Below are 461,373 nucleotides of genomic sequence, written 5' to 3' on the forward strand. Positions count from 1 at the left end.
ATTGGGGCAAGGAAGTTGATGAGGCTACAGGTAAAGAGACACCATATAAAAATGTAACCCAATACAGCGATGCTCTGGGCAACATGAAAGATCTTCTTTCTCTATATAATAAGAAGAAAATCTATATCGCAGTCGAGCCTATTGAAAACCAAACTGCTGCTGCGGGCAAAATTCCCAGCGTTATCACAATGATGGTTGAAAGCTCAATTAACAGGATGAGCGGCGATAAAATCGTTATGATTCCTTATTCCGATCAAGCCCTGAACCGCTATGCCAATCAGAATCTTTTTATCCTCCATGGGGCAATCACGGAATTTGATGCCGGAAATGTTTCGGCTTCAAGAGGGGGGGACGTGAGTGGATACGGTGAGTTCGGTAGTGTTGACGCCGATGCAGGAGCCAATAGAGGGTCAGACTACGAGCGCTCGTCTATTTCTGTCGATTTCACCATGCTTGATGTACGCAAAAATCTTTATGTAACAGGGCTTCAGGTCAGTAACAAAATGCAAATCCAGAAGGTGACCAAAGATGAAGGATTTGGATTTACTGTCTTCGGGAGTGGAATGAACATTACTGCCTCGGCAAGTCGTAAGCAGGGTGTTCATAGTGCTCTCCGCCTACTGGTTGAATTATGCATGGTTGAGCTGGTCGGGGCATATTACGATCTTCCTTATTGGGTAGCCGTATACGACAGTGATGACCTTAGCGGCCCGATGGCCCAAAAAATGATTCACGACTTTAACAATGAGACAAAGCGCGGAAAAGCAAAAGAAGTTCAGCGTCTTCTCGGATACATCTACGACAAACCTCTTACCATTGATGGCATTATCGGAAAACGAACCAAAGCCATCATTCGTAAATTCAAGCAGGAAAACAATATACAGCCCGCCAACGCTAAGCTCAATGCCGACTTCTACATTGAACTAGTCAAAGCCACCGCAGACAAATTCCATAATTCGCTGACGCAATCAGCCTTTAATTAACAGGAAATATCATGCGTAAACATCAGTTAATTGCTATGAGCATCCTATTATTATCTATCGTAGTGGCTACTCCTGCGATTTCCAGAGAAAACCTTAACGGTGCCTTCAACGCCAAGGTTGTTCAATCTTCCATGCACAATTTCAGGAAAAATGGTGAAAAATACCACCGCTATAAAATGCGGCTGAAACTTACTGGAACGGGGAAAATTATCACAGCAGTAGCCGAAGCCATTGAAGACTCGTCATTTGACCTCAGCCTCAAAGAAATTCTTGATAACACTCGCTATGGGAATTTCTCCATTATGCAACGAGGACTTCGATATATTGTTGTTTTTGCAACACCTGCGAATAAAAATTCTGCTGCTTTCTCTATGGGTACAATAAGCTCAAATTACGTTCAAATAGATGAGGAAAATCATAGCAGCTACCACAACACATCTAAAATGAAAAAAAGTTTTTCCAGTGGGAATCTGGAGGTTCAAATTGGCAATTAACATTTTTCTAAAAAATCATCTTCTACTTATAGCACTGATTCTGGCAATTGTTGTTCCTACGAACACCTTCGCTCAGTCCCCATTTACCGAGTGCAAAGAAGCAATTAAGGCGGAAGATTTATTTCAAATACAAAACATTATTTCTTCAAATCCAGCTTTAGTTTCAACGATAACTGGAGAGACACCACTTCACTATGCAGCAAGACAGGGCAGTTCTTTTGAAATAATCAAAATAATAATCGCCGCGGGGGTAAAGGTTAACGCCCGCGATAAAAATGGCCGTACAGCCATCCATATGGCTGCCTCTCCTGTCATAGCCAAGACCCTATCAGAAGCCAGTGCTTCTATTAATATTCAAGACAACCATGGAGAGACCCCTCTCAGCCTTGCCAGCAAAGAAGGGGTTACCGACACGGTTTCCTTGCTGCTATTTAAAGGAGCAGACCCCAATATTGCTAACGCCAAGCAAGAGACATCGCTACATCAAGCCGTAAAAAACGGCTACATTGATATTGCCCGACTTCTTATTTCGAAAGGCGCTGATGTTAATGTGCGAGATAACCAGATGCAATCTCCTATCATTATTGCCTCATGCAAAGCGGACAGAGCCTTCATTCCCTTATTGATTGAACATGGTGCGTCAATCAAAGACCAGGATGACGCCGGCTACAGCCCGATTCACCTTGCCGCATACTTCAACAGGATAGAAATTGCGAAAGAACTTATCAAATATGGGGCTGACTGCAGCATGAAATCCCAAAATGGTGTTGATGCGTATCAACTGGCTGCAAGCGGAGAAGGAGGAGATCAAGCTGCTAATGCTTTACGCGCAATCTCCTATAACGACTGAACACTACCAACGCCCTATCTGAAAAGGAAAACACATGTGTACAGACACTACTCAATCTTCAAAAATAAAATGGGGTAACTACAAAAAAAACAAATTCGCTCTTGCAGGAACGGGGATAGCTGCGACTCTTGCAATTGTAATTCTTTTTGTACTCGGCACCTCATCCCATTCTATCTCAATTGAGTCATCGCCTGCCGGCGCGGAAGTCCTGCTTGACGACCTGCCCATAGGCAAAACTCCATTAACTTATGATGAGATGGATTCGGGTAAGCATAAACTGGTAATACGCAAAAAAGGCTACAAAGAATTCAGAGCTGAAATAGATGGTGTAGAAAGTGCTCAAAAGACAATTTCTGCAACTTTGGTCTCACAATACGGCTATGTAAATATTGCTAGTTATCCACCCGGTGCAACCATAGAGCTTGATGGTCGATTGGTCGGCTCCACCCCCCTCAACCTCACAAATATCAAATCAGGAGAACACAGCCTTAAACTACAACTCAAGGATTATACTGTATACGCTGAAAATTTTAATCTTGCAGGAAGTGAGACAAAGGAAATACTCGCTAAAATGCAGTATAACCTAGGCAATATTTATGTAGATAGCACTCCACAAGGCGCTAATATACTTCTTGATGGCAAAGCAATGGGCAAAACGCCTTTAACCATTCCCAAACAACCGCAAGGCGAACATTTACTTAAACTAACCCTGGAGTCATTCGCGCCTCAGACCAAAACAATTAACATTGCTGCGAACGCCACAACAAAAGTTGATATCAGACTAAAGTCACGCCAAAAGATTAGACTATCACTGCCCCGTAGAAACATCGCCAAAGGGGATTATGTTTATTTTCTCAGCCATGAGAAATACCTTTCCCCTTCTAATTTTATGGAAAGTGTAAAAGTTCGTTACGGAAACGACGTAGAACTAGTTGATTGGAATGAAATAAAAAAACAATTTCAAAAAAGACTTCCTGCCTTTCTTAACGGAATTGGAATTAGGCCGCGAGGATCGGCATTGGTTTCTTGGAAGGGAAAAATAAATTATGCACCGGATCGTGGATACTTCATAGCCAGACTCGACGGTAGAGCACCTCGAAAATTTCAGACTCACGACGAAATTAGTAATTACTATTTAGCCCTGTCTTCTTGGAAAACAAGAAATCAAGCCCTGCTCAGAGCACCTCGTTATTAGTTAGTTCTCCCTAAAATAACATATCCCCCCACTTTAAAAGAGAGGGGATATGTATAAACTACTAACTAGCCCTTACATTGGTGCTTGATATTTACACCCTTGGTAATGAAAATTACTGACTCGGCAATATTGGTTGCCTGATCCGCAATACGCTCAAGATGGCTGGCAGCCATGATCAAATGCACTCCGCGCTCAACAATCCTTGTCTCGGAAACCATATTCTCGATGAGTCCCTTGAGAATTCTGACATTAAGGGCATCAGCTTGGTTGTCCATGCCGCAGACCTGAGCCGCCAACTCATGGTCTTCATCTGCAAATGCCTTCACCGCTTTGCTGACCATATCTGAAGCTACAGTGCAGATCTGATCAAGCTGCTGATTGAAAGGCAACGGCGGGCGGGTGCTCAAAAACACTGCTCGGTGGGCAAGGTTCACAGCTTGATCACCGATGCGCTCGAGGTTGCTGCTGATGCGCATAGCTCCGACAATAAAGCGCAGGTCTCTCGCCATAGGCTGGTCCAGGGCCAGCAGGCTCAGATTGTGTTCATCAAGCTCACATTCAAGTTCGTTAATCTTGATGTCATTCATGATGACATCTTCAGCAAGCTCAGCATTGCACTCAGCCAAAGCCTTTACGGAATTATGCATGGCGGTCTCAGCCATACTGGACATTCTCAGAACCTGAACCTTCAAATCATCCATTTTTTTTATAAAATGAGCACGTTGCTCCATAAAAAAACACTCCTCAGCAGTCCATTAACCGGACCTCAACTATAATTCAAAATAGACTTAACCAAAACGACCGGTGATATAATCTTCCGTCTGCTTATTCTTTGGCTTGGTGAACATGGTTTCAGTTTTGCCTGTTTCAATGAGACGCCCCATATAGAAAAATGCTGTCTGGTCGGAAACACGGGCTGCCTGTTGCATGGAATGAGTCACAATGATGATGGTGAAATTCTTTTTGAGCTCGTGAATCAGGTCCTCAATCTTCTGGGTTGCTATAGGATCGAGAGCAGATGCCGGCTCATCCATAAGCAGGACTTCAGGCTCAACAGCCAGAGCACGGGCAATACAAAGACGCTGCTGCTGACCACCGGAGAGCCCGAGGGCAGAGGAATGCAGGCGGTCTTTAACTTCATCCCATAGCGCTCCGCCCTTGAGACTGTCTTCCACCTTGTGAGCAATAAATTCCTTATCCTGAATGCCATTAACACGCAGGCCGTAAGCAACGTTCTCAAATATGGATTTAGGAAAAGGGTTTGGCTTCTGAAAAACCATGCCCACACGCCTTCTCAGGGTAACCACATCAAGTCCCTGAGCATAAATATTTTCCTCATCCAGAGTCAGGTCACCGTCAACACGGGTTCCGGGGATAAGGTCGTTCATCCTGTTCAGGCAGCGCAGAAAAGTACTTTTACCGCAACCGGAAGGTCCGATAAGCGCGGTAACCCTGTTTTCCTCAAAATCCATGGAAATATCTTCAAGAGCCTTGAAGTCCCCATAATAAAAATCCAAATTCTTAGAAGCGATCTTAACAGCTTGCCCCATTACATTGTCTCCATAATTATATAAAAATAAAATCGGATCAGGCTCAACCGATCCCTGATCTTACTTGATACTCACCAAATAGTGGTCAACCAGCCTTAGCTGACACAAACTAACTATCCGGCACGGGTTACAGAGCAATGACTCGGCTGTTACGTTTATGTTACGCAAAACATGAACAACAAAAACCATTAAAATACAAATACTTATCGACAAATAAAACAAAAACGCCTTGTAAAAAAACTTTTACAAGGCGTTTGCAAAATCAAAAAAAGTCTAAAAATCAGAATCCCAAATCAAAGGACAGTCCCTTAGCATGCTTGCGTACTACCGGCTTTATCTTCGCGGGAGCAACTTTCTCATCTAGGTAAACAACTACACGGATTTTATCCGGATGTTCGCCAAGTATAATCTTCTGAACAGGGCAGTCTTTCAATCGGTAAAGTGACTTAGCTTTATTCTGCCATTTACCGTGAATATCAAGAACCAGCCGGCGCGGCTTTGCAAGATTAAACCAGCTGACTTTTCCGGGAGCAGCAGAAAGAGCAACATCGACAGAAGCTTTGGAAGATTCACAGGAGAAACTCACTTTTGAGACTATCCTTTTAGAAACAGAAGCCTTAGACGGCTTTTGGGTCTCTTTTTTCTGTTCCGCAGCCTTTGATTCAAGGACCTTAGGTTCTGGAGCCTTAGTTATTTCAACAGGCTTTTCAGCAACGGAGACAGCTTCCTCTTTCTTCTCCATCACAGGTGACGACTGGGTAACAGAAGATTCCTGTCCACTGATATCCGCTTCATTCAAATCTTCTGCTACGTCAGGCGCTGTCGAGTTTGCGGAATCGAGAGGTAAAACCATCTTTGTTACCTCGCGACGCACAACAGGGCCTTCACCTTCCTGCTGCCGGCTCACTTCCACTTTTTCAGCAAAAAAAGCATCGAAAAAGCCCATATGGAAAAGAGCTGCGCAGACGCCTACCAGCAACATAAGGACCAGTAACAGGGCTGTAAAAGGACGAAATTTCATTTTCATTATCTGTAATCCATTTTTGTTATCATTTCTGAGGCGATAATATAAGAGAATTTCCAGTTTAAGGCAAAGACGCCCTCATCCCGCTAACTACATAGGCTGACACAAAAACATATCCGCCTGCCTCCAATGGAGCCAGACGGACATGTTAATTGTTCGCAAAAAGAATAAAACTATTTGTCCATTTTCATAGGCCGCACTCCCCAAATGTTTCGGGAATAGTCCATAATAGCCCGGTCACTGGAAAAATGACCTGATCCGGCTGTGTTTAGAATTGAACTGCGCAGCCATTTCTTACAATCCAGCCACAATTCATCAACCCGGTCCTGCGCATCCATGTAACTGCGGTAATCGGCAAGGACCATATACTGATCACCGCCGTTAAATAAAGTATCAAGAATCGGCCTGAACAATTCCCGGTCCCCTTCTGAAAAAGTACCGTCACCAATGTAATGCAGGGCCTCGGCCAATTCCTGATCCGTCGAAGCTATTTCTGATGGATTATAGCCGTTATGTCTGCGAGCGGCCACTTCATCGGCATCCATCCCGAATATAAACATATGCTCACGGCCGACCTCTTCCATTATCTCAATATTGGCTCCATCAAGGGTTCCGATGGTCAAGGCACCGTTCAGGGCAAACTTCATATTTCCGGTTCCCGATGCCTCGGTACCAGCAAGAGAGATCTGTTCCGAAAGGTCGGTGGCCGGAATAATCCGCTCAGCCTGCGAGACCCGGTAGTTGGGCATAAAGGCGATGCGCAACTTATGGTTTACGGAAGAATCGGAGTTCACCACCGCTCCCACGGAGTTGATCAGCCTGATGATACGCTTGGCAATGAAATAGCCCGGAGCAGCCTTTCCTGCAAAAATCTTCAAACGCGGAACGGTAACACTATTGGGATCTTTCTTCAGACGGCAATAGAGAGTCACGGCATGGAGCACATTGAGCAATTGCCTCTTGTACTCATGAATACGTTTAACATGAACATCATACATCCAGTCCGCAGGCAGATAGAGCCCGTATTCACTGCGAGCATATTCCACCAACCGCTTTTTTTCCTTGAGTTTGCATTTATACCAGCGATCCTGAAACTCAGGATCGTCTGCCAGAGGCTCAAGCTTGCGCAACTGAGCAAGATCAGTAACCCATTCTTCACCTATCTTTTCAGTGATAAGATCAGATAAAGGCTGATTGCACTGACGCAACCATCTACGCGGAGTAATTCCATTTGTAACCGAGGTGAAACGACCTGGGTACATTTCCACAAAATCCTGAAAGATATTCTTCCTTATTAATTCTCCATGCAGGGAGGAAACCCCGTTCACAATAAAACTGCCTACTACGGCCAGCCACGCCATACGAACCTGCGGAGAATCACTGTCCTCGACTATGGACATACGCTTAAGTCTATCCTCGTCACCGGGGAAACGACTCTTCACATCTTCCATAAAACGGCGGTTAATCTCAAAAATTATGGAAACATGCCGGGGCAGAACCTTGCGCATCATATCCAGCGGCCATGTTTCAAGGGCCTCCGGCATGACAGTATGGTTCGTGTATGCAAAAGTACGGCGGCAGATACGCCACGCCACATCCCAGTTCAGCATATGCTCATCAATCAAGATGCGCATAAGTTCCGGAATAGCGATAGCTGGATGGGTTTCATTGAGTTGGACTACAGCCCGATTAGGAAGTTCGGAAAAATCGAGCTTAAGTTTCATGAATCGACGCATCATATCCTGAATAGTTGCCGATACAAAAAAATACTGCTGTACAAGGCGCAACTCACGACCTTCACTTAACCTGTCATTGGGGTAAAGGACCTTGGAAATGGTCTGCGAACGAACCGCATCTTCCATGGAACGGATGTAGTCACCACTATTAAACAGATCGAAATTAAACCGCCTCGCCGGCTGTGCTTCCCAGAGGCGCATATTAATGACATTTCCATTCCTGTATCCAGGGATAAGCATATCCACAGGCACGGCCATGACCTTTGCGCTGTCCGCCCAGCGATGGCGCACCGAACCGTCTTCATGTGTATACTGCTCTTCGCGTCCGTAAAGGCGGACAGTAAACATAAAACCTTTACGATTGAATTCCCAGGGATTACCACTATGCAGCCAGTCATCCGGAGCTTCTACCTGTTCCCCGTTCTCAATGGCCTGCTTGAATATTCCATATTCATACCTGATTCCATAGCCGTATCCGGGAATCCCCAGACTGGCCATAGAATCGAGAAAACATGAAGCGAGCCTCCCCAATCCGCCGTTACCCAGTCCGGCATCAGCTTCGGCACCTTCCGCCTCATCAAGGGTGACACCGAATTTTTCCAAAACCGCGGTTACTTCCTTTTCCACACCAAGGCTTATGGTGTTGCTTGCCAGCGACTTTCCGGTCAAGAACTCCAAAGAAAGATAATAAACACTTTTTGCCCGCTGACTGTAGTAAGAACGCTGAGTTTTAATCCAGTTTCCTACAAGCCGGTCACGCAAGGTGTATGCAAGAGCCTGATAAAGCGAAAACAGTTCGGTCCGTCCATAATCACGCCCTAAATACGACAAATGATGCCGGCAGACACTATTCATAAGGGATTCAACGTCCATTCCCCCAATCTCTTCCAGAAACTCAGCAATATCCTTTTTAGGCATAGCTTCCTCTCTATCTATTCGAAATTGATCTATTTAAACCCACACGTATCAAGACAAAAACCTACTTTGCCTCACAAAAATAAATTCTACATATTTTTTATACATCAACTCTCAAAAAAAAGTAACGCAAACATATTTTTTAGATTGCAACAAAAGGCAACAGCCAGACATATAGAAACCAAACTCAATTACTAAATTCATAAGCATTTGGTTAAACCATACTAAATTCGGCAAGTTATTATATGTTGCACTTCAGACGTCTAAAAAAGTAGAAAGTTTTTTAATATTCTACTTCACCTTTATATGCATATAATGCTATTCATAGTTAGTCTTTGTTGATTAAATTTTCGAAGAGGGTATTCACTTTAATCTAAAGTTTATACACCAAACACAATACGTTCCTACATCAACAGACTAAAAAATAATTAATACATAATCTATACGGCAACCGTAAAACATGGGAAGGGAGAGAATATGGAAGATCATCTTAAAGAAGCTCTTGAAATAGTAAAAGCACAGGCCAGTGTTAGAACCATGACTGAAGAAGAAATTACTTCCATGGTACATAAACTTGCCGCAGGAATAAAAAAAATAAGCGAAGGAATGCTCGACAGCAACTCTCCTGAACCAACTCCCCCGGTAGACCCCAAAAAAGCAATCAGGGAAAAAAGCATTATATGCCTTGAATCAGGCAAGTCATTCAAAGTCCTGACAAAAAGACATCTGGCTAAATACGGCCTGACTCCTGACGAGTACCGCGAAAAGTGGGGATACGCCAAAAAGACTCCGCTGGTCTGTAAATCCCTGCAACGCGAGAGGCGCAAGAAGATGAAAGAAATGAAGCTCTGGGAAAAACGCAAGAAACAATAGAGCATCCTAATTTTTACAGCATAAAAAAATGCCCGGTATCTGAAAAAGATATCGGGCATTTTCAATGCAATAAAAATTAATTTTACCAGTTGTCTGAGGGAGGCTGGTAATAAAATTCCACCCTGCGGTTAATGGCCCTGTTTCTATTGGAAGTATTGGGAACCAGAGGTTTAGTCCCAGAGTACCCAACGGCTTTTACCCTTGTGGATGATACACCGGATTTCTTGAGGATGTAACGCAGACAGGAAGCTGCACGGGCTGCTGAAAGTTCCCAGTTGGAACTGTAAATATTATTCTTGGTAGCCCGATCATCAGTATGCCCGCGCACCACAAGATTAAAATCCTTCTTTTTCATTATGCTGGCAACCTTATCCAACACATGAGCAACCTTGGGATTAATCTGGGCTGTTCCGGGTTTAAAGATGGCCCGGGTGGGAACCCTGATCAGAACCCCCTGCTGGTCAGTATTCACTGCCATCAGTTTCTCCATTTTACCCGCCGAGATAAAAGCCCTGATATCAACCTCAAGGGCATGCATATCTTTTTTGGCTTTTGCGCTTACAGAAGAAGCGGAGTGGGGACTTTTGGAAAAGGCCATATGCTTTCCAGATTTATCCTGACTCTGCATACCAAAAGCATCACGCATGGAACCTTTCAAGGTTTCAAAGTTGGCAACATCCTGGTTGGCAAAGGAAAGCAGCAAAACAAAAAAGCAAAGCAGCAGGGTAACCATATCCGCAAAGGTGGCCATCCACGGCGGCAAGCCCTCTTCCGGTGGCGGCTCCGTTTTAGCTTTCGCTACAATATATATTATCTCTTCTTTTTTACGGGGCACTAAAATACACTCCGGGCAAAACCGTTCTATTCAAAAAACAGATAACGGCTACCCGCCCATATTGCAAATGCAAACTCAGTCAGCCAAGCATCCGCCTGATTTCACTGACCATAACATCACAAGTCGGCAGCGGTTTAAGAAAAATTGAATTCGAAACGCAGGACACTTCAGCCAGATCAATAGGAATGCTGAACTCCGGTGACCCTGTATAAATTATAAATTTGAGCTCCGGCCATTTTTGCCGGGCCTCTTTAATAAAATCAGTACCATTCATACCGGGAAGCCGCAAATCAACAACAACCAGATCAACCATCTGCGATTCAAGGAAGCTTAGAGCTTCCTCTGAACTACCGACCTCGTAAACTTCAAATTCCTCATCTTCAAGGCTTATCGCAAGACTTTCCCTGACATGGATATCATCGTCCAGAACAAGTATTGAATGTGACATAGCTAAGCCTCCCGCCCAGAAATGGGAATTTTGATCCCAAACCGGGTCCAACTGCCCGGTACAGAGCTTACTTCCATAAGCCCTTTATGCTGATCTGTTATAATAAAATATGAAACAGAAAGACCCAATCCGGTCCCGGCCCCCACCCTTTTAGTAGAATAAAAGGGTTCAAAGACTCTTTTACGCACATCTTCATCCATTCCCGGACCATTGTCTTCAACTTCAATAACGGCCATGTGACCATCTTTTTTTAATCTTAAAATGAAACAGGGTTTATCTTCAACATATTCCTTATCCATCATTGCCTGCGCACCGTTTTTAAGCAGATTAAGGAAGACCTGCTGAAGCTCGTTCTCCTCGCAGACAACACTTGAGAGATCAGAACTATACTCTTTGATTATCTCAATTTTCCTAAAATCATACTCTCTCTTCAGATCGTAATCATTGGCTGCAAGCTCAAGTGTACTATTCATCAATTCAGCGAGATTGCACTCGCCAAACTTACGTTCGCTCTTACGACTGAAGCGGAGCATATTGCTGACGATGGTTGCTGCGCGGTTGCAGGATTCAGAAATTCCATTCAGCATTTTCGGAATATCCCTTCTGGAAAGATATTCCCGGATATTTTCCAAATCAACATTACATTCACTGGCTGTCTTATGATTCTTATCCAGATCTTTATAGATACGATTAAGAATATTCTGGGAATTACCGACAATGGCCGCGAGAGGGTTATTAATTTCGTGGGCCATGCCCGCGGCCAGACCGCCGACAGACATCATTTTTTCGGACTGAATCATCATCTGTTCCAGATTACACCGCTCGGTCACATCGTCTATCTGGATGACCGCCCCGTCAACACCGTTGGCAATAAGCGGAAAAATAGTAACATCCTCATAGCAAGTGCCGCTTTCACCCTGCCGGGTCTTACGCTCCTCACAGCATGGTTTCCGAGTCCTGATAGTCTCTCTGATCTTGTCCATCTCCGAAGCCATGCGCGGAAAAACAGATACGAGGGATTTTCCCTGAGCATCTCCGGCGGATATTCCTGTGACCTTTTCCGCGGTCATATTCCACTGGGTAACTTGCCCCTTCGCATCCACACCCACAAGGACTGACGGCATTGAATCAATAATATTGGATAAATAGTTACGCAGTCTGCGTAACTCCTCACGTTGACGATACTCCTCTGAAGCATCCCTGAAAACGATGACTGTTCCTGAGATATCTCCTTTCCCGCTAAAAACCGGAGCTGCTGAATCCGCAATATGAAATTCTTCCCCGGACCGGGAGATCAGCGCGGTATGGTTTGCCATTCCGACAACTCCTTTCGTCTTCAGAACCTTATCCACAGGACTCGCACAAGGATGCCTGGTGACCGAATTGACTATTTTAAAGACCTCTGTAAGCGGACGTCCCGCAGCCTCTTCAATAGACCAACCTGTCAATTGCCGCGCAACCGGATTCATGCGGGTTACCTTTCCATCGCTATCAGTGGCGATAACCGCATCTCCGATTGAATTGAATATGGTTTGTATTTCAGTTTCGCTCTCACAAGCCAGTTTTTCGGAACGTACAACCCGGTCATAAAGAAATGAAACAACAGCTCCACCAACCAAAATGAAACTGACCAACGTGCCCCGCATATATATTTCATGAATATTATCAAATGGCAGCAGATAGTATCCAAACGAACGGCCTGTTTCGTTAAACCAACTAAAATCAAAATAAGAATCCATAACCCACAGCATAGCCGCTACAAGCCCGAAGGTAAGGAGCATCTTAATGCCTGCATATCTGTAACCGCTCATAAACTAACCCCATTCGACTTCATCTACACCCGCAAACACCCCTTGCGGGAGACACTAACAATAACCCATACTATTCATTTTTTCAGCAATAAAAAAAGCGGAAGCAACTGCTCCCGCCTCTTGGAAAACCTCTAAACAAATCGATTAATTCTAATACCTTATTTAGGATAGGGCTTCGTCGGGGGTAACAGCCTCAATTCCGAAAGCTTCTCCCACTGCAGCATAAGTCAGCTTACCATTCATGGTATTAAGGCCGAGCTTGAGCGATTTATTCTCACGCAATGCATCAAGGCCCTTATCGGCAAGCTGCAACGCGTAAGGCAGAGTCTGGTTAACAAGTGCAAAAGTAGATGTTCGGGGAACCGCACCGGGCATATTGGCTACACCGTAATGCACCACGCCATCCACAACATAAGTTGGATCACTATGGGTAGTAGGCTTGATTGTTTCCACACAGCCGCCCTGATCAACGGCGACATCGACAATTACGGAACCTTCCTTCATAGTGGCAAGCATGCCTTTGGTGATCAGATTCGGGGCCTTAGCTCCCGGAATAAGGACCGCACCGATGATCAGGTCGGCCTCAGCCACTGCGGCGCGAATGTTAGGTTCAGTGGAAGTCATGGTAGTCACCCGGCCATTGAAAATATCATCAAGATACTGGAGACGTGCATGGTTGACGTCAAAAATGGTAACTTTAGCCCCCATGCCTGCGGCAATCTTGGCCGCGTTGGTTCCGACCACACCACCACCGAGGACCATGACCTTTGCAGGAGCAACACCGGGAACACCGCCCACGAGAATACCGCGCCCGCCCTTGGGCTTTTCAAGATGCAGTGCGCCTTCCTGTGCAGCCATACGTCCGGCAACTTCACTCATGGGGGTGAGCAGGGGCAGGGAACCATCGGGAAGCTGTACGGTTTCATAAGCAACCCCGGTTGTTCCGGATTCAAGAAGAACTTTTGTCAATGGTTCATCCGCGGCAAGATGCAGATAAGTAAACAGCAGGAGGTCTTTGCGAAGATATTTGTATTCGGAAGCAATTGGTTCCTTGACTTTGATAACCATTTCAGCGGCCCAGGCGTCATCTACAGAACCCATCTTGGCACCGCAGGAAATGTATTCTTCATCGGAAAGACCGGAACCGAGTCCGGCTCCTTTTTCAACAACAACGGAATGACCGCGGCGAACGAGAGTTTCAACCGCACCGGGGGTCATAGAGACCCTGTTCTCCATAGTTTTGATCTCTTTGGGGATACCAATCAGCATGTCATCAACTCCTGCTGCTAAAAATTGTAGATTTAGATTTATGCAACAATCTAACGCAACAGTAACTTTCTTAGCAACGGATAATTTCGAATAAAGTACAGAATATTTTTAGACACAAAGACTTTTTTTCTACTTTGAGATACTTTAGAGAAACATAACACTCACTCAACCCGTTGACACGTAAAGGATTCAACAAAATGCCTGTTTGCCCAAACAATATACCAACCATTCTCATAGTTGATGATGAACCTTTCAATCTCGAATTCCTTGAATTGGTACTAAAACAACAGGGCTACAACATTATTACTGCTAATAGCGGTCGCAAAGGAAGAATGCTGGCAGAACAGGAACAGCCCGACCTGATCCTGCTGGACATCATGATGCCCGGTGAAACTGGATTTGAATGTGCCTCAGTACTACGCCTGTCCCCTGAAACATCTGAGATACCGATTCTTTTTCTAAGCGCCCTTGATGATGACACCAACACATCCAAGGGTTTCGACGCCGGAGCTGTAGATTTCATTGTCAAACCGTTTGCATATAAGGAAGTCATTCAGAGGATCAGGCTGCATCTGAAACTCATGTCTTGTGACAGGCAGCTCAAAGCGGAATGCCCTGCTGCTCCCAGACAAGAACCGGTTGAGGCAGACTTTCCGAGAAAAGGTTCAAGAGCCTTTTACCCTGACCATCCCCGCAATTCCGAGATGTTCATGCATGAGAGCGTTATCCTGACCGATAAAAGCGAAAGCCACCTGCTGCTGAACTGCTCTGAACCTTGCCCCGGCCAATTACCTGCAGCAATAAAAGAACTGCTGGCCGAAAACAGCGGCCCCTTGTTCAGACCCTCGGAAACCCTGCGCAACATCGGCATCGGGCTCAAAAATAAGTTCAGTAGCAACAACGAAATTTCAGCTGCTTACATTCATCTTGACCGGGAAGATGAATCGCTCACTGTGGTCAATGCCGGAGCTCTCCCCATAATTCTCCTGCGCCGAAACAAATCCCCGCAACTAATCGAAAGACAAAGCGGTAATCTGGGCAGCCTCGGCATGGGACTGCCGCCCTGCTCCACTTACGATATTAAGAAAGGTGATCGTATATTCATGTTCAGCCGGGAAATGCTCAACTCCTTCACTCGTGAAGGTGATGCCATCAACGAGCTGATGGAAGCATTCCATCTATCATCAGGAGTAGACATTGAAACAGCCTGCCAAGCCGCAGGCGAAATGCTCTTGCGTAACGGAGAGCAACCGGAAGGGATCCTGGTGGGGATTGAGGGGTAAAAAACGGTTAGACGGCTAAGAAAGTGCCAGATGCAAAAAAACCCCGGCACACAACGCACCGGGGCTGGGAGAGAGGACTGGGATATACCCAGTCGAAATTATTTTACAGAACCGACAGGGTACTTTGCGCCTTTCCAAGCGAAGATTCCGCCGGGGTATCTTTTTACGTTAGTATAACCGAGCTTTTTAGCCCATGCTGCACCGTTGTGGCTGCGGGTGCATTTTACGAAACCGCAGTAGATTACGATAAGTTTATCTTTATCGGGTCCGAGCATTTCAATGAACTGCTCTTTGGTTTTACCATCGGTTTCCTTAACGTCCCACTCAACCATATCAGGGATGGGGAAGAGGAACTGCTTGGCACCGGGAACGTGCTCTTTCTTGTAGCTTGCTTCATAGGGCATGGTATCAATTATGATCATGTCCTCTTTCTTATCCAGCAGAGCTTTCAGTTCAGGGGTGGTGATAATATCGTAGCCACCGCGCTGTACTTCTTTGAGCAGCTTTACTGCGCCTTTTTCTTTTTCCACTTCCTGCGCGAATTTATCAGAACCGAGACATCCGGTCATTGCAAACATAAGTGCGCACAGAGCCGCAATTACAGAAATATTCCTAACCATCTTCATTCCATCATCCTCCAAATTTCAAATTGATAATTAACGGGCAACAAGCATTGGAACAGACCGGGCGCGATATCCTTTTACCCGACGCAGGAAATACAGATATCCACAGGCTGCAAGCAGAAAAGCATCACGTAGCAAAGCTTCGCGCAGGGAATGGTAGGCTTCGCCTTCCGGGTCATCGGGAGCAAAGCATCCGCAATCAACATCGAGTCCCATGTTGATTCCATGGGCAAGCACCCCCATGAACAGGAGTAGCAAAACCGAGTAAGACGAAAGTGAACCTTTCACATCCCAGATCAGTCCAAAAGCAACGATAATCTCCGCCAGAGGCAACCCAACCGCCGCAACATAATTCAATTGTCCGGGCAGCAACCCATAACCGCTGATGACCGTGGCGAACCCCTGAACATCCATCAGTTTTCCCGCCCCTGCGTACAAAAACACAGCAGCCAGCACACACCTGAGAATGAAATACACCTGTCTGGACATCATCTTTTCAATCATTGCAGCACCCGTTCAAAAAAGTTTGATCTATCTAGAATTACATTCAATTTAATTCCAAGATCAAATAGTTAAACCCAATCACACAACACACTTTCTATCCGTAATGCCGATAGCACTCATTACAGGACAAAATACCCTTTGCAAAATCCGTTAGTTATAGCGTAGTGTTGTACGGATATTTCAAGTTCTAATAGGAAAAACATTTATGACCAATTCAAAAGATGACCAAGCTGCACCCAAAATGCATAACGAAAGCGTTCACGATGAACCGGATAAAATAGTAGAGCCAGAAGAGGCCCTCCCGGAAATCACAATAGACGAACTCCCCCCATCCATACTGAACGCCCTTGATAAAACGGGCTGGGACAAACTCACCCCGGTCCAGTCCAAATCCCTCCCCTACCAGCTATACAATCGAGACCTCATGGTGCAAGCCAAGACCGGCAGCGGAAAAACCGGAGCATTCGTCCTGCCTTTGCTGGAAAAACTCGACCCCAACATTAATTATACACAAGCTCTGATCCTTGTCCCCACACGCGAACTGGCCCGTCAGGTTGAACGCGAAGCTGAAAGAATTTTTGAAGGTTCAGGACTGCGGGTCCTTTCCGTTTACGGCGGTGTCGGTTACGGCCACCAGCGCGAAGAACTGGAAAGAGGCGCACATATGGTAGTAGGTACCCCGGGCAGGATTCTGGACCACCTCCTCAAGCGCACCTTTGACCTTGAAGACCTCGAAACCCTGATTTTTGATGAAGCGGACCGCATGCTGTCCATCGGCTTCTACCCGGACATGCGCGAAGTTAAATCCTACCTGCCGCGCAGACCTATTTCCACCTACATGTTCTCTGCAACTTTCCCGGAACACGTTATCCGTCTCTCCAAAGAGTTCATGTACAAACCGCAGATGCTCAGCCTGAGCAGCAAGCAGGTCCATGTAACAGAAATTGACCACGCCTATTACGAAGTGCCTTCCATGGGCAAGGAACGCCAGCTCATGCGCATCCTTGAAATGGAAAACCCCACCTCGGCCATCATTTTCTGTAACACCAAAGCCAATGTCGAATTCGTATCAGCAGTACTCAACAACTTCGGATTTAATGCCGCAGATCTTACCTCTGACCTTTCTCAGTCCAAACGAGAACGGGTGCTGGCCCAGCTACGTGACGGATCAGTGCGGTTTCTCGTAGCAACTGACATTGCTGCACGCGGCATCGATGTACCGGACCTCTCCCACGTTATTATGTATGAACCGCCGGAAGATAAGGAATCCTACATCCACCGTGCCGGTCGTACAGGACGTGCAGGTTCTTCCGGAGTCGCAATCTCTCTTGTGGACGTAATCCAGAAAATTGAACTGCAACGCATCGCTACTGCCTACAATATAAATTTTGAAGTCCGCGAATTGCCGGATGACAAGCAGGTACTGGAAACAATCAACGAAAGATTGACTACCATCCTTGAAGGCAGATTCCGTTCACGGACAATACTTGAAAGGGAACGCATCGGACGCTATAAAGATCTGGTCCGCCAACTTGCCGAGGATGACGAGCAATGCATCTTAGTGGGCATGCTTCTGGACGAACTCTATCAGAAATCCCTGCACGCCCGAGCAGAGCAACCCCCGGCTCCCAAGCCCAGTCCACAAAGAAAATCCCGCCCCCGCAAAAACAACTACCGGGGCAAGCCGAAAGGCGGACACTACCAGAACAAGGGCCGCAGCGGGAATTCCAATAGCAACCGCAGATAACGGAGAATTGAAATGAAACTTCTTTCAACCCAAGTGGAAGGATACATCGAACGTTCATCCTGGATTCGCAAGATGTTCGAAACAGGCATTGAACTGAAGAAAAAATACGGTGAAGACGCAGTCTGCGACTTTTCACTGGGCAACCCTGACGTTCCTGCACCGGCAGCTGTTGGTGAAGGTCTCAAGGAACTTGCCAAAACCGCAGACAAGCCTTTTGCTTTCGGCTACATGCCCAACTTCGGCTACCCCGCCGTCCGCGAAAAACTCGCTAAAGCTGTTTCAGAAGAGCAGGGTGTAAAAGTATCCGGTTCCGACCTGATCATCACCTGCGGTGCTGCCGGGGCGATCAACGCTCTTTACCGGGCCATTCTCGAACCGGGGGACCAGATTCTCTGCCCCGCTCCCTATTTCGTGGAATACGGTTTCTATGCCCAGAACTCCGGCGGCGAACTGGTTACCGTGCCTTCCAAGCCGCTGACCTTTGAGCTGGACCTCGGCGCCATTGAAGCAGCTATTACCGAAAAGACCCGTGTACTGCTCATCAACTCTCCCAACAACCCCACCGGGGCTGTATACACCAAGGAAGAGCTTGAAGGGCTGGCCGCCGTTCTCAAAAAAGCAAACGAAGGCCGCGAGCGTCCCATCTTCCTCGTTGCTGATGAGCCTTACCGTTTTCTCGCATTTGATGGTGTTGACGTACCCTCCGTCCTGCCGCTCTACCCCTACAGCATTGTGGTAAGTTCTTTTTCCAAGAACCTTTCCCTTGCCGGGGAACGCATCGGCTACGGACTTCTCAACCCGGACATGCCCGAGAAAGAGAAACTCATGGCCGGACTGGTGCTCACCAACCGTATCCTCGGTTTTGTGAACGCACCCGCAGTAGGTCAGAAGCTGCTCGAAAAGGCCCTCGGCTCTCAGGTAGACAAGAACATCTACCTTGAACGCCGCAATGCTATGGATTCCGTGCTTAAAGATGCAGGTTATTCCTACACCATGCCCAAGGGCGCATTCTACTTCTTCCCCGAAGCACCCGGCGGTGACGATGTAAAATTCTGCGCCGCACTGCAGGAAGAAAAAATCCTCGCCGTTCCCGGAACAGGCTTCGGCTTCCCCGGTTATTTCCGCCTCGCTTTCTGCGTAGGAACCGAAGTAATCGAACGCTCCAGAGAAGGATTCAAAAAAGCTATCGAGCCATTTAAATAGCAATATTTGATGCGTTTCGCTCAATAAATCGCAATAAGACGAAAGCCCGTAATATCTCGAAAGATATTACGGGCTTTTTTTTGGTTGAGACACTGTCAAAAAAACGAAATAAAACTGATTAAAATTTATACCTCAAATTAAAGAAAGCTCCGAAAGCAGCTTCCTGATCCTCTGATCCGAACTTATCTCCATTCTTATCAAAGAACTTGGTTTCTCTGGCGAAAACATATTCCGGGCCGATGGATATGGAGCAGTTTTTAATGGGTTTGTAGTCATAGTAGACACCGAACTTCATGCTGCTCGTCTCAATATATCCCGCATCGGAAACAGTGCTGTCATCCTTGAGCCGGTAGGTCTTACCGTCAAAATTGAATGCAGCGCGCAGTGTGGAAGACTTGTCAAAAGAATAGCCAACCTCAGTGGCGGGCATGCCGAGGTTCACGAAATAACCGGAGCCGTCAGCTGCATAGTCAGTATAATTGATACCGAAATACGGCATGGCTGAAACGCGGAGAGAGTTGGCAAAGGCACGCAGACCGATAAGCGCCTTTAAATTATCATTGAAAGAGTAACCGATATGACCACGCAAGGCTCCACCAAATGAATCTTCCATCTGCTCTTCAAATGCGGAAGTCCCGGTAATCCCGGCTCCATAAAACCAATTCTTATTGATTACGCCATTAAGGGTATAACCAACACTGAAACGGTGCAGGGTATTCCATGGATCATCCTGACCGTTTCCGAAATTAAGCTGGCTGACATTGTCCCAAGAATAGTGCTGTCCTTCATAGCTGAAAGAAAATCCGCCGACATTCAATCTCATCTGTCCCCCGGCAATGCTGGAAGAGCCGTCACTGTCCTTGTAGTCGGCATCGGAAAGATACTTCCCGGTAACCCTTACGGATATGGGTTCAAAAAGACTGCCTTCTTCGGCTGCTGCGGTACTGGCACAACAAAGTATTAAAAAGGCAAGTATGATATTGGTAATTTTGGTCATGATAATGCAACTCCTTCTAAACGTATTATTCATTACAGCTAGCAATCGAATAACACCCGCAATGTGAACAACTTGTAATTAACATGTGAAACTTTCAAAAAATAGCAACACGAAGGAGAGAAAACATCTTAATTTTTCTTAAGATGCTACACGATGAAGAACTTATTCGGCAACTTATTCTGTCGAACTAAAATCAATGGAAACAATTGTGCCGCCTTCAGAACGACTGTTTATGAAAAACTGCCAGCCGAACCGATCACATAATCTTTGAACAATGGACAAGCCCAGTCCGAAACCACTGCTGCTTTCACCTTTTACATAAGGTTTTGAAATATCACTCATAACATCAGCAGAAATCCCAATACCTGAATCCTTTACGGTTACATTTGCCCCCTCTATACAGACTTCCACAGAACCGCCCGGAGAAAAATTAAAGGCATTGCAGAGCACATTATTAAGAACAATGGAAAAAGCACGCTCAGGAGCATGGATTGAGGCGCAGTCGTTCATCTCCACAGTCAGATTAATCTTTTTGAGTTCAGCAAGGGGCTGCAAACTGCGCAAAACTCTCTCTGCCGCTTCATTAATATGGAAACATCCTTCCGAAACTTCCTTATTCTCTTCGCGGGCTATCCAGAGCAGGGTTTCAATTGTTTCTTCCATATCCTTTACTGAACGTTCTATACGCCCCAAAGGTTTTTGCATCTCAGGACTTTTAGATGAAGGGGAGAGCCGGATTAACTCCAGAGCACCTTTAATCACACTTAACGGGGTGCGTAATTCATGGCTGACATCTCTGGTAAAATCCTTTTCACGCTTAATAAACATCCGCACTCTTTTAAATGAATTCTGGATATTTGAGGCAAGAAGGCCGATTTCATCATTTCGTATGGATTCAGTAAAATCTCTATCCAAGTCATCAGGGCCGTAAGACTTTAATTTTGCAGTTAGTGAATCGAGAGGATGGAAAATAATTTTACCTACAAAGAGGGCCAGTAATATTCCCAAAGTAGAGGTGTAGACAAAATAAAGAAAGAGAATACTTGAGTAGCTCAGAGAGCAGGTATGTTCAGTAATAACACGACTGGCATCATAGATAAGATACAAACGCCGAAAACCCTCAGGATATGTCTGGACCAACACATTGTGATCATCCGGCCCCGGTATGGACCTAGTCCCGCTGGTTTCATAAATGCCATCCGGCACCACCGGAAGTTTTTGCTTGAACTCACTGCTTAACTGTTCGGGATCATTAAACGCCTGCAAGTTAAGCATTTGCGGCAACGGGGCATTCCGATCTGCGATGTATCGTTTGAAATAATCTTCAGCCTCATTCCGCAAGATATTGTTGATAACCTCGTCTTCGGTTACCCGCGCTATCCCGTACTGAGCCCAGCCGTACAATCCCAGCATAATGACCAAAGAAACGCTGTAAGATACAATCGCCTTAAAGCGTAAACTATTAATCTTCATTGTTCCCGGCCAACTTAAATCCTATCCCGTAAACGGTTTGTATCATAGGGTACGAAAACCCCTTATCCACTTTGCAACGCAGCTTATAGATATGACTACGCAACGAATCACTGTCCGGTGGATCTTCGCCCCAGAGCGAAAACTCGGCGTCCTTCCGGGGCACTACATTAGGGTAGGCCTCCATAAGAAGCCGTAAAAGCTGAAAACAGGCCCGATTAAGTTTAATGGGAACCCCCTCCCTTGTTACAGCCATGCGCCCTGTATCCATAACCAAAGTCCCGACACTTAACGAAGACGCCCCTCTCCCCTTGTTACGAGCGGTAATTGCATTCAGCCTTGCAACTAATTCTTCCAAAGCAAAAGGCTTAACCAGATAGTCATCCACTCCGGCATCAAAACCTGAAAGCTTATCCTGCAATGTATCCAAAGCGGTAAGCATCAAAATAGCAGGCTGGGCAACGGAAGCCTTGCGAAGCCGTGAACAGACTTCAAGCCCGTCCATCCCCGGCAGCATCACATCCAATACAATGGCATCATAATTATCAGTAACAGACAGATGCAATCCTGCGACACCATCCGCAGCGTAATCAACCACGTGGCCGCACGATTCCAGATAATCACATATATTTTCAGCAAGATCATGATGATCTTCTACAACCAGCACTTTTAATGGCGGCATGGAACAACCTCATTTCACAATAAGTAAAGCTACAACTGTAGATTAAAACCATTCTTCTCATATCCGGCAGCACCGGAAAAAGCGAGAAATAGCCGTTAATCTAAGCTTATTTTTGTGAAATATATGTGAACACCTTATCCGTCCTAATCTGTCCGTCCCTTCAAACGCAATTCGCGGTCCACAAACTGGCTGAGTACAAGGGAAATCAAGGACATTCCTGCTGCACCGAGGAAGACAATGCGGTAGTCCTGCATCCAGGCAATACCGCCCAGCACGGGCACGAAAACAGCCGCGATATGGTTGATGGTGAAGCTGACCGCCATGGAAGGGGCAATGTCCGGTTTATCGGCAATTTTCTGGAAAAAAGTCTTGATGGCCATGGTGAAGTTGAAGAAAATATTATCCAGAATATAGAGTAAAGCACCTACCAGTGGACTGTCGGTATAGGCATAAGCCGTGAAGATAAGAAACAGGCTGGCGTACTCAAGGGTCAGCACCTTGCGTTCACCGAACTTGTTCACCGACTTGGCAATGATCGGGTTGACGAAATAGTTGATCACGTTGTTCACCACAAAAAGAATGGCGATGTGCTGCAAGGAAAAACCGAACTTCTTAACCAGCAGAAAGACCGCAAAAGCCACAAAAATCTGCCTGCGCGCCCCGGCGATAAAAGTTAAAGCGTAGAAAAGCCAGTACTTGGAACGGAAAATCATTTTCTTGTGCTGTGGCGGCAGGTCCGGGGATGAAGGATCACGGGTCAGACAATAGAGTCCGGCCACCACCGCAATCATGCCTGCTCCAAAGAAAATCTCAGAATACCCCATGAAACCGGAAATCGAGATAACAACCACACCCACACAAATATTGGTCGCTGCGGCAAGGCTGCGCAAACGCCCCATCACCAGCGGAGCTTCTGTGTAGCCGAAATACTGCAGGGTCAGGGACTGGTTCAGGGTCTCGTAATAGTGAAAGCCGAAGGACATAACCAGAGTAGTAAAAGCCAGCCCTGCAAAGGAAGGCATGAATCCGGTTATGCTGACACCAACACCCATGATGATTACAGAAAGTGCGGCCAGACGGTGCTCCTTGATGAACATGAGCACGTAGATTACAAGCAAAGCAAGAAAACCCGGTATTTCACGGATGGAGCCAAGCATACCGAACTGACCGCCGTCCAGCCCGGCCACTTCAACCGCAAAGTTGTTCAGCAGGGTTCTCCAGCCCTGAAAACCGACAGTGGTAGCAATAGTCAGCACCAGCAGAAATATATACATCTTACGGGAAGTGAAGCTTTTTGTAGGCACGATGGAATCCTTAAAATGGTGAGATTATGATAAACGGATGCATTCAGTAAGGACGGAAAAAGTAATCCCGCGTCCGACATAAAACAAGTCAAAATTTAGCAGGAACGATATGGCAGATTTTCCTCTCCCGTATACAGTGCGGGTCAGCCCAAGGGCAAAAAACATAATTATCAAATTAATCCCGGACAAGGGAATAGAAGTAGTACTCCCAAAGGGAACCAACCGCAGAGATGTTCCCTACTTTCTGGAGAAACGCCGGGGATGGATAGAGCACAATATCCGTAAGCTGGAAAAAAAAGGCTTGTCCTTGAACCCGCCGGAGCTGGTCCTTCCCGATGAAATATGCTTTGCCGCCAGCGGGAAAGTATTCACGGTACGAAGGGTTGAAAACCGTAAACCCGGCCTGCGCATGCGCCGCAATGTGGATAAGCTGCTCTTGAGCGGTAATGACTGGTCACCGGAAGAAGAACTGAAGGTACTGACCCGTTTTGTACGCAGCGAAGCCCGCGATTTCCTTGTACCGGAACTGAAAGAACTTTCTGAAGAACTGAATCTGCCCTTCAGCAAAGTCTTCATCCGTGCCCAGCGCAAACGCTGGGGCAGCTGCTCCGCCAAAGGCAACATCAACCTGAACATGAAACTCATGTTCCTGCCCTACCGCCTAGCACGCTATGTGCTAATTCATGAACTCTGCCACACAGTGCACCTGAACCATTCCGCTAAATACTGGCGACTGGTAAAAATGGTCGAGCCTGATGTGGACAAACTGGAAAGGGAACTTTCCGAAGCAGGAAGACTGGTCCCGACATGGATTAACTTCCAATGAGACGAGAGCCAATAAAACGTCTTCCCCTTTACAAACCGTCACAAATGAATGAAGTTTATACTTTAATAACTTCTCAGCTACGAGCATAGCCATATAGCTATATATCTTAAGGAATCACGATGGAAATCAGCAGCAAAAAAGTCGGCAACGTATTGATCATAGCCATAAATGGCCGCCTTGACGCCCTTACCTCCAGCAAACTGGAAAGCAAAATGTGCGAGTTCATAAGTTCCGGTGAAAACAAAATTGTCATAGATCTCGGTGAGCTGGAATACATTTCAAGTGCAGGACTCCGGGCCATACTTTTTTGCGCCAAAAAGCTTAAGGCAACAGAAGGTGACATCGCCTTCGCGAATATAACCGGGATGATAAGTGAAGTCTTTGAGATTTCCGGATTCGGAACCATGTTCAATATATACAGTTCCGCCCTTACTGCTGCGGAAAAAATATCATGAGGTGCCTAAGATGCTACGCTCAGCCCTGACTCTTCTGCTGACTTCGACAATATTTTTTTATGCACAAATCTGCGGGGCAGAAACATCGCGGACTGTCAGCAAAGAAGAGGTCCGCCAAATTCTGAAGAACAACCCCGAAGTCATTTTCGAAGCTCTACAGGGACACGAAGAACAACTTTATGATCTTTTACAGGTCGGACTGGAAAAAAAGAACAAATCACGGATCAGGGAAGGCAGGCTCAAGCAACTTAAAAACCCCAAAATAGCAGCTCTTCAACCCGACCGTCCGGTATGGGGTTCTCCCAATGGAAAAATCAATATTATTGTTTTTTCAGACTTCCAAAGCGCAACCAGTGCCAAGGCCGACAGCATAGTTCATGAACTGATAGAAAAACATCCTGAAATCAGCTACCGCTTCCGTCATAATCCTCTTGGACTGCATAAAATGTCGCTTCCGGCAGCAAGATACTACGAGGCCCTTGCCCTTCAGGATCAGGCTAAGGCCAAAAAACTTAACCGACTGATCTTAAAAAACAGATTGGCAATTAAAAAAAGTGGAATAAAAAAACTTGATAAGCTGGCAGAAAATTGCGGTGCGGACATGAAACAATTGCACCGGGACTTGAATTCCCCGCAAGTAAAAGCGCGTATTGACGGAGACCGCAAGGAAGCACGCAAGCTTGGCCTGACGGCCTCACCTGTCTTTCTCGTTAACGGGGTTACTGTCACCGGAGCTGCTCCCCTTGAAGAGTTTGAAGAAGTTCTCCGGATGATCCGAGACAATTAAGTTATTTATAATAGAGAGTTCGCTCTTTATTTTTTAAGTTGCGCAAAGCGGAAGAGCACAAAAGACTGGGCAGCAACACGATAGTGATATATTATCATAAGCCCTGTTAAAATTTCCAAATCGCGGACAACATGAACACAATGCCACAAAATCAATCTGATATACGCCGAGTATTCCTGCACACCGGAGATGCATATCTCGGAGTTAAACCGACAATTGTTTCCACCGTACTCGGGTCCTGTGTGGCAATATCCATGTTTTCTCCCCGCAAAAGACAAGGCATTATCTGCCACGCATTCCTACCCTCGCGTGCTGAAATTAAGGATGTAAACGAGCCGTCAATTCAGATTTGCAGATATGTGGACACAGCCGTAGACCATTTGCTAAAGAGTATGAGACGCTTGGGGGTCAGGAAAAACGAGCTTGAAGTAAAACTGTTCGGTGGAGCAACCGGGTTGAGTTATTCTCAGGTAAGGCCGTCATGCGCTCTGGGTATCGGAAACAGAAATGTTGATGCCGCACTTGAAAATTTAGAAGCAAAAGGACTCAAGCCTGTAAGCATGGATGTAGGCGGAAATGTAGGCAGAAAACTTCTTTTCTGCACCTACTCCGGAGACGTCTGGATCAAGCGGCTTGAAAAACATATGTTCTAGCCTTATAAACGGCCACTATCTGCAAGAATAAAATGAAGTTCTCTAACAAGCTGTATTCATTTCTTTTACTGTTCACTCTTTTTCTTTTCAGCCTACCCGGAGCATCCTGTGCCGGCGATTCCATCTACCAATATTCGATTATTGATTCCCTGCTTGCGGGCAATTATGATGGAGAACTAACTGTCGGCACCCTTAAAAACCACGGGGATACCGGACTGGGTACATTTAACCGACTTGATGGGGAAATGGTCTTCCTTGATGGTGAGGTTTACAAGATTAATGCCCACGGCGAAGCTATTAAAATGGATGATGGCGAACGCACTCCTTTTGCTGCTGCGGCCTTTTTCAAGACAGGAAAAATAATCAAGCTCGATTCCGTTAACACCCTTAAAGAGTTAAATCACAGAATTTCAAACTCGCTCGACTCAGAAAATCTTTTCTACATCATCCGTATTGATGGAAAATTCCGTAAAATACGTACCCGCAGCGTTCCAGCTCAGCAGAAACCTTATCCTCCGCTGAAAGAAGTGGTTAAGGATCAGAGCATCTTCGCTTTCAAGGACGTAACCGGAACCTTGATCGGTATTAAGAGCCCGTCTTATGTCAAAGGGATTGGTGTACCGGGGTTCCATTGGCACTTCATTACCGAGGAACGGACCTCCGGGGGACATGTCCTGAACTGCATTTTCAACAATCTGGCCGCCAAGGTAGGAACATACAGCGAATTCCATCTTCAGCTTCCAGAAAATAAAAGCTTCTTAGACTCCAAATTTGAGAAAGACAGACAAAAAGAATTAAAAGAAGTGGAAAAAGATTCAGAGAAGAAGTAACATTAATCAAAGTCCAACAATTCCATTTCCTAACTGAATCATATTGTCCGGGAGATATATTATGAGTGACCGAATTCTCGTACAGGTAGATGAAGATCTTGAAGCCATCATGGACCGATATCTGGAAATCAGGCAAAAAGAGCTTGTTGAACTTGAAGAGGCAGTTGACCAGACTGGGGACACTGATTGAAGACAAAGCCATGGTTGAAGACATGTCCGATGTACCGGACTATACCGCAGAAATCAGGCATTTCCTGACCAATCTGGACATAGAATACATCGAAGTAGATGAATAAAAACAAGGCCGGAAGGATTATCCCTCCGGCCTTTCAAATTTAAATCAGGAACTTTCCGGTAACTGAGTTCGGGTTGGCAATAATCTCTTCAGGGGTACCTTGAGCAACAATCTGCCCACCGGATTCCCCTCCTCCGGGGCCTAAATCAAAGACATAGTCAGAAGCACGAATCACATCAGTATTATGCTCGATAACGATTACTGTTGCCCCTTTTTCAACCAACTGCTGCAAAACCTTGATCAGCTTGCCGACCTCATGCATATGCAATCCGGTAGTAGGCTCATCAAGGATGTACAGTGTTCCGGGCAGACTGCGCTTACCAAGCTCGCGTGAAATCTTGATCCGCTGAGCTTCACCGCCTGAAAGGGTAGTCGCTGGCTGCCCCAGTTGCAGATACTCAAGGCCGACCTGCTCCAAGACTTCCAGCCTGCGTTTGAGGGTCGGATGATTCTCAAAGAATGCCTTGGATTGACGCACGGTCAGGTCAAGCACTTCGGCAATATTCTTGCCCTTGTAATCCACTTCCAGAGTCTGGCTGTTGTAACGTTTGCCCTTGCAGACATCACAGGTCACGTAAACATCGGGCAGGAAATGCATTTCCACCCTGATCTGACCGTCACCGCGGCATGCTTCGCAACGTCCGCCGCGCACGTTAAAACTGAAACGTCCGGGCTTGTAGCCACGCTTCTTGGCTTCCTTAGTAGCGCAAAAAATCTTGCGGATTTCATCAAAAATCTTGGTGTAAGTGGCCGGGTTGGAGCGCGGGGTCCTCCCGATGGGAGACTGGTCAATGGAGATAACTTTCTCCACTTTCTCGATCCCTTCAATTCCTGCAATACGTCCGGGCTGATCCACTTTCACACCGCGCGAAAGGGCGATATGCTTGTACATGGAATCCACAACCAGTGAACTCTTGCCCGAACCGGAAACCCCGGTAAAGCAGCAGAGCACACCCAGCGGTATATCAACATCAAGGTTCTTGAGGTTGTTGGTCTTAACACCCTTAAGCTTAATCCAATCTTCGGGAATACGCCGCTCTTCAGGCTTATCCAAGGCAAGTTCGCCACGCAAATACTTGGCGGTCAAAGTCTGAGCCTTACCAAGAAGCTGTTTCACGCTGCCCTGAAAAACAATCTCCCCGCCGAGCATCCCCGATCCGGGACCGATTTCAATAACATGGTCAGCATTGCGAATGGTGGATTCATCATGTTCCACCACCAGCACGGTATTGCCACGGGACTGCAAGGAACGCAGGGTCTTGATCAAACGCTCGTTATCACGCGGGTGCAGTCCGATTGAAGGTTCATCAAGCACGTAGGTAACACCAACCAGCCCGGAACCAAGCTGACCTGCCAATCTGATACGCTGCGCCTCCCCGCCGGAAAGAGTCGCCATGTTCCGTCCAAGGTTGAGATAATCAAGGCCGACATTGACCATGAAACCCAAGCGATGGGTCAGCTCTTTAAGGAGCGGTTCAGCAATGAGCAGTTCATGACCGGAAAACTCAAGTCCTTCCAGCCAGTCCAAGGCCCGTTTGATGGACATGGAGCAGAATTCAAAAATTGAAACAGAGTTCACTTTAACAGCTAATGACTCAGGACGGAGTCTTGCACCTTCACAGGCAGGACAGGGCCGAGACTGTCTGAAACGGGAAAGCTCATCACGCCAGATACGCCCGAGATTATGCCCCACTTCAAGCAGGTCAACCACACCTTCCCAGCCCAATTCCTTGTCGCCGTAAAACAGGGCCTTATGTGCGTCAGCAGAAAATTCTGCGAGCGGAGTATCTACTTTAAAACCATGTTTCTTGCCCAGCGCCCGGAAATCCTTTTCATAACGTTCGAACATCTTCGGGGATTTCCACGGGATGACCGCTCCGGTCTTCAATGAGAGGCCCTTGTTGGGTGCCAGAAGTTCCGGCTCGTAATATTCAACGCTGCCGATACCGGAACAGAGCGTACAGGCTCCCTGCGGACTGTTAAACGAAAAAAGCTGCGGGGAAAGTTTAGGCATGCTGATCTTGCATGACGGACAGGTGGACATGGTTGAAAGGTAGACATCCTCGCCGCCAATAATGGAAACCACGATGGATTCATCCCCGTAGCGCAGGGCCAGTTCAAGGGAGTCGCCAAGGCGCTTCTTCATATCACCCTTGATGACAAGACGGTCCACCACCAGATCCACATTGTGCTTCTTGTTCTTCTCAAGGTCCGGCACATCGTCAATGGTATAAACCTCACCGTCCACGCGCACACGAACGAAGCCTTCTTTTTTCAGCTTCTTAAACAGGTCCTTGTGGGTGCCCTTCTGGTGATCCACCAATGGTGCCAGCAGCATAAATTTTGTGCCTTCCCCGAAAGACATGATCCGTTCCAGAATCTCATCCGAAGTCTGGGCCTCAATAGGAATGCCGCATTCAGGACAATGGAATTTACCCAGCCGTGCAAAGAAAACACGCAAAAAGTCGTAAATCTCGGTCACAGTACCAACTGTTGAACGCGGGTTACGTGAAGTGGATTGCTGCTCCAGCGAGATTGCCGGGGAAAGTCCCTCAATCTTATCAACCTGCGGTTTGTCCAACTGCGGCAGGAATTGACGGGCATAAGCGGAAAGTGATTCCACGTAACGCCGCTGCCCTTCGGCATAGACAATGTCGAAAGAAAGGGTTGATTTACCGGACCCCGAAGGACCGCAGACCACCACCAGTTGATCACGCGGAATATCAAGGTTCAAATTCTTAAGGTTGTGCTGACGCGCACCTTCAATATGGATACATTTTTTATTCATGATAAGAGGCTGATTTGATGCGCTTCGCGCTTTAAGTTTATTAAAATTTACCTCTTCCGGCTTAACCCCTCTCCGTAAAAAGAGTTTAAGGACCCTGCAAATCCACATAAAAGCGGACTTAAAAATTGCCTTGAAAACAACGATCCGAAAGGGTGGACATCTGAAAGAGGCAAATCAAAACCTTTTATTAGGTCTTCGCTGTGTCATGCGATTGTTAAGATATACTTAACACGAAGAAAGATAATAAGCACTTCTAAAAAGAAGGCAAGCAAATTAGTAATGATTATTAATTATTTTTTGAGTCTTTCCCGGCAAGATTTTCTTTTCCCATAGGGCAGGTGCTGAAATTTTCTTCCACATCCTCAAGGCCGTTTTCTTTAATTTCATCTATGAAAAGCTCTACCAGCTTTGGATCAAGAGAAGGGCCAGCAAGCTTGCGCAGGATGGAATATGCTTTTTCCAAATCCATAGCTTCCTGATAACTGCGGGTGGTAGTTAGCGCATCAAATACATCAGCTATGGAAAGGATACGTGATCCGGTCTTGATTTCATCGCCCTGCAAGCCGTTGGGATATCCGGTCCCGTCCAGCCGCTCATGATGTGAACGCATATACTCCAAGGCAGGGCCGAGAAAATCCAGCCCGCGCAGCATGTTAAATCCCCATTCCGGGTGCTGCTTGATCTCCGCCAGCATATCCTCATCAACCTTGGTATCCACATTTTGGATCAAGCGGTCACTGAAACCGATCTTGCCAATGTCATGCAAAGTCCCGGCAACATGCACAATCCATATTTCATCTTCGAAAAGTCCCATCCTGCGAGCCAAGCGCTCACAATAATTCCCCACCCGTTCTGCATGCCCACGGGTATACGGATCGCGCAGACTCAAGCCGCGTGCAACAGCCTTAACGGTTGCAACCACATTGCACTTAAGTTCCTCATTAGCCTGCTCAAGCGCAAACTCACGGGCCTCAATACGGACCATCATCAAACCCACGGATTCCGCCAGTTCCCGCACATAGGGATCATATTCATCAGTTGTCAGGTGCATGATGTCGTTGGAATAGTTGCCGCCGGAAATATCTTGAATACAGGTCAGCAGTTCGGTGAGTCCTTTCATGTGGCTATCCGTAGATTAGTGTGAATGGGATATGGATGTCTTACGACTTTATACTGAAATTGTTTGGTGGGGGGAAGAGTTGTTAAAGACAAGAAAGGCAGGGAGATAGGCCAAAATTATTCTGATAGAGCATTGGAAAATATTCTATCAGAATAATTCTAGTAGAATATTTTTTGTTATTCTATGGGAATAATTTTCAGTGTTCTATTAGAACAAAATAGGAGTCATCCTTTCTCGATGTTTCGGGGAAGGGCGAGTTATTAATTTATTGTCCTTCAAACAAATCTATTACAGCACTATAATCATCTGAAGCAGAGCTTTCAAACTCTCCCCCTCTACTGACTGCAATAAGATTGTCATTTATAATATCGCCAACATCTATACTAGAAACTAATTCGTCATGATAATGCGATACATCAACATCAAAAGAATTTAACAAATCACAAACAAAGCTATCCAGGGCAGTTTCTGCAGCATCAAGTTCATCGTCAATATAGTATTCAGCTAAAACTTCAGAATACATGACCTCATCATAAAATGAATCCATCAACTCTTCAAAATTAGCAAAAAAAGAAGAATTAACGTGAGTATCATCTATTGCATGCACAATCTTTGAGAGCAAAGACAATTCTTCAAAATCACTAGCGATGCTTAGTAAATGCATAATTTTTTCCTCTACAACATCGCTCCTACAAAGCTCATGTCTAGCAATCAAGACAAATGCATTAAAATAACTCTTATACTGAAATCTATCGAAACAAGACTCAAAATCAACTCTCTGGGCTCTAGAAACAACTTCATTTTCACAGTTGAGCCCCTGACAAGTATTGAGAACATTTATCCACATAGACTCAGTACAATTAGCTTGGCTAACAAAATTTATGCAAATATCTTTAGCAATATCCGGTGAAATTTTGTTTCGTTTTACCATCGAATCTAAAAGCAATATAGAATCTGGATTTTGAGCAGCAATCATAGCACTTTTAAATAAATCTTGATTTAAAGAAAAATATCCATACATAAAATCGCTTACTGAAGGGTCAGCAAAACTATAATAATAGTCATCGCTTAAAAAAGATCTCACAACAAAACTATTGACAATATCATTAACTGCTAAATTACACCTCTCAGTGCAAACTAAGCTACTTTCATTTTGGCAAACCAAATTAGAAAACATCTTTTTTAATTTTAGTTCTGAATAACCTTTTCTATGCCTATTAGTAGCAATAAGCATTAATATTGCTCTAGAATCAGCAGTAATTTGATTTTTAAAAGGATGTTCCCATACAACTGCAGGGTTAGAAAGGGTTACTGAAACAAGTTTAAAATATTCATCTACAGTTGTTTCTCTAAGAACATACCTATCTGTAATATGATCAATAATCCTCGGATTATAGTTATGGTGTTTGATAATTTGTAAATACCGCTTCTCCCTAACGATTTCCTCACAAAAATCCGGCATAAGATCTCCATGCCACAATTTATTATAAAGAATTTGAGCCTTTTCAAGGGTACTTAAAGCCTTGTCAGTGATTTCAAGCAAATACTTATCAAATTTAAAATTTTGCAGTGGAGAAGAAATGGCTATAGCTCTAGTTATAATGTTTACTCGTGATGTGAGGATAAATCTTTTATCCTCCCCCCTTTTAATTCTATTAATAAATCTAACTACTTTTGAATCAATCCTATCGCTTACAGCTTCTATATAAGTACTTCCAAAAACATCATCAAAATAAAAAACCTGCTTCGAACTTTCATCGAAAACAGCCTCTGCTTCAGAAATATCATCAGAAATCAAAACCAATTCATAACCCTGCTGAACTAAATCTACGCACATAGTCTCTGCCAAAGTTGTCTTACCAACTCCAGCGTTACCGGTAATCACGATAGACTTAATTTCTTCAAGTCGCTCCATAGCCACATCATAATACTCGGGCTTAACAAAAAACTTCAACCTTTCGGCTATATCTTCCAGATAATCACGACTCCTTCCAAATATCGCATTGTTTAAAATATGAGTTAATACATTTGTACTGGATAACCATAACTTGTAATACTTGCGCTCAATATCTGCATTATCATGCAAAATATAATTCAAGTCTTCTGGGCCATAAACATTCTCTGAGCCAGACATGTAATCAGAGAAAATCGCATGAATCTCGTCTTTATTTACCCTGCTTAACGGCACAGAAACTGTGACTATGTAATCAGAGATATGAGTATCATTGGCTAGCTTTTCAAGCTTAGGTACTTCTTTTTTTAACGTCGATAAAAGTTGGCTATACCCAGACTTTAAATAATGTTTGCATTGAACAATCACTTCACCAGAACTTTTAAAGAATCTGCCATCGACACCGCCATCACGCCCCGGCTTAAAACGCTCAACTCTTTGCGCTAGACTTCTCGAAAGCAAATCACAGCTAATATCTTCAAACTCTTTATCGTTCAGCTGACTAAAATCATATCCACTCATCGCAAACACCTATCTATTCGCAAATTATTTTGGAACATTCATACATCCTTCTAAGTATTTATGTCCAACCCCATTTTCGGCCACAAAAAAAACTCCCTGCCTCAACCGAGACAAGGAGTTTTTTTCAAAACTTCAAACACGCATATAACCAATAAATTAAGCCCCGACATGCTCCTTATAAGCCTGTACGGTGTTGATCAGCAGCTGAGCGATGGTCATGGGACCTACTCCGCCGGGAACGGGGGTCATGGCGGATGCTACGTCTTCCAGTTCTGCGTAGTCGCAGTCACCAACCAGACCTTCATCAGTGCGGTTGATGCCTACATCAACTACAACTGCGCCGTCTTTAACCATCTCTTTCTTGATGAATTTAGGAATGCCGATTGCGGCGAAAACGAAATCCGCGGCTTTGACTTCCTCAGCGAGATTGTCAGTGCGGGAATGGCAGACAGTTACGGTGGCGTTTGCGAAATCACCGTACTGCATGAGCATCATGGCGAGGGGCTTACCAACGATGTTGGAACGACCTACTACAACGGCTTTCTTGCCGGAAGTGGGCAGGTTGTAGCGTTCCAGCAGGGTGATGATACCTGCGGGAGTGCAGGAACGAAAACCGGGCAGGCCGAGCATGAGCTTGCCTACGTTCATGGGGTGGAAGCCGTCTACGTCCTTGCCGGGATCGATGAGTTCGAGGCAGCGCTGGCTGTCGAGTCCCTTGGGCAGGGGCAGCTGCAGCAGGATACCATCGATGGTGTCATCTGCGTTGAGCTTCTGAATCAGAGCCTCAAGTTCTTCCTGAGAAACGGATGCATCGATACGGTGTGCAGTGGAAACGATTCCTGCTTTCTCGCAGGCGATTTCCTTGTTGCGAACATATACCTGAGATGCGGGGTCCTCGCCGACCAGAATAACGGCCAGACCGGGCGCTCTGCCGTGTTTTTCTTTAAGTCCGTCTATCTCTACTTTCAGCTCTTCACGAATAGTAAGAGCTGTTTCTTTACCATTCAAAATCTGCATTGAAATTTCTCCGCTGTTTATGGCCTGTGGGTGAAAAATGCATATTGTAATTTTTAAGGACTGGCAAGAAGACAATATCCTGTTCTCCCACCAACATAAGAACTACCTACCATATACATAAAAAGGGCTGCGGGGAAAACCCCACAGCCCTTTAATAAACTAAGCAGTTAAGCTACTTCTTAGTCTTCACCGAAGAAAGCTTCCTTCAGAGCGGGACCGTAGTAGATGCCATCATCTTCGAGGTCTTCCTCGATGCGCAGCAGCTGGTTGTACTTGGCAAGACGGTCAGAGCGGCAGAGGGAGCCGGTCTTGATCTGGCCAGCGTTCAGACCTACTGCGAGGTCAGCGATGAAGTGGTCGCTGGTTTCACCGGAACGGTGGGATACAACGTTGGTGTAACCTGCGGTCTTAGCAAGTTCCATGGTGTCGAGGGTTTCGGTCAGGGTTCCGATCTGGTTCAGCTTGATCAGAATGGAGTTACAAGCGCCCTGCTCAATACCTTCAGCGAGGATTTCGGGGTTGGTTACGAAAAGGTCGTCACCAACGAGCTGGATTCTTTCACCGAGGTCGTCGGTCATCTTCTTCCAGCCATCCCAGTCGCCTTCTGCGAGACCATCTTCAATGGAGATGAGCGGGAAGCGATCTACAAAGTCAGTGTAGAAATCAATCATACCCTGTGCGTCGAATTCTTTACCTTCACCGGCCAGAACGTACTTGCCGTCTTTGTAGAATTCGGAAGCAGCAGCATCGATAGCGAGAGCTACGTCAGCACCGGGACGGTAGCCTGCTGCTTCAATAGCTTTCATGATGTATTCGAAAGCCTGAGCGTGAGACTCAAGGTTAGGAGCAAAGCCACCTTCGTCACCAACTGCGGTATTGTGGCCGTCAGCAGCCAGCAGACCTTTCAGGGTGTGGAAAATTTCAGCACCCATGCGCAGAGCTTCAGCAAAGGTCTCAGCGCCGATGGGCATGATCATGAATTCCTGGATATCGAGGTTGTTAGGTGCATGCTCACCACCGTTGATGATGTTCATCATGGGTACGGGAAGGAGCTTGCCGTTTACACCACCGAGGTACTGGTAAAGGGGAATGCCGAGCAGGTTTGCGCCAGCGCGGGCAACTGCCATGGATACGCCGAGCATTGCGTTAGCGCCGAGACGTTCTTTATTTTCAGTACCATCAAGCTCGATGAGGATATTGTCGATGTTGACCTGACGCAGGGCATCCTGACCAACCAGAGCTTCAGCGATTTCTTCGCGAACATTGGCTACAGCAACCTGCACGCCTTTACCTTTGTAACGATCTTTGTCGCCGTCACGCAGTTCGAGGGCTTCACGGGTACCGGTGGATGCTCCGGAGGGAACAGCCGCACGACCGGTTGCGCCGGATTCAAGTACTACTTCAACTTCTACGGTGGGGTTACCTCTGGAATCGAGAATTTCTCTCGCCCATACTGCGGTAATAGTGCTCATAACGATACTCCTTAAAAATAAATCAACACTTTCCGGTTACTTGGACTACCGGGTACGTCCCCGGCAAAAAAACCTACACTAAACTATTTTTCACTGCCAAACCAAGCCATGCGCAACCCATCCAGAAGGAGGGTCGGCTCCACACGGTCAATGGCCTGACAGACTTCAGCTATCTTAGAGGCAAAACCTCCGGTGGCGATGAGCTCAACCTCCCCGCCGAGAGTCTTGCCCAAACGTTCGCTCAAGCCTTCAACCATGGCTGCGAACCCGAAGATAAGCCCCTGATTAAGGCTGTCTGCGGTGCTCTTGCCCGGCCTGATGGTATCAGACTCGATCTCTAGAGAAATATGCGGCAGTTTTGCGGTCCCGGATGCAAGCGCCTTAGTGGAAGAAAGCACACCGGGGCAGATCAGCCCGCCCATATAATCCATGCCTACCACACAGTCGAAAGTAGTGGCAGTGCCGAAATCGACCACGATAAGATTCTCACTGTCGCTGATCCGACGCCCCGCAAAGGCGGTGACCAGCCTGTCTGCGCCAACTTCCCATGGCCTCTCATACCTGTTGTTAAGATCCAGAGGGATGGAATCAGGAGCAAAACGAAGCTCGCAGGGGAAAAATCTTTCCACGGCCCGCTTGAGAATCGGGTTCATAGGTGGAACAACCGATGAAACGGCCCCGCCGATGATATCCTCATTGGAGTATCCGGCCACCCGGCAGATCTCAACGAGCTTGAGCCCCCACGAATCAGCTGTGCCTCCGGGGTCGGTGGGCAGAGTGAATGAAGGACCGATTTTATCACGGGTGGAAAAACCGATTTTTGTATTGGTGTTTCCCACATCAAAAAGTAAAATAGTTTCCGAACTCAAAGGTGAACTCCGCTGCTTGCTGGATTCTTGCTCCAAAGTCTAATACCATATTCCGCAAAAACTAAAAACATGATTGCAGTACAATTGCGGCGCAACCACAAGCCTGTTTTCAAAGACCGTCCGAAAACCGAAAATCGCAGTTGATTCCTCTTTCCGCTCAGCCTTTTAAGACCTGTCAGGTTGACCGCGTACTCCATTCTTGGAAAGGAATCAATATGGTTTTCTGATCGAAAGTGAACACAAAAATGTTCGAATTGCAACATTTTTATAATAATTTGATAGTTTATTGACTTGGCTTGCATTAAAAATTAAAAAAAAATAATAATAAAAAAAGTTTGAATTTCCCATGAAACCCCAATGCGGAGCATGCCGTGCCAGACAAAAAACTTCTTTCCATCGCCGAAATTTCGCGCTTGCTGGAGGTACCTGAGTCAACCCTCCACTACTGGAAAAACCGTTTCGCCCAATATCTGCCCAGTACCGGTCGTAACAGGCAGAAAAGATTCAAATCCGAAGCGATTGAAATTTTTAAAATAATCTCCTCCATGCTCAAACAGGGTCATACAGCCGAAGACGTTATGGCCGAACTCTCCCGCAAATATCCGGTCAACGTAGCCATTGATGCACAGGGACCGGAATTCGCAACACCCGCCGCCCCCGCTCAAATCCAGCAGGCGAATCTGGAGCCTGCCATCCAACTTGCCGCTGCCATGGGAACTGAAATCGCAAAATCCATCAATGAAGGATTGAAGGGAATGCTCTCCTGCATGCCGCAAGGAGCAATATCAGAAGACGTAAAAGCCTGCATGGACAAGGCTACCGCCGACTTGAATGCCCAGAATGAAAGCATTGAGGGTTTAAAAGGAGAGAACACACAGCTTAGGGAAAAGCTATCCATTATGGAAGCGGAGCTGGTCCGGCTACGCAAAGACCGCCGGGAAATGGAAAAGTTCCTTCTTGACAAGCTCAAAAACGTCACTAAGTAATTCTTGCCTTTTTTTGTTCCTGACGGAACACCCAAAAAATACAATCAATAACCTTCCGGCTGTCTTGAACAGCCGGGAGGAATTTTATGTTTATGGAGGAACTAAATGACTGCCCAGACAGAAAAATTCGAATTCAAGGCTGAAGTTAACCAGCTGCTGGACATCCTGGTCCACTCTCTCTACACCAACCGCGAGATTTTCCTGCGCGAACTGGTTTCCAACGCATCTGATGCTCTCGACAAAATGCGTTTTGCCATCAACAGCAATCCCGAGCTGGACGATGAGGTTGAACCCGAAATCCTCATCGCCTACGACGAAGAGAATAAGACCGTGACCGTGACCGATACCGGTATCGGTATGACCCGCGAAGAAGTCATGGCCAACATCGGTACCATCGCCCATTCCGGTTCTGCTGAATTCGTCAAGCAGGCAGCCGAATCCAAGGAAAGCCTTGATTCCCTTATCGGCCGTTTCGGTGTCGGTTTCTACTCCATTTTCATGGTTTCCGATCACGTTGTAGTGCGCACCAAATCATACCTGAAAGACGAACCTGCTATCCAGTGGGTCTCCGACGGCAAAAACGCTTACGAACTTACTGAAATTGAAGCTGAAATGGATCACGGAACTATCATCGAAATCCAGCTCAATGGAGACAATGCTGAGCGTTTCGGTTCCGATGACAAGCTCAAAGACATCGTCAAACGCCACTCCAATTTTGTTTCTTTCCCGATCATGATCGGCGGCGAACGCGTTAACACTGTATCCGCCCTCTGGCGTGAACCCAAATTCCAGATCAAGCAGGAACAGTACGACGAGTTCTACAAATTCCTTACTTACGATGTGCAGCCTCCCATCGACACCCTGCACTTTTCCGTAGATGCTCCGGTACAGTTCAACTCTCTGCTCTTCATCCCCGAAAAAGATCTCGACATATTCGGCATGGACCGCGACAACTGGGGCCTCGACCTCTATGTACGCCGCGTGCTCATCGAAAAGCAGAACAAGAATCTGCTCCCCGAATACCTGAGCTTCATCAAGGGTGTTGTTGACACCGAGGACCTGCCCCTGAACATCTCCCGCGAGACCCTGCAGGACAATCTGCTCATCGGTAAAATCAGCGCGACCCTGACCAAGCAGATTCTGGGGCAGCTGGAAAAACTCGCCAAGGATGATGCAGAAAAGTACGCAAAATTCTGGAAAGCACACTCCAAGATTTTCAAAGCCGGACACATGGACTTCGTCAACCGTGACAAGTACGCCGGACTGCTCCGCTTTGACTCTTCCAAAGCAGAAGAGAATACCCTTGTATCTTTTGCGGACTACATTGAACGCGCCAAGGAAGACCAGAAGGAAATCTACTACTCCTTTGTTGCCAGCCGCGAGGCCGCAAACCTCAACCCGCACCTTGAAATCTTCCGCAACAAGGATATCGAAGTACTCTATCTCTACGAACCCATTGATGAATTCGTCATGGAATCCATCCGTGAACATGAAGGCTTCAACTTCGTAGCCGCCGAGTACGCCGACCTTGAAAAGCTGGATAAATTCGAATCAGCTAAAAAAGAAGATGAGCCGGAACCGCTTTCCGAAGAACAGGAAAAGGACATGGAAGCACTCATCGCCAAAATGAAAGAAGTACTCGGCGAACAGGTTGCCGAAGTGAAAGTTTCCGAGCGTCTTTCCGATTCTCCCTGCCGTCTGGTCAACCCCGACGGAGCTATGACCTCTTCCATGGAAAAGCTGATGAAGGCTATGAACAAAGACAGCTCCATCCCCACCAAGACCATGGAAGTGAACGCCGGCCATCCGCTGCTGCGTTCCATGCTGGAGATCTTCAAGGTTAACCCCGAAGATGAATTCATCGCCCTCTCATCCAACCAGCTGCTGGAATCCGCCCTGCTGCTGGAAGGCTACCTCAACGACCCTCACGCTCTCGTAGGTCGTATCCAGAGCCTGCTGACCAAGGCCGGCGGCTGGTATGCCGAACTGGAAAAGAAAGACTAGTAATATATTATTAAAAAGTGCATCAAATCCCCGGCAACAACAGTTGCCGGGGATTTTTTATTTAATTTCAAATCAATGTTGCTGACAGCTCTTGCTTAAGATAAAATAAAATTACCGAACTAGACTTGAGCGGCAGGACAAAACTCTTCCAGCCTTGCAAATTGGAGATAAACAATGAACTTAACTGATGTCCAGGAACACTTTGACCTGCAAAGTGCATTGAATAGATTCTCAGGAGATCATGAATTATTGGAAGAGGCCATTGAAATATTCATAGAAGAGGCAGTTAAGCACCTTGATGCAATTAAGACTAATATCGAGCAAGGCAATCTGAAAGGAGCATCCGCAAGCTCCCACACCCTGAAAAGTGAATGCGGTGCTGTCGGTGCGACTCAAGCTCATTCACTGAGCCATGCTTTAGAAAAAAGAGCTGCAAACGGTGATATGGAAGAAGCATTGGAAATATTCCCCCAACTTCAAAAAGAAGTTGAATTGGCTATAAGATTTCTTCCTGAAGCAAGCAGCCTGTTGAACTTTTAACAAAAAACAGGTTATTAATTACTTAATATGTACACTGCTTCCTTTTTAAATCTGCTTGAGGTAGGCACTATAAAAATATTTCTAACCACCTAATTATTATGAAGACTATTCTGATCGTCGATGACGACCCAAAGATGCTTGAGCTACTCAAGCACTACCTCAAAAAAGAAGAGGTCAACACTCTCGCCGCTACAGACGGAGAGAAAGGACTTTCTTTATTTGAATCCAATCCGGTGGATCTTGTCATCATTGATATTTTCATGCCGAACATGGATGGCATCCAAACCATAATGGAATTAAAGCAGAAGAAACCGGAATGCAGCATTCTGGTCATATCCGGCGGTGGCGAATTTACCGGGCTTGAATATCTGAAACAAGCCAAAGCCCTTGGAGCAAAAGAGGCACTGGTCAAACCGTTCACCCAGAACGATTTCCTAACCACAGTACACTCTATGCTTAATTAATATCCAACGTGTCCCTTATCTTCTGGAACAGGCCAGACTGACCCCAAGTCCCACAAACGTTGTTCCCAGAACTTTATTTATATATCTGCAAACAGCTGTGCCTTTGATAATTTCCTTAATCTTTTCTCCGCCACAGGCATAAATCATCATACATCCGAATGCGATAACGGTAAGCAGAACGAGCAGCATGGCAAAATGCTGTATGGAAGCCTGCGCACTACTGATAAACTGGGGAAACAAAGCACTGAAAAATACAATTGCCTTCGGATTTCCGGCCGCAACCCAGAATCCCTGCAAAAACAGCTTTCGATTCGAAGTGCTCTTCGCTGCATTAACGCTGTCCTCATCAAAAGTGAAATCACCGGACATAAGCACCCCGATACCAAGCCAGACCAGGTAGGCGGCGCCTGCATATTTGACCAGCATAAAAGCTGTTTCGGATGCTGCCAGCAATGCTCCAAGTCCGGCAATAGAAACAACTGCCTGCAAAAAGGACGCAGCGGAGTTGCCCAAAGCTGTGGCAATTGTACGCTTGGCTCCATACTTAACACCGTGAGTCAAAGCCAGAATCATGCTCGGCCCCGGGATTATGGAAGCCAGAAAAACCGTAAGTACGTATACTCCCCAAAACTCAATTGACATGAATCATGCTCCCTTCAAAAAAAAGGCCGTGCTCAAAAAAAGAGCACGGCCTTTAGTACTATCTACATTAAAAAGGCTAGCCTTCCAGTTCAGCAGCAGCCTGCTCAACGGAATCAATGAATCCCTGACGGGCTTCCCTGATTTTTCCGGCCAGTTCTTCGTCATGAAGAGCCAGAATCTGAGCGGCCATCCATGCGGAGTTCTTTGCGCCGACCTTATCAAGAGCAACTGTTCCTACGGGGAATCCCGGAGGCATCTGCACGGTTGCCAGCAGAGCATCCATACCACCGAGAGCAGAACCGCAGATGGGCACACCCAGAACAGGACGGATGGTTTTAGCTGCCACAGCACCTGCGAGATGTGCGGCAAGACCTGCGGCGCAAATGAATATTTCACAACCGTTATCTTCCAGTTCCTTGACCAGCTTCGCAGTCCTTTCCGGAGTACGGTGGGCAGAGGAAACAGTGAACACGTGGGGAATACCGAGCTTGGTCAGCAGATCGGAGCAAGGCTGCATTGTGTCCTTATCCGAAATGGACCCCATGAAAATAGCTACTTTTGCACTCATTTTTTAAGACCCTTGTCACCTATGTCGCGACGGAAATAAGCTTTGTCAAAGCTGAGTTTTTCAACAGCTTCGTAAGCCTTTTTCTGAGCTGCTCCGAGATCCGCCCCCAGAGCGGTAACACCCAGCACACGGCCGCCGCTGGTTAATGTTTTACCATCTTCATACTTTGTCCCGGCCTGAAAGACCTTGACACCTTCAATCTTTTCAGCTTCCTCGAAGCCGGTAATCTCAGCTCCCTTTTCGTAGGGACCGGGATAACCGCCAGCAGCCATGACCACGCAAAGGGTGGTTTCTTCCTTGAGCTTCACTTCCACTTCAGGGAGGCGATTCTCAACGCAGGCCAGCATAATTTCGACCAGATCGCAATCCAGACGCATCAAAAGCGGCTGGCATTCGGGGTCGCCGAAACGAACATTGTATTCAAGAACGGAAGGACCGTCTTCAGTGTACATAAGTCCGGCATAAAGGATACCGGTAAAAGGCTCGCCGCGTTCGGCAAGCAGCTTGAGAATGGGTTTGATAACCAGTTCAGCGGTTTCAGCATATTTGTCACGGGGCAGGATGGGGGCCGGGCTGTATGCACCCATGCCTCCGGTGTTGGGTCCGGTATCACCTTCGCCCACGGCTTTGTGGTCCTGTGCGGAGGGCAACAGGGCATAATCTTCACCGGCACAGAAAGCGAGAAAGGAGGCTTCTTCACCCTTGAGGGCTTCTTCCACTACAACGCGCTCACCGGCAGTACCGAAGATTTTTTTGACCATCATGTCGTCGAGAGCTTCAAGAGCTTCTTCAACAGTTCCGGCGACGACAACACCTTTACCTGCGGCAAGGCCGTCAGCCTTGACCACAATAGGTGCGCCTTTTTCTTCTACAAATTTTTTGGCTTGTTCATACTCATCGAAAACCTGAAAAGGGGCGGTGGGAACACCGGAATCGCGCATGGTAATCTTGGAGAAAGCTTTGCTGCCTTCAAGATTAGCTGCATATGCACCCGGTCCGAAGCAGGGGATACCTTCTTTGGCGAGGGCTTCCTTGATGCCCAGCACGAGGGGAAGTTCCGGGCCTGCCACAACAAGATCAATCTTGTTTTCTTTGGCAAACGAGACCAGTCCGGGCAGGTCGTCATCCTTGATGGGCACATTAGTGCCGTGCAGACGGGTACCGCCGTTACCAGGTGCGATAAAAATCTCGGAAACCTTTGGGCTCTGGCTGATCTTCCAAGCCAGTGCGTGTTCTCTTCCGCCTGAACCTACAACAAGTATTTTCATGAAATAATTCCTCTTGGGATTGAGCTGAAGTGACCTGTGGGTATTACTGCCTCCCAAAATATTAGGTTGGCAGCAAGCATCACTTAGATAAATATTGCAGATTTGGCAAGAAAATGCGTACGCCTGAAATAATTATCCGTTAACCTTCACGTCTGCGGCAATAACACCCAGCACCCTGCCCTTGGAATCAAAGAAAGGACCTGAAACCGTAATACAGTTCTCCCCGGTAGCAGAAGATTTATAAACATCAGATACATACATAGTCTGATCTTCCACAGCTCCGCTGAACCATTCCCGGCCGGACCAATCTTTGCCGCAGGCTGAGCCGTCTTCGGCAAAGCTCTGCCACTGGCCGCTGATATTGCTGACCGTCTGAATTCCATTGCGATCGGTGATGTAGAGAAGTTCGAGAAAACGGTTGTTCCTCAAGGCTGTGTGCATGGCCCGCTCCTGCAATCCCCTGTCAAGGGAACGCACATCGGAAGATTTGGCCAGAGAATCAATCACTTCCTGCACCTTACCATTACCGACCAGCTTAAACACACCGATCATATCATCAAGATCAGCAACGCGTCCACCAAGAACGGAAACAGCCTCCCCGGCTCCTGCCATGGCTTCGCCTGTTTCATCGGAAATAGAATGAACTTCGTTGACAGCCTCACGCACATTGTTGCTGGCCTCAGCCTGCTGCACTGCTTCCTCAGCAATAAGGCGCACCCCTCGCGAACTTTTTTCTGCAAGGTCAACAATCTCGCCGAGAGCTTCACCGGAACTGGAGGCTAAACCGGACGCATTACCGGCCAGATCATTAATATGATTCACCCCGGCCACTGTCATTTCAACGTGTTCCTGAATTCGGCTGATTTCGGTTCCTACATCACGAGTGGCTTCCATTGTCTTTTCAGCAAGATTACGGACTTCATCGGCAACCACGGCAAAACCGCGCCCGGCATCCCCGGCACGGGCTGCCTCGATAGCAGCATTAAGGGCCAACAAATTCGTCTGATCGGCAATATCGGAAATAACAGACATGATGCTTCCAATCCCTTCAGCCTGTTTTCCGAGAGCCTCAACCCTTTCGTTGAGATCATTAGTATTACTCATGACCGTGTTAATTGATTCAATGGTCTGCTCAAGCACATCTTCACCGGACCGTGCCCGCTCAGCTGCAGACTCAGCGTCTACTGCCGCAAATTCCGCACGCTCCACTGAATTCTGGATGGAAACATCAATCTGCTCCATGGAAGCTACAACTGATGACAGGTACTCCAGCTGCTTTTCAGAACCCTCGCTGGCCCGTGATGAGGATTCTCCCAGCAACTCAGAGCTGGAACGAATGCCCTCAACAGCATTTTCAAGAGTCCCTGCCGCAGAAAGAAGCCCCTTGCTGCGAGCCTGCTCACCACGCACCCTTGCATCCTCGGCCATTTTATAAGCCTCAAGTTGTCTGGAAATTTCGATTTTGCACTGTTTGTCAGCCTCTTCCAGCTTAGTGCGAAGACTGCTTACATGGGACTCAAGTTTATCAGCAGAAGGCAACAAAGCAGAAATGAACTCTAAATCACTTTTAGAATCAGAACCGGAAATAAGCCCATCAATCCAATGACTGACACCAGCCCACTGCCCTTTAACCTTATTCCTGAGTAGAATCCCGGAAAGAATGATTACACCGCAGGCACCCGCAAAAAGTCCCAGCAAAGGAGTCATGTTCCCGCCCGCGAATGTTTCAGGAGCAAACACCAACGCAAGACAAAGCCCCAACAGGACCAAGACATCAATCACAACATGAACAACAATCCTGCCGGGCATACACAACTCCTAATTAAGTATGAATTATCGGGACTACGGCTAAGCACAACCGCAAGAAATCAAACGTTTCCTGTAAGAGAATATTCAAGAGCGCTGACAAGCTCCCGTAAATGGATATGATCTTCAATCCTGCCACCCTCAGGTCCTTCCACATGAAAGACATCAAAGACAGACTCGCCGGTGGTTGAAATACGCGCCATTCGCAGATTAATACTCATCCGCGCAAAGGAAGCGACCATATCGTAAAGAATGCCGGAACGATCTTGAGTGATAACTTCAATGAGAGTGCATTCAGCACTGGATTCATTATCCACGCTGATCCGGGTAGGAACTCTGCTGGGCACAGACTTGGCAAGAAGTGAATTGCGTTTCTTGTGCAGGCGGTAATCAAGAGCCAACCTTCCGGTAAGCGCGTACATGATAGACCTCTCCACCCTGGCCCAGATGTCTGAAGGGCAGTTATCCGCCGGAGCTTCCACAATAAAGATGTTCACCGCCGTACCGTCAGACCATGAGAACACTTCAGCCGAAAGAATATTCACAGAATGAAGGGCCAGCACACCGCTCTGGGCAGCAAACAGAAAATTCTGATCTCTGGCAGTGATAACCAACTTGATATGGTTTTCGTCTTCGGTTTCAAAAACCCGAACCAGACTCAAGCCAAGACCGCCCTTGCCTGAAGGCTTGCGCACCATATCCAGCTCATAGGCTCGGTTAAACTCTAAAACCTGCTGCATGTGCTGCACAATTTCATCCGGGTCCTCGACCAGCAGATAGCGTTCAGGCATGCAATCGATCATGGATTCAACCAACTCGGGATCTATAAGGTCCACTGCACACTCACGGATGCGGCTTATGGTTTCCCCGAGCTGCTCTCCTGAATCAATTTCAGCAAATGACTCGTCAGTAAGTATAAGCTCCAGTCCGGCATATATCTCCCGCAGCAGAGATTCACTCCATGAATTCCAGACCCGTGGTCCGGTAGCCATTGAGTCAGCCATAGAAAGGATAAAGAGCATTCGTAAGCGACGCAGGGAGCCGACCTTTTCGGCAATCTTCTGCAAAGCTTCAACTGAACTGAGGTCAATCGACCGTGCAGAACGAATCAGGAGCAGGTGCTCGCGAACCAGAAAGATCACATCCTCCTTGAAACGCGTAGGAAAATCCGTACGGGAAAGAATCTCATCAGCAATATTTGCTCCGCGCTCGCTGTGATTACGCTTACCCTTGCCGATATCGTGAAAGAAAGCACCGAGCAGCAAAGCATCGAAATCGGCAGCGGAAATACATTTTCCACCTTCTGAAAATTCATTACGAAAAATATCGCAACATTTATGGACTGTAAGCAATGAATGCCTGCCCGGGGGGTACTGGTGGTATCCGTCATAAGGAACCAGTTCGGAAACCTTGGAAAACTCGGGAAGGAAGGATTTGAACACCCCGCTATCAAGCATTTCAACTGAGGCCCGCCAGCCGAACTCGCCCTTGAAGATATCAATGAGCATCTTCAAGGCACGGGTTAAACTGATACCGTTTGTGGAATTGATGCCTGAAACAGCACGTCGGGCTTCACGAGTAAGCGGTACGCCGGTTCTTGATTTTATCCCGAACACTTCCAGCCCGGCTTTAAGTCCGGCAATACCTTGATGGTCGATAAAAGAACGTGAGTCAGCATCAAATGATTCCCGATAAAGGGCATCACCCATGGAACGCACCCGGACCATAGCCTTATGAATTGAGGTAAGCAGATCATTGCCACGCTTTGCCGGATCATAGCCCTTAACTCCGCAGAGGGATGCTGCATCCGGTAAAATCTCAAGGATCAATTTATCCTGTTTGCGTTTGCGCAAAAAATGAACAGCCGAGCGGGCCTGCATAAGCAAGTCTTCATCCCTGCGAAGATCATTTAAATCATTTTTGTTAAGCGGGAAGTAATCACCCTTGATGTCTGCGCACCAGCGTATGAACTGGACATCACGCAGGGTCCCCCAACCGTTTTTCAGGTCAGGTTCAAGAACTACGGAATCCATTCCTTTCCCGGTCTTGGACCGGTTCTCCCAAAGGATACGGCAGAATTCATCCCCTGCACTGGGGATAACCTTTGTCCTGAATTCTTCAGAAAGATGCCGGAACAGCTCATCGCGGCCGGAAATGAACCGTAAATCCAGCAATGAAGCCAGTACCTTGAAGTCAGACAGTGCCAGTTCGATATTTTGCTCAACAGTGCGCACACCGTGACCTACATCGAATTTAAGATCCCAGAGAGGATGAAATAGAAAAGAAGCCAGATCTTCAAGGTCTTCATGTGTGGTAAGATCGGTAAGAATCAGAACGTCAATATCTGAAAAAGGAGCCAGCTGTCCCCGCCCGTAACCACCTACGGCCACAATGCACAGATCATCAAGAGAAGAAAGGATTCCTTCGGAAACGGCTTCCCTGACTCTTGCCCTGAAATAGTCATCCACCAGAGCGCAAAGTTGCTGCGGGAAATCCCGCGGCATGCTCTTGGAGCATGCCGCGAGGAGTATTTCACGTCCCGCCAACAACCTGTCTATGGAAGTCTCCGGGGACAATCCGGGGGAATTTTCAGTATTCATCTATATGGCATCCGGCCCGGTCTCACCGGTACGGATACGCACCACTTCTTCAACCGGGATTACGAAGATTTTACCATCGCCGACCTTTCCGGTCTTGGCGGCAGCACTGACTACTTCGATCACTTCGGAAACCCGATCCGCATCAACAACAATCTCAATCTTGGTTTTGGCAATGAAGTCCACCTGATACTCAGCACCGCGATAAACTTCCTTATGTCCACCCTGTCGCCCGAAACCTTTCACGTCGGTCACGGTCATGCCTTTGAGGCCGAGAGCGGCAATAGCGTCCTTTACATCATCAACCTTGAAAGGCCGTACAATTATTTCAATTTTTCTCATTGGAATCATCCTGTTTTAGCTATTTTAAATCTGGTAACCGGCTTCGCTGTGATCAGATACATCCATCCCTGCAACTTCCTCTTCTTCGGAAGGACGCAGGCCGTAGAATTTGTCGATCAACTTGAAAAGAATCCAGCTTACAGCAAAGCAGTAGGCCCAAGTGGCAATGCAGGATTCAATCTGAATCCAGAGCTGGGAAGCATTGCCGTAAAACAGACCTTCAGCGCCGATGCTGGCAAAGAGTCCGGTAACGATAGCACCGTATGTTCCGCCAAGGCCGTGAATACCGACAACATCAAGAGAATCATCGTATCCGAACTTGGACTTCATAAGCACGCCGCCATAACAGACCATACCGCCGCCGAAACCGATAACAATAGAAGCCATGGGAGTTACAAAACCAGCCGCCGGGGTAATGGCAACGAGTCCGGCAACAGCACCGGAAGCAGCGCCGAGAGTGGTGGGTTTCCCACCATGCATGGCTTCAACAAGCAGCCAGCCGAGAACAGCAGCAGCCGCAGCAAGGTGGGTGGTAACAAAAGCGTTAGCAGCCAGACCGTCAGCAGCAAGGGCGGAACCGGCGTTAAAACCGAACCAGCCAAACCAGAGCATACCTGCACCGAGCAGGGTCATGGGCAGGTTGTGAGGAATGAAAGGTTCTTTACCGTAACCCTTACGCTTGCCCACTATCAGACATCCGGCAAGAGCCGCTGCAGCGGAACTCATGTGAACGACCGCACCGCCAGCAAAGTCGAGTGCGCCGTGTTCGCCCATCCAGCCGCCGCCCCAGACCCAGTGACACATGGGAGCGTAGACAAGAACAACCCAAAAAGCGCTAAAGATCAGTAATGCCCCGAACTTCATACGCTCGGCAAAGGCACCTGTGATAAGTGCGGGGGTGATTACCGCAAACATACACTGGAAAACCATGAAAAGCAGATGAGGAAGGTTATCGGCGGGGCTGTTAACCGTATTCATGCCCACACCGTTAAGGGCGAAGAAATCCATTCCGCCGATAATACCACCGATGTCAGTCCCGAATGACAGGGAATATCCGATGACCGCCCAGACAATTGAAACCAGTCCGAGCATGATAAAACTCTGCATGATCGTAGCCAATACGTTTTTGCTACGCACCATACCACCATAGAAAAGGGCCAACCCCGGAGTCATAAACATAACCAGAGCTGCACAAATAAGTATAAATGAAGTATCCGCCGAATTCATTTTTGATCAACCCCCGTTGATTCAAGGTCACTATTTTACAATTTCGTCTCTAAAATTGTTTTTAACGCTTCTTTTTTTACAATTTTAGACAAATCAGCCTTCAAAAATGCATTTTGACTACTATCAAAGCATGCTCTGTGCCAAAACTGGAAACTTCATACACATAAAAACAAAACTTATACACATAAAAAACATATTTGAAAATTTGCATCAGAAAATAAAGCGCAATTATTTTCATCCTAGACAATAAAATAAATTAAGAATTATAAAAGCGACAATTAAGATTCTGAAACTGCGTCCCAGATAATAATTTAATTTTCAGATGAGCGCAGAGCAGAAAGGTAAAGCAGGAAAAAGTATGCAGAGGCAAAACTGATGACAATCACAATTGACATCATATAAGATATAGATCACTTTCGACTAAATGAAAATGAATCTCAAACACAGAAGGTACATATGAAAATCTCTAAAACAATCATACTCACCGTAATAACCTTACTACTAAGCCATTCCGTAGCTTTCGCCGGTCAATTTCAGACAACAGTCTCGATTGCACCCCTGAAATATTTTGTAGAAAAAATCGGCGGAGACAATGTAAAAACCAACATCATGGTTAAAGCAGGCAGCAGCCCGGCGACATACGAACCACAGCCGAAACAGATGGCAGACCTGAGCAAATCAGAAATATACTTTGCCATAGGCGTTCCATTTGAACAGGCATGGCTTCCTCGATTCAAATCCGCCAACAGCAATCTTGAAATCGTAGATCTCGGAAAAACAGTAATTCATCGAAATATGAAGTCTCACATCCACGAAGACGAACATAACCATGGACACCATGATGACCATGGCGAAGCAAAAATTAAAGACCCTCATGTCTGGCTTGCCCCGCCCTTGGTCAGAATCATCAGTCAAAAAATTCTAGACACCCTGATTGAGCACGACCCTGCAAACGCAGCAACATACACCAGCAACTACCTGAGCTTTGCAGCTGAAATAAACGACATTGACTCCGAACTACTGAAAACCTTTACCCAAAAAGGACAACATTTCAGCTTCATGGTCTACCACCCTTCATGGGGATACTTTGCTGACTCCTACGGGTTAAACCAGATACCCATTGAGCTGGAAGGCAAAGAACCCAGCCCTAAAAAACTGGCTCATCTTATCGAATTCGCCAAAGCCAATTCAGTAAAAGCTATCTTCATTCAACCCCAATTTTCTCAGAAAAGTGCGCAAACCATAGCAAACGCTATCGGAGCACAAGTACTGATCGCCGACCCCCTGGCCGAAGACTGGTCTGCGAATCTGCGCCGCACGGCCAAGGCATTTGCGACTCAGCATTAAAAAAAAAGAACCCGCTCATCATATGATGAACGGGTTCTTTTTTTAGGCGATCATCCTGCCAAACGGCAGGGGCACAAAACTACTAAAAACTAATCACTCCCATCAGGGTGGCCATAAAGGCAATGGGAGCACGGAGCTTAAAAGAATAAGAACTTGTTACCGGCATTTCAGCGGAAATTTTGCTGCGCAGATCTTTAAATGCCTGATCCATTTCACGACTATTATCCAAACGTTCTCTTCTAGCCTGCTTGGCTTCTGTCCTTAAGAGAGACATATCTTCACGATGCATGGACATTAAACTTTCAACACTACTCATCAGACCATCTCCGTATATTCGAGGAATTGCGTCGAATTTGTTCTTGAAAAGGTTATGGACTGGAGAGCCCGGAGGGGTCGGGGAGGTGGAGTGGGCTCTCCAGTCCATACTTGACTAACAAGCTAATCTCCCTAGAGCACCATCCGTGCCAAACTTTATAAAGAACAGCTGACGGCACTGTTTCAAAGGGATCTCCCTCCCAAAGCGGCCTCTTAATCGATTATTCAATGTGTAATCCATGTTGACCAAGCACAAATTTGACGATATATCGCGAATATACCTAGATAACAGAATCGTACAACCTAAGAAAAAACTATTATTATGACAATATCTGTAAACGATTACAAGGCCCTTTCCAAAGAATTAGATCCGGAAAAATTGCAGAAGCAAATTCTGACTCTGCTGCTTAAGCTGCAAAACGTAGAACGCGGCTCCCTTTGGCTGGAGCGTGACGGCATGTATGAGTGCGTTGAAGCATTGGGCGAGAAAAGTGAAGACATTAAGGGTGTCAGAATTCCCCCGCAGGAAAACAGCATTGTGGGCTGGGTAATTCGAAATGGGAAAATGACCATTGCCGAAGCAGGAGACTCACGCCATTACAGCTTATTGGAAAAAAACTTCAAAATTAAAAGTCGCTTAATCCTATGTTTTCCACTCAAACTCGAAGGACAGGAAGTTTACGGAGCTGTACAGGTCATAGACACCAGCGCAGAAGGAAAACAACTCAACCTTGACCCTGCCTACCTGACCATGCTGCAGGACATGGTTGATATAGGTTCAATTTCCTTACGCAATTCCATTGAATTTCAAAAACAGCGCATTGAATTTGCCCAGCTCAGCCGGACCTTGAGCAGCATTCGAAACAACAAAACCATTGTGGGCAAAAGTCAATCGGTAAACAAAGCCCTCAAACTGGTTAAAAATTACGGTGCCACCAACTATCCGGTCCTGCTCTATGGTGAATCAGGAACCGGTAAGGAACTATTTGCAGAAGAAATCCATGCCCAGAGTTCGCGGGCCCAAAAACCGTTCCTGACTCAGAACTGCAGTGCCATCCCCGAGAACCTGCTGGAAAGTGAATTATTCGGTTATGTGAAAGGGGCATTTACCGGTGCCACCAGCAATAAACTGGGTTTATTTGAGGCTGCCGATGGAGGCACTGTCTTCCTTGATGAAATCGGGGATATGGATATCAACCTGCAAGCCAAACTCCTTCGGGTATTACAGGAAAACGAAATCAAACCTCTTGGCGGAACTCTAACCAAAAAGATAGACATCCGCATTATTTCAGCCACCAACCGCAACCTCGAAGAGGAAGTCCGCTCAGGCAGATTCAGAGAGGACCTTTATTACAGACTCAACGTACTGCCCCTTAAACTGCCGGCCCTGCGTGAACGTAGAGAGGACATTCACCTGCTGACCGGACATTTTCTGAGCCGAGAAGCAGCGCATAGCCACATGCTGCCTAAAAAGATGTCCAACGAAGCAATGGCTGTCATGGAGAAATACAACTGGCCGGGAAACATCCGCGAACTGGAAAACATGGTCAAACAATTTCAAGCCATGGTTCCCGGTGACACCATATCCATCAAGGACCTTCCCCTGCACATCGTGCACCCCGGCACCAAACCTCCTGTGGAAAACAGAGCTCGCAAACTGAACGAAAAAACAGCTCTGCCAAGCGATCCGCAGAAAGCACTCAGCTCTTTAACATGGAAAGAAATGGAATACTCTTACATGATGAAAATGCTGGAAAAATACCGTTGGAATATCAGCCGTGCCGCCCGGGCTGCGGAGGTTAACCGTTCCACCTTTGATTCACGCATGAAAAAGCTTGGAATCAGCAAAAACAACTAAGACCATCCGCAAACGAGAAACATAAAACCGCTCACGGAATACATCAAACCGCTGACTGTAAAAGCTCTGGACGGCAACATTGGCCGGGTGCTAGATAAATGGATGGATCGATTCATTAATGTAATACTGCTCACCAGCCTCCCGAATGAACCGGGGGAAGAATTCAAGGATTTATCAGATGCTCCTTCTCGGAATTGATGTCGGCGGAACCCACACAGACGCCGTTGCCATAGGTCCTGACGGACTGGAAGCACAGGTCAAGGTTGCCACTGAACACGACAACCTGCTCTCCTCCATCAGGAACAGCCTTGGAGAAATTCTCCGCCACACCGACCCGTCCCGCATACGCCAGCTGAACCTGTCCACAACGCTGTCTACCAACTCTATTGTGGAAGGTAACTATGAAGATGTGGGCGTAATTGTTTCCGCAGGCCCGGGACTCGACCCCCATTCTTTCATGACCTGCAAGGATTTTCACGTTATCCCCGGATCACTGGATCACCGCGGATCGGAAACCAAACGGCTTGACAACCTATCCCTTGAAGAAGCTATTGCTTCCTGCCGTAAGTCCGGGATCAAAGTATACGCAGCAGTCACCAAATTTTCCCCCCGCAATCCGGCCCATGAAAAATCTATCGAGCTGGCCATCGGCGACAATGCGGACTTCATTACTTTAGGTCACCAGCTCACCGGACGACTGAACTTCCCGCGCCGAATTTCAACCGCCTTTTACAACTGTGCGGTCTGGCGGGTCTTTAACAAGTTCGCCGATGCCATTGCCGATACCCTCGATGAAATGGGACTAGGTCAAATTAAGGTCAACATCCTAAAAGCGGACGGCGGAACCATGCCGCTGAATCTTTCTCGCAGGGTTCCGGTACAATCCATTTTTTCCGGTCCCGCAGCAAGTGTCATGGGCATTATCGCCCTGTGCAACATAACCCATGACTCCATCATCTACGATATCGGTGGGACCACCACTGATATTGCAATTTTCGCCGGAGGCAGCCCGCTTATCGAGCAGGAAGGCATCCACATCGGCTCCCACCCCACTCTTGTAAGGGCCTTAAAAGTCCACTCCATCGGAATCGGTGGGGATTCAGCCATATCAATATTTGACGGCGGCGTCCGGGTCGGTCCCAACCGCCTCGGCCCGTCTATTGCTTTCGGGGGAGAAATACCGACCCTGACTGACGCGCTTATCTGGAAGGATTCCTGCGATTGCGGCAATACTGAACGTTCGAAATCCGGATTCAGTGCTTTTGCCGCAAAACACGGTTTTGAAACTGGCGAATTAGCTGATCAGGCCATAGCATGCGCAGTGGATAAAATACACAGCTCCACCCGCAGCCTTGTGGAAGAGATCAACCAGCAGCCGGTTTATACCATCCATGAACTGCTGGAGAACATAAAGATCGTTCCCCGCAAGATATACATCATGGGAGGCCCTGCTCAGGCCATGAAGATGGATATATTCCGCAAGTTCCGCCTTTCAACCGAAGTTCCGCAAAATTACGATGTAGCCAATGCCATCGGCGCGGCCCTGACCCGCACAACCACCGAACTGGAACTTTTCGCCGACACCGAACGCGGGCTTATGTTCATCCCTTCTTTGGGACACCGCGAGAACATCCCCCGCAACTATAAACTCGAAGACGCAGAAAGAGATGCCATGAACCACCTGCTGGCACATCTCGGCGAAATGCACGTAGCCTCAGACGGCTCCAATGCCCAGATCACCAGTTCCTCATCATTTAATATGGTTAACGGGTCCAGTACCGTCGGGCGCAATATCAGGGTAAAATGTCAGATCAAACCCGGCGTGGACCGGACATATTCATAAACGGAGTTAAGAATGCTCAAGGCTGAAAACAGTCTGGGAATCATATTTTTCCCCGCCTTTGACTGGGCAATTTCCCCCACCCACCCGGAACGGGAGGAAAGGCTGCTCTACACTCAGGACCAACTGCGTGAAGAAGGACTCTTCGACATCGAAGGCATCCGCGAATACAAACCTGAAGTGGCGTCCAGCGAAGACATTGAACGGGTTCATTTCTGCTTTCCCGAAGCCGAAGCAATTGCAACCCGCTCGCACTATATTTCTGCAGGCGGGGCCATCAAAGCAGCACAACTTGTTATGGAAGGCGAGAGGGACCGGGCCTTTGCGCTCGTGCGTCCACCGGGCCACCATGCAATGAAAACAGTGCAAGGCTCACGCGGATTCTGCGCCATCAACATCGAAGCTATCATGTGCGAATACATCCGTGAGAATTACGGCCCCAAGCGTATCGCCATTGTGGATACCGACTGCCATCACGGAGACGGTACACAGGATGTTTACTGGCATGATCCCGACACCCTGTTCATATCCCTGCATCAGGATGGACGAACCCTCTATCCGGGAACGGGATTCCCCAAGGAATCAGGTGGCCCCAAAGCTCTTGGGCGCACGGTGAATATTCCCCTGCCCCCCGGTACGGCGGATGCCGGATTCATGATGGTCATGGAGAATGCGGTCATGCCCATTCTTGAAGACTTCAAGCCGGATCTGATCATCAACTCCGCCGGACAGGACAACCACTTTACCGATCCGATCACCAACATGAATTTCTCGGCACAGGGGTATGCCGCCCTGAATTCCATGCTCAAGCCTGATATTGCCGTACTTGAAGGTGGTTACGCTATTCAGGGCGCCCTGCCGTACGTAAATCTGGGTATCAGTCTGGCTATGGCCGGAGTGGATTATTCCCATGTGCGCGAACCGGGCTTCAACCCTGAAACGCTCAGGGAATCCGAAGAAATCATGAATTACATTGCAACCATTTGCGAAGGGGTTAAAGACATTTATTTTAATCCGCCCGCAGAAAGCGCTGAAGGAGTGATTAGCGGAGGCTGGTCCGTGCGTCATCGCAATATTTTCTACGATACCGAAGGATTCACTGAATCACAGACCGAATCCCTGCTGCTTTGCGATAACTGCCGGGGATTGCTCAAGGTGGAGACCCAGCGAGAAGGCGGTCCAATGGGCTTCGGACTGGAAATACCCGCTGCGGCCTGTGACAAGTGCCGCAATCAGGGCTATTCGCTTTTGGAAGAAGCACAGGTCAAAAGCCGCTACCGCTATATTCAGCTGATTAACCGCAAGGACAAAGATTACCTGCGCTACGGATTTTGACAAAAAAAACGAAAACTCCTCAGGCTGAGGGGATAGGTGCGTTCAACGCCCAAAATAAAAACGGGGCAGGTTCCGTAGAACCTGCCCCGTTTTTTAAATTATTTCTTCTGCATTCCATGAATGATACCGGAAAGATCATCCGCCAGCTTGGCCAGTTTTTCAATGGCCGCTGAAGATTCGACCATGGCCTGTTCGGTTTCATTTGAAATACGGTTAACCGTTTCAGTGGAACGGTTAATCTCCTCACTGGCTGCGGCCTGTTGCTCGGCAGCAGTGGCGATAGACCTGATACGGTCCGAAGTTTCCTCGGACATGGATACAATGCGCGCCAAAGCCTCACCGGATTCCCCGGCAAGCGAAGTACTGCGGGCAACTGACTCAACCGCAGCCTCGGTAGCCTTAACGTTAGTCTTAGCGCCCTGCTGAATATTTGAAACAGCCTGATGGACCTCGGTTGTTGCCTGAACGGTTTTCTCCGCAAGCTTGCGGACTTCGTCAGCAACAACGGCAAATCCGCGTCCGGCTTCACCCGCTCGAGCAGCCTCAATCGCAGCATTCAGAGCCAACAGGTTGGTCTGGTCCGCGATATCTTCAATCACGCTAAGGACATTACCGATAGCTTCAGCCTTCACATCCAGATCTTCCATGGAAGCTTTCAGAGAACTTGCCTGACCGGAGACTTCATCAATAGCGCTGACAACTCCGGCAACAGTATCTTCACCTTTCTCTGCTTCAGACTTTGCTTTATCAGCATCGCTTGCGGCTTCCTGCGCATGACGGGCTACCTCAAGCACGGTAGCATTCATTTCTTCCATGGCAGTGGCAGCCTGTCCGGCTTCCTCACTCTGCACCATCGCTCCCTTGCGGGCCTCACCGACCAGTCCACGCAACTGCTCAGCCGCGCTGCTTAACTCGTAAACAACAGAATCGGCCTGATCAGCAGCTCTGGCAATGAGTTCATTCTGATCAATAATATGTGCTTCACGCTGCTTCAATTCGGTGGTGTTGATATACAGGCAGCATCCGCCGATAACATTACCAACCACATCATGCAGGGGGAAAAGGTTGGCCAGAATATTGATATCGCTGCCGTCCACATGCTTGAAAATGACTTCACGGTTCATAGCCCGGGTATCATCATCCATACAGTGGCCGATCAAAGATTTGCGATCATCATGATAAAAAATCTGGGAAATCATGCGTCCATGATATGATTCGGGTCTTTCGTTTGAACCGATCATTTCCAGAATTTCTTTGTTAAGAAAAGTAATGTGTTCCTTAGTGTCTACAATACAGCAACCAAGCGGCAGACCTTCAAGGATACTTGTGCTGAAGCCAAGCCGTTCCTTGTAAGAATCACTCAACTCGCTTACAGCTGCACGCAAGCCGTCAAGCCCCGGGCTGGTGCATTTATCAGCTTCGGAGTACTTACCCTTGATCACAAGCTTAGCAAAATTTGTAAGACATTCCACTGGTCGGACGACCTGATTTTTGAGAACGGTAAAAATACAGATTCCCAGCAAAACCAAAAGTGCTATCAAACCGGAAGCCAACCCGGTCATAGCCCAAGGCTCATTGCTGAAAGCAAATAAGATTACGCCGCAAAAGGCCGCGGCGACAACTAACACCCCAAAATAAATCCATGCAACAGTGCGCATGAATTTTCCATTTCCATTGTCCATATCAACTTCTCCCAGCTAAATACGAATAACCCACAAAATTATTCGATCATCCTTCTACCAATTCCCACACTGATATTGCTATCCTGACAGGAATCCCCCGTCTCCCAAACGAGGATCATATTAGCATATGATACAATAATATATCGGTAGAATTAAGATTATTTTTAGCCTTCCAAAGCCGAACCTTCAATAAACCTCGCAAAATCGCTTCTAAACACTATATAAGAGCTTGTCTACTCGTTTCGGTATATCTAAACAAAACAAACGGAGTCAGGGAATTACCCTGACTCCGTAACCTATTTGTAACAAAAGATATTTTAGCACTAAAAATACAATACTGGCCTAAATCATTATGTCGGCAAAAGTTCCCAGAAACAAGAGCACTGAAATTACCCCGTTCAAAGTGAAGAATGCCATATTTACTCGGCTCATATCTTCGGCGGAAATCAGCAGATGTTCAAAAATGAGAATTCCACCCACTACCGCAAGAACGGAAAAGTAAATCCAGCCCAGTCCGGCAGCCAATCCGGCCAATGCGAAAAAGATAACAGTATTGATATGGCTGAATGTAGATATGGTCAAAGCCTTCTGGATACCGAGATTAGCCGGAACTGAATTGAGCCCACGGTTACGGTCAAATTTACGGTCCTGAGTAGCGTAGAGGATATCGAATCCGGCCACCCAGAAAGTAACCCCGAAGAAGAACAGAATCGCGGGCAGGGAAAAATTAGGGTCAACGCTGAGCCAGCCGGCAACAGGGGCCAGACCAAGCACTGATCCGAGCACGAAATGGCAGAGCATGGTAAAACGCTTGGTCAGGGAATAAAAAGCCGACCAACCCAGCGCAAAGTATGAAAGCTTGTAGCAAAGTTCATTCATGCCCTTACAAGCGAAAACAAAAACTACGGCGCAAACCGCAATAAAGCAGAAAGTAAAAAACGGAGTCAATTCCCCGGTAACCAGCGGGCGGGTCCGGGTACGCGGATTTTCACTGTCGATATTGATATCAAAGAGTCTGTTCACAGCCATGGCAAAGGAGCGTACAGCCACCATAGCCACGGTCAGCAGTGCAAAGGGCTTGAATTCCGGCCAGGTCCCACTAGCCAGGAAAATACCCATATAAGCAAACGGCAGGGCAAAAATGGAGTGTTCAATCTTAACCATCCGGCAGACCAGAACAGTATTTTCCCACAACTTCTTCAAGTACTTACAAAGAATATCCTTCAAAACCCCACTCCTTGATATTTAACCTAAAATTTCTCAATCAGCACTGCACCGACAATGACCAACAAAGCTCCGAGAATACGGCCCGGCGTTGCTTCCCGCACGGCATACCCTATGATTCCATAGTGGTCCAGCAGAAGAGAAGCTGCCATTTGTCCGGCAACCATCCAACACATCATCGTTCCGGCACCCAACACCGGAGCCACCACGATTGCCGCCGCCACAAAGAAAGCGCCCATAAATCCGCCGGTCCACATCCACCACGGTCCTTTCAGAACAGCAGAACCTTCCGGAAGCGGAACCTTCGTAAAATATGCATATACAAGCAGGCTCAGGGTCCCAACTGCAAAAGAGACAATAGCAGCCAAAACAGGATCACCCACAAAACCACGCAGTTTGAGGTTTACCCCGGCCTGAGTTGGCGCAAGAGCACCGAATATAAATGACATTGCAATGAAAAACAGTCGCATAAACTACCCTCTATTCGAAGTGCATGCACACAATACATTGCTTGATCGCGATTGCAAAGCAGTATGCACAATAAAGCCCGCTGAAAGACTCTTCCAGCGGGCCAAATTAATTCGTTTTGGATTTTATTTATTTAAGGGTAACTAAACCGTAGTTCTTTTTACCTTTGCGGATGAGCATGCATTCGCCGCCGATAAAGTCATCATCGCCGGGAACATAATCAAAATCAGCAACACGTTCGTTGTTGATGTACAATCCACCACCCTGAATATCCTTGCGGGCCTGACCTTTTGATTTAACCATTCCAAGGTCGAGCAGGATCTGGGGCAGATCGGGCAGATCCACTTTAGCGTATTCTACACCGGGAGCAGCTTCCATAGCACCGCGCAGGGTAGCGGCATCAACAGACATGATGTCGCCCTTGCCGAAAAGCGCAGCTGTTGCGGCCTGAACCTTTTCAAGCTCTTCCTTGCCGTGGATCATAATGGTGGTCTCTTCGGCAAGACGCTTATGAGCTGCACGCAGATGCGGAGCTTCCTCGTGTTCTTTGGCGATCTCAGCAATCTCTTCCTCAGTGAGGAAAGTGAAGTACTTGAGGAACTTGATTACATCACGGTCATCAGTGTTGATCCAGAACTGATAGAATGTGTACGGGGAAGTCAATTCAGCATTCAGGAAAACAGCGTTGCCTTCACTCTTACCGAACTTCTGGCCGGATGCAGTAGTAATCAGCGGAAAGGTTACAGCGAAACCTTCACCCTGAGCCTTGCGGCGAATCAGTTCGCAACCAGCGGTGATGTTACCCCACTGGTCACCGCCACCAATCTGAAGCTGGCAGCCCTTCTCATTGAAGAGATGGTAAAAGTCGTAACTCTGCAGCAGCATGTAGCTGAATTCAGTGTAGGAAATACCAACATCATCGCGACCGAAACGGCCCTTTACGGACTCTTTAGCCATCATCCAGTTAACGGAGAAGTGCTTGCCTACGTCGCGCAGCATATCAAGAAAGGAAATCTCTTTCATCCAGTCGTAGTTATTGACTACTTCTGCTTTTTCGCCAGTGTTGCGCTCAACAAAAGCCTCAATCTGGGTTCTGATGTTTGCAGCCTGCGATTCTACCTTTTCGATAGAAGTAAATTCCCTTTCCTTGTCCTTACCGCTGGGGTCACCGATACGTCCGGTTGCACCGCCGAGCAAAAACAGCGGATTGTGTCCCGCACGCTTCATACGCACAAGACTGAGAAGAGGAACAAGGTTACCGATATGCAGGCTGTCGGCAGTGGGGTCGAAGCCGCAATACATGTACTGACCCGGAGTATCCAGATACTCTCGTACCTTCTCTTCGTCAGACACCTGATTGATCAGCCCTCGCCACTTTAGTTCATCATAAATGTTCATTTGCTAAACCTCTTTAAGAATGTATTTATTTGCCTGCATTAGGCTTTTTTATGCCTTCGGCGAGCCTCCCGGCGGGCTCAAAGAGTTTAAGAATCCCAAAACCTTTTATTAAGCTTAGCTGGGTAAAATCGTCGATAGGCAATATTTTTATTGGAAATTTTCTTATACGGTCATCCGGCCTGAGTTATATGTCTCAATTGAGACAGTCCGGCCTGTTTCTTCATCTATTTCGAGCAGCACGCCCTGTAATTCTATAGGGCCGCCAGCAACTTTCCATTTCTGGGGAAGACCGGTCACAAAGCGTTTGATGACCGGATTGGGACTTAAGCCCAGACAGGATTCAACCGGACCGCACATACCTGCATCGGTGATGTAGCCGGTGCCGTTTTCAAAAATACGGGCATCATTAGTCTGCACATGAGTATGGGTGCCCAGCATGGCACTGACCCGCCCGTCAAGGTAACGCCCGAGGCTCTGCTTCTCTGAAGTGGCCTCAGCATGAAAATCAACCAGTATGACCTTAATCTCCGGGTCGATTTCCTCTAAAATTTTGTCTGCGCACTTAAATGGGCATTCCACCGGATCCATAAAGACCCGTCCCTGCAGATTAATAACCGCAACGGGCACTTCACCACGGACTTCAAAAGAAGTCCAGCCCCTTCCACGAGTTCCTTCCGGCAGATTTGCCGGACGCACGATCCGGTCACAGGTCTTCAAAAATGAATAAATATTACTGAACTTCCAGATGTGGTTGCCGGAAGTCAAAAGATCGACCCCGTAGTCGAGTAACTGCTGGGCGTTTTTGATTGAAAGCCCGATTCCCTGCGATGCATTCTCACCGTTGGCAATAATCAGATCAAGGGCCAACTCCTCACGAAGCCCCTTAACCTTTGCAGCGATCCCCTTACGACCGGGTCTGCCGAATATGTCACCGAGAAATAGTATACGCATGGATTGTGATAATAAAGAAAAGGCCCGGTGAACCGGGCCTTTCGGGAAGTTATTTACTTAGCATAGCCCACCGAGCGCCGTTCGCGGATAACGGTCACACGAATCTGGCCTGGATAGGTCATGTTGTTTTCAATCTTGGTGGCGATATCCTTACAGAGCATATGGGTGTTATCGTCAGATACTCTTTCAGCATCAACCATAACTCTGATCTCACGGCCTGCCTGAATGGCGTAGGCTTTGGATACACCGTCGAAACCGGTAGCCACGTTTTCAAGCTCTTCAAGACGCTTAACGTAGTTTTCCAGCAGTTCCTTACGCGCACCGGGACGGGCACCGGACAGGGAGTCCGCAGCCTGAACGAGGGTTGCGAGCACGGATTTGGGCGGAATATCTTCGTGGTGAGCCTGAATAGCGTGGATGATCTCTTTGGATTCACCATGCTTCTTGGCAAGGTCGGCACCGATGACAGCATGAGGCCCTTCGATTTCATGGTCGACAGCCTTACCGATATCGTGCAGCAGACCTGCGCGCTTGGCGATTTTCTCGTCCATGCCCAGTTCTGCCGCCATAATCCCACAGAGGAAAGCCACTTCAAGTGAGTGCTGAAGAACGTTCTGAGAGAAGCTGGTGCGGTACTGCAGCTGACCGATGAGCTTGACGATTTCGGGATGAATACCGTGAACGCCTACATCGAAAGTTGCCTGTTCACCAATCTCACGCAGTTTGACGTCCATTTCCTGCTCAACCTTGTTGACGATGTCTTCAATGCGTGCGGGGTGGATACGTCCGTCGTGGATCAGACGCTCAAGAGCCTGCTTGGCCACTTCGCGGCGCAGCGGGCTGTAAGCGGAAAGAACAACCGTTTCCGGAGTATCATCAATGATCAGGTCAACACCGGTTGCAGCTTCAAGAGCGCGGATGTTGCGGCCTTCACGTCCGATGATGCGACCCTTCATATCTTCGGAAGGAAGAGTCACAGCGGTAACGGTCTGTTCGTTTACGTAATCGCCGGAGTAACGCTGAATAGCGAGGGCGAGAATCTTGCGGGCCTTGCGGGTTCCCTCTTCCTTGGCTTCCATTTCAATGGAACGAACCATTTTGGCAGCTTCGTGGCGGGTCCTGCTTTCAATTTCGGTCATGAGCTTTTCACGCGCTTCCTCAACAGTCAGCCCGGAGACTTCCTGCAATCTACGCTCATGCTCATCCTTTCTCTTTTCAAGATCTTCGCGAAGACCTTCGAGCTTCTTTTCCTGCTTGATCATACGCTTTTCAAGAGTCACAACTTCGGACTCTTTGCTGGCTACTTTTTCAAGCTTGTTCTCAAGACGCTCTTCTTTTTCTTGGAGGCGCTCCTCTTGCCTTTTCAGGCCGCGCTCCATTTCTTTATACTCATTTTCCTGCTCTTTTTTCAGAGCATAAACTTCGTCCTGCCCCTGAAGCTTAATTTCCTTTTTCATGGCTTCAGCTTCTTTACGGGCTTCCTGGACAATACGGTCTGCCAATCCTTGCGAATCAGCCAGACGTTTGGAATTCACGTACCGATGCAGAGCGTAACCGCCTGCGGCACCTAGGGCGATTCCAAATAAAATCAGAAAAAAATCCCCAAACATGCCTTTCTCCTTTGTATGTTGACAGATCTCAAAGGACCTGATTTGTCATTACCGATTAATACAATCGGAAGATTATAACAATCTGCAATGGAAAGAAGAGAACAAAAGGCTGAATGAGGTGTTTTTTAAGTGGTCCGGCAGAAAATTTAATAAATTAAACCTGTTAATTCATACCAATACCGAGAATCCCCATATTGGGACCCCGGAGATGCCGTGTTGCCGTATACGTTAGAACCTAGTCTAACAGGTGGGCGCTGCCCCCGGAATTTTAGGCTTCCCGGTAAAACCGGGCCTGCACACCATTCCGGTGATGCTTGCTCCCTTACTTTTTATATTGGTTCAAAAGCCATAGGGCAATCACGCACTCCCCAGGGAAATTTCTTTATATCTTAAAAAGCGGTGCTATGCACAGCTTATCACTTCTCTAACAGCGCGTTAATTTTCTCTTCCATTGTTTCGAGCTTGCGGCTGTGTTCAAGGTAATCATCGGCCAGACTAAGAGCCAGACAGGTGAGTAATTTCTCCCTGCTGACATCCTTTCCGCCCCGGGTAAGCTCGCCAAATCTCTCTTCGAGCACATCTTTTGCGGCTTCAATTCTTTCTTTGTCCGCATCGGTCTTGAAAGAAATTTCAAGTCCGAGAACGGGAATAGTATAACGGGGCATATTAATCCGGTGACAGTATTCCTGTAGAATTTATATAAATCCGTTTCCTTCATTTGAAGGACAACGGATCTGAAAAACCCTTATTCGATGGTACCTTCAACTTTGTTCAGGAGAACTTCAATGCGATTGCGGACATCGTCCTTACGCTGTTTCTCCTGTTCAAGTTCCTCAAGAAGAAAAGCATTTTCTTCTTCAAGTTGCTTAATTTTTTGCAGCATCTTATCGAAACGTTCTTCCAAATGAGCGATTATTTCCATAGTCCTACCCTAATACCTTATCTTTACAAAATCAAGACTTCTTAGAAGTCCGGGAAATGTTGACCTGCCTGCCTCTTGCGACACCAAGATCACCATCTTTTACATTCTTAGTTATTGTGGAACCGGCTCCGATCAAGGCACCTTTGCCGATAGTTACCGGGGCCACAAGTGCAGTATTGCTGCCGATGAACGCACCTTCACCTATAACGGTTTTATGTTTGTTCACCCCATCATAGTTGCAGGTGATTGTCCCCGCACCGATGTTGGTTCCTGCGCCGATTTCACTGTCACCGAGGTAAGTCAGGTGGCTGGCCTTAGCTCCCTTACCGAGAACGGCCTTCTTCACTTCTACAAAGTTGCCTACCTTGGACTCTTCCTCAAGGACCGCGCCCGGACGCAGACGCCCGTAGGGACCGACCATACAATCGCGTCCAACCTTGGCTTCCTCAAGATGGCTGTATGCCTTAATTATTGCTCCTGAATCGACAACACTGTCCACTATGCGAACATGGGACTGGAGCACTGCACCACGACCAATCTTTGATGAACCATAAATTTCGCAAGGACCTGTAATTTCAGCCCCCGGGTCAATTTCAACACCGGGACCAACTACAACCGACTCCCAATTGTGTAGGGTAACACCGCTTTCAAGCAGCTTTTCAGCTGTCCGCAAGCGTAGTGCGGACTCAGCCTTAGCAAGCTCAAGCGGGCTATTGATCCCCATGAGATCAATGGAGTTTCCGGCATTCACTGCGGTGACGTTCATGCCACATTCCACAGCAAGGTCAACAAGATCAGTAATATAATACTCCCCACTCTTATTATTATTGGTCAGTTTACTAAGCAAGCTGTCCACAGAGGAGATTTTAATACAATAGATCCCGGCATTGACTTCGCCACTTACCGGACCATGTTCAGCTTCATCGTAATCTTTGGCTTCCACAATGGCTGTAACCTGACCTTCTTTGTCGCGAATGACCCGTCCAAAAGCAGCAGGTTCATCCGGTGTGATACTCATAAAAGAAAGGTCAGCACTTTCATTTTTCACCGCTTCAAGAAAATCGGTCACAACCTGCTCCTGAATCAACGGGGTATCACCGTTGATTACCAGACAGTATTCAACACCCGATTCTTTGATCCGGTCCCATCCCATCTGCAGAGCATGTCCGGTTCCAAGTTGTTCTTCCTGAAGAACAAAACGGTCTTTCATATCCGGGAGTGCTTTTTCAACCTGTCCGGATTCAAAACCGACAATGGTAAAAACATTTTCGCCGAGAGCTGGTTTAAGGGCCTTATATACATAGTAGAGCATGGACTCGCCGAGTAAGGTTTTAAGTACCTTGGGGCTGTCCGAATGCATGCGGGTACCCTTTCCTCCAGCAAGGACAAGGGCGCAGGCAAATGATTTATCCATAATAAATTACTCTCCAATATTATTTGCTCGCCACTTGTTATCAGGTTGCCGGACTTGAGTAAATGCGTAATAAAATTTTATTGAATTTAATTTTACCGTAATTTCAATGCGATACCTAAGGTATTAAACAAAAAAAGGAGCAGACTGTTTAAACAGTCTGCTCCCTGATAGCCATATGGGCTTTGAGGCTGAAACTAAGCTCTAGTGAGTGGTAGTCCCGGCCTTCTGGGCCGCATCTTTGCAGCTTAAGCGTGCAAGTGCTCTCTGGAGAGCGGCCTGCGCGCGAGCGGATTCAATGCGATCCTGTGCTTTAGCCAAACGAGCCTTCGCTTTATCCTGAGCTTTTTGAGCCCGAGCGATGTCGATCTCAACGGCCTTTTCAGCAACTTCGGCGAGAATGGTCACTTTATTGTTTCCTACTTCGGCAAAGCCGCCGGAAACAAAGATGTAGTGAGTGCGGTTACCTTCTTTAAAGTAGAGGTTACCTACGCCGAGAGCCGAAAGAAAGGGTATGTGATTGGCCATAATACCAAACTCACCCTCAATCCCCGGGGCGCCGACATAGTCGACTTCCTGGGAAAGGACCTTGCGATCAGGAGTAACGATTTCCAAAAGGAGCTTACTAGCCATAATCGCGTCCTATGCTATTTGTTTTTCTCTTTCTCAATGGCTTCTTCGATTGCGCCAACCATGTAGAAGGAGTTTTCAGCCATGTCATCGTATTCGCCGTCGAGGATTCCTCTGAAAGCCTTAACAGTGTCTTCCAGCTTTACGTATACGCCGGGGGTACCGGTGAATACTTCAGCAACGTGGAAGGGCTGGGAGAGGAAACGCTGGATGCGGCGAGCACGTGCAACAGTCTGCTTATCTTCGTCGGACAGTTCATCCATACCAAGAATGGCGATGATGTCCTGAAGATCTTTATATTTCTGCAGAACCATCTGAACTTCACGGGCAGTCGCGTAATGCTCGGCACCAAGTACGTTGGGGTCGAGGATACGGGAGGTGGAGTCAAGAGGGTCAACCGCAGGGTAAATACCAAGCTCTGCAATCTGACGGGAAAGAACGAGAGTACCGTCAAGGTGAGAGAAGGTGGTAGCAGGTGCGGGGTCAGTCAAGTCATCCGCAGGGACGTAAACAGCCTGAACAGAGGTAATGGAACCTTTGTTGGTGGAGGTAATACGTTCCTGGAGTCCACCAAGGTCAGTACCGAGAGTCGGCTGGTAACCAACTGCGGAAGGCATACGACCGAGAAGTGCGGATACCTCGGAACCTGCCTGGGTGAAACGGAAGATGTTATCAATAAAGAGAAGAACGTCTTCACCTTCAACATCACGGAAGTACTCAGCGATGGTCAGAGCGGTCAGTGCAACACGAGCACGTGCTCCCGGAGGTTCGTTCATCTGGCCGTATACGAGAGCAGACTTCTCAAGAACGCCTGCGTCTTTCATTTCGTGGTAGAGGTCGTTACCTTCACGGGTACGCTCACCAACACCTGCGAAGCAAGATTTACCACCGTGCTGTTTCGCAATGTTGTTGATCATTTCCATCAGAATAACGGTTTTACCAACACCTGCGCCGCCGAAGAGGCCCATCTTACCACCCTTGGGGAAGGGAACAAGAAGGTCAACAACCTTGATACCGGTTTCCAGCAGCTCAACCGTGGTGGACTGCTCGGTGAATTCCGGAGCAGCGCGGTGAATAGACATAGATTCTTTAGCGTCGATGGGACCCAGTTCATCAACAGGGCGGCCAACAACGTTAAGGATACGACCGAGAACGCCATTACCGACAGGTACGGAGATGGATTCACCGATTGCAACTACTTCCATGCCGCGGACGAGACCTTCGGTAGCGTCCATAGCGATGGTACGAACAACGTTATCACCGAGGTGCTGTGCAACCTCACACACCAGGTCAGGTGCGTCGGTGTTGTTCGGGTTATCAATCTCGACCGCAGTCAGAATGTTGGGCAATTGCCCTTCAGGAAATTCGACGTCAACAACCGCGCCGATAACCTGAACAATTTTACCTGTAACTTTACTCATCAGAGTAACCCCCTATATTATCCTTTCAGCGCTTCAGCGCCGCCGACAATGTCCATAAGATCCGCGGTAATAGCGGCCTGCCTGGTTTTGTTATAAAGCAAGGTCAGAGTTTCGGTCATATCGTCGCATGCTCTGGATGCGTTATCCATGGCAGCCATACGTGCAGCGTGTTCACTGCAGGATGTGTCGAGCAGACCGCGATAAACCTGAACTTTAACAAAACGGGGCAGCAGCTCCGCGAGAAGGCCTTCAACGGAAGGTTCGTAAATGTATTCGCTGCTAGCGCCGGACTCAGCTTCTTCACCTGCTGCCTCGGAAGACATAGGCAGGATCTGAAGGGTTTCCGGGGGCTGGCTGGCGACGCTTACGAATTTACCGAAGACAAGGAAAACCTCATCAAGATCTTCAGCAAGATAGGCATCGATAACTTTGTTACCGATGGATGCAGCCAGATTGAAGTCGAAGGAGCTCATGTCATCAGTGAGAGCTTCAATGATTTCATGCTCAGTCTTCTTAACGGCGGCAGCACCTTTTTTACCTACGCAGTAAAACTTTACAGCTTTACCTTCAGCCTTCTTCGCTGCAGCCAGTCTAAGGGCTGCATTTATCATATTCGTATTAAAACTACCGCAAAGTCCGCGATCAGAGGTGGTAAGTACGATACCTACGGTCTTGATCTCTTCGTGGACTTCGAGCAGCGGGTGAACGGATGAATCCGCGCCTGCTGCCAGATCGCCAAGCATTTCGTAGAACTTGTCTGCGTAGGGGCGGAAGCGCTCAATTCTGTCTTGAGCACCGCGCAGCTTAGCCGACGCAACCATGTTCATGGCTTTGGTAATCTGCTTAGTCTTTTTAATACTGACGATTTGGTTTTGGACATCCTTAAGAGAAGCCATCAGTACCTCCCAGGATTAAGCTGTGAAACCTTTATTAAACTCTTCCAGAGCGGCCTTCAGCTTGCCTTCGATATCGTCGTCAATAGCGCCTTTAGTCTTGATGCCTTCCAGGATTTCAGGTTTCGCGTTAGCGATGAATTCCTGAAGCTCATCTTCGTATTTACGTACTGCGGTAACAGGTACTTCATCCATGTATCCGCGGGTACCGGCGTACAGAGATACAACCTGCTCCATGACGTTCATGGGCTTGTACTGAGGCTGCTTAAGAAGCTCAACCATGCGGGCACCGCGGTTCAGCTTCTGCTGGGTGGCCTTATCGAGGTCGGAACCGAAAGCTGCGAAAGCTGCCAATTCACGATACTGTGCGAGGTCAAGACGCAGAGTACCGGCAACCTGCTTCATAGCTTTAATCTGAGCAGCACCACCAACTCGGGATACGGACAGACCTACGTTAACAGCAGGACGGATACCGGAGTTGAAGAGGTTGGGCTCGAGGTAAACCTGACCGTCGGTAATGGAGATAACGTTGGTCGGGATGTATGCGGATACGTCACCTGCCTGAGTTTCAATGATAGGCAGTGCGGTCAGAGAACCAGCGCCGAGGCTATCATTTACTTTACAAGAACGCTCGAGGAGCCTTGAGTGCAGGTAGAAAACGTCACCGGGGTATGCTTCACGTCCCGGAGGGCGACGAAGCAGGAGAGACATCTGTCTGTATGCAACAGCCTGTTTGGAAAGGTCATCGTAAGCGATCAGGGCGTGCTTACCACCATCACGGTAGTACTCAGCCATGGTTGCACCGGTGTATGCAGAAATAAACTGCAGAGGTGCAGGCTCAGATGCTGTTGCAGAAATGATTGTGGTGTATTCCATTGCACCGTGCTTACGCAGAATGTCAGCAACAAGAGCAACTGCTGCTTTTTTCTGACCGATAGCTACGTAGAAGCAGTGGATACCGGAATCTTTCTGAGCGAGAATAGCGTCAACGCAGATAGCGGTCTTACCAACCTGACGGTCACCAATAACCAACTCACGCTGACCACGTCCGATAGGAGTCATCGCATCAATCGCTTTCAGACCGGTGTACATGGGCTCATGTACGGACTTACGTGCGATGATACCGGGAGCTTTAAGCTCAACGGGACGGGTTTCTTCTGCTTCAATAGGTCCGAGACCGTCGATAGGCTGGCCGAGAGGGTTAACAACACGACCCATAACAGCGTTACCAACAGGTACGGAGAAGAGCTTGCCGGTACGTTTTACCGGGTCACCTTCTTTAATGCCTGTGTCGTCACCAAGAAGTGCAACACCGACGTTATCTTCTTCGAGGTTGAGAACCATGCCCATCAGGCCGCCGGGGAACTCGAGGAGTTCCATAGCCATTGCGTTCTCAACACCATGAACACGAGCAATACCGTCACCAACGTAGAGAACGGTACCGGTTTCGCTCATTTCGACCTTAGACTCATAATTCTGAATCTGATCTTCAATGATTTTGCTGATTTCTTCCGCTTTAATCTGCATGGCCCTACACACCCCTTTTAATCTGTTCTTTCATCATTTGCAGCTGTGCGCGAATGCTTGCATCAAGAACTTTATCACCAACCTGAAGAACAACACCTCCGAGGATGTCTTTATCCATAGCAAAGTCGAGCTCGAGTTTGCTTTTAAGCTGTTCTTCAAGACGTGTTTTAATTTCTTTCTGACGCTTAACGGTCAGCTTGATTGCAGTCACCAGTTTGCCACGGACGACACCCTGAACGTTGTCCAGCATTCCTGCGTAGTCGCTTGCGATCTCAGGAATAACCGGCAGACGTCCTTTGTCGGCCAGAAGGCTGCAAAAGTTTTTAACCACAGGTCCTGCCGAGGTCTTCTCAAGCAGTTTTTCGAGTACGGCTTTCTTTTCATCCGCACTGAAAACAGGATTCTGGAAGAGCCTCAGGGCCTCCGGGGAATCTTCCAGTATCTGGGACAACTCGGTCAGTGCCAAACCATACGCCGCAAGGTCTTCTTCTCCCTGCTTCTGGCCAACGGAGAACAGCGCCTTGGCGTATCTGCGTGAGACTATGTTCCCGGTCATTAGAGCACCACCTTTGTTAAGTATTCATCCACCAGAGTCTCGTGCTGAGCTTTGGTAAGCTTGCTCTTGACGATTTTTTCAGCTGCTTCGATGACCTGATCAGCCATTTCTGCACGCATTTCGTCAAGTGCTACGTTTACTTCCTGCTCTGCGGAGACTTTGGCCTGAGCTTTGATCTGCTCGGCAGTCTGCTCGGCTTTCTGGATGATCGCCGCCTTCATGGCCTCGCCCTGAGATCTGGCCTCGGAAAGGATGGAATCCTTTTCCTGTTCCAGATTAGCAATACTTGATTCGACGTCGCGGAGCTTTTTCTCTGCAGCTTCCTTACGGGACTGCAAATCGTTAAGCTCCTGCTTGATGCCTGCCTGGCGTCCTTTAAAGAGAGAGGCGATTTTATCGCCAGCAAACTTGTAAAGGATCCCGAGGACGAGGATCAAGTTAAGTACACGCCAACCGAAGTTTGCCCAGGGAATTTCGTGAGCCCCTTCACCACCGCTTGCATAGGCTGCGCCTGCTGCTAGCAGTACGGAAAGAGCGGTTGTTGCCATGATCATGTTTTTCCGCTTCAAGGCTAAACCCCCCTTCGATATTGATTAGGCCTAGCCAAGAACCTTGGCTGTAACCTTCTGAGCAAAAGCTTCAACTTCGCCACCAAGAACCTTCATTGCTGCACCTTTATCAGCTGCAACCTCCGCGCGAGCTTCCTTCATAGTCGCGGCTGCGACTTTTCCGGCCTCGGCGAGCAATGTTTGTTCCTGAGCGGCTCCCTGATCTTTGAAGTCGTTCCGGATTTCCATTCCCTCTTTACGGGCAGAGTCCAGAGCAGCTTCGTAATCCTTAACCTTGGTTTCAGCCTGTCCGTTGAAATTTTCCACCTTGGAGAGCTGATCGCTCATGAGCTCTGCGCGTCTCCTGATGATTTCACGAATAGGACGAAACATAAGAAGGTTGAGAACAAGAAGGGTGATGATGAAGTTCGCTAACTGGATAAAAAAGCTAATATCTAAATCAATCATGCCTGCTCCCGAAAAGGTTGTGAATTTTTGTCCAAAGTCAGTTGCGGTGTAGCTAAATTTAGAGCTTGTGTCAAAGGGTTTTTGAAAATGAATCGGTTACTTTTCGCCGATTAACCCCCGTCAACACTGGCTTGTTATTTTTTTAACTAATTTCTTCTGTTTCTGTTTCAGTTGCAGAAGACGAGCTGGAACTCATGGTTACACGCCCTTCCAGAACCGCACCTTCCTCCACTACCAGGGTAGGGGTGACCAGGTTACCCTGCAGGTTTGCAGTCTTATGCAGAACAGCCTTCTCAGCTGCATAAACCTCTCCTGTCACACGCCCACTGAGAACAAGCTGGCCTACACGCAAAACACCTTCTACCTTTGCTTCGCGGCCGACGACCAGAGTTCCCTCGGATTCAACTTCACCGTTGAAATTACCGTCAATACGTACAGCACCTTGAAAATTCAGCTTTCCCTGATAATCGGTTCCGCTGCCCAAGAATGCATTTATTTCATCTCTTGCCATTTTTATCTCCTTTTCCCCAGAGCCGGTTTTTGAAAAACCAAACATGCGGCTTACCCCTGTTTAAATACGTAACGTCTCATGGAAACGTTTAAAACGAGACCCACGAGACAAAGGTTGACGACGGTACCACTGCCGCCATAACTGATGAATGGTAAAGGGATGCCTACTACCGGCATTAGTCCGAGGACCATACCCATATTGATAAGGATTTGCCAGAAGAAATAAAAGAATACGCCTGCCGCAAGATAGCTTCCGAACAGGTCTTTTGCTTCTCTGGCTGTCACAACCATTTGATACAAAAACACACAAAAAAGGCTGAGCAGGGCCATAGCCCCGGCAAAGCCCCACTCTTCACCGAAAACAGCGATAGCAAAGTCAGTGTGCTTCTCGGGCAAAAACCGCAATTGAGACTGCGTTCCGCCCAGAAATCCTTTACCCCAGACCCTTCCGGACCCGATGGCGATTTCCGACTGAATGATATGATAGCCCGCGCCGAGCGGATCGCTGGCCGGGTTCATAAACGAGATAACCCTGCGCTTCTGATAATCATGCATGAAAAGCCAGCCCACAGGAATCAAACAAGGACCGACCACGGCAAGGGTTTTGAACAGCTTGGGAGTCAGCCCCCTATAGAGAATCATCCCGCCGAGAATGAGCAGAATATTGAGTCCCGAACCGAGGTCCGGCTGGGCAATTACCATCCCTGCGGGAATAATCCCCACCCCGACGACATAAGCTAGATTCTTGATATTCAGGGGATCGCTACTGCGGGAAAGAATCTTGGCCCCGATAACCAGAATGGTAATCTTAGCCATCTCACTGGGTTGAAAATTAAAGAACCCCAGATCGAGCCAGCGTCGGGCACCGTAAATGGTTTTACCGATTACCGGGACACACGCCAGAAGTATCACAGTAACCCAGAACAAAGGCCATGCTATGGTCCTTAAATGCCGGTAATCAAAGAGCATAAAGGTGATCATACCGGCAAAGCCCATCAGTCCCCAGATGAGCTGCTTCTGGTAAAATGAGCTGACGCTCATTCCCTGCTCCAGCCTGAATCCGCTGGCAGAGTAAAGATTAAGAACTCCGACAAAAAACAGCATTGCCGCCAGTCCCAGCAGGAACCAGTTCATATGAATAAGTAATCTGCGGTCAATGGGAGACATTATTTCTTACCCTTATTGCCTTTGAAAATATAATCATAGATAGCTTTGACTATCGGACCGGCCCCGGAACCACCATGCAAACCGTGTTCAACCATACAGACAACCACATAACGCTGGTCTCCTTTTTCTGCAAAACTGGCCATCCACGCGTGGTCCCTATACTTATAAGGGATATCTTCATCCTTCATTTTTTTAAGCTCATCAGTGAGCTTAACCACCTGAGCAGTCCCGGTCTTACCACCGACGACAACCCCTTTCATGCGCAGTCTGCGTGCGGTTCCGCGAGAGCCATCTACTGTGGCGATCATGGCCTTGCGAATTAATTCACGTTGTTGATCTGTGAGCGGAAGCAGACCCTGCTCTTCGGCCGGTTCGCCGGCCAGAAGCTGCGGCCTGAGCAATCTGCCACCATTAATTAGTGAAGAAATAGAGCGGGCCACCTGCAAGGGAGTGACAAGGGTATAGCCCTGCCCGATGGAGAAGTTCAGGTTCTCGCCGGGATGCCAGATTTCGCCAAATCTCCGTTTTTTCCACTTACGGGTCGGGATCAGCCCGCCTTTTTCGTGTGGCAGAGAGATTCCAGTGGGCTTGCCGTATCCTGCTGCAAAGGCATATTCGCTCATCCGGTCTACGCCGAGTTTTTTACCCAGCTTGTAGTAATATACATCACAGGATTCCACCAAAGACTTTTCAAGATCGGTCTCTCCGTGTCCGCCTCGTTTCCAACAACGAAACACATATTTGCCGAGCTTCATATGACCGGGGCAATAAACCGTATCTTCAGGCGTGATTACCCCGTAATGCAGCCCTGCCCCGGCAACAGTCATCTTAAAGACCGATCCCGGAGGGTACACGGACTGGATCACCCTGTTCTGCAACGGGGTTCTGGGGTCATCGCGCAATGCGACCCACTGCTTCTGACTCAGTCCGTCAGTAAAGGAATTGTTGTCATAGGATGGAGCACTGACGAAAGCCAGAATTTGACCGTTATCAGGGTTCATGACCACTACAGCCCCGGCCTTGCCTTCAAGCAGCTTTCCGCCAAGTTCCTGCAAGCCGAGATCAATGGAAAGATCAATGTCCTCTCCGGCTATGGGAGGGTTAAGAATACGCTCTTTTAGCCTGCGTCCTGTAGCATCAACTTCACTCTGCCTGCGACCTTTGATGCCCCGAAATCTTTTTTCCAGCACAGATTCAAGACCTTGCTTCCCAACGTAGTCACCTACAGCGAGATCGGAATCATCTTCCAACTCAGCTTCATCAACCTCGGAAACATATCCCAGAACATGCGAAAGAAGAGGGCCTTGCAGGTATTTTCGGCGGGGACGGACCACAACCTCAAGTCCGGGCCAGTGCAATGAGTTAGCCTCAATTACAGCAACCTGTTCAAAAGTGAGGTTAGGAACTAAAATTAAGGGCTCAAACGGTTTGACCCTGCGCCGGGACTTCTTGAATACTTTCTGCAGCTTGGCAAGCTCTACCCCGGTCCACTTAGATATGGTCACCATAGTGGCATCAAGATCCTTGCAGTCCTCACGGACAATACCCAAAGCATAGGCGGGTTCGTTGACAGCCAATAACTGTCCGTTACGGTCCCTGATCAGACCGCGCGGAGCATAAAGATTATCCTGTCGCAACTGGTTATTACGGGCCTGCTCGGAAAAATATTCGCCCTTATGAATCTGCAAATACCAGAAACGCAGGGCAAAAATACAAAACAGGAGCAGTATAAGCCCCTGCAAGAGCAACAGTCCGTTCTTGGGAGGTTGCTGGGTTTTAGACTCATACAGGCTCATGTCTAAACCTTTGTGGATAAATATATTTCAGCAGGAGCCATTCAACGGGGAAAATTGCGGCTTGCAGGATTCCTTCAAAGATATACCGGTCCCGAACCCAGACCATATCAGCGAGCATAGACATCATTGCGGTCAGCACAGGGTGCAAGGCTCCGAGCACAACTCCGCAGAGCAGAGCGAACATCATTGACTGCACATCAAAAAACATTGCTCCACAACGATACAGCGCTAGAATTGAGGAATACCAGAGAACGGAGTAACCAAAAGGAAGGCCGCCGATACCGTCCTGAATAAGAGACCAGATCAGAATAAGCCAGACAATGTGATATTTCTTTTCCAGCTGGATGCAGAGCAACAATCCCGGAGCAAGGAAATCCACTCCCGGCACAATTTTCTGTACCCAGATTGCTACAAAGCTGAAACAGGCCCACCAAAAAGCGGAATACATGGCCTACCTCCCTTCAGCTGTGGTGGAATTTCCGGTACTGGCTGTGGAATTAGCATTTCCGACAGGGGACTTGGTATCAGGAACACCTCTGTGCAACAAAAGCACCTCTTCGGTATTCTCCATGTCCACCAATGGAACAGCTTCCACATTAAGAAAAAGCGAAATGTCAGAACGCTCAACAGAAATAATCTTGGCGACAGGCAGACCTGGGGGAAATAAACCGGCAAGGCCGGAGGTGACCAGAATCTCCCCTTCGGTGACCGGGGCATTGATCTTCATGTACTTCACACTCAAAGACTCGCCCTCGCCGTTTCCGACCAGAAGACCTGTGGAACGGTGAATCTGACCGCGAACAGAAATCCTGCTGTTCAAATCGGTCAGCAGCAACGCCTTTGAAGCACTGAGCCCCGGCTCCACAACCCGGCCCACAACCCCGAGAGGAGTTATCACCGGAGTATCAGGATCAACACCCGAAACCACACCTTTATTGATGATAATTGAATCAAGGGCAGCAGAAGGCCCCATGCGCTGGGCAATGATCCGTGCTCCGTCAGTTTTCCAGTTGTGTACCGGCTTGATCGCAAGCAATTTATGGTAACGCTCGGCCTCAGCCGCCTTTTCACGCAACTTCATGATCTCAAGGCGCATCAAATCATTCTGAGAGCTGAGCTGATCATTGAGCTGTTTCAAGCCCAAGAGATAGATATACTTTTCCCAGAACTCGACCGATTGGTCATGCACATATTCGCAGGGCCACAAAACCCATTTGACGATTTCAAGACCGGTAAACCCGGCGAGACGGTCCAGCTGTCCGGACCTCAGATTCCACGAATAAAGGCTGAGGTAGACAAACAGGCCAATAATAACGGCTATAGCGGCGCGCTTAAGCTTCACACTTAATCCTCTGTAATTGAGAGCAGAGATTAAAAAATAAATAGAAAAAAGCTATAACCAGAAAGACGAAAAAACCGGACTGAGAGAATCGAAATCAATCTCAAATCCGGGTGCGGTTAATTTCTGAGGACATAGCTTTTTGCAGATAAAATCCGCAAAAAACTATGCCCTCAGCCGTAACTGGTGCACTCGATTCCATCCGCGGCAAAAGGAGCGGACAATTAATCAATAGTTACGTCTTTATAGATGTTTATTTCATCTAAAGCTCTACCGGAACCGACAACAACAGCATCAAGGGGCATATCAACCACAGTGATGGGCAGGTGGGTTTCCTGACTCAGGAGCTGATCCAGCCCCTTAAGCAGTGCCCCGCCGCCGGTAAGCACAATACCCCGGTCAACGATGTCGGCTGCAAGTTCAGGCGGAGTCTGCTCAAGGGCCACACGAACACCCTGAACAATGGAATCCACCTGTTCGGAAATTGCTTTCCTGATCTCTTCGGAAGTGATCAGAATATTCTGAGGGATACCGGTCACGAGGTCACGACCTTTAACTTCCATCTCCAGTTCCTCTTCCAGCGGGAATGCGGAACCGATCTTAATCTTGATGGATTCGGCAGTGGATTCACCGATAAGCATGGAGTACTTGCGCTTCACATGCTGCATGATGGCTTCATCCATTTTGTCACCACCCACACGTACGGAACGGGCGTAAACAATACCGGAAAGGGAGATAACCGCGATTTCGGAAGTACCGCCGCCGATATCTACAACCATGTTGGAGGTAGGTTCGGTGATCGGCAGGTTGGCACCTATTGCCGCCGCCATTGGCTCCTCAATGAGGTAAACCTCACGGGCACCGGCAGACTGGGCACTTTCCTTGACCGCCCTTTTTTCCACCTGGGTAATCCCGGTGGGCACGCAGATCATGATCCGGGGACGGACCAGCCTGCGGCTGTTATGGACTTTTGAAATGAAATGGCGCAACATGGCTTCAGTTACTTCAAAGTCAGCAATAACGCCGTCTTTCATGGGTCTGATAGCCACGATGTTACCGGGAGTTCGACCAAGCATCCTCTTGGCTTCCAACCCAACGGCGAGGACCTTGCTACCGCCGTTAACGTCTCTCTTCACAGCGACCACAGAAGGTTCGCTGAGCATAACGCCCTTACCTTTTACATAAACCAGTGTGTTAGCTGTACCGAGGTCGATTGCAAGGTCACTGGAAAACGAACCGAGTATCTTGTCGAAAATCGATGCCATATTAAACTGGAAACTCCAAAAAAAATGTGATTCTAAAACACCTCACAGGAGGCGGACTTAACGTCTATCAAAAGAAAATCCTAGGAGTTAACTAGCAGAAGAAAGTGTAGCAGGCAACACATTACAGCACTTCGATCAGTTACTGCCTTATCGCCATAACAGTCCGTAAAAACAGACTTTTACAACTAAATTGCAAATAAACAGCCTTAAAAACTTCAAATAAGGAGATTTCATGCACCGTTTTTACGGTTTAGCTGCCCGCCTGAGACAAAGTTTCGGGGAACGGGTCCAGAAAATTCCGCTTGATTTCGGATTCACCTGCCCTAACAGGGACGGTTCCATTTCCCGAAAGGGATGTATTTTCTGCAGCCCGCAGGGTTCAGGCTCAGGATTGCACGGCCTTTCAATGTCCATCCCGGAGCAATGGGCCCACTGGCAGGAAAAACTTTCTAAACTTTACACCGCCAAGCTCTATCTTGCCTACCTGCAATCCTATTCCAATACCTATTGCAGCTACGAGGAACTAAAGTGCGCCCTTGACCAGCTGAACGGACTCCCCGGACTGGCCGGGCTATGCATAGGCACCCGTCCTGACTGCCTTGATGATGATAAACTTTCTTTGATCAAAAGCATGGGACTCAAAGAGACATGGCTGGACCTCGGTCTGCAAAGCTCAAACAACGCAACCCTTGAACGAATCAACCGTGGTCATACTGCCGAACGATTTGCCGAGGCCGTAAAAATGGCTCACGCACACGGATTGGATGTCTGCGCACACCTCATAGCCGGACTGCCCGGAGAGACTGCTGACGATTTCCTCGAATCAGTCCGTTTTCTAAACAATCTACCCATTGCCGGGATCAAGTTTCACAACCTTTTCGTTGGTAAGGGCACTCCTCTAACCAAGCTCTACGAAGCGGGCGAATATGCTCCCATTGAGCAGGATGAATACATCTCCATGCTGGTGGAAGCCATCTCTATCCTGCGTACCGACATAGTCATTCACCGCCTTAAGGCTGATGCCGTACCCGGAGGACTTATCGCACCGGAATGGGTGCGCATGAAACGCACTGTACTTAATGAAATTGAAAAAAACATGAAAGAAAAAGGGATTTGGCAGGGCTGCGCACGGTCAGATGCTCCAAGCGAACCGCCACTCTGGTATGATCCGACATTTCAAAAGGAATCTATGCCCTAAACCCCTATATTAAAGGGCTCGCAGCAATCAGGCAACTCAGGGTCAACTTGACGAAATAAGTAATAATATATATTATCAATATTGACAATAATACTTCTTCAAATGGATAGATATGCCTGATAAGTTACATGAAGATTTCTTAGATTCCGTTAGCGACGGAATCTACATTTTAAACAAGCAGCGATCTATTACCTTCTGGAGTAAGGGTGCTGAAATAATATCCGGCTATTCTGCCCACGATGTCACAGGGACGAGTTGCAAGGACAACCTGCTGCGCCATATCGATGAAAATGGTGTTAACCTGTGCGAAAACGGATGTCCTCTTGAAGCGACCATGAACGATGGTAAGGTTCGAGAGGCAAACGTATTCATGCATCATAAACACGGGCATAGGGTATTAATTAATGTCAAAGCTTTCCCTGTGAAAGATAAGCTGGGTAAAATCACCGGTGCTGCGGAGATTTTTAAAAAAATAGACAGAAATTCAGATCTGATTCAAGAGCTTGAACTATTGCGGCAAAAAGCCATGACCGATCCTCTTACGGGGCTGGCAAACAGGCGCAGTATTGCCCTAACTGTAGATCATTTTGAAAAATTAATTAAATGCAAAAACCATAGACTCGGAATTCTCTTTGTAGATATCGATAACTTCAAGACCTTCAATGACAGATTCGGTCATCATATAGGCGATAAGGTTCTGACTATGGTAGCCAATACGATAATCTCCACTTTGCGACCGACAGACATCGCCAGTCGTTGGGGAGGAGATGAATTTGTCATTTTCATCCCTGATGTAGAAATTCAAGAACTGGAAAAGCTGGCTGAGCGCCTTCGCAAGCTGATTGAACAGTCATGGATCAATTTAAATAATGAACACATCTCCGTCACCGCTTCAATTGGTGGTGTTGCAGTCAGAGCTAAGGAAACAATATCCTCAGCAATTAAAAGAGCCGACGAACAAGTTTATTTAAGCAAACATTCCGGTCGCAACATAATTCACATAGATAAATAATTACGCACGCTCACAGTCAGACATAATTTCAATTACTTCAATAAACCACAGCATTATAAGTCTATAACAACTTAGACTCTTCGTACTTCCACTCAAGTTAATTCCTTACTCTACCGGGGAAAATACCGCCACCCACAAGGTCGAAATGAATATCATGACAGCCCGAGTCATGAACTATATGGTCGACCATGCGCAAAAGCATATCCGTCGGAGACATAAAATAGAAACGGCCCGCACGCATATACGCACAGGCCGTTCCAAGCACGGTCAAGAGGGTGAGGACGAAATTTACTTGTTACCTTTTTTCTGCATCTTTGCCCTGATGTAGATAGCCAGCATATTCATGCTCAGCACTAAGGTAATCAACACAAGAGATGTACCGTACTGAATATGCCTTGTCTTTTCGATCTCAGTACCGGCGGTTGCCAGAACGTAGATATGATAAGGAAGAGCCATTACATCATCAAAAAGGGATTCCGGCATTTCCGGGGTGAAGAACACAGCTGCGGTAAACATGATAGCAGCGGTTTCCCCGGCAGCCCTTGAAAGGGTCAGGATAGCGCCGGTGAGCATTCCGGGCAGAGCTGCGGGCAGTACAACTTTGTATATAGTCTGCCACTTGGTAGCTCCGAGACCGAGCGATGCTTCGCGGTAGGTCTGGGGAACAGAACGAAGCGCTTCTTCGGATGCTCCGATAACCAGCGGCAGTGCCAATGCACCGAGGGTGCAGACTCCGGCCAGGATGCTGACGCCCATACCCATAACGGTAACGAACAGAGAAAGTCCGAAGAGTCCGAAAACAACAGATGGAACACCTGCAAGGTTATTGATTCCCAGACGAATAATGCGCACCAGTCTGGGTGAAGTTGCATACTCATTAAGATAGATGGCTGTAGCGATTCCCCAAGGCAGGGCAATCATCAACGCACCGTAACTAAGCACGATGGTTCCCACAATACAGGGGAAAATACCACCTGCGGTCATGGACTCGCGTGGATTCTCAGTGAGGAACTCCCAGCTCATGGCCGGGAGGCCGTAATAGAGTACGAAGCCGACAATGATCAGTAGGGCAAGACCGTTAACGGCAGCTGCGCCTTTGAACAACAAAAAGACCACCTTCTGGATCTTCTCGCGCATAGAATAATTATTTTTACCCGGTTCCATCATGGTCTCGGCTACTTCAACATTACTTTCCATCATGGATTCCACTTGTTCTATTGTTTCAGCATTATTCATTTCTTTCACCAATTGTTTTCCCGTGCGTTTCAGTTACAGGGAGGCGGAACCGACCTGTTTGTATTTATGGGCCACGTAATCAGCGATGAGGTTGAAAGCCATGGTAAACAGGAAAAGCACCATGCCGATTGCGAAGAGCGCATAGTAATGATCACTATGAAAAGGAGCTTCGCCCATTTCAGCAGCAATTGATGCAGGCATGGGACGGACCGGATCAAATATCGAAGTAGGCAACAGACCTGCGCCACCTGCAACCATAAGAACAACCATAGTCTCGCCGATTGAACGGGCCATACCAAGGATAACCCCGGTAGAAATACCGGAAAGTGAAGCCGGTACGATAACTTTATAAATTGATTGCCAGTGTGTGGCGCCCAGAGCGAGGGAAGCCTCTTTAAGTTCCGGAGGAACTGAGTAAAGGGCATCCTCGGAAATACTGGTAATGGTCGGAACAGCCATGAAAGCAAGCATGACCGAAGCATTGAAAAGGTTCAGGCCAACAGCGATATCGAATGTATCCTGCAGGAAGGGGGCAACCACAACCATACCGAAGAAACCGATAACGACAGAAGGCAGGGCGGCCAGCATTTCAACAGCCGGCTTAACAATGTTACGCACCTTGAGCGGGGCGATTTCAGCAAGGTAAATCGCAGTCATCACACCAAGGGGAATCGCGATAAGTGATGAAAGCATGGTTACCGCTCCGGAACCTACGATCAGAGGCCAGATACCGAATGCAGGGTCTTCATCAGTGGGATACCATTCGTGGCCGAAAATAAAGTCGGTGACGGAAACATGCTTAAAAATGGGCAGGCCTTCGATGAAAAGAAACATCATAATCAGGAAGAGGACCAGAATAGAGGTGAAAGCAGTTCCCAGAAAAATAGAATGAATTATGCGCTCAACTGTGCGCCTGCTGAGAGAAAGATTGGAAAGAGCGAAAATGACTGCCCCCAGAAGCGTAAGAACTCCACACAGGACATACCAACCTATTGATCGGGACGAAACCATGTTCTCTGCACTGGCTTTGATACTGGTCATGGTTATAAGATCGGCCTTATTTTTACCCATGACTTCGGGATCAGTGCGGACATAGGTGTAAACCCTGTTCAACTCAGAATTAAGCTCTTTCATTCTGAGTTCTTTTTCCGCTCTGCTCAAACCACTTTCTTCTGTGGTCTCTGCAACTTCATGAGTTGAGAGCATCATGACTTTCTTGAGCGCACCAGCGGCACTCATGGAATAGTCTCCCCTTTGTGCCACCTTCTCAGCGGAGGAAATAAAAATCTGTTCAGCTTCAGTGCTTATACCCAGCTTATAGGCATAAGCTCCGGCCACAACTGCGAGGGTGATGAGCAGTAAACAGATATTGCGGGACGTAATCACAACTTTTCCCCTGATATAAAAAATTGTTTTTTATTGTTAGTCTTGGATACTTGAAATTCCGGGGGGACTTTTGAAATCCCCCCGGACTTTGTACTTATTCTATCGGACCCGGCTTTTCCGGAAAGCCTGTATTATTTTACGGGGATGAAACCGGTATCAGCAGCAAGCTTCTGACCGGCGGGGCTCATCATGAAATCGATGAGAGCTTTGGATTCACCTGTGGGTGCGCCGGGAGTGTAAAGGTTCAGGCCACGAGAGATGGGGTAGGAACCGTCTTTAGCAGTAGCAACGGAAGCTCCAACACCGTTAACATCAACACCTTTGAGCTCTTTGTTCAGGTAAGCAAGACCTACGTAACCGATGGCTTTTTTGTTCTTGGAAACAGCCTGTGCAACAGCACCGTTGGAAGCCTGAAGCAGAGCGCCGGGGAATACGCGGTGTTTTTTGCCGTCGTGCTTCATTACTTTGCTCTTCCAGCAGTCATAAGTACCGGAGGAGGTGTCGCGGGAGATAACAACGATTTTTGCATCTTCGCCGCCAACTTCTTTCCAGTTGGTAATTTTACCGGTGTAAATGCCCCAGAGCTGATCCTTAGAAAGCTTGGAAACAGGGTTGCCGGGGTTTACAACAGGAACGATGCAGTCAAGTGCAACGATAAACTGGGAGGGCTTGCGACCGTTGTCGGTAGCTTTCTGGATTTCGCTGCCTTTCATGTCGCGAGACATCATGGCGATATCGGTGGTACCGTCGATGAGCGCTTTTGCACCGTTGGAAGAACCGCCACCGGAAATGGAGATAGAAACATTAGGATTGGCTTTCATGAAAGCTTCAGCTGATTTCTGCATGAGAGGCAGAACAGTAGTTGAACCTTTGACCTGAATAGAACCTGCAAATGCAGAACCTGTAAAAGCCATTACCATCACAGCAACGAGAGCAATAATTTTTTTCATTCTAGTTTTCCTCCAAATAATGGAATTTTGATTTCAGACTCAGTTCATTTTTACCGCGTCCGTTTTCTAGCGTTGAGCAATGGTCTATCCGAACTTAGTTACAAACCTGTTACGCATAAAAGGAAGATCAGTTACAGTGTAACTTTAACACTTCATCAACATTATAAAGCATTAAAAATCAGCACGTTACTAAAAAATCTTTTTTTAATATTTTTCGAAACACAAATCCGGACAAAATTCTTAAATATGTCTGGCATAGGGATTGCTTCTATAACTTAAAACAAAAAATTCTATGTTGCGGAGTAAGCACTATGAAATACAGATATGTCATAATCGGCGCGGGTCCCACCGGCCTTGGAGCGGCTCGCAGGCTTTCTGAACTTGGTGAAAAATCATTCCTCGTACTGGAAAAAAATTCCTGGGCGGGAGGGCTGGCTTCCAGCTTTACCGATTCCAAAGGATTTACATGGGACATTGGCGGACATGTGATGTTTTCCCATTACGACTATTATGACAAAATGATCGAAGACGTGCTTAAGGGTGAATATATAGAACACTTGCGCGAATCGTGGGTCCGCATTCTTCATAGCTGGGTTCCATACCCCTTCCAAAACAATATTCGTTACCTTCCCAATCAAGAAAAATGGGAATGCGTGCGCGGCCTCCTGCCCGGAGAACGTTCTGAAAATAAGCCGAACAACTTTCTTGAATGGATTCATTCCATCTTCGGCAAGGGCATCGCCAAGCATTTTATGGAACCTTATAACTATAAGGTATGGGCCACCCGTCCCGAAAACATGTCCTTCTCATGGATCGGTGAACGGGTCAGCGTGGTTGATCTTCCTTCTGTGCTCAAAAATATTCTCCTTGAGCAGGATCAGCTTTCATGGGGTCCGAACAACAAATTCAAATTTCCCCTTAAAGGAGGAACCGGAGCCATTTTCATAAATCTGGCGAAAACTGTTTCCGATTATATTAAATATGATACCAATGTGGCTGTCATTGATCCGCTGGCGAAAACTGTTACCGACACCAAAGGTAATTCATATGAATATGAACACCTGCTCAACACCGGTCCCATAGATATTCTCGCTTCCCGCTGGCTGGCTGCCCCTGCCGCACAACTCATCAACGCAGCCCAAGCTTTGAAACACAACAGTGTGATTGTGGCCGGTATCGGACTGTCCAGCTCCAAACCTGATTCCCGCTGCTGGATGTACTTTCCTGAAAATGACAACCCGTTTTACAGGGTTACCAATTTCCACAACTACTCGCCAAACAACACACCGCAACCCGGCAAAGGACGGGCGCTTATGTGTGAAGTTTCATACTCAAATGACAAGGCTATCGATAAGAACAACATAATGAGAGAAGTCGAAGACGGCTTGGTCAATACTGACATGCTGAAAGAAGAGGACCGCAAAGACATTATTTCGCGCTGGTCAATTAATGTGGATTACGGCTATCCCATCCCTTGCCTGCAACGCGATGAAGCGTTAAAAGTTCTTCAGCCTGCCCTTGAATCCATGAACATCTATTCCCGCGGTCGTTTCGGCGGCTGGAAGTACGAAGTTTCAAACATGGATCATTCTGTAATGCAGGGAGTAGAATGGGCTGAACGGATGATAAACGGGCAGCCGGAAACCACATACAGGATCAGTTAAGCACATGACAATTTCCACCGCCACTTACGAACAACGGCGGGAGAATGTTCGCAAACGCCTTAAGGATCGCGGACATCCCCCTCTTCTGGTCAGCTTCGCAGCCAACCGCTACTACCTCAGCGGCTTTGAACTTCACGATCCCCAGTGCAATGAGACAGCAGGCTGGCTGATCATTGATCCTGCAGGCCGGGATTTTCTGCTCACCGACCCCCGCTATCACGATGCGGCCCGCAAAGTCTGGAAAGAAGATGATATCTTCATTTATTCAGGCCGTAAATTCGATGCCCTGCGTGATTTCTTCAAATCAAACGGCTTCAAGAAGATTTCTTACGATCCGAAATCCATCAATATTTTCGAGCACGAAAAGCTTAATGATTTCTGCGAGCTCAAACCTGTTTCAGGATTGGTGGAAGATCTTCGCCTGATCAAGGATGAAACTGAAATCAAACTCATGGAAGAATCCTGCGCCCTGAACCACAGGGTATATGAGCTGCTTGAACCTAAGCTTGTCCCCGGTCGCACAGAGGCTGAAATAGCATGGGACGTTGAACAGCTTTTCCGTAACAACGGTGCGTCCGAACTTTCTTTCCCCAGCATTGTCGGCATCGGCCCTAATGCGGCTCTGCCCCACGCCATCCCCGGCAATGACAAGCTTGAGGACGGTTCGCTGGTGCTTATCGATATGGGTGGCCGCGTGGGCGATTATTGTTCCGACCAAACCCGTACATTCTGGGTCGGCGACAAGCCTTCCGACCGTTTTCTTACCGTGCGCGATCAGGTGCAGGAAGCACAGATGGAAGCCATCAAAGTGCTGCGTCCCGGTCTCCCGATCCAGCACGCCTACCACACCGCCAAAGCTGTTTTTGAAAAATACGGAGTGGAAAAGTACTTTACCCATTCGCTAGGACACGGTATCGGCCTTGAAACACATGAGCCGCCCAGTGTCAGCCCCATTGCTTCCGGTGAACTTAAGCCGGGTATGGTTATCACTGTGGAGCCCGGTCTCTACTACTCCGATTGGGGCGGTATCCGCTGGGAATACATGGTGCTCATAACTGAAGACGGATATAAGATTTTGTAAGCCTTCGGCGACCCTGCCGGGGGCCTTAACCCCTTTTCCAAAAGGGTTTAAGAATCCCAAAACGTTTTAGTTGTTTTAACTAATACTAAACACGTATAATTGTACTAACCAAAACGGCGAAGCCTTACTAAAAAGTTTAGGAGAGTCCAGAGAACCCTTTCCAAAGGGTTCTTTGGTTCCCGAAGGGCCGCCGGAGGCAAAATATAGTTTAAAGATATGGCCCGTAGAAAAAGAAAACCTCGTCCGCGTCCCCTGCCACCGCCGCCGGAGAATTCCTCCCGCATGTATATTCAGATTGCACCTTCTGATATTGCAATCTTTCGTTTCCTCATGGAGGCCGTGGACAATCTCGCACTTTTCACCATTGCCGACCGATTCAAAGGGATCCTGCTGCTACGCTACAGCCCTCATCAGGAAAGGGAATTCCGTGAATTCATGAATGGACTCAAGCAGGAAATCGACATCAAATTCCTGCCCAATCCATCTAATCCGGCATAACTGATTTGCTCAAACATTTTTAGCCCGGCGCTTAATAGTGCCGGGCTTTCTTCTTTTCATGTAATATCTCCAAACATGAATAAAAATTCATATTTATTGACAATATGAATATGAATTTATATTCATAAAATTAAATTATAAAACTCAGGAGATAATATGACCCGGACACCAACCCAGAAACGAAGTCAGGAGAAAAAACGCCGAATCATTGTTGCCGGGATGAAACTGTTCTCTGAAAAAGGGTTCCACAAAACCGGGACTACCGAAATTGCACATGAAGCCAAAGTTTCAGTGGGATCATTCTACAGTTACTTCAAAGACAAAAAAGAACTTCTTGATCAAGTAAGTGAGGCATATGCCGCCAGCATCACAAAAGGCGTTTATGGTAATTTTGCAGATAATGCTCCATACACTAAAGGTTCACGAGAAATCACCGCTTATATTGTGGAAACCGCGAAACAGGCCCACACTCTATCAACAGAGCTGCACCGTGAAATACTGGCCCTGAAAAACAGGGAAGCCCAGATGGCTAATCTGGACCGCAGCATAGTACAGGCATTGGAAAATGGAGTGACCCAAATACTTAAAAACTGCTCGGAAAAAGTCAGGATCAAGGACATAGATTTAGGGGCGCGGCTTGTCAGCGGAGCAATGGAAGAGACAATGCACCGTTGCATACTCGAAGCCGGAGAACCGGACACGGAGAAGGCTTATACCGAACTGACCGAGATGTGTCACAGATATATTTTTAAAAAAGAATAGTGCTCAACAAACGGTTTTTGTTGCTCTTTTCTTTAAACTGTTAGACGATGATCTTGTGAGGATTTCTATTCACATTCAAGTGAAACGGTGCTGATATCAACAGGAAAAAGAGTGGAGCAGATAATGGAAGAACGCAAAAGAAGTGTATTCGGAGTCGGCCTGAAAATCTTCAAGCCTACAATCATTTACGGCCTTGCATCTTTGATCATCACCCTGATCTTTCCCAAAATTTTCTTGATGACTTTCCTTCCCAGTGCGGCATTCAATATTCTGGGCGGCATGCTGCTTGGAATCGGCATAGCCTTTCTTTTCATCTCCGGAGTTACTGTAAAAAAAGCCGTCGCTGAAGAACGACTTGAAACAACCGGAACCTTCGGCATAGTGCGCAACCCGCTCTATTTTGCATGGATCGCCTTCATTTTCACAGGAAGTGCCATTGCCACTCAGGCTTGGCTGCTCTTTGGCATGAGCTTTGTGGCTTACTACAAATTCCTGCACCACATCCCGGAAGAAGAAGCTGTTCTGGAAGAACTTTTCGGCAAGGAATATATGGACTACAAAAAACAGGTTCCTTCCATTGTGCCCAACCTGAAAGAACTGCTCTAATATTTCATTGAATATTGAACAAAAAAAAGTCTGACCAAATTTGGTCAGACTTTTTTTTATTTCGGACGTCTCAACTGAAACGTGGAAAGGCTATCATGTTCCACCGGGGCAGTGATAATGTGCCCGGTTGCGCGCAAATGGCACTTTGTCCGCTTGACGATTTCCGCCGGAACAGGATTCAAACGTAGGTGCATAGCGAGTGGAACATTTCTCCATCACAATGCAAAAAAGATCTCTGGGAAGAGCACCCTCTTCAATCCGTTCAATGGATTTGATTTTAAAACCACTGGCCAGCCCGCGAAGCTTGTCCTCGCTAAAAAAATGAACCGCAAACTTTCCGACCTCATACAGGTTCTCACCCAGATGTTCACCGGCGCGATAATGGCGGTCAAAAATGGACCGCACAGAATAAACAGCCAGTCCACCGGGCTTTAAAACCCTGTGTAATTCACTTAAAGCACAGGAAATCTCAGCCATAGTCAACTCCATACACAGCAGCATATGGGAATAACAGGCATCAAAGGATTCGGATTCAAAAGGAAGCGGTTTGCGGATATCGAAGCAACGGGAATCAATATAAGAAGAGAGGGAGGAAGAAGTAGCTTTGGCGGAAATTTCATCAACGGCCCGGATGGAATAATCAAGGGCTGTAACCTTGATACCGTCTTGCGCAAACAAAAATGTATCGCGCCCCTGCCCACACCCTGACTCCAATACAGAACAAACATTATTTTCGCGGAACAGCTCAAGCGACTTCTGCGCTAACATGCTTGGTTGTTCCCCAAAATAACTTTCGGACTCTGTAAAGATTTGATCCCAAAGCTCTTGCTGCTTGGTGAAGGCATTCATTACCGGCTTCATTACCCCTCCCTGAAAGAACCAGTACGGTAGGTAATATTACAGCCAGCCGGACTTGGCAACTACTGAAATGTGGCAATCATGCACCAAATACGACATTATCACATTCATAGAAAAACACTGATTACGCCAAAAATCAGCCCTGCCTATCCATACTGCGGTAATTGATAGCCTCAGCTAAATGCTGCACCTGAATCATATCCGCTCCGGCAAGATCGGCAATGGTCCGGGAGATGCGCAAAATTCGGGTATAAGCGCGGGCAGAAAGTCCGAGATTGCGCACAGCCTGCTCAAGAAAAGTGTGTTCAGCCTCACTGAGTTTACAAAATTTCTCCAGTGATGAACCGGACAACTCGCTGTTAGTAAGAATGTTCATATCCTTGTAACGCTCGGTCTGAATTTTCCGCACCCGCTCGATATTAGCTCGCATGGAAGCGGAATCAAGCCCGGAGGAATCCCGTAAATCCTTATACTCAACAGCGGGGACCTCAATCTGCAAATCAATACGGTCCAATAACGGCCCGGAAAGCTTGGATCGATAACGGGCAACAGCCTGTGCAGAACAGGTGCAGGCATGCCGTTCATCAGTAAAATATCCGCAGGGGCAGGGATTCATAGCGGCGACAAGCATAAAGTCAGCCGGATAAGAAAGAGACATGGCGGCACGGGAGATGGTAACTTCTCCGCCTTCAAGCGGTTGGCGCAGAACTTCAAGCACATTTTTCTTGAACTCCGGGAGTTCATCCAGAAAAAGAACCCCGCGATGGGCCAATGAAACTTCTCCCGGTTTCGGGTAGGCCCCGCCACCGATCAGTCCGGCATCGGAAATAGTGTGGTGCGGAGCACGGAAAGGCCGGGTAACCATAAGTGACTTATCACGTTCCAGCTGTCCTGAAACACTGTAAATCTTGGTGACCTCCAATGCTTCCTCAAAGACCAGCGGAGGCAGCACGGTGGGAATGCGTCGGGCCAGCATGGTCTTGCCGCTGCCCGGAGGACCGATGAAAAGCAGATTGTGGTTGCCAGCGGCACCAATCTCAATAGCCCGTTTAGCGTGCTCTTGTCCTTTGACTTCTGAAAAGTCCATACCGAAGGACTGCCGCCCGGACCAAAGCAGGTCTGTATCTACCGTTGCAGGCTCGAGATTATCCTCACCGATCAAAAAATTCACCAATTGAGAAAGAGTCGGTACCCCGTATACGGAAAGACCTTCCACCACCGCTGCTTCATTGACGTTCTCAGGACTGACGATCAAACCTTTAGCCCCCTTACGCCTTGCTTCAATAGCCAGCGGCAATACACCGTGCACAGGTTTGATTCCGCCGCTCAATGAAAGCTCCCCGGCGAGAAACCAACCTTCCAAGGCAGACTGGTCAATCACTCCAGCAGCGCCGAGCAAAGATGTTGCTAGAGGCAGGTCGTACGCTGAACCAGCCTTTCGGATGTCCGCAGGAGCAAGGTTCACCGTAATACGTGATGGCGGAATGCGGTAACCGGAATTTTTCAATGCAGAAAAGACACGTTCCTTACTTTCCTTAACCGCTCCCTCGGCCAGACCGACCATGGTGAATGCAGGCATGCCCTGACGGGTCAAATCAACTTCCAGATCAACTTTAAAGGCATCAATACCCATAAGGGCGGCACAGGAAACTTTAGCAATCATCGAACTTCCAGCGGTAAAAATTGGTATCTAAATTAATAATCGGCTTTTAGATATCCGGTTTATCACCCCAAGGCAAGATAACAAAGGAAGTTCACTACCTATACGGTGGACAAGCATTTAAAATCACATATAAAGGGGTATTATCTAATATTTTCTGACCAATCTTTTGCGCCACCCTGCTTAATAAACTGCACAATCTTATAATCTTCGCGCAGGATGTGCTCTATCAGCCAACCGGACAACAGCTCTTTTATCTCATCAGGGGTAACTTCTTCATAATGAAAACGAGCGGACCGCAATGATTTTACTTTTCCCTTAAGTCCGGCATGGAGATTACGGTGTTCCTGAATGTAGGGATATTCAATCTTCTCCATATATTTTTCTTCAGCATTGAAATGCATTACTGTGAATTCGTGCAATTGCCCCAGAATCCGATCAACGGCCGATTCAGTTTCACCCTTGGCAAAGGCTTCAAGAATGTCATTTATCATCTGCACCAGACTTTGGTGCTGTTCGTCTATTTCCTTTATCCCAAGATTCAAGCTGCTATTCCATTCAATCCTGCCCATGAGCCCCCCAAAGATAAATTAAAATCTCTTACCGGAAGCATACATTATTTCAAAGGCTAACAGCAAGAAAACATCTAGAGCTTAAAACCTAGGGCAGTGTAAACTGCATTCATGTCGACATTCTCGCGGACCACGGAAGCAAGGCGGTCAAGCCCCTCTTCCATATTGAAAACAGACTGCACTCTGCCCAGCTTGGGCAACCCCTTGCGGGCCCGAAGGGAATCAACAAACCAGCGCCTGAATTCATCGGCATCAAAGATACCATGCAGATAGGTTCCCCAAATCAAACCGGACTTGGAACCGAATCCCAAGACCTTGGAAATCGGTACTCCCCCGGTAATACCTTGCGGAACAATGGCCGCACGCACTGTGGGCAACAAAGGCTCGGTCTTACCATGATGAATTTCATATCCGACAACTTCCAGTTTGCTCTGGGAATGCATACCTGTGGTTCGGGTCAGAGTCTTTTCCGGAGCGAGGGTGGTCTGCAAAGGCAACATCCCCAATCCTTCAGCAGAACCGCCGGATTCAATTTCATCCGGGTCACTGATAAACAGACCCAACATCTGGAAACCGCCGCAGATGCCCACAATCACCGCTTTATCACGCAATCCTTTCACAGCTTCTGCCAGCCCGGATTCACGCAGATGAGCAAGGTCCGAGAGAGTCGACTTGCTACCCGGAAGAATTATCGCGTCAGGAGTTCCGAGGTCTTCAGGGTTATCAACCACTCGCAGGTTTACATCCGGCTCCCCCTTGAGTGAATCAAGATCCGTAAAATTGGAAATGCGCGGCAAATCGATGCAGACCACGTCAACGCAATCTTTGCGTTTGCTATCAGATCCGGATTTTTTCAAATCTTCCTTGAATGAAACAGAGTCCTCATCCGGCAAACCTAGATTCGCGATGTAAGGAATAGTCCCAAGCACGGGCTTTCCGGTATGGCTTAGCGTAAAATCAAGTGCCGGAGTCAAAAGCGAAGCGTCCCCGCGAAATTTATTGAGCAGGAACCCGCAAACCAGTTCCCTTTCTTTCGGCTCCAGTAAATCCATGGTTCCGGCAAGGGAGGCAAAAACGCCGCCCCGGTCAATATCCCCAGTAATGATCACCTTGGCTTCGGCATAATCAGCCATTGCCATGTTTACGATATCGTGCTGCTTAAGGTTTATCTCCGCAGGGCTTCCCGCGCCTTCAATAACCATCACATCAGTATCGCCGCTTAAGGAATCGTAAGCTTCCTTGACCGCCTCAAAAGCGGTAGGCTTGTACTCCACGTACTTCTGAACCTTCATATTGCCCACGGGCTTACCCATGACAATTACCTGCGAACCGATGTCACTGCCCGGTTTGAGCAGCACAGGATTCATGCGTACATCCGGTGACATCTTGCAGGCCGCAGCCTGAGTAACCTGCGCCCTGCCCATTTCCAACCCGTCATCAGTAACAAAAGAATTAAGCGACATATTCTGGGCTTTAAACGGAGCGACTTTAAAACCGTCCTGCAAAAAAATACGACAAAAGGCTGCAGCAAGAATTGATTTACCGGCATTGGAGCAGGTGCCCTGAATCATCAGGGCCGGGGTCTTCCGAGGCTTGGGAGCGGCAACTTCCATACCGGAGAAAGAACGCAATCCGTCAAGAAGAACCCGATTTTCTTCCTCAGTACGCACGGCAATGCGGAAATAAGTGGAATCCAATCCATCAAAATTATCGCAATGGCGCACTGCCACACGATTCTTGATCAGATGTTCGATGAGCCCGGAAGCATCCATGCCCACCCGCTGCACCTGACAAAGCATGAAATTAGCTTGAGATGGTAAGGCCCGAATACCGGGAACCTCAAGAATTCCCTGCGCCAATTCTTCACGCAAACGGACCGTAGTCTCGATGGTTTTGCGCTCGTATTCCTCATCTCGCAAGCAACGGAGCCCGACTTTCTGGGCCAAGATATTCACCGACCAGCAGGGCAGCACATTCTTGATATCCATGATAATATCAGGCGACGCAAATGCCAGCCCCAGCCGCAAACCGGGGATAGCGTAAAATTTGGTCATGGAAACAACGGTAATTACGTTGGGCGGACGTTGTCCGGCCAAACGCTGCAATCCCGGGACAAAATCGGCAAAGGATTCATCAATTACAAACCGGGATTCAGGATGCTTTCGGGCCAACGCCTTGAGTTCCTCAGGGTCAAAGGCTGTACCGGTGGGGTTGTTCGGCTGAGCCAGAAAAACCAAGGCCGGAGAAGCAGCAAGAAAAGATGAAAGAGTCTCAAAATCGGGAGAAAACGCTTTTTGCGGATCAAGGGGAATATGCTCGGTTTTTAATCCTGCAAGCTTGCAGGAACGCTCATAATCCACATAACAGGGAACCGGGATTACCGCCCGTTTGAATCCGCCCACTCGCGCAATGGCCGCTATCAATTCTGAAGCACCGTTCCCGGCCACGCACTCCGTGGGCCAGACAGAAAATTTCTCGCAGGCCGCAAGGGTAAGCTCGGTACATTCCGGGTCAGGATAACGATCAACTTCGGCAAGAGCCCTGCTAACTTCCTGCTGTAGCCATGCCGGAGGTCCCAGCGGATTGATATTGGCAGAAAAATCCACAATATCGGAAGAAGGACACCCGGCCCGGTCCGCCAATTGGCGCAAATTACCACCGTGGGTATATTTCCTTTTTTCAGCTTCAATTTCAGCAAATTGTTCTTTTAAGGACTGATCGTTAAAAGACTTCATACGCTCTCTCCGTTGGATGAAGGAAATTTTTATATTCAAGATATAACTGGAAATGGGACCGGATTCAAATAAGACTTTAAATTTCACACTGGCAAAACAAAATGAAGCCGTATACCATCAAGAAAGTTCAAAAATATCGATCCAAATAGGGAGAGACACCATGAAGTATCAGGCCATCAATTTCAAGGACAAACTTTCGAAATTCCAAGAACATTGGTCACCACGCGTAGTAGCGGAAATGAACGATTACCAGTTCAAGATGGCCAAACTGGAAGGAGAATTCGTCTGGCATGATCATAAAGATACAGATGAAACTTTCATAGTCATCGAAGGAGAACTGGATATCTTCTTCCGGGATGGGAAAGTAACTCTTAATGCCGGAGAAATGTACGTTATCCCGAAAGGAATTGAACATAAGCCCGTTGCAGCAAAAGAATGCAAGGTCATGCTCATTGAACCACGCGGAGTTGTGAATACCGGCGAAGCTGATGGAGGTGAGCTTACTGCGAAGAATGACGTTTGGATTTAGGGGGCATAAAATCCGGTACACCCCTTACACAAATCAATCTCATCCTTACGCCCTTCCTCGAATGCCCGGATCATCTCCAAGCGGGTGGGATGAGCGGCGAGTTCTTCCAGGGTGTTATCCAGCACGGAACCGAATACGCCGCGTTCGTTAAGATCGTTGCAGCAGACCGTGACTTTGCCCTCGGGCAGGATTACCAAGTTCTTTTGCAACAGGAAGCAAACCTCGCCTACACGTTGCTCGGCAATCACCTGATAGCCGCTGTCATCAACACCAAGATCGACACTGCCGTCCCAATTATGCGGATTTCGCACACTGACTTTATCCGCCAATTGCAGAAGTGCGGCGAATTCCGGGTCCATTGCCCCGCCGGGAAGACCTTCTGCCGGGATCATGCAGATTATCTCAGTCCGCACAGGTTCCTTGGCGCGGCTGTTGATATCCATGAAGGCCTGAACATTTCGCCGGACCACGTCCCACTTTGCGCCTTTGCGAATTGATTCGAATGCAGCAGGAGAACCGCCGTCAATGCTGAAACGGACCTGTGTAACCGCCCTGCTGCGGCAAATTTGTTCGGAAACTTTCGGAGTCAGTAACATGCAGTTAGTCAGAAGGCCGATGGTTACTGACGAAGGAATGGAAGGCCTATAGCGGCGAATCACGGAAAGCATTCCCGGCAGATCTGGATGCAGTAATGTTTCACCACCGTTATGCAGGTCGATGCGCCGCAGATTACTGAACACCCCTGAACTCAACTCCTGCATGACCTTTTCAAGCACAGCACGGGACATGACTTTGCGTTCCTTTGTATGATCCAACGAACACCACTGGCAACGCAGGTTACAGGAAGAGTTGAATTCCAAATTAAGCAGGGTAATAGAATCAGCGTACAACAGAATAAGTACGATACGCTAAGTTGCCGACCTTTCAAAGTTATTTATTAGCTTTGCAACGCTTTCGGGCAGTAATGAACTTGGGATGAGCATCCGGCAAAAGATTGGAGTAAATACTGAAAGCCCTGCGGCATAGCTCGTCTGCTTCATCATGGGATCCGGTTTTTCTCTTGCACTGGGCCACACGGGTGCAGCCATCAGCAACAGGAACCGACTCTTCACCATAAATAGATACAGCCGCCGCAAGTGCGGATTCATAGAGGGGCAGAGCCTCATTAAACTTGTTGGAATGCATGAAGACATCGCCCAACCCGGTCTGGCATTTACTGATAATACTCCGGGTACACTCATGAGTGTCACAGGCCATACCCAAGCCCTGCTTGAACAAGGCTTCTGCCTGCCAATAATCTTCAATGATCAGGGCAAGCTGTCCTGCTTCATAAATATGAACAACTCCGGCCTTACCGGTCTCGATCCCCTTAACCAGAGCTTCCATGGCTCCATCGTAATCAAGATCATTTTTAGCAAGCAATCCCAGATGAAAATAGGCATCAGCTTCGCGGCGGGCATAAGCCTTCCGCTTCACGCCGGACTCTTCCGCAATTCTGGCCCAGATAGAACGTGCTTCTGCGCTATCACCGGAAGCTAGCATGGATTCGGCAGATTCAATCTCGGTCTCAGAAACCCAGCCTCGCAGAATTTCCAATTCCTCTGCAAGTCCGGCAATTGCTTTAAGGGAATCCGCATACCCGGACTCAATAAAAAGCAATCTTTGCTCTGCCTCTTTAAGGGCTGCGGATATTTTACGGGATTCCGGAGAATCAACATCACGAAGCAACTGTAGATCAACCTTTAATTCGGCAACCTTATCACGCAGATCTTCTTCGTATTTCTTAAGGGTAAAATCGGACTTTCCGCTACCGGGCATCTTGGGCTTCAAGACAGAAAAATACACTATAACCACGGCAATGCCTGCAACGGCAAAAGCAATAATTACAAGCTTGCCTTCCGGAGTAATCGCCTCCCACCATTTGCCTGAATCTGTTGCTGCGGAAGCAAATACATTCATCACGCCGGCAAAGAGCAGACCCATTACTGTAAGGCACAAGGCAAGAATCAATTTCCTGTTAGTGAATAATTTCATATTACCACCCTCCTGCAGCGCAGGACTATTTATTACCTTAAATAATACCAGAGCAGGGCAGGTAGTCAATGAAAGTCGGAAAAAACAACTTATCTCTTGCTTGAATATTTAATCAGGAGCTTTTCAACATCACCAATCTGTGTTGGTTTGGCCAAATAGTCATCGATGCCCGAAGCAAGAAACTCTTCTTTATCTCCCGCCATGGCGTATGCGGTGCATGCTATGATTGGAATCTCTTTAGCAGCCTCTCCACCCTCACCACTGCGGATCCGGTGAGCGGCTTCAAGTCCACCCATTTTAGGCATCTGGATATCCAAAAAAATCAAATCAAACTTTATTTCCCCAGCACCCAGAAGATTCAAAACTTCACACCCATCACTAGCAACTGAAACATTACAGCCATATTGCTCCAGAAAACTCTTAAGCGTGAGCAGGTTTACCTTTTCGTCTTCAGCAACAAGAACTTCAAATTCCTTAATAGAACTTTTATCCAAAATACGAATTTTTTCATTAGTGTCAGAGCGTTGCTCAACAGCTCCAAAGTCCAAAGAAAAACAAATTGATGTTCCGGTATTAACTTCACTACTTATAGAAAGAGTTCCACCCATCAATTCCAAAAGCTGCTTTACAATAGCAAGCCCTAAACCTGCTCCCTCATAATTTCGAGTTCTGCTAGCCTCTATCTGGGTAAATGAATTAAAAATTGAATCCAGCTTACTGTCCTCAATCCCGATTCCTGAGTCTGAAACAGAAAACAAAATTTTATAACTACCGTTCTGATTGTGGCCCAGAAGATACGCTTCCACTAAAACGAACCCGGAATCAGTGAATTTCAAAGCATTACCGATCAAATTATTAAATATCTGATGCAGACGGTTGATATCGCCAACCATTAATTTCGGAACATTCCCAGCAATTTCAACCCGCAAATCAATATTTTTCTGAATGGCTGCGGGCTTGAAAAGGGCATGAACAGAATTCAAAGCATTATGAAGATCAAATTCAGCATTAATTATTTGCAGATGACCGGATTCAATTCTTGTTACATCAAGTATATCACCCAAAAGATTGGTTAACCGTTTACAGGATTCCATAGCAAATTCGCATTGCTCTTCCTGCTTCTGATTCATCCCGCCCATGCGCATCAATTGCAGCATACCCATAATTCCATTTAAAGGAGTTCGGATTTCATGGGACATATTTGCCAGAAACTCCGACTTAGCAATATTAGCTGATTCGGCTTCCAACTTTGCTGCAATGAGTCTTTCCTCTGATTTTTTTCGCTCCAGAACCAAGGCAACGTTCTTACTGAACAAAGACAATATATCCATGTCCTCTTCGGACCATCTCCGATGCTCAAGCACAGAATCAAAACCAACAAAACCGACCAGTTGATCATTAAAATACATCGGCTCAATAAGCACAGACCATATATCCTGAACTTGAAGAATCTCTTTGTCCGGCAAATTATCCGGCAATGCGGAGACATCGGGGATATAATAAGACTCTCTTCTACAAAGAGTTTCCCAAAGCAGGGAACCGGACTCTCTCAAGTCTAAATTCTGTAATTTGTGAATTTGCGGTTCTATATTTTTGGCACACCACTCATGGGTATTATCGCAAAAAGAAGTGTTACCCCGCATGAGAAATATATACGCCCTGCCCACTCCGGCAAAAAGGCAGATTTTTTTTAAAGCCTCTGTAAGTCCTCTATCTATATCCCCGACAGACAGATTAAGAAAATCAGAGGCAACCTTACTTACCAGATTTTCAAAGACGATACGTCTGGAAAGTAAATTTTCTGCTTCCTTCCTTTTGGTAATATTCAGTGCAGTAAAAGAAACTCCTTTTGACCAGTCATTGTAGTCCAAAGGCTTTGAGCTCAGAATGACATGTATAATTTTACCGTCTTTACGTTGGAATCTAGTCTCGACCGAACCGGTTCCCTTCTCTCTTATCTGGGCATATTTATATTTACTGACGCCATCAAAATCATCATCACTAGGATAAACAACACGTGAGGACTGGCCTATTAATTCCTCTCTGGAATAACCTGTCATTTCGCAGAAAAAGTCATTCACTTCCTGAAAAACACGATCAACAACTACCCCTATGCCTATGGGGGCAGCAGACAATACTGTTTCCAGCTGAATGTCCCGCGCTTCTAAAATCTTCTTTGCCTTTAGATTCTTACGGAGCAACAAAGTATAAGAATAGAAAACACACCCCGTTATAGCTCCAAAAATTAAAGGGACCAAAAAGGACTGCGGAACTAAAGGCCAACCCATTAAATACTTTTGGGAAGCGGAAAGCATGCATAAAACAGATGCACCGCAAATGGCCGCAAATAGGAAGCGAAAGACAGAAAACATAAATCCTCCCGACTAAAAACCTACCACAGCTCACATAATTACTCTAACTATAATGTAATCAATTTCTTTTTTGCTTAATTAATAACGAGAAAATTGTCCAAAAAAACTAAAGCCCCGGTACAAACGTACCGGGGCTTTCATGTATCCAGATTTCAACTGTGTGCGCTTAGTGCAGGATGTCTCCGATCCGCTCCCAGCGAACGGTCTTGGGACCGCCCCAAGACCAGTAGATAATCCACGCCTTTCCTAAGATGTTCTCTCTGGGAACGTTGCCCCAGAATCTGGAATCGTTGGATCCATCGCGGTTGTCACCCATAACGAAGTATTCGTTTTCGGGAATTACCCGAGGCGGCATATTGTCGCGCAGTGTTGAAACGTGGGTGGTATCGGTGTACTGCACGTAAGGCTCAACAAGCTCCTTACCGTTTACGAAGACCTTCTTGTTCTTGATCTCCACAGTATCACCGGGTACGCCGATAACCCTTTTAATATAATCCTTACTGGGATCCCCGGGATATTTGAAGACAATGATATCCTGATACTCGGGATCACCAACCGGCACGACAACCTTCCCGGTAAAGGGAACTTTCACACCGTAGGAAAATTTGCTTACCAGCAGATGGTCTCCGATCTGGAGAGTCTGCAACATTGAACCGGACGGAATCTTGAAGGCCTGCACGATAAAGGTTCGGATAAAAAGAGCCAATATGAGTGCGATAAAAAGAGCTTCAACATATTCCTTCACAGTGCTCTGCCATCTGGGATTCATAATTAATATCCTTATAGTTTCCTGCGTTTAACACAGGGCGGGTCGTTTAATCTTCGCCGGCCTTAAGAACGGCCATAAAAGCTTCCTGCGGGATCTCAACGTTACCCATTTTCTTCATGCGCTTCTTACCTTCCTTCTGTTTTTCCAGAAGTTTGCGCTTACGGGAAATATCCCCGCCGTAACACTTGGCGGTAACGTTTTTCCTGAACGGGGCCACTCGTTCTTTGGCGATGATCTTACGACCGATCGCGGCCTGAATAACAATTTCAAACATCTGGCGCGGGATTGCTCTTTTCAGCTTAAGGGCAAGTGAACGTCCGAAAGGATATGCTGAATCCTTATGGACAATGGCTGAGAATGCATCCACCGGATCAGTGTTGATCAGGATGTCGAGCTTTACCAGATTCGATTCGCGATAATCAATAATTTCGTAATCAAGGGAAGCATAACCCTTGGTCTGCGACTTCAGCTTGTCAAAGAAATCGTACATGATTTCCGCAAAAGGAACTTCATAAGTGATGATAACCCTTGAAGATGTCAGGTAACGCATGTCCTTCTGAATTCCGCGTTTCTCCTCACAGAGCTTGAGTACCGCGCCAACATAATCGTTCGGCACGTGGATTTCAAGGCGGCAGAAAGGTTCAGCCAGAGATTCGAGATCTCCGCCGTCGGGCATCTTGCTGGGGTTATCAATTTCAAGCACTTCGCCATTGTTAAGCCTTGCCTGATAGACAACGGAAGGCGCAGTAGCGATTAGCTTGGCCTGAAACTCACGTTCCAGACGTTCCTGAATAATTTCCATATGCAGCAGACCGAGGAAACCGCAACGGAAACCAAAGCCAAGAGCTGTGGAGGTTTCCGGTTCAAAGGAGAACGCGGTGTCGTTGAGCTGCAATTTTTCCAGCGCGGCCTTGAGCGGCTCATACTCGGCGGGTTCCACCGGATAGAGTCCGCAGAAAACCATGGGCTTAACTTCCTGAAAGCCGGGAAAAGGATCTTCAACCGGATTGACGGCAAGGGTAATGGTATCGCCCACGGGCGCATCATTGAGCTCCTTCATGCTGGCGCAGAGGAAACCTACCTCACCGGCAGCCAGCTCTTTGGCCTTCTGCGGTTCAGGGGTGTAAACACCAAGGGTGGTCACATCGAAAGTACGTCCGGTGGAATGAATCTGAATCTTGTCGCCCTTCTTGATGGTACCGTCCAGAATCCTGAACAGAACAACAACTCCCTGATACGAATCATACCAGGAGTCGAATATCAGGGCCTTGAGCGGACCATCAGGATCACCTTGCGGAGGAGGAAGATCCTTCACGATAGACTCAAGCACATCCTCCACATTCAGGCCGGTTTTGGCGCTGATCATAAGCGGCTCGGAACAATCCAGTCCGATGACTTCCTCGATTTCCTGCGCAACTCGTTCACAATCAGAACTGGGCAGGTCCACCTTATTAAGCACAGGCACGATTTCAAGGTCGTGGTCCAGTGCCAGAAATACGTTTGCGAGGGTCTGCGCTTCAACCCCCTGAGTTGAGTCGACCACCAGCAGCGCGCCTTCAGACGCGGCAAGGCTTCGGGAAACCTCATAGCTGAAGTCCACGTGACCGGGAGTATCGATCAGGTTGAGGATATACTCCTCGCCATCCTTGGCCTTGTACGGAATACGCACAGTCTGGGCCTTAATGGTGATCCCGCGTTCCTGTTCCAGTTCCATTTTATCAAGGTACTGGTCCTTTTTTTCACGCTCGGAAACCATTCCGGTGATTTCAAGGATACGGTCCGCAAGAGTGGACTTGCCGTGGTCAATATGCGCAATGATACTGAAATTTCTTATTTTATCTAATTTAGCCATATGGGAAAAGTCGGCGGCCTCCAAGGGTCGTCGCCTTATGTTATCTTCTTTTAATGTCCCCTGTCCCGTTTTGGAGCAGAGGTTAAGGGGATTCCTTATTACGGTATTTGTGAGCCGCTGTCTAATATGTAATTACGGTTGCGGCAAGCAATAACTGATCGTCTTTGAATAGAAATCAAAACTAACCTGACAACTTTATTACATTCATAAAGAAATGTTGCTAAATTTTCACAAAATGAATTGATTGACCCATCAATTTATATTAAAGGGATAATCAGGTCTATAAAAATTGATACTGCTACTGCATCGCATTCCGTAGTCAGGTGTTAATTATTTCTCAGGGTTAAAGGGAATGGGAAAATTACACCGTGCAGGAAAACTGCTTCAGACTGTGGATTATGAATACTACTGGAATCAGACTTTGCCGAGAGCGCTGCCCGGAAGCGTATATTCAAGAGCGCCGGACTGTCGGGAATAGGCATTGATTGCCCTGGTCCTCATGTAACCGGTGCTCCCGGGATTGAACATGGCGGAATCCTCGGAAAAAGCCGTTTGGGTAAGAGCGAGCTGCTGATGCACATTTTGCACGTGCTGTTCTTCGCTTTGAGTACGGGGGTAGGTTTTTGATCGGAATTCGCGCGAAGCCTTTGCTGCTTCGTCCGGTTCAAATTCGAGGTCCTTTGCAGTGAAGTTTATACCGAGCTTACCGATATTAAAGCCGAATTTACGCGTAACCACGCGTGCCTTCACCTTTTCCACTTCGGCTGCAGTGTCTCTGGACCACTTTTTCGCATTATCAGCATATTGGCTGATTCCCTGCGCTGCTATTCTCACTACTTTCTCCACCAGAAAAAACCGTTCCGCGTACACAAAAAAAGGCCGACTGCCATTAATGGCAATCCGCCGTATCTGCGATTATTCGCAATCATCCCTGAAGGATACGCGGTATTTCCGGCTTCCGTCCGTGGAAGCTGATGAAAATAAACTTCTGCTAAGTTGTATTAAGATATAATACTTCAGCGCAGAATTGGCAAGAGGGGCGAGCCACGTAATCAAACTGATGGTAAGGCTTTGACCGGCAAAAGCGGGAAAAAATTTAAAAGACTGAAAAAAACTTAGCGAGGGAAGCGCATATTTCAGTTTTTTCACAGAAAGGGAAAAGCCAACACCTTATAATCAGTCTGAAACTTGCAATCCGGTGGGGAAAGCCTTAACTTCCCCTGAAACTTAAGCAGTGTAGGAGATTATGAGCAACAAAATTCTGACTAAAAAAGCACTTATCCCAGGCCAGACATCCATGCTGGTCCTTGACTGTCCTCAAATTGCCAAAAAGGCTAAACCGGGAAATTTTGTAATTCTACGCATCCATGAAAAAGGCGAGCGCATTCCGCTGACTATTGCTGACACTGACAAAGAAGCCGGAACCATTACTATCGTATATCTCGTAGTCGGCAAAAGTTCAGCCCTGCTTGAATCATTAAACGAAGGGGACACCATCCTTGATGTTTGCGGTCCCTTGGGTAAACCCACCCATATTGAAAAATCCGGAACTGTCATCTGTGTGGGCGGCGGTACCGGAATCGCAGCCATGCACCACATTGCCAAGGGACACCACCTTGCCGGCAACCACGTTGTCGCCATTGTCGGAGCCCGCAGCAAGAACATGCTCCTTTTCTGTACTGAACTGGGCTTCTTCTGCCCCGAACTTCTCATCGCCACCGATGACGGCTCCAGCGGTCACAAAGGCTTTGTCACCGATCTCCTGCGCGAACGCCTTGAAAAGGACAAAGACGTTGCGGAAGTCGTTGCCATCGGTCCCGTTCCAATGATGGAAGCGGTTGCCAAAGTAACCGAGCCTTTCGGTGTTAAAACAACAGTCAGCCTGAACTCCATCATGGTTGACGGCGTGGGCATGTGTGGAGCCTGCCGTTGCAGTGTTGGCGGAGAAACCAAATTCGCCTGTGTGGACGGCCCTGAATTCGACGGTCATGAAGTTGATTTCAATGAACTGAAAATGCGCCTTACCCAGTATAAGGAGCAGGAAGACCTTTCAATGCAAATGTTCAGGAGTTGCAACTGCCATGGTGAATAAACAGAATTTTACCCCCACCCGTACCCCAATGCCGGAACAGCCGGCTGACGTCCGCAACAAAAACTTCAGCGAAGTAGCCCTCGGTTACTCCAAAGAAGAAGCCATGGCTGAAGCTGCCCGCTGCCTGCAGTGTAAAAAGCCGCTCTGTCAGAAAGGCTGCCCTGTTGAAATCGACATCAAAAGTTTCATCAAGCATCTGGCCGACGGCGACATTCCTTCCGCTTACCGCGTTATCAAGGAAACCAACGCTCTGCCGGCCGTCTGTGGACGAGTCTGTCCGCAGGAATCCCAGTGTGAAGGGTCCTGCATCCTCGGCAAAAAATATGAACCTGTTGCTATCGGACGTCTCGAAAGGTTTGTTGCAGACACCTTCGACAGTGACTCCGCATGCGAAATGATCACCGGACACACCGCTTGTGCCCTGCCCAACGACCAGTTCAAGGTCGCCTGCATCGGCTCCGGGCCTTCCAGCCTGACCGTAGCCGGATACCTTGCCGCACGCGGAGTTCCTGTAACAGTTTATGAAGCCCTGCACGAAGTCGGCGGCGTACTGATTTACGGTATCCCTGAATTTCGTCTGCCCAAATCCATCGTAGCCCGTGAAGTGGGTGCGCTCTGGTCCAAAGGTGTTACCTTCCAGCCCAACTACGTGGGTGGCAAGACCATAACTGTAGAGGATCTCTTCGAAGACGGTTTTGATGCTGTATTCATCGGTGTTGGCGCAGGACTCCCGTGGTTCCTGAATATTCCCGGTGAAAACCTCGTCGGCGTATATTCTTCCAACGAATACCTGACCCGCATCAACCTCGGTCGGGCCTACGATTTCCCCAACCACGACACCCCCGCACCCAAAGCCAAGAACGTGGCTGTAATCGGCGGCGGTAACGTGGCTATGGATGCAGCCCGCACCGCCCTGCGTCTCGGCGCTGAAAACGTATACATCACTTATCGCCGTACGCAGGACGAAATGCCTGCCCGCCTTGAAGAACTGCACCATGCAATTGAGGAAGGCGTACAGCTTGAGCTGCTCACCTCCCCCATTGCCATCAACGGTGACGAAAACTCACACGTTAAATCTATGACACTTCAGGTTATGGAGCTTGGCGAGCCTGATGAATCCGGTCGCCGCCGTCCCGTTGCAGTAGAAGGAAAGACCAAGGAACTGGAAGTCGACATGGTTGTCCTCGCAGTCGGAACCGGGGCCAACCCGGTACTGCTCGAAGCAACCCCCGGCCTTGATCTTAACAAGTGGGGTTACATCGTAACCGATGCAGAAACAGGCGAGACTTCTATTCCTAATGTATACGCAGGCGGTGATATCGCAGGCGGGTCCGCAACAGTAATCTCAGCCATGGGCGCAGGTCGCCGCGCGGCTAAGACAATCGCGGAGAAATTGGGAGTTTAAGCCTCCGGCGGCTCTCCAAGAGCCAAAGAAACTTTTATTAAGGCTTCCCCCTTTGTGGGGCAAAGCGCAATAAAATCATAAGACGAAGCAGTAACTTTTCTGCTTCGTCTTTTTTATGCAAAAATTTTAACGTTCCCCTTAGCGGGAGGGGGTTTGCCCTGTTTTAATTTTTTTATAAACACGCTTTAACGAACACAAATGACTTTTTTAATCGCGAACTCACGGAGTTCTATCCCAGTTTCACCCCCACTGGGATATCGTTGGGCCACCCCAATCCGCAGGGGAGCCGATACACAAAGCCCAACTATTATAATCAAATCCGTGGGTACAGTCGAAACGGAATCATAAGCCTAGAAATCCCCTCATTCCTTCAGGCTATACATGATTCCTACTCACCGAAAGGTGATTCATCGCCCTGCTGTGCACTGCCTCCGTGCTCGGCAACGGTCAGATGCAGTTCAATTACGTTGATAACGATACCCTGCTCAAAGCCCAGCAGACCCCTGATGATTACTACGGCCTCTTTGTTCGCGAGGCCGGATACTGCGCTTTCTTTGTCGAGCTCTGCAAAAAAGTGCAGGACGAAATCATCAGCAGACTATGCTTGAGTAATGAATAACCTCCTCCACTCAAGCAAAGTAAAGCCCCCGGTTTGTGGTAAAACCGGGGGCTTTTTGTTCAATCCGAGGGAGGGCGGATCTTAAGGGGGAGGTGTAGTTCTTAAAAAATTATGCTGCGGGGGCAGTGGTATGCTTTCCGGTCATAATCTTGAGGATTACCTTATCGGTCTGAGCCATACCCACGGAACCGAGCTGGCCCACGTTATGGATGCAGGTCTCAATGTCATCGTCAAGGATACCGTCTTTACCGGGGATGGAGATACCTTTCATAGCCAGCAATGCGGAGTTGATGGCTGCTTCAACTGCGGAAGAAACCTTCAGGGCGCAGGAGGTTTTTGCGCCGTCGCAGATCATCCCGGCAATATCACCGAGAGTGTTCTTGATGGTACTTTCCACTTCATTCAGTCCACCGCCGAGGACAAGCACAATGCCGCAACCGGAAGCTGTCGCAGCAAGGCTGGCGCCGCAGAGTGCGGAAAGTTTACCGAGATGACTCTTCATATGCACTGCGGAAAGATGGCTGAGAATCAAGGCTCTGATAAGCAGTTCTTCACTGGCATCGCGGCGTCTGGCAAAAGCCAAAACAGGCAATGTTGCTGTCAGACCCTGATTACCGCTGCCGGAGTTGCTCATTACCGGCATCTGAATGCCTTCCATGCGTGCATCGGAAGCTGCTGCGGTCATCTTGATCGCGTAGGAGACAATATCATCTGAACGGATACCGTCTTCAATATCCTTGGCAATGGATTTACCTACTTTGAGGCCCCAATCGGAAGCAAGGCCTTCAGCGGCAACCTTTTCGTTAAGTTCCACCGCTTCAAGAATGAAACGCAGGTCTTCCAGCGGAGCTTCGGTTGCGTACTCATAAATTTCTTTCATGGTCATGGTGCAGCCGGACTCTTCTTTATCTTCACTGAGCCACGGAGCAGAGAAAACCTCTTCGCCATTCTTTTCCACCTGAACAATGGCTGCATGCGCGCGAGCAATCACACAGCGAGCGGAATCTTCACCGGCTTCAACAATCGCTTCCACGTAGAGCAGTTCTTCAGTCTCAGCCAGCTCAACATGCAGACGCCCGTCAGCAATCAATTTCTTGCCCGCTGCCAGCTGCTCAGCATCAAGATCACGCAGAACTTCCAGTGCGAGCTCAGATTTACCGCCGGTAACGCCTACAGCAGCGGCAATATCCAGACCGGTCATTCCGGTACCGGGGACACCTACGCCCATACCGTTCTTAAGCAGGTTACCGCTTACTTTCACAACTACCTTTTCAGCTTCTTTCCCGAGGGTTTCAGCGGCCTTGGCAGCAGCAAGAGCGATTGCAACGGGCTCAGTACAACCCAGAGCAGGAACAACTTCACGTTTGAGAATTTTTGCGAATTCAGACCATTTTTTATTGATCATATTATGATGCCTCCGACTTCCCTACGGGATTAATAATCTCAAATACTTCTTGTAGGGCTGCCGCTATGAAAATTAAATATACTTTGTTCTGAAATCCCTGCGGAGCCACATGACTCCGCAGGGTAATGGAAGACCGGGCTTAGGATGCGCGGGCTTTATCAAGTTCACCGTTGCGGTTGAAGATACCTTCCATCATCAGAGCAAGAGCACCGTCACCGGTTACGTTACAAGCAGTACCGAAGCTGTCCTGCAGGGCGAATACTGCCAGCAGCAGAGCTACACCTGCGGGGTCGAAGCCGAGTACGCCGACAACGATACCGAGGGAAGCCATAACGGTTCCGCCGGGAACACCGGGAGCGCCGATAGCAAAGATACCGAAGAGCAGAATGAACAGAGCCATTGTGCCTACGGAAGGAAGGGTGCCGTAGAGCATCATGGAGATGGTCATGGCAAAGAAGGTTTCAGTCAGAACGGAACCGCAGAGGTGGATGGTTGCTCCAAGAGGAACCATGAATTCAACGGTATCCTTGCACAGAGCCTTGGATTTACCTGCGCATTCAAGGGAAACAGGCAGGGTTGCAGCACTGGACATGGTACCCACCGCAGTGAGGTATGCGGGAGGATAGTGTCTGAAAACTTCAAGGGGATTTCGCTTGGAAATGATTCCGGCAAGGGTGTACAGGAAAGTCAGCCAGATGAAATGCCCGATAAGGACGATTACAATAACTTCAAGGAAAACCGGGAGCTGCTTGGTGAGGCTGCCTTCGTAAGCAAGACCTGCAAAGGTGGTTGCAATAAAGAAAGGCAGAACAGGAATGATGATACGGCTGACAACCTGCATCATAATGCCTTCAAATTCGCTGAGCATGCTTTCAAAGGTCTTGGCTTTAACCCAGATGGTTGCGATACCGAGTACTACTGCGGTTACCAGCGCGGTCATTACAGACATGATCGGCGGAATGGACAGCTGGAAAACAACTTCGGGAAGCTCGCGAAGACCTTCAACCTGTGTGGCAATGGAAAGATGAGGGATGAGGACATATCCGGCAACAGCAGCCATAGTGGCCGCACCAGCTGCAGAAAGGTAAGCGAGGCTGACGCCCACACCCAGCATCTTGGAAGCGTTCTGGCCAAGTCTTGTAATCGCAGGAGCGATAAAAGCCAGAATAACGAGGGGAACAGTATAGAAGATAAACTGACCCATTACATATTTAGCAGTAACCACAACTTCCATTACCGCATGGTTGGCAAAAAGACCGATCACAACACCGGCCGCAATACCGATGAGCAGTTTGATGATCAGCCCGAACTCTTTGAATTTTGATTCCTTAGACATTTTTCCACTCCTTTGTAAGAGCCGCAAGCGGCTCTGAAATTTCACCCGGCAGCACCACAGCTGGCTTAACTATTTAGCCGCAACAGCCTCAATCTCTACAAGAGCACCCAGAGGGAGGTTAGCTACTTCAAAGCAGCTGCGTGCGGGAAACGGTTCAGAGAAATAAGTCGCGTAAACTTCGTTGATTGCAGCGAAGTCTTCGATGTTCTGGATCAGCACGGTGGTTTTGACCACGTCATCCATAGTGGCTCCGGCTGCTTCAAGAACATATTTAAGGTTATCGAGAGCCTGCTTGGCCTGAGCAGCAGGTCCTTCAGGCATTTTTCCGGTTTCTGCATCAATGGGCAGCTGGCCGGAGGTGAAAACCATATTACCAGTCTCAATTGCGTGAGAGTAGCAGCCTACTGCTGCCGGGGCTTTCTCACTTACAACAACTTTCTTCATTACTATCTCCTGTATGAATACTTTTCTTTGAGTTCAGAAAAACAACATTCACGTTGCTACGGATTCACGTATAGCGATAAGAAAATCACACGTCAATAAAATTTTATTCAATCAAGAAAATTTTATTACCAAGAGACAAAAATATTTTATTCAGAAAATGAATACTTACTTTTTTACGGAATAAGCAAAGACAGCCTTACTCTTACTCACAAATGAAAAACCGGACCAAACTCACAAGAGTTCAATCCGGTTCAAAATCTCTATGACCGTGATAATTATTTATCGTTAATCTTTTGCAAATAGCGATAGACTGTGGCCTCGGATACAGCCAGATGTCTGGCTACGTCCTTGATAGCACCCTTGAGCATAAAGACTCCACGCTCATCAAGGGTTGAAACCACGTCCATTTTTTCTTCGGGAGTCATACGCTCAGGAAGGATGTTCGTATCCGAGATGACCCTTACAATCAGTGATTCTGTCAGGTCTTCCATGGATTTCGGAAAAGTCTCGCTGTGCTCTTCCTCTACTGCTGATGCTGCGTAATCTTCTTTGCGTACACTGCGGTCAAACCCGGCACTGTGAATAACTTTATTAATAAGGTCACGGGCGGCCAGCATGTCGGAGGTATCCATGTTCAGGCAGAGCATGCCAAGCAATTCACCTTCCGAATCCTTAATAAAATATGTTGCAGAATGAAGAATATGGCCGTTTCTGCCCTCAGTAGTGTAGCCCATCATCCAGTCTTTCTCACGGTAGATCTCATCAACCATGAACTTAAGGGCCAGATCAGTAAGCGGCGCGCCAACTCCGCGCCCGGAAATATGTTCGTTGGCAATAGCAAGGACCGACTTCTCCTTGCTGGTAGTATCATGCAGGACTACCTCACAATTCTCGCCCAGAAATGTTCCCAAAAATTCAACAAAAGGAACATAGTTATCAATCTTTCTTGATTTAGCTTTAGATTTGGCTGGCAAAAGACTCTCCCTCATAATAATTTTTTATCAGCTCCATAATTTTTTGTACTCATGATAATTTTTTTGTCAATCTTACTTTTGAACAAAAAAATTTGCGCAAAATTTCATTAAAACCTAGCACTATATTTTTGTCCGCACCCGTTGTATGCTTTTAATTACCTACCAACATTAACACCTCGCCAAATATGTCCATTGATAAATTCGATTTTGATTCGACCCTGCTGACCGTAAATTTCGCAACCCGACTTCTAGCTATGGAAGTCGATCCGGATATACTTGTAGACCGTGTTCTGGAAGCTTTCTGTGATCTGGGGAATTGTCAGGATGCAACCCTGATGATGTATGATGAATACGACCAACTAAAAGGAATTGCTGCTTCACTGCAAAGACGCAGATTCATAATCGATGAAGAAATTCCACTGACAAAAGCAATGGAAGAAGCTGCTCAATCCCTGAAACCTGTAGTCCGGCCGGTCTGTGACGAATCAATCTACCCCCTGCCTTCAGAATACTGCGAGACGGACAAGACATGTCTCTGCGTACCGCTGGTAGGTTCCCGCGACCGCATCAGAGGGTTCGTGACTCTTTATCGCGCCAAGGAACAGCAATGGGATATTTCCGAACTCTTTCAGTTGGGAATCATTTCTACAGTAGCTGCAATTTCCATCGAAAATTCGAGACTTTTCCGTCAGACCATAGAAGACAGCCTGACAGGGCTGTATATGCGCCGCTATCTTTTCATCAGGATGCGCGAGGAAATCCAGCGTTTTAAACGCCGTGGCGGTCCGCTTTCCGTGATCATGATCGATGTGGACAATTTCAAAAACGTTAACGACACTTACGGCCATGCAACCGGAGATGTGGTCCTGCGATCAATGGGACATATCCTGCACGAAAACAGCCGTCAGGGAGTGGATATCCCCTGCCGTTACGGTGGAGAGGAATTTGTTATTCTCATGCCCGGTTCAGAAAAAAAAGAAGCTGAAATTGTGGCGGAAAGGATCAGGGCAGCCTGTGAAGCTGCAACCATTTCCGCACCGGAAGGGAAGATCAAGATCACTGCCAGCTGCGGCATTGCTTCTGTTGAAGAATGTCAGGAAGCATCAGCTGACACCCTGCTGAATATTGCAGATAAAAGGCTTTACTACGCCAAGGAATCCGGGCGTAACCGGGTGGTGGTAAAATAAAAGACTGACAGCTTAACGCTGCCAGTCCATCACAAATTCTACTCGTCCGGTGTGTTCGTCTACACGCTCTTCAACTACCTTGAAGCCATGTTTTGTGTAAAATGAAACAGAAGGGCTGTTCTCTTTATAGACACAAAGATTAAGATTTTCATGCTCCGCTTTTGCATGTTGCATAAGCTGTGAGCCAAACCCCGTTCCCTGCTTATCTACAGAAACAAAAAGAGCGGCAACAGTTTCACCGAGAAGGCAGATAAAGCCCGCAATATCGCCATCGTTTTCAATGACCAATGTTTCCGAGGCTGGAAGATATTCATTGCGCATGGCATCTACATTGCCTTCCCAGAACTCAGAGGGAACAAAATCATGAGCCTTAATGGAAGCTTCAAGCCACAGGTTGCTTAAAAAACCATATTCTTCGGGCAAAGCCTTTCTGATCATCCTAATCTCCTAAACCGAAGAACTCGTACGCATTATCTGAACAAATTTTCCAAAGTTCGTTCACTTCCATACCCTTCAATTCCGCAACCTTGGCGGCAGTGAAGACCACAAACGCAGGCTCGTTACGCTTGCCGCGCCAAGGTTCAGGGGTCAGATACGGGCAATCTGTTTCCAGCACCATACGTTCAACTGGGATAGACTTAACCGCTTCCTGCGCAACCTCATTCTTTTTGTAGGTAACAGGACCGGGGATGGAAATGTACCAGCCGTGATCAATGATGCGCTTTGCAGTTTCCGCATCACCGCCGAAACAGTGCCAAAGCAAGGGCTTGCCGGACCAACCGAAATCCTCCAGCACCTCAAGGGTCCGCTCATGCGCATCCCGGCTATGAATCACCACCGGAAGGTCCAATTCCTCGGCCAACTGGAGCTGCTTGCGGAACACATCTTCCTGCACATCGTAAGGTACGCGGTCCCAGTAAAAATCAAGACCGATCTCGCCGACTGCCTTCAAACGCGAATCATCCTTGAAAGCCTCGCGCATGGCATCAATGTCTTCTCCCACAAATTTACCGGAATCATTGGGATGTACGCCCAGCAAAAAGAACACTTCCGGGTAATCCGCAAAGAGTCCTTTGTTCTCATGATAAGCCTGCGGTCCCAAAAACACGTTACCGATTTTACCGACACCGCTTTCTTTGGCCCGGGCCATAACTTCCGGCAGATCTTCGCGAAAATCGTCCTGATCCAGATGGGCATGGGTTTCCACGCCCGGAATATTTATGCCCACGCTCTGGGGCAATGCTCTTTTTTTCTTAGCCATTTTATTATTTGATGCGCTACGCGCTTTTTTTGAAAAGATTTCGCCTCCGGCGGCCAAAGAAACTTTTGCAAAAGTTTCTCTGAACTCTTCATAACCTTTTGGTTGGTGATTTGAGCTTTCGCGGAAGGCTGTGCCTTAGAGGCACAAGTTTAAGTCTGAAACTGATAAAAAAGTTCTTAAAACTTGTCCCAGATATCCAGAACAGTCTTTTCCTGCTCTTCCATAGTATACGAACGGATGGTCTGTTGCCCTGCTTCAAGAGCACTGTCAAGGATGGGGCCGGCCTCGCGCCAGAGAGTAATAGCTTTTTCAAGGTTGAAAGCTGCATCAAGCACGTCAGCATCTGCGGACCAGAATCCATTGCCGGACCACGGCACTTCGCGCAGCGGCCACCACGGTTTAAAGGTCGCGCCTTCTATCTGACGCATGTAGTCCCAACCGCCGAAACCGGAAAATCCAACGGGAATACAACCGGAAGCTAAAGATTCAAGTGGCGGAAGCGGACAGCCTTCAGGAAAACCGGAAACAAGAAAAATATGACAGGAGCGCAAAGTATCAGCCACACCCTGTGCATCCATACCGGCAATTTCCACCCAACGGACTTCAGCACCGGGATTGCGGGATTCAAAAATGGATTTTATCTGGCTCACAAGTGCCTTATTCTTACGTGGCATGTAAGCAATTTTAATTTTCCCACCGGACTTCTTTTCTGGAGGATAAAATAGCTTTGTATCAATACCCGGTCTCAAGATTGGCGAAACCTTGCCCACGGTCTGTTGCATGAACCATTCAACAGGATGGGAAACCGCCAGAAAAGAAACAGGTAGATTCGCCCACGAGACACCCTCCGGCAAAGATGAAAACAGATAAGCCCAATTCTGGCAGTAAACCACACAGCGTGCCCCGGCATTCAGTCCCGGTGCAAGGCTGTTCACCCAGCCCTCGGGTACCAGCCAGAGATCATCCGTAGTAAGTTTGACTTCATCCCAATGAACAGGGTCAGGATACCCTTCTGCAATCTGCGGCATCCAGCTTCCTTTCTCACGCATAACAAGCTGAACATCCTTACCGTGGCGGGCGAGGATTGAAGCAATCTGGCAAAAAACGGTGATTCCACCGGTAGGCTTACGAACCGGAGGTATGAATATATATGTTTTCATAATTTTGTTTCCTCGGGCGAAGCCTATCAAAAAAGTTTGGGATTCTTAAACCCTTTTCAAAGGGTTTAAGCCGCCGGAGGCAAAAATCTTTGCAGCAAAAGCGCGATAGCGCATCAAAAACATTCATGTTATCAAAACAACGTGTCAAACGAAGCTCAATATATAATCAGCGGCCTGATGGGCCAGCAATTCAAGCTCCCGGATCTCTTGAACGAAGTTCCTATCGGCATTGCCGTGCTGGACATCGAGGGCAGGGTCAAACTGGTCAACCGTGCATGGCAGACCATCACCGGGGCTGACCCCGACTCCATGCAGGGCTTGAAATGCTACCTCGGGCTTCGTTGCGACTATTGCTTCAAAGGCTGCCCGGTAATGGCCGACAAGGCAGATTTCCAGACTGTATCCGTGGATGCGGATATCATCGACCGCACAAGGACCAAGGTACCTATCCGGCTCAATATTTCACCTATCGTTAACAGCGACAATGTCATTTCCGGGTACATAGAAACCATTCAGGATATCCGGCAGGTCGCGGAACTGAGCAGCTCAGCCAGCAAAGCATACTCTCTGGGCGGTTTGATCGGCACCAGCCCGGAAATGGTGAAAATTTTCAGCATGGTTCCATCCATTGCAGCAACGGACTCATCGGTACTGATCACCGGGGAAACCGGGACAGGTAAAGATGTACTGGCCGAGGCTATTCACAATGCCTCAGACCGTGCAGGAGCTCCGTTCATTAAAGTAAACTGCGGCGCCCTGCCGGAAACACTACTCGAATCTGAATTGTTCGGACATGTAAAAGGTGCTTATACCGGAGCGAACGAGGACCGCCCCGGCCGCATCAAACTGGCCCACAACGGCTCCTTCTTTTTGACCGAGATCGGCGACCTTCCCCTGCCTTTGCAGGTAAAACTGCTTTCTTTTCTGGACGATAAGGTCATCCACCCGCTGGGAAGCTCTCGTGGCTTTAATGCTGATGTGCGGGTAATTGTCGCCACCCACCGGGACCTGAAAAAGATGGTCCATGAAAAGACCTTCCGCGCCGACCTGCTCTTCAGGCTGAACGTGGTCCATCTGCATCTGCCCCCACTGCGGGAACGCGGCGATGATATATTGTTGCTCAAAAACCATTTCCTCATGGAATACTGCAACAAATTCAACAAGAAAATTAAAGGCTTCTCCAAAAAATCAGCCAAGATTCTATCCGCTTACAGATACCCCGGCAACGTTCGCGAACTGAGCAACATAGTAGAATACGCTGTGAACTTCTGTGACCGGGATTTAATCGGGTCCGCACACCTGCCCGCCTATCTGACCGAGCAGGATATACTGCGCCCGGTTACAGAATCCAGCCATGCAGCACTGGAACGCACCGCTCCATTGGGATACTCTTCTGCCCAGAATTGGGATGATGCCGAAAAACAAATGATCATGGACACCCTGCTCAAATGCGGGGGACGTAAAGGTGAAGCGGCCTCAAGACTTGGCTGGTCCCGCGCAACTCTCTGGCGCAAGATGAAGAAACACTCCATCACCGGGTAAATTATGTCGCATAAGCTCCTGATCCCTTTGCACAACAATGAGGTAGCGCCACGCTTCGACCTTGCCACCGACGTGCTGCTGGTTAAAGTCAAATCCGGCGGTGAACTTAGTGAACGCATTATCGTTTTACCGCAGGCTTCGGCAGATGACCTCTGTGCACTCGCAACATCCGACAACACAGACGCTGTAGTCTGCGGCGGAATTGATGACGAACATTTCCAGTATCTCAAATGGAAAGGGATCGAAGTCCTCGACGATGTTATCGGTCCGGTGAAACATGTCCTCCAAGCTTACAAAGACGGAAAGCTGTCTTGCGGCGATAATTTTTACCGCAAATAAGCCCGCCTAACCCCCTATAAACTTTCCTTGATTTTATCACACACTCCTGCATTGTTTCTTTTTGTTTCACTTTGTTTCTTGAGAAAGTTTTCACAATGGTTCATTTTGTTTCAACAAAAAGAAACAAAACATCTTTCACCAAGCTTAATACTCTGTTATACATGGAATTATTTTATCTGGCATACCGAGTGCTTTAAGAGGCAGGGTGCTGCAAAGACCGAATTCCCGGCCAGCAGCAAAGACAACATTCTAAAACATGCAAATAATGATTGTTGAGAAGGACTCGGAATTTCGTGAACACCTTGTACTGCGACTCAGGAGTGAAGGCCTGAGTGTCGCAGAATCCGGTAATCTGGATGAGGCAAAAGAATTCATCCGCGAAAACAAACTGGACGGCATAGTGCTGGGCCTGTCTGAATTCGGAAGGAGTTCTTTGAAATTCATGGAAGATATTTCAGCAATTGTTCCTGATTTGAAAGTTGTTTTAATTAATCGGCACAATAAGATTCCGCTTTCCATTGAGGCAATGAATCTGGGGGCATGTGCTGAAATTTCAGTTCCGGTAGATATTGCCGCGCTCATCAAAACATTGCGCAGGTTCTGCGCACCTGAGCACTAAGCGCCATAACTCTGTCCGGGCAACCTAAATAGGGGGAAAATGTGAAAAATTTCAAAGCAAAAGACCTGATGATTCCAGCAGATGAATACTGCCGGGTTAAAACGGACACAACACTCCAAGAAGCAATGGCTCAACTGGTCATACAGAGTGAAAAGAAGGGTCTTTCACATCCGCATCGTGACCTGCTGGTCGAGAATGAAGACGGCAAAATCATCGGAAAAGTAACTATGCTCGACATTTTTAAATCTATGGAGCCGAGCTATTTCAGAATGGAAAACGATAGGCATCAAAGCGCCTTGAGCAGAGAATACGTTCAGAAAGTTTACACTGACTTCAACCTCTGGTCTGAACCTATGAGCACTCTTTGCCAGAAATGCGCAGCACTGAAGGTCGCAGACCTGATGCATGCTCCTCACCTCAATGAGATGATCAACGAAGAAGACAGCATAGATAAGGCCCTGCACTCATTTGTACTCGGCTTGCATCAGCCTATTTTGGTACATAAAGACGGTAATGTAACCGGGGTTCTTCGCCTTGGGGACATTTTTGAAAACATCAGAAAAGCAATTCTCGCCTGCGAGATTGAAACAGCCTAATTGTAAGGAGCTGAGATAATGACTGCTGAAGTTGCAACCAAGCCCGGATTTGATTTCAAGAGGCTGTTCTTTATGCTGCTGGGCATTGCCCTGTTCACTATTGTCTATTACTGCCCGGCATGGCCCGACGCAGTTGACCCCGGTGGGCAGCATTTTGTTTTAAGTAAAGAAGCTAAAGGCGCAATCGGCGTTTTCCTGCTCGCAGGTACATGGTGGGTATTTGAAGTTGTGCCCATCGGCGTAACATCTCTGGCCATCGGCGTACTTCAGGCCATGTTTTTCATTCGCGACCCCAAAGTGGCATTCAAAGATTTCATGGACCCATCCGTCCTGTTTATCTTTGCCTCCATCATGATCGGGCTCGTGTTCACTAAAACCGGACTGACCAAGCGTCTGGCGTACAAGATGCTCATGGTTGTCGGCGAAAAGACCAGCCGCATCTATCTGGGTGTATTCGTTGTAACTGCCTTGCTGACCCATATTATGGCTCACACCGCTGTTGCTGCGACCGTCTACCCGCTGCTGCTGGCGATCTACTCCCTCTACGGTGAAGGAGATAAGCCCACTAAGTTCGGTAAGGGTCTGTTCATCGGTATGGCTTTTGTTGCCGGTGCCGGTTCTATCGTCACTCTGCTTGGTGCTGCTCGCGGCGCTGTTGCCATCGGTTTTTACAACGAGATCCTGGGCAAGGACATCACTTTCTTTGAACTGTCCTACTACATGGCTCCCATCGGCTGGACCATGATCTTCCTGCTCTGGGGCTTCTTCATGATTTTCCTGAAGCCTGAAAAAGCCGTTATTCCCGGTCTGCGTGAAAAAGCCCGCGAACTCAACAAGCAGATGGGCCCCCTTTCCCGCGATGAAAAGCTGGCTGCAGTTCTCGTCGGTGGTGTAATTCTGGTCATGAGCCTGCGCTCCTTTGTTCCCGAACTGAAGGCCATCGACAAAACTTCCATCATTCTGCTTTCATCCATTTCCTTCTTTGTTTTCAAGATTCTGGACATCAATGACCTTGAAGACATTCCCTGGAACATCATCCTCCTCTTCGCTGGTGCCATGTCCATCGGCTTCTGCCTCTGGGACACCGGTGCTGCTAAGTGGATGGCGGTCAACTGGCTGGTACTCTTCCAGGATTCAAGCGGATTCGTATTCATCATGTCCATCGCCTTCTTCGTATTGATGATGACCAACTTCATCATGAACGTAGCGGCAATTGCGATCTCGCTCCCGGTGGCACTTGTTATCGCGCCTTACCTCGGCGTAGCACCGGAAGTAATCCTCTTCGCAGCTCTGGTTGTTGCGGGTATGCCTTTCCTCCTGCTGGTAGGTGCGGCTCCCAACGCAATCGCCTACGACTCCAAGCAGTTCACCACCGGGGAATTCTTCATGTACGGTATCCCCGCAAGTATCATGCTGCTGGTTGTTGTCGCAATATTCGTCAAATTCATCTGGCCTATTATGGGTATGCCCGTCTTCTTGCCGGGTTAACAATATAGGGTTATAAGGGACTATTAAACATAGGGAAGGACGGTTTCGGCAAGGCGTGCCGGAACCGTCCGACTTGTGCAAACCCTGTTGCCGGTTTCCGCCTACGACTTCCGGTGCTCAACAAAAAGCGAGAAGGATTTATGAAACAGCTGGACAAGCTTATTGACCATATCGTCAACCGAGTAAACGTTAACCTGCGCGAGCCGCTTGTGAATGTGGGACCCTACATCAAAGGACTTATCCCCGAAGACAGCTTCGCGCTTTACTACGCTTTTTATTCTCTGACCTACAACCACCCGCTTATGTTCAACTTCCGCCACTCCAGTATTGGCGGGACCTATTTCCTCGGCAAATGTAAAGTAAACCACTCCGTGCTCTATAAGAGCGATATCCGTGGTGATGAGCTGAAGAGAAAGGGCAGCGTGGTAGAAGTCAACGGTCAGAAGATCAAGCTCCGTGATGACGAAGTCATTAAGATCCGCGATAGTTTTCTGATGAAAACCCTCGTGCACAACAACTCCCACGACCCTGAAAACCTTGAGTGTTTTAAAATTTCAAACACCGTGTCTCTACATTACGCAAATATTCACGGAACTTCCGTGGAAGGCTGTTTCCTTGAGCCTTTCTCCTCAGTTGACCTTTCAATCTGCCACGACTGCGCAGTAGGAGCATACTCCTACGTTCAGGCCGGGGAACTTTCCCATAAACGCATTAAAGCTGGGCGTGTATGGGTCAAGGCGGACGGCGCATTTGAATTCAACTACCAATACCCCAAAGAGATCCTTACCAAGTACATCCGCATGGAAGATAACAGACCGAAAGGGATTTTCATGGACTTCTTTGATAACCGTAAAGAAGACTTCGTCCCCATATACTCTTCAGTTAAGCCAGAGCTTACCATCGACGTTCCTGAAGGAGCATCGGTAAGCCCATACGCAGTTCTTAAAGGCGACTGCAAAGTGGATAAAAATGTTCTCGTGGCCCAGCGCTCATACATTGAAAACTCCACCCTCGGCCCCGGCGCCAACGCTCAGGAAAACTGCTACATCATCAATTCAGTTTACGATGGCGAAGTTGTTACCCCGCACGGCGGTAAGGTAATATACACCCGTATGGGTAAGCGTTCCTTCGTAGGCTTTAACTCTTTCCTCAATGGTAAAGAGGACGCTAGAATCGAAGTAGGAGCAGGAACCATATTAATGCCGCACACAATTATAAATGCGGAAGAACCCATTAAAATACCTGACAACTATCTCGTTTGGGGCTATATCAGCAAACAAGAAGATCTCGAAATGCACTCGATTCCTCTTTCTGACTTCGCTGCACTCAAAGGACAGTTCCGCCTCGGAAACATGACCTTTGAAGGCATCGGAGCTAAATTTGTTGATGGATTCCGGCACCGTATCGAACATATTCTCGAAGCTAACGGTGCATTCTGGGATGGTACCGAAGAAACCGCGGGCCATTCCCAGCAAACTCAAGACATCTCCTTCAATATCCTTCAGCCCTATCCTGAAGGAGAATTGCAGGGACTCTATCCGGAACTGACAATCGACCCGCTGGTTCCCAGTGATTTGTAACGTCGAAGCACCGAAATAAATTTCATTTCGGAGAACTACATCAAATCCATGCATATGGGTTTGATGTATGCTACATTATAAAGACAGATCACCAGGTTCCACACAAAAGGCAAAAGGAGTAACCCCGTGCCCAAAACAATGTCGCAGGCGCTGCAGAAGAACCTACTAGGTAATTCTCCCGACTGGTACAAACTCACTATTATCGGATTTTTAATTTTAAACCCGATTCTCATGGCTGTAGCCGGACCGTTTATCACCGGTTGGGTGTTGATCGGACAGTTCATTTTCACCCTTGCCATGGCCCTCAAGTGCTACCCCCTCCCTGCAGGTGGTCTGCTTGCGGTTGAAGCAATCGCTCTTGGGCTGGCTTCGCCGGAAACTGTCTATAATGAGACAGTGCTGAACTTCCCGGTAATTCTGCTGCTGATGTTCATGGTTGCAGGTATCCATTTTATGAAAGACATGCTCCAGTATGCTTTCACTAAAATTATTACCCGCGTTAAATCGAAGATCGTGATTTCACTGCTCTTCTCCCTTTCAGGTGCAGTCCTGTCAGCATTCCTTGATGCACTTACCGTTACCGCTGTTATCATCGCTGTTGCTTATGGTTTCTACGGAATCTACCACCGCTTTGCATCCACAGGTAAATGTTCTGTTTCTGACGACACCCTGCTTAAAGGCGAATGCGTAAGCCATCTCGGTGAATTCCGCGGCTTCCTCAGAAACCTGATGATGCACGGTGCTGTAGGTACAGCTCTCGGTGGTGTTTGCACCATCGTAGGCGAGCCCCAGAACCTGCTTATCGGTAAAACCATGGGTTGGGAATTCATGGAGTTCTTCTTTAGAGTAGCTCCTGTCTCCATGCCTGTACTTGCTGTAGGTCTTGTGACCTGTATCATGCTGGAAGTAACCGGTATCTTCGGATACGGCTACCAGCTGCCCCAGAACGTGCGTGAAATCCTCGAAGAGGAAGACCGCAAGAACGATGAAGAAATGAGCCTCAAGAAAAAAGCAGCTCTGTTCACTCAGGCTTGCGCGGCTGTATTCCTCGTTCTCGCTCTGGCATTCCACATTGCGGAAGTAGGTCTTATCGGTCTGACCGTTATTGTTGTTCTTACCGCACTTAACGGTATCACTGAAGAACACCAGATCGGACACGCTTTTGAAGAAGCCCTGCCCTTTACCGCACTGCTGGTTGTTTTCTTCGCTGTTGTAGGCGTTATCCACGAACAGCACCTCTTTGCACCGATCATTCATTACGTGCTCGGCCTTGAAGGTAAAGTTCAGCTTGCAGCCTACTACATCGCCAACGGCGTGCTCTCCATGATTTCAGACAACGTATTTGTTGCAACAGTATATGTTTCTGAAACCCTGAAAGCATTCCAGAGCGGCGTTATTGACCGTGCGCAGTTCGACCTGCTCGCAGTTGCAATCAACACCGGTACCAACATCCCCAGTGTTGCAACTCCTAACGGACAGGCTGCTTTCCTGTTCCTGCTGACTTCCGCCATTGCTCCGCTCATCAGGCTCTCATACGGCCAGATGGTTAAGATGGCATTCCCCTACACCGTTACCATGTCTATCACCGGCCTCGCCGCGACCTGGTACTTCCTGTAGGAACTGCTCTTACACAGAACAAAATTAAAGCCCCTGCCGATCGATCGGCAAGGGCTTTTTTGTTTCTTAAATTGTGTACTGCTTACTGCTGCATGCGGGCAATAATTCCATCCAGCTCCCTTGCCAGCTCAGACATACGGCTGACAGCTTCAGCTGATTCATTCATAGCCTGTGCAGTTTCTCCGGCGATAGTGTTGATCTGTCCGGTAGAACGGCTGATCTGCTCACTCGCTGCGGACTGTTCTTCTGAAGCAGTTGCAATGGAACGAACCTGATCGGCAGTCTCGGAAACCTTCTCAACAATTTCCTTAAGAATATCACCGGACTGATTAACCAGTTCAGTAACTTCGCCAATTGCCTGGGTAGACTTTTCGGTATTGGCAATATTGGTTTTAGCACTTTCCTGAATACGGCCTATATATTCACCTACCTCGCTGGTGGCATTCATAGTGCTCTCAGCAAGCTTGCGGACCTCATCGGCAACCACGGCAAAACCGCGGCCGGCATCCCCGGCACGGGCAGCCTCAATAGCGGCGTTAAGCGCCAACAGGTTGGTCTGGTCAGCAATATCACTAATCACACCCATGATATTACCGATACCGTCTGCCTGCTGTCCAAGGTCAGCCATATCCTTTTGCATTTGATCGGACTGAGCGCGAACCAGAGCGATGGTCTCAACAGCCTGCACAACTTTCTGCTCACCTTCACCGGCTTTCTTCTGAGAAACATCAGCCAGCTCTGCGGCAGTCGAAGCATTGCGCGCAACTTCGAAAACAGTAGAGTTCATTTCATCCATAGCAGTTGCGGCTTCGCTGGCCATGACCGACTGTTCCTCAGCTCCGCGACTGGATTGTTCAACCTGTGCAGCCAAGGCTTCGGAAAAACTGGAGACCTGATTGGAGACTTCGGTCGCATTGGCCGCAGCCTCTGAAATCATGATATTGTTCTCTTCAATGCGTTTCTGCTGCTGCTTAATCTCGGTCATATCGGTAATCATGATAAAAGCACCAAGCATCTGCCCATCCAAATCAAAAAGAGGGGAGGCGTTCACAAGCACATTACTTGTTCCACCACCCTCCACAGGCAGTTCCGCTTCAATATTTCGGCGAGCAGCATTATCAGCTATAACCTGACCGGCAGTGGTAGCTCTGCTGGCTTCGCTATACACAATATCTCCGACAGTACGGCCCAGATAATCCTGAGGTTTGCCGCTCTTGCCTACCAGATCGAGCATATCCTGATTCAGGAAAAGTGCTTTTTCGTCAGCATCAGCCACAACGCAGGGAATGGAAATACCATTGAGTACCCCTTCCGAGAATCCGAGCTTGTTTTTCAATTCTCCGACCATGTGGTCAATATTCTCAGAAAGATCCTTGAGCTCGCAGACATATTTGCCGGTCAATTCAGCCTTGAAGTTGCCGTGGGCAATTTCGCTGGTAAAATCGCGAATAATAGCCATTGGTCCGGTAACCAGTCTGCGAATAGTAAAAACAATCACACCAACGAGAAGCAGAACCATCACAGAACCCATGACGATAAGGATGTTCCGTTCCTCAATAGCGGCACGACTCAAATCGGAAACATAAGCGGACATACAGACCACCCAGCCAGTGGAAGGCACAACTTGGAACATCTGAACCTTATCACGGCCTTCCCATTCGTATTTGGTTTTGCCCTTCGGTGCGGCAAGACTGTCCTTTACAAACTGATGGCTGGTAAAATCTCTAAGAAGGAGATCCTGATTAACCTTGTGCGCAATCATTCGTCCTTTGCCGTCCAGTATATATGCGTAACCATCTTCACCGATGGAAATGTCACCGATCATACCTTGCGCATATTCCTGCCAGTCCACTGAGGAGAAAAAACCACCCAGAAGCTGCCCTTGCCTGTCACGGACAGGAACGGCCATGACTACAATGAAGCGGTCATCCAGCTTGGACTTCAAAATTTCGGAAATAGCGAAGGGTTTACCGTTCAAGACTTCCTGCACATATTTTCGGGAGCGCAAATCAGCTCCGGCAGCGGACTGACCGTTCTCTTTGATACCAAAAAGAATCTTCCCATCGAGACCAAAAGCCCCGAGAGAGGCAAGCTTGCTGTTGTTCGCTATCTTCTGTCTAAGATGATTAATTATTTCTTCACGGGCACTAACATCTGTAAAGGCATCCTGCAGCTCAACATTGCTGGAATAGTCAGCAAGATCACTTTTTGAAAGCTCCAAGAACTGCTCAACTTCGTTAACAATTTTATTGTTAAGAACTTCCATATTCTGTTCTTGAATTTCCAGAACGGCTGAATTGGTCATGGAGCTGACTACTACCACTAACGATATAACCGAAATTGAAACTATCACAGTAATCAGGACTGCAAGAGCGCTATTAAGACTCTTAAACTTCATTATTAAACTCCTTTGTATTCTCTATCACCACACGCTATTAATGATCATTAATAGTCTCATATTAAAATCATATTATTTTCATCTATGTTACAAAAATTTATAATTGCTCTTAAGTTCTCTTGCTGAACATTTTTGTCTCAAAAAAAACCCCCACACTGATTTACAGCATGGGGGTTAACGAATTTTACAGTCGTAATAGTATTTATAATATCAATTCTGCATACGCCCGATAATAGCATCCAATTCCCTGGCCAAACCGGACATCCGGCTGACCGCTTCAGCTGACTCATTCATGGCCTGCGCAGTTTCACCCGCAATAGAATTAATCTCTCCGGTTGAACGGCTGATCTGTTCACTGGCTGCGGACTGCTCTTCCGATGCTGTTGCAATGGAGCGAACCTGATCATTGGTCTCGGAAACCTTATTCACAATATCCTTCAAAACTTCACCGGACTGGTTGATCAGGTCGGTAACATCCATGATGGCTTCAGTTGATTTTTCCGTATTTTCAATGTTTTTGCGGGCACTGGCTTGGATGTTGGAGATATATTCCCCCACCTCAAGAGTCGCTGTCATGGTTTTCTCTGCAAGCTTGCGAACTTCATCAGCAACTACGGCAAAACCGCGCCCGGCATCACCGGCCCGGGCTGCTTCAATGGCAGCGTTTAAAGCCAGCAGGTTGGTCTGATCGGCAATATCGCTGATAACACCCATGATGTTACCGATGCCCTCGGCCTGCTTACCAAGATCGGCCATATCTTCCTGCAATTGTTCTGACTGTGTACGCACCTCAGTGATAGTCGATACAGCATTGGCAACCATCCGTTCGCCTTCACCGGCTTTTTTCTGAGACTCAAGCGCAAGGTCTGCTGCGGAGGAAGCATTACGCGCAACTTCCAGAACAGTGGAGTTCATTTCATCCATGGCAGTGGCAGCTTCACTCGCCATTACCGACTGCTCTTCGGCACCACGGCTGGACTGTTCCACCTGAGCAGCTAGAGCTTCTGAGAAACTGGAAACCTGATTGGAAACCTCAGTGGCACTGGCAGCCGCTTCAGAGATCATTATATTGTTTTCCTCAATCATTCGCTGTTGAGTGCGAATCTCCGTCATATCAAACCAGACAGCCACGGAACCAAGCATCTGTCCGTCCATGTCGTAAAACGGGGTGGTCGAGACCATGATATTCTTATTAGTACCGGAAAAAGTAGTGTATTCTGTTTCCTGCTGAATCTGGCATTCTTCGGCTATTGCCTGCTGCGAAAGAGTTTTCCGGCTCCTGTCACCAAAAAAGAACTCACCCGCTATCATGCCAACAGCATCTTCAACTCTAACCCTGCTTTCAATCAGTTCGCAGATCTGAGAGTTAATCCAGGCTATCTTGCCGTCCGGACCGACAATGCAGCACGGAAGGACAAGACCATTAAGAACTCCTTCAGAAAAACCGAGCTTATGTTTTAATTCATCAACCATGTGCTCAATATTGGTGGAAAGGTCCTTGAGCTCACAAACAAATTTCCCTTTCAACTCTGCTTTCAGATTGCCTGCAGCTATCTCTCCGGTAAAATCCCTGATACTTTTCATGGGCTTGGTCACCTGCATGCGGATAACAAAAACGATCAGCCCGACAAGTATAACAATCAACAGCAGCCCCAGCCCGAAAAGAATATTACGCTGCTGCGTGGCAGCCTCCGTCAGATCGGATTCATAAGCAGACAGGCAGACAACCCAGTCGGTAATAGGGACCCTGCTAAAGGAAAGTACTTTATGTTCCCCTTCCCACGAGTAAGAGAAAAAACCTTTCTCAGCAGACAAACTCTTTCGTACAAAGTCGTAGGAGGAAACATCGTCCATAATAAGACTTAGATCTTTATGAGCGATGAAATGACCTTCGCGATCCAGCATGAAAGCATACCCCTGCTTTCCTATGCTGATATCACCGATCAATTTATCAACGTATTCTTCCCAGTTATATACTAAAAAGACACCACCGAACGCTCTTCCGGTCATGTCTTTAATAGGGGCTGCAAATGCGAGATTATAGCCTTTCACCCCATCATATTTAAATAAATCCGAAACAGAATATTCCTTACCGCCAAGTATTTCCTGAAGATAGGGACGGTTTTTAAGATCCATACCCTTAAGGTTCTGCCCGGATTTGGTCCACCCGTAGACCACCTTTCCATTACGATCGATTACACCGATGGCATTGGCCCCTTCATGCTGCTCCAAGGCCTCTTTAAGAGATTTGCTGGCGCTGCTCAAAGCGTATGAGTCTACAAAAGCACGGTAGTATTCCTTATTTTTGGAAAGAGTTTTCAAGTTGACAATTACTCCGGATGCAAAGGTTTCAATCTGCTGCCCGAGCTCATTATTAAGGACTTCCATATTCTGCTTTTGTATATTGTAAACCGCAGATCTGGTCATTGTATTAACCACCAGAACCAGAGATACAATAGCTACAAATACAACAATAGATATCAACACAGCAATTCTGCTATTTATACTATTCAACTTAATCATAATTTCTCTCCAAGGCATTTTAATTTGCAAATAACCCCCATACACTTAAAGAAAATTAAGTCAAACACGTAAGCACTTACTGCCAAAAATATCTGAAATACAATTAATATTATCAAAAAAAAGACCCCGAACTGCACAAACATTCCGGGGCCTTTAAAGTATAAGGCGTCTTTATTTTGATTTATTATAATCTTCCAACAATCCGTTCATCTTATTGAGAAGTTCACCACGTTCCTGCGCTACTTTCTTCCACTTCTTTTTTTCACTCTTCAGAGCCTCAATGGTATGCAAAAGGTCCTGAATTGTGTTCGCTGGATAGCCGTGCTTGGCATAACTACCTTTGCGAAGCTCCTCATCATTTCTCTGGCGCAGAGCGCGTAACTGGCTGGCTGATAATATCATAACGTATAAGTGGTTAATGGTTCAGGTCAGTACACAAATTACATTCTGACAACTTTCAACGCAAGCAATTATAAAACAATATAAAGGCTCATAAGAAAAAAGTCCGGAAAATCACTTTCCCGGACTTTAAAATTATCAGTCTGTGTACCGGAGCTAAACTAGCCACAAGAGCATGAACTGTAGCTGTACTCAGTTCTGTCGCGATATTCTTCCTGCTTACCCTTGTTCCAGCGGTTAACCGGGCGGTAGTAACCGACGATGCGAGTATAAACCTCGGCATCTTTACCGCACTCAGGGCATTCGAAGTGCTCACCGTAAAGATAGCCGTGATCTTCACAAACAGAGAAGGTCGGAGTCACCGAGATATAAGGAATCTTGGTGTTGGTCATAGCCTTGATGATGAAGTTTTTCAGTGCGGTGGTATCCGGCACAGCTTCACCGAGGAAGGAATGGAACACTGTTCCCCCGTTGTAAAGAGTCTGCAGATCGTTCTGGTGCTCAAGAGCGTACACAACGTCCTCGGTAGCGCCTACGGGCAGCAGTGTGGAGTTGGTGTAGTACGGGGTGTCGCCACCGGAAGTGTAGATATCGGCATAAAGATTCTTGTCGATCTTGGCCAGACGGTAGCAGGTCCCTTCACCCGGAGTCGCTTCAAGGTTGAAGAGGTTACCAGTTTCCTCCTGAAACTGCACAGTCAGATCACGCAGGTGGTGCAGAACCCTCTGCATCAGGCGGGAACCGGAGGGAGTATCGATACCTTTACCCAGCAGGTTGTGGCAGGCTTCGTTACCACCGATCAGGCCGATGGTGGAGAAATGACCTTTGAAACCATTCTTCAGGTAACGCTGAGAGAAGGGGAACATGCCGTTCTCAAAGTTGGCGGTAACCAGCTTGCGCTTGTACTCCAAAGAATCCTTGGCCTGAGAGGCGTACTCGGTGATCAGGTCGAGGAAATCTTCCTCACCCTGTGCGAGATAAGCCAGCTTGGGCAGGTTCAGGGTAACAACACCGATGGAACCGGTAAGATCTCCAGCGCCGAACAGGCCGCCGGTTTTCTTGCGGATTTCACGCAGGTCCATTTGCAGACGGCAGCACATGGAGCGTACGTCCTCGGGGTTGAGGTCGGAGTTGATGAAGTTCTGGAAATAAGGTGCGCCGTACTTGGCGGTCATCTGCAGCAGCAGCTCGCCCACTTCACTTTCCCACGGGAAATCCGGGGTAACGTTGTAGGTGGGAATGGGGAAGGAGAAGATACGGCCATCGGAGTCACCTTCAAGCATGACTTCAACGAACGCACGGTTGATCATCTCCATTTCCTCTTGGTACTCACCGTAAGTGGTATCCTGGAACTCACCACCGATGATTACCGGCTCATTAGCGATGTGCTTTGGCGGAACCATATCAAAGGTAAAGTTGGTGAACGGACTCTGGCCGCCCCAGCGGGAGGTGGTGTTCAGGTTGAAAATCAACTTCTGCACCATCTGCTTCACACGATCATAGTCCAGACCATCATGACGAACAAAGGGAGCGAGGTAGGTATCAACGTTGTTGAAAGCCTGCGCACCGGCCCACTCGTTCTGAAGGGTGCCGAGGAAGTTGACCATCTGTCCGGTGATGGAATCAAAATGGCGAGCCGGACCGGAAGAGCAACGTCCCTTAAGACCGAAGCCATCCAGCAGCAGGTCACGCAGGGACCAACCCGCGCAGTATCCGGCAAGACCGAAAGAAAGATCATGAATGTGGAAATAGCCATGCTCGTGAGCAAGCCTGATTTCCTCGGGATATTTTTCAAGGCAGTAACGAGCCTGAACCGCTCCGGACATGTGCAGCATCAATCCCTGAAAGGAATGGCCCATGTTGGAGTTTTCATTTACACGCCAGTCGGAACGGTCAAGGTAACTTTCAATGGTTCCGGCGATATCGAGATAGGTTTCATCCTGACGGCGCAGTTCACGGCGTTTTTCACGATATATGATGTAGCGTTCGGCTACAGAATAAAGACGGTTCTCCATAAGAACGAGCTGAACCATGTCCTGAACCATTTCCTGTTCAGGGACATCAACATCAGCGAGCTTCTGCTCAACCTTGCGGCCAAGGCGCTTACTCAGCAGAGGATCTTTGATACCACTTGCTTTCAAAGCTTTAAAAATTGCTTCTGAGATTCGCTCAGTGGACCAGGATTCGAGACAACCGTCACGTTTGAGAATTTGTTTGGGCATTTAGCTACCTGTAAAATTTGTCCGCACACATCACCACCTGCGCCGAAAAAAGAACGCAGAAAAGGAAGCAACCTCCCCAGATTGCAAGCACACGGCTGAACCGTGTCTTATGGTGGTGTGCATTTTGACGCAGGGGACCCAATAGGTGCATCCTGCAGGACTTTTGGAACCGGAAAAAAAGTCAGAAACATAAAATTCCGGTCAGTTTGAACCGACCTGCCATTCTGGGGTGACATCCACAGAACAAACTCATACCTATGAATTTGCAGGGAGCACCGGGCAGGCATGCTTCAGGCCGGGGTGCTGGCTCAGGATCACACAAAATGCTTCCCTGACAGCGGCAGAACCGCCCCGGATTCAAACCGGGTTCCCGACTAATCAGTTTCCATATGCTCAGAAAGCAGAAACGGATTCCTGAAGTGCTGACGACTTGAAGCAGTCTACCAGACTGATGAATTCGGTCAAGACTCTCTAGACTTTTTCTTGGTCAACACCATTTCAGCCCTAGAGCCATATGGGCTAACTCGTGTGGGACAGCAGTTTTCCACAGTTGTTCATTCGTTGTTCATAACCATCTAAGGCCTTGATTTAGAGACAAAATCTCCTACTCATTTTCACACAATTTCAGCCGGACAGAATTGTCCGGCTGAAATATTTTTTCACCTGAAAACAACAGCAGCTTTCTTTTGATTAAATAATTAAGACGCACGACACTCTTCACGTAAACCGTCGATAAGCGACCGCAACTCCGCAGCCAGACCGGAAAGGTCCTCAGCTGATTTACGTGTTTTATCCATTGATTTCGTTGTCATCTGCGCCATTTGGTTAATACTCTTGGAGGATGAGTTAATCTGGTCGGAAGAAACGGACTGTTCTTCCGCTGCTGCGGAGATATTTCGAACCTGTCCGGTCACTCCGCCCACAAGTGAGACAATTTCCTCAAGCGCATCCCCTGCCTGCTCCGCAAGCTCAGTGCTGTCCAACACGGACTGCGCGGCCTCTTCCATAGACTGAACATTGGTGCGCGAGCTTTCCTGAATGGCCTCAACCACGAGAGTAACATCACGGGTCGCGTCCATGGTCTTCTCGGCGAGCTTGCGCACTTCATCCGCCACCACGGCAAAACCACGACCGGCATCCCCGGCACGGGCAGCTTCAATAGCGGCATTCAGCGCCAACAGATTGGTCTGATCGGCGATATCGCTAACCACAGACATAATCCGGCCGATATCCTCAACCTGTACGTTCATATCATTGAGGTTTTCCTTAAGCTGCTCACTCTGTTCCTTAACACTGAAGATGGAACTGATGGCCTTACCGGTCATTGCCGCACCTTTAGTGGCAGTATCCATAGCCTCTCCGGCACCGACAACGGCATCGGAACAACTGCGGGCCACATCCTGAATAGAATGGGTCATCTGGTCGAGCGCGGAAGTGGATTCAGAAAGACTGCTCTGCTGCTCACGGGCGCGTTGACTGGACTCCTCAACATTCGTGCTGATCTCTTCAGAAGCATTTGAAAGACCGCTGACTATCTGCTCAAGATTGCGGACCACATCGAGAACCCCCTGCCTGCGAGCATCTTCAGCTTCTTTCTGAGCTTCACTCAACCCTGCAAGGGCCTCATGTGCAGACTGTGCCTCACGCTCTGCAACGGCAGTTGCCTCTTCAACTTTTTTCTTATCTTCCTCAATAACATGCATCAGCCCGTTATATGCTCCGGCAAGATCACCCAATTCGCCGTTTCCGCTTTGCTCTATGCGGTGGGTGAGATCACCTTTCCCAGCTTCGAGATTTCGGCTGGTCATAGAAATTTCACCGATAATGCGGCGTAACGGTTTTATAATCATCAAACGGCTAAGCAGAATAAGCAGCAGACCGATCAATGCCACAACCCCGCCAAGGACGGAGACCACATAGACCGCCTTTTGCTGAAGTAGGTTGTAACTTTCAGCCTGCTCCGTACGGATGGATGATTCCAACTCCGTAAGTTTTTCTCTGGCATCTTCCATGGACTGCATGGAGTTCTTCATCTCAAGGCTGGTGTGGTAGTAGGCTTTAAAAATATCCAGATATTCTCCTGTCGAAGATACAATTGATTTGAACAGTCTAGCCTCGCGCCCACTGTTGAATAAAGGAGCAAACTGAGGATAGGAAGCACCCATGCTAGAATCAGGGTCAATACCCATTACTTTTTCGATATCAACGATCAAGCCTGATCCGCTTGCTGCATCTTTATAAAGAATGAAGTCTTTCGCCATCTCCTGAAAACCGAGCGGCTTATTGAGCAGGATGGCTGCAGCCTTTTGTTTGGCAGTGAGTTCATCCAGACCTTCCATAGAATCTGCAAGAGAACGGGCAAGCTGCTCGTAGTCCTGACCGACATGCAGGGAAAGGACCTGCTCGCGGAGAATAGTAATATTCTTGTCCTGCTTCCGTGCTGTACGGGCAATGCTTTTCTGCAGAGAAATGGCCTGCCCCAGAATTTCACCTGAGATTTCACGCAATCTTTTTACATGCCCCACCCCTTCATTAAACTGGCCCTGAAACTTTTGAAAGCCTCGGTCAAAGCTATTAAACGAACTTTTCAGAGCAGCGATAGATGCAACCATCTGTGCGTCGACACCGGAGCTTGCAACAGCATCCAGTCTTTCATTCATGCTCCGGCTCATCTTTCTGTAATTTTGCAGGACTTCCGGCTCTGCACCCTTCTCTTTCATGGACAGCTCTTCACGGTGGGTTAACCAATCAAGAGCTTCAGACTGTGCCTCCATGCCAATACTTATTATTTCATCAAGATTATTTCGATCTTCCATTTTCTCAGTCAATTCCTGCAAAGTATAAATGGAAACACCCCCCAGACACAGTGCGCAAAACAGAAAAACCATCATCCCGGCCACTATTTTATGCGATAATTTAAATGTATATTTCATTCCCCGCCCCTTCTATACAGAAAACGACTCTCATTTTCATTCAGTGGATATAGTTGATACGACTCAAAACAATTTCAGCAGCACTAATGAAAATGAGAATGCTTTTCAACCAAAATCGGTTATTAAAATCAAAATACGGGCAGTCATTATAAAAAAATCCCGCAATCACAAAGATTGCGGGATTCATAATTACGCACAAAAGTTTTCCACAATTGTTCATAAAATGTTCGTAAATCTAAATACGGCTCCTAAAAAGCACCATTCATTTTTTCAATACAGCCGAGCAGGATCACCTTTTCCTCTTCAGAAAATTCAGAGGTCAACTCCTCAATGAGCCGTAGGTGGAGGCGGTCATGCTCTTCGAACATTTCCTGCCCTGTCCCGGTAAGTTCAACAATGATGGAACGGCGATCAGTCTGGTGCGGCTTACGGCAGACAAACTCTTTATCCTCAAGGCGATCGACCAGCACAGTCAAAGTCCCGGTGGTAATACCCATACGCTGGGCCAGTTCTTTCATACGCATAGCCTTATGGATGCCGAGTACCTCAAGGGTATGCATCTGGGGCAGAGTCAGTCCTTTTTCGCGGACCACATCGTGTTCCCATGAAGAAAGCTTTTCGTAAAATTCAATCACCGCATGGTTGAGCTTGTCGAGCACATCCACCTCATATATTTAAATAGTTGTGTAACTGTAAACCGCGAAAGCGATGGTCATTACCCCGGCAGTTCGCATTACCAGCGGCTCCACCCAATCCTGCTCAAGGGTGCGTACAAATGATGCCGCCCGGTAAATGGCATAGATCACTGCCGCAAGCGCAATGGCTGTTCCCACCGCATAACTGGCGAACACCGCTGTGCCCTTGAAGACACTGCCGGAATCAAGGGCGTACTTATACATAATCGCCACAGTAGGGCACGGCACAATCATATTCACAAACCCGATGGAAAAAAGTCCCCAAAAGGTAACGCTTCTTAAGGCTGTTTTTCCGTGACTGCATGAACATCCGCAACTGTGATGGGAATGGCCGTGATCATGATCGTGGTGATGGTGGTCATGGTCATGCTGATGGTGATCATGATGGCTATGCTCCCCGTGTTCATGATCGTGGTCATGGTCATGGCTATGCAGCAGTTCCGGCTTGATAATCAGGATTGCCCCCAGAAGAACCAGAATCAGCACGGTTATGATGTCCACGATGTATGTCAGCGAATCAGGAATGGTCAAGGATATAGACCCCAGAGTAAGCCCGATACCGAGGCAGGCGAGAGTCGTCCCCAGAATAAATGCGCTGGTCAGTGAAAAGACCCGCTTGCCATTCTTCTCTCCGTAAACAAAAGGAGCCAGCACCAGCCATGAATGACCGCAAGGGTTGATCCCGTGAATGAGGCCGAGAAACAGGCTGGACTGCATGGCAACCAGGAAGATTGAATCAAAATCCACTTTGAACTCCATATAGTTTGAAAATCAAATTAAACTCGTTTCAAGCTACTTATCGCCAACTTAATTTGATTGTCAAACTATTTGTTATCCGAAGTAAAACCTGCCACAAAACAGGCCCGTCCGAATATAACCGGACGGGCCTGTAAGAACTTATTTTAGTTGTAAAAAACTATCTTGCAATCTCGGCAAATGAACCGCGCAGTAAACCTGCAAGATCTTGCGGCCTAAGCTCGATATCCAAGCCGCGCTTGCCGCCGCTGACATAAATGGTCTCGAAATTTTCTGCTGATTTATCAATTACGGTAGGCAATAACTTTTTCTGGCCCAGCGGACTTACCCCGCCGACCACATATCCGGTGATGCGTTCAACCAGCTTTACATCAGCCATGGCGATTTTCTTGACCTTCACGGCCTTAGCCAGCGATTTCAGATCGAGCATTTTCATAACCGGAACTACTGCGACAAAAAGATCTTTCCCGCTTCCGGCTACCAGCGTCTTGAAAACCCGTTCAGGATCAACGCCCAGCTTTTCCGCTGCTTCCTTGCCGTAAGCCTCGGCAGAAGGATCATGTTCATATTCGTGGACTTTAAACTTTATTTTCTTTTTCTTAGCTATATTGATTGCAGGTGTCATGAGGGCTTTTTACACAAGGAGAGCAAGGCTTGGCAAGACTGCTTAGGACAGCAATTTTTCCATGAACCCCTGCGGGGAAATTTCATCCAATTGCAAACCATAATAGTTGCTCAACTGCACAATCTGTGGCGGTAACAGCCCGCAACGCTCAAGCAAATCATTATTAATGAAAAGGTTCGCGACCTTACCATCAAACTGCTTTATTCCATTCTCAAGACAAATGGCCCTTGAACAATTCTCAGCCACAAAATCCATATCGTGACTGATGATCACTACTGTCCGCCCTGCATTCCTAAGCTTACGAATTTCGCTCTCGAGCATCATAATTTCACGCGGATCAAGTCCGGCAGTCGGTTCATCAAAAACCACTATGGCCGTATCCATTGCCAGAACCGAACCCATGACCAGACGTTTACGTTCGCTGAAACCAAGATCATGAGGATTGCAATCCTTCAGTTCCTGTAGCCCCAGTGAAGACAAAAATTTCTCGCCCAGTTCTTGGATACGCTTAGTCTCATACCCCAAATTTTTCGGTCCGAAAGTGATTTCATCCCAAACAGTTGCCTTGCAGATCTGATCATCGGGATTCTGGAAAAGCATGGCTACCGTTCCCGCCAGCCGGGAAACTTTCTCCTCCACTGTTGAAATGCCATTAACTTTAACACTGCCGCTTGATGGATGCAGAAGTCCGTTAAAATGACGCACCAGTGTGCTTTTACCGGAGCCGTTATGCCCCAGCAAAGCTACGATTTCGCCCTGATTAAGGATCAATGAAATATCTTTAAGAGCTTCAACTCCGGACTCGTAGCTGAATGAAAGATTCGTTACCTCAATTGTCATAACGAACCTCCAGACCATCAATAACTTCAGCGAAGGTCGTTGCCAACGCCCTCCCTTCTGCCCAAAGCTTACGCTTACGGGCCAGTTCGGAAACTTTGCTAAAACGAGTCCAATCCAAACCAATTTCCTTGAGCAACGGGGAGCCAAGGACCTCGGCAGGCGGCCCGTCCAGAACGACCCTACCCTCGTGCATAGCGATAACCCGATCGGCATGAATAGCAATACCTTCCAAACGCTGCTCGGCGAGGACTATGGTTTTCCCCTTACTGCATAAGCCGTCCAAAATCTCAAAAACCTGACGCGCCGCCAAGGGATCAAGAAAGGTGGTCGGTTCATCAAGAACAAGAACAGGTGTATCGCAGGCGAGAGCTGAAGCAAGAGCCACTTTCTGTAATTGCCCTCCGGAAAGATGATGCGGAGAACGTTCGGCAAAATTTGAAAGTCCGGTCAAAGCCAAGGCGTCATCAACGCAGTCTAAGATCTCATCGCGATCCACTCCCCGGTTCTCAAGGCTGAAGCCAACTTCCTCGGCAACAGTAAAGCGGATACCGGAAAGCTGACGTTCAGGGTGCTGCATGACAAGGGCCACGGATTCGGACAGTTCTGGCAAGGGGGTATCAGAAGTATCTTTGCCGCAAACACGTACATTGCCTTCAAATTTACCATGATAAAGCTGAGGAACAGCTCCGCACAGGGCGTTGCAAAGCGTGGATTTTCCGCTATTATTGGCTCCGATCAAGGCTACGAACTCTCCTGCACCGATTTCTAAATTTAGATTACGCAAAACAGGAGAAGCCGAAGAAGCGTAGCTGTAGGTAAAATTTTTAATCTCAATAAATGACATAGCGATAAGGCACTGTTTTATAGATCAGGAGCAACACGCAGAACAGTAACATCAAACGTCTGGCAGTCCGCTGCGCCGGAGAATCAACAACCACCCGTATGGAAGTTCGCACTCCCTTTGCGCTGAATCCACGTAATTCAAGGGCAATGGCCCGTTGTTCAATCTCGGCAAAAGCTCCCAGAATCAGAGGAGAAATCAATGGGGCAATAGAACGCGCCCTGTTTAGAAAACTCCCTTCTGAATCAAGTCCCCGCGCCCTTTGCGCATCTTGGATAGTCTTCACCCGTGCCCGCATAGCCGGGAGCATGAGCAAAGGACTGCCGCAGACATAAGCCAGTGATGACGGCAAACCGGACTGAATCAGGGAGGTGATCAAATCCGCCGGATCAGTACTGAACACAAATATTAACGAAGCGTTCAGAACCGTAGCCAATTGCAACAGGATAGTTGCGGCAAACACCAAGCTTTCGGCATAAATTGAAATACCATGATATGAAACCAAGACACTGCTGTTGCCGGGATAAAGCAGACCGTGAATCGGAATCATGAACAAGACTATAGGCAGCAGAGTACGCCAGACAAATCTCCAGACCCGACCCGCGACTCCGGCCACAAATGCGAGTACCACATTTAGAAGCAGCAACACCGCATCCGGCCAAGGCCCGCCCGGAGCACAATAAACCGCCACCCCCGTGAGCAGCACAAATGCAAGCTTACTCAGGGGGTGGACGGAATGGATACAGGACTCTCCCTCATTGAAAAGAGAAGTACTTTCAGTCGACAAAAACTTTTCCCTTATGCCTTTGCCAGCGCAGGAAAACGTGCAGCAGTTCTTGCGGGAAGGCTCTTCACAATACCCCAAACCAGCACGGCTGTGGCAACCTTGTCGATAACATTAGTGGTGAACACGGTCACAACCACGGAACCGAACAGATCACGGCCCAGTGCCAGCAGATAGGCCATGGCAAAGTCAGCACCGCTTCCGGTAATACCGCCGAACATATACAGGCGGATGGGTACGGCAACAACAGAGTTGAAGACGGTAATGATCAGACCGGCGATAATGGCAGTCCACCATGTTTTAAACATACCCATACGGGCACAGATACCGGCGGCAATACCGATAACCATTGCTACCGGAGCAAAAGCTGCGGCCACGGGAGAGGAAATAACGCCCCAGATCAGGTTGGTGATAAGTCCGGCAAGTCCGCCTGCCCACGGTCCGGCAAGTACACCCACCATTACTGTTCCTATGGAATCAAGAAAAATAGGCAGCTTAAGCAAAGAGACAAGCTGACCTACGGCGATGTTGATGACGATTGCCACTGCAATCAGAACCCAGGTAAATGTTGTAAAATCCTTTTTAATCTGGTCGCTAACACCCATCCCACTCACTCCTTACTTGCTGGTTTGTGATTTGATTTCCAGTTCCGGATAACCGGTCTGGGGGTCGAAACTTCTCAGAAAGGAATATTCTGGAAAGACAGCCAGCACTATTTCAGCGGTAGTGTAGACTTTACTTCCCTCCATCAGATGCGCACCGATGGTTTTGCCTTCGTCGTCGGATATAGCGAGGTGAAAATGGGAGCCATGACGGGAGAGCACCCCGGTCAGGGATACTATCTCAAAATGCCCGTTAAGTTCCGTGCTTTCCCCCTGATTGGCAAAACGCAGGACGGCTTTCGTCAGACTGCCCACACAGGTCAACACACATGCGGCTTCAATTTCCCGTTCCTGCGCAATACGTTCAAGTTCAAGCAGGATGTCCTGCCCCGGCTTGAATCTGATCGCTAATGACTCCATACAACAACTCCATTCCTGATTAAGATTGACCATTCCTTTAAAGGAGTTACAAATACATCACCATTTTAAATACTTCCAATCGGAATTAGACATAAGTTAATCCAACATGCATCCAGTAAAGCTATAACTCCGCTAACAACAAAAAACCGCCGGCGAGGATCAGGTTCGTTCGCTTTCCAAGCCACTGCATGACCGCTTTGATATAAATAAAAACATAGATGTTCCCTTCATCGCCGAAGAAGACTTCACCAAATACGGAAAAGACTTTTCCCTCTCTTTCAGCGAGAACAAAGAAGTAATTCTGACTGCACTCAGCGCAGAACTCCTTGCAAGTACCATATACCCCTAAGCGAAAACTCCTTTCGCGATTTAACGGACCTGCGACCTCCCTTGCAGGTACGTTTTTGGTACATAAAAAGAGCCGTTTCGCGATATCGCGAAACGGCTCTTGAAATTTGTCAGTTTGAATAAAACTAATGCCCGCCATAAATTTTGCGCCGATGCCCAGCTTCAACAACAAGGATAACGAGCTTGTCATCCTCCAGCTTCACCAGAACCCGATAATTTCCAACACGGTATCGCCAGAACTCAGCAAGATTGCCGACCAAGCCTTTCCCTTGATCTCTTGGATCATCTGGCAGGTTGTCCATATAATCAACAATGCGCAGGGCGGTTTGTTGATCCAGCTTACGCAAACTCTTCTTGGCCCGTGCGGTATACTCAACCTTCCAAGCCAAGGTCTTTTCTCACTTCTGCACTACTGAATGTTTTCTTGCCACTCTCAAGATGTTCTTCATAAGCCTGCACAGCCAGCAAATGATCTTCTTTATCTTCAAGAAAGCTTATGATTGCTTTTTTAGCATAGTAGGACTTGGTCCGGCCTGTCTTCTCAGCAAGCTGGGTAAGCTTTTGTTCAATCTCTTCAGGTAATCTTACGGATAACATTTCGATATCCTCCTTGTCATACATGTAAGTCTTGTATGACAGATGGTCAAGGATTCATGATCTAGTAAGATTAACGGCACACCTCAACTTATAAATAAGTCCCAACTTGCCCCCGGTTGCAAAACTGCACCCAGCACAATCAAGTTGCAAAACTGCACAAAGTGATTACTCCCCGTTTTACTTGGATAAACCGGATTTGACTAATTCCGGTTTCCAAATTGCAACATTACCCCCATTACCTACCGATATCATCCGAAAAGCCCCATCAAGACAAAACTCTTTATTTTCAATACATTAAACAGCTTGTTCATTTTGGCACACTCCATGCTCAAGGAAAAACAATTCGCCCACAATTGTGGTCACAAATTTTCCACAGTAAACATAGAAGGAGAATCCAAATGGAATGTTGTCGTTCACCTCATGAGCAGATGCTCGAAGATAAAATTGCAGGTAAAGCTAACCCTTTCCGCGAAACACATAAACGTGTTTTCAAAATTCTCGACACCATCGAAGGCCAGAAACCCGCCATCGACGTTGAGCGTGCTCTTTACTTCACCAAGTCCATGGAAAAAACCGAAGGCCAGCCTCTGGTCCTGCGCTGGGCTAAAGCCATGAAGCACGTTGCTGAAAACATCACTGTATACATTGATGATGACAACCTGCTCTGCGGCCGTGCAGGTTACCCCGGCCGTTACGGCATCCTCTACCCCGAACTGGACGGCGACTTCCTCGACATGGCTGTTGAAGAACTGCCCAAGCGTTCCGGATCTCCCTTCTCTATTACTGAAGAAGACGCTAAAATCGTCATCGAGCAGATTGCTCCTTTCTGGAAAGGCAAAACCTACCACGAAGCACTGAATCAGGCACTGCCCGAAGAAGTTCACACCCTGACCTACGATGATCCTGAAGGATTGATCTCCCGCTTTATCGTTAACGAAACCTCTTCTTTCCGTTCCTCCCTGCAGTGGGTTCACGACTACGAAAAGATCCTCAAGCGTGGTTTCGGCGGCATTCGTGCAGAAGCACAGGAAAGACTCGACGCTCTCGACGATTTCTCCCCCAAAGCCAACACTCAGGACAAGCCTTTCCTTGAAGCTATCGTGATTATCTGCGACGCTGTTATTCTCTGGGCTAACCGCCACGCTGACCTCGCTGCTGAAAAAGCTGCGGCAGAAACCGATCCTACCCGCAAGGCTGAGCTGGAAACCATGGCTGCAGTATGCCGCAATGTTCCTGAGAAGCCCGCAACCAACTTTCACGAAGCAATTCAGTCCCAGTGGTTCACCCAGATGTTCTCCCGTCTTGAGCAAAAGACCGGTACCATCATCTCCAACGGCCGCATGGACCAGTACCTCTACCCCTACTACGAGCAGGACGTTGAAGCAGGTATCCTTGATGATGATAAGGCTATCGAATTCATCGAATGCATGTACGTAGGCATGGCTCAGTTCATCGACCTCTACATCTCCCCTCAGGGCGGCGCATTCAACGAAGGCTACGCACACTGGGAAGCTGTCACCGTTGGCGGTCAGACCAAAGACGGCGTTGATGCAACCAACGATCTCACCTACCTTTTCCTGCGTTCCAAGCGTGAGTTCCCGCATCACTACCCCGACCTCGCTGCACGTATCCACGCACGTTCACCGGAGCGTTTCCTTGCTGAAGTTGCTGAAACCATCAAAGAAGGTTCCGGTTTTCCGAAACTGATCAACGATGAAGAAGTTATTCCCCTGCACCTCTCCAAGGGCGCTAAATTCGAGGAAATCTACGACTACGCTGTATCCGGCTGCGCAGAAATCAGAATGCCCAACCGCGACACCTACACTTCCGGTAACCCCTACATCAACTTTGCAGCAGCGGTTGAAATGGTTCTCTACAACGGAAAGATGCTCAAGTACGGCGACAAGCAGCTCTCCATCGAGACCGGAGATCCCTGCTCCTTCAAGACTTGGGAAGAGTTCTACGATGCATACAAAGCACAGCATAACAACTTCCTGAAGAACGCTTTCGTTCAGCAGGCAAACGTTATCCGCCTGCGCAAGAACCACTTTGCAACACCTTTCGGTTCCGCAATGCACGACCTGTGCATGGAAAGCTGCACCGACCTGCACCAGCCCGATGTACCCGGCGGAATCGACCTCGGTTACTTCGAATTCATGGGCCTCGGTACTGTTGTCGACTCCCTCGTTGCCATCAAGAAGCTCGTCTTCGAAGACAAGGTTCTGACCATGGAACAGATTGTCGAAGCTTGTAAGGCAAACTTCGAAGGTCATGAAGATGTTCGTGCAATGCTCCAGAACGTTCCCTGCTACGGCAACAACGACCCTTACCCGGATTCCATTGCCAAAGACCTTGATGAACTCTGCGTATCCTTCGCCAACAAGTACCAGATGGAACTCGGCGTACATCTCGACGTTCGTTACGTGCCTTTCACTTCCCACGTACCTTTCGGTAAAGTTGTATCCGCTACTCCTAACGGCCGTTACGCATACACCCCGCTTTCCGACGGTTCCTCCGCATCCCACGGTGCAGACAAAAACGGTCCCACCGCGGTTATGCTCTCCAACTACACCACCAAGAACTTCAACTACCGTGAACGTGCTGCACGTCTGGTAAACATCAAGTTCACCCCCAAGTGCGTGGAAGGAGAAGAAGGCACCAAGAAACTGGTAGACTTCATCCGCACCTACTGCGACCTGCGCCTCTGGCACATCCAGTTCAACGTTGTTAACGCGGATACCCTGAAAAAAGCTCAGGCCAACCCCGAGCAGTACCGCAACCTGATCGTTCGTATCGCAGGATACTCCGCATACTTCTGCGACCTGTCCAAAGACCTGCAGGATGACCTGATCAGAAGAACCGCACACGAAACCATCTAGTAAAGAGTATATATCAACACCCTTTATGGCCTCATACGTGAGTCCGGTCGGCGGGCTGATCCTCCTCAGCCCGCCGACTTTTTTAGATTTGAGGCGCTCCGCGCTTTTTGATGAAAAGATTTTGCCTCCGGCGGCTTAAACCCTTTTGGGAAAAGGGCTTAAGAATCCCAAAACTTTTTAGCAGGCTTCGCCGTTGGCAGAATTGAAAACTACCTAATCTTCCCTGTCCGTCGTAGAGGCAACCTCGGGCGATATAAGGCATAAACACAATGAGTTCCCTTCTTGATAAAAAGCAGACCGGCTTAGTTTTCAGCGTCCAGAAATATTCCGTTCATGACGGCCCCGGAATCAGGACTCTCGTATTCCTCAAAGGCTGTCCCCTGCGCTGCGCATGGTGTTCCAACCCTGAATCCCAAAATTTCCAGCCCGAACTGGCCTACAACCGCAACAAATGTCTCGGTATCGACAAATGCACCCGTTGTGTGGATCACTGTTCCTCCGGTGCTATCACCTTCGGCGAAGATGAAAAAATCGACCTCGATCATGATCTGGCGAGAAATGAGCTGCATCTCGCCACAGCATGCCCTAATGATGCAATCATCGTTTACGGTGAAGAACAGACTGTAGATAAGGTGCTCAAGCGCGTTGAAGAAGATGAAATGTTCTATGTCCGTTCCGGCGGAGGCATGACCCTTTCCGGCGGAGAACCCTTTGCCCAGCCCGACTACGCTCTTGCTCTGCTCCGCGAAGCACGCCGCCGCCATATCAATACTGCGGTGGAAACCTGCGGTGCTGCTGCATGGGAAACCTTCGAGGAATGTCTGCCTTACGTGAACACCCTCATGTACGACATCAAGTCCATGGACAGCGACAAACACAAGGAATTCACAGGACATTCAAACAAGGCAATCATCGAGAACCTGAAAAAGATCAAAGAGCATTTCCCCAAACTGAAGATCAGGGTCCGCACCCCCATCATCCCCGGCTTCAATGACAGCGAAAAGGATGTCTTGGATATCATCAATTTCATATCCAAACTTCCCGGCGAGAAATGTGAGTACGAAGCCCTCGAGTATCACCGTATGGGCCAGCCCAAGTACGAAAACCTAGGCCGCGATTTCCCGCTCGATGCTTCCACTCAGCTGGACGGAGAAGTGTTCGCCAAAATCAAGGTTCTGGTAGACAAGTATAATAATTTTTAGCCCGTTCCACACTCTTTCCACTCTGCAGCACCACGGAATGTTCCCGGAGCTTCCCCTTCACACTCCATGTTACCGGGAGCATTCCGAGCAGAGAAATTAAAAATTCAATATATTAAGAATGCATAACCAGCAGACTTAAAGGTCGGCATACCAAAATGGACCCACAACTTTTGTTGCGGGTCCATTTTTTAAGTTACTGGTTACTTATAAAAACTCCCCCGCAGAAATATTTCTGCGGGGGAGTTTTTGGGTTAATTAAAAAATACTTTAAAAAGTTAGAGAGCGGAGGTCCCTCACTCGCTCCATTTCATGATCATTAGTAAATCTTAACACAATCTGGGCAAGCTTAATAAGTATTCCCTTCAAGTCCTTAAAAGCTTCTTCAGTATAAACGACTTCACCAGTTTTAAGTCCATTCATGGTCCCCATCACAAATCTCAAATATTCAACTGGAATGCTTAAGTCGGCAAGACTATGCCATGAAGTTGTCAATCCCAACGAAGAATACAACATACGTTCATACTTATTGTCACACTCTCCTGTACAGACACAATAAACTTGTTCAAAATGATTGAATTCCTTAGATGCAAAAATAATATTACCTTTGTTCGAACTATTGTAATTTTCTCTAAGTAAATCCTTCCCACAAGCCCTACAGCGCAATGGTTCGTATTCTTCACAAACATTGTGAATCGGTTTCGCCAGCAAATATGATTGGGGCAGATAGCTTAAAAAGAGATGAGAATATCCCGCGGTAATAACATTGTTTTCTACAAAACGACCATCCATAATTTTGTAGTCTTTAATTTCACCTTGAGCTTTCAGTGAGTCCAACCTTTTTCCCAATCCAGATGATGCGATTGTTGAGTAAAAGCCTATAAAACCATCAGCACCGAAGGCTCGCAACCTTTCAAGAATATTCTGTTCATCTTGTTCAGATACCGACCTTTGACTTGTTGCTTTATGCTTACAACTTACAAGCCATTTAAATTCATATGTTCCTAAACGCCCGCCCAACCTTTCAGTAACAAGCATATCCTTTCCATCGTCAGCACCTCTTGAGGGAGGAGACTCGATATAAAAACCATATGCTTCTAAAAAATCTCTAGCAAAAAGCTCCCATACTTCTCCGTTTTGTATCTCGGTAAAATCTATCATCTCTACCCCTTAGGTAACGTATTCGCTGCAATAAATTAATGCATTACTTCTATCAACAAGATCGAAAAAAGAGCAAATACTCGCAACCTAACAAAAAAGGGCCTGCGAAAAATCGCAAGCCCTTACCCAATCATTGATACAACTCAAATCCCGATTAATCCTTCGGTGGAGTAAAATTCTCAGCAACCACTCCGGGAACAGACTCAACATAAATAGACTGTGAGGGAAAAGCGAAAGATGTTCCGGCCTCGACTTCAACAATCTCTTTAATGCGATAGGCCAGATCTTCCCTTATTTTCAGCCAATCCATCCAATTGGTAGTGTTGGTAAATGCGTAAAGCTGGAAATCTATGGATGACTCCCCGAACTGAACAACACGCATGAAGGTGGAAACCTCCGGCGCTTGCGCGTAATTATCATTGCTCGAGATATACTCCATCACCCGTTCCTGTATAAGCTTCAGCTGCTCTGTCGTTGTGCGATATTCCACCCCGATACTCCACAAGATGCGCCTGTGAGTCATCTTGCTAAAGTTGATCAGGCAGTTATCAGATAAAGTTGAGTTCGGAACATATACAGGAGCCTTATCAAAACGGCGGATACGAGTGGAACGGAATCCTATGAACTCAACGGTTCCATCGACTTTGCCGTCAACCGTAACCCAGTCCCCGACATCAAAACGACTCTCGGCAATGATGGAAATCCCAGCGATAATATTCTGGAAAAGGTCCTTGGCACCAAGGGCAACAGCTACACTGAAGAGTCCGAGACCTGTGAGGATAGGCCCGATATCAATACCGAACAGCTCAAGGATGCTCGCCACACCCATCAGGACTACGACAAACTTAACCAGCTTGATCAGCCAGCCAACAAGAGAGGGAGTGAGCACACTCTCAAGCTTACGGAAAATTTTGGTAGCCACGGAAACAAGATTGAAAGCAGACCAGAAGATGACAAACAGGGTCAATGCCTTAACAATGGTATTCGTAAATACTTCGACAGGCAGAGGGAAATCCAAACATTGATCCGCAAAAAACAGCCCCAACACCACCGGAATAAAACGGATGGGCTCTGCAAGGGCTTTAAGAACACTGCCCCCGCCTTGGGTTTCATGCTTATCAAAGATATTCTGCAAACGGTTCATGGTGAATTTTGTGATAAACCGACGCAGAATTATGAAAAAAAGGAAGACTGCGACAGCCTGACCGATATTGATCAGACTTACTCCGGGTACTCCATTCTGCCAGACATCCAGCCCTAGTTCTTTAATATGATCAAACCAGTTAAATATCGTTGATTGTTCTACTTCCAAAACCTGACTTGCATTTTGACTCGCATTATTCATAAAAGGTCCCGCCTTAAAGTTTAGTAAGAATATGCCAGACCTTAGCAAAGATGATGCACCTGTCAATGCAACACAATTCTTTTTCACTTATAAAAAACAAAGGGCTTACGAATTTTTCGCAAGCCCTTAATCCATCTTCATACCTCAACCCCGGCCTTCTTCAGCTTACGAAAAACAGTAGTCCGGTTAACATTTAAAGCCTTGGCTGCCTTGGGAATGGAACCGTGAATCTTTACCGCATTCAGCAGAACCTGTGTCTCAAACTCAGCCATAATATCCTTAAGGTCCTTGCCTCCATAACCGTCCATATTCAACTCCAGACCGCTGGAAGCCTTGGACACGGCACTTTTCTCGATCATGGCGGTGGGAAGGTTTTCAATCTGAATAAGATTGTTGTCACAAGTCACGACAAGGCTGTGGATCAGGTTCTCCAGTTCACGGATGTTTCCGGGCCAGCGGTAGTTAAGCATAACCTCTTCGGCATAGGCTGAAAGACGGACTTGTCTTTTATAGCGGGTATTGAACTGCTTGAGGAAAAATCTGATGATGGCGAGCAAATCCCCGCCACGCTCACGCAGGGGCGGGATATTAATGACCGCAACCTGCAAGCGGTAAAAAAGGTCGCTTCGAAAATTACCGTTCTTGACCTCTTCCTCAAGATTACGGTTGGTTGCCGCAATGACGCGTACATCAATCTTGCGGGTCTTGGTGGCCCCCACCCGCTGGATTTCCCCATCCTGTAAAACACGCAGCAACTTACCCTGCATGGGCATGGGCAGTTCCCCGATTTCGTCGAGAAAAAGGGTTCCCTTGTCAGCCATCTCAAAGAGGCCGAGCTTACCTTTGGAATCGGCTCCGGAAAAAGCTCCGGGCGCGTAACCGAACAACTCCGACTCAATGAGGTTTTCCGGGATACAGGTGCAATCAACCTTGAAAAAGGAATTGTTTTTGCGCTTGCTGTAATCGTGCATCTCACGGGCCATAACATCCTTACCAACCCCGGTTTCTCCAAGGTAAAGGACAGTGGCATCAGTCTTGGCGACCCGCTGCACCTGCGTAAAAAGATCTTTCATAACCTTGCTTTGCGGGGCAAGGTAGAGGGTTTCAGGCTTCTGGTTGATACCGTGCTGATATTTATCGATCAGCTGCCGCTGGGCCGCAACCTGATCTTTCAGCTGGGAGATAAGAGCAATGTCACGCACATAGGTGACGACCAGCTCCACATCTTCATCATAGTCAAAGATAGGATGTGCGGTGAGTACAACCTTGCGCCCCTTACCGGTGATCTGCACGGTGGTGGAAGTCTTCTTGGACTGCACGACTTCGGAGTTCAAGGCCACATCAAACACCCCTTCCTCGACCAGATCCTTTACATTCCGGCCAAGAAGATCGCGGGCCTCCAATCCGGTCAGGTTCTCATACATGGTATTAACAGCCAGAGTCTCCCCGTCCTTATCGGAAATATACAGACCGTCACTCATGGTATCAAAGACCTGACAAAGGTAGTTGGAGATTACATATTTATATTTCTGGGAGATTCTTTTGGGATAAGCTTCTTCATGTTTCATGGCTGAAATCCTGTGACTTAAATGCAGGAATAAAAAATGGAACTGCCTGCGAATAAAATTAGTGCCAGAAGCACCTTGCGACTGGTTTCTTTTTTAAAGTTACGCGAGCAGCGAATGCCCACCCAGCCTCCGGCTAATGCAGCAGGTCCGGCTGCCAGAAAATAGGCCAGAGTCTGCATATTTTGCAAGCCGGCGGCCATCTGTCCGGAAAGTATGGCGAATCCGGTTAAGATAAAACATGCTCCCAGCGTGCCCTTGGCAGCATCCGCAGTCCAGCCGGACATGGCAGTGTACACAGCCAGCGGAGGTCCATTAAATCCGAAGGCTGAACCGAAAAATGTTGAGAGGCTTCCGGCGAGCACTCCCCAACGGGAATCAATGCCGCCCGGACCTCCCTTTTCAAGGAACAGGGCATAGAACGCATAACAGATCAAAAAGACCGCCATCAGCATCTTCAAAGTCTCGTTGGGGAGGGAGCTGATCAAATAAACCCCGGCTACGGTTCCGGCAATTCCGCCGAAAAATATATAACGCAGGTCGGGCCACTGGATATATTGTCTGAAATTCCAACCCAACTGCAGATTGATGCTGAGTACGATCAGTGTCGAACTGGGGACCGCTACGCTTAAGGGGATAAACGGGACCACAATAGGCATGGCGACCATAGCCGCGCCCAAACCCGCAATATGGTTCACCACCCCGGCGATAAACCACGCGCCTACGTATATAAGTAAATCTTCCATATTTTTATCTTAGCAATTTTTCTGCCAGCACCTCGCCTTGGCATCATGCTTGCTCAAAGGGGGTACATTATTTCGCATTAATACTTTTTAAGGAGTAACAAAATGAACGTTATCGACTTCCGATTCAGACCCAATACCCCCGAAGTAATCAACGGCATTGCCAATAGCGCAATGTTCAAGGACCTCTGTGAAGCAATCGATTTCCACAAGCAGAAGCCCGAGCCGTTTGAAGACATCATCAAAGGTCTGGACGAGAACAATGTGGTCAAGGCTGTAATCACCGGACGCGACTGCGAAACCACCTACGCATCCATGGCTAACGGCAATGGCGCATTGCTTGATTTTTGCAAAAAATGCCCTGAAAAATTCATCGGCTACTGGGGCATTGACCCGCACAAAGGCATGGACGCTATCCGTGATCTCCAGAAGGTGGTAACTGAAAACGACTCCATTCGCGGTGCTGCTGTAGACCCGTACCTCGCCAAAATTTATCCTAACGATGCCAAGTACTATCCGGTTTACGCCAAGTGCTGCGAGCTCGAAATCCCTATTATCTTCACCACCGGAACCGCAAGCTTTGTACCCGGCGCAGTTATCGACCACGTAGCGCCCCGCTACATCGATTTCGTTGCCCGCGACTTCCCTGAACTGAAGATCATCATGAGCCACGGCGGTTACCCATGGGTCAACGAAGCAATTATCGTAACCCAGCGCAACAAAAACGTTTTTATGGAAATTTCCGAGTACGAACTCTGGCCTCAGGCCGAAGCCTATGTGCAGGCAGCAAACACCATTATCGGTGATAAACTCATGTTCGCTTCTGCGCACCCTTTCATTGACTACCGTGAGCAGCTTGAAAAATACGCAAACCTGCCCTTTGAAAAAGATGTTTACGAGAACGTCATGTACAATAACGCAGCCAAAGTTCTCGGTCTTTAAGATTTTCTTCTAAGAACCTCACTACCATAAACTGCTCCAAGCAGTTACCCCCGAAAAGTTTTCTTTTCGGGGGTTTTCCTTTTATAATCGGGGACTTACCACGACTGTGCATTTATGCAACCCGGTGCATTTTTGCAACATCTATATGGTATCCCTCAGAAATTCAAGCGGATATCACTGACAGCTCTCTCCTACACTCAATGCTGGTTGCCGTTTTGCAACGAGGTTTACAAAATCCAGCTCCCCCGTTATCCAAAGCGCACCAGATCTGGATGTGAACTTTTTCACCTTCTGCCCGCGACAAGCTCCTTGCACTTCGTACGTTAAGAACAGGTAACACGCTTCTTTCTCGATTTTCCCCGATTTGAATGACCTGTAAAACAAAAAGAGCGGGCACTCATGGCACAGCAATTGCTCAATGTGAAAAAAATGGCAAAGCCAGATTTGTGTAAACCAAAACAATTAATGTCCTATGGGGGGATATGTGATGTTTTCTAAAAAACTGTTCAAAGTGACTGTTCTTCTTTCCTGCCTGCTGCTCGCGCTGACCGGATGCAAAGCCGGAGGCTCTAAAGACGGCGATGCAATCAAAATCCGTCTTGCCCACCCTATGGCTCCGGGCAACAACGTTACCCTCGGTTATGAAAAGTTCAAAGAGCTGGTTGAAAAGAAATCCGCCGGTAAAATCAAAGTTGAGCTTTACGGCAGCTGCATGCTCGGCAGTGACCGTGTGGCCATGGAATCCGTACAGCGTGGTTCCCTTGAAATGGCTTCCAGTTCCTCCCCGAACATGGCCAACTTCTCTCCCAAGTTCATGATCTTTGACCTTCCTTACATCACAGATATCAAAGACCAGCCCAAAATTTACGCTTCCCTTGATAACGGCAAGCTTGGCGAATACTTCAACGGTGTAGCTGAATCCATCAACCTGAAGCCCATCATGTTCAGTGAATACGGCTACCGTAACTTTGTTACCACCAACCGTCCCGTTTCCACTGCAGATACCCTCAAGAAACTCAAAGTCCGCGTAACCGCATCTCCCGTTGAGATTGAAGTAGCAAAAGCTCTGGGCATGAGCCCCACTCCCATCGCCTGGGGTGAAACCTACACTGCAATGCAGCAGGGTACTGTTGACGCTGAAGGTAACACTTTCTCCCTGCTCTGCGATGCCAAGCACGATGAAGTTATCAAGTACGCTGTTGACTCCCGTCACAACTACTGCATGCATATCCTGATGATGAACCTCGACTTCTGGAAAGGTCTCTCCCCCGAGAACCAGAAGATCATCAACGAAGCTGCTCAAGAAGCACTTGTCTACCAGCGCGGCATTACTACCGAACTCGAAGCTAAAGCTGAGCAGAAGTTCATCGATCAAGGCATCAAAGTTCATAAGCTTACTGAAGCAGAATTGGCTGAATACAAAAAGCTGACCCGCCCTGTCTGGGATATGTTCAACGACACCATCCCCGCAGAACTGTTCGACATGATGAAAGAAGTTCAGAGCAAATAAGGCTCATTCGGACATTTTCAGAAGAAGGGTAGATTATTATGGCAACCAATACGGCTCCCACTGCGGTGGGAGCCTCTTCACAGGAAAAACCCCGCCGCGGGTTTCTGCAGATGCTTAATGATGACTTTGAAAAGCCGTTCCTTTTCATCGGCCTGCTTTCAATCATCCTCATCATTACCTTCCAGACATTTTACAGATATGTTGTTACCAACCTGACCGAAGATGCCGGTTCGGCAGTATGGACAGAAGAGCTGGCCCGTTTCATCTTTGTCTGGATTTCATACCTTGCCGCACCATTGGCAATTAAAAACCGCGAAAACATCCGTGTGGATATTGTTTTCGACCGCCTGCCCCAGAAATGGCAGCACATTTTCTGGATGGTAAACAACCTCTGCTTCATCGTACTGGGCGTTGTTGTTGCCATCATGGGTATGGACCTGATCAGCATGCAGATGCGTTCTCCCCAGATCGCCCCGGCACTCCAGATTCCGTACTACATTCCTTACATGATCCTGCCTGTAGGCTTCAGCCTCATGGTGCTGCGCCTTGTTCAGGATACCATCAAGGAAATAAAGAACTCCAGCATCATGCACGGCGTTGCAGCAGCGGTAATCACTGCGCTCATCTTTATCCCGGTACTGCTGGGTATTGATTTCGGAGCAACTACAGTTCTGTTCGGTTACTTCCTGCTCTTTCTGGTCATCGGCGTACCCATCGGGATCAGCCTCGGACTTGCATCTCTGGTAACCCTGATCAGCTCCGGCTCCCTGCCCATCGACTACGTTGCGCAGATTTCCTTCACCTCAATCGACAGCTTCCCGATCATGGCGATCCCCTTCTTTATTGCTGCGGGTATCTTCATGGGCTCCGGCGGACTGTCCCAAAGACTGCTAAACCTTGCAGACGAACTGCTCGGACCCCTGCCAGGAGGTATGGCGCTGGCAACAATTGCAACCTGCATGTTCTTTGCCGCCATTTCCGGTTCCGGCCCCGCGACTGTTGCGGCTATCGGTTCCCTTACCATTCCGGCCATGATTGAACGCGGTTACGATAAATACTTTGCCTGTGCAGTTGTTGCGGCTGCGGGTGCCATCGGGGTTATGATTCCCCCCTCCAACCCGTTTGTTATCTACGGTGTTGCTTCGCAGGCATCCATCGGTAAGCTGTTCATCGCGGGTATCCTGCCCGGTGTCCTGACCGGTCTGGTACTTATGGCCTTCAGCTACTGGGTCTCCAAGAAGAAAGGCTGGATGGGTGAGCAGAAAGAACGCTCAGTTAAATCCATCGCCAAGGCCTTCTGGGATGCAAAACTGGCACTCATGGTTCCGGTTATCGTTCTCGGCGGTATCTACGGCGGCCTGATGACTCCCACAGAAGCCGCTGCGGTAGCAGCATTCTACGGTCTCATTGTCGGTATCTTCGTTTACAAGGGCCTCAACCGACACAACATAGTGGACTCCTTCATGGAAGTGTGCTCCACCTCCGCCATTGTCATCATCCTCATGGCTATGGCAACCATCTTCGGTTACATCATGACCGTTGAGCAGGTCCCGGCAAAAATCGCAGGATTCATCCTCGGCATGACCAACAGCAAGATTCTCATCCTGCTCTTGATCAACGTACTGCTGCTGATCATCGGTACCTTCATGGAAGCACTGGCTGCCATCGTAATTCTGGTTCCGATCCTGCTGCCCATCGTTACCAAGGTCGGAGTTGATCCGGTCCACTTCGGTATCATCATGGTAGTGAACCTCGCCATCGGATTCGTAACTCCTCCGGTAGGGGTCAACCTCTTCGTGGCCTCCTCCGTTGCCAAGGTCAAACTCGGCGACGTATCCAGACAGGTTCTGCCCATCCTCGGCCTTATGATCGCCGTACTGCTGGCAGTTACCTACATTCCCGAAATCTCGCTTATGCTTGTGAATGATTAGTGAGAATTAGATTCCAAAGTTAAATTAAAAGCCCTGCCGGATATTCCGGTAGGGCTTTTTCCGTCTCAGCACCACAACAACCGATCCCTCCTTTACGAAAAGAAGCTTTAGTACTAAGTTAGGTCAGCACTTTTATCATCGGACAACCTAACAACAATATATTTGAACCTAGCACTCAAATGAATCTGACTGCCAAGCTACTTCTAGAAATCAATACGGTTCTATTGCTGACGTTTATTTGTGTCTTTTCCATTTCCATACCCGCTTATGCGGAGAACGAAACAATAGCACGGGTAAATAACGGAACCTTGACCCTGTCCATGGATGAAGTGGTACGCTTGACCATCCGCAACAACTCTAATGTTGCGACCAACTACCTGCAACGCGTTACAGAAAAATTCGACCTTGAAAAAGCAGAAGCGAAATTCGAGCCGGTCATCAACATTGACGGTTCATTTAATGCTGAAGCATTTCAACGCAATATGCGTATTTCCGACAATGGAACGCAGACCCCTGCTTCAAAATGGGATGCCGGAGCCAAAGCTTCCATCACCCAAAAAATACCCACCGGCGGAACCCTCTCATTTGTCTGGGACAACAATTACTCTGAAAACAGTGACGGCACCCTGAGCTATGACGGGGAATCTTCTGTCTCACGATCAAAAAAATACACCCGAGAAGCATCCTCCAAGTGGCGCATTGAGCTGACTCAGCCCCTGCTCAAAGGTGCTGGAATTGATTACAACATGGCCTCTATCCGACTAGCCCGCATTACTGACAAACGTAATATTCTCAGCTTACGCGATAAACTCAGCCAACTAATAAATTCAGGCCTTAACTACTATTTTACCTTCAAACAGGCCAAAGAGAATCTGGAAATCCAGAAACAGGCCCTTGAGCGCTCGGAACGGCTGCTGGAAGTCAACCAATTCAAACAAAGCATGGGCCGCATGTCCGCCAGTGACGTAGTTCAGGCCGAAGCAGATGTGGCTTCGGGACGGCTTTCCCTTGAAGAAGCACGTAACAGCCTCGACAAATCACGCCGCGATCTACTTAACCACCTCGAAATGGACCCCAATCTAGTGATTGAACCGGTCGATGACGAAATACGGGACGTTGAACCTGACTACGAACAATGCATGCAGGTGGCACTGAAAAACAACCAGACATACATGGACAAGGTTTTCGCGGTAACAGAATCAAACATCAACGCCATGGTGGCCGAGAATGAACGGGAATGGCAGCTGGATCTCAAGGGCGGCTACGAAGAAACACAGACACAGAAGAACTCCTACTCCGCCTCCACCAGCGACGATGAACTCTCAGCAGGAGTTGAGCTTTCGGCCCCCATTAATCTCTGGGGAGATGACCAGTTGGAGAGAAAGAAAAAGCTGCTTACTGCCGAGGTAAACAAACGCAAGGCCAAGCTTGAGCTGAAACGGGCCAAAACCAATTTGCAGACCGAAGTTGCCAATGCCGTGCGTGACGTAAGAATGCGCTGGAAAATGATTGGACTGGCTAAGAAGAACACTGAGCTCAAAGCATTGCAGCTGGATAATGAAAACACCAAACTGATGGTAGGCCGGACAACAAACTTCGAGGTGGTTTCATACCAGAACCAACTGGTACAGGCCCAGCTCGCGGAAACCTCCAAACAGATTTCTTATATTCAAGCCCTGCTAATTCTCGACCAGCTCCTAGGCACAACTATGGAAACATGGCATGTTGAATTCAAACATAATGACAAGCAACTGGAAGAAGACCTCAATAACAAAATCCGCCCCCTGGTCTGGACATGGTGGTAGGAAGAGTCATGGATAATCTGCTTAACACCCCCTTTCGGGAAACAGTTCTTCAAGTCATGAATGATGGTGTCATGATCCTGAGCAATAAAGGGATCGTTACCGGAGCCAATCCTGCTCTTGCCAAGGTGCTGGGTATTTCCGGAAACGAGCTGCAAGGCATGCCGCTTATGGCTGTTGTTCCTCCGGTTGAAGAAAATGATGAATTCATGCAGGCCCTGCTGGACACTATTTACAAAGACTGCACCATCAGCAACCGGGCTACTCCCTATTACAAAGAAGACGGAGAAAAAATTTACCTCTCAGTCAGCGTTTCGAGGCTGAAAGGCAATGACGGAGAATCTTGCGGGGCTGTGCTGGTCCTGCGCGACGTCACTAAAATTGAAAAAATGCGTCAGGATGAAAAAAAGCTGAATAAAGACCTGACGCAGGCTATGCGCGATGCGGATGAATCCAATAAGGCATTGCAAGATTCACTCACCCAAGGGAAAAAAGTCCGTTTCATACTAATCGCAGCCGTGTTCTGCTTTTTCTGCGCAGTCGGAGCTTTCTTCTGGTTCAACCCGGCTTTCATGGAAATACCCGACACATTCAAGCCTGCTGCTGCCTCAAACGCTGAAACGGAATACCAAAGCATAATAGTCACCCCCCGTCCTTTCTCGCGCTCCATCTCTCTTTCCGGGGTTGTGGCCCCGCTGGAAGAACTTACTCTCGTTGCTCCATTTAACGGGATCATCACCAAAACCGACTTTTTTTACGGAGAAAGAATCCCCCGCAACCAGACCATCATAACTCTGGACACCTCTGAGATCGCCAGCAAGATGCGCTCAGCATTCACCGAATACATCAAATCCCGCAAAAAATATTATGAGCTGACCAACTGGAAAAACACCTCCGAAGTACTCAAGGCCAGACGTGAACTGGAACAGGCCAAACGGACCCTGACCAGTTCTAAAGCCAAGGCCGAGGAAGACAAGATGCTGTTTGAAAAGGGCATCATCCCGCGAAACCAGTACGACACGTCATTTCAGGAACTGAAAAACAATGAATCCCGGCTCATTTCCTGTCAGGAAACCTACCGCGATGTGCTCAACAAGGGTGACCATGAATATGTTGAAATAGCCCGCATGGAACTTGCCAATGCGGAAACAAACTACAACACCCTGAAAGAAAAGATGTCCCGGTCAATGGTGACCGCCCCGGTATCAGGAGTAGCCCTACGCCCCAACTCAAAGAGCGGAGATACCAAGGAAATAACCAGCGGTATGAGCGTAACCGAAGGACAGCCGTTGCTTTCCATTGCCAGTCTTGAGGGTTTGTCCATTTCTGCAAAGGTAGACGAACTGAACATCAACAGTCTGCAACTGGGCCAACCGGTCACAGTAACCGGAGACGCTTTCCCGGATCATAAACTGAAAGGCGAAATCGCCATGATTTCTTCACAGGCCGGCGGTGAAGGCAAGGTGCCCACCTTTGAAACAACAATCCGCCTGCCCCATCTGCCCAAAGATGTAAGTAAAAATGTCCGCATCGGTATGACTGCCAATATGCAGGTAGAGACATACTCCAACGAAAACGCAATCATGGTCCCTTTCTCAGCCATTAACAGAGACGGGAGCAAAGTATTTCTGAGAGTTAGAAAAAAAGACGGTACCGTCAACGAAGTAGATGTTGAAACCGGATACACCACCATCAATGAAGTGGAAATCCTCTCCGGTATAAAGCCGGGCACAACCATCCTGCTCAAACAGGAATCGTTTTAATGCTTAACATCGAGGACGTTCATAAATCCTACCTGCTGGGCACGGTTGAAGTTGAAGTGCTCAAGGGGGTCAATCTCAATGTAGATGAAGGTGAGCTGTTAGCCATCCTCGGCTCATCCGGCTGCGGCAAGTCCACACTCATGAACATCCTGGGCTTCCTTGATCAGCCCAGTTCAGGCACATACCGCTTTAACGGTAAGCTGGCCGACAAAATGAGTGACGATGAACTTTCCGCTATTCGAAATCACGAAATCGGCTTTGTATTCCAGCAATTCCACCTGCTGCCAAAGCTGACGGCCCTTGATAATGTCTGCCTGCCGCTGCTTTACCGCGGGGTCCCAAAAAAAGAACGTGAAGCACAGGCCGAAGAAATGCTGATCAAGGTCGGCATGGGCGAACGCGGAGATCATCGCCCCAATGAACTTTCCGGCGGTCAGCAGCAGCGGGTTGCCATTGCCCGTGCCCTGTGCGGAGAGCCTTCACTCATTCTGGCTGACGAACCCACCGGAGCACTTGATACAGCAACAGGCAAAGACATCATGGACCTTTTCCTGAACCTGAACGAAGAAGAAGGCATAACCGTTGTCATCATCACTCATGATCCCGGTCTGGCAAAACGTTGTAAACGTTCCATCCGCATGCGGGACGGCAGGCTGGAGGGCGCATGATCCTTGGTGAAAACATAAGGGAATCCTTCCGCTCACTTCTAGGCGCTAAACAACGTTCATTGCTGGCCCTCATCGGGATTGTCATCGGCATCGGTTCAGTAATCGCCATGGTCACTGTGGGGCAGATTGTTGAAAACGAAGTCATCAGCCAATTCAAGGAAATGGGAACAGATGTCTGCTCCGTGCAGCAGGAATACGGAAGTGGCAGCAAAAACTCAGGCTTTAATCTCCAGAATGTACTAAAAATACCGCAAGCCTGCTCCACCATACGCACAGTGGCACCCTATGTGTCATTCTACAGTGACCTTAAATTTTCCGGCAAACGCACATCCAGCCCCGCGCTGGGCGTTACTGAAGAATTTGCGCGGCTCTATAAAATACATATCAGTGCAGGCAGGTTTATCTCCGATCTGGACGGCCATTCCGCCTTCTGCGTTCTTGGGTCCAGTAAGGCTAAATGGTTGCAGGAACAGGGCGAAAGCAATCTCGTAGGCAAGCAGATAATCTTTAACGAACGCATCTACACCGTAATCGGCATAGCCGAAAGCGTGCCAATGGGCACATTCACTCCTTACGAAATCAACGAAGGAATCATGGTTCCCATTAAGACCGCCATGCGCAGTCAGGACCGCCCGCAGATAAATACTTTCGGAACCCGCATGATAGAAAGCGGCATAAGCGAGCAAGCTACTGAACAGCTTAAGAACTATTTCAAACTCACATCCAAAACCGAAATCAGGGTAACCAGCGCGGAAGAACTGGTGGCCCAAATGAAAAAGCAAATGCGCATGTTTACCGCCCTGTTGGGAGCCATTGGTTCCATATCTCTTATTGTAGGCGGGGTGGGAGTTATGAACGTCATGCTCGTTTCGGTTTCAGAACGCAAAAAAGAAATCGGCATCCGCCGCGCCATCGGTGCCAAGCGCAATGACATCCAGTTCCAGTTTCTAGTGGAATCCATCATCCTTTCCTTCATCGGAGGAATGCTGGGAACAGCATTGGGTGTCGGGGCCACGGCCATCATATGCAATTTTGCGAACTGGAGTTTTTTTGTTTCCGAAGAAGCAGTCATGCTCGGGGTCGGAGTATCAGCGGCGGTAGGAATCTTTTTCGGCTACTACCCGGCAAGACAGGCATCTGCCTTAAGCCCCATTGATGCATTACGATCCTGATTCAACTTCTCCACCAACCACAAAACAATCAAGCCGACCCCGAAGAGAGTCGGCTTGATCCTGTTATTGCGCAGCAGGGACAGCCGCAATGGCCGTTCTTGCTTTCATACGCTTATCCGCGTCATTGGAGGCAGCGGCAGCAATAGATGTCCGTTCCTCATCTGAGAGTTCCGCACCGTCTGGGATCTGGACAGAAACGCGGGGTCTGGCGAATTCAATTCCGGCTTCTGCAAACTTCTCACGCAGCATAGCCAGCACATGCTTGCGGATGGTGAACTGACTGCCCGGACGAGTCATAAACTTAAGGCGCATGCGCATGCCGTACTCTTCCATAGCCATGACACCCTGACATTTAATGTCGTCAAGAAGCATTTCATTGAACTCCTCGTCAGCGCGAATGGACTTATTGATCTGTTTAATAATCTTCTTGACCTCCTTCACGTTGGTATCGAAGGGCACTAAATATTGCAATTTCATGATCGCCCAGTCGCGGGTATTGTTTCTAACCACCTCCATAGCCCCGAAAGGAATGGTATATAAAAAACCGCGATGGTGACGCAGCTTGATGGAACGGACTGAAATAGCCTCAACAGTTCCTTTGGCCCCGGCAGTCTCAATGTAATCTCCAACCCTAAAGGCATCGTCCATAAGAAAGAAAATCCCGGAGATAATATCTTTAACCAAAGTCTGGGAACCAAAACCGATGGCAATACCGAAAACACTGGCCCCGGCAATGAGCGAACCGATATTCACACCAAGAGCCGCAAGAACGATCAATATTGTCACTATAAAAATAGTGGCGAAAAGAAATGTCTTAACCAGTTGCAATAATGTGCTGAAACGGTCTCCTTCATAGCTATGCTCGTCATCTTTTCTTTTTTCGGCAATCTTACGTTCAAAAAAGCGGCTGATAAAAACCCAGCTCACATAAGCCATGATCAGAGCGAACATTGATTCAAAAGCAGCGCCAACGACCCTTTCGCCGAGATCAAAGTGAAATCCCCAGACATCAATAAGATAAAAAACGGTTCCACAAAACAAAAGGACACGAAAACTGGATATCAAGAACAATTGGAATCGGCTGATATAATTAGCATCCATTTCATCTGCATCATCTGAACAAACAACTACGTCAGCGACAAAAGCCACCAGCTTGCGGATGCCCATTTCAGCCAGAAAATAAAATGGCAAGGCCAGCAGAGTCATAAATCCGGGAAGCATGGCATCATCCCCAAGTACGACAAGAGCCAGCTCTGAGAAAATCCAGAAACTCCATAGATATACCTGAGCACCGACATGCCAGAATCCGGCAAGTTGCCTGCTCATGCTTTCTGTGCGGGTACGGGAAAGTATGAACGCCCTGACATTAAGCCTGTTAATGAATAGTAGTGTTGAAACAATTGAAATTACGACAAATCCCGAACATGAATTGACCAGCAGATAAACTGTCTCGCTTTTATGCTCCAACCGGAGGAGGGTCCCCAAAAGAACGCATACAGAAATCACAACCGCTATACGAGAAGTCCAATGATGCACATAACGGGCGGTATCTGTATTCAAATTAAAAATACGCAGGGACGGGGCAGCAGGCGCCAGCAGGAAACGGGAAACAAGACCGATAATTTCGAGGGTTGCCATGGAAAGCAGCCATGCTGCAAGCACCGGTCTAACGGATGCCCCGTCATGAAAGATAAGCAGGTAAATTGCACTGACAGCAAAAGCGATAAAGCCCAGCCCAACAAGATCAATACAGGACCGGAAAAGCAGACGCCCCACCTTTGTGTGCCAGAGTGCGTATTCGGAAATTTGTGAAATTTTAGCCCGTAACCCGGCAGTCATTTTCCTATAGCCGAACATGCCCCCGCCCCAGACAAAAGTAAGCAGGAGCAAGGCCAATCCGTGTTCACCCGGAGTCATGTTCCGGTTACTTCCCAGAATATTCTGTAATATCTTGGGCACTTCAACCTGCGCAACAGCTGCTACGGAAAAGAAAGTGGAAAACCGCTCATAAATATGAACCATACCATACCTGAATGTCTTGCTCAGGGCGGCGACCCCGGAATGCTGGTCTACCTTGGGCTTCGGCTTAGCTGGTTCTTTTTCCACCTCCGCAATAGGCTTTGTGCGGCCCTGTTCATTTATCATTCCGAAAAGAATTGAGTTAACCTGTTCCAATGATATCTTTCCCGGAAGATTCTGAACAGCATCCGGGGTATTTTTAACATGCACCATATCCGGAGCCGAGCCGGGACCATGTCCGGCATGTGAATTAGAGGCCCAGAACAACACTCCAGCTACAATTAATACTACATATACAAAGCTTGTTTTTCGAATCATATTCTCCTCACAACAACATCATTTAAGATTTTTAAGGAGCAAACTCTTCACACTTTATTTTACGTATAACTCATATTCGTAATACATTTAAGCAAAGATGCACGAACAATATCTAGCCGTAATTATTCTGATCTTTTGTGTTCGACACCAGAGAGGCAACTCGATCAGCAAAAAACAAAAAGGGAGCTGCAGCAAAAAGCCGCAACCCCCTTTATGTGGATGTGGAGATGGAAATTTTTAATAGGCCTTGCGCCTGTTGATATTCTGCCCGATCACGCTGAAAGTATTTTCAACAACAAAAATAGCTTCGGGATCGATGTCAAAAACAACCTGCTCAAGGGAACGTAAGCGCAAGTTATCGGTAATGGAATAAACCATATCGATACGTTCTCCGGAATAGCCGCCCTTGCCCTGAATAATAGTCGCGTGCATTTTCCTGTTCTGGGTAATCTCGTAAACAATTTCCTCTGACTTACGGGAAATAATACGCACAGCCTTGCGCTGGTTAAAAATCGAAAGCACATACTCAGTCAATACGGAACTGATAAAGAGCATGACCAGCGAAGCAATGATCTTGTCCGGAGTGAATCTGCTCAGCGCGAAACTCATGACAAAGGCGTTGATTACAAAATAAAAAACACCAAACCTGATTCCATAACGCTGGTTGAGAATAACCGCCACAACATCAAGTCCGCCCCCGCCGCCGTAGGTCCGTAAGATTATTCCGCACCCGGCCCCCATAATGGCACCGGAAGCGATGGCTGCATACATCTCATTTTGAATGCCAAGGTCAAGATGAACATATGAAGTCATCACTGTGACCAGAGACATGGTCAGCAGGTTAAGAAAAAAGAACCTGCGGCTGACCCCTTTCCAAGCCAGAATAAATAAGGGAACGTTCAAAATCAAATACCACCGGGACAAAGAAAGTTCCGGTGATATCTTCTGCATTACAACGGCAAACCCGTATAGAGCTCCGGGCACAAAATCGTGATGCGCGGCAATACCGTTATAACCTATGATGAATACAAACGACCCCACAGCCATAAGGAAAATATTCCAGGCAAGGGAATCGCTGATCTTTCTGAATTTATTATCCATAATTATGTGCCTTACGCCTCATTAAATTAAATGAGCCACCATATAAAGCAAAGATGATTCCGGCAAGAATTATCATGCCGCTGAAGACCTGATTCATGTTCACCGGCTCGTGAATAACAAACCAGGCCACCACCGCACTGGCCGGAGGCAAAGTGTAATAGAACAGGGCCGCTTTGGAGGCTCCTATAGCCTCAACAGCCATATTCCAGAACAGGTAGCAGAGGATTGAAGCAAACACAGAGAGATAAATCAGAGAGACCACAAGATTGTAGGTAAACTCGGGCATCACGATCTGACCGCCGGTTTCCCAGAAATACAGCGGAATAATAAACAGGGTTCCGAACAGGCAGCAAGACATGAGCAGGGTCGTCTGGCTGATCTTTCCGGCTACTTTATTAACAACAGTATTATAAATTGCGGACATCATGGCAGTACAAAGGATAAGCAGATCACCCTTTGCAAGACGCATATGCAGTAATGCTTCGAGACTACCGTCAGTTACTAACAGGGCAACTCCGAAAGTGCTGACGGCAATCCCGGCATACATGCTCGGCTTGAGCTTTTCCTTCATAAAAAACTGAGCAATTAAAGCTGTAAGAAGGGGTGACATGGTTGAAATAAGGGACATATTCAACGCTTCTGAAGTAGCTCCGGCAATAAAAACAAGCGTATCGTAAAGGGAGATGCCGCAAAGAGCTATGACGGAAAGCTCTTTCCAATAGCGGGCAACAAGATGACGCTCTTTCATGAAAGCCTTGATTCCGAACGGAAGAAAAATCAGTGTAGCCAAAACCCAGCGCAAAAGATTCAGAGTCGCGGGATCGATAGTTCCGGCAAGCCCACGTGCAGCAACAAAGTTACCGCTCCAGTTAAGAATACCAAGAACAATAAACACATACCCGGCTTTCTCAGTTTTCTTGAATTCACTCCACTTCATTGTCCAGCTCCTAAGAATATTATAATGGCCCGCCCGCTAAACAGCGGACAGGCCTAAACCTCTTTGTCGGGAAATATGCCGATGGTAAATTTCCATACTTCAAGGATGTCGGTTCAAATATCTCGTTACCGGACAAGCTCTTGGAAAACGGGGCAGGTGCGCTTCTGGCGGAAGCCGGATTTCATTGCGTTTAGAATTCCGGTGAGGAGGATGCTGCAGCCAAAGAGATAAGTATTCTGCAATATCCCGAAGCATTAAGACCGCGGGTCCTACGGCTTTCACCTTTAATGTGCCCGAGTGCTTTCCAAGAGCTTAACTCGATCAAGGCTAATGTCTTGTTTCGAAAAAAACCGGTAGCACAATCATTTCTCTCTAGAGCATATGTTGTGCCACATTTATAACATATTGATTTAATTGTGTTTTAAAATTAATACATAACGCAAAACAAAAAAAGAGCGACACAAGTGTCGCTCTTTCCCTGAAAAACTATATAAAACCCCTCAATTCAAGACATTTCTCTCAAAACGACACAAATGTCGCCATGCGATACAAATGTCATATTGATCGTATAGCTACAGTCCGTATTTTTTAAGTTTCCGCTGCATTGTACGCATATTTAAGCCTAACTCATCAGCAGTACTGCCTTTTTTCCAATGATTCCGTTCTAATGCCTTTAGAAGAACATGTCTTTCGAATGATTCAACAGCATCAGTAAATGTTGTTCCTGATTCAAACAACTTAACAGCTTCATTCACATCCGGCCCAGTCTCGGGGGCATGGATACCTAAATCACTGAAAACCATTTCCCCGAAAGTAAGATAACGCTCAAGCACATTCTGTAATTCACGAACGTTTCCGGGCCAATGATGATGATCCATGGCTGCCCTGATTTTACCGGGAATCCGCGGCAAGGAATCAGTACGTCCAAGATAACGGGCCATAAATTCATTAATGAGCAGCGGCAGGTCTTCGATCCTCTCCCGCAAAGGAGGAACATGGATCGGCAAAACGTGAAGACGAAAGAAAAAATCAGAACGCATCAGTCCCTGCCGGACCAACTCGCTCAGATCTCGGTTAGTAGCGGCAATAAGCCTGAAATTTGATGGACGCGGCTCAGTTCCGCCGACCGGGGTATACAACCTGCTCTCAAGTGCACGCAGCAGCTTAACCTGCAAGGCCAGATCAATCTCCCCTACTTCATCCAGAAACAGGGTGCCGCCATCGGCTGCAGCAAGATACCCTTGACGGTCTGATGTCGCACCTGAGAAGGCCCCTTTTTTGTGACCGAAAAATTCGCTTTCCATAAGGTTGGAAGGAATAGCGCCGCAGTTAACAGGAACATAAGCTCCATTAGACCCGCTCTGATCGTGGATAGTCTGGGCCACCAGATCCTTACCGGTCCCGGTTTCGCCAAAGATGATTACATTGGAATCGCGCTTGGCGGCCTTCATGATCAGCTTGAATACTTCACGCATCCCATTGCTTTTTCCAATAATGGAACCGAACCTGAAACGATCTTCCAAGGTCCCGCGTAAATTCTGGTTTTCCTGCAGGAGTTCGTATTCACGCAGCTTCTGGGCACTGATATCAATCATGATCCCTTCAAGGTAGGTCGGCTTGCCGTCTTCATCATAGACGCATTCTCCCTGATCCCAGATCCATTTACGGCGGTCGGAATCGAGACAGACACGATAAAGAAGTTTATAGGGACGTCGATTCAAGATTGCAGCATTCTGCTCCTTGCGCATGGAAGACAGATCATCCGGGTGAGCCAGAGTTTCCATGACGTTGGTGTGCTGGTCTGTGAAAAACTCAGGGACAACACCAAAAAGATCACTGCACCCCTTACTGACGAAATCGAGTGTCGGATGATTATCCTCATCAAGCGAACAGCGGTAAACCATACCCGGAAGATTATTAAAAAGCCGGGTCAACTGAAGTTTGCTTTCCTTAAGCTCCCTCTCAGTCTCCTTAAAGGTTTTGATCTGCTCTTCGAAATGAGAACATTTCTCAAAGAGCTCATCATATGTAGATTTATTCATGCTCACCCCTCCTTCAAACGCGTACGACATTAATGTCGCGACACTTATGTCTCAATTTAATTTAGTGCAAGCAAAAAAAGCATATAATTATGTATTCGATACATCCTGTAAAAGAACGGCTGACCCAATTCATGAGCCAGCCGAAAATAGCTATTGAGCCTTGTGGAGTTTGTCCAATCCGTATTCCGAAATACGGTAGACGGAAACAAGCTCCCCTTGATCATCCACATAAGATCCTTCCTCATGAAGGATGCCAACGGCTCTCAGGGAGAGCAAAAGTTCTTGAATCATCTGCGGAGAACAATATTTTTCATCAGGATAGTAAGAAGCCACCAACTCATGAACTCCCTTGGCATCAAGAGGCTCACCGTTTCCGAACATTTCAGCGACCATAAGCTTCAAGGGTTTATTTGCAGGCATATTCATTTTGTTCTCCTTTACGCTACATTACGCAGGTTAATCATTTCTTTTGGATTCCCGACGACCATAACCATGCCAATGGTTATCACTGCCGCTCCGAAAAGCAGGGAAGAGGTGATTTCAACTTCAGTAAAAATAGCGCTGAACAGAATTCCCCACAGGGAATATGTGATATTCAATGCCATTGCCCGGCTCACCCCGGTCATATTCATGGAAAGATACCAGTACAGGTAGGTAATCGCACCAGAGAGGGATGCAGCAAGAAAAACCCAACCCACTTCACTGGTCAGTGCCGGACCAATCAGATACCAGCCTCCGGCAAGCGGAAGTACGATAAACATAAAAACAACAGAAGAAGTAATCTGCCGGACATTCATAACTACAACAGGATCAAGAAAATCCATTCCGGAAGTGGCCAGCACGCCTTCAACACCCCATCCTAAAGTAGCCAGCAATGCGAATATTATCCCGATATAAAATTCAGTCCCGACTGCGCCTTCAGGGGGGGTATAGCCGATTATGATCCCGCCGCAGACACACAAGGCAAGGCCGAACCATGCCCTTAAGCAGATCTTCTCCTTAAGAAAAATTGCAGCAAAAATTGATGCTACCGCTGGATATAAGGCGGTGATGGGCATCACATATGCCGCTCCAGCAAATTTAACTCCAATAAAATAGCTGGACATTGCGATAGGCCCGCCGAAAACAGCACCGAAAGCAACCATTCGTGCAGGTTTGCTTTTAAATGTTCTCCACAACTCTTTGCTGCGTCCGGTTAACCAGTTGTAGAGCAACAACCATACTCCGCAGAACACATCATGGAGGGCAGCCACAGTAAGCGGGGCCAGCAGCCACAAACTTTCATCAGCAAAGGCTGGAATGGCAAATGCCAATCCAAGAACCACCCCGTCAAATCCCCAGGCTATGCCTGATAGCAATCCCCAGAAAAGGCCTCGTTTTGCATACGAAATATCGCGTTTAAACTTCAAGGCTTCCATGGTGGCCGCAACACCTGTGTTCATAAGCTCAATCCTCTTACTGTACCGACTGGAGCAGACGGCACCGAATACTCAAAAATCCAGCCTTCAAATATATACGAATATACATTCGATTCTGGATTACCCATTGTAACGATTCAGGTTACACGGGGCCGGAAGAATCCGGCCCCTATGATCATTTAATTAGCCTATAAGACGGACATGCTATGCGCAGTCGTGCTTGTCCCAGGGCTCGCGGTTGTCGCGCTGCAGGGCAACTTCCATGCGAGCGAGAGCTTCTTTGAGCTTGGTTACTTCTTTGATTTTCATGTTGGGATCTTTAAGAACCTGGTAGAGAACGCCACCGGTGCAGTCTTCGGGAACGAGCAGATCACCAATGTAGCAGATGGTTGCGATGATATCGGAAGCAGTAGCGGAACGTTCAACTTTGCCGGCTTTCTTGTTGATACCGAGACCTGCGAAGTAGAGGCCTTCATTGCAAGCAATAACGATCAGGGTGCGGCGGTCAGCTGCTTCGGAAATCTGCTCTACAGCAGCTTCGAGAGCAGCGCCGTCAATATCACCGAGTTCAACAACAGCGAAAGCACCGTCTTCTTCGAAAACCTTGGCTACACCTTCGGGAGCTACAACAGCAGCACCTTCGATTTTGGAAGCTGCAGCAGCAACGTCTGCATTTTCAAAAGGAGCAACGGAAGCGGTCTTCTTCATGAATTTTTTAAGAGCTGCGCCGTCTGCGTCAATTGCTGCGGAACCACAAGCCACGAGGATTACTTTTTTATCTGCCATTTTATTTTCTCCTTGAATTATATCGGGATTTGATGCGCTTCTCGCCTTGCGGCTGCACTTTTTGAATCCCTAATAGTTATTTTTGTTCTGTATTGGTTAAGTCGTTTATTAATTAAACGGCCTTCATGGACAGGTTGTAGTCAACTTCCATGCCTTCCTCGAGGGAGTAAGTCAGCAGGGAACCGTTGAGCATATTGTCTTTTACTGTTTCGAAAATTTCGCGGTCCTTCTCATCAAGACCTACTTCAATAGTGATTTCCAGTTCGGTGTAGCGGGTGCGCATTACTTCGTCTTTATCCTTGCTGGCTTCTGCGGAGCCGGTCATGGATTTAACTTCCGCGCCGTTACGCTCAAGGGCGTTGACAAAGGTGTTGGTGTAACAGGCAAGTGCTGCAACACCGAGCATGCGGGAGCCCATGCTCTCCTGATTGCGTTCTTCAGGGGTAATGCTGGAGAAATCCATGATGATTTCAGGAACAGCTTTAGCACCGACTTTGAAACAATCACGGTTTTCATCAAGACGTTCGAATTCTACTCTGGACATTTTACTTCCCTCAAATTCTTTTAGAAATAGTTGACGGTTTCGAAATCTTCACAAATTTCTGCCAATTCATCAGCAGCAATGAGTTCAACGCCATCCACCAAAGCATCTTCATCGAGACCGCGCTTCTCAAGGTCTTCGCGAACACAGACGACTTCACCGTCTTCGCCGAGGAAATCCTTGATCATGGAGTTATGGTAGCCTGGCTTATCAGTAAGACACCAAACACCTTCTTCAGCGAAGACCAGCTTGCATTCAAAGCCGTTCTGGTGACAGGCCCATGCAGTACGGATACCGAGAGCAGAAATCTCCACACCGAGAGGCTTGGATACGATCAGACATGCAGAATTGATCATGACATTCCTCCTTAGTGGCCCACGGACAGCAGTACGTCCGAAGTCATCAGGTATTTAGTGAAAGAACCGCCGACATCGCCCCATTTAACGCCTTCAACGTATTCCTTGGATTCAATGCCGCGAGCATGTTCGTTGGTGTGGCAGGTGGAAATATCAGCACCTTTTTCAATCAGACTGGCCACGCGTTCGAAATTCTTGGTAGGCTCGATATGATCAACAAGTCTGGGAGCAATATGAAGATCGCCTTCAATGGGCTCTTCTTTCTTGGAAATATTTACGGCATTGCCGAAAAGATACATCTGTACTTTGTGCCCTTTATCAAGGGCCGCTTCTGCGAGGTTGGTTGCGAACTGTGCATCCTCGTTCTCAGCGGAACCGGACATAAGCATGATGGTCAGAGTCTTGGACATCCCACATTCTCCTTAGAGTGAAACGACTTTTTCGTCGCTGCCCAGCAGCAGATCGACCATCGCGGCGTAGTCCACTACTTCACAGTTGTCGCTGAGTTCTATGTTACGGGCATCCACGGCATCTTTAGCCACGTAAATGTCTTCCACATCCATATCTTCGAGTTTTTCTTCCCAGTGGGCAGTACCGAGGACAACGGCATCACCAACCAGAAGCAGAGCTTTGTCCTCATCGCCGCCAACAAGCGCGATACGTTCAAGGACTTTCTCTTCCGGCTTATTTACGAAAAAGAGCATTGTGTGTTCTCCATTCCTTTTCCCACCTCCCCCTCACTGGAGCTGCAGGATTGTTTCGAAAATGCCCCACCCTATTTCGGAGTCCGGGACGAACGGGCCGAAGTTCCGCTGAATCCAGGCCCCGCTGGCGGTGTGGTTCACGAGAGATAAACCACACCGCGTAAGCGGAATCGGGTGTGAAATGACCCATGGGGGGTCAAATATAATTACTTATCGTCTTCGAAGATCTGGTAGCAGATCGCACCTTCGGTATCTGCGGGAACCGGGTTGCCGGTTGCGTGGCAGAAAGTAGGAACAACGTCAGCCAGCCAACGGGGACGGTCGTAGACAAAACCCTGCTTAACGCCGGGACCACGCCACATCATGACGTTCTTCAGGGAACCACATCCGGACTCACCGGTGGGGAAACCGTAGCCGTGCTCAGCCATGTATTCGGGCTTGAGAACGTAAACAACGTCACCTGCCTGCTCGCCGCCCATACCGAAGACTTTTGCGTCTTCTTTGGGGATGGCGCACATAACCGGACGCTCACCGGTTTCGGGGTGTTTGTAGTCGTAAAGTGCGTCGATGATTTCGTTACGTACTTTTTCGTAATCTTCGTCCTCAACAATACCGCCGGGGTACTTGGACTTGAGGTTTACGTAGACGAACATGTAGCGCTGGGGAACAGCCTTGGATTTCTCGGGGATGAGTTCGTAGTTGAAACCTTCGGACTCATCAAAGAAGTTACCTTCACCTTCACGTGCTTCATAAGCAGTCAGACCGGCCTGCTTCAGTGCTTCAGCAGTATTGAGGATAGGTCCGATGGGAGTTGCACCGTGGTCGGAGATCAGGCAGGTCAAGGCATCATCAGGAATAATTTCCATCATCTTGCCAAGGTATTTATCTTCGATCTGGTAGATTGCACGCTCAAGGTTGTAAGCATGCTCACGCACTGCTTCATCATCGCTGTCCATCTTGTCGAGGAAACCGTGGTAGAACCAGTCGATGAGGTGGGTGTGCATGTAAATCAGATCCCAATCAGGATTGTCCTTCATGAGAGTAGTCAGAACTTCGGTCAGCCATTCGGAATGGAACTGAGCCAGCTCAAGAATGGTTTCATCATCAATGATGCCGTTAGCATGACCTACGAAGCCCATGTCGTTTGCAACAATATTCTTATTGAAATTTACGTTCTTCAGAGCGTCTGCGGGAGCGCAGTAACCTTTGGTTCCGTTGATGCCGGAAATGTAGAGTTTAAACTCATCTGCATCATCAGAAAGTTCCATCAGTTTACAACGGAAGTAACCGGGCTCAATGCGTCCATCGGATTCGATGGGGAACTGATGCTCAATAACATCGGACCACTCACGCAGCTTGATGGTGAAGAAAGCCTTGGAAAAGTCTTTTTCAGGACAAAGAGCGAAGATATCGTAACCATCGTCATCGGATTCCCAAGTCAGGCCGTACCAGGTCTGGGGCTTGAGGGGATCCATCGCATGGCCGAATTCCATGGGAATGACCATTTCGAGGGGTTCCTGATCTTCAACATCTTCGGGAATGTTCTTCCAGCCTTCTGCTTCTTCGAAACGGGCCTGAACGCCGATGGGGTAGAAATCGGTAGCTACGCAGGATTCAGCACAAAGCCATTCCTTGTGTTCGTAACCTTCGATCTGCCAGCGGTGCTCTGCGGGAGAAAGACCTTCACCCTGAACCATGATGCCGTTTTCCATTTTGGAAGGCCAAGAGGTGGGGTAGTTGACAACGATGGACTTCTTACCGGCCTTATCCCATGCGTCCCAGATAGTCTGAGCCTGGAGCATTTCGGAACCGAAAGCCTGAACGCACTTGGAGAAGTGAAGGGATTCACCCTCGTTGTAATAGTAGTAGTCCTCTACGCCGTGGGTGCGGGGGAATGCACCGGTGCAGATGGTAGCCCAGGAAGGCGGGGTAACTGTGGGCATGTTGTACCCTTCAGTCATGTAAGAGCCTTCGGACTTGAACTTTTTAAAGTTGGGCAGTGCGCCTTCTTCAATAAGAGCTTCAAGTCTCTTGGGGATTGCGCAGTCAAATCCGAGCAGTGCTACTCTTTTCGCTTTAGCTGCCATTTCATTTCTCCTTTTATTTCAACTACTTATGTTTTTTCTCTTGCGCAAGGGAAGACCCCTGAGAGGATTATCTTTCAGGACTCAAGGGTCTTTTCCCTTTGCTACGCGAGGTTGTTTATTTCTTAGGTGTGCAGCACATCATTAGTGCGTTATCCTCTTTAACCATCTTGAACCATGCAGCAACTGCGAATCCAATGGGGATAAGCATAAGAGCCCCGGCGAAGTTCGCGAAGATCTTAACAGGCCCAAGACCGCCCAGAGTAATCGCCGCAAGTGCCAGAGCAGCCTGAACGGCAGCCCAGTAAAAACGGTGACCACGAGTGGGTTCGTGTCCGGGAACCAGCCGTTTAGTCGCTGAGCATGAAATTACGTATGCGCAGGAGTCAACACTGGTTGCCAGGAAGATAGTGGAGAAGACGCAGTAACCGATGAGTACAATGTGACCAGCAGGCAGGGTGCTCAAAACAGAAACCAGAGCAGCAGGACCGCCGCTTGCTTTGAGAACGCCAACTGCATCAACAACACCGTTGAGCTGAGCCCACATGGTGTAGCCACCGAAAACAGCGTGGATCATGTAGGAACCGGCAATACCGCCAGCCAGACCCATGCCGACTACGTTTCTTACAGTACGTCCGCGAGAGATGCGCGCAATAAACAGGCCCATGAAAGGACCATAGGATGCCATCCACAGAGCATAGAAGATTGTCCAGTCCTGAGGAAAGGTTCCGTCTGTATAAGGATCGGTCCAGAAGATCATGGACCAGAAGTTACCAACCATGTTCCCGAAGGAGTTGGTGAAGTTATCCATGATAAATACTGTGGGACCTGCCACGAGGCAGAAGAAAACCATGGACAGTGCGATAACTACGTTAGCATCGGAAAGCAGCTTAATACCTTTACTCAGTCCCATGGAAACACTGGCGGTGAAGATAACTGCACTGACAGCAAGGATGATCATTTCGAGAGTAAAGCTGGGCTCAATACCGAGGGTCTGGGCCAAAGCATGGTTAACAATGGGTACAGATACACCCATAACCGCGGCATTGGAAAACATGAGACCGATGATGAAGAAAATCTCGATTCCCTTGCCGATGCCGCCGTTTACTTTCTTCCCGAGAATAGGCTCTGCTGCTGCACTGATACGCAGAACAGGCTTTTTGCGTTTGTAGAACATGTAGCAGATGGGCAACGCTGTAACCATGTACCAAGGCCAGGTTACGGGGCCCCAGTGCAGCAGTACGTAGGACATAGCCCACTCAAAAGACTCTCTGCTCAGGGGATCTGCATATTTGGGGGGATAAGCCAGGTTGAACAGAGGCTCAACAATCGACCAGAACATAACCGCACCGGCAACACCGGAACAGAACATCATAGCGATCCATGAGAAGTTATTAAACTCCGGCTTTTCATCTTCTGCGCCGAACTTGATGTTACCGTAATTGGAAAACATAAAAAATGCGCACAGGAGCATCATACCTACGGTTACCCACAGATAGATAGTTCCGGTGTTATGGGCAAATGCGCCATATGCTGCCTTGAGAACTTTTTCACTTGTCTCAGTAAAAAGAATGGAACACGCAATGATACCGAAAAGCACCAGTGTAGCCGGGACAAGGATTTTTAAATCTGGTCGAAGGTCCGCCCCTTCACTATTACCATTTGTAGCCATACTTCCTCCCTTAAGTCAGTACGCTTGCAACTCTTTGTATAACTTACTTTTCAATAAAGAGCATATGTTGATTGTGCTATTTTGCAACTGCCGGTCATCCGGCAATCACCCCTTAGATGTATGATTTTCATACTCATGCGTCTGCAGCCGCATCCCCCTTATTCAGCAATAAGCGGGCCAAAACAGTAAGAGGGCACGAAAACCCACGCACCGCTTGTGAAAGTTAGCGCAATAGAACTATTTTGTGTTTCTCAATATAGACGACGATAGTGTCGCAAATACCAATATCTCGGACAAATATCCTGATTTTGCGGCCCCAAACGCCCCTGCGACGCTTTTGTCGCTATAAAGCAAAAAATGTCACTTATTACACCCGCCATATACATATCATACATCATTTAACTATTTTAAGTCTAAGAAAAGTAATAATGTAACAAGAGCCTTTTTATTTTTGATAAAATTTTCCCAATCCCACTGTGAAACACAGAATTAACACACATTTTTATTATCCCGGTTGATCTTTTCCACTCAGTGCCGTAGAAATTTAAGATAACTGTAAACCCTGAAAAAACATTGGAATAAGGCTGTACAGACTTTATCACAAAGACCACTAGAATATATAAGGAATACTGCTTATGCCTAGTCCTGCAAAAAAAAGATTGTCGGTGTTTACCCTTTCAATGATGACCGTAGCGGCTGTATGCAGCCTGCGAGGTCTTCCTATGATGGCCCGAGAAGGCTTATCCATGATTTTCTACATCCTTTTTTCCACTCTTATCTTCCTCATTCCAGCCTCGCTGGTCGCAGCAGAACTGGGCGGAGCCTTCTCCAAGGAATCTGGAGGAGTCTATACATGGGTCAAAGCAGCCTTCGGGTCCAGATGGGGCTTTACGGCAATCTGGCTTCAGTGGATTCAGAATGTTGTCTGGTACCCAACTGTGCTGGGATTTGCCGCCGGAGCACTGGCATACTTATTTATGGATCCCGAACTGGCTAACAGCGGCGCATACACCGGTGCCGTGATTCTGATCGCATACTGGGGTGCCACCTTCATCACTCTTGCAGGGACGGATATTGTCAGCAAGGTAACCAAATACGGAGTCCTGCTGGGAACTGTACTTCCGGGAATCCTGATCATTGTGCTCGGTCTATTATGGGTCAACATGGGCAATCCCCTCGAATTCTTACAGGTCTCACCGGCAGTTGAAGCCGCAGAAAAAGCCGCGGGGCAGCTTCCACACGCAAGACTCTTCCCCAGCATAAACGGACTTGGCAGCGTGGCCTTCCTTGCAGGGATCATCCTTCTTTTCGCCGGTGTGGAAGTTCATGCGGTTCATGCCAATGAACTTGAAGACCCGGGCAAACAATTCCCGGAATCAATGTTTCTGGCAGCCACTGTCATCTTCCTGCTTTTTACTCTTGGCTCACTCTGCGTGGCTGCAGTCATTCCGGCTCGGGAAATCAGCCTGACAGCTGGTCTCATGCAGGCCTTTAAAATGCTTCTATCCAAATTCAACCTTGGCTTCATGACTCCTGTGATCGGCTTGTTGGTAGCCTTCGGAGCCATCGGCGGAGTTATGTCATGGATCAGCGGCCCCAGCCGGGGGCTTTTGCATACAGCTGATCAGGGAGAACTGCCTCCCCTGCTGGCAAAAACCAACAAGAATGGAATGCCCATCAACATCCTCATGATTCAGGCTGTGATCGTAAGCCTGCTCGCCGGACTGTATTTCGTCATGGACAATGTAAGCGTGGCCTTCTTTATGATCTCAGCCATGACCGTGACTCTGTATCTGGTCATGTACATCATGATGTATGCTGCAGCCATCAAACTGCGCTATACTCGCCCCGATCTGCCAAGAACCTACAAAGTCCCGGGCGGGCTGGTGGGTCTATGTGCTGTTGCCGGAATCGGTCTCTTGGGAGTCAGTTTCGCCCTGATAGTAGGATTCTTCCCGCCCACAAACCTTAAGGTCGGTAATCCGGCACTGTATGTCGGACTGGTGGCCGCAGGCATGGTTGTATTTGTGGGGCTGCCCTTATTGATTAACGCTTTTAAAAAACCGGACTGGAAACGGGACCGTTAATCGGACCCGGCATCATTTCTAAGTAAACAAATTAATCAGGAGCTACGACATGCTACATGAAAAGGACAAGATAAGGGCAGAACTGCTGGATGATATTTACGCCTCATCGGATCTTTCCCTGACCATGCCCAAATACAAATTCCCTGAAGAAGAACACCTTCCGAGAGATGTATATCAGGTAGTTCATGATGAACTGATGCTTGATGGAAACTCCCGCCAGAATCTTGCGACCTTCTGCTCTACTTGGGTAGACCCGGAAATTCACCAGCTCATGGACGAGTGCGTGGACAAAAACATGATTGATAAAGATGAATATCCTCAGACCGCGGAGCTGGAAAACCGCTGCGTGCATATGCTGGCCGACCTCTGGAACTCCCCCGATGCTGCAAACACCTTAGGCTGCTCCACTACAGGTTCCTCCGAGGCAGCCATGCTCGGCGGCATGGCCATGAAATGGCGCTGGCGTGAAAAGATGAAAGCTCAAGGCAAGCCTGTGGACAAACCGAACATGATTTGCGGCCCGGTCCAGATATGCTGGCATAAATTCGCTAAATACTGGGATGTTGAACTGCGTGAAATCCCCATGGAAAAAGACCGTTTGATAATGAGTCCCGAAGAAGTGATCAAACGTTGCGACGAAAACACCATCGGTGTCGTCCCCACTCTTGGGGTAACATTCACCTGTGATTACGAGCCGGTCAAAGAAGTCTGCGAAGCTCTGGATAAACTTCAGGAAGAAACCGGCCTTGATATCCCTGTTCATGTGGACGGGGCTAGCGGCGGTTTTATCGCCCCGTTCTGCGACCCGGACCTTGAATGGGATTTCAGGATCAAACGAGTGAAATCCATCAACACTTCCGGTCATAAGTTCGGCCTTTCTCCACTCGGAGTGGGCTGGATCATCTGGCGCGACCGCGAAGACCTGCCTGATGATCTCATTTTCTGGGTCAACTATCTGGGAGGAAACATGCCTTCCTTCGCTTTGAACTTTTCCAGACCCGGTGGCCAGATCGTGGCCCAGTATTACAACTTCCTGCGTCTGGGCAAAGAAGGCTACCGCAAAATACATCAGGCCTGCTACGACACGGCCGCATTCATTGCCGATGAGATTGAAAAGCTGGGCGTGTTCGACATTGTTTACAATGGAAGAGGCGGTATTCCTGCTGTTTCATGGTCCCTGAAAGAGAACAGCAATCCGGGATTCAACTGCTACGATCTCTCAGACAAGCTGCGTTCCAGAGGCTGGCAGGTTCCGGCCTACTCCATGCCCGCCCATCGCGAAGATCTGGTGCTGATGCGCATTCTTGTCCGCCACGGTGTCAGTCGCGACCTCGGTTCGCTGCTTATCGAAGATATGAAGAGATGTATGGATTACTTTGAAAAGAACCCGGTAAGCAACTCTCTTGGAGCTGAATACGGCGGATATTCACACAATTCTGCCAAGTAAATATACACCGCTCCAGATTTGCAAAGCGGAGAATCTGGAGCGGTATTTTAAATTTTTTTTTGAATTAACTCATATGATTTCAAACTCTTGCTCAAATAATCTTCCGAAAACTATACTATTTTGGTATATTTTTACATAAACTGAGTTAACCCTATCAATAAAAACACGCTATAATACTCTGAAAATAATACACATAATACCAAAAGCAACCGCTTACTCGCCTCTCTTGACATAATTCCATACCACTACTATCTGTTATTGAAATTCAATTTCAAAGTCACAACAAAACCATTTAGGGAGAGAAATAAAATGAAAAAACTTATTACCCTTGCTATCACAGCAATTATGGTCGCAGCATGGTCCGCAGCAGCATTTGCAACTGAAGTAGTTGTATACTCTGCACGCAAAGAACATCTCATCAAACCGCTCTTTGACGCCTACACTGCGGAAACCGGAGTCAAAGTAAAATACATCACCGGGAAAGCCGGTGCACTGCTCGAAAGAATCAAAGCTGAAGGTGCAAACACCCCCGCAGATCTTTTTATCACCGTTGATGCCGGTAACCTCTGGCATGCAGCAAACGAAGGTGTGCTGGCACCTGTAAAATCGGAAACCCTTGAAAAGAATGTACCCGCTCACCTGCGTGATCCTGAAAACCGCTGGGCCGGACTTTCTGTACGCGCACGCACAATCGTATATAACAAAGACAAGGTTTCCCCCGAAGAACTCAGCACCTACGAAGCCCTTGGCGATTCCAAATGGAAAGGCCGCCTCTTGCTCAGAACTTCCAAAAAAGTGTACAATCAGTCCCTCGTAGCCTCCTTCATCGCGGAAAAAGGCGAAGCTGAAACCGAAAAAATCGTTAAATCATGGGTAGCAAACCTTCCCGTAGTTCCCTTCTCCAGCGATACCAAGGCTCTCGAAGCAGTGCTTGCCGGTGTGGGTGACGTAGCTGTGGTAAACACATACTACTTTGGCCGTCTGCTCAAAAAGAACCCCAATCTTCCCCTCGCAATTTTCTGGCCCAACCAGAAAACAAGCGGTGTGCACATGAACGTTTCCGGGGCGGGCGTTACCACCCATGCCAAGCATAAGGAAGAAGCACTCAAACTTCTTGAATGGCTTTCTTCTGAAAAAGCACAGGGTAAATTTGCATCACTGAACATGGAATATCCCGTTAACCCCGAAGTTAAGGCCAATCCTGTTGTCGCCGCCTGGGGTGAGTTCAAGGGCAATCCCATGAACGTCTCCAAATACGGCGAGTTTCAGACTGAAGCAATCAAACTTATGGATCGCGCCGGATACAAATAACAATGGCTCAAGAGATTACCTCTAATTCTGCCGGGGGAGCGCCTCCAGCCCCCCGGCGGAAATTTTTTCGGATCAAGTCTCCGGCATGGTTTACCCTTGCCGGAGCACTTGCTGTTGTTGCAGCGGTACCAGTACTGGTAATCCTCAGCTATCTCCTTACGCCCAATCATGAAATCTGGTCTCATCTGACTGAGAATGTGCTGGGCACTTTAGCTGTCAATACAGCTCTGCTGCTTGCATGCATCATTCCCCTTACCACCATAAGCGGTGTAGGACTCGGCTGGCTGACCGGAGCCTGTGACTTTCCCGGACGTAAATTTTTCTCATGGGCACTGGTCCTCCCTTTTGCCATTCCTCCATACGTATTCGCCTTTGTTTACCTTGGAATTTTTGACTTTACCGGTCCGGTCCAGACATTCATCAGGTCCATATTTCCATCCATAGGATTCATCGACATCCGCAACTTCGGCGGTGTCTCTGTAATCCTGTCCCTTGCTTTCTATCCATACGTCTACCTGATGAGCCGCAGTGCATTCATGACCCAAGGGCGTACCGCCATTGAAGCGGCAAGGACTCTGGGCCATTCCCCGGCCAAGGCTTTTTTCAAGGTAGCCCTGCCCATGGCCCGTCCGTTCATTGCAGCCGGACTGGTGCTTGTCTGTATGGAAAGCCTCGCTGATTTCGGCGCGGTGTCCATCTTCAATTACGACACCTTCACCAATGCCATCTACAAAGCATGGTTCGGCATGTTCTCCCTTGAAAGTGCGGCTCAACTTTCTTCACTACTCGCAATCATCATCCTGATCGCGCTTGTTGCTGAACAAAAAATGCGCTCAAAAATGCGCTACACCGAAGCCGGACGGAGCAATAAAGCAGAACGCCTTAAGTTGTCAGGGCCATGGAAATGGCTGGCTTTCTCAAGCTGCGCGCTGGTATTCATCCTCGCCTTTGCCCTGCCATGCATCAAACTCATGCAATGGGGATTTGAAGCTACTGAAACCGATCTCGCCCCTTACTTCGAATACAGTTTAAACACTTTGTTGCTGGGAATTGCCGGGGCAACAATTACCACTGTCGCCGCCCTTGCCCTATCGTTTGCCAAAAGAAATGACCCCGGACCGCTTATGAACTGGTCCACCCGTATAGCCACTCTCGGATATGCACTGCCCGGAACTGTCCTTGCTGTTGGTATTTTCATCCCTGCAGCATGGCTGGACAGCAACATTGCCAGCCTGTTCAAGCCAGTTGGGATCGACACAAGCAACATGATCCAAGGATCGCTGGGACTTATGATCGCGGCATACGGAATACGTTTTCTTGCTGCCGGATTCGGTGCAGTGGACAGTGCCATCCAACGCATCACTCCCTCCATTGGCGAAGCGGCCCGCACCATGGGTGCAACCGGAATCTCCATGCTGCGCCGGATCTACATTCCCATGCTCAGGAAAGGCCTGCTCACAGGGGCAATTCTTGTGCTGGTGGATGTAATGAAAGAAATGCCTATTACTTTGATGATGCGTCCCTTCGGCTGGGACACTTTGGCAGTGAAAATTTTTGAATACACTTCCGAAGGGGAGTGGGAACTTGCTGCAATTCCGGCAGTGGTTCTCATCCTTGTCGGATTATTCCCGGTAATGCTGCTGACCAGACAGATGGATAAATAGGAGTCACCATGACTGCTTTGTTAGAAGTAAAGAATATTGATAAATTTTATGATCAATTCCACGCAGTGAAGAATGTCACTTTCGCCCTTGAAAAAGGGGAAATCGGCTGTCTGCTGGGACCAAGCGGCTGCGGGAAAACCACCCTGCTCCGAACCATTGCCGGATTTGAGGATCTTGCAACAGGCTCCATTTCTATTGCAGGGCAAATGGTTGCCGGAGAGCAGACAGTTCCACCGGAAAGAAGAAACATCGGCATGGTCTTTCAGGACTACGCCCTTTTCCCTCATCTCACGGTCAGCGAGAACATTGCCTTCGGTATAGAGAATCTGACTTCAGGCGAAAAATCAAAAAGAATTGCAGACCTTCTTAAAACCGTGGAACTGGAAGGCGCAGGAAATAAATATCCTCACGAGCTTTCAGGAGGCCAGCAACAAAGGGTTGCGCTTGCCCGGGCCCTTGCGCCGGAACCGAAGCTACTTCTCATGGACGAACCTTTTTCCAATCTTGATGTCGCCCTGCGTGAAACCCTTTCCACCGAGATCAGGGGAATTTTGAAAGCCCGTTCGATCACAGCCCTCATGGTTACCCACAACCAGAACGAAGCTTTTGCCATGGCTGACAAGGTCGGTGTGCTTTCCTGTGGAAGCATGGAGCAATGGGACACTCCCCACGCCATATACCATCATCCTAGCAACCCCACAGTTGCCGGTTTCGTGGGTGAAGGCGTGTTCATCAACGCATCCATTGCCGAAAAAGGAAGCATACAATGCGCTTTGGGAACCTTGAAAGCCGATGCTGATTTAGATTTTGGCCACGGTGCTCAGGCAAAGCTGCTCATCCGTCCTGAAGATGTAATCCATGATGACGACAGCCCCTACGGAGCAGAAATATTATCAAGGACATTCCGCGGTCCGAACATTCTCTACAAGCTCAAGCTTGATAATGGCGAGCAGATTCTGTCACTGGTTCCCAGTCATCACCAGCATGCCGTGGGGCAACGAATCGGGATATACCAAGAGGTGGAAGACCTTGTTCTTTTCCCGGCTGACAGCAACATGAATGCCGGACAACAGTGTCCGAGATAAAAATTGAAATGAAAAAGGCTGCCTTCCGAATGCGGAAAGGCAGCCTTTTTTAAATCTTAAGCTAGTTAACAGCCAGCTACATGCCGGACATTCCCTTCACTTCCTCAAGAGACTTTTCCATCTTCTCAAGGCCGCTGTCCATCATCTGGAAACCGCTGCTGTCGCCTTTCTTGACCAGTCCCATACCTTTCATCATTTCCATCATACCCTTATTGGCGTGGCCCATTGATCCTTTAACCATGGAGTGATGTTTTCCGCCCTCTGCACCCTTCTCAATCATCTTCATGCCGCTATGCATGGGCATCATTTCCTTGTTCATAAGTCCCATGCCTTCTTTCATGGTAGCCGGGTCATGCATGAGTTTTGCCCCGTGCTTCATTTGGACGAGACCATTTTCCATCATGGTAATACCGTCATGCATGGAGCCTTTCATTTCTCCTTTACCGTGACCGGAATGGTTCATATCCATGGCGAAAGCCGCGCTGGACATTACAAGAATGAAGGCCATTACTACGCTGATGTTCAAAATTTTCTTCATGTTACAACTCCTATGGTGTGTTGTTTTCTTTTTTTATGACCACTACGGTCAGATCATCTTCCTGTTTAACTCTTCCGGTAAAATCCTGAACAGCAGCAAAAATACCGGATGCTATAGACTTTGCTGAAGAATTTTTCTTTAATTTGATCAAATCCCACAGCCGTTCCTTACCAAAAAACTCGCCATCCTTGTTGGATGCTTCCCAGATTCCATCAGTACCGAGAATGAGAATCTGACCATCCTCAAGTTCTGCACAGCAATTCTCTGAATACTCAACATCCTCAAAAGCACCGAGAACTATCCCTTTGCCCTCAAGTCTTATGAAATCGTTCTTTGCCGGATCATAAATCAATGCGGGTTCGTGACCGGCCCGGACCCAACGCAATTCACTTTTGACAGGATCAAGCTCCACTATGAGCATGGTCATGAACTGACCGGTCTTATATGTATCCTGAGCAACAAGCCTGTTAACGTCCGTTACAATTTCACCCAGTTGTCCACCGCTAAGAGTCCGCGCCCTCAGATAGCCTCGCACAGACCCCATAAGCATTGCTGCCGGGACTCCATGCCCACTGACGTCACCGATGGCAAAACGCATGTTCTCGCCATCGCGGTCAGGCCGGATGTAATCGAAGTAATCCCCGCCCAACTCATCGCAATATCTACTTTCACCATAAATATCATATCCCTTAATGTAAGGAGAATTCTGCGGCAGTAGATTAGTCTGGACCTCCATAGCCACATCAAGGGCACTCTTAATTTCAATGTGCTCCCTTAACGACGGAGCCATCGAGTTAAAATCTCGGGCCAATTCGCCGACTTCATCCTCCCCGGAAATTTCAACACGGGCCGAAAAATCACCGGAGGCAATACGTTTGACTCCTCTGGCAAGAATCATAATGTTCTCAGTAAACCTTCGTGAAAGCAGGAACGCGAGCAGGGACACCAGTAATACGACAATGATCAAGACAAAGACCGTGTGCAGATATTGCTCTTTAATTGCCAGCTGCACATAGGACTTTGCTTTATCAGCAGGGGCCACGACATCGTCATGGGGGAGTATCAAAACCAGTGATACTCCTCGTTCATCCGGGGCGGAAAAAGCCCATATACTGTCCCGTTCATGATACGGCATACTCAGAACGCCAGACTTTCCGTTCTCCAAATACTTGCGAAACCGGGAGAACAGGTGGGCATCCGTAGAAGAAAGGAGCATCTGAGTAGAGGGAGGCTCCCACATATGCATCATGCTTTTACGGCTGGAAGCAGCTACCTCTTTTGCGACAACCTCAACACCACTGGTTCCATTTCCATTCGGCTCAAGACGCACCAGCAGGGAATCAATATTATGAGAAAATACATCAAGATGATTATAACCGTGCAGGAGAGTATCCAATGGAACATCAATGGCAACACTCCCGACAGCCTTCTTATCTACAAATACTCCCAGAGAAGCTGTAAGAACTGTACGCCCGGTGAGGAGATCTTTCTGCGGCATAGACCAAGTCGGAACCGCACTCTCATTTATGACCGGAACGGTCTTATGCATATTCATCCTCATTCCGGTTGTTGCCGGGTAATCAAGGCTTTCACCGGAATTGAACACCGCCCTGATCCACAGGGTTAGTTCTGGATTCTTAAACTCGACAGCTTTCAGCAAAGGCAACACAGCGTCCGATGTTCCATAGGGAAGAATGGGATCACGTCTGGCAGCAGAGTAACGCACCGAATCAAAATCCAACACGTATGATCCATGCATCATGTTTCGATCGCGTTGTTCATATTTTTGTTCCAGTCTATCAATATCTCCCTGACCTGAATCATTGTTCAAAAACACTTCAGGAAGGCTGAATTCGCTGCCGTCTTCAATCCATGCTGAAAGTTCTGCTGAAATCTGCTGTAAATTAAGCTCTACTATCCTGCGCTGCTTGGACAGAACACGGGCATGGTCCTCAACGAGCCTTTTCAGCTCGACACTGCTTTTGTTGACCAGCTCTCTACGCACTTCCCCTCCAATCTCATCGGAAAGAGATCGTAATGAATCAAGCACCCCGGCCTGAACCAGAACAAGCGGGAGTATTGATACCGTAAGCAAGAGCAAAAGCAGTTTAAAACGTATCTTCATGTATTTACCTTCGAATATGAGCATTTGTTAAATCGGAATTCTAGCAGCCTTAACGATACACTTTTACACGCTTTACTCCCAGAATTAAGGACAACATTTTCACATTGCATTCCAGCACAAAATAAACATTAAATATCAAAATCTTACGCCTAAAACACTCTTCTAAATCAAACCAGAAAAACAACATATGTGACAATAATTGCACTTAATTGATCTTAGACAAAATATTCAAAACTTATCATACTATTTTAGTATGATTTTATTACCACTTACACCCTTATCATGTGCAAGATAAGTGCAATCATCGCCTTCAACAAGCTGCAATTATTAATGATGCACAAGCAAATATTGCACAAATATATTCAAAGACAAAAAACGCCTCAGCAACAGATGAATTATACTTATTCTTAATGTACAGTATTTGTTAGCATCATTAGCATGGAATAGTATTTGCTCAACGTAGAATATCAATATTTTCTCAGCAGGAGAGCTTCATGATCAAGGCACCCAACTTTAAATATATACTTGCAATTCTTTTTAGCATTTTTATATACGCACAATCCCTGCCAGCCTTTGCGCAAGACTCGGAAACCAACAGCACCACGAATATCCAAGCTCCTCATACTGAAATCAAAGAATTAACCGATTATCTGGTTGAAGCCGCCCGTAATAATGATGATTTATATGCAGCTTTTTACAGTTGGAAAGCGGCCTTGCAGCGGGAAGCAAGCGTCTCCAGCCTGCCTGACCCCAGATTCAGTTTTGCATGGTTCATCCAGCCCGTGGAAACCCGCACCGGACCGCAGGAATTCAAGTACGGCTTGAGTCAGACCCTGCCGTGGTTCGGTAAGCTCGGCCTCAAAGGAGAGCAGGCCCTGCGCGATGCGGACATCAAAAAAGCCCGTTTCGACAATCTTAAATTGAAAATATTCACCGAAGTAAAGAAAAACTACTACGACTACGCCTACCTTGCACAGGCCATCCGCATTACCCATGAAAATATTGAACTCATGAAATACCTCGAAAGCGTGGCCCGTTCCCGCTACTCCACCGGGGCCGGAGCTTACGACGGAGTGATCAAGACTCAGGTTGAACTGGGCAAACTTGAGGATCGGCTGCGTTCACTGGAAGAACGCAAAGGGCCGACCGTAGCCAAGCTGCTTGCCGCCATGAACAGGGCTGACGATCAGACTCTGCCTTTTCCCGAATCAATACCGGTAATGCAAATACAAATGTCACCTGATCAATTGAAGGAAGAGTTCAAAACCGGAAACCCCAGATTAAAAGAGCTCGACCATTCTGTTGACAGGGAAAAGATATCTGTAGAGCTGGCTAAAAAGAATTACTACCCGGACTTCACTTTCGGGGTCGAATACATCCAAACCGGAGAATCAAGATCTCCCAACGTCACCAACGAAGACCGCGACCCGTTAATCACCGCAATGTCCGTCAACCTGCCTATCTGGATGAACAAGCAGGATGCGCAGCTCAATGAGGCTGAGAACAAAGTAAAATCAGCTTCCCGCAAAAGAGCCGGCCTTGAGCGCAACCTGACCGCCGAACTGGAACTCGAAATATATAAATATCAGGATGCCATCCGCAAAGTCAGCCTTTATCGGGACAGTCTTACCCCCAAGGCAGAGCAATCCCTAGGAGTTTCCATTGAGGCGTTCCAGTCCGGCACAGCATCATCGAGCGACCTGATTGATGCCGAACGGACCCTCATTGAATTTCAACTGGGCTACTATCAAGCCCTTGCTGAACAGGCCAAGCGGGTAGCCACAATTGAATATCTGGTCGGTTTGGAAATTCCCTGCACCTTCCACGGCCAGACCATGCCGCAAGCAAATATTTCCATCCCTGAAAATTAAAGACACGGAACCATCATGAGTAAATTTAAACATATACTGATCCCGGTCATCCTTGTTGCTGTCGTTGCGTTTGCCGCCGGATACATCCTTTCCGGCTCAAAAGGACAGCAGGCAGAAAAAAATTTAGTCACCGAACACGAAGATCACGGACTTGAAGCAACTGTGACTGACTCAGGAGAAGTGGTCTGGACCTGCTCCATGCATCCACAAATCCAGCTTCCTGAACCGGGCAAATGCCCAATATGCTTTATGGATCTCATCCCGCTTGAAAAGGGTGGTGATTCCGGCGATGAAGCTGTCAGCTTACGCCAGATCAGTCTGACCTCATCCGCCCGAAAACTGGCCGGGATAGCCACTACCCCGGCAATAAGTAAAAGTATAAATGTTGAAACCCGTATGCTCGGCAAAGTTGATTACGACGAAACCCGCATGGGAACCATCACCGCATGGACCGGGGGACGCATTGACAAGCTGTACATAGACTATACCGGAAGCTCAGTGCGAAAAGGACAGGCTATGGCTTCCATATACAGTCCGGAACTACTTACTGCACAGGCCGAGTTGATTCAATCGGTCAAAGCCAAATCCGCCCTTAAAGGCAGCTCTCTGAAGGTGGTTAAGGACACCGCAGCCCGCACCGAACAGGCCGCCCGGGAAAAACTGCGTTTACTGGGACTTTCCAAAAACCAGATCGCAAATATCATCAAACGGGGAAAAGCAGCTGAACACATCACTCTCTACTCGCCCATGAGCGGCATCGTCATAAAAAAGGATGTAGTCGAAGGTGTTTACGTCAAGACCGGAACCCCCATTTACACCATTGCCGACCTTTCAAGGGTCTGGGTAATTCTTGAGGCTTATGAATCAGACCTGCCTTGGATCAAGATGGGCATGAATGTAAGTTTCAGCACAGAAGCTTATCCCGGTAAAAATTTCGAAGGAAAAGTAGTCTATATTGACCCGATGGTTAATGAGAAAACCCGAACGGTCCGGGTGCGGCTGGAAGTCCCCAACAAGGGACTTAAGCTCAAGCCGGGAATGTTCGTACGGGCTGTGAACAAGCAAGAAAAACAGGCCGGAACAGAATTGGTCATTCCTGCTTCAGCTCCGCTCATCACCGGTAAACGGGCAGTGGTTTACATTGCCGTCCCCGGTAAGGAAGGGGTCTTCGAAGGACGTGAGATAGTCCTCGGGCCCAAGGCCGGAGACTTCTATGTAGTCAAATACGGACTCAGTGAAGGCGAAGAGGTTGTCACCAAAGGTAACTTCAAGATCGACAGCGCCATCCAGATTATTGCCAAACCAAGCATGATGAATCCTGAAAGCGGCGTAAAAACAGTTGCCCATAACCACGGTTCCGACTCTGCTGCCATGCAGGAGATGGATCAACAGGCAAAGGTTGATCGCACTCTGCCGCCTATCTTTGCATCGAAACTGGTTTTCCTGAAAAAGGATTTTGATTCCCTCATGGAGATTGCCATGTCCGGTGACGTTGAGAACAGCCGCAAACAATTCTCCGCATTCTTTGAGAGTCTCGGCAAGATTGATGCTTCCGGTCTCAAGGGTGACGCATCCCTTGCATGGAAAGAACTGTCCATGCTGCTCAGGAACGATGCCGTGCTCGGCAGTGGTATAAAAGACCGGCAAAGGCTGAAATCAATCACTTCTGAAACAGCGAACCACTTCAAACGGCTGGATACAACTTTCGGAATTGCAACACTTGCCGCCAATTCTGCAAATAAGGTGGGAGCCCCTCAAGCTTTCCAGAGACAGCTTGGCAAAGTTTTTAACACCTATTCAGCATTCACTGAGGCCCTTGCAGCCGACAACCTGCAAAACGCTCAGAAGCAATCCGCACTCATGGCTGAAGAACTGAAAAAATTAGATCACACAACACTCTCCGGCGAGGCTCACAAAATCTGGATGGATGCGCTGGAGAATATCAATGACGGCATGTCCGCCATCCGCGAGGCCAAGGATATTGTTGAAGTCCGCGCCGGACTGGAACCTCTTTCATACGGCATGATTGATGCGGTGGAAAAATTAGGCATCAAGTCCACTAAGCCGGTCTACGAAATATTCTGTCCCATGGCTTTTGATTTCAAAGGCGCCAAGTGGCTGCAATCCGATGAGGACATCCGCAACCCCTACTTCGGGGAAGCCATGATCCAATGCGGGGAAGTTGAGCGCCAACTCAAGGCCGGAGAATAAGGTTCGGAGAACAATATGAGCGAAAAGAACACTCAAGATATGAACCGTCCCGAACCGAAGACCTTTACAGAGAAGACCATTCTTTTCTGCCTTGAGCAAAAGCTCATCGTGGCTATTCTACTGCTGATGGTTATCGGCGGCGGTATTTTTACAGCTCCCTTCAACTGGGATGTAGCCGGTATTGACCGTTCCCCGGTCCCGGTGGATGCCATCCCGGACATCGGCGAAAACCAACAGATAATCTTCACCCAGTGGATGGGCCGCTCACCGCAGGATGTGGAAGACCAGATAAGCTATCCGCTTACCGTGGCCCTGCTAGGCATCCCCGGAGTAAAGACGGTCCGCAGCTATTCCATGTTCGGTTTCTCCACCATCTACGTAATCTTCAACGAAGACGTTGATTTCTATTGGTCGCGCTCGCGGTTGATCGAAAAAATGAACAGCCTGCCTGCCGGGACATTGCCGGAAAACGTAAAACCGGCTCTCGGCCCTGATGCCACCGCACTGGGGCAGGTCTATTGGTACACCATCGAAGGACGCGATCCGCAAGGCAATCCAACCGGAGGCTGGGACCTCGCTGAACTGCGCTCAGTACAGGACTGGTACGTCCGCTATGCTTTGCTTTCAGCTGACGGAGTCAGTGAAGTCGCTTCTGTGGGCGGTTTCGTAAAGGAATACCAGATTGATGTTGACCCGGATGCCATGCGTGCCGCCAAGGTAACCCTCAATGATGTCTATCGCGCGGTAAAGATGTCCAACCTTGATGTGGGCGCGCGGACAATTGAAATCAACAATGCTGAATATGTCATTCGAGGCATCGGTTTCATCAAAAAGCTGTCCGATATTGAAAGCTCGGTAGTCAAGGTGGTCAACAACATCCCCATCTACGTACGTGACGTAGCCCGCGTATCCGAAGGTCCTGCCTTACGCCGTGGTGCGCTCGATAAAGGCGGCGCGGAAGTTGTAGGCGGTGTGGCTGTTGTTCGCTACGGTGAAAACCCGTTACAGGTCATTGAGAATATCAAAGACAAAATCAAGGACATTTCACCGGGGCTGCCTTCAAAAGTCCTGCCGGACGGCACTGAAAGCAAACTAACAGTTGTTCCGTTCTATGACCGTTCCGGGCTGATCCATGAAACGTTGGGAACCCTCAACACCGCACTGACAGAGGAAATACTGATCACAATCATCGTGGTGCTTATTGCGGTTATTCATCTCAAGAGTTCACTGCTGATTTCATCACTGCTTCCTCTTGCTGTACTTATGTGCTTCATGGGTATGCGTGTATTCAAGGTAGACGCAAACATCGTGGCTCTTTCCGGAATCGCCATTGCCATCGGGACTATGGTCGATATGGGGATCATCATCTGCGAGAATATCCTCAAAAAGATTGAACACGCCGAGGAAGGAGCAAGCAGACTGAAACTTGTTTATGAAGGCACATCCGAGGTGGGCAGTGCGGTTATGACCGCTGTTGCCACAACCATCGTCAGCTTCATGCCGGTCTTCGCCATGGACGGAGCAGAGGGCAAGCTTTTCAAACCGCTGGCCTACACCAAAACTTTCGCCCTGCTGGCTTCAATCATCGTAGCACTAACCATCCTGCCTCCCATGGCGGAACTGCTTTTTACGGCCCGCAAGCAATTCCTTAAAAACAGGCGCACATATATCACCGCCGGACTTTACCTGCTTTGCGGTATTGCAGTTTCCATACTGCTCAAATGGTGGGCCGGACTGTTCTTTATCTATGTGGGCGTAAAACATCTCATACTTCCTTTTGTCCCTGAAAAAAGCCACAAATACGCAAACTATGCCGAAACATGGATCATAGTCCTTATGGTTGCCTATGTGCTGACCAAATCATGGCTTCCTCTCGGACCGGAAAAAGGAATGGGTAACAACTATTTCTTCGTGGCGATGGTCATCGGAGGGCTCATGCTCTTCTTCGACCTGTTTCGGCGCGGATATCCCCGTATGCTCGGCTGGTGCCTTAACCACAAACTGTTGTTCCTGAGCTTTCCGACATTCATTGTCGCTCTGGGACTTTCCATCTGGCTTGGATTTGCCAACCTGACCGGATTCCTGCCCGAAGCAATTAAATCATCTTCGCCATATGTTAAGCTATCCCATGTATTCCCCGGACTGGGTAAGGAATTCATGCCGGACCTTGATGAAGGCGCATTCCTGTTCATGCCCACAACCATGCCGCACGCATCAATCGGTGAAGCCATGGACGTGCTGCGCAAACAGGACATGATGATCCAGTCCATCCCGGAAGTTGAGTCCGCAGTTGGTAAACTGGGTCGCGCAGAAACACCCCTTGATCCGGCTCCTATCTCCATGATCGAGACGGTTATCAATTACAAATCCGAATATGTGGTGGATCAATCCGGAGAGCGGCTCCGCTTTAAATTTGATCCCGACCAGAAAGACTTTTTTCGCAATATTGCTGGGAATCTGGTTCCTGCCAATGATGGCTACCCTTATATCGTGCAGGGTTATTTCGAACGAGATGACAATGGTAAACTGATTCCCGATCCTGATGGAAAACCATTCAGAGTCTGGCGTCCGGCACTTAATCCCGGCCTTAACCCGGACCGCAAATCATGGGAGGGCATCACCTCACCCAATGACATCTGGGATGAAATAGTAAAAGCCGCAGAAATTCCCGGCGTGACCTCCGCACCGAAACTGCAGCCAATTGCAGCCCGCATTGTAATGCTTCAATCCGGCATGCGTGCTCCCATGGGCATAAAAGTCAAAGGACCCGACCTGCAAACTCTGGAAAAAGTCGCCCTTGATCTTGAAGGGCTGCTTAAGCAGGTCGGTTCGGTCCAACCGGAAGCGGTCATTGCCGACCGCATTGTAGGCAAGCCGTACCTTGAAATCATTATTGACCGCGAAGCTATTGCAAGGCACGGGGTTATGCTTTCGCAGGTTCAGGATGTGATTGAAGTTGCTGTGGGCGGTAAGGTGGTCACAACTACTGTTGAAGGACGTGAACGTTATCCGGTCCGGGTGCGTTACTTACGCGAACTCAGGGATAACATTGATTCCATAGGCAATATTCTGGTCAGTGCCCCCGGCGGAGAACAAGTCCCCTTAAGCCAGCTTACCGAGATCAAGTATGTGCGAGGTCCGCAGGTAATTAAGAGCGAAGATACCTTCTTAGTGGGTTACGTGCTCTTTGATAAACGGCCCGGTTTCGCAGAAGTAGATGTTGTGGAACAGGCTCAGAGCTTTCTCGATTCCAAAATAAAGTCCGGTGAACTGGTTATCCCGGCCGGAGTGTCATACGAATTCGCCGGAAGTTATGAAAACCAGATTCGGGCCCAGAAAAAACTGGCGGTAATCCTGCCGCTGGCACTGCTTTTCATCGTGCTGATTCTATATTTGCAGTTCAAGTCCATCGCCACCACCATGATGGTTTTCTCAGGTATCTTTGTGGCATGGTCCGGAGGATTCCTAATGGTCTGGCTTTACGGTCAGCCGTGGTTCATGGATTTCACCATGTTCGGAACAGATATGCGCGAATTGTTTCAGGTCAGCCCCATCAACCTGAGCGTTGCCATCTGGGTCGGCTTTCTGGCCCTGTTCGGCATTGCTTCCGACGATGGAGTTATCATGGCGACCTATCTTGATGAGAGCAAAAAAGATTGCAAAAGGGACTCCGTAACCGAGATCAGACATGCAATCATCTACGGCGCGCAACGCAGAATCCGCCCAGCCCTGATGACTTCAGCAACAACTATTCTTGCCCTGCTGCCGATCCTGACCTCAACAGGCCGGGGCTCGGACATCATGGTGCCCATGGCGATCCCTTCATTCGGAGGAATGACTATCGCGATACTTACCGTATTTGTGGTGCCAGTGCTTTACTGCGGTGTTGAAGAAATGAAATTCCGAAATAAATAAAAAAACAGCCTTGTCTGACTTATGATTGTAGTCAGACAAGGCTGCGTAAATAAATGTAGGAGAACAATAAAGTTCTTAACTCAAAGCTTCGGGAAGCCAATATTTTCAAAGAACAAAATCGGAACGTAAAAAATAAAGTTCTTTACTGGTTCTTCAGACCAACTCTGAAACCATCTTTTTTTGAACAATAAAGTTCTTTACTGGAGAACACAATCCAAGACCAAACGTCTTACTGAACAGGGAGAGCCTGTTCAAGGAGCTCCGCAACTTCCTGCCGCTGCAAAAAAATCAAGCAGAGTGTCCACGCAATCATCCACATGGTATTTTACTCGAAGCAACTTTTTACTAATTCAATAATCACATTCTGTTGTTCAGCGGTCATTTTGTTGTCACTTGGTAAACACATCCCTCTCTCGAAAATATCAGCACTTACATCAAGAGGTTTTCCATCTTCACCCCAATACCCATTACATCCATAGGCATTGCTTCTTGCTCTGCCATTTCCTTCACGCGTTACATAGTTAGCCATACGAAAATAGGGTTGCATATGCATAGGTTTCCAAATAGGCCGTCCTTCTGCATTATACTTTGTGAGCTTTTCCAATATCTCAGTTGGACAACTTTTACCTGGCTCTTTAATATATAAGGCTTCTCTTTCTCCACGGACTTGCTTGCACATCGCATCAGATTCAACTAACAGACATGAAAGCCAAAAGTTTGGGACTGAATCGTCTGAATTATAAGGATTCATTATAATGGGTAAGTCCTTAAACCCATCTCTATATCTTTCATAAATAATTTTCTTTTGAGCAATGTGTTCTTCCAAATGAGGCAACTGCCCTCTAATAATACCTGCGATCACGTTACTCATCCTATAATTATAGCCAATCTCTTCATGCTGATACCATGGAGCATCTTCGCGAGCCTGCGTAGACCATTTTCGTGCTTTCTGGGCTGCGTCCTTATCATCTGTCAAAAGCATCCCCCCTGTAGAACCTGTAATAATCTTATTACCATTAAAGGAGAGCACATTATAGTTGCCAAAGGTCCCTGTCTGCCTCCCTTTGTAGACAGCTCCCATGGACTCTGCCGCATCTTCAACAATGACCGCCCCATATTTATCGCAAACAGATTTGATTTCATCTATTTTTCCCGGCGTTCCATAGAGATGCGCTAGAACAACAACTCGAACATCTGGATAAATATCGAAGGCTTTACTCAATGCAACTGGATCCATATTCCAAGTTTCATACTCAGTATCAATAAAAATGGCTTTCGCCCCTTCATATTGAATGGGATTTGCCGTTGCAATAAATGTTAAATCATTACAAAAAACACAATCACCTTGTTTTACACCAGCCAGTTTCATAGCGATATGGTTAGCTGCAGTTCCAGTAGACAATGCAATAGCATATTTACATCCCATAAGCTCTGATATATTTTGTTCAATTTTGTCTATATTTTCTCCAACAGTAGACAACCAATTTGTCTTAAATGCTTTTTGTACAAATTCTAGTTCTTTACTATGCGAAGTTGGAGAACTAAGATAAATTTTCTTGTCAAATGGAGTAATTATATTGCTCATTTCAGAACCCTTTTTATAATTTTATACGACATTTCAATATAATTTCTTAAATTTATGCGCCATAGCACACATTATATCAAAATAATTTTAATTTACTCTATTCAATGTGGATTAACTTGAGACAATGAATAAACATTATTTATATAGTCAAAAAGCTTTTGACATTTGCAATGTATATTTTATAAATACACAAACTCCTCATATATTTTGCCCAGCAATCAAGCAAATCTAAGACTTTTATGCAATATATTGGTATTATTTGAACATCTACCGATAATTTTGCTCAAATCTACCCATGAACTCTATTAATTTCTTAACCCCCTGAATTGGCATCGCGTTAAAAAGTGACGCCCTTAAACCACCTAAGACTTGATGCCCCCGCAAATTGATTAGCCCTTCTTGTTCAGCTTCGCTCACAAATTTATAATCCAATTCTGAACTATTTGTACGGAAAGTGATATTCATAAAAGATCGAGCATCCGGAACAGCATGAGTCAGATAAAACGAAGAATTATCTAGAAAATCGTAAAGTAGACCTGCTTTTTGCTGGTTCATAACTATCAAACTTTGTAATCCACCAACCTTCTTGATCCAATCCAACATCAAGTTCAAAATATAAATATTAAAAGTAGCAGGGGTATTTGGCATTGAGTCTTTCTCAATCATTTTAGTATAATCCAAAATTGTTGGAGTGCTTGAAAGAGGTCTTATGCGCAGGTCATCACGAATTATGGCCAATGTGAGACCCGCAGATGCCATATTTTTTTGAGCACCTGCATAAATCAAACTGAACGGGCTTATATCTAAAGGCTCAGAAAGAAAGTTTGATGACATATCAGCAACGACTGGAACTCCACCTGTTTCTGGAATATATTTCCATGTCGTCCCATACGCCGTATTATTAGAGCAATAATGAAAATACGATGCGTTAGGGGTCACTTTCAATTCATTTTGGCAGGGAATATATGAATATTGTCTGTCTTCAGAACTACAGGCGATATTAACTCGACCATATTTTGAAGCTTCTTCTGCTGCAAGACGAGAGAAATTTCCTGTTATGGCATAATCCGCATTACCTCCAGCCATAAGATTCAAAGCAACTGCGGAGAATTGCCCCGTCCCCCCTCCCTGCATAAAAACTATATGATAATTTTCAGGAATACTAAGAATTGCGCGGAGTTTATATTTCGCTTCCTGTAGAATATCATTAAAAACTTTTGAGCGATGACTCATTTCCAAAACAGACAATCCATGGTTATTAAAATCACACAACTCGGCAGCTGCACATTCTAAGACTTCCATGGGAAGCATTGATGGCCCAGCTGAAAAATTGTAGACTCGCATAATTTGACATCCTTTACCTTAAGGTTAACACTATCGGTCTGGTTACTCTAAAAATAGATCTAATCCCACAACAGCCAGACGACAGAAATTCTCGATTGTAATCATCTTATGATCTTCCTGTCGTTATTCTTCCACTTCAATTGCTCAAATACCTATTGGGCCGAGCCAAAGAACGGGACTGATGATCTAGTAGTTTCATCTTTTTTGCGTGATGGTTACGCTAGTTCACTATTTTATATTCAACAAAAAAACTAACCTGCATTAAAATTGCTAAAATGAATAACACTAATAAAGAATTTCTTTGCCCTCTTGAATACGGACTAGATCTTTTTAAAGGAAAATGGACCACTCGCATCATCTGTATGCTTGGATCAAGTGGAACATTACGCTATAAAGAAATCAGAACGGGTTTAAAGGGCATGACAGATGCGGTACTGGCCGCTACCCTTAAAGACATGGCAGCGGATGGATTGATTGAGCGCAGACAATTTTTAGAAATTCCCCCTCGAGTTGAATATTCACTTACCCAAAAAGGAAAATCGGCATTTGAAATTCTTAAAAGTATCTGTCGCTGGGTCCAACAATTCAATGTCGTTTTATCTGATTTTTCTCATCCCCCATGCAAAAAACGCTAGATTTATAGGAACGGGCTACAAATAAATACACCTAAATCCTTTACTAGAAATGGACATACTATCTATAATTTTAATTTCAACAGGACTTTTTTATATCTTTAACACAGTCATTACATGCTCTATTATAAGGTTAGTACCTCGCCCTCTTGCTTCTATAAAAAAGACCAGCTCAATAGAACTTTTTTACAATCCATACCAACACGCTTAAGAGAGTGTAGCGCTCTACATGGCAACCTCTGCGTGCTTTATTGAATTTGATCTGCCAGATTGAATATGCTTAATTAGATCACCTGCGCTTTTGAAAATACGCGATATATTTCTTCAGAAGACAGACTACGTTCTATGAACAAGAATTCCGAGATACATCTCGTTATAGCTGGGAAAGTCGAAAACTACGAACTCATCTGGACTGCTTCAGTAAGAGACTTGAAAAAGACAAATTTTTATGTCTGGCAGCAAATAAAGCAAGAGTCCTGCCTAAAAACGCGTTTCAAGGGGACTAAAACCTCTTAATTGTTCCCCTGTTTAGAACAACTCACATCCAATATTTCATAATATATTCTCCTTTGTTTTAAAATAAACACATTAGTACCATTAGCCCCCGAAAACATACAAGTAGTTAATAATTCTATGAGTTACTATGCTTTGCAAAAGTAAGTGCATTTGTAGCCCTCCCGTATATTTGTAGTCCCAGCGAAAAGTAGAGATTTCTGATAAAGACAGCCATGAAGGAGATTGTTCCGATGCGGAAATCCAAATTTAGTGAAAGTCAAATTATCAAGATCCTGAGAGAGGCTGAAGGTGGCCGCAAAGTTGCTGACGTGTGCCGTGAATACAAAGTGAGTCAAGCCACGTATTACAAGTGGAAGTCGAAGTACGGTGGTATGGGAACTTCCGATATCCGCCGCCTGAAAGACCTTGAAAAAGAGAATCGTAAGCTCAAGAACATGTTTGCGAACTTGAGTCATGAAAACGAAGTTTTGAAGGATGTCATAGCAAAAAAGCTTTAAAGCCAGCTGAGAAGCGTGAGCTTGTTGACTACCTTTGCAATGAATTTTGTCTCAGTATTCGACAAGCATGCTGTGCGCTGCGTTTAAGCCGCTCAGTATATTGCTACGAACCGAAGCCGCGCGATGATTCGTTACTTATTGAAATGCTTCTTAAGTTGGCTGACCGGTATCCCCGTTACGGGTTCAGAAAATTATTTATCCTGCTGCGCAAGCAAGGACACCGCTGGAACCATAAAAGGGTTTATCGAGTTTACTGCATGCTTAAAATGAATTTCCGGCGAAAGGGTAAGAAACGCTTACCGTCCCGGAATCCTCAGACTTTATCAGTTCCGCCGAAAGTCAACATCTGCTGGTCGATCGACTTTATGCATGACTCACTGATGAGTGGACAAAGGTTTAGAACTTTTAATGTGCTTGATGATTTCAGCCGTGAATGTCTGGCCATTGAAGTAGACACAAGCCTGCCCGCAGGAAGGATCACCCGTGTGCTGGACAGAGTTTCAACATGGCGCGGTTTTCCTGAAAAAATGAGAATGGATAATGGTCCTGAACTTATTTCGGTGACATTGGCAGATTGGGCTGAAAGAAATGGTGTTGCGCTGGAATTCATCCAGCCAGGCAAACCGACTCAGAACTCATACATTGAACGTTTCAACAAAACGTTTCGCAACGAGGTTTTAGATTTTTACTTGTTCTCAACGTTATCTGAGGTCAAGGACATAACCGAAGATTGGATTCGTCAATACAACGAAGAGCGACCACATGAATCGCTCGGAGACATGACCCCAGTCGAGTATGTCCAAACACATTCACCCCAAGAAAACTCTACTTACGGCTGGCACTAACTTGGGGAGGTTTACATCTGAAGGTCTCTGATTTCTGCTAACGACTCACCTGCTTCGTGGTCGTATTTAACATCCAATGCTTTTGAAATATTAATTATCGTTGTGGAGGGAGCTTTCGAAAAATGGTGAGAGTAAAATTTCAATTGTTCAGTCAATTCACTTAACTCATGAGTTCTTTGCTGATTAGGATATAGCCATTCAATATTTTGGAACGCAGTTTTTGAAATCTCCCTTTCGGTAATTATATACCATGGCACTTCTTTATACTCCCAGTACCGCCTCTCTAACTCAAGCTTTTCTACAGTTCTTGGGTCACTTAAATCCTTAGCGTATTTTGCCTGCAGTACAAATTTGGGAAGAACAGAATCGGAAGAATTGACTAGAAAATCAGAAGACATGACTTGAAAAATTCCCGAGACTTGAGGATGTCTGATGCCAGCTTCCTTTGCCAGCTCAAGAGTCACTTCCTGCTGCAGAGGAAACTGCTCACGAATTTCAATTGCTTTGTGTGACCAATCAAGAAATAAGAAGACCGCGAGTTCAAGATCGGAAAAAAGATGATGTGTTCGTCTGGATTTGTGACCAAACACCCGATGAGATCTACCCTTAGAAGCAATATCTCGAACGTTCAGCCAAGGTCTATATTCCAACCCACGGCCTTTCCCACGTCCTTCGTTGATCCACCTTTTGATCTTTGCCTCTGTTAAGCCGTTACTTCTTTTAGTCATAAAAAACCGCTCCTGTTTTAAACCGTATTGACAGTCTAACAGGAGCGGAATCAGTTAATAACTTTATTGTTCAGTAAAGGTTTTTATTGTTCAGTAAAGAACTTTATTGTTCTCCCACAAATAAACTAAACAAAAGACTTAACCTACTCCACAGTAACACTCTTCGCCAAGTTTCTAGGCTGGTCAACATCCTTACCGAGGTAGTCGGCAGTTTCGTAGGCGAAGAGTTGCAGGGCCGGGAGGGCGATAAAGGTGTTCAGCGGCCCCCAGACTTCGGGCAGGGACCAGCGATGTTCTACATCAAGGTCAACACCGGGGTTGGTCAGGGCGATGATCTCACCACCACGGGCCTGAACCTCTACGAGGTTTGACTTTACCTTGGGGAAAAGGTCGTCATTGAGAGCCATGGCAAAGGTGGGGAACTTGGGATCGATGAGCGCGATGGGACCGTGCTTCATCTCACCGGAAGCATAGCCTTCAGCGTGGATGTAGGAAATCTCCTTAAGCTTGAGCGCTCCTTCGAGAGCCAGCGGGAAGTAAAGTCCCCGGCCAAGGAAGAAAAAGCTATTGGCTTCGGAATATTCGCGGCTCAGTTCCTGTGCACGGCTACGCATTGCAGGCAAGGCGGTTTCAAGAATTGAGGGTATACTGCGCATATCCACAGCAGCGCGGCTGTAGGTAGCAGCATCAATCACACCCTTCTTCTTACCCCAATAAAGGGCCAGCAGCAGAAGTGCGGTTAACTGGCTGCACATAGCCTTGGTGGAAGCCACGCTGATTTCAGGTCCGGCCTGAGTGTACATGACATAATCAGACTCACGGGCTACGCTGGAACCGACAACGTTACACAGACCGATAATGGACAGCCCTTTTTCCTTGGCCAGCTTGATTCCGGCAAGTGTATCCGCAGTTTCACCGGACTGGCTGATTGCCAGAGCCACACCGCCCTTGGAAAGCAAAGGATCACGGTAACGGAACTCGGAAGCAATCTCTACTTCCACGGGAATCTTAGCCCACTGCTCGATGAGATATTTACCCCAGAGTCCGGCATGGTAAGAGGTTCCGCAGGCAATGATATGCAATCTTTCCGGCGGTTCCATACCTTCAACTTCCGGCAGGATAATTTCATTCTTGGCCTGATCGACACGACCGGCCAGGCAGTCGGAAATAACCTTGGGCTGTTCAAAAATTTCCTTGATCATGAAGTGCTTGTATCCGCCCTTCTGAGCGGCCTGCACATCCCAGTTGATGGTCTTGATTTCTTTTTCTACCGGCTCAAGGGTCTCGGCATTGAAAACTTCCCATGAAGAGGAAGTGATCTTAACAAGTTCACCGTCTTCAATGAAAACAACATCACGGGTGTAGGGCAGGAAAGCCGGAATATCGGAAGCAACAAAGTTTTCGCCAACGCCGACACCCATCACCATAGGACTGGCAACGCGTGCTGCGTAAACAGTTCCCGGTTCATCAATGGATACCACTGCAATGGCATACGCACCTTCAACCTGCTTCAAAGCCCATGAAATGGATTCCAGCATGGAAGGATTGTGCTTACGACCCTCGGCAATGAGGTTGCAGAGCACTTCGGAGTCAGTATCGGAACGAAATTCGTACCCTTTGGCGAGAAGCTCAGTCTTGATTTCCTGATAGTTCTCAATGATCCCGTTATGGATCATGGCAATGTTCTTTTCATGGTCCAGATGGGGATGGGCATTGCGTTCAACAGGTACGCCGTGTGTGGCCCAACGGGTGTGACCTACGCCGAATGTGGAGTTGGTAACGTTTTTCTGGGCCAGCTTTTCATCAAGGGCTGCCAGTTTGCCTTCAGCACGGACCAGCTCGATTTCCTTGTTCTGTACAGTTGCAACACCCGCAGAATCGTAGCCGCGGTATTCAAGTCGTCTCAAGCCTTCAACGATAAGGGGAACAGCAGGACGATGCCCGGCGTATCCGATAATTCCACACATATATAATCTCCATTAATTGGATGCGCTTCGCGCTATTTGATAAAATATTTCGCCTCCAGCGGCTTAAACCCTTTTTGTAGGTTCGCTATCGCAAGTGACAAAACGTTTTAAATCTAAATAAAATTATCTGCTGATTCTCTCTTGGAAATCTGCCCATTGTTCCATGAGCGCACGCAAAGCCTTGCCCCGGTGAGAGCGGGCATTCTTGGTTTCGCGGGTCATTTCCGCTGCAACGCAGCCTAGCTCGGGATCAAAGAAAAGTGGATCGTAACCGAAGCCCTGCTTTCCGGTCAGCTCAAAGGCAATACGGCCTTCCCATTCGCCACGGCTCTGGATGCGAATATTATCAGGAGTAGCAGCCACCATGACACAGACAAAACGGGCGGTGCGTTTTTCTTCGGCCACACCGTCCAACTCTTTAAGCAGCAAGGCATTATTCTTTTCGGGAGTAGCATCCTCACCGCTATAACGGGCGGAATACACACCGGGACGTCCACCTAGAGCATCTACTTCAAGGCCGGAATCGTCAGCTACAGCCACCAGACCGGTCAGGTTGGCAACAGTCTGGGCCTTGATGATGGCATTTTCAAGGAAGGTCTCACCCGGTTCGGGAATTTCACCGATTTCAGGAAATTGATCCAGACCTTTTACTTCCAGACCCAGATCTTTAAGAAGCTCATTAAACTCAGCAATTTTGCCTTTATTACTGGTGGCAAGAACAACTGTTTTCAAAACAATCTCCCGTAAATATTATCTAATTTTGAAATTTAACTGGCTAAAAACAACTAGGGAGTGCAAGAGGCCTATAGCCGTTAGGCAAGAAGCTTTGCTTCGAGTCTTACGGATACAGAGAGCATAGCGGATTATCCCCTTTGCCCGCCGGAGGCGAAATACGACCATCAAAAGCGCGATAGCGCATCAAAATTATGTTTTGAGACTAATACGCTGTAGAAGCTGTTTAGGCAACCGGAGCTTTACGCAATAGCAGGGCAACGCTGGTGCCATTGCCCGGGCGACTGGCGAGTTCCACCCCGCCGCCGAATTCTTCCATTATTTTCTTGACCATAGGCAGGCCGAGACCATTTCCATTTACCTTACTGGAATAAAATGGATCAAAGACATGACTGCGGATGTCATCGGAAATTCCGGGTCCGCTGTCACGTACTTCCAGCCAGACATGCTTTCCGCTTATGCCGCTGGATATTTTGAGCCTGCCGCCGTCCGGCATGGCCTCCATGGAATTTTTGACCAGATTGATCAAGCACTGACGCACCTGCTCCACTCCCCCGACTCCCATAGGATGGTAGGGATCAAGGTCCATTTCCACCTCAATTTCCTGCAACTGACAACCAAGCGAAAGAAGCTGCATGGCATCTGCGGCAACACGGTTTACGTCGATACTATTCTTATGCACATCCCTTGAACGCACAAAACTGAGAATGCTTTTGAGCAGCCGATCCAATCGCTGGGCCTCTTCAAGAATAATCTGGATTTTCTCCCTTCCGGAGGCATCAATACTTTCGTCTTTAATCAGCACCTTGGCAAAGCCACCCATTGCCATAAGCGGATTGCGGATTTCATGGGCAATGTAGGCGGAAAGTTCACCAACCGTCGCCATACGTTCAGATTGCTGCAAACGCTGCTCAATCATGGTCCGTTCGGTGATATTCCGGCAGATAATAACCAACTGAATTACATTGTCACTGCCCTCTTCAATGATGGGATAAGCATAGAGGCGATAATATTGCATTTTGCCATGCTCATCACTCTCGGAAAACATCAATTCTTTATTGTCACGCGGCATGGCCGGGACATCAATAAGGCCATCCTTAACCGGACAAATGGACGACAGTGACTCATAAAATTTAAGAGGATTATTACCTTGAAGATCGTGGAGGGGTTTTCCGGCCCGCTCGGAAAAATGGTTATTACAATCCAGAATAAGGCCATCGGGACCGACAATCATGATATCTTCAGGGAACTGGTCCACAACGGATTTAAACAGAGCCTGCGTCTGCATAAGATTGGCCTTGCAAGCGATCCATAAACGGTCAGTGGCGTGCAAGCGCAGAAAAAAACGGGCTGCAGGGAGTTCTACAAGAGCAACTTCCGGAGGCAGGGAAGCACGCAGGCGAGCGACCAATTCCGGTTCACCGGAAAGCTCAAAGACCATCTCGATAGATGGGTGCGCGGAAAGCATGGAGTTAACATCCGCATAGAGGGGGAAATCATGGCCGTCCTGCAAGGGGCTGCCGGACTCGTCTATAAGGACTCCCGCTTCAATATTAACACCTGCGGCCTCTCGACTGCTTTCGTGCAAGAGCAACGAAAGAGCGGAAAGCGCAAAGGACCTCCCCACAATTCCGATGCAGTCTTTTTTTATATCAATGAAATCTTCAAGCATTTCTGCTCCATCCCGCCCCTTGGGTTGAAAAGCATTTCCAAGATAAACTATTTTCCGCAAAATGGGTAACTTTGAATGGCATTAATTAGCTCTTTGCAGTTGCTGACGAATAGGTTAACCATTGCCGCACAAGGAATACTGACCTATAAAAACAACATCCGTAAAATTTCACCACTAACGGAATTAAAAATATGAACATGACTAAAACCAGAATTTATACCATCAGCCTCGGCTGCCCGAAAAACAGAGTTGATACAGAAAGAATGCTCGGCGCATTCGGCGATAACATGATCGCAGCATCCACCGCTGAAGAATCGGACCTCGTACTGATCAACACCTGCGGATTCATCGGCCCTGCTACGGAGGAATCCGTGGACACCATTCTTGAGACTGCCGATGCAATAAAAGACCTGAGCCCGCGCCCGGTTTTGGCAGTGGCCGGATGCCTGGTCAGCCGTTACGGCAAACTGACCGAACAGATGCCGGAAGTAGATCTCTGGCTCTCCACCCATGAACTGGATCAATGGCCTACGCTTGCAGCCAAGGCCCTCAGCAAAGAATTTCCCGTGGTTCAGCAAAGGGCCATCAGCACCGGACCTGCTTACGCCTACCTGAAGATCAGCGAAGGCTGCTCCCATTCCTGTAGATTCTGCACCATTCCCTCCATCCGCGGCCCCCATGTGAGCCGCAAACTGGACGGACTGGTGGAAGAAGCCCGTTACATCCTTGATCAGGGTGTACCGGAACTTGTTATTGTGGGACAGGATACCACAGCCTACGGTTCAGACCTTGACGATAAGGAAACAAACCTGCGTGCCCTGATTGAAAAGCTGCTCCCGCTCAAAGGAATGGAATGGCTGCGGCTCATGTACCTTTATCCAGCAGGGCTGACCGATTCCATGCTTTCCTTCCTTGCACAGGCCGGAAAACCGCTGCTGCCCTATTTTGACATTCCCATCCAGCACGCCCACCCGGATGTGCTGTCGTCAATGGGCCGCCCCTTTGCCCGCGATCCTCGCAAGGTTATCGATCGGGTCCGCAAGCATATTCCTGATGCCGTACTGCGCACCAGTATCATTGTGGGCTATCCCGGCGAAACCGATGAGCACTTCAATACGCTGGTTGATTTTGTGAGGGAAACACGCTTCCAGAACCTCGGCGTATTTGCTTATCAGCCGGAGGAAGGAACCCCGGCCGGGGAAATGGAACAGTTGCCGGAAGAACTTCGCGAAGAACGCAGAGAGATACTCATGGAAGTTCAGTCTGAAATCAGCCGCGAAATCCTCGAAGAAAAAGTAGGGGAGACAATTCAGGTGCTGGTTGAAGAACCTAACGATGAATGGCCCGGACTGTTCAACGGACGAGTTTGGTTTCAGGCCCCGGAAGTGGACGGTATTACCTACGTCAGTGCGCCTGAAGACGGCATGGAGTTGAAACCGGGCATGATGGTTGAAGCTGAAATTGACAATGTCACTGATTATGATCTGGTGACTCTGGTTAAATAAAAAGAACCGTATCATTGTAAGACACCAAAAGGCTGGGACAACGTGTAGAAGTATACGTTAGTTTCAGCCTTTTTTACTATGTATACAGTATAGACTGCGCCATGTAGATGGAGACATCCCTACATTTTTACGGAAATTGTCTCGCAACGCAGTGGATGAACCGAATCCTGTTGCTGCCGCTATTTGTTCAACTGACATGTCACTTGATTCCAACAGAGATTGCGCCCGGCGGACACGGGCCTTGATCAGCCATGACATTGGTGGTTCCCCTGTCTGGTCTTTGAATTTACGATTCAAGGTTCTTGTACTCATACAAGCTTGCTGTGCAATATCTTCCAATGACAGTTCCCTATGCAGATTTTCAGAAAGCCATAATTGCAGTCGAGCAAGATTGTCATTTTCTTGCGGCGAGTATCGCTTAATGATCTGGGCGTGGCCCGCTTCGCGCTCAATGGGCATAACAAAGAAATTGGCAAGTCTTTCTGCTGTTGAAACTCCATAATCCTTTTTTATCAGGTGCAGGCACAAATCCAGCCCGGAAGATAAACCGGCTGAAGTAAGTATCTGTTCATTATCTACAAACAAAATATCAGGATGAAGAGTTATCTTCGGATACCGTTCGGCTAAAGGCTTTACGATCTCCCAATGCGTAGTAGCCGAAAGCCCGTCCAGTAATCCTGCGGCGGCAAGCAGGCAGGCACCGGTACAAATTGAAGCGATTCTTATACCGGAAGAAGCGGCCTTGCGTAACTGCTTCAAAACGGTTTCGTCAGCATATGATAGTGCGTCATGAATTCCCGGAATGATTATGGTGTCGGCCTGTTGAAACCTTTCAAGTGAAGAAATCCCGGTAATACTGAAATCCTGACTTGAGACAACGGCGTCAGGACCGCAAAAAAAAGTTTTATACGGTGTGCGTCCGTCTGCCAATGAGACCAGTGGAAACATCTGATACGGAATGCTGATATCGAAGGGGACAAAGCCCGGCAGAGCAAGTATTGCGATATGATGAATGTCTCTGTTTTGTTCCACGTTTCCATCTCTACTGGTCATTGTTAATTCGCTTATCCAAGACCAGTCCTTAATTAATGGCAGCCTCAGTGACAAGAGCAGGACTGACAAAGTTATGATTGTGGCAAGATTCTTTCGGTTAATGACTCTTTAACCGATATCAGCTCAGAGGAGATGTGGATAGTTTCTTAAGAAATCAAACCTACCAAAGGAGCTATAAATGAATCGACGGACTTTTTCTTTGTCTTGCCTCGGAGCTTTGGCTGCCATTGCCGTCCCCACAACCAAAGCGGTGATGTCAGCAGACACAGCACATGCATCTGAAACTCCGCAAGCAGATCGCGATCCGAACAAACCTCATATCTCATTCTTGCTCTACGAAGGAATGACCGCACTTGATCTCATTGGGCCTGCGGAGGTCCTTGCCGGACAAGGATTCTCAGTAGATTATGTCTCCAAAGACAAAAAGCCTGTATACGCCGAAAGCAGATCCAACCGCCGACTGGGTCTTGTTCCCACAGCAACCTTCTCCGAAATCAATGCCACGGACGTTATTTGTGTTCCGGGAACGAGCAATCCTTATATTCAGATAAAAAAGAACGACATGGTGGAATGGGTTTCACTGGTCGGGAAAAAGGCTCAGTGGATTACCAGCGTATGTACGGGCTCCTTTATTCTGGGAGCTGCTGGGCTACTCAAGGACTACAAGGCAACTTCACATTGGGCTCTTGCTCAGGAATTATCTTACTTTGGAGCCAAACCTGTGTTCGAACGCGTTGTACATGACCGTAACCGTGTAACCGGAGCCGGGGTCACTTCCGGAATAGATTTCGGGCTGGTGCTTCTTTCTCTCCTGCTTGGCGAAAAAGCAGCAAAAGCCAAGCAATTGATTCTGGAATATGATCCGCATCCCCCATTTAACTCGGGATCACCCCAAACAGCTGATCCCGAGTTAGTCACAACCGTTCAAAAACAATATCAAAATTATCTCAAGCAGGTTGCCCCGGGTTCAACAAACCTTTTAAAGAAAAAAGCCACCCAACTGGGAGTGAAAATCCAACAGGGATAAACGCTGTTTTTCACTTTAAACAAATCGCTGATCTTAAGTTATCGCATGTATAAATAATCCCCCTGAAGCAAATGCATCAGGGGGATTTTCAATTTATTGCTGAAATTCTTTTTTACATATCGACAATTTCTACTTCGCGGTCTTTAAACTCGGGCATGGCTTCATATGATGCAAGAATTCTGGACCCCTCTACCACGTAACGGCTTATCTCATCCACCAGCTTGCTGCGCTTACAAAACACATTTTCCGGGGAATAAGTCATGCCGCTTTTACCTGTAAGCTCAAGTGAAAACTTCAACCCGGCATACGGAGTCATCTCTTTAGGGCCATGATCTGATTCCTGTCCAGCCACTGTAAGCACTGCCTTATTCAAAACTTCCCGGTTTTCCCAGAAACTTCTATTCAGCCTAATGATTTCACCGTTACTTAATTCAAGTCTCGCAAGGGAAATCCCTTTAGAAAATTTGTATCCTGAAGAAAGAACAGGACTAGGCGTTTTTCCACCTATCGAGTAAATCGCATAGGTACCCAGCGATGCAAAAGCTGCAAGCCCGATAAAAAGGAATATGATTTTTTTTACTTTGCTATTCACTGCCGCCAACCTGCTTCTTAACGATAACTTAATATTCGAGGAAACAGGTTATTACCGAATTAAAACAAAGCAATCAAGCAGGTACGTATTATAAACTCCTAACTAGCTGTCATTACAGCGAACAATCTTCGCGTCAGCCTGCTCTTTCCGTTCATAAGCAGCGGAAGCCTCCACTGCAGCGGCCCATGAATCAAACCGGCCGAACCGTACGCAATACCATTTACGGTTGTTTGCGGAAGGGACCTCGACCACGTAAGCCTCATAGCCTTGCCCGGCCAGACGCTTTCGTACCTTGGCTGCTGATTTATGCTTACGGTTGGAACTGACCTGCACGGCATAATTGACGGGCTTGAGTCCGGCACTGATCCTCGGTGCAGACTTAGCCCTCCTTGCGACGACAGAAGCTTTGCTGTCAGCGGCCTTACCCTTTTCCCGCACATCAAAAAACTGCCATGCAAGCGGACCATCCAGTGGGCGCGAGTATATCAGGTACTGCCCTTCGCCATCGGACATGAAATTAAAAATATCATCCTCTTCCACTTTCATGGAGGAAACCACCCGTCCATCGCTGCGGTCGATAACCTGCAAACGCACTGCCGGATAAACCCCGCCTTCTTCCATGGCAAAAGAAATAGTGGAATTAACGTCAAAGACTGCAACTCCCTGACGTTTTTTTGATTTAGTGACTACATTTAACCCTTTATAGGATGGGGATTCCGTTCGCACAGGCAGGGGCAAGGATAAAACCGGGTCCCCATAAAAGACCAGATCATAAACCGGGGAAAGACTCTCACCTTTAATTAGGTTCTGGGCAAACTGGGCCCGGGCCTCAATGAGAGCATCACCAATGCGGTGTTTACCACTGAAGTAAGCTTTATGGAATTCCATGAGCAAACGTGGTGTCCCGCTGGAATCAACCCGAAAAACTCGTCCGTCATCGAGTTCTGCGCGAATATCCCCGCCGCTGTTGCATCCGGTCATCATTGCCAGTCCGCCGCCAGAGGAAAGAACAACTGCTTGCGCCGGGGTAGGCATGGTTGAATTTAACGCAGCAACTTCACAAGAAGGATTGAGCACCACAGGCAGACCGGGCTTATATTCAAGTTCCATTATCGCTGAAACCGGAACAATTCCTTTTCCGGCCCGAAAACCTTTGGAAGTTGCCTCAAGAGCCAGCCATTGCACGGAAACATCATCCTCGGCCAAAGACTGCGTTAATCTTTGCGGAGTTGTCCCACCGGCTGCACCGAGATACCGAATCGCCTCAGGGCCTGCGATACCTTCCTGCTGCAGATTGAAAAATAGGAGTTCCGAATCGGAAAGCGACTGGGCGGAAAAGCCTTCCCCGCCGATAAATGATACCGGCCATGCCGGGCGAAATTCACGATCTCCGTACCAGCGTTCGTACTTAGCAGCCACAGCCTCAGCCTCGGCACAATCCCGGGCCGGAATCCTGCCCACCGGAAGCATATTTTCCGGTGCTGAGTCCGATCCGCCGTAACCGTAATCTGAAAGATGAACTTCATTCCCTTGGTCTGCACTGAAACGTGCAGCCGGAACGATGTCTCGGTTACCGAGAATGAGCACGGACATAAGTTTGCCGTCTTTGTTCAGGGTAGCCACCTGATTCTGAATACCGGAAACCACCTTCGCCTCAGACTCGGCAGTTCCATTCGTCGAAGGAACCTTGACGATAACTGACTTTACCCCTTCAAATTCACGGTGCAGATAGGAAAAATAGCGGGCCGCACGCATAAAATCAGCAGTGCAGACAATCACATTCTTTTTTTCTTCAGTGTAAGGAGCGGAAGAGACCTTAACCGGATCGGCAACAGGCACAACTGCGGGGTCAGCCGTGTTACCCAACCCTTTAACCTTGCACCCTGAAACCAGAACCATGCTCAGCAAAATCAGCAGGGGGATAAAAATTTTCTTAAGCTTAATCATTCCCCTTCTCCCTGCCTTTTGCGACTTTCCGTGAAATCTCATCCCAAACCATCTCAGCTGTAATATCAGTCATACACTTATGGTGCTTTTCCGGGCAGCTTTTACCACCGTGAAGCCCGCAAGGTCTGCATTTCAAATCATCAGGACTTTCCAGCACGGTAGAATCTGCGCCGCGCGGGGAAAAACCGAACCTGCGAACAGTCGGTCCGAACATAGCCACTACCGGGACCTTCTGAATCCATGCAATATGCATAGGACCGGAATCGTTGGTCAGGTAGACATCCAGCTGTCGAATATGGGCAGCCAGTTGTTGCAGGTTCAATTTACCGGACAAATCAACAACCTTATCCGCCTGCTCAACCTGAGCAAGCACCGACTGGCAGAGTTCCTTTTCATCAGGACCGCCAAAAAGGATTACTTTGAATCCTTCACGAATACACTTATCGATTACCCGGGCAAAATTCTGCTCCGGCCATTTCTTGGTTTCCCAAGTGGAACCGGGATGTACGCCGATAACCGGACCATCGCCCAATCCCCTGAAAAATTCTTCGGCTTCACTGATCTTGGCAGCGGGAAGTTCAAGCATTACATCGGGGGCCGCACCAGAAATGCCCAAGGGTTCACCGAGAGCGAGCAGTCTTTCCACTTCTGCCAGCTCATCAAAACGCCGCTTCACAGTCTTAGAATAAACAAAGCGGTTATACCACGGAGCATCGTAGCCGATACGATCTTTAATCCCGGTGGACATGGAAACTACAGCCGAACGCATGCTGGTGTGCGCGGAAATCCAGAGGTCAAAGCTCTGCTTTCCCAGCTCGGAGCCAAAGGAACGGGCCGCGCCCATACCCTTCTGCGAACCGCGCTTATCAAAACCGTACACCCCGGCGAGTTCAGGCTGGCCTTCAAATAAAGGCTCCACACCCTTACGCACGAAAAGATGAATTTCAGCGTCAGGGAAACGCAAGGCAAGAGCCTTGATAAAGGGCAAGGTCAGCACTGCATCGCCAAGGAAAGCAGTCTGCCAAAGGGCTATTTTTTTATAGTTATTTTTCATAGTTGATGCGCTTCGCGCTTTAATTATCTTATTTTGCCTCCGGCGGCTTAAGGCCTTTTTGAAAAAAGGACTTAAGAATCCCAAAAACTTTTATCGGGGCTTCGCCGCTTAAGCATAAAAATTTTGCTTAATTAGAAAAACATCTTTCCAGCTATGGAACTGACTATCAGGATGACTCCCACTGCCACGGTGACCAGCATTTCAGGATACGGAGTAGTCCAACGAACTCTGGCTCCGAGAGTCTTTTCAAAACGGTAAAACCGGAAGGCCGCACTGGTTAAAATTACCATTCCTGAAATTATGATGAAGATGCCGAGAAAATTCATTTCCTTAAGCATTATCTCCGGGGTTCCGGGCAACATTTTCGCCATATACAATCTGGCCTTCTCAATCACAAAACCGAAGCCGAACAAGCCCAGCGCGGTTCGGCACCAAGCCAGAAAAGTCCGCTCATTAGCCAGCAATGTGCGCATTCTGGCAAGTTCATTGTTGTCCAGCAACTCCCTGTCATGTTCAGCCATTTGCCAACTCCGGATTTTCTGGTCTACACTTCTTGATCTTGAATATATATGCCTATAATCTGTAATGAGAATGCGGGCAACATTGTTCGCGAACTGGAACAACTTCCGGCCCCCAGCCAATTACGGCAGGCCGCATCATAAAGGATCGAAAATGAAATACATCATGTTTGAGGATTTCTCAGGCGACCCGCTGCCCATACTCATCCCGAACCGTATCGGATACCTCGAATTCAGGGAACAGATTCCCTACACCAAAGTACTCTCTGCCGGATACGTGCAGCTGCGCCCCACAGGAATCACCTGTCACGGAGAAGCCAAAGAACTCAACGCAGCAGCCCGCGAAGAAGATGCAAAAATCATCTCTGATAAGCTGGAGGCACCGGAGTATTAATCTGCTCCAGGCACACAGATTAAAAATGGGCGGTTCCAACTTGATTGTCGGAACCGCCCATTTTTTTAATTCTTCAAGTATCAGTACTAGTCGTACTTAACCGCACTGATTTTCATCAGCTTGTCCCATGTATGGACCGCTTCGATGTGACGTACGGTTCCGGTCTTGCCGCGCATGACCAGAGAGGTGGTTTCTGCGCCATAGCCGAGATAGCGTACACCGCGCAGGAAAGTTCCACCGGAAATACCGGTGGCTGAGAAAAAGATATCATCGCTCTTGACCAGATCGTTAACGGTCATGATGTTGCGCAGATCGTAGCCCTGATCTTCAAGAGCAGCTTTTTCAGACTCGGACTGAGGATCAAATTTAGCGAACATTTCACCGCCCATGATGCGGATAGCGCAAGCGGAAAGAACACCCTCGGGAGTTCCGCCGGTACCGATCATAACATCGACCGGGCTGCGGGGATCTACAACCATGAGTGCACCGGCAACGTCACCGTCTGTGTGCAGCTGAATGCGTGCCCCTGCATCACGGATTTCCTGAATCAGGCCGTGGTGGCGGGGTTTTTCCAGAACGAAGACAACGAGGTCGTCAACGTCCTTGTTCAGGGCCTTGGCGATTTTGACAAGGTTGTCTTTAACCGGAGCATTGATGTCGACCATATTCCTTGCGGCAGTGGGAACAACCAGCTTCTGCATGTAGTAGCTGGGGCCCGGATCAAGCATCATTCCGGTGGGAGCAACGCCGACAACAGAGATAGCGTTGGGGCGTCCGTATGCCAGCAGGTTGGTGCCTTCAACGGGGTCAACAGCAACGTCCATACCCGGACCTTCGCCAACGCCCAGCTTCTCGCCATTGTAGAGCATGGGTGCATGGTCTTTCTCGCCTTCACCGATAACAACTGTACCGCTGATTTCAAGGCTGTTAAAACTCAAACGCATAGCATCGACTGCAGCCTGATCACCTGCGTTTTTATCACCCCGGCCCAGCCATCTGGCGGATGCCAGTGCTGCTGCCTCGGTTACCCTGACAAGGTCAAGAGCCAAATTTCTCTGGGGAGCTTCCATTTATCTGTCTCCAAATGAGTGAAGTAAATTGTTTAAGTTTCGAGTAACAATGCATATGCCCATTACATAAAAAGGCCCGTCAGTCCAGCTTTCATATACTGATCCCGCGTTCAGGGATGACAGTCTGACAAGAAACTTACGGCTGCAATATGAAGGAAAAAAGGCTGGAACAATGGACAGTTAGGCAAAAGAAAATTTCAGTGTTTTCCGCCCGGGTGTAACAGATGATGCTTTCTGGACAGTCTGGAGTTGATTTTTTGAGCATGCGAGCTTATTAAAGAAAACATCTAAACTTTTTTTAGAGCAACTGCCTGTATCTTTACTGCTATCACTCTGGGCAAAAACATTAAATATAAAGAGCTTCGAACTGAAAAAATGCGCAAATTTTTTATTCCAAACCTGATTATGGCACTATTCCTTGCAGGACTGCTTGTTTCTGTCATCCCTGCCAGTGCATTCGGAGCCAGTATCAAGGATGATTTCACCATTGCCTGGAAGCAGTTCCATGCCCTTTCAAAAAACCAGAAAAAATCCCAATACCGTTCCGAGTGGGAAAAAGTAGGCAAAAAATTTCGTAACGTTTTCAAACGTTCCACCCGAGGCCAATACGCTCCCAAGTCACTGTATTATCTCGGACGCACATACGAAGAGCTTGGCAACCGCAGTGGCATAAATAAAGATTTCCGCACTGCTGTTGATTACTATGGGCGCATGATCTCAAATTTTCCCTCCCACCAGTGGACGGATGACAGTATTTACCGCAGGGCTGAAATCAGGCTGCGCAAACTAAATGAAAAAGATCTTGCCTATTCCGACTACCTGACCATCGTTCACCGCTACGCCAAGTCAGACATGTATTCCAAGGCCCGCAAGCGTCTGGATTCCATGGACCGTAAAGGTATTACCGGCAAAAAAACCAAACACAAAAAGCCTTCAGGCACTATCATTCCCGCCCAGAAAGCTTCCACCAAAAGCAATAGTAAATCTTCAAGCAAGGCCAAGCTCCTTTCGGTTCGCTACACGAGTAGCGAAAGCTATACCCGCGTGGTTCTCGACCTCGATGAAGAGGTCCGTTACCGCTATCAAATCCTGAATCCGAATCAGAGCGTAAATCGCCCGCACAGGCTATACATAGACCTTGAAAACACCGTTCTGGGTAACGGTGTGCACAAGGCTACCCACGTTGCTGACGGAATTCTTAAGGATATTCGATCTGCGCAACGCGATCCCCGAACAACACGTGTGGTTCTGGATTTTAACTCCATGCAGGACTACAAAATATTTCCGCTGGAAAACCCCTTCCGACTGGTCGTCGATGTTCAGGCGCCGGAAGAAGGAAAGGTTGTGGAAAATAAAAGTCCCGTTCGTCATTCCACACCCCAAAAATCCAAGCCCCAAAAATACACCCCGCCGGCAAACAGTAAAAAAATGGCCGAGAATTTACTCGAACAACTGGGGTTGACCTTCAAGACTATCATGCTTGATCCCGGTCACGGCGGTAAGGACCCCGGTGCTTCCGCCAATGGGCTCAAAGAAAAAAACATCAACCTGCGTTTTTCCAAGATTCTTGCCGCCAAACTGAAAAAGGCCGGATTCTCGGTAATGTACACAAGAAGCACAGACAAGTTCATCCCTCTTGAAGAAAGGACCGCCATGGCGAACATCAAGAAGGCTGACATGTTTATTTCCATCCACTGCAACGCACACCGCAGTTCCAAAATCAACGGTATTGAAACATATACCTTGAACCTTGCCCGCAACCGCAATGCAGTTCGTGTAGCAGCCCGAGAAAACGCAGTTTCCGCCAAGAGGATCAGCGATCTACAGGTTATCCTTACCGACCTGATGCTCAATTCCAAGATGAAGGAAAGCAAAGATCTGGCTAAAAATATTCACACCGGATCACTGAAAAGCATCCGCACGAAATGGTCGGTACACGATCAGGGCGTGCGCGAAGCTCCTTTTTACGTACTTATGGGAGCAAAAATGCCATCTGTCCTCATCGAACTGGGCTATCTGACCAACCGCACTGAAGCAAAACGCCTGAAAACGGACCGCTACCTTTCTTATATTGCCGATGGTATCGTAAAAGGTGTATTAGATTACAAGAAGCAGATTGAAAGATATGCCAGCCTTTAGCCTGACTAACCGCTAAGACCAGTTTCAGGAAGAATCATGATAAATCTTGATATCCCGGGATTTGCCAAGCTTGAGATTGAACATCTTGTTCTGGACTACAACGGCACCCTCGCCCTTGACGGCAACCTGCTGCCCGGAGTCGGTAAGCTGATCATGGAATTATCTGAGGATGTGCAGGTCCATGTACTCACGGCAGACACCCTCGGACAGTGTGAAGACGAGCTCTCCGGCCTGCCTGTGACAATCCACATCATCAACGGCAGCCCCGAAGACCAAGCGAAACTTGACTATGTAAACACCCTTGATCCGGCCAGATGTGCCTGCATCGGCAACGGACGCAACGATATGCTCATGCTTAAGGAAGCAGCCCTGAGCATCATCATCTCCGGGGCCGAATGCATGTCCATGAAAGCAGCCCGCGCCGCCGATCTCGTAGCAACAGACATTTCCAATGCGCTGGGCGTTTTTACGCATCCTGTACGGTTGCTGACTACTTTAAGAAATTAAGAAAGCCTCCGGCGGCTAAAACCCTTTGAAAAGGGTTTTAGAATCCCAAACTTTTTTAATATGGCTTCGCCGCTTCGTTCTGAAATTAGTATTAAATAAAGCCCGCAATCTCTTGAGAGGTTGCGGGCTTTTGATTTTTAATCTCAGCAAATTGACCATACAACCTCTCACTGATAAGCATTAGCGGCCAAATAAGGTTAGGGGGTCTAAATTTGTGAAGAATGAGGTTTGTATGACAAAATGGATATTGAAAGTGATGATGTTGGTGATGATGGTGTGTATGTTACCGTCTTGTATGAAATATAAGCCCTGCCCGGACCCATTACCACTAGACATTCAAAAGCACAGCCGTAAAATGAACGGCGCGATACGGCATGTCATAGCAGCTTACGCTCCGGAAGAAGCTCAGGTAGGGAATAAAGTTGAGTTCAAATATGAAGACCCGAAAAATTATAGAGACAGGGTGTCTTACGGGATAGCTTTCAAAAAGACATGGGAGAATCTGGCCATTCATGCTGTTATAAAGTCCGGGGCATTTGATCAGTCCTCAGATAACGACCTTATGCTGGAGATTGAAATTAAAGAATTATACGCCCCTGAAGTTAACGACTACATACTATATAATACAGCAAATTATGACGCCCACGTCACCGCACGCTATACAGTAAAAAACGAAATCAATGGTGAAGTAATTTTTAGTAAGGATTATTCGGCAATAGGGTCATGCGACAAATATGACTCTGGAGACCTATGGGAGTGTGCAGCCAATCCCAACATTATGGTAGCTCTGGATAGAGCCATCGTAAAAGTGAACAACCAATTTGCCAGTGATATGCTGAATGTCAAAGTTCCTGCAACTCAGCAAGCCAAATCCGTAGAAGGTAAAGCACGCTTTCTGGCCGGAACCAGTGCTATCTCCGCAGAATTCTCCAAACGCATAGCCGAAGCGAGGTATTCAAGGTATTATACTGATAATTTTGACCGTTCCCTTGCTTTGTCAGAATTCGAAAAAATGCTGACGCTTCGGGTAGTCGGTTCCGGGTTGTACATGGACAAAGAACCACAAGGACACAAGATTTCAGCAGTTATCATGGATAAAGGCTTCCAGGAAAAAACACTGTTCGGAGATGATCCATATACTGAAATAACAGTAAAATACACTGTTATTTCTTCAAAGAAGAAACAAGATGAAAAGATAGTATACAATAAAACAATTACCAAAAGAATTGAGAAAACCATTGGCGACACCGACACTGAAATCCCAAGTTTATGCCACTGTTTTGGGCTGAGCTTAGATGAATTCATGAAAGACATGCACGAATTAGCCAAGAAGAATCCGGGAATATAATATCCGGTCTTTTCAAAAGAAAATATTAATCAATAAAGCCCGTAATCATTCACAGATTACGGGCTTTTGACTTCATATATCTTGCATCACTTATTCGTCTTCGTCCCCGAATAAGTAAAGGCTTTCTTATCCATGGTCCAATAGGTCCCACGATCAATGCCGAATGCCTTTCCGCAGGGGCAGTATACCTTGCCGTCGCGCTCTTCAGCATTCCAGATCTTCTTGATCCGTTCCTTATGGCAGCGATGAACCTCGCCTTGACCTATCTTGTAATATTTCCAGAGCTTACGCCTGCATGATGCACATTTCATAACTAACATGGCGAAAGCATAGCGAATGAAATGAAGCTAGTAAACAAGCAGCAAAAAGCCTGCAATATCACGATTGATACCGCAGGCTTAATTTCATAAATATTTTAAAGACTAAGCAAAACTGAAAGCATTCACGCCCTTGGATTGAATATCCCTCAGAACAATTGCCGCCTTGGAAAGCACATCATCAAAAGAACCGCTCTCACCGTTACTGATGGTAAAAGAAGCACTGACCATGAACCTGTTCCCATCTGAAACAATCTCCGAGCTGGCAAGGGCAGCCTTAACCGAACTCAGATCACGCTTCAAGGCATCAAGGTCATCGGCAAGGATATAAAAACCGTTATCGCTGCGAGCTGTCACCAACCAGCCGAGAGAATGCTGATCAAGCAAGGAAGAAGCTTTTTTCATAGCTGCAAAACCGCCATTCCAACCAAACTGACTGTTGATCGCCAGCATATTGTCCACATTGAAAGCCGCCACAACCGGGGTTTTACCCTTTTTTTTCGTGTCTTCAAAAACGTCACGGCCCTTATCAAGGAAAAAACTGAGGTTGAAAAAGCCGGTCAGGGGATCTCGACTGTAAGCGTCCTTAATGGAACGGATGCGTTCAAGTTCATTGAGGTTGTTGGTCACACGCCACGAGAACTCTTCCACCTCAAAAGGCTTTTTGAGGAAGTCATTTGCCCCGCGCTTAAGAAATTTAGCGGTAATTGCTCCTGAATCATGGGCAGAGACACCGAGTATTGCCATCTGATCACGGCTATGGGTCTTACGCACTTCGCTGACCAACTCAAAACCGTCCAGATTCGGCATTTCATAGTCAGTGAGCAACAACTGCACATCAGGGTTGTTCTTGATCAATTCAAGAGCCTCAGCACCATCTTCTCCGGCTAATACGGTAAAATTAAGCCGTTCCAAGAGGCGCTGCATAATTTTACGGGCAGTGGAGTTGTCCTCGGCGATGACAACCTTGATTTCATGGTTTGAATGAATACGGCGGATGAGATCGACCATTTCTTCCAGATCTTCACGTCTGGATTTATTAAAGTAGTCCAGCACGCTCTTCTCAATAAAGCGGTTACGAATTTCCTCATCAAAAGTAGAAGTAAGAACAATGCAGGGGATCTTGCGGGAAAGGACGTAATCCACCGCCTCACCGTCGGGAGCACCTTTAATATTCAAGTTCAACACCGCGATGAATACATCATCACCATTATCAGCGAGCCTGCTTTCAAGCTCGTCCATGGAGTTGACCACAATGGTGTCAAAGGGTGTAATGGATTCTATATGTTCGGTAATGATTCTTGCCTGAGTATTACTGTTTTCAACAACAAGAACACTATTCTTCACTGTCTGGCCGGACATGCTGCCCCCCCTTTAAATTCTTTTTAATTAAGATAGACGATTAGGAGCAAGATACACTTTGGGAAAAGATTTAGGCAAGTCAAATCATTAAGAGTGCATTATAAAAATGGAAATCCATGTCACAGCCCGTGAACTACTTCTCCATAATCGGAGTTGAGTAAGATTCGATGAGTTCATCAGTATCAATCAGTTCTGGCGGATATTCATTACTACGGGAAATAGCTTCATCTTCTTTCCGTCTCTGCTCAAGATGCTCATCAAGATCTCTGGTTGCATTGCGGGGAACTTGTGACTCTTGATATTCGTTCACATTTGCCCCAACCACAGCAATCCCGACCACGGCCGCAGTCCCCCATATGCATCCCGAGCAGAAAAGGGGTAAAAATAATAGACAAAAAAAAGCGGACCTGACTTTAAGCAAAATAGTTATCTCTTTATCTCCAAGAGGGCCGATTAGCGAATTAATGGAGCTTCTTATTATTAATTAATCTCCGTACAGCGGTACACCTGCAATGCAAAGACCGCAAACATTTAAATTCATCCTGTGTGTAAGCACTTATGAGCAAATCTGCGCATTGCTAGAAACTACATTATAAATAAAATGTTTTGCAAAATAACGTTCGGATTTTTTTTCTTTTTTCGAAATTTATCTGTTTTAAACATGATTTTTCAATGTAAAATACTCAGCCGGATAAAAAATTAATACTATCACTCATGCATCTTCCATTAATATATAAAAATCCTCGCAAAATTATCTTTAATGTATTTGACAGCTACTACAAAGTACTTTATCCATAATTCTTCCAACGCCAAGTTAGTGAAAAAATAATCCTCAAAGGAGATTCCAAGTGGAAGATTATCTGAAAGAAGCTTTGGAAATTGTCAAAGCACAAGCAAGCGTAAGAACCATGAGTGAAGAAGAGATGACTTCCATGGTCCGCAAACTCTCTGCTGGTATTCAGGCCATTGCCGAAAACGCCCTCCCCGCACAGGAAGAAGCTCCCGCATGCGAGCCCAAAAAATCCATCAAGGAAAAATCCATTGTTTGCTGCGAATGCGGAAAATCCTTTAAGATCATTACCAAGAAGCACCTTGCTTCTCACGGTCTGACCCCTGATGAATACCGTGAAAAATACGGCCTCAAGAAAAAGACTCCTCTGGTCTGCAAATCACTGCAGCGTGAACGCCGTAAGAAAATGAAGGAAATGAAGCTCTGGACCAAACGCGGTAAATAGAGTTTTTATACCACATTTCCATTGGTAGAAAAGCGCGGTAAACTTAAAGTTTTCCGCGCTTTATTTTTACATCCCTGTCCCTTACCCTAAACCTTTTCACAACTTGATTTCTGTTTTATATAAATAAGCGAACCTGATGCTACAAACCTGATTCGGGCAGACACATCCATATGAACAGAAGAGCATTCCTGAAATCCATACTCTCGATATCCGCCGGCGCAGGGCTGTGCGGAATTTCCAGCTTTGCCGGAGCGCAGGAAATAACCCGCCCGGTAGAAGAGAAAGACCTTAAGGATTATCTACACCGAATGGCTAACTTCGACACCCCGCAGCCCGGTGATATTATCCTAAAAGATGAAGACTTGAAGCTTCTTAAATCTTCCTTAACCAGGTTGCGGAGGGTGCAGCGCACAGTAGGTTTCGGTAATTTCTGTGTACTGGACTTTGATGACACCTTGAAATTCGGGCGCAGTTACTCTTCCATCGGTTCGTTCAGCAAACAGGAACAGGAATTCCTCGATAAGATATTCCATTTCGACGCTCATAACTACGGATTCTTAGGCGAAAAGCCTGTTGAAAAGCTGACTGCATCCATCTCCCGCAAGGAGCTGGTCAAAGTTCCACACACCGGAAATTATCTCTACCGGGGAGCCCCGTACAATAAATATCTCAAGATCCGTAAGGAGCTGGGCAATAATGTGTACCTTACTTCCGGGGTACGCGGAGTAGCCAAACAGTTCATTCTATTTCTCGCTAAAGCCGAAGCGAACGGCGGAAACCTTTCACTGGCTTCCCGTTCATTGGCTCCCCCCGGTTACTCTTACCACGGAGTAGGTGATTTTGATGTCGGGGAAAAAGGACTTGGAGCAGCCAACTTCAGCGCACTTTTCGCCGAGACCGGAACCTGCATCAAATTGCGTAAATACGGCTATCTGCAACTGCGCTATCCCGAGAACAATCTGCTCGGAGTGCGCTTTGAGCCTTGGCATATAAAGGTCTGATGCGCTTTGCGCTTTTATAAAATTATTTTGCCTCCGGCGGCCAAAGAAACTTTTTGGAAAAGTTTCTCTGGACTCTTCAAAAACTTTTAATATGGCTTCGCCCCACAGCCAGACAGTAGTCATGTTGCTAAAGTTTTTACTTATTAGGACGATACAGTTTACATATATTGGCTTGCGCGTTTACTTTGCGACCGAAAATGGATAATTGTAATTTATTGATGGGCCACATGAACGATAACTGAGACGGGTTTAATCAGCATGAGTAAAATTCTGCAGCAGGACGAGGTTGATGCTCTATTAAGGGGCCTTTCCGGTGGAGAGGTTGAAGCGGAGCAGGACATACCGGATGATGATTCCGGTGTTGTCTCCTTTGACCTTGCCAACCAGGACCGCATTATCCGCGGTCGTATGCCTGTTCTTGAAATCGTCAACGACCGCTTCGCACGTCTGGCAACCAACAACCTTGCCAACACCATGCGCAAAAGGGTCGACATCAACCCTATTTCCATCGACATGTCCAAATTCGGGGACTTCATGCGTTCCCTGCCCGTTCCGACATCTCTTTCAATCTTCAAAATGGACCCCCTGCGCGGTAATGCCATTCTCGTAGTTGACTCCCGTCTGGTATTCGCGCTGGTGGAAAGCTTTTTCGGAGGCTCCGGCTCCCAACCCAAAGTAGAGGGTCGTGACTTTACGCCCATTGAGCAGGCCATTGTTGACCGGGTGGTAAAAATAGCCTTGTCCAACCTTGAAGACTCATGGCGTCCGGTACATGAAGTTCACCTCGAACTGGTTCGGTCCGAGGTCAACCCGCAGTTTGCGGCCATTGTTCCGCCCTCGGACGTTGTTGTAGTCATCACCTTTGAAGTTGAACTTGAGAACGCCATCGGCTCACTCATCGTCTGCCTGCCCTACTCCACTCTGGAACCCATCCGTTCCAAACTGCACGCCTCTTTCCAGTCCGAACGTCTGGAAATCGACCACGTCTGGGTCAGCCGTTTCAAAGAGAGACTTCTGGAAACCCCGGTCGATCTGCTGGTCCGCCTCGGTAAGACCAAAATCACAGGCCGCCAGTTGCTCAACCTTGAAGAAGGCGATCTGTTACTGCTCGATACAGACGAAGAAGATATGCTCGAATGCGAAGTAGGCGGAGTCCTCAAATATCTCGGCTCCCCCGGACGAGTAAAAGCCAACCGCGCCTTTCAAATCGCTCAGGCCATTGAACCGAAGATGACTTAAGTTTCAATACGGTCTCTCTTCAAATCGCAGCCATACGGGTTAGCCATTCAAAGCGGCGAAGCCCTAATAAAAAAGTTTGGGATTCTTAAACCCTTTTCAAAGGGTTTAAGCCGCCGGAGGCGAAATCATTTCACTCTTAAAAGCGCGATAGCGCAACAAATCTTGACTAGCGCCGTGGGCCTGCCTACAATCCCAAGGTTGTCCTGATGTATTTTTTTATTCTTTTGAAAATAAAAGGCGCCAATGACCCAAATCACCGGACTGGTACTTACATATAACGGCGAAAGGCTGCTGGACGAATGCCTGCAAAGCCTTTCTTTCTGTGACGAAATCCTGATCATCGACTCCGGTTCAACGGACTCCACACACGAAATCGGGCGCAAATACAATGCCCGCATTGTCCATAACGACTGGAATGGAGCTATTGAACAGCATAAATTCGCATTGACCCAGATCACAACCCCGTGGGTGGTGACCATAGATCAGGACGAAATAATTTCACCGGAACTGCGCGACTCCATAACCGCCAAGCTGCAAAATCCTGATGACGTGGACGGCTATTACTGCCCGCGCCGCTCGTGGTATCTGGATCGTTTCATCATGCACAGCGGCTGGTACCCGGACAAACTCTTCCGCCTTTACAAGAAGGACGGCATCACCATCGGCGGCATCAGGCCCCACGAAGAATTGCGCCCCAAGAACAAGTCCGGAGAAATCACCGGAGACATCATTCACTACCCGTATGAAAATTTTTTCCAGCATCTGGATAAAATCAACAGTTATACTCAGGATGCTGCCGAAGACCTTTATTCACGAGGCAAGCGCAGCTCACTCGGTTCTGCGCTGGCGCACGGATTTGGCAAATTTTTCAAACAGTATATACTCAAGGCAGGCTTCCTTGACGGACGGGCCGGATTCATAGTCGCCCTGCACGGTTTTTTCTATACTTTTCAGAAATATATCCGACTGGTAGAACTGGAAATGAAGGACAAGAAATGATTAAAGAAGACAAACCGCAAATTATTGAACTGCCCAAGATTCTGGACAATAGAGGCAACCTTACTTTTATAGAAAACAGCCGCCATATTCCTTTTGATATCAAAAGGGTGTACTATCTATATGACGTTCCCGGCGGTGAAACACGCGGAGGCCACGCCCATAAGCAGCTCAGGCAGTACATTATCGCTGCTTCCGGCAGCTTTGACGTGGTTCTGGATGACGGTAAAACCAAGACCAAGTTCTCCTTGAACAGATCATATTACGGCCTGTACATCCCGACCATGACCTGGCGTGAACTCGAAAATTTTTCCTCCGGCTCCGTATGTCTGGTGCTGGCCTCGGAATATTACGATCCGAGCGACTATTACTACAGCTATGATGAATTCATAAAGGCGGTTAAAGAAAATGAAGCAAATCAGATTTCTTGATGTAGGCTGGACTTACCAGGCACTGGCACCGAAAATGGACACTGCAGCAAAGCGGGTTCTTGAATCGGGCTGGTTCATTCACGGTGATGAAGTAAAAGCTTTTGAAAAGGAATTCGCCCTTTATACCGGAGCAAAGCACTGCATCGGCTGCGGAAATGGGCTGGAAGCAATCGAACTGGTCCTGCGCGCTGCCGGAGTCGGCCCCGGAGATGATGTTCTGGTGCCTTCCAACACCTTTATCGCCACATGGCTGGCGGTAACCCGCACCGGAGCCAACATCGTTCCGGTAGAGCCTCTGGAAGCCACATACAACATGGACCCGGCCAAGCTCGAAGAGGCTCTGACCCCGGCAACCAAGGCAATAATTCCCGTCCACCTTTACGGCCAGCCCGCAGATATGGACCCGATTATGGAATTTGCTGAAAAGAACGGTCTGTTTGTTGTCACTGACGCAGCGCAGGCACACGGCGCGGTTTACAAAGGCCGTATGTCCGGCACACTGGGCCACGCAGCTGCCTTCAGCTTCTACCCCGGTAAGAACCTCGGAGCTTTCGGTGACGGCGGGGCCGTGACCACCATGGACGACAAAATAGCCGAGCGGGTACGCAAGCTTGCCAACTACGGATCAACTGAAAAATATGTTCACGAATGCAAGGGCTTCAATAGCAGACTCGATGAAATGCAGGCCGCATTCCTGCGCGTTAAGCTGGATAAGCTGGACAACTGGAACTGGACCCGCAAGACCGTAGCCAGTATCTACCTTGAAGGACTAAAGGATACACCGCTGGTACTCCCGGTTATCGGTGAAAAAATCCAGTCTGTCTGGCATCTCTTTGTAGTGCGCTGCAAGGACCGCGATGGCCTGATCAAACATCTTGCAGACAACAAAATTGAAGCATCTATCCATTACCCGACCCCCCCGCACAAGCAGGGAGCGTACAAGGAAATGGAAGACCTCTCCCTGCCCATCAGCGAGGCGATCCACAAGGAAGTGCTTTCCCTGCCCATGGGACCGCACATGACTGAGGAAGATGCCCAACGGGTGGTGGAAGTTGTGAAGGCTTTTTTTAAGTAATAAAAATTATCAAAAAGAAAAGGCGGAGAACCTGAACAGTTTCTCCGCCTTTTTTATTTCCACCTAAAATTCTTACATATCAAGAATCTTCTTGGCTGTTTCATCCATAACATCGGTGATAAACTTAATTCCGGTTTCGCGCTCAGTTTCGCGGTTGCCGGAAGCAATGTCATCGCGGCTGATGGAAGTCAGTTCAAACTTACGCACACCGGCTAGAAGCTGCTGCAGTCCAGCACCGAGTTTATCAACCAGACACCAGATACCAACGGCACCAAGCGGGATGTTCTTCATTTCATCCTTACCGACCTTAGCTTCGACATCAGCGTAGCAGGCAAAGATTTCTTCAGCAGTAGCACCGTATTTTTTGATTGATGCCGGAAGCTTGTCCCAGTTACCGCAAACAGCGTCACGTCTTTCGGGGTAAAGCACACCCTCAATGTTTGCACCGAGGAATCCGGGAATCATCATTGCACGGCCCATGCAGATCATCTTGGCGTATGGAGCACCGATAGCGAGAGCCTTGAAGATATTGCTACCCTTGGCGAATCCGCCGGCAAATGAAAGGTCGACAACCTTTTCACCCTTGGCAGCAAGTCGGGATGCGTACTCATACGCCTTTGCATGCAGCAGGATGGAAGGCACACCCCAGGATTCCATCATGTTCCACGGAGACATACCGGTACCACCGCCGGAACCGTCGATGGTCAGCAGATCCAGCTTGGCTTCAGAAGCAAACTTAATGGCCATGGCAAGGGCTTCCATACCGTAAGAGCCGGTTTTAAGGGAAATACGTTTAAACCCGAGACCACGGAGATATGCCACAGAACTCATGAACTCTTCACGAACCTGCTCATACGAAGAAAGATCAGTGTACCCAAGACGACTGTGACGGGCAAAGCTATGAATGGCACCGCGTTTAAATCCTTCCTGAACTTCCGGCTTTTCAGGATCAGGGTCAACGAGGTAGCCGCGCTTCTTAAGGAAAAGAGCATAGTCGAGGCTGGTAACTTCAATTTCGCCGCCGATATTCTTGGCGCCCTGTCCCCATTTGAGTTCAATGATAACTTTATCACCATATTTTTCAGCAACGTATTCAGCAACACCGTTACGGGAGTCTTCCACGTTAAGCTGCACAATAATGGCACCATATCCGTCGTAATAACGCATATATGTATCAATTCTGCGATCCAGTTCAGGAGCGCTGGAAATTCTGCCATTGGAAATTTCGGACTTGCGGTCAACACCGACAACATTCTCTCCAACAACGATGGGTGCACCGACAAGAGCGCAACCAACTGAAAAAGAATCCCAATATTTAGCGGCAATAAATGTGGAACCCAAAGCTCCGGTCATAAACGGAACCCGGCACTTGGTTTTTTCTTCGGCACCAAAAGAGGTTTCAAGATTTACATCTGTGAAAAGACAATCCCCATTTGCTCCGGCGTTGCCGGAAGCACCGTAATTATTGCCCTGAATACGCATGGAGTTGTAAGAAACTCCCACATGAGTGGTATTTCCGCTCCCTGCTGTGACTAGACCGAAATCCCTTGGGTAGAGCATTTCTCTGCCCCTGAGGGATGACAGCCATGTCTCACATTTACCCTGGCAGTCGGCTCTACACAAGGTACACAGTCCGGATTCAATTGCATTTCCTCTATTAACAGCTCCCAACACATCGTTGGACTTTGACCAGTTTCCCATTGATCACACCTCTTTGTTTTTTTCAATACTGTTAGTCAAACTATGATTTGGTTTCAAGAAAAACCCAGCAAGCACTTTTCCATTATTGTTAAATTATAATATAGACACACAATAAAACGCCAATAGCATTCGCTTATGTATCTTAATAAATATATCAAGTTCAATTACTTAAAAAGCTTTTACAAGATTTGTAAAAATTCTTTTCAAAAAACTACCTTTTTGAAGATAAATTTTTTGGCCACAATTTATAACAACTACTTTTCAATTTTTGGTACTTTTTTACCCGCACAGCGGGGCAAAACACCCCGCCTGCAATTGAACAAAAATCTTCAATAGGACAAAAAAAAGACCCGCCGGATTAACCGTGCGGGCCAACAATCACAATTGTGGTAATAATTACAGCTTCGTTACAAATAACATTCGTATAGGATGACCGGGCTTGTTTATCATCTCACTCTGAATGACCCGGTATGTGTGGTAATCAAGCGCGTTGCAATATTCCCGCACAGCAATGTCTTCTTCATCCCCTCCGGGATGTCCGGCATAAATAGCAATACAAAGCATGCCGCCTTTGGCTAGGAGATCTAAAGACGCCTTAATTGCTGCCAGAGTAGTATCGGACTTGGTTATTACAGTCTTGTCGCTGCCGGGCAGAAAACCGAGATTAAACATCACGACATTTACCCGCCCATGGAATTCTGCTGGGATAAGCTCAAGCATATTCTCGTGACCGGAATGAAAAATAGTCCAGTTATCAGGAAGACACTCTTCATTTAAACGCTGCTCAGTTTGCTTAACCGCATCTTCCTGAATATCAAATCCAAAGACATGGCCGTCCGGACCCGCTTTTTCAGACAAAAACACAGTATCGTAACCGTTGCCCACAGTGGCATCAACTCCGATACAACCCGGATGCAACACTTCACACAAGACTGATTTTGCAAAAGAAAGAATATTGTTAGAAATCATCTGTTTTTCACTCGTACAAAAGGATTACGGTTTATTCTGCACCAAGAATAACCGAACACATATTTTAAATCACGCAGTAAAAATTAGAACTGAAGATACTTATTGAGCTTGCCGGACTTGGAAAACTGGCGTTCTGTGGTTCCGAAAGTAGTCGTTCCGCTAATTGAATAAGAGGAATTGGGAAGTCTCTTCCAATCCAGAGTGGCACTCCCCTTGGCTGTCACTGGGATGGGCTGGCCGCAGCTGAAAGAATTGAGCTGGAGCTGTTTTCCGGCCAGAACTGCGTTTACATTAACGTCTTCGGCAATCATCCCGCCGGGAATTTCAACCTCGTCGGAACGCACCACAAGGCTTCCAGTTCGCGGTGGAGCTCCCCATTCAGGAAACCCGACATCGGAAGTAATACGCACCTTACCACCCAAGCCATCCATCTGGATGAGTTTAGCCAAGTCAACACCACCACCAAGAGTCAGGGATTTGGTCTGAAACAATCTTGCAGTCAAGGTCGGACCGGTCTTTACCCGAACCTCCAAAAGTGGAGAAAAGCCGAGTGACACACCAAGCTGAGGCACAGTAACGGTCAAACCTTTATTCGTGGTCACATAAACATTTGTTACTTCGAAAGAAAAAGGTCCGGCGCTGACAAAATCTCCCCACTGAATCGTAGCTTTAGAAATTTTGGTATCTGCCAGCTTGAAGGCCTGAGACCAAGCGATTTCCCACGGCATAAACAGGAAAGCACCTAGAATAAGTCCAGCCAGAAAAAGGAAAAAAATTTTGAAAATTTTTTTAAATGAAAACTTAAAAGAAATATTTGGAATGAACTTCATCCGGACGCCCTACCTGACAAGAATGATCTGCACATCAGCCAACTCAGGGGAGTCCAGCCTGTGATTAATATTGAAATTTGTTACTTTCAAGGCTCCGCGAACATTGAAATCACGCATCAAAGCGACCAGTTCGGGCAGATTAAGAGACTCCAGCAAAACCTGAACCCCCTGTCCGGAATTTGGCCCTGCCTGTAAAGGTCTCAGAGAGGTCAGCCGACCGTCTAATCCCAGATCACGAATAACCTGTTGGGCAGCGGTCATGGGCTCACGGTCCACCAACGCGCCACGTGAAGATTCTCCTGCCTTCAACTGTTCAACCAATGGAACCACTTTGGCAAATTTCTGCTTGCTGGAAAGGGTAATCCTTTCAGCCTTTGACTGAGATTCAGCAAACCCCGACCAAACCAGAAAAAGGACTAACGCCCATCCCGCGACAAGTGCAGTAAAGAAAAGCTTCTGTTTATCTGCAGGCCAATCCTGCCATATATAAAATCTTTCCAGATCCATTATATTCCCTGATCTTAGCGGTTATACTCAGCACGTAGGCTGATGCTTATGCCGCCTTCAATATTGTTGGCCTGTTCAAGAACAAAATTAAATTGGCTGTTAGCGGCCAACTTTTCCATCATGGCATCAAGCTCTTCATAACTGCTGACCTTACCCCGGATGTTACCGGAATCAGCACCAAGGGAAAAACCTTCAATCTCAATACCTACCGGAGCACTGTTACTAAGTACGGCGAGCAGGCCGAGTACATCAATCCCTCCGCCATCTCCACCGCTTTTGAGTTGATCCAGTTTATATAAAATCTTACCATAGGGATCAGAGCCCGGATTAGGACCAAGGGCACTTACATAAGTTTCTTTCAGCTTTTTGCGCCATTCATCTGCCTGAACCTGACTTTGCTGCCAGCGGTGATACTGTCCAGAAATAAAGAGCACCCCGATCAAAGAGACCAGAACTGCGGCAACCGCATAAGGCTTATAGTCAATAGTTATAGACTTGTCGGCCCCGGAACGCTGACCGCTAACCAGATTCAATCTGGCCCAACGAACTTTCTTTTTAGCAAAAACATCGCATGCCTTGCCCAAATCCATGAGCTCAGGTTCGCCTTCCAGCCCCAGACGTTCAAACCTGTTCTGGAACTCCTCATCATTTCCACGGAAATAGGTCAATTCATCTGCACAGGCAAGAATACGTATGCCTTGTCCTTTCCAGGTCCAGACAGACAAACCTTCAGCAACAGCAGCTCTCCAACAGACAGCAAAAGCAGTAGTCAGAACTGTGGCTTTAGCAAGAACCTCGCGATGACGGTCCAAAAAACGATTAAGCAGGTCATGCCCGGTATAACCCAGCACAGCATCCCCGGACGGACGCAAAACCTTGAACTCTCCCTCCTGCATAGGAAAGGAATAATTCATCTGCATCATAGTCGCGGATTTGGCATGACGGGATTTGATGGCCCCCCGGGGCTTAAAAAAGAAGAAAAGGGGATCAGGCAAAAGGGCAACGACCGGATGTTTGTTTTTATCGGCAGGACCTTCCGATTCGGTAAGGTCACGTCCGTCAAACATCATCCATTGGTGTTCATTTCCCTTGAATGAAAGAATATATACTAATTTTTTAAAGGCCATCTATGGCTTTGTCCTATACCTGTTAGCAGTGTTTTTGTCCATTTACTGATCTTGTGCAAAGGTAACCGAAATATCGTTCTGAAAAATCAATTCAGGCTCCCCTATCTCGAGAGCACCCTGTCTACGGATGATGTATCTTTTCACTACAGTACAACCGCCCACCGATGCAGTAACACGAGCATCAAAAAAATCTGACTTTACGGTCAATTCATTCGTCATATTTTTATATATAGATGAATCAGACTGTATACCGATAACCGAAAGCACCTGGCTTAAGTCTGTAAAGCCCCTTGTTCTGGCCCAATGCAGAATACGGTCGACTCCTTTACCTAATTCTGGAAAGTAGGCAAGCAAAGTCTCGCGAGAAGCAAAGTTTATATTAAGCCTGCCTCCACCCCATACGGTAAGATTCTCATCAACCCACCCACTGTCCAAGCCTTCCCAACCACGCAGCAACAGTATTTCTTCAGGAATTTTCAACATACTACCGCGCGGAGCATAAGGCGGAGACTGTGAGGCATAATAAAAATTATCTATTTTAGCGAGCTTAGGATTAACATTTATTCCACACCAGATGGCAAGACTTCCGACCATGGTATTCACATCCAGTCCTTTATCAAGGACACGGCCTATAATCTTAAGTGTTCTGTTTTTATCTGTACTGCTGATAAGACTTTTAATATTTATTTTTGCATTACACGGAGTGATTATAATTTTAAGCCCATCATCATCCCACTCCTTGGCCCATTTTTCACGCAAGGTGTCAGAAAATGGAGTTTTGTCATCTTTAAGTAAACCATAAATGACATATAAGGCTTCTTCAGCCATGAACCCGGCTTCGTATTCACTGCGCATCCGACTTGCTTCCACAGCCCCGCGAGAACTGACCTCAATAGTCATTAAAGTCAGACCGGACAGAGCCATAAACAAGACCAGTACAATGACCAGTACAACGCCCTTTGAATTCTTGTCGAAATTATTCTGTAGCATACGGAAGTCTCTCGACAATTATCATTTCTTGTCCGCCTTCGAATATCAGCTTCAACCTGAATGCCTTGATAGCAGCTATGCCGCTCATTGCCCTGCTAGACTGCTGCGAGCGCGAAATCCACACATTTTTATTGGCATCTAGAAACTCCAGGCCCCATGAATTAACACCGCGCATAAGAAAAAAAGAATTCTCAAAATCAAGATCAGGGGACTCCTCATTTCTGCGAATCATATTCGAAGAAAAATCCCAGTTAACAAGAATCGGCCCCGCACCTTTCAACAAAATATTATGGCTGGTTTCAAGACTGAAACCATTATCCTCAACTCCCATTGCGCTTCCTGGAATTACATTCTGCATATCCCGATGCAGAATACGGCGCAAAGTAAACATTCGCGAAGAAAGACCGGCACTGGAACGGACAACCTCGTTATTGGTGACCGACTGCCCCAGAACCATAGCAACCATACTCATCAATAAACCTGACAAAACCAATCCGATAAGTACTTCGATAAGCGAAAAGCCCTTCTGGACCTCAAGAGAAGTATGATTACGTTGAAAATATATCATTAATACAGCTTCCTTTTATGGGAAACACGATAAATTTTCCACTCAAGAGTATAGTCATCACTACGGGTTTCAAGAGTATAAAACCCTTTTCCGGTAGATGAAATTGTCTCAAGCCCAACTCTGAAACTACCTTCAGGAGGCCCCGGCCATGAAACCCAACCGCTTGATACAACACTCATCCTACCAGGATACTTATGAGCCAAAATATCCTGCGACAAATTCAAAACATTCCATGAGTCTTTTGATGACTGGGCCATAAGTGCACTCTGCCTCTGTACTCCCAAAAAACTCATGGACATGGTGGCTGCAATGGTCAAAGCCACAATGATCTCTATCAAGGAAAAACCGTTTTTGCGCGCCACAGTTAAATCTCCACAAAACGAGCCGCCAATGGGTCCAGAACAACGGTTAGACCATCAGAAAAGACCAAACGCACTTCATCGCTGAACCCTTCAGGGTAGATAGTAAACTCAACTCCGTCGCCATCTATGGGATATTCATTAAAATGCCCGCTGGAGACTTCTGAAGGTAGAGCCACTTCCTCTCCATTCCATTTGAGCACACCATTATCAAAATCAATGTAAAGATACTGACGTGAATCAGTTTCCACTGCTTTTGTTCTGGCCTCGTAAATCAGAGCGTTAACCAGACTTAAGCTATCATCTCCCCTGTCACCGGCAAGATCAAGATTGGGCATGAGCGTAAACCAGCCCATGCCCACTATAAAAAGAACAATTAAGAGTTCTATGAAAGTCAGCCCGCCCGAAAAACGGCGGGCAGTATGTATATTCATAAGATTCTATGAACCCAGTTTATTCCCAACTCTTAATATCGGCATCGTAATCCTCACCGCCTTCCATACCGTCAGCACCAAGAGAGATCAGTTCATAAGGACGTCCTTCCTCACCAGGGCTTCTGTAAAGGTAATCATATCCCCAAGGATCAACAGGAGCGGTCGTAGAGTCAAGGTAACCGCCTTTACGGTAATTACGGGGAACAGGGCGAGTCTCCGGTTTTGTAATCAAAGCCAGTAGTCCCTGCTCAGTGGTGGGGTAACGTCCGGTATCCAACTTGTATAATTTCAAAGCCGAATCAAGGGCTTTCATATCCATCTTGGCCTTGGTCACCCTTGCTTCGTTGGGACGGTCCATAATTTTAGGGACCAACATTGAAGCCAGCAGACCGAGGATAACAATTACAATCATCAGTTCGATAAGACTGAAACCACGCTGACCCTTTTTAAGGGCTGCTATACGAATTCTTTTTTTTTGCATAATATCCTCTACTTAATCATTACTATTTCAAGGCTTAATCCCTGATATCAATACGCTTGTTCTCCAGCGGTTCCCACTCGATAGGAGTTTCAACTGAAATTCCCAAACGACGAGGAAGCATCCCGCGCGACTTGAAATAGTCATCCGGACGGGTCACTTTTTTCCACCAAAGGTAATACCCTTTACTTGGTATATACCTGCAATACAACCTTTGAAATTCTCGTTGTGCAATGGGAATTGCTAGCGAGAACTCTCGTCCGCGCCCAGCGAAACTATAATTGCGTTCTATCTTTACTTCCTTCCAGTCGGCAAAATCATATTCCCCCTTTAAGGGACTGCCATCCAGAGAAGAATAATATCTTGTAGCCCCATCCACATCACTGACCCGGTATACTTTGCCTGACGGAGACCGCTCCACGACAATAGAAACCGGCTTAAATTGTATTTTTCTGGAAAATTGTTTGCGTGGCGACTTGTAAAACAAAACCCCATTTTTGAGAAAAAAGCCATCTTCCTGCTCAAAGAAAGGAGACTTTACTCTCTTACTAACATCCCACTGAAAACGCTGACCTTTCTCTGTAACAATATTGAGATGGGGACCATAGGCTTTAACCGATTTAAAAGGTCCGCCTTTAATCTTCTGATCAAAAATTCTGGTCAATTTAAGCGGACTCCACATAACCATTTTACCGGTAGTATCAACCCCCATGAGAATTCCTTCCTCATTCGAAAAAACCAGGGAAAGAGGTTTATAGGTAAAACGATCAATCTTGCGCAATTTCCCATTAGGCGGGCCGACCCATAGCCTGCGGGCCTCATCAACAAGGGCCAGCCAGCTTCCCCGGGGCGAAACAGCAAACATGTCCACAGTGCTATTCACATCATGAACACGCACCCGTGCACATTCCTTAACATTAAATATTTCAACAACTTTATCCTGACCGGATGAAACAGCCAGATATGGAGAATCAGAAAACCATGAAACGGAATTAACCAGCTTTGAAGCGGCCTGCACAGCAGTACACCCCTGTCCCCCGTACAAGCGGACAACTCCGTTTTTGCTGCCTGAAGCGAGAACACTGCCTTCATGTACAAAGGTTGTAACATCCTCATCCAAATTCACAATTTCGTTGCTTTTGCTGAGTTGCACAATATAATTACCGGCCATATCTTCCGGAGGACGATTGTAAATGCTGTCCAACGAAGAGTATTGCTGAGAAGCTGCATACGCAACATAACCGGCAAGACTGATCGGAGTTTTGCCCACAAGTTTTGAAACATCAAGACTGCTATCAGTGACAATCGTAGGTTCATCCGTTCCCGGTGAAGGCTGCTTGGCGCAAGCTGAAACCAAAGCAACTAAGAGCGTCAGAGCTAGAATAATTAATTTTTTATCCATAATTCCATCATTTTCAAGAAGAAGATTTGAATAGACCTTAAAACAGTGTTGGCGGCAATGCAATCGCACTTTCCAACAGGTTGTGTTAAATCAGAGCGTGTAAATGTCAAGCACAGTCTGAAAACTATCCTTGCCCATAACCTAGGATTGCGGCACAAGAAGCCGAATGCTCACTAACCATTTCCACGACAAAGCCAAATGAAAAATATATATAAAAGCATATTAGATTACTTATCCGGGCATAGGGAACGGAAAAACAAGCCCCGCATAAAAAGTACAAGCTGGCGCCTACCTGTGCTGGCAAGCTTCTACGTTCTGGCCTACGTAATATTCGATCTTATGGCTGACAGCATTGCCCGACACTATATTTTCTGTATTTTTCTGGTTGTCTCCAGCCTTTATTTCTCATGGCGTCTTGGTGGAAGAGAAACCATGACCTATGTGGGCTTCTTCAATATATTTTTTGCCTTCATCTTTTCCCGGCTGCTCCACATGACAGGAAACTTTTCATCCAAGCTTTTCCTGAGCCGATCTTTTATGACCCTCTATGTCGTAGCCATTATCTTTATGTTTATAATGACCAAACGTAAATCACCCGCAGACCGGGAAAAAGTGGACCGGGAAAAATCCATACGTGATGAACGCCAGAGACGCAGACAACTGGAACTCATGGTTGCCACAGAAAAACTGACCGATGACATGATCACCCAGGCAAATATGGTTAAAGATGAACTTATGGTACTCCAGAATTCCTGGAAATCTCAAATTCATACAATTGTTAATGATCTGCCCAAAGTTAAAGAAAGGGAATTGTACAACCAGATAGTTACCCCTTTTGAAGAAAGCATTGTCGAACACCTGCGCGACCTCGAAAAAAGACTTTCTTTTAAACCGCAGTTGATAGGCCTTGACGAACTTGCAGCAAAACTTACAGATAGGCTCGAAAAGGACCAAAAATACTCCCGGGCAAGGCTGGACCTGCAATTTGATTTTGAAAAATGGATGATCAGGGAAGAAGAAGTTCTGGTTGACCAATACAAAACATGGGAAATCCTGCTCAATTTAATAAGAAACAGCCAGACCGCCATGGAGCTTAGACAAATTGATCTGCTCCGCCAAGGCAGCGAAGAATTCAAAACATTCAAGCCTCGTTTAGCAATCACCGCCGATGTGCAGAATAACTACGCCCGCTTGAGAGTAGCCGACACCGGTGGCGGTGTCTCAGACGACAGTTTGCAGGATCTTTTCAAAAGAGCCGTGCCTTCAGCCAAACGCAACGGCAAAGCCATGGGACAGGGAACTGTCTTTGTAAAATTTTTCGGAGACAATATGGGCTTTGACATATCAGCAAAAAACACTGAAACTTTAGGATCCAAAGGCCTTGAAGTCACCATACTTATTCCATTGGGAACCTTCGGCCCCGCAGGGGCTATTCCAGTAACAGGAGACGAATAATGACCCCGGAACAGGATCCGTATTTTTTTGTTTTGGCAGACGATGACCCACGTTTGCACGAATACACTGTTTCAATCCTCCGCGATGCGGGAATTCTCGAAAAACACGAATCTTTTTACGATCCGGTCTCATTTCTGGCGTTTTTGAAAGAGTCCGAAGAAGAACCGGATGTAATCCTTCTTGATGTCCATTTTGAAGGTTCGGGACTCAGCGGTGTGGATATCCTACCTTACATTCGCGAGGAATATCCCTACATCCCGGTTATCCTTTTGACCGGAATGGATGCCGAGGCCACTGACGAAGCCCAGTCCGATGTATTCACCTACTTCATCCCCAAACCGGTGACCGAAGACCATCTGCTGCGCATGCTCCATTTCTATCTCGGGAAAAGCAAAAAAACCGCAGAGCAGGTCAATACCCTTATGGCTGAAATGGAAGAGGTCAAAGGGTACCACCAATTGCTTGAGGAAGAGGTGGAACAACTTCAAGACGAACAACGGCGACTTGAAGAGCAGAACAAGAGCGAGAAAGTAACCGGAGCCGGTAAGGGGTTCGAAAGAGTCACTGAAATACTTGAATCCCTGCTAACCAAAAGTGAAGCCATGCCAAGTTTCATTGCCGATCTTGAAAAAGTCTACTCCACCCAGTTTAAGCTCTTCAAAAAAGTCATTGAAACCTTGATTCGCTTTGACGTTCAGGATTCCGGAACACCGGGCATGAACATACACAAAGTTAAAGGGACCCAGAACGTTTTCAGTGCCCGGCTGTCCAGAAAGGTAAGGCTCTTTTATTACAGCTCAGCTAAGACCGTAAGGAAAAGGCTATTAAGATTAGACATTTACCATGACACCAAGGGTATGGACAAGTGGATTAAAAACAACTACCATTCTTACGCTGAAATAGAGGAATAGTAATTTTAAATTTTCCAGTGCTGTAACGCTTCTGGAAAACTTTTTAGGATATATTTATATATGGATCTGAAAGCCACCAAATTTCCGGCATGGCTGTGGCCGCTCGCTTTCGGGCTGGCTACGGCGTACCTTGTGTCGTCTTTTATCCCGCTGCCCAAACCGACGGCCCCTATCCTCGGTCAATCATTTTCCTCTGATGCAGCCAGTAAGATTGAAAAAGATTCCAAGCTGATTCTGGAAAAAAATATTCTCAGCCTGGACAACCCTGCTGAAATCCAGAAAAAAGCCACGGTAACTCCTTCAACTTGGATGCTGGTCGGCATTCTCACTGGGGAAACAGATATGGCTGTTTTCAGAATCAAAAATGAAACAATCATCTTGCGCGAAGGAGAGGAGCACGAGGGCTGGACTCTTGCTGAAATCAAACCCCAATATGTTATCTGGAAATATGGCCGTGAGCAAAAGAAAATCGCCATGTGGGATCAGGTTCAAAGCCTGAAGCTTGTACGCGGCAAAACCAACAAGATTTCCGTCAGCAAAGCTGAAACTAAAGAAATTCTGGATGACCCCAATGCATTCCTCAAACAAGCCCTATTCAAGCCCAACTCAAAGGGTGGCAAAACTCAGGGCTTCAGGGTGACTAACATCAGGACCAACTCCCTGCTTAAAAAGCTGGGTCTTGAAAATGGTGATGTGCTCATGCGTATTAACGGAGAGATGATTACCGGCCCGACCAAGCTGCTGCAGGTGTACGGTTCACTCGGTGGTGCTTCAGCCATATCCATCGACGTTGAACGCAAGGGACAGATGCTTTCCCTCATTGTTGAGCTTAAGTAGGAATGTGATCAGAAATGCCCACCTATCAATATCGCGCGGTCACCAAGGAAGGAAAAAAGAAAAAAGGTTTTGTTGAAGCCTCTTCCCAGTCCAGAGCCTTTGCCACTTTACAAGGCAAAGGGCTCATGCCCTTGCGCCTTGAGCAGGTAAAATCCGGACAAAAGGAAAAAAGCTCCACCCAATCCCTGACATCTTCCATCTCCATGAGCGGCAAGATCAGGCTGGGTGAATCATTTTACTATCTTGGTATTCTGCTCCAAAGCGGAACCGCTCTGGCACAATCCCTTGATATGATGGCCCGCATGAGCGGAGGTAGAGCCAGTCATACATGGATGGAAATCCGTGATGCTGTCCAGTCAGGAGAAAGCTTCTCATCCTGCCTCGCTAAATATCCTAAAATTTTTCCACAGGTATACGTGGGCATGGTTCAGGTTGCTGAATCAGTGGGTAAACTTGGGGACGTGCTTGAAAACATTGCCAAGTACGAGGAAGAACGCGCCGAAGTAAGCGGACGACTCATGACCGCCATGGTCTATCCCGTAGTTATCCTGCTCATCGGTATGGGAGCGGTCTACTTCCTGCTTTCTGAAGTACTGCCCAAGATCACCGGTATATTCAAAGCCGCAAAAGGGGAACTGCCCACATCCACCAAAATAGTTGTGGCACTGGGCAACACTCTGGAAAATCTTGGTCCCTTGGCCCTGATCATCCCCTTGTGCCTAATTTTCGCCTTTATCAGCGCCTACAAATCCGTTCCTAAATTCCGGGAGAAGATTGACGGCCTGCTTTGGAAACTGCCGCTGGTCCAGAAATCCACCCTTGCCCGCTTTTCGGGCATTCTCGGTTTCCAGATTGACGCCGGTATTCCCCTTGTGCAGGGAATGGAAAGCTCCGCCAATGCGGTGAACTCGACATTTTTCAAAAAGAAAATGGCCGAAGCCCGTGAAGAGGTTGCCACAGGGCGATCCCTTAGCGCAGTGCTTGCGGAACAAAAGATTTATCCCGATATTTACATCCTTACCCTTACTGCCGGACAAAAATCCGGGGAACTGGGCAAATTTCTACAACGAATGGGTACCATCTTCGAAAGGGATGTGGATAACTTTATGAAACGTGTGGTCGCATTGGCTGAGCCTATGTTACTGCTTTTCATCGGCATGCTCATTGCCTTTATTGTTGTCGCCATCATGGGCCCGATCTTCGACCTCACCTCGCTCGTAAAATAGGTAACAAATGACCGATAAACAACTTTCCGACTTCATTAAACGGGGCAAGGAAGTTCTTCAGATTGAAGAAAACGGCCTCGCCTCCATACGCAATTCGCTCGACCTGAACTTTGCCAAGGCAGTAGAAATGCTGGCCGGCTGCAAAGGCAGGGTAATTATCACCGGACTGGGTAAATCCGGGCTGGTAGGCCGCAAAATAGCTGCCACAATGTCCTCTACCGGAACACCGTCCTTTTTCCTGCATCCTGTTGAAGGCGCCCACGGTGACCTCGGCATGGTAAGGGCTGAAGACGTTGTAATTTCCATCTCAAACAGCGGCGAGACTGATGAGCTCAACGCCCTGCTTCCGGCGATCCGTTCTTTCGGTACTAAAATAATTTCCATCACTTCGGAAATAGAATCCACAATGGGGCGACTCTCCGACATTGTAATCAGAACCAAAGTACCCTGCGAAGCCTGCTCCCACGGACTGGCACCAACCTCATCCACCACCGCAGCCCTAGCCATGGGTGATGCTCTGGCAGTCTGCCTTATGGACCACAAAGCCTTTGACAGCCAGGATTTTAAAAAATTTCATCCCGGTGGATCGCTGGGCCGCAGGCTGACCCTATGCATCAGTGAACTTATGCACACCGATAAGATCCCCGCAGCCCCGCAGGACGGCCCCCTTGCTGAAGCACTGTCCGTGCTCGACAAAGGCGGTCTGGGACTGGTTGCCCTAACCGATGGGAAAAAGCTTTCCGGTGTCATCACCGATGGTGATGTGCGCAGACTGGTCTGTTCCGGTAATTTCGATAACCAAATTTCCGCCAGCGAAGTCATGATCGAAAATCCTCTGCGCATTACGCCGGACATGTCCGCAGCGCAGGCGCTCGATATCATGGAATCCAAAGAGATCACAGTACTGCCCGTTGTAAACGAAGAAGGCGCACTTACAGGCATGATTCATCTGCATGATCTCTTAGGCAAGGGCAGACTCAAATTTGCTGAGAGCACAAGGAATTAAAAATTTTTTTTATTTAAATCGGCGAAGCCCTAATAAAAGTTTTTGGGATTCTTAAACCCTTTTTACAAAAATGGTTTAAGGCCCCCGGCTGGGCCGCCGGAGGCATAAAAAATGTGTGGAATCGCTGGTTTTATTGATCTTACACGCTCGTCAGATGAAAAACGTCTGGAACGCATAGCCCGTAAAATGGGCGACGCCCAGAACATGCGCGGCCCGGACGGTTCCGGTCAATGGTCCGACCCGGAATGGGGCGTAGGCCTTGATCACCGCCGCCTTGCTATCATCGACCTTACCGAAGAAGGCGTGCAGCCAATGCACTCCAAATCAGGTCGCTATGTCACTGTCTACAACGGTGAAATATACAATTACCGCGAGTTGCGTGCGGAACTTGAACAGACTGAAGGCTTTCCGGGCTGGCGCGGCCATTCCGATACCGAAGTCATACTTGAAGCTGTTGAACAATGGGGCTTTGAAGAAGCCCTGAAACGGTTCAGCGGCATGTTTGCCATCGCAATCTGGGACCGTAAAGAACACTGCCTGCTGCTTGCCCGCGACCGCATGGGCGAAAAACCGCTCTACTATTCCATGCAGGGTGGCAATTTCCTATTCGGCTCAGAGCTGAAAGCACTCATGGGCTACAAAAAATATTTCAACCGCGAAATAGACCGCGACTCGCTGGCCGCTTACCTACGCTATTGCTACGTTCCCGGGCCCCGCACTATTTTCAAAGAGACTTTTTCCCTGATGCCCGGTACTTGGACCTGTTTACGGCCAGACGGGGAACTCATGGAACCACGGCCTTACTGGTCCCTGCTTGACTGCGCTCGTGAAGCCGAAAATAAAATTTTCACCGCACCGGACGAAGCGATTGTCGACACACTGGAAGACCTGCTGCTCAAGGTCATTGAACGGGAAATGATCTCCGATGTACCGTTAGGAGCTTTCCTTTCAGGCGGAGTCGATTCTTCACTAATCGTATCCCTTATGCAGCAATGCGCTCTAGCTCCGGTCAAAACCTTCACCATCGGTTTTGACGATGAAGCATACAACGAAGCGGACGATGCCAAGGCCGTAGCCAAGCATATCGGTACTGAACACACCGAACTGTACGTTTCGCCGCAAGACGCACTGGATATCATCCCCCAGATTCCGCAGATCTGGGATCAGCCTTTTTCCGACTCTTCGCAGATTCCCACCCACCTTGTCTCGCGCATGACCCGTGAACATGTAACTGTGGCTCTGTCTGGAGACGGTGGAGACGAGCTTTTCGCAGGTTACAACCGCCATTTCAGAGGCTGCTCGCTATGGCGCAAGCTGGAAAATGTTCCCGCGCCACTAAGAAAAATTGGCGCAAGGATGATTTCCAACATTTCTCCGCAGAGTTGGAACAAAGTATTCAAAATGTACGGTCCGCTTTTACCGCCGGCACTGCAGATGCGTCTTCCCGGACAGAAGCTGCACAAGCTTGCCGATGTAATGGGCGCAGCCTCCGCATCTGAATACTACCGGGACCTGACCTCCATCTGGCTTAACCCCGAAGCTGTTGTACGCAATGCGACAGAATTCCGGGGACCGTTCCAGCACCCAAACCGCCAGCCGCTGCAGGACAACCTGACTGCGTGGATGCAGTTCATGGATGCAGCCAACTACATGGTCGATGACATCCTGACCAAAGTGGACCGGGCAGCCATGGGCATCAGCCTAGAAACCCGCGCACCGTTTCTCGATCATGAAATCGTTGAGTTTTCCCAGCGTCTGCCCATGCACCTGCGTATCAACAATGGACAGGGCAAACATATTTTACGCGAAATTTTGTATAAGTACGTTCCGCAAGAAATGATCGAACGCCCGAAAATGGGCTTCGGCGTTCCCATAGACAGCTGGTTGCGCGGACCGTTGCGCGGTTGGGCCGAAGATCTGCTGGCCCCGGACCGCTTGGATCGGGAAGGATATTTCAATACCGGCCAAGTGCGCCTCGCTTGGAACGAACACCTGACCGGTATTAAAGACAACCAGTACAAAATCTGGAGTGTGCTGATGTTTCAGAGCTGGTGTGAGAAGTGGGAGATTCCGACCTAAAATGGAGTTCCATTTGTTGACTTTCAAATAACTTTAATCTTAACAATACCATTTGACTTAATAAAAAAGGATTAAAAATGAGTAAAATTTATCTCTATGCACGCGATTTATACCATAATATATTGGAAAGATACCCTAATATTCCTAAAGACAACATCGCGATCCAAACATACCGTTTTTTAAAAAGAGCTACCATATTAGCTGCCCAAGCGTTTGAGACTATAAAAATTAAAGATAAAATTTCATGTGATCTTCTACTCTTCACCAGCAAATTTTTATTTTCAAACGACTTAACTGATTTATACTATGTAATCGAAAAACATACTAAAAAGAACGGTCGTCTTGAATTTGACATCGCATCTTTGCCATTGATGCAAAACGATATTGATAAAAGTAGTTTGGCCGCTCACTTCTTTAAGTATCTTTCCCACAGAGATCCTGTGTGGTCCAAATATCAAAAAGGTATCGTAGCATTCTTAAGAACTGAAGAAGGTTACGAGATGGGAGAAGTTACTTTCGGACAAGATGAAGTGCTTATTGATGCAGGTGCTAACTTTGGCATATTCGCAGCAGAAGCAGCCAGTCAGGGTGCAATTGTTTATGCTTTCGAACCTATCCCGGAAGCATATAAATACTTAATGCAGACCGCTGAATTTAACAATAATATTAATCCGGTAACCATGGCGTTGAGCACCCAAAAAGAAACATTGAAGTTCGAATATAGTCCATCACAATCATTGGGAAGTACCTCATGTGTTATGACTAGAAATTCTAACAACTATATTGAAGTAGAAGCAATTTCTCTTGATGAATGGGTACAGGACAACGGAATTGAAAAAATAGATTTTATTAAGGCAGACATTGAGGGAGCTGAAAGATACATGCTTGAAGGAGCTTCTTCTGTACTAAAGGACATGGCACCCAAGTTGGCCATATGCACATATCACCTTCACGATGACAAAGAAGTTTTAACCGACATTATCTTGAGGAAAAACAGCAATTACATAATTTCTTACAGTCAGTATAAACTGTTTGCATACGTTCCCAAATAACAAAAGAACAAATCCCGGCCCCTTCACCCCAGAAGGGGCCGACAAAACAAACCTTCTGCCATTGCCCAAAAAAATTGCAGTTATCGGTGGGTACGGCCCATCACTCATAAATTTCCGAGGCCCGATGCTCAAGGCAATGAAAGCCGCCGGACATGATATTTACGGCATTGCTCCTTTGGATTCCCCAGAGGTACCCGATAAACTTGAGGCAATGGGCATCCGATTCATTGAAGTCCCCATCCAACGCAAGGGCATGAATCCCATAAAGGATTTGACTGCTCTACTCTCTCTGATCAAAGTTTTAAAAAAGATCAAACCGGACGCAATCCTTTCTTATACAATCAAGCCGGTCATATACGGTTCCGTTGCAGCAAAACTGGCCGGAATAAATAATATTTACTCCATGATTACCGGGCTTGGATATGCCTTCGGGCAGACTTCCGGCAAACGAGGCTTACTCCTCAAACTGGTCAAAAATATGTACCGCACAGGTCTGGCCTGCAATGACGCGATAATGTTCCAGAACCCGGACGACTGTGACTTATTCAAAAAAATGGGCATAATCCCAAACAACAAAGAGACCGTCATCACTAATGGTTCTGGGGTTGATCTCAAACACTATGCAAGTTCGCCTGTGCCTCAAGGAAATCCTGTATTCCTGTGCATATCTCGTTTGCTTAAAGAAAAGGGAGTGCGTGAATTTGCTGAAGCATCCCTGCGCTTGAAGCAAAAATATCCGGAAGCCGGGTTCAGACTGGTCGGTCCGCATGATCGAGGACCTGACTCAATCGCTAACGATCTTATTGCAAAGTGGCAGAATGGCGGAGTTGAATGTACTGGGCCGATTGATGATGTACGCGAAGAATTAAAAGCGTGCTCTGTCTATGTATTGCCTTCATATCGGGAAGGAACCCCGCGCTCTGTATTGGAAGCCATGGCCACCGGAAGACCTATTGTTACCACTGATACAACTGGGTGCCGCGAAACTGTTATCGAAGGAAAGAACGGTTTTATGGTCCCAGTCAAAGATATTTCCGCACTTGAGTCGACCATGGAAAGATTCATCCTCCAGCCGGAGCTATTACAAAGTATGGGGACAGCATCTCTGGAATATGCTCAAGAAAAATTCGATGTTAACAAGGTCAATGCGACCATAATGAAAGCCATGGGACTTTATGAATGACCGTTAAAAGATGTTTTGACCTTGTTGTTTCAATTTCAGCGCTGATAGTTTTCTTTCCAGTGCTGGTCGGAGTAGCCATTGCCATTCATAAAAAAATGGGCGGCGGTATTTTCTTTATCCAGCGCAGACCGGGACTGCATGGGAAGCCTTTTAATATTGTCAAATTTAAAACCATGTCCGATGCCAAGGACGAACACGGTAATTTACTCCCTGACTCAGAAAGATTGAGCAGGTTCGGTAAAATCCTGCGTTCCACTTCACTGGATGAACTTCCAGAACTGGTCAACGTGATTTTTGGAGATATGTCGCTGGTCGGCCCCCGCCCCCTGCTTATGCAATACCTTGAACGCTACAGCCCGGAACAGTCTCGCCGACATGACGTACCGCCCGGCATAACCGGATGGGCACAGGTCAACGGACGAAACGCAATTTCATGGGAAGACAAATTTAAGCTTGATGTCTGGTATGTGGACAACCACAATCTTCTGCTGGATATTAAAATTCTTTACCTGACTGTTGCCCGCGTTTTCAAACGTGAAGGCATCTCCCAGCCCGGACAAGCGACAGCACAGGAATTCATGGGCAATCAGGAAGGGAAATAAGATGAAAAAAATCATCATTATGGGAGCCGGGGGACATGGACAGGTGGTTGCCGATGCATTGCTGCTCATGGAAAGAGCGGAGCCGGTTGCATTTATAGATGAGAATCCAGATCTACATGGCACAGAAATCATGGGGATTCCCGTTCCCGGAGGAAATGCAGCCATCCCAAACATTGAACATGACGCCATTGTTATAGCACTTGGCAACAATGCACTACGTAAACGAATTTTCAACGACCTAATAGAATCTGGCGAAAACTTATTTACAGTAATCCATCCCTCATCAGTCATCGCCCCCAATGTAAAAATAGGTAGCGGCTGCATGATTATGGCCGGGACGGTCATCAACACTGGTGCAGAAATCAAAGACAACACCATAATCAACACCAATGCGACCATTGAGCATCACAACTCAATCGGGCCACATGCGCATGTCGCGCCGGGAGCCACCTTAGGGGGTGAGGCTGTAGTCGGCGAAGAGGCAATGATCGGCATTGGAGCCACGGTATTGCCACGCATAACCATTGGTTCCAAGGCTACACTTGGTGGAGGCTCAACCGCAATTCAAGATATTCCTGAAGAAGCTACTGCAGTAGGAGTTCCTGCCTGCGTCAAAGCCTAGCCTCAGATTACAATATATAAACAATCATTACAGTTGCTTTTGTCGAAATCATGTCGAACTGTACTAAAAGATCAAAATATAATATCAGACCCGATGTTACGAATAATTTTCAGCTTTAAAGGAAATCCTGCAAGTGTCTACAAACAATAAACGCATATATCTTTCTCCCCCCCATATGGGAGGTAATGAACAGGAATACGTCCGCCAAGCTTTTGAAAGTAATTTCATTGCCCCGCTTGGACCTATGGTCAACGGATTTGAGCAGGATTTCTCGGAACTTACCGGATTCAAGCATTGCGCAGCACTTTCCAGCGGCACCGCAGCCCTGCACCTTGCCCTGCGCATTGTGGGGGTTGAACCGGGCGATGTTGTTATCACCTCCTCGTTGACTTTTATCGGCAGTGTAAGCCCGGTTACCTTTCTGGGAGCAGAACCTGTTTTCATCGACAGTGACTACAAAACATGGAACATGGACCCGGAACTGCTCGCAGAGGCAGTGGATCACTATATTTCCAAAGGACGCAAACCTAAAGCTGTCATTCCCACCGATCTTTACGGCCAGTGCGCTGACTATGACCGCATCCTTGAAATTCTTGATCCGCACGGCATTCCACTTATAGTAGATGCGGCAGAATCCGTTGGTGCCACCTACAAAGGCTGTCATGCAGGCAAAAAAGCTCTCATGGCCGCTTACTCATTCAACGGCAATAAAATTATCACCACTTCCGGTGGCGGACTGCTAGCTTCAGACAACAAAGAAATGATAGACCGTGCACGCTGGCTCTCCCAGCAGGCCAAAGAGCCGGAGCCGTACTACGAACACAAGGAAATCGGTTACAATTACCGCATGTCCAATGTTGTAGCTGCTGTAGGTCGTGGACAGGCGGAAGTCATCCCTGCCCGCGTGGCACGTAAAAGGGAAATCTTCAATTACTACGAGCAGGAACTGGGCAGTATTCCCGGTATATCTTTCATGCCTGAAGCGGAGTATGGACAATGCAACCGCTGGCTTTCGGTTATGCTGGTTGATAAAAATGAGTTCGGTGCTTCACCGGATGAAATCCGTATTGCACTTGAAGAAGAGAACATCGAATCACGTCCGGTCTGGAAGCCTATGCATAACCAACCCGTGTTCAAAAATAACACGGTCTTCGGTGGCAAGGTCAGCGAAAATCTTTTTGACCGCGGACTCTGTTTGCCCTCCGGCACGGCCATGACAGCTGAAGAGATGGAAAGAATAGTAGCCCTGATTAAACATTGCGGAAAATAAAGTATGATCAACAACCTGCGTAACGCAAATTTTTACCTCATGGTTCTCTTGGACCTGATGATCTTTAGCGTGGCTTTTTACGGGGCCTACCTATTCCGCTTTGATTTCAGCCTGCCGGAGTTTGCAATCAATCAATGCTTTGAATTGCTTAAATATGCTGTAGTCATAAAATTTTCTGTTTTCCTTGGACTGGGTCTTTATCGTGGCATGTGGCGCTATACCAGCCTGCGTGACCTTTGGCACATCCTTGAAGCCACGTTTCTGCAATCCTTGATTCTGGTTACTATTGTTCTTTACAAATTCGGATTCGGTGGTTTTTCACGAGGTGTATTCATCATCGACTGGATGCTGACTGTTTTCATGTGCGGCGGAATCCGGGTCATTATCCGTTCTTTTTACGCTTTTAAAGACGGTAATTCTATTCAATTTTCACCTGAATCCTGTCCTGTTGGTGGCAATAACGCCCTGATAATAGGAGCCGGACGGGCCGGGGAAAAGGTTGTCCGCGAAATAAGAACGAGCGGACAGCTCAAATATATTCCCGTAGGCTTTCTGGATAATGACAAGAGCAAACGAGGGAGAACAATCCACGGCGTCCCAGTACTCGGTCCCCTATCCGATTTGCAGGAGTTAGTGCAAAACAAGTGCGTCAACGAAATCCTTATAGCTGTGGCTGAAGCATCCGGAGCCGAAATGCGGGAAATAATTGATGCCTGCAAAAAAACCGGCCTGCCCTATAAAATTCTTCCCGGAATGGATGAAATTATTAACGGCAAAGTCGGTATCAAGGCATTACGCGATGTCAGTTATCAGGATTTACTGGGACGTGCTCCGGTGCAATTAGACAACACTGCCATCAGTGAATACCTTTCCGGCAAAACCGTACTCGTTACCGGATGCGGTGGCTCAATCGGTTCTGAGCTGGTCCGGCAGGTCGTCCGCTTCAACCCGGCAAAACTCATCCTTGTGGACGCCAGTGAAGCTAATCTTTACTCGATTCAAATGGAGTTGCACCACGAGCTTAAATTTCACGACTATGTAACCGTACTGGGATGTGTACAGGATGTGCATCTCATGAATGAAACATTCGGTAAATACAAGCCACATACTGTATTCCACGCAGCAGCCTACAAGCATGTACCCATGATGGAACGCAACCCTTGGCAAGCGGTGCACAATAATATCTGCGGCACTAAAAATGTCATGACCGCTGCAGACAAGCACGGAGTGACCCGTTTTGTCATTGTATCCACTGACAAGGCCGTACGCCCCACCAACATCATGGGGGCTTCCAAACGTGTAACCGAACTGCTTATGAGATTGTTCCACAACTCTAAAACAACGTTCATGGCTGTGCGTTTCGGCAATGTAGTCGGCTCTTCGGGGTCAGTTGTCCCCCTATTCCGCCGTCAGATCGAAAGAGGTGGCCCGGTTACCGTGACCCATAAAGATGTCACCCGATATTTCATGTCCATCTCAGAAGCGGCCCAACTCATCCTTCAGGCAGGAGTAATGGCTGACGGTGGTGAAATTTTTATTCTTGAAATGGGTGAGCCAATCAAAATTGCAGATATGGCCCGAGACCTGATCCGCCTTTCCGGTAAAGAACCGGACAAAGACATTGAAATAATCTTTACCGGACTCCGCGAAGGCGAAAAATTATACGAAGAGCTGATTACCGAGGGTGAGGGAATCGTCCGCACTGAGCACGACAAGATTATGGTTCTCAAAGGAGTTGAGAACGACCTTGCCGCATACTGCACCAAATTCGAAAAACAGCTTGTAGAAATGAAGAATGCGGCGGACAAATTTCATGCAGATGACGTCAGAGCCATGCTGCATAACGTGGTCCCCGAGTTTGATGAAGAAGGGTAAAAATCCGTCAAAGAAGTCCCATTTCTTTTCACCCAATTTAATAATTTAATTGCACCAAGATTGACAGTTTGTTCAGAATAACCTAACAAACTCACATCATGCTCAAAGAATTATTTACCTCGAAGACTAGAATTAAACTACTTCTAAAGCTATTTCTTAACCCCGATGTTTCTTCATATCTTAGGGAATTAGCAGCAGAATTTGATGTTTCTCCCAATGCCATGAAAGAAGAATTAGATGGCTTGAGCGAAGCTGGCTATCTGAACAAAAAGAAAGAAGGGCGCTACATTTTCTACAACGCCAACTCTTCTCATCCCTTCTTCCCCGAGATCAGCTCAATTGTACGTAAGTATATCGGTATCGACCAAATTCTTGAGTACATCTTATCCACAATAGGTGATGTAGATTCTGTTTATATTCTTGATGACTATGCCAAAGGCATTGACTCGGGCATCATTGATGTCCTCATCATTGGTGATGGAACAGATTCCGAGCGTATCGGTGATCTTTGCACCAAAGCAGAAGAAGCGATTAAGCGCAAAATCAGAATCATGGTACTGGATACGGAAGAGTTTGAAAAAACAAGTGAAATTTATTTACGACGACCCAATTGGAAGGTTGTCTAATCAATATAAAAACGCATTAAACATGGAGAAATAATCTCATGGGTATACCTTTTATCGATCTTAAAAAACAGTTTTCTATCATTGAAGAACAGGTTCGCTCCAATATGGACGCGGTACTCGATCACGGTGCTTACATCATGGGCCCAGAAATCACCGCTCTTGAAGAGCGTCTTGCCGAATACTGCGGCACCAAGCACGCTCTAGGCTGCGCATCCGGAACGGATGCTCTGACTCTCGCCCTCATGGCATTGGACATCAAACCAGGCGATGCCGTTTTCACTACTCCGTTTACCTTTTTCGCTACCGCTGAAGCTGTCGCTGTTTTAGGTGCAGTTCCGGTATACGTGGATATTGATCCCGTTACTTTTAATATTGATCCTGAGAAGCTCGAAAAGACCATTGAAGCACTTAAGGGAGCTGATAACGGCATGCCCATTCCTAAGGTAGAAGGACTTACCCCCAAAGGAATCATCACCGTCGATATCTTCGGCCAGCCCGCAGACTACGATGCAATCAAGGCTATTGCCGACAAACACGACCTGTTCATCATTGAAGATGCCGCACAGGGCTTTGGCGGTGAATATAAAGGCAAGCGCGCCTGTTCCCTCGGCGATATTACCTGCACCTCTTTCTTCCCTGCAAAGCCTCTTGGCTGCTACGGCGATGGTGGCATGTGCTTCACCGACGATGATGATCTGATCGAACGTTTGCGTTCCCACCGCGTTCATGGACAGGGTCCTGACAAATACGACAACGTACGCCTCGGCATTAACGGCCGTCTCGACACCCTCCAGGCAGCTATCTTGCAGGCAAAATTTGACATTTTCCCTGAAGAAGTGGATCTGCGTGACAAAGTTGCAGACACCTACGCAGAACTCCTCGCTGACGTTGAAGGATTGACCGTCCCCACCGTTCCAGAAGGGTACCGTTCCGTATGGGCTCAGTACTGCCCGTTGGCAAAAGATGGTGAACACCGCGAACGTATTCAAGCAGCATTGAAGGAGAAAGGCGTACCTTCACCCATTTACTACCCCATTCCTCTGCACCTGCAGACTGCCTTCAAAGATCTCGGATATAAAGAAGGTGACTGCCCGATCAGTGAAGACGCTGCGAAACGCATTTTCGCCATTCCCATGCATCCCTACCTTGAAATGGAGCAGCAGGAAATGATCGCTGAAGCAATCAAAAACGCATAAGGGAGGCTCTCAATGAGTGAACTTAAAGTTGCCGTAGTCGGTTCCGGCTACTGGGGCAAGAACCTTGTCCGTAACTATCACCGTACTGGTGCGTTGAAAATGATCTGCGACACCAATGAAGTGGCACTGGCTAACTTCAAGGAACAATATCCTGAAGTTGAAACAGTACTTTCATATGCCGACGTGCTCTCTAACGACGAAATAGATGGAATTGTCATCGCCACCCCTGCGGAAACACACTTTAATCTTGCCAAGGAAGCCTTGCTGGCCGGTAAGCATGTTTATGTGGAAAAACCGCTAGTACTTGATGAACAAGAAGCTGCAGAGCTGATTAAGATTGCTGAGGAGAAAAAACTTATTCTCATGGTCGGCCATTTGCTGCAGTACCATCCCATTTTCGTCAAACTGCGCGAGATGGTTGAATCCGGTGAACTCGGACGCATCAATTACATCTACTCCAACAGGCTGAATCTCGGTAAGATCCGTCGCGAAGAGAACATTCTCTGGTCATTCGCACCTCATGACATTTCCATGATTCTTTCCCTCACCGGTGAAGAACCGGAGAAAGTCATTGCCACCGGCGGCAACTACCTGCATCAGCACATTGCGGACGTCACTACCACTCACCTTGAATTCCCGAGTGGAACCAAGGCACATATTTTTGTCTCATGGTTGCACCCCTTCAAGGAACAGAAATTGGTTGTAGTCGGTGACAAAAAAATGGCTGTATTTGACGATACTCAGGCTTGGGAAGATAAGCTCCTGCTTTACCCGCACAAAGTGGAATGGGAAAACAATATTCCCGTACCCAACAAAGCCGATGCCGAGAAGGTTGAAGTTCCTCAGGATGAACCCCTGTTTCTCGAATGCAAGCACTTCCTTGATTGCATTGACTCCAATGTTCTCCCCAGAACCGACGCAGAAGAGGGCTTACGGGTTCTCAAGGTCCTCAACGCAGCTCAAGAATCCATGAACCGTAAAGGATGTGAAATCCTGCTCAACTCTGCTACCGGAGAAAACTCAGCACAGGTACACGAAACTGCTGTGGTAGATGCCGGAGCTATTCTCGGCGATGGAACGAAGGTTTGGCATTTCTCACACGTGCTGAAGAACACCGTAATCGGTAAAAACTGCAATCTCGGTCAAAATGTTGTAGCAGGCCCTGATGTAACTATCGGCAACGGTTGCAAAATCCAGAACAACGTTTCCGTATATAAGGGTGTAACTCTTGAGGATGATGTGTTCTGCGGACCGTCCATGGTTTTTACCAACGTGTTTAATCCCCGGGCACATGTAAACCGCATGAATGAAGTGCGTGAAACCCTGATTAAAAAGGGTGCGACCCTTGGCGCAAACAGCACAATCGTCTGCGGAAACACTGTCGGCAGATACTCGTTTATCGGTGCCGGAGCAGTTGTTACCAGAGATGTACCTGATTACGCACTCATGGTCGGCACCCCCGCCAAAAGAATTGGCTGGGTCTGCGAATGCGGAGAAATACTTCCGCAGTCCCTTGAATGCGTAAGCTGCAACAAAAAATACGTAGAAAACGGCGAAGACAGCCTGACTCCTAAAAAATAACGAGCTGACAGTATGGGCAAAACTCTCCTGAATATCATAACAGATCGCCTTTCCCATATCATCGGGAAAGGCGAACTGATTGACCGCTACTACAATCCGGGCGGGGTCTTCAGTGACGTCCATATCCTGCTGACCAATGACGACAGACCGGATATGCAGGCTCTGCAACGAACCGTAGGTGACGCTAAACTTACCCTGCATACCCTGCCCTCCGGCATGGGTTTACTCGCAAAGACTTTGTGGCGTCCGTTCCTGCTGCGAAGCTGGGCGGATCAGGCTGTAGAGACGGCCCGGGAGATTAAACCGGCCATGATCCGTTGCTACGGTAATTTTCTTAACGGATACGTAGGCGCAAGAATCAAGGAAGAACTGGAAATCCCACTCTTCGTCTCTCTGCACACCCAGCCTGATCAGACCCGGGCCAACCCGGAAGTGGACTTCAAGACTAAGGTCTTCTACGTCCTTTCTAAGGGGGTTGAAAAGTACACTCTAACAAGAGCGGATAAAGTTAGTTGTGTGTACGGTTCCATTCTGGATTACGCTCGCGACAAAGGCGCAACTAACCCCTTTGTAGCGTACAACGTAATCAATCCGGACAAAATAGTGCGTAAGGAAGAATACAGTTCTTCCGGTTCGATGAAAATTCTATATGTAGGACGGGTTATCCCTGCCAAAAACCCGGAAAACATCATCCGCGCCCTTAAAGATTTCGATGCTGAGTTGACTATCGTCGGTAGCGGCTCGAAAGAACGGTCTCTCGCTGAACTTGCAAACGAACTAAAATTGAACGGAAGAGTTCATTTCATCCCGTCCATGCCTAATGATGAGCTCTGCCAAAGCATGCATGAATACGACCTTTTTGCCGGGCATTCCCAGTATAGCGAATTTCCCAAAACCGTACTGGAAGCTTCACTGTGTGGTTTGCCCATCCTTTTTAATTCGCGTAGGGGAACGCCTGTCCCTGAATTTGAAAATAACATAGCAAAGATGGTGGAAGATTCCCCAGCCGGATACCGTTCAGGGATTGAATTCTTTTCGAGCGAGGCGAAACGCAAGGAATTCGGCATTAATGCTGCGCGTCATGCGGATGCGCACTGGGACCCCGCCCACGCGGAAAGAATCTTTGCAGATATTCACAGGGAATTGACTGGCAAATGAAAAAATCTATCCTGTTCATAACATACGATTTCCCGCCGATTCTTTCTCCGGAATCAATCCAAGTGCAACGTCGCGCCTTGACCCTTGCTCGCAACGGACATCGTGTGCATGTGCTAACTAGTTGTGAGAATCCTGACTTCGAATTTCTGGACCAAAAACTACTTAGGGATCATGAAAACCTTACCATCCATCGCGTGAACAGAATTCCCGGTGAAAAATGTCTGCATTACTTATGTGGCGGCCTTGAAATCACTGACCGCAAATTCTGGTGGAAATTCCCTGCAGCCAATATGGCTATTAAGCTGATCAAAGAATTTCAGATCGATGCCCTTTATACCCACTCCACCCCGCTGGTGAACCACCTGGCCGGGCTGGCTGTAAAGGAAACCGACCGCAATCTGCATTGGACCGCTCACTTTTCCGATCCGTGGACCCTGAATCCTTACCTTTCATACCGCACAGGAATCCAGCGCAAGATTAACAAGTTATACGAAAAAGCAGTGATATCAAGAGCGGACACCATCACTGTAACCTCAGAAAAGACCAAAGATCTGTTCGTAAAAGGACTTAATGCTGACAGCAACAAGATCAAAGTCCTGCCCCATGTCTTTGATCCGGACCTATACTCACGCAGACAAACAGAACCGCCCAAAAAAATCATTGCCCATACCGGCAATATATACGGCTTGCGTTCCGCTGCTCCGCTTATTGAAGCAGTTAACAAAGTCAAGCCGCAAAATCTCGAATTTCACTTCTACGGACGTATGAAGGAAGAAGAAAGGCATTTGGCTGAACAAAAATGCCCGGATACAATTAATTTTTTTGATCCGGTGCCCTATCTGAATTCAATTGAAGTCCTTTCCGAAGCGGATATCCTGCTGGTCATTGATGCCCCGCTGAAGGATTCTCCGTTCTTTCCTTCAAAGCTTGCCGACTACATCGGTGCAGGCAAACCGGTTATGGCCTTGAGTCCGCTCTCATCCACCACAACCCAGATAGTGCGCGACATTCAGAAAGAACTGCTGGTAGCCGACAGTGCCGACGTTCCTTCTATTGCCGCCCTTGTTCGTAGGTTGGACTCAACGAAACTGGCTGAACTGCGTGAAGATGGTAAAGATTTTTACAACATGAACAATAGCTACGAAAACATACGTGAGGCCCTTTTCAATGAATAATGCCAGAGTGCTTGTTACCGGCGGCGCGGGAGCCATCGGACTGAATTTGATCGAAAGAATGCTTGCTGCAGGAGCAAGTAGGATAATGGTTCTTGATGACCTTTCCTCCGGGTATAAAAACTACCTGCCCAATGACGAGCGGATCATCTTTGTCAAAGCAGACATCGGACAAATTGAGACCTATCGTAAGGAAATGGAAGAATTCCTGCCGGAATACGTTTTCCATCTGGCTGCACATTTTGCCAACCAGAACTCAGTGGACCATCCCTTCAAGGACGTGCAGGCCAACATCATCGGCACCATGAACCTACTGGAAATCTGCAAGAACAACAAAGGGCTGAAGAAATTTGTCTACACCTCTTCTTCCTGCGTATATGGTAATGCAGAAATGATGAATGAGAAGGACTATATCTACCCGCACGAAACTCCTTATGCCATTAACAAGTACACAGCAGAACTGTACGTTAAGTATTATGCTTCCATGTTCCAGATTCCGGCTGTCTCCATTCGGGTATTTAATACTTACGGTCCTTACGAACCGCACGGGGCATACCGCAATGTAATCCCTAACTTCATTGTGCGGGCCATAAAAGGAGAGCCGCTCTTTATTACTGGTGACGGCACCGAAACCAGAGACTTCACCTTCGTAGGCAACACCGCCCAGCTACTTACTCTGGCAGCTCTCTCCGGGGTAACTGACGGCGATATTTTTAACGGCGGAACCGGAAAACCAACTAAGATTATCGACCTTGCAAAAATGATCATAGAGTACACCGGATCTTCTTCTGAAATTGTCTTCAAGGAAAGACGTAACTGGGATGCAGTAAAAGACCGTCTTTCCGACATCTCCAAATCATGGAAGGTGCTCGGATATGAGCCGGAAGTTCCGCTTGAAGATGGTCTGAAGAAGACTGTGGATTGGTACATGAATGACTATGAGATTGAAGATTAAGAAAAGGATTTAACCTCTATCATGATCAAAAAGATCTCCGGACTCTTAAATACAACCCAGAAACAAAGTATTTTCGGGTTAGTAGTACTGTCCATCCTTATCTCAGGAATCGAGACTGTAGGAATTTCGGCTATTTTACCGTTTATTTCCGTTGCCAGTGACTTTTCGTTGGTTACGGATAATAAGTACTACCATTTTGCCTACAACCTCTTCGGATTCAGCGAGGTACAATCATTTGTTGTAACCTTCGGATTCGTGCTAATTGGCTTTTATGTCTCCAGAGGAATATTCAATCTCTGCTACATGTATTTAATTCAGAGATATTCCCAGGGAATTTTTCTTTCTCTAGCCACTAGAATATTCTCCAACTACGTTCATATCAAATTTCAGGATATGACCACCCGGAACAGTTCTGACCTCTCAAAAAAACTCATTACCGAGACAACGAACGCAGCCATGTTTTTTTATTCCCTGCTGCTGTTAGTTTCGGAACTTTTCGTTTCTTCCTTTCTTTACACCGCATTACTAGTGGTCAACTGGAAGGTAACTCTTGCCCTAACCGGAATTCTTGGTTTGATGGTGCTATTACTAGTCAAATTCATTTCACGTCTGATCAAAATGGAAGGGCTTAAGCGGAACCATTTTCAGGAAATTTATTATCGCACAATCAACGAAACCTTAAGCAACCTTAAGTTTATCAAGCTAATGGCTGGCGAAGAGACTGCGGTCAAAGCCCTGCACAAATCTGGACAGGGATATGTCAATGCCATGGTCATGAACAACACTTATAATACTGTGCCGCGACTTTCGCTTGAAAGTATCGGTTTCTCCCTGCTTATTGCCGCGCTTATCTTCGCGCTTATGTACGGACAAAATATTACAACAATTATTCCGATAGTTTCTCTGTTTGCCCTGGCAATGTATCGCATGCTGCCTTCTGTAAACCGCATCCTAAGCAGCTATAACAACATGCTCTATTACACCAAAAGCATAGAACTTCTACATGATGATCTCAACATTGAAACCCACAAACTGGGCAATGCCCCACTCGAATTTAATGAACAGATCAATATTCAGGAAATGAGCTTCGGTTATGCTGAAGATCTGGTGCTGGATAACATTTCCATAAATATTAAAAAGGGTGAAAAAATTGCTCTGATCGGAGAAAGCGGAGCAGGTAAAAGTACACTTGCAGACATTATAATTGGAATGTACACCTCCTTCTCCGGAAAGATCAACGTTGACGGCAACAGACTGACCGAAAAAAACATGCTCACATGGCGTGAGAAAATTGGCTATATTCCACAATCAATATACCTTTTTGACTCGACCGTAGCCGAAAACGTAACTTTTGGGCGAAAACGGGATGAACAGCAAATAAAAAAGGCTCTAGATAAAGCAGAGCTAACCCCATTCCTTGAACAGAATGAAGGAATTGACACGCCGGTAGGTGAAGACGGCTCACAACTGTCCGGAGGGCAGAAGCAGCGAATAGCCATTGCCAGAGCGTTGTACGGAAATCCGGACCTGCTGGTTCTTGATGAAGCAACTTCGGCTCTGGACAGCCAGACTGAAAAACGGATCATGGATCACATTTTCAAAGTCAGCGAAGGCAAGACGTTGATTATTATCGCACACAGACTCTCAACCATCGAGCAGTGTGACAAAGTATATAAAATTGAAAACAAAGGCATCCGCCTTATTGAAGATAAAAACACCCTCAAGGGTTAAGAGGAGAATATAATGTTTAACGGAAAAAGTATTCTGATCACCGGCGGAACAGGTTCATTTGGGCATAAATGTGTTAAAATGATCCTGGATAAATACTCTCCCAAAAGATTGATAATATATAGCCGCGATGAATTCAAACAGTACGAAATGTCACGTAAATTCTCCGACAAAGAATTTCCCTGCATGCGTTACTTCATTGGCGATGTGCGCGACAAGGAAAGACTGTACCGGGCATTCAGAGGCGTAGACTACGTAATCCACGCAGCAGCCATGAAACAGGTTCCGGCTTCTGAGTACAACCCCTTTGAAGCCATTAAGACCAACATCATCGGAGCCCAGAATATCATTAACACCGCCATTGACCTGGGGGTAGAAAAAGTAGTCGCCTTGAGCACAGACAAAGCTGTCAGCCCAGTCAACCTTTATGGTGCTACCAAACTTTGCTCTGACAAACTATTTGTAGCCGGCAACCTCTATGCGGCATCAGGAGACACTAAATTCAGCGTTGTCCGCTACGGTAATGTTGTGGGAAGCCGAGGCAGTGTCATTCCTCTTTTTCAGAAACAAAAAGCAACCGGAACCCTGACCATTACAGACCCGCGCATGACCAGATTCTGGACCACTCTTGAAGACGCAGTTCAGTTTGTTCTGGACGGCTTTGAAAAAATGGTCGGCGGCGAGATTTTCGTCCAAAAAATTCCGAGCATGAAAATTACCGACCTGGCTAAAGCCATGGGCCCGGACTGCGAACAGAAAATCATAGGCATCCGTCCCGGAGAGAAACTGCACGAAATGATGATTTCGGTGGATGATGCCCGCAACACTGCTGAATTTGATGGATACTACGTGATCAAACCCGATTCCCAGTTCATGGCTAAACATGCTGAAATGATAGGCGGCAACCCTGTTGCGGAAGGATTTGAATACACATCCGACAGCAACGTGGATTGGGTGGATGAGGAAGGCCTCATTAAAATGGTTTCAACCCTGAAAATCGACAAATAGGCATTCTCAGATGGGCACATCAAAAAACATTCCTTATGGTCGCCAGTCAATAGACGAACAGGACCTCAAGGCCGTCACAGACGCCCTGACTTCCGGCTGGTTGACCACCGGACCCAAAGTTGCTGAATTCGAACAAGCTGTGGCTGAGATATCCGGTGTAGCCCATGGCGTTGCAGTTAACAGCGGAACAGCTGCACTGCACGCCGCAATGTATGCTTTTGACGTTAAAGAAGGCGACGAGGTCATTGTTCCACCAATGACCTTTGCCGCTTCTGCAAACTGCGTAGCATACATGAAGGCGATCCCGGTTTTTGCCGATGTTGATCCAAAAACATTGCTTATTGATCCTGCTGAAGTGGAGAAAAAAATTACTCCCAAAACCAAGGGAATCATTGCAGTAGATTATACAGGCCAGCCCTGCGACTATGAAGCACTGCGCAAGATCGCCGACAAACACGGTCTTTTCCTTGCTGCAGACGGTTGCCACTCAATCGGAGGAAGCCTGAACGCTAAACCGGTCGGTTCACTGGCAGACATAACCCTGTACAGTTTTCATCCGGTTAAGCACATGACTACCGGAGAAGGCGGCATGGCTGTGACCGACAATGCAGAATACGAAAAACGCATGCGCATTTTCAGAAACCACGGAATCACTGCTGACTTCAGACAGCGTGACGGTTGGTTTTACGAAATGCAGGACCTCGGCTTCAACTACCGAATCACAGATTTTCAGTGTGCACTGGGATTGAGTCAACTTTCCAGACTTTCTGAATGGATCGAAAGAAGACGAGAAATTGCAAAAATGTACGATGCAGAGTTCACTGCCATAAAAGGCCTGAGCCCTCTCGGCAAACAGGACGGAGCTGAACACGCCTACCACCTTTACGTGATCAATCTGGAAGGTGAAAAACGCAGCGAAAAACGCAAGCAAGTATTCGACTATCTGCGCCAGCACGGCCTCGGAGTACAGGTTCATTACATCCCTGTTCATCTGCATCCATACTACAAGGACAACTTCAGTACCCATGAAGGCATGTGCCCTATTGCCGAAGAAGCATACGATGGGTTGATTTCCCTGCCCATGTTCCCATTGATGGAAGATGAAGATGTACATCATGTTGTGAAAACCGTCAGAGCAGCTTTGGCAGAAGTGAGCGGTAAGTAGATGCCTAAAATCGATATGTCCCGGCTGGTGTTGGGAACAGCCCAGCTCGGCATGAGCTATGGCATAGCCAATCAAGCCGGGCAACCGGATCAAAAAATTGCCGACGAAATTGTAGCTGCGTCATGGCAGAGCGGCGGTCGTGAATTCGACACCGCACAAGCGTACGGGGAAAGTGAAACAGTTCTCGGAAACAGCCTGCGCAACCTTGACCTTGAGAACAAGGCCAAAATTATCAGCAAGCCGCACCCACAACTGGATCTTCTGCACCCCGGAAGTATGGGAAAAGCAATCCGCAAGTCACTGGACAATTTGGGGATTGAAAAATTCTACGGATACATGATCCACAAAGAAGATTTCCTGCCTATGTGGGACAAGGGAATCGAAGAGCAGACCAAGGAAATACGTGAACAGGGACTTGCGGATAAAATCGGTATTTCAGTTTATTCACCGGAAATGGCCGTCCACGCAGTAGAAACGGACGGAATTGACCTTATCCAACTGCCCTCCAACCTTTTTGACCGCCGTTTTGAAGACTCCGGTGCCTTTGAGAAAGCAATTGAATCCGGCAAAACCATTTACGTGCGCAGCGTTTTCTTGCAAGGGCTGATGTTCATGGATTCCACAAATCTCCCGGAACACATGAAATTCGCAACCCCTTTCATTGAAAGATTGAATGCATTGGTTAAAACATACGGTCTTTCCATTCAACATCTGGCCTTGGGATATGCAGCAAAGGCTTATCCACAAGCAAAGATTTTGGTGGGAGCCGAACTGCCGGAACAAATGCTGGAAAACATCGAATCATTCAGCTGCAATCTTCCCGATAGCCTTATTGAGGAAGTCAAAACAATTTTTAACAACGTACCGGAAAAATTAGTTAATCCGGTATTGTGGAAATAGCCATGAACGGCTTGGATAAAACCGAAAACCTGATTGTAAACGGTAAAAATGTTTACTTGCGCCCGATCAGCTTAGAAGATGTCTCGGCAAACTACGTCAACTGGATGAATGATCCGCAGATCAATCAGTATCTGGAGTCTCGTTTTTCCGAGCAGACCTTAGAATCAATAAGAGACTTCGTACAGTCCATGATTGATTCCCCGGAAAACATCCTCTTTGCTATATGCGAAAAAGACAGTGGACGCCATGTCGGCAATATCAAAATGGGGCCGCTTAACAGCATCCATTCCTATGCTGAGATTGGACTACTGATCGGAGAAAAGCAATGCTGGGGTAAGGGTTACGGCTCCGAGGCCATCGGGCTGGTGCTAGAGTATGCTTTCAAGAACCTGAACATCCACCGACTGACAGCTGGTGCGTATGCGAACAATCTCGGTTCGATAAAAGCTTTTGAAAAAAATGGCTTTATCATTGAAGGAACTTACAGGAACCACGTCCTCCATAATGGAGTTTTCGTGGACTGCATAAGAATGGGTATCATCAACCCGGATTATAGATATGAACAATAAATTTTACAAATCCCTCACAGCTCAGGAAGAAGCCAAGAAGCGCATTCCCGGAATGTGCCAACTGCTTTCCAAACGCCCGGACATGTTTTCTCAGGGCGTCTGGCCTGCATATTACAGCAAGGCTTCTGGTTCCAAAGTTTGGGACCTTGACGGCAACGAATACACTGACATGAGCATCTCTGGTATCGGGGCCTGCGTGCTGGGTTACAACGACCCGGATGTTGACGGAGCAGTGATTAAGGCTATTTCCAACGGCGTAGCCTCTTCCCTGAACTGTTACGAAGAAGTTCAGCTGGCTGACCTGCTCTGTGAAATCCATCCATGGGCGGATATGGTCCGCTATGCACGCACCGGTGGTGAATCTATGACTGTTGCCGTGCGTATAGCCAGAGCGGCAACCGGACGCGACAAGATCGCCTTCTGCGGCTATCACGGCTGGCATGACTGGTATCTGGCTGCCAACGTGGGTACCGACAATGCACTTGGGGAACACCTTATTCCGGGCTTAGATCCGGCCGGTGTTCCCAGCCAGCTTGCCGGAACCGCTATACCCTTCGGCTACAATAAACCGGAAGAGCTTGAAAAAATTTTAGCTGAACATGAAGGCGAAATTGCCGCAGTTGTAATGGAACCGATCCGCAACATCGACCCAGAACCTGGTTTCTTGAACTCGATAGCGGAAATGGCCCGCAAAGCCGGAGCTGTTTTCATCTTTGATGAAATTTCCGCAGGATTCAGAATCTGCGTAGGTGGCGGACACCTCAAGCTCGGTTGCGAACCGGATATTGCGGTTTTCTCCAAAGCCATCGGTAACGGATATCCCATTGGAGCAATCATGGGTCGTCAGTCAGTCATGGAAGCTGCACAGAAAACTTTTATCAGTAGCACCAACTGGACCGAAAGATCCGGCCCCACAGCAGCAATTGCTACCATTGAAAAATTCCGGGCCAACAATGTGCACGAACATCTCATGTCCATGGGTGAAAAAGTCCAGAAGGGGTGGGAGCAGGCAGCCGAGAATCAGGGCCTGCAAATCCATGCCGGAGGCATCTATCCCTTGAGCCACTTCGGCTTTGAAATGGACGAACCGCTAGCACTCAAGGCCTTATTCATCCAGCTCATGCGTGACCGAGGATTCTTGGCTTCCAACATCTACTACCCCATGTTTGCGCATACGGATGATGATGTAAGCCGCTATCTGGAAACTACTGAAGAATGCTTCTCCATAATCGCTGAAGCGGTTAAAGAAGAAAAAGTCCATAAAATGATGGAAGGCCGGGAATCCGGCTCCGGTTTCAAAAGGATCACCTAGGAAGAATCATGAAAGTCACTGCGATCATTCAAGCCCGCATGACCTCTTCGCGCTTGCCGGGTAAAATACTAATGAAAGTACTCGGCAAGCCGCTCTTACAACTCATGATCGAAAGAGTTCAACAGGCTCATTGCATCGGTTCAGTTGTTTTGGCAACGACCACCAATAAAGAAGATGATCCCACGGAAGAGCTAGGAAAAGCCCTTGGCATAGATGTCTTCAGAGGCTCTGAAGATGATGTGCTTGACCGCTTTTACCGCGCTGCAGTTAAATTCGGGGGCGAGCACATCATGCGTCTTACCGGAGACTGTCCACTGATAGATCCTGATTTTCTGGATGAACTGGCGACGTTCTATTTTGACGGCGGCTACGATTACGCCATCAACTGCCTTGAGCCAACTTTGCCAGATGGACTCGATGCCGAGATCATCAGCATGAAAGCCTTACATGAAGTACACGAAAAGGCTGTGCGTGCTCCCCACAAAGAGCATGTGACTCTTTACGTGCGAGACAATGCTGATGATTTCAAAATCGGCTCATGGAAGCACGTCGAAGACTACTCCAACATGCGCTGGACAGTGGATAACCAAGAAGATTTCGAGCTGGTTAAGAACATACTGGAAACAATAACCCCGCAAAAACCGGATTTTCGTATGGCTGATATCATCGGTCTGCTTGAGGAGAACCAGGATTTTTTAAATCTTAATGCTCACATAAACCGCAACGAAGGGCTGCAAAAGTCTCTTGACGAAGAAGGACTCAATGACTGACCTGAATGGCAGAAAACTCATCATCCACGCCAATGGATCAAACAAGATCGGTACCGGACACGTCATGCGCTGTATCGCCCTTGCCCAGGAATGGATCAGTCGCGGTGGGCGAGCCATATTTGTCGGTCATATCGAAGGAGAAAACCTTGCCAAACGGATTCTGGATGCCAAAGCACAATTCTCATCCCTTCCCGAAGATAGTTCACAGCAGGAAATAGTCAACAGACTGCTGGCGGCAATACAGGACTCCCCAAAGGGAAGCTGGATTGCAATCGACAGCTATGACTTCACTTCTGAATCCCAGCGGGAACTGAAAGAGAGATTTCAACGGGTACTTCTGGTTGACGATTACCACCATCAACCAGAGTATTACGCTTCTTTAATCCTGAACCAGAATATCGGAGCGGGGGAAATTACTTATAAGGCAAAGCGGGATTGCACGATCCTTGCCGGAACAGACTACGTGATGCTGCGAAATGAATTCAGAGCATCCCTAAGCAAAAAAAGGAAATCAGACGGATACCGGATTCTGATTACTATGGGTGGAGCTGATGAGGGTAACATTACTCGCAGTGTTCTTGAGGCTCTGGAGTCCCTGAACAGGGACGATATTTCTGCTACAGCCGTACTTGGACCTGCCAACCGCAACCGGGAAAACATAGATGACTTTGCCCGGAGAACAAATATGGCCCTTGAAACCCTGCAAAACATCAACAACATGCCGGAACTGATCTCCGACAGTGATCTGGTTGTCAGCGCTGGGGGAAGCACCTGCTGGGAAATCTGCGCCCTTAAGAAACCTATGGCTGTTATCATTACCGCCGAAAACCAGCAACGACTCACCCTGGAGCTGGAGAAAAACGGGGCAGCTTTAAATTTAGGCCATGCTGAGGATATCAGGCTCAGACAACTTGCTGATAATATTGCAAACCTGCTGGACTCCGCCCCGCAAAGAGAATTGATGGCAACCACTGCAAATAAGCTTGTCGATGGCAACGGGGTCAAACGCATTGTAGACACCATGTCCGAAGAACTTATTTTAAGAAATGCCGTTCAAGATGACTGTGCAATGATTCTCGAATGGGCCAATGATCCTGAAACTCGCAAATGGAGCTTCAACCAGAATCCCATCACACTGACCGAGCATGAAAAATGGTATGCCGCCCGTCTCGCAAACCCTGAAGCCGTATATTTGATCGCTGAAAATGGATTAGGTGACGCTGTCGGCCAGATTCGTTTCGAAGAAATTGAAGAAGGCTACGAGGTACATGTGCTGGTTTCCCGGCAATTCCGGGGTGGCGGGACAGGCTCAAGACTAATAAGAAAAGCAAGTCTGCACCTCCTTGAAAGAAAGGGGGATCGGCAGATTCTGGCCCGCGCCAAATCGGACAACATCGCATCGGTAAAAGCATTTAAAAAAGCCGGCTACCGAATAACAGCTGAACAAGATTTTTTCGGCTCCCCCAGCGTTATTATGACTTTTTTTGATGATAAGTAAAAAGAGGTTTCTGAAAGTGCCAGAGATTACCATAAACAAACGAAAGATCGGCCCCGGGCATCCTGTATATATAATCGCCGAGATGTCCGCTAACCACAATCAGGACTTCGATGCTGCTGTGGAACTTATTCACATAGCCAAAGATTGCGGTGTTGATGCGATCAAAATTCAAACCTACACACCCGACACTATTACCCTTGACTGCAATAATGAGTATTTCCAAATTGGCAAAGGAACAATCTGGGAAGGTAAAACTCTGCACTCCCTCTATGGGGAAGCATACACACCATGGGAATGGCAACCAAAACTAAAGGAAATAGCTAATGATTTGGGGCTGGATCTTTTCTCAACGCCCTTTGACTCCACAGCTGTGGACTTTCTAGAAGAAATGGATGTCCCGGTACACAAGATCGCCTCTTTCGAACTTGTTGATATCCCATTAATCAAGAAAGTTGCTGCAACCGGGAAGCCGGTAATCATGTCCACAGGAATGGGTACCTTATCGGAAATTGATGAAGCGGTAAGCGCTTTTCGTCAGGCCGGGGGTAAGGATTTAATCCTCTTAAAGTGCACCAGCTCCTACCCAGCACCACCGGAAACCATGAATTTGCGTACCATGCAGAACATGCAGGAAACATTCGGTGTTCCCTGCGGACTTTCCGACCATTCCATGGGTATCGAAACTCCTGTTGCTGCAGTTGCGCTGGGAGCTTGTGTAATTGAAAAACATTTTATCAAGTCCAGAGCAGATGGCGGCCCGGACAGCAGTTTTTCCCTTGAAGCCCATGAACTTAAGGCTATGGTTGAAGCAGTCCGTAATACAGAGAAAGCACTGGGCAGAGTCCAATACCAGGTAACCGAAAAAGAAGTCGCCGGAAGGGTTTTCAGAAAATCAATTTTCGTCAGCCATGACATCGCTGCCGGAGAAACCCTTTGCGTCGATAATATAAAATGTGTACGCCCTGGACACGGGATGCACACCCGTCATTATGAAGAAATACTGGGCAGGATAGCCCGGAAAGACATAAAAGCCGGAACCCCCATGAACTGGGATCTTCTGGTTTAAATTCAGGATTCACAAATTTAATACGGAGGATAGTATGTCCGAACTTAAACGATGTACCCAATGCGTACTTCCTGAAACACACGAAACCATCCACTTTGATGACGAAGGTGTGTGTAATATCTGCCGCCAGCAGGAATTCAAAGCAGACAAAATTGACTGGGAAGCCAGAAAAAAAGATTTAGATGAGCTGATAGCCAAATACAAAGGGCAGGGCGACTACGACTGTCTGGTCCCTTTCAGCGGCGGGAAAGATTCCACCTACACCCTTTACTATCTTGTGAAGGAATATGGGCTTAAACCCTTGGTTGTCCGCTTTGACCATGGTTTCCTGCGCCCCAACCTGCATAACAATGTCATGAAGACCGCCCGCGAGCTTGGAGTCGATGTCTTGAGCTTCACTCCGAATTGGCGGGTTGTGCAAAAGCTCATGCTCCAGACCTTTTTTGATAAAGGCGACTTCTGCTGGCACTGCCACACCGGAATTTTCGCATACCCTATGCAAATCGCCATTGAGAAAAAGATTCCCCTGATCTTCTGGGGTGAGCCTTCTGCTGAATATACTGCCTATTATAGCTATGATCAGGCAGAAGAAGTGGACGAAAAAAGATTCAACCGCTTTGTTAACCTAGGTATTTCAGCAGAAGATATGTATGTGCGCTTGAACGGGGCTGTAGACAAACGGGACCTCAACCCCTTCACCTATCCTGCATTAAAGGACCTCCGTAAACTGAAATATCGTTCCGTTTGCCTCGGTTCCTATATTCCATGGGATGTGAAGGCTAACTCCAAACTAATTGCTGATGAATTGGGCTGGCAAGGCGATCAGGTCGAAAACGTACCTCCGGGATACGGCTATGAAAAAATCGAGTGTTACCTGCAGGGTGTGCGCGATTACATAAAATATATCAAACGCGGATACACCCGCCCCTCACATCTGGCCACTCTTGATGTGCGCAACAACCGCATCACCAGAGAAGAGGCCATGGAAATTATCAATAAGTACGAGGGCTACAAACCGCCTAGTCTCGAACTCTTCCTCAAACACATCGGACTGACCGAGGAAGAATTCTACGAAGTTGCGCTGAGTCATGGAGTCTCTCCTTACAAACACGACCCGGAAAGCGATAAACCCGGCAAGAAAACCTCAGACTTTGAAACATGGTCCCCTGCCGGAGAAATGCCGCGTGAATACGCCGAAGAGCAAATGAAACTCTGGCGCGCGCGTCATACTCAGGATTAACAATGATTGGAATCGTAGACTACAGAATGGGCAACCTGCTCTCTGTGTTCAACGCAGTCGAGATGTGCGGGGAGGACGCAATTATTTGCGAATCCCCAGACATGCTCGCTGACGTAGACCGGGTTATCATGCCCGGAGTCGGAGCCTTCGGGGATATGATGGATAACCTGAAAAAATATGGTTACCTGGCCGCTCTTGAAAAGGCTGTTTTCAATGACCGCAAGCCTTTTCTGGGAATTTGCCTCGGAATGCAGGCCCTTGCCCGCAGCAGCGCGGAACATGGCAACCATATAGGATTGGGCTGGATCGATGCGGACATTGTACGACTTGCTCCGGAAGACAAGAGTCTGCGTATTCCGCATGTGGGCTGGAACAATCTCACATACCGCAAAGAAAGCCCTCTGTTTCAGGGCCTTCCGGAAAACCCTGATTTCTATTTCGTGCATTCATTTTTCATGAAATGTGACAATGAAGCGGACATGGATGCTTATTGCGAATACGGCGGAAAAGTTACCGCCGCAGTCAGAAAGGATAATATTTTCGCCACCCAATTCCATCCGGAAAAAAGTCAGGAATACGGGTTGCGAATACTGGAAAACTTTCTTGAATGGGAACCGGAAATATAATGCTAAAAAAAAGACTGATTCCCAAGCTGCAAATGATGCCCGGGTCTTTCGACCCGGAACAGATGGTGTTGGTGATAACTTCCGGTTTCGGCAAAATAACCGAAATCGGCGATCCTGTTTCGCAGGCAAAAATTTACGAAGCACAGGCTGCCGACGAACTCATCTTTGTGGACATCCGAGCCGGCAAAAACGGAATCAAAAGACTCGCCAGTGTAGCTCATAGAGCTTCTGAAGAAATCTTTATGCCCTTCACCCTTGGTGGCGGAGTAACCACCCTTGAAGACTTCAGGGTCCTGCTTTCGAACGGTGCCGACAAGGTCTCTGTAAACACTGCCGCAGTGGAGCATCCGCAACTGATTGAAAAAGCAGCGTCCATGTTCGGTGATCAGTGTGTAGTTCTTAGTATTGACGCCAAACTCAATGCGGAAGGCAAGTATACAGTCTGGACACGTGGCGGAAGTAAAGACACTGGCCTCGATCCGGTAGAATGGGCAAGACAAGGCCAAGAACAGGGGGCAGGAGAAATTCTGATAACCTCCATTGACCGTGATGGAACCAGACAAGGTCTCGATATTGCTCTAACCCGGGCAGTGTCCGAAGCCGTATCCATCCCAGTCATTACAGCCGGGGGCTGCGGACTTGCCGAACACTTTATTAACGGATTCATTGAAGGTGGGGCTTCTGCGGTATCCGCAGGAACATATTTCTGCATGAAAGATGAAAACCCCATGCAGACCAGATCGCAGATCAAAAATGCCGGGGTACCTATACGGATAGTGACCTAAAATAGAATCTTATCCGCTACATCAAATCAGCAATACTACACATAGTAAGAAGTGTGCTGATTATGGCTTTTTTTGACAATTATAATCACTTGGGCTATGGCCGTTTTGCGAATACGGACTTTTATTTGTCCATAAATACAAAACCTGACTGTTTCAATTTCACCGATGGGTGAAGTGTTCGCAACAATACATCTTATTTTTGGAGACAATGGAGCGAACACGCTACTATCTTCATCGATGACCGCAAAATTAACGATCATTTTCAAGCATACGTAGAAAGGGGAAGCGGAATGAGTGACAACAAAACAGTATATAAAGATTATTCAAACGGATTAGATATTTTGGCGTCCGAAGTCGGGCCTAAATTCATTGAATACAGAAGGCACTGGGATAACGCAAAGAATATTGAATCTTCTGGTCCCCTTCAGATTGATTTTGAATTGCTGGACAATTGCAATCAACGATGCATCATGTGTCCGCGTGCATACCTGAGTGAAAGTAAAGAGTATTCATTGAATACAAATGTCCGCTTACCGATGGATAAGATGAAAGCTGCCATTGATCAGGCTGCAGAAGGAAACTTGTATTGCGTTGGATTTTCTATCGGTGAGCCACTTTTGACCAAAAAGGAACTCTACGCTGGCATCAGCCATGCTGCAAAAGCCGGTGTTGTAGATATTATTTTGACAACCAATGGCTTACTTCTTGATAAAGAATGTACTGAACGTCTTCTGGCATCTGAGTTAACGCGTCTACACGTTTCAATTGATGCAACTACAGCAGATACATATTCTCAAATAAGAGGAAAAGGATTTGATCGTGTTGTTTCCAACTTGGAATATTTCCTTAAAAGAAGAGAGGAAGAAAAGAAAAAGCTTCCCATAGTCAGAGTTTCTTTTGTTGAACAAGAGCAAAATCGACATGAGAAGGACGATTTTGTCAATCATTGGATGAATAAAGTTGAAAGCGTTTCCGTACAAACAATGCTCCTGTCGCCTGAAAACAAAGATATCAAATCCTTTGATGTGGCTTCTCATGAAAAGAAATTTGACTGTGATTACCCATGGAAAATGGTTGAAATCGTTGCTAACGGAGACCTTTACCCCTGCTGTACTTTCTGCGGCCTGAACCACCTTAAATTGGGCAATATAGCTGACACGGATATCATCAGCGCATGGAAAGGGAAGAAAATGCAAGCTGTCAAAGAAGGGCTTGCTGATGATAGTCTGCGCGTTTGCTCTGTTTGCCAGAGATTTTAGGATCTTCTTTTAAACAGGATCAAAGCATAAAATGACCTCTATTTTATTCCACGCACGAGCAAGAAGAGACATTCACTTTATAGATGCTATCGAAAAACTTAAAGATAAGTATGAGATAGTAGTCGTTGCTGACGACCAAAGTTATTCTTCTTACGAAAATATTGATGGAATCAATCTGGAAAGACACAACGTTACTATCCAAGACCTTGAAAAAATACCCGAAAACGATCTGGAACGACTTCCTCAAATCGAAGCTCTATTAGGGACCAATTGTTTCAAATTCAGCGAAAACTACTTGCTCTACAACAAGTATGTCCGCCGCTATGCAACCGAATATGCCTACGCAAAAAATCTTAGACTTATTCCGCAAACAGTTTATTCAGACTTTGTATTTTTAGAACGAATCATTAAAAAATATAATGTAGAATACGCTTTTTTTGAAACCTTGGACTTGCCTTTCACTATGGTTTTAAAGGGTATGGCTGAAAATGGCATTATTAAGCAGGCATTCGAAGGAGAGTCTTTATCTCTTGGCGATGGAATGCGCTTCAGGATTGCCACTGGGCAGCATAGACGAAGTAAAAAAATCGAATACTACTTTGAAAAGGAAAAAACAAAGGAAGCAATTATATGGGCCCAAAAGCTTGTTGCTGATTATTGCAAAGAAAAAAAAGGCAATTCATATGACGACTATTTCGTCAACATTGCCAACCCATATACCAGATACTCCTTCCATGAGCTGATAGACAAATTTAAGAGAGTATTAAAAGGGGAAAGCTTTTATCCTGCACTGATCCACAACTTTAATCGTTTCCGTTCCTTGCCTTATTTTTCGAAATCGCTTCCCGACACAAGAATAATTTCTTATTTCTTACAGTTGACCCCGGAAGCTACCATGCTTTCGCAGGTTCCGGAAGTTTCAGATCAGGAGTATCTGATTGAGCAAATGGCCATCTGCGGAAAACACGGCTACACTGTCGTTGTTAAAGAGCATCCGATTTGTTTTGGTAATCGCCCATCTTCATTTTATAAGGAGCTGAGCTACCTTCCAAACGTTGTCTTACTTCCGCCTGCCTTTCCTGCACGAGATGTCCTTTTGAAATCTGAAGCTGTTGTTGTAGCTTCAGGAACTTCACTTGGACATGAAGCGATTATAGCTGGTAAACCTCTCATTTGTTTAGGTGACCCCTACTACAATATTTGCGAAAATAACGTAAAAATATCCCATCCTAAAGAAGTATGGGATGCATTGGATCAAATTAGCATAACTGAAAAAGCGCAAATTAAATTTCTGGCAGCAGTGTACGATGCAACGTATGAGTATCCAGATTTTATTTCTTTTGCTGATCAAGATCAAAACAGGAATATTGGACCAGTCATAGCTGAAGCTCTGAATGATGAAATACAAATGTATGAAAAAGGATTATTGAGCTAGTGTACCCTGATCTGCTTATCCGTCCTATCTCAAACAGAATTCTTGCCCGCTTAGCTCGGGAAGTAGTCCATCGCATAGCTCCAACTGACTACTTTCGAAGATTTATGGCCAAACAACAAAATTCATTTGTAAATGCGGCCTATGTCCTGACTTTCGATTTTGATTTCGAAAAAGACATTGATGCTTTTCCTTACCTGTTGGATATGCTCAAGAAGTATGACATAAAAGCTGGCTTTGCTGTTATCGGTAAATTTGTCGAAAAATACCCTGATATACATAAGAGAGCCGTTGAAGATGGGCACGAGATAATCAACCACACTTATACTCACCCGGATAATCCTCACTGGGCCCCAGACCGTTTCTTCAACAAACTGAGCTACGCTGAGCAAAAAGATGAAATATATAAAGCTCATCAAGTCTTCAAAAATGTCCTTGGCATAGAGTGCATCGGATTCAGAACACCGCACTATGGCAATTTGCATACAGAGAGCGTCTATCCAATTCTTGCCGAGCTAGGCTATAAATACAGCAGTTCGACAGCAGCATGTGGGTTCAAAGGCTACGCAGCTCCCACAGAACATAAGCATGGGATTGTCGAAATCCCTACCGGGTGCAGTGCTCACTTTCCTCTAGCTATTTTCGACTCATGGAATATGTTGCGTAAACATAATCCTTTTCTCGGTGAGGACAAATTATTCATCAAAGAATTTGATGAAACAATGCAAATAATTTCTGAACAGAACCTTTTTCTTACACACTACTTTGACCCGTATGACATTATCGAGAATTCTAAACTGGATTCAATTTTAAAAATTTTAAAAAAATATGACTTAAATACTGTCTTATATAAAGACATTTTCCCCGCATAATTTTCATCTAACCTTATATCTTAAAATAAACGGTACAACGATATGATCAAAACAACCATCAGTAATACCCCTCCCCTTGATTGGGACTCATGGAACAAAAGCATTGTTGGGCACTCATCATACTACCAATCAAGTACGTGGGCTGCGACAACTCAAAAAACAGAAGAGTCGAAAGCCTACTATGTTCGAATCTACCAAAACGGTTTTTTACACGCACAGGCACTTGTACTGAAAAGATATTATTACAATCTTTTTACTCAAAAGAAAAAAATTGTTTTCCCGTATATAGAGTGTCTTTTCGGGCCTATCTGTAAAGATAGCTCAGAATCGTCTGTTTATGATTCATTTCTGACTACTTTAAAACAAATAGCATACAAAAATCTGGCTACTCACATTCAGCACATCCCCTGCTATATGCACTATCCTTCTCGCATGGATATAACACATTCATTGTCTGCAAAAGGATTTCAAACCAAAGCATGGGGTACTTTTTTAGTTGACCTCACCCTTAAGGAAGATGCAATTTTTAAAAAAATCTCTTCTCGCGCTCGAAACCGGGTCAGAAAAGCCGGCAAAATGGGGCTAACAGTCAAACGAATGCAGTCCTTCGATGAATATGCGAATATCTTTATACCTACACTTCAGGAAGCAAAAAAAGAACAAGGTTTTACTGCCCCTCCTGCACATGAGGCTTACTGGACCGATTCTAACGAAGGATATCATTATTATGTTGCATATGCAGAGGGCAAGCCTCTGGGCTGTATCGGTTTAATAATTCATAACGGTGTTTCTAGGGAAATATATTCCGGCATACTCGGCTTTTCAGTTCAAAAGAAATACCCTGCACAGGACATCCTTCACTGGACTTTGATAACTGAATCTAAAAGACTCGGCGCTAAACTCTATGATCTTGCCGGAGTTAATCCTACGCCTGAAGAAAAATCGAAAGATGCAAATATACTTTTCTTTAAGAAGAAATGGGGGGGGGACTATCTGGAATACCCTACTTCCAGATTCGATTTAGTACCTGCGAGAAATACAATATCAAAATTTGTATCTAATATTTTAAACTAAGTATTCATTATAGGACTCATTTATATGTCAAGAATTTATTCTATACAAACATTACGAACAATTGCAGCAGTTCTTGTTTGCTTTAGCCATGTCAATTTCAGTGTAAATGAGTATGCTCTTAATTACGGACTAGCTAAATTTACCGACTTCATTCCTTTCGGCGATTTTTTTAGAAATGGTGTCGATATCTTCTTCATTGTTAGTGGCTTTATCATTTACTACATCACTCATGGAAAAACTATCGACACCGAATTTTGCAAACGCTTCATTAGCAAACGGGCTATCCGTATCTACTCGATGTATTGGGTTGTTCTTACGGCCTTCATCTTCTATATCCTTTTGTTCTCTGGGGGGATTCCGCTAGAGAAAGCCAACACATTTTATTTTGTTGCAAACTACTTATTGATTCCTGGATATCGCTTTATACCAATATGCTGGACACTTGCTTTTGAAATGTTTTTTTACATTTCTTTTTTCATTTCGCTCATCATTACGATGAAAACGAGCTTTAAGCTTATACCTACACTTGTAGGAATTTTAACTGGTTTTTATATAATCACTTCATTTGTTTACACTGGACATGACAATTACACGATTTATGGATCTCCCTTAGTATACGAGTTCCTTGTCGGTGTTTTGATTGCAAGACTCTATTTCCAAAAGAAATTTTTATCTTTGAAACAGTCTTTCTTCGCTTTAGGTATTTACGCTGGATTTACCATTTTCAACATCATCAACCCTGTTGAGTACGGATTTACTCTTAATTACCTGTTTAGATGGGGTACCCCTGCAGCTCTTCTGGTTTATTCCCTCCTCAGTATCGAAGCCTGTGGGTTTAACTTTAACAATTTCATCGCTAAAATCGGGGATACAACTTATTCACTGTATTTGATTCATTCGATATTTATGATGTTCTTCATCAGAATGTGGGTCAAATTGAATTTGCCAGATATTTTTTCCACTAGATTCTTAGCCTATTTCTTAATCATACTAACCGTTTGCGTCGGTACTATCATACACTTTCTATTGAAAAGAAACTGTAAACCTCCCCAAGTTAGTGCCATCCGAAAGTAGAGTTTTCTTGGGGTGAATGAGTTTGGACATATTCGACTGGAGTCATGTCTCCGAGCGATTCATGTGGCCGCTCTTCGTTGTATTGCCGAATCCAGTCTTCGGTTATGCCCTTGACCTCAGATAACGTTGAAAACAGGTAAAAATCTAAAACCTCGTTTCGAAACGTTTTGTTGAAACGTTCAATGTATGAATTCTGAGTCGGCTTGCCTGGCTGGATGAATTCCAGCACAACACCATTTCTTTCGGCCCAATCTGCCAATGTCACCGAAATAAGTTCAGGACCATTATCCATTCTCATTTTTTCAGGAAAACCGCGCCATGTTGAAACTCTGTCCAGCACACGGGTGATCCTTCCTGCGGGCAGGCTTGTGTCTACTTCAATGGCCAGACATTCACGGCTGAAATCATCAAGCACATTAAAAGTTCTAAACCTTTGTCCACTCATCAGTGAGTCATGCATAAAGTCGATCGACCAGCAGATGTTGACTTTCGGCGGAACTGATAAAGTCTGAGGATTCCGGGAAGGTAAACGTTTCTTCCCCTTTCGCCGGAAATTCATTTTTAGCATGCAGTAAACTCGATAAACCCTTTTATGGTTCCAGCGGTGTCCTCGTTTGCGCAGCAGGACGAACAATTTTCTGAAACCGTAACGGGGATACCGATCAGCCAGCTTAAGAAGCATTTCAATAATTAACGAATCATCTCGCGAATTCGGCTTATAGCAATACACTGAGCGACTTAAGCGTAGTGCGCTGCATGCTTGCCGAATGCTGAGAAAAAATTCGTTACGAAGGTAGTCAACAAGCTCACGTTTCTCAGCTGGCTTTAAAACTTTTTTGCTATGACATCCTTTAGAGCTTCGTTTTCAAGGCTCAAGTTGGCAAACATGTTTTTAAGCTTACGATTCTCTTCTTCAAGATCCTTCAGACGACGAATATCGGAAGCTTCCATGCCGCCGTATTTGGATTTCCACTTGTAGTACGTGGCCTGACTAACCTTGTAATCTCGGCACACGTCTGCGACTTTGCGACCGCCTTCGGCTTCTTTCAGGATCTTGATAATCTGACTTTCACTGAATCTGGATTTCCGCATCGAAACAACCTCCTTCATGGCTGTCTTTATCAGAAATCTCTACTTTTCGCTGGGACTAATATACGGGAGGGCTACAAAACTACTTCGCTTGTTTTATTCCCGTTTTGTTAACAATTCTAGCCAAACGGTGCTGGATCGAAAGTCAGCTGAGACGGCATAACCTCACATAACTTTATGCGCTTCTCAATTGGCTCAGATAGGCCCGCAGGCTTCACACTAAGGATAACTCCCTAGGCTCTATAAAAATCGATTTAAAAACAAAAAGCGGCCGTGATTCCCTGAATGCAGAAGGGGACCACGGCCGTTTTATTTTTGATGTCTGTGTTCTGACTACTTATCTATGCGTTTACAACCACAATTGTATTTACTATCCACAATTTTCAAAGCCAAATTAAGAGCTTCAAGACCGTCTTCGCCGGTTACCAGCGGTGTCGAATTGTTTACACAACAATCAAGAAATGCCTCAATCTCAACACGCAGAGGCTCCCTTTTTTCAACTCTGAAACGGGTAAAATCACCTTCAGCTACACCAAATTTAGCCTTAAACCAGTCACTCTGATTCTCATTCTGCTCAGCAGCGTAGTTAGAGTTAAAAGTTAAATTCTGGTTAAGGTAATCCACCGTAAACATACCGTTCTCGCCAGTAACAGAAATCTCACGAATCTTGGTAGGGGTAACCCAGTTTACATCTAAAATGCCAAGAATTTCATTTTCAAACCGCACAAGACCAAAAACAATATCTTCATTATTTGTATTCATAACCTTTGAAATCTCAGAGGTCATTGAATGAACTTCGGACTGTGCGATGTAACGCATCATATCAAGTTCATGAGTTGCAAGATCACTAGCAACACCGACATCAGTAATGCGTCCTGGATAAGGGGACTGACGTCTGGAATGAATAGTAAAAATTCTTCCAAGTTGACCGTCGGCGAGCCTTTCTTTTAACTGGGTAACCGCAGGGTTAAATCGTTCAATATGACCAACTTTAAGTACACGGTTTACGTCATTAGCTTTGGCAATCATTTCTCTTGCCTGCTCAACGGTCTTTGCAATCGGCTTTTCGACCATGACGTGGATACCTGCATCTAGACAATCCATTGTTGCCTGATGATGAAAGGAAGTAGGAAGAGCAATAGTAACAGCTTCTGGTTTTTCCTTTTCAATCATTTCTCTGTAATCTTTATAAGGACGTCCTCCGTACAAAGAGCACAGTCTTTCAGTCTGTTTTTCATCCAGGTCGACCACGCCGACAAGTTCTGAATCCTTGATATCTGAATAAAGTCGAACATGGTGCTGGCCCATTGCACCGGTACCAATAACTGCTGTTTTCATCGATATTTCCTTATTCTCAAATTTAAATTTGATCTTTGCTAAATTTAATTGCTCTACAAAAAGTCAAATTAGTATAAGTATCGTACAGAAAAGCTCTATCAATGGCGATAAATTTAAAACCATACAATTATAAATCTGACCTTCGCGACAGGTGTTTGGCAAACTTTTCACAAGTCCATAAATCAGAAATTTAAGATGAGCAACTTTAATTAATGGTCCAAATTTGGCTTAAGCCAAGCACTTCACGCTGCTAATAACTTTCTCAATACAGAAAAAGGGAGCCAACTCAAAGAGTTGGCTCCCAATATTTCGCTATTTAGATCTTAGGATCTAAAGAACTCTGCTTACTTCTTGAAACGGCTACGTACAACAGCAACCATGGGAGCAAGCATCAGCAGCAGCCATTCAAGGCCGAAACCAGCTGCGGGGTTGAATACACAACCGGAAGAGGAGCTGCTGGAGGAATCGTTAACACCGAGAACGACGGGGTCACCAAATTCACGAGCCTGAGAGCGGTAGTCGAAGTCACCGTTATCTTTCAGTACGTAGTTGATGTAGTAATCGGTTGAAGGAACGAGGTAAGAGTTCTCATTCAGGTAACCATCACCAACAGCAGTGGAGATCCACCATGCACCGTCGGTGTTGAAGGTAGGCTCAGAAGCGTAAGTGAAGGATCTTACAGTCTTAGCATCGGTGGGGAACACCTTGTAAAGATCAAGAGTATCAATTCTGTTACCTACGCCGGAGAAGGGAACCTGGAAGGTGTAGTAGATATCGCCTCTCTGTGCGCCCATACCAACCCAAGTAGCGTTGAAGCCGATAGCGTTGGTCAGCGGGGTGAAATTAGAAGGAACATCAGGGAAAGCAGTTCTCAGAGCTGCCTTGGAGTAGGAAGTGTTGTTACGTGCAATAGCAGTCCATGCGGTGATGGTAGCGTTGTTCTGGTATGCAGCGTTTGCACCCTGAACGTTTGCAACAACAGCGGAGTTGGGGATCATAACAGCCAGGTTGTAGGAGTACTTAGCTCCAGCGAAAGCGGACTGGTAGATACCAACAGCGTAAGACTTGTCTGCAGACTGCTTACCGTAGAAGTTACCAGCAAGAGTATCGCCATCAGCAGCGGTCAGAGTCATGTTGGACTGAGTCAGTTTGAGCTGGTCAGTATTAGCAACAGCAATGGTGTAACCATTCAGGGTGTCAGCAGCTTCTTTGAAAGCCTGACGACCGTTGTTGATTACGTAGTCACCGGTGAGACCGAGTGCGTTATCAACCTGCATATCCATGAGACCAAGGGTAGCGTTGTTGATGTTCTTTGCGGAACTACCGGAACCAGCGTAAACAAGTTTGAAACCGCGGTTTCTGATATCAGAGTCAGAGAGAGTCTGAGCGTTTTTAACGAGAACTACAAAGTGCTTGTAGCTATCTTCAACAGCATAACCAGAGATCAGGTTGCGGTCAGCATTGATGGTAGCGTTTTCGACTATAGGAGTCTGAGCTTTGTAGAAGATAGACATCAGCTGGTTGCCGTTGCCGGTGGTAGCGTTGTAAGTGATCCAGGAAGAAGTGTTGTCGGTCAGAGTTCCGTCGGAATCGTACTTAGCGTACTTAACTTCAGCGTTGTCAGTACCGGGAGCGGAGTTGATTTTAACCTGACCAACCATGTAGTAAGGCTTGTTGGTGTAGAAGTTGAAACCTACAGCGTAGAGATCCCAGGTGTTGTCGGAAGAGTAAACATCGGAACCAAGGAAGGTACCGTTTACGAAACCGAGAGCGAAGTTAGCACCATTAGGAGATGCAACCTGGCCATCGCCCATGCCGAAGGTGGAGTTAGATACACCAGCCATGAGGTCGTAAGAAGGAGTGTTGATGAAGTAGTAAGGCGCGCTCAGCATTGCAGAACGAGGACCAGTGGTGATACCAGTACCGATAGCGGAACCGTTAACCTGACCGAGAGCGGTCAGACCAGCAATGTTAGAGTATGTAAGGTTAACATTGAATGCAGATGCGTTTGTTGCGGCGTTGGTCCCGTTGGACTGACCGAAGTTAGCCATGGTGCCAGCAGTGCTGTTACAAACACCGATGTTACCATACAGGGAGGAGTTACCAACGGTAGAACCAAGAATACCACCCTTGATGGAGTAAGCAATCAGGTGGGTGGAGTTGAAGGTCAGGAAAGTACCGTTGTGAGCCTCAACTGCAGTTTGAGTCGAAGAAGCGTTAATGCTAAAACCTGTAAGAACGCGCTCAGAGGAGCCATTCAGAGCACCGGGGAAAACTGCGTCAACAGCCCAGGCACTGGATGCTGCCAGCATCATCAATACTGTAAAGAGAACTGTAATTTTTTTCATGGTGAAAAAAATCTCCTTAAAGTGAGAATTAAAATAGCAACTGAGCCAAAAACCCTATGTCTTCGGCCACTTGCTATAAAAAACAATCAGACTATACACCTATGACACTTATTATTCAACCATTTTTTAGCCTTATAAGACTTCATAAACCCGGATATTTGGAAATCCTTCGTATACAAGCTTAAAATAGTCAGAAATACTTTTATCCCTAGGATCACTTAACAACAAACGGATAAGCATGCTTTGGTAAGAAAAAATATCAGCAAAAAACCCCTGATTGACTGTCTCATTATATAACAAGACAGGCCCAACAGATTGAGGGTATCTCTGCGAAGTCATCCCTTTGCTATTCATAATGTGCAAAGCCGAGACTCTAACAGGAGATTCATTCCTCACAGAAACTACTCCATTGGAATAGTCAATATCAAAAGCATTACGGATTGCATAAAGCTGCGGATGTACCCCACTACCATTTACGACATTCCATGAACCATAATATAAAATCCAATAAGCCAGCCTTACATTATCCCAGCTAGCAACAATATACTGCTTAGGAATTCTACCGAACTCATAATCCTTAACTCCTAAACTTTTCAAAAAATCAAATACTTCTAACGATGATTTATCCTTCCATGCTGCAGCAGGATTACTTCCATGCAACGCAGAATATTTAATCAGCTGGTTACTCTGTTTAGGGGAAGAGGTTGCATAAGCAAGCCCCAACGGAAGAAGAGAAGTTCCCTGATGATGCCCACCATTGGCGAATGAATGTTTACCTGTGTAGTACAAGGTTGCATATCCCCAGTCCCACCAGGTCCAAACAGTGGCATCACTAGGCATCTGCTTTCCTGTTTTAAGAAGAGCTTCTGCATGATTCTTCCCCATTATTGGGGTAATCGCAAAATTTTGATACATCGGTAAGACATAAATTAAAATCGCACCCGCAAACACAACTCCTACACTCGCACAAGCCCATTTTGCTCCTGATTTGAATTTCATCTTTCCAATTATCCAATAGCCGACAAACCCCATTCCTAGTCCAAGAGGGGCACCGGCAAACATGGAGAAACGACCACCCATTTTCATTGCAGCAAAAAAAAGAGCAAAAAAAGGAAGCAAGTATATTGCATCAGGACGCAAGGCAAAAAGAATAACTGTAGAGATTGCGCCAACCCACCATAAGAATGCACTTCCTGTAACACTCTGGACCAAAGTATCAAACGACACATTTTGTGCTTCAATTACACTCTGAGCAATACCGGGGTACAAAGGGCCCTTAAGCGCTCCTGCATTATCTGCTGCGGGCTTCAGATAAGCACTCAGTTTAATCTGAACCGCAGTATACAAAGCCATTCCTGCTCCACTAAAAAGTAGAGCTGCACCCAATACTGCAATATTTATCCACAAATTCTGTACATAACGATTCTCAGAAATATCTGTGAACACGAAAAGACACATCAGTACAACTGACAGAATAAATCCAGGCAGTCCAAAGAAGGAAGCACATGCGAATAGAGTCAGTCCATTCAATAGCACAACTCTATTCCGCCCCTTAGCACAAACAACTGCCAGAAAAAAAGATGCAACAAGTGTAAAAAGCCCAAAAGTCTGCACATCCGTATGCCAGAGTTTACCCCAAGAGACGACTCCCCCGGCAAGGACAGGAAGAAGATAGTCCACGAAAGTAGGATCAAAGTCCTTTTCCTGCCCAGCAGAAGAAAGCCAGCGGTTTCTAATTCCTTGTGATATCCAACGGGCAATAAGCAATGAGAGAAGCAACGGGAAAAAGAGAGTTACTACATCAGTATCGTAATAGGATAGCCGTGTTCTAAAATAATAAGCAGGAACTGAGGTTGCATAAACGGCTCCGACAATACCTATCCAAGGTCCGCCGAGGAGCATACCCCAGCCAAAAGCAGCGACGGCACAAAAGCCCGCAAATACAGCTGGAAGCCAAAATGCGATATTACCGTAATGCGCTCCGGTAACAGCTCCGAGTAATCGGACAACACCTGACATAGGGTTATCAACAGCCCTACCGACACCCTTGGCACCGGCCAGCCAAAAATAAGCATCATGGGTTCCCATAATGTACTCACCATCAACCATGTATGCCGGATTATCCCACTTTGGAAATTCCATTGCTCGCATTCCAAAAGCGACACTAAAAGAGATCAATGCGAAAAGAATAAATATTTTCCAATCGGAAATCCATTCCGGCTTACGGAACTCAATGCTAACACTCATTTTATCAACCTGTAATAATATAAATTTATCTCTAATATTTAAAGCTTGGTAACTCTAACAACTTCTTCAAGGGTGGTCACACCTTCTCTAACTAGGCGTATCCCATGGTCTACCATGGTTTCGCGGCCCATTTGTTTGGCGTATGACTTGATTTGGTCAGATGAAGCCATTTCCATGATCAGCCCGCGCATATCCTCTGTAACCGGGATGAGCTCGTAAACACCGCGACGTCCGCTAAAGCCTGTGAAGTTACAATGTTCACACCCTGCCCCGGCTGTCTGAGTGGAAGGTAAACCTACTGCCTCCTCAAAAAGCTTATAGGTATTCTCGGAAACCTCTACTTTTCTGGAGCAATGCTTACAATTAACACGAACCAAACGCTGACCAAGCACAAGAGAAAGGGAAGATGCCAGCAGAAAGGGCTCAATGCCCATATCAAGCATTCTGGTGACTGCAGTGGCCGCATCGTTGGTGTGCAGAGTGGAAAGCACGAGGTGACCGGTAAGCGAAGCCTGAACTGCAGTGCTCGCTGTTTCCTGATCTCGGATCTCACCTACAAGGATAATATCCGGATCCTGTCTAAGAAAAGAACGAATGGTGGTGGCGAAAGTCATCCCGGCGGCCTTGTTGACTTGTACCTGATTGACTCCGGAAAGCTGATATTCCACCGGATCTTCAACTGTAACTATGTTCTTGTCATCACGTGGAAGTTCACTCAGACCGGCATATAAACTGGTAGTTTTACCGGACCCAGTAGGACCGGTGACCAAAACAATACCATGCGGCTGGGCAAGAACTTTCCTGAATAATTCAAGGTCCGGCCCTTTAAGACCGAGCTCTTCAAGGTTGAGAATATTTTTAGAACGGTCCAACACGCGAAGAACGGCCTTTTCGCCACTCATGGTGGGAATTGTAGAAACACGGACATCAACTTCTTTCTGGCCGAGCTTAAGAAAAATACGTCCATCCTGCGGCTTGCGACTCTCGGCCACATCCATCTCGCCCATAACTTTAATACGAGCAATAACCGTCGGCTGAAGCCCTTTGTCCAAACGTTTCACGGCTTTCAGAACGCCATCCTGACGATAACGTACTACAAAACCATTGCCCTGACCCTCAAAATGGATATCACTGGCTCCAGTGGAAATAGCCTGATGCAGGGTTTTGTTCACCAACCTGACAATGGGAGCATCGTCGTGAGACCAGCCTAACAAATCCTGTCCGTCTTCGCCTTCTGAGTCATCTGAATCAGACTCAATAGCACTCTCTTCTTCCCAGACAGTAAGAGCCTGTTCAAGTAGAGGAAAGAACTCTTCCTCAGTTACAATTTCAGAAACAACATTTTTCCCCAGCTTCCAAGACAAAAAGTCTGCCATAGGCAAAGAGGCCTCGTTCTGGAGGAGCACTTTGATTTGTTTGTCCCTGACTTCAACGGGAATAAACTCATTGCGCTGCGGAAAGGTCAAAAAGAGAGCCACTACTTCGCGCGGGACTAAATTGAGATCGTATATATTACCCAATGTTACACCCTATAAACCATCTGAGATAGAAGGTGTTTTACCATCAGATTTTTTAGAATCACTACCAATAGTGTTAAACTCTTCATCAATAAAATCACTGATACGATTACGTTGATTTCTGTACTTATCCATCTTGGCTTTACTCAAGGCTTCAAGGCCTTCAGTAGTCTGAATAATACGTGCTGAAAGAAAAACCATCAGGGTGTTCTTAGTGCCACTATTGCTCGTGGTCTTGAAAAGCCAGCCTAACAACGGCAAATCTGAAAGATATGGAACGCCAGCCTCAGTGCGGGTATGATCAGCCCTGATCAATCCACCAATAACCATGGTCGAACCATCGGCTAAAAGAACCGTGGTATCAGTTTTACGGTCGTTGGTAATCGGAAGCTCTGTTGTACTGGCTTCGGAAACGGTATTGTAAGTCTGGAATACCTTAAGCTTAACCAACCCATCTTCACGGTTGATCCTCGGGGTAATCTTAAGCTTGATACCGACATCTTTGTATTCGTAGGTAGAAACAACCGCATCACCGCTGGTTGTACTCTGACCGGTTTTATATGGCCTGTTCTGGCCGACAAAAATCTCAGCTTCAGCATTATCCAGAGTCATGATCTGAGGAGCAGATATGAGATTAAAATCCGTGGCCGACTTAGTGAAGTTTACCAAAGCCCCGATAGTAGGAAAACTCTTACCGGCATAAGAAATGGTATCGCCAAGAACCCCCATGGAATAACCACCAGGCACACTGGATGGATTGGCAGCATAGGAAGTGAGTTTACTATCCTTAGATTTAGTGTATCCAAGCGTAGCAACACTCCCGCCTAAATCAATCCCACCCTGCCATTCAACACCAAATTCCTTAGCATGATCCAGAGTGGTTTCAAGAACAAGTGCTTCAATATAAACCTGATCCTGTGCCTGATCTAACTGTTCAACAAAATTATCAATCTGAGGCAATTGATCAGCACTAGCCATTACGATCAAGGTATTTGTTGTTTCGTCAGCAGAGACTTGAATGTCATCAGCTCCACTGGAAGAGGAAGTAGCTGATTTAGTAGACTTAGAAGAAGAACTGGTATCAGATTGTGACTTACTGTCATCAGATTTACTGGAAGAAGGAATCCCACCACCGGTAACAAGGCTTTTTAAAACATCACCGGCTACTACAGCTTCAATATTATGCAACCTGTAAATTTTCATCTTTGAGTAGGCATCACTGCCCTTATCAAGCTTGGAAATAAGTCTTTTAATGGTTATAATCTGATCATTGCTTCCTGAAACAAGTAAACTATTAGCCCAGTCCAAAGATTCTATGACCGGGGGAGTTCCGGTTTTACCGGCTGTCGATAATTTTTTATAAAAAGAAGTCAGCTTAGTGGCCACAGTTTTAGCACTGGACTTATCCAACTCAATTAAAGTCGACTCCTGCTCGGCACCCGCCCTTTTCAAAATACCAAGCAGTTTTTTCATTTTATTAACATTGCTCTGTAAATCCCGGACCAAAACTGCATCAGCCATAGGCACAGGTGTTACCTGACCGATACGAGAAGCCACCTGCGTCAAAACAGTTTGAACCTTAGCCGGATCCATTTTTCCTTCAAGCTGAAAAACAGAGGTGATTATCTCTTCACCATTTCCCTCTGAAGGAGAAGCCTTGATGTCGGGAGAAATAAGCTTTGCATCACGCATCGGCAAAACATAGGTCACGTTATCCCTGGTAACCGCGTGAAACCCAGCGCCACTCAAAACTTCCTGAAAAACAGCCATCAGCTCAGGTTCAGTGAGAGACTGTCCGGCATAAATGCTGATATGTGAACCGGGCAAGGCTCCCTTCTGAAAAACAATATTTCTGCCGGTATAGCGACCGACAAATTTAATAAATTCAACCAGAGAAATACTTTCAAGGTTGGCATGGACTCCTTCGGTTCCTTCTGGCTGTGCCGCAGCGGCAGAAACCAAAAGAACCGTGGACAAAACAAGTCCCACAACAAATTTACATAATTTATTCAGCATATTCAGCGCCATAAGCTCCGCCGGTTATCCGGTAAGAATCATTTTTATCTGCATAGGATTTTCTGCTATCCAGCCGATAATCCTTAAATTCTAACAATTAAAAAGTTTTATTCCAGCAAACATCCTACACTTGCAAAAGCCAGTCAAGTTTTCTTAGCTCCATCCAAGATTACATAAACTGATAAAACAAAAATGCATTGTAGGCAAAGTGGATAAGAGTAGTTGAAACCAAGCTCCTATATCTCTGCCATATATAGCCGAAGGCAAGCGACGGGAAAAATGTCAGCAAGGCCCAGTGCGGAGGCTGATGAATCAAATGTACGCAAGCAAAAGTCAATGAAGCTAGAAAGTTAGCAAGACTCAGAGGGCCCAATCTCCATTGATATTTCAATAGGCGATCAATTCCTTCCTGCAGCAAAAACCTGAAAAAAAACTCCTCAAACAAAGCCTTCAGAAACAACAGATGCAAAGATAACTTAAGATCTGGCTCAGGCACATAGAGACCGACAAAACCGAAAGAAAGAAACAAATAGAAAATCGGATCGGTAAGGCTGTATGCCCCCCATCTAAATTGACACCAAATCCCTTTCAAGATTCGGTTTACGAAAAAATCATAAACCATACGCTTTTTCATCTATCCATTTATTCAATTATTTGAGCACTTGAAAAGGATAATCCCAAACATCCCACTCAAGAGAATCCCCTTGTAGCAGGTTTACACTCTATCTAAAACCCTTAAAAGAACATCTTCCGGCATAACTTTTGTCAGGCAGGCCAAATCACCCCGATCACATTTCTCCTTGCCGCAAGGCTCACACTCAATACCAGCAACAACTTCTTCGTGCTCAGGTGAAGGAAACACCCAACTCCCGGAAGAACCGGGCATGACTATACTTTGTGTACCGACAGCAACAGCGAAATGCCTCGGAGCAGAACAATTGCCTATATGCAAAACAGCTCGCTCAATTAAAGCAGCCATTATTCTCAAAGACCCCGGTTTGTCGACCATGACACACTTATCGGCCACTCCAGATTCTTCCCTTACCTTAAGGGCGACATCTTTTTCGCCGGGACCATAGAGCAGAAAAAACTTAAAATTGGGACGTTGCTCTGCGATTAGTCGGATCAACTTTCCGTAATACTCTTCGGGCCATTTACGGGTATGCCTTCTGTGGGACGCATCAATGGTGATCAACGGTTCATCGTCGGTGACCCCCAAAGAATCCAAACAAGCCTTTGCCTCAGCACGCTCTTCATCTGAAATAAAAATTTTGGGCCGCTCTGAATTCCATTCAATGCCAAGCGGCTTGAGCACTCCGGCTTTATACATAGCTGCGTAGCCACCCGGAATATGTTCAGGCCAATTGGTATACAGCCACCGGTTATACCATGGCGGCATTTCGGCAAGCTTGATCGGAGCATTGCTGAAAAGTACAACCCAACGGCAACGAGGAAGCTGCTGAAAATCAACAATGAGATCATATCCGCAACGACCAACCTTCCAGTAAAAGGCCAAGGCTTTAAGTGGATTACGCAGTTTATTTTTCTCAATAGCCCAGACATGGCTGACTGCCGGATTATTATCAAATACTTGTGTGCACTTATCCTCTGTCAGGACATGTATTTCAGCATCAGGATATTTTTTATGGAGAAGGGAAACAGAAGGAGTAGCCAACACAACATCGCCTATCTGGCGCAACTGACAGACAAGTATTTTCTTAGGATTAATTGATGATATATCTTTCACTTTAAAAAGCTCACAAATCTTGTTTCAAACGATCATGACTGCCGAAAGGCACGGAAATAAAGCATACCCACCCTATAAAGTCCAGACTAAGTAAACAGGAAATAACTAGCGCCCCCAAATTACTCACAGCCTGCCTGCAAGTAAACCAGCACGCAGCCCCGGTCAAGTTCCGGCCGCACCATCTTCCTTCTCAAAAAACAACTTTGACAAAAACAGCGCAGATCAATTAAATTGATTCTAAGTATGTTTTCACAACCATGACACCAAATAACACGGGAGAAATCATGAACCAAAAGACCCTGTATCTAGTAACTCTACTCTTAATCATTTTTGCTTTCCCCAATACAGGTCTTTCCGCCGACACAAAAATGAAAGACACAACACTTCAATTATCCTACAAACCGATTGATATTGATATCCCTCCTTGTCCTTCCAAAATTGCGGTTGTCAAATTTACCGAAAGCAAACCTATCAAGCAAATAGGACAAAGCAAACTCTTTACGTACTACCCCTCAATAGACATTGGAACCTGGATGGGGCAGTCGCTCTACAAACAACTCAAGGCTAAAGGTCTGGATGTAGAGTATTTCGAAACCATGGATGAAGCGGGAGACCATTTCATCATTACCGGGATTGCCAACAAGGTATACATCAACCGTCCCGGGCAGCTTGAAATGAATTACAAAGTCCGTCTGGACGGCATGGTCACCAAGAACAACAAGCTGCTTTTCGCCAAGAATTATACATCCAAACAAAATAAGGACATGACCAATACTGGCGACAATGCAGGTAAGCTAATGGCCGGACTTCATGATATCTTCTCTATATTCCTTCCAAGCGCAATCAAAACGATCAACGATAGCCAATAATTACCTGCATTACAGACACCTACTATATATGTCCGGCATATCATTGATATGCCGGACATTTTATGTACACCAGAGAAGGTATATTATTTTGCCCTGCAAGCTTGCCTAGCGCATGAAATATCGCTATTAGAACCATCCCCGGCTTATTTCTTGCCCGATACTACTTTATCCTTAACTACCTTCTTTTGAAGACAACAAGCGCAATACAGTTGCAAGAGCAATGAACAGCTTTATCAATAATATAGAATACTATCTCCCTGAACATATCATCGACTGCCATGAGCTGGATAAAACCAAGCCGCACTGGCATGTCAGCAATTCACTGCCTAAAACAGGTGTGCGCTACCTGCACCACTCAGCTAAAGACGAGACAACCCTGCAGATGGCTTATAAAGCCGCGTCAAAAGTTCTGTCCGGACTCTCTGAAAAAGAACTTCCGGATACACTGATCGTCTGTACCCAGACCCCGGACCAACTGCTGCCCCATGTTTCCGCCTGTCTGCAGCACAAACTCGGCCTTCCTTCATCGACCAAATGTTTTGACGTAAGCCTCGGCTGCAGCGGCTATTGTTACGGACTTTCCATTGCTTACGGCTACATGGCTGCCGGGATATCTGAGCGGATACTCTTTGTTACTGTCGATAATTACTCCAAAACAATTGACCCGGAAAACAAGACTTCTTTCCTTATTTTCTCTGACGGAGCAGCTGCAACAATTATCGATAAGCCTGAAACATCCCCGTCATTTCTCTTTGGAACAGACGGAAGCCGCAGTGAATCAATACGCTGCCTCAATTCAGGAATCAGTGTTGTAACAGGAAAAGATGCCGATACTCCTATCGCTAAGCCGGACATGCAGATGGACGGATTCAAAGTTTTCCAGTTCACAGTGAAAACCATTCCTGCTGAAATAAGGAAACTGGCTGAGCAGGCCGGAACAGGCATGGATGGAATCGATCTTTTTGTATTCCATCAGGCCAGCAATAAGGTTCTTGAATCTCTCATGTCCAAACTTGATATCCCGGAAGAGAAAATGATCATGGACCTTTATGAAGTGGGCAACACCACCTCCTCCACCATCCCCATTGCTCTCAAGCGGGCGGAAGCAAGCGGTAAGCTTAAACGAGGAGACACGATCATGCTCTTCGGCTTCGGGATAGGACTTAGCTGGTCCGGAGCCGTAATTAAATACTAAAAAGAACTCTCCGAGATTGTCTCTCGGGGAGTTCTTTTTTTCGTAATCTGTGCCGATTAAATACCTATCTCGCTGAGAATAAAGTCTTTTACTCTTGCCACTGACTCTTCAAGCGTTTCTTTATCTGTATCAATGACCAAATCAGGAGCTTCGGGGATTTCATATGATGCAGATATTCCCGTATAATTTTTAATTTTACCCTCACGGGCCAATTTGTAATACCCCTTCACATCCCGCTCCTCACATATTTCCAGCGGGCAGGTTATATATATTTCATAAAAATCCATTTCCCCAACAATCTCACGGGCCAACTGGCGATATTCTTTAAGAGGAGAAATAAACGCGCACATGCAGATTGTGCCGTTCTCTGTAAACAATTTCGATACTTCTGCAATACGCCTGATATTCTCAGTCCGGGCAGCCGGGGAAAAGCTTAAGTCTCCGCATAATCCGTGGCGGACGTTATCCCCGTCAAAAACAAAAGCCCTCATGGACATGTCAAAAAGTTTTTTTTCAACCTCATGAGCAATGGTGGATTTTCCGGAACCGGAAAGACCTGTGAACCAGAAAACCGCAGACCGATGCCCGTTAAGTTTCTCCCTGTCTTCCCGAAAAACTTCTCCCCGAAACTTCAGGACATTTCTTTCACAACTCATTGAATCAATCCTCAGCCTTATGCAGATACACATCCTGCTGCGGAAAAGGAATAACGATTCCTTCGGAGTTGAAACGCTTATAGATATCACGACTAAGAGTATGAATCAGTCTACCCCGGTCATGAGGGCGCGCAGCCCAGCAAAGCAGCTCGAATTCGAGGGCGGAATCGCCGAACTTGCGGAACCTAACCCGGGGCTCCGGTCTGGAAATGGCGAGTTCATTGTTCTCTGCCAGTTCCATTAGGAGAGCTTCCACCTGATCAACATCAGAACCGTAAGCCACACCAAGTTTTATACGTACCCTGAAATGCGGATGGGGCCGACTTTGGTTTACCACCTTACCATTGGTGATAACCGAGTTAGGGATGGTAATCATTATATCATCACGGGTTTGAATACGGGTACTGCGCATGCCTACAGCCTTAACTTCACCGCGATCCCCGTTATCCAGGACAATATAATCTCCTGCCCTGAAAGGGCGATCCATAAAGATAGAGACTCCGCCGAAAAAGTTGGCCAAAGTTTCACGGGCAGCCAGAGCAACAGCAACCCCGGCAATACCGGCCGATGCGAAAATAGCTGTAACGGGGATACCGAAATAGCTACCCGCATTGTAGAAAAGCACGAACACAAGGCCGAATGAAACCAGCCTGCACCCAAGCCTGAGAACATCGGCATCAAGAGCCTCTTCCTTGATCTTGGAAGTATGGATAATGCCACGCATAACCACATCGCCGCCTATGATGATTGCAACACCTGCAAATATCGCAAAAATCAATTTCAGTAGCATGGATATCCACGAAAGCACCTCGCCGGTAATATTGATCTGATTATCAATCAGATACTCCATTACAACACAGATCAACATGGCATAAAGCGGAAACAACAATCTTTCCCATCGCCAATTCCACTTGCGGGTCCTGTGTTTCTGTTTCTTGTGCCAAAGCCAGACACCCCACATACTGAGGTCGCCCAGAAGCAGAATCATGATCATTGCAATCCATTGCCAGACAGCCTGCCCCAGATAGCCTTCCTTCATCCATTCAGGGAGTTTCTTTAAAAAGCCATCCGGTATCATCCAGCCGGAAGAATAGATATATTGCTCATAAAAACCGGTATAATTCTCTCCCTTATCACTACGGTAAGGCAGATGCCTCACTTCATCATAATATTCTTCCAGCCGCCGCACCGTTTCAGGTGTGAACAAATATGACCCCATACGCGGCCCCTCGGGACACCGCCCGATTGTAATTTCTGTATGGGGGATACGCCAGAGCAGAATATTATTTTTTTTCACTTCATATTTATCAGGAACGTCTGCAAGGTCCGGCAATTCGATACGATCCAAAATCTCTCGTAACATGAGTACTGATTCGACACTCACATTATCGAGAAGAGTCGGCGGGACCATGCTGAAATCAAAACAGCGCTCAGCGCGTTGCATAAACTCTCTTTCAAGAAACAAATCTTCCTTGGCAGCTGTAGCCGCTTCGTAAAGCTTATCAGTATAGTGGATAAAGCTGGAAAAAGTTGCCTGAGGGCTCGATGTATCCGGCGGTTCCAGCGGAAATATATTGGAAGCAAAGCCCTGCTGAACCAACAACAAAGAAAGAGCCAAAGTTATAAAGATGCAACGACAACAAGATTTCATAAAAATCCCCTTTTTCAATTTCTGCCGCACCTTAACACGAGCACCCATGATTTTTCCATTGTTTAAACGACGAAAAAACCCGCTCCTGACTATCAGGAGCGGGCTATCTTAATAACTTACAACCAAATAAGATCAGCCAAGGAAGTCCAACAGGACTTTCCAGATACGCTCGGAAGCATGACCATCCCAGCCCTCGATCTTTGGAACCGGATTACCGGTCTTCTTAAGGGCATTCTCAGTTTCACGTAAGATATTCTCACCTGAAATTCCAGCCAGAACGTTAGTTCCTTTCTCAATTGTAACAGGACGCTCAGTATTTTTACGCACGGTCACGCAGGGCACACCAAGTGCAGTTGTCTCTTCCTGCAATCCTCCGCTGTCGGTAATAACCACCTGCGCATCCTTCCACAGGAACAGGGATTCCCTGAAAGAAAGAGGAGGAAAGGTATGCACGTTTTCAGAAAAATAAATCCCGAACTGGGCCATCATTTTCTCGGTACGAGGATGGATGGGGAAAAGCAGAGGTAAATCTTCGGCAATTTTGTTCAGTGCCTCAACAATACCTTCCAGAACCTCACGGTTATCTACATTGGAAGGACGGTGCATGGTCATGAAACCGTAACGCCCGATCTTCTCCTTCAACTCGCGGCTCTGGTAATCAGCAACAACCTCAGGTCCCAAGCGTTCCACATTGTGGAAAAGGTTATCGATCATCACGTTGCCGACATGAAAAATCGTATCCGCTTCCTTGCCTTCACGAAGCAGGTTTTCCCGGCCATGATCTTCAGTGGTAAAGAACAGGTTGCTGATGGAATCGGTAACCATGCGGTTGATTTCCTCAGGCATGTCCATATCGCCACTGCGCAATCCGGCTTCCACATGGGCCACCGGAATATGCAACTTGCGCGCAGTCACCGAGCAGGCCAGCGTGGAGTTCACATCACCCACAACAACTACAAGATCAGGCTTTTCTTCCATGCACATCTTCTCGAAAGCGATCATGATCGCTCCGGTCTGCTCCGCATGGGTTCCGGTAGACTTGCCCATATTAAATTTGGGCTTGGGAATGTCCAAATCCTCAAAAAAGACCTGCGACATCTGGCGGTCATAATGCTGCCCGGTATAAACCATCTGACACTCTACGCCCTCAAGATCACGGGCTGCCCGGAAAATCGGTGCAACTTTCATCAGGTTGGGTCTAGCCCCAGCAACCAAAAATACTTTTTTCATAGAATTTTCCTAAATAGCTTATTCAGGACCGAACAACTTTGCCTGCAGCTCATCGAGAGTGCGGCAAGTCTCTGACTGAAAAATCGGTCCGTAACCCAGACGTTTAGCCTGCTTGAGCCTTGTTTCCCCGCCTGATGCGGGCCGGATGCGCCCGTTTAAGTCCACCTCGCCCCAGAAAACAGCCCCGGGCTGCAATGGGCGGTCATAAAACGAGGACAGCACAGATGCCACTACACCCAGATCCAATCCGGGATCACGCATGGCCAGGCCGCCGCCGATCTTGGCATAAATATCCAGCTGACCCAAGTTCAAATTTAACCGTTTTTCCAGCACAGCCAGAATAAGGTTCAACCTGTTAGTATCAAAGCCTAATGCTGTGCGGCGCGGAATAGAAAGTACAGTTCGGCTGGCAAGTGCCTGCACTTCCACGGCAAAGGGCTTATGCCCGTCCATTGCCATGACCACAGCTGCACCGGAACAGGAATCATCACGGTCACCAAGAAAAAGAGTCGAAGGATCTTCAACAATCTCCATACCGGACTGGCGCATGGAAAAAACAACCAACTCGTCACTGGGACCGAATCTGTTCTTAAGAACCCGCATGATGCGCATCATGTGCTTGCGGTCACCCTCAAGGTACAGCACCGTATCCACCATATGTTCCAGCAGCTTCGGACCGGCAATCTGTCCGTCCTTGGTCACGTGCCCTACAATAACCAAGGTAGTGCTGGTCTTCTTGGCTGCTTCCACCAGCTCGGAGGAAACAGCACGCACCTGACTGACACTGCCGGGGATTCCGTCTGCCCGTGGAGAGGTCAAAGTCTGTACCGAGTCGATGATCATCAGATCAGGCTTTTCCGGAGCCTCCAAAATAGACAGAGCTTCTTCCGCATTGGTAGAAGCTACCGCCATAAGGCCGGATTGCAATACACCCAGACGATCCGCCCTGCCCCGAATCTGGGCCAAAGATTCCTCGCCGGAAAAATAAACCGCCTTATTGCCCATGCGGCACTGCTCTGCAGCCAGCTGTAACAGCAGAGTAGACTTGCCGATCCCCGGCTCACCGCCCACAAGCACAGCACCGCCCGGAACAAAGCCCTTACCCAGCACAGTATCAAGAGGCTTGAATCCGGTTGACCGTGCTTGGGTGTGTTCAACAGGGATGTCTGCCAGCGCAACAGCCAGGGAGTCCGCAGGAGCATGACTCACGCCGCCCTTACGGCGCACAACCACCTTCTCCTGCAAAGTGTTCCACTCTCCGCAGCGAGGGCACTGGCCCTGCCATTTCAAGGCCTGCGCTCCGCAATTAGTACAAACAAAAACGTCTTTAGTTTTCATGGTGGAAACCTTAAATTAAATTCGCATAAAAAAAGGCGGGAGATTCAGCTTAAAGCCATATCTCCCGCCACTAATTAACTTGTAATCAGCACAATCTCACAAGCTATGCCCAGATAAAAAACTACTAAAAGTTTTTGGGATTCTTAAACCCTTTGCAAAAGGGTTTAAGCCGCCGGAGGCATGCCTTTATTTCTTAGGCGGATTCTTGGCATCTACTACGTTGATGACATACTCTTTAACTGCAGGCGAGGGCTGAAAGAAAACAACCATAAAAGGCGTATCCATACCCGGCTTGAGCAGTGTGTTGTTGGAGAGTATGCCGACCTTGGAGCCAAGTCCGGCCTCGATTTCTTCTTTGGACTGCACTTCCAACTGGAACAGAGAAAGTGTGTTTCCGCAAAGCAGTCGCTTGGAATCAAGCACCTGCCCTTTATCATCGAAAAGCTGCGCTTCAACTTCAATCAGCTCTTTGGGCTGGCTGAAATTGTTAACAACCTTACCTTCAATAATAAACAGCTGTCCGGCTTTATCATTGTTGACATAGAACTGGCGCAGATCCTTAAAGGAGAACTTGCTGAACCGCTTGGAAGGCGGCTCGTTAGAATCGGTTGTTCCGGCATCTTCAGAGGAAACGAAGGGGATGCTGAACGGCAGGCTTTCCCAAAGCTTGAGATACCATGCGGCTCCTGCACCACCGGCAAAAAGAATCAGGATAATCAGGGTAATGATCAGCCCTTTCTTACCTTTTTTCTCTTTTTTCTTGGATGATGGAGAGTCGAGGTTGTCATCGAGATCAAAGCCGGTAGCTTCGTCATCAAGATCAAAACCGGCTATTTCGCCATCATCAAGAGCGAGACCGTCATCTTCTTCCAGATCCTCTTCGGAGAAGTCCTCTTCCTCGAAGTTTTCACCGTCTTCAAAATCTTCCTCTTCGAAAGTTCCGTCGTCTTCTTCAACCTTTTCATCATCATCGAAAAGATTGTCGTCGGAAAGATCGGCACCGTCATCTTCATCGCCGAACAGGTCGTCATCGTCAAAGAGGTCATCGCTTTCCTCTTCAACTTCTGCACTGTCAGCAGGAACGGAAGCGTCTTCGGCATCATCATCGCTGCCGAACAGCTCATCGTCTATATCGAAATCATCCTCTTCCGCAGGAGCTTCCTCAGCGGCAGCATCTGCAAAAGGGTCATCATCGTCATCAAAAAGGTCGGCCCCGATTTCAGCATCATCAGAATTATCATCAGACCCGAAAAGATCATCTTCAAAGTCGTCAGAATCCTCTGCTGCAGCTTCGCCAGCCTCATCAGTGCCGATATCACCGAACGGATCTTCGCCAAGCTCTTCACTCAATTCGTCAGCGGCCTCGTCAAAGAGGTCGTCCAAATCAGGCTCTGGCTCCGGTTCGGGTTCTGGCTCCGGCTCTGGCTCGGATTCCGGTTCAGGCTTGGGTTCCGGCTTCGGTTCCGGTGCAGGTTTCGGCTGCTCCTCTTCAAGCATGGACTCAACTTCATCCTCAGGCTCGGGAGCGGGAGGAGTTACCTTAAAAATATTTCCGCATTTGGAGCATTTAACCTTAGCCCCACCTGCCGGAATCTTACTTTCCGGTAAATTGAATTTGGTCTCGCAATTTGAACACGTAATAATCATGGACCACTATACCTGCCATTGAATAGGTTTAACCGACTCTATTTATTACAACTTTAAAAACAGAAAGCCTAAAAACTAGGCATTCTCGAGTTCATACACTGCACTTAAATACCTGTATTTTTCAGCATAGTCCATTCCGTATCCCACAAGAAAGCCATGATCGAGAACAAAACCGGGAAATTCAACTTCCAGATCAATCTCACGACGCTCTCTTTTATCAATCAGAGCACAAGTTTTCACGCTCAGCGGGTTACGTTTGGAAAACACATGCTTAAGGAACTCTACAGAGTGCCCGGTATCAACGATATCTTCGATAATCAGCACATGCTTGTCTGCAATGGAAACTTCAAGGTCCTTGGAAAAATTCATATTTCCGGTGCGGCTGGTTCCTGTGCCGTAGCTGGAAAGACGTACGAAATCGATTTCAGGATCGGAAGACAGAGCCCGGGTGATGTCAGCAAAAAAGAGATAAGCACCTTTAAGCACACATACGCAGACCAGCGGTTCCTGACCGTATGTTTCAGAGATTTCTTTACCTAAAACATTAATTCTTTCAGCAATTATTTCTTTGGAATAAACTTCTTTAAGGCTATGGCCCATGATAGTTTTCCTTGTTTAGTTCAGTTTCATGATCATTGGAATTTCATCGCAATCCGGAAACTGGGGACAGTTAATGCAATCGGCCCAGATTTTCTGGGGCAGCACATGCTTATCTGTTTCCACAAATCCTAGTTTTGCAAAGAACTTCTCAATATTCGTCAATACAAATACGTCGCAAACGCCTAGTTCACGCGCTTCCTGAAGACAGGATTCAACCATCTGTGCACCCAGATTGGAGCCCCGTGCTTCAGGCACAACAACCAAAGACCGCACTTCTGCCAGACAATCCCAGCTTATGGCAAGTGCACAACAGCCGATAATTTTGCCGTCTTCATCTTCGGCCACAAAAAAATCACGCAGATGTCCGTAAATGGAATTCAAAGGCCGGGGCAGAACCATTGCGTCCCTTGTCCGGTCCTTAATGATGGAATGGATGTGCTTGGCATCTCCCATCAGGGCTTTTCTGATCTTAAACATCCGCGTCTACCGATCCTTTAACATCTTGCTAATATATCTTTCAAACATGGTTCCGGGGTAGCTTCCTTCCTTGTCGAAAACCCGCTGCCCCGCAGGATCGTAAAGCATGGTTCTGGGAATGGACTGAATCCTGAAAGCTGCGCCCACATCTTCAGCGGCAAAATAAACCGGATAATTGAACTCCGCACCCTTAAGCATGAATTCATCCACTGCATCACTGTCCTGATCCACCGAAACGCCGATCATTACCAGATCATCATCAGAGAATTTCTTGCGCAATTCAATGAGTTCTGGAATCTCCGCACGGCAGGGAGGACACCATGTGGCCCAGAAATTGACCAGCACGACCTTGCCCTTGTTCTTGGCGATAATTTCCTGAATACCCTGAGCGTTGACAGTGTCGACACCTTCAGCGGTCTCTGCCTTATTGCATCCGGCTGCAAGGACCAGCAGCAGAGCAACCAATATGCTAAATTTATTAAATATCTTCATATATTTCCTCAAACTGAACTCATAGTTCAGTAAGTTATAAACAATCCACTAGCAGATTCCATGAAATAATTCAAAAATCCGCATCCTGCCTTACTGCAGCAGTTTTTTGGTAACCTTAACCGCAGCGACTGCATCAGTAGACCAGCCATCTGCCCCAATAGAGTCACAGAATCCACCGGTAATAACCGCACCGCCGATCATAACCTTGATATCAAGATCGCGTTCTTTGATCAGATTAATGGTGTCTTCCATGCGGACCATAGTGGTGGTCATCAGCGCGGAAAGACCGACAATCCTGGCTCCGTGCTCTTCCGCTGCATTAACGATAGTTTCAGCAGGGACGTCTTTACCAAGGTCGATTACGTTGTAGCCGTGGTTTTTGAGCATCAGGCAGACAATGTTCTTACCGATATCGTGGATATCGCCTTCAACAGTGGCCATGATGATAGTTGCCTTTTCCTCCACTTCACCGGAGGCTTCAAGCAACGGCTTAAGCTTTTCAAAACCCTTCTGAAGAGTTTCAGCGGACTGGAGAAGCTGGGGCAGGAAATATTCCTTGCGCTCGTACTTTTCGCCCACTTCCATGATTGCCGGGATGAGGTCTTCATTGACCATGGCAAAAGGCTGACGTCCGCCTTCAAGGTCACGCTCTACTAGTGCGACAATGGAACCGCGGTCACCCTTGACCACGGCATCGAAAAGGTTTTCCGCCCCGGACTTGTCTGCTTTCTTACCGCCCGCGGCTGTACCGGACTGACCGCCGTCACCGGAAGGAGTCCACTCCGCATAACGCTCAATATACTGTTCGGCCTGCGGATCGCGGCAAAGCATAACTTCGTTGGCGTAAAGAGCTTCACGCAAACGCACAGAGTTGGGATTCGAAATAAAAGCAGCCATACCCTGTCCCTGACAAAGGGTCAGGAAACTGGAGTTAAGCAATTCGCGGGCCGGAAGACCGAAAGAAATATTGGACAGGCCCAGTACTGTGGGCAGATTCCATTCCTCTTTGCAATGCTTGATGAAATCAAGGCAATGGCGGGCAGCCATAGGCTTGGAGGATACGGTCAAAGCCAGAGCGTCAACCATGATCAGCCTGCGCGGAATTCCCAGATCGTCAGCCTGCTTGAGCAGTTCGGAGACAACCTCAACTTTCTCAGCACATGTGATCGGCAGCTTGCTTCCTACGATGGGCAGCAGGATAAACGGGGCACCGAATTTTTTACACAGGGGCCCGAGACGTTCCATACGTCCGGGTTCACCGCTGATGGAGTTAACCAGCGCAGAACCGGGGTATTCCCAGAGAGCGGCTTCAACCGCATCCGGGTTGGTGGAATCAATTGAAAGCGGTGCTGAATGCTGGGCAAAAATCTCTTTAACCAGCGCGGGCAGAATTTCCACCTCGTTAACCATGGGAGCACCGACGTTTACATCCAGAACAGGTGCCCCGACAGCAATCTGCTCTTCGGCAAATTTCATGGCTTCGGTAAACTGGCCTTTCTGAAGTTCCGCGATAAGCTGCTTCTTGCCGGTGGGGTTGATGCGTTCACCGATAATAACGCCGCGCTGCTCAAATCCGATCTTTACGGACTGGGAACGGGAAGTCAGCACCATCTGGCAATCTTCCTGCGGCACAGCGCGCTTCCACTTGGCACCGTCTACTTTATTGCGCAGGGCGCGGATATGATCCGGGCCTGTTCCGCAGCAACCGCCGATAAATTTAGCACCGACATCCACAAACTTGGCAGACTGTTCGGCAAAAGGCTCAGGCTGAAGACGGAAAACAGTGTTGCGGTTCTCGTCCAGTTCGGGCAGTCCGGCATTGGCCTCAACCAGAAGAGGAGAGGAAAGGCGGGGCTGCATATTTTCCAGCACTTTCAGAATCTGCTCCGGTCCGGCCGAACAGTTGGTACCCATAAGCTCAACACCCATGTTCTGCATGGTGTCGATAAAAGTTGCGGGAGATGTTCCGGTCAAACACGCTGACGGAGACTCAAAAGTCATGGATAAGGCCACAGGCAGATCGCAAACTTCACGAGCGGCAATAACCACGGCCCGTGCTTCAGCGAGATCAAAATGAGTTTCACCGAGGATCAGGTCAACTCCACCTTCTACAAGGCCGGTGATCTGCTCTTTGTATATTTCGACCATTTCCTTAAAGGTCATCTCACCCAAAGGCTGTACAAAATGTCCGGTGGGACCTACACTACCGGCAATAAATACATTATCCCCGCCGACAGAGCGGGCAAGAAGAGCCATTTCACGGTTCAAACCGATTACATCAACATCTGCGCCGAGCTTGGGCCTGCTGCCGCCGAATGTGTTGGTGGTCAGCACATTGGCCCCGGCATCAACGTAATCCTTGTGTACGGATTTAATTACCTCGGGGCTCTGGAGTCCAAACAGCTCAGGAGACATGCCTGCAGGAAGTCCACGGCTCTGCAAAAAGGTTCCGTAACCTCCGTCAAAGAAATAGATTTTATCGTCACTGAGGGCTTTGCGAAAATCAGGCATGTCGAACGCTCCACTTTTTATTAAATTTTAATCTCAGCCAAAAGGCTGATCATCATTTTACTTTTTGATGAGTATAGTCCTGTAGAATAGTCCCGTGCAGCAACATGTCCACTATAATTGGCATGAACAGGCTATGCCGCTCTGACCTTGAATTAATTATTTTGAAAAAAGATACAAAAAATAGTTCCTGAGAACTCCGAAAGAAGGGCATAATGCGTTGAAAACGCTTCTACTTAAAAACATTGAAAAGGACAAATAAAAACTATACCCTTACAAGTTACAGATTAGAACTTTTGTTTACAATAAAATATTCAAATAATTTCAGTAGAACAGGAAAATATAAACTGGCCAATGTCATCAAAAGAAGAACCGTTAGAGCTTGAACCTGTTGAAAATGAAGAGGTAAAACTGCCGCCCAAGGACGATTTTCTACCCACGCCCCGCGCTAAGGGTGAAGTCGCAACCAAGGACCCTCTTCACTTGTATTTACAGGAAATCAGCCGTTTTCCCCTCTTAGAGCCGGACGAAGAATTCCGACTTGCCAAGCGTGTGCAGGAAAACGGAGACCAACAGGCGGCCTTCAGGCTGGTATCCTCGCATCTCAGGCTGGTGGTTAAGATCGCCATGGACTTCCAGCGCCGCTGGATGCAGAATGTGCTTGACCTTATTCAGGAAGGCAACGTGGGCCTGATGAAAGCCGTCAATAAATTTGATCCCGACAAAGGCATCAAGTTCTCATACTATGCTGCCTTCTGGATCAAGGCGTATATCCTTAAATACATCATGGACAACTGGCGCATGGTTAAAATCGGGACCACCCAGACCCAGCGCAAACTTTTTTACAATCTGAATAAAGAACGCCAGAGACTACAGGCTCTGGGCTTTGATCCAACCACCTCCGAGCTCTCAAAAAAACTGAATGTCAGCGAAGAGGAAATTACTGAGATGGACCAGCGTCTGGCCAAGAACGACCTCTCCCTGAACCTGAAGTTCGGCGAGGATTCCGAAGCCACACGAATGGATTTTCTGCCTGATCTTGGCCCTGGGGTAGAAGAAACCCTTGCCAACAAGGAGATTTCCACATTACTGCTTGACCAGCTCAGGGCAATTGTTCCAAATCTCAATGAAAAGGAACAAGTGATCCTGAACGACCGCCTTCTCTCCGATTCCCCCAGAACACTGCGGGAAATCGGTGAAGAGTTCGGGGTAACGAGGGAAAGAGTTCGCCAGATTGAAGCAAGACTGCTGAAAAAATTGAGGGAACATCTGGCTGAATCAGTTAAAGACTTTTCACAGGACTGGATACCTGAAAATGAATAAGCTGCTTACCGATCTTAAAAAAGAAGCAAAGGCAATGGCTTCGGCCCTGCCTGTACCGGTTTTTTACCGAGATCTGGAAACCCAGATTGAATTTGCAAGGGATATGTTTTTCGATCACCCGCTGATCATCAGGCTGCAGGAAGACGTTCTGCCCTTTCTTTATGATGAATATGCTCACGGCATCTACCATTCCAAAAAGGTAGCAATCGAAGCCGGAGCCATCATCCTTAAGGAAGGCGATGATATGGACGGAGACCGCGTACGTGAGCTGGTCCTGCTGGCCCAGTTCGGCGGCCTGCTCCACGACTGCTGCCGCCTTGATGAAAACCACGCTATCCGCGGTTCTGAAACATCAAAAGTAATTCTCAACAATTACCCTCTTTCAGAACGCAGCAAGGAACTCATTGCCGAGTCCATTGCCCGCCATGAAGCTTTCAAACCAGAAAAGCCCATTGAAAACGATCCGGAGCTGGCTCTTTTGAGCGGAGCTCTTTATGATGCAGATAAATTCCGCTGGGGACCGGACAACTTCTCCACCACCCTGTGGGAAATCTGCGACTACGAAGACTGGACAGTGAAAGAAATCATTGAAAAATTCCCCAAGGGACTTGAAATTATCAAATCCATTGAATCCACCTTCCGCACTGAAACCGGAAAGGAATACGGACCGGAAATGATCGCACAGGGCATCAACATCGGCTCCGCAATCTACGAAAAACTGGTTGAATATTCCAAAGATCCCAAATACCTCCCGCAGGAAGAACCAGAAAGGCTTTTATGATACAAACTACCGGCTCATCACGCTGCCCGCTGAAGGTTGTTGCCGCAACAACCCTTCTGGTCCTGCTTATGCTGCAGGGCTGTGCAACCAAGAATACTGCCCGACCTGAATTTCAGCTTCCGCTGAGTCCTGAAGCGCAGTTAACATACGATTATCTGGTCTACATGGATTACCGCACCCGGCTGGCACAAGCCTATAGCGGCCTGAAGACTCCCCAGAAAATCAATGAGGTTGCGAAGCTGCAAAAAGAAGCTTTGACCGTGTTAAACCGGATCATTGCCGCTGAGCCGCAGGAAAAGCTTTATCTGGACAAATTCGCCTTATACTGGACTTCACAGCAGATAGATGAAGCAAGAGCCACCCTTAAGGAGGCTCTTGCCATATATCCCGACAGCCGGGACCTGAATATCAGCCTTGCCAACACTTATCTGGTGGACAACCGCAATGCTGACGCCGAAGCCGTGCTCAAGGAATTCCTGCTCAAGAATCCGGAAGATCTCATAGTTACGGGACATCTGGCCCGCATCTACCTCGAACAAAAAAAATTCGCGCAGGCCCTTGATATCCTCAAGGTCATCCCCAAGGAGAAACGGACCGCGCAAATCCACTATCTGCACGCCAAATCCAGTGCAGGGCTTGGACTGACCAGACAGGCAATCCGCAGCCTGAAAAAGGCAGTTGATGTTAAACCTGACTTCATTGAAGCATGGGGCGAACTGGCCTACATGCATGAATTGGAGAAAGATTACGACTCCGCGGAACAAATCTACACCAAGATGCTCGAGTTTCCGGATGTTTCCAATCACATCCGCTTGCGTCTCATGGAACTCTGCCTCAAACTGAACAACCCTGAACGGGCTTTAAAGCTTGCCATTGAAGGTCCGCGCAGCAAAGCTTTCCTGCTTGAAGCGGCCCAGTTGTTCATCAGCGGCAAATTCTACGGACAGGCTTCTATCCTGCTGGATCTTTTCGCGCAGCAGAAATCTATCCCTGACTCCTACTATTTCTTCAAGGCATCCATTGCCTTCGAAGGAGAGGACGATCCGGGCAAGGCTCTGAGCTACCTCAATAAAATTTCTCCGCAAAGTGAACATTATGATCGCAGCCTGCAATTCCGGGCTCACCTGCTCATGGACCTCAAGCGCAATAAAGAAGCCCTTGAAATAATCAGGAAAGGTGAAGAAAAGTTCCCCGAAGAGGCTAATTTCTACCTTCTTGAAGCAGGGCTCCATTCGGAAGCCGGCGACAGGAAGGCAGCAAAAGATGCCCTGCTTCGAGGAAATACCAATATCCCCGGACATACGCAGATTCTTTTTCAACTTGGTGTAATGGAAGAACAGGAAGGTAATCTGGACCAGACCCTGAAATATATGGAACAGATCATCTCCGGTTTCCCGGACCATGCTGATGCCCTCAATTTCATTGGCTACATACTGGCTGACCGTAATGAACAGCTCGACCGGGCTATGGTCCTGATCAGCAGGGCCAACAGACTGGAGCCGGACAACGGCTACATTCTCGACTCTCTGGCCTGGGTCAATTACCGTATGGGCAACTTTGAAGAAGCTTGGGAAATAATCAAGCGGGCCATCTCGCTTAGACCCAAACAGCCGGAACTCTGGGATCATTACGGAGATATTGCCGCGGCATTAGGTAAAAAGAAATCCGCTGCAAAAGGTTACCGCAAGGCTATTGAATTAAAACCCGAAAATGCTGAGCAGATCCGCAAGAAACTGGAAGAATTATGATCTCCCGTTCATGCCGCACGGCTTTGATTCTGCTGCTCCTTTTGGTTGCAGTCAGCGGATGTTCCACCCGTTCCGCGATCACTAGTGACCCCGCCGACACCTATAATTCATTTCGCAATGAATACGGGAATTGCAACGCCACGGGTTTAAAAGCGAAAGCCAGCCTTTACTATACTTCAAAAGGCTCAGGACACCGCACTACAATGTCCCTGTGGGGTGATTATGCAACTCCCCTGCGGCTGGATGTACGCGCAGGCATAGGGGCCTATATCGCCCATATCCGCGAAGATGAGTCAGGGCTGACCGCGTTCTATCCCGACCAGAAAACAGCCTACTCGCATTCTTCACCGGTCCGTGCAGTCCATTTGCTTGGCCTGCCCTTTCCATTCTCCCTGAAAGACCTTGCAGGACTTATCTCCGGCTGTTATCCCAACCTGATACCAAAATCATACGACACCGCAGTTCCTGAAAACGGATACCTGCGTTTTACCTTTGACAACGGACCCGTCAGTTCAATCGTGCTGACGGAACAGGGAACCCCGATGGAAATATCGGGACGGGGCGAAATTCCATGGCGCATGGAGTTGTCCTCTTACGAAGAAGACAATTCAGGCAAACTGCTGCCGGAAAAAATCGCTGTATACACAGAACTGGGGGATAAAGCCCTGCTGCGTATAAAATCCCGGACACTCACAGCGCAACCGTGGCAGGCAAAAGCTCTTGAGCTGAAGCTGCCCGAGGGTTCCGAGGAAATCCGTCTCGACCGGAACGGGTATGTCAGAATCGACTAAAATGTTAAGCTTTTCATAACGGAGGGAAGTATGAGCGGGCAGGATTTTAATTCTAATGAAAAAAGTAGTGGACTTCTTGAAAACTTTAAACTAGGTCTCGATGTCTGGCTGGCGGAGATGAAAGGAATCGTTTCAAGACTACTTGGAAATTTCGAAGTCTCACAGCTTGAAAAGCGTCTTGAGAAAGAATATGCGCTTCTTGGAAAAATCACTACAAGTGATGTTGACGGAAACGCAGAACTGTGTAAAAAGCAGATCGAATTTTTCAAAGATGAAATCAGCAGGCTTGAAAAAGAGCAGGCTGCCAAGCGCGATGTTAAATATCGCGATAATGAACGTAAAATGGATATCTAACCGGTAACGGTTTCATATAGAGTGGTGGGGTTCCCGAGTGGCCAAAGGGAACAGACTGTAAATCTGTCGGCAACGCCTTCGGAGGTTCGAATCCTCCCCCCACCACCACTTTGAATCCTCGGTTGATTCCAAAAAAACCAAAAGTACAGGGTGTTACAAACAGAGTTGAGCACGGCCTGATCAATATAGTTCTGCGGGAAAGTTCTCGACAGAACTGTTTTTTTGTTGTGCTACTGACTGTTTTTCTGCACACCCTGCGCGGGAGATCTGGATATGGCCGGTAAAGTTGTAATCGGTTCGGACCACGGAGGGTTCACCCTCAAAGCATTCGCCATCAAACTGCTCAGCGACATGGGTTATGATGTAATCGATGCCGGACCTGAAGAAGCTGTCAGCTGCGACTATCCTGTTTACGCCGAAAAAGTAGCCGAAATGGTTACCGGGGAAGATATTCCCGGAATCCTGATCTGCGGAACCGGACTGGGAATGTCCATGGCTGCTAATAAAATCAAGGGCATCCGTGCTGCCATGTGTACCAATGAGTACATGGCCAAGATGGCCCGTGCGCACAACAATGCGAATATCCTCTGTCTCGGTGAACGAGTGATCGGGCCCGGATTGGCGGAAGAAATTATCCGCGCCTTCATGACTTCCGAATTTGAAGGTGATCGGCACCTGCGCAGAATCAATCTTTTCGATAAATAGTAGATATCCCGTCAGCTTTATTGCCGGCGGGATTCTTTAATTTATAACATTAGACAGCATTCTCCAGGGAAGTGGGGCGGTTAGCCGCCTAGCTTGAATGCTGAATAAAATATCATCACTAATAGGGGACTCAAAAAATGAGTAACAACCAGTTGGACCAGAAAGCGGTCAACGTTGTAAAAGGTTTGATCATGGACTCCATCCGCAAGGCCAATTCCGGCCATCCCGGCGGTTCCATGTCTTCCGCGGACTTCGCCTACGTCCTTTACAAGGACTTCCTTAAATTCGATCCCAGCAATCCCGAGTGGGCTGACCGCGACCGTTTCGTAATGGCTGCAGGTCACGAATCCCCGCTGCTCTACTCCATCCTGCACCTCTGCGGATTCCTGACCATCGAAGACCTCAAGCAGTTCCGCCAGCTGGATTCCATCACCCCCGGCCACCCCGAACACGACATGACTCCCGGCGTTGAAGCCACTTCCGGCCCCCTCGGTCAGGGTTTCTGTGTCGGCGTAGGTATGGCTACCGCTGAGGCTTTCCTCAACGCCAATACCAACAATGACGTTGTAGACCACTACACCTACGTTCTGTCCTCCGACGGTGACTTTCAGGAGCCTGTGGCACTCGGTGCTGCAACCCTCGCCGGTCTCTGGGGACTTGGCAAACTCATCGTTTACTACGATTCCAACGACATCCAGCTCGCAGGCCCCACCAGCAAGTGCGACTGCACCGACTTCAAAAAAGTTTTCGAAGCCATGTGCTGGCACGTAGTGGAAATCGACGGTCACGACCACGAAGCCATCCGCGCAGCTGTTAAAGCAGGCCAGGCTGAAACTTCCAAGCCTACCCTGATCATCGGTAAAACCGTAATGGCAAAAGGTGCCGCTACCTGCGAAGGCAGCCACTCCACCCACGGTTCCCCGCTTTCTCACGAAGAAATCGAAGCAACCAAGAAATGCTTCGGCCTTCCCGAAAAAGAAACTTTCTACGTACCCGAAGATGTTGTTGAACATTTTCAGGCACGTTTCCCCGATCTCAAAGCACTGGCAGCCCAGTGGAAAGAGAAATCCGATGCAGCCCTCGCTGCTGACGAAAAAATCGCTGCTTTCTGGGCACAGGCCAACACCCCCCGTGGCGCGATCAAGCTTGAACTGCCTGAATTCGAAGCAGGTCAGTCCATTGCTACCCGTAAGGCCTGGGGCGCATGTCTCGACGCCATCACCGATTCTCTGCCCACTCTCGTGGGTGGTTCCGCGGACCTCGATCCCTCCAACCAGACTGCGAACTTCCGCAAAAAAGTTGGCGACTTCGCTATCGACGGAAAAACCGCACGTAACCTCGCTTTCGGTGTTCGTGAATTCCCCATGTCCGTTATCCTCAACGGTATGGCTCTCCACGGCGGCGTAATCCCCTTCGGTGCAACCTTCCTGACCTTCTCCGACTACTGCCGTAACGGTATGCGCATGTCTGCTCTGCAGCACCTGCCCGTTATCTACATCTACACCCACGATTCTTTCTACGTAGGTGAAGACGGCCCGACCCACCAGCCCATCGAGCACGTAGCATCCCTGCGTCTCATCCCGAACATGCTGGTACTTCGTCCCGCAGATGCACGCGAAACCGCAGCATGCCTCGAAATCGCCATGGCACAGGAAAAACGTCCCTCCTCCCTCATGCTCACCCGTCAGGGACTGCCCGTCCTCGGCAAAGATGAGTACCCGCAGGTAGAAGAAGGCGTTAAACGCGGCGGTTACATCGTAAAAGATTGCGAAGGCACCCCGGACATGATCGCCATTGCCGCAGGTTCCGAAGTATCCATGGCTATCGAAGCAGCTTCCATGATCGAAGGCAAAAAGATCCGCGTGGTCTCCATGCCTTCCGTAGAACTCTTCGAAGAGCAGGATCAGGAATACAAGGACTCCGTACTTGATCCCAATGTACGCACCCGCATCGCAGCAGAAGCTGGCCGCCCCGAAGGCTGGTACAAATACGTCGGCATGGACGGCGCAGTACTCGGCATCGACCACTTCGGCGCATCCGCACCCGCAGCTCAGCTCGCAGAGAAATACGGCTTCACCGCTGCAAACCTCGCTGAAATGATGAAGAAACAGTTCTAGCAGCTGATTCGATACATAAAAATTGAAAATCCCCCCGGAACGGTTGTTCCGGGGGGATTTTTTTGCCATTGACGCTACTCAAGTAAAATAACTATAAATGGTTTTATAATTTTATTTAATAGGTAGGATAGAATGGACTTATTAACACAGCTACAAGAAAAATCTAATCATATAGCATTATTAGATGAAGAAGAAATACTTCAAGTTGTTAACCATATTGCTATTGCTGAAAAACACTATTTTAATGGACGAGAAAATGACTACCTATTCACAGACGCTGTATATAGAACAAATCAAGCCTTTGAAGGTGCGCTGAAAGAAGCATACAGAGTTATAAGCCAAAAGGACCCCAAAAAATTAACTCCATACAAAATAGAAAAATATTTCGAAAACAACTCCTTGCTCAAAAATCGTGTTCTGCAACTTTTCACAAACTATAGGACAGAGTGGCGAAATCCTTCTGTACACGATCACACTCTCTCTTTTACAGAACAAGAAGCATTTCTGGCAATTGTGAGTATTTCAGCTTTTGCTAATATATTATTTGACCAAATTATTGAAAAACTGGCTTATAACTCTGAAGTAAGCTACCTCAACACAAGCAACTCCAAGCCTCAAATAAACATTGAAGATGATGATTTAACGAAACAATTATCTAAAATACTTCTTTCGTTTTCACCAGAGCATTACAAAAGAGGCGCAGCTCTTCCAAGAATACACGAACTTGAATTAATTGGATGGTTAGCTGCATACATAACAAATATTGCTGAAAATATTTCAGTTGATACTGACGTAATACTTAACGCTGCTCAACACGGAAAAGGCTATCGACCAGACTTACTCATCTCTTCAAATAATGACAAAGTATTAGTCGAAATAAAAATGTCCTATAAGCAGTCAAATGAAATTATCACTATGGGGACAGAGCAGTTAAAAAAATATCTCACCATTTCAGGTATAACTAATGGAATTCTTTACATTCAATCCCATACCCCAACAGACATGACCACCTCTGAGTTCTTTTTCTCTGACAAGAATGGTAATTATAAAATTATCCAGATATACCCTAAAAATTTTGTCTAAAAAAAACCGGAACGGCTGTTCCGGTTTTTTTGACGCTCATGAAAAACATAAAAATTACTTTTTCTTATCTCTATTCTTAATTCCATCAAGCTTACCTTTAGGCAAACTGTTGTACATTTCATCAATCTGAGCAGGCTCAGCAATCATCTTTTCAACAACAAAATTAATCAACTGAAACAAAGGATAGGCAACCTCAAAAGTATCATCAATTGTAATTGCGCCAGCATGAACAGCCTCATTACCAGTAACCCTACAGACATCTAATGCTTGTTGAACTTGAGTAGGCAATCCCTGTTGAACCAATTCTCCAATAGCTGCGTTCAAATTTGTTGCTTTCACATCAATTGAAAAAACCAATTTCTCAATCACCAAACGCAGCAACGCAGTTGCTGCGCGAGGGGAATCATTGAGAATTAATCGAGCTTCATTGTAGAGCTCCCGTAACTCCTCAGGCATGTTTTGATGCGCCTCTGGAGCAGACAACGAACGAGGATAAACCATTATTTCTTCTATCCAGACACTTACTTTTTTACACTTTGAACAGCTTGCCCATTTGAAAGCTATCTCACTTTTAAGACCAGCAACTCTATATGGACTATACTGTCCTTGTTCCTGCCAATGTTGCTGACTATAAGTACCACAGTGGGGGCAAGAAAATGCATCTTTATCTACTTCAGGAACTACAATATTACTCATAACCTACCCCACAATCGCATCCGCCACAGCAACACAAACTGCCAACGCCGCGTGATCACTCTGCCCGGCAAACTCTTTGCCGTCTTTCTTGAGAGTTGCGCGCCAATCGGTTTCAGTCATGCTCCCACGGCTTAAATCTTCGAGCTGAAATTTCCAGCCCTTTTCTTCCATCTTCTCGGTAATCTTCAGGGCCTTGTGGATATCTTCCATTGCTCCTTCGGGCATGGCGTCGCCGAGCTTTTCCTTGAGCAGTTCTTCCAGACTTTCGTATGTATATTCAGCCATTTTATTTCCTCCAAATGGTGCGATTATTCGAAAGACTCAATGAACCACTGAACCAGCCGCAAGTCAATTTCCATACCCTGCATAAAAGAAAACCGCCGGACCAAACGATCCGACGGTTTCAAAGAATCATAATATTGATGCTGGCAGTGACTAGTTATCCATAGCCTCATCAGCTTTCTTTTTCAGATCATCCAATGCACTTTTAGCATCATCACTCACATCGTCCATCTTATCCTTAGCCTGATCCATAGCTTCATCTATCTTCTTGCCGGCCTTTTCTGCAGGACCTTCCTCACTGCAACCTGACATTGCACCGAGGAGTGCTACCAAACACAAAACATAAGCCATTTTTTTTAACCAAGACATATTTTCTCTCCTTTTTTTACTTAAGTTATATATGAAAATCTCAAAACAGACATTATTATTGCAAACCAAGCTCAACACGCGGCCCGGCACCCTTTCCGGTAGCGGACATTCCCTTCAAGAAGACTCGTTCGGGGGCAATGCCGGACTGCTCTACCAAGAAAGTACGCACCAGCTCAGACCTGCGCCGCGCCAGATCAGCCAGCTGCGTATCAGTGACCTTGATGTGATCACGCAGAGCCTTTTCCATATCTGGAACAGGCTGGGCAACCACGATGCCGAGGAAGTTGGTCGGTCTTTCAAAAGTAGCATCCTTGTAGGCTGCTTCCAGATATTCGGGATACTCTTCTTCGGTTATTACGACATCATCAATAGACTTGGGCGCATTCTCGTCGCCTTCAAGTTCAAGGAACTTGGGCATGGCAACCTGCCTGCGAAACTCGGCTTCTTCCATGGCCGGGATATCCTCAGGTGCGGTAAAGCCGCTGATCTCCAGCTTAAGCCCCGGACGATTCTGCATGGCCTTGGCAACTGACTCAATCTTGGACTGCTCGCCTTCCTTGAATCCTGCCTTACCGGCCTCAAAGGCCATAACATCCATATCCTCGCCACCGCCCACCAGAGCACCGATCAGGGCAAAAGGCGAAGTCACAGCCTTGACCAACAGATTGACGATGGCCCGTGCTATTACTTTACCCAGCTTGAACTGGGGGTCGGAAAGGTCGCCCTCTACGGGGATATCGAGCCTGATATTACCGCTGCTATCCCTAAGCAGGGCCAACCCCAAACCGATGGGAATGTTGGGCGCATCAGGATTGTCCACCTTGTTGCCGACCTCAAACTGGTAAATATCGAAAACATTATTCACAGCAATGAACTTGCCGCGCAACTTCACACCCACATCAGAACTGAGCATCCCGGTACTGACCGGGTAGGCAATGAACTTCTCCGTGTAGGGTGAAAGCTGAGTCATATCCAGATTTGCGACGGATACATTAATATCAGTATCCGCTCCTTCAACTGTTGGTTGCAGATATCCCTCTGCCACCAACGGTGATTGCCTATCAAGGGTAGCGTTGAATGAAATGTCCGTACGCTCACCGTGTGGCAGTTCAAGCCCCCGCACGGAAGAGCGCATCTTGGTAATATCCAATTCAAAGGCAGGGGAAACGGTGTAATCCTTAAAGGACACTGTGCCGTTACTCATAAATATTTCATCTATGACAACAACATTCTCCTGCTTCTCTTCTGCTGTAGGCTCTTTAAGTTCAGCAACTCTGGCAGCAGGGGTGCTGCCTTCTGTGGTCGCTACCGCAGCCTTTTCCGCTGCAAGTTCGGCCTGTTCTTCCAAAGCCTCTTCGTCTATAGGCTCAGCACGCTTTCCGGTCAGCATACGTGCAATATTTATTGTACCGTCCTGCTCTCGCTCTAGATTGGCCTTAGGTGCCAGTACGGCAATCGAGCCGACCTCGACCTTAAGCGGAGCTGAACGAAAATCAATCTCACGCACGGCTAAATCTTCCAGATGGAAAAATTGCTTGTTTCCCTGATTGTCGCGGATAAGCAGATCCTTGAGCTGAACCTTGCCGGTGTACCCGGCAACAGGTTCATTTGCCGCAGAGAAATCCCAATTACCACGTACATCAACATGCCCGCGGGCAATATTCATCTGCATCTGTGGCGGCAGATAGCCGTTGAAATCCCGCAATCTAAGCTTGCGAAGATGCACACTGCCCTTTCCCTTAAGGGACTGCGGACCTGCTTGTCCGTCTATTTTGATAGAACCGCGCTTATTGATTAGAGCGGAAAGATTCAGCTTAAGTGGTTTCTCTTCCGGAAAAGTCAGCCCGTTAACCCCGATCTTGATATCACTGATGCTGGTGACGGTCTTTTGGGTAGCCGCACGGTCGGTAAATTCAACCCCTGATTCAGAAAGCTGAAACCTGTTCAAAGCCACCTTCCACGTCTCTCCCTCCGCATCAGCAGAATCAACATCTTCTTCCTGCTGCTTAACTGGAACACCAACTTTTTTTGCATTCTTCTGGTGCTGCTCAATCTGCTTGATCAAGTCGATTCCCTTTTTATCGCGCACAAGCCGAATCAGGAGTTTGTTGAGATCAATAGAATCTATGAACACGGACTTTTCCTGCAAATCAACAGTACCGTTGCTCATGGCGAATCCACCAAGACCGATCAAAGTCTTCCCGCCACCCTTGGGTTGCAGATCAAGCCCATTAACATTGACTCTGATATTTTCCAGCCGCACGGAAGTTTCATTCCGAATGCCGACCTGAAAATCACTGCCCAGACCGACCTTCCCCCCGGCAACATCCAGAGGCAAGGGATCGTCCAAATATACATGATAATCAATAATATCCAGATCCTCTACGGCAACAGAACCATTCACGGACAAGGGCACAACAGACAAACCACCCTGACCGCTGATAAGTTCAGTAGCATTGGAACCGATACGAAAATCCCAGCTCCCGACTGCATTCTCTGCAGTGCTCACATTTCCGGCATGAACCATAATCGGCCCGATTTTCTTGTTGAAACCTTTACCGAAAGCATTATCGGTAAAATCCACCAGCCCGTTATTAAGCCTGAAATCCTTGACCAAAGCAGCTACCGCAGGGCCGGATTCTTCTTTGGCTCCGTCTGCGGTTTCTTTTGACTTTTCACCGGCTTCGATGGAAGGAGCAAGAGAATCAAGCAGGTCCGGGCTGCCGTCCTCTTTGAGTCCAACCTTAAGATATGGATCACTCAAACTGACAGATGAAATTTTCAATATACGTTGCAGTATGCGTACTTCCTCTATCTCTACATCAAGGTCTTTAAATTTGAGCAGGGAGGGCCCTTTTCTGGCTGCAAGGTCGAAATTAGTGATATTGGCTTTACCACCGATCTGCACTCTCGGCAGAATAGAATCTCCGCGCTCAAAAGAAAGAACCAGATCGGAACTCAGGCTACCGCTCTTCAGTTCGGTAGTTTCGTAAATAGGCAGATAAGGCCAGTACTCGGCCAGCTGCGCATCTTTAAGAGAAAAGTCGAACTGTGTCTTCAAGCTCTGGTTAAATGGCAGAGTATGGCCCTTCAGAGCAAAAGGAGTGCCATTAATGATCATATCAAGACTTGGCTGAACCTGCTTCTCACTGTCGCGGACAAGGGAAGAGGTAAACGGCACAAACAAATCAAGGCTGGAAATCACATGGCGCACATCACGGACTTTATCGTAAACCTTACAGGTACCGTTGCTTACAACCAGATCACGTACGATAAATGGAAATAGTTCTTTTCCATCCGTATTTGTTTCCTCCGGCTGCTCCTCAACATCTCCTTCTGGAATAAGGTCAGAGATACTGCAGCCGCCCCTGAAAACAGCTAGATCAATCTGAGGGTCCACGATTTTGATTTCATCAAGAATCAAGGAGAGGCGAAACAAAGAAAAAGAATCAAGATTCAGATCAAAAGTCTTAAAAGAGAACAGATTTCCTTCTCCCTCTTTCTTGCCGATTTCAAAGCCATGAACGGTCAGTTGGAGGGTATAGGGATTCAAGTCGACCTGTTCAATACGCACATCCCTGTTCAGCACAGTGGGGAGTTTAGAGAGCGCAACTTTCTTGATGGTAAAGGGGACGAGTAAAAATCCAATGAGAGTATAAAAAATGAGCAGTCCGGCCACTATCAATCCGACCTTAGCCGGACGATTCAACCTGTTCCAATGTGTGCGTATTTTTTTGAGCATCTGATTATGATACCTCCGCTATAGATCCTATCTAACTTTTATATACCATTATGATTTGAAAAGACAGTTTCATATCAATTGTAGCACTCTGCAATCATGGTGTTGAACAAATGATTGGCGACTGGTACGTTATGCCCGGAAACGGGAGGAAAATATTTCTAATGAAAGCAGAAACATCAATGATAAAAACAGCTCAGCAAACATGTATGCTCTCCAAAAGCTGGAGAGTCGTGCTCCTGTGGCTGGGCATGTTAACCATTTTCCTCCCGGCTGGCGTACAGGCCAGTTCCCTGCAACTCAAGAATATGGTTCTTGATAATCAGGCCGGTTCCATCATGGCCCGCTTCGGAATTGAGCTTGTCGCCGATGCACAAGTGGAAGATGCCCTGCTAAACGGCATGAAACTTAAACTTGAATGTGATGCTTCCCTTTTTGAGCATAAAAACGTCTGGCTGGACTCAAAAGTCGCTAGCAAAACATATAGTAATAAACTTTACTTCGACTCCCTTTCCAACCAGTTTGTACTGGAGAAACCCGGAGCTAAAATATTAAAACACAAAAGCCTGTCCATACTTTTACGAGAAGAATGGAAAAATTTTATCCTTGATCTTGGCCCATGGTCCACTCTCAAACGCGGGGAACGATATAACCTGCGCCTGAAAGTACGCCTCGACCGCACAGAAGTCCCGGTATGGCTCAAGAACACTCTCTTTTTCTGGTCTTGGGACATAATCCCGGCCGCCACCTACCAGTTGGATTTCACCTACTGATTTTAGAATCACCATGACTGAACAGAATATAAAAATAAGTGTGCCCGACACCAAGGAACGCAAGCGCAGACAGCGGGAATATTACATTGCTTTTTTCTGCCTGCTGGTCTTCGTGGCGCTGGGCTTTGTGCAGCTCAAATACATCGGGGTGAACTCCTACCTTTTCGTCGGTCTGTTCAACCTGAACTTCATCCTGCTGCTGATTGTCCTGTTCATCGTGGTCCGCAACGGAGTTAAGCTGCTCCTTGAGCGACGGCGCAGGGTGCTCGGTTCCAAGCTGCGAACGCGCATGGTCCTCTCCTTCATGTCCCTTTCCCTTGTACCGACCCTGCTCATGTTCTTCATGGCTATGCAGTTCGTGCAGATTTCTGTGGATTACTGGTTCAAGAATCAGGTTGAAGAATCCATGGTCCAATCCCTTGAACTGGGAAGAGCTTTTTACGCCTCAGCACAGGAGGGATTGGAACGGCGCGGAGAAAACATCCTCGGGACCATCAAGGAAAGCCGCTATGCATGGGGCGGTAAATCCATGAAAAATTTTCTCGGTAAAAAGCTTGGAGAATACGACCTAGGCTTGCTTGGAGTTGTGCGCCCGGACCGTAAAAAAATCAACTGGTACTCGCAAGGATCATGGGACAAGGCATGGTCGGAGATCAATGCCAAGGTTGATTGGGACGATATGCAAAAGAATCCCCGCTTCTGGTCCACAATCCACCCCATGCCCGGTAACGATATGGTTATCGGTATCCTGCCCGTTGATGAAGGTAAGACAGGGTTTCTGATCATCGGGGAAAATATCGGGCAGGGAATGCTCTACAAGCTGGACCGGATCGTGCGCGGCCTTGATGAATACAAGCAGCTCAAGACGCTGAAATACCCACTCAAGATGAGTCTTTATCTGACTCTGGGTGTTACCACCCTGCTGATTATCCTCGGGTCCATCTGGTTCGGATTCCGTCTTTCCAAAGAACTTTCCGCTCCTATTCAGGCTCTGGCGGCAGGTTCACAACGCATTGCCCGCGGTGACCTTTCCGTACGTCTTGAAGACCGTTCCGACGATGAACTGGGCTTCATGGTCCAGTCCTTCAACCGCATGGCCGAAGACCTTGAAGACAGTCAGAAAAGCCTGAAAACAGCCAACGACAGGCTGGCGCAGCAGAATCAGGAGCTGGAACGCCGGGGCCGCTATATGGAAGCGGTTCTTAACAACATTACCGCCGGGGTTATCTCTCTCAACGAAGAAGGCAAAATCAGCACCGTCAACTCTGCCATTGAAGAGATGCTTGGCATCGAAGCACGCTTTGTTCACGGAAAAGATCCGCTGGCCCTTCTGCCGGAAGGTGATCTGGCCTCGCTTATTGCCGAAGCACGCTCGCACATGGCAACCAGTCCCTTCTCACAGTGGCAAAGACAGCTTTCCCTCACCGTGGAAGGAAGGCACAGAAAATTTCTGGTCAACGTTGTAGCCCTCAAGGCCGGGGACTCCAGCACCGGTATCGTAGCCGTGTTCGAAGATATTACCGAACTGGAAAAAATGCAGCGAATTGCTGCATGGCGCGAGGTTGCAAGGCGCATCGCCCACGAAATCAAGAACCCTCTCACGCCCATCAAGCTTTCGGCCCAGCGGCTGCAGCGTAAATTCGGACAGGAGATCGAGGATACTGTTTTCCGGGAATCCACAGACCTGATCATTTCCCAGGTTGAACATCTGCAACAGATGGTTCAGGAATTTTCCGCCTACGCCAAATTGCCGGAAGTACGGCTCAATCCGGACAATATCGGCCCTCTGCTTGAAGAAGTGGTCAGCCTTTACCGAAACAGCCACAGCAACATTGAATGGTCACTGAACTTTGACGGAGAACTCCCGCAGTTGGAACTGGATCGCGAGGCCATGCGCCGTACATTGATCAACCTGCTGACAAACGCAGCGGAAGCTTTGGACAGCTGCGAATCACCGTCAGTATCCATCACCGCCATGCATGATGCCACCCTCGGCTGGTTGAGAATCGAAGTTCAGGATAACGGTCCCGGACTCTCCGCTGACGAACGCTCCAGAATGTTTGAACCTTACTTTTCAAGTAAAAAGAGTGGAACCGGGCTGGGTCTGACCATTGTCAAATCCATTGTTACTGATCATCGCGGATTTATTAGAGTCAAACCGGCTGATCCACACGGTACCATCTTCGTTTTGGAACTGCCGACCTGATATATTTTTCCTTATGCTTGCCTGACACTTACAATATCGTTTAATATAATACAGTATTTCAAAAATAAACTTGTTATAGTGAATAGTAACTAGCGGGATTTATATGATTTCATACACTGAAAAGAATGCCGAAAATAAACTCCCACCCCGAATAATGGTCGTTGAAGACGAAGCTATCGTCTCTCTGGATATACAGGGACGACTCAAAAGTCTTGGCTACGATGTTGCTGGAATAGCCACTTCCGGAGAACAAGCCTTAAAGCTTATTGAGGAAAGTTCCCCGGACCTGATTCTCATGGATATCATGCTTGAAGGAGACATGGACGGCATAGACACCGCTGCAAAAATCAATGAATACCACAGCATTCCAATAATTTATCTCACAGCTTATGCAGACAACGACACTCTGGTACGAGCTAAAATAACTGAACCATTCGGTTACATAATCAAACCTTTTGAAGATCGGGAACTCAACCTGACCATTGAAATGGCCCTCTATAAACACCATGCGGAAAGCACCCTAAATGATAACCGCCGCTGGCTGAAAACAACATTCGACAGTATTGACGATGCAGTCATTACCACAGATCACCATGGCCGTATCAAATCCATGAATAAAGCCGCTTGCTTACTCATGGAAAGTGACATCGAGGGTATGTTCGGGCGCGATTTTCAGGAAGCTGTCGATATCTTCGAAAACACAACAATGGAGTCTATAAAGATATTTTCGCATAATGATTCCGTCCTCAGCGATGTTGTCCTTAAAAGTCCACAAGGCACGATCCCGGTATCTGTCAATATATCAGGAATTTCAGAGAAAAATGATGTTGTGGGTAAGGTAGTGGTTCTACGGGATATTTCTGAACTGAAAAAAAGTGAAGACGCACTTAAAAGAAGCCTTAGCCAGCTAAGACGAACTTTTGATGAAACCGTTGCTTCTTTGACTGCCATGTCTGAAAAACGGGACCCTTACACTTCAGGCCACCAGCAGCGCGTAGCTGAACTTGCCTGTCGCATAGCGGTAAAAATGCGACTCTCAGCTGAAGAGATCAACTGCATCAGGATTGCAGGGATTCTGCACGATGTCGGAAAAATATCTATCCCGGCAGAGATCCTTTCCAAGCCGACCAGACTGACCGATCTTGAAATGAACCTGATGAAAACCCATAGTGAAGCAGGCTATGAAATACTGAAAGGAATTTCCTTTCCATGGCCCGTGGCAGATATCGTAATTCAGCATCATGAACGCATTGACGGGACCGGCTATCCCAATGGACTCAGTGGAGACAATATCCTGCGTGAAGCCCGGATTATCGCTGTAGCTGACGTAGTTGAAGCCATGAGCTCCCACCGACCCTACCGTGCTGCTCTGGGACTGCCCAGGGCCATGGCGGAAATTGCACGCGGACGCGGAACAGCGTATGACCCGGAAGCTGTGGATGCCTGCACCCAATTGATTGAAGAAGATAATTTTTCCTTTGAAACAAGTACGGATTTATAGATGAGCAAAAATATACTGATTGTAGATGACGAAGACGGCATCAGATACTCCCTGCGCGGAATACTTGAAGATGAAGGTTTTGACGTAAGTGAGGCCGAATCCGGTGAAAAAGCCCTTGAGCATCTCAGTGAAGACCAGCCTGACCTTGTATTTCTGGATATCTGGCTCCCGGGCATGGATGGACTTGAGGTCCTCGACCGCATCAAAAAAGAATGGGACTGGCTGCCCGTGGTCATGATCTCCGGCCACGGCAATATTGAAACCGCTGTTTCCGCTATCAAAAAGGGAGCCTTCGACTTCATCGAAAAACCCCTTTCCCTTGAAAAGGTTGTTATTACCGCGGAAAAAGCCGTGGAATTCTCGCGCCTGCAATCGGAAAACAAAGCCCTGCGCACCCGCATTGCCGCAGAACAGCCCGCCAGATTAACCGGACAGTCTGAATCCATCGACTCTATGCGTGAGGTAATCGGGCAGGTCGCTCCCACCGATGCGTGGGTACTTATCACCGGGGAAAATGGAACAGGTAAGGAAATTGTAGCCCGCTCCATCCATTCTCTGAGCCAGAGGGCGGACAAACCGCTTGTGGCGGTAAACTGTGCGGCCATCCCTGAAGAATTGATTGAATCTGAACTCTTCGGACACGAAAAAGGAGCTTTCACCGGGGCGGAAAAAGCTCAGGAGGGTAAGTTTGAGCTAGCAGACAACGGGACTCTCTTTCTGGATGAAATCGGAGACATGAGCCTGAAAACACAGGCAAAAATACTGCGTATTCTCCAAGAACAGCGCTTTGAACGTGTCGGCGGCAGAAAGACGATCAATGTTGATGTGCGCGTAATCGCCGCGACCAACAAGGATCTGTTTCAGGAAATCAAGAACGGTAATTTCCGTGAAGACCTATACTACAGGTTGAAAGTTTTCCCGCTCGAAGTCCCGCCCTTGCGTGACCGGAACAAAGACATCCCCCTGCTGATTGATGAATTCATTACCAGCCTGAACCGTCAGCATGGATTCAAGCCATTGACCTTCACCGAACCAGCTCTCAATATTTTGACTGAATATTCATGGCCGGGAAATGTACGTGAATTGAAAAACTTTGTGGAAAGAATGCTGATCATGTTCGGCGGCAAGGAAGTCGGGCCGGATAAACTCCCCCCGGAAATAGCCAACGGCCCGCGCATTGAAAAAACTGAGACTGAGACTGATCAGGACCAACTCCCATTACCTCTGCCGGAAGGCGAGGTTGATTTCAAAAAAGCCCGTGCTGATTTTGAAGCACAGTTCCTCGAAGCTAAGCTTCGCGAATACAAGGGAAACGTTTCAAAACTGGCTGAAGCTGTAGGTCTGGAAAGAAGCTCCCTTTATCGTAAGCTAAAGGCTTATGATATTCAGGTGGACTAGCCTGCATGGCATTTAAGGCCCAAGCCAGCGCACCGCTCCGGTATCAGTATCATAAATAGCACCCATAAGCTGAGCCTTGCCGGAACGAACCTTTTCTAGGATGGCCGGACACTGGCTCAAGATCTCACGCATTACCTGACGTACATTGGTTTCCGCCACCTTATCCGCCAGTTCTCCGCCCTTAAGCGAAGGGTAAAGCACACGGGTCATTTGAATGGCAGGTTCCAGCTTCCCCATAAGCTGCACAAGGTGTCCCTTCAATTCGACCTTATCAATAGCTGCTTTTATCAGGGTGGATCGGGTATGGCCCATCACTACCAGCAATGGGGTTTCAAGGGCCAGCATGGAATATTCCACCGAAGCCAGCGTATCCGAACCAGCCACATTACCGGCAAGACGGACGGTATAAAGATCGCCGAGACCTCGGTCAAAAATCAAAACCGGGTCCACCCGTGAATCAGAGGAGGTGACCACCGTGGCAAACGGATTCTGGCCCCTTAAAGCCAGAACTTTGCGCTGGTGAGAGGTCTGGTTAGGGTAAACACTGCTTCCTTTAACAAATCGCAGGTTCCCTTCCATAAGCAGGACCAGCGATTGATCAGCCCCTCTTTGCTCTTGGTCTGAGACAGATACAGAAGTTCCATTTTCAGCCAGAGCATAGGCACAAGGTAAATTCACCAGAAATACAGTTATCAATAATAAAAGTAATATCCTCAATTGGAGACTCCGCCGGTTGCGATTGGTTGCATTTATTAGATGGACCATACATACCACGGCCATGTTTATGCAAGGGGCGGTTTATAAATTACTTATGATGAAACATGTAAAGTTTTTATCCCGCAGACCGATCAGATAGGCAAGACATCAATCGGGAGGGTGTCAGGAACTGCCGAGACAGGCGCAGGTTCCTTAAAACCATGTCCGGTCCTTCACACGGGTAAGGCCTTCGCAAGAAAGCTTTACCTCGCAGAGCGGCCCGACATGGTTTTTATTTTTTGGAACGCATAACGAAGTAAAGCCCACTTAGACTAAATAGGGTCACCCAGATTCTATACATTAGAAAAATGGACGCCCCGGCAGTCACAGCTCCACTGGAGCCGAGATTGAGCAGGGTATCAAAGGCCGCCTCATTGACCCCCAGCCCAGCCGCAGGAGCAGGAATCACTCCAGCAAGAAAAGAGAGAGGGGCCGCAAAAAAGACTTCATTGAAATCAGGAGTCATCGGTAAATTTTGAATCAGGGACAAAAGATAAATCGCATAAACAAAGAAAATATGCTGGACTGCGGTCAAACCGACAATCCTTAAAACTGTGGATATTGAGTTACGATAAATCAACAGGGCAGAAACAACTTCCCCAATTTTTTCTCCAAGTTTTGAACCCTTGAAGAATTTCCGGAAAAGAAAGCCCTCCTCCAAAAACTCAGGTGCAGCCAGCGGAGCAGCCAGAGAGACAAGCGCGGCATAGAATAGGACCGGCCCAACTTCCCCGCCCAAAAAACCGGAACCGAAAAAACAAAGCATTCCAGCCAAAACCGGAAAAATCAAACCAACCGCAAAACCAGACACTCGCCCGCGCACAAGGGCCAAGAACCCCAACAAAGCACTCAACCAGATCAAACAAAGAATCCCCAGTGCCGGAACTGCAATAATCCGCAATTCAGGAGAATGTTCTACAAGGGGCCAATTGAAAGCCATCCCCAGCCCACCGAACATGAACAGTCCCATAATTCCAATAATTCGATCCACTATGATGGACGCACCAACCCTTGCGCCTTCACCGGTAATGCGGGTGGTGTAAAAGTAACGGGCCACATCACCGCTGGCTGACCCCATTACACATTGGGTGAAGAAATACATGATCGCGGAAATGGAAAAGCTATCCCTCAAGGGAAGAACGACTCCAGCCCCCCTCAATAACTCCACATAACGAACTGCGCCAAGACTCATACCAATAGCAATAACTACACAGGCAGCAATTAACCCGGGAATCTGGGTCGGCTCAACCAGCAAATATTCAGGACGAAGTCCCCCGGATTTAACCAGCCAGAAAAGAAGCCCCCCCGCAAGGAGGAGCTTAAATATGCTTAATGCAAGGCCCTTTCTGTGACTTGTCACGGGTTCAGGATAACTCAAACCTACTCCGTGTCGTCTTCCAATTTGGTACAATCAAGCCGCATTTCCACGAGGTCCTCTTCATAATTTTCACGAATCTCAAACCCGAACTTTCGGGAGAGCCCCTGCATGGCTTTGTTTTCAAAAAGAGTCTGACCCACCAGCCAGTGGGTACCGCGTTCTTTTGTATAGCGTATAATTTTATGAAAAAGCATAGACCCCAGGCCGGTTCCTTTAAGGTCGGACCGAATCAAAATGGCAAACTCAGCCTCGGAATTATCCGGCTTAGTGGAAGTGCGCACCACACCGAGAGTTTCAGGAGTTCCGGACTCGCCCACAGCTGTGGCTATAAATGCCATCTCACGGTCATAGTTAATCTGGGTGAAGCGGGACATGTCCTTGTGATCAAAATCCCTGCGCACCACGCCAAAAAAGCGCATACGCATATCCTCATCCGAGACCTGTTCCAAAAACTTGTAGTGAGCCGGTTCATCTTCCGGCCTGATGGGACGCAAGGTTACCTGCCTGCTGTCCCGAAGAACAACACACTCTTCCAATTCACGAGGATAAGGCCGGATAGCCAGTTGCGGGCAATCCTCACGGCATTCAGCCACCAGAATCTTGGCACCAAGGGCCAATACTCCGGTATCATCCCCGTAGAGAGGGTTGATATCCAGATGAACTATCTGGGGAATATCAATAAAAAGCTGCGAAACCTGTATCAAGGTTAGGCAAAGGTCGTCAATGTCCGCGGGAGGCTGTGTAGGAGTACCGGAAAGCAAGCGGGAGATACGGGTCCTGCTGATCAATTCCCGGGCAAGGGTCATATTCAAGGGCACCATGGCTACAGCCTGATCACGGACAACTTCACGTGTCATACCCCCATGACCGAAATGTATGATCGGACCGAAGGTGGAATCAGCGGACGCAGAAATGAATAGTTCATGCGACCCAAGTCTGCGGCCCATTTTCTGGACAGTGAACCCTTCGATATATGCATCAGGGCGCTGACGGTTGACACGGATGAGCATGGTTGCTGCCGCTTCCCAGACCTTTTCCGTACTTTCAAGGTCAAGGACAACACCCCCTACATCATAGGGCTGGTTAATCTGCGGAGAACGAATTTTAAGAGCTACCGGACAGCCAATTTCATCGGCGGCAATAACGGCTTCCCGGGCTGACAGTGCCACCTTTGTTTCCACAACAGGCAGACCATAGGCTGCAAGGACCCTGCGAGCCTCCGGCTCATTAAGCTCCTGCCGTCCCTCGGAAAGAGCATTGCGCACAGTTTCACGGGCAGTGGTCGTGTCCGGGAAAAAGTCAGTAGGCAAAGAATCCGGAGTTTCGGTCAGCAGCTCCTGGTTCCGCTGATACTCGGCCATGTACATAAACGCGCGCACAGCCTGATCCGCACTCTCATAAGTAGGAATGCCGTGAACAGAGAAAATTTTACGCGACTTGCGGGACATATCCGAGCCCAGCCAGGATGTCAGCACCATACGCCGGACCCTCTTAAGTCCCTTGGCAAGAATTTCAGCAACTTCAGCGCTGGAAATCCCGGCAAACGGAACATGAACCACCAGCACAGCGTCCACTTCCTTATCTTTAATCAACACCTTGAGTGCATCGAGATATTTCTGACCGGGGGTATCAAATTTGATAGTCACCGGGTTGCCTCCGCTCCACTCCCCGTCAAATACGCTATTCAGCTTTTCAACTGTATCATCGGATAGCTTTGCAAGCTTACCCCCACGACGGATCAATCCATCCGCTGCGGCGAGTCCCGCGCTGGTTCCGTTGACGATAATTGCCAAACGGTCTCCGCGCACAGGCTGACGCAAACTGGCAAGGGTCTGCGCTGCGTCGAACATGCCGTCAATGGTCTGCACCCGCAGCATCCCGGCCCTGCGGAAGGCCACATCATAGACTTCATCGGCCCGGGCAATCATGGCATTTTCCAGACGGGCCAGTTCCTGCGTTACATGCTGCAAAGCCTGTCCCGGACGAATAGCCAAAACAGGTTTATTACGCGAGGCCGCACGGGCCGCAGACATAAAATCGCGAGCATCATGAATAGATTCAATATAAAGCAGGATGGAACGGGTCTGGGCATCAGAACCGAGATAGTCAAGAACATCACCAAAAGTTAGATCAATACGGCTGCCCAGCGAAACAACATGGGAAAAACCGATATCATTTGTTGCCGCCCAGTCCAGAACAGTAGGGATAAAGCTATCCGATTGAGAAACAAAAGCTATTTTACCCGCCTTGGCAGGTAGAGGAGCAAGACTGGCATTGAGATTCATGGCCGGAACAATAAAGCCGAGACTTTTGGGACCGAGAATTCTCATTTGGGGAGAATTGGCCGCCCTGAGCAGCTCGGCCCGCAGCCTGACCCGTTCATTCTCGGGAATGGCACTGAAGCCCGGACCGATCAAAGCACAAGCCTTAACCCCGATGTTGCGAAGCCTTTCCAGCAGTGGTGGACATTCTTCTAGTGGAAGGCAGATAATCGCAAGGTCCGGGACCTTGGGCAGATCAGATACATCCTTATAAGTCAAAACCCCGGAAATAGCCTCAGCATCAGTGCTCACCGGCATCACCGGGCCGAGAAAACCTCCGCCCATAAGGTTGCGCATAAGAATATTACCCGCATTCGCAGGGTCATTGGTTGCACCGATTACGGCCACTGATCCGGGCTGAAATAGATATTCCAGATTGATAACACTCATGAAAGCCTCTTGTTTGGGTTCCGCTGCTTATCCTTCCACAACCTTCTACATACCCGTTGATCAAGCTGCATATCAAGCATAAAGCGTTCAACACAGCCTTAAATATTCCGTTTCCGCCGATGGTTATCGGTCCGCAACCCTGTTCAACCCGGCTGAAACAGCGTATATGATTAATTGAAGTGTACACAAACCAGCATAAAATTTCATGAGTCGGAGCCGGAAATATGAGTGAGAACAGCATTGAAAACCTGATGAACGAAGAGCGGACCTTTGATCCCCCAGAGGAAATGCTGGCGAATTCCAATATAACTGCACAGCAATACGAAGAAGCCTGTCGTATTGCAGATGATGATCCCGAAAAATTCTGGGCAGAAAGAGCGCGGGAATTGTTACTTTGGAAACGGGACTTCAAAACAGCCCTTGAGTCAAATCCTGAAAAAAATGAATATAAATGGTTTGCCGGAGGCAGGCTGAACGCCTCAGAAAACTGCCTCGACCGCCACCTGGAAAACGGCAAACGCAACAAGGCCGCCCTGATCTGGCAAGGCGAACCGGAAGATGAAGTCCGGGTCTTCACATACCATATGCTGCACCGCAAGGTCTGCCGTTTCGCCAATGTGCTCAAAAAAATGGGTGTATCCAAGGGCGACCGGGTAGCCATCTACCTGCCAATGGTTCCCGAACTGGTTATCTCCATGCTGGCCTGCGCCCGCATCGGTGCTGTGCATTCAGTAATTTTTGCCGGATTTTCCGCTGTCAGCCTGCAGAGCCGAATCATTGACTGCGATGCAAAAATACTTATTGCCGCGGATGGAGTTCTCCGTGGGGGCAAAACAATTCCCCTGAAGCGTAATGTGGATGAAGCCCTTTTCGAATGCCCGTCAGTTGAGCAGGTCATTATGGTCAAACGCACCGGGGACGAAATTGATTTCATCGAGGGCCGCGACACATGGTGGCAGGATGAGATGGCAGCCCCGGACATTGAAGACTACTGCAAGCCGGAATCCATGCGCTCCACAGACCCGATGTTCATTCTGCACACCTCCGGTTCCACGGGAAAACCCAAGGGCATCGTGCACAGTACCGGCGGTTATATGACCATCACCGCCCACACCAGCCAATGGGTCTTTGACCTGAAGGACGATGACGTGCACTGGTGCACTGCCGATATCGGCTGGATCACCGGACACAGTTACACCGTATACGGACCGCTGGCCCTTGGAGCGACCACCCTGCTTTTCGAAGGTGTCCCGACCTATCCCCGGCCGGACCGCTACTGGGAGATAATCAACCGCTACGGGGTAAACATCTTTTATACCACCCCTACGGCCATCCGCTCCCTCAGGCGTGAAGGTTCACAGTGGACCGAAAAGTACGATCTTTCCACCCTGCGCATTCTCGGCTCCGTGGGCGAGCCCATCAACCCGGAAGTCTGGATCTGGTTTCATAAGCATATCGGCAAGGATAAACTTCCCCTGCTGGACACATGGTGGCAGACAGAAACCGGCGGCATCCTTATTTCACCGTTGCCCTATGTGGGCAAACTCAAGCCCGGATCAACCGGACATGCCCTTCCCGGGATAAAGACAGCCATCGTGCGCAGTGACGGCAGCGAAGCCTCTGCAAATGAAGGCGGACACCTGCTGATAACAAAACCGTGGCCCGGCATGCTCTGTACCATCCACAATGATGACGCACGTTACCGCAGGACATACTTTGAACGCTTTCCAGGCAACTATGAAACCGGAGACGGGGCGAGGATTGATGAAAACGGATTCCACTGGATCATGGGCCGCCTTGATGACGTGATTAATGTTTCCGGTCACAGGCTGGGCACCACAGAAATTGAATCCGCACTTATCGCTCACCCGGACGTAACTGAAGCCGCCGTGGTCGGGATTCCACATGAAGTAAAAGGACAATCGGTATACGCATACGTTACCTTGCGCAGCGGTCTGGATCAGGACGATGAAACACGCACGGCCTTGTGTAATTGGATAAGTGAAAAGATTAGCCCGATTGCCGTACCTGAAGCCATCCAATTCTCCGAAGGATTGCCAAAGACCCGTTCCGGCAAAATCATGCGCCGCATTCTGCGTAGTATTGCGGTAGGTGAAACCGAATTCGGTGATACTTCGACTCTCTCAGATGCTTCCGTAATCAATGACCTTATTGAAGGACAGAAAGTCCTTTTCGAGTAAATCATGTGTAATGACCAGCGATTAACTCACTGTCAGGAACTCATCCGCAAGTGCAATATCCTTGTTCTGGCCACTTCAGGTAACGATGGAATTCACACTTCACTTATGGCTTACGCCAGCTCTGCGGACTGCAGTGAGATATACATGGTCAGCAACAGAAAAAGCCGCAAATGGCAGAACCTGTCCCAAAATGCTCAGGTCAGCCTGCTTATCGATGACCGGGATGGAAAACTATCCGACAGGCGCCATGAAATAAAGGCTCTTACTGTCAAAGGAACTTATGTCCCGGTTACTGATAAATCAGAAATCAAAACCATTAAGTCTGCAATTGCCGATACTGCTCCGGCAATTGCAGACGCCTTTTCCGGACCTGAAAATTCAATCATCCGCATCAAAGCTGATTCCTTTCAACTCCTGAGAGGTCCGCAGGATTCCTTTTACATAGACCTCAACTGAAAAACATATCCCCCCGGATAGTAATTAAATTTACCGCCTCTTATTACTATGCTATATTTATAACAGGAGAATCAGATTCCAAGTAATATGGCCGAGGGAGGATAATGTTCAAATCCATGAAGGCAATCCTGCTTTTATTTGCAGCCGGGCTGGTCATATCGACTACTGCCGGATTGACTTACTTTGCCCAGCGTACGGTAACCGAATCTGTCATGGAATCAGAATTCGCCCATGCTCAAGCCATCGTGGACGCTGTCTACCAAGAAGTAACCAATCAATACCAAAGCGTTGTTTTTTCAGAAAAATATGCCCTCGCTTCTCGCAAGGAACAACTGCAGAACATTGTGGGCATTTCCATCGATCTGATCCGCTTGAATTACAATAAGTACAAGCAGGGGGTCATCTCAGAAGGTGAAGCCAAAAGACTAAGCATCGAACAGTTGAAAAGCATGCGCTACGACGACGGCACCGGATACATATGGGTTAACGACGACACCACCCCCATCCCTCGGATGATAATGCATGCGACAATGCCCGATCTGGATGGGAAAATTCTGGATGATCCCCGCTTCAAAGGGGTCAGGGAAAGCAACGAGAATCTCTTTGTAACCTTCCGCGAAATCGGCACCCAATTCGGTTCCGGTTTCGTAGAATATCTTTGGCCCAAACCCACTAAAAACGGTTTCAGTAAAGAACAACCTAAACTGTCATACGTAGAAATATTTAAGGAATGGGGCTGGGTTGTCGGTTCGGGGGTCTACATTGACGACATCGAAGCCGAAGTAAACGCCAGAATCAAAGCTGTACTTAAAGAGCTTCGGGAAAGCTTCAAGAAGACTAAAATCGGCAAACATGGCTACATATTTCTATTTTCAGGTAAGCCGAAGCTGGTTATCCACCCTGTTTACGAAGCAATGCCCATAGCTGATCTTTTAAACCCCGAAACAGGCAAGCCTCTCTTTCTGGAACTAAAAGAGGCGGCGCATGTGGACGGAGTTATGGAATATTTATGGGATAAACCTCCGCGCAACAAAGGAGATTTCAGCTTCCGCAAGAGGGCCTTTATCAAATATTTCGAACCACTGGATTGGTATATATGTTCGACCGCCTACATGGATGATCTGGAAAAACCGGGCCTTATCCTCAGAAAAGAAATAACCATGCTCTCCATCGGTGTGCTCGCGCTGGCCCTTTTCTTCGCCACCATACTCTCCAGCAAAATAGCCCAACCGCTCATGAAGCTCACTGCTGCCGCCCGGGCTATCCGCGAGGGTGGAGTCTCAGCTTCTGAAATCCCACAGGAAGGCCCTAGGGAAATCCGGGAATTAGGTACAGTTATCAGTCAAATGCTGGAATCCATAAAGTCAGGAATTGAGGAAAAAGAACATCTCCTGTCTGCTCTTGAAGACGGCAACAGTCAGCTTTCAGCCAGCAACCGCCAGCTTGAAATAAAAATCAAAGAACACGCCCGCGTACAACAGGAACTGATCAAACTACGCAACCACCAAAAGAATATTATAGATTCCATGCCCTCCATACTTGTGGGCTTAGACAAGGCCGGAGCGATTACCCTCTGGAACAAAGGGGCTACCACGTCCAGTGGAAAGGAATTCGAAGATGTTTCCGGCAAGCTGCTTTCTGATGTATTTCCCCAGTTGGATAACGAAATAAAGAAGGTAAGACAGCAGATTATCGATGGTAAAACCGAACAGAAAACACGTATCCCACGCGTTATTGATGGTGAAACAAGATATGAAAACTTAACCATCTATCCGCTGATCAGTGACGGATATGACGGCGCAGTAATCCGCCTTGATGATGTTACCGACAACGTCCGTATTGAAGAGATGATGATCCAGACTGAAAAAATGATGTCTGTGGGCGGCTTGGCTGCCGGCATGGCTCATGAAATCAACAACCCCTTAGGGGGAATACTGCAGGGCACCCAGAACATTGAACGAAGGCTGCGCCCCGGTATGGCCAAAAATGAGCAGGTCGCCCGCAAGCTGGATATTTCTCTAGAAACGGTCAACGAATATATTGAAGAACGCGGCATCTTGAAAATACTGTCCGGCGTAAGGCAATCCGCAACCCGGGCAGCCGGAATCATCTCCAACATGCTTAATTTCAGCCGCAAAACCGATGTGCACCGCACCACCTGCAAACTAACTAAACTGGCAGACAGTGCTGTGGCCCTTGCGGAACAGGATTATGACCTTAAGAAAAAATATGACTTCAGAAAAATAGATGTCGTCAAAAATTATCAGGAAAACCTGCCATTTGTAATTTGTTCAACTACTGAAATTGAGCAGGTTATACTTAATCTTCTGGGTAATGCAGCCCATGCCATGCAGGAACACAATTGCGAAAATCCGAAAATTGAAATCAAAATATGGCAGGACGGGGATTACGTGGCTGTTTCTATTTCCGATAATGGCCCGGGCATGGAAGAAAATATCCGCAAAAGAGCCTTCGAGCCATTCTTCACCACCAAGCCCAAAGGGGTCGGAACCGGACTGGGACTTTCAGTTTCCTACTTCATAATTACTGAAAACCACAGCGGCAGCTTCAGTATTGAATCAACCCCGGGCAGCGGATCAAAATTCACCTTCAAGCTGCCCGTCTCCTCCCCGCGCTGATGCGGGATTAAAATCTACAACAACGGTTGTCCCTTCCCGGCAGGACTCCATGCAGATGGAGCCGCCGTGAACCTTGGCGATCAGGCTGGCTGAATAAGTTCCCAACCCTGTTCCGCCGTTCTTGCCCGCAGTGGAATACTTTTCGAAAAAACTTTCTCTGACAGAGGCCGGAACTTCCCCGAAATTATGAATGGATACACGCGGAAATTCGCCGCTACTGAGTTCTACCGTTATCGGTTTTCCGTCCGGGGTGGCTTCAATAGCATTTTTAAGCAGATTGGAAAGCATGGAGAAAAGCAGCAGGTCCTCACCACGAACAAAGAAAGAAGCATGCTCATCAACCTCGCTATCATCAATGAACACCCTAAACTCAGAACCGCGGCTCTCAAGCATATCCTGAAGATCAATTGCAATGCGCCTTATCAATGGCAGCACATCAACCTTTTCCGGATCCAGAATATAAGAATCTGTCTCCATGCGGTAAATATCATAAGACCTGTTGACCAGCCCCAGCATACGGTATCCGGCATCCTGAATATTCTTGATCAGCTCAATCTTTTCAGGGTCACTTTCATCAGCGATTAATAGGTGCGGAATATTAATCACCGCATTGAGGGGGGTCTTCAAATCATGTCTGGTTATACGCTCCACATCAACACGAAGTAATTCGCCCCGCTCATGATTAATAACATCGATAATCGTCGAGGCCACGGAATTACAAAAATATTCAAGAAAATCCGTACCCATCTCAGGATGAAAACGATCTTCCGAAGGATCGTGTATAGAGAATAAACCGATAAGCTTCCCGGGGTTGTACTTATCAATCATCCCGAAGGCGAAACAGGAACCGCCCATCTCCGGCCCTACTTCCGGGTCCCCGAAAAAGACATCCGGGCGCATCATCCGCGAAATAGGCCCGAGAAAAACACGGTTGGAACCATTATTCAAGGTTGCATCAATATAGCGCATGCAGCCTTTGAGATAAAAAGTCGGGATTTCCGGGCATGGCATCCCCTTGCACAACTCCCGATCCAGAACCACTGCAATGCGACCAAGACCAAGCTCCTGCGCTACCCCGGTCAGCATATCGGAAAGGCCGGCAAGAGATTTAAGACCGTTCACATACTGAAGGGCCCTGCCGAACTTGGCAAAAAGCTGAAAATCAGAATTATGAACGCTGTAGGCTTCCTTGAGCTGTCCCTCAAGAGCCTGGATACGCTCATCTTTTTTAGAAATATCATGGCGAGCGCCAAGAACTTCATCTTCCTGCGAAAGAAAAGCGTCACGAGCATAGGCATAATTCTCATACAAATTCTGGGCAATGAAATCAGCCTGCTCCCCGTCCTCTTCTTTGATGAGCCGCTTAAGAAGGTCCAGCTGTTCTCCGAATTTCTTCAATGTAGGCAGATTGTCCATGCAGATTCCTATGCTTGTTATATTGTTTTGCCCTTATATCAATTCACTGCACAGAATGCCAGTAGTCCTGCCAATTCGCAAAGCACCACTGCCGCGCCTAGGAAATCACCATTGGCTCCGTTGACCCGTTTCGCCAGCCGGAACAAAAATAAAATCGCGCCGCCGCAAAAAACATAAGCCAGCAGTTGCACCATAGGACTGACCGCAAACGCTCCTGCAAGGATTGCAGTTAACGCCCCGACTCCAATGGAAAGTCCATCGGCTCCGCGCATGGACAAGCTGCCTTGCCCCGGCCTTGCCAACGGCTTGCCGACCATACTCATCAACGCATTACCAAACCTGCCGAGCACGAAAATCCAGATGACAGCCCCATAAGCCCCGGCTTCATAGACATAGAAGAAGCAAACCGCCTGCCCCAGTACTGCCAGCACCGAAGCCAGCACCCCGAACACACCGGAGCAGCTATCCTTGATGATTTTCCAAAAACGCTCCGGATCGGGATAAGGACCGGCCCCGTCGGCAATGTCCGCAAAGCCGTCAAAATGCAATCCACGGGTCAGGTAAACAGATGCCGCCACAGTCAGCCAGCTCTGAATCCAGAACTTGCCCGCAAACAAGCCCAACCAGAACGGAAGCACAACAACCGCACCCAGTACCAGCCCGCTAAGGGGCATCCACTTAACAGTACGCCCGATATCATCAGCTTCAATCTCCATAACCGGACCGATACGGGTCATGAAACCTAGTGTAATTAATATGTCACGAAATATATTCATCCAAACAGTATCAATAATTTTCTTTATTTTCTCAAGGCGGACCTGAATTGCCTGAAAAAGGTCCGCCCTGCCCGGCATACTGAGTCAAGGGAGATGGATTCTTTTGAACCATATGGGTTCAAAGTACATCTCCCAAAACTCTAACACGGGAGAAAAGATATGAAAGATTTCAACCGCTACCGGATGGAGCTTAGACCACGTAATGAAATTACAACCGGATTGGTGCTTTATGGTGAAAACGAACCGCCGGAAAGACAGCTCGAAAACCTCTGGAAAATAACTGACCTCAGCACAGGTGAAGAACTTACCGAACCCAAAATTGATTTCTCCGAATTTTCCAAAGGAGACATCATGTACCCCTCCATGATGAAACCGGAGGTCAAACACAAATGGGATCAGAAACAGTACGAACACGAAGAAGCAAAGGCTTCATTTGCCAAGCTGAAACGCATAATCCATGCCCGGTTTATGGAACAGAACCCTGATCTGCCTTTAGTGAAAAATTTGAAACAGACTACCTACGGCAACGCAATCCAGAACGAGTTCAAAAAACTTGTCAGTAACCGAGATTTCATACTTAACCCCGGAAGCCCGCAAACAGGCACAGGGAAATCAATCCGTGATGAGTTGAAACGAGACAATGTGGATATTAATGAAATCGCCGATGAAGTCCTCCAATTCCTGACCCCGGAACCAGAAAACATCTATGCGCTACTGGCTGTGAACAGGGATGAAAACCTGCGGATCGAAGACAAACTGCTGGTATCATCAGAATCCACCCATGTCCTTGAATACGGATATGATGAAGGAGGACGCCTGCAGGCTGTGAAGTACTGCGGCGAACCTGTGGAAATCTACCATTACAACCAATTGGGGCAACGGATATTCTCTCAGGTCGCAAGCGGAGAAAAACTGGAATACCAATATAACGAACTTGGGCAACTCGAACGCGCCGGAAACACGGCATATGTTTACGATCAAAATGGCCACCTTTCAGAAAAAAACTCCCCCGAAGGCGTAACCAAGTACGAATACCTCGAAACAGGCCAGCTCTGCGCAGTGCGCCTGCCAAATGGAACCCACATTGAATACCATTTTGATGAGCGCGGTTTCAGGGCTGCCAAGTACGTTAACGGCAAGCTCGTCCAACGCTACCAGTGGCATAATCTGACCACCCTTGTTGCAATGGAAGATGCAGAGGGCATCAGCAGGTTCCATTACAATGAGCACGGGCGCTGCATGGGAATGAAGCGTAATGGTCAGACCGCACTCTTTGCAACCGATCAACTGGGCAGCATCTTTAATATTGCGGATTCATCAGGAAAAAGTGTACAGGAAATTCTATATGATTCTTTCGGCCGACAGATACTGAACAGTGATCCCGAAGAGGAGCTACTGCTCGGATTCGCCGGAGGTCTCTATGATTCCGATACCGGGCTGATCCACTTCGGATACCGCGAGTACGATCCGGCTATCGGCAGGTTCATTTCTCCTGATCCGCTGGGCTATGCTGGCGGGGATGTGGATGTTTACGGTTATTGTCTGGATGATCCGGTTAACTTTGTTGATCCACTTGGATTGAGATCGCATAACGGCATGCATGGTGCCTTCGGCGGCGGGAATATCGATGGCAGAGCCAAGTCATCCCTTGGATCTAACAGGAACAAAAACAAAGACTCTGACGAAAAGTCATCAGACACCAATTCGAACAAATCAATCGGACACGGGGGCGTCTTTGGTGCTTTCGGCACAGGAAAGATCAACGGAAAAGCCAATTCAAGTCTTGGATTTAATGGAAACACAAGTCTCAAGACCACTGGCAATCCGACAAACTCCAACAGCTACAGTATGAATGAACTAGGCGGCTATGCTCACTATACCGGCTATGCAGGACCAAACTTTGCGGAGTATCTTGGAGCAGGTTTTAATCAAAAACTTTCACGCTTGGCGGACCTCAATGATCTGTGGAGCGGAATGCCCGCGAAGCCGACTGTTCAGCAAACACGTCAAGAAAAAAGACAGAATCTGGCCCGTCGTGGCATAATTGATTTAACCAACAATACGCCAAGTCTTCTGGCAAATACTCTTGATAATACAAAGCCCGATAAACCAGAAGGAGGCGTGGGCACCAGCATTATTACGGGTAAATCAAGCGTACAGCATGCCCGGGAGATGGAAAGTCTTGTTAAGGATAAACAAGCAAAAGAGGATCGTAAGGCTAGAGAAAAAGCGGAAATGGTCCAACAAAAAATAGGGATGGCAGCCTCAAAGGCCAGCCAGCAGCAGAGTCCCTTGGCAAATACTGTTAATAATGCACAGCAAGCCAAGACAAGCATGCTTACTACAAAAGAAGAAGCGATTCTTGGCCCAAATCAAAACAAGGTTGATAACAAACAAAAGCAGTCGCCTATAGGAAAAAATGTTGGAGTTGGTTTTAGCGGAAGCTTTGGACTAGGGGTGTTAGGAGGATCATTTGGGTTTAAAGCGGTTCGGCTTGCCAATGGCAATCTTGCAGTGCTTCGAGATGCTAGCGGGGAGCTGACACTGGCATTGGAATTAATAGCAAAATTTCCGCCCATTCTTCGGATTCAAGAGGAAGCGCAGGGTTAGGGGGACAGAGTCTGGAACATAGCACTACTATTGATCCAAAGGTTACACCCTTTACTGTTGGAATATCCAAAAGTTATAGTACGGGAGCAAATGCTACTGATTACGAGTTGAGCCCAAACCGCTTAAGCATAGGACCCGATAAGTTGAAACAACCAATTACCAATTCGGTAGGAATCACCCACACAAAAGTCATTGGTGAATATGACGTTATTCCAGACCCGATAAACGATATCTTTGATTACTTCCTTTCACAAAATAGGACCAAGTATCAAACAGGCAAGAACAAAACAAAATGATTTATAAACTTTGCAAGGCAGGAATTTATTCCTGCCTTATTAGTAGGACAAAATGATTTATTTTAAATTTAGAAATTCTTTTTATTTATTTATTTGTTCCATCATGTTTTTGGGGATTTTTTCATGCTTAATTGATGGTGATTATCTGGAATTATTACCTCCTTGCATATTTATTTTTTTCTTACTTTTTTTATATAAGGACAAAATGACTTTAAAAACCAAAGGAGATGACGGAATCACTATAAATTTTTCATTTTACCACACTAAAATACGTTATAGACAAATAGAATGCATCGAGAATGTTGAGGACTTCACAGAATCTTCATATTATAGGTGGGGAGTAAGGTGTTTTCATATTAAAACAGCAAAGAATAAATACTATGTGCACTACGATAAAAACGAAAGTGATGATGTAAAAAGAATTTTTGAGGTAGTCGGTAGTGCCTGTCCATAAGTAGCTATAGTCCCACAGCCCCCGGACTGCGGTTCGGAGGCGATTTCATCGTTAGCCTTTCCGACAACTTTACAACTAGCAAAAGAATAACCGAGTACAGCCCAGTCCCTGACAAAGACCGTTAATAATACACAGCCCGATAAGCCAGAAGGAGGCGTGGGAACCAGCATTCTAACAGGTAAATCAAGCGTACAGCATGCCCGGGAGATGGAAAGTCTTGTTAAAGCAAAAGGCTATAGTACTCCAAGCTTAACACAGGACCAACCTGAAGATGCAAGCGTGGGGAAAAAATCGTCAGCAAAAAATGAACAGCCGAAAATGGAGCAGTATATTGCTATTGGAAAATTCGGTATTCCCCAAAGTCTCCTGACAGCAAATGTAAAGAAGCAGCAGGCCAAGACAAGCATGCTTACTACAAAAGAAGAAGGCGGCGTCTTGGACGCTCTTGGAAAAATGAGGGATGGTTTTAGTACAGCTGTATCCAGATTTGCTGATGTCTTTGACACTCAAGGGGATGATGTAATTAATTATGGTCCTTATGTAAGTAATGAGACGAAAGATATAATGAATAAGATGGCAAAACAAGCGCATGAAACGGGAAAAAAAGAGTGCGCGTGGAGGAATTAAAAGGTTCGGTCCTGTAGGTGTACTTACGTACCCTGTGGGATCTGCTTATGGTGCAGCTGATTACATGCTTAGAGGGCCTGTGTTTGATTCAGTGAAAAAGCAAATGCAAAATTGGAATTCAAATTGAAAAGTTCATTATATTTAACTTTAAAGGTGTAAAATGACTTTATATGGGTTTGTCTCATTGATTGATACTTTTGTTTTTGTTCTTATTTTCCTTAGAATAAGAATTAAATGCCCTGAGTGTCAAAAAATTCAAACTTGTTATAGCTACAAGCAATGTGGTTTTGTTTTGTTTTTTTCAGTTATAATATTTATTTTTTATGATATTTTAAATGGTAAAATAGATGTAAGTTGGATTGACCTCATGTTTGGAGTCATGGCTATACAGTTACTTAGAAGCTGGCCTGCATTCTTTTGTCGTCATTGCTTTAAGAAAATTCCTCTCAAAGAAGAATGCATTTTAAGTAAACCTTTTTTTTTATTAATACCAAAAGGCCCCTCATTTCGATGCGGGGTCTTTTGCTTTGTAAGCTATTATTGAAAAAAGAAACGAAAAAAACACAGCACCAATGATCAGGTCAGCCCCCGGACTCCGGTTCGGGGGCAGTTTCATTGTAAGTTTCCCTGAAAATGACATGGACCAAATCAAGCCCGCAACATGCCCGGGAGATGGAAAGTCTCGTTAAAACAAAAGGCTGTAGTACTCCAAACTCAACACAGGACCAGCCTGAAGATACAAGCGTGGGGAAAAAATCGTCAGCAACAAATGAACAGCCGAAAAGGGGGCAGTATATTGCTATTGGAAAATCCGCTGTTCCTCAAAGTCTCCTGACAGGGAAAAAGAGAAACAAAGGTTTTCTCGAAACAGCAGGCGAATACATATCGGAAAAAATTGATGAGGCTTTGGATTATTCACACAAGGCTTATAGTCCGCTCACCCATCCCGATACCAAAAAACAGGCTTCAGATTTTATCAAAGATAAAATAAACGGGAAGCAACCCGCGCATAAGCCAGTCACCGAGACTACCAAGCAGGGCTGGAACAATATGATAGAAAAAGAACTATTAAAGCAGAAGAACAAAGACACGGCTGCAAGAAATCTTAAACCGAGTAAGGTTACTGATATTTTCAGCAGTGATCCTAATGTGAGAAAAAACCGTATTAATACAATTAAGGCTGGGGTTGAAGGCGGATTGAAGAACTACGTGGATGTTCAGCTTTCCACTCCTGATACGGTGATTGCTCCTACTATAGAGGTGCTCGAACAAATGAATAATATTATGAAAAAAAATAAGAAAAAATAGAAAAACATCTTGCAGCGGCACTTCTGTGCCGTTGCAGGGAATAATTTGAGGAGCTTATGATTTTAAACAAAATAATCCATAATATTAAATCTGTAATTATTACAAGTTGGCCTTTCTTGGTATTTGTGTCTGTATATTTTGTATATATAGCGATGTCTGTTTTTTTTGTTGGAGTTACAGAATATGCATCTGTTTATACCTCAAGTTTATTTGTTTCTTTTGCTTTAAGTTGCATTGCTTGTAGAGATTTGGGCTTGAAAATAATCAGATTTGATTTTCAATTTAGGATGGCGTTTGTTTATTTGACCTTGTTGTTAATTAACAAATTGGCTTTGATGTCAGCATCCACCATAGACAATAGCTTTATTGAAGTTAAAGAAGCGACATCAACTTTTATTCTAAGTTTTTTCCCAGACATACAATATGAATTGTCATATAAAGGCTCCTTGGGTATTATTATGGAATCTTTGTTTTATGGTTTTTTTTCTCCTCTTATATATTCTTTTGCATGTTTATGCTTTTCTTTAAAAAAAATACTCACTGTCTCTGTTTTTAATTTACTATTAGGCACTCTTTTACTTACTATTAATGGTATAATATTCGGAGCCTTGGGATTGTTAGCACAGGTGAAACCAGAACTGTATTTTGCCCCATTTTTTGCTATAAATTTTCTCATGCTGATCGTTTTGTCTTATGTTGTGGGCAAAAATTCTTTTGCTGAAACTGAGAATGCTTCATAAATAATTACAATGCCCCCGGACTCCGGTCCGGGGGCACCCACTATTCATCTCCACATCAAAACTTCAAAGTCAAAACATCCCCCGGCTCAAGGCCTAGCATTTCCGAGGCTGCTCCGCGGTTAAGGGCCAGCTCGTAATAGCCTTGGCTTCCGGCTAAAAGTCCGGTGGCCCCTGTTTCAAGCTCTGCGTAGCAGCAGACCCGCTTTACGCAACCGTCATCATTGCCGGAGAGCAACAGATCTTCGGGGATACACATGCGCTCGGGCAGGGTCTGGGTATCGGGGATGTTCAACACAAGATTACCGAAGCGGTCTTTGTGCAGAATGGTTGCATTTACTCCGTCTGCAATCCAGACGGGTTTGTTGATTCCGGTACGTACAATTTCACGCAGGGGAAGCTTGGGGCCGAGGGATTCCAGTGAAATTCCGTTTGCTATGGATGCAGCCAGCGGCGCAAAGATATCCCGACCATGAAAGGTTGCGGAGCTGTGAATCTTGGAAGCTGCTTCGCTGAGATCAGTAACAATCATTGTCCCGGAAAAACGGGCTTCAGCCAGTTCAAGGACTCCATTGTCCGGCGCAAGCACAACCTGCTCCCCGAACTCTGCGGCGATGATCCGGCGGGCACTGCCTACGCCGGGGTCGATTACAGTAATGAAGACTGTATCCTTTGGGAAATGTTCCATCGCCCCGGAAAGAAAAAAAGCGCCCTGCGAAATACAAAACGGTTCAACTCCGTGGCTGACATCTATTATCCGCGAGTCAGGGGCCAGATCAGCCAGTACCCCTTTCATCTGGCCCACGTAAGGATCATCGAGTCCGAAATCAGTCAAAAGCGCAATTGTTCTGCTCATAGCTACCTCGGCACGGAAAAACCTTTCCCGAGTACGCTGAAAGTTGATTCGATTATGACAAAGGCTGCCGGATCAATCGTGAAAACCGTTGCTTCAAGACGCTTGATCCTGAATGAATCGACCACGGTCAGGATAACTGTCTTTTCCTGTCCGCTATAGCCGCCCTTGGCATTAAGCAGTGTGGTTCCACGTCCTGTTTTAGACATGATTGCCCCTGAAACATCTTCGGGATAAGTGGTGATGATCAGTGCCATTTTACGCTGGTTGAACAAGCGCTGCACCCCATCAATGGCAGCTGAAGCAACATATATCATTGCCAATGAATAAAGAACATCGTTGAGATTGAGCCAGATGGTTCCGAATCCGAGCACAATGGCGTTAAAAGCCATGGAAAACTGCCCGACCTTAATTCCGAGCTTGTCACGGGCCAGAATCTGCAGGATGCCAATACCGCCCGTTGATCCCAGTGAACGCAGGGATATACCGGACCCAAGGCCCAGAACCACCCCTCCCGCAAGTACGGCCAGCCACTTGTCGTCAAACGCAACTGTCCAAGGCACCAGATCAATAAAGATACTCATGGTGACCATACCGTAGAGGCTGTAGAGAAAAAAACGCCTGCTTATGAAAAACCAGCCCACAAGAAAAACGGGTACGTTAAGCAGAAACACCCAAGCACCGGAGGATAGGGACGGAAAAATATAATACCCCAGCAAAGCCAGGCCGGATATACCGCTGGGCAAAAATGCATTGGGAATAATCACCGTCTTGATAGCCAAGGCAGTAAGGAAGGAACCGAAACTCAACAATCCGAGATTCCACGGGATAGTATAACTTAGCCTTTGAAAACGGCTGACAACTGCGTCCAATTCAATTTCTCCTTTGTATGGCGCCATGTTTTGGGATATCAAAGGAAATAACAATAGCGGTTTCCACTTTCAAGTCCGTTTTGCATTAGGCAATGACTTTCAAGGCTCGGAATGAACACTTGGAAGCTGTAAAGAAAGATGATAAGCGAAGCATGCCTATCACGCATTAAACAGCCGGGATGACGTCCGCTCATCCAGCAGGCTGTAATTCCATAAGGAGATTTCATCCACCATGAAAGCTAAACAACACCTTGAAAAGGTACTCGGTTCCATTCTCGAAGCCAAGGGCTGGGAATGGCCGGAGAAGGCCGTTATCGAGCCTCCCAAAGATAAAAAATTCGGCGACATGTCCGCAAACATCGCCATGATGCTCTCCAAGCAGGCCAAAATGAATCCCCGCGCCATCGCGGAAACCATTCAGTCCGAGCTGGACGGAGACAAATACATCGAGAAAGTTGATATCGCCGGACCGGGCTTCCTCAACTTCACTTTTTCCAATTCCTTCTGGCAGGACCTCGTTCCCGAAGTACTGGCCAAAGGCGCGGACTACGGTCGCAGCGAAATCGGCAAGGGCACCAGAATTCAGGTGGAATACGTTTCCGCCAACCCCACCGGACCGCTGCACATCGGTCACGGTCGCGGTGCCGCCCTCGGTGACTGCCTTGTGCGCATACTCGAATTCACCGGATATGACGTGGAAGCAGAATACTACGTCAACGATGCAGGCCGCCAGATGCTCATCCTCGGCAACTCCATCTGGGTCCGCCTGCAGCAGTCTCAGGGCCGCGATATTGCTGATCCCGAAGATTTCTACAAAGGCGATTACATCAAAGACCTCGCAGCCGAAGTACTGGAACGCAATCCCGGTATCCTCGATATGAACGATGACGAAGCCATCGCCATCTGCCGCGAATACGGTAAGGATGAAATCCTTGAAGGTATCAAGAAAGACCTCGCTGCCTTTGATGTACGTCACGATGTATGGTTCTCAGAAAAAAGCCTCGTAACCGCCAACAAGGTTGAAGAAACCTTTGCCGACCTCAAAGCTCGCGGCATGGCTTACGAAGAAGACGGCGCACTCTGGTTCAAATCCACCGAACTTGGTGACGACAAGGACCGCGTACTGCGCAAGTCCAACGGCGACCTGACTTATTTCGCTTCCGACATCGCCTACCACGATGATAAATACAAACGCGGATTCGACATTGTAGTCGACATCTGGGGCGCAGACCACCACGGTTACATCCCCCGCATGCAGGCCGCAGTGGAAGCTCTCGGCAAAAAAGGACAGCTTGATGTAATCCTCGTACAGTTGGTTAACCTGCTGCGCGGCGGTGAGCAGATCGCCATGTCCACCCGTGCCGGTAAATTTGAAACCCTCGAAGACGTGGTTAACGAAGTGGGCCGCGACGCATCCCGCTTCATGTTCCTCTCCAGAAAGAGTGACAGTCACCTCGACTTCGACCTTGAGCTGGTCAAGCAGAAGACCATGGATAACCCGGTCTACTACGTGCAGTACGCTCACGCGCGTATCTGCTCCGTAATGCGTAAAGCCGCTGATCAGGGCATCGCAGTTCCCGCAATTGATACAGCACCGCTCTCCGCCCTGACCAATGCGGAAGAACTGAACCTCATGAAGCTCATGGACCAGTTCGCAGATGTTGCAGAAAACGCAGGTAAAAACATGAGCCCGCACGTAATCAGCTACTACCTGCGCGACCTCGCCAGTGCCCTGCACAGATTCTACAGCATGCACCACATCCTTTCTGCTGAAGAAGATGTTATCGCAGCAAGACTGGTTCTGCTGCAGGCAGTTGCAAGAACCCTTGCTAACGGCCTGAGCCTGCTTGGTGTTTCCGCTCCCGAAAGCATGTAATAATAAACCGGAGTTCCAAATGGCTACGCCCAGAAAAAAGAAGACCGCTCCCGCTCAGGAAAAGACATTTACCTTTACCTTCACCATGCCCGAAATAATCGGACTGTGTGCCGGGGCTGTTGCAGCCTTGTGCGCCTTCTTTGTGCTGGGAATTCTGCTGGGCCGGGGCTATCAGCCTGAAAAGGATGTACCCGAAATAGCCATGATGCTGCCCAGCCAGAACAACGCTTCCGGGGAAGTGAAAGGCGGAGTACTCAAGCCCGAAGAGCTGGACTATATAGACCAGCTCAAAAAAAAGCCTGAGTCTGCCGTAAGACCGGAAGAGCCGAAGAAGGAAGTAACCAAAGCCGCTCCGGTAAAAAAGGCTGAACCTGCAAAGACAGCGCAGCCAGCACCCAAAGCAGAAGTTCAGGTAGCGGCAAAGGCTGCTGAAGTTAAGCAAGCCGAGCCGGAACCTCCGGTGGAAATCGATAATCCCGCGGAAGTGAACGAACCGCAGTACAGCTATGTATATCAGGCTGCATCCTTCGGTGATACTGCACGGGCACAGGGCTTTGCCAACAAGCTCATCTCCAGCGGCCTCGATTCATATGTAGAGGCAGGGAAAAGCGGAACCCGCACATGGTACCGTGTTTTTGTCCGCCATACCGGAACGCCGGATTCCACCACTGCAATGAAACAAGTGCTCGCCAAGTACGGTATCAAGAAGCCGCTTCTTAAGAGCAAGAAAGCGATTTAAATAGTGACCCCGGAAGTTTTAACTTCCGGGGTTCTTTTTTATGATCACACCCAGAACCAAAGAAGCCCTCAATGAATGAAATACTCCTCGCTCTGTTGATAGGTTGTGTAGCTGGAATTATTGATATTACCCCAATGATCAAGCAACGGCTTGGTGTCTTTGCAATCAGTTCCGCCTTTACACAATGGCTGGTTCTGGGATTATTAATACCAAATACAACCCTCTTCGGATTATCCGGCTGGGCCAACGGAATGACCATTGCCGTCCTAACAGCCCTGCCCATCATCATTCTTGTTGCAGAAACAGACAAGAAAGCAGTTCCGATCATCATCTCAATGTCGGCGATTCTCGGCAGCGCAGTGGGAGCAGCGGGTAATTATTTCGGACTGTAAGCAGCTTCGTAATAAAAAAGGCGGCCATTAACGGCCGCCTTTTTTACTCTGTGAAGATTTCATACATCTAAAAATCAAATGCATTTCGTAACTTGCTATGAAGTTCAGCATTCTCTTTTTTAAATCGTTCAATGTATGCAACTTTTTTGGGATCACCATTAATCTTTATAACATTCCAATCCGAAGCTCCCCATTCGGCGTTTTCCGGAGCTTCAAAGCCGTCTGTTTCAGGATTGATCAAATAAGAATATGAAAGATATCTGCATTTTATTCTTTTTCCTGTAAGGATATGGCGTGATTCAATAAAATTACCGGGCAATACTAATTTATTGGCAGTCATATATTCATATGCATCTCGTACTGCTTCAGAATCCTTTTTCCCAAATCCTGGACGTATGTGGTTAATCAACCAACCATCGAGAGGCTTTCCCATTGTGTTCTGGGTAACCTCAGTGAATAGTATATTCGTTCGCTGTAAATATTTATTCGGCCAGTACCCTGTGTATTTATTTTTTGCAGTATCCCTCGCTATTAAAAGAGCTTTGCCCGGCTTGTTCTCTTTAATTACCGTGAGTACCAGCTCGTCAAAATTTCTTTTATCCGCCTTTCCCCTGCCGATGACTTGCCAATCACCTTCGGGCAAGGGGACTGACATCCCCCTGAATTCAATACTATCATTATAAATCTTACCAACCGGATACGCTTCTTGAACTGTATGTGAAACACATCCTGCACCCAAAAGCATGAGTGAAACTAAAAACAAAAACCTAAACTTCATAATAACCCCTCTTATATAATATAGATTGAAACGGATACGATCTATAACATATCAACTTCAATAGCAATAAGACTAATAAGTTAGTTATTAATTCGTAAAAATTTAAAACCTGATAATAGCGGCCACACCCCGCGCATCGTAACCGACAAAATCACCACCATCCCGCCGATGATGGCCCATTTCCCGGGAATCTCGCCGTAGCCGACAGCTACCAAAATCGGATTGAAGATCGGCTCAAGGGTCATGATCAGGATTGCTTCCAGCGCTCCTAGACGTTTGATAGCCCATGTGTATAGGGCGAGGGATATCCCCTGTTGAAAAATACCCAGATAGACAAGCCCCATCCAGCTTTCGGCTGAGGGCATAGCGCTGAACATGAAAGGCAATCCGCAACACGCGGTGAGCAGATGCCCCATGATCACGGATTCCACCGGAGAAGCAGATTTCTGGGCTCTCATGCAAAGAGTGAATATGGCGTAGGAAATACCTGTGACTACGGCGATGATGTTACCCCAAAGTCCACTTGGAGACAGCTTATCAAGGAAGAATAAAACCATGCCGCCCACAGTTACAGCTATGAAAATCCAATCGCTACGGCTGGTTTTCTCTTTGAGAAACCAAGGGGCGAGCAACGCCACATAGACCGGGGCAGTGTAGGCAAGCAGGATAGCATTGGCGGAGGTGGTCAGTTTAGTGGCTGCTACGTTGGTGATAAGCAGTCCGGCGTAGCCTGCTGCCGCTCCCAACTGCACAAATGAAAATCCTAATTTCAAACGACCCCGGAAGAGAATAACAAGAGTCAAAGCAGCCAAAGCACTGCGCACCCCGGTAATAGCCATAGGATTCCAGTCCACCAGCTTGATTGCCAGCCCGCCGGAACTCCAGATCAGAGCCGTGGCGGCCATGAGAAGCACTGCTTTGGATTTTTCGTTCAAACCGGACCTCCCCTAAGTTTGCACGAAATCTACCCTTTCTCTACTCGCATTGTCACCAATATAATGACGCAAAACAAAAACGGCTACCCCGTAAAGAGACAGCCGAATAGATTACAATTTTACTAACAACGCGGCGAAGCCTTAATAAAAGTTTTTGAAGAGTCCAGAGAAACTTTTTTCAAAAAGTTTCTTTGGCCGCCGGAGGCAAAATATATTCATTAAAAACCGCGATAGCGCATCAACTAACTGCCTGAAGAGGCAGGGAGAAAACAAAGGCTGTGCCTTGTCTATGACCTTCCGGAGGACATTGCACGGATATTTCGCCGCCGTGGTTGGAAACGATATGCCGGGAGATGGCAAGGCCTAGTCCGGTAGACCCGAACTCATTACGCCGAAATTTTTCCACGGAATAAAACCGCTCAAATATACGCGGCTGATCCGCTGCGGGAATCCCCGGCCCGGAATCAATTACAGCAAGCTGCAAACGCCCTTCTCGCACACGGTGCTCAACAATTACCGGATTCTCCTCAGGCCCGTACTTGATACCGTTCTCCAGCAAATTCCTGAACAACTGCATAAGCTGCCCGGAATCAGCCATTACAGTAAAATCACCTTTTTCAAAACTGCGCCTGAGATCGACCTTTCGTTTTTTGGCAAGCCCGGAACAGGCCTCCCACGCTTCACGCAAGGCATCGGTAGGATCAATAGGCATGAGCTCAACCTTTTCATGTCCGCTTTCAAGCCTTGAAAGATTGAGCAGATCATCAACAATCTTGCACATATGGTTGGCATTCTTCTCAATTGTTGCCAGAAATTTTTTCTGTATGGATTCCGGCGGAGGAGGATCAGAAAGCAGAGTCTCGGCATAGCCTTTGACGGACGTAAGGGGTGTACGCAGTTCGTGGGATACATTGGCTACGAAATCCTGACGCACTGTTTCCAGCCGCTTGATCTCACTTATATCATGAAATACGGCGATTGCTCCCGGCCCCTGCCCCGGCTCTGAGGTATGCGGAGAACGGACGATATTCACATCGTAAACCCGACCATTGGGCAGAACGATCTGCACTGTTGTTGCCTCCGGTCCTTCCGGTCCAACCACCTCCCTGCAAGCATCGTAAAGATCAGGGCTGGGGATAATTTCCAGAGGAGTACGGTCCAAATTATTCTGAATACCGGGGAAAATTCCTTGCAGGGCACGGTTAACGCTCAAAATACGGCAACTGCCGTCCAAAACCATAACCCCATCCCACATACCGTTGAACACAGCCTGAATCTTGTTCCTTTGGCCGGTAATAGTGCTGACGTGCTCATCAATACGCGCAGCCATCCAGTTAATGGAATTGGCAAGGGGAATAAACTCCTTATCAGGGAAAGACCTGATCCTGCGCTTGTAATTACCCTGTCCCACAGCCTCGGCAGTACGGACCATGGACTCTACCGATGAACTGAGCTGCATGGTCACAAAACGGATAACCCCGTAGCAGACAAGAGCCACAATAGGCAGCGCCCAGAAAAAGACCTTGAGAATCATGCCCATTCTTTCTTCCGGCCCGTGCAGGGACTCCCTGATTACCAGATAACCCGCCGGTGACTCCACACCATGGGAAACCTTTACAGCGCCCATCATGAACTCCTTTCCGTCCAGAGGATCTTCCTGCAGCTGCAATCCGGGCTGAACGCCCTCCGCGTTCCTGATTTGAGCATCATCCAATGAGATGGAATCCCCGACAGCCCAAGTGGGCTGTACAACCTTTTTACCATCGACAGAAATATACCCGACTTCTGTTCCCAGCATGCCGGACACAGCTTCTACACGGCTCTGTACTCCGGCACCGTCACTCTTTCTATAGATGCGTCTGGCAAGCTCCATCTTATCACGCACGCTGTTTTGTGAGTCCTCCATCAGATCGGCCTTCAGCAGATGATAGGCAAAGCCCAGAGGCAGACTGACACAGATAGCAGCTGTCAGGCACACTGCAATAAATAACTTGCTCTTAATTGAAAATTTAAGGTCGCTGTTCATAATTGGTCTTAAAGTCAGAATGTTAAATAAATACGCTGACAACTTAACATGGAATCAACGCCTAAAAGTGACAATCAGGTAAGGATTACTTTAAGGACGCAACAAAGCCCCCCGGAAATTCCGGGTGCAGATTTATCCATTGATGCAGTTTGGTAGGGCTGCCCTAAGAATGCTTGAAACGGTAGCCTACGCCTCGAACAGTCTCGATGTAATCTGCGTAGGGTCCAAGCTTCTGGCGCAGCCTGCGGATATGAGTATCCACTGTTCTGGAATAACCTTCAAAATGGGTATCCCAGACAGTATCCAGCAGATGGTCACGGGTACGCACCTTGCCTTCGTGTTGCAGGAGTTCAGAAAACAACTTGAACTCGGTAGCGGTAAGAGCCACAAGATCTCCATCGCACTCCACGGTGTGGGCTTCGAAATCCACGGAAAGGCCCTCACGGCTCCATTTTCCGGGACGGCGCGGCTCAGGCTGTTCAGTACTGCGGCGCAGTACGGCCTTGACCCGAAGGACAAGCTCTCGGGGGCTGAACGGTTTGACGATATAATCGTCAACGCCGAGCTCAAGACCTACGACCCGGTCCACTTCCTCTCCCTTGGCTGTGAGCATAATAACCGGGATGTGCTGAGTGGCGACTTCCTGCTTCAGTCTGCGGCAGACTTCAAGCCCGTCTATACCGGGCAGCATCAGATCCAGAAGGATCAGGTCCGGGGTTTCTTTTCTAGCCTGATCAAGGGCTTTATGACCGTCCATGGCGGTTACAACCTCGTAACCGGAAGAGGTAAGGTTGTACTTCAACAATTCAATAGTATCGTTATGGTCTTCAACAACCAGTATTTTCTCAACTGACACATTTATCTCCTTTTGGTCGGACCTTACCTGTAACAATGGTACGAATTAAGACGGAGTCGTTACAACTATGTTAATTATCCGAATTAGGCTCAGTTTCTGACTTGGTTGTGTCTTTTTTTTCACCCGCAGCTTTGAAGAAATCGTCTTCAACAGTCTGGAAACCGTCAACCGCCCCGCTCAAACTCTGTACAGTATAATTCAAACTTGCCACGGTTCGCTTGAAATCTTCAAGGTATTCGGTGGTTCCGGCAGCAGCTTCACTCAAGTCAGACATAGCATCGCTTATCTGTTCCGCACTGTCAGCCTGATCACCCATGGAACGGGAAACATCCACAAAACGGGGTTTTAGTACCCGAACCTGTTCCACAATCTGTCCAAGATCGGCACTCATCTGCTCAACTTCATCAACGCTTGAGCGTACTTCATGATTGAAAGTCTCCATCTCCATGACCCCGGAACTGACGGCGGATTGCATGTCCCTGACCATTAATTCAATATCTTCAGCAGCAATTACGGTCTGGTCAGCCAGCCTGCGCATCTCACGGGCAACCACTGAAAATCCCTGTCCGAACTGCCCGGCTTTTTCCGCTTCAATGGCCGCATTTAGGGAGAGAAGGTTTGTCTGGTCCGCAATTCTGGCAATGGTGGTCACAATATGATTGATCCTGCTGGCCTTTTCATCAATAGCTGCCAAGCGTGAAGCAACACTTTCAGTAGAATTAACAAACCTTATCAAGGACTGCTCACGCCGTTCGATGTTGCCCTGCAGGGTCTCGGCCATATGGGCAGATTCACTGGCGCTTTCGGCAACATCAGCCATTACTTCGACTAAATCTTTGGAAGTCTTGCTGATCAGCCTGCTGGTAGCGGTGACTTCATTAGTCGAAGCAGCCTGCCTGTTTACTGCCGAATCAATATACTCAGCTGTAGACCTGATTTTATTTCCGGCCACAGAGACATTATCACCGGAAGACTGCACTTCCCCGATCAGTTCTGACAACCCTGAGACCATCGTCTCAAAAGATGTCACCAGATTGCCGATCTCGTTGCCCGGCCTGATAATCCTGCCCGCAAAGAATTTCCCTTCGGCCATATTCTTCATCTTGCGGATGGAAACACTGGCTCTATGCAGGTCCCCGGCAGCAATATCTTTGGCAATGTCGGTTATGCGGGAGACAGGGCTAAAAATAAGGTTCAATCCGAAAAGCAGAAAGCCAAGGGTTACAGCAATAAAAACACAACCCATGAAGACCACTGCTCCTAGAGCCTGATTGGATGCAGCAGTCATGGCAGCCAAAGGAATGGCTGAAATCATAGCACATTCAATACGACCCGGTTTGCGGTAATAGCCCATATCATCCTTAACCGGATATCTGCTCTTCATGGACGGGGGAGCATCCTTGGGGTCACCGTGGCAAACCATACAGGAAGGCTTGTTGGACTCACCTTCAGCCACGATAAAAGACTCTATCCCATTGATATTACGGATTTCCTCGATAAATGGCCTTTTACCTTCACGGGCCATGGCATCAAGCTCCTCAATAATCCGGGCCTCATCAGTTGTGGCCAGATTGTCAGGGTTACGGGGCTTGGTGGATGCGGTCTTGAAAGTAAGATCATGCCTGTAAAGATCAGGAATACGCCCGAAGACTCCGTTGGCGGTAAAAGATGTGGACTGCAACTCTGGAACAAACATATTCTTAGGCAGGATCTCCGTAGCATTAGGACGGATTACCGACCCGGTATGCTTACGCACTGCCTTCATGGTATGGAGCATGATTTCTGCCTTGGACCGGAACTGGTCCATCAGGGTCTCACGGGCATAGTCTGAAACCAGCCACATTATGGATACGGTCAAGGCTATGCAGAAAACCACACATCCGGCTATGAACTGTTTGCGGATACTCATTATCAGTCCTCTTTAATTCCCAATTAATTACCTGATATATTTAGGCAAAAACAAACTCAACCATGGAAAAATCATCTTCATAAAGCTCACGGCCCTGCAATTCACGGGTATAAGCTATCAGCTGGTCAATTGGCTTACCCAGTTCTCCTCCGGTATCTCTCATGAACCCGGCAAATTCATCAAACTCCCACATCTTGCCATCGGAAACCTTTTTAAGCTCATAAACACCATCGCTGTAGAGAAAGAACCGAGCTCCCGGCTCAACGGTCACGGAATCGCTGGTATAGGTCATATCCGGCATGCCGCCCACAATCATCCCCGGAGTACGCAACTGTTTTGCTTCCCTGCCCACAATAAGCAGTGCCGGAGGATGACCGCCGCTGGAATAGGTCAGGGTCCGGTCGGATTTACGGTAAACGCCATACCACATGGTAAAATAAAGATTGTTCTGCTGATCCATCTGGAAAGAATCGTTCAAAGCTTCCAGAACCTTGTCCGGCTTGAGAAAATCCGTATCCGGCAGGGTTTGGGAACGAAGCACGTTCATGGCTGAAACAGAAAGCAAAGCGGAGCCGACTCCATGGTCGCAGACATCAAGCAGATACATGGCAAAATGGTCATCATCCAGCCAGTGATAGCCGAAGGAATCACCTCCCAATGATGTAGAAGGAATAAAACGCCAGTCAGCCTGAATCTCTCCCTCTTTAAGCGGATCAGGAAGAAGCGAGGTAACATAGTCGGCGGCAACCGCCAGCTCCTTACGCATCGCGTCCCTGCTTTCACGCAACTGCTCGTAAGCCTCATTCCTCTGCAAGAGGTTGATGTAACCCTTGGAGTGGTAACGGATTCGGGCCAGCAGCTCGATACGATCAGGCAGCTTGACCAGATAATCATTGGCTCCGAGAGCAAATGCTTCGGCCTTGGTAGCAGGTTCTTCCTTAGTTGAAAGTACGATAAGGGGGATATCTTTAAGCTTGGAATTTACCCGCATGAACTTGACCATAGTCATGCCGTCAATCTCGGGCATAACAAGATCCTGTAAAATTACTGTCGGCTGCAGCTTCTCAGCAGTGGGGATGGCCTTGGTCGGGTCACTCACAAAGTGGAAATCAATGTCATCCTCGCCCGCGAGCATACGACGTACCGCCTCCCCTACCATAGGCTGGTCATCGATGAGCAAAACATTGATCTTATGTTCGGTGAGTAGTTGCTCTTTAACTTCGGTCATCCTTAACTCCTGAAACGTTTTTTAAAATGCCTTACCAGCAATCCGGCCATATCCTCGATGGAACATATTTCTCTTGCCGCCCCCAACTTCACCGCTGCACCGGGCATGCCCCAGACAACGCTGGACTCCTTATCCTGTGCCACGGTCATCCACCCGGAGTTCCTGAGCTCGAACATCCCCCGAGCTCCATCGGCCCCCATACCTGTAAGCAGTACTGCCGCTGAATTGGACGGAAATCCTGCACAGCAGAGACTTTCGAAAAGAACATCAACAGAAGGCACGTAAATATTCTCACCGGCCCCTCGGGACAATTCCACAATGCCTCCCTGCGCCATGCGCATATGCCGGTCACCGGGTGCGATTACCACCTTTCCGGCCTGCATAAGCATGCCGCTGCGGGCAAGTTCGACCGTCAACCCGGTCTGACTGTCCAGCCATTGGGCAAGATTTTCGGAAAAATTACCGTCCACATGCTGGGCAATGGCTATGGCAGCCGGAAAATCTTCAGGCAAAGACCCAAGCAGGGTCGCCAAAGCAGACGGTCCGCCGGTGGAACTGCCTATTGCCAGCAGCGGTGGAACCTTCCTTACTTCCGGTGCCGGCCTGTAAGCCGCCTTCACTTGTTTATTACCACGCAGCTTACCGATTACCGAAATTTTGGCGAGGAGCGCTTGTGCGCCTTCAATGGAACCGTTTTCCTGACGGGGAGTGGAAACCACATCAAGCGCGCCGGCTCCCATGGCTTCGAAGACCTTGTTGGAATTCTCTTCAATGCTGGCTGTAACAATCAGAACCGGACAAGGACATTTCTGCATAATCTCCTGTGTAGCCCCGGCCCCATCCAGCACAGGCATAATCAAATCCATAAAGACGAGATCGGGGACATCGGCACAGCACTTTTCAACAGCCCTTTCCCCGTTATGGGCTATCCAAACAATTTCGTGTCCGGCATCAACAATCACTTTTTTTAGAATATCAACCGCTGAAGCCTGATCATTCACAATACCTATTCTCATTTTCCAGCCCCGCCTATAAGGTCTTCAACTGCCGAAAGCAGGGTTTCATCATGAAAACTGCTCTTGGTTAAATAATAGTCTGCTCCGGCTTCAAGGCCGCGAAGTTTATCTTCCTTGCGATCCTTATAGGAAACCATCATTACCGGGATGGATTTAAGGTCCGGGTCACCCTTTATCCTGCTGGTCAGTTCCAGACCGTTCATACGCGGCATGTCCACATCAGTGACCACAAGATCATAGTTTCCTGAAATTACGGCATTGAGACCATCCTGCCCGTCAACCGCCGTATCCACTTCATAACCGTGGTTGACCAGAAGTTTGCGTTCCACTTCGCGAACGGTGAGTGAATCATCCACCACCAGAATCTTCTGCACCGGACCGCTCTCAGCGGACTCAAGCCCCACCTTGCCCAGCCTGCCGCCGGAAAGAAGGTTATCAATGGAGCGCACAAGATCCTCGGCATCCAGAATAAGCACCGGGGAGCCGTCAGGCATCATAGCCACCGAGTTCACATCCGGTACCTTGCCCAGACGATGATCCAGCGGACGGACCACTAGGTCCTGCTCACCCAGGAAATCATCCACCACCAGCCCGTATTTGTTCATGCGGTCACTAATGACCACCACCTTGAGACCGTCTTTTTCAATTTGGGTCGACTGTACGCCCAAAATCTGGGCCGCAGGCACCAAGCCGACATTGGCCCCGTCCAGAGATACATACTGGCGGTCCTCGGCAAGCTTGAGCTGTTCCGGAAAAACCGAAGCAATACGGCTGATACGGCTTAAGGGAATGGCGTAGGGCTGATCGGCAATCTTGACCAGCAAAGTGCGGATAACTGAAAGGGTCAACGGAAGCTGCATGGAAAAAGACATGCCCTGTCCGGGCTCTGAATCAGCACGGACTGTACCGCCGACTTCCTGAACCATGGCGTGAACAACGTCCAGCCCGACTCCACGCCCGGAAATCTCTGTGACCTTTCCGGCAGTGGAAAAACCGGGTAAAAATAAAAATTCCATCAATTCAGCGCGGCTCATTTCTTCAGCCATACGCGCCGGGGCCAGCTTTCGCTCAACCACCTTGGCCCTGATCCGTTCCGGGTCCAACCCCTGACCGTCATCACGGACTTCAATAAAAAGCATCCCGGCCCGATGTCCGGCAACCACCTTAATGGTTCCAGTCGATGCCTTACCAGCAGCCACACGCTCATCCGGCATCTCAATACCGTGGTCAACCGCATTCCTGATCAAATGGTTGAGGGGAGCTTCCAGCTTATCCAGAATATCGCGGTCCACTGAAGTGGTTTCACCTTCAATGATGAAATCTACTTCCTTACCCAGCGAACGGGCCAAATCACGAACCAGACGGGGAAAACCAAGTCCACCATCAGAAAAAGGACGCATGCGGCTGGCAATTACCTCATGGTAAAGCCTGCCGGAAACATTGTCATTACGTCTGCGATAAAGGTCGAATTTATTGATATGCTTAACCAGCATAACCTGACAGTCGTTCACTGCAGCCTTTAAATCATCAACCATATCATCAGCAACTACGCCGTGTTTCACACGCTCGCAGGACTCTTCAAGAAGCTTCATCAGGTCCCGGTGTCCGCCTTTAAGACGTAAAAGAGAAGAAGCAAATTCACCCAGTCTACCTGATTCCACAAGGCTTTCACCTGCAAGGGCCATCAGCCTGTTCAGATTTCCAGCGGAAACACGGACCACGGAATCTTCAGGAGCACGTCCCCCCTGCACAGGAGCAGGAATTTCTGTAGCCGCAGGAACCTCTTTAGCCGGGACCGCAACTGCCTGCTTGTAATCGCCCTGCTCCGGGAAAGCTTCAATAATCTCCGCTACGGTATTGGGATTGGACTCGGGAACAGGTTCGGCCACTGCAGTCGGGATTCTCTGCGGGCAGGCTTCAGCACAAACTATAGTTGCCGCCTCATCATCACCGCGCAAAGCCTTTTCCATCTGATCCATGAATGGCTTGCGCTCACTCAAAAAGGATTGAATGGCATCAGTTTCAAGCTGCGATACATCACGATAAATATCTGTAGCTGCCAGCAACAGGTCAATCTGTCCTGAGTCGAGAACAGTCTCTCCCTTCTGGCAGGAGACGAGCAAATCTTCCATGGCGTGGGCAAGGGCCACAGCATCAGTCAACCCGACTATACGGGCCGCCCCTTTCATGGAATGAGCCGCACGCATAAGCGGTTCCACCTTGTCCGGGGCCTGATCCTTCTCCAGCTCCAAGAGTCCGGCATTCAGTGCTTGCGAATGGCTCTCTGCCTCCATGCGAAAAAGATCGAGCATGGAAAGGTCGGCAAGGGGGATATCCTTCTTGACCGGAGCAACTGCCTGCGCAGGAGCAGGTTCTGAAATTTCCTCTGAATTAATTTGCGGTTCTTCTAACAGCCTTTCCTGTTCTGTGCTTTGAACATCAGCTTCTATTGTGGACTCTGCGGAAGATTCAAGATCAACAGATTCAATACTTGCGAGCAGTTCTTTAAATTCCCCGGCCCTTTCTTCAAGCCAGCCGTCCATTCCATCTGCTTCAACCTCAGCAAGGGAATGCAGGAAACGTGTCCCGTCAAGTAAGGCATCAATAGTCTGCCCAGCAAGGGGGGCCCCTGAACCGGAACACCTGTCCAGCACGGCTTCCATAGCCTGCGAAAGCAGCACAGCATCAGCCAATCCCACAATCTTGCCCGAACCTTTCAGGGCATGAGCTGCATGAATCAAAGGCTGCACTTTTTCCGGGGAGACATCAGCAGCCAGACCGGGGACGCCTTCTTCCAGCACCCGGGTATGATTACCCGCCTCCATGCGAAAGAGTTCCAGCATGGAAAGATCCGCCATATCTCGCGTCACTTTATTTTCTCCCTGTCCGGCTGTTGCTCATTGATTTCCGCCCTACTTGATAATGCGGTTAAAAGCCTCGAAAAGAAGCTCATCTTCCAGCAGAGAAATTCTCTTACCATCTATTTCAAAAAGGCCGCGGGTGTAAGCCGCAGGGGCTTTAGCCACGGTAGCCGGGGCATCCATAAGCGCATCAGGCGAATAGTGGTGGACCCCGAAGACTTCATCCACCGCAAAAATCCAGCGCCCGAAACCGCGATCCACGCAGATGAACCTGCTGTAAACACGAAACCCTTTTTCCTCTTCGGTAAGATATTCCGCTTCAAGACCTAGCAGTTCCCGCACTGAAACAACCGGAATTATCTGTCCCTGAAGGCTGGTCAATCCCCGGAACATCCTGCTGTTGCGATGCGGAACCGGACGCACAATGCGCTCTTCCAGAACTGAAATAAAAACCTGTGAAGAAAGAGCCAGCCATTCACGGGAAATTCTGAATACCACTGCCCCGGATGTTTCGATCTGCTCCTCTTCCTTGGCAATTGCTACGGCTTCGGTGTTCTCGTCCAGATAACCTTCGGGCGGCTCACGGTCCAGCAGGGAAAGCCCTGCACTGGTAAAATGCGGGCAATGGTAGCAATGGCTCCAGCGCTCCAGTTCCGGGCAGGATCTATCCCCGGCATAACCTATTGTATTCCAGCAGGATTCAAGCATTAACCGGCCTCATTCCTTTTTTCAGCCCGACGGGCCCTGTTACGCATGATCTCAGCCTTACGCAAATCACCCCGGTTTTCCAGCAGCAGGGCGAGATGTACCAGCGATTCCATATGATCCGGTTCGAGATACAGGGCCTTGCCATAAAGCTCCTCAGCCATGGTAATATTACCTCCGGCCTCATGCAGCAGACCGCAAAGATGAAACAATTCCGGCTCCGGTACCGCCTGCTTGAGCAATTCATCGCACATACTCAAAGCTTCTGCCGTGCGGCCTTGATCCGCAAGGACTTTGATCTGCCCGATAGAAGAACTTGGCTGCGACTCCGCACTTTCAATCTTTTCCACATTCTTTTCAACATCAGCAGCCTTCGTTTTCCCGAAGTCAGGCTCCGGCTGTTTAAAGGCCGGTGCGGGTATGAATGCTTTTTGTGCCAGCGTTGTTCCTGAGCCTGAGAAAGAATTTGGGGGACACTTCTGATGCGTACAGACTGGCTGTTTAAGCAGGGTGGCAACCTTACGTTTACCCTTACGTAAGGCAAAAGTTCCCTGCTTCCTGACCGGAGTGAACCAATCGTTAAAAACCGGAAGAATCTCGGCATGGCCTACAAAAAGCAATCCGTCATCCTTCAACTTTTCATTCAACAATGCCGCCAAACATTTCCTTGAACCATCATCAAGGTAAATCAACAAGTTGCGACAAAAAACCACATCATATCTGCCTGTTGGAAGGCAGCCATCAATGATGTTACCGGCATGAAAATTAACCGAATCCCTTATCTCCGGGGCGAGCATGCGGCCTTGTTCGCATTTACGGAACCACCTCTGAGCATAAATCGGAAGCTCAGCACGAAAAGAATTTTCACCGTAAACAGCACCTTTTGCCTTATTCAAAGCCCGTTCACTGATATCGACCCCATCAACCCGGAATTTTTTCAGTCCGGCTCCCATGAGGGTCATAGCTATGGAGTATGGTTCCTCTCCGGTGGAACACGGCGCACTAAGCACCCGAAATTCATCACTACGCCCGGCAACAGTTTCAAAAAGAAGTTCAAACGGTTTGCTATCCCTGAAAAACCATGTTTCCGGGACCACAATCTCTTCAACCAGTTCGGCCAATTCCTTATCACTGGTACGTATCAGACCAAGATATGACTTTTCGGTAGTTGCGGTCTCTCTCATACGTGCCCTTACTGCCAGCTCAATACCGGAACGGGACAAGGATTCCGGTGCTAAGCCAACGGCTCGATTGAGTATCTTCAGAAACGGCGCAACATTCATCCCTTACTCCTGAACCGATCCCGAATCATCTTTTGGAAAAAGAACCTGCCGCAACTCCTCGCTCAGCAACTTGTGCGGCTTAAGCAATTGCAACATGCAATCATTTATTCGCGCCACCCTCCCAAGCCACGGTGCATCGGGGATTTCCAGACCGGAATCCTCAAAATCAGAATCAGTAACTTTCAGGGTCTCGGTGATATTCTCAGCCAACAGCCCAAGATATTGTTTACCCCGCTCAGTACCGGTATCAAGATCGGCCAGATCAATGATAACAATCCGGGTGGACATTCGCGATACACAAGGGACATCCATTGCCAGCATGGACAGATCCACTACCGGAGTAACCATGCCCCGGTAATTAAAAAGCCCTTTTACGAAGTCAGGCGAACGGGGCAGTTCCTTGCAGACAGTAGGCGGAACCACCTCTGCTACAGAGCGGGCTTCCAGCCCATACACGTATTCACCTATCCTGAATGTGAGTACCAGCATGGTTATTCACTCACCTTGAAGCGCGCAACTTCACTGCGCAAGCCCTGAACCGCTTCATTGAGCTGCGATGTCGCTCTGTTGAATTCTGAAAGGGCATCAGAAGTATCGGAAGCAGTTTCCGAAAGCTGGGCCATGGCTTCACTGATCTGCCCAGCACCTTCGGCCTGTGCGGTCATACCATCGTTGACCTGTTCAATTCTGGGATTGAGTTCACGGACCCCGGTCATGATTCCTTCCAGTTTTTTACCCAGCTTACCCGCCTTTTCAGCACCGAACCGGACATCTGATGCAAACTTTTCCATCTCATCCACACCGGAGTCGACTGAGCTGCGCATGTTGCTGATCATATCTTCAATTTCAAGGGCCGCCACAGAAGTCTGATCTGCCAGACGTCTGATCTCGGCCGCGACAACGGAAAAGCCCTGACCGAATTTTCCGGCCTTTTCCGCTTCAATTGCTGCGTTAAGGGAAAGAAGGTTGGTACGATCCGCAACCTTGGTAATGGTATTGACGATACCTTCAATGGCATTGGCCCGGTCGTTGATTTCGTCCAACTTTCCGGTAATGACCATGGTTGCAGAACTCAAGTCATCCATGATCCTGACCATGGTCTTGAGACCGTCCTGACCTTCAAAGGCGAGATTGTCCATATTGGAGGCAGCCTCATTGACATGATGCATAGCCCCGGCAAGCTCGCCGGAATTGGCTGAGATCTCGGCACTGGTGGCACTTATTTGGGTGGTTGCAGCAGCCTGCTGGTTAACGGTCACTTCCAACTGGCGTGCAGAAGCCGCAATTTCCGTAGAAGAAGTGGTAACCTGAATACCTGAACGCTGCACCTGTCCGATAAGGGAAAAAAGAACATTAACCATCCCCTTAACCGCGAGGTAAAGTTGCCCGGTCTCATCAAGAAGTTCAGGATTCTCGGCATGCCGCACCGCCCTACGGGCATTGGGGCATGATTCGTCAACTATCGCAATGGTTTCCCGAGCTTTATGCAGATCACCGGAAGCTATAACTTTAACCAGTTCCACCATGTGGCTGAGCGGCTCAGCGATCAGTCCGCTGGCATAAAAAGAAACAATAAGGGTAATGGCCAGCAGTACCATACCGGTAATACTCAACCACTCCACCAGATAATCAAGGACTCCGGTCAAACGGGTGGTAATGCCCTGATACTCGTCAAGATACACCCCGGCACCGATAACCCAGCCCCAAGGCTTGAAATAAGTAAAAACAGAAAGCTTATCCCGGCCCTCATCATCCGGTCCGGTTCTCCAGACATAACTTTTACTGTTAAGCTTACCCTCCCCGGCTTCAATAGCCTGGTTCAGGATATCCTGCACAAAACCTTTATTGCCGCTTATCTCATCTGCATGCATCCCGTCATTCTGGGGTGAATTTGAAACAATATAGCGGCCCCGACTGTCCCCTTTGGTGCCGATAACCCAGATATAACCGGTCTTGCCTATGGAAGTTTTGAGCATGGAATTGCGCAGAACCTGCAAAATATCATCATCCATGTAGACAGCCATCATGCCTGTCACATAACCATCCAGATCCCTCAAAGGAATGTATATGGTGAAACGGGAGCCATGGTCCATTGCCCCATAATTTTGAGCCTTGCGTCCGGAAAGGACATCATCAATGGCTGTGACAACCCGGCCGTCCTCACCCAGAGAATAAAAAATATCACCCAGTTTCCAGTTCAAATCCCCGGCAGGAGCCGTGGTATCCACCACCAGCATATCACCTTCGGGATTCAATCTTTGAAAGATTGTGCAATAAGCACCGGAAATACGAGTCGCTTCCACCAGCATGGACAGCGGCTTACCTTTACGTTTCGAATAGGTAAATTCCGTGCCCCCCAATGTCATAACCGGAACGGTCAACTCATCAGAATCGTCGCGATGGTTATTCACAGGCCAATCCGAAACCCTCTTCAAGACTTGAATACTTCCTTCGTCATCCATCAGGGACTGCAAAGCCATGGCCGCCCTTTCGGTTTCTGCAGTAAGTAATTGATCTGAGGTGCGACATTCCTCATAAAGGTCGGCAGTCATCTGCGAAACATGGGATTCGATAAGGGAACGAACCTCATCCTTCATACAATCCTGCAACCGATCCTCAAGGACATCGGTAATGATAAACATAGCCACAATAGGAATAATTGCAGCTCCGCAGGCAATAGCGATTATCTTTCGTCTGAGGGAAAAACGCATCGGATACATCCCGGCACTGCCATTCGGTAAGAAGGCGGCACTTTTTATTACAAGATTACATGGATTCCATCGTATCGGGGCAGGCACTGTTACGCCTACCCCTCCCTTGTATTTATTTTATATCATTAAATCAATGACCGCAGGCATTTTGCAGGTATTTCCAAAAAATATATTTATTTCATGTAAAGTGATTGCCACCGCCTGCCGATAGCAAAAGTATGAACCGGCAGGTGAATTTCTACCCGCCGGATGTCCCCACTCACGGAGGAGTGTATGTATTATCACGGATTTGATAACAAAGCTGCGTCTGCCACCAAGTATTGGAGTCACAAAGACGATGAACTTGTTTCGGTATTATTTGCAAAAATCATAAATAAGACAGTGAACACTCAAGCCCCCTGCCCGGAGCAGGACCATCTCGTGGACCAGATGGTCAACAACCTCTTCGACCTCTGCTTCTACATCAACAAGGACGTTCATAACTGCTAATCTTTTTTCACACACAAGCTATGTGCTGAACAAAAAAATCCCCGCCAGTATCAATTGGCGGGGATTTTTTTGATGGAACCTTATCGATCGACTCAGAATGTCAGTTAGCTGACCTGAGCGAGACGAGGTGCGTTCTTGGCTTTTTCTTCTTCAGATCTTTTACGCAGGTAGTGAACCATGGTCAGGATAGCGGTGATTGCTTCAAAGCCTTCCTGTTCTACGGAATCTACCAGTTCATCGGAAGGATCAGCCTGCAGGGCGCTTTTGAGAGCCTTGGAGTAACGACCGAAACCGTCCATGAGATCGAGAGCCATGTAGTTTGCTTCGTCAGGATCTTCAGGATTGATATCCATGGGAACAAGTACGTAACCCATGATGTTTGCAAGCCTGGTCAGGGGACGAATGCTACCGGTAGCTTTCATGATGGGAATAAGTTCTTCAACGCCTACTTTAGCACCTTTATCTTCGGGGTTAATTTCACGAAGAAGGGTGGGGTAAGGCTTATTGATTTCGTTTGCAACATCACGTGCAGGCTTGTCGTTTTTGAGTACAACGTCCTGTAAAAGCTTGGTAAGTTCATTATTTGCCATTTTTATCTCTCCCTTAGTTCATTATTCTGCAATCATTATTACTTTCAAACTAAGCCAAAATCGTGCCAGTTTATTATGTAATAACACACATACATTTAATGTTTTAATTTCAATCTGTTAACAAAAAGTGGTCAACACCGCTCTTTTGTTTTGTCTCACAAACCAATAAATTTTACTGAAAAACAAGAAAACCCATTATCCAGTAAATCATTACTGTTGCGAAAAGAAGGCTATACAAGGAATACTCATCCCATGCAAGGACTGATTTCGGCTATATTGGATTTTATTCTATTCTGGTATGTTTTTCAGAATAAGTAAAAAGACACCGCAAAAATGCGGTGCCCGTCTCACAAATATCTAACCTGTAATGCTATTCAATTCCCAAAGACTCAAGGTAGACCTCACCGGAAAAGGTGAGTTCGGCACCGCCCTGCAAAAAGACATTACCGTCTTCAATGATAACCTTAAGGATTTCGCCGCCGGAAGTACGAACGCGTACCGCAGCATCGGTCAGCCCCTGTTCAAAGAGGGTAACCTGCACTGCGCTTACTCCGGTTCCGCACGCATAGGTTTCATCTTCTACGCCTCTTTCATAGGTGCGCACAATGAGGCTGTCATTATCATCAATCTGTACGAAGTTCACGTTGGTCCCGGCAGGAGCAAAAGCCTCGTGGTAGCGGAATGCAGCGCCAAGTTTCTTAATGTCCACTTCTTCAACATCGGCAACCTGAACAACAACGTGCGGAACGCCGGTGTTGGCAAAATGATACTCGTATTCTTCGCCTTCAATCTCAAGAGTCTGCTTCACAACCAGACCTTCAGGCGGGGTAAGCTGAACCTTAACTTCCTCAAGCTCAGGAAAGACCTGAACCTTGATGGGACCGGCATCTGAACCGAAAACGTGCTGCTCGCCGGCAATATCCAGCGCATGGGCCAGTCTTCCGGCACAACGGGATGCGTTACCGCACATTTCCGCTCTGGAACCGTCGGAATTGTAGAACTGCCAGACAAAATCAAGACCGGAACCTTCCGGTGCGTTTTCAATGAAAAAAAGTCCATCGGCATAAACACCGAAAGCACGCTGGCAAAGCTTCTCTGCCCAGAGAGACATCTTCTCAACAGGCACGCCCAGTTCACGGTTATCGATAATTACGAAATCATTGCCGCAGCCCTGCATCTTATAAAAAGGAACGGATTTTCCAAACATTTTACTCATTGGCAACCTCGTATTTTGCAAAATTAGGATTCGATTTTCTAAGGCACTCGCCCGGTCAAGAACAGACTATCAGACTTCGGACACACGGGAATGCAGCCGACGGGCCATATACAGGAACGGTGTGTCCATCACCGCCACTATAACCTTAAAGAGGTAGGTAGTAAAAAGAATTTCCACCCAAACGTCAAAAGGAAAGAGTCCCCACAGGGCCACGAAACAGAATACGGACGAATCAAGAAACTGACTGAACAAGGTGGAAGCATTGTTACGCAACCAGAGGTGGCGCTCTCCCATTTTGTCCTTAAGAAGATGAAAAATATAAACATCATTCAGCTGGGAGACAATATACGCGGCCATGCTGCCGAGCGCAATACGGGGCAGGAACCCGAAAATAGCTTCAAGATGAGGCTGAGCGAAATCATCCGCAGCCGGAGTGAACATGAGGGCCAGCTGCATATAGACCACAGCCATGACCAGAACCACAAAGCCCAGATAGACAGCTTTCTTGGCTTCTTTTTTGCCGTAAAACTCACTGAGCATGTCAGTGGAAAGAAAAACGCTGGCATAAAGGATATTGCCTAAAGTGGTGGTCATTCCGAACAGTTCAATAGTCTTCAGAACCTGAATATTACAAAGGATCAGATTGAATACGATTAAACCAAACAAGCCTATCTTGCCGAAAAATCTATAAATAATAAGAACAAGGCTTAGGTCCATGACCGCAAAGCCAAGCCATAATAATTCATTCATATCAAACTCCTGTACGGGCATTCCATTGAATTCGCATTCAAGAAAAACACCGCAACTTAATAAACACGGGCTCTGACGCCCTGAGACAATGCTCCTAGCTTAAATCAGACTGAAAAGCCATTCAGTTTTCAAGTATAATGAAAATATAAATAACACAACAACCAGAGAAAGGGGTATAATCCGTAAATTTATAACTGGTTTATCCAAAAAAAAAGGGCTCCGACAACCGGAACCCCTTTAGATCAGCCTGACAGCTATAGGCTGAAGGAAACCTCGTAAATTACATAATTCTCAGCTTGGGGCGCATGGGGGATACGACCACCCGGTTACGTCCCTGCATCTTAGCATCGTAAAGAGCCTCATCAGCCTTACGAACAATCTCGGTATCTTTTTCAAGACTTCCCGGACGTACGGAAGAAACGCCGATACTGGCAGTTATGTTAAAATTCTTATCCTGATAAGTCATGGCGCAGGATTCAATCTTGGCCCTGATCCGCTCTGCAAGCATCTCCGCTTGATCTTCTCTGGTGTGAGGCAGCAGGATTACAAATTCTTCTCCACCGTAGCGGGCGATGAAATCAGTGGATCTGAAAGTTCCCTCAAACATTCTGGCCACTTTTTCAAGAACCATGTCACCGGCCATATGACCGTATGTGTCATTCACAGTCTTAAAATGGTCCAGATCAACCATGAGCAGGGAAAGTTCGGTATTCAAACGCTGGTGACGCTTGAATTCTTCGACCAATCTTTCGTCAAAACTGCGGCGGTTGTAGACTCTGGTAAGTCCGTCCCGGTTTGCACGGGTCTTAATCTTGTTGAACATGATGGCGTTGCTCAAAGCAAGCGAGAGGTGATTGACCGCAGCATTAAGGGAGGACACCTGATCCTTGGCCAATCTAATATTACGTTCGCAAAGCATGACCAGACAACCGAACTTCTCGCCACGGGCGACCAGCGGCAGAGCCAGAATTCTCCCGGCTCCGGGGCTGTAGATCATCTGATTGCTACCCACTGGCACGGTTTCAGACATGTTGTAGCTGGAAACTTCCATACCGCTGAGGGCAACCACATTTTCAATCATTAGCTCAATCCATTCGGACTGGACATTTTCGGCCTGACCGGGATTGATAAAAATTTCTGCATCAATGTGCTTTCCTGTGGGCAGAACATCCCAAAAGGCACCCTGTACCGAATAAACCGGGAGAAGCATCTTGAGGTCTTCAGCGGCCTGTCCGAGGATATCCGCAACTTCAAGACGCTCAGTGGCATTGGAAAGCACGGTGTTCAAGAACATAAGCTGTTCGGTTTTACGGGAAAGCAGTTCACGCTCAAGGATAATTTCCTCAGTCATACGGTAAAGGTCACCATAAAGACCGGAAATTTCCTTGGCTCTGAACAGAGCGTCCTGCACCTTGGAACTTGTGAGCGGAGAGCTTACTACTGCCAAAAAACCGTCTTCAAGCACCTGCTCCAGATCAGCGTTGTTCCTATCATCCTGAATCAGGATACGCTGAGTGGATTCAAGGTTGCGATAGGCCATGCGCCTATCTTCCGGCAGTTCCTCCCAGACTCTTTGCGGAATCCAGGTGGCGGCTGGCTTTTCATTATTACTCAGTTCCTTTTCACCGGGCAATGAACGCTCGGAAAAATTTCTCAAAAAGAATCCGGGCCCGAGGGAATCCTCGATTTTACCGGCTTCGTTGCTGTTTAGGCCGAACCCCCAAAGCAGTTCAGGCCTGTGTCCTCTTTTCATTTCAGGTCTCCTTGATTAGCTGTCAGAAACAATATTCCACCCGATATTTTGCAAAATAAGGGCCACTATATATTTAGAAGATAACGACAGACAGATTCTCAAGAGAGCAACCGGCATATATACAACACTAAAGCCTTAGATAACGGATATTTAAATAAAAACTAAGCAGGGATTATAATTATTTGCGAGAGCTTTTTCACAACACGCATTGTCCTTAGGCAATCATGAAAACGGCAAAGAGTGCCGGAAAACCGTCAGTCCGACAAAACTGCGCGCGGCAAATAAATCCTTTGACAAGAGCGGGCCAAATGTGGCTTGAAATAACGTATGAAAACTCAAAGAATATGGGGAACTCTGGACCCATTCTACGAAAGCGGACCCATTATTGGCAGGAAAGTAGCCAACTCAGGTTTCTTAAACGGATTACTCGAAGCGGACCCGTTTGCTGAGTATCACTTCTTCCTTTCCGGAGCAGGGGTCAGACAAGGACTACGCAAGTTTCTTCAAAGCAGCTATCCGGCTATTATGGATGCAGGGCGGATAAAACTCATGGACCGCCGGGACCTGCCTACTGAGATCGCCACCCGTGATTACTTCTGCTTCCACCAGTCTGACTGCATCAACTACCCGCCCCATCTGGCCCGGGTCCGTAACAAATACGCCCGAAACATCTTTCCGATTACCGGAACGACCCATTCCTTGAGTTACAGCAACTACGGTTCATTTTTCCTTAATTATCTATGGAAGGGCACAACCGGACGGGACTGCATTGTGACTACTTCCAATACCGGAATCGTTGTTGTTGAAAAATATTTCAAACACTTGCGCGAAGGGCTGGGCCTGAGTGAAGAAACTCATCCCACACCGCAGATAAGAAAAATTCCGCTGGGCATTGATCCCGGCCAGCTTGCACCGCCGAATGAACATTTAAAAGCAGAGGCCAAACTCAATCTCGGAATTGATGCCGATGACGAACGGATCAACATCCTCGTATTTGGACGCATAGCGCATCATTCCAAAATGGATGTCCTGCCCCTGCTCCGAGCCATGCAAAGACTCTTCGCCTCGGGCATGAACCGGGAAAAAGTACGGGTACTTCTCGGTGGATGGGTCGATGAAGAAGACGATTTTCCGGATACTCTGGCCCAACTGGGTCGCAACATGGGACTGGAACTATCCATCATTGGACGGCCTTCTGAAGCTAAAAAACTTGATCTCTACCGGGCTGCAGATATTTTTGTATCCATCTCCGACAATCCACAGGAAACTTTCGGCATCACGGTTCTGGAAGCAGGTGCCTCCGGCCTGCCGGTAATTGCATCCGATTACGACGGCTACAAGGATCTGGTGGTTGATGGCGAAACCGGGATGCTTATTGAAACCATCGGCCCGGAAGCCACACCGGAACTGGACCTCATGGCCCCGCTATGCTTTGACAACCATTACCACCTGTTAATGGCCCAGCAGACCGCCGTGAACACCCCGCAACTCGCTGCCGGACTGGAAAAACTGATCAACGATCCGCAACTGCGATCCCGAATGGGTGCCGCCGGGGCCAAACGGGTCCGTGAGCAATTCAACTGGACTACAGTGATTGAACAGCACATCAAACTCTGGGAAAAGCTCAATACTGTTCCGGTGGATAAAGATGCCCTGCGCGAGATTCTACATCCTGTTCAGCTCCGTATGGGTGAAACCTTTTCCCATTACCTCACAGAAACCCTGAGCCCGGAAACAAAGCTGGTAACGGGAACAACCGGCATGGCTATCTATCAGGGACGCGAATTTCCGCTCATGTATAAAGGAGTGGACAGATTTCTTCAGGAACAAGTCATCCGTAAGATGGCCTTCTTTGCCCGTAAGCCGATCAGCGCAGCAGATCTTGCAGGCAAAATCAAAACAATTGCTGCTGACATGACCGAACGCGAAACTCAGTTTCACATCCTTTGGAGCCTGAAACACGATATTCTGGAAAAAGTATGTTGAAACGGACAGTAGTGCATCACACCATCCTCAAAAAAAGCGGTGGTGCTGCAAGGGTGGCCCTGTTGCTGCATCAAGGCTTACTTGATGAGGGCAACCGTTCTGTTCATTCCTTCGAAGCCTCGGAAAAAACAGATGAGGAGTTGATCTCCCCGGATCTGGCTGCACAGGCAATCCCGGAAAACAGTATCGTCCACCTGCACACTTCGAAGAACCCAACAAAATTCCTGAGAGCAATACCGGGGAACTGCAAAACAGTAATCACCCTGCACGATACCCAGATGATCACCGGAGGCTGTGCCTCCCCCATCGACTGTCCAGAATTTAAAAACAAGTGCCGCACTTGTCCTCGAAATTTTCCAAATTCTGAACAGGTCCGCAAAGAACGTATCGAAGCCATAATCGACTCCAAGGCAGTGCTTGTTTCACCTTCAGGCTGGCTGAGTAGACTTGCCCGCAAGGCTGATCCGACCTTGAAACCTAAAATTATCCCCAACGGCATACCTTGGCCGGACGCACCCGCAAATAAGAACCAAATCAGGCGGGAACTTGGAATCCATCCGGCATCGAAGGTAATGCTCTTTGTTGCCCACGGAGGTGTTCAAGCTGCCTATAAATCCGGACCGCAATGGAAAAATTACTGGGCAACGATCAAAGCGGCAGTGCCGGAAGCATTATGTTTTGCCATAGGAGGCAATGAAAACAGCAGAGACGGGGACTTTATCTCTGTGCCTTATGTGGACAGCCACACACTTTCCAAATTTCTGGCTGCGGCAGACGTACTGGCCTACCCGACTCTCGGCGACAATCATCCATTGATAATACTTGAAGCAATGGCCCAAGGGTTAGCTCCTGTAAGTTACGCAGTAGGCGGCGTGCTGGAGCAGATTGTCGATGGTGAAGATGGAATCCTAATTCCCCCTTATGAAAAACAAACATTTGCCGAAAAGGTAATTATGCTGCTTAAAAACAGCAGGCTAGCAAAGGAAATGGGCAGTCGTGGATTTCAAAAAGGGAAAAAACGGTACTCCCATATAAGAATGATTAACGACTACATCAAAGTTTATGATAATTTGATGTAGTTTCGACTTATCGTGTTATTATTTTTCTTATTTTTTTCAATTTTCACAAAAACCTAGTTGACTTTTCCTGCCGATTAAACTGGAAATGTTTTATTACCAAGAACATGAAGATGAAAAAAATCTTTCATAAACAAGCATTTCAGGCTAACATTACTATGAGCAAAAGTTGCTCTGTTCTATGACGCTGGCTTGATACATTATTTTTTCAGGGGAGGATGAGAATGTCCCAAACTAATATTCTGCTTGAATCAGGCACCAACGAGCTTGAAATTGTTGAGTTTTATATCGATGAAGTTGACAATGTACATGACGGTTCAACTCGCCGCAGCTACTACGGCATCAACGTTGCCAAGGTCGTTGAGATCATTCGTTTGCCTGAGTTGACCGATATGCCCGATGCAGCAAACGATGCTGTTCTGGGGGCCTTCGATCTCAGGTCGGAAATTATTCCCCTGATTGATCTCAGTCGCAGGGTTGGCAAAAATAGAATTGAAGACGAAGCACCCAAAGTTATCGTCACCGAATTCAACAAAATTTCCACAGCCTTCCTTGTTTCCGGCGTAACACGCATTCACCGCATCAGCTGGGAACAGGTTGAGGCACCGAGCAAACAGGTTTCCTCGCTTACAGCGAACTCCATCACCGGCGTGGTTAAACTCGAAGGAAGAATTGTATTCCTGCTTGACCTCGAAAAGATCGTTGCCGATCTTAACCCGGACATGGATATTACCGACATGCCGGAAGCATCACTGGTAGACAAAATCGAAAAACGCCAACTCAAGGCACTTATTTCCGATGACTCCACCATGATCCGCCGCATGATCGGACAGATGCTGGAAGATGCCGGTTTCCGGGTTACCAGAACCCACAACGGTAAGGCTGCCTGGGATAAGATCGTGGAATGGAAAGCCTCAGCCGAATCTGAAGGCAGATCCATCAATGATTATCTGGACATTGTAGTCACCGATATTGAGATGCCGGTTATGGACGGTCATAACCTGACCAAGCGTATCAAGGATGATCATGATCTCCGCAACATCCCGGTACTGCTCTGCTCCTCCATCATCACCGACACCCTGTACCACAAAGGTGAATCCGTCGGCGCTGACGACCAGATCTCCAAAGCTGAAATCAACCAGCTGGCCGAAAGAGTCTTCAAGCTTATTGAACGGTACGAAAGATCATAGCTTTACGAATCATACCAATATTAAAGCCCCCGCAAAGAATATACTCTGCGGGGGCTTTTTATTACCCATAAATCAAACTACTTGATCCAGATAAGTGAGCACTGTCGTCCGGTAACCTTTTCCCGTCGATAGGAAAAGAAACTCTGTTCCATTGAATAAGTGCACAGATCAATGGAATGGATATTCCGCCGTTTAAGTCCGGCCTCCACCAATTGATCGATTGTCAGCTTCCAGAGGTCAACCGTGCTGGATTCCTTTTCAAAGTATGAATCAAAGCCCGGACCGAAATCAGATGTAAAATTAATAAACTGCGATACCGCAGGGCTCAGGCTGGGACCACGCACGGCGAGCAGATCCTTGGGGTCACAGCTATAACGTTCACAAATATCCGCCACTCCCTTGCCCGGAAAATTAATGGCATTGCCCCGCCAGCCGTTGTGCAATCCAGCTACAAAATCACCATTCTTATGAGCGATCATGATCGGCTGGCAATCAGCGGTCTTAATAACAAGCGCATGCCCGGGAGCTGAAGTAGCAAGACCGTCCCCCTCAAGGCTGGGAGCATCTGCAGGAGAACCTTCTTTAAGCTCATAATGCATAACATCGCCATGAACCTGAATGCACTCATGCCAATGCGAGATTCCCAGCGATGCTGCTAATTCTGTACGATTGGACCGTACGTCATAAGGATCATCGCCTACATCATAGGAAATATTTCCCCCATTATAAGGGTCCTTGCAGCTGCCACATTCTCTGGTAGTGAAAGCAACCGAAACCTTCTCCAAACCCGGAAACACAAAAGGTATAAAATTTATTTTTGCCATATCTTTTCCTTATCTGTGCAGACCAGCTGCACGGCTTTATCCCAAGGCTCAACAGGAAATCCCTCTACCAGTTGGAAATCGTAACAGACTCCCACAGAAAGAAATCCATCCTTCTGCGGACGAGCCAAAAAACGGTCATAGTAACCGCCTCCGAAGCCGATACGAAACCCGCTGCGGTTAAATCCCACACCGGGAACAATTAACAAATCCGGTGAAACAGCATCCGGGAACTCGCAACGGGTCCGGCAGGGTTCCTTGATACCGAATGATCCCGATGTTAAATCAGCTTCAGCTCTGACAACGCCGAAATCCATCTGTCCCGGCTCGTTTTTACGACAACAGGGCATGAAAAGCCTCTTGTTACCATCCCATGCGTTTTTCAGCAAAGGCCGCACATCGACCTCATTTCTGATGGGCCAGTAAAGCAGAACTTCCTCAGCCAGCTCCCATTGTTCAAGGGATAGTACCGCATCAACAATATTACTGCTCATGGAATCCACATCCGCTCCACGCATGGCAGAACGTTTTTCCAGCAATTGCCGTCTAATGATTTCTTTATCCAATTCGGCCACCTATTTTTCTATTTCAATCATGGTCTAAGAAAATTAAGCACAATCAGGTCACAAAAATCAATCACCAAGTGCGACAATAACGGAAAGATCCCCGTCTCAACCAGCACACGGACCTTGGCACCATTGGTTTTTAAGGCCATTAATGCTATTCGTTTTTTTCCGGAACCAATGCATATAAATTAATAACTGAGCCATATACAATCGGAGGCAGCATGCCTGAATCCAATAAGAAATGGATCGCTTTCGGCGATGTTCACCAGAGTCTTAAATTTATTGATCTACTCCCGGACCTTGAAGAAGCCGACGGGGTAATCATCACCGGGGACCTGACCAACCATTCCCCTGAAGGGGCAATCGAAAAAGTCTGGAACAGCGTATACCGCAGGAACAAAAACATCCTCGCCCAGCTCGGTAATATGGACAGAAGCAATGTCACCGAGTTCTTAAAGGAAAAAGGTGCCAACCTGCACTGCGAAGTACGTGAGATTGCACAAGGTATAAAAACCATGGGCGTAGGCTGCTCCATCAATACTCCATTCGGAACTCCCAGCGAGATATCTGAAGATGAAATGACACAATATCTGGAAGAGACCTACCATGAACTGGGCGATTACGAACAACTGCTTCTGGTAGTCCACGATTCCCCGTTCAACACCAAACTGGATGTCATCGGCAATGGTATGCATGTAGGCAGCAAATCCGTACGCAATTTCATCGAAAAGCACCAACCGGATATAGTTCTCTGCGGACACATTCACGAATCCAGAGGCGAGGATTCCATCGGCAAGTCCCGCATTTTCAACCCCGGCATGGCTTCCGGCGGCGGATATGTGCTCGTTTCCATTGAAGACGGCAAGTTGGACGCAACCCTTAAACAAATTTAACAATGAGCAAACTACAATTTGTATGGGTCGGCAAGCTCAAGGAACCTTTTTTCCGTGATGCCTGCGCCCACTACACAAAAAAACTAGGACGCTTCCACAAGCTGGACGAAACCATTCTCAAAGATGCACCGGGCAAACTGCCGCCCATGGACAAAGTTCAGCACGAAGGCAAGGCTATCATGGCTAAAATCAAGCCTTCTGACATGCTCATCTGCCTTGATGAGAAAGGCAAGGAAATGACCTCGGTGGAGCTTTCCAAGCATCTGCAGCGCTGGACTGAAGATCCGAACCTGACCCCAACTTTCGTTATCGGTGGTCCTTTCGGACTGGCAGATGAGGTCAAAAACGCGGCAAGAGTCAAACTTAGCTTAAGCAAGATGACCCTGCCCCACGAGCTGGCCCGGACAATGCTCCTTGAGCAGCTCTACCGTGCTGCGTCCATACTTCGCGGTTCACCTTATCATCATGTTTAAAGGCATGGATTGATGCGCTTCGCGCTTTTAATAATTTGATATATAAATTTCCTGCTATTGGAGATAGTTATGCTTAAGATGGATTACCTTGAAAGACTGGAAGAATACATGACTTCCGGTGATATGAAATTTGAATTTGATAACGGAACTGAAGAGAAAAGATTTGAGATCCTAGAGTTCCTTGAGAAGCTCATGGATGTAGCTGAAATCGCCGATGAACACGCCACCAAGCTGATCTTCAAAGGCGGTCTGCTGGAAGCTCTTTCCGGAGCAAACCAAGAAGAAGAAAAATAATTTTCACTGCCAACAAAAAAGCGGCCTTGATTCGAGTGAATCAAGGCCGCTTTTATTCGATATTTCAAATTCTTCGCAGACACCAGAAATTGTGCGTTTTATCTCCGGCTTTGTATTGCATGGAATCTTCCAGCACATAGCCCGGACCTTCCAGCTCCTGCTCAGAAGGCGCAGGGTCATTGGATAGGATAACGATCCTGCCTTGCTCGGCCAGCATGGGCTTAACGAATTCCAAAAGTTCTTTCCAAGGCATGAACGCCTTGCTGAGAATAAGATCAGCAGGAAGAGTTTCGGACGGAATCTTTTCCGCGCGGCCCTGAAAAACATCTGTGCGTGGCAGTTTCATCATCCGCAGGGCTGTACGCATGAAAATGCAACGTTTTTCACGTGATTCCACCAGACGATAATCCCCGGCCTGCCAGAGAGCACGCAGGGGGATTCCGGGCAATCCGGCCCCGGCTCCGAGGTCCAGAGTTACCGGATTGGCGGGTAATTCCAGCGAATCCAGAAAATCAGCCAGATGCAGGCTATCGATAATCAGGGAATGAAAGACCTGCTCCCAACACTGAGGGCCAACCAGATTCATGGACTTGTTCCACTTAACCAGCAGGGTCAGATAATAGGCCAGAACCCTTGCCTGATCAATAGCTGCCTTGAATCCTTCATCCTGAGCCGTATTATCCTTTAACTTTCGTCCGGCCTTACTTGCCGCACCGAGAATATCGGCAGCTTTAATATTAATTTCCGCCATTAGTCCTCCTTGCTGTTCCCGGCAGATTGCACACAAAGGTCATTCTTGGCAACTCCTTGCCTTTTCAGCACAGCACGAATGGAAATCAGGACCGCTATACCGCAAAGAACAGATAAACTGGAAAGAGAAAAGCGCATAACTGTCAGATATTCGGCTGCTGATTCAGGGCTGACCGGAGCCTTGCCCATAATCGTGGAAAGGAAAATAGCGATGATAACCATGCTGAAAACCATGCCGATAGTCCTGAGCCCACCTGAAATTGCAGAGGCAAAACCATAACGGGAAGGAGGCACGCTGCTCATAAGAATTATCATATTAGGTGAGGAGAACAGCGCAAAACCGATGCCCAGCACCACAAACATGGTGTAGAGATAGGGAAGGCTTGTGTCCGCTGTGACCATTGCTCCCATGATAGTCCCGGCAGTGCAGGCCAACATGCCCAGCAAAGCCAACACCCGCGGGGAAAACTTGTCAGCAAGTCTGCCGCAAAGCGGTGAAAGCACGGCCTGAACAATCGGCTGAATAACCAGCACCAGTCCGGCATCATGGGGACTGAATCCCTTCACGGACTGCATGTAGAGACTGAAAAGAAAAACTATCCCGAATGTCCCGGCATAGTTGATAAACTGCACCAGTGCGGCATCGGAAAAATCACGCCTTTCCTTGAACAGGGTCAATTCCACCAATGGAGATTCTGCTTTATTCTGCATGTAGATAAAGAGCGCAACACCAAGCAAGCCTGCTATTAATGCTGCTGGACCAAACCATCCTGCACCGAGACTAGTTCCGCCAAAAACAATGGCTGCAACAGAAAGGGCAACTACAAAACTTCCGGAATAATCGAATTTCTCATCCGAAGGCCGGAATTTTCCGTTCAAATTACGGTGGGCAACATAATATGAAATTCCAAGCGGAATCATGCTCAGATAATAAATCCAGCGCCAACCCATATGTGATGTAACAAGCCCTCCCATATATGGCCCTGCAGAAAGACCTACATATACCGCAGCTACAGCCATCCCCATGGCCTTTCCGCGCTCCTCTTTAGGCACGGAATTGGTCAGCAGTGCCATATTGGTAGCTATGCCCATACCGCCGACCATGCCCTGAATCATGCGTAACCCGATCACAGTTTCAATGTTCTGGGCAAATCCGACCAGCAACGTAAAAATTGCAAACAGCAAAACACCGAGCCTGAACATGGGCTGCCTGCCATGCATATCGGCCAACCGGCCAAATGGCAGTAAAAATGCAGCCACACTGCCGATGTATACCGATTCAACAAGACTTAAATCAAGACCGCTGGCCCCGAATTCCCGGCCCATGACCGGAAGGGTTATTCCTACAGCCGAAAACATGAACGGCATGGTGAATTGAGTCACCGCCACCGTAAATATGACTGCTTTTTTCTTTGCATCATCCATTATATTCTCCTGAAATATCACTACAAATAATCCCAGACGCGGGGCATACCCAGATGATCTCGGCTTGTATCAATCACTTTACCCATCAATTCCATTAATTTTTTAGCTTCTTCTTCTGACAGCCCGGAGATCATTATTTCATTCGCTGCCATCAACTCTTTATGCAGATCATCCTTTATAGCCTTTGCTTTCTCTGTCGGGTAAACCAGTTTCTGGCGTCTGTTGTCAGGATTCTCTTCTCTATAGAGCAATCCCATCTTAATTAAGTTTGCGACCGCCCTTGCGGTAGCCGCTTTATCAACACTGAGAATCATTGATAATTCATCCTGTGATCTTCCCGGATAGCGCAATGACTGCATGATAAAACCGATTTGCCCGTAGGTGATACCTACCGACTTTAATTTCTCGGCTAGAATAGCCTTATGCAACCGTCCCATCTGCCCGTTCATATATCCAAATGAAGCATGCTTTTTTATCATTCTACCCTGCTCTGTTGATTTATCAACAATTGACCAGTCAACTGTTGACTAGTCAATTATTTCTGAACCGTTAAATAGTCAACGTTTTTTTAAAAATGGTTGATATGCGGTAAAACGTATGCTCATATGCTTCTAAACACCGACCAATTATTAATATTATACTTCAACTGAAAATCAATCGGAAATGCTGATGGCCAATGTCTTAATTATTGATGATGACCCCTTTATCGGGGAACTGCTGATCGCCATAGCTGAAGCTGTAGGACATGATGGAGAGAAAGCCCTGACCCTAAAAGAAGGCATGGCCCTTGCGCGTGAGGAACGCTTTGATGTCGTATTCCTCGATGTAATTCTGCCAGATGGAAACGGACTCGATGCCCTACCGGAACTACAACTGCTCAGCAACATGCCCGAAGTGATCATTATCACCGGTCAAGGTGACTCCAAAGGAGCTGAGTTGGCCATTAATTCCGGGGCATGGGACTATATCGCCAAGCCCGCCAGTCAGGAAGAATACATGCTGCACATGAAGAGAGTTTTCCAGTACCGCACTGAAAAACAATCTTCCAGCCCCAAACTGGGTCACCATAATATCGTCGGTCGCTCAGAATCCATAGTGCGCTGCCTGGGACAAGCGGCCAAAGCAGCGGAAAGCCACGTGGGTGTATTGCTGCTCGGGGAAACCGGCACGGGTAAAGAGCTTTTTGCCCGGGCTGTCCATGACAACAGCATGCGCCGAACCGAACCATTCATCATTGTCGACTGTGCATCAATTCCAGAAAATCTCGTTGAATCAATTCTCTTCGGGCATGAGCGAGGAGCATTTACCAGCGCTGATAAAAGTCAGGAAGGTTTAATAGCCAAAGCTGACGGCGGCACCCTTTTCTTGGACGAAGTTGGCGAACTGCCCATCTCGTTGCAGAAATCTTTTCTGAGAGTATTACAGGAACGGACCTATCGTCCTGTAGGCGGCAATGAAGAAAAACAAAGTGATTTCAGGCTCGTGGCGGCAACAAACCGCGACCTTGATGCCTTGGTCCAGAGCGGTAGATTCAGGCAGGATCTTCTTTACAGATTACAAGCATTTACAATCGAACTTCCACCATTACGGCAACGCGGCGAAGACATTAACAAGCTCTCGCGCTACTATTTGAACAAGCTTGCAGCAGACTTTAATGCCCCGCCGATAGCTATTTCAGACGAATTTCTAGATGCATTGAAATCATACCCATGGCCGGGCAACGTGCGTGAACTTTTCAATGTTCTGGAGCAGGTTTTCACATCAAACCCCGGAGCCGGGGAATTCCTGCCCATCCATCTGCCGGTCCGTTTACGAGTATCAGCAGCTCAGGCTTCAGTGCAACCAAAGCATGAAGCCAAAAACAGTCTCACCCTGATTAAAGGCAACAAGTCCCGTAAACCTCAGGACCGGAACATTGACATTCCCATGCCGGAAGTCAATATACCGGATGCTAACAAACTACAGCCTTTCAAAGAATATCGGGACGAGGCAGTTAATAATGCTGAAAAGATCTACCTTGAACAATTGATCCTCATAAGCAGAGCCAACATGTCTGAAGCAGCCAAGGTCTCCGGTATATCCGTTTCCAGGCTCTATGCCTTGCTGAAAAAGCACAACATCAAAAAGCAATACTCTGTCGAATAGCACAAAAAATCCCCTGTGACTCAAGGTCACAGGGGATTCATTTCTTACCAATTTGCGTAAACTTTTATTCCATGGAGCTGATATTGAAAGCAACGGAATAAAAGTGATGGGTGAAGTCAACGTATTCAACCGGAACATTTTTAGGAACATCAATCCTCGCCTGCGCGAAGTTAACAATTCCCTTAATGCCACCGTCAACAAGATAGTTAGCAGCACGCTGCGCCCTTTCCGGCGGTGTGGTGATAATACCGATTTCCAAGCCCAGCTCTTCTACTCGCGCTTTAAACTGGCGGGTGCAGACAACTTCAAGGCCGGAAACAACTTCCCCGATTTTGTATGGGTCGCAGTCAAATGCCGCACGAATAGAGAATCCGCGAAGGGCGAATTCCTTATGGCGCAACAGTGCTCGTCCAAGGTTGCCAACGCCGACAAGGGCGCAACCCCAAACCCGGTCTACACCGAGAGACTGCTTGATTGAAGAGATGAGTTCATGCACATAGTATCCGACACCACGCACACCGAACTCACCGAAGTATGCAAGATCCTTACGAATCTGAGAAGGATTGACCGAACAGGCCCGGGCAAGTTTTTCAGAGGAAATCACCTCTACTCCGTCCCTTTTGAGTCCTGTTAATACCTGTATGTAAACAGCGAGCCTTTTAATGGTCGCTTTGGGGATATTCTGGGTTTTCACTTTAGTTTCCTATTTTCCATGACAAATGCACTTGCACGAAAAGTCTCGGCTGGTAGTTTTAGGTTCTGAGGTCCGGAAGACCACTACCTTCCCTCGCAAGTTCGATAAAGTCCCCTACTGGAGAGTCGATACGAACGCAACCTTTTCCGCCACCTTCCATTAGATTTATATACACTAAAACCCTTAGTTTCGGCTACCCTTTGAATGCATATTATTAATTTATGCAAGGGATTATAGCCTTGATGCCAGTAAAACCCCGATACCGACATCGAAATATGTGAAAAAATTAACAATACTTGCGGAAAAAAAAGGAGGTCCGAAGACCTCCTTTAAATATTTCCAAATCCTTAAAACTAACCGATGAGGGGGTTAGCGAAGAGAAGGATGAGGTTAACAACGAGAGCGTAAATGGCCAGGGATTCAACGAATGCCAGACCAAGAATCAGAGTAACAGTGATTTTACCACCAGCTTCGGGGTTACGTGCAGTACCTTCACAAGCAGCTTTCAGACCGAGGCCCTGACCGATACCACAACCAGCAGCAGCGATAGCCATACCGATAGCGGTAGCAGTAGCGGTAGCGGAAGCAACTTCGGGAGCTACGCCAGCAGCGAATGCTGCACCAGCAGCGAGAACCAGAGCCATGGTGTTCAGAACGATAAGCAGAGCTTTACGCATTGTAAAATCCTCCAAAATATAAGTTTATTTAACAGGTCGTTAGACCATTTCCCCAAAATTAAGTTTGCCTGAATCCTAGTGAGCTTCTTCCAGAGAACCTTTCAGATAAATCATGGTGAGCATGAAGAAAATGAAAGCCTGGATAACCTTTGCCAGCATGAACAGGAAGTACATGGGCAGGGTGGAAACTACAGGAGCAAGCAGGAACAGAAGCACGAGAACGATTTCCTCACCGCGGATGTTACCGAACAGACGCAGAGTAAGCGAAAGCGGACGCGAAATGTGGGAAACCACTTCGATGATAAACATCAAGGGAGCCAGAGCCGGAATGGGGCCCATGAAATGCTTGATGTAATGGGCACCATGAAGTTTGATGCCGATGTAGTTGTAGTAAAGAAAAGTACATACAGCCATTGCTGCGTTAGTGTTGACGTTCGCAGTGGGAGCGTCAAATCCGGGAATAAGACCCATGAGGTTCAGTGTGAGGATGTATACAAAAAGAGTACACATGAAAGGAAATACTTTGCGTCCGCCCTCACCGACGTTACTGACGACAAAATCTTCCAATCCCCCGATAACGATCTCAGCAAGGTTTTGCACCCCGCCGGGAACCAGACTGAGCCTTCTGGACACAATAAAACCCAGTACGAAAAGAACACTCATTCCGAACCATGTGTACCACACGTGGTTGGGGATGTGAGTTCCCAGAGCGTTGTTAAGCTCTGTCATGATCAATAATGGATGTGGTAAACCTCCAGCCATGATCCTTATGCCTCCTTCACTTTTTGCCGAAACCCGGCTACGCCCCAAAATATCGCATTCACAACTACCGTACTAAGACCGGCCAGAAGAGCGTAAATAGAACACTGCCCCCAGACTATCAGACCGTAGATAGCCAGCCCGGATAAAATGAGCCGACCGTAGAAGCGAATCAACAAGGACACAACCGCGCCCTTGCGCATGTAAGCCAGATGCTGACCGAACTTGGCCAGCGACCAGAAGTTGAACGTAATCAGAACCGCTCCGGCTGCCAGTCCCAGTGCCCAGTGGGCAAACCCGATGGAGACTACTGCAGCGATAAGGCATGTTCCGGCAGTAAGGTACAATTGATTTCGCACCAGACTGCGTACGTCCGGATGAGTGAAGCCCCGCCTGTGGAGGAATGATTCAATCTTCTGATTTATTTTCATTGGTTCCAGGACCTTTCCCCTGATCCTTTTTCTGAATCCGCTGAACTTCGTCGAAAACGTTCTTGAAGCCGGCAGCGATTCCGAAACACAAGAAAACAATTAGAAGCCAAGGCTTCGTTCCCAACCATTTATCGAGATACCACCCGATACCCAACCCGACAAAGGTGGAGACAACCAGATGAGTTCCGATCGTAGCGGCATTGCCGAGCAGATCGAAGGTCTCTTTATTCCCTTTCAAAAAGAACATGTTGCTTCCGGTCCTTTATTTTATCCGGGATGGAATTTGCTGCGCAAAGCGGACTTTGCGCAAACCTTCACAAGTGAGTTCCGTCTAGCATAATCTTCAAATAAGAGTCAACGGATTCTTCATCCATAAGCTCTATTTTACTGAAAAATTATTCCAAAGATCAGCAGAGGAAACCACCTCGCAATAAAAAACACTTGAATTTCATATCGCTGAAACGATTAACGCGCAACATCAAAATCAATTCTGAATGGACATTCAGCCTGTTTTGGAGCTTTATTTTTTATTAATACGCTTGAATAAAAGACTTTTTATATTTGTAAAAAATTTCACAATCAGCGCTTGTTTGAATTTCACCCCTTAACCGTTCTGAGTGACTTTTTTTTCATATGCACGTAAGTCTTAAGAATAAAACCGGACACTGATTTAATAGAGGAAGCTTAGAAAGATATGACTAGTTATGAATTGACTCTTGATAGACTCACATCCAGACAGAACCCGTCTGAAATCAAGTATACATCCAGCACAGAAATACCTGAATCAAAATATGATTACGACCAGTTCCAGCCTCGGGCCCTGCAGGCATTCCGCATGGCCCTTGCTATCAAAGGAACCTGCCATAACCTGTATCTTTCCGGGGACCCCAACCTTGGCAGAAGCTACTTTGCCCGCGAATATTTTCAACTGCGTGCTGCCAAACAGGATACTCCACCGGATCAGCTCTATCTGCACAACTTTTCCCAGCAGGACCATCCCATTTCGGTCAGTCTTCCGGCCGGACAAGGTACAGAATTCAAAAACGCCATGTCCGAGACAATTTCCCAGATTAAGGAGCAGTTGCCTGCGTGGTTTGAGAGGGAGCCGCATATAAAGGCCCTTGAAGAGATTTCCCGCAGCTTTCAGGATGAACGCGAAGATCTTTTCGCTAATATGGAAGAGCTGGCCAAGGGACGCGGTTTCAGTCTTGAAATAGATGACCACGGTGGCCTTACCCTGATCCCGTTGGTGGAAGGGCGTATTTTAAATGACGACGAGTTCGAGCGCCTTGACCCGGAAGTGCGTAAAAGGCTGCGCAATGAGGCTGATGATCTGTTGACCGAAATGACTACCATACTGCGCCGGATCAGCAAAACCGAAGAAGGTTTTCGCAAAGACGAGCGCAAGCTGCATCAGGATTCTGCAGCGGAATTACTCAAAGATCTGATGGCCCCGCTTCATGAAAACTTCGATGAATTTGAGAAAATCAAAAGCTATCTGGGTGACCTGGAAGATGAGCTGCTCGACAATATTGAACTGTTCATGCCCAAGGACCCACAACCGGCATCCCTTATTCCGGGATTGCAACTTCCGGAAGCTTCTCCTGTGGAAGAACTTTTCGCACGGTTTGAGGTTAACCTGCTGGTCGACAACAGTAAGACCAAAGGTGCTCCGGTGGTCATGGCTGATCACCCGACCCTGTTCAACCTTCTCGGTTCCATTGAAAGGGAATCGGAAATGGGCGCCCTGTATACAGACTTCACCCTTATCCGGGCCGGAGCCATCCACAAGGCCAACCACGGTTATCTCATTGTTTACGCCGATGACATCCTGACCACTCCGTCTTCATGGGAAGGCCTGTTACGCGCATTGCGCACCGGACAGGCCAAAATCGAAGATCCGGGCGACGGAGATCAAGTCCGTACCAAGACCATTGAGCCGGAACCGATCCCCCTTGACCTGACCGTCATTTTGATCGGTTCTGAAGAAACATACGAAATATTACTGTATAACGACGAACGATTCGGAAAATACTTCAAGCTCAAGGCTCACATGCAACTCAGCGCCAAGCGCAACGCAGATAATGTAGAGCGGTTCGTAAGGGTTCTGGGTAAGATTATTCATGATTCCAAGCTGCAGCCTTTTGACCGTGAATCACTGGCAAGGATTGTGGACTACTCCAGCCGTCTGGCTGAAGACCAGAAAAAACTCTCCCTGCGCATCCCCTTGATCAAGGAAATGATGGTTGAAGCTTCTGCCCTTGCAAAACTTGACGGTAAAGAGATGGTTGACCTTCCGGCATTAGAGGAAGCCATCTCCATGAAGGACTTCCGCTCCAATCTTTATGAAGATGAATACATGAACGAATATGACCGTGCGGTCATCAAAGTGGAGACTTCCGGAGAGGGAGTCGGCCGGGCCAATGGACTTTCAGTTACCCTTTTCGGTAACTACGAATTCGGCCTGCCGCACCAGATTTCCTGTACCATCGGCGTAGGACATGGCGGAATTCTCGACCTTGAACGCGAAGCGCGCATGGGCGGTCCTATCCATACCAAGGGTATGATGATCATCAAGAGCTACCTTGTAGGACTTTTCGCACAGGACAAGCCTATCGTACTTACAGGATCCCTCTGTTTTGAGCAGAGTTATGCCGGTATTGAAGGTGACTCTGCGTCCGGCGCCGAACTTGCGGCTCTCCTGTCCGGTCTTTCCGGAGTGCCCATAAAATTCGATTACGCCTTCACCGGAGCTGTCAGCCAGTCCGGGGCCATTATGGCTGTAGGCGGAGTAAGCCGCAAAATCGAAGGTTTTTTTGAAGTCTGCCGCCGCAGGGGACTGAACGGGAAACAGGGTGTTATCATTCCGGCGGATAATGTGCTAAACCTCATGCTCAGAAGTGAAGTTGTTCAGGCCGTAGAGAACGGCGAATTTCACATTTACCCGGTCAATACCATCGAGGAAGCCATCTTCATCCTCACCGGTATGGATGCAGGTGGCCGGGACGAAGACGGCAAGTTTCCCGAAGGAACCCTTTACCGCAAAGCCGACGAAAGACTGGCGGAGCTGGCAAAACTGGCCAGCCTTGCTGAATGTAAAAAATAAATCCGACAGGAAAATCCTATGTCCAATTCATGGATAAAATCGAAGATGCCCGAATTTGTGCGGGACACTTTCAGAGACTTCTGCCTTGCGGGCAGTGCGCTGGAAGAGCAGTTCGAGACATTCGACCGCGAAGGAAGCGTCAGCTTTGAAGTGCTTGACGACCTAATCGGAACCAAAATGAACAAAGGTCTGCTCTGGCGTTTAAAAGATACAGCCCACCTGCTTTTCCGTAATGAAGAAGGTGATCCCCTTTCCGGACGTTTTCTTGACTGGGGTATGGGCTATATTTTTCATGAAGCCTTTAAACTTCGGGAAGATGCCTATCAGAACCTGAACTACGCCCCGCTTTTCTCAAACCTGCGCGGCAAAGACACCGCTCTGCCTGAATCAGTGATCGGACAGGACTTTGTTCAGGTTGTTGAGCAGACCGAAGAAAGTATGGAAAGAGAAATAAGCCGCATAAGATTTATTATTGCCCGCTGCCGTAGACTCTTTCCGATTTACTTGAAAAGCCATAAGGATAATGCCCTTCTGGGCAGGTTGCTTTTTTATCAGAACCATCTTGTTCATGAAGTTTTTCGTGAAGAATACGAAATGCTTATCGACACAATATATGAAGATGAACCTGAAATGCTGTATGTTCTTGCATCACGAAGTCTACGCCTTGGGGGGTGGATGGACAAGGCTATAGAGGCCACAGGACTTGCCTTTAAATTAAACCCAAGCAACCCTAGGGTGTTGCAAGAAAAAGAAATAGTTGATAATTGGACGAAAACAGTTAAAGTATGACTAAGCAAGCGAACAATTCTAAATATCGCAGGAGGCCTTGAAAAATGAAAAAACTGATCATGCTCGCAATCGCATTCAGCCTGATGTTTACATTAGGATGTGCTAAAAAGCAGGTCCAGCAGGAAGATGTTGTGGTTGTTGAGGAAACTGAAGTTGTAGTTGTTGAGGAAGAACCCGCTGCAGAAGTTGTTCCTCCTACTCCCATGGAAATCTATGAAAGTGAGTACAAAACTCTGCCCACTTCCCACGTAGTAACCAAAGGCGAATGCCTCTGGTGGATCTCTGAATACAAACAGATTTACAACGATCCTTTCATGTGGCCGCTTATCTACAAAGCCAACAGGGACCAGATCAAGAACCCTGACCTGATTTATCCCGGTCAGTCTCTTGAAGTACCCCGCACTGGCTCCACCCTTGACGAAGTTAAGGAAGCCCGCAAACAGGCAGGTGCTTCCTGGAAAGCCCTTGAGCCCGCTGAGAACGCAATGGTTCCCGGTGAAATGAAGGCAGCTCTCGGTTACCTGTAGAAATACAAGTATACGAATGTACAAGCCCGGTTTCCTTTTCAGGAAACCGGGCTTTCTTTTTTCCTTTCCCTTGAACCCGGCCGTGATAAAAGGTTATAGTTAATCAATGAAATTTACTAACTGGCTACGTTCGGGGTTCGGCAAGCTGGTCATTGCCACCGCTTTACTCCTGCTCTTAAGCACATTCGGATTCTACTGGATAGAACTGAGCGAAGGGGAGGATGCCCGGATATCCCATGCCTTCTGGTGGGCCATCGTAACCCTGACCACAGTGGGTTACGGCGACATGGTGCCAACCACCATACCGGGAAGAATCCTCGGCGGACTGGTCATGATCTCCGGCATCGGGCTGGTGACCTCACTCACCGGTAACATGGCTTCCATGCTGGTGGAGCAGAAAGCCAAAAAACGCAAGGGGCTGTTATCCGTGAAAGCCAGCGATCATGTAATCATACTCGGATGGAACGACTATGCATTTGGGCTGATCGACTCCCTTAGTGAACAGACAGCTCCCAAAAAACTGCAATTGGTTATTGTCAGCGACCTTGAAAGTCAGATCAGGGATGAAATCGCCTTTAAACTGGATATGGGCGAACGGCTTAATTTCGTACACGGAAATATTAGTCAGGCCAATGTAATCTCCAGAGCCAACCCGGGCGAGGCCCGTAATGTATACGTGCTCTGCCAGAATGGAATGGACAACAAGGAATCAGATCAGCAGGCAATATACGCGGTTCTTGCTCTACGGACTCTGGCCCCAAAAGTCCCGGTTTACGCTGAGATCGCCCGCCATGAAAACAAAGAGCACCTGCTCCGCGCAGGAGCCAATGAAATCCTTGTACGCGGTGAAATTTCCGGACGAATGATGGGCATGATGGGTGCAAGCCCTTCCATGTGGTCATTCTTCCGCAACCTGCTGGGCATCGGTGAATCAGGAATGCTTCAATTTCGCCCCTGCAATGCCGAGGAGCGGCAGATGAGTTGGGGGGAACTCAGCATTAAGGTAAGAAACAGCAGCGGATGCCTGCCGGTGGCGGCCTGTAAACTGGGCAAAAACCTGACCCTGCAGGATGTGCTCGATGAAGGTTCCGCACTGGACCAGTTTATTATGGAATTGTTCAAAACATCCGGGCAGGACACCTCACTGGGGATGCAGGGACCGAAGGTCCAGATGAATCCTCCGGACAATGAACTCATGGAAGAATATGACGCCCTGCTGGTCATAAGTGCTCCGGGAGGTCCGGAACATGGCTGATTACTGGAAGTCTATCCCCCTTTTCCAAAATCTCGAGGAGAAAGAACTCCAGCAGGTTAAGTCTATTTTTGCCAATATTGCGGTACGCTCCGGCACGGAAATCATCTCCGAGGGAGAGGAAGGAGATGAAATGTTTATCCTCGTGGATGGAAAAGTCCGCATCACCAAGGCCATGCTCATGAAAGGCATGTCCTTACCGTTAAGTGAGATTAAAAACACCTGTAAGGTTCTGGCCAACCTTGATGACAGCAGCTTTCCCATGTTCGGAGAAATAGCCCTCATTGACCGCGACCAACGCTCTGCGACAGTCACCGTGGTGGAAGATTCCGAGTTTCTGGTCACTGACCGCTTGAAATTTTTTGACTTTGTGGAAAATCACCCGCAAACAGGGTCTAAGCTACTTATGACTATCGGTAAGCGGCTTACTGCAACAGTACGCCGCAACAATAATGAACTGGTAAAATTGACCACTGCGCTTGCACTCGCTCTATCACGAAGCGGGCGCTAAGTATTTCTAAATCAAATAAGACTTCAATCCATAATATAATTCATTAAACTGGACTTTACCCCATTCAACAACTATGGATGAATTACCGATTACTTCCTCAGGACATCGGTAAATAAAGATTTTTCCATATGACGGAGGCTCTAATGTCCAGATATGTACTTCTGCTTGCAGTCCTGCTGCTGCTCATTCCCGCAGGCTGTGCAAAAAAGAAAATTTATTCCACTCCCGCAATCACTCATCATAAAGTGAAGAAGCAGGATTCCCCTAATGTAGTCAAACCGGTCCTGAAAACAGACCCGTACACCGTACATGGCCGGACCTATATTCCCCATCTCAGCTCCAAAGGCTACAAAGCTCAGGGACTGGCTTCATGGTATGGCGACGACTTTCACGGCAAGACAACAGCCAACGGCGAAACATATAATATGTACGCCATGACCGCTGCCCACCGGACTCTGCCCATGGGCACCATGCTTGAAGTCACCGACCGTTCCAGCGGACGTAAGGTAATCGTCCGGATCAATGACCGCGGTCCTTTTGCCGATCCAGACCTGCGAATTATCGACCTTTCATACTCTGCTGCATCCAAGCTCGGCATTGTGAACAAAGGTATCACCCCGGTTGAACTGCGCGCCATTGAAGATGTCAATGTGGAACCAGTAGAGGCCACTGAAATTGTAGCTGCGACGGCAGCCCCGGCGGAAGAGGCTGTAATGGAAGAAACTGTACAGGCCGCACCTGAAGTTGAAGAAATCATCATCACTGAAGAAGCGACTGCCCAGGCCCACTATTACATTCAGGTGGGTGCATTCACCGACCATGACCGTGCCCAAAATGTGCTGCAATCCCTGCGCGACAGCGGATATAAGGAGTCACGCATGGTGGAAGTGAACGTAAACGGACAGAGCTTCATGCGAGTTCAGGCGGGATACTTTTACAACATCCCGGCAGCTGAAGATGCCATAACCACTTTAGGTGATGAATACGGCAACGTAATTCTTGTCACTGAATAGTTCCCCAAAATACTAAAACAAAAAAACGCCCTGTCGGTTCGACAGGGCGTTTTTTTTGTACACATCAAATCTGAAAAGACCCTACCTGATAAATTGCACAAAAGTATGAATCAGGAGCCGGGTAAAAGCCCGGCTCCTTTGTTTCATCACAAAATATCAAAGCGGAAGAAATCCAGACTGCAATGCAGGCTGTTCTATCCGTTCAGTTCAGCCCTGAACTTGCGGGAGAGCCTGAAAACAACAACCTTACGCGCAGGCAGGGTGATTGCTTCATTGGTCTGGGGGTTGCGTCCCTTACGAGCATTTTTGTCGTAAGCTTCAAATTTACCGAAACCACTGACCAACATGGCGTGATCTTTTTTCACGGCCTGCTTCATGATGTCGAGGATGGATTCAACCAGTTCCTTGATTTCAGCTCTGTTCCGGTCAGTCTTTTCGTAGATGTAGTCAACAACGCTGGCTTTAGTAAGGGTGTTTCCGGTAGCCATTCCTTTCCTCCGTTGTCCCCGGCCCTGCGGGCAGGGGCGGCGGTTTTAATGTTAACCGTGCCGACAAAAGAGCCGAACACGGCGATTCAGGTAAAAAGGCGTTATCGTCTGAGAATAAATTACTATTAATTTATCCCATTATCATCTTTTCTATCTTTTGGGCAAGCGCCGAGGCTTCATCCATACTTTCATATTCACTCTGGGACCAGTGGACGAAACCGTCCTCTTTAAATCTGGGAATAAGGTGAAAATGGGCATGGAAGACCAACTGTCCTGCCGCTTCATTATTGTTCATAATCAGGTTTAAGCCATCAGCGCCTGTTGCCTTGACTATGGCGTCCCCGGCAAGCTGGGCGGCGGTGATTATATCCTGCCCCAGTTCTGCGGGCAGATCCCAAATATTTTCACAGTGCTGCTTTGGGATAACAAGGGCATGACCTTTATTGACCGGCCCGATATCCAGAAAGCTAAGCACCTTGTCAGTTTCATAAATCTTAAAGCAGGGAATTTCCCCGGCCACGATTTTACAGAAGATACAATCCTGATTACTCATAATGAATACTGCTGCTGTTCCCACAGTTGCATGTTAAAACAAATAGTCTTAAACCGATCCTGAAAACTTCAAGAGACAGTTATATTTAAATAAATAACCGACCACGTTTTTTTAATCAAGCTAATTTATTAAACAAAGGCATGATTTGTCTTATTTTTTCGGTCAAACACAATTAAGCTATGAGCACTACATTTTTCGAACATCCGGAACCGCCTCACAAGAAGACCCGCATCTGGCCGGTTTTTATGCCTTTTATGGGTTGTCCAACAAAATGTATTTATTGCTCCCAAAATAGACAGACTGGAACAACAGCTAAGACATTAAGCGAAATATATCAAGATATTGAGCATGAAATCCCCGAATTTTTCACTCAAGGCAAACGCAAACCACTTGAAATGGCATTTTTCGGCGGAACTTTTACCGCACTTCCCTTTGAATGGCAGCAACGTTTCATTTCTCTTGCCGCAAAATTCAAACAACAGGGTTTCCTGACCAAGGTACGCTGCTCCACAAGACCGGACTGTATTGAACCAGATCAGATTTTAAAACTGCGGGAATCAGGACTGGACATGATTGAACTGGGTATCCAGAGCTTTTCAGCAGAAATCCTGCGCCGTTCTGCACGCAACTATTCTCCTGAAACCGCTATCAATGCCTGCCGCACCATCCGGAAAAGCGGCCTGTCGTTAGGTATCCAGCTCCTGCCCGGGCTACCCGGAACAAAGCACGGAGATTTTCAACACGACATCAGCCAAACCATCGCACTCAATCCCGATGCAGTGCGCATCTATCCCTGCCTGACGGTTAAAGGAACCGGACTGGAAAAATTATACCGTGCAGGTAAATACACACCGTGGTCCCTGAACCGGACTGAAGAGGAGCTTGCTCCTGCCCTGCTACGTCTCTGGCAGCACAAAATTCATGTTATCCGCATAGGTGTTGCCCACGAAGAAGGCTTCGAAGAAAACATCGTAGCCGGTCCTGTCCATCCGGCTCTGGGGCAGAAGATCCGCTCCTTGGCTCTTTACCTTTTTCTTCGTTCGCAACTGGCTATGCACGGTTCAAAACCTGCGCACCTGATCGTCCCCCAACAGTATTCAGGTGAACTCTGGGGACATAAAGGCAGTCTGAAACCCATTTATGCCAAGCTCGGAATCACTCCTGCCAACACGGAGTTCATTTATGGCAGTCAATTTACGATTGTCTTTAAATAACTATAGTTCTCATTGCTTTCAATAATCATTACTGATAACTAAAAGGAGTTGATTTGGGGAAAACCCTTTTCCGAACCTGTAAAATAAGTCATATTAATGAAAGAACTATACTATAGTTGATAAGACGATTATCGCCCGCCGATCGAAGCGGGATCAATAAGGAGGCTGAACATGAGCACACTGAGCGCAGAAGAAAAATACCGCAATTTCATTCCTGAAGAGAGCCGTGAATACCTTGAAAAACTTTTTGCCGAATTCAAACGCACTGTAACTATTGAAGTTTACACTACCGAAGGTGAACACCGCGAATACAATGATTTTACCCTGAACATCTGTCGTGCTTTCAATGTGATCAGTGATAAGATTGAATTACGCGAATATGCGGTAGACAGTGAAATGGGTAAAAACCGCAATATTATCGCCACCCCCACCGTACTTATCTCACCTGATGAATACGATATCCGTTTTCTGGGTGCCCCCGCCGGAGAAGAAGGCCGTTCCTTGGTAGAAGCTCTGAACCTCGCTTCCAAAGGTGCAGACGGAATTTTGGAATCTACAAAAGAGATACTTGAGCCGCTGGAAGAAGACCGCCTGATCAAAATATTTGCCAGCCCGACCTGCCCCTATTGTCCCGGACAGGCCATTAACGCCTTCAAAGCTGCCGTTGCCAGACCGGACAAAATATCCGCATGGAATATCTCCACCCTTGATAATGAGAACATGGCCCACGAATACAAGGTCGGCTCCGTGCCGCATACTGATATTAATGACACAGTGACTTTCACCGGATTGGAACCGGAAGAAAAATTTATGCTTCAGCTGCTTTTCCTTAAGCCACTTGAAGAAGTAATTGAAGAGCAACGAGCTGCAAAAGCAGAAACTGCTGAAGAAGCTGTTTACGAAGATATTGATCTGGTCATAATCGGCGGCGGACCGGCAGGAATGAGCGCCGGGATTTACGCCAAGCGGAGCGGGCTGAGTTGTATTATCCTCGAAAAGCAAGGTGTGGGCGGACAGGTTGCTCTGACTCCCAAGGTTGAAAACTACCCCGGGTTCACCAATATTCAAGGCTTTGAGCTGGTGGAAATTCTAGGTTCCCATGCTCGTGAATACACCGAAATCCACCAATTCGCAGAAGTTAAGGACGTTAAATATGGTCCTCGTATTGAAATCGCCACCGATGAAAAGCACTATCGAGCCAAGGGTGTCCTGCTTGCGACCGGTGTAAATGTGCGCATGCTCGGCGTTCCGGGTGAAGACAAATTTTACGGTCATGGTGTCAGCTATTGCGCAACCTGTGACGGAAACTTCTACAAGGGTGGCAAGGCTGTCATAGTCGGCGGCGGTAACACCGCGCTCACCGACGCTCTGCACCTCAAACATCTGGGCATCGAAACCACAATTGTTCATCGCGGTGATAAATTCAGGGCTGAAAAAGTTCTACAGGATTCCGTAAACCGTGATGGGATCAATATCATCTGGAACAGTCAGGTTACCGAAATAATTGGTGATGATCAGGTGGAATCAGCGCGCATTGTTAATAAAGACGGCACTGAGACCATTCTCGATACTGATGTAGTTTTCGTTGCCATTGGACATACCGCCAACACCGAGCTTGCTGAAAAACTGGGATGTGAATTACGCCCGGATGGTTTCATCAAGGTTGATCCCACCCAGCGCACCAGCGTGGAACGGGTTTATGCTGCCGGAGACGTGACCGGAGGCGTGCGCCAGATCATCACCGCCACCGGACAGGGAGCTGCCGCAGCACTGACCGCCTTTGATGATTTCACCAGACTCTTTGATGACATCAAGGAAAATGGTAAGAATATTTGGTAGATGCCTCCGGAGCCCAGAGAACCTTTTTGGAACAAGTTCTCTGGACTCTTTCAAAAATTTTATTAAGGCTTCGCCTCATATAAAAAACAAGCGTCCTGTTTTTTTAAAACAGGACGCTTTGCTATTAAATTAGTTCGGAAACAAATCCTGCTCCGTCGCAAGAAAATTATTCACTGTTCGTCCAAGGCCAACAGGGTCCTGATACATAAGCCAGTGAGTTGCATTCCTGTAGCGTACCAGCCAACTTCCTTTTACCTGTTTCGCTATTTCAGCAGACAGCTTCTCAGGCAGAATATCATCATCCAGACCGGAAATGATCAGCGCAGATTTATCAAGCCTGTTAAGCCGTGAACAACATCCATCCCACTCTATCATGGCATCAGCCTGAGCCTGAATTATTGACGTGTCTGGAGGACTTGCCGGACGTGGTAGTCTTGCGTAAGCATCAGGATTCTTTTCAATCCAACCGGACGGGAAGAAATGGCTCAGCAACTCTTTGACATCCATCTTCAACAATTTTTGGGTAATATCTGCAACAGGCTTGGCTTCGCAGGAAGCACCAAGTAAAACCAGCTTCCCAACTTTGTCAGGATAATTAAGCGTCATTTCCTGAGCAATCAGCCCGCCCATGGACCAGCCGAACACATCCGCTTTCGGATAGCCGAGTTCACGTAACAACCCGGCACTGTCCACGGCCATGCGGGAAATAGTAACTTCCTCAGTCCCATTACTTGAGCTGCCCATACCCCGGTTATCAAAGATGATCACCGTATGCTTTTTCCCTAATTCTCGAACCAGTTGCGCATCCCAGAGATCCATAGTCCCGGCAAAGCCCATGACCATAAGCAGTGGTGGTCCCTCGCCAAAAGTTCGGTAAGCGAGCTGCACATCATCCACCTGCACTACGGATTTCGGCAAAGGAGTAAGATAGTGTACGGAATCGGGCAGGTTCTTTTGTACACATCCGACCAATAATACAAACAGGAAAAGAGGAACGATCAAACGACGCATACGGTCTCCGTTTCTAAAATTTCATATCAGATTACTATTCATCGTTCTTTTTGGAAAGCTGATCGGCTTCAGCCTCTTCTGCTGCCTCATGCTCACCAATTTCATCTTCCTCCGTAATCTGGTTAACAGGTTCTGTCTCGACAGGAGTATCAAGACCCTGCCCATTGGGTTCAGGCTGTTCTTTCTTTGCTTCGGCTTTCCCGAAATGATCCGTAATAACCTCATTGCGTACCTTGGTTACACTGAAAGGTTCGCCCTTACTGACCAGCACAGCCACGCGGTGCAGAAAATCACGGATAGCCGCCGCTCGATCACGCAGATCACCGCAAACGGTCTCACACCTTTCACTTATATCGCGCAGGCCGTTAACCATAAGCCGGGATTCAGGATTATCCTTAAGCATAAACAGTGTAGTCAGCATTGATGCATCAGCTCCACCCAGCCCGTCAGGAATAGCAGCATAAATCTGATATTCTTCACTGATCGCATCCTCAACCATTGCCTGCACAATCGTAACCAAAGCATCATCAGTTCCCATTTCATCTTTGCGGCTGAAAATACGCAACCACATGGAACGCATTTCAGCATCAAGACCGGAATCTAATATATCTGATGTACTTAACACCCCTTCCATAAATCTTTTAAACAATATCCGGCAGGCCAGGTTAACCCGCTCTTTCTCACCGTTGAGCTGCGCTCTTTCACGCAATTGGCGGTCAGCCGTAATCATTTCCCTAAGCTCACGGCGCATTTCAGCATCCTTCAGGTCTTCCAGTTCTGCTTCAACCTGCTCATCAGCCAGGTCACGCAGGGAGTAAAATTCCTGCTTCATATGCTGGTTACGGGCCTGCGGTTCAAGCATTTCGTAGAGCCGTTCGTAGTGGCCTTCGCCCAACTGCTCTTTCCAGCTCTTGCACAGAATCAAGGCAGTCACCGGATCTTTTATCCCTATTGCTTCCAATGCCCCGGCATACATGGCCTGCTTTACGGTAAGCAAACGCAGTTGCAAAAGTTCAGGATTGCTACCCCTGTATAGCCGCAGAATAGCCCCTTCCAGCAGACGTTCCCCATGCATCAGCGAAGCAGCGTCAGGACTGAGATTAACCGCCTTGAGCACGGAATCTATGGTTGCTGCGGCTGTGGCTTCCTTCCAGTTCTGATATTCCTGACTCTGGTGCCGGGCAACGGCATCTACTGCTGTCATGCGCCGTGATTCCAGAATATCCATAAACCGGGTCCGGCATTCATCATCGGGAAGTCCGTCGCGCAGCCTTCCTCCTTCTTCTGTAAAATAATCGTTGACCTCAAACACTGCCGACTGGGCTTCGCCAGCCCGTAATTCCATCAGCCCTGATTCAGGATTCGCCAGAATATCCTGCAAACCGCTTTCAAAACGGTTGTAAGCATCTAAAACCCGCAAGTCGCGCTCTTCCTCTTCCCGGTCCCGAGCACGCTGCAACAATTCGGGCTCAATATTTTCCAACGCTTTCAACTTCTCCAGTTCAGGACTTACGCCTTCTTCCGCTTCAGTCCCGAACAAGCCGTCAGCAGCCAGTCCCTTTACAAAGTTACCACCTTTTGAATTTACGACCTTCATTGTCAATTACTCCTGTTACGTATTGATTTAAAAGACAAAATCACGGACACAGGAGCGCAAAATAGCAAAGAGGGCGGACCGGAGTCAGGTAACTCAGGTCCGCCCTCTTTTGGCAATCTTAAGAATCTCATCCATTCAACAGATACATCCACTACCTGCTGAATATCGGGAGTTTTTAAACCCTTTCAGGAGAAGGGTATAAAACCGGCAGCGGTAAACATCCCGGACCGCCGCCGGTCTATTGAACTGGTTTATAAAACGCACTTAAAACAAATTCTTACGAATTTGATTCATGCAAAATTAAATACCGCACTTAGCCATGTAGTCGATCAGGTCGGCCAGACGGCAGGAATAACCCCATTCGTTGTCGTACCATGCGTAAACCTTGGCAAGGTTGCCGCCCTGTACAACGGTGAAATCCGCTTCGACGATACCGGAGCGGGGATCGGCGAGGAAGTCGGAGGAAACAAGAGGAGCTTCGGAGTAGCCCATGATGCCATTGAGTTCGCCTTCGGAAGCGGCTTTCAGGGTAGCCTTGAGTTCTTCGGTGGTGGTGTCTTTTTTGAGCACAGCAACGAAGTCAACAAGGGATACGGTAGGTGTAGGAACACGCACGGAGTAACCTTCGAAACGGCCCGCCATTTCGGGGATTACCAGAGCAACAGCTTTAGCCGCACCGGTGGAGGTGGGGATCATGTTGCAAGCTGCAGCGCGAGCACGACGCAGGTCCTTATGGGGCTGGTCGAGGATACGCTGGTCGTTGGTGTATGCGTGAACAGTGGTCATCACACCTTTCTCAATACCGAACTTCTCGTGCATGGTCTTAACGATAGGCGCGAGGCAGTTGGTGGTACAAGAAGCGTTGGAAATAATGGTGTGCTTTGCAGGATCGTAATCCTTGTGGTTAACACCCATTACAACGGTGATATCCTCTTCCTTTGCAGGAGCGGAGATAACAACTTTCTTGGCGCCGCCTTCAAGGTGCTGCGCAGCGGTAGGACCGGTTCTGAAAATACCGGTACACTCGATTACGATATCAACACCGCACTCACCCCAGGGAATCTGGCGGGGATCACGCTCTGCGAAGTTCTTAATGGTGTAGTCGGAACCGACGAACATGGTGGTGCCTTCTACTTTCACTTCTGCGGGAAACTTACCGTAGTTGGTATCTCTGGCAAAGAGAGCTGCGTTTGTTTCGATATCGAAAAGGTCGTTGATGGCTACAACATCGATGGTGTCGCGATGTCTTTCCCAAATGGTTTTCAAAACCTGACGGCCGATACGACCGAAACCGTTAATACCTACTTTTACTTTGCTCATTTTAAATTCCTTATATTAACGCGTCTTACAAATCGTCGACGCGGTAGATGTAATCGTTTGCCAGTTCGCTTGCACGCTTAAGGGCGCTGTACATGCGGGCGTTTTCAAGAGCGAGACCGGAAAGATCGGCAACGCATTTGAGGAAGTCCAGTTCTTCTTCGGAAAATTCACGGAGTTCAGCGGAGTATACACGCAGAACGCCGATTACTTTTTCACCGCGTGCGGTGAGGGGAAGAACAACGAGAGAGCAGAGACCTTCTTTTGCTGCTTCTTCAGGATACTGGAAGCGGTCATCTTTTCTTACGTCAGCGATGGATACGATTTTACCATCAAGAACTTCCTGGTCCAAACGGCTCTTGGCAACCTCAACAGGACCTTTCTTTTCGTAACGTTCGCTCAGACCGTAGGATGCATCTGCCAGCAGAGTTTCACCCTTGCGATCAAGAAGTCTGATAAAACAACCTTTCAGTTCCATTTCAGTTGCCACTTTCTCGGCAATACTGTGAAGAACCTTTTCCGGCTCCAGACTGGAGTTAACAGCTCTGGTGATTTCGAAAATTGCTTTGTAGAGTCTGGTTACACCCATTTCTCATACCTGCCTTGTTTATGTTTAACCGAAAGGGCCGCTTACAGGGCGGACCTGCGTATCAAGTTCTTGGTTAATTGCTTTCTAACAGATTTGAAATCATTTTGCATGCAAAAAATGACCACTTTCTAACATTTTTATGTTTTGTGTTCCTAAATGTTTTTCGTTTATGAAAATATTGTTCGCTTTTGTTTAGCATAATAAAGCGCATATTATTTATAAACTAAATAAATTAAAACTAACTGAAAGCATTGCAGATAAACGATCTTACTTCAAGAACACAAAAATAATATATTTAAGAATAAAAGATCCGGGCTGGGAAAATACAGGATTGGGAAAAGTTCGATTTAGAAATATCAGCACGCACCCGGAAAAGAGGCTGGCATAATAATATCAGAATATACCCTGACAGCAACCTATTAAGTTACAAACAAGGCACAATAAAAAGAAGAGCTGAAAAATGAAGACTGATTAGGAAGTGGCTTTGCGTAAAGTGCTTAGAAAACGGGAACGCAGGGTATCGCCCATCAATCCCTTTTTAATCGGGGAAAGTTTCAGAAAACCACCAAGGAGCGAGCGCATAAAGTCCTCGCTACGACTGTTTGGATTATCAAATATAAGGTTCTGTAGAGTGCCGCGTTCAAGGGATTGCAGGATAACCCTCTCAAAACTGTCTTCGGGATGGATAACACGTTGTTCGCGCTTATCCATCTGTAAAGCACCGGTGGGACATTTAAGCGCGCAGACACCGCATCCGAGGCAGATAACCTTATTAATCTCCGCAAAACGGTGCGGCTTTTCCACTCCGGGAATATCTTCCTTACGTATGGTGATGGCATCAATGGGGCAGGCTCGTGCGCATTTCCCGCAGCCGTTGCAATCAGCAAGTTCAATCCCGGCAATGAAGGTAGATGAAACTATAATTCCCGGATAACCTGAATACTTTATCCCGTTCATCAGGTTACAGCAGCATCCGCAGCAATGACAGAAGAACCCGGCGTTCTCGCGGACATTATCAGTGGTCAGGGTGAAACCCATTTCCCGTGAACGGGCCATAATATCATCCATTTCAGCGCGGGAAATCTCACGGGCAAAATTATTGCGGATCAAAAAATCAGCAGCCTCGCCCATGGAGGTGCAGGTTTCAAGGTCGATGCCGCACTTCTGCTCACCAAGGTGCATCTTCTCGTGGCGGCAGGAACAAAGGCTGACCGCAAAGCGGTCCTGCTGCGCGACCATCGCGGAAGCTTTTTCATAATCGAGCACTTCCACATGATCCACATTGCGGATAGTGCCTTCATGAGGCAGGGCACGCATGATGGAAATCTGCTCACCATTCCCGAAATTGGCCTCGAAAAACGAATTGTCACCGAACATATAATTGCTGAACAGCTCTGCCCATTTGGCAGAGTCCAGCTCACCCTTGGTGCGCATCATGGTGAATTCGAAAAAGCCGATCACAAAGGGGCTGATCATGTAAAGATAACGATCCTTCGCCCAGAGATCGCAGACCAGACCTTTATTACACATGGATTCGAGCATGGGACGAAGCGCATGCTCGTCAATACCTGTCAGTTTTGAAATCCGTTCAAGAGAAGAGGGGCGGTAGGGCATGCGGACAATAAGCTCCGCTTCCGCAGGAGAATAAAGAGCCTTAAGCATTTCACGCATGGAATCGGACCACGGCATACGCACGGTGGTTCCGTCCACTTTGTCACCCAACTGACGATAGATATCTTTTCCGATGATGTGTCCCATGAAGAGAGGAATTACACGGGGACGGGGGATATTGGCAAGAGATTAAGGATATTGCTTGCGACTGTGTAAGATCCTGACAATTTCCACATGATCTTTCACTCTGTAGACAACTATGTATGGCAAGTCAGGCAAAATCAACTCTCTGGTTTCCTTCAACCTTCCCTCTCTACCAGAATTGGGGAACGATGAAAGTCGTGAAATTGACTTGATTATTCGGTCCAGCAGCATCTGTCCAACATCCTTCTGCCCTTGCTCTATATAATAGTTTAACAAATGCAGAATATCTTTACGCCCAGACAGTGCCCAGCTAATCAACATTGTAGCCTAACTTTTCAATATCTTTGAGGACATCTTCGTGTGGAACACTCTGCCCACTATCCAATTCTGCTAGACCATCACGCACTTGTGCACGAAACCAGATTTCATAATCAAGAAAGCCAGCAACAGCTTCTTTAATTAATGCTGAACGAGTAGTGCCACTTCCACTAGCCAACTCATCAAGCCTTTCAATTGTATCCTGATCAAATCTTGTACTTACAGTTGTCTGCATATTGACCTCCTTAATACGTGTTACAATTGTAACACGCAAAATAACAACAAGCAAGAAAAGTACTAAGAGAAAAGTATTTCCCGTAAAATCCCAAGCCCCTTCCTTAACTGCTCAATATCCTTGGGCCCGCTCAAGGAAAGCCTGATATTGGCCGGGACAGGACCGCCGCCCACTGCAAATTTCTCAGCCCCGAAAACATTCAATCCAGCCTCGCGGGCGCGTTGCTCAACCATATACCCTTTCCATGATTCGGGCAGGGAAAGCCAGAGGAAGAATCCTGAAGGATTAACGCCAAGCCCCATGCCACCCAGTAAATCCTTAACAGCTTCAAAACGGCGTCGCGCTGCCTGACGCTTGAGCTTAACGGTGATATCCGCCGTGCCGTCAGTTATCCACTGACAAAGGAGTTCTACGTTAAGAGGCGGAGTCATCCACACGGTATTAAGTATAGCGTGAGCCAATTGTTTAAAACGTTCACCCTGCGCAACCATAAATGCAACCCGCAAACCAACAGCAATGGATTTGGATACACCGGCAATGAACACGCTACGTTCCGGGGCAAATGATGTTACCGGGGGCAGATCACTTTCCACGGTCAATGCATAAGCATCATCTTCAATGATGGTCAGATCATGGTTGCAGGCGATCATGGCTATCTGCTCCCGCCGCTCAAGAGGCATGCAGGCCGAAGTTGGGTTCTGAACTCCGGGCATAATCGAAACACCGTTAATCTTTTCCCGGCGGCAAATTCTGTCCAGCTGTTCAGGAATCATGCCCTGATCATCCATCGGCACAGGGACAAGTCTGATGCCGAGCATATTAGCAAGAGTTTTCATGCCCGGATAAATAAGAGTATCGGTAGCAATACGGTCACCGGACCGGAAAAGACTGCTCAGACAACAATTCAGCGCATGCTGGGCACCTGAACAAACCAGCACATCTGCGGCTGTTGTTTCCAGACGATACCGCTTTGCCCACTCTGCCCCAATCTCACGATGCTCCGGCAATCCCTGCGGATCAGTGTAGCGCAGAAAGGCATTCAGATTGCGACGGCGGGTCAGCCGTTTCATACCCTCTTGAATATCCGGGTCCAGATCATAGAAGGTATTAACCATGCCCAGTTCGATCATTCCCGGAGCGTGCGGCTCGAAGGTTACCATTGATGATGACGTGATCGCATCGGAGGCAATGAAAGTTCCCCGCCCCACAGTACCGCAGACGAGGCCCCTTTTTTCAGCCTCGGCGTAACCGCGGGTCACCGTGCTCACGTTCATCTTCAGATCATCAGCAAGATCACGATGAGTAGGAAGCTTGTCTCCGGGACTGAGTTTTCCGGAATAAACATCCCGTTCAATAGCATCGGCCAAACGCTTAAATTTCGGACGCGCACTTTCTTCGAGTGTAGGTATCCATTTTGTCATGCAGACAATGTTTCATTTGACTGCACACAATGTCAAGCATATGAATACAATTAAGCAGCAACAAGCACACAATCATCCCGCTGCTTATCAACCACGTCCAGTGGTCCCCTTATCGGGCGTTGTCCGCACAACGCCCAACCATCTCAAAATTAACCCCAGTTAACCATACGAAGACGCGAAGCGTAATAAAAGGTTTTGGGATTCTTAACCCCTTTTGGAAAAGGGTTTAAGCCGCCGGAGGCAAAAAAATGCAAGAAAATTTCTGGGCTTTCCTAATATTTGTTATTGTCATGACCGGTACACCGGGACCGGGCAACATTGCATCCATGGCCCTTGGTCAGGCCGTAGGCTTCAAGCGTTCAATTCCTTTCCTTTCGGGCGTGATAATTGGCGGCATGACCATGGATATTCTGGCAGCAATAGGTCTGGCGGAACTGTTTCTGGCTTACCCGCAGGTATCTGCAGTTCTCAAGGTCGGAGGTCTTGTCTATATCCTATACCTCGCTTGGAAGGTATTGAACATGCAGGCGAATTCTTCCAATAAACCTAAAGCATTTAAGTTTGTTGAAGGGCTGGTCCTGCACCCACTCAACCCGAAGCATTACGCCATGACAGTCGCGGCTTTTGCCCAATTTGCCGACCCAGGCGCAAACCGCTTCACGGAAATTCTGATATTTGTGGGCACCTTCACTTGCGGAGCAGCTTTCTTTCACTCTTTGTGGTGCTTTGCAGGTGAATCTTTCATGAAAATGCTGCGCTCTCCCCTCGTGCGTCATACGGTTAACATTTCCATGGTCGTACTTATGGTCGGAGCCACGGCCTATGCACTTTATCAATAACAACTAAGACAAATGCCGTATTTACGGACTGTTCTTCCTTGTGGTAATTACAGCTGATACTCGAATTTACTATAACCTACTTCATTAATGAGGATTAAATATTATGAGCATGAAAATCGGATGGATCGGTACAGGTGTAATGGGCGGGTCCATGTGCATGCACCTGATGAAAGCAGGCAATGAAGCATTTGTATACAACCGTACCAAGTCCAAAGCTGACAAGCTGCTGGCCGAAGGAGCAACATGGTGCGCTTCCCCGGCTGAAGTTGCGAAAAAAGCCGATATTATCTTTACCATCGTAGGTTACCCCGCTGACGTGGAACAGACCATCCTCGGCGAGAACGGCGTACTTGCCAACGCAGATTCCGGTAAGATCATTGTAGATATGACCACTTCTGAACCTGCACTGGCTAAGCGCATTGCCGAAGAAGCTGCCGCTAAAGGTGTGGGCGCACTCGATGCCCCGGTTTCCGGCGGCGACCTCGGCGCACGTAATGCAACTCTGGCGATCATGGTCGGCGGGGAGAAGAAAATTTTTGATGAGGTGATGCCGCTATTTGATGTGATGGGCAGCAACATCCAGCTTATGGGTAAAGCAGGCGCAGGGCAGCACACCAAAATGTGCAACCAGATACTCATTGCCGGAACCATGATCGGAACCGTGGAATCCCTGCTCTACGCATACAAAGCGGGCATGGATCTCAATGAAGTAATTGATGTGATCGGCTCCGGAGCTGCCGGATCATGGTCCATCAACAACCTTGGCCGCCGCATTGCAGATGGCGATTTCAACCCCGGTTTCTTCATCAAGCATTTTGTAAAAGACATGGGCATCGCCCTTGATGAGGCCAAGCGCATGAATCTTTCCCTACCCGGACTGGCACTGGTTAACCAGTTCTATATCTCAGCCATGGCGCTTGGTTATGAAGAACTCGGTACTCAGGCTTTGTACAAAGTTCTGGAAAAGATGAATGGAAAGTAACATTTAATTCACAAATAATTGTTGACTTCGTTTTGCGATCTGCGTAGAAACGATTTCTCCGGCGCCGAGGTAGCTCAGTCGGTAGAGCAGGGGACTGAAAATCCCCGTGTCGGCAGTTCAATTCTGTCCCTCGGCACCACCTGCCTTGAATAGCCGTTACAACTAAGTTGTAACGGCTTTTTCTTTTTATTCAGGATAATTAAGATTATCTGAACCAATTCCATCCAGCACTTCCGCGTAATATTTCGCGGCTTCAGCTTTTGCTAAAGGCAAATCCATAAGGGTGTAATTTCCGCATTCCACAGCGGAAGCACCGGGCACCTCACCTTCAAAATCAGCAGCGAACTTGAACAGTTCCTGAATCAAGTCCACAACATCTTTTGAATCATATTTGCCGTTAAGCAGCAGATAGAATCCGGTCAGGCAACCCATAGGCCCGAAGTAGATAATCTTATCACCATACTCAGAGTGGTTACGCAGGAAAGTGGCCCCGATATGCTCAAGGGTATGTGCTGCCGCAGAATCAAGGGCAGCTTCGTTGTTGGGTTCTTTTACGCGCAGATCAAAGGTGGTGACATTCTCTGCACCGATCTGATCACGACGGGAGACATAAATCCCACGCTTCAATCTAGTATGATCTATCTTAAAACTCTCAATTTTATTCATGTATTCTTTCTCTTACGAAGCGACGAAGCTTATTAAATATTATCAAGCATAGACAAAACCATGCGCACTGAATTAGCGGCGGCTTTTTCCATGCTCTGTTCATAAATTGCGCTGCTTCCATCTTCGTGCACTTTATCTGAGATAGAACGGATCAAGATAAAGGGCACATTAAAGAGAAAGCCTGTTTGAGCGATGGCAGCCCCTTCCATTTCCACAGCCATTACATCGGGAAACTTCTGCTCAATCTGTGAGATTTGCTGCGGAGTATGAATAAATGAATCCCCGGACAAAACAGGACCCTGATGAACACTGATGGAATCCTCATTAATCCAAGCTTTTTTCGCTAAACCAAGCAAAAGTTTGTCGGCCTGATACGCTGCGGGCATCTGCGGAATCTGGCCTATTTCGTAATCAAAAGCTGTAGCATCGGCATCGTAATGGCGCACTTCAGATGAGACCACGATGTCACCAATGTTGATGTTGCCGGGAAAAGCCCCGGCCACCCCGGTATTGATCAGGTAGTCGGGCTTGAATTTATCAAGCAGCAAAGTGGTGCCTACTGCCGCGTTAACCTTGCCGATTCCGCACAGAAACAGAGCAACTTCCACTCCGTTAATCCTTCCGGTATGGTAGGTGAACTGTCCGAAATTTTCCGTTTTCGGCTCATCCAATTTATTAACCAGCAATACAAGCTCTTCTTCCATTGCCGCGATTATTCCTATCTTCAAAACAATTTTCCTCTTATCTGTTCCGGCACACCACTTCTGTTTAGGGTCGCCGTGTTCTTGCTTGAAAGATATACGCAGGGCATGTAATTAGTAAAATTAATAGTTCTACTATTTTTCATTAATTTAACTTACCGATAGGCAAAAGCATGCTTCCCGACCTGAACAGGCTGAAAGTTTTTTTTCATATTTTCAATGAACAAAGCAGCACGGCGGCAGCCAAAAAGCTGCACATCACCCAATCAGGGGTCAGCCAGCACTTGAAAAAATTGGAAGAAGAGCTGCAGACCAAGCTGTTCACCCGGGTTAATCGAAAACTCGTTCCCACCGCAGCAGGAAGAAAATTGTATGGAATCGTGCAGGATTTCATGGATGAGCTTGAACAGGGTGTCCGGCATATAAACGATGGTTTGGAAACGCCCTCCGGCCCACTGCGCATCGGCGCACCCAGCGAATTCGGCAAGATCTACCTGCCGCCCATCTTCGGCTCATTTAGACGTAAATATCCGACAGTAACGATGCAGTTGGAACTGGATGAACCAAGCGTGCTGTTTGAAAAAGTCGCGTCTGGAGAACTGGATTTCGCATATATCGACATCCTGCCTTTTTTTATGGACACCCCGGGTGGAACATCCGCCTACTCCATCAAACCTGTGGTTAAGGAAGAATTTGTGCTGGCCTGTTCTGAAGAATATTACCGGGCAAAAATAAACGGGACAGGTTACGAACAGCTTAAGCAATTGGATTTCATTGGATATAAAAAGGACATTGCCCTCTTCCGCAGTTGGTTCAAATTACACTTTGGGCGTGAACCGCAACAGCTGAACCTTGTCTTCATTGCCGACAGCTCCGAAGCAATCGTATCAGCCATTAAAGCCGGACTGGGAGTCGGGATTACCGTCAGCCATTTAATGAACAGGGAAATCAATACTGGGAAAATTGTTGCCATCCGACCGGATGCAGAGAAACTGCAAAATACCATTGCCTGCGTTCAATTCAAAAATAAACAGTCCAGCATCACCGAAGCTGCATTTCAAGATCATTTCCGGCTGGAATTAAGTAAGAATTATGCAAAATTGGAATTGAGTGGAACTTGATCAATTTTCAACGCGAAGCTGTAGCCAGACATAAAACGAAAAAGCCCTCATGATTTCTCATGAGGGCTATTCTATGCACTTAGTGGTGCCGAGGGACAGAATTGAACTGCCGACACGGGGATTTTCAGTCCCCTGCTCTACCGACTGAGCTACCTCGGCGCCGCTGAGGAGAGATTACTAACCAAACAGTACACGCTTGGCAAGCACTTTTTTAATTTTTCCTCGATTTATTTCAAATTTAGCTTCTCAAGAGCCTCATCTGAGACCAATTCGCGAATTCTACGACCATACTCATTCTTGAGTTTTTCCATATATTCCGGGTCTGTTTTACCCTTCCAAGTTGTGATTTCACTGTAGCGCTTGGGAATACTGATCTCATCGGGATTATAGCCGGTAGCGAAACGAATTTTCCAACGCATAGCCCGGACTCTTTCTCCGATAAGCTCCATATTTTCAGCTATTTCTTCATAGCCGACAGACCTCAAGCACTCGGCAAGAACTTCATCCTTGTAGACCCCGCGCCCGAAGAGGCAGGAAACCATGGAAGTAAGGAATGCCCGTCCGGTTTCATCGCTGATCAGGAAGTCACAGACTTCAGCTGCATCCTTGCGGTCGTTCTTCTGGTCCCATGAGTAACCGCCGGAATCGAGATGGGAATGACGGAATCCCAGCCCTTCAGCCACATAAAAAGCTTCCCCGGTTGCATATCCGGCCATCTCCTGACCAAGTACGCAAGCGAAGTCCTCGCCGCCGTACTTTGCGGCTGCCACCAGCGATCCTTTACCCAGAGCAGCATAAAACTCGTTTTCCGCATTGCTAAGATATTGCACAGCCTTTTTGTAGCCCTCAGCATCACCAAAGGCGAGAGGGACGATAGTCTCGGCCTCGCTGACCAATCCCTTTTCATAAGCTTCAGTTGCCCAGGCAAGAGCCACACCGCCGGACATGACATCCAGACCGCCTTTTTCCACTTCGTCCATTATACCCAGCACCTGAAAGGCGTCAGTCACTCCAAGCATAGACCCGGTGGCAAAGATGGGCTCGTAATCGTAAGCCACCTGACGATAGAGGTATTGGTTATCCTCCATAAATTTTTCGCGTACAAACCCGATATGGATACAGCCCACCGGACATCCGGCACAGGCCGCATTGCGCAGCAGGGTGTCATCGGCAAATTTCTTTCCGGTAATTCCGGTTATCTTTTCATCCTTGGTAGCCTGCAGGTTACGCCAAGGCAGAGATTCCAATTCATTCAGCGCATCGAGATTAGCCGCAGTACCGAGGTTGTGATACTTGCTCATCATATCGGTGGCGGTCATCTTCTCGTAAACCTGTCCGTATACCTTGGAATACTCCTTATTTTCCGGCAGCGCGAAAGACCCGTCCCCCTGAATCACGATCCCCTTGAGATTCTTGGCCCCCATGACTGCACCGGAGCCCAACCGCCCGAAATGACGGTAGGTGTCGGCATTGATGCAAGCCATTGCTGAGAGCTTCTCCCCGGCAGGACCGATGCGCAGGATAGACCTATGTCCGGAACCGGGAAACATGGACCGCAGGATTTTACCAGTACTGAAAACGTCTTTCCCGGCTAAGAATTGAACATCCTTAACTTCCAGATGCCTCATACCAAGAGAAAGGCATGATAAGCGCGGGGCACGTCCTTTGATAACCAAGGCATCAAAATCCGCAAAACGGATAGCCAGAGCAGAACGCCCCCCGGCATGACTCTCGGCGAACTGATCGTGGTAAGGAGATTTAAAGGAACAAACAGTCTTGCTCATGAGCGGAAATAATCCGGTCAAAGGACCGATGGAAAAAATAAGCGGCTGATCAGGATCATCCCAAGGACGGTCCACATGCCCGTATTTATCAAACAGCAAAGCTCCAAGCCCGCTGCCTCCGGCAAATTCATTACGCCCATCAACTTTAACAACATTGCCTTTTCCGCTTCCCAGATCGACCACAAGGACCCTGAAGTAATCGCGTATCATTATGAGTCCCTCCTCTCGTCTGATTCAACCATTTCCAGACATTCATGCGGGCAGAACTCAACACACCTGCCGCAATGAATGCATACATAAGGACGGTCTTTCAAATCCAGATAAATGGCGTCCACAGGACAGGCTTCCGCGCATTTACCACAACGAATACAAAGATCTTTTTTATGGATAACCCCACCACCTTTCTTGCGCCCCCTCATGGCACCGGTAGGACAAACTTCGGCACAGGGAGCTGGAGAACAAGCCATACAAACCTTGGCTACAAAGCCGGTGGAAAGGCCCCCGGAGGAAGAAATCCTGATTCCGGCCGTATTCCATGAAAGCAGCTTGTGTACCAGCCGCGCACACGCAAAAGAACAGGAATGGCAACCAATGCATCGCTCCATACGTGAAGCTGTCAAAGTTTTCATATTTACCCCGTAAGTTGATTATTCATGCAGAGCATAAACATATATTTCAGTATTTATGGCACCGAAGTAAATTTTATCACAATGAAATAGTTTTACAAACCATAGCACTTTTTACTCGGCCATCAAATCTCTCTACCATCAAATATAGTAAACAGTAAAAATGATATCTTTTAAATAATACCATAATTACCTTTTTAATCTATAAACACATCAAAAATACTACTTTTAACATGCCAAAATTAGCCTAATAGCTAACCATCAACAGTTATTAACTATAAATTTATATAAAAAAATTGACCGGCAACTTTAATAATATATTATTTAAGAGTGGTGATGAACGGTGTGGAATGTGGGCCCTTCACGCCAAAAGCAAATGGAGGGAAGCATGGCGATGACAGGAGCGCAAATCCGGAAAAAAGTCATGGACCTTTATCCGGAAATTGAAAAATTCAACCTTAACGTTTCGGCGGAGTACAATGCGGACAAGGAAGCCTGGATCGTAACCCTTGAAAATGGATCCAGTTCCATGTTCACACACATGGACTCAACCTATGCGAGCAGTTGCATCGATAAACAGAATTGTATCTATTTCAGCAACCAGATGATGGGATTTATAGATAACTACTGTACGGAAAGTGGAGCATGCACGATTTAACAGAGACAGCGCACAATTCGGGGGATTGACCATTTTAGGCCAATCCCCCTTTTTTGTTCAACGCCATTCATTGACAGTCGCAATTTACAATTTATATTCTAAATATAACCAATAGAACGAATCGATAAAAATATATCCTCTCACTCAAACTAACGGAGGGGGAACTATGAGACTTAACGACTCACAAATCCGGCAGATGGTCATGGACCTTTACCCGGAAATAGAAAGATTCAATATCGGCATGTCCACCGAGTTCAATGAAGAACAGGACGCATGGATCATTACCCTTGAAGACGGTTCAAACTCCTTGTCCACCCACATGGACTCCTCATATGTGAGCAGCTGCTTTAACGAACACAATTGCGTTTACTTCACCAACCAGATGATGAATGTACTCGACAATTACTGCTCTGAAAGCGGAACCTGTTCAGTTTAGACCCAAAAAAAGGACCAGCCCTAACGGACTGGTCCTTTTACTTTTCTGGTTACGAAGCCCTTCCACTATTTTAAAGCTTCAGCCTGCTCCAAATTACCGATGCCCTTTCCTTCGTATTCCTTGCCCTTGAGGTTGGCTACCAACAGTTTGGTCAGCACACCCTTGGGACCGAGTTCGAGGAAATTGCGCGCTCCGGCAGCGTACTGGTTGGATACGATTTCGATCCAGCGTACGGATGAAGTCATCTGTGAACACATGATCTTCTTGATTGCTTCGGGATTTGATTCAGTTTCAGCGGTTGCGTTGAAGTAAACCGGAAATGCAGGAGCATTCCAATCCAACTTGCCAAGGTAGGCTGCAAATTCATCTGCAGCATCCTGAATAAGGGGACTGTGGAAAGCACCGCTGACCGGCAGGGGAATAGCGCGGCCTTTCTTTTCCTTGATCACAGTTCCGGCAGCGTCAATGGCAGCCTTCTCACCGCTGATCACATACTGAGCCGGAGAGTTGTAGTTTGCCACACGCAATTCCTTTCCGGTTTCGGATGCACCGAATTCAACTGCTTCTTCAACAGCAGCCTGATCCAGCTTCAGCACCGCAGCCATACCGTGGTCTTCGTTGGAAACCTGAGACATAAGCTTACCGCGCAGGCAGACAGCCTTGATGGTGTCTTCTACGGAAAGAATGCCGGAAGCACCAAGGGATGCAAACTCACCAAGGCTGTGTCCGGCGGTTGCTGCAGGCTTGAGGCTTTCCTTAAGATAAGACCATATAGTCAGGTTTACCACAGTCAGACCGGGCTGCAATGCATCGGTCTTAGCCATATCAGAAGCATCGCCTTCCCAGTAGATTTCACGCAGAGACAGGCCGGATTCAGCCTCAGCAAATTTCCACATATCCATGGCAGTGGACCATTTTTCAGCAAGATCACGACCCATTCCAGGTTCCTGAGAACCCTGACCGGGAAAAAGTATAGACAAATCAGACATTTTAATTTCTCCTTAAACTGCTGCCGGGGAAACGCCGGCTATTTTTTATATGATGAAACCTTGTTATATTTTACTTGCTGCACACTTCCTCGCTGGAAGCGTGCCTATAGAAAGCAGATTTAAGGGCGTTGTTCAAGCTCTATCATTATAAATTCATCAGCGTATCTAACAAGTGAGCTTTTTACCTGCACGCCATTCTATTTTTTGGTAACTAAGAAGAAAGCTATAAATATACTGTGGAGATCACGAATGCATATTGAATTGGAACAGACAGGCAGTGTGCAATCCCTTGCAACAATTCTGGAAAAAACAGCTGCACGGGATGAAGTGAATGGAATAATCATTTTTGCCTGCGATAAAAACGGATTCAGACCTGAAAATGTAGACCAGATATTTAAAGAGTGCCCTGTTCCGCTTATGGGAGGCATTTTTCCGGGCATAATCCACGAAAAAGAAACATTGGAAACCGGCACCATAGTACTCAGCCTTTCCCAAAAACCCGAAATATCTATAATCAAGGAAATGAGCGATCCCGAGACAGATTTCATGCGCCCCTTGGATATAATATTTGAAAACGACAACATTCCGGAAACTATATTTGTTCTCACCGACGGTTTTGCCAGCCGAATATCTTCTTTTATCAATGCAATGTTCACCCACATCGGTATCGAACGCAATATCATCGGGGGAGGTACCGGATCACTAAGCCTTAAAAGACAACCCATCATCAGCAATCAAGGATTACTGGAAGATGCAGCCATAATCGGCTTACTGAAAACTCAAAGTACAGTGAATATCAGCCACGGCTGGAATCCCATCAAAGGGCCTTTCAAAGTAACGGAAGCGGACCGTAACATAATTAAAACAATTAACTGGATGCCTGCGTTCAGCATCTACAAAGAAGTCATCCGCGAGCATTCCGGGAAATATATTACTCCTGAAAACTTCTCACGCATTGCCATGTCCTATCCATTCGGGATTTCGAGCATGTGCAGTGACCCAATTGTACGTGACCCGGTGAAGGTTGATGAAGCAGGGGCTTTGACCTGTGTAGGCGAGATAATGGAAGGATCCTTTGTAGACATACTCCACGGCAACACGGAATCCCTGATTAAAGCATCAAGCCAGATCTCAACCTGCAAACCCGGATTCAGCATCGGTGAGAACTCAGTAGGACTCGTTGTAGACTGTATTTCAAGGGCACTATTTCTCAAAGACAATTTCGAGCATGAACTGAAAGCCCTGCATCTCCCGGATATCCCTCTGCTCGGTTTTCTATCTTTCGGAGAAATAGCCACTCAGGAAAAGCAATCATTGGAATTTCATAATAAGACAACTGTTTTGGCCGTATTGGAGGAACTGTGAGCATCAGAATCCAAGAACAACTTCTTTATGAAATAGCCATGTCAGTTGGCAAAAGCATGGATCTTGAAACAATGCTTTCAACGGCAATTTCAACATACCTGCGACGCTTATGCTGCATGAGTGCAAGGATTTTACTGCAAAACAAGAACTCACATTCTTTCGACAAAGCATTTTCCATTCCCATGAGGGAAAAACAACAATCTGCCTTTGATGATTTCAGCGCAAAAATTTCAAGCTGCGAAACAGAAGATCAACTCAACAATCTTAGAGAAAGCCTTCCTCTGCACACCTCTTTTGAAGGAGACCACTATTATCTTATGAATCTACCTGATGCAGGATTCCTGATGATTGGGAAAGGTCTTTATCCTCTGCCGCATTCAATGCTTAAGTCATTGCAGAAAATAAACATCAGGCTAGCTGAATCAATTATTTCCTGCCAGACGCACCGGAACAATGAAATCTTGAATGTTAGGCTCCAAAACCAGATCATGGAAAGGGAAAAAGCGGAGCAGGCCATCTTGGAAGAGAGGCAAAAATACAGGGTAATATTTGATAATTCACCATTAGGCGTGATCTACTTTGACCACGAAGGAGTTATCAGAGACTGCAATCCCAAATTTATGGAGCTTATGGGATCAACAAAAAAAGAATTAATAGGCTTTAGTACCGCGAAAAAAGGTACTCCTGAAATGAGGGAGGTTATAAGCAAAGCATTGAATGGTGAGTCTGCGATCTATGAAGGCAACTACATTTCCGTAACCGGAAATAAAAAAATGTATATCAGAGCGGTATTTAACCCTGTCTCACCGAACAGAACAACAACTGAAGTTATTGCAACAGTGGAGCAGCTTGGAGAGTACCGGGAAGAATAAATCAACGGGCCAGAACATCCTCCACCTTAAGCTCAAGCTCTTCTTTATCTATGGGCTTAACGCAATATTCATTGGCTCCGTGCTTAAGTGATTCACGTGCAGTCTCAAGGGTCGGATATCCTGTAAGCATGATCACCTTCAATTCGGGCATAAGTTTTTTCATCTCCTCCAGCACCTCAACCCCGGTCATCTTCTTGAGTTTAATATCGAGGATCGCCAGCTCGACATCGCTGTCGGAGATAAACGAAAGAGCCTCCTCTTCCTCAGAAAAAACACTTACTTTGTGCCCTTTACGTTCAAGAATTCGCTTGAGAAGTATTCCCGCGTCAACAACGTCATCAAGAACAAGAATATGCGCCATAACCAGACTCCTTAAATTTATCTGATCAACCATAATATCAAGATGATCATTAGTCGAGTACTCTATTTTATGTGCTCTTTTGCTCTGATGCAGCGCTAAGCAAATTTTCCTTCACCCCTCAGCAGAATCATTTTTTCTGTTCTTTTCTTCAATGTACCTTTATTTTTCGAAATACAAAAATATTTATAATAAAATTTCATTTTGCTTAATTTTGCATTCCAGATATCAATAATAACATCCAGACTGCACACTGATTGCAATCCATTTCGAAATCCAGACACTTAATTTGATGGACAATAATCGAAATGTATTCTATGCGGTATGCTCAATTGTGCGTTTAGCGCATTTTACATATAGTTTTTGCTGAATCAGCAAAATGGTTGCTGTTTCAGCTGGTTTTTTCTTAAGGAGTTCAAACAACATGCAAAAAAGAGAAACATGGGGTTCCCGTTCCGGCTTTATTCTTGCCGCCGTGGGCTCTGCAATTGGGTTGGGTAACATCTGGCGTTTTCCCTACATGGTTTATGAAAACGGTGGTGGTGCATTCCTCATCCCCTATTTCGTAGCAATGCTTGCTGCGGGTATCCCCTTCATGATCCTTGAATTCGGTCTCGGCCAGAAATTCAAGGGTTCCGCGCCAAAAATTTTCTCATCCATTTCCAAAAAATGGGAATGGCTCGGCTGGTGGCAGGTAGTGGTTTCTTTCATCATTGCCTCTTATTACGTTGTAGTTATCGCATGGGCGATGAACTACGTGGGCCTTGCCTTCACTCAAGGATGGGGAGACGCTCCCAAGGATTTCTTCTTCGGAAGCTTCCTCGGTCTGACCGATTCCCCCATGAACATGGGCAATGTGCAGGGTTCCATCTTCCTTGCAACCGCCGCAGCCTGGGCATTCACCTTTATTGCCCTGTTTACCGGAGTTAAAGCCGGTATTGAAAGGGTAAACAAAGTATTCATGCCCCTTCTCTTCCTGCTTGTGTTTATCTTCATCGGAAGAGGTCTGATGCTCCCCGGAGCAATGGACGGTATCAACTGGCTCTTCAAGCCGGACTTCTCCGCCATCATGGACGGTAAAGTCTGGGCTGATGCATTCGGCCAGATCTTCTTCAGTCTCTCCATCGGGTTTGGTATCATGCTTTCTTATTCCAGTTACCTGCCCAAGGAATCCGACATCAACAACAACGCCTGCATGACTGTTTTCATCAACTGCGGATTCAGCATAATCTCCGGTATCATGATCTTCAGCGTGCTCGGCTACATGGCCCAGCAGCAGGGTGTTCCCATCAGTGAAGTTGCCGGTGCAGGTGTAGGCCTTGCCTTCATCACCCTGCCCACCGCAATCAACCTGATGCCCGCGCCTGTATTCTTCGGCGTGCTCTTCTTCCTGGCACTAGTCGTTGCCGGTCTCTCTTCCATGATCTCCATCAACGAAGTTATTACTTCTTCAGTAATCGACAAATTCGGTGTTTCCCGTAAGAAAGCTGTAGCAATCTGCTGCTCCCTCGGCTTTCTGGTCAGCATCGTTTTCACTACCGGAGGCGGACTTCTTCTGCTTGATATCGTTGACCACTTCGTCAACAACTTCGGTATTCTCATTGGTGGTTTCATTGAAATCGTATTTGTAGCATGGTTCTGCAATCTCGATGAAATGCGCGTTCACGTTAACAAAACCTCTGAAATCAGGGTTGGTTCCCTGTGGCTGAACAGCCTGCGCTTCATTGTTCCGGCAATGCTCGGTTTCATGATTGTGACCAACTTCATCGGTGATCTCTCCAAAAACTACGGCGGATACTCCAACACAGCTATTGTTGCATTCGGCTGGGCAACTCTTGCCCTCTGCCTTGCAGTAGGCTTCGCACTGTCCTCACAGGACCGCGCATTTGCGAATGTATCTTCCACCAACAGCAGCTTCCTCAAAAGGAGATAAGCCATGACTACCAGCGCAATCATTATGATGCTCTTCGGCCTCGCTATTACCTGGGGTGGAGCAATCACCTGCTTCCGCATTGCTTTTAAAAACAAATAGCAATTCGGACAGATCATAAAATCAAAGAAAGGGTGCACTTCTCAGGAAGTGCACCCTTTCTTCTTTAAGGAAAGGATAGGCGGTGCCGAACGGTTAGCGAGGGAGGAGAACGGCACCGCCAAGGGGTTGGACTGCAAAATAACCAAAAGTATTTCAGACCAAATCAGGGGTGTGATTATGAGTAGAATACTACAGTGAGAGTTAAAATCAAGCACTATTTATAATTATCTCTGCCTCTAGATAAAAACAAATTCCGGCAATTCGCATCAGACAAATTGTCCAACCTTATAATCATACAAAAATATGATCTGCTTTTGTCCTGCGCTGTGTTATAGAAAAGACATTCATACAATAATTATTCAACGGAGATAGTAGACATGGATGTATTTGAAGCAATCCACTCCCGCAGAAGCATCAGAAAATTCGAAGATAAAGCTGTATCTGAAGAAAACATCAAGGATATCCTCAGCGCAGCCATGATGGCCCCCAGTGCGGGAAATGCCCAGCCCTGGCAATTTATAGTTGTGGATGACCGTGAAAAGCTTAATGCCGTTCCAGACATTAACGAATATGCCGCCATGGCCAAGAACGCCCCTATAGGAATTCTTGTCTGCGGCGATCTCAGTCTTGAAAAATACGCCGGATATTGGGTACAGGATTGCTCAGCAGCCATCCAAAACCTGCTGCTCGCTACACACGCTAAAGGACTTGGCGCGGTCTGGACCGGAATCCACCCCATTGAAGAAAGAGTTCAAGGCTTTAAAAAACTGTTCAATCTGCCCGAACAGGTAATTCCGCTGGGCTTTATGGTGATCGGCCACCCCAAACAGGAATCCAAACGGAAGGATCGCTACAAAGAAGAAAGGGTTCACCGCAACAGCTGGTAGAAAACAACTTACATTTTAAAATAAGAACCCCCGGTACATCTGTGCCGGGGGTTCTTATTTTAAAATGTTTTAATTTACTATTTATTATATTTTAACCAGCTAGACACCGTATTCCACATTTCTTCAGCAAGCACTGCATCAAACCCTGCATCTTTAGGATTGGCAAAACCGTGATGTGCATTATCCAACTGAATCAAATCATATATCACTTCAGCAGCATTCATCTCTTGCCTAAACATCAATAAATGCTCTTCGGGAACCACGGGATCGTTATTTACATGGACGGCAAGTAGAGGGCATTCAATATCTCCCGCTGCTACCGGATGGCTGGTATCGAGGTAACCGTAGACCGAAACAGCACCCCTCAATTTTTCTCCGGTACGGGCAAGCTCCAAAGCCGCACCTCCGCCGAAAGAGAACCCAAGTACAAAAATCAGCTCAGGATCAACATCCGCATGATCCTGCAAAACAGCAAGACATGCCCTGGCCCGTTCACGCATAAGCTGACGGTCATTACGATAGATACGGTGAGTACTGCGAGCTTCATCTATATTGGCAGGACGATTGCTGGCGCCATAAAAATCTGCGGCAAACACAGCATAGCCCGCTGCTGCAAGACGCTTTGCATGGCTGACTGTTACTTCATTCAGTCCGGTATACTCATGAAAAAGCAATACAGCCGGAAAAGGACCTTCGCCATCAGGCAGCAACAGAATACTTTCAAGTTCAGTATCGCAATGGACGTGATTGATTTTGCAGGACTGGGACATACGTAATCAATCCTTATCTCCGAACTTTTCTCTGATCCTGATCATGGATCCGCATAGGCCGCCTATCTCGTCACAATCATATGAAGCGACATCTTCTTTCGGCTCAACATGAATGGTCACATGACAATTTTTTAAATCCGACTTGATACAGTCTTCAATCTCCGTGCATAAATCATGAGACTCAGTGAGAGTTGAATCTCCCGAAAGGAGCAGGTGAAAATCTACAAAGCGTTGTGATCCGGCCTTACGTGTCCGCAAACCGTGATAAAGCGCATCTTCTCCGCTACAATTGCGAATAGCTGCATCAATAGTCATCAGCTCTTCATGGGGAAGAGCATTATCCATCAACCCGGAGTAAGACTTCTTGATCAGTGAAAATCCCGTAAAAACAATATTCCCGGCCATAACCATAGCGATTACCGGATCGATAAATGACCATGAAGGCGGAGTGAAAAGCATCACCCCCAACCCGGCAACCAGTCCTACGGAAGTCCATACATCAGTCAGCAAGTGTTTTGCATCAGCCTCAAGAGTAATGGAATCGTGAGCCTCGGCTCCCTTAAGCATAATCTTGGCAGTTACATAATTCACTACAGAAGAAACCAATGCTATGCCCAGACCTATGCCCAAATTCTGCGGAACAGCCGGACTCAAAAACCTTTCCACCGATGCATAAATAATCCCCACTGCAGCAATTAGAATAAGCATCCCTTCAGCACCACTGGAAAAATACTCTGCTTTTCCATGTCCATAAGCATGCCGCTCATCAGCTGGTTTCAAAGCCAGGGTCAGTGTGGCCAAAGCAAACAGCGCCGCCGAAAGGTTGACCAGAGTTTCCAATGCATCGGAAAGCAAACCTACAGAATCAGTAACGTACCAAGCCCACGTTTTAAGGAACATGGTAATAATTGAAGCTGCAATTGAATAGTAAATGTACTTTTGTGGAGATTCAGCCATGTTTTTGTCCTGTTTTCAATTTAGATCTTAAAAAAAGTTACATAGTGGTCATCAGTACAACAAGCAATCACCAATTTTACGTTTTTAGAAAAATTTTATCAAAATATCTTGCGATTAGAAAAATGACGGTCATATATTGACGCATTTTTTTATTATAAAACACATTATTGACTGAATATACATTCAGTACTTTATTCAAAATCGGACACTATACAATAGTAACCTAATGTTGTGCAACTATCTATGCTTGTGTTTTGCTTATTGTTTTTTTGCTCAATACGAAAAAAAACAGGGTTTAAATTAACTATTAATTTATTTGACACAAAAATGTTGACAAGAATCTCAACATCTACCTATGACCAAAGCCGTCTAGCATAATTTTTTTTCAAAACACGGGGGATAAAAATGACTCAATCAACTAACATCTTTAAACGCATTGCATCCGGCAGTCTGGTAGTACAGATCATGATCGGTATTGCAGCAGGTATCGCACTGGCAACCGTTGCTCCCGAAGCAGCAAAATCTATCAGCATTCTTGGTAGCCTTTTTGTTAAGGGCCTGAAAGCAGTTGCACCTATCCTGGTTTTCGTAATTGTTGCAGCATCCATCGCAAACCAGAAAAAAGGCGCGCACACCAACATGCGTTCCATTATTTCCCTGTACCTGATCGGAACATTCATGTCCGCACTGGTTGCTGTTACCATGAGCTTCCTGATGCCCACCACCCTTACCCTTGTTGCAACTGAAACCAGTGCAACCCCTCCCGGTGGTATTGCTGAAGTTCTGAACACCCTGCTTTTCAAGATCGTGGATAACCCGGTCAACGCTCTTTATACCGGTAACTTCATCGGTATCCTTGCTTGGGCCCTCGCTCTCGGTTTCTTTTTCCAGCATGCAAGCGATGCAACCAAACAGGTTCTGAATGACATCTCCGACGGCGTTTCCGGAATCGTTAAACTGGTTATCCGCTTTGCACCTCTGGGTATTTTCGGTCTGGTATCCAACACCATCGCCACTACCGGTTTTGCCGCATTGGCAGGATACAGCCACCTGATCATGGTTCTGCTCATCTCCATGGGTACCATCGCTCTGGTAATCAACCCGGCCATCGTATTCTTCAAGACCAAACGCAATCCTTACCCCCTCGTTTTCACCTGCCTGCGTGAAAGTGGTATTACCGCATTCTTTACCCGCAGCTCCGCAGCGAACATTCCGGTTAACATGGAACTGTGTGAGAAACTCGACCTGCACGAAGACACTTACTCCGTATCCATCCCCCTCGGCGCTACCATTAACATGGGTGGTGCAGCGATCACCATCACCGTTATGACCCTTGCTGCGGTACATACCCTCGGTATTCAGGTTGACATTGCAACAGCACTGTTGCTCAGCATCATCGCTTCCGTATCCGCTTGCGGTGCTTCCGGTGTTGCCGGCGGTTCCCTGCTGCTGATCCCCCTCGCATGCTCCCTCTTCGGTGTTCCCAACGAAATCTCCATGCAGGTTGTTGCTGCAGGTTTCATCGTTGGTGTAATTCAGGACTCCGCTGAAACCGCACTGAACAGCTCCACAGACGTTATCTTCACCGCTGCTTCTGACATTGCAGCCAAGAACGCTGAAACTGCTGCTGAAACTGTAAAAGCATAACTTACGCTTTACAGACCAAGCTAATTCAAGGGCCGTGTGTTTCGACACACGGCCCTTTTTTCTTGACGAATCTTAATTACGATATGACTCTATTTGCCTGATGCATGATCAAGACAGAATCCAAGAATATATCAACTCCCTGCTCGCTTCACCTACCATGGGCGATCAAGTTGTCCACCACAGGACCATGGACGGAACAGATCCCTCCTATGGCGCACCGCGCCGCCCTTTTTCACCCTCGGTAAATTCCGTACTCGGGTTCAGAAATATTGAGCAGCTGTATTCCCATCAGGCTGAGGCTACGGATTACGCCCGCGCCGGACGCAACGTGGTTGTTGCCACTCCTACAGCAAGCGGAAAGACCCTGACTTATAACCTGCCGGTGCTGGAACAATGTCTGCGTGATCCCGATTCCCACGCACTTTATCTTTTCCCGCTCAAGGCCCTTGCGCAGGACCAGCTCAAAACATTCAATGAGATGGCTGCGCTGCTCCCGGAACACGCCCGTCCAGAAGCAGCTATCTATGATGGCGACACCTCCCCCTACAGACGCAAGAAAATACGTGATACCCCGCCTGCAGTAATCCTGACCAACCCGGAAATGCTGCATCTTTCCATGTTGCCGTACCATGAGAAATGGGCGCCATTCCTAGCCGGATTGACCCACATTGTTGTTGATGAAGTCCACACCTACCGCGGAGTGATGGGATCGCACATGGCTATGGTTTTCCGCCGCCTGCTGCGCATCTGTAGATATTATGGAGCCAATCCTTCATTCATCTTTTCTTCAGCTACCGTGGGCAATCCTGCACAGCTCTGCCACGACCTGACCGGACTGGAAGTAAACCCAATCACCGAATCAGGAGCGGCTTCCGGCAAACGCAACTACATATTTTTCAATCCGGTTGTTTCACCTTACAGCGCCGCAATTCAGCTGCTCAAGGCCGGACTCGCACGCGGCCTGCGGACGATCGTCTACACCCAGTCGCGCAAGATGACCGAACTTATCGCCATGTGGGTCAACGAAAAAGCCGGAGAATACAAGGACCGCATCAGTGCCTACCGGGCCGGATTCCTGCCCGAAGAACGGCGAGAGATTGAGCAGAAGATGTCTTCCGGGGAATTGCTGGCGGTTATCTCCACCAGCGCCCTTGAACTGGGCATTGATATCGGGGGGCTCGATCTCTGCATTATGGTGGGCTATCCCGGTTCAGTAATGGCTACTCTTCAGCGAGGAGGCCGCGTTGGGCGCAGCCAACGCGAATCAGCTGTAATCCTCATCGGGCAGGAGGATGCTCTCGATCAATATTTCATGCGCAACCCCGAGGACTTCTTTTCCCGCCCAGCTGAAAACGCAGTACTCAATCCTTACAATCCGGTAATCATGCAACGACATTTAGTCTGCGCCGCAGCGGAACTAACCCTGCGCGATAACGACTATCTGCTTCGTGATGAAGAAATCAAAAAACGGGTAACTGAACTGGAAAAAGAAGGAATATTGCTACGCAACAAACGCGGCGATGAAATATATTCCACACGCAAACGTCCGCACCGTGAAGTCTCCCTGCGCGGAGCCGGATCAACCATGCACATTGAGGACTCCGCCAATGGAGCCACCATCGGCACCATTGATGAAGTTCGGGCCTATTCCGAAGCACACGAGGGTGCAGTATACATCCATCGCGGCTCCACTTACTGCATCAAAGAACTGGACCTCGGAGCCAAGAAGATCAAGGCCGCAAAGGAACGCGTAGGTTACTACACCCGGGCACGAAAAAATAAATCCACTGAAATCCTTGAGGTCTATTCCCAGAAAAAAGTCTTCGGCATTGTCATGCGCTTCGGAAGGCTGCGGGTAACTGAACAAGTCACCGGATATGAAAAGCGGGCTGTAAAAGGTGGAAAGCTGCTTGGAATAGTGCCGCTGGACATGCCCCCGGTAGTATTTGAAACCCAAGGTTTGTGGATGGAAATTTCACCTGAGATCAAACGCAGGGCCGAAGAGGATTTTATCCATTTCATGGGCGGTATCCATGCCGTGGAGCATGCTGCAATCGGCATAACTCCCCTGCTGGTACTTACCGACCGCAACGATCTTGGCGGTATTTCCACGCCCATGCACGAGCAGGTAGATGGTCCGGCGGTCTTTATCTATGACGGCATTCCCGGTGGCGCAGGACTGACCATGCAGGCTTTTGAACAGGCTGAAGAACTACTTGAACGCACCTTACAGGTCATCGTAGACTGTGAATGCGAGCTGGGCTGCCCCACGTGTGTACATTCCCCTAAATGCGGTTCCGGCAACCGGCCCATCGATAAGGCTGCGGCCGTTTACGTGCTGGAAAACATGGTTAACGGACAACCACCGGAAAAAATAGAGGATTTATCTATGGTACTGGTTCCCTTCGGCGAAGATGTAAAAAAGGAAGAAAGCTCCAAAGAACCCAAAAGCTTTGGCGTGCTTGATGTGGAAACCCGCCGCTCGGCGCAGGATGTAGGCGGCTGGCACAAGGCCGAACGCATGGGCATTTCCATTGCCGTGCTCTACGATTCCACTGAAGATAAATATTTCGAATATGAAGAAGATCAAATCCCGGAAATGATGGAACGCGTCCAAAAGCTGGACCTGATCATCGGCTTCAACATTGAACGATTCGATTACAAGGTCCTGTCCGGTATCCATCCCTTCAACTACAAAGGATTGCCCACGCTGGACCTGCTGCTCAAGGTCTATGAACGGCTGGGTTACCGCCTGAAGCTGGATAACATCGCCCAGGCGACTCTTGATGCCGCCAAAAGTGCGGACGGCCTACAGGCTCTTGAATGGTGGAAAGAAGGCCGTCTGGACCTAATTACCGAATACTGCAAGCAGGACGTGGCAGTTACCCGCGATGTCTACCTGTTTGGCAAAGAGAACGGATACGTGTTATTTACTAATAAGGAAAAGAAAAAAGTAAGATTGCCAGTTGACTGGTAATCAGATGGTTTAGAAAGCACCATCTGCGGAAAATGGAGATGAGTATGCCTAGAAAGTTGCTGTTTTGTTTGATGACCTTGTTTTTAATGCTGCTGACCGCATGCTCACAGCAGGAAGCTACTTTCTACGAGCTCAGCTTTGAGCAGGATAAGATTATTCTTATCGACACCAATAAGCCATTCAGCGGAATCTACACAGAATATTACGACGCAGGACAGCAATTCCCCAAGAGCCGGATTGTAATTAAGAATGGAGTAATGGAAGGCAGATTCTACCACTATTACCCGGATGGAAAACTGCGCGAAAGGGGTACGCACAGTGACGGCATAATTTACGGATACCACTCCCTCTACTGGCCCAACGGTAATATTAAGCAAAAGTTCTTCGTAGGCCGGGACAAGGCAGGATACAATTACGAATATTTTGATAACGGTAAGATAAGGGAAATGCGCCATTACAACGCGCAGGCCCAGCTGGATGGCAAGTCCTTCACCTTTCACCGCAACGGCAATGTTAAAGATGAGATGAATTACAAGAAGGGCAAGCGCGAAGGCTTATTCATCACCAAGGACAAAGCCGGATTTCTAGTCAATGTCTTTGAATACCGTGACGATGTCTTGCAGGAACATGCCCGAGATAATGATCTATCCGATCATTCCAAGTATTCGGCCAAGACGACTATGTACTATAATTTTCTGTAAAAAAAAGGGGTGGTGAACGTTGTTCACCACCCCTTTTTAAGTATCTTATTTCCCAGTGATTTTATACTTCTTCAGCTTATACTGCAAAAGACTCTTGGAGATTCCAAGCATATCAGCGGCATCAACCTTGACGAAGTTACTTGCGACCAACGCCCTTCGTACCAGTGTAGCTTCGATCTTATCCAACGTATCGGCAAGATTGAGCTTTGAAGGCAATAAGTCAACGGCGCTCTTGAACTGCGCTTCCTCATCTTTGATCTCAGCGGGCAGGTCTTCGGTCTCAATTACCTTGCCGGATGAAAGCACAACACAACGTTCCACGACGTTCTGCAACTGACGCACGTTTCCGGGCCATTCGTAGGCGGTCATGTAATCCATAGCAGCCGGGGCAAAACCGTCAAATTCCTTATTGTTGTCAGCGGAATAGGTGGCAAGGAAATGGTCGACCAGAAAAGGGATGTCCTCGCGACGCTCACGCAGGGGCGGCATTTCGATGCTGACTACATTGAGACGGTAATAAAGATCTTCACGGAACTCGCCCTTTTCCACAGCTTCCTTGAGATTCTTGTTAGTCGCGGCGACAATGCGAATATTAACCTTGATAGGTTCCCCACCACCCACGCGCTCAATGGTCTTTTCCTGCAACACGCGCAACAGCTTGACCTGCATATCATGAGAAATTTCGCCTATCTCATCGAGAAAGAGTGTACCTTGATCCGCAGCTTCAAAACGGCCACGCTTGCGGGCCACGGCTCCGGTAAAAGAACCTTTTTCATGTCCGAAAAGTTCGCTCTCAAGAACACCGGTGTTAAAAGCCATGCAGTTAACGGAAACAAAGGGCTTGTCACAACGCGGTGAAGCCTGATGAATAGCCTGCGCCACAAGCTCTTTACCGGTCCCGGATTCCCCGGTGATCAACACAGTGGAGCTACCCGGAGCGGCCTTGCTGATCATATCAAAGACCTGCAGCATGGGCTTGGAACGTCCGATTATATTGCTGGGTGAATAGCGGTCTTTAATCTGTTCGCGAAGTTGCCTGTTTTCCTGTTGTGCTTTGGCAAACTGAGCAGCCTTGGTAACGGAAAGAATCAGTTCCTCATTGGCAAAAGGCTTGGTTATGTAGTCAAAAGCACCTATTTTCATAGCCTCAACAGCTGATTCAATAGAACCGAAAGCGGTCATTATAATTACCGGAATGTGAGAAAAATTCTTTTTCACATGCTCCAGCACATCCTGCCCGGTCAGCTTGGGCATTTTCATATCGGTGATGACCAGATCAACTTCTGATTCATCAAGATAGGCCAGACCTGTTTCCGGGTCGGAAAGGGCGGTAATGGTATACCCCTCATCTGAAAGCAAGGCTTCCAGAATGAGTAGATAGTTCTGTTCGTCGTCCAGTATGAGAATATTTGCAGGCATTTTCTAACAGTCTTTCTTTTTAGGTAAAAATATTTCCAAACGCGCCCCGCCTTCAGGATTATTCCCGATGCGCAGCTTTCCGTTATGGCTTTCCACAATATTGGTCACAATTGCAAGCCCTAAGCCTGTTCCATTATCTTTTGTTGTAAAAAACGGATCTTTAACTTTCTCGATTATTTCAGGCGTGAACCCGGAACCGGAATCACTTACAACCACACTTATTCCACCCTCTGCTTCATTTATGGAAACAGCAATATACCCATCCTTTTCCACAGCCTGCATGGCGTTGCCGACAAGGTTATAAAAAGCGCGATAAAGCAGGTCTTCATCACCGCAAACCTGATGTCCCGGAAGATATTCCCTCTTAAGCTCAATATTGCTTTGACGGCATTTGGATTCCAGAAACATATAAATTTTATCCAGCAAATCTGCAGGATCAAGTGCGGTCATGGCAATCTTACGCGGCCTTGCGTAATCAAGAAAATCGCTCACTGTGCGGCTCAACCGTTTGGTTTCCTCATGGATAGCACCCAGAATCTTAACATTGACCGGATCGCTTTCCTTCATCCTCTTGAGCAAAAGCTCTGAACTGGAGCGGATAATTCCCAACGGATTACGAATCTCATGGGCCACACCGGAAACCATACGTCCGATACTGGCCAATTTTTCGCTCTGGTTAAGTTCTTTCTCAAAATCACGCCGTTCGCGCATACGTTGTTCATTGATAATATCAGCACGGCGGATAATGGCCATGATAGTGGCGAAAAGAATCAAAGCTGAAAAACTGGAAGTGAACAGGATCAAGCGCTCAAAATTAATAACCGACTGATAGTCCTCGGTAATATCCTGAGTAATCTCCATCACGCCCATGATCACATTCTCATCAATATTCAAACTCTTTTCAGAACGCAGCGGATAAACGATCTTAAGCTGCATTGTTCCGGGGCGCATATGAAAATCAAAAAGAAGGGCCAGCGTTGATTTCTTACTGATGAACTCATATCTAGGCTTACCGCTTTCAATGACCTCTTTGATGAACCCTCCGCCAAGATCATCCCTGCCGATTATTTCGGTATCAGTCGAATATGAAATCGTAAATTCCGGATCATAGATGCGCACTTCGTTTACTTTGAAACTGTGAACAGTAGAACGAACAACCTGATCAAGACGCTCCATCTGTTCCTTATTTTTCAACCCGATGCGCCCGTAACCGATAAGAGTAGGTAGAATAAAACGGCGATAAATCTGGTGGTTTAAGTTCTCAGCCTGCAACAAGGCGAATTGCTTCTGCTTTTCCAGAAGAGTTTCATCCGCATGTTTAGCCAGGAAAACAGAAAGTCCAAGGCTGCTGGCAATAATAACAATCAGCAAAGTCCATGAAAGAAGCTTAACAAGCTGAAATGATTTAACTTGTAAATCTTGATGTTGCGAATCTTGATGTTGCGAATCCAAAAGAATGCCTCCGCGGCCCTTCGGGGACCAGATAACCATTTTATAAAAGGGCTCTCTGGACTCTCCTAAAACTTTTAATAGATATAATTGAGTAATAGATTGCTTATTCGTGCCTCAAAGAAGGCAGGTAGTAAAGAGAAAGGGGCAACTTAGGGTCATTCCTAAATTGCCCCAATTAAATCAACCAGGGAGTGCAGAGATGATTATCAAAAAGCGCGACAGCGCATCAACTCCCTAAAATTCCTGTTCTTCCCGCTTAGTATTCAGAAAGGAATTAAGACTTTCCTTTTCCTTTTCCAAACCCTCAGCGCCAAGACGTGCCTTGGCGAGCAACTTACCCATTTCCACTGCAGGCTGGTCAATAGGATTAATCTCGATCAGCCAACCGGTGAAAATGGTTGCAGCCATAAGCAGACCCATGAGACGACCGGCGGATTCCTCGGAATCATCACCCATCTGCATTTCAACCAACGGGACTTTATTTGCGGCAAGAGCCATCTTGGTCCCGAGGCCTTCAGCATGGATCAATTCACCAAAACTCTTACCTTTAAGATAAGCGAAATTGTCCGGAATATCGTCCGAAAAGGGAGCTCCTTCAGGCAAAGAGGGACAGGTCAGGAACAGACAACCTTTGTTACGCGGTCCATCCAGAAACATCTGGTTTACGGAATGCTGGTCTGTGGCTCCGGTGGCCGGAAGCGGCTGACTGCCCTTGCCTTCCTTACCGAGACTTTCAGCCCAGAGCTGGGCAAACCACTGCCCGAAGCAGGCCCATTGCGGAATGTAGGAAAAGAAAATCAGCTCGTTGTACCCTTCACCCATCAAACCGGATGCCCAGCAGGCCATTTTAAAAGCCGGATGGCTACTCAGCAGATCACCGTTAAGAGCCGGCGATGCCAAGGGCGAGAGGACAGCAGAAGCACCTTCCACCAGCGAGCGGTAATCAATACCCATGAACATTGCCGGAAGCAACCCGACAGCAGAAAGAACGGAATATCTGCCTCCGAGATAGTCAGGAACTTCGAGGGTGCGTACGGAAAATTCATCGGCCTGCTCACGCAGGAATCCCTTTTCCTTATCGGTTACAAAAAGAAGGTTGCGGTTCCAGTTATCACCAAGGTCCTGCTTAAGTTTATCGCGGACAAGGAAATACTGGCTGATTGTTTCGATTGTGCCGCCGGATTTGGAGACAACCGCAACAAGTGTTTTATCAAGAGGAAGTTTTTGCAGATATGCGTCAAGGGTCTTGGCGCAGACATTGTCAGCAATCCAGAGCCACGGACCTTCATGTCCGGGCTGATCCTGCTGCGGAAAGAAAGCCTTCTGCAAAGCACGTGCTCCAAGTGCGGAACCACCTATACCCAGCAGAAGCATATGGTCGAAGCTTTTTACGTAATCTTCAAGGCCGTCCAGATCATGGAGCAGGGAAGCCATGAACGGCATGGAGCAGAAAGGCAGTTTACCTTCAGCCACTTCTCCGCTGAATCTTGCAGCAATGGAAGCTGCGGAATCACAATGGGATTCAGAATCAAGACGTTCGTACCAGCTGTCGGTCCAATCAAGAATATTAACAGCCATATTCGACCTCCCTTAGTATGGGTTGCAGCCTCTCCCGGTAATCATCAACCGGGAGAGGCTGATTTTTTCATCAATCAAATATGACTATGTTTACTTTTTTTTTATTTTCCCATCAACACTTTGCCGATTTTTTCCAGTGAATTTTTGAGAACTTCATCATCCACGGCATAAGAGAAGCGGATACAGCGGTCATCACCGAAAGCGGAACCGGGTACGAGAGCTACTCCGGCTTCCTCCAGAATCTTGGTGCACATGGAAGCGGAATCCGGGGTTTCTTCAGTGTAGAAGGTATCCAGAACCGGGAAGAGATAGAAGGCTCCGTCCGGTTTGGGGCAGATAACACCGGGCCATGATGTGATGATATCGTAAGCAAGGTCACGACGACGCTGAAACTTAACGCACATTTCATCAATAAGATCCCAAGGTCCTTCAAAAGCAGCCAGTGCAGCTTTCTGGGCCATGGTGTTTACGTTTGAAGTGGACTGGCCCTGAATCTTGATCATGGCTTTTACCAGATCGGCATGGGCAAGGGTGGTTCCAACACGCCACCCGGTCATGGCAAAACTCTTGGAGAGCGCACCTACAATGGCTACGTCTTCAGGGTTCTTTTCCCAGAAATTGGAAAGAGTTGAATACTCGGCCGGTTTATATACCAGACGATCGTAAACTTCATCAGAAACAATGAAGATGCCTTTGGACTTGGCCCAGTTGGCAATTTCATCAAGCTGTGCCTGAGGGTAATGTCCACCGGTAGGGTTGGAGGGAGTGTTCAGGATCAGCAGTCTTGTTTTTTCAGTACATGCTGCTTCAAGATCTTTGATCTCCGCCAGAAAGCCGGACTCGGCAGTTGTAGGCACGATGACCGGCTTACCTTCAGCCAACTCAACCATAGCAGGGTAACTTACCCAGTAGGGAGCAGGAATAAGCACTTCATCGCCTGGATCGATCAGGGCCATGAACAGATTATACAGAGAATGCTTACCACCATTACTGATAATGGTATTCTCAGCTTCAGCTTTTGCACCGTAAAATTTACCATAGTAATTTGCCACAGCTGTGCGCAGTTCCGGGAGTCCGGGCACTGCAGTATAACGGTGAAATCCATCATCAACAGCTTTCTTCATAGCTTCGCAGACATGCGCCGGAGTAGGACAATCAGGCTCGCCAACCGCGAGGCTTACGATTTCCTTACCCTGTGCGCGCAGTTCCTGTGCCTTGGCATTTACTGCCAGAGTTGCTGACGGTTTAGCCCTCATAAGTCTTTCAGAAATTTTCATATCTCTTTCCTGCTGCTTAAGTTATATGTTAATCCACGGCCATTGACGATATTTAAGCATGCCCCGTAACTAAGGAATTTCACCAGTTGCGACACTATCTAATGAAGCACTCGAAAGGTGCAGAATTGTCAGGATTGTCATTAAGGTCCATGCTCTATACGGGAACTTAATTGAAAACATCAAAAACGTAAATCTCTCTGTGGGGCATATCCCACTTTACAACTATATTTTTGACCGTTTACCGAAAGAAAGGTCCCACAATCCGCTTAATATAATGTTTTTTGCAAAACTGTCGCACCCCTGCTACAACCGCATTCGAGGAGTTTACGAATATGATTTACAGATTCTTAATTTTGACCGTACTGCTGATGAGTCTTGCTGCCTGCGCCCCTGTTATGATGACCGGTGAAGTCACATCTGAAAAAGGGATTTCTCTCGGGACGGTGGAAATGACCGCCAACAAAAGACCGGAACTTGAAGCATACACTATTAAAGCCCAACTGCCTGATGAAACAGTTTTTAACGGTGATATCAAGTACCATGAAAAATCCGTCACCCTGTACAGCCATGACGGGGTCAGCATGAAATGTAACTTTGACTTGAAAGACCAGCTCAAGAAATTCGAAGGCGGCGGAAAAGGTTCCTGTACCACTTCTGACGGCCAGAAGATGACTGTAAAATTCTAGCTATTTTCTACGGTGAATTAAATGATCCGGCTTAACCGGCTTTCATACAACTTCGGCTCCAACTGGGCTTTGAAAGATGTATCCCTGCATATCCAAAAAGGGGAATTTATCTTCCTGACCGGACATTCCGGAGCAGGCAAAACCACCCTTATGCGTCTGCTTTACGGTGCCCTGCCACTCACCCGTGGTCAGGCATCTGTTGCCGGATACGATCTGCATGATATTAAACGCGGTCAGATTCCCATGCTGCGCCGTGAGCTTGGTGTTGTCTTTCAGGATTTCAAGATCCTGCCAAACCGCTCAGTATACGAAAATGTTTCCCTCGCTCTTACAGTCCGCAGCATGCCCAAGTCAGTTGTGGATAAAAGGGTCAGGGCTATTATCCGCGCTCTCGGACTTGAAAAGAAAACCTACTCCAAATGCAGCAGTCTTTCCGGAGGTGAACAGCAGCGTGTAGCCATTGCCCGGGCAATGGTGGTCAATCCCAAACTGATCATTGCCGACGAACCTACCGGAAACCTCGACTTTGAACTTTCCCTGCATTTGATGGATGTTTTCAAACAATTTCACACTCATGGAACCACAGTAGTCATGGCAACCCACAGCCGTGAAATTCTGCGCTGTGTACCTGAAGCCAGAATCATCCACCTTGAAGACGGCCAGCTCTGCGAACCACCGGAATACCTTACCTCGGAGCTCTGCCCATGTTAGCACTTTTCTTCAGGCTCATCGGCCGTGGTATCCGCGATCTGGGATTGCACCCGTGGGCTAATATTTTCACCCTTGTGGCTGTGACCATGGTCTCCATCATGGCCGGATTGTTCATGCTCACCCTGCATAACGTCAATCAGGAACTCCTCAAGAGTAAAGGGCAGGTTGAAATCCAGATGTTCTGGGCTTCAAATACACCGGCTGAAGATTATGAAAAGCAATGGGCCGACCTACGCAATATTGAAGGTCTGAAAGACATCCGTACATTCACCCCGGAAAACGCCTTAAAGCAGCTTTCAGAAGCATTAAGCGACAGTGGAGATTTCTCATGGCTCGGTAAATCAAGGAACCCTCTGCCGCCCACCGCCCTGCTTTCTTTTTCCGTAGAACAGGGTGTTGAAAATGAACGTTGGGCCGCAGATTTGCTGCATGACCTTAAAGCACTTCCCTTTGTGGACAAGGTGCATTACAATCCTCTGCAGATTGACCTTGCAAGGGGCTGGATCAGCCTGACCCAATCCATAGTCTGGCCCATCATCGCTTTCCTCGGCCTGATAGTCGCACTGGTTGTCGGAAACACCATGCGCCTTTCACTCATGACCCGCAAAGATGAAATAGAAATCCTATATCTAGTGGGTGCCAAGCAATGGTTTATCCGCCTTCCGCTCCTAACCGGAGGGGCACTGCTCGGACTCGTCGGAAGTTCAACAGCCCTAGGTATCCTTTACGCTGCCCAGCAATTTTTCACAGATATCCTGAACTTTCCGCCGCTATTCATGAAATTGACCTTCCTGCCCCCAGAACAATGCCTTATACTGGCAGGAACCGTCACCCTGATCGGAATGCTGAGCAGCTTTGTGGCTGTTAAGAATTAAAAATTCACTCCTGAACAATCAGGATTTTTCCACTAAGGTTTCCATGACTATTGAATTATCTCACGATGATTTACTGAGCCTTCTTCAGGAGCTGCGTAAGCAACCGAATGAAACAGAATGGCTGGAATTCAAGCACAACTATGCTAACCAAAATAGTTTGGGTGAATATATTTCTGCCTTGGCTAATTCAGCAGCCCTTTCAGGTAAAGTGTGCGCATATCTTGTTTGGGGTATCGATGATAAATCGCACGATATTTTAGGTACTAATTTCAACCCCAATAAAACCAAAATTGGTAATGAAGAACTCGAAAGCTGGTTACTTCGATCTTTGGCACCAAAAATCAATTTTAAATTTTATTCCTTTGAGGTAGATAATCTTAAAGTTGTCTTGCTAGAAATTGGCGCGGCTTTTCGACACCCTCTTCAATTTAAAGGAACTGAATTCATCAGAGTCGGCTCATATAAAAAACGTTTAAAGGACTTTCCTGAAAAAGAACGTGAACTTTGGAGAATATTTGATAACACTCCTTTTGAAAAAGAAATAGCTGCTGAAAATATTACTGCTGACGACGTTATCAAACTACTAGACTATCCTGCATATTTCGACCTCCTTTCCGCCCCTCTTCCCGAAGGACGTAACGGCATACTTGAATCCCTAGCTGCGGACGAAATGATCGTAGCAACAGATTCTGGCAAATGGAGTATCACTAATTTAGGCGCCGTTCTTTTTGCAAAAAAACTTGCGAGCTTTAACACGCTGAGAAGAAAAGGTGTGCGAGTTATTCAATACGATGGAGACAGCCGCATTTCTACAATTAAAGAACAGGAAGGATCCAAGGGGTACGCGAGTGGTTTTGAAGGTTTAATTGAATTCATAACTAATATGCTGCCCAGCAATGAAATTATAGGTAAAGCTCTTCGCAAGAATGTCCCTGTTTTTCCTGAACTGGCAATACGCGAGTTAATAGCAAACGCAATCATCCATCAAGATTTCCATGCAACCGGGACCGGACCCATGGTTGAGATTTTTTCGGATCGCATGGAAATAACTAACCCCGGAATACCGCTAGTAAACACTCAGCGCTTTTTAGATAGCCCGCCAAAATCAAGAAATGAATCTTTAGCTTCATTTATGAGGCGTGTAGGTATTTGTGAAGAACGTGGCAGTGGTATTGATAAAGTCGTCTTTCAAACTGAAATTTATCAACTTCCGGCCCCTCTTTTTGAAATTACGGACGAACACTTAAGGGTAGTATTATTTTCATATAAGGAATTTAAAGACATGGATAAAGATGATCGTATTAGAGCATGCTATCTTCACGCATGTCTGCATTACGTAAATCGCAAACCAATGACTAACGCCTCTCTACGTGAACGCTTTGGGATTGAAAGTAAAAACAGTGCCATGGTCTCACGCTTAATTAAAGAAGCTCTAGAAACAGGATTAATCAAATACCATGAGTCAACAGCAGGAAATAGGGGAAGAAAATACATCCCATGCTGGGCTTAAGATTTCAATCCACAGACTTTCATAATTATTTGACTACCATTTGACTGAAGCAGGACTTGAAGTCCCACATAAGAAAAAAAAACAATAATAACAGTATGTAAGTAAAGTATATTTATTTGACTGTTGTTTGATAGAAATTTCCAAAAGCACAAATTTAAACCCTAAAACCCGAACCCCAACTAAAAGTTTTTGGGATTCTTAAACCCTTTTTACAAAAAGGGTTTAAGGCCCCCGGCAGGGCCGCCGGAGGCACCTAAGAGGAAACATCACTTATGAGAAGTAAAAAAATGACTGGAGGGCTGGAGAAAGCCCCGCACCGTTCCCTGCTTTACGCACTGGGCTTGTCCAAGGACGAAGTTAACCGTCCGCTGATCGGTATCTGTAACGCTGCCAACGAGATCATTCCCGGTCACGTACATCTGCACACCATCACCCGTGCGGTAAAAGACGGCGTGCGTCTAGCCGGCGGTGTTCCCATGGAATTTCCTGCCATCGGTGTCTGTGACGGTCTAGCCATGAACCACGCGGGCATGCGTTATTCCCTGCCCAGCCGTGAAATCATTGCCGACTCCATCGAGATCATGGCTACCGCGCATCCTTTTGACGCTCTGGTGCTCATCCCCAACTGCGATAAAATCGTACCCGGCATGCTCATGGCTGCCCTGCGCCTGAACATTCCGACCATCGTAATCAGCGGCGGTCCCATGCTCGCAGGTCGCAAAGACGGCAAAAAAGTAGACCTTATCACCGTATTCGAAGGCGTTGGTCAGGTTAAGACCGGAAACATGACCGAAGATGAACTTACTGTACTCGAACAGAGCGCCTGCCCCACTTGCGGTTCCTGTTCCGGTATGTTCACTGCCAACTCCATGAACTGCCTTTCCGAAACCATCGGTCTGGCCCTGCCAGGTAACGGCACCATTCCAGCAGTTATGGCCGAACGCACCCGCCTTGCAAAAGCAGCTGGTTCCCAGATCATGACCCTGCTCGAAAAGGACATCAAACCGCGCGACATCGTTACTGAGAAAAGCCTCAAGAACGCGGTAACCATGGATATGGCTTTGGGCTGCTCCACCAACACCGTGCTGCACCTGCCCGCCATCTTCAACGAAGCAGGCCTCAAGCTGGACCTGACCGTATTTGATGAAATCAGCCGCAACACCCCCAACCTCTGTAAGCTTTCCCCTGCCGGTCCCGACCACATCGAAGACCTTAACGCAGCGGGCGGCATTCAGGGCGTTATGGCTGAACTTTCCAAGACCGGACGCATCGAGCTCGACCCGATGACCGTTACCGGTAAAACTGTTGGTGAGAACCTCAAGGAACTCAACGCAGGAATCACAGACCACAAGATTGTACGTCCTGTTGATGATCCTTACTCCACTGAGGGTGGTATCGCGGTTCTGTTCGGTAACATTGCTGAAGACGGATGTGTAGTTAAGCAGTCCGCAGTGGCACCTGAAATGATGAAACGCACCTGCAACGCCAAGGTCTTTAATTCCGAAGAAGAAGCTGTTGAAGCTATCCTCGGCAACCAGATCGTCAAAGGCGACGCCGTGGTGATCCTTTATGAAGGACCCAAAGGCGGCCCCGGTATGCGTGAAATGCTGACCCCCACCTCCGCCATCGCAGGTATGGGACTCGGTGCAGACGTAGCCCTGATCACTGACGGACGTTTCTCCGGCGGTACCCGCGGTGCAGCCATCGGGCACGTTTCCCCGGAAGCGGCTTCCGGCGGTGCTATCGGACTGGTCCAGACCGGTGATGTAATTGAAATCGACATCCCCGGACGTTCCATCAACGTGAAGCTCGATGAAGCTGAGATGGAAAAACGCCGCGCTGAATTCAAGCCCATTGAAAAAGAAATGCCCTCCGCATTTCTCAAGCGCTACAGCCAGAATGTAACTTCAGCATCTACTGGTGCTATTTATAAAAAATAATTATTTGAAAATAATTAAATACAAAGGCCGCAATATCAACTTTGATATTGCGGCCTTTGTTTATTGTAAACAAATCGCGAAGTGCTTCTATTTAAATATAGCTTCCAGATCCAGAGTCTTAAAATATTCAATTGTACTGACCAAGCCTTTTTCCAACTGGATAGTTGGCTCCCAGCCCAATTCTTTGGCCAGTGAAATATCAGGCTTGCGCTGTTTTGGATCATCACCGGGCAGGGGTTCAAAAATCAATTCCGACTTTGATCCGGTCAAATCAATTACTTTTTCTGCCAGTTCGCGAATAGTAAATTCAACCGGATTACCAAGATTGACCGGACCGGTTACTTCATCAGGAGTTGCCATAAGAGTCAGGAAACCTTCGATCATGTCATCTACGTAACAGAATGAACGGGTCTGCGAGCCGTCACCATAGATAGTGATAGGCTTTCCGAGCAGGGCTTGGGTAATGAAATTTGAAACCACACGGCCGTCATTGGGATGCATCATGGGGCCGTAAGTGTTGAAAATACGGGCTACTTTGATGTTTACTTTGTGCTGACGGTAATAGTCGAAGAAAAGTGTTTCAGCACAACGCTTGCCTTCATCGTAGCAGGAGCGGGGGCCGATGGGATTTACACTGCCTACATAGCTTTCCGGCTGAGGATGCACTTCGGGATCGCCGTAGACTTCGGATGTGGAGGCCTGAAAAATTTTTGCTCTGGTGCGCTTGGCGAGACCGAGCATGTTGATGGCACCATGCACGGAGGTCTTGGTGGTCTGCACCGGATCATGCTGATAATGAATAGGTGAAGCCGGACAGGCCAGATTGTAAATTTCATCAATTTCAAGATAGAGCGGAAAAGTTACATCATGCCGGATTATTTCAAAATTAGGGTTTCTCAAAAGATGAGTCACATTGGACTTGGTCCCGGTAAAAAAATTATCAACACAGATAACATCACACCCATCAGCAAGCAGCCGCTCACAAAGATGCGTTCCCAGAAATCCCGCTCCGCCGGTCACCAGAACCCTTTTGAGTAAGTGCATTTTAAAACTCCTGAATAATCAATTTACCCGCATTCCCTATCTCATTCTCTTCGTTATATAAATCAACTGGGAGCTGAAAGCTACCCGATCATTTATGTACAAATTTATGCTTTAATTCTGCAGTTTTTAAAATAGACAATACCCAAAGCAAATTATAGGTTAAACCCGCAAAAACAGTCAGGGAAATGATTTACATATTTTCGTAAATACAGGGGGAAGTGTTATGTCCAAAGTATATTTCTGGAATTTGCGTACAACACGCAAATCTCCGCATGCTTTGAAGATGAAAAAACTGCTCAAGCAGTCCGGTCTGAATGCTATTATTGATCCGGGCAACCTTGTTGCTCTGAAAGTACATTTCGGCGAAAGCGGAAACACCGGGTACCTTAATGCCCTCAATCTGCGTCCTATCGTAGATTTCCTGAAAAAAGCCGGAGCCAAACCTTATTTCACAGACACCAGTACACTATATGTAGGTGAACGCGGAGAATCTGTTTCCCACGGCTTGCTGGCAGCGCGTCACGGTTACGATCCAAATGTCGTCGGTGCCCCGGTCATGTTTGCTGACGGCTTACGCGGTGAATATGAAACAACCATCCCCTATGACGGCAAGTATATATCTGAAGCCCATGTAGGCGGCATGTTCATGGAAACTGACATGATGGTAACCCTTAACCATGTCAAAGGTCACGGCTTGGCAGGATATGGCGGAGCCATAAAAAATATAGGCATGGGCTGCGCTTCAAAAAAAGGTAAAATGCACGTCCATGTTTCCACCGCGCCTCACCTTCATCCTGAAAAATGTACCGGATGCGGTGTCTGCATAACCGAATGTGCAGCTAAAGCACTCGATATTGATGATGATGGTAAGATCATAATGGGTGGAAAATGCACAGGCTGTGGTCGCTGTTTTCTGTCCTGTCGCTATGGTGCAATCTCCATCGACTGGAAAAGCGACGTGGAAATATTCACCAAGCGGTTGATTGAATACAACAAAGCCATTCTGGACCATCTCAAACGTCCAGCCATGCACATCAACTTTCTTATGAACATCACTCCGGACTGTGATTGCCACGGCTACAGTGATGCACCCATCTGTCCCGATCTCGGTGTCATGATCTCATCCGACCCTGTTGCTGTCGATCAGGCGGCTCTCGATATGATCAATGCAGCACCTCCGCTCTACCCCAGCAGATTGCCTGACGGCCTGAGTCAGGGTGACGACAAATTCAAAGCCCTTACACCTGACACACCGGATTCTTTCGGACTCAGATATGCTGAAGAAATCGGTTTGGGTTCACGTAACTACAAGCTGGTTACTATTTAGCTTAAATAATATGTTCAAAAACATAGGGCGCAGTATCTTCATTGATACTGCGCCCTTTTGTTTTGAACAATTTATGACTACTAATTGTTTATAATTAATCATTATATTTCAATAACTTATTTCAGTTGTGCACAAAAAGAAACATCATAATCAGTCATCATTATGCTATGTTCTTACAGCGACATCCAAACAACAACTTGGGTTAAGAACATAGTCCCGGTTCTTTCTGTGCTTTGAATGCTTCTTGTAAGGAGCAAAAATAATGTTTTGAACATTTTTAAACTACAAATTGTTTACAACTAATCCATCTTTTTCGAGCAGTTGAATAAGTTCTGCACAATTTGCAGCTACGAAATCAGGATCAGCTTTCTGAAGTTCTTCTACGGACATCCGTCCTGTTGCCACACCGGCAGTCATGGCACCAGCTCTCTTGCCGGTTTCAATATCCATAGGATGATCACCGACCATTAATGTATTTTCCGGCGATACCCCGATAACCTCAAGAGCCTTGAATAAATGTTCCGGGTGAGGTTTTACGTTTTGAACATCTTCGCGAGAGAGAAAGCATCCTGAAAGTTTGTTGATCTCAGGGACCAGTTCCCGCACCGCCGCAGCTGTGTTGCGAGTGATAATTCCAGTCTTAATTCCTGAATTACGCAAACCGTTCAACATATCACAGGTAAAGGGAAACAGCTTGCCGTTACGGGCGGCTTCAACTTCCATACTGATGATTAAAAAACGGCAGCGGGTATGAAACTCCTTACCAAGCTCAGGATCTTCCTCGGCCAGGCAATCAGCTATAATATCCACCCATTCAAGAGCAGGAACATCTTTTTCCGGTAAAGGATCAAGAAATGCACTGCCCAAAGCCTTGAGACGCTTCTTCATCTCATCAAAATCAATGGTTAATTCGGCCAGTGTTCCATCGAAATCAAATATTATTGCTTCTATTTTCTTCATATTCCGATAAGTTTTGTACGGTCTTGCTTGCCCAAGTGCTCTCTAGGCGATATAAAATCACAACTTAATCAAGCAGATAATCCCGGTTGTGAACATATTTTCAGGAGTCAAAGTGTCCGGTAAATTCGATGTCATAATTGCAGGGGCTGGTCCCACAGGCTCTACAGCCGCAACCATCCTTGCAGGTAAAGGTTTTAAAGTAGCACTGATTGATAAGGCCGAGTTCCCCAGAAAAAAACTCTGCGGCGGTCTTCTTACCTACAAGGCTACTGAAGTATTAAATAAAATTTTCGGCTGTAATGTGGATTGCCTTAAAGAGCAAGGGATCATCAATTTTGAATCGCCGGAATATTCCATCAATTACCGAGACTACAACATCCGTGACGCTGAATCATCAATACCCTTCCGCTTTGTGGATCGGGTAGATTTTGATTACTTCCTTCTACAAAAAGCCGCAAATGCCGGAGCACAAATATTCACCGGTGAGGAAATCAAAGAATGCAACTATCAGGTTGCTGAAATTAAAACCGCATCAAACCGGATTTTCAAAGGAAAATATCTACTTGGAGCAGACGGTGTACATTCAACCATCCGCCGATCAGTTCCTTACAATAAGAAAAAATGGCGCGATAACATGGCCGCTACCATCGAAATTATTTTCGATGAAAAAGATTTCCCGCGCAAAGTGACCAAGCCGGAACTCTATATCGGTCATCTTAGGGCCGGATATATCTGGGTTTTCCCGGCTAAAGGAAAGGTAGTCACCGGCATTGGTGCTCTAACCAGATGCACCACTGATTTTAAGAAAACCTACATGGATTTCCTGCGTTCGCAAGGCATTGATAATCCTGAATCACTTCACATGCAGGGCTACCCCCTGCCCTACGGAAACTTCATGGAAAATCCCTGCTTCGGCCGCACTCTCCTCGCCGGGGACGCAGCAGGTCTGGTCGAACCGCTATTTGGTGAAGGTATCTTTTACGCTCTTCAGACCGGACGTTACGCAGCAGAATCCATTGCCCGCGGAATCACCGAGAACAAAGCTCCGGACAAGTTTTATCTGGAACGTCTGGAAAAATATGTATTCCCCGAACTACGCTATTCCAACCGCTTACGCTGGACCCTGTTCTATTCCCAGCCGCTCCTAAAACACATGTCGTTTAAAATGATGTTCAAATCCATGCCCAGAATACTGGCAGATATGGTTCACGGAGTGAGGTCGTATAAATTTTTATTGAAGAAGAAATGGGATTAAAAAAAGGGGTGATGTTCATGAACATCACCCCTTTTTAATTCTAAGACTTAATCTGCGACAACAACATACCGCAAAGCATCAATCCACAACCTATCAATCCTTGTGTGGTCAATATTTCGCCGAGCAACAGCCATCCGGCAAGTGCTGCAAATACTGACTCAAGGCTGAGGATAATTGCCGCGTGTGCGGGCTTGGCTTCCTGCTGCGCCACAACCTGCAAAGTATAGGCTACACCTACAGACATCAGTCCACCGTAAAGAATGGGCACAATTCCGGCCCAGATTCCGGCAAAAGTCATTGTTTCCAGCGAAAATGCACCCATAAAACTGAACACTGAACAGACTACGAACTGCCCTGCGGCGAATTTTACCGGATCAATTTTACTGGACAGCAGGGAAATAACAACTACATGGCCTGCAAAAAACACCGCACAGATAAGAACAAGCAGATCGCCCATTTCAATATGAAAACTTTCATTAACGGAAAGCAGATACATACCTATCACAGCCAGTACTGCACCTATCCAAGTAGGCAAGCCTGTTTTCTGCTTGAAAAAAAGGCCCATTATGGGAACAAATACAACGTATAATCCGGTGATGAATCCTGCATTTCCGGCTGTTGTATAAACAAGTCCCCACTGCTGGAAAGTAGCTCCAAGAAAAAGGGCTCCCCCGGCAATTAAACTGCCCTTGATGAAGCTTCTCTTATCAACTTCCTGATAAGTACCGTCTTTCTTCTTTTCGCGATCAATACGCTGGATTAACGGCAGCAGGGCAGCAGCACCCAATGCAAAGCGAACCGCATTGAAAGTAAGCGGCCCCATATAATCCATTCCCACCCGCTGGGCCACAAATGCAGCACCCCAGATAACGGCTGTGATCAACAGTAAAATATCAGCTTTAAAACTTTTAGTGTTCATAAGTTCCTTTCCAAAAAAATCCGGCAGAAAAAAATTTCTGCCGGATTAAGAAGACACTGTTATTTTTATATTTATTTATTCGGACTCAATCTCTTCTACAGGCTCACTCAACAGGAATTCACCTTTCTGAATCCAGTCTTTAAGCTTGTTGGCAACCTCAAGGGAGATGGAGTGACTGGTCAACGGAACGGTGGGGATATCCTTACCGTTCAGGTTGATTGAGCCGGACTTGAGTTCCTGCATGGTTACGTGGGCAAGAATGTTACCTACACCGTTGGGGTAATCGTAACCATAATCTTTTACGGGCATCTGGATATCTTCATCGGATACACCGGTAAACCACGCAATTTCCTCGTTCAGAACAGGGATGGGAATACCTACGCCGATGGAAGCTGTGCAGCCGTAACCGGGGAAACTCAGACCGCGGAAATAGCGGGAATCCATTTCAGTTACATTGCTGGACTTGAGCATAAGTGTTCCGGAAGGGGTCAGCGGAATACCGCGCTCATTACGCTGCGGTGCTTTCACATGCTGGGTTCCGGCTCCGATAACGTAACCTTTAGCACCGGCAAGGAAAATACGTGTGCCCATACCGATGGTCTTCAGGTAAGGATCGTTAAAAAGCGGGGAAAGCTGCCCGGCAGTGGCAAAGTTAACATTGCGCTGGTTGGGCTTAAGCGGTCCCATGTAAGTGTAGACGGTCCTGCTGGTCATGTTTACCGCGGCATTGTAGTTCTGGTAGCAGTTGCGCGGGTTAAGGATGGATACATCCTTGAGGTCCTTCAGGGATACGTCTTTTTCAATCTCACGGCGAGGGTAGCAGTCAGTACCGTATGCCTTGGCTTTGAGACGAACGGTTTTACCGGCAATGAGATCTTCGATTACATGCCCTCCACCGTAAGCAAAGCGTCCGGGATGAACCTTGTTCAAGGGATCATCGTCAGAAGGCTCTGTGACGCCTATATAGGAGTCTACAGCGGCCAATCCTGCATAACAGGGGACATTGTTCAGCCAGACCTCGGAAGTCTTGATAAGCGGCGGAACCTGCCCGATGTTGAAAAACATGCCGGAAGAGCACATGGGAGAAAAAGTCCCGGTGGTAACTACATCTATCTCTTTGGCTGCTTCAACCTTGCCTTTAGAACGGACGATTTCGACCATTTCTTCAGCATTGACGACTACAGCCTTACCTTTCTTGATTCGTTCGTTGATTTCACTGATTGTCTTGTTGACTTCAAAGGTGGTGGCCATGGAAAGACTCCGTTTGGAATTTGGTTACTGGCTGGCCTGACAAATTTTTTCCACAATACGTTCAAAAATGATTCATCCGGGCAGGGACGCCCTGTGCATTTGAGTATAAAATCAGACCAGCAAATATTGTGGCTTAAATAGCCTCTGATTGCAATTTTATTTTTTTCAGGGGGTAGATATTATTTCGCTTGATAAAAACGTTTTAAGGGCGAATATGCCTTGGCTTAAGCTATATAATAATGTATAAGAACGTGTGGTTGCGGGGGTTGAGAAAATTCGGATTTTTTACATTTTTTTTTAATTTTATTTCAACAACTTAGAACACCCCTAAAAAATATAATATTCACGTGAAAGAAGCACTGAGAAATCATCTTTTAAATTCATGCTCTGATTCCGAGCTGGCACGCTGGTTTGACCCCATAAATATCGACATCTCCGAAAAATCCGGGGAAGTTGTTGTCACATTCCCACACGCTTTTTTCGGGCAATGGTTCAAATCAAGCATACAGGATCGTTTTGAGGAACAGCTGGGCCAGTTTCTGGGCAGCGGATTCTCTATATCCTACTCAAATAACGGATCAAAAAATGCCTCGGTTCAAGAGCAACCCGTCAGCGTCAAGAAAATAGACTTCCCATTCGGGCATAACTTCACTTTTGAAAACTTCCTTATCGGCAAAAAGAACTACTTTCCCCTTGCCTCAGCCAAGGAAGTTGCCCGTGTGGAGAATGTTTCATTCAACCCGTTTGTTATCTGCGGCAAGAGCGGATCAGGGAAATCACACCTTTTAAAAGCCATTGCCAATGAAGTCTGCAAAAAGGTGGACCGGGAAAAAGTATTCCTCGGCAACGTTGATGACGTGCAGAATATCTACTCTGTCCGTTTCGGCGGTGATGTTATGCGTGCGAGGAATTATTTCTTTGATTTCGAATACTTTTTCCTCGACGACCTTAGGCAGATTAAAAAATACGAACATCTGCAGCAGGAACTCATCTCCATTTTCAACAACTTTTATGAACATGGAAAACAGATGGTCTTCAGCTGTACAGATAAACTGGCTTCCTACGACTTCTTGAACAAGAACCTTAAATCAAGGCTTGAATGGGGACTTATTGTCACCCTGAAAAGGCCGGACCTTGAGATCAGGGCCAAGTATGTTCAGAAGCAGTGCAAACTGAAAAAACTGCCACTGAGCAAGGACCAGATCCTGACTCTTTCCCAAAGATTTCAGGACTTCAGATACCTGCAGGGTATCATCATCAAACTTTCTGCATTCCGTGAACTTGTACGTAAGAACATGGATGACAGAGATTTTGAACACATCCTCAGTAACACGGAAGAAAAGGCTGACGAGACCCTTACACCTGAATACGTGATTGAGTCCGTGGCCTCCCATTTCAACCTCAAACCAGCCGACCTTACGGGGAGCAAAAGGCACAAGATGACTGCCCACGCCAGACAGGTAGCTATGTACCTTTGCAGGGAGCTTTTAGGAATTTCATACCCGGCCCTGGGACGGACATTTGGAGGTAAAGACCACTCAACTGTGCTTTATTCTGTAAAAAAAATACAAGAATTACAAAGAGATGATAAAGTTTTGAAAAGACTGTTGATAGACTTGAAGAATAAGTGTCTTTTGCGTGTCTCAAACTGAACAAGTTCAAAATGAGTGTAGGTTTGTTACTTAAATACGACATGAAATGTGCAAAAAAAACTAAATAATTTTAAGCGCTTACTGCAAATAGAAACATAGGAACCGACCTTATTAAAAAAACAAGGAGAATATATATGTATTTAAAGGTGAATAGGGATGAAGTGATCGAAGGATTGCAGAAGTCTGCCAGCATCATTCCCGCCAAAACAGGAGCAGCGTATCTGCGCACCATCTGGCTGAAAAGTGATGGAGGTAACCTGCGCATCATGTCCACAGATTCCAATCTGGAATTCTGCGGGACATATCCAGCCGAGATTATGGAAGAGGGACTTGCAGGAGTACAGGGACGTGCTTTCTATAATCTGGTCCGCAAACTGCCTTCCGGAGAACTGACCATCAAGAATGATGCTGACGGTTCTTCCATTCTGGTTGAGCAGGGTTCCAGAAAATACAAGCTGCCTGTGAATGATCCCACCTGGTTTCAGAAATTCTCCTCTTTTCCTTCTGAGGGCGCAGTGTTCTGGTCCGGCGATTTTCTGCTTGAGCTCATTGAAAGAATCGCCTTCTGCATCAGTGATGAGGACAGCATGGAAGCCATTGCTTGCATGAACATTGTACCTGCTGCTGATGAGAATGGTAAGTATGTGGAAGTATGCGGCCTGAACGGACACCAGTTCGCACGCCTTAAATTCATCAATGATGATATCCATTCGATTCTTCCTGAAGAGGGAATCCTCATTCAGAAGAAATATCTGGTTGAACTGAAAAAATGGCTCACTGAAGATGAGATTGAACTCAGCCTCAGTGAAAAGCGTCTTTTCTTTAAGACCGCAGACGGCAAGGAAACTTTCAGCCTGCCGCTGAGCTACTACCAGTATCCGAACTACAAGAATTTCCTGGCCAAGCTCAATGATGATGATGTTTCGCGCATGAACGTGGAAAAATCCGAGCTGTCCATGGCTCTGGACCGTATCTCCATTTTCAACACCGATTCCAACCGTTGTGCATCCTTTCTATTCAACCCCGGCGAGCTGGTGCTCTTCTCACAGGGTCAGGAAGTGGGTACTGCGACCGAATCCATGGAAATTGAATTTTCCGGCGAAATGGAACGTATTGCTTTCCCCACCAAGAACCTCATTGAGATCCTTGGCCACTTCCAGTCCGATAAAATCAACTTCACCCTGACCGGAGCCGAAGCGCCCTGCGGCGTTACCGGTGGTGATGACAACGAATATCTCGTTATCGTCATGCCCATGAAGGTTCAGGAAGAGACTTACTACAGCGAGGAAGACGTTTAATGGCTCCTAACCAAGATTACAGCGCGGAATCGATTACCGTCCTTGAGGGACTTGCCGCGGTTAGAAAAAGACCTGCCATGTATATCGGTTCCACCGATATCAGGGGTTTGCACCACCTTGTTTACGAGGTGGTCGACAACTCCATCGATGAAGCCATGGGTGGGTATTGCGACAAGTTCAAAGTTACCCTGCATATGGATAACAGCGTAACCGTATCCGATAACGGCCGCGGTATTCCTGTTGATATCCATCCCAAAAAGAAAAAGCCGGCTCTTGAAATCGTTATGACCGTGCTTCACGCCGGTGGTAAATTTGATAACGATGCCTACAAAGTCTCCGGCGGATTGCACGGTGTTGGTGTTTCCTGCGTAAACGCCCTCTCTGAGCATCTTGAGGCTACAGTTCGACGCGGGGGTAAGATTTACCGTCAAAGTTACGAGAGAGGGGTGCCTACGGGTCCTCTGGAGTGCATCGGTGATGCAGTGACTACCGGTACAACCGTCCGTTTCCGTCCTGATGAGGAAATTTTTGAAACCAACCAGTTTGATTTCAACACCCTCAAAAAGCGTTTTCGCGAACTGGCCTACCTGAATAAGGGGCTTGAAATTGAATTTGTCGATGAAAGATCAAATGAGAGTGCCAGCTTCAAAGCCGATGGCGGGATTGTTTCTTTTGTCGAAGATTTGAACAAAGGGCAGACTGCTGTAAGTGAAATCATTTATGCGGAGTCGGAAACCGACAATGTAATTACTGAACTGGCGGTGCAGTATAATACCTCGTTCAAAGAGAACACCCATACCTTTGCCAACAACATCCGCACAGTTGAAGGTGGAACACACCTGGCAGGTTTCAAGGGTGCCCTGACACGTGCCATCAATACTTACATTCAGAACTCTGATCTGCCTAAAAAGCTTAAAATTAAGCTTTCCGGTGATGATGTCCGTGAAGGTCTTACCGCGATCATCAGCGTTAAGCTGCCTGATCCTCAGTTCGAAGGTCAGACCAAGACCAAGCTCGGTAACTCCGAAATGGTCGGTATTGTCTCCGGTATGGTTTACGACAAGCTTTCTTCTTATTTTCAGGAAAACCCCAAAGACGCCAAAGCTATTGTTGAAAAGGTTGTTGATGCAGCACGCGCAAGGGATGCGGCTCGCAAGGCTCGTGACCTTGTCCGCCGTAAGGGTGCTCTTTCCGACCATTCCCTGCCCGGTAAGCTTGCCGACTGCCAGTCCAAGGACCCGGCTGAAAGCGAACTCTTTATCGTTGAGGGTGACTCCGCGGGTGGTTCTGCAAAACAGGGCCGTAACCCCAAACATCAGGCTATCCTGCCCCTGCGCGGTAAGATCCTGAACGTTGAGAAAACCCGTTTTGACAAGATGCTCGGTAACAAGGAAATCCGGGCTCTGATCACAGCCATGGGTATCGGTATCGGTCAGGAAGAGGGCGAAAAGGATTTCGACAAGCTGCGTTACCACAAGGTCGTTATCATGACTGACGCGGATGTTGACGGCTCACACATTCGAACCCTGTTGCTGACTTTCTTCTTCCGCCAGTATGAAGAGCTTATCCAGCGCGGCCATCTCTATATTGCCCAGCCGCCGCTGTACCGCATTGCCAAGGGTAAATACGAGAAGTTCATCAAGGATGATTCCGAACTATACTCCCTGCTTATCGAGAGAGTTGCCAAGGATATCACCATCAAAACCGAGTGCGGTCAGGAATACCATCAGGAATCCCTGATCGAAATGCTTGATGACATCCGTTTTATCAAAGGCAAAATCGGTGAAGCTGCCAACATGGGTATTCCTGATGCCCTGTTCGCTAAACTTGTCAGCCTTGATGAAAAGATGACTCCGGAAATGTTTGCAGATAATGATCCGCAATCTTTTATCTCAAAAATGGAAAAGTCCGGTTACAAGGTCATCATTGAGCGCGAAGAGACTGAAACCGAAGGGGAAGCCCGAGTTTTTGTTGTTTTTGAAAATGAAAACGGGCACCGCACCAGACTGGCAGTTGAATTCTTCAACTCCAAGCTGTTCCGCAACACCTATGATCGTAACCGCAAGATCGTTGACGAGTGTGATGGTATCGACTTCAAAATCACCCGAGGTGAGAATGAAACTGAAATCAGAGGTATTTTCAGCCTGCTCGACGGTGTGATGGAAGAAGCCTACAAAGGTATCAACCTTCAGCGATATAAAGGTCTGGGTGAAATGAACCCCGAGCAGCTCTGGGAAACCACCATGGATCCCGAAAAGAGAACCATGCTGCAGGTGACCATTGAAGACGCAACCGCTGCCAACGACATCTTTGAAGATCTCATGGGTGATAACGTTGAGCCGCGCCGCGAATTTATTGAAAAGAACGCTCTCGCAGTTCAAGAGCTTGATATTTAATTCGGAGAAACAATGTCTCAAATCACAATTGAAGAAGAGCTTAAGAAATCGTACTTAGAGTACTCCTTGAGCGTAATCATCGGCCGTGCGATCCCCGATGTAAGGGACGGGCTGAAGCCTGTACACAGGCGTATTCTTTACGCCATGCACGAGCTTGGTAACACTTACAACAGGTCCTATAAGAAATCGGCCCGTGTTGTCGGTGACGTAATCGGTAAATATCACCCCCACGGTGACTCTGCTGTTTACGATGCTTTGGTACGTATGGCGCAGGAATTTTCCATGCGCGATCCGCTTGTTGACGGTCAGGGTAACTTCGGTTCCATTGACGGTGATGCTGCAGCGGCTATGCGTTATACCGAAGCAAGAATGTCCAAGCTCAGTTCCGAGTTCCTGGCCGACCTTGAGAAAAAGACTGTCGATTTCCGCGATAACTACGATAACTCACTGCAGGAACCTTCTGTTCTGCCTACCAAGGTTCCCAACCTGCTGCTGAACGGTACTTCCGGTATTGCGGTTGGTATGGCGACCAATATTCCGCCTCACAACCTCGGCGAGCTGATCAACGGTACCATGCATCTGCTCGATAACCCCGAGTGTGAAATCGAAGACCTCATGGATTATATTAAAGGTCCTGACTTTCCCACCGGAGCACTTTGTTTCGGAGGCAAGGGACTTCGTGAGGCTTACCTGACCGGGCGCGGTTCCATCAAAATCCGTGGTGTTGTCAACATCGAGGAAAAAAAGAACGGCCGCCAGTCCATCGTCATTACCGAGATTCCCTACGCACTGAACAAATCCAGCATGGTTGAGAAGATCGCCCAGCTGGTTGGTGAAGGTAAGATCGAAGGTGTTTCCGATCTGCGCGATGAATCTGACCGTAAAGGTATCCGCGTTGTTGTTGACCTGAAGAAGGGTGCAATCGCGGACATCATTATCAATTCTCTGTATAAATTCACTCAGTTGGAGCAGAGCTTCGGTATCAATATGATGGCCGTTAACGCCAACCGTCCGCAGCTCATGAACCTGAAGCAGATTCTGGTTGCATTTCTGGAACACCGTCGCGAAGTTATCATCCGCCGCACCCGCTTTGATCTGGATAAATGCGAAAAACGCGCTCACATTCTCGAAGGTCTGCGTATCGCGCTGGATAACATCGATGAAGTTGTTAAAATCATCCGCGGTTCCAGTAACGGAGATGAAGCACGTATCGGTTTGATGGATCGTTTCGAACTTTCCAAGGTTCAGGCTCAGGCTATTCTTGACATGCGTTTGCAGAGACTGACCAACCTTGAACACGAAAAACTTCTTGAAGAATACGCAGAGATTCTCAAGAAGATCGAATACTTCAAGTCCATCCTCGCTAACGATGGAGTTCTGAAAGGTGTTATCCGTGACGAGCTGGTTGAGATCAAGGACAACTACGCCACCGAGCGTAAGACTGTTCTCATGGATCACAACCCTGATGATATCGACATCGAAGATCTGATCCCCGATGACGATGCGGTTATCACTCTTTCCAGACGCGGCTACATTAAACGTACTCCGCTTTCCAACTACCAGAAGCAGAAACGCGGCGGTAAAGGTATTGCCGGTGTTCAGACCAAGGACGGAGACTTTATCCACACCTTCCTGACCACCTCCAACCACCAGTACCTGCTGCTGTTCACTTCCAAGGGTAAGATGTTCAAAATCAAGGTTCATCAGGTTCCCGAAGCAAGCCGCATTGCCCGTGGCGCGCATATCGCCAACCTGCTGCCTCTTGAAAAGGACGAGACCATTGCCACTGCAATGACAATGCGTGAGTTCGAAGAGGAGTGTTTCTTCCTGTTCGTAACCAAGAACGGTATGATTAAGCGTTCTTCCATTGCTCTGTACCGCAACTGCCGTCAGTCCGGTATTCGTGCTGTAGCCCTGAAAGACGGTGATGAACTGATCACAGTTAAAGAAGTCAGTGCTGATTCCGAAGCTGTACTAGTTACCAGAAACGGTACCTCCATCCGCTTCAGCTGTCAGGATGCAAGATCCATGGGCCGCGTAGCCAGCGGTGTTAAAGGTATTGCACTGCGTCCCGGTGACGAGGTTGTTTCCGGTGTTGTTACCGGTGATGAAGAGCGCGTCCAGCTGCTGACCATCTCCGAAGGCGGTTACGGTAAACGTACCGATATTGAGCAGCATCGTATCCAGACCCGTGGCGGTAAGGGTATCATCAGCATGAGGGTGACCACTAAGACCGGTAAGGTTCTTGGTTCAATTATGGTTTCACCTGAAGATGAAGTTGTACTGCTTACCTCCGGTAACAAAATCATCCGCATGGGTGTTAAAGATGTTTCCCTTGTTGGCCGAGCCACTCAGGGTGTTCGTCTTGTTCGCATGGATGACGGTGACCATGTTGTCGGTTTTGACCTTGTTCAGGAAGCTGCTGAAGATTCAATTCCCGAAATTGAAGGTGAAGAATCCGAATAATGAAGAGATTCTTGATTATATTAATCGCATCCCTGCTGCTTATGGCGCAGGGATGCGATAAACCAAATGATAATAGATCAGAAGTTATCGATAAGGCTAGGTCTAGTTTTATCAGTGGCTTCTACAGTGATTCTGAAAAAGGATTCGAAAGATACCTTCAGGATAATCCGCAGGGCAAACATCGTTTTGAAGCCTGGAATTATCTGGTAAAGATTGCCGCTGAAGTTCGTCATGATAGCGAGCGCGGTGCCGCAATTCTTGAAGCCATGTATCTTGAGTTCGGTCATAAGCCTGACCTTGCTTCCAAATTAAAGCTGCAACTGGCTGAAATGTACATTCGTACCGGTCAGTATAAAGCCGCTGTTGAGGCTTTAGAAAAAAGCCTTGAATATTCTGAGCAGACACAAGAGCAGCTTGATGCAAAACGGACTATACTTGCCGAAACTTTTCGCAAGCTCAGAAATTATGATCTGGCAATTTACACATACAACGACATAGCCAAAAGCACTGATAACCCGCGCACTAAAGCTCGGGCTATTTTTGAAATGGCCCACACACTGACTCTTATCCAAGCTTGGGAAAGGGCGGAATCAGAACTTGAAAAGCTCCTCAAAATGGATGGTATTTCAGATGATATTCATGCCGAAGCAGTTTTCATGCTCGCCGATATTTACGAAGACAGGCACGAGTACAGAAGGGCCGTAGAGCTGCTGGAAGGGATTGTTGATACTTATCCCAACCCTTACGCAGTGCGGTATAAGCTTGATTATTTGCAGAAGAAATTTTGATGAACGGAAGTTTTGAATAGATATGAGTGATATTTTAGCAGTCTCTAATTCGAGTATTGATATCTTTAATTCGGCTGATGGAAGTATCAAGGTTCAGGTACGCTTTGGTGAAGAAACTGTTTGGATGAGTCAGAGATCAATGGCTGATTTGTTTGGAGTTACAGTTTCAAGCATAAATCAGCATCTTAAGAATATTTTTGATGAAGAAGAATTGATTAAAGAATCAGTTATTAAGAAATTCTTAATAACTGCAAGTGATGGAAAAAACTACGAAACTAGTCATTTCAATTTGGATGTAGTCATTTCCGTCGGTTATAGAGTCAGGTCGAATATTGGTATTCAATTTCGTCGCTGGGCCACAGAAAGGCTTCGTGAATACATGATCAAAGGATTCACGATGGATGACGATCGGTTGAAAAATCCCGGCGGCTTTGATTACTTCGATGAACTGATTGAGCGTATTCGCGAGATCAGGGCATCGGAAAAGAGATTTTATCAGAAAGTCAAAGATATTTTTTCCCAAACCAGTTCTGACTATGATGGAAAATCAGAGACTGCTCGCATGTTTTTTAAGACTATCCAGAATAAAATGCTGTTTGCTACAACTGGAAAAACAGCAGCTGAGATTATTAAAGATAGGGCTGATTCAGCATTACCTAATATGGGGCTGACCAGTTTTCAGGGCAGTGTGGTCAGAATCAAAGATATTGTTACTTCAAAGAATTATCTTTCAAAGGATGAGCTGTCAGAACTTGATAGACTCGTAGTCATGTTTTTAGATTTTGCAGAAGATAGAGCTAGAAGAAGAAAAACAATTTCCATGCAGGACTGGATTAAACAGACGGACCTTTTTTTGGAATTTAATGAAAGGGAAGTGTTATCTGGCGCAGGAAGCGTTTCACATGAGCAAGCCAAGGTACATGCACGTTCTGAGTATGACTTATTTGACACGCAGCGTCGGGACAAAGAGTATGAAATTTCTGAAGATGAAGCTGAGAAAGATTTCGAAGAATTGCTTAAATCTATTGAAAAGTAGGCTATCTAAATCACAATCCCCAATCCCTTCGCAATAAAACCGCCGAAAACTGAAACCACGTCCGAGCGGTTTCCCGGTTGAAATCTCAAATCTATATAAACCGATTTTATGGACGGTAATCCGTCTGAAAGCATGGCGTGTCTGCATCCATTTGCTATTGTATCCTTGGTTACTACTGATATCGCCAAGCCTCCCTGAACAGCAGCCAGCAATCCTGCCAGGCTAGGACTTCCGTAGGCTATACGGTACTTACGACCAGCTTCGTCTAAAGCTTTCAAGCCATTTTCACGATAACAGCAGACCGGATGAAACAGGGCCAAAGGAAGTTCTTCCAATTCTGATGGGTCCATTCTTTCCGGCATAATCCAAGTCAACTCCAGTGGTGCAGAATACTTTGTTTTGGCCTTATCTGTTGCAATTACGAGATCTAATTGTCCGTTTTTAAGCATTTTGCTCAGGGTCGGAGTATCATCACAAAATACATCTATCTGAACCTGAGGATGGTTCACAGCGAATTCCCGGAGTATGCCGGGAAGATGTTTCATGGCGTAATCGTCCGGGGCTCCAAGGCGTATTTTTCCATGGAGGGTAGGAGCGGATACAGCTGTGAGGGCTTCATCGTGCAGCTTGAGTATTTTGGTTGAATACCGGTAAAGAATTTCTCCTTCCACGGTTAAAGTCACTCCTCTTCCATCACGTTTGAAAAGCAGGCATCTAAGGTCTTCTTCAAGCTTTTTCATCTGCATGCTTACTGCTGCCTGTGTCTTGTGAACAAGACCGGCTGTACGGGTAAAGCTGCCTGTATCAGCTGCAACAACAAATGAACGAAGCAGGTCTGGCGTTAATTGTGCTGTTCTTAAGATATCAAACATTTTTATGTCTTATATAAAAAACATTAGTTTGTCTAATATCTGTGAGTCAGTCATTCTCTCCAAATCAAGAAGCTAAACCAATGAACAAGGAGACTGGTAATGGCTGAAAAACAAATGGAAATTCATAAGCAGATTGGCGAAAACTGGGGAACTTACATGAAACTTATGCCCGAAGTAGGGGATCTTTATGACCAGTTTCATGGCGAGGTCTACAAAGACGGAACAGTTAAGGCCAAGGAAAAAAGGCTGATGGCAATAGTGGGGGCGCTGGTCAGTGGTTGCAGGGCATGCATGCTTTATCAGACTGAAGAAGCTCTGAATCTAGGTGCTACGGTTGACGAAATTCTTGAGACTTGTGCCGTGGCAATTTCGTTAGGAGGAACAATGGCTGCCGGGGAAGCAACGCACATCATGGGATTTCTCAAAGAGTCGGGAAAGATTGATTGATATAAAAAGCAAAAAACGTCGGACCAAATGGAACCGACGTTTTTGCTTTTACTCTTCAAAGTCATAAACCGTGTAACTGCTCATCAGTTCCAGCATGATGTATGTGCTTGTATTTTCCCTGATGCAGGTGGCGGCATCAATAATCATTTTTAACTTAATTCCAAATTCATTAAGGATTGATTTCTTACGCTCCTTAATAATTTTAGCAGCGTATTCCGGGTTCATTCTGGAAGAGCTTATCGATAATCCTTTTGTGAAGTAGTATATGTTTGAATTGCGTACTAGGTTTTCGATTCCATGCATTCCAAACTCATCATGAATCAGCTTAAGCTTGAAAAGACTCATAGCTATATCTTCAGCGGGAAGCTCATCTTTGACAGCGGGAATTAGTAAGAGCGGGCCGTTTTTAAGTAGCTTTTCCTGCATTGAATTATCTTCAGGAAAGTTATCAGCCAATCTTGCCGCGAAGTCGCGGTCGTTCTTTTTGTCCAGCAGTTCCAGCAGGAATTCTTCAATAAGGTTAAGGAGCTGTTCGTATTTGATAAATGTTGATTTGCGTAGCTTCGTGGCCTTCTCAATGAATTCATTTTTTCGAATATCATCAATAGCGTAGGCAAAAATTTTGGTGCTGAAATTATCCTCCAGCCTTTTCAGTACAATATTTTCAGCTTGTGCTTTTTGACCGAAAAGAGACTTTATATTCTTGGCAACAAGATTCCACCATGAAATTAAGTCATGAATATCATTATGATAAAAATTGAATCGTGGAAGATTATCAGAAAATTCGGCTAATTCGCCGGAAGTATTTAATATGGATTCATCAAGACTGATAGTGGGAACTTGAATTTTACCTTCTTCTTTCAACTCTTGAACCCTGTCCATAAGGTCTTCGCAAGTTTTTTCAAAACGAGAGAAAGGGATACTCAGTTCTCCGTTTTCATAGTTTTGAATTATCTTATCGATCCTTGCAGCACGGATCATGTTGAAGTTTTCAAGTACCTTTCGCCGAGTATCTTCTGAGAGGAGGATGATAATTTTGGCTGCTGTAGCGTTGTTGATTTCGCGGTTGAATATTTCCTGTAAGCAAAAGTCAGGAAGCAGACCAAGAGAATCCAATTTGTACTGCTCGTTAAGTGCTGAAATATCGGTCATAGTCATTTCTCTCTAACAAAGACGCGAAGTTAACTGTAAGTATTTTAGGTGGCCTCAGGCAAAAAAGTAATCCCCGTCCATGTTTGGACGGGGATTACTTTTTTAAAACTAAAGTACAGGTAAATAGGTCGATATTTCGTACTCGGTTACCTGAGTACGGTAGTGATCCCATTCCTTGATCTTATTCCTGTAAAGGTTGCTGTGGATATGTTCACCAAGGCATTCCTTGATAACTTCACTGTTCTTCATGGCCACTGCTGCTTCGTAAAGATTGCCGGGAAGTGCGGTAATACCGTGCTCAGCGAGGGTGGGGGCATCCATAGCGAAGATGTTTTCTTCGATAGGTGCCGGCAATTCGTAAGCCTCGTCGATTCCCTTGAGCCCGGCCTGCAGCATTACTGCGAAGCAGAGGTAGGGGTTGGCAGCCGGGTCCGGGCAGCGCAGTTCCATTCTGGTGGCGTTTTCTTTGCCCGGTTTATACATGGGCACTCTAACCAGCGTAGAGCGGTTCTTACGGGCCCATGATACGTAAACTGGTGCCTCATAGCCGGGAACCAGACGTTTATAGGAGTTTACCCACTGGTTGGTAACACAGGCCATTTCCGGTGCATGCTTGAGGATACCGGCAATGTAACTTTTGCCTTCCGGGCTGAGATGGTATTCATCGTTGGCATCAAAAAATACGTTGCGGCCGTTTTTGAAAAGGGACTGGTGCACGTGCATACCGGAACCGTTTTCACCGAAGATGGGTTTGGGCATGAAAGTGGCGTAAATACCATGCTTGCGGGCTACTTCCTTGACGATAACCCGGTAGGTCATGGCGGTGTCAGCCATACGCATGCCTTCTGCATAGCGCAGGTCGATTTCGTGCTGGCTTGGTGCAACCTCGTGATGGCTGTATTCTACATCATAACCCATCTGCTCAAGGGAGAAGATGATATCGCGGCGTACGTCATTGCCGAGATCGAGAGGGGGTGCGTCAAAGTAGCCGCCACGATCGATGATCTTAGTGCCTTTCTCGTCCTTGAAGAGGAAAAATTCCAGTTCGGGACCTACATAATAGGTGTAACCGCGCTCGGCAGCCTTATCGAGAGTCTTTTTAAGTACCCAGCGGCTGTCACCCTCGTAAGGAGTTCCGTCAGGGTTCTGGATGTCGCAGAACATGCGGGCTACGGGGCGTTCTGTGGGGCGCCATGAGCAAAGCTGAAAGGTGGTGGGGTCGGGGATTGCGATCATGTCTGATTCTTCAATACGGGTAAAACCGAGAATTGAAGAGCCGTCAAAACCCATACCTTCCTCAAAGGAAGCTTCAAGTTCCTTTGGGGTTATCTGAAAACTCTTGAGCGTTCCGAGAATGTCTACAAACCAGAACTGTACGAAACTGATATTGTAATCACGTACAGCTTTCAGAACATCATCGGCGTTTTTGCAATTAAAAATTGGCGCAGTCACAGTAGTTTCCTCCTTGAAAAAGAAGTTTTATAAACAACCCTGAGAAGCAGTGTAAAATTATTTACACAAATATTTAAGGGTAGTTTGTTGATATTGTTGATTATAATTGTGCAGAATTATTTGATATCAAGCTGATAATAGCTGATTATGGTTAATTTTTGCAAACGGTATCCGCACAATTTTTCAGAAATCAGATTGAATCAATCAGGTCCCGCACTTCCTTGAAGAAGGCAAGTATGTCAGCGTGGTTACGAGATTCTGAATTTATATCCAATCTGTTGAAGAAAGATACAATATTTCCCTTAGGTGTTTTGGTCATACTGAAATGAAGCTCGTAAAGCGGTCCATCTGGGGATTTGATAGCCAGTACCCAGTCCCGACCTTCTTTATGCCAGACTTTGGAAGCACCTTCGACTTTGCGGCTGCTGACCAGATATACCAGTTCCTGCAATGTGAAAGGATGTCCCGGTTTGCCGGGCAGACCGAGAAATTCGCCGCTGTCAGAGTGGATGACTACCGGGAGTTCAAGAAAGTCGGCGTCTGGCTCAATGGCCGAGTTGTCAGCATCGAAAGAATATGATTCTTCCTGACCGTTATCTTTCTTGATGGTCACAACTTTTTTTGCTGTGATTCTTTCGGGCTGTTGCAACCCTCCTGAGCTGGCCAGTATTTCCTTAATCTCCTGCAGCAGTTCATTTGTACCTGCCGGGGATTCAGACTGGGTCTGCACCAGTTCTTTCAAGGATTTTTCTATACGAGCAAGACGCTGTTCAGCCTTGGCCTGTGCAGTAACCAGCGCTGCCAGTCCGTTCATCATCTGGTTGGTTGTTTTTGCCAGTTTTTCAAATCCTTCGCTGTTTACTTGCGAATCCTGTTTTGTTTCCGATAACTGACGATTTTCTTTAACTGACTCAAATTCTGTTAAAAGTTTGTCACGAATCTGCTTTACCGATAGATTTTTGTTAAAGAGGTCGCGAATTCTCAGGCAGAGTTTGTCAGCTCCTTTTCTGAAGCGCAGCGGCTTGCCATGTCCGACAATGAAGAAGAATTCAGGAAATTTTTTGCGATAACTTTTGATAGTGGTGACTGAAACTCCTGTGATGGAGGAAAGTTCCCGGTGGGTGAATGTCTCGGCAGTCATTTTAAGTTGTCCTGTATAATTTTATTGATCTGTAAGTGCTTAGATCAAAGTTTATCTGCTGAATCGTCAGAAAATAATTTCAATATATCTAGTTAATAATAACCAGATCTAGTTATCGATAACTTTAATCGTCGGGGAGGTCAACAAGGTAAAAAAATAGAACGACTGCAGTCATGGTAAAAGCAGCCGTTCTAAGCAACAAAGGTCATGAGATAACCTGATTCAGGAATCGTTGGTGGAGTGATAATTCCTGACTGAGTTCAGAATAGTCATTCTTAGGATTTAATGACAATATTATAATTTAAATCAAAATAAGGACTGTTTTTAGATAACTTTTTAAGTGCTATTTTAAATGAAATTTACTGATTGTAGTTATCGATAGGTTTGCAAAAAATAGATCAGTTTTGAAATCTTGTCAGCAGGGAAATGATAAAAAGTACCACCAGCGCAGCCATGAGGATGGTATTGATATTGATGCCGCCTTTGACCTTTTGCTTTTTGCGGTACCCGAATATCAGGATCAGGATTGCTATGAAGAGAAGAAGTTTGAACATGAGAAGACTATTTAAATCGTCTTGCTGAAAAATGCAAAGTGAGGGGAGTGAGGGGTGCGGAATACTCCGCACCTCTCATTTTAATATTAAATAACTTTATTAAGCGGGTATTCGATGATTCCTTCCGCGCCCATATCGATGAGTTCGGGGATGAGTTCGCGCACAACCACTTCCTCAACCATAATTTCAACAGATACCCATTGGGGATCGGAAAGGTCGGATACAGTGGGGGAGTTCAGGCTAGGCATGACTTTCATGGCCTTTTCAAGGGAAGCCTTGGGCATGTTCATTTTCAGGCCGACCATCTTTTCAGCTCTCAGAGCACCTTGGAGCAGCAGGTTGATATTTTCGATCTTCTTGCGTTTCCAAGGATCATTCCATGCATCTTTGTTGACGATGAAGACGGTGTTGGTGGACATGACTTCGTCAATTACACGCAGACCGTGTGCCTTGATGGTAGTGCCTGTTTCAGTAACTTCGACAATAGCATCGCAGAGACCTTCAACTACTTTTGCTTCAGTTGCACCCCAGGAATAGAAAACGTCTACATCGATGTTTCTGGATTCGAAATATTCCTTGGTGGCTCCAAGAAGTTCGGTGGCGATTTTTTTCCCGGCAAGATCTTCGGGTTTTCTGTAGGGGGAGTCTCCGGCTACAGCCAGAATCCAACGGGCAGGGCGGTTGCTGACTTTTGAATAAACGAGGCTTGAAATTTCAAGTACATCGGATTTGTTTTCAAGAACCCAGTCTCTTCCGGCGAGTCCGCAGTCCAGAATTCCATCTTCAATGTAACGGGAAATTTCCTGTACACGGCACATGGAGATATTCAGCTCTTCATCGTTTACATCAGGGAAATAGTTTCTGTGGTGCAGGTTGATTTTCCAGCCGGACTTGGCAAAGAGTTTGATTGTTGAATCCTGCAGGGAACCTTTGGGCAGTCCTATTTTAAGTTGATTGGACATTATTTGTATACCTCCTTGGGGTCAAAAACCATGGGCGAACATTCTATTACTTCGCCATCCTTAATTTCACGATAAAAGCAGCTTCTGTATCCTTTATGACAGGCTGCGCCGCCGATCTGATCCACGAGCAGGACAAGGGTATCCTCATCACAATCAATCTTAATGGATTTGATTTTCTGCACATGCCCGGATGTTCCGCCTTTATGCCAGAGGGTGTTACGGCTTCTGCTCCAGTAATTGGCTTCACCGGTTTCAAGCGTCTTATTCCATGCTTCTTCATTCATGTAAGCCATCATCAGGATTTCGCCTGTTTCAGCGTCCTGTGCGATGGCCGGTACCAGACCGTTCATTTTTTCAAAGTCGGGCTTGATCATACAATCCTCTGTTTAGCGGGGCTTTGCTGCCTCATGTAATTAGATGAAAAAGGGATAATATATCCCGCCAATTGCCTTGTATTAAATATTCCTGTGAGCAAAAAAAAGCGCCGTCTGATATCAGGCGGCGCTTTTAAGTGTGTGTAAGGAAATATCTGCGTTATTTCTCGCTTTTTCCCTGGCACTCCTTGCAGACGCCGAAAAGATACATCTCATGATGGGTAAGTTCGAAGCCATATTTTCTGGCGAGTTCTTCCTGAAGATGTTCGATTTCGTTATCTACTGCTTCGATGGTCTTACCACAACGCTCGCACACAAGATGGTCATGATGCTCATGACCGTACTTATGCTCATAGCGGATCACTCCGTCGTTGAAGTCGACGGATTTGGCAATGCCGGAATCAGCAAGCAGTTTAAGGGTACGGTAAACAGTAGCCTGTCCGATGGATGAGTCTTCTGTACGGACAAGGTTGTACAGTTCTTCTGAAGATATATGACCTTCCTCAGCAAGGAACACATCAAGAATTGTCCTGCGCTGGGGGGTCATCTTAAGTCTCTGACGGGTCAGATATTCTGTAAATATATCCTGTGCTGATTTCATTAAACTGTATCCAAAAAATTTATGATTACCTTGAGAATACAGTTCACTTACATTGAATTGAAGAGCTATGTCAATTGATCATTGCCCATATTTATTCCTGAGAGTATGAATATCGCAAAAAAGTGACGAAATGATGTCTTGATTCTAAATTATTACAATTTTCAGGATGATTTCGTTTCACCCTTTGCGGGGATTGATAATATTCAACCAAGGAGTTTTGCAAAATGGAACTGGAAAAATTTATTTCTGAATGGACTGAAGATCCTGCCGGTGTGAAAGATGTTTTTGTTGAATTTAAGCAGATTCTGGAATCTCTCGATAATACTGAGATTGAATTCCATGCCCGTCCCGGAGTTACCTATTCCATGCGCGGAGTAAAGAAAGGTCAGGATAAATGGCCTCTTTTCGCAATGGTGGATGTTATTGACGATGACCCCGCAAACCGTTGGCTTTCCGTTTGCTTTTTCGGTGATTGTATAAATGACCCCGACGAGCTTGGTGATTTTGTTCCCGGCGGACTTCTCGGTCAGGATGGACATTGCTTTGATGCAGATGATGCTGAACCTAAAGAATATATCGCTGCCAGAATCAAGGAAGCCCATTCAAACCAGTAATACTTTTGATAATATAATTTAAAGCGGGTTTCAGTGTAACTGAAGCCCGCTTTTTCTCATTTATAATCTTCTTTTAAGTAATTTCCATACTCATACATTCTTGTTATGCTGTTGCTGGTTTCATTGCTACTATTTTCCAGTATAAATCACAGGGTAAAATATATAGGGAGTCTTCATGAGCAAAGCACAAGTTGTGAGCAGAGATAGTGAGCCACGAATTGATAAAATGCTTCAGCCTTTTTATGAGTTCGTTAAGATTGAATCTTCCGGCGGAATGGTACTGATTTTAGCAACAATCATTGCTTTGGTCTGGGCGAACTCTCCCTGGGGGCATTTGTATGAAGCTTTCAAAAATATGCAGCTTACTGTCGGGGCTGGAGATTTTGTTCTTTCAAAGCCGGCTATCCTCTGGATTAATGACGGCTTGATGGCTGTCTTTTTCTTTCTGGTTGGCCTTGAAATCAAGCGCGAAATTCTGGTTGGCGAACTCAATTCCTTCAGGCAGGCTTCATTGCCGATTTTTGCTGCCATTGGCGGGATGATTGTCCCTGCCCTTGTTTATGCTCTTTTCAATATCGGAACTCCCTCAGCAGATGGTTGGGGGATTCCCATGGCTACGGATATCGCCTTTTCTCTTGGAGTACTTTCCATGCTCGGGGATCGTGTTCCACTGAGCCTTAAAGTTTTTCTTACTGCAGTAGCCATTGTTGATGATATCGGCGCAATCCTCGTTATCGCAATTTTCTATTCTTCCGGCATATCACTTTGGATTATCGGTCTGGGCATGCTTTTTTTCATATGTATGCTTGTGCTGAACCGTATAGGTGTGCGCCATCCGCTTCCTTATCTTCTTTTTGGCTGTCTCATGTGGCTGGCTTTTCTCAAAAGCGGAGTGCATGCCACTGTGGCCGGAGTTTTAGCTGCTATGACCATTCCTGCTTCCACAAGGATTTGCTGTACTGATTTTCTGGTGCCCATGCGTAATCATCTTATGGAATATGAAATGGGTGGGGATAAGAATAGAGTAACTCTTTCCAATAAGCAGATGCTTTCCGCCCTCGGTGATATGAACAGAGATGTACTCATGGCAAGCCCTCCGCTCAAGAGGATCGAACATAACCTGCACTATTGGGTGGCTTTCGGTATTATGCCGATTTTTGCCCTTGCTAATGCCGGCATTAATTTCAGCGGAGAAGGTGGAGGTATTGACCTCTTTCATCCGGTAACTCTAGGTATCTTTTTCGGCTTGATTGTCGGGAAAGTCATAGGAATATGTCTTGCCAGCTGGATAGCCATAAAAATTGGAATTGCCGAAATGCCGAAGACTCTTGTTCCCGGACATTTTGTGGGGGCATCACTGCTGGCCGGGATAGGCTTTACCATGTCTATTTTTATTACCACCCTTGCTTGGGATGCGGCGTCTCCGTTTATTATTGATGCCAAGTTCAGCATTCTTGCGGCATCCGTGGTCGCCGGGATTTTGGGATATATAATCTTGAGAAATTGTCCCGTTATTCTTGGATGTAAAAAATAGGCTTATTGATTTTAGTCATGCGCGAAACAAAGATTGTTTTTTTCAAATACATCGCTGTTGTACTCGGCTTGTTTCTGGCACTTGATATATTTATTCAGTACCAGTTGTATCAACGGTACAGGAATGATCAGAAGCTGTCTGTTTACCACCAGACCGCAGCGATACGTGCCCAGCTTGAGAAAGAAGTAAACAGCAATCTTTTGTTGATTCAGGGCTTGGCTGATTATGTTTCTTACCATCCTGATTTTAGCATCAATGAAATAGAACGATATTGTCAGGGAATGCTTTTCCGCTCTGATTTGATAATGAACATCGGCGTAGCTCCTGATTATGTTATCAAATACGTGTATCCGCTCGATGGCAATGAATCTGTGCTCGGTCTGGATTACAGGTTTTCTCCTGAGCTATGGGACAAGGTAAAAGAGGTACACGATACAGGTAAAATTGTCGTTGCCGGACCACTGGATCTTGTTCAGGGAGGAAGAGGCCTGGTTGGCCGTGCTCCTGTATTTGTGCGCTCAAATGAATATTTCTGGGGAATTGTCTCAGCGGTCATAGATTTGAATAAGCTTCTAGTTAATGCGGGATTATCAGATCTTCCGAATCTTGATGTAGCTATTCGAAGTGTCGATGCTGAAGGTGTCGATGATGCTGTTTTTTACGGAGATCCGAAGCTGTTCGATTCTGATAACAGCCATGTTACCATGCAGGTAATTCTTTCATCAGGATCTTGGAGGATGGCCGCAATGCCCGCAGGAGGGTGGGGTATAATACCTCCCGGATCTATCATTCTGCATGCGATTTTATTTATGCTTGCCCTTACTGTTTGTTTTACCATCTACAAAATTATTACCAAAAACGCTGAGGTTGAAATGGTTAAAACCAATCTTAGCGAAGCCCAATCCATTGCCCATCTTGGCAATTGGTCTGTGGATCTATTAACTGGAAAAATCTGGTGGTCGAATGAGACGTACCGGATTTTTGGTCTGGTTAAGGGAGAATATGTTCCGTCAAAAAGAGGTTTTTTCGTTGGACTGGTTCACATAAAGGATCGGAAACTTGTCAACGATATTTATGTTGAATCCATGAATAGCGGTGAACCATATTCTTTTGACCATAGGATAGTACGTCCAGATGGAGAAGTTCGGTATGTTTCATCGCGCGGGACGTTCAGTTACGATGAAGATGGTAATCCGGTTCGGTCGTATGGAACAGTCCATGATATTACCGGGCGTAAGTTGGTTGAAGAAGAATTAAGAGAGAGTAAAACCCGCTTTGACCATGTTACTGAAAAATTAAGTAGTAAGTTTGTTTTCTTTTCTCACACTATTGATGGTGAATTTATTCGTTTGAGTAAGGGATTTACCCATCTTGGGTATGGTTCTCCTGAAAGAGGGATTGGGAGAAGTTGGACTGAACTTTTTGATTTTACTACGGAATCTCTTATAATAGCTGAAAATAATAATGCCCGGGTAATTTCCGGTGAGGTTGAATCAACAGAATATGAAGTGGAATTCACTACTCCTGATGGACAGGATCGATGTGTGTCAGTCTATGCTTATCTGGCTTATGATTTTGAACTTGAGAAAAATGTTGTAGAAGGAGTTGTCCTGGATATTACTGATAGGAAAGCTTGGGAAGAAAGGTTGAAAATTCTGACCCGGGCAATTGAAAATGCCCCTCTCTCAGTAGTTATCACCGACACCAAGGGATTAATTACTTATGTTAATCCATATTTCTGCAAGCAGACCGGGTATTCAAAAAAAGAAGTTCTGGGCGGTAATCCGAACATTTTAAGATCCGGTGAACATAGTGATTCATTTTATCGGGATATGTGGGAAACTTTAGTTAGTGGACGGACTTGGCGTGGAGAGATTGTTAACAAAAAGAAAGACGGTTCATTTTACTGGGAATTGGCTTCCATTTCACCTGTTTATAATGAAAAAGGTGAGGTTGTAAGTTACGTTGCGGTAAAGGATAATATCAACGATCAGAAGGAGCTTGAGCGTCTCAAGGCCGATGTTGATTTGATTATGCGTCATGATTTGAAAACACCGCTAAACGGTATCATCGGTCTCCCGGGATTGTTGCGTATGGATGATAACCTGACAGAGCAACAACATGAATTACTCAAGACTATAGAAAATTCCGGGAAGAAGATGCTCCATATGATTGAAATGTCATTGGACATGTTTAAAATGGAAACCGGAAAATATGAATATTATCCCCTGCAGATTGATATCATCAGTGTGGCAAAACAGGTGATTGATCATTGTCGTTCAAGTATTTCAGCTCAAAAAGTACAAGTGGAATTAGTTGCTTTCGGAAATGCAAATCTAGATGAAAATTTATTTGTCTGGGGTGAGGAAAGGTTGATTTATTCCTTAATTTCAGGGTTGTTAACAAATGCTATTGAAGCTTCTCCTTCTGGAGGAAAAATAATTGTTGAGTTTAAGCAGGATGGTAATACCCTGATCTCCATTAAGAATACCGGGGCGGTTCCTGAGTCGATCAGGGAGCTATTTTTCCATAAATATGTGACCAAAGGCAAAGCCAGCGGAACCGGACTTGGAACATATTCGGCAAAACTGATGGCTGATGCCATGCATTATGATATTAAAATGCAAACCAATGATGAGCGCAATGAAACAGTAGTAAGTTTCGAAATCCCACAAGAAAGACCTGAATAAACGGGATGGTTTTCATGGAGTGCAGACGAAAAATATTAGTAGTTGATGACGAGCCGCATAACATAATGTTGCTGGAAGGTATTTTGACCAAACTGGGGCATGACGTTGTGGGGGCTGAGAATGCTGTGGTTGCACTTGAAAAGTTGGACCGGACCTACGATCTTGTGCTCAGTGACGTAATGATGCCGGTAATGAACGGCTTCGAATTTGTTGAAAAGATCAGGGAAAATTCTGAAACTCAGGATATTCCGGTCATTATGGTCACAACCCTTTCACAGAAGGGTGACCGTCTAAAGGCTGTTGAGGTCGGGGCCAATGATTTTATCACCAAACCTATCGATATTTTGGAGCTTAAGGTCCGCACCGAATCCATGCTGCGTCAAAAAGCACAGCAGGATGAAATCAAATCTTTTGAGTCTGATCTTAACGAGTTGGTGGAAAGCCGTACCCTTGAATTGCGGGAAGCTTTATCAAAGCTTGATGAAGCGCATGTGGAGACCATTCACCATCTTTGTGCGGCCGCTGAATACAAGGATGAAGAGACAGCTGATCATCTGGTCAGAATGGCTGAATACAGCCGGATTTTAGCAGAAAAAATAGGGCTTGATGCAGAGACAGTGCAATTGATTCATACCAGCAGTCCCATGCATGATATAGGCAAGATCGGTATACCGGATAGTATTCTTCTTAAACCGGGTAAGCTTACTGCTGAAGAATGGGAAGTAATGAAGAGTCATGCCGTTATCGGTGGCAATATCCTTTCTATGGGTAGTTCAGATTATATTGGCATGGGGTCTGTCATTGCCCTTAGTCATCATGAAAAATGGGATGGTTCAGGTTACCCTTCAGGGCTTTCTGGTGAAGACATTCCGTTACCGGGAAGGATTTGCGCTGTTGCGGACGTCTTTGATGCTTTGACCAGTAAACGGCCTTATAAGGAACCTTTTTCTGTTGAGAAGTCGCTTGAAATTATGAAAGAAGGTCGCGGTACTCATTTTGATCCAAAGCTCATTGATTTGTTTTTCGAAAATATTGAAAAAATACTATATATTAAGGAAAGTTGTGCGGATTAAATTTCAATAGTATTCTTCAGGATCACAGCCTCACATAGCCGGCCATGCATTTGCTAGAAAATGCATGGCCGGCCTTTTATTTTGTATATAGTGATGGTTTTGAATTTATCAATGTGATGATTTGTGAACAGTGTTTACAGAGTGAACGCTGTTTGCTAAACGCAGTTTATGCTAAAAATAAGTAGAAGAGAAGAAGAGCATAAAAAGATGAAACAGAGAATCCTTGATGCAGCAAGAGAGCTGTTCGTTAAGGATGGTTTTGATAATGTTTCCATGCGCAAGATTGCGGCAAAAATAGATTACAGTCCGGCAGCTCTTTATCGATATTTTAAGAACAAGGAAGACCTTATCTTGTCCCTTAAGCAGGAAGGGATGGTAAAATTTGGGCGGATGCAAATGCATTTGCCGGAAATCGAAGACCCCTTTCAGCGTTTACGGGAGGGCGGGCGCATTTACTTGGATTTTGCCTGTGCCGAACCGGAGTATTATGAGTTGCTTTTCAATAGAAGACCGCCTTCTTTTGCTGATTCTGAGAAATGGATTGGAAAACCGCACCGTAATTTTATGAATTTTAAGGATACAGTCCGCCAATGCATTGAAACCGGTGTGCTGGGGGATGTTTCGGTTGATATTGCTGTGGCTTCATTATGGGCATCAGTCCATGGTTTAGCCTGCCTTGTTTCAACCGGAAGATTGCAGAACAGCATGCCGGAGATAGATATGGACACTGTTTTTGATCAGGTTCTCGATTTTATTACTATTCCGCAACAAGAGCGGGTCAGACAGGGGTTGAAAAATGAAGATTAAAACAAAGTTGATTAGTAAGGCAGCTGTTTATCTGCTGTTCATGCAGATTGCTTTGATAAGCCACATGTTGCCCGACGCTTTTGCTTCAAGTGCCGAAACATTTAAAGCAGGACAGGCTTCAAGGGTTGTAACTTTGATCGGATTTACCAGACCGAGAGTTGCAATGACGCTGGTCAGCGAAGAATCTGCTGTATGCACCAAGGTTTATTCTGATGTGGGTGATACCATCGGCGATAGCGGTCGTTTTGCAGAACTGGACCCAACCTTCATTAAGCTGGAAATTGCTCAGCTACAGGCTGATCTGAAGCGTTTGCGTTCCGATCTGACCTACTACGACAAAGAAGCCAAACGCTATATCAAGCTGGTTAAGAAAAACACAGCCGCACAATCCGAACTGGACTTGCATATCCGTAATTTTGAATCGGCGGAAGCTTTGCTGCGTTCTACCCAGCTCAAGCTGAATGTGGACCGTGAGCATCTGCGCCGCTACACCCTGCGGGGTCCTGCGGGATGGCGGGTTATCAAGCGTTATATCGAGCCGGGAGAATGGGTCAATAAAGGTGAGAAAGTTGCCGAACTAGGTAATTTCAGAACCCTTCTTGTGCCCTATGCCTTAACCATCCCCGAGCTCAAAAAAATACGTAAATCAGACAATATTACCCTCAAACTACCCGATCTTGGAATTGAAGTTCCTGCCAAACTCGAACGTATATCACCTGATTTTGATCCAGAAACCCGTAAGGTTGAAATTGATTTCGAGATCAGCAAGGGCAGTTTTGAATTCCGGGGCGGTTTGAGGACCGAGCTGGGCATTAAAATGCCTGATCCCGGTGGGGCGGTCGTAGTTCCCAAGTCCGCACTGCTCAAAGCATACGATGATACTTTTATAGTTCGTCCTGACGGTGTGAGGGTAAAAGTACTCGTGCTCGGCGATACTGAAGACGGAAAAGCCCGCGTATCTTCAAGGGCAGTAAAAGCAGGCGAAGAGTTTTTAACTAAACCATAAAATATCCCTTCGGGGACCCTGCCGGGGGCCTTAAACCCTTCCCCTGCCGCCGGAGGCATCACATATTATGAAAAATTTAATGCGTTTTACTCTTAAGCAGACTGTTTTCATCAACATCATTTTCATCCTGTTGATGATTGTTGGAGTCTTCAGCATGACTGATCTGCCAGTTGAACGTTACCCCAATGTTCATATGGGTAAGGTCGTAATCTCCGGTTTTCTGCCCGGTGCCTCTCCTTCTGACGTGGAAGCACTGGTAACCAAGAAGATCGAGGATGCGCTGGATGATCTTGAAAACGTGGAATATATCCGCTCCCGTTCATTTCGGGAACGGAGCAGTATCATGGTCAAATTTCTTGATGATACCGACTATGCCAAGGGATACGATGAACTTCGTTTCCGGGTACTTTCTATCCAGAATGACCTTCCGCGAGAAATGGACCCGCCTACTTTCATGGAAATTAATGTCAGTGAATGGCTTCCGGTAATCAGGGTCTGCCTTGTGGGGGACCGCGCAAACCGCGCTCTGTCTATGATGGCTGATGAAATGAAGGTCCAGCTGCGTAAGATTCCGGGCGTTAATGAAGTGGAGGTTGAAGGGGAATATACCCGCGAATTCCATGTAAATCTTGATCCCCATAAACTGGTTCGTTTCAAGCTGACCTTTGATGATGTTGCCCGCGCTTTGGCTGATGCAAATATTTCCATCCCCGCCGGGGATTTTTCCGCTGCCGGGGGCGAGTACGTAATCGTTGTGGATGAGCGTTTTCGTACCCGCGAGGAAATTGCTGAAACCATCGTGCGTATGGACGGTGACGGATCGTTCGTTACTGTTGGCGATGTGCTCAGTGATGCACGTGTTTCCTATCGTGATCCACAGGTGATCACTTCCATTAACGGTCGGAACGCAGTTACTCTCAAGGTTGTGAAATCCTTGGATGGGAATGCGGTGACCATTGCTGAGGAAGTGGAGAAAATAGCTGATTCATTCAAGGGTGCTCTGGAGAAGGAAGGAGTAGAGCTTGTATTGACCAGTGACCAGCGGCTGCACATTGAGGATGCTATCAATACTCTGGGCATGAACCTGTTGGTGGGGATTGTACTTGTCTTTGTGGTCATCTATCTGGTCATGGGCTTCAGGAATGCCATGCTGACCACCATAGGTGTACCTTTTGCTTTTCTGGTGACCATGATCATTATGAAGCTGACCGGGAACTCCTTGAACCAGATTACGCTTTTTTCATTTGTACTGGTCAGCGGGATTATCGTGGATGACGCCATTGTGGTGGTGGAGAATATTTTCCGGCATGTGCAGGAAGGTAAGCCTCTTAAAGAAGCGGTTATTGACGGAACATCCGAAGTCTTCCTGCCTGTTGTTTCAGCAACCGCCACCACAGTCGCAGCCTTCCTGCCCATGCTGATTATGAGCGGATCCACCGGTGAATTTTTCGCGCAGGTACCAAAGGCAGTAACCTTTGCGCTTATTGCCTCTTTGATTGAGTGTCTGCTGATTCTTCCGCCACACTTTCTGGATTGGCCCGGTGCTAAAGGGCTGATGAAGAATAGGGAAAAGCACACCCGTGAACCAGCTTTCATGCGTCCTTTACGTAGATGGACAGATAAGTTCCTTTCTGTTGTTGCCCGGTTCAGATTTATTTCTCTGACCGTGGTTTTCGGAGCATTTATTTCGGCTTTGTTTATCCTTGGTGTTTCTGTATCTGGGAAAATCCCGCTGATAAAAATCAAGTTCTTCCCTGACGATTATTCCCTTTACTATATCGAGTTGGAAGGTCCGGTGGCTACGCCTATTGAAGTTACTTCCGATAAGCTGAAACGTATTTCAGTCTTTGTGGAAAAGATGGGGCCGGGTATGGCCAAGTCTGCCACCGCCTTTGCCGGATTTTACCAGAACGAGGATTATGAAATGGTCCACGGTTCCAACCTTGGTAATATTGTGGTGGAGCTTCCGGCCAAGGATAAGCAGGTTTTTTCTGATGCTCCGGAAAATGATCCCGGCGCGCATTTGGAATTCATGCGTAAGGAGCTTGATAAATTTGCTGAAACAGGTTGGACATTCCGGGTCCGTCCGGAAAAAGACGGTCCTCCCGCAGGTAAGGATATCAATATCAGGGTTCTCGGCGCTGATCATGCATCAGTTAAGGGACTGACTGCGGCGATCATGAAATTTATCAAGGATAATGATAAGCTCGGTCCGCATCTGGTTAACCTCGCAACTGATGACGGAACTCCTAACCGTATTTTCCGTTTTGAACCCATTAATGAAAGGGTTGCTGAATACGGGCTGACACCGAAACAGGTTGCCGGTCTTTCCGGATCGGTGCTTGATGGCCGTTTTGTGGGTGAATTCAGGCTTTCGGATGAGGATGTCGACCTGCGTTTGAAGATTGATCCCCAATACCTCAATACCCCGGAAGATGCTCTCTCCGTGCCGGTGCTGGAGCATAATGAAAGTCCGGTGCGGATCGGAGATATCTGCGATGTGTCCATTTATATGGAACCGGGGCAGTTCAACCGTTTTATGAGCCAGCGTGCAGTGACCATCACCGCCAATATCAAGTCCGGGTCGCGGCTTTCATCTCCTGCGGCAGTTAATATGGTCAGCAAGTTCTATGACTCTGTGCGTACCGAGTATCCCGGAGCTACAGTGAACTTTTCAGGTGAATATGAGTCTACCCGCAAGTCGTACACTTCGCTGGTTTACGCCTTCCTGACCGCCATCCTGATCATTTATCTGATTCTGGCTACCCAGTTTCAGTCTTATGCCCAGCCTGTGATCATCCTTTCGGCGGTGATATTCTCGCTCACCGGGGTAATTCTGGGGACGTTCTTTTCCCAGACCATTTTCACGGTGAACAGTTTTATCGCCACTGTCGGGGTAACCGGGGTCGTGGTTAACGATTCGCTTGTTCTGCTGGACTTTATGAATAAGCTCTACAAATCGGGCATGGACCGCAAAGCCGCCATGCGCGAGGGGGTACGCATCCGTTTGCGTCCTATCCTCTTAACAACCCTGACCACCACACTCGGCTTGCTGCCAATGGCGGTGGGTTTTCCTTCCTACTCCCTTGTCTGGGGTGCTATGGCTTCAACATTTGTTACTGGCCTTTGCACTGCAACTTTTCTGACCCTGTTTATTATTCCCATTGAATGGGATTTATTGATGGGTTTTATGGAATGGCGAGAGAAGCGGAAAATGCAGCATGCAAAATAGCGTTGATAATTGGCCCCGGACTGATTGTCGTCCGGGGCCTTTTTCATTTTAATAAAAAGTTATTAAGTAATCTCTGGGATGCCTTGAATGCAAAGTCGAGGTGTTATTATGAATTACCCACATCGCAGCGGATTAAATAGTGTAATTTTTAGATTTAAAGCATAAAAATTAATTTTTTTGCTAAAAAATACAAAAAAAATTCTGGACAGAACCGCATTATCCGCGCAAGTAAATCTGTTTGTGTCTTGTGATCAGTAATAGTTTGCGTTTTTTGATGTATCTCCAGCAGGGATTGTGTGCAGCTGTTGCTTATCGGTATTTAGTGTGCGGAAGGTTGCCTTCCTGATTTTTGTATTTCCAGATTGTAAGTTGCATTTTGGATCGGTGGAAGGACGTTTGGAAGAAGTATAAAGGGGTGATTGTTTAGTATGGATAATTTACAGAAGAAATACGGTTTCTGGACTGCAACCGCAATGGTTGTGGGCATTGTAATCGGCTCAGGAGTATTCTTTAAGGCCGATGACGTACTCAAGGCTGCCGGTGGAGATCTTCCCACCGCATTACTTGCATGGCTGATCGGTGGAGCCATTATGGTTGTTACCGCATATGTTTTTTCTAAGATTGCTACCCGCATTGAAAAAGTTAACGGTCTGGTTGACTATTTTGAAGAAGCATACGGCGAAAAGGCCGGGTACATGGTCGGTTGGTTCATGACCTTCATTTACTACCCGACTCTGGTAGCGGTTCTGGCCTGGGTATCCGCTAACTACACAGTGGGACTTGTGGGCATGAAAGATATGCTCTGGCCTCTTTCCTTCGTCTATCTGACTGTATTCTTCCTGCTCAACTACTATTCTCCTGTTCTGGCAGGTAAATGGCAGGTTTCTTCTACTATAATTAAGCTTATTCCGCTTGGTCTTGTTGCTGTTGTCGGTGGTCTTGCAGGTCTTTCCAGCGGACAGACCATGCAGAACTTTATGCAGACTGCCAGTGAAATTTCCGGCAGCGGCGGCGGCCTTGCTGTAGCAACTCTTTCCACCGCTTTTGCTTACGAGGGCTGGATCATCGCCACCGTAATCAACGCCGAACTCAAAGACGCCAAAAAGACCCTCCCCCGCGCACTGGTAGTCGGTACCATCGCGGTTATGACCATCTACATGCTCTATTATCTGGGTATTTCCGGCGTGCTGACTAACGATCAGGTTCTGGCTGAAGGCGACGCCGCACCTGTTCGCGTTATTGAAATGATCTTCGGCAACGTTGGCGGTACCCTGTTGACTGTGTTTGTTATCATTTCCTGTCTCGGTACCCTCAACGGATTGATCATGGGTTCCGCACGCGGCATGTTCTCCATTGCCTCCCGTAACCTCGGTCCCAAGGCATCTCTTT

General features: G+C 47.2%; 402 protein-coding genes, 3 tRNA genes, 1 other RNA gene and 1 riboswitch (2 of these 407 cut by a window edge). Of the genes, 185 read left to right on the forward strand and 221 right to left on the reverse strand.

Going from position 1 to position 461,373, the window contains the following annotated elements:
* The 4 genes in view from ACNI23_RS13200 to ACNI23_RS13215 are tightly spaced (at most 34 nt apart) and all read left to right on the forward strand, a layout consistent with a single transcriptional unit that may run on beyond the window.
* On the forward strand, positions 1-983 hold the 3' portion of the coding sequence (locus ACNI23_RS13200) for a peptidoglycan-binding domain-containing protein (protein WP_420249324.1). The gene continues 106 nt to the left of window position 1, outside the view; 983 of the gene's 1,089 nt are visible here — the last part of the coding sequence; its start codon lies off the left edge, out of view; the stop codon is at positions 981-983.
* An 11-nt stretch (positions 984-994) separates the two neighbouring features.
* Complete coding sequence (locus ACNI23_RS13205) at positions 995-1,477, forward strand: hypothetical protein (protein WP_420249326.1); 483 nt, start codon at positions 995-997, stop codon at positions 1,475-1,477.
* Positions 1,467-2,327, forward strand: coding sequence for an ankyrin repeat domain-containing protein (locus tag ACNI23_RS13210; RefSeq protein ID WP_420249328.1), 861 nt, complete (start codon positions 1,467-1,469; stop codon positions 2,325-2,327). Before ACNI23_RS13205 ends, ACNI23_RS13210 begins: the two co-directional genes overlap by 11 nt.
* A 34-nt stretch (positions 2,328-2,361) precedes the next feature.
* Positions 2,362-3,522, forward strand: a complete 1,161-nt coding sequence (locus tag ACNI23_RS13215) for a PEGA domain-containing protein (protein ID WP_420249330.1) — start codon at positions 2,362-2,364, stop codon at positions 3,520-3,522.
* 65 nt (positions 3,523-3,587) lie between these two features.
* Here the strand turns inward: ACNI23_RS13215 and phoU are convergent, their stop codons facing one another.
* From phoU to ACNI23_RS13235, 4 genes are all read right to left on the reverse strand, one after another.
* Entirely contained in the window at positions 3,588-4,253 is a 666-nt protein-coding gene (phoU, locus tag ACNI23_RS13220) for a phosphate signaling complex protein PhoU (RefSeq protein ID WP_420249331.1), read from the reverse strand.
* Positions 4,254-4,310: 57 nt separating this feature from the next.
* Positions 4,311-5,072: a phosphate ABC transporter ATP-binding protein PstB gene (gene pstB / locus ACNI23_RS13225; RefSeq protein WP_015853257.1), complete on the reverse strand. Its 762-nt coding sequence runs from the start codon at positions 5,070-5,072 to the stop codon at positions 4,311-4,313.
* Positions 5,073-5,352: 280 nt separating this feature from the next.
* Entirely contained in the window at positions 5,353-6,099 is a 747-nt protein-coding gene (locus ACNI23_RS13230; RefSeq protein ID WP_420249333.1) for an AMIN domain-containing protein, read from the reverse strand.
* A gap of 170 nt (positions 6,100-6,269) precedes the next feature.
* Positions 6,270-8,750, reverse strand: coding sequence for a glycogen/starch/alpha-glucan phosphorylase (locus ACNI23_RS13235; protein WP_420249334.1), 2,481 nt, complete (start codon positions 8,748-8,750; stop codon positions 6,270-6,272).
* A gap of 474 nt (positions 8,751-9,224) precedes the next feature.
* Between ACNI23_RS13235 and ACNI23_RS13240 the strand changes: the two genes are divergently transcribed.
* Positions 9,225-9,620 (forward strand): Ros/MucR family transcriptional regulator, encoded by a 396-nt coding sequence (locus ACNI23_RS13240; RefSeq protein ID WP_015853263.1) that lies wholly within the window; start codon positions 9,225-9,227, stop codon positions 9,618-9,620.
* 82 nt (positions 9,621-9,702) lie between these two features.
* Here ACNI23_RS13240 and ACNI23_RS13245 read toward each other — a convergent pair whose 3' ends face one another.
* From ACNI23_RS13245 to ald, 4 genes are all read right to left on the reverse strand, one after another.
* Positions 9,703-10,455 (reverse strand): OmpA/MotB family protein, encoded by a 753-nt coding sequence (locus ACNI23_RS13245; RefSeq protein ID WP_420249336.1) that lies wholly within the window; start codon positions 10,453-10,455, stop codon positions 9,703-9,705.
* A 79-nt stretch (positions 10,456-10,534) separates the two neighbouring features.
* Entirely contained in the window at positions 10,535-10,903 is a 369-nt protein-coding gene (locus ACNI23_RS13250; protein ID WP_420249338.1) for a response regulator, read from the reverse strand.
* 2 nt (positions 10,904-10,905) lie between these two features.
* Complete coding sequence (locus tag ACNI23_RS13255) at positions 10,906-12,714, reverse strand: two-component system sensor histidine kinase NtrB (RefSeq protein ID WP_420249340.1); 1,809 nt, start codon at positions 12,712-12,714, stop codon at positions 10,906-10,908.
* 162 nt (positions 12,715-12,876) lie between these two features.
* A complete protein-coding gene (gene ald, locus ACNI23_RS13260; RefSeq protein WP_420249342.1) occupies positions 12,877-13,983 on the reverse strand; it encodes an alanine dehydrogenase in 1,107 nt (368 codons plus the stop codon).
* 197 nt (positions 13,984-14,180) lie between these two features.
* Between ald and ACNI23_RS13265 the strand changes: the two genes are divergently transcribed.
* Positions 14,181-15,266, forward strand: coding sequence for a response regulator (locus ACNI23_RS13265; protein ID WP_420249344.1), 1,086 nt, complete (start codon positions 14,181-14,183; stop codon positions 15,264-15,266).
* A gap of 98 nt (positions 15,267-15,364) precedes the next feature.
* Here the strand turns inward: ACNI23_RS13265 and ACNI23_RS13270 are convergent, their stop codons facing one another.
* Together ACNI23_RS13270 and ACNI23_RS13275 are read right to left on the reverse strand one after the other, a co-directional pair.
* Positions 15,365-15,892 carry a rhodanese-like domain-containing protein gene (locus ACNI23_RS13270; protein ID WP_420249345.1) on the reverse strand — a complete coding sequence of 176 codons (528 nt, stop codon included), beginning with the start codon at positions 15,890-15,892 and terminating at the stop codon, positions 15,365-15,367.
* 30 nt (positions 15,893-15,922) lie between these two features.
* Positions 15,923-16,393 carry a MauE/DoxX family redox-associated membrane protein gene (locus ACNI23_RS13275; RefSeq protein ID WP_420249347.1) on the reverse strand — a complete coding sequence of 157 codons (471 nt, stop codon included), beginning with the start codon at positions 16,391-16,393 and terminating at the stop codon, positions 15,923-15,925.
* A gap of 205 nt (positions 16,394-16,598) precedes the next feature.
* On the opposite strand from ACNI23_RS13275, the gene ACNI23_RS13280 reads away from it, so the two are divergent.
* A complete protein-coding gene (locus tag ACNI23_RS13280; protein WP_420249349.1) occupies positions 16,599-18,140 on the forward strand; it encodes a DEAD/DEAH box helicase in 1,542 nt (513 codons plus the stop codon).
* Positions 18,141-18,152: 12 nt separating this feature from the next.
* Positions 18,153-19,343, forward strand: coding sequence for a pyridoxal phosphate-dependent aminotransferase (locus tag ACNI23_RS13285; protein WP_420249351.1), 1,191 nt, complete (start codon positions 18,153-18,155; stop codon positions 19,341-19,343).
* 118 nt (positions 19,344-19,461) lie between these two features.
* On the opposite strand, the gene ACNI23_RS13290 is transcribed toward ACNI23_RS13285, so the two are convergent.
* The 4 genes from ACNI23_RS13290 to ACNI23_RS13305 form a co-directional block, all read right to left on the reverse strand.
* On the reverse strand, positions 19,462-20,340 hold the full coding sequence (locus tag ACNI23_RS13290; RefSeq protein WP_420249353.1) for a DUF6268 family outer membrane beta-barrel protein: 879 nt from the start codon (positions 20,338-20,340) through the stop codon (positions 19,462-19,464).
* A gap of 174 nt (positions 20,341-20,514) precedes the next feature.
* Complete coding sequence (locus tag ACNI23_RS13295; protein ID WP_420249355.1) at positions 20,515-21,813, reverse strand: sensor histidine kinase; 1,299 nt, start codon at positions 21,811-21,813, stop codon at positions 20,515-20,517.
* Positions 21,803-22,492, reverse strand: coding sequence for a response regulator transcription factor (locus tag ACNI23_RS13300; protein WP_420249357.1), 690 nt, complete (start codon positions 22,490-22,492; stop codon positions 21,803-21,805). Before ACNI23_RS13300 ends, ACNI23_RS13295 begins: the two co-directional genes overlap by 11 nt.
* A 143-nt stretch (positions 22,493-22,635) precedes the next feature.
* Positions 22,636-23,796: an MFS transporter gene (locus ACNI23_RS13305; protein ID WP_420249359.1), complete on the reverse strand. Its 1,161-nt coding sequence runs from the start codon at positions 23,794-23,796 to the stop codon at positions 22,636-22,638.
* Positions 23,797-23,905: 109 nt separating this feature from the next.
* On the opposite strand from ACNI23_RS13305, the gene ACNI23_RS13310 reads away from it, so the two are divergent.
* The 7 genes from ACNI23_RS13310 to ACNI23_RS13340 all read left to right on the forward strand — a co-directional run bounded on the left by ACNI23_RS13310 (position 23,906) and on the right by ACNI23_RS13340 (position 27,643).
* The gene (locus ACNI23_RS13310; protein ID WP_420249360.1) at positions 23,906-24,622 is read left to right on the forward strand and encodes a M48 family metallopeptidase; all 717 of its coding nucleotides are present in this window, start codon (positions 23,906-23,908) and stop codon (positions 24,620-24,622) included.
* 119 nt (positions 24,623-24,741) lie between these two features.
* Positions 24,742-25,077, forward strand: a complete 336-nt coding sequence (locus tag ACNI23_RS13315) for an STAS domain-containing protein (RefSeq protein WP_420249361.1) — start codon at positions 24,742-24,744, stop codon at positions 25,075-25,077.
* A gap of 10 nt (positions 25,078-25,087) precedes the next feature.
* Complete coding sequence (locus ACNI23_RS13320) at positions 25,088-25,864, forward strand: DsbA family protein (RefSeq protein WP_420249363.1); 777 nt, start codon at positions 25,088-25,090, stop codon at positions 25,862-25,864.
* 140 nt (positions 25,865-26,004) lie between these two features.
* Positions 26,005-26,517, forward strand: a complete 513-nt coding sequence (locus ACNI23_RS13325; RefSeq protein ID WP_015853282.1) for a chemotaxis protein CheD — start codon at positions 26,005-26,007, stop codon at positions 26,515-26,517.
* A 32-nt stretch (positions 26,518-26,549) separates the two neighbouring features.
* On the forward strand, positions 26,550-27,347 hold the full coding sequence (gene budA / locus ACNI23_RS13330; protein WP_420249364.1) for an acetolactate decarboxylase: 798 nt from the start codon (positions 26,550-26,552) through the stop codon (positions 27,345-27,347).
* Between the two features lie 61 nt (positions 27,348-27,408).
* The gene (locus tag ACNI23_RS13335; protein WP_420249366.1) at positions 27,409-27,537 is read left to right on the forward strand and encodes a hypothetical protein; all 129 of its coding nucleotides are present in this window, start codon (positions 27,409-27,411) and stop codon (positions 27,535-27,537) included.
* On the forward strand, positions 27,512-27,643 hold the full coding sequence (locus tag ACNI23_RS13340) for a hypothetical protein (RefSeq protein WP_420249368.1): 132 nt from the start codon (positions 27,512-27,514) through the stop codon (positions 27,641-27,643). Before ACNI23_RS13335 ends, ACNI23_RS13340 begins: the two co-directional genes overlap by 26 nt.
* Positions 27,644-27,682: 39 nt before the next feature.
* Here ACNI23_RS13340 and uvrA read toward each other — a convergent pair whose 3' ends face one another.
* The 6 genes from uvrA to ACNI23_RS13370 form a co-directional block, all read right to left on the reverse strand.
* Complete coding sequence (gene uvrA / locus ACNI23_RS13345) at positions 27,683-30,430, reverse strand: excinuclease ABC subunit UvrA (RefSeq protein ID WP_420249369.1); 2,748 nt, start codon at positions 30,428-30,430, stop codon at positions 27,683-27,685.
* Between the two features lie 286 nt (positions 30,431-30,716).
* A complete protein-coding gene (locus ACNI23_RS13350) occupies positions 30,717-31,550 on the reverse strand; it encodes an HD-GYP domain-containing protein (RefSeq protein ID WP_420249371.1) in 834 nt (277 codons plus the stop codon).
* Between the two features lie 265 nt (positions 31,551-31,815).
* Complete coding sequence (locus tag ACNI23_RS13355; protein ID WP_420249372.1) at positions 31,816-34,023, reverse strand: nSTAND3 domain-containing NTPase; 2,208 nt, start codon at positions 34,021-34,023, stop codon at positions 31,816-31,818.
* Between the two features lie 156 nt (positions 34,024-34,179).
* Positions 34,180-35,040, reverse strand: a complete 861-nt coding sequence (gene folD, locus ACNI23_RS13360) for a bifunctional methylenetetrahydrofolate dehydrogenase/methenyltetrahydrofolate cyclohydrolase FolD (RefSeq protein WP_420249374.1) — start codon at positions 35,038-35,040, stop codon at positions 34,180-34,182.
* Between the two features lie 179 nt (positions 35,041-35,219).
* Entirely contained in the window at positions 35,220-36,512 is a 1,293-nt protein-coding gene (gene eno, locus ACNI23_RS13365) for a phosphopyruvate hydratase (RefSeq protein ID WP_420249375.1), read from the reverse strand.
* 83 nt (positions 36,513-36,595) lie between these two features.
* Complete coding sequence (locus tag ACNI23_RS13370) at positions 36,596-37,381, reverse strand: type III pantothenate kinase (protein WP_420249376.1); 786 nt, start codon at positions 37,379-37,381, stop codon at positions 36,596-36,598.
* A 371-nt stretch (positions 37,382-37,752) separates the two neighbouring features.
* Here ACNI23_RS13370 and ACNI23_RS13375 point away from each other — a divergent pair, with 371 nt between their 5' ends.
* From ACNI23_RS13375 to ACNI23_RS13390, 4 genes are all read left to right on the forward strand, one after another.
* On the forward strand, positions 37,753-38,367 hold the full coding sequence (locus ACNI23_RS13375; protein ID WP_420249379.1) for a MerR family transcriptional regulator: 615 nt from the start codon (positions 37,753-37,755) through the stop codon (positions 38,365-38,367).
* Between the two features lie 105 nt (positions 38,368-38,472).
* Positions 38,473-40,371: a molecular chaperone HtpG gene (htpG, locus tag ACNI23_RS13380; RefSeq protein WP_420249380.1), complete on the forward strand. Its 1,899-nt coding sequence runs from the start codon at positions 38,473-38,475 to the stop codon at positions 40,369-40,371.
* Positions 40,372-40,545: 174 nt separating this feature from the next.
* Positions 40,546-40,911, forward strand: coding sequence for an Hpt domain-containing protein (locus tag ACNI23_RS13385; RefSeq protein ID WP_420249382.1), 366 nt, complete (start codon positions 40,546-40,548; stop codon positions 40,909-40,911).
* A 98-nt stretch (positions 40,912-41,009) separates the two neighbouring features.
* Positions 41,010-41,375, forward strand: a complete 366-nt coding sequence (locus ACNI23_RS13390) for a response regulator transcription factor (RefSeq protein ID WP_420249384.1) — start codon at positions 41,010-41,012, stop codon at positions 41,373-41,375.
* Positions 41,376-41,390: 15 nt separating this feature from the next.
* On the opposite strand, the gene ACNI23_RS13395 is transcribed toward ACNI23_RS13390, so the two are convergent.
* From ACNI23_RS13395 to ACNI23_RS13425, 7 genes are all read right to left on the reverse strand, one after another.
* A complete protein-coding gene (locus ACNI23_RS13395) occupies positions 41,391-42,017 on the reverse strand; it encodes a LysE family translocator (RefSeq protein ID WP_420249386.1) in 627 nt (208 codons plus the stop codon).
* Positions 42,018-42,093: 76 nt separating this feature from the next.
* Complete coding sequence (purE, locus tag ACNI23_RS13400) at positions 42,094-42,585, reverse strand: 5-(carboxyamino)imidazole ribonucleotide mutase (protein ID WP_015853297.1); 492 nt, start codon at positions 42,583-42,585, stop codon at positions 42,094-42,096.
* The gene (gene purD / locus ACNI23_RS13405; RefSeq protein WP_420249387.1) at positions 42,582-43,853 is read right to left on the reverse strand and encodes a phosphoribosylamine--glycine ligase; all 1,272 of its coding nucleotides are present in this window, start codon (positions 43,851-43,853) and stop codon (positions 42,582-42,584) included. The genes purE and purD overlap by 4 nt, the downstream gene beginning before the upstream one ends.
* A 132-nt stretch (positions 43,854-43,985) precedes the next feature.
* Positions 43,986-45,662, reverse strand: coding sequence for a methyl-accepting chemotaxis protein (locus ACNI23_RS13410; protein ID WP_420249389.1), 1,677 nt, complete (start codon positions 45,660-45,662; stop codon positions 43,986-43,988).
* A gap of 59 nt (positions 45,663-45,721) precedes the next feature.
* Positions 45,722-48,259, reverse strand: coding sequence for a [protein-PII] uridylyltransferase family protein (locus ACNI23_RS13415; protein WP_420249391.1), 2,538 nt, complete (start codon positions 48,257-48,259; stop codon positions 45,722-45,724).
* Positions 48,260-48,598 (reverse strand): P-II family nitrogen regulator, encoded by a 339-nt coding sequence (locus ACNI23_RS13420; protein ID WP_420249393.1) that lies wholly within the window; start codon positions 48,596-48,598, stop codon positions 48,260-48,262.
* Between the two features lie 24 nt (positions 48,599-48,622).
* Positions 48,623-49,825, reverse strand: a complete 1,203-nt coding sequence (locus tag ACNI23_RS13425; protein WP_420249394.1) for an ammonium transporter — start codon at positions 49,823-49,825, stop codon at positions 48,623-48,625.
* Positions 49,826-50,281: 456 nt separating this feature from the next.
* On the opposite strand from ACNI23_RS13425, the gene ACNI23_RS13430 reads away from it, so the two are divergent.
* Entirely contained in the window at positions 50,282-51,172 is an 891-nt protein-coding gene (locus ACNI23_RS13430; protein WP_420249395.1) for a metal ABC transporter solute-binding protein, Zn/Mn family, read from the forward strand.
* An 82-nt stretch (positions 51,173-51,254) separates the two neighbouring features.
* Here ACNI23_RS13430 and ACNI23_RS13435 read toward each other — a convergent pair whose 3' ends face one another.
* Complete coding sequence (locus ACNI23_RS13435; RefSeq protein ID WP_420249397.1) at positions 51,255-51,488, reverse strand: hypothetical protein; 234 nt, start codon at positions 51,486-51,488, stop codon at positions 51,255-51,257.
* A gap of 321 nt (positions 51,489-51,809) precedes the next feature.
* On the opposite strand from ACNI23_RS13435, the gene ACNI23_RS13440 reads away from it, so the two are divergent.
* The 3 genes from ACNI23_RS13440 to ACNI23_RS13450 all read left to right on the forward strand — a co-directional run bounded on the left by ACNI23_RS13440 (position 51,810) and on the right by ACNI23_RS13450 (position 56,520).
* Positions 51,810-53,345: a sigma-54-dependent Fis family transcriptional regulator gene (locus ACNI23_RS13440; RefSeq protein WP_420249398.1), complete on the forward strand. Its 1,536-nt coding sequence runs from the start codon at positions 51,810-51,812 to the stop codon at positions 53,343-53,345.
* A 178-nt stretch (positions 53,346-53,523) separates the two neighbouring features.
* Entirely contained in the window at positions 53,524-55,188 is a 1,665-nt protein-coding gene (locus ACNI23_RS13445; protein WP_420249399.1) for a hydantoinase/oxoprolinase family protein, read from the forward strand.
* A 12-nt stretch (positions 55,189-55,200) separates the two neighbouring features.
* A complete protein-coding gene (locus ACNI23_RS13450; protein WP_420249401.1) occupies positions 55,201-56,520 on the forward strand; it encodes a histone deacetylase family protein in 1,320 nt (439 codons plus the stop codon).
* 98 nt (positions 56,521-56,618) lie between these two features.
* Here ACNI23_RS13450 and ACNI23_RS13455 read toward each other — a convergent pair whose 3' ends face one another.
* From ACNI23_RS13455 to ACNI23_RS13565, 23 genes are all read right to left on the reverse strand, one after another.
* On the reverse strand, positions 56,619-58,202 hold the full coding sequence (locus ACNI23_RS13455; protein WP_420249402.1) for a methyl-accepting chemotaxis protein: 1,584 nt from the start codon (positions 58,200-58,202) through the stop codon (positions 56,619-56,621).
* A gap of 342 nt (positions 58,203-58,544) precedes the next feature.
* Positions 58,545-59,429, reverse strand: a complete 885-nt coding sequence (locus ACNI23_RS13460) for a 4-hydroxybenzoate octaprenyltransferase (RefSeq protein WP_420249404.1) — start codon at positions 59,427-59,429, stop codon at positions 58,545-58,547.
* A gap of 23 nt (positions 59,430-59,452) precedes the next feature.
* Positions 59,453-59,896: a DMT family transporter gene (locus tag ACNI23_RS13465; RefSeq protein ID WP_420249405.1), complete on the reverse strand. Its 444-nt coding sequence runs from the start codon at positions 59,894-59,896 to the stop codon at positions 59,453-59,455.
* Positions 59,897-60,023: 127 nt separating this feature from the next.
* Positions 60,024-61,292: a tyrosine--tRNA ligase gene (tyrS, locus tag ACNI23_RS13470; protein ID WP_420249407.1), complete on the reverse strand. Its 1,269-nt coding sequence runs from the start codon at positions 61,290-61,292 to the stop codon at positions 60,024-60,026.
* A 162-nt stretch (positions 61,293-61,454) separates the two neighbouring features.
* Positions 61,455-62,243, reverse strand: coding sequence for a TIGR00282 family metallophosphoesterase (locus tag ACNI23_RS13475; RefSeq protein WP_420249409.1), 789 nt, complete (start codon positions 62,241-62,243; stop codon positions 61,455-61,457).
* 53 nt (positions 62,244-62,296) lie between these two features.
* Entirely contained in the window at positions 62,297-63,853 is a 1,557-nt protein-coding gene (gene rny, locus ACNI23_RS13480; RefSeq protein WP_420249410.1) for a ribonuclease Y, read from the reverse strand.
* Positions 63,854-64,048: 195 nt separating this feature from the next.
* A non-coding RNA gene (gene ssrS / locus ACNI23_RS13485) (6S RNA) lies at positions 64,049-64,231 on the reverse strand.
* Between the two features lie 38 nt (positions 64,232-64,269).
* Positions 64,270-64,518 (reverse strand): cell division protein ZapA, encoded by a 249-nt coding sequence (locus tag ACNI23_RS13490; protein WP_420249412.1) that lies wholly within the window; start codon positions 64,516-64,518, stop codon positions 64,270-64,272.
* Between the two features lie 80 nt (positions 64,519-64,598).
* Positions 64,599-64,775, reverse strand: coding sequence for a hypothetical protein (locus ACNI23_RS13495; RefSeq protein WP_015853315.1), 177 nt, complete (start codon positions 64,773-64,775; stop codon positions 64,599-64,601).
* A 31-nt stretch (positions 64,776-64,806) separates the two neighbouring features.
* Positions 64,807-66,189: a bifunctional UDP-N-acetylglucosamine diphosphorylase/glucosamine-1-phosphate N-acetyltransferase GlmU gene (glmU, locus tag ACNI23_RS13500; protein WP_420249413.1), complete on the reverse strand. Its 1,383-nt coding sequence runs from the start codon at positions 66,187-66,189 to the stop codon at positions 64,807-64,809.
* 201 nt (positions 66,190-66,390) lie between these two features.
* Positions 66,391-66,819, reverse strand: coding sequence for a F0F1 ATP synthase subunit epsilon (locus ACNI23_RS13505; RefSeq protein ID WP_420249414.1), 429 nt, complete (start codon positions 66,817-66,819; stop codon positions 66,391-66,393).
* A gap of 14 nt (positions 66,820-66,833) precedes the next feature.
* The gene (atpD, locus tag ACNI23_RS13510; RefSeq protein WP_420249416.1) at positions 66,834-68,237 is read right to left on the reverse strand and encodes a F0F1 ATP synthase subunit beta; all 1,404 of its coding nucleotides are present in this window, start codon (positions 68,235-68,237) and stop codon (positions 66,834-66,836) included.
* 17 nt (positions 68,238-68,254) lie between these two features.
* Positions 68,255-69,133, reverse strand: a complete 879-nt coding sequence (locus tag ACNI23_RS13515; RefSeq protein WP_420249417.1) for a F0F1 ATP synthase subunit gamma — start codon at positions 69,131-69,133, stop codon at positions 68,255-68,257.
* Between the two features lie 15 nt (positions 69,134-69,148).
* The gene (gene atpA, locus ACNI23_RS13520; protein ID WP_420249419.1) at positions 69,149-70,657 is read right to left on the reverse strand and encodes a F0F1 ATP synthase subunit alpha; all 1,509 of its coding nucleotides are present in this window, start codon (positions 70,655-70,657) and stop codon (positions 69,149-69,151) included.
* 4 nt (positions 70,658-70,661) lie between these two features.
* Entirely contained in the window at positions 70,662-71,213 is a 552-nt protein-coding gene (locus tag ACNI23_RS13525) for a F0F1 ATP synthase subunit delta (RefSeq protein ID WP_015853321.1), read from the reverse strand.
* Positions 71,213-71,767, reverse strand: a complete 555-nt coding sequence (gene atpF / locus ACNI23_RS13530; RefSeq protein WP_420250570.1) for a F0F1 ATP synthase subunit B — start codon at positions 71,765-71,767, stop codon at positions 71,213-71,215. The genes ACNI23_RS13525 and atpF overlap by 1 nt, the downstream gene beginning before the upstream one ends.
* Before the next feature lie 45 nt (positions 71,768-71,812).
* The gene (locus ACNI23_RS13535; RefSeq protein ID WP_015853323.1) at positions 71,813-72,229 is read right to left on the reverse strand and encodes a F0F1 ATP synthase subunit B; all 417 of its coding nucleotides are present in this window, start codon (positions 72,227-72,229) and stop codon (positions 71,813-71,815) included.
* A 142-nt stretch (positions 72,230-72,371) separates the two neighbouring features.
* The gene (locus ACNI23_RS13540) at positions 72,372-72,740 is read right to left on the reverse strand and encodes a bactofilin family protein (RefSeq protein ID WP_015853324.1); all 369 of its coding nucleotides are present in this window, start codon (positions 72,738-72,740) and stop codon (positions 72,372-72,374) included.
* 50 nt (positions 72,741-72,790) lie between these two features.
* Positions 72,791-73,906 carry a rod shape-determining protein RodA gene (rodA, locus tag ACNI23_RS13545; protein WP_420249420.1) on the reverse strand — a complete coding sequence of 372 codons (1,116 nt, stop codon included), beginning with the start codon at positions 73,904-73,906 and terminating at the stop codon, positions 72,791-72,793.
* The gene (gene mrdA / locus ACNI23_RS13550) at positions 73,906-75,702 is read right to left on the reverse strand and encodes a penicillin-binding protein 2 (protein ID WP_420249422.1); all 1,797 of its coding nucleotides are present in this window, start codon (positions 75,700-75,702) and stop codon (positions 73,906-73,908) included. The genes rodA and mrdA overlap by 1 nt, the downstream gene beginning before the upstream one ends.
* Positions 75,689-76,150, reverse strand: a complete 462-nt coding sequence (locus ACNI23_RS13555; protein ID WP_420249424.1) for a hypothetical protein — start codon at positions 76,148-76,150, stop codon at positions 75,689-75,691. Before ACNI23_RS13555 ends, mrdA begins: the two co-directional genes overlap by 14 nt.
* 3 nt (positions 76,151-76,153) lie before the next feature.
* Complete coding sequence (gene mreC, locus ACNI23_RS13560) at positions 76,154-77,044, reverse strand: rod shape-determining protein MreC (RefSeq protein WP_420249426.1); 891 nt, start codon at positions 77,042-77,044, stop codon at positions 76,154-76,156.
* Between the two features lie 221 nt (positions 77,045-77,265).
* On the reverse strand, positions 77,266-78,306 hold the full coding sequence (locus ACNI23_RS13565) for a rod shape-determining protein (protein WP_015853329.1): 1,041 nt from the start codon (positions 78,304-78,306) through the stop codon (positions 77,266-77,268).
* A gap of 232 nt (positions 78,307-78,538) precedes the next feature.
* On the opposite strand from ACNI23_RS13565, the gene mnmL reads away from it, so the two are divergent.
* Both mnmL and ACNI23_RS13575 read left to right on the forward strand, forming a co-directional pair.
* The gene (gene mnmL / locus ACNI23_RS13570; RefSeq protein ID WP_420249428.1) at positions 78,539-79,504 is read left to right on the forward strand and encodes a tRNA modification radical SAM protein MnmL/YtqA; all 966 of its coding nucleotides are present in this window, start codon (positions 78,539-78,541) and stop codon (positions 79,502-79,504) included.
* Between the two features lie 112 nt (positions 79,505-79,616).
* Positions 79,617-80,516 (forward strand): diguanylate cyclase, encoded by a 900-nt coding sequence (locus ACNI23_RS13575; protein WP_420249430.1) that lies wholly within the window; start codon positions 79,617-79,619, stop codon positions 80,514-80,516.
* 288 nt (positions 80,517-80,804) lie between these two features.
* Here the strand turns inward: ACNI23_RS13575 and pstA are convergent, their stop codons facing one another.
* The 3 genes from pstA to ACNI23_RS13590 form a co-directional block, all read right to left on the reverse strand.
* The gene (gene pstA, locus ACNI23_RS13580; protein ID WP_420250571.1) at positions 80,805-81,653 is read right to left on the reverse strand and encodes a phosphate ABC transporter permease PstA; all 849 of its coding nucleotides are present in this window, start codon (positions 81,651-81,653) and stop codon (positions 80,805-80,807) included.
* 132 nt (positions 81,654-81,785) lie between these two features.
* On the reverse strand, positions 81,786-82,649 hold the full coding sequence (gene pstC / locus ACNI23_RS13585; RefSeq protein ID WP_420250572.1) for a phosphate ABC transporter permease subunit PstC: 864 nt from the start codon (positions 82,647-82,649) through the stop codon (positions 81,786-81,788).
* Between the two features lie 620 nt (positions 82,650-83,269).
* On the reverse strand, positions 83,270-84,088 hold the full coding sequence (locus ACNI23_RS13590; RefSeq protein WP_420249432.1) for a PstS family phosphate ABC transporter substrate-binding protein: 819 nt from the start codon (positions 84,086-84,088) through the stop codon (positions 83,270-83,272).
* A gap of 311 nt (positions 84,089-84,399) precedes the next feature.
* Between ACNI23_RS13590 and ACNI23_RS13595 the strand changes: the two genes are divergently transcribed.
* From ACNI23_RS13595 to ACNI23_RS13615, 5 genes are all read left to right on the forward strand, one after another.
* On the forward strand, positions 84,400-85,752 hold the full coding sequence (locus tag ACNI23_RS13595) for a protoporphyrinogen/coproporphyrinogen oxidase (protein WP_420249434.1): 1,353 nt from the start codon (positions 84,400-84,402) through the stop codon (positions 85,750-85,752).
* Between the two features lie 4 nt (positions 85,753-85,756).
* Positions 85,757-86,833 carry a M24 family metallopeptidase gene (locus ACNI23_RS13600; RefSeq protein WP_420249435.1) on the forward strand — a complete coding sequence of 359 codons (1,077 nt, stop codon included), beginning with the start codon at positions 85,757-85,759 and terminating at the stop codon, positions 86,831-86,833.
* A gap of 282 nt (positions 86,834-87,115) precedes the next feature.
* The gene (locus ACNI23_RS13605; protein ID WP_420249437.1) at positions 87,116-87,331 is read left to right on the forward strand and encodes a DUF4911 domain-containing protein; all 216 of its coding nucleotides are present in this window, start codon (positions 87,116-87,118) and stop codon (positions 87,329-87,331) included.
* A gap of 156 nt (positions 87,332-87,487) precedes the next feature.
* Positions 87,488-88,093 (forward strand): TetR/AcrR family transcriptional regulator, encoded by a 606-nt coding sequence (locus ACNI23_RS13610; RefSeq protein ID WP_420249439.1) that lies wholly within the window; start codon positions 87,488-87,490, stop codon positions 88,091-88,093.
* Between the two features lie 123 nt (positions 88,094-88,216).
* The gene (locus ACNI23_RS13615) at positions 88,217-88,699 is read left to right on the forward strand and encodes a methyltransferase family protein (RefSeq protein ID WP_420249440.1); all 483 of its coding nucleotides are present in this window, start codon (positions 88,217-88,219) and stop codon (positions 88,697-88,699) included.
* A gap of 93 nt (positions 88,700-88,792) precedes the next feature.
* On the opposite strand, the gene ACNI23_RS13620 is transcribed toward ACNI23_RS13615, so the two are convergent.
* The 4 genes from ACNI23_RS13620 to ACNI23_RS13635 form a co-directional block, all read right to left on the reverse strand.
* The gene (locus ACNI23_RS13620; RefSeq protein WP_420249442.1) at positions 88,793-89,560 is read right to left on the reverse strand and encodes a class I SAM-dependent methyltransferase; all 768 of its coding nucleotides are present in this window, start codon (positions 89,558-89,560) and stop codon (positions 88,793-88,795) included.
* 133 nt (positions 89,561-89,693) lie between these two features.
* The gene (locus tag ACNI23_RS13625) at positions 89,694-91,220 is read right to left on the reverse strand and encodes a YifB family Mg chelatase-like AAA ATPase (RefSeq protein WP_420249443.1); all 1,527 of its coding nucleotides are present in this window, start codon (positions 91,218-91,220) and stop codon (positions 89,694-89,696) included.
* 140 nt (positions 91,221-91,360) lie between these two features.
* Positions 91,361-91,789 (reverse strand): bacteriohemerythrin, encoded by a 429-nt coding sequence (locus ACNI23_RS13630; protein WP_420249445.1) that lies wholly within the window; start codon positions 91,787-91,789, stop codon positions 91,361-91,363.
* A gap of 74 nt (positions 91,790-91,863) precedes the next feature.
* Positions 91,864-94,524, reverse strand: coding sequence for a cobyric acid synthase (locus ACNI23_RS13635; RefSeq protein ID WP_420249446.1), 2,661 nt, complete (start codon positions 94,522-94,524; stop codon positions 91,864-91,866).
* 160 nt (positions 94,525-94,684) lie between these two features.
* Between ACNI23_RS13635 and ACNI23_RS13640 the strand changes: the two genes are divergently transcribed.
* Positions 94,685-95,053: a cupin domain-containing protein gene (locus ACNI23_RS13640; RefSeq protein ID WP_420249448.1), complete on the forward strand. Its 369-nt coding sequence runs from the start codon at positions 94,685-94,687 to the stop codon at positions 95,051-95,053.
* On the opposite strand, the gene ACNI23_RS13645 is transcribed toward ACNI23_RS13640, so the two are convergent.
* The 6 genes from ACNI23_RS13645 to ACNI23_RS13670 all read right to left on the reverse strand — a co-directional run bounded on the left by ACNI23_RS13645 (position 95,050) and on the right by ACNI23_RS13670 (position 102,914).
* Positions 95,050-95,943: a radical SAM/SPASM domain-containing protein gene (locus tag ACNI23_RS13645; RefSeq protein WP_420249450.1), complete on the reverse strand. Its 894-nt coding sequence runs from the start codon at positions 95,941-95,943 to the stop codon at positions 95,050-95,052. The genes ACNI23_RS13640 and ACNI23_RS13645 overlap by 4 nt on opposite strands.
* Before the next feature lie 40 nt (positions 95,944-95,983).
* A complete protein-coding gene (locus ACNI23_RS13650) occupies positions 95,984-97,087 on the reverse strand; it encodes a tetratricopeptide repeat protein (protein ID WP_420249452.1) in 1,104 nt (367 codons plus the stop codon).
* A gap of 89 nt (positions 97,088-97,176) precedes the next feature.
* Positions 97,177-99,459, reverse strand: a complete 2,283-nt coding sequence (locus tag ACNI23_RS13655) for an ATP-binding protein (protein WP_420249453.1) — start codon at positions 99,457-99,459, stop codon at positions 97,177-97,179.
* A gap of 166 nt (positions 99,460-99,625) precedes the next feature.
* Positions 99,626-100,228 carry a signal peptidase I gene (gene lepB / locus ACNI23_RS13660; RefSeq protein ID WP_420249455.1) on the reverse strand — a complete coding sequence of 201 codons (603 nt, stop codon included), beginning with the start codon at positions 100,226-100,228 and terminating at the stop codon, positions 99,626-99,628.
* Between the two features lie 46 nt (positions 100,229-100,274).
* Positions 100,275-102,080, reverse strand: coding sequence for a translation elongation factor 4 (gene lepA, locus ACNI23_RS13665; protein ID WP_420249457.1), 1,806 nt, complete (start codon positions 102,078-102,080; stop codon positions 100,275-100,277).
* Between the two features lie 414 nt (positions 102,081-102,494).
* Positions 102,495-102,914, reverse strand: coding sequence for a hypothetical protein (locus ACNI23_RS13670; protein ID WP_420249458.1), 420 nt, complete (start codon positions 102,912-102,914; stop codon positions 102,495-102,497).
* A 412-nt stretch (positions 102,915-103,326) separates the two neighbouring features.
* Here ACNI23_RS13670 and ACNI23_RS13675 point away from each other — a divergent pair, with 412 nt between their 5' ends.
* From ACNI23_RS13675 to ACNI23_RS13685, 3 genes are all read left to right on the forward strand, one after another.
* Positions 103,327-104,172, forward strand: a complete 846-nt coding sequence (locus tag ACNI23_RS13675) for a sulfide/dihydroorotate dehydrogenase-like FAD/NAD-binding protein (protein ID WP_420249460.1) — start codon at positions 103,327-103,329, stop codon at positions 104,170-104,172.
* On the forward strand, positions 104,162-105,577 hold the full coding sequence (gltA, locus tag ACNI23_RS13680; protein WP_420249461.1) for an NADPH-dependent glutamate synthase: 1,416 nt from the start codon (positions 104,162-104,164) through the stop codon (positions 105,575-105,577). Before ACNI23_RS13675 ends, gltA begins: the two co-directional genes overlap by 11 nt.
* A 451-nt stretch (positions 105,578-106,028) precedes the next feature.
* A complete protein-coding gene (locus tag ACNI23_RS13685) occupies positions 106,029-106,196 on the forward strand; it encodes a glycine radical domain-containing protein (protein ID WP_420249462.1) in 168 nt (55 codons plus the stop codon).
* Between the two features lie 109 nt (positions 106,197-106,305).
* Here ACNI23_RS13685 and ACNI23_RS13690 read toward each other — a convergent pair whose 3' ends face one another.
* The 4 genes from ACNI23_RS13690 to ACNI23_RS13705 form a co-directional block, all read right to left on the reverse strand.
* Positions 106,306-107,601 carry an L-cysteine desulfidase family protein gene (locus ACNI23_RS13690; protein WP_420249464.1) on the reverse strand — a complete coding sequence of 432 codons (1,296 nt, stop codon included), beginning with the start codon at positions 107,599-107,601 and terminating at the stop codon, positions 106,306-106,308.
* A 139-nt stretch (positions 107,602-107,740) separates the two neighbouring features.
* On the reverse strand, positions 107,741-108,937 hold the full coding sequence (locus ACNI23_RS13695) for a dicarboxylate/amino acid:cation symporter (protein ID WP_420249466.1): 1,197 nt from the start codon (positions 108,935-108,937) through the stop codon (positions 107,741-107,743).
* Positions 108,938-109,006: 69 nt separating this feature from the next.
* Positions 109,007-109,381: a RidA family protein gene (locus ACNI23_RS13700; protein ID WP_420249467.1), complete on the reverse strand. Its 375-nt coding sequence runs from the start codon at positions 109,379-109,381 to the stop codon at positions 109,007-109,009.
* Positions 109,382-109,656: 275 nt separating this feature from the next.
* Positions 109,657-110,355 carry a helix-turn-helix transcriptional regulator gene (locus ACNI23_RS13705; protein WP_420249469.1) on the reverse strand — a complete coding sequence of 233 codons (699 nt, stop codon included), beginning with the start codon at positions 110,353-110,355 and terminating at the stop codon, positions 109,657-109,659.
* Positions 110,356-110,540: 185 nt separating this feature from the next.
* Between ACNI23_RS13705 and ACNI23_RS13710 the strand changes: the two genes are divergently transcribed.
* On the forward strand, positions 110,541-111,542 hold the full coding sequence (locus ACNI23_RS13710) for a sensor domain-containing diguanylate cyclase (protein WP_420249471.1): 1,002 nt from the start codon (positions 110,541-110,543) through the stop codon (positions 111,540-111,542).
* A 12-nt stretch (positions 111,543-111,554) separates the two neighbouring features.
* Here ACNI23_RS13710 and ACNI23_RS13715 read toward each other — a convergent pair whose 3' ends face one another.
* The 3 genes from ACNI23_RS13715 to ACNI23_RS13725 form a co-directional block, all read right to left on the reverse strand.
* Positions 111,555-111,980, reverse strand: a complete 426-nt coding sequence (locus ACNI23_RS13715) for an N-acetyltransferase (RefSeq protein WP_420249472.1) — start codon at positions 111,978-111,980, stop codon at positions 111,555-111,557.
* A 1-nt stretch (position 111,981) separates the two neighbouring features.
* Positions 111,982-112,803: a TatD family hydrolase gene (locus ACNI23_RS13720; RefSeq protein ID WP_420249474.1), complete on the reverse strand. Its 822-nt coding sequence runs from the start codon at positions 112,801-112,803 to the stop codon at positions 111,982-111,984.
* 176 nt (positions 112,804-112,979) lie between these two features.
* Positions 112,980-113,963 (reverse strand): glycosyltransferase, encoded by a 984-nt coding sequence (locus ACNI23_RS13725; RefSeq protein WP_420249475.1) that lies wholly within the window; start codon positions 113,961-113,963, stop codon positions 112,980-112,982.
* A gap of 177 nt (positions 113,964-114,140) precedes the next feature.
* Here ACNI23_RS13725 and ACNI23_RS13730 point away from each other — a divergent pair, with 177 nt between their 5' ends.
* From ACNI23_RS13730 to nhaB, 7 genes are all read left to right on the forward strand, one after another.
* Positions 114,141-115,505, forward strand: coding sequence for a sigma-54 interaction domain-containing protein (locus tag ACNI23_RS13730; RefSeq protein ID WP_420250573.1), 1,365 nt, complete (start codon positions 114,141-114,143; stop codon positions 115,503-115,505).
* Positions 115,506-115,508: 3 nt separating this feature from the next.
* Positions 115,509-115,844 (forward strand): NifB/NifX family molybdenum-iron cluster-binding protein, encoded by a 336-nt coding sequence (locus tag ACNI23_RS13735; protein ID WP_420249477.1) that lies wholly within the window; start codon positions 115,509-115,511, stop codon positions 115,842-115,844.
* 265 nt (positions 115,845-116,109) lie between these two features.
* Positions 116,110-116,463 carry a response regulator gene (locus ACNI23_RS13740; protein WP_420249479.1) on the forward strand — a complete coding sequence of 118 codons (354 nt, stop codon included), beginning with the start codon at positions 116,110-116,112 and terminating at the stop codon, positions 116,461-116,463.
* Positions 116,464-116,504: 41 nt separating this feature from the next.
* On the forward strand, positions 116,505-117,059 hold the full coding sequence (locus ACNI23_RS13745; protein WP_420249480.1) for a CBS domain-containing protein: 555 nt from the start codon (positions 116,505-116,507) through the stop codon (positions 117,057-117,059).
* Between the two features lie 18 nt (positions 117,060-117,077).
* Positions 117,078-118,547 (forward strand): SLC13 family permease, encoded by a 1,470-nt coding sequence (locus tag ACNI23_RS13750; protein ID WP_420249482.1) that lies wholly within the window; start codon positions 117,078-117,080, stop codon positions 118,545-118,547.
* 140 nt (positions 118,548-118,687) lie between these two features.
* Positions 118,688-120,127, forward strand: coding sequence for a transferase (locus ACNI23_RS13755; protein ID WP_420249483.1), 1,440 nt, complete (start codon positions 118,688-118,690; stop codon positions 120,125-120,127).
* A 126-nt stretch (positions 120,128-120,253) separates the two neighbouring features.
* On the forward strand, positions 120,254-121,744 hold the full coding sequence (nhaB, locus tag ACNI23_RS13760; protein ID WP_420249484.1) for a sodium/proton antiporter NhaB: 1,491 nt from the start codon (positions 120,254-120,256) through the stop codon (positions 121,742-121,744).
* 82 nt (positions 121,745-121,826) lie between these two features.
* Here the strand turns inward: nhaB and ACNI23_RS13765 are convergent, their stop codons facing one another.
* From ACNI23_RS13765 to relB, 16 genes are all read right to left on the reverse strand, one after another.
* Positions 121,827-124,142: a methyl-accepting chemotaxis protein gene (locus ACNI23_RS13765; protein WP_420249485.1), complete on the reverse strand. Its 2,316-nt coding sequence runs from the start codon at positions 124,140-124,142 to the stop codon at positions 121,827-121,829.
* A gap of 210 nt (positions 124,143-124,352) precedes the next feature.
* Entirely contained in the window at positions 124,353-126,665 is a 2,313-nt protein-coding gene (locus ACNI23_RS13770) for a methyl-accepting chemotaxis protein (protein WP_420249486.1), read from the reverse strand.
* Positions 126,666-126,836: 171 nt separating this feature from the next.
* Positions 126,837-127,067, reverse strand: a complete 231-nt coding sequence (locus ACNI23_RS13775) for a hypothetical protein (protein ID WP_015853375.1) — start codon at positions 127,065-127,067, stop codon at positions 126,837-126,839.
* A 158-nt stretch (positions 127,068-127,225) separates the two neighbouring features.
* Positions 127,226-129,286 (reverse strand): ribonucleoside triphosphate reductase, encoded by a 2,061-nt coding sequence (locus tag ACNI23_RS13780; protein WP_420249488.1) that lies wholly within the window; start codon positions 129,284-129,286, stop codon positions 127,226-127,228.
* Between the two features lie 276 nt (positions 129,287-129,562).
* A riboswitch (cobalamin riboswitch) is annotated at positions 129,563-129,717 on the reverse strand.
* A gap of 267 nt (positions 129,718-129,984) precedes the next feature.
* Positions 129,985-132,219 (reverse strand): methyl-accepting chemotaxis protein, encoded by a 2,235-nt coding sequence (locus tag ACNI23_RS13785; protein WP_420249490.1) that lies wholly within the window; start codon positions 132,217-132,219, stop codon positions 129,985-129,987.
* Positions 132,220-132,467: 248 nt separating this feature from the next.
* Complete coding sequence (locus ACNI23_RS13790; RefSeq protein ID WP_420249492.1) at positions 132,468-132,878, reverse strand: MarR family winged helix-turn-helix transcriptional regulator; 411 nt, start codon at positions 132,876-132,878, stop codon at positions 132,468-132,470.
* A gap of 15 nt (positions 132,879-132,893) precedes the next feature.
* Positions 132,894-133,661, reverse strand: coding sequence for an urease accessory protein UreH domain-containing protein (locus tag ACNI23_RS13795; RefSeq protein WP_420249494.1), 768 nt, complete (start codon positions 133,659-133,661; stop codon positions 132,894-132,896).
* 169 nt (positions 133,662-133,830) lie between these two features.
* The gene (ybaK, locus tag ACNI23_RS13800; RefSeq protein ID WP_420249496.1) at positions 133,831-134,295 is read right to left on the reverse strand and encodes a Cys-tRNA(Pro) deacylase; all 465 of its coding nucleotides are present in this window, start codon (positions 134,293-134,295) and stop codon (positions 133,831-133,833) included.
* Between the two features lie 42 nt (positions 134,296-134,337).
* Entirely contained in the window at positions 134,338-135,135 is a 798-nt protein-coding gene (locus ACNI23_RS13805) for an energy-coupling factor ABC transporter ATP-binding protein (protein WP_420249498.1), read from the reverse strand.
* Positions 135,125-135,979, reverse strand: a complete 855-nt coding sequence (locus ACNI23_RS13810) for an energy-coupling factor ABC transporter ATP-binding protein (RefSeq protein ID WP_420249500.1) — start codon at positions 135,977-135,979, stop codon at positions 135,125-135,127. The genes ACNI23_RS13805 and ACNI23_RS13810 overlap by 11 nt, the downstream gene beginning before the upstream one ends.
* Positions 135,966-136,763: an energy-coupling factor transporter transmembrane component T family protein gene (locus ACNI23_RS13815; RefSeq protein WP_420249502.1), complete on the reverse strand. Its 798-nt coding sequence runs from the start codon at positions 136,761-136,763 to the stop codon at positions 135,966-135,968. Before ACNI23_RS13815 ends, ACNI23_RS13810 begins: the two co-directional genes overlap by 14 nt.
* An 11-nt stretch (positions 136,764-136,774) precedes the next feature.
* A complete protein-coding gene (locus ACNI23_RS13820) occupies positions 136,775-137,365 on the reverse strand; it encodes an ECF transporter S component (protein ID WP_420249504.1) in 591 nt (196 codons plus the stop codon).
* A gap of 12 nt (positions 137,366-137,377) precedes the next feature.
* Positions 137,378-137,782: a PPC domain-containing DNA-binding protein gene (locus tag ACNI23_RS13825; RefSeq protein WP_420249505.1), complete on the reverse strand. Its 405-nt coding sequence runs from the start codon at positions 137,780-137,782 to the stop codon at positions 137,378-137,380.
* Positions 137,783-137,903: 121 nt separating this feature from the next.
* Entirely contained in the window at positions 137,904-138,269 is a 366-nt protein-coding gene (locus ACNI23_RS13830; RefSeq protein ID WP_420249508.1) for a hypothetical protein, read from the reverse strand.
* On the reverse strand, positions 138,256-138,519 hold the full coding sequence (locus ACNI23_RS13835) for a type II toxin-antitoxin system RelE family toxin (RefSeq protein ID WP_420249510.1): 264 nt from the start codon (positions 138,517-138,519) through the stop codon (positions 138,256-138,258). The genes ACNI23_RS13830 and ACNI23_RS13835 overlap by 14 nt, the downstream gene beginning before the upstream one ends.
* Positions 138,503-138,727, reverse strand: a complete 225-nt coding sequence (gene relB / locus ACNI23_RS13840; RefSeq protein WP_420249511.1) for a type II toxin-antitoxin system RelB family antitoxin — start codon at positions 138,725-138,727, stop codon at positions 138,503-138,505. Before relB ends, ACNI23_RS13835 begins: the two co-directional genes overlap by 17 nt.
* Positions 138,728-139,125: 398 nt before the next feature.
* On the opposite strand from relB, the gene hpsG reads away from it, so the two are divergent.
* Both hpsG and hpsH read left to right on the forward strand, forming a co-directional pair.
* A complete protein-coding gene (hpsG, locus tag ACNI23_RS13845; RefSeq protein ID WP_420249513.1) occupies positions 139,126-141,606 on the forward strand; it encodes a (2S)-3-sulfopropanediol dehydratase in 2,481 nt (826 codons plus the stop codon).
* A 269-nt stretch (positions 141,607-141,875) separates the two neighbouring features.
* On the forward strand, positions 141,876-142,808 hold the full coding sequence (hpsH, locus tag ACNI23_RS13850; RefSeq protein ID WP_420249515.1) for a (2S)-3-sulfopropanediol dehydratase activating enzyme: 933 nt from the start codon (positions 141,876-141,878) through the stop codon (positions 142,806-142,808).
* Between the two features lie 267 nt (positions 142,809-143,075).
* On the opposite strand, the gene ACNI23_RS13855 is transcribed toward hpsH, so the two are convergent.
* The 4 genes from ACNI23_RS13855 to ACNI23_RS13870 form a co-directional block, all read right to left on the reverse strand.
* On the reverse strand, positions 143,076-143,966 hold the full coding sequence (locus tag ACNI23_RS13855) for a hypothetical protein (protein WP_420249517.1): 891 nt from the start codon (positions 143,964-143,966) through the stop codon (positions 143,076-143,078).
* 154 nt (positions 143,967-144,120) lie between these two features.
* Positions 144,121-145,311 (reverse strand): mechanosensitive ion channel family protein, encoded by a 1,191-nt coding sequence (locus tag ACNI23_RS13860; RefSeq protein ID WP_420249519.1) that lies wholly within the window; start codon positions 145,309-145,311, stop codon positions 144,121-144,123.
* A gap of 137 nt (positions 145,312-145,448) precedes the next feature.
* Positions 145,449-146,879 (reverse strand): sigma-54 interaction domain-containing protein, encoded by a 1,431-nt coding sequence (locus ACNI23_RS13865; RefSeq protein ID WP_420249520.1) that lies wholly within the window; start codon positions 146,877-146,879, stop codon positions 145,449-145,451.
* Positions 146,880-146,896: 17 nt separating this feature from the next.
* Positions 146,897-147,622 (reverse strand): sulfite exporter TauE/SafE family protein, encoded by a 726-nt coding sequence (locus ACNI23_RS13870; RefSeq protein ID WP_420249522.1) that lies wholly within the window; start codon positions 147,620-147,622, stop codon positions 146,897-146,899.
* A 102-nt stretch (positions 147,623-147,724) separates the two neighbouring features.
* Between ACNI23_RS13870 and ACNI23_RS13875 the strand changes: the two genes are divergently transcribed.
* From ACNI23_RS13875 to ACNI23_RS13905, 7 genes are all read left to right on the forward strand, one after another.
* A complete protein-coding gene (locus ACNI23_RS13875) occupies positions 147,725-148,561 on the forward strand; it encodes an amidohydrolase family protein (RefSeq protein WP_420249524.1) in 837 nt (278 codons plus the stop codon).
* Positions 148,562-149,048: 487 nt separating this feature from the next.
* A complete protein-coding gene (locus ACNI23_RS13880; protein ID WP_420249525.1) occupies positions 149,049-150,071 on the forward strand; it encodes a TRAP transporter substrate-binding protein in 1,023 nt (340 codons plus the stop codon).
* 110 nt (positions 150,072-150,181) lie between these two features.
* Entirely contained in the window at positions 150,182-152,002 is a 1,821-nt protein-coding gene (locus ACNI23_RS13885; RefSeq protein ID WP_420250574.1) for a TRAP transporter large permease, read from the forward strand.
* A gap of 179 nt (positions 152,003-152,181) precedes the next feature.
* Positions 152,182-153,807, forward strand: a complete 1,626-nt coding sequence (locus ACNI23_RS13890; protein WP_420249526.1) for a TolC family protein — start codon at positions 152,182-152,184, stop codon at positions 153,805-153,807.
* 8 nt (positions 153,808-153,815) lie between these two features.
* A complete protein-coding gene (locus ACNI23_RS13895) occupies positions 153,816-155,567 on the forward strand; it encodes a PAS domain S-box protein (RefSeq protein WP_420249529.1) in 1,752 nt (583 codons plus the stop codon).
* Positions 155,567-156,235: an ABC transporter ATP-binding protein gene (locus ACNI23_RS13900; protein ID WP_420249530.1), complete on the forward strand. Its 669-nt coding sequence runs from the start codon at positions 155,567-155,569 to the stop codon at positions 156,233-156,235. Before ACNI23_RS13895 ends, ACNI23_RS13900 begins: the two co-directional genes overlap by 1 nt.
* Positions 156,232-157,407 carry an ABC transporter permease gene (locus ACNI23_RS13905; RefSeq protein WP_420249532.1) on the forward strand — a complete coding sequence of 392 codons (1,176 nt, stop codon included), beginning with the start codon at positions 156,232-156,234 and terminating at the stop codon, positions 157,405-157,407. The genes ACNI23_RS13900 and ACNI23_RS13905 overlap by 4 nt, the downstream gene beginning before the upstream one ends.
* A gap of 63 nt (positions 157,408-157,470) precedes the next feature.
* Here the strand turns inward: ACNI23_RS13905 and ACNI23_RS13910 are convergent, their stop codons facing one another.
* From ACNI23_RS13910 to ACNI23_RS13970, 13 genes are all read right to left on the reverse strand, one after another.
* Positions 157,471-159,744 (reverse strand): mechanosensitive ion channel family protein, encoded by a 2,274-nt coding sequence (locus ACNI23_RS13910; protein ID WP_420249534.1) that lies wholly within the window; start codon positions 159,742-159,744, stop codon positions 157,471-157,473.
* A gap of 237 nt (positions 159,745-159,981) precedes the next feature.
* A complete protein-coding gene (locus ACNI23_RS13915) occupies positions 159,982-160,845 on the reverse strand; it encodes a YitT family protein (RefSeq protein ID WP_420249536.1) in 864 nt (287 codons plus the stop codon).
* Positions 160,838-161,782 (reverse strand): DMT family transporter, encoded by a 945-nt coding sequence (locus ACNI23_RS13920; protein WP_420249538.1) that lies wholly within the window; start codon positions 161,780-161,782, stop codon positions 160,838-160,840. The genes ACNI23_RS13915 and ACNI23_RS13920 overlap by 8 nt, the downstream gene beginning before the upstream one ends.
* 572 nt (positions 161,783-162,354) lie before the next feature.
* Positions 162,355-163,824 carry a sigma-54 interaction domain-containing protein gene (locus ACNI23_RS13925; protein ID WP_420249539.1) on the reverse strand — a complete coding sequence of 490 codons (1,470 nt, stop codon included), beginning with the start codon at positions 163,822-163,824 and terminating at the stop codon, positions 162,355-162,357.
* Between the two features lie 150 nt (positions 163,825-163,974).
* Positions 163,975-164,250 carry a hypothetical protein gene (locus tag ACNI23_RS13930; RefSeq protein ID WP_420249541.1) on the reverse strand — a complete coding sequence of 92 codons (276 nt, stop codon included), beginning with the start codon at positions 164,248-164,250 and terminating at the stop codon, positions 163,975-163,977.
* Between the two features lie 11 nt (positions 164,251-164,261).
* Positions 164,262-165,266: a DMT family transporter gene (locus ACNI23_RS13935; RefSeq protein ID WP_420249543.1), complete on the reverse strand. Its 1,005-nt coding sequence runs from the start codon at positions 165,264-165,266 to the stop codon at positions 164,262-164,264.
* A gap of 180 nt (positions 165,267-165,446) precedes the next feature.
* Complete coding sequence (locus ACNI23_RS13940; protein ID WP_420249545.1) at positions 165,447-166,028, reverse strand: hypothetical protein; 582 nt, start codon at positions 166,026-166,028, stop codon at positions 165,447-165,449.
* A 112-nt stretch (positions 166,029-166,140) separates the two neighbouring features.
* A complete protein-coding gene (locus ACNI23_RS13945) occupies positions 166,141-166,572 on the reverse strand; it encodes an OsmC family protein (RefSeq protein ID WP_015853406.1) in 432 nt (143 codons plus the stop codon).
* A 20-nt stretch (positions 166,573-166,592) separates the two neighbouring features.
* On the reverse strand, positions 166,593-166,925 hold the full coding sequence (locus tag ACNI23_RS13950) for a DsrE family protein (protein WP_420249547.1): 333 nt from the start codon (positions 166,923-166,925) through the stop codon (positions 166,593-166,595).
* 11 nt (positions 166,926-166,936) lie between these two features.
* Positions 166,937-167,335, reverse strand: a complete 399-nt coding sequence (locus ACNI23_RS13955) for a DsrE family protein (RefSeq protein WP_420249548.1) — start codon at positions 167,333-167,335, stop codon at positions 166,937-166,939.
* 12 nt (positions 167,336-167,347) lie between these two features.
* Entirely contained in the window at positions 167,348-167,629 is a 282-nt protein-coding gene (locus ACNI23_RS13960; RefSeq protein ID WP_420249550.1) for a DsrH/TusB family sulfur metabolism protein, read from the reverse strand.
* Positions 167,630-167,835: 206 nt separating this feature from the next.
* Positions 167,836-169,716 carry an alkaline phosphatase family protein gene (locus ACNI23_RS13965; protein WP_420249552.1) on the reverse strand — a complete coding sequence of 627 codons (1,881 nt, stop codon included), beginning with the start codon at positions 169,714-169,716 and terminating at the stop codon, positions 167,836-167,838.
* 115 nt (positions 169,717-169,831) lie between these two features.
* Positions 169,832-171,385, reverse strand: a complete 1,554-nt coding sequence (locus tag ACNI23_RS13970) for a BCCT family transporter (protein ID WP_420249553.1) — start codon at positions 171,383-171,385, stop codon at positions 169,832-169,834.
* 635 nt (positions 171,386-172,020) lie between these two features.
* Here ACNI23_RS13970 and ACNI23_RS13975 point away from each other — a divergent pair.
* The 5 genes from ACNI23_RS13975 (at position 172,021) to ACNI23_RS13995 (ending at position 178,979) form a co-directional block, all read left to right on the forward strand.
* On the forward strand, positions 172,021-173,472 hold the full coding sequence (locus tag ACNI23_RS13975) for an amino acid permease (RefSeq protein WP_420249554.1): 1,452 nt from the start codon (positions 172,021-172,023) through the stop codon (positions 173,470-173,472).
* 49 nt (positions 173,473-173,521) lie between these two features.
* Entirely contained in the window at positions 173,522-174,919 is a 1,398-nt protein-coding gene (gad, locus tag ACNI23_RS13980; RefSeq protein WP_420249556.1) for a glutamate decarboxylase, read from the forward strand.
* A gap of 309 nt (positions 174,920-175,228) precedes the next feature.
* Positions 175,229-176,230: a Fe(3+) ABC transporter substrate-binding protein gene (locus ACNI23_RS13985; RefSeq protein ID WP_420249557.1), complete on the forward strand. Its 1,002-nt coding sequence runs from the start codon at positions 175,229-175,231 to the stop codon at positions 176,228-176,230.
* 2 nt (positions 176,231-176,232) lie between these two features.
* A complete protein-coding gene (locus ACNI23_RS13990) occupies positions 176,233-177,894 on the forward strand; it encodes an ABC transporter permease (protein ID WP_420249559.1) in 1,662 nt (553 codons plus the stop codon).
* 8 nt (positions 177,895-177,902) lie between these two features.
* Positions 177,903-178,979: an ABC transporter ATP-binding protein gene (locus ACNI23_RS13995; protein WP_420249561.1), complete on the forward strand. Its 1,077-nt coding sequence runs from the start codon at positions 177,903-177,905 to the stop codon at positions 178,977-178,979.
* A 76-nt stretch (positions 178,980-179,055) separates the two neighbouring features.
* Here ACNI23_RS13995 and ACNI23_RS14000 read toward each other — a convergent pair whose 3' ends face one another.
* Positions 179,056-179,517 (reverse strand): hypothetical protein, encoded by a 462-nt coding sequence (locus ACNI23_RS14000; protein ID WP_420249563.1) that lies wholly within the window; start codon positions 179,515-179,517, stop codon positions 179,056-179,058.
* A 10-nt stretch (positions 179,518-179,527) separates the two neighbouring features.
* Complete coding sequence (locus ACNI23_RS14005; RefSeq protein WP_420249566.1) at positions 179,528-181,642, reverse strand: PP2C family protein-serine/threonine phosphatase; 2,115 nt, start codon at positions 181,640-181,642, stop codon at positions 179,528-179,530.
* A 494-nt stretch (positions 181,643-182,136) separates the two neighbouring features.
* On the opposite strand from ACNI23_RS14005, the gene ACNI23_RS14010 reads away from it, so the two are divergent.
* From ACNI23_RS14010 to ACNI23_RS14020, 3 genes are read left to right on the forward strand one after another with little or no spacing between them, the layout of a single operon-like run.
* A complete protein-coding gene (locus ACNI23_RS14010) occupies positions 182,137-183,513 on the forward strand; it encodes a TolC family protein (protein WP_420249568.1) in 1,377 nt (458 codons plus the stop codon).
* 15 nt (positions 183,514-183,528) lie between these two features.
* Complete coding sequence (locus ACNI23_RS14015) at positions 183,529-185,724, forward strand: efflux RND transporter periplasmic adaptor subunit (RefSeq protein WP_420249569.1); 2,196 nt, start codon at positions 183,529-183,531, stop codon at positions 185,722-185,724.
* A gap of 15 nt (positions 185,725-185,739) precedes the next feature.
* Positions 185,740-189,639, forward strand: a complete 3,900-nt coding sequence (locus tag ACNI23_RS14020; RefSeq protein WP_420249571.1) for an efflux RND transporter permease subunit — start codon at positions 185,740-185,742, stop codon at positions 189,637-189,639.
* 325 nt (positions 189,640-189,964) lie between these two features.
* On the opposite strand, the gene ACNI23_RS14025 is transcribed toward ACNI23_RS14020, so the two are convergent.
* Positions 189,965-191,224, reverse strand: a complete 1,260-nt coding sequence (locus ACNI23_RS14025; RefSeq protein WP_420249573.1) for a DegT/DnrJ/EryC1/StrS family aminotransferase — start codon at positions 191,222-191,224, stop codon at positions 189,965-189,967.
* A 267-nt stretch (positions 191,225-191,491) separates the two neighbouring features.
* On the reverse strand, positions 191,492-192,568 hold the full coding sequence (gene serC / locus ACNI23_RS14030; RefSeq protein WP_420249575.1) for a 3-phosphoserine/phosphohydroxythreonine transaminase: 1,077 nt from the start codon (positions 192,566-192,568) through the stop codon (positions 191,492-191,494).
* Between the two features lie 275 nt (positions 192,569-192,843).
* Between serC and ACNI23_RS14035 the strand changes: the two genes are divergently transcribed.
* Positions 192,844-193,203, forward strand: a complete 360-nt coding sequence (locus ACNI23_RS14035) for a winged helix-turn-helix transcriptional regulator (protein ID WP_420249577.1) — start codon at positions 192,844-192,846, stop codon at positions 193,201-193,203.
* A 743-nt stretch (positions 193,204-193,946) separates the two neighbouring features.
* Positions 193,947-195,058, forward strand: a protein-coding gene (locus tag ACNI23_RS14040) for an IS3 family transposase (RefSeq protein ID WP_420249579.1) whose coding sequence is annotated in 2 segments (ribosomal slippage) — positions 193,947-194,199 and positions 194,199-195,058 — 1,113 coding nt in all. Because the reading frame shifts where the segments join, the coding sequence is not laid out codon by codon here.
* A gap of 11 nt (positions 195,059-195,069) precedes the next feature.
* Here the strand turns inward: ACNI23_RS14040 and ACNI23_RS14045 are convergent.
* The 4 genes from ACNI23_RS14045 to ACNI23_RS14060 form a co-directional block, all read right to left on the reverse strand.
* Positions 195,070-195,786 (reverse strand): TnsA endonuclease N-terminal domain-containing protein, encoded by a 717-nt coding sequence (locus ACNI23_RS14045; protein ID WP_420249580.1) that lies wholly within the window; start codon positions 195,784-195,786, stop codon positions 195,070-195,072.
* Positions 195,787-195,929: 143 nt separating this feature from the next.
* Positions 195,930-197,753: a glutamine--fructose-6-phosphate transaminase (isomerizing) gene (glmS, locus tag ACNI23_RS14050; RefSeq protein ID WP_420249582.1), complete on the reverse strand. Its 1,824-nt coding sequence runs from the start codon at positions 197,751-197,753 to the stop codon at positions 195,930-195,932.
* Positions 197,754-197,876: 123 nt separating this feature from the next.
* Positions 197,877-198,485: an XTP/dITP diphosphatase gene (locus ACNI23_RS14055; protein ID WP_420249583.1), complete on the reverse strand. Its 609-nt coding sequence runs from the start codon at positions 198,483-198,485 to the stop codon at positions 197,877-197,879.
* Between the two features lie 226 nt (positions 198,486-198,711).
* Entirely contained in the window at positions 198,712-200,157 is a 1,446-nt protein-coding gene (locus tag ACNI23_RS14060; RefSeq protein WP_420249584.1) for a two-component system sensor histidine kinase NtrB, read from the reverse strand.
* A 191-nt stretch (positions 200,158-200,348) separates the two neighbouring features.
* Between ACNI23_RS14060 and rimO the strand changes: the two genes are divergently transcribed.
* A complete protein-coding gene (gene rimO, locus ACNI23_RS14065) occupies positions 200,349-201,662 on the forward strand; it encodes a 30S ribosomal protein S12 methylthiotransferase RimO (protein ID WP_420249586.1) in 1,314 nt (437 codons plus the stop codon).
* 63 nt (positions 201,663-201,725) lie between these two features.
* Here rimO and ACNI23_RS14070 read toward each other — a convergent pair whose 3' ends face one another.
* On the reverse strand, positions 201,726-202,715 hold the full coding sequence (locus ACNI23_RS14070) for a GlxA family transcriptional regulator (RefSeq protein WP_420249587.1): 990 nt from the start codon (positions 202,713-202,715) through the stop codon (positions 201,726-201,728).
* 178 nt (positions 202,716-202,893) lie between these two features.
* Here ACNI23_RS14070 and ACNI23_RS14075 point away from each other — a divergent pair, with 178 nt between their 5' ends.
* Positions 202,894-203,742, forward strand: coding sequence for a DJ-1/PfpI family protein (locus ACNI23_RS14075; protein ID WP_420249589.1), 849 nt, complete (start codon positions 202,894-202,896; stop codon positions 203,740-203,742).
* A 112-nt stretch (positions 203,743-203,854) separates the two neighbouring features.
* On the opposite strand, the gene ACNI23_RS14080 is transcribed toward ACNI23_RS14075, so the two are convergent.
* The 4 genes from ACNI23_RS14080 to ACNI23_RS14095 all read right to left on the reverse strand — a co-directional run bounded on the left by ACNI23_RS14080 (position 203,855) and on the right by ACNI23_RS14095 (position 207,856).
* Entirely contained in the window at positions 203,855-204,334 is a 480-nt protein-coding gene (locus ACNI23_RS14080) for a hypothetical protein (protein WP_420249591.1), read from the reverse strand.
* A 102-nt stretch (positions 204,335-204,436) separates the two neighbouring features.
* Positions 204,437-206,281: a C25 family cysteine peptidase gene (locus tag ACNI23_RS14085; protein ID WP_420249592.1), complete on the reverse strand. Its 1,845-nt coding sequence runs from the start codon at positions 206,279-206,281 to the stop codon at positions 204,437-204,439.
* Positions 206,274-207,335, reverse strand: a complete 1,062-nt coding sequence (gene waaF, locus ACNI23_RS14090) for a lipopolysaccharide heptosyltransferase II (protein WP_420249594.1) — start codon at positions 207,333-207,335, stop codon at positions 206,274-206,276. Before waaF ends, ACNI23_RS14085 begins: the two co-directional genes overlap by 8 nt.
* A 131-nt stretch (positions 207,336-207,466) precedes the next feature.
* The gene (locus tag ACNI23_RS14095) at positions 207,467-207,856 is read right to left on the reverse strand and encodes a YidH family protein (protein ID WP_420249596.1); all 390 of its coding nucleotides are present in this window, start codon (positions 207,854-207,856) and stop codon (positions 207,467-207,469) included.
* 151 nt (positions 207,857-208,007) lie between these two features.
* On the opposite strand from ACNI23_RS14095, the gene ACNI23_RS14100 reads away from it, so the two are divergent.
* Positions 208,008-208,247, forward strand: a complete 240-nt coding sequence (locus ACNI23_RS14100) for a hypothetical protein (RefSeq protein WP_015853436.1) — start codon at positions 208,008-208,010, stop codon at positions 208,245-208,247.
* Between the two features lie 86 nt (positions 208,248-208,333).
* Here ACNI23_RS14100 and glpX read toward each other — a convergent pair whose 3' ends face one another.
* Positions 208,334-209,317, reverse strand: a complete 984-nt coding sequence (gene glpX, locus ACNI23_RS14105; protein ID WP_420249597.1) for a class II fructose-bisphosphatase — start codon at positions 209,315-209,317, stop codon at positions 208,334-208,336.
* A 375-nt stretch (positions 209,318-209,692) separates the two neighbouring features.
* On the opposite strand from glpX, the gene ACNI23_RS14110 reads away from it, so the two are divergent.
* From ACNI23_RS14110 to ACNI23_RS14120, 3 genes are all read left to right on the forward strand, one after another.
* On the forward strand, positions 209,693-211,456 hold the full coding sequence (locus ACNI23_RS14110) for an N-acetylmuramoyl-L-alanine amidase (protein WP_420249599.1): 1,764 nt from the start codon (positions 209,693-209,695) through the stop codon (positions 211,454-211,456).
* A gap of 36 nt (positions 211,457-211,492) precedes the next feature.
* A complete protein-coding gene (locus ACNI23_RS14115) occupies positions 211,493-211,963 on the forward strand; it encodes an HAD family hydrolase (RefSeq protein ID WP_420249601.1) in 471 nt (156 codons plus the stop codon).
* Positions 211,964-212,195: 232 nt separating this feature from the next.
* A complete protein-coding gene (locus tag ACNI23_RS14120; RefSeq protein ID WP_420249603.1) occupies positions 212,196-213,311 on the forward strand; it encodes a hypothetical protein in 1,116 nt (371 codons plus the stop codon).
* Between the two features lie 86 nt (positions 213,312-213,397).
* Here the strand turns inward: ACNI23_RS14120 and ACNI23_RS14125 are convergent, their stop codons facing one another.
* The 3 genes from ACNI23_RS14125 to ACNI23_RS14135 all read right to left on the reverse strand — a co-directional run bounded on the left by ACNI23_RS14125 (position 213,398) and on the right by ACNI23_RS14135 (position 215,300).
* Positions 213,398-213,631 carry a hypothetical protein gene (locus ACNI23_RS14125; RefSeq protein WP_015853441.1) on the reverse strand — a complete coding sequence of 78 codons (234 nt, stop codon included), beginning with the start codon at positions 213,629-213,631 and terminating at the stop codon, positions 213,398-213,400.
* Positions 213,632-213,733: 102 nt separating this feature from the next.
* Positions 213,734-214,990, reverse strand: coding sequence for a response regulator (locus ACNI23_RS14130; protein WP_420249604.1), 1,257 nt, complete (start codon positions 214,988-214,990; stop codon positions 213,734-213,736).
* Positions 214,991-215,123: 133 nt separating this feature from the next.
* Positions 215,124-215,300 carry a hypothetical protein gene (locus tag ACNI23_RS14135; protein WP_420249606.1) on the reverse strand — a complete coding sequence of 59 codons (177 nt, stop codon included), beginning with the start codon at positions 215,298-215,300 and terminating at the stop codon, positions 215,124-215,126.
* 538 nt (positions 215,301-215,838) lie between these two features.
* Between ACNI23_RS14135 and ACNI23_RS14140 the strand changes: the two genes are divergently transcribed.
* From ACNI23_RS14140 to ACNI23_RS14165, 6 genes are all read left to right on the forward strand, one after another.
* Entirely contained in the window at positions 215,839-216,225 is a 387-nt protein-coding gene (locus ACNI23_RS14140) for a Ros/MucR family transcriptional regulator (protein WP_015853443.1), read from the forward strand.
* 170 nt (positions 216,226-216,395) lie between these two features.
* A complete protein-coding gene (locus ACNI23_RS14145; protein WP_420249607.1) occupies positions 216,396-217,226 on the forward strand; it encodes a D-alanyl-D-alanine carboxypeptidase family protein in 831 nt (276 codons plus the stop codon).
* Positions 217,227-217,484: 258 nt separating this feature from the next.
* On the forward strand, positions 217,485-218,465 hold the full coding sequence (fliM, locus tag ACNI23_RS14150; RefSeq protein WP_015853445.1) for a flagellar motor switch protein FliM: 981 nt from the start codon (positions 217,485-217,487) through the stop codon (positions 218,463-218,465).
* A gap of 243 nt (positions 218,466-218,708) precedes the next feature.
* The gene (locus tag ACNI23_RS14155) at positions 218,709-219,464 is read left to right on the forward strand and encodes a glycosyltransferase family 2 protein (protein WP_420249609.1); all 756 of its coding nucleotides are present in this window, start codon (positions 218,709-218,711) and stop codon (positions 219,462-219,464) included.
* On the forward strand, positions 219,461-219,892 hold the full coding sequence (locus ACNI23_RS14160; RefSeq protein WP_320173939.1) for a sugar 3,4-ketoisomerase: 432 nt from the start codon (positions 219,461-219,463) through the stop codon (positions 219,890-219,892). Before ACNI23_RS14155 ends, ACNI23_RS14160 begins: the two co-directional genes overlap by 4 nt.
* Positions 219,870-220,967, forward strand: a complete 1,098-nt coding sequence (locus tag ACNI23_RS14165; protein ID WP_420249611.1) for a DegT/DnrJ/EryC1/StrS family aminotransferase — start codon at positions 219,870-219,872, stop codon at positions 220,965-220,967. Before ACNI23_RS14160 ends, ACNI23_RS14165 begins: the two co-directional genes overlap by 23 nt.
* Positions 220,968-221,039: 72 nt before the next feature.
* Here the strand turns inward: ACNI23_RS14165 and ACNI23_RS14170 are convergent, their stop codons facing one another.
* The 11 genes from ACNI23_RS14170 to ACNI23_RS14220 all read right to left on the reverse strand — a co-directional run bounded on the left by ACNI23_RS14170 (position 221,040) and on the right by ACNI23_RS14220 (position 230,332).
* Positions 221,040-222,668, reverse strand: coding sequence for a glutamate synthase-related protein (locus ACNI23_RS14170; RefSeq protein WP_420249612.1), 1,629 nt, complete (start codon positions 222,666-222,668; stop codon positions 221,040-221,042).
* A 396-nt stretch (positions 222,669-223,064) separates the two neighbouring features.
* Entirely contained in the window at positions 223,065-223,637 is a 573-nt protein-coding gene (gene mnmM / locus ACNI23_RS14175; RefSeq protein WP_420249614.1) for a tRNA 5-(aminomethyl)-2-thiouridylate-methyltransferase MnmM, read from the reverse strand.
* Positions 223,638-223,720: 83 nt separating this feature from the next.
* A complete protein-coding gene (locus tag ACNI23_RS14180) occupies positions 223,721-224,467 on the reverse strand; it encodes a hypothetical protein (RefSeq protein WP_420249616.1) in 747 nt (248 codons plus the stop codon).
* Positions 224,468-224,476: 9 nt separating this feature from the next.
* Positions 224,477-224,974, reverse strand: a complete 498-nt coding sequence (locus ACNI23_RS14185; RefSeq protein ID WP_420249617.1) for a hypothetical protein — start codon at positions 224,972-224,974, stop codon at positions 224,477-224,479.
* 14 nt (positions 224,975-224,988) lie between these two features.
* On the reverse strand, positions 224,989-226,101 hold the full coding sequence (locus tag ACNI23_RS14190; protein ID WP_420249619.1) for a hypothetical protein: 1,113 nt from the start codon (positions 226,099-226,101) through the stop codon (positions 224,989-224,991).
* Positions 226,102-226,143: 42 nt separating this feature from the next.
* The gene (locus ACNI23_RS14195; RefSeq protein WP_420249620.1) at positions 226,144-227,091 is read right to left on the reverse strand and encodes a type II secretion system minor pseudopilin; all 948 of its coding nucleotides are present in this window, start codon (positions 227,089-227,091) and stop codon (positions 226,144-226,146) included.
* The gene (locus ACNI23_RS14200) at positions 227,078-227,659 is read right to left on the reverse strand and encodes a PulJ/GspJ family protein (protein WP_420249622.1); all 582 of its coding nucleotides are present in this window, start codon (positions 227,657-227,659) and stop codon (positions 227,078-227,080) included. The genes ACNI23_RS14195 and ACNI23_RS14200 overlap by 14 nt, the downstream gene beginning before the upstream one ends.
* Positions 227,659-228,021 (reverse strand): type IV pilus modification PilV family protein, encoded by a 363-nt coding sequence (locus ACNI23_RS14205; RefSeq protein WP_420249623.1) that lies wholly within the window; start codon positions 228,019-228,021, stop codon positions 227,659-227,661. Before ACNI23_RS14205 ends, ACNI23_RS14200 begins: the two co-directional genes overlap by 1 nt.
* A gap of 2 nt (positions 228,022-228,023) precedes the next feature.
* On the reverse strand, positions 228,024-228,452 hold the full coding sequence (locus ACNI23_RS14210) for a type II secretion system protein (protein WP_420249625.1): 429 nt from the start codon (positions 228,450-228,452) through the stop codon (positions 228,024-228,026).
* Between the two features lie 19 nt (positions 228,453-228,471).
* On the reverse strand, positions 228,472-228,933 hold the full coding sequence (gene gspG, locus ACNI23_RS14215; protein WP_420249627.1) for a type II secretion system major pseudopilin GspG: 462 nt from the start codon (positions 228,931-228,933) through the stop codon (positions 228,472-228,474).
* Between the two features lie 34 nt (positions 228,934-228,967).
* On the reverse strand, positions 228,968-230,332 hold the full coding sequence (locus ACNI23_RS14220; RefSeq protein WP_420249629.1) for a WD40 repeat domain-containing protein: 1,365 nt from the start codon (positions 230,330-230,332) through the stop codon (positions 228,968-228,970).
* Positions 230,333-230,626: 294 nt separating this feature from the next.
* On the opposite strand from ACNI23_RS14220, the gene ACNI23_RS14225 reads away from it, so the two are divergent.
* From ACNI23_RS14225 to ACNI23_RS14395, 35 genes are all read left to right on the forward strand, one after another.
* Complete coding sequence (locus ACNI23_RS14225) at positions 230,627-231,787, forward strand: ATP-binding protein (RefSeq protein ID WP_420249631.1); 1,161 nt, start codon at positions 230,627-230,629, stop codon at positions 231,785-231,787.
* Positions 231,787-232,698 (forward strand): response regulator, encoded by a 912-nt coding sequence (locus tag ACNI23_RS14230; protein WP_420249633.1) that lies wholly within the window; start codon positions 231,787-231,789, stop codon positions 232,696-232,698. Before ACNI23_RS14225 ends, ACNI23_RS14230 begins: the two co-directional genes overlap by 1 nt.
* Before the next feature lie 60 nt (positions 232,699-232,758).
* A complete protein-coding gene (locus ACNI23_RS14235) occupies positions 232,759-233,535 on the forward strand; it encodes a type II secretory pathway component PulC-like protein (protein WP_420249635.1) in 777 nt (258 codons plus the stop codon).
* Between the two features lie 14 nt (positions 233,536-233,549).
* On the forward strand, positions 233,550-234,761 hold the full coding sequence (locus tag ACNI23_RS14240) for a type II secretion system F family protein (RefSeq protein WP_420249636.1): 1,212 nt from the start codon (positions 233,550-233,552) through the stop codon (positions 234,759-234,761).
* 7 nt (positions 234,762-234,768) lie between these two features.
* The gene (locus tag ACNI23_RS14245; RefSeq protein ID WP_420249638.1) at positions 234,769-235,767 is read left to right on the forward strand and encodes a KpsF/GutQ family sugar-phosphate isomerase; all 999 of its coding nucleotides are present in this window, start codon (positions 234,769-234,771) and stop codon (positions 235,765-235,767) included.
* A 111-nt stretch (positions 235,768-235,878) separates the two neighbouring features.
* Entirely contained in the window at positions 235,879-237,846 is a 1,968-nt protein-coding gene (gene asnB / locus ACNI23_RS14250; protein ID WP_420249640.1) for an asparagine synthase (glutamine-hydrolyzing), read from the forward strand.
* Between the two features lie 77 nt (positions 237,847-237,923).
* Positions 237,924-238,898: an FkbM family methyltransferase gene (locus tag ACNI23_RS14255; RefSeq protein WP_420249642.1), complete on the forward strand. Its 975-nt coding sequence runs from the start codon at positions 237,924-237,926 to the stop codon at positions 238,896-238,898.
* Between the two features lie 124 nt (positions 238,899-239,022).
* The gene (locus tag ACNI23_RS14260; RefSeq protein WP_420249643.1) at positions 239,023-240,081 is read left to right on the forward strand and encodes a glycosyltransferase family 4 protein; all 1,059 of its coding nucleotides are present in this window, start codon (positions 239,023-239,025) and stop codon (positions 240,079-240,081) included.
* Positions 240,078-240,683 (forward strand): sugar transferase, encoded by a 606-nt coding sequence (locus ACNI23_RS14265; protein ID WP_420249645.1) that lies wholly within the window; start codon positions 240,078-240,080, stop codon positions 240,681-240,683. Before ACNI23_RS14260 ends, ACNI23_RS14265 begins: the two co-directional genes overlap by 4 nt.
* A 1-nt stretch (position 240,684) precedes the next feature.
* The gene (locus ACNI23_RS14270; RefSeq protein ID WP_420249648.1) at positions 240,685-241,305 is read left to right on the forward strand and encodes an acetyltransferase; all 621 of its coding nucleotides are present in this window, start codon (positions 240,685-240,687) and stop codon (positions 241,303-241,305) included.
* Between the two features lie 133 nt (positions 241,306-241,438).
* A complete protein-coding gene (locus tag ACNI23_RS14275; RefSeq protein ID WP_420249650.1) occupies positions 241,439-242,575 on the forward strand; it encodes a DegT/DnrJ/EryC1/StrS family aminotransferase in 1,137 nt (378 codons plus the stop codon).
* Between the two features lie 3 nt (positions 242,576-242,578).
* The gene (locus tag ACNI23_RS14280; RefSeq protein ID WP_420249651.1) at positions 242,579-244,450 is read left to right on the forward strand and encodes a polysaccharide biosynthesis protein; all 1,872 of its coding nucleotides are present in this window, start codon (positions 242,579-242,581) and stop codon (positions 244,448-244,450) included.
* Positions 244,451-244,548: 98 nt separating this feature from the next.
* Positions 244,549-245,076, forward strand: a complete 528-nt coding sequence (locus tag ACNI23_RS14285; RefSeq protein WP_420249652.1) for a winged helix-turn-helix domain-containing protein — start codon at positions 244,549-244,551, stop codon at positions 245,074-245,076.
* 38 nt (positions 245,077-245,114) lie between these two features.
* Positions 245,115-246,272 carry a DegT/DnrJ/EryC1/StrS family aminotransferase gene (locus tag ACNI23_RS14290; RefSeq protein ID WP_420249653.1) on the forward strand — a complete coding sequence of 386 codons (1,158 nt, stop codon included), beginning with the start codon at positions 245,115-245,117 and terminating at the stop codon, positions 246,270-246,272.
* Positions 246,273-246,284: 12 nt separating this feature from the next.
* A complete protein-coding gene (locus tag ACNI23_RS14295; protein ID WP_420249655.1) occupies positions 246,285-247,853 on the forward strand; it encodes a Gfo/Idh/MocA family oxidoreductase in 1,569 nt (522 codons plus the stop codon).
* A 12-nt stretch (positions 247,854-247,865) separates the two neighbouring features.
* Positions 247,866-249,011 (forward strand): glycosyltransferase, encoded by a 1,146-nt coding sequence (locus tag ACNI23_RS14300; protein ID WP_420249656.1) that lies wholly within the window; start codon positions 247,866-247,868, stop codon positions 249,009-249,011.
* The gene (locus ACNI23_RS14305; protein ID WP_420249658.1) at positions 249,008-250,186 is read left to right on the forward strand and encodes a glycosyltransferase family 4 protein; all 1,179 of its coding nucleotides are present in this window, start codon (positions 249,008-249,010) and stop codon (positions 250,184-250,186) included. The genes ACNI23_RS14300 and ACNI23_RS14305 overlap by 4 nt, the downstream gene beginning before the upstream one ends.
* Positions 250,179-251,138, forward strand: coding sequence for an NAD-dependent epimerase/dehydratase family protein (locus ACNI23_RS14310; RefSeq protein ID WP_420249660.1), 960 nt, complete (start codon positions 250,179-250,181; stop codon positions 251,136-251,138). The genes ACNI23_RS14305 and ACNI23_RS14310 overlap by 8 nt, the downstream gene beginning before the upstream one ends.
* 21 nt (positions 251,139-251,159) lie before the next feature.
* On the forward strand, positions 251,160-252,869 hold the full coding sequence (locus tag ACNI23_RS14315; RefSeq protein WP_420249662.1) for an ABC transporter ATP-binding protein/permease: 1,710 nt from the start codon (positions 251,160-251,162) through the stop codon (positions 252,867-252,869).
* A 12-nt stretch (positions 252,870-252,881) separates the two neighbouring features.
* Entirely contained in the window at positions 252,882-253,874 is a 993-nt protein-coding gene (gene pseB, locus ACNI23_RS14320) for a UDP-N-acetylglucosamine 4,6-dehydratase (inverting) (protein ID WP_420249663.1), read from the forward strand.
* A 10-nt stretch (positions 253,875-253,884) separates the two neighbouring features.
* The gene (gene pseC, locus ACNI23_RS14325) at positions 253,885-255,039 is read left to right on the forward strand and encodes a UDP-4-amino-4,6-dideoxy-N-acetyl-beta-L-altrosamine transaminase (RefSeq protein WP_420249664.1); all 1,155 of its coding nucleotides are present in this window, start codon (positions 253,885-253,887) and stop codon (positions 255,037-255,039) included.
* Positions 255,040-255,939, forward strand: coding sequence for an aldo/keto reductase (locus tag ACNI23_RS14330; protein WP_420249666.1), 900 nt, complete (start codon positions 255,040-255,042; stop codon positions 255,937-255,939).
* A 2-nt stretch (positions 255,940-255,941) separates the two neighbouring features.
* Complete coding sequence (locus ACNI23_RS14335) at positions 255,942-256,508, forward strand: GNAT family N-acetyltransferase (protein ID WP_420249668.1); 567 nt, start codon at positions 255,942-255,944, stop codon at positions 256,506-256,508.
* Positions 256,498-257,820, forward strand: coding sequence for an aminotransferase class III-fold pyridoxal phosphate-dependent enzyme (locus ACNI23_RS14340; RefSeq protein ID WP_420249671.1), 1,323 nt, complete (start codon positions 256,498-256,500; stop codon positions 257,818-257,820). The genes ACNI23_RS14335 and ACNI23_RS14340 overlap by 11 nt, the downstream gene beginning before the upstream one ends.
* Before the next feature lie 8 nt (positions 257,821-257,828).
* Positions 257,829-258,590, forward strand: coding sequence for a cytidylyltransferase domain-containing protein (locus tag ACNI23_RS14345; RefSeq protein ID WP_420249673.1), 762 nt, complete (start codon positions 257,829-257,831; stop codon positions 258,588-258,590).
* On the forward strand, positions 258,583-260,088 hold the full coding sequence (pseG, locus tag ACNI23_RS14350; RefSeq protein ID WP_420249674.1) for a UDP-2,4-diacetamido-2,4,6-trideoxy-beta-L-altropyranose hydrolase: 1,506 nt from the start codon (positions 258,583-258,585) through the stop codon (positions 260,086-260,088). The genes ACNI23_RS14345 and pseG overlap by 8 nt, the downstream gene beginning before the upstream one ends.
* 16 nt (positions 260,089-260,104) lie before the next feature.
* Positions 260,105-261,154, forward strand: coding sequence for a pseudaminic acid synthase (gene pseI / locus ACNI23_RS14355; protein WP_420249676.1), 1,050 nt, complete (start codon positions 260,105-260,107; stop codon positions 261,152-261,154).
* 34 nt (positions 261,155-261,188) lie between these two features.
* The gene (locus ACNI23_RS14360) at positions 261,189-262,394 is read left to right on the forward strand and encodes an N-acetyl sugar amidotransferase (RefSeq protein ID WP_420249677.1); all 1,206 of its coding nucleotides are present in this window, start codon (positions 261,189-261,191) and stop codon (positions 262,392-262,394) included.
* A gap of 2 nt (positions 262,395-262,396) precedes the next feature.
* The gene (gene hisH, locus ACNI23_RS14365) at positions 262,397-263,020 is read left to right on the forward strand and encodes an imidazole glycerol phosphate synthase subunit HisH (RefSeq protein WP_420249679.1); all 624 of its coding nucleotides are present in this window, start codon (positions 262,397-262,399) and stop codon (positions 263,018-263,020) included.
* The gene (hisF, locus tag ACNI23_RS14370) at positions 263,020-263,805 is read left to right on the forward strand and encodes an imidazole glycerol phosphate synthase subunit HisF (RefSeq protein WP_420249681.1); all 786 of its coding nucleotides are present in this window, start codon (positions 263,020-263,022) and stop codon (positions 263,803-263,805) included. The genes hisH and hisF overlap by 1 nt, the downstream gene beginning before the upstream one ends.
* Positions 263,806-264,095: 290 nt before the next feature.
* The gene (locus ACNI23_RS14375) at positions 264,096-265,064 is read left to right on the forward strand and encodes a radical SAM/SPASM domain-containing protein (RefSeq protein WP_420249683.1); all 969 of its coding nucleotides are present in this window, start codon (positions 264,096-264,098) and stop codon (positions 265,062-265,064) included.
* A gap of 31 nt (positions 265,065-265,095) precedes the next feature.
* Entirely contained in the window at positions 265,096-266,499 is a 1,404-nt protein-coding gene (locus tag ACNI23_RS14380; RefSeq protein WP_420249685.1) for a capsular polysaccharide export protein, LipB/KpsS family, read from the forward strand.
* Between the two features lie 104 nt (positions 266,500-266,603).
* The gene (locus tag ACNI23_RS14385) at positions 266,604-267,368 is read left to right on the forward strand and encodes a polysaccharide deacetylase family protein (protein WP_420249686.1); all 765 of its coding nucleotides are present in this window, start codon (positions 266,604-266,606) and stop codon (positions 267,366-267,368) included.
* A 42-nt stretch (positions 267,369-267,410) separates the two neighbouring features.
* Positions 267,411-268,442, forward strand: coding sequence for a lipid II:glycine glycyltransferase FemX (locus tag ACNI23_RS14390; RefSeq protein ID WP_420249688.1), 1,032 nt, complete (start codon positions 267,411-267,413; stop codon positions 268,440-268,442).
* A gap of 24 nt (positions 268,443-268,466) precedes the next feature.
* Positions 268,467-269,516: an acyltransferase family protein gene (locus tag ACNI23_RS14395; RefSeq protein ID WP_420249690.1), complete on the forward strand. Its 1,050-nt coding sequence runs from the start codon at positions 268,467-268,469 to the stop codon at positions 269,514-269,516.
* Here ACNI23_RS14395 and ACNI23_RS14400 read toward each other — a convergent pair.
* From ACNI23_RS14400 to ACNI23_RS14435, 8 genes are all read right to left on the reverse strand, one after another.
* Positions 269,497-270,608, reverse strand: a protein-coding gene (locus tag ACNI23_RS14400) for an IS3 family transposase (RefSeq protein WP_420249022.1) whose coding sequence is annotated in 2 segments (ribosomal slippage) — positions 269,497-270,347 and positions 270,347-270,608 — 1,113 coding nt in all. Because the reading frame shifts where the segments join, the coding sequence is not laid out codon by codon here. The two genes, ACNI23_RS14395 and ACNI23_RS14400, sit on opposite strands and share 20 nt — an antisense overlap.
* 330 nt (positions 270,609-270,938) lie before the next feature.
* A complete protein-coding gene (locus tag ACNI23_RS14405) occupies positions 270,939-271,943 on the reverse strand; it encodes a Gfo/Idh/MocA family oxidoreductase (protein ID WP_420249692.1) in 1,005 nt (334 codons plus the stop codon).
* A gap of 344 nt (positions 271,944-272,287) precedes the next feature.
* Positions 272,288-274,291, reverse strand: a complete 2,004-nt coding sequence (locus ACNI23_RS14410) for an autotransporter outer membrane beta-barrel domain-containing protein (protein ID WP_420249694.1) — start codon at positions 274,289-274,291, stop codon at positions 272,288-272,290.
* Between the two features lie 132 nt (positions 274,292-274,423).
* The gene (locus tag ACNI23_RS14415) at positions 274,424-276,538 is read right to left on the reverse strand and encodes an STT3 domain-containing protein (RefSeq protein WP_420249695.1); all 2,115 of its coding nucleotides are present in this window, start codon (positions 276,536-276,538) and stop codon (positions 274,424-274,426) included.
* A 38-nt stretch (positions 276,539-276,576) separates the two neighbouring features.
* Entirely contained in the window at positions 276,577-278,058 is a 1,482-nt protein-coding gene (locus ACNI23_RS14420) for a GspE/PulE family protein (RefSeq protein ID WP_420249697.1), read from the reverse strand.
* A gap of 9 nt (positions 278,059-278,067) precedes the next feature.
* Entirely contained in the window at positions 278,068-280,083 is a 2,016-nt protein-coding gene (gene gspD / locus ACNI23_RS14425; protein ID WP_420249699.1) for a type II secretion system secretin GspD, read from the reverse strand.
* 157 nt (positions 280,084-280,240) lie between these two features.
* Positions 280,241-280,705, reverse strand: a complete 465-nt coding sequence (gene mrtJ, locus ACNI23_RS14430; protein ID WP_420249701.1) for a JDVT-CTERM system glutamic-type intramembrane protease MrtJ — start codon at positions 280,703-280,705, stop codon at positions 280,241-280,243.
* A gap of 81 nt (positions 280,706-280,786) precedes the next feature.
* Complete coding sequence (locus ACNI23_RS14435; RefSeq protein ID WP_420249703.1) at positions 280,787-281,818, reverse strand: glycosyltransferase family 9 protein; 1,032 nt, start codon at positions 281,816-281,818, stop codon at positions 280,787-280,789.
* Positions 281,819-282,102: 284 nt separating this feature from the next.
* Here ACNI23_RS14435 and ACNI23_RS14440 point away from each other — a divergent pair, with 284 nt between their 5' ends.
* Together ACNI23_RS14440 and ACNI23_RS14445 are read left to right on the forward strand one after the other, a co-directional pair.
* Positions 282,103-282,687 (forward strand): hypothetical protein, encoded by a 585-nt coding sequence (locus ACNI23_RS14440; protein WP_420249705.1) that lies wholly within the window; start codon positions 282,103-282,105, stop codon positions 282,685-282,687.
* Positions 282,688-282,907: 220 nt separating this feature from the next.
* Complete coding sequence (locus tag ACNI23_RS14445) at positions 282,908-283,882, forward strand: 3-oxoacyl-ACP synthase III family protein (RefSeq protein ID WP_420249706.1); 975 nt, start codon at positions 282,908-282,910, stop codon at positions 283,880-283,882.
* 56 nt (positions 283,883-283,938) lie between these two features.
* Here ACNI23_RS14445 and cysC read toward each other — a convergent pair whose 3' ends face one another.
* The 9 genes from cysC to ACNI23_RS14490 all read right to left on the reverse strand — a co-directional run bounded on the left by cysC (position 283,939) and on the right by ACNI23_RS14490 (position 294,484).
* On the reverse strand, positions 283,939-284,538 hold the full coding sequence (gene cysC, locus ACNI23_RS14450) for an adenylyl-sulfate kinase (protein WP_420249708.1): 600 nt from the start codon (positions 284,536-284,538) through the stop codon (positions 283,939-283,941).
* Positions 284,539-284,542: 4 nt separating this feature from the next.
* Positions 284,543-286,189 carry a mechanosensitive ion channel family protein gene (locus ACNI23_RS14455; protein WP_420249709.1) on the reverse strand — a complete coding sequence of 549 codons (1,647 nt, stop codon included), beginning with the start codon at positions 286,187-286,189 and terminating at the stop codon, positions 284,543-284,545.
* A gap of 132 nt (positions 286,190-286,321) precedes the next feature.
* Positions 286,322-287,419 carry a non-hydrolyzing UDP-N-acetylglucosamine 2-epimerase gene (gene wecB / locus ACNI23_RS14460; protein ID WP_420249711.1) on the reverse strand — a complete coding sequence of 366 codons (1,098 nt, stop codon included), beginning with the start codon at positions 287,417-287,419 and terminating at the stop codon, positions 286,322-286,324.
* 18 nt (positions 287,420-287,437) lie between these two features.
* Positions 287,438-288,757, reverse strand: coding sequence for a DNA repair protein RadA (gene radA / locus ACNI23_RS14465; protein ID WP_420249713.1), 1,320 nt, complete (start codon positions 288,755-288,757; stop codon positions 287,438-287,440).
* 186 nt (positions 288,758-288,943) lie between these two features.
* Positions 288,944-290,404, reverse strand: a complete 1,461-nt coding sequence (locus ACNI23_RS14470; protein ID WP_420249715.1) for a DUF3426 domain-containing protein — start codon at positions 290,402-290,404, stop codon at positions 288,944-288,946.
* 75 nt (positions 290,405-290,479) lie between these two features.
* The gene (hpt, locus tag ACNI23_RS14475; protein WP_420249716.1) at positions 290,480-291,004 is read right to left on the reverse strand and encodes a hypoxanthine phosphoribosyltransferase; all 525 of its coding nucleotides are present in this window, start codon (positions 291,002-291,004) and stop codon (positions 290,480-290,482) included.
* 15 nt (positions 291,005-291,019) lie between these two features.
* The gene (locus ACNI23_RS14480; RefSeq protein WP_420249718.1) at positions 291,020-291,481 is read right to left on the reverse strand and encodes an N-acetyltransferase; all 462 of its coding nucleotides are present in this window, start codon (positions 291,479-291,481) and stop codon (positions 291,020-291,022) included.
* Positions 291,482-291,487: 6 nt separating this feature from the next.
* On the reverse strand, positions 291,488-291,973 hold the full coding sequence (locus ACNI23_RS14485) for a TlpA family protein disulfide reductase (protein ID WP_420249720.1): 486 nt from the start codon (positions 291,971-291,973) through the stop codon (positions 291,488-291,490).
* Between the two features lie 90 nt (positions 291,974-292,063).
* Positions 292,064-294,484, reverse strand: a complete 2,421-nt coding sequence (locus ACNI23_RS14490) for a homocysteine S-methyltransferase family protein (protein ID WP_420249721.1) — start codon at positions 294,482-294,484, stop codon at positions 292,064-292,066.
* Between the two features lie 351 nt (positions 294,485-294,835).
* Here ACNI23_RS14490 and ACNI23_RS14495 point away from each other — a divergent pair, with 351 nt between their 5' ends.
* The 9 genes from ACNI23_RS14495 (at position 294,836) to ACNI23_RS14535 (ending at position 303,383) form a co-directional block, all read left to right on the forward strand.
* Entirely contained in the window at positions 294,836-295,804 is a 969-nt protein-coding gene (locus ACNI23_RS14495) for a sigma-70 family RNA polymerase sigma factor (RefSeq protein ID WP_420249723.1), read from the forward strand.
* The gene (locus tag ACNI23_RS14500) at positions 295,797-296,585 is read left to right on the forward strand and encodes an HD domain-containing protein (RefSeq protein WP_420249725.1); all 789 of its coding nucleotides are present in this window, start codon (positions 295,797-295,799) and stop codon (positions 296,583-296,585) included. Before ACNI23_RS14495 ends, ACNI23_RS14500 begins: the two co-directional genes overlap by 8 nt.
* Positions 296,582-298,333 (forward strand): tetratricopeptide repeat protein, encoded by a 1,752-nt coding sequence (locus ACNI23_RS14505; RefSeq protein WP_420249726.1) that lies wholly within the window; start codon positions 296,582-296,584, stop codon positions 298,331-298,333. The genes ACNI23_RS14500 and ACNI23_RS14505 overlap by 4 nt, the downstream gene beginning before the upstream one ends.
* Positions 298,330-299,124, forward strand: a complete 795-nt coding sequence (locus ACNI23_RS14510; RefSeq protein ID WP_420249728.1) for a hypothetical protein — start codon at positions 298,330-298,332, stop codon at positions 299,122-299,124. The genes ACNI23_RS14505 and ACNI23_RS14510 overlap by 4 nt, the downstream gene beginning before the upstream one ends.
* 30 nt (positions 299,125-299,154) lie before the next feature.
* On the forward strand, positions 299,155-299,478 hold the full coding sequence (locus ACNI23_RS14515) for a DEAD/DEAH box helicase family protein (protein WP_420249730.1): 324 nt from the start codon (positions 299,155-299,157) through the stop codon (positions 299,476-299,478).
* A 23-nt stretch (positions 299,479-299,501) separates the two neighbouring features.
* Positions 299,502-299,586, forward strand: a tRNA-Tyr gene (locus ACNI23_RS14520).
* Between the two features lie 165 nt (positions 299,587-299,751).
* Positions 299,752-300,183 (forward strand): ribose 5-phosphate isomerase B, encoded by a 432-nt coding sequence (rpiB, locus tag ACNI23_RS14525; RefSeq protein ID WP_015853529.1) that lies wholly within the window; start codon positions 299,752-299,754, stop codon positions 300,181-300,183.
* Positions 300,184-300,320: 137 nt separating this feature from the next.
* Positions 300,321-302,300 carry a transketolase gene (tkt, locus tag ACNI23_RS14530; RefSeq protein ID WP_420249732.1) on the forward strand — a complete coding sequence of 660 codons (1,980 nt, stop codon included), beginning with the start codon at positions 300,321-300,323 and terminating at the stop codon, positions 302,298-302,300.
* Positions 302,301-302,432: 132 nt separating this feature from the next.
* Positions 302,433-303,383: a GxxExxY protein gene (locus ACNI23_RS14535; RefSeq protein WP_420249734.1), complete on the forward strand. Its 951-nt coding sequence runs from the start codon at positions 302,433-302,435 to the stop codon at positions 303,381-303,383.
* 54 nt (positions 303,384-303,437) lie between these two features.
* On the opposite strand, the gene ACNI23_RS14540 is transcribed toward ACNI23_RS14535, so the two are convergent.
* From ACNI23_RS14540 to ACNI23_RS14555, 4 genes are all read right to left on the reverse strand, one after another.
* Positions 303,438-304,079, reverse strand: a complete 642-nt coding sequence (locus ACNI23_RS14540; protein ID WP_420249736.1) for a DUF4145 domain-containing protein — start codon at positions 304,077-304,079, stop codon at positions 303,438-303,440.
* A gap of 3 nt (positions 304,080-304,082) precedes the next feature.
* Positions 304,083-304,364: a BC1872 family protein gene (locus ACNI23_RS14545; RefSeq protein WP_420249738.1), complete on the reverse strand. Its 282-nt coding sequence runs from the start codon at positions 304,362-304,364 to the stop codon at positions 304,083-304,085.
* 150 nt (positions 304,365-304,514) lie between these two features.
* On the reverse strand, positions 304,515-304,730 hold the full coding sequence (locus tag ACNI23_RS14550) for a YtxH domain-containing protein (protein WP_420249740.1): 216 nt from the start codon (positions 304,728-304,730) through the stop codon (positions 304,515-304,517).
* A 55-nt stretch (positions 304,731-304,785) separates the two neighbouring features.
* Positions 304,786-308,472, reverse strand: a complete 3,687-nt coding sequence (locus tag ACNI23_RS14555; protein WP_420249742.1) for a DUF748 domain-containing protein — start codon at positions 308,470-308,472, stop codon at positions 304,786-304,788.
* Between the two features lie 161 nt (positions 308,473-308,633).
* Here ACNI23_RS14555 and ACNI23_RS14560 point away from each other — a divergent pair, with 161 nt between their 5' ends.
* The 4 genes from ACNI23_RS14560 to ACNI23_RS14575 all read left to right on the forward strand — a co-directional run bounded on the left by ACNI23_RS14560 (position 308,634) and on the right by ACNI23_RS14575 (position 314,347).
* A complete protein-coding gene (locus tag ACNI23_RS14560) occupies positions 308,634-309,242 on the forward strand; it encodes a DUF4390 domain-containing protein (RefSeq protein ID WP_420249744.1) in 609 nt (202 codons plus the stop codon).
* Positions 309,243-309,255: 13 nt separating this feature from the next.
* Positions 309,256-311,448, forward strand: a complete 2,193-nt coding sequence (locus ACNI23_RS14565; RefSeq protein ID WP_420249745.1) for a sensor histidine kinase — start codon at positions 309,256-309,258, stop codon at positions 311,446-311,448.
* A gap of 103 nt (positions 311,449-311,551) precedes the next feature.
* Entirely contained in the window at positions 311,552-312,949 is a 1,398-nt protein-coding gene (locus ACNI23_RS14570) for an HD domain-containing phosphohydrolase (RefSeq protein ID WP_420249746.1), read from the forward strand.
* Positions 312,950-314,347 (forward strand): sigma-54-dependent transcriptional regulator, encoded by a 1,398-nt coding sequence (locus ACNI23_RS14575; RefSeq protein ID WP_420249748.1) that lies wholly within the window; start codon positions 312,950-312,952, stop codon positions 314,345-314,347.
* Positions 314,348-314,359: 12 nt separating this feature from the next.
* Here the strand turns inward: ACNI23_RS14575 and ACNI23_RS14580 are convergent, their stop codons facing one another.
* The 3 genes from ACNI23_RS14580 to ACNI23_RS14590 form a co-directional block, all read right to left on the reverse strand.
* Positions 314,360-315,064: a carbonic anhydrase gene (locus tag ACNI23_RS14580; RefSeq protein WP_420249749.1), complete on the reverse strand. Its 705-nt coding sequence runs from the start codon at positions 315,062-315,064 to the stop codon at positions 314,360-314,362.
* Between the two features lie 271 nt (positions 315,065-315,335).
* Positions 315,336-316,481, reverse strand: a complete 1,146-nt coding sequence (locus tag ACNI23_RS14585) for a lysylphosphatidylglycerol synthase transmembrane domain-containing protein (protein ID WP_420249751.1) — start codon at positions 316,479-316,481, stop codon at positions 315,336-315,338.
* Between the two features lie 2 nt (positions 316,482-316,483).
* Positions 316,484-319,192 (reverse strand): bifunctional acetate--CoA ligase family protein/GNAT family N-acetyltransferase, encoded by a 2,709-nt coding sequence (locus ACNI23_RS14590; RefSeq protein WP_420249752.1) that lies wholly within the window; start codon positions 319,190-319,192, stop codon positions 316,484-316,486.
* A 224-nt stretch (positions 319,193-319,416) separates the two neighbouring features.
* Here ACNI23_RS14590 and acs point away from each other — a divergent pair, with 224 nt between their 5' ends.
* From acs to ACNI23_RS14605, 3 genes are all read left to right on the forward strand, one after another.
* Positions 319,417-321,393 (forward strand): acetate--CoA ligase, encoded by a 1,977-nt coding sequence (gene acs, locus ACNI23_RS14595; protein ID WP_420249754.1) that lies wholly within the window; start codon positions 319,417-319,419, stop codon positions 321,391-321,393.
* A gap of 3 nt (positions 321,394-321,396) precedes the next feature.
* Positions 321,397-321,849 (forward strand): pyridoxamine 5'-phosphate oxidase family protein, encoded by a 453-nt coding sequence (locus ACNI23_RS14600; protein WP_420249756.1) that lies wholly within the window; start codon positions 321,397-321,399, stop codon positions 321,847-321,849.
* A 104-nt stretch (positions 321,850-321,953) separates the two neighbouring features.
* The gene (locus ACNI23_RS14605) at positions 321,954-324,488 is read left to right on the forward strand and encodes a cache domain-containing protein (RefSeq protein ID WP_420249758.1); all 2,535 of its coding nucleotides are present in this window, start codon (positions 321,954-321,956) and stop codon (positions 324,486-324,488) included.
* Here ACNI23_RS14605 and ACNI23_RS14610 read toward each other — a convergent pair.
* The gene (locus ACNI23_RS14610) at positions 324,447-325,904 is read right to left on the reverse strand and encodes an ATP-binding protein (RefSeq protein ID WP_420249760.1); all 1,458 of its coding nucleotides are present in this window, start codon (positions 325,902-325,904) and stop codon (positions 324,447-324,449) included. The genes ACNI23_RS14605 and ACNI23_RS14610 overlap by 42 nt on opposite strands.
* A gap of 38 nt (positions 325,905-325,942) precedes the next feature.
* Positions 325,943-326,758 (reverse strand): adenosylcobinamide-GDP ribazoletransferase, encoded by an 816-nt coding sequence (locus ACNI23_RS14615; protein ID WP_420249762.1) that lies wholly within the window; start codon positions 326,756-326,758, stop codon positions 325,943-325,945.
* Positions 326,759-326,839: 81 nt separating this feature from the next.
* Here ACNI23_RS14615 and ACNI23_RS14620 point away from each other — a divergent pair, with 81 nt between their 5' ends.
* The 4 genes from ACNI23_RS14620 (at position 326,840) to ACNI23_RS14635 (ending at position 332,715) form a co-directional block, all read left to right on the forward strand.
* Complete coding sequence (locus ACNI23_RS14620; protein ID WP_420249764.1) at positions 326,840-329,290, forward strand: RHS repeat domain-containing protein; 2,451 nt, start codon at positions 326,840-326,842, stop codon at positions 329,288-329,290.
* Between the two features lie 906 nt (positions 329,291-330,196).
* Complete coding sequence (locus ACNI23_RS14625; RefSeq protein ID WP_420249766.1) at positions 330,197-330,667, forward strand: hypothetical protein; 471 nt, start codon at positions 330,197-330,199, stop codon at positions 330,665-330,667.
* A gap of 633 nt (positions 330,668-331,300) precedes the next feature.
* Positions 331,301-331,975 carry a hypothetical protein gene (locus tag ACNI23_RS14630; protein ID WP_420249768.1) on the forward strand — a complete coding sequence of 225 codons (675 nt, stop codon included), beginning with the start codon at positions 331,301-331,303 and terminating at the stop codon, positions 331,973-331,975.
* Positions 331,976-332,031: 56 nt separating this feature from the next.
* Positions 332,032-332,715, forward strand: a complete 684-nt coding sequence (locus tag ACNI23_RS14635) for a hypothetical protein (protein ID WP_420249770.1) — start codon at positions 332,032-332,034, stop codon at positions 332,713-332,715.
* Positions 332,716-332,770: 55 nt separating this feature from the next.
* Here ACNI23_RS14635 and ACNI23_RS14640 read toward each other — a convergent pair whose 3' ends face one another.
* On the reverse strand, positions 332,771-333,568 hold the full coding sequence (locus ACNI23_RS14640) for an SAM hydrolase/SAM-dependent halogenase family protein (protein ID WP_420249772.1): 798 nt from the start codon (positions 333,566-333,568) through the stop codon (positions 332,771-332,773).
* Positions 333,569-333,570: 2 nt separating this feature from the next.
* Positions 333,571-334,464 carry a YitT family protein gene (locus tag ACNI23_RS14645; protein ID WP_420249774.1) on the reverse strand — a complete coding sequence of 298 codons (894 nt, stop codon included), beginning with the start codon at positions 334,462-334,464 and terminating at the stop codon, positions 333,571-333,573.
* A gap of 205 nt (positions 334,465-334,669) precedes the next feature.
* Between ACNI23_RS14645 and argS the strand changes: the two genes are divergently transcribed.
* The 3 genes from argS to ACNI23_RS14660 all read left to right on the forward strand — a co-directional run bounded on the left by argS (position 334,670) and on the right by ACNI23_RS14660 (position 337,444).
* Entirely contained in the window at positions 334,670-336,313 is a 1,644-nt protein-coding gene (gene argS / locus ACNI23_RS14650; protein WP_420249775.1) for an arginine--tRNA ligase, read from the forward strand.
* A gap of 19 nt (positions 336,314-336,332) precedes the next feature.
* Entirely contained in the window at positions 336,333-337,052 is a 720-nt protein-coding gene (locus ACNI23_RS14655; protein ID WP_420249777.1) for an SPOR domain-containing protein, read from the forward strand.
* A gap of 71 nt (positions 337,053-337,123) precedes the next feature.
* On the forward strand, positions 337,124-337,444 hold the full coding sequence (locus ACNI23_RS14660) for a hypothetical protein (RefSeq protein WP_420249779.1): 321 nt from the start codon (positions 337,124-337,126) through the stop codon (positions 337,442-337,444).
* A gap of 67 nt (positions 337,445-337,511) precedes the next feature.
* Here the strand turns inward: ACNI23_RS14660 and ACNI23_RS14665 are convergent, their stop codons facing one another.
* From ACNI23_RS14665 to ACNI23_RS14720, 12 genes are all read right to left on the reverse strand, one after another.
* Positions 337,512-338,222: a hypothetical protein gene (locus ACNI23_RS14665; RefSeq protein WP_420249780.1), complete on the reverse strand. Its 711-nt coding sequence runs from the start codon at positions 338,220-338,222 to the stop codon at positions 337,512-337,514.
* Positions 338,223-338,302: 80 nt separating this feature from the next.
* Positions 338,303-339,157, reverse strand: a complete 855-nt coding sequence (locus tag ACNI23_RS14670) for a DMT family transporter (protein WP_420249782.1) — start codon at positions 339,155-339,157, stop codon at positions 338,303-338,305.
* A 238-nt stretch (positions 339,158-339,395) separates the two neighbouring features.
* Positions 339,396-341,183: an ATP-binding protein gene (locus ACNI23_RS14675; protein ID WP_420249783.1), complete on the reverse strand. Its 1,788-nt coding sequence runs from the start codon at positions 341,181-341,183 to the stop codon at positions 339,396-339,398.
* Positions 341,184-341,346: 163 nt separating this feature from the next.
* Entirely contained in the window at positions 341,347-342,039 is a 693-nt protein-coding gene (locus ACNI23_RS14680; RefSeq protein ID WP_420249785.1) for a response regulator, read from the reverse strand.
* Positions 342,040-342,109: 70 nt separating this feature from the next.
* Positions 342,110-343,948 carry a methyl-accepting chemotaxis protein gene (locus tag ACNI23_RS14685; RefSeq protein ID WP_420249787.1) on the reverse strand — a complete coding sequence of 613 codons (1,839 nt, stop codon included), beginning with the start codon at positions 343,946-343,948 and terminating at the stop codon, positions 342,110-342,112.
* Positions 343,949-343,988: 40 nt separating this feature from the next.
* Entirely contained in the window at positions 343,989-345,176 is a 1,188-nt protein-coding gene (locus tag ACNI23_RS14690; RefSeq protein ID WP_420249789.1) for a SpoIIE family protein phosphatase, read from the reverse strand.
* 2 nt (positions 345,177-345,178) lie between these two features.
* Positions 345,179-346,192, reverse strand: coding sequence for a chemotaxis response regulator protein-glutamate methylesterase (locus ACNI23_RS14695; protein ID WP_420249790.1), 1,014 nt, complete (start codon positions 346,190-346,192; stop codon positions 345,179-345,181).
* Positions 346,189-349,062, reverse strand: coding sequence for a response regulator (locus ACNI23_RS14700; RefSeq protein ID WP_420249791.1), 2,874 nt, complete (start codon positions 349,060-349,062; stop codon positions 346,189-346,191). Before ACNI23_RS14700 ends, ACNI23_RS14695 begins: the two co-directional genes overlap by 4 nt.
* Before the next feature lie 42 nt (positions 349,063-349,104).
* Complete coding sequence (locus ACNI23_RS14705) at positions 349,105-349,761, reverse strand: chemotaxis protein CheW (protein ID WP_420249792.1); 657 nt, start codon at positions 349,759-349,761, stop codon at positions 349,105-349,107.
* On the reverse strand, positions 349,761-351,041 hold the full coding sequence (locus tag ACNI23_RS14710) for a CheR family methyltransferase (protein WP_420249793.1): 1,281 nt from the start codon (positions 351,039-351,041) through the stop codon (positions 349,761-349,763). The genes ACNI23_RS14705 and ACNI23_RS14710 overlap by 1 nt, the downstream gene beginning before the upstream one ends.
* Before the next feature lie 3 nt (positions 351,042-351,044).
* A complete protein-coding gene (locus ACNI23_RS14715) occupies positions 351,045-351,530 on the reverse strand; it encodes a chemotaxis protein CheW (RefSeq protein WP_420249795.1) in 486 nt (161 codons plus the stop codon).
* 2 nt (positions 351,531-351,532) lie between these two features.
* Entirely contained in the window at positions 351,533-353,752 is a 2,220-nt protein-coding gene (locus ACNI23_RS14720; protein ID WP_420249797.1) for a methyl-accepting chemotaxis protein, read from the reverse strand.
* Between the two features lie 273 nt (positions 353,753-354,025).
* Between ACNI23_RS14720 and ACNI23_RS14725 the strand changes: the two genes are divergently transcribed.
* Positions 354,026-354,241: a hypothetical protein gene (locus ACNI23_RS14725; protein ID WP_015853566.1), complete on the forward strand. Its 216-nt coding sequence runs from the start codon at positions 354,026-354,028 to the stop codon at positions 354,239-354,241.
* A gap of 104 nt (positions 354,242-354,345) precedes the next feature.
* Here ACNI23_RS14725 and ACNI23_RS14730 read toward each other — a convergent pair whose 3' ends face one another.
* The 4 genes from ACNI23_RS14730 to ACNI23_RS14745 all read right to left on the reverse strand — a co-directional run bounded on the left by ACNI23_RS14730 (position 354,346) and on the right by ACNI23_RS14745 (position 358,550).
* The gene (locus tag ACNI23_RS14730) at positions 354,346-354,831 is read right to left on the reverse strand and encodes a phage regulatory CII family protein (protein ID WP_015853567.1); all 486 of its coding nucleotides are present in this window, start codon (positions 354,829-354,831) and stop codon (positions 354,346-354,348) included.
* A gap of 370 nt (positions 354,832-355,201) precedes the next feature.
* Positions 355,202-356,047 carry a diaminopimelate epimerase gene (dapF, locus tag ACNI23_RS14735; protein ID WP_420249799.1) on the reverse strand — a complete coding sequence of 282 codons (846 nt, stop codon included), beginning with the start codon at positions 356,045-356,047 and terminating at the stop codon, positions 355,202-355,204.
* Positions 356,048-356,116: 69 nt separating this feature from the next.
* Entirely contained in the window at positions 356,117-356,797 is a 681-nt protein-coding gene (locus ACNI23_RS14740) for a queuosine precursor transporter (RefSeq protein ID WP_420249801.1), read from the reverse strand.
* Between the two features lie 280 nt (positions 356,798-357,077).
* Positions 357,078-358,550, reverse strand: coding sequence for a sensor domain-containing diguanylate cyclase (locus tag ACNI23_RS14745; protein ID WP_420249804.1), 1,473 nt, complete (start codon positions 358,548-358,550; stop codon positions 357,078-357,080).
* Positions 358,551-358,877: 327 nt separating this feature from the next.
* Here ACNI23_RS14745 and ACNI23_RS14750 point away from each other — a divergent pair, with 327 nt between their 5' ends.
* The 3 genes from ACNI23_RS14750 (at position 358,878) to ACNI23_RS14760 (ending at position 362,802) form a co-directional block, all read left to right on the forward strand.
* Positions 358,878-360,536, forward strand: coding sequence for a glycosyltransferase family 4 protein (locus tag ACNI23_RS14750; protein WP_420249806.1), 1,659 nt, complete (start codon positions 358,878-358,880; stop codon positions 360,534-360,536).
* Positions 360,530-361,615: a glycosyltransferase gene (locus ACNI23_RS14755; protein WP_420249808.1), complete on the forward strand. Its 1,086-nt coding sequence runs from the start codon at positions 360,530-360,532 to the stop codon at positions 361,613-361,615. The genes ACNI23_RS14750 and ACNI23_RS14755 overlap by 7 nt, the downstream gene beginning before the upstream one ends.
* 221 nt (positions 361,616-361,836) lie before the next feature.
* On the forward strand, positions 361,837-362,802 hold the full coding sequence (locus tag ACNI23_RS14760; RefSeq protein ID WP_420249810.1) for a chemotaxis protein: 966 nt from the start codon (positions 361,837-361,839) through the stop codon (positions 362,800-362,802).
* A gap of 77 nt (positions 362,803-362,879) precedes the next feature.
* Here ACNI23_RS14760 and ACNI23_RS14765 read toward each other — a convergent pair whose 3' ends face one another.
* Positions 362,880-363,626, reverse strand: a complete 747-nt coding sequence (locus tag ACNI23_RS14765) for a purine nucleoside phosphorylase YfiH/LACC1 family protein (protein WP_420249812.1) — start codon at positions 363,624-363,626, stop codon at positions 362,880-362,882.
* Positions 363,614-364,198 (reverse strand): 5-formyltetrahydrofolate cyclo-ligase, encoded by a 585-nt coding sequence (locus ACNI23_RS14770; protein ID WP_420249814.1) that lies wholly within the window; start codon positions 364,196-364,198, stop codon positions 363,614-363,616. Before ACNI23_RS14770 ends, ACNI23_RS14765 begins: the two co-directional genes overlap by 13 nt.
* 212 nt (positions 364,199-364,410) lie before the next feature.
* Between ACNI23_RS14770 and ACNI23_RS14775 the strand changes: the two genes are divergently transcribed.
* The 3 genes from ACNI23_RS14775 (at position 364,411) to ACNI23_RS14785 (ending at position 365,849) form a co-directional block, all read left to right on the forward strand.
* On the forward strand, positions 364,411-365,082 hold the full coding sequence (locus ACNI23_RS14775; protein WP_420249816.1) for a metallophosphoesterase family protein: 672 nt from the start codon (positions 364,411-364,413) through the stop codon (positions 365,080-365,082).
* A 2-nt stretch (positions 365,083-365,084) separates the two neighbouring features.
* Positions 365,085-365,555, forward strand: a complete 471-nt coding sequence (locus ACNI23_RS14780; RefSeq protein WP_420249817.1) for a 23S rRNA (pseudouridine(1915)-N(3))-methyltransferase RlmH — start codon at positions 365,085-365,087, stop codon at positions 365,553-365,555.
* A gap of 69 nt (positions 365,556-365,624) precedes the next feature.
* Positions 365,625-365,849 carry a hypothetical protein gene (locus tag ACNI23_RS14785; RefSeq protein ID WP_420249820.1) on the forward strand — a complete coding sequence of 75 codons (225 nt, stop codon included), beginning with the start codon at positions 365,625-365,627 and terminating at the stop codon, positions 365,847-365,849.
* 64 nt (positions 365,850-365,913) lie between these two features.
* Here ACNI23_RS14785 and rsmG read toward each other — a convergent pair whose 3' ends face one another.
* Genes rsmG through ACNI23_RS14800 form a run of 3 tightly spaced genes read right to left on the reverse strand, consistent with a single transcriptional unit; the run spans position 365,914 to position 368,503 of the window.
* Positions 365,914-366,600, reverse strand: a complete 687-nt coding sequence (gene rsmG, locus ACNI23_RS14790) for a 16S rRNA (guanine(527)-N(7))-methyltransferase RsmG (protein ID WP_420249821.1) — start codon at positions 366,598-366,600, stop codon at positions 365,914-365,916.
* Positions 366,600-368,024 (reverse strand): MFS transporter, encoded by a 1,425-nt coding sequence (locus ACNI23_RS14795; protein WP_420249823.1) that lies wholly within the window; start codon positions 368,022-368,024, stop codon positions 366,600-366,602. The genes rsmG and ACNI23_RS14795 overlap by 1 nt, the downstream gene beginning before the upstream one ends.
* Positions 368,025-368,044: 20 nt before the next feature.
* Entirely contained in the window at positions 368,045-368,503 is a 459-nt protein-coding gene (locus tag ACNI23_RS14800; protein ID WP_420249824.1) for a MarR family winged helix-turn-helix transcriptional regulator, read from the reverse strand.
* 190 nt (positions 368,504-368,693) lie between these two features.
* Between ACNI23_RS14800 and ACNI23_RS14805 the strand changes: the two genes are divergently transcribed.
* Positions 368,694-370,169, forward strand: coding sequence for a sigma-54-dependent transcriptional regulator (locus ACNI23_RS14805; protein WP_420249826.1), 1,476 nt, complete (start codon positions 368,694-368,696; stop codon positions 370,167-370,169).
* Positions 370,170-370,233: 64 nt separating this feature from the next.
* On the opposite strand, the gene ACNI23_RS14810 is transcribed toward ACNI23_RS14805, so the two are convergent.
* From ACNI23_RS14810 to ACNI23_RS14830, 5 genes are all read right to left on the reverse strand, one after another.
* Entirely contained in the window at positions 370,234-370,863 is a 630-nt protein-coding gene (locus tag ACNI23_RS14810) for a redox-sensing transcriptional repressor Rex (RefSeq protein WP_015853584.1), read from the reverse strand.
* A gap of 353 nt (positions 370,864-371,216) precedes the next feature.
* Positions 371,217-371,540, reverse strand: coding sequence for an ATP synthase F0 subunit C (gene atpE / locus ACNI23_RS14815; protein ID WP_015853585.1), 324 nt, complete (start codon positions 371,538-371,540; stop codon positions 371,217-371,219).
* A 75-nt stretch (positions 371,541-371,615) separates the two neighbouring features.
* The gene (gene atpB / locus ACNI23_RS14820) at positions 371,616-372,302 is read right to left on the reverse strand and encodes a F0F1 ATP synthase subunit A (protein ID WP_420249828.1); all 687 of its coding nucleotides are present in this window, start codon (positions 372,300-372,302) and stop codon (positions 371,616-371,618) included.
* Between the two features lie 5 nt (positions 372,303-372,307).
* Positions 372,308-372,730, reverse strand: coding sequence for an ATP synthase subunit I (locus ACNI23_RS14825; RefSeq protein ID WP_015853587.1), 423 nt, complete (start codon positions 372,728-372,730; stop codon positions 372,308-372,310).
* The gene (locus ACNI23_RS14830) at positions 372,708-372,977 is read right to left on the reverse strand and encodes an AtpZ/AtpI family protein (RefSeq protein WP_420249830.1); all 270 of its coding nucleotides are present in this window, start codon (positions 372,975-372,977) and stop codon (positions 372,708-372,710) included. Before ACNI23_RS14830 ends, ACNI23_RS14825 begins: the two co-directional genes overlap by 23 nt.
* A gap of 447 nt (positions 372,978-373,424) precedes the next feature.
* Here ACNI23_RS14830 and ACNI23_RS14835 point away from each other — a divergent pair, with 447 nt between their 5' ends.
* The 6 genes from ACNI23_RS14835 (at position 373,425) to ACNI23_RS14860 (ending at position 379,928) form a co-directional block, all read left to right on the forward strand.
* The gene (locus tag ACNI23_RS14835; protein WP_420249832.1) at positions 373,425-375,836 is read left to right on the forward strand and encodes an AAA family ATPase; all 2,412 of its coding nucleotides are present in this window, start codon (positions 373,425-373,427) and stop codon (positions 375,834-375,836) included.
* Positions 375,837-375,854: 18 nt separating this feature from the next.
* The gene (locus ACNI23_RS14840; protein WP_420249833.1) at positions 375,855-376,625 is read left to right on the forward strand and encodes a hypothetical protein; all 771 of its coding nucleotides are present in this window, start codon (positions 375,855-375,857) and stop codon (positions 376,623-376,625) included.
* A 44-nt stretch (positions 376,626-376,669) separates the two neighbouring features.
* The gene (locus tag ACNI23_RS14845; RefSeq protein ID WP_420249835.1) at positions 376,670-377,152 is read left to right on the forward strand and encodes a LysM peptidoglycan-binding domain-containing protein; all 483 of its coding nucleotides are present in this window, start codon (positions 376,670-376,672) and stop codon (positions 377,150-377,152) included.
* Positions 377,153-377,258: 106 nt separating this feature from the next.
* Positions 377,259-378,407: an ion channel gene (locus ACNI23_RS14850; RefSeq protein ID WP_420249837.1), complete on the forward strand. Its 1,149-nt coding sequence runs from the start codon at positions 377,259-377,261 to the stop codon at positions 378,405-378,407.
* A complete protein-coding gene (locus ACNI23_RS14855; protein ID WP_420249839.1) occupies positions 378,400-378,915 on the forward strand; it encodes a cyclic nucleotide-binding domain-containing protein in 516 nt (171 codons plus the stop codon). Before ACNI23_RS14850 ends, ACNI23_RS14855 begins: the two co-directional genes overlap by 8 nt.
* Positions 378,916-379,058: 143 nt before the next feature.
* Positions 379,059-379,928, forward strand: a complete 870-nt coding sequence (locus tag ACNI23_RS14860; protein ID WP_420249841.1) for a septal ring lytic transglycosylase RlpA family protein — start codon at positions 379,059-379,061, stop codon at positions 379,926-379,928.
* Positions 379,929-380,122: 194 nt separating this feature from the next.
* Here the strand turns inward: ACNI23_RS14860 and ACNI23_RS14865 are convergent, their stop codons facing one another.
* Both ACNI23_RS14865 and ACNI23_RS14870 read right to left on the reverse strand, forming a co-directional pair.
* A complete protein-coding gene (locus tag ACNI23_RS14865; RefSeq protein WP_420249843.1) occupies positions 380,123-380,416 on the reverse strand; it encodes an integration host factor subunit alpha in 294 nt (97 codons plus the stop codon).
* A 130-nt stretch (positions 380,417-380,546) separates the two neighbouring features.
* Entirely contained in the window at positions 380,547-380,969 is a 423-nt protein-coding gene (locus ACNI23_RS14870) for an HIT family protein (RefSeq protein WP_420249845.1), read from the reverse strand.
* A gap of 179 nt (positions 380,970-381,148) precedes the next feature.
* On the opposite strand from ACNI23_RS14870, the gene ACNI23_RS14875 reads away from it, so the two are divergent.
* The gene (locus ACNI23_RS14875) at positions 381,149-382,183 is read left to right on the forward strand and encodes an elongator complex protein 3 (protein ID WP_420249847.1); all 1,035 of its coding nucleotides are present in this window, start codon (positions 381,149-381,151) and stop codon (positions 382,181-382,183) included.
* A 171-nt stretch (positions 382,184-382,354) separates the two neighbouring features.
* Positions 382,355-384,022, forward strand: a complete 1,668-nt coding sequence (locus ACNI23_RS14880; protein WP_420249848.1) for an FAD-dependent oxidoreductase — start codon at positions 382,355-382,357, stop codon at positions 384,020-384,022.
* A gap of 129 nt (positions 384,023-384,151) precedes the next feature.
* On the opposite strand, the gene ACNI23_RS14885 is transcribed toward ACNI23_RS14880, so the two are convergent.
* The 8 genes from ACNI23_RS14885 to ACNI23_RS14920 all read right to left on the reverse strand — a co-directional run bounded on the left by ACNI23_RS14885 (position 384,152) and on the right by ACNI23_RS14920 (position 392,265).
* Complete coding sequence (locus tag ACNI23_RS14885) at positions 384,152-385,033, reverse strand: alpha/beta fold hydrolase (protein ID WP_420249850.1); 882 nt, start codon at positions 385,031-385,033, stop codon at positions 384,152-384,154.
* 34 nt (positions 385,034-385,067) lie between these two features.
* A complete protein-coding gene (locus ACNI23_RS14890; RefSeq protein ID WP_420249852.1) occupies positions 385,068-386,630 on the reverse strand; it encodes a hypothetical protein in 1,563 nt (520 codons plus the stop codon).
* Between the two features lie 300 nt (positions 386,631-386,930).
* On the reverse strand, positions 386,931-387,950 hold the full coding sequence (gene gap / locus ACNI23_RS14895; protein WP_420249853.1) for a type I glyceraldehyde-3-phosphate dehydrogenase: 1,020 nt from the start codon (positions 387,948-387,950) through the stop codon (positions 386,931-386,933).
* A gap of 25 nt (positions 387,951-387,975) precedes the next feature.
* A complete protein-coding gene (locus ACNI23_RS14900; RefSeq protein ID WP_420249855.1) occupies positions 387,976-388,536 on the reverse strand; it encodes a GAF domain-containing protein in 561 nt (186 codons plus the stop codon).
* A 471-nt stretch (positions 388,537-389,007) separates the two neighbouring features.
* Entirely contained in the window at positions 389,008-390,294 is a 1,287-nt protein-coding gene (locus ACNI23_RS14905) for a 4Fe-4S dicluster domain-containing protein (RefSeq protein WP_420249857.1), read from the reverse strand.
* Between the two features lie 42 nt (positions 390,295-390,336).
* The gene (locus ACNI23_RS14910; RefSeq protein WP_420249858.1) at positions 390,337-390,612 is read right to left on the reverse strand and encodes a type II toxin-antitoxin system RelE/ParE family toxin; all 276 of its coding nucleotides are present in this window, start codon (positions 390,610-390,612) and stop codon (positions 390,337-390,339) included.
* Entirely contained in the window at positions 390,602-390,844 is a 243-nt protein-coding gene (locus ACNI23_RS14915) for a CopG family ribbon-helix-helix protein (RefSeq protein WP_420249860.1), read from the reverse strand. The genes ACNI23_RS14910 and ACNI23_RS14915 overlap by 11 nt, the downstream gene beginning before the upstream one ends.
* A gap of 62 nt (positions 390,845-390,906) precedes the next feature.
* Positions 390,907-392,265 carry an aminotransferase-like domain-containing protein gene (locus ACNI23_RS14920; protein WP_420249862.1) on the reverse strand — a complete coding sequence of 453 codons (1,359 nt, stop codon included), beginning with the start codon at positions 392,263-392,265 and terminating at the stop codon, positions 390,907-390,909.
* Positions 392,266-392,513: 248 nt separating this feature from the next.
* Here ACNI23_RS14920 and ACNI23_RS14925 point away from each other — a divergent pair, with 248 nt between their 5' ends.
* From ACNI23_RS14925 to ACNI23_RS14935, 3 genes are all read left to right on the forward strand, one after another.
* On the forward strand, positions 392,514-393,104 hold the full coding sequence (locus ACNI23_RS14925; RefSeq protein WP_420249863.1) for a LysE family translocator: 591 nt from the start codon (positions 392,514-392,516) through the stop codon (positions 393,102-393,104).
* 103 nt (positions 393,105-393,207) lie between these two features.
* A complete protein-coding gene (locus ACNI23_RS14930) occupies positions 393,208-394,086 on the forward strand; it encodes an NAD(P)-dependent oxidoreductase (protein ID WP_420249865.1) in 879 nt (292 codons plus the stop codon).
* A gap of 63 nt (positions 394,087-394,149) precedes the next feature.
* Positions 394,150-394,225 (forward strand) — tRNA-Phe (locus tag ACNI23_RS14935).
* A 47-nt stretch (positions 394,226-394,272) separates the two neighbouring features.
* Here ACNI23_RS14935 and ACNI23_RS14940 read toward each other — a convergent pair.
* A complete protein-coding gene (locus ACNI23_RS14940; RefSeq protein ID WP_420249866.1) occupies positions 394,273-394,752 on the reverse strand; it encodes an S-ribosylhomocysteine lyase in 480 nt (159 codons plus the stop codon).
* 32 nt (positions 394,753-394,784) lie between these two features.
* Positions 394,785-395,480, reverse strand: coding sequence for a 5'-methylthioadenosine/adenosylhomocysteine nucleosidase (locus ACNI23_RS14945; protein WP_420249868.1), 696 nt, complete (start codon positions 395,478-395,480; stop codon positions 394,785-394,787).
* A gap of 146 nt (positions 395,481-395,626) precedes the next feature.
* On the opposite strand from ACNI23_RS14945, the gene ACNI23_RS14950 reads away from it, so the two are divergent.
* Positions 395,627-396,574, forward strand: a complete 948-nt coding sequence (locus tag ACNI23_RS14950; protein WP_420249870.1) for a LysR family transcriptional regulator — start codon at positions 395,627-395,629, stop codon at positions 396,572-396,574.
* 83 nt (positions 396,575-396,657) lie between these two features.
* On the opposite strand, the gene ACNI23_RS14955 is transcribed toward ACNI23_RS14950, so the two are convergent.
* The 3 genes from ACNI23_RS14955 to ACNI23_RS14965 form a co-directional block, all read right to left on the reverse strand.
* Positions 396,658-396,733, reverse strand: a tRNA-Phe gene (locus ACNI23_RS14955).
* Between the two features lie 68 nt (positions 396,734-396,801).
* The gene (locus ACNI23_RS14960; RefSeq protein WP_420249871.1) at positions 396,802-398,568 is read right to left on the reverse strand and encodes an aldehyde ferredoxin oxidoreductase N-terminal domain-containing protein; all 1,767 of its coding nucleotides are present in this window, start codon (positions 398,566-398,568) and stop codon (positions 396,802-396,804) included.
* Positions 398,568-398,987, reverse strand: coding sequence for a 4Fe-4S binding protein (locus ACNI23_RS14965; protein WP_420249872.1), 420 nt, complete (start codon positions 398,985-398,987; stop codon positions 398,568-398,570). The genes ACNI23_RS14960 and ACNI23_RS14965 overlap by 1 nt, the downstream gene beginning before the upstream one ends.
* A gap of 385 nt (positions 398,988-399,372) precedes the next feature.
* Here ACNI23_RS14965 and ACNI23_RS14970 point away from each other — a divergent pair, with 385 nt between their 5' ends.
* Together ACNI23_RS14970 and ACNI23_RS14975 are read left to right on the forward strand one after the other, a co-directional pair.
* Positions 399,373-399,642 carry a hypothetical protein gene (locus tag ACNI23_RS14970; protein ID WP_420249873.1) on the forward strand — a complete coding sequence of 90 codons (270 nt, stop codon included), beginning with the start codon at positions 399,373-399,375 and terminating at the stop codon, positions 399,640-399,642.
* A 166-nt stretch (positions 399,643-399,808) separates the two neighbouring features.
* On the forward strand, positions 399,809-400,078 hold the full coding sequence (locus ACNI23_RS14975; RefSeq protein ID WP_420249874.1) for a hypothetical protein: 270 nt from the start codon (positions 399,809-399,811) through the stop codon (positions 400,076-400,078).
* Between the two features lie 65 nt (positions 400,079-400,143).
* Here ACNI23_RS14975 and ACNI23_RS14980 read toward each other — a convergent pair whose 3' ends face one another.
* Positions 400,144-401,067 (reverse strand): ACP S-malonyltransferase, encoded by a 924-nt coding sequence (locus ACNI23_RS14980; RefSeq protein ID WP_420249876.1) that lies wholly within the window; start codon positions 401,065-401,067, stop codon positions 400,144-400,146.
* A gap of 249 nt (positions 401,068-401,316) precedes the next feature.
* Between ACNI23_RS14980 and ACNI23_RS14985 the strand changes: the two genes are divergently transcribed.
* Together ACNI23_RS14985 and ACNI23_RS14990 are read left to right on the forward strand one after the other, a co-directional pair.
* A complete protein-coding gene (locus ACNI23_RS14985; protein ID WP_420249877.1) occupies positions 401,317-402,432 on the forward strand; it encodes an FIST signal transduction protein in 1,116 nt (371 codons plus the stop codon).
* Positions 402,429-403,304, forward strand: a complete 876-nt coding sequence (locus ACNI23_RS14990) for a PAS domain-containing protein (RefSeq protein ID WP_420249879.1) — start codon at positions 402,429-402,431, stop codon at positions 403,302-403,304. The genes ACNI23_RS14985 and ACNI23_RS14990 overlap by 4 nt, the downstream gene beginning before the upstream one ends.
* Before the next feature lies 1 nt (position 403,305).
* On the opposite strand, the gene ACNI23_RS14995 is transcribed toward ACNI23_RS14990, so the two are convergent.
* Positions 403,306-403,665, reverse strand: a complete 360-nt coding sequence (locus ACNI23_RS14995) for a response regulator (protein WP_420249881.1) — start codon at positions 403,663-403,665, stop codon at positions 403,306-403,308.
* Between the two features lie 421 nt (positions 403,666-404,086).
* On the opposite strand from ACNI23_RS14995, the gene ACNI23_RS15000 reads away from it, so the two are divergent.
* The 3 genes from ACNI23_RS15000 (at position 404,087) to ACNI23_RS15010 (ending at position 406,581) form a co-directional block, all read left to right on the forward strand.
* A complete protein-coding gene (locus ACNI23_RS15000; protein WP_420249883.1) occupies positions 404,087-405,595 on the forward strand; it encodes a sodium-dependent transporter in 1,509 nt (502 codons plus the stop codon).
* A 3-nt stretch (positions 405,596-405,598) separates the two neighbouring features.
* Entirely contained in the window at positions 405,599-405,694 is a 96-nt protein-coding gene (locus ACNI23_RS15005; protein WP_420249885.1) for a MetS family NSS transporter small subunit, read from the forward strand.
* A gap of 377 nt (positions 405,695-406,071) precedes the next feature.
* Complete coding sequence (locus ACNI23_RS15010; protein WP_420249887.1) at positions 406,072-406,581, forward strand: nitroreductase family protein; 510 nt, start codon at positions 406,072-406,074, stop codon at positions 406,579-406,581.
* A 77-nt stretch (positions 406,582-406,658) separates the two neighbouring features.
* On the opposite strand, the gene ACNI23_RS15015 is transcribed toward ACNI23_RS15010, so the two are convergent.
* Both ACNI23_RS15015 and ACNI23_RS15020 read right to left on the reverse strand, forming a co-directional pair.
* Positions 406,659-407,351, reverse strand: a complete 693-nt coding sequence (locus ACNI23_RS15015; RefSeq protein WP_420249888.1) for a dienelactone hydrolase family protein — start codon at positions 407,349-407,351, stop codon at positions 406,659-406,661.
* Positions 407,352-407,357: 6 nt separating this feature from the next.
* A complete protein-coding gene (locus ACNI23_RS15020; protein WP_420249890.1) occupies positions 407,358-408,308 on the reverse strand; it encodes a cation diffusion facilitator family transporter in 951 nt (316 codons plus the stop codon).
* 405 nt (positions 408,309-408,713) lie between these two features.
* Here ACNI23_RS15020 and sstT point away from each other — a divergent pair, with 405 nt between their 5' ends.
* The 3 genes from sstT (at position 408,714) to ACNI23_RS15035 (ending at position 413,633) form a co-directional block, all read left to right on the forward strand.
* Positions 408,714-409,955 carry a serine/threonine transporter SstT gene (sstT, locus tag ACNI23_RS15025; RefSeq protein WP_420249892.1) on the forward strand — a complete coding sequence of 414 codons (1,242 nt, stop codon included), beginning with the start codon at positions 408,714-408,716 and terminating at the stop codon, positions 409,953-409,955.
* Between the two features lie 100 nt (positions 409,956-410,055).
* Positions 410,056-412,932, forward strand: coding sequence for a DEAD/DEAH box helicase (locus tag ACNI23_RS15030; protein WP_420249894.1), 2,877 nt, complete (start codon positions 410,056-410,058; stop codon positions 412,930-412,932).
* 44 nt (positions 412,933-412,976) lie between these two features.
* Positions 412,977-413,633: a toxin-antitoxin system YwqK family antitoxin gene (locus ACNI23_RS15035; RefSeq protein WP_420249896.1), complete on the forward strand. Its 657-nt coding sequence runs from the start codon at positions 412,977-412,979 to the stop codon at positions 413,631-413,633.
* A 45-nt stretch (positions 413,634-413,678) separates the two neighbouring features.
* On the opposite strand, the gene ACNI23_RS15040 is transcribed toward ACNI23_RS15035, so the two are convergent.
* From ACNI23_RS15040 to ACNI23_RS15055, 4 genes are all read right to left on the reverse strand, one after another.
* A complete protein-coding gene (locus ACNI23_RS15040; RefSeq protein ID WP_420249897.1) occupies positions 413,679-415,052 on the reverse strand; it encodes a sigma-54-dependent transcriptional regulator in 1,374 nt (457 codons plus the stop codon).
* Positions 415,053-415,055: 3 nt separating this feature from the next.
* Positions 415,056-416,504, reverse strand: coding sequence for a sensor histidine kinase (locus ACNI23_RS15045; protein ID WP_420249899.1), 1,449 nt, complete (start codon positions 416,502-416,504; stop codon positions 415,056-415,058).
* A gap of 234 nt (positions 416,505-416,738) precedes the next feature.
* Entirely contained in the window at positions 416,739-418,082 is a 1,344-nt protein-coding gene (locus tag ACNI23_RS15050) for a phosphoglucose isomerase-related protein (protein WP_420249901.1), read from the reverse strand.
* Between the two features lie 101 nt (positions 418,083-418,183).
* Positions 418,184-419,359, reverse strand: a complete 1,176-nt coding sequence (locus ACNI23_RS15055) for a pyridoxal phosphate-dependent aminotransferase (protein ID WP_420249902.1) — start codon at positions 419,357-419,359, stop codon at positions 418,184-418,186.
* A gap of 332 nt (positions 419,360-419,691) precedes the next feature.
* On the opposite strand from ACNI23_RS15055, the gene ACNI23_RS15060 reads away from it, so the two are divergent.
* The 5 genes from ACNI23_RS15060 to ilvD all read left to right on the forward strand — a co-directional run bounded on the left by ACNI23_RS15060 (position 419,692) and on the right by ilvD (position 425,081).
* On the forward strand, positions 419,692-420,045 hold the full coding sequence (locus ACNI23_RS15060) for a hypothetical protein (RefSeq protein ID WP_420249904.1): 354 nt from the start codon (positions 419,692-419,694) through the stop codon (positions 420,043-420,045).
* Positions 420,046-420,066: 21 nt separating this feature from the next.
* Positions 420,067-420,756 (forward strand): cell division ATP-binding protein FtsE, encoded by a 690-nt coding sequence (gene ftsE, locus ACNI23_RS15065; RefSeq protein WP_420249906.1) that lies wholly within the window; start codon positions 420,067-420,069, stop codon positions 420,754-420,756.
* Positions 420,750-421,631, forward strand: coding sequence for a cell division protein FtsX (locus ACNI23_RS15070; protein WP_420249908.1), 882 nt, complete (start codon positions 420,750-420,752; stop codon positions 421,629-421,631). The genes ftsE and ACNI23_RS15070 overlap by 7 nt, the downstream gene beginning before the upstream one ends.
* A 43-nt stretch (positions 421,632-421,674) precedes the next feature.
* Positions 421,675-423,141, forward strand: coding sequence for an ATP-binding protein (locus tag ACNI23_RS15075; protein WP_420249909.1), 1,467 nt, complete (start codon positions 421,675-421,677; stop codon positions 423,139-423,141).
* Between the two features lie 272 nt (positions 423,142-423,413).
* The gene (gene ilvD / locus ACNI23_RS15080) at positions 423,414-425,081 is read left to right on the forward strand and encodes a dihydroxy-acid dehydratase (RefSeq protein WP_420249911.1); all 1,668 of its coding nucleotides are present in this window, start codon (positions 423,414-423,416) and stop codon (positions 425,079-425,081) included.
* Between the two features lie 87 nt (positions 425,082-425,168).
* Here ilvD and ACNI23_RS15085 read toward each other — a convergent pair whose 3' ends face one another.
* Positions 425,169-426,125 carry a UDP-glucuronic acid decarboxylase family protein gene (locus tag ACNI23_RS15085; protein WP_420249913.1) on the reverse strand — a complete coding sequence of 319 codons (957 nt, stop codon included), beginning with the start codon at positions 426,123-426,125 and terminating at the stop codon, positions 425,169-425,171.
* 223 nt (positions 426,126-426,348) lie between these two features.
* Between ACNI23_RS15085 and ACNI23_RS15090 the strand changes: the two genes are divergently transcribed.
* Positions 426,349-427,452, forward strand: a complete 1,104-nt coding sequence (locus ACNI23_RS15090) for a DUF362 domain-containing protein (RefSeq protein WP_420249915.1) — start codon at positions 426,349-426,351, stop codon at positions 427,450-427,452.
* Between the two features lie 282 nt (positions 427,453-427,734).
* Here the strand turns inward: ACNI23_RS15090 and ACNI23_RS15095 are convergent, their stop codons facing one another.
* Positions 427,735-428,412, reverse strand: coding sequence for an HAD family hydrolase (locus tag ACNI23_RS15095; protein ID WP_420249916.1), 678 nt, complete (start codon positions 428,410-428,412; stop codon positions 427,735-427,737).
* Between the two features lie 112 nt (positions 428,413-428,524).
* On the opposite strand from ACNI23_RS15095, the gene ACNI23_RS15100 reads away from it, so the two are divergent.
* Complete coding sequence (locus ACNI23_RS15100) at positions 428,525-429,667, forward strand: geranylgeranyl reductase family protein (RefSeq protein ID WP_420249918.1); 1,143 nt, start codon at positions 428,525-428,527, stop codon at positions 429,665-429,667.
* A gap of 40 nt (positions 429,668-429,707) precedes the next feature.
* On the opposite strand, the gene ACNI23_RS15105 is transcribed toward ACNI23_RS15100, so the two are convergent.
* A complete protein-coding gene (locus ACNI23_RS15105; RefSeq protein ID WP_420249920.1) occupies positions 429,708-430,586 on the reverse strand; it encodes a DMT family transporter in 879 nt (292 codons plus the stop codon).
* 75 nt (positions 430,587-430,661) lie between these two features.
* A complete protein-coding gene (locus ACNI23_RS15110; RefSeq protein WP_420249922.1) occupies positions 430,662-431,837 on the reverse strand; it encodes a homocysteine biosynthesis protein in 1,176 nt (391 codons plus the stop codon).
* Positions 431,838-432,184: 347 nt separating this feature from the next.
* On the opposite strand from ACNI23_RS15110, the gene ACNI23_RS15115 reads away from it, so the two are divergent.
* The 6 genes from ACNI23_RS15115 to ACNI23_RS15140 all read left to right on the forward strand — a co-directional run bounded on the left by ACNI23_RS15115 (position 432,185) and on the right by ACNI23_RS15140 (position 441,473).
* A complete protein-coding gene (locus tag ACNI23_RS15115; RefSeq protein WP_420249924.1) occupies positions 432,185-433,489 on the forward strand; it encodes a DnaA ATPase domain-containing protein in 1,305 nt (434 codons plus the stop codon).
* A gap of 134 nt (positions 433,490-433,623) precedes the next feature.
* Positions 433,624-434,787: a DNA polymerase III subunit beta gene (gene dnaN / locus ACNI23_RS15120; protein WP_420249926.1), complete on the forward strand. Its 1,164-nt coding sequence runs from the start codon at positions 433,624-433,626 to the stop codon at positions 434,785-434,787.
* Positions 434,787-437,183: a DNA topoisomerase (ATP-hydrolyzing) subunit B gene (gyrB, locus tag ACNI23_RS15125; protein ID WP_420249928.1), complete on the forward strand. Its 2,397-nt coding sequence runs from the start codon at positions 434,787-434,789 to the stop codon at positions 437,181-437,183. The genes dnaN and gyrB overlap by 1 nt, the downstream gene beginning before the upstream one ends.
* Before the next feature lie 12 nt (positions 437,184-437,195).
* A complete protein-coding gene (gene gyrA, locus ACNI23_RS15130) occupies positions 437,196-439,649 on the forward strand; it encodes a DNA gyrase subunit A (protein WP_420249929.1) in 2,454 nt (817 codons plus the stop codon).
* An 11-nt stretch (positions 439,650-439,660) separates the two neighbouring features.
* Positions 439,661-440,437 carry a tetratricopeptide repeat protein gene (locus tag ACNI23_RS15135; protein ID WP_420249931.1) on the forward strand — a complete coding sequence of 259 codons (777 nt, stop codon included), beginning with the start codon at positions 439,661-439,663 and terminating at the stop codon, positions 440,435-440,437.
* Positions 440,438-440,459: 22 nt separating this feature from the next.
* Positions 440,460-441,473: a virulence RhuM family protein gene (locus ACNI23_RS15140; RefSeq protein ID WP_420249933.1), complete on the forward strand. Its 1,014-nt coding sequence runs from the start codon at positions 440,460-440,462 to the stop codon at positions 441,471-441,473.
* A 5-nt stretch (positions 441,474-441,478) separates the two neighbouring features.
* Here the strand turns inward: ACNI23_RS15140 and ACNI23_RS15145 are convergent, their stop codons facing one another.
* Entirely contained in the window at positions 441,479-442,345 is an 867-nt protein-coding gene (locus tag ACNI23_RS15145) for a LysR family transcriptional regulator (protein ID WP_420249934.1), read from the reverse strand.
* A 99-nt stretch (positions 442,346-442,444) separates the two neighbouring features.
* Between ACNI23_RS15145 and ACNI23_RS15150 the strand changes: the two genes are divergently transcribed.
* Entirely contained in the window at positions 442,445-442,792 is a 348-nt protein-coding gene (locus ACNI23_RS15150; RefSeq protein WP_420249936.1) for a carboxymuconolactone decarboxylase family protein, read from the forward strand.
* A 48-nt stretch (positions 442,793-442,840) separates the two neighbouring features.
* Here the strand turns inward: ACNI23_RS15150 and ACNI23_RS15155 are convergent, their stop codons facing one another.
* The 7 genes from ACNI23_RS15155 to ACNI23_RS15185 all read right to left on the reverse strand — a co-directional run bounded on the left by ACNI23_RS15155 (position 442,841) and on the right by ACNI23_RS15185 (position 449,028).
* Positions 442,841-443,944, reverse strand: coding sequence for a hypothetical protein (locus ACNI23_RS15155; protein WP_420249937.1), 1,104 nt, complete (start codon positions 443,942-443,944; stop codon positions 442,841-442,843).
* 108 nt (positions 443,945-444,052) lie between these two features.
* On the reverse strand, positions 444,053-445,396 hold the full coding sequence (locus tag ACNI23_RS15160) for a glutamine synthetase family protein (RefSeq protein ID WP_420249938.1): 1,344 nt from the start codon (positions 445,394-445,396) through the stop codon (positions 444,053-444,055).
* Between the two features lie 190 nt (positions 445,397-445,586).
* Positions 445,587-446,537, reverse strand: coding sequence for a hypothetical protein (locus tag ACNI23_RS15165; RefSeq protein WP_420249939.1), 951 nt, complete (start codon positions 446,535-446,537; stop codon positions 445,587-445,589).
* A gap of 398 nt (positions 446,538-446,935) precedes the next feature.
* Complete coding sequence (locus ACNI23_RS15170) at positions 446,936-447,091, reverse strand: hypothetical protein (RefSeq protein WP_015853655.1); 156 nt, start codon at positions 447,089-447,091, stop codon at positions 446,936-446,938.
* Positions 447,092-447,177: 86 nt separating this feature from the next.
* Positions 447,178-448,053, reverse strand: a complete 876-nt coding sequence (gene hisG, locus ACNI23_RS15175) for an ATP phosphoribosyltransferase (protein WP_420249940.1) — start codon at positions 448,051-448,053, stop codon at positions 447,178-447,180.
* Positions 448,053-448,427: a phosphoribosyl-AMP cyclohydrolase gene (hisI, locus tag ACNI23_RS15180; protein ID WP_420249943.1), complete on the reverse strand. Its 375-nt coding sequence runs from the start codon at positions 448,425-448,427 to the stop codon at positions 448,053-448,055. The genes hisG and hisI overlap by 1 nt, the downstream gene beginning before the upstream one ends.
* Before the next feature lie 160 nt (positions 448,428-448,587).
* The gene (locus ACNI23_RS15185; protein ID WP_420249945.1) at positions 448,588-449,028 is read right to left on the reverse strand and encodes a Fur family transcriptional regulator; all 441 of its coding nucleotides are present in this window, start codon (positions 449,026-449,028) and stop codon (positions 448,588-448,590) included.
* Between the two features lie 224 nt (positions 449,029-449,252).
* On the opposite strand from ACNI23_RS15185, the gene ACNI23_RS15190 reads away from it, so the two are divergent.
* From ACNI23_RS15190 to ACNI23_RS15225, 8 genes are all read left to right on the forward strand, one after another.
* Positions 449,253-449,642, forward strand: coding sequence for a head-tail adaptor protein (locus tag ACNI23_RS15190; protein ID WP_015853659.1), 390 nt, complete (start codon positions 449,253-449,255; stop codon positions 449,640-449,642).
* Between the two features lie 175 nt (positions 449,643-449,817).
* Complete coding sequence (gene nhaA / locus ACNI23_RS15195) at positions 449,818-451,176, forward strand: Na+/H+ antiporter NhaA (RefSeq protein WP_420249947.1); 1,359 nt, start codon at positions 449,818-449,820, stop codon at positions 451,174-451,176.
* Positions 451,177-451,391: 215 nt separating this feature from the next.
* Positions 451,392-453,866: a PAS domain S-box protein gene (locus ACNI23_RS15200; RefSeq protein WP_420249948.1), complete on the forward strand. Its 2,475-nt coding sequence runs from the start codon at positions 451,392-451,394 to the stop codon at positions 453,864-453,866.
* A 14-nt stretch (positions 453,867-453,880) separates the two neighbouring features.
* Complete coding sequence (locus ACNI23_RS15205; protein WP_420249950.1) at positions 453,881-454,939, forward strand: HD-GYP domain-containing protein; 1,059 nt, start codon at positions 453,881-453,883, stop codon at positions 454,937-454,939.
* 207 nt (positions 454,940-455,146) lie between these two features.
* A complete protein-coding gene (locus tag ACNI23_RS15210; protein ID WP_420249951.1) occupies positions 455,147-455,746 on the forward strand; it encodes a TetR/AcrR family transcriptional regulator in 600 nt (199 codons plus the stop codon).
* Positions 455,736-456,752, forward strand: coding sequence for an efflux RND transporter periplasmic adaptor subunit (locus ACNI23_RS15215; RefSeq protein WP_420249953.1), 1,017 nt, complete (start codon positions 455,736-455,738; stop codon positions 456,750-456,752). Before ACNI23_RS15210 ends, ACNI23_RS15215 begins: the two co-directional genes overlap by 11 nt.
* 67 nt (positions 456,753-456,819) lie before the next feature.
* A complete protein-coding gene (locus tag ACNI23_RS15220) occupies positions 456,820-459,984 on the forward strand; it encodes an efflux RND transporter permease subunit (RefSeq protein ID WP_420249954.1) in 3,165 nt (1,054 codons plus the stop codon).
* A 428-nt stretch (positions 459,985-460,412) separates the two neighbouring features.
* Positions 460,413-461,373 carry the 5' portion of an APC family permease gene (locus tag ACNI23_RS15225; protein ID WP_420249956.1) on the forward strand. It continues 365 nt past the right edge of the window, so the window shows 961 of its 1,326 coding nt (coding positions 1-961); its start codon is at positions 460,413-460,415; its stop codon lies beyond the right edge, outside the window.

Origin of the sequence: Maridesulfovibrio pacificus (SeqCode) (genome assembly GCF_048612815.1) — a bacterium.
GTDB classification, from domain to species: domain Bacteria; phylum Desulfobacterota; class Desulfovibrionia; order Desulfovibrionales; family Desulfovibrionaceae; genus Maridesulfovibrio; species Maridesulfovibrio pacificus.

Excerpts from the sequence above, each read along its gene's own strand:
- ACNI23_RS13205 (WP_420249326.1), top strand. The coding sequence starts at position 995 with ATGCGTAAACATCAGTTAATTGCTATGAGCATCCTATTATTATCTATC.
- ACNI23_RS13215 (WP_420249330.1), top strand. The coding sequence starts at position 2,362 with ATGTGTACAGACACTACTCAATCTTCAAAAATAAAATGGGGTAACTAC.
- phoU (WP_420249331.1), bottom strand. The coding sequence starts at position 4,253 with ATGGAGCAACGTGCTCATTTTATAAAAAAAATGGATGATTTGAAGGTT.
- pstB (WP_015853257.1), bottom strand. The coding sequence starts at position 5,072 with ATGGGGCAAGCTGTTAAGATCGCTTCTAAGAATTTGGATTTTTATTAT.
- ACNI23_RS13230 (WP_420249333.1), bottom strand. The coding sequence starts at position 6,099 with ATGAAAATGAAATTTCGTCCTTTTACAGCCCTGTTACTGGTCCTTATG.
- ACNI23_RS13235 (WP_420249334.1), bottom strand. The coding sequence starts at position 8,750 with ATGCCTAAAAAGGATATTGCTGAGTTTCTGGAAGAGATTGGGGGAATG.
- ACNI23_RS13240 (WP_015853263.1), top strand. The coding sequence starts at position 9,225 with ATGGAAGATCATCTTAAAGAAGCTCTTGAAATAGTAAAAGCACAGGCC.
- ACNI23_RS13250 (WP_420249338.1), bottom strand. The coding sequence starts at position 10,903 with ATGTCACATTCAATACTTGTTCTGGACGATGATATCCATGTCAGGGAA.
- ACNI23_RS13255 (WP_420249340.1), bottom strand. The coding sequence starts at position 12,714 with ATGAGCGGTTACAGATATGCAGGCATTAAGATGCTCCTTACCTTCGGG.
- ald (WP_420249342.1), bottom strand. The coding sequence starts at position 13,983 with ATGCTGATTGGTATCCCCAAAGAGATCAAAACTATGGAGAACAGGGTC.
- ACNI23_RS13265 (WP_420249344.1), top strand. The coding sequence starts at position 14,181 with ATGCCTGTTTGCCCAAACAATATACCAACCATTCTCATAGTTGATGAT.
- ACNI23_RS13270 (WP_420249345.1), bottom strand. The coding sequence starts at position 15,892 with ATGAAGATGGTTAGGAATATTTCTGTAATTGCGGCTCTGTGCGCACTT.
- ACNI23_RS13275 (WP_420249347.1), bottom strand. The coding sequence starts at position 16,393 with ATGATTGAAAAGATGATGTCCAGACAGGTGTATTTCATTCTCAGGTGT.
- ACNI23_RS13280 (WP_420249349.1), top strand. The coding sequence starts at position 16,599 with ATGACCAATTCAAAAGATGACCAAGCTGCACCCAAAATGCATAACGAA.
- ACNI23_RS13285 (WP_420249351.1), top strand. The coding sequence starts at position 18,153 with ATGAAACTTCTTTCAACCCAAGTGGAAGGATACATCGAACGTTCATCC.
- ACNI23_RS13290 (WP_420249353.1), bottom strand. The coding sequence starts at position 20,340 with ATGACCAAAATTACCAATATCATACTTGCCTTTTTAATACTTTGTTGT.
- ACNI23_RS13295 (WP_420249355.1), bottom strand. The coding sequence starts at position 21,813 with ATGAAGATTAATAGTTTACGCTTTAAGGCGATTGTATCTTACAGCGTT.
- ACNI23_RS13300 (WP_420249357.1), bottom strand. The coding sequence starts at position 22,492 with ATGCCGCCATTAAAAGTGCTGGTTGTAGAAGATCATCATGATCTTGCT.
- ACNI23_RS13310 (WP_420249360.1), top strand. The coding sequence starts at position 23,906 with ATGGCAGATTTTCCTCTCCCGTATACAGTGCGGGTCAGCCCAAGGGCA.
- ACNI23_RS13315 (WP_420249361.1), top strand. The coding sequence starts at position 24,742 with ATGGAAATCAGCAGCAAAAAAGTCGGCAACGTATTGATCATAGCCATA.
- ACNI23_RS13320 (WP_420249363.1), top strand. The coding sequence starts at position 25,088 with ATGCTACGCTCAGCCCTGACTCTTCTGCTGACTTCGACAATATTTTTT.
- ACNI23_RS13325 (WP_015853282.1), top strand. The coding sequence starts at position 26,005 with ATGCCACAAAATCAATCTGATATACGCCGAGTATTCCTGCACACCGGA.
- budA (WP_420249364.1), top strand. The coding sequence starts at position 26,550 with ATGAAGTTCTCTAACAAGCTGTATTCATTTCTTTTACTGTTCACTCTT.
- ACNI23_RS13335 (WP_420249366.1), top strand. The coding sequence starts at position 27,409 with ATGAGTGACCGAATTCTCGTACAGGTAGATGAAGATCTTGAAGCCATC.
- uvrA (WP_420249369.1), bottom strand. The coding sequence starts at position 30,430 with ATGAATAAAAAATGTATCCATATTGAAGGTGCGCGTCAGCACAACCTT.
- ACNI23_RS13350 (WP_420249371.1), bottom strand. The coding sequence starts at position 31,550 with ATGAAAGGACTCACCGAACTGCTGACCTGTATTCAAGATATTTCCGGC.
- ACNI23_RS13355 (WP_420249372.1), bottom strand. The coding sequence starts at position 34,023 with ATGAGTGGATATGATTTTAGTCAGCTGAACGATAAAGAGTTTGAAGAT.
- folD (WP_420249374.1), bottom strand. The coding sequence starts at position 35,040 with ATGCAGATTTTGAATGGTAAAGAAACAGCTCTTACTATTCGTGAAGAG.
- eno (WP_420249375.1), bottom strand. The coding sequence starts at position 36,512 with ATGAGCACTATTACCGCAGTATGGGCGAGAGAAATTCTCGATTCCAGA.
- htpG (WP_420249380.1), top strand. The coding sequence starts at position 38,473 with ATGACTGCCCAGACAGAAAAATTCGAATTCAAGGCTGAAGTTAACCAG.
- ACNI23_RS13385 (WP_420249382.1), top strand. The coding sequence starts at position 40,546 with ATGAACTTAACTGATGTCCAGGAACACTTTGACCTGCAAAGTGCATTG.
- ACNI23_RS13390 (WP_420249384.1), top strand. The coding sequence starts at position 41,010 with ATGAAGACTATTCTGATCGTCGATGACGACCCAAAGATGCTTGAGCTA.
- ACNI23_RS13395 (WP_420249386.1), bottom strand. The coding sequence starts at position 42,017 with ATGTCAATTGAGTTTTGGGGAGTATACGTACTTACGGTTTTTCTGGCT.
- purE (WP_015853297.1), bottom strand. The coding sequence starts at position 42,585 with ATGAGTGCAAAAGTAGCTATTTTCATGGGGTCCATTTCGGATAAGGAC.
- purD (WP_420249387.1), bottom strand. The coding sequence starts at position 43,853 with ATGAAAATACTTGTTGTAGGTTCAGGCGGAAGAGAACACGCACTGGCT.
- ACNI23_RS13410 (WP_420249389.1), bottom strand. The coding sequence starts at position 45,662 with ATGCCCGGCAGGATTGTTGTTCATGTTGTGATTGATGTCTTGGTCCTG.
- ACNI23_RS13415 (WP_420249391.1), bottom strand. The coding sequence starts at position 48,259 with ATGAATACTGAAAATTCCCCCGGATTGTCCCCGGAGACTTCCATAGAC.
- ACNI23_RS13420 (WP_420249393.1), bottom strand. The coding sequence starts at position 48,598 with ATGAGAAAAATTGAAATAATTGTACGGCCTTTCAAGGTTGATGATGTA.
- ACNI23_RS13425 (WP_420249394.1), bottom strand. The coding sequence starts at position 49,825 with ATGAATTCGGCGGATACTTCATTTATACTTATTTGTGCAGCTCTGGTT.
- ACNI23_RS13430 (WP_420249395.1), top strand. The coding sequence starts at position 50,282 with ATGAAAATCTCTAAAACAATCATACTCACCGTAATAACCTTACTACTA.
- ACNI23_RS13435 (WP_420249397.1), bottom strand. The coding sequence starts at position 51,488 with ATGAGTAGTGTTGAAAGTTTAATGTCCATGCATCGTGAAGATATGTCT.
- ACNI23_RS13440 (WP_420249398.1), top strand. The coding sequence starts at position 51,810 with ATGACAATATCTGTAAACGATTACAAGGCCCTTTCCAAAGAATTAGAT.
- ACNI23_RS13445 (WP_420249399.1), top strand. The coding sequence starts at position 53,524 with ATGCTCCTTCTCGGAATTGATGTCGGCGGAACCCACACAGACGCCGTT.
- ACNI23_RS13450 (WP_420249401.1), top strand. The coding sequence starts at position 55,201 with ATGCTCAAGGCTGAAAACAGTCTGGGAATCATATTTTTCCCCGCCTTT.
- ACNI23_RS13455 (WP_420249402.1), bottom strand. The coding sequence starts at position 58,202 with ATGGACAATGGAAATGGAAAATTCATGCGCACTGTTGCATGGATTTAT.
- ACNI23_RS13465 (WP_420249405.1), bottom strand. The coding sequence starts at position 59,896 with ATGCGACTGTTTTTCATTGCAATGTCATTTATATTCGGTGCTCTTGCG.
- tyrS (WP_420249407.1), bottom strand. The coding sequence starts at position 61,292 with ATGAACATTTATGATGAACTAAAGTGGCGAGGGCTGATCAATCAGGTG.
- ACNI23_RS13475 (WP_420249409.1), bottom strand. The coding sequence starts at position 62,243 with ATGCGTATACTATTTCTCGGTGACATATTCGGCAGACCCGGTCGTAAG.
- rny (WP_420249410.1), bottom strand. The coding sequence starts at position 63,853 with ATGTTTGGGGATTTTTTTCTGATTTTATTTGGAATCGCCCTAGGTGCC.
- ACNI23_RS13490 (WP_420249412.1), bottom strand. The coding sequence starts at position 64,518 with ATGCCCCGTTATACTATTCCCGTTCTCGGACTTGAAATTTCTTTCAAG.
- ACNI23_RS13495 (WP_015853315.1), bottom strand. The coding sequence starts at position 64,775 with ATGGAAATAATCGCTCATTTGGAAGAACGTTTCGATAAGATGCTGCAA.
- glmU (WP_420249413.1), bottom strand. The coding sequence starts at position 66,189 with ATGGATAAATCATTTGCCTGCGCCCTTGTCCTTGCTGGAGGAAAGGGT.
- ACNI23_RS13505 (WP_420249414.1), bottom strand. The coding sequence starts at position 66,819 with ATGGCTAGTAAGCTCCTTTTGGAAATCGTTACTCCTGATCGCAAGGTC.
- atpD (WP_420249416.1), bottom strand. The coding sequence starts at position 68,237 with ATGAGTAAAGTTACAGGTAAAATTGTTCAGGTTATCGGCGCGGTTGTT.
- ACNI23_RS13515 (WP_420249417.1), bottom strand. The coding sequence starts at position 69,133 with ATGGCTTCTCTTAAGGATGTCCAAAACCAAATCGTCAGTATTAAAAAG.
- atpA (WP_420249419.1), bottom strand. The coding sequence starts at position 70,657 with ATGCAGATTAAAGCGGAAGAAATCAGCAAAATCATTGAAGATCAGATT.
- ACNI23_RS13525 (WP_015853321.1), bottom strand. The coding sequence starts at position 71,213 with ATGACCGGGAACATAGTCTCACGCAGATACGCCAAGGCGCTGTTCTCC.
- atpF (WP_420250570.1), bottom strand. The coding sequence starts at position 71,767 with ATGATCATGGCAACAACCGCTCTTTCCGTACTGCTAGCAGCAGGCGCA.
- ACNI23_RS13535 (WP_015853323.1), bottom strand. The coding sequence starts at position 72,229 with ATGATTGATTTAGATATTAGCTTTTTTATCCAGTTAGCGAACTTCATC.
- ACNI23_RS13540 (WP_015853324.1), bottom strand. The coding sequence starts at position 72,740 with ATGGCAAGAGATGAAATAAATGCATTCTTGGGCAGCGGAACCGATTAT.
- rodA (WP_420249420.1), bottom strand. The coding sequence starts at position 73,906 with ATGTCTCCCATTGACCGCAGATTACTTATTCATATGAACTGGTTCCTG.
- mrdA (WP_420249422.1), bottom strand. The coding sequence starts at position 75,702 with ATGAGCCTGTATGAGTCTAAAACCCAGCAACCTCCCAAGAACGGACTG.
- ACNI23_RS13555 (WP_420249424.1), bottom strand. The coding sequence starts at position 76,150 with ATGTATTCCGCTTTTTGGTGGGCCTGTTTCAGCTTTGTAGCAATCTGG.
- ACNI23_RS13565 (WP_015853329.1), bottom strand. The coding sequence starts at position 78,306 with ATGGCATCGATTTTCGACAAGATACTCGGTTCGTTTTCCAGTGACCTT.
- mnmL (WP_420249428.1), top strand. The coding sequence starts at position 78,539 with ATGCACCGTTTTTACGGTTTAGCTGCCCGCCTGAGACAAAGTTTCGGG.
- ACNI23_RS13575 (WP_420249430.1), top strand. The coding sequence starts at position 79,617 with ATGCCTGATAAGTTACATGAAGATTTCTTAGATTCCGTTAGCGACGGA.
- pstA (WP_420250571.1), bottom strand. The coding sequence starts at position 81,653 with ATGCGCGAGAAGATCCAGAAGGTGGTCTTTTTGTTGTTCAAAGGCGCA.
- ACNI23_RS13590 (WP_420249432.1), bottom strand. The coding sequence starts at position 84,088 with ATGAAAAAAATTATTGCTCTCGTTGCTGTGATGGTAATGGCTTTTACA.
- ACNI23_RS13595 (WP_420249434.1), top strand. The coding sequence starts at position 84,400 with ATGAAATACAGATATGTCATAATCGGCGCGGGTCCCACCGGCCTTGGA.
- ACNI23_RS13600 (WP_420249435.1), top strand. The coding sequence starts at position 85,757 with ATGACAATTTCCACCGCCACTTACGAACAACGGCGGGAGAATGTTCGC.
- ACNI23_RS13605 (WP_420249437.1), top strand. The coding sequence starts at position 87,116 with ATGTATATTCAGATTGCACCTTCTGATATTGCAATCTTTCGTTTCCTC.
- ACNI23_RS13610 (WP_420249439.1), top strand. The coding sequence starts at position 87,488 with ATGACCCGGACACCAACCCAGAAACGAAGTCAGGAGAAAAAACGCCGA.
- ACNI23_RS13615 (WP_420249440.1), top strand. The coding sequence starts at position 88,217 with ATGGAAGAACGCAAAAGAAGTGTATTCGGAGTCGGCCTGAAAATCTTC.
- ACNI23_RS13620 (WP_420249442.1), bottom strand. The coding sequence starts at position 89,560 with ATGAAGCCGGTAATGAATGCCTTCACCAAGCAGCAAGAGCTTTGGGAT.
- ACNI23_RS13625 (WP_420249443.1), bottom strand. The coding sequence starts at position 91,220 with ATGATTGCTAAAGTTTCCTGTGCCGCCCTTATGGGTATTGATGCCTTT.
- ACNI23_RS13630 (WP_420249445.1), bottom strand. The coding sequence starts at position 91,789 with ATGGGCAGGATTGAATGGAATAGCAGCTTGAATCTTGGGATAAAGGAA.
- ACNI23_RS13635 (WP_420249446.1), bottom strand. The coding sequence starts at position 94,524 with ATGAAGTCTTTTAACGATCAGTCCTTAAAAGAACAATTTGCTGAAATT.
- ACNI23_RS13640 (WP_420249448.1), top strand. The coding sequence starts at position 94,685 with ATGAAGTATCAGGCCATCAATTTCAAGGACAAACTTTCGAAATTCCAA.
- ACNI23_RS13650 (WP_420249452.1), bottom strand. The coding sequence starts at position 97,087 with ATGAAATTATTCACTAACAGGAAATTGATTCTTGCCTTGTGCCTTACA.
- ACNI23_RS13655 (WP_420249453.1), bottom strand. The coding sequence starts at position 99,459 with ATGTTTTCTGTCTTTCGCTTCCTATTTGCGGCCATTTGCGGTGCATCT.
- lepB (WP_420249455.1), bottom strand. The coding sequence starts at position 100,228 with ATGAATCCCAGATGGCAGAGCACTGTGAAGGAATATGTTGAAGCTCTT.
- lepA (WP_420249457.1), bottom strand. The coding sequence starts at position 102,080 with ATGGCTAAATTAGATAAAATAAGAAATTTCAGTATCATTGCGCATATT.
- ACNI23_RS13675 (WP_420249460.1), top strand. The coding sequence starts at position 103,327 with ATGAGCAACAAAATTCTGACTAAAAAAGCACTTATCCCAGGCCAGACA.
- gltA (WP_420249461.1), top strand. The coding sequence starts at position 104,162 with ATGGTGAATAAACAGAATTTTACCCCCACCCGTACCCCAATGCCGGAA.
- ACNI23_RS13685 (WP_420249462.1), top strand. The coding sequence starts at position 106,029 with ATGCAGTTCAATTACGTTGATAACGATACCCTGCTCAAAGCCCAGCAG.
- ACNI23_RS13690 (WP_420249464.1), bottom strand. The coding sequence starts at position 107,601 with ATGATCAATAAAAAATGGTCTGAATTCGCAAAAATTCTCAAACGTGAA.
- ACNI23_RS13695 (WP_420249466.1), bottom strand. The coding sequence starts at position 108,937 with ATGTCTAAGGAATCAAAATTCAAAGAGTTCGGGCTGATCATCAAACTG.
- ACNI23_RS13700 (WP_420249467.1), bottom strand. The coding sequence starts at position 109,381 with ATGAAGAAAGTTGTTGTAAGTGAGAAAGCCCCGGCAGCAGTAGGCTGC.
- ACNI23_RS13710 (WP_420249471.1), top strand. The coding sequence starts at position 110,541 with ATGTCCATTGATAAATTCGATTTTGATTCGACCCTGCTGACCGTAAAT.
- ACNI23_RS13715 (WP_420249472.1), bottom strand. The coding sequence starts at position 111,980 with ATGATCAGAAAGGCTTTGCCCGAAGAATATGGTTTTTTAAGCAACCTG.
- ACNI23_RS13720 (WP_420249474.1), bottom strand. The coding sequence starts at position 112,803 with ATGGCTAAGAAAAAAAGAGCATTGCCCCAGAGCGTGGGCATAAATATT.
- ACNI23_RS13725 (WP_420249475.1), bottom strand. The coding sequence starts at position 113,963 with ATGAAAACATATATATTCATACCTCCGGTTCGTAAGCCTACCGGTGGA.
- ACNI23_RS13730 (WP_420250573.1), top strand. The coding sequence starts at position 114,141 with ATGGGCCAGCAATTCAAGCTCCCGGATCTCTTGAACGAAGTTCCTATC.
- ACNI23_RS13735 (WP_420249477.1), top strand. The coding sequence starts at position 115,509 with ATGTCGCATAAGCTCCTGATCCCTTTGCACAACAATGAGGTAGCGCCA.
- ACNI23_RS13740 (WP_420249479.1), top strand. The coding sequence starts at position 116,110 with ATGATTGTTGAGAAGGACTCGGAATTTCGTGAACACCTTGTACTGCGA.
- ACNI23_RS13750 (WP_420249482.1), top strand. The coding sequence starts at position 117,078 with ATGACTGCTGAAGTTGCAACCAAGCCCGGATTTGATTTCAAGAGGCTG.
- ACNI23_RS13755 (WP_420249483.1), top strand. The coding sequence starts at position 118,688 with ATGAAACAGCTGGACAAGCTTATTGACCATATCGTCAACCGAGTAAAC.
- ACNI23_RS13765 (WP_420249485.1), bottom strand. The coding sequence starts at position 124,142 with ATGAAGTTTAAGAGTCTTAATAGCGCTCTTGCAGTCCTGATTACTGTG.
- ACNI23_RS13770 (WP_420249486.1), bottom strand. The coding sequence starts at position 126,665 with ATGATTAAGTTGAATAGTATAAATAGCAGAATTGCTGTGTTGATATCT.
- ACNI23_RS13775 (WP_015853375.1), bottom strand. The coding sequence starts at position 127,067 with ATGATATTATCAGCCAGCCAGTTACGCGCTCTGCGCCAGAGAAATGAT.
- ACNI23_RS13780 (WP_420249488.1), bottom strand. The coding sequence starts at position 129,286 with ATGCCCAAACAAATTCTCAAACGTGACGGTTGTCTCGAATCCTGGTCC.
- ACNI23_RS13785 (WP_420249490.1), bottom strand. The coding sequence starts at position 132,219 with ATGAAATATACATTTAAATTATCGCATAAAATAGTGGCCGGGATGATG.
- ybaK (WP_420249496.1), bottom strand. The coding sequence starts at position 134,295 with ATGACACCTGCAATCAATATAGCTAAGAAAAAGAAAATAAAGTTTAAA.
- ACNI23_RS13805 (WP_420249498.1), bottom strand. The coding sequence starts at position 135,135 with ATGACAATTGAGGTAACGAATCTTTCATTCAGCTACGAGTCCGGAGTT.
- ACNI23_RS13810 (WP_420249500.1), bottom strand. The coding sequence starts at position 135,979 with ATGTCATTTATTGAGATTAAAAATTTTACCTACAGCTACGCTTCTTCG.
- ACNI23_RS13820 (WP_420249504.1), bottom strand. The coding sequence starts at position 137,365 with ATGGGTGTTAGCGACCAGATTAAAAAGGATTTTACAACATTTACCTGG.
- ACNI23_RS13825 (WP_420249505.1), bottom strand. The coding sequence starts at position 137,782 with ATGGAGTCATTAGCGATCAGATTCAAGCCGGGGCAGGACATCCTGCTT.
- ACNI23_RS13830 (WP_420249508.1), bottom strand. The coding sequence starts at position 138,269 with ATGGCGGGCATTAGTTTTATTCAAACTGACAAATTTCAAGAGCCGTTT.
- relB (WP_420249511.1), bottom strand. The coding sequence starts at position 138,727 with ATGTTATCCGTAAGATTACCTGAAGAGATTGAACAAAAGCTTACCCAG.
- hpsG (WP_420249513.1), top strand. The coding sequence starts at position 139,126 with ATGGAATGTTGTCGTTCACCTCATGAGCAGATGCTCGAAGATAAAATT.
- hpsH (WP_420249515.1), top strand. The coding sequence starts at position 141,876 with ATGAGTTCCCTTCTTGATAAAAAGCAGACCGGCTTAGTTTTCAGCGTC.
- ACNI23_RS13855 (WP_420249517.1), bottom strand. The coding sequence starts at position 143,966 with ATGATAGATTTTACCGAGATACAAAACGGAGAAGTATGGGAGCTTTTT.
- ACNI23_RS13860 (WP_420249519.1), bottom strand. The coding sequence starts at position 145,311 with ATGAATAATGCGAGTCAAAATGCAAGTCAGGTTTTGGAAGTAGAACAA.
- ACNI23_RS13865 (WP_420249520.1), bottom strand. The coding sequence starts at position 146,879 with ATGAAACATGAAGAAGCTTATCCCAAAAGAATCTCCCAGAAATATAAA.
- ACNI23_RS13870 (WP_420249522.1), bottom strand. The coding sequence starts at position 147,622 with ATGGAAGATTTACTTATATACGTAGGCGCGTGGTTTATCGCCGGGGTG.
- ACNI23_RS13875 (WP_420249524.1), top strand. The coding sequence starts at position 147,725 with ATGAACGTTATCGACTTCCGATTCAGACCCAATACCCCCGAAGTAATC.
- ACNI23_RS13880 (WP_420249525.1), top strand. The coding sequence starts at position 149,049 with ATGTTTTCTAAAAAACTGTTCAAAGTGACTGTTCTTCTTTCCTGCCTG.
- ACNI23_RS13885 (WP_420250574.1), top strand. The coding sequence starts at position 150,182 with ATGCTTAATGATGACTTTGAAAAGCCGTTCCTTTTCATCGGCCTGCTT.
- ACNI23_RS13890 (WP_420249526.1), top strand. The coding sequence starts at position 152,182 with ATGAATCTGACTGCCAAGCTACTTCTAGAAATCAATACGGTTCTATTG.
- ACNI23_RS13895 (WP_420249529.1), top strand. The coding sequence starts at position 153,816 with ATGGATAATCTGCTTAACACCCCCTTTCGGGAAACAGTTCTTCAAGTC.
- ACNI23_RS13900 (WP_420249530.1), top strand. The coding sequence starts at position 155,567 with ATGCTTAACATCGAGGACGTTCATAAATCCTACCTGCTGGGCACGGTT.
- ACNI23_RS13905 (WP_420249532.1), top strand. The coding sequence starts at position 156,232 with ATGATCCTTGGTGAAAACATAAGGGAATCCTTCCGCTCACTTCTAGGC.
- ACNI23_RS13910 (WP_420249534.1), bottom strand. The coding sequence starts at position 159,744 with ATGATTCGAAAAACAAGCTTTGTATATGTAGTATTAATTGTAGCTGGA.
- ACNI23_RS13915 (WP_420249536.1), bottom strand. The coding sequence starts at position 160,845 with ATGGATAATAAATTCAGAAAGATCAGCGATTCCCTTGCCTGGAATATT.
- ACNI23_RS13920 (WP_420249538.1), bottom strand. The coding sequence starts at position 161,782 with ATGAAGTGGAGTGAATTCAAGAAAACTGAGAAAGCCGGGTATGTGTTT.
- ACNI23_RS13925 (WP_420249539.1), bottom strand. The coding sequence starts at position 163,824 with ATGAATAAATCTACATATGATGAGCTCTTTGAGAAATGTTCTCATTTC.
- ACNI23_RS13930 (WP_420249541.1), bottom strand. The coding sequence starts at position 164,250 with ATGAATATGCCTGCAAATAAACCCTTGAAGCTTATGGTCGCTGAAATG.
- ACNI23_RS13935 (WP_420249543.1), bottom strand. The coding sequence starts at position 165,266 with ATGAACACAGGTGTTGCGGCCACCATGGAAGCCTTGAAGTTTAAACGC.
- ACNI23_RS13940 (WP_420249545.1), bottom strand. The coding sequence starts at position 166,028 with ATGGCAGATAAAAAAGTAATCCTCGTGGCTTGTGGTTCCGCAGCAATT.
- ACNI23_RS13945 (WP_015853406.1), bottom strand. The coding sequence starts at position 166,572 with ATGTCCAGAGTAGAATTCGAACGTCTTGATGAAAACCGTGATTGTTTC.
- ACNI23_RS13950 (WP_420249547.1), bottom strand. The coding sequence starts at position 166,925 with ATGATCAATTCTGCATGTCTGATCGTATCCAAGCCTCTCGGTGTGGAG.
- ACNI23_RS13955 (WP_420249548.1), bottom strand. The coding sequence starts at position 167,335 with ATGTCCAAGACTCTGACCATCATGCTTATGTCCGGTTCCGCTGAGAAC.
- ACNI23_RS13960 (WP_420249550.1), bottom strand. The coding sequence starts at position 167,629 with ATGCTCTTTTTCGTAAATAAGCCGGAAGAGAAAGTCCTTGAACGTATC.
- ACNI23_RS13965 (WP_420249552.1), bottom strand. The coding sequence starts at position 169,716 with ATGGCAGCTAAAGCGAAAAGAGTAGCACTGCTCGGATTTGACTGCGCA.
- ACNI23_RS13970 (WP_420249553.1), bottom strand. The coding sequence starts at position 171,385 with ATGGCTACAAATGGTAATAGTGAAGGGGCGGACCTTCGACCAGATTTA.
- ACNI23_RS13975 (WP_420249554.1), top strand. The coding sequence starts at position 172,021 with ATGCCTAGTCCTGCAAAAAAAAGATTGTCGGTGTTTACCCTTTCAATG.
- gad (WP_420249556.1), top strand. The coding sequence starts at position 173,522 with ATGCTACATGAAAAGGACAAGATAAGGGCAGAACTGCTGGATGATATT.
- ACNI23_RS13985 (WP_420249557.1), top strand. The coding sequence starts at position 175,229 with ATGAAAAAACTTATTACCCTTGCTATCACAGCAATTATGGTCGCAGCA.
- ACNI23_RS13990 (WP_420249559.1), top strand. The coding sequence starts at position 176,233 with ATGGCTCAAGAGATTACCTCTAATTCTGCCGGGGGAGCGCCTCCAGCC.
- ACNI23_RS13995 (WP_420249561.1), top strand. The coding sequence starts at position 177,903 with ATGACTGCTTTGTTAGAAGTAAAGAATATTGATAAATTTTATGATCAA.
- ACNI23_RS14000 (WP_420249563.1), bottom strand. The coding sequence starts at position 179,517 with ATGAAGAAAATTTTGAACATCAGCGTAGTAATGGCCTTCATTCTTGTA.
- ACNI23_RS14005 (WP_420249566.1), bottom strand. The coding sequence starts at position 181,642 with ATGAAGATACGTTTTAAACTGCTTTTGCTCTTGCTTACGGTATCAATA.
- ACNI23_RS14010 (WP_420249568.1), top strand. The coding sequence starts at position 182,137 with ATGATCAAGGCACCCAACTTTAAATATATACTTGCAATTCTTTTTAGC.
- ACNI23_RS14015 (WP_420249569.1), top strand. The coding sequence starts at position 183,529 with ATGAGTAAATTTAAACATATACTGATCCCGGTCATCCTTGTTGCTGTC.
- ACNI23_RS14020 (WP_420249571.1), top strand. The coding sequence starts at position 185,740 with ATGAGCGAAAAGAACACTCAAGATATGAACCGTCCCGAACCGAAGACC.
- ACNI23_RS14025 (WP_420249573.1), bottom strand. The coding sequence starts at position 191,224 with ATGAGCAATATAATTACTCCATTTGACAAGAAAATTTATCTTAGTTCT.
- serC (WP_420249575.1), bottom strand. The coding sequence starts at position 192,568 with ATGCGAGTCTACAATTTTTCAGCTGGGCCATCAATGCTTCCCATGGAA.
- ACNI23_RS14035 (WP_420249577.1), top strand. The coding sequence starts at position 192,844 with ATGAATAACACTAATAAAGAATTTCTTTGCCCTCTTGAATACGGACTA.
- ACNI23_RS14045 (WP_420249580.1), bottom strand. The coding sequence starts at position 195,786 with ATGACTAAAAGAAGTAACGGCTTAACAGAGGCAAAGATCAAAAGGTGG.
- glmS (WP_420249582.1), bottom strand. The coding sequence starts at position 197,753 with ATGTGTGGAATTATCGGATACGCCGGGCATCGTCCTGCTGTTCCCCTT.
- ACNI23_RS14060 (WP_420249584.1), bottom strand. The coding sequence starts at position 200,157 with ATGCTTGAAGATTTCATTGATATAAAAAAAGACTGCATCGGAATTGTG.
- rimO (WP_420249586.1), top strand. The coding sequence starts at position 200,349 with ATGAACATGACTAAAACCAGAATTTATACCATCAGCCTCGGCTGCCCG.
- ACNI23_RS14070 (WP_420249587.1), bottom strand. The coding sequence starts at position 202,715 with ATGACCAGTAGAGATGGAAACGTGGAACAAAACAGAGACATTCATCAT.
- ACNI23_RS14075 (WP_420249589.1), top strand. The coding sequence starts at position 202,894 with ATGAATCGACGGACTTTTTCTTTGTCTTGCCTCGGAGCTTTGGCTGCC.
- ACNI23_RS14085 (WP_420249592.1), bottom strand. The coding sequence starts at position 206,281 with ATGATTAAGCTTAAGAAAATTTTTATCCCCCTGCTGATTTTGCTGAGC.
- waaF (WP_420249594.1), bottom strand. The coding sequence starts at position 207,335 with ATGAAAAATAACTATAAAAAAATAGCCCTTTGGCAGACTGCTTTCCTT.
- ACNI23_RS14095 (WP_420249596.1), bottom strand. The coding sequence starts at position 207,856 with ATGGCTGAACATGACAGGGAGTTGCTGGACAACAATGAACTTGCCAGA.
- ACNI23_RS14100 (WP_015853436.1), top strand. The coding sequence starts at position 208,008 with ATGAAATACATCATGTTTGAGGATTTCTCAGGCGACCCGCTGCCCATA.
- glpX (WP_420249597.1), bottom strand. The coding sequence starts at position 209,317 with ATGGAAGCTCCCCAGAGAAATTTGGCTCTTGACCTTGTCAGGGTAACC.
- ACNI23_RS14110 (WP_420249599.1), top strand. The coding sequence starts at position 209,693 with ATGCGCAAATTTTTTATTCCAAACCTGATTATGGCACTATTCCTTGCA.
- ACNI23_RS14115 (WP_420249601.1), top strand. The coding sequence starts at position 211,493 with ATGATAAATCTTGATATCCCGGGATTTGCCAAGCTTGAGATTGAACAT.
- ACNI23_RS14120 (WP_420249603.1), top strand. The coding sequence starts at position 212,196 with ATGACAAAATGGATATTGAAAGTGATGATGTTGGTGATGATGGTGTGT.
- ACNI23_RS14125 (WP_015853441.1), bottom strand. The coding sequence starts at position 213,631 with ATGTTAGTTATGAAATGTGCATCATGCAGGCGTAAGCTCTGGAAATAT.
- ACNI23_RS14130 (WP_420249604.1), bottom strand. The coding sequence starts at position 214,990 with ATGTCCGGCCAGACAGTGAAGAATAGTGTTCTTGTTGTTGAAAACAGT.
- ACNI23_RS14145 (WP_420249607.1), top strand. The coding sequence starts at position 216,396 with ATGAACAGAAGAGCATTCCTGAAATCCATACTCTCGATATCCGCCGGC.
- fliM (WP_015853445.1), top strand. The coding sequence starts at position 217,485 with ATGAGTAAAATTCTGCAGCAGGACGAGGTTGATGCTCTATTAAGGGGC.
- ACNI23_RS14155 (WP_420249609.1), top strand. The coding sequence starts at position 218,709 with ATGACCCAAATCACCGGACTGGTACTTACATATAACGGCGAAAGGCTG.
- ACNI23_RS14160 (WP_320173939.1), top strand. The coding sequence starts at position 219,461 with ATGATTAAAGAAGACAAACCGCAAATTATTGAACTGCCCAAGATTCTG.
- ACNI23_RS14165 (WP_420249611.1), top strand. The coding sequence starts at position 219,870 with ATGAAGCAAATCAGATTTCTTGATGTAGGCTGGACTTACCAGGCACTG.
- ACNI23_RS14170 (WP_420249612.1), bottom strand. The coding sequence starts at position 222,668 with ATGGGAAACTGGTCAAAGTCCAACGATGTGTTGGGAGCTGTTAATAGA.
- mnmM (WP_420249614.1), bottom strand. The coding sequence starts at position 223,637 with ATGATTTCTAACAATATTCTTTCTTTTGCAAAATCAGTCTTGTGTGAA.
- ACNI23_RS14180 (WP_420249616.1), bottom strand. The coding sequence starts at position 224,467 with ATGAAGTTCATTCCAAATATTTCTTTTAAGTTTTCATTTAAAAAAATT.
- ACNI23_RS14185 (WP_420249617.1), bottom strand. The coding sequence starts at position 224,974 with ATGGATCTGGAAAGATTTTATATATGGCAGGATTGGCCTGCAGATAAA.
- ACNI23_RS14190 (WP_420249619.1), bottom strand. The coding sequence starts at position 226,101 with ATGGCCTTTAAAAAATTAGTATATATTCTTTCATTCAAGGGAAATGAA.
- ACNI23_RS14195 (WP_420249620.1), bottom strand. The coding sequence starts at position 227,091 with ATGCTACAGAATAATTTCGACAAGAATTCAAAGGGCGTTGTACTGGTC.
- ACNI23_RS14200 (WP_420249622.1), bottom strand. The coding sequence starts at position 227,659 with ATGATATATTTTCAACGTAATCATACTTCTCTTGAGGTCCAGAAGGGC.
- ACNI23_RS14210 (WP_420249625.1), bottom strand. The coding sequence starts at position 228,452 with ATGAATATACATACTGCCCGCCGTTTTTCGGGCGGGCTGACTTTCATA.
- gspG (WP_420249627.1), bottom strand. The coding sequence starts at position 228,933 with ATGCAAAAAAAAAGAATTCGTATAGCAGCCCTTAAAAAGGGTCAGCGT.
- ACNI23_RS14220 (WP_420249629.1), bottom strand. The coding sequence starts at position 230,332 with ATGGATAAAAAATTAATTATTCTAGCTCTGACGCTCTTAGTTGCTTTG.
- ACNI23_RS14230 (WP_420249633.1), top strand. The coding sequence starts at position 231,787 with ATGACCCCGGAACAGGATCCGTATTTTTTTGTTTTGGCAGACGATGAC.
- ACNI23_RS14235 (WP_420249635.1), top strand. The coding sequence starts at position 232,759 with ATGGATCTGAAAGCCACCAAATTTCCGGCATGGCTGTGGCCGCTCGCT.
- ACNI23_RS14240 (WP_420249636.1), top strand. The coding sequence starts at position 233,550 with ATGCCCACCTATCAATATCGCGCGGTCACCAAGGAAGGAAAAAAGAAA.
- ACNI23_RS14245 (WP_420249638.1), top strand. The coding sequence starts at position 234,769 with ATGACCGATAAACAACTTTCCGACTTCATTAAACGGGGCAAGGAAGTT.
- asnB (WP_420249640.1), top strand. The coding sequence starts at position 235,879 with ATGTGTGGAATCGCTGGTTTTATTGATCTTACACGCTCGTCAGATGAA.
- ACNI23_RS14255 (WP_420249642.1), top strand. The coding sequence starts at position 237,924 with ATGAGTAAAATTTATCTCTATGCACGCGATTTATACCATAATATATTG.
- ACNI23_RS14260 (WP_420249643.1), top strand. The coding sequence starts at position 239,023 with ATGCTCAAGGCAATGAAAGCCGCCGGACATGATATTTACGGCATTGCT.
- ACNI23_RS14265 (WP_420249645.1), top strand. The coding sequence starts at position 240,078 with ATGACCGTTAAAAGATGTTTTGACCTTGTTGTTTCAATTTCAGCGCTG.
- ACNI23_RS14270 (WP_420249648.1), top strand. The coding sequence starts at position 240,685 with ATGAAAAAAATCATCATTATGGGAGCCGGGGGACATGGACAGGTGGTT.
- ACNI23_RS14280 (WP_420249651.1), top strand. The coding sequence starts at position 242,579 with ATGATCAACAACCTGCGTAACGCAAATTTTTACCTCATGGTTCTCTTG.
- ACNI23_RS14285 (WP_420249652.1), top strand. The coding sequence starts at position 244,549 with ATGCTCAAAGAATTATTTACCTCGAAGACTAGAATTAAACTACTTCTA.
- ACNI23_RS14290 (WP_420249653.1), top strand. The coding sequence starts at position 245,115 with ATGGGTATACCTTTTATCGATCTTAAAAAACAGTTTTCTATCATTGAA.
- ACNI23_RS14295 (WP_420249655.1), top strand. The coding sequence starts at position 246,285 with ATGAGTGAACTTAAAGTTGCCGTAGTCGGTTCCGGCTACTGGGGCAAG.
- ACNI23_RS14300 (WP_420249656.1), top strand. The coding sequence starts at position 247,866 with ATGGGCAAAACTCTCCTGAATATCATAACAGATCGCCTTTCCCATATC.
- ACNI23_RS14305 (WP_420249658.1), top strand. The coding sequence starts at position 249,008 with ATGAAAAAATCTATCCTGTTCATAACATACGATTTCCCGCCGATTCTT.
- ACNI23_RS14310 (WP_420249660.1), top strand. The coding sequence starts at position 250,179 with ATGAATAATGCCAGAGTGCTTGTTACCGGCGGCGCGGGAGCCATCGGA.
- ACNI23_RS14315 (WP_420249662.1), top strand. The coding sequence starts at position 251,160 with ATGATCAAAAAGATCTCCGGACTCTTAAATACAACCCAGAAACAAAGT.
- pseB (WP_420249663.1), top strand. The coding sequence starts at position 252,882 with ATGTTTAACGGAAAAAGTATTCTGATCACCGGCGGAACAGGTTCATTT.
- pseC (WP_420249664.1), top strand. The coding sequence starts at position 253,885 with ATGGGCACATCAAAAAACATTCCTTATGGTCGCCAGTCAATAGACGAA.
- ACNI23_RS14330 (WP_420249666.1), top strand. The coding sequence starts at position 255,040 with ATGCCTAAAATCGATATGTCCCGGCTGGTGTTGGGAACAGCCCAGCTC.
- ACNI23_RS14335 (WP_420249668.1), top strand. The coding sequence starts at position 255,942 with ATGAACGGCTTGGATAAAACCGAAAACCTGATTGTAAACGGTAAAAAT.
- ACNI23_RS14340 (WP_420249671.1), top strand. The coding sequence starts at position 256,498 with ATGAACAATAAATTTTACAAATCCCTCACAGCTCAGGAAGAAGCCAAG.
- ACNI23_RS14345 (WP_420249673.1), top strand. The coding sequence starts at position 257,829 with ATGAAAGTCACTGCGATCATTCAAGCCCGCATGACCTCTTCGCGCTTG.
- pseG (WP_420249674.1), top strand. The coding sequence starts at position 258,583 with ATGACTGACCTGAATGGCAGAAAACTCATCATCCACGCCAATGGATCA.
- ACNI23_RS14360 (WP_420249677.1), top strand. The coding sequence starts at position 261,189 with ATGTCCGAACTTAAACGATGTACCCAATGCGTACTTCCTGAAACACAC.
- hisH (WP_420249679.1), top strand. The coding sequence starts at position 262,397 with ATGATTGGAATCGTAGACTACAGAATGGGCAACCTGCTCTCTGTGTTC.
- hisF (WP_420249681.1), top strand. The coding sequence starts at position 263,020 with ATGCTAAAAAAAAGACTGATTCCCAAGCTGCAAATGATGCCCGGGTCT.
- ACNI23_RS14375 (WP_420249683.1), top strand. The coding sequence starts at position 264,096 with ATGAGTGACAACAAAACAGTATATAAAGATTATTCAAACGGATTAGAT.
- ACNI23_RS14380 (WP_420249685.1), top strand. The coding sequence starts at position 265,096 with ATGACCTCTATTTTATTCCACGCACGAGCAAGAAGAGACATTCACTTT.
- ACNI23_RS14385 (WP_420249686.1), top strand. The coding sequence starts at position 266,604 with ATGGCCAAACAACAAAATTCATTTGTAAATGCGGCCTATGTCCTGACT.
- ACNI23_RS14390 (WP_420249688.1), top strand. The coding sequence starts at position 267,411 with ATGATCAAAACAACCATCAGTAATACCCCTCCCCTTGATTGGGACTCA.
- ACNI23_RS14395 (WP_420249690.1), top strand. The coding sequence starts at position 268,467 with ATGTCAAGAATTTATTCTATACAAACATTACGAACAATTGCAGCAGTT.
- ACNI23_RS14405 (WP_420249692.1), bottom strand. The coding sequence starts at position 271,943 with ATGAAAACAGCAGTTATTGGTACCGGTGCAATGGGCCAGCACCATGTT.
- ACNI23_RS14410 (WP_420249694.1), bottom strand. The coding sequence starts at position 274,291 with ATGAAAAAAATTACAGTTCTCTTTACAGTATTGATGATGCTGGCAGCA.
- ACNI23_RS14415 (WP_420249695.1), bottom strand. The coding sequence starts at position 276,538 with ATGAGTGTTAGCATTGAGTTCCGTAAGCCGGAATGGATTTCCGATTGG.
- gspD (WP_420249699.1), bottom strand. The coding sequence starts at position 280,083 with ATGGCGCTGAATATGCTGAATAAATTATGTAAATTTGTTGTGGGACTT.
- mrtJ (WP_420249701.1), bottom strand. The coding sequence starts at position 280,705 with ATGAAAAAGCGTATGGTTTATGATTTTTTCGTAAACCGAATCTTGAAA.
- ACNI23_RS14440 (WP_420249705.1), top strand. The coding sequence starts at position 282,103 with ATGAACCAAAAGACCCTGTATCTAGTAACTCTACTCTTAATCATTTTT.
- ACNI23_RS14445 (WP_420249706.1), top strand. The coding sequence starts at position 282,908 with ATGAACAGCTTTATCAATAATATAGAATACTATCTCCCTGAACATATC.
- cysC (WP_420249708.1), bottom strand. The coding sequence starts at position 284,538 with ATGAGTTGTGAAAGAAATGTCCTGAAGTTTCGGGGAGAAGTTTTTCGG.
- ACNI23_RS14455 (WP_420249709.1), bottom strand. The coding sequence starts at position 286,189 with ATGAAATCTTGTTGTCGTTGCATCTTTATAACTTTGGCTCTTTCTTTG.
- wecB (WP_420249711.1), bottom strand. The coding sequence starts at position 287,419 with ATGAAAAAAGTATTTTTGGTTGCTGGGGCTAGACCCAACCTGATGAAA.
- radA (WP_420249713.1), bottom strand. The coding sequence starts at position 288,757 with ATGAAAACTAAAGACGTTTTTGTTTGTACTAATTGCGGAGCGCAGGCC.
- ACNI23_RS14470 (WP_420249715.1), bottom strand. The coding sequence starts at position 290,404 with ATGATTATTACGTGTTCAAATTGCGAGACCAAATTCAATTTACCGGAA.
- hpt (WP_420249716.1), bottom strand. The coding sequence starts at position 291,004 with ATGGGCCATAGCCTTAAAGAAGTTTATTCCAAAGAAATAATTGCTGAA.
- ACNI23_RS14480 (WP_420249718.1), bottom strand. The coding sequence starts at position 291,481 with ATGTTTAAGATCAGAAAAGCCCTGATGGGAGATGCCAAGCACATCCAT.
- ACNI23_RS14485 (WP_420249720.1), bottom strand. The coding sequence starts at position 291,973 with ATGAAGATATTTAATAAATTTAGCATATTGGTTGCTCTGCTGCTGGTC.
- ACNI23_RS14490 (WP_420249721.1), bottom strand. The coding sequence starts at position 294,484 with ATGCCTGATTTTCGCAAAGCCCTCAGTGACGATAAAATCTATTTCTTT.
- ACNI23_RS14495 (WP_420249723.1), top strand. The coding sequence starts at position 294,836 with ATGTCATCAAAAGAAGAACCGTTAGAGCTTGAACCTGTTGAAAATGAA.
- ACNI23_RS14500 (WP_420249725.1), top strand. The coding sequence starts at position 295,797 with ATGAATAAGCTGCTTACCGATCTTAAAAAAGAAGCAAAGGCAATGGCT.
- ACNI23_RS14505 (WP_420249726.1), top strand. The coding sequence starts at position 296,582 with ATGATACAAACTACCGGCTCATCACGCTGCCCGCTGAAGGTTGTTGCC.
- ACNI23_RS14510 (WP_420249728.1), top strand. The coding sequence starts at position 298,330 with ATGATCTCCCGTTCATGCCGCACGGCTTTGATTCTGCTGCTCCTTTTG.
- ACNI23_RS14515 (WP_420249730.1), top strand. The coding sequence starts at position 299,155 with ATGAGCGGGCAGGATTTTAATTCTAATGAAAAAAGTAGTGGACTTCTT.
- rpiB (WP_015853529.1), top strand. The coding sequence starts at position 299,752 with ATGGCCGGTAAAGTTGTAATCGGTTCGGACCACGGAGGGTTCACCCTC.
- tkt (WP_420249732.1), top strand. The coding sequence starts at position 300,321 with ATGAGTAACAACCAGTTGGACCAGAAAGCGGTCAACGTTGTAAAAGGT.
- ACNI23_RS14535 (WP_420249734.1), top strand. The coding sequence starts at position 302,433 with ATGGACTTATTAACACAGCTACAAGAAAAATCTAATCATATAGCATTA.
- ACNI23_RS14540 (WP_420249736.1), bottom strand. The coding sequence starts at position 304,079 with ATGAGTAATATTGTAGTTCCTGAAGTAGATAAAGATGCATTTTCTTGC.
- ACNI23_RS14545 (WP_420249738.1), bottom strand. The coding sequence starts at position 304,364 with ATGGCTGAATATACATACGAAAGTCTGGAAGAACTGCTCAAGGAAAAG.
- ACNI23_RS14550 (WP_420249740.1), bottom strand. The coding sequence starts at position 304,730 with ATGTCTTGGTTAAAAAAAATGGCTTATGTTTTGTGTTTGGTAGCACTC.
- ACNI23_RS14555 (WP_420249742.1), bottom strand. The coding sequence starts at position 308,472 with ATGCTCAAAAAAATACGCACACATTGGAACAGGTTGAATCGTCCGGCT.
- ACNI23_RS14560 (WP_420249744.1), top strand. The coding sequence starts at position 308,634 with ATGAAAGCAGAAACATCAATGATAAAAACAGCTCAGCAAACATGTATG.
- ACNI23_RS14565 (WP_420249745.1), top strand. The coding sequence starts at position 309,256 with ATGACTGAACAGAATATAAAAATAAGTGTGCCCGACACCAAGGAACGC.
- ACNI23_RS14570 (WP_420249746.1), top strand. The coding sequence starts at position 311,552 with ATGATTTCATACACTGAAAAGAATGCCGAAAATAAACTCCCACCCCGA.
- ACNI23_RS14575 (WP_420249748.1), top strand. The coding sequence starts at position 312,950 with ATGAGCAAAAATATACTGATTGTAGATGACGAAGACGGCATCAGATAC.
- ACNI23_RS14590 (WP_420249752.1), bottom strand. The coding sequence starts at position 319,192 with ATGAGTGTTATCAATCTGGAATATCTATTTCAGCCCGGATCAGTGGCC.
- acs (WP_420249754.1), top strand. The coding sequence starts at position 319,417 with ATGAGTGAGAACAGCATTGAAAACCTGATGAACGAAGAGCGGACCTTT.
- ACNI23_RS14600 (WP_420249756.1), top strand. The coding sequence starts at position 321,397 with ATGTGTAATGACCAGCGATTAACTCACTGTCAGGAACTCATCCGCAAG.
- ACNI23_RS14605 (WP_420249758.1), top strand. The coding sequence starts at position 321,954 with ATGTTCAAATCCATGAAGGCAATCCTGCTTTTATTTGCAGCCGGGCTG.
- ACNI23_RS14610 (WP_420249760.1), bottom strand. The coding sequence starts at position 325,904 with ATGGACAATCTGCCTACATTGAAGAAATTCGGAGAACAGCTGGACCTT.
- ACNI23_RS14615 (WP_420249762.1), bottom strand. The coding sequence starts at position 326,758 with ATGCCGGGCAGGGCGGACCTTTTTCAGGCAATTCAGGTCCGCCTTGAG.
- ACNI23_RS14620 (WP_420249764.1), top strand. The coding sequence starts at position 326,840 with ATGAAAGATTTCAACCGCTACCGGATGGAGCTTAGACCACGTAATGAA.
- ACNI23_RS14630 (WP_420249768.1), top strand. The coding sequence starts at position 331,301 with ATGACATGGACCAAATCAAGCCCGCAACATGCCCGGGAGATGGAAAGT.
- ACNI23_RS14635 (WP_420249770.1), top strand. The coding sequence starts at position 332,032 with ATGATTTTAAACAAAATAATCCATAATATTAAATCTGTAATTATTACA.
- ACNI23_RS14640 (WP_420249772.1), bottom strand. The coding sequence starts at position 333,568 with ATGAGCAGAACAATTGCGCTTTTGACTGATTTCGGACTCGATGATCCT.
- ACNI23_RS14645 (WP_420249774.1), bottom strand. The coding sequence starts at position 334,464 with ATGGCGCCATACAAAGGAGAAATTGAATTGGACGCAGTTGTCAGCCGT.
- argS (WP_420249775.1), top strand. The coding sequence starts at position 334,670 with ATGAAAGCTAAACAACACCTTGAAAAGGTACTCGGTTCCATTCTCGAA.
- ACNI23_RS14655 (WP_420249777.1), top strand. The coding sequence starts at position 336,333 with ATGGCTACGCCCAGAAAAAAGAAGACCGCTCCCGCTCAGGAAAAGACA.
- ACNI23_RS14660 (WP_420249779.1), top strand. The coding sequence starts at position 337,124 with ATGAATGAAATACTCCTCGCTCTGTTGATAGGTTGTGTAGCTGGAATT.
- ACNI23_RS14665 (WP_420249780.1), bottom strand. The coding sequence starts at position 338,222 with ATGAAGTTTAGGTTTTTGTTTTTAGTTTCACTCATGCTTTTGGGTGCA.
- ACNI23_RS14675 (WP_420249783.1), bottom strand. The coding sequence starts at position 341,183 with ATGAACAGCGACCTTAAATTTTCAATTAAGAGCAAGTTATTTATTGCA.
- ACNI23_RS14685 (WP_420249787.1), bottom strand. The coding sequence starts at position 343,948 with ATGAGTATCCGCAAACAGTTCATAGCCGGATGTGTGGTTTTCTGCATA.
- ACNI23_RS14690 (WP_420249789.1), bottom strand. The coding sequence starts at position 345,176 with ATGACCGAAGTTAAAGAGCAACTACTCACCGAACATAAGATCAATGTT.
- ACNI23_RS14695 (WP_420249790.1), bottom strand. The coding sequence starts at position 346,192 with ATGAGAATAGGTATTGTGAATGATCAGGCTTCAGCGGTTGATATTCTA.
- ACNI23_RS14705 (WP_420249792.1), bottom strand. The coding sequence starts at position 349,761 with ATGCTTGAATCCTGCTGGAATACAATAGGTTATGCCGGGGATAGATCC.
- ACNI23_RS14710 (WP_420249793.1), bottom strand. The coding sequence starts at position 351,041 with ATGAATGTTGCGCCGTTTCTGAAGATACTCAATCGAGCCGTTGGCTTA.
- ACNI23_RS14715 (WP_420249795.1), bottom strand. The coding sequence starts at position 351,530 with ATGCTGGTACTCACATTCAGGATAGGTGAATACGTGTATGGGCTGGAA.
- ACNI23_RS14720 (WP_420249797.1), bottom strand. The coding sequence starts at position 353,752 with ATGCGTTTTTCCCTCAGACGAAAGATAATCGCTATTGCCTGCGGAGCT.
- ACNI23_RS14725 (WP_015853566.1), top strand. The coding sequence starts at position 354,026 with ATGTATTATCACGGATTTGATAACAAAGCTGCGTCTGCCACCAAGTAT.
- ACNI23_RS14730 (WP_015853567.1), bottom strand. The coding sequence starts at position 354,831 with ATGGCAAATAATGAACTTACCAAGCTTTTACAGGACGTTGTACTCAAA.
- dapF (WP_420249799.1), bottom strand. The coding sequence starts at position 356,047 with ATGAGTAAAATGTTTGGAAAATCCGTTCCTTTTTATAAGATGCAGGGC.
- ACNI23_RS14740 (WP_420249801.1), bottom strand. The coding sequence starts at position 356,797 with ATGAATGAATTATTATGGCTTGGCTTTGCGGTCATGGACCTAAGCCTT.
- ACNI23_RS14745 (WP_420249804.1), bottom strand. The coding sequence starts at position 358,550 with ATGAAAAGAGGACACAGGCCTGAACTGCTTTGGGGGTTCGGCCTAAAC.
- ACNI23_RS14750 (WP_420249806.1), top strand. The coding sequence starts at position 358,878 with ATGAAAACTCAAAGAATATGGGGAACTCTGGACCCATTCTACGAAAGC.
- ACNI23_RS14755 (WP_420249808.1), top strand. The coding sequence starts at position 360,530 with ATGTTGAAACGGACAGTAGTGCATCACACCATCCTCAAAAAAAGCGGT.
- ACNI23_RS14760 (WP_420249810.1), top strand. The coding sequence starts at position 361,837 with ATGTCCCAAACTAATATTCTGCTTGAATCAGGCACCAACGAGCTTGAA.
- ACNI23_RS14765 (WP_420249812.1), bottom strand. The coding sequence starts at position 363,626 with ATGGCAAAAATAAATTTTATACCTTTTGTGTTTCCGGGTTTGGAGAAG.
- ACNI23_RS14775 (WP_420249816.1), top strand. The coding sequence starts at position 364,411 with ATGCCTGAATCCAATAAGAAATGGATCGCTTTCGGCGATGTTCACCAG.
- ACNI23_RS14780 (WP_420249817.1), top strand. The coding sequence starts at position 365,085 with ATGAGCAAACTACAATTTGTATGGGTCGGCAAGCTCAAGGAACCTTTT.
- ACNI23_RS14785 (WP_420249820.1), top strand. The coding sequence starts at position 365,625 with ATGCTTAAGATGGATTACCTTGAAAGACTGGAAGAATACATGACTTCC.
- rsmG (WP_420249821.1), bottom strand. The coding sequence starts at position 366,600 with ATGGCGGAAATTAATATTAAAGCTGCCGATATTCTCGGTGCGGCAAGT.
- ACNI23_RS14795 (WP_420249823.1), bottom strand. The coding sequence starts at position 368,024 with ATGGATGATGCAAAGAAAAAAGCAGTCATATTTACGGTGGCGGTGACT.
- ACNI23_RS14800 (WP_420249824.1), bottom strand. The coding sequence starts at position 368,503 with ATGATAAAAAAGCATGCTTCATTTGGATATATGAACGGGCAGATGGGA.
- ACNI23_RS14805 (WP_420249826.1), top strand. The coding sequence starts at position 368,694 with ATGGCCAATGTCTTAATTATTGATGATGACCCCTTTATCGGGGAACTG.
- atpE (WP_015853585.1), bottom strand. The coding sequence starts at position 371,540 with ATGCGTAAAGCTCTGCTTATCGTTCTGAACACCATGGCTCTGGTTCTC.
- atpB (WP_420249828.1), bottom strand. The coding sequence starts at position 372,302 with ATGGCTGGAGGTTTACCACATCCATTATTGATCATGACAGAGCTTAAC.
- ACNI23_RS14825 (WP_015853587.1), bottom strand. The coding sequence starts at position 372,730 with ATGAAAATAAATCAGAAGATTGAATCATTCCTCCACAGGCGGGGCTTC.
- ACNI23_RS14830 (WP_420249830.1), bottom strand. The coding sequence starts at position 372,977 with ATGTTCTTTTTGAAAGGGAATAAAGAGACCTTCGATCTGCTCGGCAAT.
- ACNI23_RS14835 (WP_420249832.1), top strand. The coding sequence starts at position 373,425 with ATGACTAGTTATGAATTGACTCTTGATAGACTCACATCCAGACAGAAC.
- ACNI23_RS14840 (WP_420249833.1), top strand. The coding sequence starts at position 375,855 with ATGTCCAATTCATGGATAAAATCGAAGATGCCCGAATTTGTGCGGGAC.
- ACNI23_RS14845 (WP_420249835.1), top strand. The coding sequence starts at position 376,670 with ATGAAAAAACTGATCATGCTCGCAATCGCATTCAGCCTGATGTTTACA.
- ACNI23_RS14850 (WP_420249837.1), top strand. The coding sequence starts at position 377,259 with ATGAAATTTACTAACTGGCTACGTTCGGGGTTCGGCAAGCTGGTCATT.
- ACNI23_RS14855 (WP_420249839.1), top strand. The coding sequence starts at position 378,400 with ATGGCTGATTACTGGAAGTCTATCCCCCTTTTCCAAAATCTCGAGGAG.
- ACNI23_RS14860 (WP_420249841.1), top strand. The coding sequence starts at position 379,059 with ATGTCCAGATATGTACTTCTGCTTGCAGTCCTGCTGCTGCTCATTCCC.
- ACNI23_RS14865 (WP_420249843.1), bottom strand. The coding sequence starts at position 380,416 with ATGGCTACCGGAAACACCCTTACTAAAGCCAGCGTTGTTGACTACATC.
- ACNI23_RS14870 (WP_420249845.1), bottom strand. The coding sequence starts at position 380,969 with ATGAGTAATCAGGATTGTATCTTCTGTAAAATCGTGGCCGGGGAAATT.
- ACNI23_RS14875 (WP_420249847.1), top strand. The coding sequence starts at position 381,149 with ATGAGCACTACATTTTTCGAACATCCGGAACCGCCTCACAAGAAGACC.
- ACNI23_RS14880 (WP_420249848.1), top strand. The coding sequence starts at position 382,355 with ATGAGCACACTGAGCGCAGAAGAAAAATACCGCAATTTCATTCCTGAA.
- ACNI23_RS14885 (WP_420249850.1), bottom strand. The coding sequence starts at position 385,033 with ATGCGTCGTTTGATCGTTCCTCTTTTCCTGTTTGTATTATTGGTCGGA.
- ACNI23_RS14890 (WP_420249852.1), bottom strand. The coding sequence starts at position 386,630 with ATGAAGGTCGTAAATTCAAAAGGTGGTAACTTTGTAAAGGGACTGGCT.
- gap (WP_420249853.1), bottom strand. The coding sequence starts at position 387,950 with ATGAGCAAAGTAAAAGTAGGTATTAACGGTTTCGGTCGTATCGGCCGT.
- ACNI23_RS14900 (WP_420249855.1), bottom strand. The coding sequence starts at position 388,536 with ATGGGTGTAACCAGACTCTACAAAGCAATTTTCGAAATCACCAGAGCT.
- ACNI23_RS14905 (WP_420249857.1), bottom strand. The coding sequence starts at position 390,294 with ATGGGACACATCATCGGAAAAGATATCTATCGTCAGTTGGGTGACAAA.
- ACNI23_RS14910 (WP_420249858.1), bottom strand. The coding sequence starts at position 390,612 with ATGTTGATTAGCTGGGCACTGTCTGGGCGTAAAGATATTCTGCATTTG.
- ACNI23_RS14915 (WP_420249860.1), bottom strand. The coding sequence starts at position 390,844 with ATGCAGACAACTGTAAGTACAAGATTTGATCAGGATACAATTGAAAGG.
- ACNI23_RS14920 (WP_420249862.1), bottom strand. The coding sequence starts at position 392,265 with ATGACAAAATGGATACCTACACTCGAAGAAAGTGCGCGTCCGAAATTT.
- ACNI23_RS14925 (WP_420249863.1), top strand. The coding sequence starts at position 392,514 with ATGCAAGAAAATTTCTGGGCTTTCCTAATATTTGTTATTGTCATGACC.
- ACNI23_RS14930 (WP_420249865.1), top strand. The coding sequence starts at position 393,208 with ATGAGCATGAAAATCGGATGGATCGGTACAGGTGTAATGGGCGGGTCC.
- ACNI23_RS14940 (WP_420249866.1), bottom strand. The coding sequence starts at position 394,752 with ATGAATAAAATTGAGAGTTTTAAGATAGATCATACTAGATTGAAGCGT.
- ACNI23_RS14950 (WP_420249870.1), top strand. The coding sequence starts at position 395,627 with ATGCTTCCCGACCTGAACAGGCTGAAAGTTTTTTTTCATATTTTCAAT.
- ACNI23_RS14960 (WP_420249871.1), bottom strand. The coding sequence starts at position 398,568 with ATGATACGCGATTACTTCAGGGTCCTTGTGGTCGATCTGGGAAGCGGA.
- ACNI23_RS14965 (WP_420249872.1), bottom strand. The coding sequence starts at position 398,987 with ATGAAAACTTTGACAGCTTCACGTATGGAGCGATGCATTGGTTGCCAT.
- ACNI23_RS14970 (WP_420249873.1), top strand. The coding sequence starts at position 399,373 with ATGGCGATGACAGGAGCGCAAATCCGGAAAAAAGTCATGGACCTTTAT.
- ACNI23_RS14975 (WP_420249874.1), top strand. The coding sequence starts at position 399,809 with ATGAGACTTAACGACTCACAAATCCGGCAGATGGTCATGGACCTTTAC.
- ACNI23_RS14980 (WP_420249876.1), bottom strand. The coding sequence starts at position 401,067 with ATGTCTGATTTGTCTATACTTTTTCCCGGTCAGGGTTCTCAGGAACCT.
- ACNI23_RS14985 (WP_420249877.1), top strand. The coding sequence starts at position 401,317 with ATGCATATTGAATTGGAACAGACAGGCAGTGTGCAATCCCTTGCAACA.
- ACNI23_RS14995 (WP_420249881.1), bottom strand. The coding sequence starts at position 403,665 with ATGGCGCATATTCTTGTTCTTGATGACGTTGTTGACGCGGGAATACTT.
- ACNI23_RS15000 (WP_420249883.1), top strand. The coding sequence starts at position 404,087 with ATGCAAAAAAGAGAAACATGGGGTTCCCGTTCCGGCTTTATTCTTGCC.
- ACNI23_RS15005 (WP_420249885.1), top strand. The coding sequence starts at position 405,599 with ATGACTACCAGCGCAATCATTATGATGCTCTTCGGCCTCGCTATTACC.
- ACNI23_RS15010 (WP_420249887.1), top strand. The coding sequence starts at position 406,072 with ATGGATGTATTTGAAGCAATCCACTCCCGCAGAAGCATCAGAAAATTC.
- ACNI23_RS15015 (WP_420249888.1), bottom strand. The coding sequence starts at position 407,351 with ATGTCCCAGTCCTGCAAAATCAATCACGTCCATTGCGATACTGAACTT.
- ACNI23_RS15020 (WP_420249890.1), bottom strand. The coding sequence starts at position 408,308 with ATGGCTGAATCTCCACAAAAGTACATTTACTATTCAATTGCAGCTTCA.
- sstT (WP_420249892.1), top strand. The coding sequence starts at position 408,714 with ATGACTCAATCAACTAACATCTTTAAACGCATTGCATCCGGCAGTCTG.
- ACNI23_RS15030 (WP_420249894.1), top strand. The coding sequence starts at position 410,056 with ATGCATGATCAAGACAGAATCCAAGAATATATCAACTCCCTGCTCGCT.
- ACNI23_RS15035 (WP_420249896.1), top strand. The coding sequence starts at position 412,977 with ATGCCTAGAAAGTTGCTGTTTTGTTTGATGACCTTGTTTTTAATGCTG.
- ACNI23_RS15040 (WP_420249897.1), bottom strand. The coding sequence starts at position 415,052 with ATGCCTGCAAATATTCTCATACTGGACGACGAACAGAACTATCTACTC.
- ACNI23_RS15050 (WP_420249901.1), bottom strand. The coding sequence starts at position 418,082 with ATGGCTGTTAATATTCTTGATTGGACCGACAGCTGGTACGAACGTCTT.
- ACNI23_RS15055 (WP_420249902.1), bottom strand. The coding sequence starts at position 419,359 with ATGAAAATTTCTGAAAGACTTATGAGGGCTAAACCGTCAGCAACTCTG.
- ACNI23_RS15060 (WP_420249904.1), top strand. The coding sequence starts at position 419,692 with ATGATTTACAGATTCTTAATTTTGACCGTACTGCTGATGAGTCTTGCT.
- ftsE (WP_420249906.1), top strand. The coding sequence starts at position 420,067 with ATGATCCGGCTTAACCGGCTTTCATACAACTTCGGCTCCAACTGGGCT.
- ACNI23_RS15070 (WP_420249908.1), top strand. The coding sequence starts at position 420,750 with ATGTTAGCACTTTTCTTCAGGCTCATCGGCCGTGGTATCCGCGATCTG.
- ACNI23_RS15075 (WP_420249909.1), top strand. The coding sequence starts at position 421,675 with ATGACTATTGAATTATCTCACGATGATTTACTGAGCCTTCTTCAGGAG.
- ilvD (WP_420249911.1), top strand. The coding sequence starts at position 423,414 with ATGAGAAGTAAAAAAATGACTGGAGGGCTGGAGAAAGCCCCGCACCGT.
- ACNI23_RS15085 (WP_420249913.1), bottom strand. The coding sequence starts at position 426,125 with ATGCACTTACTCAAAAGGGTTCTGGTGACCGGCGGAGCGGGATTTCTG.
- ACNI23_RS15090 (WP_420249915.1), top strand. The coding sequence starts at position 426,349 with ATGTCCAAAGTATATTTCTGGAATTTGCGTACAACACGCAAATCTCCG.
- ACNI23_RS15095 (WP_420249916.1), bottom strand. The coding sequence starts at position 428,412 with ATGAAGAAAATAGAAGCAATAATATTTGATTTCGATGGAACACTGGCC.
- ACNI23_RS15105 (WP_420249920.1), bottom strand. The coding sequence starts at position 430,586 with ATGAACACTAAAAGTTTTAAAGCTGATATTTTACTGTTGATCACAGCC.
- ACNI23_RS15110 (WP_420249922.1), bottom strand. The coding sequence starts at position 431,837 with ATGGCCACCACCTTTGAAGTCAACAAGACAATCAGTGAAATCAACGAA.
- dnaN (WP_420249926.1), top strand. The coding sequence starts at position 433,624 with ATGTATTTAAAGGTGAATAGGGATGAAGTGATCGAAGGATTGCAGAAG.
- gyrB (WP_420249928.1), top strand. The coding sequence starts at position 434,787 with ATGGCTCCTAACCAAGATTACAGCGCGGAATCGATTACCGTCCTTGAG.
- gyrA (WP_420249929.1), top strand. The coding sequence starts at position 437,196 with ATGTCTCAAATCACAATTGAAGAAGAGCTTAAGAAATCGTACTTAGAG.
- ACNI23_RS15140 (WP_420249933.1), top strand. The coding sequence starts at position 440,460 with ATGAGTGATATTTTAGCAGTCTCTAATTCGAGTATTGATATCTTTAAT.
- ACNI23_RS15145 (WP_420249934.1), bottom strand. The coding sequence starts at position 442,345 with ATGTTTGATATCTTAAGAACAGCACAATTAACGCCAGACCTGCTTCGT.
- ACNI23_RS15150 (WP_420249936.1), top strand. The coding sequence starts at position 442,445 with ATGGCTGAAAAACAAATGGAAATTCATAAGCAGATTGGCGAAAACTGG.
- ACNI23_RS15155 (WP_420249937.1), bottom strand. The coding sequence starts at position 443,944 with ATGACCGATATTTCAGCACTTAACGAGCAGTACAAATTGGATTCTCTT.
- ACNI23_RS15165 (WP_420249939.1), bottom strand. The coding sequence starts at position 446,537 with ATGACTGCCGAGACATTCACCCACCGGGAACTTTCCTCCATCACAGGA.
- ACNI23_RS15170 (WP_015853655.1), bottom strand. The coding sequence starts at position 447,091 with ATGTTCAAACTTCTTCTCTTCATAGCAATCCTGATCCTGATATTCGGG.
- hisG (WP_420249940.1), bottom strand. The coding sequence starts at position 448,053 with ATGTCCAATCAACTTAAAATAGGACTGCCCAAAGGTTCCCTGCAGGAT.
- hisI (WP_420249943.1), bottom strand. The coding sequence starts at position 448,427 with ATGATCAAGCCCGACTTTGAAAAAATGAACGGTCTGGTACCGGCCATC.
- ACNI23_RS15185 (WP_420249945.1), bottom strand. The coding sequence starts at position 449,028 with ATGAAATCAGCACAGGATATATTTACAGAATATCTGACCCGTCAGAGA.
- ACNI23_RS15190 (WP_015853659.1), top strand. The coding sequence starts at position 449,253 with ATGGAACTGGAAAAATTTATTTCTGAATGGACTGAAGATCCTGCCGGT.
- nhaA (WP_420249947.1), top strand. The coding sequence starts at position 449,818 with ATGAGCAAAGCACAAGTTGTGAGCAGAGATAGTGAGCCACGAATTGAT.
- ACNI23_RS15205 (WP_420249950.1), top strand. The coding sequence starts at position 453,881 with ATGGAGTGCAGACGAAAAATATTAGTAGTTGATGACGAGCCGCATAAC.
- ACNI23_RS15210 (WP_420249951.1), top strand. The coding sequence starts at position 455,147 with ATGAAACAGAGAATCCTTGATGCAGCAAGAGAGCTGTTCGTTAAGGAT.
- ACNI23_RS15215 (WP_420249953.1), top strand. The coding sequence starts at position 455,736 with ATGAAGATTAAAACAAAGTTGATTAGTAAGGCAGCTGTTTATCTGCTG.
- ACNI23_RS15220 (WP_420249954.1), top strand. The coding sequence starts at position 456,820 with ATGAAAAATTTAATGCGTTTTACTCTTAAGCAGACTGTTTTCATCAAC.